General features: G+C 55.0%; 417 protein-coding genes, 11 tRNA genes, 1 other RNA gene, 1 pseudogene, 1 riboswitch and 1 other annotated feature (1 of these 432 only partly in view). Of the genes and pseudogenes, 232 read left to right on the top strand and 198 right to left on the bottom strand.

Annotated elements, in window-relative coordinates; all coding sequences use genetic code 11:
- Nucleotides 1-253: 253 nt before the first annotated feature.
- The 4 genes from ACFQW4_RS04175 to xseB form a co-directional block, all read right to left on the bottom strand.
- Nucleotides 254-1228, bottom strand: coding sequence for an aldo/keto reductase (locus ACFQW4_RS04175; RefSeq protein WP_377724029.1), 975 nt, complete (start codon nt 1226-1228; stop codon nt 254-256).
- Nucleotides 1229-1319: 91 nt separating this feature from the next.
- Nucleotides 1320-3185, bottom strand: a complete 1866-nt coding sequence (dxs, locus tag ACFQW4_RS04180; RefSeq protein ID WP_101762438.1) for a 1-deoxy-D-xylulose-5-phosphate synthase — start codon at nt 3183-3185, stop codon at nt 1320-1322.
- Nucleotides 3186-3204: 19 nt separating this feature from the next.
- Nucleotides 3205-4104: a (2E,6E)-farnesyl diphosphate synthase gene (ispA, locus tag ACFQW4_RS04185; protein ID WP_101762437.1), complete on the bottom strand. Its 900-nt coding sequence runs from the start codon at nt 4102-4104 to the stop codon at nt 3205-3207.
- The gene (gene xseB / locus ACFQW4_RS04190) at nt 4104-4346 is read right to left on the bottom strand and encodes an exodeoxyribonuclease VII small subunit (RefSeq protein WP_101762436.1); all 243 of its coding nucleotides are present in this window, start codon (nt 4344-4346) and stop codon (nt 4104-4106) included. Before xseB ends, ispA begins: the two co-directional genes overlap by 1 nt.
- 237 nt (nt 4347-4583) lie before the next feature.
- On the opposite strand from xseB, the gene thiI reads away from it, so the two are divergent.
- Nucleotides 4584-6032, top strand: a complete 1449-nt coding sequence (gene thiI, locus ACFQW4_RS04195) for a tRNA uracil 4-sulfurtransferase ThiI (RefSeq protein WP_110867750.1) — start codon at nt 4584-4586, stop codon at nt 6030-6032.
- A 114-nt stretch (nt 6033-6146) separates the two neighbouring features.
- Here thiI and yajL read toward each other — a convergent pair whose 3' ends face one another.
- Together yajL and panE are read right to left on the bottom strand one after the other, a co-directional pair.
- Complete coding sequence (yajL, locus tag ACFQW4_RS04200; RefSeq protein WP_377724032.1) at nt 6147-6755, bottom strand: protein deglycase YajL; 609 nt, start codon at nt 6753-6755, stop codon at nt 6147-6149.
- The gene (gene panE / locus ACFQW4_RS04205) at nt 6709-7629 is read right to left on the bottom strand and encodes a 2-dehydropantoate 2-reductase (protein ID WP_377724035.1); all 921 of its coding nucleotides are present in this window, start codon (nt 7627-7629) and stop codon (nt 6709-6711) included. Before panE ends, yajL begins: the two co-directional genes overlap by 47 nt.
- Before the next feature lie 125 nt (nt 7630-7754).
- On the opposite strand from panE, the gene ACFQW4_RS04210 reads away from it, so the two are divergent.
- Nucleotides 7755-8246, top strand: a complete 492-nt coding sequence (locus ACFQW4_RS04210; RefSeq protein ID WP_110867748.1) for a YajQ family cyclic di-GMP-binding protein — start codon at nt 7755-7757, stop codon at nt 8244-8246.
- Here ACFQW4_RS04210 and ACFQW4_RS04215 read toward each other — a convergent pair.
- Nucleotides 8243-10015: a sigma-54-dependent Fis family transcriptional regulator gene (locus ACFQW4_RS04215; protein ID WP_377724037.1), complete on the bottom strand. Its 1773-nt coding sequence runs from the start codon at nt 10013-10015 to the stop codon at nt 8243-8245. The two genes, ACFQW4_RS04210 and ACFQW4_RS04215, sit on opposite strands and share 4 nt — an antisense overlap.
- 275 nt (nt 10016-10290) lie before the next feature.
- Here ACFQW4_RS04215 and ACFQW4_RS04220 point away from each other — a divergent pair, with 275 nt between their 5' ends.
- Both ACFQW4_RS04220 and adhP read left to right on the top strand, forming a co-directional pair.
- Nucleotides 10291-11811: an aldehyde dehydrogenase family protein gene (locus tag ACFQW4_RS04220; protein WP_192414023.1), complete on the top strand. Its 1521-nt coding sequence runs from the start codon at nt 10291-10293 to the stop codon at nt 11809-11811.
- 30 nt (nt 11812-11841) lie between these two features.
- Nucleotides 11842-12882, top strand: coding sequence for an alcohol dehydrogenase AdhP (gene adhP, locus ACFQW4_RS04225; protein WP_137385269.1), 1041 nt, complete (start codon nt 11842-11844; stop codon nt 12880-12882).
- A 33-nt stretch (nt 12883-12915) separates the two neighbouring features.
- On the opposite strand, the gene ACFQW4_RS04230 is transcribed toward adhP, so the two are convergent.
- The 8 genes from ACFQW4_RS04230 to ACFQW4_RS04265 form a co-directional block, all read right to left on the bottom strand.
- Nucleotides 12916-14280: an MFS transporter gene (locus ACFQW4_RS04230; RefSeq protein WP_192236709.1), complete on the bottom strand. Its 1365-nt coding sequence runs from the start codon at nt 14278-14280 to the stop codon at nt 12916-12918.
- A 130-nt stretch (nt 14281-14410) separates the two neighbouring features.
- Nucleotides 14411-15298 carry a heme o synthase gene (cyoE, locus tag ACFQW4_RS04235; protein WP_008103945.1) on the bottom strand — a complete coding sequence of 296 codons (888 nt, stop codon included), beginning with the start codon at nt 15296-15298 and terminating at the stop codon, nt 14411-14413.
- An 11-nt stretch (nt 15299-15309) separates the two neighbouring features.
- Complete coding sequence (locus ACFQW4_RS04240) at nt 15310-15639, bottom strand: cytochrome o ubiquinol oxidase subunit IV (protein WP_007886986.1); 330 nt, start codon at nt 15637-15639, stop codon at nt 15310-15312.
- Nucleotides 15639-16253, bottom strand: coding sequence for a cytochrome o ubiquinol oxidase subunit III (locus ACFQW4_RS04245; protein WP_192414027.1), 615 nt, complete (start codon nt 16251-16253; stop codon nt 15639-15641). The genes ACFQW4_RS04240 and ACFQW4_RS04245 overlap by 1 nt, the downstream gene beginning before the upstream one ends.
- The gene (gene cyoB / locus ACFQW4_RS04250) at nt 16253-18235 is read right to left on the bottom strand and encodes a cytochrome o ubiquinol oxidase subunit I (protein WP_101762427.1); all 1983 of its coding nucleotides are present in this window, start codon (nt 18233-18235) and stop codon (nt 16253-16255) included. The genes ACFQW4_RS04245 and cyoB overlap by 1 nt, the downstream gene beginning before the upstream one ends.
- Before the next feature lie 4 nt (nt 18236-18239).
- Nucleotides 18240-19166, bottom strand: coding sequence for a cytochrome o ubiquinol oxidase subunit II (gene cyoA / locus ACFQW4_RS04255; RefSeq protein ID WP_101762426.1), 927 nt, complete (start codon nt 19164-19166; stop codon nt 18240-18242).
- A gap of 434 nt (nt 19167-19600) precedes the next feature.
- Complete coding sequence (gene ampG, locus ACFQW4_RS04260; protein WP_377724042.1) at nt 19601-21088, bottom strand: muropeptide MFS transporter AmpG; 1488 nt, start codon at nt 21086-21088, stop codon at nt 19601-19603.
- Between the two features lie 54 nt (nt 21089-21142).
- Nucleotides 21143-21721, bottom strand: a complete 579-nt coding sequence (locus tag ACFQW4_RS04265) for a lipoprotein (protein ID WP_007886975.1) — start codon at nt 21719-21721, stop codon at nt 21143-21145.
- Between the two features lie 267 nt (nt 21722-21988).
- Here ACFQW4_RS04265 and bolA point away from each other — a divergent pair, with 267 nt between their 5' ends.
- The 9 genes from bolA to ACFQW4_RS04310 all read left to right on the top strand — a co-directional run bounded on the left by bolA (nt 21989) and on the right by ACFQW4_RS04310 (nt 32379).
- Nucleotides 21989-22303: a transcriptional regulator BolA gene (gene bolA / locus ACFQW4_RS04270; RefSeq protein ID WP_008103937.1), complete on the top strand. Its 315-nt coding sequence runs from the start codon at nt 21989-21991 to the stop codon at nt 22301-22303.
- A gap of 302 nt (nt 22304-22605) precedes the next feature.
- Nucleotides 22606-23910, top strand: coding sequence for a trigger factor (tig, locus tag ACFQW4_RS04275; RefSeq protein WP_008103935.1), 1305 nt, complete (start codon nt 22606-22608; stop codon nt 23908-23910).
- Nucleotides 23911-24245: 335 nt separating this feature from the next.
- On the top strand, nt 24246-24869 hold the full coding sequence (clpP, locus tag ACFQW4_RS04280) for an ATP-dependent Clp endopeptidase proteolytic subunit ClpP (protein ID WP_007886971.1): 624 nt from the start codon (nt 24246-24248) through the stop codon (nt 24867-24869).
- 129 nt (nt 24870-24998) lie between these two features.
- The gene (gene clpX, locus ACFQW4_RS04285) at nt 24999-26270 is read left to right on the top strand and encodes an ATP-dependent protease ATP-binding subunit ClpX (protein WP_008103932.1); all 1272 of its coding nucleotides are present in this window, start codon (nt 24999-25001) and stop codon (nt 26268-26270) included.
- Nucleotides 26271-26458: 188 nt separating this feature from the next.
- Nucleotides 26459-28813, top strand: coding sequence for an endopeptidase La (gene lon / locus ACFQW4_RS04290; RefSeq protein ID WP_101762422.1), 2355 nt, complete (start codon nt 26459-26461; stop codon nt 28811-28813).
- A 213-nt stretch (nt 28814-29026) separates the two neighbouring features.
- Nucleotides 29027-29299, top strand: coding sequence for a nucleoid-associated protein HU-beta (gene hupB / locus ACFQW4_RS04295; protein WP_036648244.1), 273 nt, complete (start codon nt 29027-29029; stop codon nt 29297-29299).
- Between the two features lie 237 nt (nt 29300-29536).
- The gene (gene ppiD / locus ACFQW4_RS04300; protein WP_377724047.1) at nt 29537-31405 is read left to right on the top strand and encodes a peptidylprolyl isomerase; all 1869 of its coding nucleotides are present in this window, start codon (nt 29537-29539) and stop codon (nt 31403-31405) included.
- A 140-nt stretch (nt 31406-31545) separates the two neighbouring features.
- Nucleotides 31546-31869 (top strand): ComEA family DNA-binding protein, encoded by a 324-nt coding sequence (locus tag ACFQW4_RS04305; protein WP_101762421.1) that lies wholly within the window; start codon nt 31546-31548, stop codon nt 31867-31869.
- Nucleotides 31870-31971: 102 nt separating this feature from the next.
- Entirely contained in the window at nt 31972-32379 is a 408-nt protein-coding gene (locus ACFQW4_RS04310) for a thioesterase family protein (protein ID WP_137385275.1), read from the top strand.
- Between the two features lie 37 nt (nt 32380-32416).
- Here the strand turns inward: ACFQW4_RS04310 and queC are convergent, their stop codons facing one another.
- A complete protein-coding gene (gene queC, locus ACFQW4_RS04315) occupies nt 32417-33112 on the bottom strand; it encodes a 7-cyano-7-deazaguanine synthase QueC (protein WP_377724050.1) in 696 nt (231 codons plus the stop codon).
- 26 nt (nt 33113-33138) lie between these two features.
- Nucleotides 33139-34854 carry an SgrR family transcriptional regulator gene (locus ACFQW4_RS04320; protein WP_377724052.1) on the bottom strand — a complete coding sequence of 572 codons (1716 nt, stop codon included), beginning with the start codon at nt 34852-34854 and terminating at the stop codon, nt 33139-33141.
- A gap of 93 nt (nt 34855-34947) precedes the next feature.
- On the opposite strand from ACFQW4_RS04320, the gene cof reads away from it, so the two are divergent.
- A complete protein-coding gene (cof, locus tag ACFQW4_RS04325; protein ID WP_377724054.1) occupies nt 34948-35769 on the top strand; it encodes an HMP-PP phosphatase in 822 nt (273 codons plus the stop codon).
- A gap of 34 nt (nt 35770-35803) precedes the next feature.
- Here the strand turns inward: cof and ACFQW4_RS04330 are convergent, their stop codons facing one another.
- Complete coding sequence (locus tag ACFQW4_RS04330) at nt 35804-36838, bottom strand: PLP-dependent cysteine synthase family protein (protein WP_110867738.1); 1035 nt, start codon at nt 36836-36838, stop codon at nt 35804-35806.
- Between the two features lie 115 nt (nt 36839-36953).
- On the opposite strand from ACFQW4_RS04330, the gene ACFQW4_RS04335 reads away from it, so the two are divergent.
- The 5 genes from ACFQW4_RS04335 to amtB all read left to right on the top strand — a co-directional run bounded on the left by ACFQW4_RS04335 (nt 36954) and on the right by amtB (nt 42897).
- On the top strand, nt 36954-37415 hold the full coding sequence (locus ACFQW4_RS04335) for an Lrp/AsnC family transcriptional regulator (RefSeq protein ID WP_110867833.1): 462 nt from the start codon (nt 36954-36956) through the stop codon (nt 37413-37415).
- Nucleotides 37416-37438: 23 nt separating this feature from the next.
- A complete protein-coding gene (locus ACFQW4_RS04340) occupies nt 37439-39208 on the top strand; it encodes a SmdA family multidrug ABC transporter permease/ATP-binding protein (protein ID WP_377724057.1) in 1770 nt (589 codons plus the stop codon).
- Entirely contained in the window at nt 39201-40976 is a 1776-nt protein-coding gene (locus tag ACFQW4_RS04345) for a SmdB family multidrug efflux ABC transporter permease/ATP-binding protein (protein WP_192414041.1), read from the top strand. Before ACFQW4_RS04340 ends, ACFQW4_RS04345 begins: the two co-directional genes overlap by 8 nt.
- 259 nt (nt 40977-41235) lie before the next feature.
- Entirely contained in the window at nt 41236-41574 is a 339-nt protein-coding gene (gene glnK / locus ACFQW4_RS04350) for a P-II family nitrogen regulator (protein ID WP_007886947.1), read from the top strand.
- A 33-nt stretch (nt 41575-41607) separates the two neighbouring features.
- Complete coding sequence (gene amtB / locus ACFQW4_RS04355; protein ID WP_101762414.1) at nt 41608-42897, top strand: ammonium transporter AmtB; 1290 nt, start codon at nt 41608-41610, stop codon at nt 42895-42897.
- A gap of 74 nt (nt 42898-42971) precedes the next feature.
- Here amtB and tesB read toward each other — a convergent pair whose 3' ends face one another.
- On the bottom strand, nt 42972-43835 hold the full coding sequence (gene tesB / locus ACFQW4_RS04360; protein ID WP_101762413.1) for an acyl-CoA thioesterase II: 864 nt from the start codon (nt 43833-43835) through the stop codon (nt 42972-42974).
- Nucleotides 43836-44040: 205 nt separating this feature from the next.
- On the opposite strand from tesB, the gene ACFQW4_RS04365 reads away from it, so the two are divergent.
- A complete protein-coding gene (locus tag ACFQW4_RS04365; RefSeq protein ID WP_110867736.1) occupies nt 44041-44598 on the top strand; it encodes a YbaY family lipoprotein in 558 nt (185 codons plus the stop codon).
- A 145-nt stretch (nt 44599-44743) separates the two neighbouring features.
- On the opposite strand, the gene ACFQW4_RS04370 is transcribed toward ACFQW4_RS04365, so the two are convergent.
- The gene (locus ACFQW4_RS04370; RefSeq protein WP_008103902.1) at nt 44744-45055 is read right to left on the bottom strand and encodes an MGMT family protein; all 312 of its coding nucleotides are present in this window, start codon (nt 45053-45055) and stop codon (nt 44744-44746) included.
- A 177-nt stretch (nt 45056-45232) separates the two neighbouring features.
- Between ACFQW4_RS04370 and ffs the strand changes: the two genes are divergently transcribed.
- Nucleotides 45233-45329, top strand: an RNA gene (gene ffs, locus ACFQW4_RS04375) — signal recognition particle sRNA small type.
- Nucleotides 45330-45458: 129 nt separating this feature from the next.
- Here the strand turns inward: ffs and ACFQW4_RS04380 are convergent.
- The 3 genes from ACFQW4_RS04380 to ACFQW4_RS04390 all read right to left on the bottom strand — a co-directional run bounded on the left by ACFQW4_RS04380 (nt 45459) and on the right by ACFQW4_RS04390 (nt 46580).
- Nucleotides 45459-45677 carry an HHA domain-containing protein gene (locus ACFQW4_RS04380; RefSeq protein WP_007886938.1) on the bottom strand — a complete coding sequence of 73 codons (219 nt, stop codon included), beginning with the start codon at nt 45675-45677 and terminating at the stop codon, nt 45459-45461.
- A 24-nt stretch (nt 45678-45701) separates the two neighbouring features.
- Nucleotides 45702-46079 (bottom strand): Hha toxicity modulator TomB, encoded by a 378-nt coding sequence (gene tomB / locus ACFQW4_RS04385; RefSeq protein WP_007886936.1) that lies wholly within the window; start codon nt 46077-46079, stop codon nt 45702-45704.
- Between the two features lie 147 nt (nt 46080-46226).
- The gene (locus ACFQW4_RS04390) at nt 46227-46580 is read right to left on the bottom strand and encodes a hypothetical protein (protein ID WP_377724065.1); all 354 of its coding nucleotides are present in this window, start codon (nt 46578-46580) and stop codon (nt 46227-46229) included.
- Between the two features lie 340 nt (nt 46581-46920).
- On the opposite strand from ACFQW4_RS04390, the gene ACFQW4_RS04395 reads away from it, so the two are divergent.
- Genes ACFQW4_RS04395 through ACFQW4_RS04405 form a run of 3 tightly spaced genes read left to right on the top strand, consistent with a single transcriptional unit; the run spans nt 46921 to nt 49314 of the window.
- Nucleotides 46921-47577, top strand: coding sequence for a metal ABC transporter ATP-binding protein (locus ACFQW4_RS04395; protein ID WP_222181561.1), 657 nt, complete (start codon nt 46921-46923; stop codon nt 47575-47577).
- Complete coding sequence (locus tag ACFQW4_RS04400) at nt 47574-48413, top strand: metal ABC transporter permease (protein WP_101762408.1); 840 nt, start codon at nt 47574-47576, stop codon at nt 48411-48413. The genes ACFQW4_RS04395 and ACFQW4_RS04400 overlap by 4 nt, the downstream gene beginning before the upstream one ends.
- A gap of 22 nt (nt 48414-48435) precedes the next feature.
- Entirely contained in the window at nt 48436-49314 is an 879-nt protein-coding gene (locus ACFQW4_RS04405) for a metal ABC transporter substrate-binding protein (protein WP_110867733.1), read from the top strand.
- A 45-nt stretch (nt 49315-49359) separates the two neighbouring features.
- Here ACFQW4_RS04405 and ykgO read toward each other — a convergent pair whose 3' ends face one another.
- From ykgO to ACFQW4_RS04425, 4 genes are all read right to left on the bottom strand, one after another.
- Nucleotides 49360-49500 (bottom strand): type B 50S ribosomal protein L36, encoded by a 141-nt coding sequence (ykgO, locus tag ACFQW4_RS04410; RefSeq protein ID WP_309835673.1) that lies wholly within the window; start codon nt 49498-49500, stop codon nt 49360-49362.
- Between the two features lie 15 nt (nt 49501-49515).
- Nucleotides 49516-49773, bottom strand: a complete 258-nt coding sequence (locus tag ACFQW4_RS04415) for a type B 50S ribosomal protein L31 (protein ID WP_101762406.1) — start codon at nt 49771-49773, stop codon at nt 49516-49518.
- Between the two features lie 149 nt (nt 49774-49922).
- Nucleotides 49923-53072 (bottom strand): efflux RND transporter permease subunit, encoded by a 3150-nt coding sequence (locus tag ACFQW4_RS04420; protein WP_137385286.1) that lies wholly within the window; start codon nt 53070-53072, stop codon nt 49923-49925.
- Between the two features lie 16 nt (nt 53073-53088).
- On the bottom strand, nt 53089-54279 hold the full coding sequence (locus ACFQW4_RS04425) for an efflux RND transporter periplasmic adaptor subunit (RefSeq protein WP_101762404.1): 1191 nt from the start codon (nt 54277-54279) through the stop codon (nt 53089-53091).
- A gap of 142 nt (nt 54280-54421) precedes the next feature.
- Between ACFQW4_RS04425 and acrR the strand changes: the two genes are divergently transcribed.
- Entirely contained in the window at nt 54422-55060 is a 639-nt protein-coding gene (gene acrR, locus ACFQW4_RS04430) for a multidrug efflux transporter transcriptional repressor AcrR (RefSeq protein WP_110867732.1), read from the top strand.
- On the opposite strand, the gene rsmS is transcribed toward acrR, so the two are convergent.
- From rsmS to priC, 3 genes are read right to left on the bottom strand one after another with little or no spacing between them, the layout of a single operon-like run.
- Entirely contained in the window at nt 55047-55205 is a 159-nt protein-coding gene (rsmS, locus tag ACFQW4_RS04435) for a pleiotropic regulatory protein RsmS (protein ID WP_354465743.1), read from the bottom strand. The two genes, acrR and rsmS, sit on opposite strands and share 14 nt — an antisense overlap.
- An 8-nt stretch (nt 55206-55213) precedes the next feature.
- Entirely contained in the window at nt 55214-55459 is a 246-nt protein-coding gene (locus tag ACFQW4_RS04440; protein WP_101762401.1) for a GlsB/YeaQ/YmgE family stress response membrane protein, read from the bottom strand.
- Nucleotides 55460-55511: 52 nt separating this feature from the next.
- Nucleotides 55512-56024, bottom strand: coding sequence for a primosomal replication protein PriC (gene priC, locus ACFQW4_RS04445; protein ID WP_101762400.1), 513 nt, complete (start codon nt 56022-56024; stop codon nt 55512-55514).
- A gap of 58 nt (nt 56025-56082) precedes the next feature.
- On the opposite strand from priC, the gene ACFQW4_RS04450 reads away from it, so the two are divergent.
- The 6 genes from ACFQW4_RS04450 to htpG all read left to right on the top strand — a co-directional run bounded on the left by ACFQW4_RS04450 (nt 56083) and on the right by htpG (nt 62257).
- A complete protein-coding gene (locus tag ACFQW4_RS04450) occupies nt 56083-56466 on the top strand; it encodes a DUF454 family protein (RefSeq protein WP_101762399.1) in 384 nt (127 codons plus the stop codon).
- 149 nt (nt 56467-56615) lie between these two features.
- The gene (apt, locus tag ACFQW4_RS04455; protein WP_101762398.1) at nt 56616-57167 is read left to right on the top strand and encodes an adenine phosphoribosyltransferase; all 552 of its coding nucleotides are present in this window, start codon (nt 56616-56618) and stop codon (nt 57165-57167) included.
- Nucleotides 57168-57318: 151 nt separating this feature from the next.
- Nucleotides 57319-59298: a DNA polymerase III subunit gamma/tau gene (gene dnaX, locus ACFQW4_RS04460; protein ID WP_377724074.1), complete on the top strand. Its 1980-nt coding sequence runs from the start codon at nt 57319-57321 to the stop codon at nt 59296-59298.
- Nucleotides 58640-58701, top strand: a sequence feature (DnaX frameshifting element). (Overlaps the previous gene by 62 nt.)
- A gap of 50 nt (nt 59299-59348) precedes the next feature.
- The gene (locus tag ACFQW4_RS04465) at nt 59349-59678 is read left to right on the top strand and encodes a YbaB/EbfC family nucleoid-associated protein (protein WP_008103874.1); all 330 of its coding nucleotides are present in this window, start codon (nt 59349-59351) and stop codon (nt 59676-59678) included.
- Nucleotides 59678-60283, top strand: coding sequence for a recombination mediator RecR (gene recR, locus ACFQW4_RS04470; protein WP_008103873.1), 606 nt, complete (start codon nt 59678-59680; stop codon nt 60281-60283). Before ACFQW4_RS04465 ends, recR begins: the two co-directional genes overlap by 1 nt.
- A gap of 99 nt (nt 60284-60382) precedes the next feature.
- Nucleotides 60383-62257, top strand: a complete 1875-nt coding sequence (htpG, locus tag ACFQW4_RS04475) for a molecular chaperone HtpG (protein WP_377724076.1) — start codon at nt 60383-60385, stop codon at nt 62255-62257.
- Between the two features lie 53 nt (nt 62258-62310).
- Here the strand turns inward: htpG and ACFQW4_RS04480 are convergent, their stop codons facing one another.
- Nucleotides 62311-63180, bottom strand: a complete 870-nt coding sequence (locus ACFQW4_RS04480) for a LysR substrate-binding domain-containing protein (RefSeq protein ID WP_101762395.1) — start codon at nt 63178-63180, stop codon at nt 62311-62313.
- Nucleotides 63181-63368: 188 nt separating this feature from the next.
- Between ACFQW4_RS04480 and ACFQW4_RS04485 the strand changes: the two genes are divergently transcribed.
- From ACFQW4_RS04485 to ACFQW4_RS04500, 4 genes are all read left to right on the top strand, one after another.
- The gene (locus tag ACFQW4_RS04485; RefSeq protein ID WP_377724079.1) at nt 63369-64199 is read left to right on the top strand and encodes a DUF6024 family protein; all 831 of its coding nucleotides are present in this window, start codon (nt 63369-63371) and stop codon (nt 64197-64199) included.
- A gap of 151 nt (nt 64200-64350) precedes the next feature.
- On the top strand, nt 64351-64995 hold the full coding sequence (gene adk / locus ACFQW4_RS04490; RefSeq protein WP_008103865.1) for an adenylate kinase: 645 nt from the start codon (nt 64351-64353) through the stop codon (nt 64993-64995).
- A 121-nt stretch (nt 64996-65116) separates the two neighbouring features.
- On the top strand, nt 65117-66076 hold the full coding sequence (gene hemH / locus ACFQW4_RS04495) for a ferrochelatase (RefSeq protein ID WP_137385293.1): 960 nt from the start codon (nt 65117-65119) through the stop codon (nt 66074-66076).
- Nucleotides 66077-66134: 58 nt separating this feature from the next.
- On the top strand, nt 66135-67436 hold the full coding sequence (locus ACFQW4_RS04500) for an inosine/guanosine kinase (RefSeq protein ID WP_192236695.1): 1302 nt from the start codon (nt 66135-66137) through the stop codon (nt 67434-67436).
- Between the two features lie 197 nt (nt 67437-67633).
- On the opposite strand, the gene ybaL is transcribed toward ACFQW4_RS04500, so the two are convergent.
- Nucleotides 67634-69322, bottom strand: coding sequence for a YbaL family putative K(+) efflux transporter (ybaL, locus tag ACFQW4_RS04505; protein WP_377724082.1), 1689 nt, complete (start codon nt 69320-69322; stop codon nt 67634-67636).
- 459 nt (nt 69323-69781) lie between these two features.
- On the opposite strand from ybaL, the gene ushA reads away from it, so the two are divergent.
- Complete coding sequence (gene ushA, locus ACFQW4_RS04510; RefSeq protein WP_377724084.1) at nt 69782-71533, top strand: bifunctional UDP-sugar hydrolase/5'-nucleotidase UshA; 1752 nt, start codon at nt 69782-69784, stop codon at nt 71531-71533.
- A gap of 50 nt (nt 71534-71583) precedes the next feature.
- Here the strand turns inward: ushA and ACFQW4_RS04515 are convergent, their stop codons facing one another.
- Nucleotides 71584-72015, bottom strand: a complete 432-nt coding sequence (locus ACFQW4_RS04515; protein ID WP_192236693.1) for a multidrug/biocide efflux PACE transporter — start codon at nt 72013-72015, stop codon at nt 71584-71586.
- A gap of 90 nt (nt 72016-72105) precedes the next feature.
- Here ACFQW4_RS04515 and ACFQW4_RS04520 point away from each other — a divergent pair, with 90 nt between their 5' ends.
- The gene (locus tag ACFQW4_RS04520; RefSeq protein ID WP_110865658.1) at nt 72106-72975 is read left to right on the top strand and encodes a LysR family transcriptional regulator; all 870 of its coding nucleotides are present in this window, start codon (nt 72106-72108) and stop codon (nt 72973-72975) included.
- Here ACFQW4_RS04520 and ybaK read toward each other — a convergent pair.
- From ybaK to copA, 3 genes are all read right to left on the bottom strand, one after another.
- The gene (gene ybaK / locus ACFQW4_RS04525) at nt 72972-73451 is read right to left on the bottom strand and encodes a Cys-tRNA(Pro)/Cys-tRNA(Cys) deacylase YbaK (RefSeq protein WP_101762387.1); all 480 of its coding nucleotides are present in this window, start codon (nt 73449-73451) and stop codon (nt 72972-72974) included. The two genes, ACFQW4_RS04520 and ybaK, sit on opposite strands and share 4 nt — an antisense overlap.
- Before the next feature lie 261 nt (nt 73452-73712).
- Entirely contained in the window at nt 73713-74513 is an 801-nt protein-coding gene (locus tag ACFQW4_RS04530) for a TraB/GumN family protein (protein WP_377724090.1), read from the bottom strand.
- Between the two features lie 68 nt (nt 74514-74581).
- Nucleotides 74582-77101, bottom strand: coding sequence for a copper-exporting P-type ATPase CopA (gene copA / locus ACFQW4_RS04535; protein ID WP_377724092.1), 2520 nt, complete (start codon nt 77099-77101; stop codon nt 74582-74584).
- Between the two features lie 96 nt (nt 77102-77197).
- Between copA and cueR the strand changes: the two genes are divergently transcribed.
- Complete coding sequence (gene cueR, locus ACFQW4_RS04540) at nt 77198-77614, top strand: Cu(I)-responsive transcriptional regulator (RefSeq protein WP_101762384.1); 417 nt, start codon at nt 77198-77200, stop codon at nt 77612-77614.
- Here cueR and ACFQW4_RS04545 read toward each other — a convergent pair.
- From ACFQW4_RS04545 to tesA, 5 genes are all read right to left on the bottom strand, one after another.
- Nucleotides 77590-78051: an NfeD family protein gene (locus ACFQW4_RS04545; RefSeq protein WP_225608369.1), complete on the bottom strand. Its 462-nt coding sequence runs from the start codon at nt 78049-78051 to the stop codon at nt 77590-77592. The genes cueR and ACFQW4_RS04545 overlap by 25 nt on opposite strands.
- Nucleotides 78048-78962 (bottom strand): SPFH domain-containing protein, encoded by a 915-nt coding sequence (locus ACFQW4_RS04550; RefSeq protein ID WP_101762383.1) that lies wholly within the window; start codon nt 78960-78962, stop codon nt 78048-78050. The genes ACFQW4_RS04545 and ACFQW4_RS04550 overlap by 4 nt, the downstream gene beginning before the upstream one ends.
- A gap of 63 nt (nt 78963-79025) precedes the next feature.
- On the bottom strand, nt 79026-79880 hold the full coding sequence (locus ACFQW4_RS04555) for a co-chaperone YbbN (RefSeq protein ID WP_101762382.1): 855 nt from the start codon (nt 79878-79880) through the stop codon (nt 79026-79028).
- Between the two features lie 79 nt (nt 79881-79959).
- Nucleotides 79960-80733, bottom strand: coding sequence for an SDR family oxidoreductase (locus ACFQW4_RS04560; RefSeq protein ID WP_137385302.1), 774 nt, complete (start codon nt 80731-80733; stop codon nt 79960-79962).
- A 31-nt stretch (nt 80734-80764) separates the two neighbouring features.
- Entirely contained in the window at nt 80765-81391 is a 627-nt protein-coding gene (gene tesA / locus ACFQW4_RS04565) for a multifunctional acyl-CoA thioesterase I/protease I/lysophospholipase L1 (RefSeq protein ID WP_176971305.1), read from the bottom strand.
- On the opposite strand from tesA, the gene ybbA reads away from it, so the two are divergent.
- The 3 genes from ybbA to ACFQW4_RS04580 all read left to right on the top strand — a co-directional run bounded on the left by ybbA (nt 81359) and on the right by ACFQW4_RS04580 (nt 85285).
- Nucleotides 81359-82045, top strand: coding sequence for a putative ABC transporter ATP-binding protein YbbA (gene ybbA, locus ACFQW4_RS04570; RefSeq protein ID WP_101762379.1), 687 nt, complete (start codon nt 81359-81361; stop codon nt 82043-82045). The genes tesA and ybbA overlap by 33 nt on opposite strands.
- The gene (gene ybbP, locus ACFQW4_RS04575; protein ID WP_377724096.1) at nt 82042-84459 is read left to right on the top strand and encodes a putative ABC transporter permease subunit YbbP; all 2418 of its coding nucleotides are present in this window, start codon (nt 82042-82044) and stop codon (nt 84457-84459) included. Before ybbA ends, ybbP begins: the two co-directional genes overlap by 4 nt.
- 82 nt (nt 84460-84541) lie before the next feature.
- Complete coding sequence (locus tag ACFQW4_RS04580; protein ID WP_377724098.1) at nt 84542-85285, top strand: class I SAM-dependent methyltransferase; 744 nt, start codon at nt 84542-84544, stop codon at nt 85283-85285.
- A 168-nt stretch (nt 85286-85453) separates the two neighbouring features.
- Here ACFQW4_RS04580 and purK read toward each other — a convergent pair whose 3' ends face one another.
- The 4 genes from purK to ppiB all read right to left on the bottom strand — a co-directional run bounded on the left by purK (nt 85454) and on the right by ppiB (nt 88366).
- The gene (purK, locus tag ACFQW4_RS04585) at nt 85454-86518 is read right to left on the bottom strand and encodes a 5-(carboxyamino)imidazole ribonucleotide synthase (RefSeq protein ID WP_377724101.1); all 1065 of its coding nucleotides are present in this window, start codon (nt 86516-86518) and stop codon (nt 85454-85456) included.
- Complete coding sequence (gene purE, locus ACFQW4_RS04590) at nt 86515-87024, bottom strand: 5-(carboxyamino)imidazole ribonucleotide mutase (protein ID WP_192236684.1); 510 nt, start codon at nt 87022-87024, stop codon at nt 86515-86517. The genes purK and purE overlap by 4 nt, the downstream gene beginning before the upstream one ends.
- Before the next feature lie 131 nt (nt 87025-87155).
- The gene (locus ACFQW4_RS04595; protein WP_377724104.1) at nt 87156-87872 is read right to left on the bottom strand and encodes a UDP-2,3-diacylglucosamine diphosphatase; all 717 of its coding nucleotides are present in this window, start codon (nt 87870-87872) and stop codon (nt 87156-87158) included.
- Nucleotides 87872-88366: a peptidylprolyl isomerase B gene (gene ppiB, locus ACFQW4_RS04600; protein WP_008103818.1), complete on the bottom strand. Its 495-nt coding sequence runs from the start codon at nt 88364-88366 to the stop codon at nt 87872-87874. Before ppiB ends, ACFQW4_RS04595 begins: the two co-directional genes overlap by 1 nt.
- Nucleotides 88367-88737: 371 nt before the next feature.
- On the opposite strand from ppiB, the gene cysS reads away from it, so the two are divergent.
- Together cysS and ACFQW4_RS04610 are read left to right on the top strand one after the other, a co-directional pair.
- Complete coding sequence (gene cysS, locus ACFQW4_RS04605; RefSeq protein WP_350261632.1) at nt 88738-90123, top strand: cysteine--tRNA ligase; 1386 nt, start codon at nt 88738-88740, stop codon at nt 90121-90123.
- Nucleotides 90124-90156: 33 nt separating this feature from the next.
- Entirely contained in the window at nt 90157-91263 is a 1107-nt protein-coding gene (locus tag ACFQW4_RS04610) for an AAA family ATPase (protein WP_377724686.1), read from the top strand.
- A 25-nt stretch (nt 91264-91288) separates the two neighbouring features.
- Here ACFQW4_RS04610 and ybcJ read toward each other — a convergent pair whose 3' ends face one another.
- Both ybcJ and folD read right to left on the bottom strand, forming a co-directional pair.
- The gene (gene ybcJ, locus ACFQW4_RS04615; RefSeq protein WP_007890771.1) at nt 91289-91501 is read right to left on the bottom strand and encodes a ribosome-associated protein YbcJ; all 213 of its coding nucleotides are present in this window, start codon (nt 91499-91501) and stop codon (nt 91289-91291) included.
- Entirely contained in the window at nt 91501-92367 is an 867-nt protein-coding gene (gene folD, locus ACFQW4_RS04620; protein WP_036648219.1) for a bifunctional methylenetetrahydrofolate dehydrogenase/methenyltetrahydrofolate cyclohydrolase FolD, read from the bottom strand. The genes ybcJ and folD overlap by 1 nt, the downstream gene beginning before the upstream one ends.
- A gap of 175 nt (nt 92368-92542) precedes the next feature.
- Here folD and ACFQW4_RS04625 point away from each other — a divergent pair, with 175 nt between their 5' ends.
- The 8 genes and pseudogenes from ACFQW4_RS04625 (at nt 92543) to druE (ending at nt 105482) form a co-directional block, all read left to right on the top strand.
- Complete coding sequence (locus tag ACFQW4_RS04625) at nt 92543-93046, top strand: DUF1198 family protein (RefSeq protein WP_377724107.1); 504 nt, start codon at nt 92543-92545, stop codon at nt 93044-93046.
- Between the two features lie 95 nt (nt 93047-93141).
- Nucleotides 93142-93218 (top strand) — tRNA-Arg (locus tag ACFQW4_RS04630).
- Between the two features lie 172 nt (nt 93219-93390).
- Nucleotides 93391-94069: pseudogene (locus ACFQW4_RS04635) on the top strand (tyrosine-type recombinase/integrase); the annotation flags it as partial.
- 83 nt (nt 94070-94152) lie between these two features.
- A complete protein-coding gene (gene druA / locus ACFQW4_RS04640) occupies nt 94153-95367 on the top strand; it encodes a Druantia anti-phage system protein DruA (protein WP_377724109.1) in 1215 nt (404 codons plus the stop codon).
- 21 nt (nt 95368-95388) lie between these two features.
- On the top strand, nt 95389-97038 hold the full coding sequence (locus ACFQW4_RS04645; protein ID WP_377724111.1) for a hypothetical protein: 1650 nt from the start codon (nt 95389-95391) through the stop codon (nt 97036-97038).
- 11 nt (nt 97039-97049) lie between these two features.
- Entirely contained in the window at nt 97050-98933 is a 1884-nt protein-coding gene (locus ACFQW4_RS04650; RefSeq protein WP_377724113.1) for a hypothetical protein, read from the top strand.
- 10 nt (nt 98934-98943) lie between these two features.
- Nucleotides 98944-99972, top strand: coding sequence for a hypothetical protein (locus ACFQW4_RS04655; protein ID WP_377724115.1), 1029 nt, complete (start codon nt 98944-98946; stop codon nt 99970-99972).
- 11 nt (nt 99973-99983) lie between these two features.
- The gene (druE, locus tag ACFQW4_RS04660; protein WP_377724117.1) at nt 99984-105482 is read left to right on the top strand and encodes a Druantia anti-phage system protein DruE; all 5499 of its coding nucleotides are present in this window, start codon (nt 99984-99986) and stop codon (nt 105480-105482) included.
- Between the two features lie 106 nt (nt 105483-105588).
- On the opposite strand, the gene tssG is transcribed toward druE, so the two are convergent.
- From tssG to ACFQW4_RS04780, 24 genes are all read right to left on the bottom strand, one after another.
- Complete coding sequence (gene tssG / locus ACFQW4_RS04665; protein WP_377724119.1) at nt 105589-106605, bottom strand: type VI secretion system baseplate subunit TssG; 1017 nt, start codon at nt 106603-106605, stop codon at nt 105589-105591.
- On the bottom strand, nt 106602-108386 hold the full coding sequence (gene tssF / locus ACFQW4_RS04670) for a type VI secretion system baseplate subunit TssF (protein ID WP_377724121.1): 1785 nt from the start codon (nt 108384-108386) through the stop codon (nt 106602-106604). Before tssF ends, tssG begins: the two co-directional genes overlap by 4 nt.
- Nucleotides 108387-108393: 7 nt before the next feature.
- On the bottom strand, nt 108394-108795 hold the full coding sequence (locus tag ACFQW4_RS04675) for a hypothetical protein (protein ID WP_377724123.1): 402 nt from the start codon (nt 108793-108795) through the stop codon (nt 108394-108396).
- Complete coding sequence (locus ACFQW4_RS04680) at nt 108780-110099, bottom strand: phosphatase PAP2/dual specificity phosphatase family protein (RefSeq protein ID WP_377724125.1); 1320 nt, start codon at nt 110097-110099, stop codon at nt 108780-108782. Before ACFQW4_RS04680 ends, ACFQW4_RS04675 begins: the two co-directional genes overlap by 16 nt.
- A 1-nt stretch (nt 110100) precedes the next feature.
- Complete coding sequence (locus ACFQW4_RS04685; RefSeq protein WP_377724127.1) at nt 110101-111855, bottom strand: bifunctional alpha/beta hydrolase/class I SAM-dependent methyltransferase; 1755 nt, start codon at nt 111853-111855, stop codon at nt 110101-110103.
- Nucleotides 111852-112484, bottom strand: coding sequence for a lysophospholipid acyltransferase family protein (locus ACFQW4_RS04690; protein ID WP_008103789.1), 633 nt, complete (start codon nt 112482-112484; stop codon nt 111852-111854). Before ACFQW4_RS04690 ends, ACFQW4_RS04685 begins: the two co-directional genes overlap by 4 nt.
- Before the next feature lie 9 nt (nt 112485-112493).
- Nucleotides 112494-113423: a phosphatidate cytidylyltransferase gene (locus ACFQW4_RS04695; protein WP_377724128.1), complete on the bottom strand. Its 930-nt coding sequence runs from the start codon at nt 113421-113423 to the stop codon at nt 112494-112496.
- Nucleotides 113416-114018 (bottom strand): CDP-alcohol phosphatidyltransferase family protein, encoded by a 603-nt coding sequence (locus ACFQW4_RS04700; RefSeq protein ID WP_377724130.1) that lies wholly within the window; start codon nt 114016-114018, stop codon nt 113416-113418. Before ACFQW4_RS04700 ends, ACFQW4_RS04695 begins: the two co-directional genes overlap by 8 nt.
- Nucleotides 114019-114047: 29 nt before the next feature.
- Nucleotides 114048-114569: a type VI secretion system lipoprotein TssJ gene (tssJ, locus tag ACFQW4_RS04705; RefSeq protein WP_377724132.1), complete on the bottom strand. Its 522-nt coding sequence runs from the start codon at nt 114567-114569 to the stop codon at nt 114048-114050.
- A complete protein-coding gene (locus ACFQW4_RS04710; RefSeq protein WP_377724134.1) occupies nt 114566-117901 on the bottom strand; it encodes an ImcF-related family protein in 3336 nt (1111 codons plus the stop codon). Before ACFQW4_RS04710 ends, tssJ begins: the two co-directional genes overlap by 4 nt.
- On the bottom strand, nt 117882-119018 hold the full coding sequence (locus tag ACFQW4_RS04715; protein ID WP_377724135.1) for a hypothetical protein: 1137 nt from the start codon (nt 119016-119018) through the stop codon (nt 117882-117884). The genes ACFQW4_RS04710 and ACFQW4_RS04715 overlap by 20 nt, the downstream gene beginning before the upstream one ends.
- A complete protein-coding gene (locus tag ACFQW4_RS04720) occupies nt 119015-119278 on the bottom strand; it encodes a PAAR domain-containing protein (RefSeq protein ID WP_101763290.1) in 264 nt (87 codons plus the stop codon). Before ACFQW4_RS04720 ends, ACFQW4_RS04715 begins: the two co-directional genes overlap by 4 nt.
- Entirely contained in the window at nt 119275-121680 is a 2406-nt protein-coding gene (locus tag ACFQW4_RS04725) for a T6SS phospholipase effector Tle1-like catalytic domain-containing protein (protein ID WP_377724137.1), read from the bottom strand. The genes ACFQW4_RS04720 and ACFQW4_RS04725 overlap by 4 nt, the downstream gene beginning before the upstream one ends.
- Nucleotides 121668-122213: a DUF3304 domain-containing protein gene (locus ACFQW4_RS04730; protein WP_101763288.1), complete on the bottom strand. Its 546-nt coding sequence runs from the start codon at nt 122211-122213 to the stop codon at nt 121668-121670. The genes ACFQW4_RS04725 and ACFQW4_RS04730 overlap by 13 nt, the downstream gene beginning before the upstream one ends.
- A complete protein-coding gene (locus ACFQW4_RS04735; protein ID WP_101763287.1) occupies nt 122201-122713 on the bottom strand; it encodes a DUF3304 domain-containing protein in 513 nt (170 codons plus the stop codon). The genes ACFQW4_RS04730 and ACFQW4_RS04735 overlap by 13 nt, the downstream gene beginning before the upstream one ends.
- A complete protein-coding gene (locus ACFQW4_RS04740) occupies nt 122710-123456 on the bottom strand; it encodes a DUF4123 domain-containing protein (protein WP_101763286.1) in 747 nt (248 codons plus the stop codon). Before ACFQW4_RS04740 ends, ACFQW4_RS04735 begins: the two co-directional genes overlap by 4 nt.
- 2 nt (nt 123457-123458) lie before the next feature.
- A complete protein-coding gene (locus ACFQW4_RS04745) occupies nt 123459-125843 on the bottom strand; it encodes a type VI secretion system Vgr family protein (RefSeq protein ID WP_377724141.1) in 2385 nt (794 codons plus the stop codon).
- 36 nt (nt 125844-125879) lie between these two features.
- A complete protein-coding gene (gene tssL, locus ACFQW4_RS04750; protein WP_377724143.1) occupies nt 125880-126536 on the bottom strand; it encodes a type VI secretion system protein TssL, short form in 657 nt (218 codons plus the stop codon).
- 556 nt (nt 126537-127092) lie between these two features.
- Nucleotides 127093-127575, bottom strand: coding sequence for a tellurium resistance protein TerW (locus ACFQW4_RS04755; RefSeq protein WP_101763283.1), 483 nt, complete (start codon nt 127573-127575; stop codon nt 127093-127095).
- A gap of 175 nt (nt 127576-127750) precedes the next feature.
- The gene (locus tag ACFQW4_RS04760; RefSeq protein WP_350261655.1) at nt 127751-128695 is read right to left on the bottom strand and encodes an HpcH/HpaI aldolase/citrate lyase family protein; all 945 of its coding nucleotides are present in this window, start codon (nt 128693-128695) and stop codon (nt 127751-127753) included.
- On the bottom strand, nt 128695-129774 hold the full coding sequence (locus tag ACFQW4_RS04765) for a cysteine protease StiP family protein (RefSeq protein WP_377724147.1): 1080 nt from the start codon (nt 129772-129774) through the stop codon (nt 128695-128697). The genes ACFQW4_RS04760 and ACFQW4_RS04765 overlap by 1 nt, the downstream gene beginning before the upstream one ends.
- On the bottom strand, nt 129764-130549 hold the full coding sequence (locus tag ACFQW4_RS04770) for a hypothetical protein (RefSeq protein ID WP_101763319.1): 786 nt from the start codon (nt 130547-130549) through the stop codon (nt 129764-129766). Before ACFQW4_RS04770 ends, ACFQW4_RS04765 begins: the two co-directional genes overlap by 11 nt.
- Entirely contained in the window at nt 130542-131669 is a 1128-nt protein-coding gene (locus tag ACFQW4_RS04775) for a phosphoribosyltransferase domain-containing protein (RefSeq protein ID WP_377724150.1), read from the bottom strand. The genes ACFQW4_RS04770 and ACFQW4_RS04775 overlap by 8 nt, the downstream gene beginning before the upstream one ends.
- 10 nt (nt 131670-131679) lie before the next feature.
- Nucleotides 131680-132738, bottom strand: coding sequence for an ATP-grasp domain-containing protein (locus ACFQW4_RS04780; RefSeq protein ID WP_377724152.1), 1059 nt, complete (start codon nt 132736-132738; stop codon nt 131680-131682).
- 320 nt (nt 132739-133058) lie between these two features.
- Between ACFQW4_RS04780 and ACFQW4_RS04785 the strand changes: the two genes are divergently transcribed.
- The 7 genes from ACFQW4_RS04785 to ACFQW4_RS04815 all read left to right on the top strand — a co-directional run bounded on the left by ACFQW4_RS04785 (nt 133059) and on the right by ACFQW4_RS04815 (nt 138949).
- Nucleotides 133059-133643, top strand: a complete 585-nt coding sequence (locus ACFQW4_RS04785) for a TerD family protein (RefSeq protein WP_101763278.1) — start codon at nt 133059-133061, stop codon at nt 133641-133643.
- Entirely contained in the window at nt 133643-134824 is a 1182-nt protein-coding gene (locus tag ACFQW4_RS04790; protein ID WP_377724154.1) for a TerD family protein, read from the top strand. Before ACFQW4_RS04785 ends, ACFQW4_RS04790 begins: the two co-directional genes overlap by 1 nt.
- 20 nt (nt 134825-134844) lie before the next feature.
- Nucleotides 134845-135300 carry a tellurite resistance TerB family protein gene (locus tag ACFQW4_RS04795; protein ID WP_101763276.1) on the top strand — a complete coding sequence of 152 codons (456 nt, stop codon included), beginning with the start codon at nt 134845-134847 and terminating at the stop codon, nt 135298-135300.
- A 24-nt stretch (nt 135301-135324) separates the two neighbouring features.
- The gene (locus ACFQW4_RS04800) at nt 135325-136362 is read left to right on the top strand and encodes a TerC/Alx family metal homeostasis membrane protein (protein ID WP_008103746.1); all 1038 of its coding nucleotides are present in this window, start codon (nt 135325-135327) and stop codon (nt 136360-136362) included.
- 50 nt (nt 136363-136412) lie between these two features.
- Nucleotides 136413-136991 carry a TerD family protein gene (locus ACFQW4_RS04805; protein ID WP_008103744.1) on the top strand — a complete coding sequence of 193 codons (579 nt, stop codon included), beginning with the start codon at nt 136413-136415 and terminating at the stop codon, nt 136989-136991.
- Between the two features lie 57 nt (nt 136992-137048).
- Nucleotides 137049-137624 (top strand): TerD family protein, encoded by a 576-nt coding sequence (locus ACFQW4_RS04810; protein ID WP_101763275.1) that lies wholly within the window; start codon nt 137049-137051, stop codon nt 137622-137624.
- 83 nt (nt 137625-137707) lie between these two features.
- A complete protein-coding gene (locus tag ACFQW4_RS04815) occupies nt 137708-138949 on the top strand; it encodes a VWA domain-containing protein (protein ID WP_101763274.1) in 1242 nt (413 codons plus the stop codon).
- A gap of 18 nt (nt 138950-138967) precedes the next feature.
- On the opposite strand, the gene ACFQW4_RS04820 is transcribed toward ACFQW4_RS04815, so the two are convergent.
- Both ACFQW4_RS04820 and ACFQW4_RS04825 read right to left on the bottom strand, forming a co-directional pair.
- Nucleotides 138968-139648, bottom strand: a complete 681-nt coding sequence (locus ACFQW4_RS04820; protein ID WP_101763273.1) for an HAD family hydrolase — start codon at nt 139646-139648, stop codon at nt 138968-138970.
- Nucleotides 139649-139759: 111 nt separating this feature from the next.
- Nucleotides 139760-140884 (bottom strand): AI-2E family transporter, encoded by a 1125-nt coding sequence (locus ACFQW4_RS04825; RefSeq protein ID WP_101763272.1) that lies wholly within the window; start codon nt 140882-140884, stop codon nt 139760-139762.
- Nucleotides 140885-141088: 204 nt separating this feature from the next.
- Between ACFQW4_RS04825 and ACFQW4_RS04830 the strand changes: the two genes are divergently transcribed.
- The 4 genes from ACFQW4_RS04830 (at nt 141089) to ACFQW4_RS04845 (ending at nt 145591) form a co-directional block, all read left to right on the top strand.
- A complete protein-coding gene (locus ACFQW4_RS04830; protein WP_377724159.1) occupies nt 141089-141319 on the top strand; it encodes a DUF1272 domain-containing protein in 231 nt (76 codons plus the stop codon).
- A 796-nt stretch (nt 141320-142115) separates the two neighbouring features.
- Entirely contained in the window at nt 142116-142601 is a 486-nt protein-coding gene (locus tag ACFQW4_RS04835; RefSeq protein WP_137385350.1) for an RcnB family protein, read from the top strand.
- 108 nt (nt 142602-142709) lie between these two features.
- Entirely contained in the window at nt 142710-143537 is an 828-nt protein-coding gene (locus ACFQW4_RS04840) for a Cof-type HAD-IIB family hydrolase (protein WP_101763270.1), read from the top strand.
- Nucleotides 143538-143662: 125 nt separating this feature from the next.
- The gene (locus tag ACFQW4_RS04845; protein ID WP_192236650.1) at nt 143663-145591 is read left to right on the top strand and encodes a methyl-accepting chemotaxis protein; all 1929 of its coding nucleotides are present in this window, start codon (nt 143663-143665) and stop codon (nt 145589-145591) included.
- Between the two features lie 32 nt (nt 145592-145623).
- Here ACFQW4_RS04845 and ACFQW4_RS04850 read toward each other — a convergent pair whose 3' ends face one another.
- Nucleotides 145624-146775: an iron-containing alcohol dehydrogenase gene (locus ACFQW4_RS04850; protein WP_233501651.1), complete on the bottom strand. Its 1152-nt coding sequence runs from the start codon at nt 146773-146775 to the stop codon at nt 145624-145626.
- 283 nt (nt 146776-147058) lie between these two features.
- Here ACFQW4_RS04850 and gntT point away from each other — a divergent pair, with 283 nt between their 5' ends.
- Nucleotides 147059-148375, top strand: a complete 1317-nt coding sequence (gene gntT / locus ACFQW4_RS04855) for a gluconate transporter (RefSeq protein WP_101763267.1) — start codon at nt 147059-147061, stop codon at nt 148373-148375.
- A 39-nt stretch (nt 148376-148414) separates the two neighbouring features.
- On the opposite strand, the gene ACFQW4_RS04860 is transcribed toward gntT, so the two are convergent.
- Together ACFQW4_RS04860 and ACFQW4_RS04865 are read right to left on the bottom strand one after the other, a co-directional pair.
- Nucleotides 148415-149497, bottom strand: coding sequence for a malate/lactate/ureidoglycolate dehydrogenase (locus ACFQW4_RS04860; RefSeq protein ID WP_192236649.1), 1083 nt, complete (start codon nt 149495-149497; stop codon nt 148415-148417).
- A gap of 106 nt (nt 149498-149603) precedes the next feature.
- Entirely contained in the window at nt 149604-149849 is a 246-nt protein-coding gene (locus tag ACFQW4_RS04865) for a hypothetical protein (RefSeq protein WP_101763266.1), read from the bottom strand.
- 947 nt (nt 149850-150796) lie between these two features.
- Here ACFQW4_RS04865 and pagP point away from each other — a divergent pair.
- The 3 genes from pagP to ACFQW4_RS04880 all read left to right on the top strand — a co-directional run bounded on the left by pagP (nt 150797) and on the right by ACFQW4_RS04880 (nt 152511).
- Nucleotides 150797-151369 carry a lipid IV(A) palmitoyltransferase PagP gene (gene pagP / locus ACFQW4_RS04870; RefSeq protein ID WP_377724164.1) on the top strand — a complete coding sequence of 191 codons (573 nt, stop codon included), beginning with the start codon at nt 150797-150799 and terminating at the stop codon, nt 151367-151369.
- 150 nt (nt 151370-151519) lie between these two features.
- Complete coding sequence (gene cspE / locus ACFQW4_RS04875) at nt 151520-151729, top strand: transcription antiterminator/RNA stability regulator CspE (protein WP_007890714.1); 210 nt, start codon at nt 151520-151522, stop codon at nt 151727-151729.
- 356 nt (nt 151730-152085) lie between these two features.
- On the top strand, nt 152086-152511 hold the full coding sequence (locus ACFQW4_RS04880; protein WP_101763263.1) for a GNAT family N-acetyltransferase: 426 nt from the start codon (nt 152086-152088) through the stop codon (nt 152509-152511).
- On the opposite strand, the gene ACFQW4_RS04885 is transcribed toward ACFQW4_RS04880, so the two are convergent.
- Nucleotides 152495-153850: a PLP-dependent aminotransferase family protein gene (locus ACFQW4_RS04885; RefSeq protein ID WP_377724166.1), complete on the bottom strand. Its 1356-nt coding sequence runs from the start codon at nt 153848-153850 to the stop codon at nt 152495-152497. The two genes, ACFQW4_RS04880 and ACFQW4_RS04885, sit on opposite strands and share 17 nt — an antisense overlap.
- 137 nt (nt 153851-153987) lie before the next feature.
- Between ACFQW4_RS04885 and ACFQW4_RS04890 the strand changes: the two genes are divergently transcribed.
- The 6 genes from ACFQW4_RS04890 (at nt 153988) to tatE (ending at nt 158676) form a co-directional block, all read left to right on the top strand.
- Entirely contained in the window at nt 153988-154947 is a 960-nt protein-coding gene (locus ACFQW4_RS04890; RefSeq protein ID WP_336767312.1) for an ABC transporter substrate-binding protein, read from the top strand.
- 2 nt (nt 154948-154949) lie between these two features.
- Entirely contained in the window at nt 154950-155744 is a 795-nt protein-coding gene (locus ACFQW4_RS04895) for a deaminated glutathione amidase (protein WP_008103707.1), read from the top strand.
- A gap of 19 nt (nt 155745-155763) precedes the next feature.
- On the top strand, nt 155764-156651 hold the full coding sequence (locus tag ACFQW4_RS04900) for an ABC transporter substrate-binding protein (protein ID WP_377724169.1): 888 nt from the start codon (nt 155764-155766) through the stop codon (nt 156649-156651).
- Entirely contained in the window at nt 156648-157607 is a 960-nt protein-coding gene (locus ACFQW4_RS04905; protein ID WP_377724171.1) for an amino acid ABC transporter permease, read from the top strand. The genes ACFQW4_RS04900 and ACFQW4_RS04905 overlap by 4 nt, the downstream gene beginning before the upstream one ends.
- Nucleotides 157604-158374 (top strand): amino acid ABC transporter ATP-binding protein, encoded by a 771-nt coding sequence (locus tag ACFQW4_RS04910; protein ID WP_110865712.1) that lies wholly within the window; start codon nt 157604-157606, stop codon nt 158372-158374. Before ACFQW4_RS04905 ends, ACFQW4_RS04910 begins: the two co-directional genes overlap by 4 nt.
- Nucleotides 158375-158472: 98 nt before the next feature.
- Nucleotides 158473-158676 carry a twin-arginine translocase subunit TatE gene (gene tatE, locus ACFQW4_RS04915; RefSeq protein WP_064740541.1) on the top strand — a complete coding sequence of 68 codons (204 nt, stop codon included), beginning with the start codon at nt 158473-158475 and terminating at the stop codon, nt 158674-158676.
- A gap of 88 nt (nt 158677-158764) precedes the next feature.
- On the opposite strand, the gene ACFQW4_RS04920 is transcribed toward tatE, so the two are convergent.
- From ACFQW4_RS04920 to leuS, 14 genes are all read right to left on the bottom strand, one after another.
- Nucleotides 158765-159793, bottom strand: coding sequence for a hypothetical protein (locus ACFQW4_RS04920; protein WP_377724174.1), 1029 nt, complete (start codon nt 159791-159793; stop codon nt 158765-158767).
- Between the two features lie 146 nt (nt 159794-159939).
- The gene (lipA, locus tag ACFQW4_RS04925; protein ID WP_101763255.1) at nt 159940-160905 is read right to left on the bottom strand and encodes a lipoyl synthase; all 966 of its coding nucleotides are present in this window, start codon (nt 160903-160905) and stop codon (nt 159940-159942) included.
- Nucleotides 160906-161081: 176 nt separating this feature from the next.
- Entirely contained in the window at nt 161082-161732 is a 651-nt protein-coding gene (gene lipB, locus ACFQW4_RS04930; RefSeq protein ID WP_217547269.1) for a lipoyl(octanoyl) transferase LipB, read from the bottom strand.
- A 69-nt stretch (nt 161733-161801) separates the two neighbouring features.
- The gene (gene ybeD / locus ACFQW4_RS04935; protein ID WP_008103691.1) at nt 161802-162065 is read right to left on the bottom strand and encodes a DUF493 family protein YbeD; all 264 of its coding nucleotides are present in this window, start codon (nt 162063-162065) and stop codon (nt 161802-161804) included.
- A gap of 96 nt (nt 162066-162161) precedes the next feature.
- A complete protein-coding gene (gene dacA / locus ACFQW4_RS04940; RefSeq protein ID WP_101763253.1) occupies nt 162162-163373 on the bottom strand; it encodes a D-alanyl-D-alanine carboxypeptidase DacA in 1212 nt (403 codons plus the stop codon).
- 117 nt (nt 163374-163490) lie between these two features.
- Entirely contained in the window at nt 163491-164585 is a 1095-nt protein-coding gene (gene rlpA / locus ACFQW4_RS04945; protein WP_271460059.1) for an endolytic peptidoglycan transglycosylase RlpA, read from the bottom strand.
- A 10-nt stretch (nt 164586-164595) separates the two neighbouring features.
- Nucleotides 164596-165708 (bottom strand): peptidoglycan glycosyltransferase MrdB, encoded by a 1113-nt coding sequence (gene mrdB, locus ACFQW4_RS04950; protein WP_101763316.1) that lies wholly within the window; start codon nt 165706-165708, stop codon nt 164596-164598.
- Between the two features lie 8 nt (nt 165709-165716).
- Nucleotides 165717-167621, bottom strand: a complete 1905-nt coding sequence (gene mrdA / locus ACFQW4_RS04955; protein WP_101763251.1) for a peptidoglycan DD-transpeptidase MrdA — start codon at nt 167619-167621, stop codon at nt 165717-165719.
- A 33-nt stretch (nt 167622-167654) separates the two neighbouring features.
- On the bottom strand, nt 167655-168125 hold the full coding sequence (gene rlmH / locus ACFQW4_RS04960; protein WP_008103678.1) for a 23S rRNA (pseudouridine(1915)-N(3))-methyltransferase RlmH: 471 nt from the start codon (nt 168123-168125) through the stop codon (nt 167655-167657).
- A 3-nt stretch (nt 168126-168128) separates the two neighbouring features.
- Nucleotides 168129-168446: a ribosome silencing factor gene (gene rsfS, locus ACFQW4_RS04965; protein ID WP_008103673.1), complete on the bottom strand. Its 318-nt coding sequence runs from the start codon at nt 168444-168446 to the stop codon at nt 168129-168131.
- A gap of 91 nt (nt 168447-168537) precedes the next feature.
- Nucleotides 168538-169182 carry a nicotinate-nucleotide adenylyltransferase gene (gene nadD, locus ACFQW4_RS04970; protein WP_192414165.1) on the bottom strand — a complete coding sequence of 215 codons (645 nt, stop codon included), beginning with the start codon at nt 169180-169182 and terminating at the stop codon, nt 168538-168540.
- Nucleotides 169175-170206, bottom strand: coding sequence for a DNA polymerase III subunit delta (gene holA, locus ACFQW4_RS04975; protein WP_377724180.1), 1032 nt, complete (start codon nt 170204-170206; stop codon nt 169175-169177). Before holA ends, nadD begins: the two co-directional genes overlap by 8 nt.
- The gene (gene lptE, locus ACFQW4_RS04980) at nt 170203-170802 is read right to left on the bottom strand and encodes an LPS assembly lipoprotein LptE (protein WP_110865718.1); all 600 of its coding nucleotides are present in this window, start codon (nt 170800-170802) and stop codon (nt 170203-170205) included. The genes holA and lptE overlap by 4 nt, the downstream gene beginning before the upstream one ends.
- Nucleotides 170803-170816: 14 nt before the next feature.
- A complete protein-coding gene (gene leuS, locus ACFQW4_RS04985; protein ID WP_377724182.1) occupies nt 170817-173399 on the bottom strand; it encodes a leucine--tRNA ligase in 2583 nt (860 codons plus the stop codon).
- 222 nt (nt 173400-173621) lie between these two features.
- Here leuS and ACFQW4_RS04990 point away from each other — a divergent pair, with 222 nt between their 5' ends.
- Nucleotides 173622-174104 carry a zinc ribbon-containing protein gene (locus ACFQW4_RS04990; protein WP_377724184.1) on the top strand — a complete coding sequence of 161 codons (483 nt, stop codon included), beginning with the start codon at nt 173622-173624 and terminating at the stop codon, nt 174102-174104.
- 84 nt (nt 174105-174188) lie between these two features.
- Here the strand turns inward: ACFQW4_RS04990 and ACFQW4_RS04995 are convergent, their stop codons facing one another.
- From ACFQW4_RS04995 to miaB, 9 genes are all read right to left on the bottom strand, one after another.
- Nucleotides 174189-174914 (bottom strand): amino acid ABC transporter ATP-binding protein, encoded by a 726-nt coding sequence (locus ACFQW4_RS04995; RefSeq protein WP_008103661.1) that lies wholly within the window; start codon nt 174912-174914, stop codon nt 174189-174191.
- Nucleotides 174915-175592, bottom strand: a complete 678-nt coding sequence (gltK, locus tag ACFQW4_RS05000; RefSeq protein ID WP_101763247.1) for a glutamate/aspartate ABC transporter permease GltK — start codon at nt 175590-175592, stop codon at nt 174915-174917. It abuts the gene before it with no gap.
- Nucleotides 175592-176332 carry an amino acid ABC transporter permease gene (locus ACFQW4_RS05005; RefSeq protein ID WP_061717388.1) on the bottom strand — a complete coding sequence of 247 codons (741 nt, stop codon included), beginning with the start codon at nt 176330-176332 and terminating at the stop codon, nt 175592-175594. The genes gltK and ACFQW4_RS05005 overlap by 1 nt, the downstream gene beginning before the upstream one ends.
- A gap of 161 nt (nt 176333-176493) precedes the next feature.
- Entirely contained in the window at nt 176494-177387 is an 894-nt protein-coding gene (locus tag ACFQW4_RS05010) for a glutamate/aspartate ABC transporter substrate-binding protein (protein WP_101763246.1), read from the bottom strand.
- A gap of 437 nt (nt 177388-177824) precedes the next feature.
- Nucleotides 177825-179351 carry an apolipoprotein N-acyltransferase gene (gene lnt / locus ACFQW4_RS05015; RefSeq protein ID WP_217547262.1) on the bottom strand — a complete coding sequence of 509 codons (1527 nt, stop codon included), beginning with the start codon at nt 179349-179351 and terminating at the stop codon, nt 177825-177827.
- Nucleotides 179352-179355: 4 nt separating this feature from the next.
- Nucleotides 179356-180237, bottom strand: a complete 882-nt coding sequence (corC, locus tag ACFQW4_RS05020) for a CNNM family magnesium/cobalt transport protein CorC (protein ID WP_176971375.1) — start codon at nt 180235-180237, stop codon at nt 179356-179358.
- 82 nt (nt 180238-180319) lie between these two features.
- On the bottom strand, nt 180320-180793 hold the full coding sequence (gene ybeY, locus ACFQW4_RS05025; RefSeq protein WP_008103651.1) for an rRNA maturation RNase YbeY: 474 nt from the start codon (nt 180791-180793) through the stop codon (nt 180320-180322).
- On the bottom strand, nt 180790-181863 hold the full coding sequence (locus tag ACFQW4_RS05030) for a PhoH family protein (RefSeq protein ID WP_101763243.1): 1074 nt from the start codon (nt 181861-181863) through the stop codon (nt 180790-180792). Before ACFQW4_RS05030 ends, ybeY begins: the two co-directional genes overlap by 4 nt.
- A gap of 207 nt (nt 181864-182070) precedes the next feature.
- Nucleotides 182071-183495 (bottom strand): tRNA (N6-isopentenyl adenosine(37)-C2)-methylthiotransferase MiaB, encoded by a 1425-nt coding sequence (miaB, locus tag ACFQW4_RS05035; protein WP_192236637.1) that lies wholly within the window; start codon nt 183493-183495, stop codon nt 182071-182073.
- Nucleotides 183496-183664: 169 nt separating this feature from the next.
- On the opposite strand from miaB, the gene ubiF reads away from it, so the two are divergent.
- On the top strand, nt 183665-184837 hold the full coding sequence (ubiF, locus tag ACFQW4_RS05040; RefSeq protein WP_377724190.1) for a 3-demethoxyubiquinol 3-hydroxylase: 1173 nt from the start codon (nt 183665-183667) through the stop codon (nt 184835-184837).
- 103 nt (nt 184838-184940) lie between these two features.
- Here the strand turns inward: ubiF and ACFQW4_RS05045 are convergent.
- The 12 genes from ACFQW4_RS05045 to nagB all read right to left on the bottom strand — a co-directional run bounded on the left by ACFQW4_RS05045 (nt 184941) and on the right by nagB (nt 191834).
- Nucleotides 184941-185015, bottom strand: a tRNA-Gln gene (locus ACFQW4_RS05045).
- A 28-nt stretch (nt 185016-185043) separates the two neighbouring features.
- Nucleotides 185044-185118, bottom strand: a tRNA-Gln gene (locus tag ACFQW4_RS05050).
- A 6-nt stretch (nt 185119-185124) separates the two neighbouring features.
- A tRNA-Met gene (locus ACFQW4_RS05055) sits at nt 185125-185201 on the bottom strand.
- Nucleotides 185202-185227: 26 nt separating this feature from the next.
- A tRNA-Gln gene (locus ACFQW4_RS05060) sits at nt 185228-185302 on the bottom strand.
- Between the two features lie 34 nt (nt 185303-185336).
- Nucleotides 185337-185411 (bottom strand) — tRNA-Gln (locus ACFQW4_RS05065).
- A gap of 21 nt (nt 185412-185432) precedes the next feature.
- A tRNA-Leu gene (locus tag ACFQW4_RS05070) sits at nt 185433-185517 on the bottom strand.
- Between the two features lie 7 nt (nt 185518-185524).
- Nucleotides 185525-185601 (bottom strand) — tRNA-Met (locus ACFQW4_RS05075).
- Between the two features lie 215 nt (nt 185602-185816).
- Nucleotides 185817-187484 carry an asparagine synthase B gene (gene asnB / locus ACFQW4_RS05080; protein ID WP_008107047.1) on the bottom strand — a complete coding sequence of 556 codons (1668 nt, stop codon included), beginning with the start codon at nt 187482-187484 and terminating at the stop codon, nt 185817-185819.
- A 317-nt stretch (nt 187485-187801) separates the two neighbouring features.
- Nucleotides 187802-188554: an HAD-IIA family hydrolase gene (locus ACFQW4_RS05085; RefSeq protein WP_101763240.1), complete on the bottom strand. Its 753-nt coding sequence runs from the start codon at nt 188552-188554 to the stop codon at nt 187802-187804.
- 41 nt (nt 188555-188595) lie between these two features.
- On the bottom strand, nt 188596-189816 hold the full coding sequence (locus ACFQW4_RS05090) for an N-acetylglucosamine repressor (protein WP_101763239.1): 1221 nt from the start codon (nt 189814-189816) through the stop codon (nt 188596-188598).
- A 7-nt stretch (nt 189817-189823) separates the two neighbouring features.
- Complete coding sequence (gene nagA / locus ACFQW4_RS05095; RefSeq protein WP_222233135.1) at nt 189824-190972, bottom strand: N-acetylglucosamine-6-phosphate deacetylase; 1149 nt, start codon at nt 190970-190972, stop codon at nt 189824-189826.
- 61 nt (nt 190973-191033) lie between these two features.
- On the bottom strand, nt 191034-191834 hold the full coding sequence (gene nagB, locus ACFQW4_RS05100) for a glucosamine-6-phosphate deaminase (protein WP_377724194.1): 801 nt from the start codon (nt 191832-191834) through the stop codon (nt 191034-191036).
- Nucleotides 191835-192176: 342 nt separating this feature from the next.
- Between nagB and nagE the strand changes: the two genes are divergently transcribed.
- The 3 genes from nagE (at nt 192177) to ACFQW4_RS05115 (ending at nt 196655) form a co-directional block, all read left to right on the top strand.
- The gene (nagE, locus tag ACFQW4_RS05105) at nt 192177-194204 is read left to right on the top strand and encodes an N-acetylglucosamine-specific PTS transporter subunit IIBC (protein WP_137386855.1); all 2028 of its coding nucleotides are present in this window, start codon (nt 192177-192179) and stop codon (nt 194202-194204) included.
- A 152-nt stretch (nt 194205-194356) separates the two neighbouring features.
- The gene (gene glnS, locus ACFQW4_RS05110) at nt 194357-196024 is read left to right on the top strand and encodes a glutamine--tRNA ligase (RefSeq protein WP_217547256.1); all 1668 of its coding nucleotides are present in this window, start codon (nt 194357-194359) and stop codon (nt 196022-196024) included.
- A gap of 235 nt (nt 196025-196259) precedes the next feature.
- A complete protein-coding gene (locus ACFQW4_RS05115; RefSeq protein ID WP_210081547.1) occupies nt 196260-196655 on the top strand; it encodes a hypothetical protein in 396 nt (131 codons plus the stop codon).
- Nucleotides 196656-196716: 61 nt separating this feature from the next.
- Here ACFQW4_RS05115 and fur read toward each other — a convergent pair whose 3' ends face one another.
- The 4 genes from fur to ybfF form a co-directional block, all read right to left on the bottom strand.
- Nucleotides 196717-197166, bottom strand: coding sequence for a ferric iron uptake transcriptional regulator (gene fur / locus ACFQW4_RS05120; protein WP_007890672.1), 450 nt, complete (start codon nt 197164-197166; stop codon nt 196717-196719).
- A 354-nt stretch (nt 197167-197520) separates the two neighbouring features.
- Nucleotides 197521-198051 (bottom strand): flavodoxin FldA, encoded by a 531-nt coding sequence (fldA, locus tag ACFQW4_RS05125; RefSeq protein WP_110865727.1) that lies wholly within the window; start codon nt 198049-198051, stop codon nt 197521-197523.
- Nucleotides 198052-198188: 137 nt separating this feature from the next.
- Complete coding sequence (ybfE, locus tag ACFQW4_RS05130; RefSeq protein ID WP_007890670.1) at nt 198189-198464, bottom strand: LexA regulated protein; 276 nt, start codon at nt 198462-198464, stop codon at nt 198189-198191.
- Between the two features lie 167 nt (nt 198465-198631).
- The gene (gene ybfF, locus ACFQW4_RS05135; RefSeq protein ID WP_110865728.1) at nt 198632-199396 is read right to left on the bottom strand and encodes an esterase; all 765 of its coding nucleotides are present in this window, start codon (nt 199394-199396) and stop codon (nt 198632-198634) included.
- 248 nt (nt 199397-199644) lie between these two features.
- Here ybfF and seqA point away from each other — a divergent pair, with 248 nt between their 5' ends.
- Complete coding sequence (seqA, locus tag ACFQW4_RS05140) at nt 199645-200184, top strand: replication initiation negative regulator SeqA (protein ID WP_377724201.1); 540 nt, start codon at nt 199645-199647, stop codon at nt 200182-200184.
- A 24-nt stretch (nt 200185-200208) separates the two neighbouring features.
- Nucleotides 200209-201849 carry a phosphoglucomutase (alpha-D-glucose-1,6-bisphosphate-dependent) gene (gene pgm, locus ACFQW4_RS05145; protein WP_101763230.1) on the top strand — a complete coding sequence of 547 codons (1641 nt, stop codon included), beginning with the start codon at nt 200209-200211 and terminating at the stop codon, nt 201847-201849.
- 39 nt (nt 201850-201888) lie between these two features.
- Here the strand turns inward: pgm and kdpE are convergent, their stop codons facing one another.
- Complete coding sequence (gene kdpE, locus ACFQW4_RS05150; RefSeq protein WP_377724203.1) at nt 201889-202563, bottom strand: two-component system response regulator KdpE; 675 nt, start codon at nt 202561-202563, stop codon at nt 201889-201891.
- A gap of 246 nt (nt 202564-202809) precedes the next feature.
- Here kdpE and ACFQW4_RS05155 point away from each other — a divergent pair, with 246 nt between their 5' ends.
- From ACFQW4_RS05155 to nei, 11 genes are all read left to right on the top strand, one after another.
- A complete protein-coding gene (locus ACFQW4_RS05155) occupies nt 202810-203010 on the top strand; it encodes a YbfA family protein (protein WP_008107019.1) in 201 nt (66 codons plus the stop codon).
- A gap of 151 nt (nt 203011-203161) precedes the next feature.
- Nucleotides 203162-204118, top strand: a complete 957-nt coding sequence (locus ACFQW4_RS05160) for a YbgA family protein (protein WP_377724206.1) — start codon at nt 203162-203164, stop codon at nt 204116-204118.
- 12 nt (nt 204119-204130) lie between these two features.
- Nucleotides 204131-205558 (top strand): deoxyribodipyrimidine photo-lyase, encoded by a 1428-nt coding sequence (gene phrB / locus ACFQW4_RS05165; protein WP_377724208.1) that lies wholly within the window; start codon nt 204131-204133, stop codon nt 205556-205558.
- A gap of 18 nt (nt 205559-205576) precedes the next feature.
- Nucleotides 205577-206320 carry a type 2 GTP cyclohydrolase I gene (locus ACFQW4_RS05170; RefSeq protein ID WP_110865734.1) on the top strand — a complete coding sequence of 248 codons (744 nt, stop codon included), beginning with the start codon at nt 205577-205579 and terminating at the stop codon, nt 206318-206320.
- A gap of 174 nt (nt 206321-206494) precedes the next feature.
- On the top strand, nt 206495-207151 hold the full coding sequence (pxpB, locus tag ACFQW4_RS05175) for a 5-oxoprolinase subunit PxpB (protein ID WP_377724211.1): 657 nt from the start codon (nt 206495-206497) through the stop codon (nt 207149-207151).
- Nucleotides 207145-208077 (top strand): 5-oxoprolinase subunit PxpC, encoded by a 933-nt coding sequence (gene pxpC, locus ACFQW4_RS05180; protein WP_377724213.1) that lies wholly within the window; start codon nt 207145-207147, stop codon nt 208075-208077. Before pxpB ends, pxpC begins: the two co-directional genes overlap by 7 nt.
- Nucleotides 208067-208804 carry a 5-oxoprolinase subunit PxpA gene (gene pxpA / locus ACFQW4_RS05185; protein ID WP_217547246.1) on the top strand — a complete coding sequence of 246 codons (738 nt, stop codon included), beginning with the start codon at nt 208067-208069 and terminating at the stop codon, nt 208802-208804. The genes pxpC and pxpA overlap by 11 nt, the downstream gene beginning before the upstream one ends.
- Nucleotides 208805-208863: 59 nt before the next feature.
- Complete coding sequence (locus ACFQW4_RS05190; RefSeq protein ID WP_277965899.1) at nt 208864-209592, top strand: DUF969 domain-containing protein; 729 nt, start codon at nt 208864-208866, stop codon at nt 209590-209592.
- Complete coding sequence (locus tag ACFQW4_RS05195; RefSeq protein WP_377724216.1) at nt 209592-210608, top strand: DUF979 domain-containing protein; 1017 nt, start codon at nt 209592-209594, stop codon at nt 210606-210608. The genes ACFQW4_RS05190 and ACFQW4_RS05195 overlap by 1 nt, the downstream gene beginning before the upstream one ends.
- A gap of 7 nt (nt 210609-210615) precedes the next feature.
- Nucleotides 210616-211263 carry a pyroglutamyl-peptidase I gene (gene pcp / locus ACFQW4_RS05200; protein WP_101763220.1) on the top strand — a complete coding sequence of 216 codons (648 nt, stop codon included), beginning with the start codon at nt 210616-210618 and terminating at the stop codon, nt 211261-211263.
- 11 nt (nt 211264-211274) lie between these two features.
- Nucleotides 211275-212063, top strand: coding sequence for an endonuclease VIII (gene nei, locus ACFQW4_RS05205; RefSeq protein WP_377724218.1), 789 nt, complete (start codon nt 211275-211277; stop codon nt 212061-212063).
- A 36-nt stretch (nt 212064-212099) separates the two neighbouring features.
- Here the strand turns inward: nei and ACFQW4_RS05210 are convergent, their stop codons facing one another.
- Nucleotides 212100-213383, bottom strand: a complete 1284-nt coding sequence (locus ACFQW4_RS05210) for a citrate synthase (RefSeq protein ID WP_008107361.1) — start codon at nt 213381-213383, stop codon at nt 212100-212102.
- 594 nt (nt 213384-213977) lie between these two features.
- Here ACFQW4_RS05210 and sdhC point away from each other — a divergent pair.
- The 22 genes from sdhC (at nt 213978) to ACFQW4_RS05320 (ending at nt 233721) form a co-directional block, all read left to right on the top strand.
- Nucleotides 213978-214409 (top strand): succinate dehydrogenase cytochrome b556 subunit, encoded by a 432-nt coding sequence (sdhC, locus tag ACFQW4_RS05215; RefSeq protein ID WP_168197448.1) that lies wholly within the window; start codon nt 213978-213980, stop codon nt 214407-214409.
- Entirely contained in the window at nt 214403-214750 is a 348-nt protein-coding gene (sdhD, locus tag ACFQW4_RS05220) for a succinate dehydrogenase membrane anchor subunit (RefSeq protein ID WP_049850912.1), read from the top strand. Before sdhC ends, sdhD begins: the two co-directional genes overlap by 7 nt.
- Nucleotides 214751-216517: a succinate dehydrogenase flavoprotein subunit gene (gene sdhA, locus ACFQW4_RS05225; RefSeq protein WP_101763217.1), complete on the top strand. Its 1767-nt coding sequence runs from the start codon at nt 214751-214753 to the stop codon at nt 216515-216517.
- A 14-nt stretch (nt 216518-216531) separates the two neighbouring features.
- Nucleotides 216532-217248 (top strand): succinate dehydrogenase iron-sulfur subunit, encoded by a 717-nt coding sequence (locus ACFQW4_RS05230; protein ID WP_007890649.1) that lies wholly within the window; start codon nt 216532-216534, stop codon nt 217246-217248.
- 207 nt (nt 217249-217455) lie between these two features.
- Nucleotides 217456-220263 (top strand): 2-oxoglutarate dehydrogenase E1 component, encoded by a 2808-nt coding sequence (gene sucA / locus ACFQW4_RS05235; RefSeq protein WP_110865741.1) that lies wholly within the window; start codon nt 217456-217458, stop codon nt 220261-220263.
- A 15-nt stretch (nt 220264-220278) separates the two neighbouring features.
- Nucleotides 220279-221505 (top strand): 2-oxoglutarate dehydrogenase complex dihydrolipoyllysine-residue succinyltransferase, encoded by a 1227-nt coding sequence (gene odhB / locus ACFQW4_RS05240; protein WP_101763215.1) that lies wholly within the window; start codon nt 220279-220281, stop codon nt 221503-221505.
- 60 nt (nt 221506-221565) lie between these two features.
- A complete protein-coding gene (gene sucC, locus ACFQW4_RS05245) occupies nt 221566-222732 on the top strand; it encodes an ADP-forming succinate--CoA ligase subunit beta (RefSeq protein WP_007890646.1) in 1167 nt (388 codons plus the stop codon).
- Complete coding sequence (gene sucD, locus ACFQW4_RS05250) at nt 222732-223607, top strand: succinate--CoA ligase subunit alpha (RefSeq protein ID WP_110865742.1); 876 nt, start codon at nt 222732-222734, stop codon at nt 223605-223607. The genes sucC and sucD overlap by 1 nt, the downstream gene beginning before the upstream one ends.
- Before the next feature lie 664 nt (nt 223608-224271).
- A complete protein-coding gene (gene cydA, locus ACFQW4_RS05255; protein ID WP_377724224.1) occupies nt 224272-225843 on the top strand; it encodes a cytochrome ubiquinol oxidase subunit I in 1572 nt (523 codons plus the stop codon).
- An 11-nt stretch (nt 225844-225854) separates the two neighbouring features.
- On the top strand, nt 225855-226994 hold the full coding sequence (gene cydB / locus ACFQW4_RS05260) for a cytochrome d ubiquinol oxidase subunit II (protein ID WP_101763212.1): 1140 nt from the start codon (nt 225855-225857) through the stop codon (nt 226992-226994).
- A gap of 15 nt (nt 226995-227009) precedes the next feature.
- Nucleotides 227010-227123, top strand: coding sequence for a cytochrome bd-I oxidase subunit CydX (gene cydX / locus ACFQW4_RS05265; RefSeq protein ID WP_007890642.1), 114 nt, complete (start codon nt 227010-227012; stop codon nt 227121-227123).
- Nucleotides 227123-227416: a cyd operon protein YbgE gene (gene ybgE / locus ACFQW4_RS05270; RefSeq protein WP_377724227.1), complete on the top strand. Its 294-nt coding sequence runs from the start codon at nt 227123-227125 to the stop codon at nt 227414-227416. Before cydX ends, ybgE begins: the two co-directional genes overlap by 1 nt.
- Before the next feature lie 198 nt (nt 227417-227614).
- A complete protein-coding gene (gene ybgC, locus ACFQW4_RS05275; RefSeq protein WP_008107385.1) occupies nt 227615-228019 on the top strand; it encodes a tol-pal system-associated acyl-CoA thioesterase in 405 nt (134 codons plus the stop codon).
- Complete coding sequence (gene tolQ, locus ACFQW4_RS05280) at nt 228016-228702, top strand: Tol-Pal system protein TolQ (RefSeq protein WP_101763210.1); 687 nt, start codon at nt 228016-228018, stop codon at nt 228700-228702. Before ybgC ends, tolQ begins: the two co-directional genes overlap by 4 nt.
- A gap of 13 nt (nt 228703-228715) precedes the next feature.
- Nucleotides 228716-229144, top strand: a complete 429-nt coding sequence (tolR, locus tag ACFQW4_RS05285) for a colicin uptake protein TolR (RefSeq protein WP_008107389.1) — start codon at nt 228716-228718, stop codon at nt 229142-229144.
- Between the two features lie 26 nt (nt 229145-229170).
- Nucleotides 229171-230448 (top strand): cell envelope integrity protein TolA, encoded by a 1278-nt coding sequence (gene tolA / locus ACFQW4_RS05290; protein ID WP_377724230.1) that lies wholly within the window; start codon nt 229171-229173, stop codon nt 230446-230448.
- 116 nt (nt 230449-230564) lie between these two features.
- Nucleotides 230565-231860 (top strand): Tol-Pal system beta propeller repeat protein TolB, encoded by a 1296-nt coding sequence (tolB, locus tag ACFQW4_RS05295; protein ID WP_101763208.1) that lies wholly within the window; start codon nt 230565-230567, stop codon nt 231858-231860.
- Between the two features lie 64 nt (nt 231861-231924).
- Nucleotides 231925-232443: a peptidoglycan-associated lipoprotein Pal gene (gene pal, locus ACFQW4_RS05300; protein WP_101763207.1), complete on the top strand. Its 519-nt coding sequence runs from the start codon at nt 231925-231927 to the stop codon at nt 232441-232443.
- Nucleotides 232444-232452: 9 nt separating this feature from the next.
- Nucleotides 232453-233247 (top strand): cell division protein CpoB, encoded by a 795-nt coding sequence (gene cpoB, locus ACFQW4_RS05305; RefSeq protein WP_110865745.1) that lies wholly within the window; start codon nt 232453-232455, stop codon nt 233245-233247.
- 166 nt (nt 233248-233413) lie between these two features.
- Nucleotides 233414-233489, top strand: a tRNA-Lys gene (locus ACFQW4_RS05310).
- A 53-nt stretch (nt 233490-233542) separates the two neighbouring features.
- Nucleotides 233543-233618, top strand: a tRNA-Lys gene (locus tag ACFQW4_RS05315).
- Between the two features lie 27 nt (nt 233619-233645).
- Nucleotides 233646-233721, top strand: a tRNA-Lys gene (locus tag ACFQW4_RS05320).
- Between the two features lie 434 nt (nt 233722-234155).
- On the opposite strand, the gene ACFQW4_RS05325 is transcribed toward ACFQW4_RS05320, so the two are convergent.
- Nucleotides 234156-235622 (bottom strand): AlkA N-terminal domain-containing protein, encoded by a 1467-nt coding sequence (locus ACFQW4_RS05325; protein WP_377724688.1) that lies wholly within the window; start codon nt 235620-235622, stop codon nt 234156-234158.
- Nucleotides 235623-235780: 158 nt separating this feature from the next.
- Between ACFQW4_RS05325 and ACFQW4_RS05330 the strand changes: the two genes are divergently transcribed.
- The 3 genes from ACFQW4_RS05330 to pnuC all read left to right on the top strand — a co-directional run bounded on the left by ACFQW4_RS05330 (nt 235781) and on the right by pnuC (nt 238234).
- Nucleotides 235781-236287 (top strand): methylated-DNA--[protein]-cysteine S-methyltransferase, encoded by a 507-nt coding sequence (locus ACFQW4_RS05330; protein WP_222181650.1) that lies wholly within the window; start codon nt 235781-235783, stop codon nt 236285-236287.
- 135 nt (nt 236288-236422) lie between these two features.
- Complete coding sequence (nadA, locus tag ACFQW4_RS05335; RefSeq protein ID WP_377724232.1) at nt 236423-237484, top strand: quinolinate synthase NadA; 1062 nt, start codon at nt 236423-236425, stop codon at nt 237482-237484.
- 27 nt (nt 237485-237511) lie between these two features.
- A complete protein-coding gene (pnuC, locus tag ACFQW4_RS05340) occupies nt 237512-238234 on the top strand; it encodes a nicotinamide riboside transporter PnuC (protein ID WP_110865748.1) in 723 nt (240 codons plus the stop codon).
- Here the strand turns inward: pnuC and zitB are convergent.
- The 4 genes from zitB to ACFQW4_RS05360 form a co-directional block, all read right to left on the bottom strand.
- Nucleotides 238228-239193, bottom strand: a complete 966-nt coding sequence (zitB, locus tag ACFQW4_RS05345) for a CDF family zinc transporter ZitB (RefSeq protein ID WP_377724234.1) — start codon at nt 239191-239193, stop codon at nt 238228-238230. The two genes, pnuC and zitB, sit on opposite strands and share 7 nt — an antisense overlap.
- A complete protein-coding gene (locus ACFQW4_RS05350) occupies nt 239162-242191 on the bottom strand; it encodes an ATP-binding protein (protein WP_377724689.1) in 3030 nt (1009 codons plus the stop codon). Before ACFQW4_RS05350 ends, zitB begins: the two co-directional genes overlap by 32 nt.
- Before the next feature lie 38 nt (nt 242192-242229).
- Nucleotides 242230-242814, bottom strand: a complete 585-nt coding sequence (locus ACFQW4_RS05355; protein ID WP_110865750.1) for a response regulator transcription factor — start codon at nt 242812-242814, stop codon at nt 242230-242232.
- A 103-nt stretch (nt 242815-242917) separates the two neighbouring features.
- On the bottom strand, nt 242918-243274 hold the full coding sequence (locus ACFQW4_RS05360; protein ID WP_192236776.1) for a YbgS-like family protein: 357 nt from the start codon (nt 243272-243274) through the stop codon (nt 242918-242920).
- Between the two features lie 299 nt (nt 243275-243573).
- Here ACFQW4_RS05360 and aroG point away from each other — a divergent pair, with 299 nt between their 5' ends.
- Complete coding sequence (gene aroG, locus ACFQW4_RS05365) at nt 243574-244626, top strand: 3-deoxy-7-phosphoheptulonate synthase AroG (RefSeq protein WP_377724235.1); 1053 nt, start codon at nt 243574-243576, stop codon at nt 244624-244626.
- 61 nt (nt 244627-244687) lie between these two features.
- Here the strand turns inward: aroG and gpmA are convergent, their stop codons facing one another.
- The 6 genes from gpmA to modE all read right to left on the bottom strand — a co-directional run bounded on the left by gpmA (nt 244688) and on the right by modE (nt 251591).
- The gene (gene gpmA, locus ACFQW4_RS05370; RefSeq protein WP_008109047.1) at nt 244688-245440 is read right to left on the bottom strand and encodes a 2,3-diphosphoglycerate-dependent phosphoglycerate mutase; all 753 of its coding nucleotides are present in this window, start codon (nt 245438-245440) and stop codon (nt 244688-244690) included.
- A 150-nt stretch (nt 245441-245590) separates the two neighbouring features.
- Nucleotides 245591-246625 (bottom strand): galactose-1-epimerase, encoded by a 1035-nt coding sequence (galM, locus tag ACFQW4_RS05375; protein WP_377724237.1) that lies wholly within the window; start codon nt 246623-246625, stop codon nt 245591-245593.
- Entirely contained in the window at nt 246619-247767 is a 1149-nt protein-coding gene (gene galK, locus ACFQW4_RS05380) for a galactokinase (RefSeq protein WP_377724239.1), read from the bottom strand. Before galK ends, galM begins: the two co-directional genes overlap by 7 nt.
- Nucleotides 247768-248811: a galactose-1-phosphate uridylyltransferase gene (gene galT, locus ACFQW4_RS05385; RefSeq protein WP_192414197.1), complete on the bottom strand. Its 1044-nt coding sequence runs from the start codon at nt 248809-248811 to the stop codon at nt 247768-247770.
- A 448-nt stretch (nt 248812-249259) separates the two neighbouring features.
- Nucleotides 249260-250732, bottom strand: a complete 1473-nt coding sequence (gene modF, locus ACFQW4_RS05390) for a molybdate ABC transporter ATP-binding protein ModF (protein ID WP_377724242.1) — start codon at nt 250730-250732, stop codon at nt 249260-249262.
- A 76-nt stretch (nt 250733-250808) separates the two neighbouring features.
- Nucleotides 250809-251591 carry a molybdenum-dependent transcriptional regulator gene (gene modE / locus ACFQW4_RS05395; protein ID WP_192236614.1) on the bottom strand — a complete coding sequence of 261 codons (783 nt, stop codon included), beginning with the start codon at nt 251589-251591 and terminating at the stop codon, nt 250809-250811.
- Between the two features lie 118 nt (nt 251592-251709).
- On the opposite strand from modE, the gene ACFQW4_RS05400 reads away from it, so the two are divergent.
- From ACFQW4_RS05400 to modC, 4 genes are all read left to right on the top strand, one after another.
- On the top strand, nt 251710-251868 hold the full coding sequence (locus ACFQW4_RS05400) for an AcrZ family multidrug efflux pump-associated protein (protein WP_007890616.1): 159 nt from the start codon (nt 251710-251712) through the stop codon (nt 251866-251868).
- 128 nt (nt 251869-251996) lie between these two features.
- A complete protein-coding gene (gene modA, locus ACFQW4_RS05405) occupies nt 251997-252770 on the top strand; it encodes a molybdate ABC transporter substrate-binding protein (protein ID WP_309835461.1) in 774 nt (257 codons plus the stop codon).
- Entirely contained in the window at nt 252767-253459 is a 693-nt protein-coding gene (gene modB, locus ACFQW4_RS05410; protein WP_377724246.1) for a molybdate ABC transporter permease subunit, read from the top strand. The genes modA and modB overlap by 4 nt, the downstream gene beginning before the upstream one ends.
- Nucleotides 253459-254517 (top strand): molybdenum ABC transporter ATP-binding protein ModC, encoded by a 1059-nt coding sequence (modC, locus tag ACFQW4_RS05415; protein WP_101763190.1) that lies wholly within the window; start codon nt 253459-253461, stop codon nt 254515-254517. Before modB ends, modC begins: the two co-directional genes overlap by 1 nt.
- A 61-nt stretch (nt 254518-254578) precedes the next feature.
- Here the strand turns inward: modC and ACFQW4_RS05420 are convergent, their stop codons facing one another.
- A complete protein-coding gene (locus ACFQW4_RS05420; RefSeq protein WP_222181662.1) occupies nt 254579-255397 on the bottom strand; it encodes a pyridoxal phosphatase in 819 nt (272 codons plus the stop codon).
- Nucleotides 255398-255545: 148 nt separating this feature from the next.
- Here ACFQW4_RS05420 and pgl point away from each other — a divergent pair, with 148 nt between their 5' ends.
- Nucleotides 255546-256541, top strand: coding sequence for a 6-phosphogluconolactonase (gene pgl, locus ACFQW4_RS05425; protein WP_192236609.1), 996 nt, complete (start codon nt 255546-255548; stop codon nt 256539-256541).
- 60 nt (nt 256542-256601) lie between these two features.
- Here the strand turns inward: pgl and ACFQW4_RS05430 are convergent, their stop codons facing one another.
- Together ACFQW4_RS05430 and bioA are read right to left on the bottom strand one after the other, a co-directional pair.
- Nucleotides 256602-257078, bottom strand: coding sequence for a kinase inhibitor (locus ACFQW4_RS05430; RefSeq protein ID WP_101763187.1), 477 nt, complete (start codon nt 257076-257078; stop codon nt 256602-256604).
- A gap of 30 nt (nt 257079-257108) precedes the next feature.
- Complete coding sequence (bioA, locus tag ACFQW4_RS05435) at nt 257109-258404, bottom strand: adenosylmethionine--8-amino-7-oxononanoate transaminase (protein ID WP_377724249.1); 1296 nt, start codon at nt 258402-258404, stop codon at nt 257109-257111.
- Nucleotides 258405-258492: 88 nt separating this feature from the next.
- Between bioA and bioB the strand changes: the two genes are divergently transcribed.
- Genes bioB through bioD form a run of 4 tightly spaced genes read left to right on the top strand, consistent with a single transcriptional unit; the run spans nt 258493 to nt 262083 of the window.
- Nucleotides 258493-259524 (top strand): biotin synthase BioB, encoded by a 1032-nt coding sequence (gene bioB / locus ACFQW4_RS05440; RefSeq protein ID WP_377724252.1) that lies wholly within the window; start codon nt 258493-258495, stop codon nt 259522-259524.
- Nucleotides 259525-260676, top strand: a complete 1152-nt coding sequence (bioF, locus tag ACFQW4_RS05445; protein ID WP_377724254.1) for an 8-amino-7-oxononanoate synthase — start codon at nt 259525-259527, stop codon at nt 260674-260676.
- Nucleotides 260660-261415, top strand: coding sequence for a malonyl-ACP O-methyltransferase BioC (gene bioC, locus ACFQW4_RS05450; protein WP_377724256.1), 756 nt, complete (start codon nt 260660-260662; stop codon nt 261413-261415). The genes bioF and bioC overlap by 17 nt, the downstream gene beginning before the upstream one ends.
- A complete protein-coding gene (gene bioD, locus ACFQW4_RS05455; protein ID WP_354465819.1) occupies nt 261412-262083 on the top strand; it encodes a dethiobiotin synthase in 672 nt (223 codons plus the stop codon). Before bioC ends, bioD begins: the two co-directional genes overlap by 4 nt.
- A 39-nt stretch (nt 262084-262122) precedes the next feature.
- On the opposite strand, the gene ACFQW4_RS05460 is transcribed toward bioD, so the two are convergent.
- Nucleotides 262123-262839 (bottom strand): ABC transporter ATP-binding protein, encoded by a 717-nt coding sequence (locus tag ACFQW4_RS05460; protein WP_110865765.1) that lies wholly within the window; start codon nt 262837-262839, stop codon nt 262123-262125.
- 901 nt (nt 262840-263740) lie between these two features.
- Here ACFQW4_RS05460 and uvrB point away from each other — a divergent pair.
- Nucleotides 263741-265762, top strand: a complete 2022-nt coding sequence (gene uvrB / locus ACFQW4_RS05465) for an excinuclease ABC subunit UvrB (protein WP_377724259.1) — start codon at nt 263741-263743, stop codon at nt 265760-265762.
- An 86-nt stretch (nt 265763-265848) separates the two neighbouring features.
- Here the strand turns inward: uvrB and yvcK are convergent, their stop codons facing one another.
- Nucleotides 265849-266751 (bottom strand): uridine diphosphate-N-acetylglucosamine-binding protein YvcK, encoded by a 903-nt coding sequence (gene yvcK / locus ACFQW4_RS05470; RefSeq protein WP_110865766.1) that lies wholly within the window; start codon nt 266749-266751, stop codon nt 265849-265851.
- Nucleotides 266752-266946: 195 nt separating this feature from the next.
- A riboswitch (molybdenum cofactor riboswitch) is annotated at nt 266947-267082 on the top strand.
- On the opposite strand from yvcK, the gene moaA reads away from it, so the two are divergent.
- From moaA to ACFQW4_RS05505, 7 genes are all read left to right on the top strand, one after another.
- Complete coding sequence (moaA, locus tag ACFQW4_RS05475) at nt 267072-268058, top strand: GTP 3',8-cyclase MoaA (RefSeq protein WP_377724261.1); 987 nt, start codon at nt 267072-267074, stop codon at nt 268056-268058. It overlaps the preceding riboswitch by 11 nt.
- 17 nt (nt 268059-268075) lie before the next feature.
- Nucleotides 268076-268591 carry a molybdenum cofactor biosynthesis protein B gene (gene moaB, locus ACFQW4_RS05480; RefSeq protein WP_101763177.1) on the top strand — a complete coding sequence of 172 codons (516 nt, stop codon included), beginning with the start codon at nt 268076-268078 and terminating at the stop codon, nt 268589-268591.
- A 2-nt stretch (nt 268592-268593) separates the two neighbouring features.
- A complete protein-coding gene (gene moaC, locus ACFQW4_RS05485; protein WP_110865768.1) occupies nt 268594-269079 on the top strand; it encodes a cyclic pyranopterin monophosphate synthase MoaC in 486 nt (161 codons plus the stop codon).
- Nucleotides 269072-269317, top strand: coding sequence for a molybdopterin synthase sulfur carrier subunit (moaD, locus tag ACFQW4_RS05490; protein WP_377724264.1), 246 nt, complete (start codon nt 269072-269074; stop codon nt 269315-269317). The genes moaC and moaD overlap by 8 nt, the downstream gene beginning before the upstream one ends.
- Nucleotides 269318-269319: 2 nt before the next feature.
- A complete protein-coding gene (moaE, locus tag ACFQW4_RS05495; protein ID WP_280172881.1) occupies nt 269320-269772 on the top strand; it encodes a molybdopterin synthase catalytic subunit MoaE in 453 nt (150 codons plus the stop codon).
- Nucleotides 269773-269852: 80 nt separating this feature from the next.
- Nucleotides 269853-270947 carry a DUF1615 domain-containing protein gene (locus ACFQW4_RS05500; RefSeq protein ID WP_222210714.1) on the top strand — a complete coding sequence of 365 codons (1095 nt, stop codon included), beginning with the start codon at nt 269853-269855 and terminating at the stop codon, nt 270945-270947.
- Between the two features lie 63 nt (nt 270948-271010).
- Nucleotides 271011-271718 (top strand): Bax inhibitor-1 family protein, encoded by a 708-nt coding sequence (locus ACFQW4_RS05505; RefSeq protein ID WP_377724266.1) that lies wholly within the window; start codon nt 271011-271013, stop codon nt 271716-271718.
- A gap of 57 nt (nt 271719-271775) precedes the next feature.
- Here the strand turns inward: ACFQW4_RS05505 and ACFQW4_RS05510 are convergent, their stop codons facing one another.
- Genes ACFQW4_RS05510 through ACFQW4_RS05520 form a run of 3 tightly spaced genes read right to left on the bottom strand, consistent with a single transcriptional unit; the run spans nt 271776 to nt 274752 of the window.
- Nucleotides 271776-272750, bottom strand: a complete 975-nt coding sequence (locus ACFQW4_RS05510; RefSeq protein ID WP_101763171.1) for a lysylphosphatidylglycerol synthase domain-containing protein — start codon at nt 272748-272750, stop codon at nt 271776-271778.
- A complete protein-coding gene (gene clsB, locus ACFQW4_RS05515) occupies nt 272750-273994 on the bottom strand; it encodes a cardiolipin synthase ClsB (RefSeq protein WP_101763170.1) in 1245 nt (414 codons plus the stop codon). The genes ACFQW4_RS05510 and clsB overlap by 1 nt, the downstream gene beginning before the upstream one ends.
- Nucleotides 273991-274752: an endonuclease/exonuclease/phosphatase family protein gene (locus ACFQW4_RS05520; protein WP_101763169.1), complete on the bottom strand. Its 762-nt coding sequence runs from the start codon at nt 274750-274752 to the stop codon at nt 273991-273993. Before ACFQW4_RS05520 ends, clsB begins: the two co-directional genes overlap by 4 nt.
- Before the next feature lie 177 nt (nt 274753-274929).
- On the opposite strand from ACFQW4_RS05520, the gene ACFQW4_RS05525 reads away from it, so the two are divergent.
- From ACFQW4_RS05525 to ACFQW4_RS05540, 4 genes are all read left to right on the top strand, one after another.
- Nucleotides 274930-275322 (top strand): YbhQ family protein, encoded by a 393-nt coding sequence (locus ACFQW4_RS05525; RefSeq protein WP_101763168.1) that lies wholly within the window; start codon nt 274930-274932, stop codon nt 275320-275322.
- Nucleotides 275323-275537: 215 nt separating this feature from the next.
- Nucleotides 275538-276926: an ATP-dependent RNA helicase RhlE gene (rhlE, locus tag ACFQW4_RS05530; RefSeq protein ID WP_192236598.1), complete on the top strand. Its 1389-nt coding sequence runs from the start codon at nt 275538-275540 to the stop codon at nt 276924-276926.
- A 4-nt stretch (nt 276927-276930) separates the two neighbouring features.
- Nucleotides 276931-277887: a tRNA dihydrouridine(16) synthase DusC gene (gene dusC / locus ACFQW4_RS05535; protein WP_350261703.1), complete on the top strand. Its 957-nt coding sequence runs from the start codon at nt 276931-276933 to the stop codon at nt 277885-277887.
- Between the two features lie 126 nt (nt 277888-278013).
- On the top strand, nt 278014-279222 hold the full coding sequence (locus ACFQW4_RS05540; RefSeq protein ID WP_377724272.1) for an MFS transporter: 1209 nt from the start codon (nt 278014-278016) through the stop codon (nt 279220-279222).
- Between the two features lie 44 nt (nt 279223-279266).
- On the opposite strand, the gene ACFQW4_RS05545 is transcribed toward ACFQW4_RS05540, so the two are convergent.
- Complete coding sequence (locus ACFQW4_RS05545) at nt 279267-280877, bottom strand: inorganic phosphate transporter (protein WP_377724274.1); 1611 nt, start codon at nt 280875-280877, stop codon at nt 279267-279269.
- 162 nt (nt 280878-281039) lie between these two features.
- On the opposite strand from ACFQW4_RS05545, the gene ACFQW4_RS05550 reads away from it, so the two are divergent.
- Nucleotides 281040-282065, top strand: coding sequence for a transporter (locus ACFQW4_RS05550; protein WP_377724276.1), 1026 nt, complete (start codon nt 281040-281042; stop codon nt 282063-282065).
- 83 nt (nt 282066-282148) lie between these two features.
- Here ACFQW4_RS05550 and ACFQW4_RS05555 read toward each other — a convergent pair whose 3' ends face one another.
- Nucleotides 282149-283201 carry a L,D-transpeptidase family protein gene (locus tag ACFQW4_RS05555; RefSeq protein WP_101763163.1) on the bottom strand — a complete coding sequence of 351 codons (1053 nt, stop codon included), beginning with the start codon at nt 283199-283201 and terminating at the stop codon, nt 282149-282151.
- A gap of 196 nt (nt 283202-283397) precedes the next feature.
- Nucleotides 283398-285212, bottom strand: a complete 1815-nt coding sequence (locus ACFQW4_RS05560; RefSeq protein ID WP_101763162.1) for a glycoside hydrolase family 15 protein — start codon at nt 285210-285212, stop codon at nt 283398-283400.
- Nucleotides 285213-285329: 117 nt separating this feature from the next.
- Here ACFQW4_RS05560 and ACFQW4_RS05565 point away from each other — a divergent pair, with 117 nt between their 5' ends.
- On the top strand, nt 285330-286106 hold the full coding sequence (locus ACFQW4_RS05565) for an SDR family oxidoreductase (RefSeq protein WP_222233165.1): 777 nt from the start codon (nt 285330-285332) through the stop codon (nt 286104-286106).
- Here the strand turns inward: ACFQW4_RS05565 and ACFQW4_RS05570 are convergent, their stop codons facing one another.
- Nucleotides 286107-286682 carry a DedA family protein gene (locus tag ACFQW4_RS05570; RefSeq protein WP_110865775.1) on the bottom strand — a complete coding sequence of 192 codons (576 nt, stop codon included), beginning with the start codon at nt 286680-286682 and terminating at the stop codon, nt 286107-286109.
- 166 nt (nt 286683-286848) lie between these two features.
- Here ACFQW4_RS05570 and ACFQW4_RS05575 point away from each other — a divergent pair, with 166 nt between their 5' ends.
- The 3 genes from ACFQW4_RS05575 (at nt 286849) to ACFQW4_RS05585 (ending at nt 291284) form a co-directional block, all read left to right on the top strand.
- Nucleotides 286849-287436 carry a Yip1 family protein gene (locus tag ACFQW4_RS05575; RefSeq protein WP_101763159.1) on the top strand — a complete coding sequence of 196 codons (588 nt, stop codon included), beginning with the start codon at nt 286849-286851 and terminating at the stop codon, nt 287434-287436.
- A gap of 222 nt (nt 287437-287658) precedes the next feature.
- Nucleotides 287659-288588, top strand: coding sequence for a D-alanyl-D-alanine endopeptidase (pbpG, locus tag ACFQW4_RS05580; RefSeq protein ID WP_137385419.1), 930 nt, complete (start codon nt 287659-287661; stop codon nt 288586-288588).
- 254 nt (nt 288589-288842) lie between these two features.
- A complete protein-coding gene (locus ACFQW4_RS05585; RefSeq protein WP_377724280.1) occupies nt 288843-291284 on the top strand; it encodes a DUF3772 domain-containing protein in 2442 nt (813 codons plus the stop codon).
- Between the two features lie 134 nt (nt 291285-291418).
- Here the strand turns inward: ACFQW4_RS05585 and dld are convergent, their stop codons facing one another.
- Complete coding sequence (gene dld / locus ACFQW4_RS05590) at nt 291419-293128, bottom strand: D-lactate dehydrogenase (protein WP_377724282.1); 1710 nt, start codon at nt 293126-293128, stop codon at nt 291419-291421.
- Nucleotides 293129-293282: 154 nt separating this feature from the next.
- Here dld and bglX point away from each other — a divergent pair, with 154 nt between their 5' ends.
- Together bglX and ACFQW4_RS05600 are read left to right on the top strand one after the other, a co-directional pair.
- On the top strand, nt 293283-295580 hold the full coding sequence (gene bglX, locus ACFQW4_RS05595) for a beta-glucosidase BglX (protein ID WP_377724284.1): 2298 nt from the start codon (nt 293283-293285) through the stop codon (nt 295578-295580).
- A gap of 145 nt (nt 295581-295725) precedes the next feature.
- On the top strand, nt 295726-296589 hold the full coding sequence (locus ACFQW4_RS05600) for an oxygenase MpaB family protein (RefSeq protein WP_222233168.1): 864 nt from the start codon (nt 295726-295728) through the stop codon (nt 296587-296589).
- 3 nt (nt 296590-296592) lie between these two features.
- On the opposite strand, the gene ACFQW4_RS05605 is transcribed toward ACFQW4_RS05600, so the two are convergent.
- The gene (locus ACFQW4_RS05605) at nt 296593-296886 is read right to left on the bottom strand and encodes a hypothetical protein (protein ID WP_377724286.1); all 294 of its coding nucleotides are present in this window, start codon (nt 296884-296886) and stop codon (nt 296593-296595) included.
- Between the two features lie 225 nt (nt 296887-297111).
- Here ACFQW4_RS05605 and ACFQW4_RS05610 point away from each other — a divergent pair, with 225 nt between their 5' ends.
- The 3 genes from ACFQW4_RS05610 to idi all read left to right on the top strand — a co-directional run bounded on the left by ACFQW4_RS05610 (nt 297112) and on the right by idi (nt 301017).
- Nucleotides 297112-298224, top strand: coding sequence for a suppressor of fused domain protein (locus ACFQW4_RS05610; protein WP_008102641.1), 1113 nt, complete (start codon nt 297112-297114; stop codon nt 298222-298224).
- Nucleotides 298225-298376: 152 nt separating this feature from the next.
- On the top strand, nt 298377-300272 hold the full coding sequence (locus ACFQW4_RS05615; RefSeq protein ID WP_101763152.1) for a methyl-accepting chemotaxis protein: 1896 nt from the start codon (nt 298377-298379) through the stop codon (nt 300270-300272).
- A gap of 211 nt (nt 300273-300483) precedes the next feature.
- Entirely contained in the window at nt 300484-301017 is a 534-nt protein-coding gene (gene idi, locus ACFQW4_RS05620; RefSeq protein ID WP_101763150.1) for an isopentenyl-diphosphate Delta-isomerase, read from the top strand.
- 39 nt (nt 301018-301056) lie between these two features.
- On the opposite strand, the gene ACFQW4_RS05625 is transcribed toward idi, so the two are convergent.
- Nucleotides 301057-302523 carry an MFS transporter gene (locus tag ACFQW4_RS05625; RefSeq protein ID WP_377724289.1) on the bottom strand — a complete coding sequence of 489 codons (1467 nt, stop codon included), beginning with the start codon at nt 302521-302523 and terminating at the stop codon, nt 301057-301059.
- Nucleotides 302524-302738: 215 nt separating this feature from the next.
- Between ACFQW4_RS05625 and ACFQW4_RS05630 the strand changes: the two genes are divergently transcribed.
- From ACFQW4_RS05630 to ACFQW4_RS05645, 4 genes are read left to right on the top strand one after another with little or no spacing between them, the layout of a single operon-like run.
- The gene (locus tag ACFQW4_RS05630) at nt 302739-303647 is read left to right on the top strand and encodes an ABC transporter substrate-binding protein (protein ID WP_101763148.1); all 909 of its coding nucleotides are present in this window, start codon (nt 302739-302741) and stop codon (nt 303645-303647) included.
- A 3-nt stretch (nt 303648-303650) separates the two neighbouring features.
- Nucleotides 303651-304817: an ABC transporter permease gene (locus tag ACFQW4_RS05635; protein ID WP_377724291.1), complete on the top strand. Its 1167-nt coding sequence runs from the start codon at nt 303651-303653 to the stop codon at nt 304815-304817.
- A complete protein-coding gene (locus ACFQW4_RS05640) occupies nt 304810-305745 on the top strand; it encodes an ABC transporter ATP-binding protein (RefSeq protein WP_217547183.1) in 936 nt (311 codons plus the stop codon). The genes ACFQW4_RS05635 and ACFQW4_RS05640 overlap by 8 nt, the downstream gene beginning before the upstream one ends.
- The gene (locus ACFQW4_RS05645) at nt 305745-306476 is read left to right on the top strand and encodes an ABC transporter permease (protein WP_110865787.1); all 732 of its coding nucleotides are present in this window, start codon (nt 305745-305747) and stop codon (nt 306474-306476) included. Before ACFQW4_RS05640 ends, ACFQW4_RS05645 begins: the two co-directional genes overlap by 1 nt.
- Nucleotides 306477-306645: 169 nt before the next feature.
- Here ACFQW4_RS05645 and ACFQW4_RS05650 read toward each other — a convergent pair whose 3' ends face one another.
- A complete protein-coding gene (locus ACFQW4_RS05650; RefSeq protein WP_101763312.1) occupies nt 306646-307380 on the bottom strand; it encodes a MerR family transcriptional regulator in 735 nt (244 codons plus the stop codon).
- Between the two features lie 151 nt (nt 307381-307531).
- Here ACFQW4_RS05650 and ACFQW4_RS05655 point away from each other — a divergent pair, with 151 nt between their 5' ends.
- Complete coding sequence (locus ACFQW4_RS05655) at nt 307532-308095, top strand: helix-turn-helix domain-containing protein (RefSeq protein WP_101763144.1); 564 nt, start codon at nt 307532-307534, stop codon at nt 308093-308095.
- Nucleotides 308092-308610, top strand: coding sequence for a GNAT family N-acetyltransferase (locus ACFQW4_RS05660; protein ID WP_377724295.1), 519 nt, complete (start codon nt 308092-308094; stop codon nt 308608-308610). Before ACFQW4_RS05655 ends, ACFQW4_RS05660 begins: the two co-directional genes overlap by 4 nt.
- A gap of 244 nt (nt 308611-308854) precedes the next feature.
- Here ACFQW4_RS05660 and ACFQW4_RS05665 read toward each other — a convergent pair whose 3' ends face one another.
- Nucleotides 308855-309826 (bottom strand): LysR family transcriptional regulator, encoded by a 972-nt coding sequence (locus tag ACFQW4_RS05665; protein ID WP_192236582.1) that lies wholly within the window; start codon nt 309824-309826, stop codon nt 308855-308857.
- A 157-nt stretch (nt 309827-309983) separates the two neighbouring features.
- On the opposite strand from ACFQW4_RS05665, the gene argH reads away from it, so the two are divergent.
- From argH to ACFQW4_RS05700, 7 genes are read left to right on the top strand one after another with little or no spacing between them, the layout of a single operon-like run.
- On the top strand, nt 309984-311411 hold the full coding sequence (argH, locus tag ACFQW4_RS05670) for an argininosuccinate lyase (RefSeq protein WP_377724297.1): 1428 nt from the start codon (nt 309984-309986) through the stop codon (nt 311409-311411).
- Between the two features lie 10 nt (nt 311412-311421).
- The gene (locus tag ACFQW4_RS05675) at nt 311422-312300 is read left to right on the top strand and encodes an amino acid ABC transporter permease (RefSeq protein ID WP_377724299.1); all 879 of its coding nucleotides are present in this window, start codon (nt 311422-311424) and stop codon (nt 312298-312300) included.
- Between the two features lie 13 nt (nt 312301-312313).
- Nucleotides 312314-313078: an amino acid ABC transporter ATP-binding protein gene (locus ACFQW4_RS05680; RefSeq protein ID WP_008102604.1), complete on the top strand. Its 765-nt coding sequence runs from the start codon at nt 312314-312316 to the stop codon at nt 313076-313078.
- A 17-nt stretch (nt 313079-313095) separates the two neighbouring features.
- Complete coding sequence (locus ACFQW4_RS05685) at nt 313096-313917, top strand: ABC transporter substrate-binding protein (RefSeq protein ID WP_377724302.1); 822 nt, start codon at nt 313096-313098, stop codon at nt 313915-313917.
- Nucleotides 313918-313928: 11 nt separating this feature from the next.
- Nucleotides 313929-314774 carry a polysaccharide deacetylase gene (locus tag ACFQW4_RS05690; protein WP_377724304.1) on the top strand — a complete coding sequence of 282 codons (846 nt, stop codon included), beginning with the start codon at nt 313929-313931 and terminating at the stop codon, nt 314772-314774.
- A complete protein-coding gene (locus tag ACFQW4_RS05695; protein ID WP_217547170.1) occupies nt 314767-315654 on the top strand; it encodes a polysaccharide deacetylase in 888 nt (295 codons plus the stop codon). The genes ACFQW4_RS05690 and ACFQW4_RS05695 overlap by 8 nt, the downstream gene beginning before the upstream one ends.
- On the top strand, nt 315638-316999 hold the full coding sequence (locus ACFQW4_RS05700) for an MmgE/PrpD family protein (protein ID WP_377724306.1): 1362 nt from the start codon (nt 315638-315640) through the stop codon (nt 316997-316999). Before ACFQW4_RS05695 ends, ACFQW4_RS05700 begins: the two co-directional genes overlap by 17 nt.
- A 222-nt stretch (nt 317000-317221) precedes the next feature.
- On the opposite strand, the gene ACFQW4_RS05705 is transcribed toward ACFQW4_RS05700, so the two are convergent.
- Both ACFQW4_RS05705 and speB read right to left on the bottom strand, forming a co-directional pair.
- Nucleotides 317222-318307: an iron-containing alcohol dehydrogenase family protein gene (locus tag ACFQW4_RS05705; RefSeq protein ID WP_377724308.1), complete on the bottom strand. Its 1086-nt coding sequence runs from the start codon at nt 318305-318307 to the stop codon at nt 317222-317224.
- On the bottom strand, nt 318307-319263 hold the full coding sequence (gene speB / locus ACFQW4_RS05710; protein ID WP_101763135.1) for an agmatinase: 957 nt from the start codon (nt 319261-319263) through the stop codon (nt 318307-318309). The genes ACFQW4_RS05705 and speB overlap by 1 nt, the downstream gene beginning before the upstream one ends.
- Nucleotides 319264-319387: 124 nt before the next feature.
- Here speB and ACFQW4_RS05715 point away from each other — a divergent pair, with 124 nt between their 5' ends.
- From ACFQW4_RS05715 to ybiB, 3 genes are read left to right on the top strand one after another with little or no spacing between them, the layout of a single operon-like run.
- Complete coding sequence (locus tag ACFQW4_RS05715; RefSeq protein ID WP_101763134.1) at nt 319388-320284, top strand: LysR family transcriptional regulator; 897 nt, start codon at nt 319388-319390, stop codon at nt 320282-320284.
- 54 nt (nt 320285-320338) lie between these two features.
- The gene (dinG, locus tag ACFQW4_RS05720; protein ID WP_377724311.1) at nt 320339-322483 is read left to right on the top strand and encodes an ATP-dependent DNA helicase DinG; all 2145 of its coding nucleotides are present in this window, start codon (nt 320339-320341) and stop codon (nt 322481-322483) included.
- Nucleotides 322484-322536: 53 nt separating this feature from the next.
- Complete coding sequence (gene ybiB / locus ACFQW4_RS05725; protein ID WP_377724313.1) at nt 322537-323505, top strand: DNA-binding protein YbiB; 969 nt, start codon at nt 322537-322539, stop codon at nt 323503-323505.
- A 163-nt stretch (nt 323506-323668) separates the two neighbouring features.
- On the opposite strand, the gene ACFQW4_RS05730 is transcribed toward ybiB, so the two are convergent.
- From ACFQW4_RS05730 to hutH (ACFQW4_RS05740), 3 genes are all read right to left on the bottom strand, one after another.
- On the bottom strand, nt 323669-324826 hold the full coding sequence (locus ACFQW4_RS05730) for a M20 aminoacylase family protein (protein ID WP_377724315.1): 1158 nt from the start codon (nt 324824-324826) through the stop codon (nt 323669-323671).
- Between the two features lie 275 nt (nt 324827-325101).
- Nucleotides 325102-326787, bottom strand: coding sequence for a urocanate hydratase (hutU, locus tag ACFQW4_RS05735; protein ID WP_110865798.1), 1686 nt, complete (start codon nt 326785-326787; stop codon nt 325102-325104).
- 10 nt (nt 326788-326797) lie between these two features.
- Complete coding sequence (hutH, locus tag ACFQW4_RS05740) at nt 326798-328351, bottom strand: histidine ammonia-lyase (protein ID WP_377724317.1); 1554 nt, start codon at nt 328349-328351, stop codon at nt 326798-326800.
- A 319-nt stretch (nt 328352-328670) separates the two neighbouring features.
- Between hutH (ACFQW4_RS05740) and hutC the strand changes: the two genes are divergently transcribed.
- Complete coding sequence (gene hutC, locus ACFQW4_RS05745) at nt 328671-329426, top strand: histidine utilization repressor (protein WP_008102577.1); 756 nt, start codon at nt 328671-328673, stop codon at nt 329424-329426.
- Here hutC and ACFQW4_RS05750 read toward each other — a convergent pair.
- Nucleotides 329410-329949: a HutD family protein gene (locus ACFQW4_RS05750; protein WP_377724319.1), complete on the bottom strand. Its 540-nt coding sequence runs from the start codon at nt 329947-329949 to the stop codon at nt 329410-329412. The genes hutC and ACFQW4_RS05750 overlap by 17 nt on opposite strands.
- Nucleotides 329946-331301 carry a formimidoylglutamate deiminase gene (locus tag ACFQW4_RS05755; RefSeq protein WP_377724321.1) on the bottom strand — a complete coding sequence of 452 codons (1356 nt, stop codon included), beginning with the start codon at nt 331299-331301 and terminating at the stop codon, nt 329946-329948. The genes ACFQW4_RS05750 and ACFQW4_RS05755 overlap by 4 nt, the downstream gene beginning before the upstream one ends.
- A gap of 85 nt (nt 331302-331386) precedes the next feature.
- Here ACFQW4_RS05755 and hutI point away from each other — a divergent pair, with 85 nt between their 5' ends.
- The 7 genes from hutI (at nt 331387) to hutH (ACFQW4_RS05790) (ending at nt 338388) form a co-directional block, all read left to right on the top strand.
- A complete protein-coding gene (gene hutI / locus ACFQW4_RS05760; RefSeq protein WP_377724323.1) occupies nt 331387-332604 on the top strand; it encodes an imidazolonepropionase in 1218 nt (405 codons plus the stop codon).
- Complete coding sequence (gene hutG, locus ACFQW4_RS05765; RefSeq protein WP_192236566.1) at nt 332601-333392, top strand: N-formylglutamate deformylase; 792 nt, start codon at nt 332601-332603, stop codon at nt 333390-333392. Before hutI ends, hutG begins: the two co-directional genes overlap by 4 nt.
- Before the next feature lie 392 nt (nt 333393-333784).
- Nucleotides 333785-334636, top strand: coding sequence for a transporter substrate-binding domain-containing protein (locus ACFQW4_RS05770; RefSeq protein ID WP_192236565.1), 852 nt, complete (start codon nt 333785-333787; stop codon nt 334634-334636).
- Nucleotides 334637-334648: 12 nt separating this feature from the next.
- Nucleotides 334649-335368, top strand: a complete 720-nt coding sequence (locus ACFQW4_RS05775; RefSeq protein WP_101761023.1) for an ABC transporter permease — start codon at nt 334649-334651, stop codon at nt 335366-335368.
- A gap of 11 nt (nt 335369-335379) precedes the next feature.
- Nucleotides 335380-336108, top strand: coding sequence for an ABC transporter permease (locus tag ACFQW4_RS05780; RefSeq protein WP_110865805.1), 729 nt, complete (start codon nt 335380-335382; stop codon nt 336106-336108).
- Between the two features lies 1 nt (nt 336109).
- Nucleotides 336110-336904, top strand: coding sequence for an ABC transporter ATP-binding protein (locus ACFQW4_RS05785; protein ID WP_101761021.1), 795 nt, complete (start codon nt 336110-336112; stop codon nt 336902-336904).
- Nucleotides 336901-338388 (top strand): histidine ammonia-lyase, encoded by a 1488-nt coding sequence (gene hutH / locus ACFQW4_RS05790; protein WP_377724327.1) that lies wholly within the window; start codon nt 336901-336903, stop codon nt 338386-338388. Before ACFQW4_RS05785 ends, hutH (ACFQW4_RS05790) begins: the two co-directional genes overlap by 4 nt.
- Before the next feature lie 108 nt (nt 338389-338496).
- On the opposite strand, the gene ACFQW4_RS05795 is transcribed toward hutH (ACFQW4_RS05790), so the two are convergent.
- Entirely contained in the window at nt 338497-339129 is a 633-nt protein-coding gene (locus tag ACFQW4_RS05795) for a flavin reductase family protein (RefSeq protein WP_377724329.1), read from the bottom strand.
- A gap of 127 nt (nt 339130-339256) precedes the next feature.
- Here ACFQW4_RS05795 and rlmF point away from each other — a divergent pair, with 127 nt between their 5' ends.
- The gene (gene rlmF / locus ACFQW4_RS05800; RefSeq protein WP_377724331.1) at nt 339257-340183 is read left to right on the top strand and encodes a 23S rRNA (adenine(1618)-N(6))-methyltransferase RlmF; all 927 of its coding nucleotides are present in this window, start codon (nt 339257-339259) and stop codon (nt 340181-340183) included.
- Nucleotides 340184-340185: 2 nt separating this feature from the next.
- On the opposite strand, the gene ybiO is transcribed toward rlmF, so the two are convergent.
- From ybiO to rhtA, 6 genes are all read right to left on the bottom strand, one after another.
- Nucleotides 340186-342462, bottom strand: a complete 2277-nt coding sequence (gene ybiO / locus ACFQW4_RS05805) for a mechanosensitive channel protein (protein ID WP_377724333.1) — start codon at nt 342460-342462, stop codon at nt 340186-340188.
- 185 nt (nt 342463-342647) lie between these two features.
- Nucleotides 342648-343370 (bottom strand): glutamine ABC transporter ATP-binding protein GlnQ, encoded by a 723-nt coding sequence (glnQ, locus tag ACFQW4_RS05810; protein WP_110865810.1) that lies wholly within the window; start codon nt 343368-343370, stop codon nt 342648-342650.
- The gene (gene glnP / locus ACFQW4_RS05815) at nt 343367-344026 is read right to left on the bottom strand and encodes a glutamine ABC transporter permease GlnP (protein ID WP_007887744.1); all 660 of its coding nucleotides are present in this window, start codon (nt 344024-344026) and stop codon (nt 343367-343369) included. Before glnP ends, glnQ begins: the two co-directional genes overlap by 4 nt.
- A gap of 85 nt (nt 344027-344111) precedes the next feature.
- Nucleotides 344112-344858, bottom strand: coding sequence for a glutamine ABC transporter substrate-binding protein GlnH (gene glnH / locus ACFQW4_RS05820; protein WP_036647919.1), 747 nt, complete (start codon nt 344856-344858; stop codon nt 344112-344114).
- A 321-nt stretch (nt 344859-345179) separates the two neighbouring features.
- Nucleotides 345180-345683 carry a DNA starvation/stationary phase protection protein Dps gene (gene dps, locus ACFQW4_RS05825; RefSeq protein ID WP_036620516.1) on the bottom strand — a complete coding sequence of 168 codons (504 nt, stop codon included), beginning with the start codon at nt 345681-345683 and terminating at the stop codon, nt 345180-345182.
- Between the two features lie 297 nt (nt 345684-345980).
- A complete protein-coding gene (gene rhtA, locus ACFQW4_RS05830) occupies nt 345981-346889 on the bottom strand; it encodes a threonine/homoserine exporter RhtA (RefSeq protein WP_280172625.1) in 909 nt (302 codons plus the stop codon).
- Between the two features lie 379 nt (nt 346890-347268).
- On the opposite strand from rhtA, the gene ompX reads away from it, so the two are divergent.
- A complete protein-coding gene (gene ompX / locus ACFQW4_RS05835; RefSeq protein WP_101761014.1) occupies nt 347269-347781 on the top strand; it encodes an outer membrane protein OmpX in 513 nt (170 codons plus the stop codon).
- A gap of 141 nt (nt 347782-347922) precedes the next feature.
- On the opposite strand, the gene ACFQW4_RS05840 is transcribed toward ompX, so the two are convergent.
- Nucleotides 347923-348117, bottom strand: coding sequence for a hypothetical protein (locus ACFQW4_RS05840; protein WP_101761013.1), 195 nt, complete (start codon nt 348115-348117; stop codon nt 347923-347925).
- A gap of 201 nt (nt 348118-348318) precedes the next feature.
- Here ACFQW4_RS05840 and mntR point away from each other — a divergent pair, with 201 nt between their 5' ends.
- From mntR to ACFQW4_RS05875, 7 genes are all read left to right on the top strand, one after another.
- Nucleotides 348319-348777 carry a manganese-binding transcriptional regulator MntR gene (gene mntR / locus ACFQW4_RS05845; RefSeq protein ID WP_101761012.1) on the top strand — a complete coding sequence of 153 codons (459 nt, stop codon included), beginning with the start codon at nt 348319-348321 and terminating at the stop codon, nt 348775-348777.
- A 20-nt stretch (nt 348778-348797) separates the two neighbouring features.
- On the top strand, nt 348798-349907 hold the full coding sequence (locus ACFQW4_RS05850) for an SLC13 family permease (RefSeq protein ID WP_110865812.1): 1110 nt from the start codon (nt 348798-348800) through the stop codon (nt 349905-349907).
- Between the two features lie 115 nt (nt 349908-350022).
- On the top strand, nt 350023-351150 hold the full coding sequence (locus ACFQW4_RS05855) for an HlyD family secretion protein (protein WP_176970930.1): 1128 nt from the start codon (nt 350023-350025) through the stop codon (nt 351148-351150).
- The gene (locus tag ACFQW4_RS05860) at nt 351147-352715 is read left to right on the top strand and encodes a DHA2 family efflux MFS transporter permease subunit (protein WP_101761009.1); all 1569 of its coding nucleotides are present in this window, start codon (nt 351147-351149) and stop codon (nt 352713-352715) included. The genes ACFQW4_RS05855 and ACFQW4_RS05860 overlap by 4 nt, the downstream gene beginning before the upstream one ends.
- A 1-nt stretch (nt 352716) precedes the next feature.
- On the top strand, nt 352717-354246 hold the full coding sequence (locus tag ACFQW4_RS05865; RefSeq protein ID WP_101761008.1) for an efflux transporter outer membrane subunit: 1530 nt from the start codon (nt 352717-352719) through the stop codon (nt 354244-354246).
- Nucleotides 354247-354663: 417 nt separating this feature from the next.
- Nucleotides 354664-355065, top strand: a complete 402-nt coding sequence (locus tag ACFQW4_RS05870) for an H-NS family nucleoid-associated regulatory protein (protein ID WP_101761007.1) — start codon at nt 354664-354666, stop codon at nt 355063-355065.
- 192 nt (nt 355066-355257) lie between these two features.
- Nucleotides 355258-356850, top strand: coding sequence for an ABC-F family ATPase (locus tag ACFQW4_RS05875; protein ID WP_064741202.1), 1593 nt, complete (start codon nt 355258-355260; stop codon nt 356848-356850).
- Nucleotides 356851-356917: 67 nt separating this feature from the next.
- Here ACFQW4_RS05875 and moeB read toward each other — a convergent pair whose 3' ends face one another.
- Together moeB and moeA are read right to left on the bottom strand one after the other, a co-directional pair.
- The gene (moeB, locus tag ACFQW4_RS05880) at nt 356918-357685 is read right to left on the bottom strand and encodes a molybdopterin-synthase adenylyltransferase MoeB (protein ID WP_101761006.1); all 768 of its coding nucleotides are present in this window, start codon (nt 357683-357685) and stop codon (nt 356918-356920) included.
- The gene (gene moeA / locus ACFQW4_RS05885) at nt 357685-358920 is read right to left on the bottom strand and encodes a molybdopterin molybdotransferase MoeA (protein ID WP_377724338.1); all 1236 of its coding nucleotides are present in this window, start codon (nt 358918-358920) and stop codon (nt 357685-357687) included. The genes moeB and moeA overlap by 1 nt, the downstream gene beginning before the upstream one ends.
- Before the next feature lie 289 nt (nt 358921-359209).
- Here moeA and ACFQW4_RS05890 point away from each other — a divergent pair, with 289 nt between their 5' ends.
- The 5 genes from ACFQW4_RS05890 (at nt 359210) to gsiD (ending at nt 365526) form a co-directional block, all read left to right on the top strand.
- Complete coding sequence (locus ACFQW4_RS05890; RefSeq protein ID WP_377724339.1) at nt 359210-360175, top strand: isoaspartyl peptidase/L-asparaginase family protein; 966 nt, start codon at nt 359210-359212, stop codon at nt 360173-360175.
- Nucleotides 360176-360184: 9 nt separating this feature from the next.
- Nucleotides 360185-362041, top strand: coding sequence for a glutathione ABC transporter ATP-binding protein GsiA (gsiA, locus tag ACFQW4_RS05895; RefSeq protein WP_101761003.1), 1857 nt, complete (start codon nt 360185-360187; stop codon nt 362039-362041).
- 63 nt (nt 362042-362104) lie between these two features.
- Nucleotides 362105-363640 (top strand): glutathione ABC transporter substrate-binding protein GsiB, encoded by a 1536-nt coding sequence (gsiB, locus tag ACFQW4_RS05900; protein WP_377724341.1) that lies wholly within the window; start codon nt 362105-362107, stop codon nt 363638-363640.
- Between the two features lie 49 nt (nt 363641-363689).
- The gene (gene gsiC, locus ACFQW4_RS05905) at nt 363690-364610 is read left to right on the top strand and encodes a glutathione ABC transporter permease GsiC (protein WP_061717203.1); all 921 of its coding nucleotides are present in this window, start codon (nt 363690-363692) and stop codon (nt 364608-364610) included.
- A gap of 10 nt (nt 364611-364620) precedes the next feature.
- Nucleotides 364621-365526, top strand: a complete 906-nt coding sequence (gsiD, locus tag ACFQW4_RS05910; protein WP_377724342.1) for a glutathione ABC transporter permease GsiD — start codon at nt 364621-364623, stop codon at nt 365524-365526.
- Nucleotides 365527-365582: 56 nt separating this feature from the next.
- On the opposite strand, the gene ACFQW4_RS05915 is transcribed toward gsiD, so the two are convergent.
- Nucleotides 365583-367244, bottom strand: coding sequence for a methyl-accepting chemotaxis protein (locus tag ACFQW4_RS05915; protein ID WP_377724343.1), 1662 nt, complete (start codon nt 367242-367244; stop codon nt 365583-365585).
- 114 nt (nt 367245-367358) lie between these two features.
- Here ACFQW4_RS05915 and ACFQW4_RS05920 point away from each other — a divergent pair, with 114 nt between their 5' ends.
- A complete protein-coding gene (locus ACFQW4_RS05920; protein ID WP_101760999.1) occupies nt 367359-367808 on the top strand; it encodes a DUF4385 domain-containing protein in 450 nt (149 codons plus the stop codon).
- On the opposite strand, the gene rimO is transcribed toward ACFQW4_RS05920, so the two are convergent.
- On the bottom strand, nt 367805-369130 hold the full coding sequence (gene rimO / locus ACFQW4_RS05925; protein ID WP_101760998.1) for a 30S ribosomal protein S12 methylthiotransferase RimO: 1326 nt from the start codon (nt 369128-369130) through the stop codon (nt 367805-367807). The two genes, ACFQW4_RS05920 and rimO, sit on opposite strands and share 4 nt — an antisense overlap.
- A 315-nt stretch (nt 369131-369445) precedes the next feature.
- Here rimO and ACFQW4_RS05930 point away from each other — a divergent pair, with 315 nt between their 5' ends.
- The 3 genes from ACFQW4_RS05930 (at nt 369446) to ACFQW4_RS05940 (ending at nt 372093) form a co-directional block, all read left to right on the top strand.
- Nucleotides 369446-370081, top strand: coding sequence for a carbonic anhydrase (locus ACFQW4_RS05930; RefSeq protein ID WP_101760997.1), 636 nt, complete (start codon nt 369446-369448; stop codon nt 370079-370081).
- A 117-nt stretch (nt 370082-370198) separates the two neighbouring features.
- On the top strand, nt 370199-370855 hold the full coding sequence (locus ACFQW4_RS05935) for a DUF3313 domain-containing protein (protein ID WP_101760996.1): 657 nt from the start codon (nt 370199-370201) through the stop codon (nt 370853-370855).
- Nucleotides 370856-370959: 104 nt separating this feature from the next.
- The gene (locus ACFQW4_RS05940; RefSeq protein WP_377724344.1) at nt 370960-372093 is read left to right on the top strand and encodes a PQQ-dependent sugar dehydrogenase; all 1134 of its coding nucleotides are present in this window, start codon (nt 370960-370962) and stop codon (nt 372091-372093) included.
- Between the two features lies 1 nt (nt 372094).
- On the opposite strand, the gene ACFQW4_RS05945 is transcribed toward ACFQW4_RS05940, so the two are convergent.
- Nucleotides 372095-372751, bottom strand: a complete 657-nt coding sequence (locus ACFQW4_RS05945; protein WP_101760994.1) for an HAD family phosphatase — start codon at nt 372749-372751, stop codon at nt 372095-372097.
- A 275-nt stretch (nt 372752-373026) separates the two neighbouring features.
- On the opposite strand from ACFQW4_RS05945, the gene ACFQW4_RS05950 reads away from it, so the two are divergent.
- Nucleotides 373027-374232, top strand: a complete 1206-nt coding sequence (locus ACFQW4_RS05950; RefSeq protein ID WP_101760993.1) for a serine hydrolase — start codon at nt 373027-373029, stop codon at nt 374230-374232.
- Nucleotides 374233-374298: 66 nt separating this feature from the next.
- On the opposite strand, the gene ybjG is transcribed toward ACFQW4_RS05950, so the two are convergent.
- Nucleotides 374299-374904, bottom strand: coding sequence for an undecaprenyl-diphosphate phosphatase (gene ybjG, locus ACFQW4_RS05955; RefSeq protein WP_101760992.1), 606 nt, complete (start codon nt 374902-374904; stop codon nt 374299-374301).
- Between the two features lie 361 nt (nt 374905-375265).
- Entirely contained in the window at nt 375266-376954 is a 1689-nt protein-coding gene (locus tag ACFQW4_RS05960; RefSeq protein ID WP_101760991.1) for an aspartate:alanine antiporter, read from the bottom strand.
- 254 nt (nt 376955-377208) lie between these two features.
- On the opposite strand from ACFQW4_RS05960, the gene ybjM reads away from it, so the two are divergent.
- The gene (gene ybjM / locus ACFQW4_RS05965) at nt 377209-377580 is read left to right on the top strand and encodes an inner membrane protein YbjM (protein WP_222210674.1); all 372 of its coding nucleotides are present in this window, start codon (nt 377209-377211) and stop codon (nt 377578-377580) included.
- 33 nt (nt 377581-377613) lie between these two features.
- Here ybjM and ACFQW4_RS05970 read toward each other — a convergent pair whose 3' ends face one another.
- The gene (locus tag ACFQW4_RS05970; RefSeq protein ID WP_007887673.1) at nt 377614-377877 is read right to left on the bottom strand and encodes a GrxA family glutaredoxin; all 264 of its coding nucleotides are present in this window, start codon (nt 377875-377877) and stop codon (nt 377614-377616) included.
- A 181-nt stretch (nt 377878-378058) separates the two neighbouring features.
- On the opposite strand from ACFQW4_RS05970, the gene ACFQW4_RS05975 reads away from it, so the two are divergent.
- From ACFQW4_RS05975 to rlmC, 10 genes are all read left to right on the top strand, one after another.
- A complete protein-coding gene (locus ACFQW4_RS05975; RefSeq protein ID WP_101760989.1) occupies nt 378059-378310 on the top strand; it encodes a DUF1418 family protein in 252 nt (83 codons plus the stop codon).
- 16 nt (nt 378311-378326) lie between these two features.
- On the top strand, nt 378327-379049 hold the full coding sequence (gene nfsA / locus ACFQW4_RS05980; protein WP_101760988.1) for an oxygen-insensitive NADPH nitroreductase: 723 nt from the start codon (nt 378327-378329) through the stop codon (nt 379047-379049).
- Nucleotides 379050-379066: 17 nt separating this feature from the next.
- A complete protein-coding gene (gene rimK / locus ACFQW4_RS05985) occupies nt 379067-379969 on the top strand; it encodes a 30S ribosomal protein S6--L-glutamate ligase (RefSeq protein WP_137385472.1) in 903 nt (300 codons plus the stop codon).
- 87 nt (nt 379970-380056) lie between these two features.
- Nucleotides 380057-380536 (top strand): YbjN domain-containing protein, encoded by a 480-nt coding sequence (locus ACFQW4_RS05990; protein ID WP_008102469.1) that lies wholly within the window; start codon nt 380057-380059, stop codon nt 380534-380536.
- Nucleotides 380537-380908: 372 nt separating this feature from the next.
- Nucleotides 380909-382018 (top strand): spermidine/putrescine ABC transporter substrate-binding protein PotF, encoded by a 1110-nt coding sequence (gene potF, locus ACFQW4_RS05995; protein WP_101760986.1) that lies wholly within the window; start codon nt 380909-380911, stop codon nt 382016-382018.
- 114 nt (nt 382019-382132) lie between these two features.
- Nucleotides 382133-383266 carry a putrescine ABC transporter ATP-binding subunit PotG gene (gene potG, locus ACFQW4_RS06000; protein WP_377724692.1) on the top strand — a complete coding sequence of 378 codons (1134 nt, stop codon included), beginning with the start codon at nt 382133-382135 and terminating at the stop codon, nt 383264-383266.
- 9 nt (nt 383267-383275) lie between these two features.
- On the top strand, nt 383276-384232 hold the full coding sequence (gene potH / locus ACFQW4_RS06005; protein WP_101760984.1) for a putrescine ABC transporter permease PotH: 957 nt from the start codon (nt 383276-383278) through the stop codon (nt 384230-384232).
- Nucleotides 384229-385074, top strand: coding sequence for a putrescine ABC transporter permease PotI (gene potI / locus ACFQW4_RS06010; RefSeq protein WP_101760983.1), 846 nt, complete (start codon nt 384229-384231; stop codon nt 385072-385074). Before potH ends, potI begins: the two co-directional genes overlap by 4 nt.
- A gap of 74 nt (nt 385075-385148) precedes the next feature.
- Nucleotides 385149-385616 carry a YbjO family protein gene (locus tag ACFQW4_RS06015; RefSeq protein WP_101760982.1) on the top strand — a complete coding sequence of 156 codons (468 nt, stop codon included), beginning with the start codon at nt 385149-385151 and terminating at the stop codon, nt 385614-385616.
- A 48-nt stretch (nt 385617-385664) separates the two neighbouring features.
- Entirely contained in the window at nt 385665-386801 is a 1137-nt protein-coding gene (gene rlmC, locus ACFQW4_RS06020) for a 23S rRNA (uracil(747)-C(5))-methyltransferase RlmC (RefSeq protein WP_377724351.1), read from the top strand.
- Nucleotides 386802-386864: 63 nt separating this feature from the next.
- Here rlmC and artJ (ACFQW4_RS06025) read toward each other — a convergent pair whose 3' ends face one another.
- The 6 genes from artJ (ACFQW4_RS06025) to ACFQW4_RS06050 all read right to left on the bottom strand — a co-directional run bounded on the left by artJ (ACFQW4_RS06025) (nt 386865) and on the right by ACFQW4_RS06050 (nt 391376).
- Nucleotides 386865-387596, bottom strand: coding sequence for an arginine ABC transporter substrate-binding protein (gene artJ, locus ACFQW4_RS06025; protein WP_377724353.1), 732 nt, complete (start codon nt 387594-387596; stop codon nt 386865-386867).
- 134 nt (nt 387597-387730) lie between these two features.
- Entirely contained in the window at nt 387731-388399 is a 669-nt protein-coding gene (gene artM / locus ACFQW4_RS06030; protein ID WP_377724355.1) for an arginine ABC transporter permease ArtM, read from the bottom strand.
- Between the two features lie 2 nt (nt 388400-388401).
- Nucleotides 388402-389115 (bottom strand): arginine ABC transporter permease ArtQ, encoded by a 714-nt coding sequence (gene artQ, locus ACFQW4_RS06035; RefSeq protein ID WP_110865829.1) that lies wholly within the window; start codon nt 389113-389115, stop codon nt 388402-388404.
- Nucleotides 389116-389121: 6 nt separating this feature from the next.
- Complete coding sequence (gene artJ, locus ACFQW4_RS06040) at nt 389122-389853, bottom strand: arginine ABC transporter substrate-binding protein (protein WP_377724357.1); 732 nt, start codon at nt 389851-389853, stop codon at nt 389122-389124.
- 15 nt (nt 389854-389868) lie between these two features.
- A complete protein-coding gene (artP, locus tag ACFQW4_RS06045; protein ID WP_101760978.1) occupies nt 389869-390597 on the bottom strand; it encodes an arginine ABC transporter ATP-binding protein ArtP in 729 nt (242 codons plus the stop codon).
- Nucleotides 390598-390836: 239 nt separating this feature from the next.
- The gene (locus ACFQW4_RS06050; protein ID WP_101760977.1) at nt 390837-391376 is read right to left on the bottom strand and encodes a lipoprotein; all 540 of its coding nucleotides are present in this window, start codon (nt 391374-391376) and stop codon (nt 390837-390839) included.
- 98 nt (nt 391377-391474) lie between these two features.
- On the opposite strand from ACFQW4_RS06050, the gene ACFQW4_RS06055 reads away from it, so the two are divergent.
- Both ACFQW4_RS06055 and ACFQW4_RS06060 read left to right on the top strand, forming a co-directional pair.
- Nucleotides 391475-391795 carry a heavy metal-binding domain-containing protein gene (locus ACFQW4_RS06055; protein WP_007887640.1) on the top strand — a complete coding sequence of 107 codons (321 nt, stop codon included), beginning with the start codon at nt 391475-391477 and terminating at the stop codon, nt 391793-391795.
- Nucleotides 391795-392619, top strand: coding sequence for an N-acetylmuramoyl-L-alanine amidase (locus ACFQW4_RS06060; RefSeq protein ID WP_377724360.1), 825 nt, complete (start codon nt 391795-391797; stop codon nt 392617-392619). Before ACFQW4_RS06055 ends, ACFQW4_RS06060 begins: the two co-directional genes overlap by 1 nt.
- A gap of 37 nt (nt 392620-392656) precedes the next feature.
- Here ACFQW4_RS06060 and ltaE read toward each other — a convergent pair whose 3' ends face one another.
- From ltaE to ACFQW4_RS06075, 3 genes are all read right to left on the bottom strand, one after another.
- Nucleotides 392657-393658 (bottom strand): low-specificity L-threonine aldolase, encoded by a 1002-nt coding sequence (gene ltaE / locus ACFQW4_RS06065; RefSeq protein WP_192234433.1) that lies wholly within the window; start codon nt 393656-393658, stop codon nt 392657-392659.
- Nucleotides 393659-393725: 67 nt separating this feature from the next.
- The gene (gene poxB, locus ACFQW4_RS06070) at nt 393726-395447 is read right to left on the bottom strand and encodes a ubiquinone-dependent pyruvate dehydrogenase (protein ID WP_192234431.1); all 1722 of its coding nucleotides are present in this window, start codon (nt 395445-395447) and stop codon (nt 393726-393728) included.
- 103 nt (nt 395448-395550) lie between these two features.
- Nucleotides 395551-396447 (bottom strand): lysine exporter LysO family protein, encoded by an 897-nt coding sequence (locus ACFQW4_RS06075; protein WP_137385480.1) that lies wholly within the window; start codon nt 396445-396447, stop codon nt 395551-395553.
- A 137-nt stretch (nt 396448-396584) separates the two neighbouring features.
- Between ACFQW4_RS06075 and ACFQW4_RS06080 the strand changes: the two genes are divergently transcribed.
- A complete protein-coding gene (locus ACFQW4_RS06080) occupies nt 396585-398225 on the top strand; it encodes a DUF2813 domain-containing protein (RefSeq protein ID WP_377724694.1) in 1641 nt (546 codons plus the stop codon).
- Between the two features lie 92 nt (nt 398226-398317).
- On the opposite strand, the gene cspD is transcribed toward ACFQW4_RS06080, so the two are convergent.
- Nucleotides 398318-398545 (bottom strand): cold shock-like protein CspD, encoded by a 228-nt coding sequence (gene cspD / locus ACFQW4_RS06085; RefSeq protein WP_007887624.1) that lies wholly within the window; start codon nt 398543-398545, stop codon nt 398318-398320.
- 323 nt (nt 398546-398868) lie between these two features.
- Here cspD and clpS point away from each other — a divergent pair, with 323 nt between their 5' ends.
- Both clpS and clpA read left to right on the top strand, forming a co-directional pair.
- Nucleotides 398869-399189: an ATP-dependent Clp protease adapter ClpS gene (gene clpS, locus ACFQW4_RS06090; RefSeq protein WP_007887621.1), complete on the top strand. Its 321-nt coding sequence runs from the start codon at nt 398869-398871 to the stop codon at nt 399187-399189.
- Nucleotides 399190-399244: 55 nt separating this feature from the next.
- Nucleotides 399245-401524: an ATP-dependent Clp protease ATP-binding subunit ClpA gene (gene clpA, locus ACFQW4_RS06095; RefSeq protein WP_064740732.1), complete on the top strand. Its 2280-nt coding sequence runs from the start codon at nt 399245-399247 to the stop codon at nt 401522-401524.
- A 90-nt stretch (nt 401525-401614) separates the two neighbouring features.
- On the opposite strand, the gene infA is transcribed toward clpA, so the two are convergent.
- The 5 genes from infA to trxB form a co-directional block, all read right to left on the bottom strand.
- The gene (gene infA, locus ACFQW4_RS06100) at nt 401615-401833 is read right to left on the bottom strand and encodes a translation initiation factor IF-1 (protein ID WP_002211347.1); all 219 of its coding nucleotides are present in this window, start codon (nt 401831-401833) and stop codon (nt 401615-401617) included.
- A 346-nt stretch (nt 401834-402179) separates the two neighbouring features.
- Nucleotides 402180-402872 carry a leucyl/phenylalanyl-tRNA--protein transferase gene (gene aat, locus ACFQW4_RS06105; protein ID WP_101760971.1) on the bottom strand — a complete coding sequence of 231 codons (693 nt, stop codon included), beginning with the start codon at nt 402870-402872 and terminating at the stop codon, nt 402180-402182.
- 33 nt (nt 402873-402905) lie between these two features.
- Nucleotides 402906-404636, bottom strand: a complete 1731-nt coding sequence (cydC, locus tag ACFQW4_RS06110) for a cysteine/glutathione ABC transporter ATP-binding protein/permease CydC (protein WP_377724368.1) — start codon at nt 404634-404636, stop codon at nt 402906-402908.
- Nucleotides 404636-406405 (bottom strand): cysteine/glutathione ABC transporter permease/ATP-binding protein CydD, encoded by a 1770-nt coding sequence (gene cydD / locus ACFQW4_RS06115; protein ID WP_377724370.1) that lies wholly within the window; start codon nt 406403-406405, stop codon nt 404636-404638. The genes cydC and cydD overlap by 1 nt, the downstream gene beginning before the upstream one ends.
- 145 nt (nt 406406-406550) lie before the next feature.
- Nucleotides 406551-407516 carry a thioredoxin-disulfide reductase gene (gene trxB / locus ACFQW4_RS06120; protein ID WP_061717155.1) on the bottom strand — a complete coding sequence of 322 codons (966 nt, stop codon included), beginning with the start codon at nt 407514-407516 and terminating at the stop codon, nt 406551-406553.
- Nucleotides 407517-408037: 521 nt separating this feature from the next.
- On the opposite strand from trxB, the gene lrp reads away from it, so the two are divergent.
- From lrp to serS, 5 genes are all read left to right on the top strand, one after another.
- Complete coding sequence (gene lrp, locus ACFQW4_RS06125) at nt 408038-408532, top strand: leucine-responsive transcriptional regulator Lrp (protein WP_006118610.1); 495 nt, start codon at nt 408038-408040, stop codon at nt 408530-408532.
- Nucleotides 408533-408651: 119 nt separating this feature from the next.
- The gene (locus ACFQW4_RS06130; RefSeq protein WP_377724373.1) at nt 408652-412038 is read left to right on the top strand and encodes a DNA translocase FtsK 4TM domain-containing protein; all 3387 of its coding nucleotides are present in this window, start codon (nt 408652-408654) and stop codon (nt 412036-412038) included.
- Between the two features lie 175 nt (nt 412039-412213).
- Nucleotides 412214-412825 carry an outer membrane lipoprotein chaperone LolA gene (lolA, locus tag ACFQW4_RS06135; protein WP_008102417.1) on the top strand — a complete coding sequence of 204 codons (612 nt, stop codon included), beginning with the start codon at nt 412214-412216 and terminating at the stop codon, nt 412823-412825.
- Between the two features lie 7 nt (nt 412826-412832).
- Entirely contained in the window at nt 412833-414179 is a 1347-nt protein-coding gene (locus ACFQW4_RS06140) for a replication-associated recombination protein A (protein ID WP_110865839.1), read from the top strand.
- Between the two features lie 99 nt (nt 414180-414278).
- Nucleotides 414279-415571: a serine--tRNA ligase gene (gene serS, locus ACFQW4_RS06145; RefSeq protein WP_101760965.1), complete on the top strand. Its 1293-nt coding sequence runs from the start codon at nt 414279-414281 to the stop codon at nt 415569-415571.
- Between the two features lie 171 nt (nt 415572-415742).
- On the opposite strand, the gene ACFQW4_RS06150 is transcribed toward serS, so the two are convergent.
- The gene (locus ACFQW4_RS06150) at nt 415743-415937 is read right to left on the bottom strand and encodes a hypothetical protein (protein ID WP_277974957.1); all 195 of its coding nucleotides are present in this window, start codon (nt 415935-415937) and stop codon (nt 415743-415745) included.
- On the opposite strand from ACFQW4_RS06150, the gene ACFQW4_RS06155 reads away from it, so the two are divergent.
- Nucleotides 415885-417036 carry an MFS transporter gene (locus ACFQW4_RS06155; RefSeq protein WP_336767385.1) on the top strand — a complete coding sequence of 384 codons (1152 nt, stop codon included), beginning with the start codon at nt 415885-415887 and terminating at the stop codon, nt 417034-417036. The two genes, ACFQW4_RS06150 and ACFQW4_RS06155, sit on opposite strands and share 53 nt — an antisense overlap.
- 55 nt (nt 417037-417091) lie before the next feature.
- Here the strand turns inward: ACFQW4_RS06155 and pflA are convergent, their stop codons facing one another.
- The 4 genes from pflA to ycaO form a co-directional block, all read right to left on the bottom strand.
- Nucleotides 417092-417832 carry a pyruvate formate lyase 1-activating protein gene (pflA, locus tag ACFQW4_RS06160; protein WP_101760963.1) on the bottom strand — a complete coding sequence of 247 codons (741 nt, stop codon included), beginning with the start codon at nt 417830-417832 and terminating at the stop codon, nt 417092-417094.
- A gap of 164 nt (nt 417833-417996) precedes the next feature.
- Complete coding sequence (gene pflB, locus ACFQW4_RS06165; protein ID WP_377724377.1) at nt 417997-420279, bottom strand: formate C-acetyltransferase; 2283 nt, start codon at nt 420277-420279, stop codon at nt 417997-417999.
- Between the two features lie 69 nt (nt 420280-420348).
- Nucleotides 420349-421209, bottom strand: coding sequence for a formate transporter FocA (gene focA, locus ACFQW4_RS06170; RefSeq protein ID WP_101760961.1), 861 nt, complete (start codon nt 421207-421209; stop codon nt 420349-420351).
- Nucleotides 421210-421565: 356 nt separating this feature from the next.
- The gene (gene ycaO / locus ACFQW4_RS06175) at nt 421566-423329 is read right to left on the bottom strand and encodes a 30S ribosomal protein S12 methylthiotransferase accessory factor YcaO (RefSeq protein ID WP_192413868.1); all 1764 of its coding nucleotides are present in this window, start codon (nt 423327-423329) and stop codon (nt 421566-421568) included.
- 310 nt (nt 423330-423639) lie between these two features.
- On the opposite strand from ycaO, the gene serC reads away from it, so the two are divergent.
- From serC to ACFQW4_RS06235, 12 genes are all read left to right on the top strand, one after another.
- A complete protein-coding gene (gene serC, locus ACFQW4_RS06180) occupies nt 423640-424725 on the top strand; it encodes a 3-phosphoserine/phosphohydroxythreonine transaminase (protein WP_101760959.1) in 1086 nt (361 codons plus the stop codon).
- An 80-nt stretch (nt 424726-424805) separates the two neighbouring features.
- On the top strand, nt 424806-426092 hold the full coding sequence (aroA, locus tag ACFQW4_RS06185) for a 3-phosphoshikimate 1-carboxyvinyltransferase (RefSeq protein ID WP_222181737.1): 1287 nt from the start codon (nt 424806-424808) through the stop codon (nt 426090-426092).
- Between the two features lie 198 nt (nt 426093-426290).
- Nucleotides 426291-426971 carry a (d)CMP kinase gene (cmk, locus tag ACFQW4_RS06190; protein ID WP_192234411.1) on the top strand — a complete coding sequence of 227 codons (681 nt, stop codon included), beginning with the start codon at nt 426291-426293 and terminating at the stop codon, nt 426969-426971.
- A 121-nt stretch (nt 426972-427092) separates the two neighbouring features.
- Nucleotides 427093-428769: a 30S ribosomal protein S1 gene (rpsA, locus tag ACFQW4_RS06195; RefSeq protein ID WP_052025984.1), complete on the top strand. Its 1677-nt coding sequence runs from the start codon at nt 427093-427095 to the stop codon at nt 428767-428769.
- 86 nt (nt 428770-428855) lie between these two features.
- Entirely contained in the window at nt 428856-429140 is a 285-nt protein-coding gene (gene ihfB, locus ACFQW4_RS06200) for an integration host factor subunit beta (RefSeq protein ID WP_003849360.1), read from the top strand.
- A gap of 206 nt (nt 429141-429346) precedes the next feature.
- Nucleotides 429347-431605 carry a DNA internalization-related competence protein ComEC/Rec2 gene (locus ACFQW4_RS06205; RefSeq protein WP_377724697.1) on the top strand — a complete coding sequence of 753 codons (2259 nt, stop codon included), beginning with the start codon at nt 429347-429349 and terminating at the stop codon, nt 431603-431605.
- Between the two features lie 34 nt (nt 431606-431639).
- A complete protein-coding gene (gene msbA, locus ACFQW4_RS06210) occupies nt 431640-433388 on the top strand; it encodes a lipid A ABC transporter ATP-binding protein/permease MsbA (RefSeq protein WP_101760956.1) in 1749 nt (582 codons plus the stop codon).
- Entirely contained in the window at nt 433385-434386 is a 1002-nt protein-coding gene (gene lpxK / locus ACFQW4_RS06215; RefSeq protein ID WP_377724383.1) for a tetraacyldisaccharide 4'-kinase, read from the top strand. The genes msbA and lpxK overlap by 4 nt, the downstream gene beginning before the upstream one ends.
- A gap of 22 nt (nt 434387-434408) precedes the next feature.
- The gene (locus tag ACFQW4_RS06220; protein WP_192234409.1) at nt 434409-435626 is read left to right on the top strand and encodes a winged helix-turn-helix domain-containing protein; all 1218 of its coding nucleotides are present in this window, start codon (nt 434409-434411) and stop codon (nt 435624-435626) included.
- 90 nt (nt 435627-435716) lie between these two features.
- A complete protein-coding gene (locus tag ACFQW4_RS06225) occupies nt 435717-435899 on the top strand; it encodes a Trm112 family protein (RefSeq protein ID WP_007887424.1) in 183 nt (60 codons plus the stop codon).
- Nucleotides 435896-436645, top strand: coding sequence for a 3-deoxy-manno-octulosonate cytidylyltransferase (gene kdsB / locus ACFQW4_RS06230; RefSeq protein ID WP_049851021.1), 750 nt, complete (start codon nt 435896-435898; stop codon nt 436643-436645). Before ACFQW4_RS06225 ends, kdsB begins: the two co-directional genes overlap by 4 nt.
- Nucleotides 436646-436755: 110 nt before the next feature.
- A complete protein-coding gene (locus ACFQW4_RS06235) occupies nt 436756-437649 on the top strand; it encodes a YcbJ family phosphotransferase (protein WP_101760952.1) in 894 nt (297 codons plus the stop codon).
- On the opposite strand, the gene elyC is transcribed toward ACFQW4_RS06235, so the two are convergent.
- Nucleotides 437629-438414 (bottom strand): envelope biogenesis factor ElyC, encoded by a 786-nt coding sequence (gene elyC / locus ACFQW4_RS06240; RefSeq protein ID WP_280172647.1) that lies wholly within the window; start codon nt 438412-438414, stop codon nt 437629-437631. The genes ACFQW4_RS06235 and elyC overlap by 21 nt on opposite strands.
- 124 nt (nt 438415-438538) lie before the next feature.
- Between elyC and cmoM the strand changes: the two genes are divergently transcribed.
- The 7 genes from cmoM to ACFQW4_RS06275 all read left to right on the top strand — a co-directional run bounded on the left by cmoM (nt 438539) and on the right by ACFQW4_RS06275 (nt 449215).
- Nucleotides 438539-439324, top strand: coding sequence for a tRNA uridine 5-oxyacetic acid(34) methyltransferase CmoM (gene cmoM, locus ACFQW4_RS06245; protein ID WP_277974706.1), 786 nt, complete (start codon nt 438539-438541; stop codon nt 439322-439324).
- Nucleotides 439321-440643 carry a chromosome partition protein MukF gene (gene mukF, locus ACFQW4_RS06250; protein WP_192413854.1) on the top strand — a complete coding sequence of 441 codons (1323 nt, stop codon included), beginning with the start codon at nt 439321-439323 and terminating at the stop codon, nt 440641-440643. Before cmoM ends, mukF begins: the two co-directional genes overlap by 4 nt.
- Entirely contained in the window at nt 440624-441358 is a 735-nt protein-coding gene (gene mukE / locus ACFQW4_RS06255; protein ID WP_101760949.1) for a chromosome partition protein MukE, read from the top strand. The genes mukF and mukE overlap by 20 nt, the downstream gene beginning before the upstream one ends.
- Nucleotides 441355-445821: a chromosome partition protein MukB gene (mukB, locus tag ACFQW4_RS06260; RefSeq protein ID WP_280172648.1), complete on the top strand. Its 4467-nt coding sequence runs from the start codon at nt 441355-441357 to the stop codon at nt 445819-445821. Before mukE ends, mukB begins: the two co-directional genes overlap by 4 nt.
- 156 nt (nt 445822-445977) lie before the next feature.
- A complete protein-coding gene (gene ldtD, locus ACFQW4_RS06265) occupies nt 445978-447807 on the top strand; it encodes a L,D-transpeptidase (RefSeq protein WP_377724389.1) in 1830 nt (609 codons plus the stop codon).
- A 187-nt stretch (nt 447808-447994) separates the two neighbouring features.
- Nucleotides 447995-448546, top strand: coding sequence for a YcbK family protein (locus ACFQW4_RS06270; protein ID WP_101760946.1), 552 nt, complete (start codon nt 447995-447997; stop codon nt 448544-448546).
- 36 nt (nt 448547-448582) lie between these two features.
- The gene (locus ACFQW4_RS06275; RefSeq protein ID WP_336767392.1) at nt 448583-449215 is read left to right on the top strand and encodes an MBL fold metallo-hydrolase; all 633 of its coding nucleotides are present in this window, start codon (nt 448583-448585) and stop codon (nt 449213-449215) included.
- A 45-nt stretch (nt 449216-449260) separates the two neighbouring features.
- On the opposite strand, the gene ACFQW4_RS06280 is transcribed toward ACFQW4_RS06275, so the two are convergent.
- From ACFQW4_RS06280 to pncB, 4 genes are all read right to left on the bottom strand, one after another.
- Nucleotides 449261-450451 carry an amino acid aminotransferase gene (locus tag ACFQW4_RS06280; protein ID WP_377724392.1) on the bottom strand — a complete coding sequence of 397 codons (1191 nt, stop codon included), beginning with the start codon at nt 450449-450451 and terminating at the stop codon, nt 449261-449263.
- Nucleotides 450452-450650: 199 nt separating this feature from the next.
- Complete coding sequence (gene ompF / locus ACFQW4_RS06285; protein ID WP_304624134.1) at nt 450651-451826, bottom strand: porin OmpF; 1176 nt, start codon at nt 451824-451826, stop codon at nt 450651-450653.
- Between the two features lie 299 nt (nt 451827-452125).
- Nucleotides 452126-453526, bottom strand: coding sequence for an asparagine--tRNA ligase (asnS, locus tag ACFQW4_RS06290; RefSeq protein WP_377724394.1), 1401 nt, complete (start codon nt 453524-453526; stop codon nt 452126-452128).
- A gap of 152 nt (nt 453527-453678) precedes the next feature.
- Nucleotides 453679-454899, bottom strand: a complete 1221-nt coding sequence (gene pncB, locus ACFQW4_RS06295; RefSeq protein ID WP_377724396.1) for a nicotinate phosphoribosyltransferase — start codon at nt 454897-454899, stop codon at nt 453679-453681.
- A 238-nt stretch (nt 454900-455137) separates the two neighbouring features.
- Between pncB and pepN the strand changes: the two genes are divergently transcribed.
- A complete protein-coding gene (gene pepN, locus ACFQW4_RS06300) occupies nt 455138-457753 on the top strand; it encodes an aminopeptidase N (protein WP_377724398.1) in 2616 nt (871 codons plus the stop codon).
- 81 nt (nt 457754-457834) lie between these two features.
- Here pepN and ssuB read toward each other — a convergent pair whose 3' ends face one another.
- The 4 genes in view from ssuB to ACFQW4_RS06320 are tightly spaced (at most 11 nt apart) and all read right to left on the bottom strand, a layout consistent with a single transcriptional unit that may run on beyond the window.
- Nucleotides 457835-458626 (bottom strand): aliphatic sulfonates ABC transporter ATP-binding protein, encoded by a 792-nt coding sequence (gene ssuB / locus ACFQW4_RS06305; protein ID WP_192234391.1) that lies wholly within the window; start codon nt 458624-458626, stop codon nt 457835-457837.
- Nucleotides 458623-459411 carry an aliphatic sulfonate ABC transporter permease SsuC gene (gene ssuC, locus ACFQW4_RS06310; protein WP_192234541.1) on the bottom strand — a complete coding sequence of 263 codons (789 nt, stop codon included), beginning with the start codon at nt 459409-459411 and terminating at the stop codon, nt 458623-458625. The genes ssuB and ssuC overlap by 4 nt, the downstream gene beginning before the upstream one ends.
- A gap of 11 nt (nt 459412-459422) precedes the next feature.
- Nucleotides 459423-460568: an FMNH2-dependent alkanesulfonate monooxygenase gene (gene ssuD, locus ACFQW4_RS06315; RefSeq protein WP_008102354.1), complete on the bottom strand. Its 1146-nt coding sequence runs from the start codon at nt 460566-460568 to the stop codon at nt 459423-459425.
- Between the two features lie 2 nt (nt 460569-460570).
- Nucleotides 460571-461373 carry the 3' portion of a sulfonate ABC transporter substrate-binding protein gene (locus ACFQW4_RS06320; RefSeq protein ID WP_336767395.1) on the bottom strand. Its footprint extends 166 nt past the window's final position, so 803 of the gene's 969 nt are visible here — the last part of the coding sequence; its start codon lies off the right edge, out of view; its stop codon occupies nt 460571-460573.

Genomic DNA, 461373 nt, shown 5'->3' on the forward strand with positions numbered 1-461373 from the left:
AAGTGGGGGTGATCGACCTGAAGAAAAAGTCGATCACCATGGGTAAAGGATGTTAAAAAGTGTTCACCATGTCCCCGAACACCTGTCTACCATGTCCCCGGACTGTACACCCACAAGTGGGAGAGGGGACAATTAGGTAGGGACTGCTCGTTCTGCTCCAACAAGTGAGAGAAGGAACGATTAGGTGGGTACTGCACGTTCTGCTCCCTCGCCCGCTTGCGGGAGAGGGCTGGGGTGAGGGGAATAGTCTACCTTACTCAAACCCCACCAGCGGGTGCGGTTGATATACCGTTTCCAGCTCGGCAATCTCATTCTCACTCAACTCAACATCCACCGCTTTCACTAGCTCGGCGAACTGTTGCTCGCGCGAAGCGCCAATGATCGGCGCGGTGACCGCCGGTTTATGTAATAGCCACGCCAGCGCCACCTGCGCGCGCGTCACGCCTTTGTCGGCGGCTACGTTAGCCAGACGCTCGGCAATTGCCGCATCGTTCTCTTCGGTGCCGGTATACAGCTTCTCCATCACATTATCCGATACCGAACGTGCGGTGGTTTCGCCCCATGGACGCGTGAGTTTACCGCGCGCCAGCGGGCTCCACGGCAGCACCGCGATCCCTTCGCGCTGACACAGCGGATGCATGTCATTCTCTTCCTCACGCTGAATCAGGTTGTACTGATCCTGCATGCTGACAAAGCGCGCCCAGTTATTTTGCTTTTGCAGTTCCAGCGCCTGAGCAAACTGCGATGCGTGCATTGATGATGCGCCGATGTAACGCGCCTTGCCGGATTTCACCACTTCATGCAGCGCTTCCAGCGTCTCTTCAATCGGCGTGGCGTAATCCCAGCGGTGAATCTGCAGCAGATCGACATATTCCATACCAAGGCGCGTCAGGCTGTCATCAATCGATTGCAGGATATTCTGACGCGACAAGCCTTGTGACAGATTACTCAGCGGGAAATAGACCTTGGTGGCGACCACAACCTGATCGCGGCGGGCAAAATCTTTCAGCGCCCGGCCCACAATCTCTTCGCTGCTGCCATCGGAATAGCTGTTAGCGGTATCGAAGAAGTTGATGCCGGCTTCCAGCGCCTGCTTGATCAACGGTCGGCTGCTCTCTTCAGGCAGCGTCCACGCGTGATTGCCGCGCGTGGGATCGCCGTAAGTCATGCAGCCTAAACAGAGACGTGAAACCTGTAAGTCGGTTTGGCCTAGGGGAATAATTTTCATCTATTTGGGCTCCTGCTCTTATGCTTGAGGGAAATCGTTCCCTAAGCATAGCAGCAGGCTCGCTCACCGGGCGGTGAGCGAGTCGGGCAGATTACTGGGCGAGCCAGTCAGTGATTTGCTGCTGAATACCGGCGGCATCCAGCTGATAATCCTGACGTACTTCTTCCTGCGTACCTTGCGGGATGAACTCATCCGGCAGGCCGAGGTTGAGCACTGGCACGCGCAGGCGTTTTGCCATCACGTACTCGTTGACACCGCTGCCGGCGCCGCCTTTGATGGCGCCTTCTTCCAGCGTAACCAGCGAATCGTGGCTGGCCGCCAGCTCGGCAATCAGTGCTTCATCGAGTGGCTTCACAAAACGCATATCCACCAGCGTGGCATTCAGCGCTTCCGCAGCGGCGGCGGCTTCTGGCAGCAAAGTACCGAAGTTAAGGATCGCCAGCTTTTCGCCGCGACGCTTCACTATACCTTTGCCCAGCGGCAAGCTCGCCAGCGGTTCCAGCGTTGCGCCGGTGCCGGTACCGCGCGGGTAACGCACCGCACTTGGGCCATCCTGATAGTGATATCCGGTATAAAGCATCAGACGACATTCGTTTTCATCGCTTGGCGTCATGATCACCATCTCTGGCACGCAGCGTAAGAACGCGATATCAAATGCGCCCTGATGAGTTTGACCATCCGCGCCGACAATACCGCCGCGATCGATAGCAAACAGCACCGGCAATTTCTGAATGGCGACATCGTGGATCAGCTGATCGTAGGCGCGCTGCAGGAAGGTCGAGTAGATCGCCACAACCGGTTTGTAACCACCAATCGCCATACCCGCCGCGAACGTTACCGCGTGCTGCTCGGCAATCGCCACATCAAAATATTGCTGCGGATAGTCGCGTGAGTAGCTCACCATGCCCGAACCTTCGCGCATCGCTGGCGTGACCGCCATCAGGCGCGGATCGTCAGCCGCCATTTCGCTCAGCCAGTTGCCGAAAATCTTCGAATAGCTTGGTAAGCCTGGCACGCTTTTCGGCAGCGCTAAGCTGGCGGGATCGAACTTCGGTACCGCATGCCAGGTAATCGGATCTTCTTCCGCCGGGGCATAACCTTTGCCCTTTTTGGTCATGATGTGCAGGAACTGCGGACCTTTCAGATCGCGCATGTTCTTCAGCGTGCTCACCAGCGTCAGCACGTCGTGACCATCTACCGGGCCGATGTAGTTAAAGCCCAGCTCTTCAAACAGCGTACCCGGCACCACCATGCCTTTCAGGTGCTCTTCTGTGCGCTTCACCAGCTCTTTAATCGGCGGCAAACCGCCCAATACACGCTTGCCGCCTTCGCGCAGGCGTGAATAGGTTTTCCCGGAGAGAATCTGTGCCAGGCGATTGTTGAGTGCACCCACGTTCTCGGAGATCGACATCTCGTTGTCGTTGAGGATCACCAGCATATCCGGCTTGATGTCACCGGCGTGGTTCATGGCTTCAAACGCCATGCCAGCGGTGATCGCGCCATCGCCAATAATACAGGCGGTGCGGCGGCCTTTGCCTTCACGTTCGGCGGCAACCGCCATGCCGAGCCCGGCGCTGATCGAGGTGGAGGAGTGACCTACGCTCAGCACGTCGTACTCACTCTCACCGCGCCACGGGAACGGATGCAGGCCATTTTTCTGGCGGATGGTGCCGATACGATCGCGGCGTCCGGTCAGAATTTTGTGCGGATAGGCCTGATGTCCCACGTCCCACACCAGATGATCAAAGGGGGTGTTATAAACATAATGCAGCGCCACTGTTAGCTCGACGACGCCCAGACCCGATGCAAAGTGGCCGGAAGATCGGCTCACGCTATCCAGCAGATACTGACGCAGTTCGTCACACAGCTCCGGAAGTTTTTCTTTCGGTAATAAACGTAATTCCTGAACCGTGTTGGCTAACGCCAGTGTCGGGTATTTTGCAATATCAAAACTCATCAGAGACTCATTATGAAAGTTATTTATCGCGTTCAATTATGAAGCTTGCCAGCGCTTGTAAGGCGAGTGTGTTGTAAGACTGTGCCGCCAGAATATCGAGCGCGCCGAGCGCCTCTTGATAAAGATCCCAGGCTTTACTGCGGGCATTTTCCAGCCCCATCAATGAAGGATAGGTGCTTTTACCCAATGCCTGATCCGCCCCCTGTGTTTTTCCTAACACGGCGGTATCGCCGACCACATCGAGGATGTCATCCTGCACCTGAAACGCCAGTCCGATGGCATTGGCGTAGGTATCCAGCAGCGGCATCGCGGCGCGGCCACGATCGCCGGCGGCTAATGCGCCAAGACGTACCGCGGCGCGAATTAACGCGCCGGTTTTATGGCGGTGAATCTGTTCCAGCTGCGCCAGATCGATGCTTTTGCCTTCCGCCGCCAAATCCAGTGCCTGACCGCCGCACATGCCTGCCACGCCGCTGGCCTGCGCCAGTTCGGAAATCATCGCAATACGCGCGTCGGCGCTGACGCCGGGCATCGGCTGATCGGCCAGAATCGAAAAGGCCAAAGTTTGCAGAGCATCGCCGGCGAGAATCGCCGTGTCTTCACCATATTTAATATGGCAGGTTGGCTGCCCGCGGCGTAACGCATCGTCGTCCATCGCCGGCAGATCGTCATGAATCAGGGAATAAGCATGGATGCATTCCACGGCCGCAGCCGGCACATCGAGGCTGGCGGCATCGGCCTTCAGCATTTCGCCTGTTGCGTACACCAGAAAGGGACGCAGACGCTTACCGCCTAATAATGCCCCATACTCCATGGCATTCACCAGAGGAGAACTCTGAAAAGGAAGTGGATCTATTAAGCGCGTCAATGCCTGATTAACGCGTTGATGGTAAGCGCTCAGCAGTTTAGCGAAATCCATTACTCATTTTCCGGGGTAAAAGGGGCGAGGGCGGCATCTTTCTCATCGCTAAGCAGAATTTGCACACGCTGCTCTGCCTGCTGCAGGGTTTGCTGACCGGTACGTGCCAATTGTACGCCGCGTTCAAATTCGTTCAGCGCCTGCTCTAACGGCAGCTCGCCACTTTCCAGGCGGCTGACAATCTGTTCCAGCTGCTCTAATGCGCTTTCAAAACTGGCAGGCGCTTCGGCTTTTTTCGGCATAATCAGTGTCGACTCACAGGTTAGGAGATCATCTTGCAATCGGTCATGGTAGCTGACGAGGATTAATTAGCAAAATAATGAATGTGATGAAGGTTGCTTAAAGCAGTCACCCGGCAAAGGTGATATACTTTTGCGCCTCGGATGCGGGGGCTCCTGAATTAACCCGCAATTATATGATTTTAACAGTTAAGTGCCGATGCTTTTAGCACTTATTTGTCCAAACGAACCCCTGTCGCCATGAAGTTTATCGTCAAGCTGTTTCCAGAAATCACCATCAAAAGTCAGTCGGTGCGTCTGCGCTTTATCAAAATTCTCTCCAGTAGCATTCGTAATATTCTGCGCACCGTGGATGAAGAGATCAAAGTCGTGCGCCATTGGGACCACATTGAAGTGCGTTCTAAGAATGAGTCGCTGCGCGAGACCCTTGTCACCGAACTGACGCGCATTCCGGGCATTCACCATGTGCTGGCGGTGGAAGATCGCGCCTACACCGATATGCACGACATTTTCGAGCAGACGCTGGTGCTGAACCGCGAGCGTCTGGAAGGCAAAAGCTTCTGCGTGCGCGTCAAGCGTCGCGGCAAGCACAGCTTCAGCTCGCAGGACGTGGAACGCTACGTTGGCGGCGGCCTTAACCAACACATCGCCAGCGCGCGCGTGCAGCTCAATCGTCCGGAAGAAACGGTGAATCTGGAGATCGACGACGATCGTCTGTTGCTGATCACCGCACGCTATGAAGGCTTAGGCGGATTCCCGATTGGTACCCAGGAAGATGTTCTGTCACTGATTTCCGGCGGTTTTGATTCTGGCGTGTCGAGCTACATGCTGATGCGTCGCGGCTGCCGCGTGCATTACTGCTTCTTCAACCTTGGCGGTGCGGCACACGAGATTGGCGTGCGCCAGGTTGCACATTACCTGTGGCAGCGCTTTGGTCGCTCACACCGCGTACGCTTCGTAGCGATCAACTTCGAGCCGGTAGTCGGTGAGATTCTTGAGAAAGTGGACGACGGCCAAATGGGCGTGGTGCTGAAGCGTATGATGGTGCGTGCGGCGTCAATGGTGGCGGAACGTTACGGCGTGCAGGCGCTGGTGACCGGCGAAGCGCTGGGCCAGGTTTCCAGCCAGACGCTGACCAACCTGCGTTTGATCGATAACGCCTCCGATACGCTGATTCTGCGTCCGCTGATCTCCCATGACAAAGAGCACATCATTGATGTGGCACGTAAGATCGGCACCGAAGATTTTGCCCGCACCATGCCAGAATATTGCGGCGTGATTTCGAAAAGCCCAACCGTTAAAGCGGTGAAGGGCAAGATTGAAGCGGAAGAGCAAAACTTCGATTTCGAGATCCTTCATCGCGTGGTGCAGGAAGCCAGCAACGTCGATATCCGTGAAATCGCCGAGCAGACGGAAGAAGAAGTGGTGGAAGTTGAAACCGTTGACTCCTTCATCAGCAACGACGTGGTGCTGGATATCCGTTCGGCCGATGAGCAGGAGGCGAATCCGCTGATCGTTGAAGGCGTTGAAGTGAAGACTCTGGCGTTCTATAAACTCAGCACCCAGTTTGGCGACCTGGACCAGAGTAAAACCTGGCTGCTGTATTGCGATCGCGGTGTGATGAGTCGCTTGCAGGCGCTCTATCTGCATGAGCAGGGCTTCAAAAACGTGAAGGTTTATCGTCCATAAGCGATAAACCGTAGCGGCGCGATGAATCACGCGTATTTCATGCGGCATCAGCGTTGCAGTGAAATGCGCAATTAATTGCGCCGCTACAATCATGTGCAGCTTGTTATAACAACGTTACCGCTCTTCAAACTCCTGATAATTATAAATCCCTGCCGCCAGCACCAGCTGTGAAGCCACTTCACGCGCGGTCTCTTTATTCACCAGCAAATCAATCAGCTTCAACGCAAAATCCATTGCGGTGCCCGGTCCCTGGCTGGTCAGCAGATTAACGCGCGGATCCCACACCACGCGGCGCTCCATCCATTTGCTGTCGGGAATGGTGTCACGCAGGCCGGGAAAACCGGTCATATTGCCGACCGGAAACAGATCGTGCGCGACCAAAACCGTGCCGGGCGCGGCACAAATCGCCGCCACAATCTTGCTGGAGAGATGGAACTGGCGCACGGTTTCCACCAGCAGCGGGCTGTCGCGGAAGGTCTCCGCGCCTTTCAAACCGCCGGGCAGCACAATCGCGTCGTAGTCGTTATCCGCCACCTCAACCAAAGGCGCATCCGCCAGCAGCCGCACGCCGCGCGAACAGACGATCTCACGCGTGCCATCGCTCTCCACGCTGGCGGTGGTGACGCTTAAACCGCCGCGTACCAGCAAATCGATAGTAGTGACCGCTTCGGTCTCTTCACTTCCATGTGCCAGGCAAACCAGAACCGATGCGTTCGCGCTCATAGTGGGACTCCTTACGTTTAATCAGATCGTACAAACGGGTGTTTTCCGGCAGTGAAATGCCCTGTGCGCGGGCGCGACGCAACAGGTAGCCGGTGATGTAATCAATTTCGGTCAGACGCTGCGCGCGCACATCCTGCAACATTGATGAGGTATTGGCGGCGGTGCTATCGATCACGTCGTAAATGATGTCGCGCAGATTATCCACCGCCATGTGCTGGCCTTCGCGCTCCATCACCCAGGCGATCTCTTCGCACAGCAGCGCGACTTGTTCCGGCCAGGCGCGCAGCGCCCCGTTCTGGCAATCGTGCTCAACGGTCATCGGATTGATCACGCAGTTGATTGCCAGCTTGCGCCAGCTGGCGGCGGCGATATTGTCATGCCAGGCCACATCCGGCAGCGCCTGATGCAGAATATCAGCGATATCGCTCTGTGCGGCGCTCTCACGATTAGCAGGGCCGATATGGGTGATGCCGTGCGCAATATGCTTAATCACCGTGCCGTCGCGCATTGCCGCGTGCGTGGTGATGCCGCGCAACAGCGGCTGATGCAAATCTTTCAGCTCTTCCAGGGTTCCCATGCCGTTATGCAGCAGCAGAATTGGCGCGTGCGTCGGCAGCACGCTTTGCAGATTTTTCACCGCAGGGGAAACCTGTGGCGCTTTGAGCGTCACCAGTAACAGCTGGCTTTCGGCGAGGAACAGCGGATCGTTGGCAATAAAGGTGTGATTGCTCACATGGCCTTGCGGATCGACTACGTTGGCTGAGCAATAGGGCTGCGGTACACGTAACCAGCCCTGCACCTCATGTCCCTGACGGGCGAGAGCGGCGAGCCAAATTTGACCTAAGGCGCCACACCCCAACACGGTAATTTTCATTTTGCCTCCCGTGGGCGGGTTCCTGTTTTCACGTTACGGGTAAGTATAGCTTTCCGCGTATCGTGTTTTATTAGCGCCACAAGACGCGTATTATGCATGTCACTTTAGTATCAGGAGAAGAAAAGATGCCATCTTTCGATATCGTTTCCGAAGTCGAATTGTCGGAAGTGCGAAATGCCGTGGAGAATGCGAACCGCGAGATCTCAACTCGTTTCGATTTCCGTAACGTGAGTGCAACCATTGAGCTCAACGAAAAGAACGAGACCATCAAACTCAGCAGCGAATCTGATTTCCAGGTCAAACAGCTGGTGGATATTCTGCGCGAAAAGTTGCTGAAGCGTGGCATTGAAGGCGCGGCGATTGAAGTGCCAGAAGAGATCGTGCACAGCGGTAAAAACTGGTCGGTGGAAGCCAAGCTGAAGAAAGGTATCGAAAGCGATATCGCGAAAAAGCTGGTGAAGCTGATTAAAGACAGCAAGCTGAAAGTGCAGACGCAGATTCAGGGTGAAGAACTGCGCGTAACCGGTAAGTCACGCGACGACCTGCAAGGTGCGATGGCGCTGGTGCGCGGTGGCAACCTCGGTCAGCCTTTCCAGTTCAAAAACTTCCGCGACTAATCGCGTTTGTCGCGCGCCGCACGACGATAAAGCGTGCTGCGCGCGACGCCCAAGGCTTCCGCCGTTTTACTGATATTACCATTGAAGCGCTGCAGCGTTTCGCTGATCAACCGCCTATCATGACTCTGCCGATCGGACTGTGGCTGCACCGCCGCACGCCGATACTCTGCCGGTAAATGCACCTCTGTCACTTCTTCACCTTCATCCGCCAGTGCCAACAGCACGCGTAACAAGCTGCGCAATTGCCGCACGTTGCCCGGCCACGGCAGCTGCGCCAGAGCCGTCAACAGCGCAGGCGAGAGCTGAATATCGCGATCCGCGCCGCCCAGCTCCAGCCATAAACGGCTGATAAAACCCTCTACTTCCGGCCAGGCGCGCAGCGGCGGAATGGTCATCGAGAATTCCTGCAGGCGATAGAGTAAATCTTCGCGGAATTCGCCTTCGGCCACGCGCTGTGCCAAATCGCGGTGCGTGGCGCTGATCACCGCGAAATTCACCGGCCAGCTGCGGCTGGATCCGAGCGGCGCCACCTCTTTCTCCTGCAACACGCGTAGCAAGCGGGTTTGTAGTGCCAGCGGCATATCGCCAATTTCATCAAGGAACAGCACGCCGCCATCCGCTTCACGGATTTTGCCGATGTAACCATTCTTGCTCGCGCCGGTGAACGCGCCGGGTTGATAGCCAAACAGCTCAGATTCAATCAGCGCTTCGGGGATGGCCGCGCAGTTAATGGCAACGAATTTGCCTTCGCGCCAGCGGCTTTGCTGATGCAGTGCGCGGCTGACATACTCTTTGCCGCTGCCGGTTTCGCCGTGAATGCACAGTGAAACGCCGGCATTGAGCAGTCGCACCATCTTCTTGCCATCGCGCCCCAGCGAGAAAGGCAGCTCGCTGGCGGGTTCGCTCGGCGTGGCAAAATGGCTGCGCTGCGGCGCCCGCAGGAGAAAATAGTAGCGCTGCGTGGCGTAATCGAGCGGGGCGGGAATGCTGTTGGCGTGCTGCTGCTGTTGCGGGAACAGTTGTTGAAAGGTCACGCTGCCGAGTTGCCCGACGCTCAGCGCCAGCTCGCGCATCGCCAGCCTGTTGGCGGCGGTCAGGACGTTATCCGAGAACACCAGCAGCAGTTCATCGCTGGTATCGATGCCCTGCGGCTGCAGATGCAGGCTCATCAACCATTGCTGCGGATGCAGGCTCTGCTTCACCCATAGATATTCGATCTGTTTCGCCGCCGCTTTCACCCAGCTAAAGGTCTGCGGATGCGGGAAGTGCGCCGGGCCGGAAATATCCAGCACGCCAGCAATCTGACCGTTGGGCATTTGCAGCGGCATCGCCGCACAGTACAAACCTTGATTGAGCGTCAGGAAGTGCTGATGACCTTGAATCTCGCAGCCATCATCAATCGCCAGCGCGGTGCCAATCGCATTGGTGCCACGCCCGCATTCACTCCATAAATTACCCGGCGCCAGCGCATAACGTTGGGCTTTTTCCAGCGAGGGCATATCGCCAAAGGTATTGAGCACCAGACCGGTGGCATCCGACAGAATCACCACCGATTGCTTCTCGGCCAGTTTCTGCGCCAGCTGTTTGATCACCGGCTGAGCGAACTGCTGCAGCCCGGCATTGCTGGCGAGTACATCGGCCAGTTCACCCTGGCGAACACGCGGAAAATCATCGGCGGTGCGATCGAGGCCATACAGCTGGCTACGGAACCAGGAGTCGCTTAACAGCGGATTGGCGTTAACGGCAGACGCGGATGGATTTCCCTGCATTGATGACCTCATGCCCAAGCGAAAGTGTTGCGACATTGTAGCGGGTCGGTTTCTGTACTGTTGCGATACGCAACACAGATGGTGAACTTTTCTGCACAACATAGCCAGGTCATGTTGTGCGTCGGCTCTTAACTTAATGATCATATTGGTTTTTTAACAAAACATCCTCTGATGAAAAAAGCTGGCACGCCCGCTGCAATAGCTCCTCTGACAGCACGTTCTCTGTAAGGCGACTGAGCCTTCAGATTATCTGACCCTACATAAAGGAGTTTGCGATGCGTTATGCACATCCCGGTACGCCCGGCGCTTTGGTTTCATTCCAGGCGATTTACGGCAACTACATTGCGGGCAAATTCGTCGAGCCGCTCAGCGGCCAATACTTCACTAACACCTCGCCAGTGAATGGCAGCGATATCGCGCAGTTCCCGCGTTCGGATGCGCGCGATATCGATTTAGCGCTGGATGCGGCGCATCAGGCGGCTGATGCCTGGGGAAAAACCAGCGTGCAGCATCGCGCCAACATCCTGTTGCAGGTGGCGGATCGCATTGAGGCCAATCTCGAAAAACTGGCGGTAGCGGAGAGCTGGGATAACGGCAAACCGATTCGCGAAACCCTGAACGCCGATCTGCCGCTGGCGGTGGATCACTTCCGTTACTTCGCCGGTTGCCTGCGCGCGCAAGAGGGCAGCACCGCGGAGATCGATGAAACCACCGTGGCATATCACTTCCATGAACCGCTCGGTGTGGTTGGGCAAATCATTCCGTGGAACTTCCCGCTGTTAATGGCGGCGTGGAAACTGGCGCCAGCGCTGGCGGCGGGCAACTGTGTGGTGCTGAAACCGGCGGAACAGACGCCGCTGGGCATTACGCTGCTGATGGAGATGATTGGCGATCTGTTCCCGGCTGGCGTGTTGAATGTGGTGCAGGGCTTTGGTCGTGAAGCGGGTGAAGCGCTGGCGACCAGCAAACGCATCGCCAAAATCGCCTTCACCGGTTCAACGCCGGTGGGGCGTCACATTATGGCCTGCGCTGCTGAAAACATCATTCCCTGTACCGTCGAGCTGGGCGGCAAGTCGCCGAATATCTACTTCGCTGATGTGATGGATGGTGAGGACGAGTTTATTGAGAAGGCGGTGGAAGGGTTAGTACTCGGTTTCTTCAATCAGGGGGAAGTCTGTACCTGTCCATCGCGCGCCTTGATTCATGAATCGATCTATCAACCCTTTATGGATCGCGTGATGGCCAAGGTGGCGAACATCCGTCGCGGCGATCCGCTTGATAGCGACACCATGATTGGTGCACAGGCTTCACGCCAGCAATTCGATAAAATCCTGTCGTATATCAACATCGCACGCGACGAAGGCGGGCAAATTCTCACCGGTGGCGATCGCGCCAGCATGGCCACCGAGCTGAATGATGGATTCTACATTCAGCCGACCTTAATCAAAGGAACCAACCAGATGCGCTGTTTCCAGGAGGAGATTTTTGGGCCGGTGATTGGTGTTACCACCTTTAAGGATGAGGCAGAAGCGCTCGCCATCGCCAACGAAACCCAGTTCGGTCTTGGTGCGGGCGTGTGGACGCGCGATACCAATCTGGCTTATCGCATGGGACGCGGCATCAAAGCCGGGCGCGTCTGGACCAACTGTTATCACATCTATCCCGCTCACGCGGCATTCGGCGGTTACAAGCAGTCGGGTGTAGGCCGTGAGACGCACAAAATGGCGCTCAGCGCCTATCAACAAACCAAAAATCTGCTGGTTAGCTATGGCACCGCGCCTTTGGGCCTGTTCTAAGTCCGCATCCGTTCAAATGGAGAGTGAAAGATGAATATGCAAATCAAAACCACCATGAAAGCCGCTGTTGTGAAGGCTTTTGGTGAACCGTTAGTGATTGAGCAGGTGCCGGTGCCGCAGGTCGGGCCGGGGCAGATTTTAGTGAAAATTGCGGCTACTGGCGTGTGCCATACCGATCTTCACGCGGCCGAAGGCGACTGGCCGATTAAACCCAATCCGCCGTTTATTCCGGGCCACGAAGGTGTGGGCCAGGTTGTGGCGCTCGGCGAGGGCGTTAAGCACCTGAAAATGGGCGATCGCGTCGGTGTGCCATGGCTCTATTCGGCGTGCGGTCACTGCGAACACTGTCTCGATAGCTGGGAAACGCTGTGTCTGTCGCAGCAAAATGCCGGTTACTCAGTGAATGGCAGCTTCGCGGAATACTGCCTCGCCGATGCCAACTATGTCGGCATCATTCCAGATAACGTCGATTACAACGAAATCGCGCCGATCCTCTGTGCCGGCGTCACCGTGTATAAAGGGCTGAAAATGACCGACACCAAACCCGGCGATTGGGTGGTGATTTCCGGTATTGGCGGTTTAGGGCATATGGCGGTGCAGTACGCGGTTGCCATGGGTCTGAACGTGGCGGCGGTGGATATTGATGATGAGAAACTGGCGTTCGCTAAACGTCTCGGTGCCAGCGTGGTGGCGAATGCGAAAAATGTCGATCCGGCCAAGGTGTTCCAGGAGAGTTTTGGCGGTGCGCATGGCGTGCTGGTCACGGCAGTTTCACCGAAAGCGTTCGAACAGGCGATTGGTACGCTGCGTCGTGGCGGCACCATGGTGCTGAACGGTTTGCCGCCGGGCAAATTCGATCTGTCGATTTTCGATATGGTGTTGGACGGCATTACGGTGCGCGGTTCCATCGTCGGGACGCGCAAAGATCTGCAGGAAGCGCTGGATTTCGCCGGTCGTCACAAGGTGAAAGCCACCGTAGCGGTAGAACCGCTGACTAACATCAACGATATCTTCGCGCGGATGCACGCTGGCAAGATTGAAGGGCGCATCGTGGTGGATATGTCGCTGTAACAAAAAGCCCGACGCGATGGTCGGGCTGGTCACTTAGCAACTGGCGAGCAGCGCTTCGAGTTCGACGCGGCTCGTCACTTTACTGTCGATTTTGATGTAAGCACTTTTCTCTTCTGGCACGATAAACACCGACGCCACGCCGGGCTGCGCTTTCAAACGCTTCTCCAGATTCGGCACCGCCAGCACCGCATCGCTGAGCATAATACGCAGGCTGCTGACGTAAGGCGGTTCCTGCATCGACATCGCCACAAACAGCCAGGCAGCCGCGACAATCGCACCGACCAGGAACACGGTTTGAGCATCAACATGACCATAGATCCATCCGCCCATGCTGCCGCCAATCGCCACACCAATGAACTGGCTGGTGGAGTAGATGCCCATCGCGGTGCCTTTGTAGCCCGGCGGCGACTCTTTGCTGATCAGTGATGGCAGAATCGCTTCCATCAGGTTGAAGGCGAGGAAGAACAGCTGCACGCCAATAACCAGCGTCCAGAAGTGGCCTGCCGCGCCCCACAATACGATTTCTGCAATGATGATGATCGCCACGCAGCCGACAAACACGCGCTTCATGCGGCGCTTCACTTCGGCATAGATAATGAAAGGCACCACGGCAACAAAGGCCACCAACATCGTCACCAGATAGACTTTCCAGTGCTCGGCCGCCGGTAAACCGGCTTGTTCAAACTGTCCCGGCAGCGCCACGAAGCTCGACATCAGCAGAATGTGCAGGCAGAGAATGCCGATATTCAGTTTTAACAGTTTTGGATTGGTCAACACCGCGCGGATACTGCCTTTAACCATGCCGGATTCGCGGTTCAATACGTGGTTTGGTGCGTTCGGCACCACTAATAAGGTGATGACGATGCCCAGCGTCGCGAGGATGGCGATCATCCAGAACAGCGCGTGCAAGCCGAGTGCGTGGGTGACAATCGGGCCAACTACCATCGCAATAGCAAAAGTGACGCCAAAGCTGATGCCGATAAACGCCATCGCCTTGGTGCGGTTTTGTTCACGGGTTAAATCTGACAGCAACGCCATTACCGCGGCGGCAATCGCGCCGGAGCCTTGTAACGCGCGGCCTAAAATCACGCCCCAAATGGTGTCGGAGGTGGCGGCGATAACGCTGCCGAAAACGAACAGCAGCAGCCCGCCAACGATCAGCGGCTTTCGGCCGACGCGATCGGAGAGCAAACCAAAAGGAATTTGGAAGATGGCTTGTGCCAAACCATAGATACCGATTGCGAACCCAATCAGTGTTTCACTGGCGCCCTGTAACGCCATGCCGTACGTGGTGAGTACCGGCAAGACCATAAACATTCCCAGCATGCGCAGGGAAAAAACGGTACCTAAACCCCATGTAGCACGAAGCTCTACTGGCGTCATTTTATTGTCGTTCATGTTTACCTCAAAATTATACTGCGCCCATTTTAGGCAGCAGGGCAGGGCGGGTAAAACATTTGTTCTTAAGCAGTGGTAACAAAAAGAAAGGGCGCGAAATTCGCGCCCTTTCTGGTTTTGCGGAGCTGAATTACCAGACGTAAGTCAGTAAATCTTTCGACGCTGGCGTCATGAAATCAACGGACATCATCACGCTCAGAGCGGTGATAGCGACAATCGAGAACACAAACAGTTTACGCGCCCAAACTTTATCGTTTGAGGTTTTGTAACCTGAAAGCGCCATCCCGAGCCACCACACGCTAACGGCCGCAGCCACCACCAGATATTTGTAGCCCGCGTAACCGCCAAGGGTCAGCATCAGCGTGGCAATCATGAACGCCAGGATATACAGCGTAATATGATTTTTTGCCACCGAGATGCCTTTCACCACTGGCAGAACCGGGATGTTGGCAGCCTGGTAATCTTTAAAGCGGAAGATGGCAATCGCATAGGAGTGCGGCATCTGCCACAGGCTAAAGATAGCCAGTAAAATCAACGCGCCAGCATCAAACTGGTTGGTCACTGCGCAGTAGCCAATCACCGGCGGCGCAGCGCCAGAGAGACTACCAATCAGCGTGCCGTAGACAGAGTTACGCTTCATATAGAGGCTATAAACGCCTACGTAAACCACGAAGCCCATCACCGCCAGCCACATGGCCAGCGGGTTAGCGCCGAAATACAGCAACGCAAAGCCAGCAATACCCAATGCGGTTGCATAAACCAGGCTTACTTTCGCCGAGATCAGGCCTTTGACCAGAACACGGTTCCGCGTTCTCTCCATTTTGATGTCGATATCGCGGTCAATCACGTTGTTGAAAACACAACCTGATGCGACAACCAGCGATACGCCAACCAGCGAGGCGAGAAACAGGGTGTAATCAATGCTGCCTTTCGAAGCCAGCAGGAATCCACCGATCACAGAAATTAAATTGCCGAAAATAATTCCTGGTTTTGTTACTTGCAGGTATTGCTTAATCATTACGCGACTCTTTAGTGGGCCATCATGTTGTAGTTGAGGTTCCACATAATCCACAGTGAGCCTACGACAACAATCAAGATGATGAGTGCTGAGAAGACAATGGCCACCATGTTCCAGCCACCTTCTGATTTGCTGTCTAAGTGCAGGAAGTAGACCAGGTGAACCAGCACCTGAACTACCGCACACACCAGAACCACACCCAGAATAGTGCCGTGTGAAGCGCCGCCATCCATGACCATCCAGAACGGAATACCGGTCAGGATGATAGAGAGGACGAAGCCGATCATGTAAGACTTCACGCTACCGTGAGAAGCGCCATGTTCGTTAACAGAATGACTCATTACATGGCTCCCATCAGGTAGACAACGGTGAATACGCAGATCCAAACCACATCCAGGAAGTGCCAGAACAAGCTCAGGCACATGATACGGGTGCGGTTGGTTGCAGTCAGACCACGTTTAGAAATCTGGAACATCATCACTGCCATCCAGATCAGGCCAGAGGTCACGTGCAGACCGTGCGTGCCGACCAGCGTAAAGAACGCTGACAGGAAGCCGCTGCGATCGGGACCGAAGCCTTCTTTGATCAGGTGATGGAATTCATAGATTTCCATGCCGATAAAGCCAGCACCGAACAGGAAGGTCAACGCTAACCAGCTGATGACCGAGCCCTTGTTCTGGTTGTTCATCGCAATCACTGCCATACCATAGGTAATGGAGCTGAGCAGCAGCAGCGCGGTTTCGACCAGAACGAACGGCAGTTCGAAGATGTCTTTACCTGCCGGGCCACCGGCAGTGTTATTGACCATAACTGCATAGGTCGCAAACAGGGTTGCGAAGATAATGCAGTCACTCATCAGGTAGATCCAGAAGCCAAAGACTTTATTGGCTCCTGCATCGTGATGCCCATGCTCCGCATGGGCGTCGTGGTGGTGTTTTGCAGTTTCAATTGACATTATTTCAGACCTGCTTTGCTGATTTCGTCAAAGTGCTTCTTCTCGATCTGCTCGACTTCAGCAACCGGTACGTAGTAATCCACGTCTTCATCGAAGCTCTTCACAATCCAGGTGATGATGGTGCCCACGAAGGTGAGGCCAGCCAGCCACCAGATATGCCAGATCATGGCGAAACCGAATACAGTCATCAGAGCCGCGATAACAACAGCTGCGCCACTGTTTTTCGGCATATGAATTTCTTCATATTTTTCTGGCTGCTTGTACGCTTCGCCTTTCTCTTTCATTTCCCAGAACGCATCGCGCTCATGGATATGCGGGATAACAGCAAAGTTGTAGAACGGCGGCGGTGAAGAGGTTGCCCACTCCAGCGTACGTCCACCCCACGGGTCACCGGTCAGATCACGGTTCTGGTCGCGGTCACGCACAGAAACGTAGAACTGGGTAACCTGGCACAGGATACCGCAAGCGATCAGCGCCGCACCGCCTGCTGCAACCACCAGCAGTGAGTGGAACTGAGGATCGATGTCCTGGCTGATACGACGCGTCATGCCCATGAAGCCCAGCGCATACAGCGGCATGAATGCCACGAAGAAGCCGATGATCCAGAACCAGAACGCGCGGATACCCCATTTTTCATTCAGCGTGAAGCCGAACGCTTTCGGGAACCAGTAGGTCACGCCAGCCATACAACCGAACACCACACCACCGATAATCACGTTATGGAAGTGCGCGATCAGGAACAGGCTGTTGTGCAGAATGAAGTCCGCACCTGGAACCGCCAGCAGAACACCTGTCATACCACCAATAGAGAAGGTAACCAGGAAGCCGATGGTCCACAGCATCGCTGAGTGGAACTCAACGCGACCCTGATACATGGTGAACAGCCAGTTGAAGATTTTCACGCCGGTCGGGATAGCGATGATCATCGTCATGATACCGAAGAAGGCGTTTACGTTCGCGCCCGCACCCATGGTGAAGAAGTGGTGCAGCCAAACAATGAACGACAGAACGGTAATCGCGATGGTCGCCCACACCAGAGAGGTGTAACCGAACAGACGCTTTTTAGAGAAGGTCGCCGTGACTTCAGCGAAGACACCAAACACCGGCAGAACCAGGATGTACACTTCCGGGTGACCCCAGACCCAAATCAGGTTGACGTACATCATCATGTTACCGCCCATTTCATTGGTGAAGAAATGGAAGCCAAGGTAACGGTCAAGCGTCAACAGTGCCAGCGTAACGGTCAGTACCGGGAACGCAGCGATGATCAGGACGTTAGTACACAGTGATGCCCAGGTGAATACCGGCATTTTGAACAGGTCCATGCCCGGCGCACGCATCTTCAGAATGGTAACGAAGAAGTTGATACCGGTCAGTGTCGTACCGATACCGGACAGCTGTAGACTCCAGATCCAGTAATCGACCCCGACGCCAGGACTGTACTCCGCACCCGAAAGCGGCGGATAAGCCAACCAGCCGGTCTGTGCGAACTCGCCCACACCCAGAGAGATGTTCACCAGGATCACACCGATCGCGGTAAACCAGAAGCTCAGGTTGTTGAGGAACGGGAAGGCAACGTCACGAGCACCGATTTGCAGCGGTACCGCGATGTTCATCAGACCTACCACGAACGGCATCGCCACGAAGAAGATCATGATCACGCCGTGAGCGGTGAAGATCTGGTCGTAGTGGTGCGGCGGTAGTATGCCGGCTTCCCCAGCGGAAGCCATCACTTGTTGGGTACGCATCATTACCGCATCGGCAAAGCCGCGCAGCAACATGACGAAAGCCATGATGATGTACATGATACCCAGTTTTTTGTGGTCAATGGAGGTGAACCATTCTGACCACAGGTACTGCCACTTACCAAAGTAGGTAATCGCAGCAACCAGCGCCAGACCACCTAAGATGATAGCGGCGACCGTAACCACGATAATGGGTTCGTGGTATGGCACTGCATCCAGTGTTAATTTTCCGAACATCGTATTATTCCTCGGCTCCCGCGGAAGCGGCGTGACTCATGTCCATGCCTTTATGTTCTGGCATGTCCATCTTCCCGTGGCTCATCATGAACTTATCAATTACTTGCTTGAACAGTTCTGGATTTGCCGTTGAGAAATATTCCACCGGGTGATTTTCGCTTGGCGTAGCCAGTTTCTCGAAATCATCCATGGTGTTCAGCGCGTTAGGTGCCGCTTTAACTTTGGCAACCCACTGCTGGAATTCCGCATCGTCTTTAGTTGCAATGGCTTTGAACTTCATGCCAGAGAAACCACGACCACTGAAGTTCGCAGAGATACCGTCAAATGTTCCTGGCTCGTTGGCGATCAGATGCAATTTGGTCTGCATACCGGCCATCGCATAGATCTGGCTGCCGAGAGTAGGAATAAAGAAGGAGTTCATCACGGAGTTGGAGGTGATCTTGAAGTTCACCGGAGTGTTTGCCGGGAAGGCAATCTGGTTGACGGTTGCAATACCCTGTTCCGGGTAAATGAACAGCCATTTCCAGTCCAGTGCCACTACGTCGATCTCAACCGGTTTAACGTCAGAAACCAGCGGTTTGCTCGGCTCCAGCGCGTGGGTTGATTTCCAGGTCAAAACGCCGAGGAAGATAATGATCAGGATCGGAATGGTCCAGACCACGGCTTCCACTTTGTTTGAGTGTGACCAGTTAGGGCTATAAGTTGCGTTAGTATTGGTTGCCCGATATTTCCAGGCAAAGAATACTGCCATGAAGACTGCCGGGATAACTACGATCATCATCAAGCCGAAAGCTGTCAGAATCAACGAACGTTGCTCCAGTGCAATCTGTCCTTTGGGATTTAACAACGCACTATCGCAGCCACTGAGTAATACAGCGCCTGCAATTAATGACAAAATCCCCAAACTTTTATTGTATTTACTGAGTCTCATTTAACGACCTCAATGACAAAGGGCTCTATTGTCGTTTAAGTGTGCGCGCATTTTACGGGAAGGTTTATGCAGTGTAAACCAGCTTAAGGATGTGTCAGAAGGCTGTTGACACCTTTTGCTAAGGGTGTCACAGATGTTACGCAGGGTGACAAATTATTAACTGCGACAAGCAGTTGGCATCAATATAACAAAAACCAATGGTAGAAACCGCAGAAAAATCAGGGAAAGTATAAACCGTACTCTTAATACTCATTTATTTAACATTTCTGCATCATTTTGGCGATGACTTTTATACAAAGTAATTGCGCACCGGATTTAAATATTCGCTCGCAGTTGTTAATTTAATGTTTCTAATTCGCTTTAAAAAAAATGCTATTGGGAAAATGAGCAACTGATATTTTTACCCCATTATTTCGTTATGAAAATTGGCTTACTCAACCCAGATTTTCCCGCGCCGCTTTTTTTAATGCCAAACTATCCAAAATAACACCGAGTGCGACCGCCAACAGCGCAAATGCCATGCCGGCTTCAAACATTGGCGTAAGTAGCGCATCAATCTGCACAACGCCGCTGGCGTTAAGGGCTAAAGCCAGTAACCACAAGGCCAGTAAGCCGCAGCCGATGCTAAACAGACGCACCGTCCAGCGGTAACCTTGCGGCCACAAGCTGCGCATCACAAACTCCCCGCTTTGCTGCATGCTATGCAAAGTGCCGCGACACAGCCATAACAGCAGTAATCCCGGTACGCCAGCAAACACGGTGAAAGCATAGAAGGTCGGCCAGCCCCACATTTCAACCAGCCAGCCGGCGGCGGGACCGACGTAAACGCGGCCCACGGCGGAGAGGGCAGAGAGCAGTGCGAACTGCGTCGCCGAGAAGGATTTGTTGCACAATGTCATCAGCAACGCGACAAAGGCCGCGGTGCCCATGCCGCCGCACAGGTTTTCAATGAAGACCGCGCTGGCCATGCTCCACAAGTGCGGTGGCGTTACCGCCAGCAACCAGTAAGCAAAATTCGACACCGCTTGCAGCACGCCAAAAATCATCAGGGCGCGGAACAAACTCAGGCGCTGCATCAGCACGCCGCCATACAGCGCACCAATAATGGTGGCCAACAAACCCAGCGTTTTGTTCACCAGACCGACATCGCCCGCGCTAAAGCCGACGCCGCGAATCAGGAAGGTGGTGGTGAGCGAGGCGGCAAATGCATCGCCAAGCTTGTAAAGGATAATCAGTGTGATCAGCAGCCAGGCATTGTTACGCTGGAAGAAGTCTTTCAGCGGGAATGTCACGGCCTGGCGTAGCGAGTGTGGTTCGCTCGCCGGCGCCACCGGTTCTTTCGCCAGCAACGTGGCGATCAGGCCCGGCACCATCAGCAACGCCATCAGCCAGTAAGTGGCTTGCCAGCCGAGATAGCGATCCGCAATCCACAGCGCCAGTCCGCCTGAAATCAACATCGCCAGACGATAGCCCAGCACGGTGATTGCCGCGCCGCTTCCGCGCTCCTCCGGCGGCAGCACATCGGTTTTCCAGGCATCGAACACGATATCCTGCGAAGCCGAACAGAAGGCAACCAGCACCGCCAGCGCGGCCAGCAGCGTTAAGTCACGCGAAGGCTGCATAAAGCCCATGGCGATAATGCCGCCTATCAGCGCCAGCTGCGTGACCAGCAGCCAGCCGCGACGGCGACCAAGAATCGGTGGCGTATAGCGATCCATCATCGGCGACCACAGGAACTTAAACACGTAAGCCTGACCGACAAGGGAGAAGAAACCGATGGTTTTCAGGTCAACATTCTCTACCGTCATCCACGCTTGTAACGTCCCGGCGGTTAACGCCAGCGGTAAGCCTGAGGCAAAACCCAGCAGCAGCAATACCGCCGCATTACGTTGGGTAAAAATACGCAGATAATGAGATGTCATAGCCAACCTGAAATGAAGCCCGGCTGAGAGTCGCCGGGCAAAATACTGCGGAAATTAGCGGGCGTTCTGCTTAATGAAGTTGTGAACGCTGGTGTCCTGCGCCATATCAGCAATCACGTCACTCAGGGTTGAGTTAACCGCGTTGGTGATCTTCGCGTTGGTGGCGGTAAACGCGCCTTCTACGCTGTAAGTCTGGCGATAGTTTTTCACCTGCTTGTTACCGTTTTTCGCGGTGGCGATGATGGAGATATCCGCCTTGGTGGTAATGCTGTAGCGCACGTTGCCTTGGGTCACATCCGCATACAGACCATTCACCACGATCTGAAGATCAACGGCACCGCTCGGGCCGATCATGTAGCCGCGTGACGTCATCTGCTTCTCTAACACTTCCTGGAGCAGGAAACGCAGGTCGCGTGATGGTGTCAGCGTGATCAACTGACCGTCGCGGTTTACTTTGGCCAGCGCCTGATCGGAACGTTGATCGGCACCGTTAACGCTGATGGTGACGCCCATCAGGCTTGGATCTTGCTGCGGTAATTGAATCTTCGGCTGAATATCCAATGTGGTGTTGTTGCTGGCACAGCCGGCCAAAATAAATGCAGCCAGCAGAGGGAATAACAGTTTTTTCAACATACTCATTCTCGTTAGCATATGGGTTGGTTTGCAAAACTGCGGCCATCATAGCATTGCGCAGCGGTGAAAAAAGCCCCGGGCCAATGGAAATTGATTGTAAAGGCTTTTTTCGGACAGGATGAAACGCCAGCCGGTTGACCTGAGAGATAAGCAAGTTACTATGCGCAGCGCTGGCGGATTTATTTACGGCCAACCTGCGGAAGCGGTGAAAAACCTACTAATATTTAAACAGATGGGCACAGCGCTCGCCGGAAAGGAGTGTTAATCATGATTCGCGAACAAATAGAAGAAAAGTTGCGTAACGCTTTCGAGCCTGCACATCTTGAAGTGCATGATGAAAGCTACCGTCATAACGTGCCCGCCGGTTCTGAAAGTCACTTTAAAGTGGTGATTGTCAGCGATCGATTTACCGGTCAGCGCTTTCTGCAACGTCATCGCGCTATTTATGGCGAACTGGCAACCGAATTAGCGGGCAGCGTACACGCGCTGGCACTGCATACCTACACGCAAAAAGAGTGGGATGGATTACAGGATACGGTTTTGGCCTCGCCGAATTGTCGCGGCGCGGGAACGCTCGCCTGAATTCCCTTTTTACTCATCCTTAAAAACGGCCTGCGGGCCGTTTTCTTTTCATTTATTACACTCAAACGCGATCTACGGCGCAAAAAAGCAGCAAAGCCGCTAAAAAGTGGTGAGTTTGCAGCCTCGACTCATTCCAGCGATGCCGCTATAATGCTGCGTCTATTTTTCCGGAATGTCTTCGGGACGCTTCTGGTGACAGGGATTTGGTTCTGCCTGCAGAGGCCGTCCCGGTTGTTGGATACGGCGCATTTTATGTGTGGTGTCTGAAGTTGACCGAGCACGTGATTTTTTGAGGTAACAAGATGACAGTTTCAGTAGAAACCACTCAGGGTCTGGGCCGTCGCATTTCGATTACTGTTGCAGCTGACAGCATCGAAAGCGCAGTGAAGAAAGAACTGGTGGAAGTGGCTAAGAAAGTCCGTATCGACGGTTTCCGTAAAGGCAAAGTGCCGGCACACATCATTTCTCAGCGCTACGGTGCTTCTGTTCGCCAGGACGTACTGGGCGAGCTGATGACGCGCAACTTCGTTGACGCCATCATCAAAGAGAAAATCAATCCGGCTGGCGCACCAAACTATGTGCCGGGCGAATATAAAGAAGGCGAAGACTTCACCTACGCGGTTGAGTTCGAAGTGTATCCAGAAGTTGAGCTGAAAGGCCTGGATGCAATCGAAGTTGAGAAGCCAGTGGTAGAAGTGACAGACGCTGACGTTGATACCATGCTGGAAACCCTGCAGAAGCAGCAGGCGACCTGGAAAGAGAGCGATGCCGCAGCGACAGCTGAAGATCGCGCGACCATCGACTTCAGCGGTTCTGTTGACGGCGAAGAGTTTGAAGGCGGCAAAGCCTCTGACTTCGTGCTGGCAATGGGCCAGGGCCGTATGATCCCAGGCTTCGAAGAGGGCGTTGTTGGCCACAAAGCCGGCGAAACCTTCACTATCGACGTGAAATTCCCAGACGATTACCATGCAGAAAACCTGAAAGGGAAAGATGCGAAGTTCGAAATCGTGCTGAAGAAAGTTGAAACTCGCGAACTGCCAGAGCTGACTGAAGAGTTCATCAAGCGCTTTGGCGTGGAAGATGGTTCAGTTGCCGGTCTGCGTGCTGAAGTGCGTAAGAACATGGATCGCGAGCTGAAAGGTGCTATCCGTAACCGCGTCAAGACGCAGGCAATCGACGGTCTGGTTAACGCCAACGACATCGACGTTCCGGTTGCGCTGATCGACAGCGAAATTGACGTTCTGCGTCGTCAGGCTGCACAGCGTTTTGGTGGCAACGAGAAGCAAGCGCTGGAACTGCCACGCGAACTGTTCGAAGAGCAGGCTAAACGTCGCGTCGTTGTGGGTCTGCTGTTGGGCGAAGTGATTCGTATCAACGAACTGCAGGCTGACGAAGATCGCGTTAAAACGCTGATCGAAGAGATGGCTTCTGCGTACGAAGATCCGCAGGAAGTGATCGAGTTCTACAGCAAGAACAGCGAGCTGATGAACAACATGCGCAACGTGGCTCTGGAAGAGCAAGCGGTTGAAGCGGTACTGGCGAAAGCGAAAGTGACCGATAAAGCCACTAACTTCCAGGAACTGATGAACCAGACCTCTGCGGCCTGATTCATTCGTTAACCGTTAGTGCTAAGCCCGTGACTGAAAAGTCGCGGGCTTTTTCGTTTCTGGCGCCAAATACACCGATTTGCCCTCTATTTGCTTAATTAATCGGCAAATTATCCGCTAAGCTCTTTTTCCGTGTTAGCGAATGGGCAAAAGGTTGTTATGCTTGAAACAACTGGGCAGCATCCCCAGATACAGGGAGAATGCATGAAAACAGTGAGACTGACTGATTAACCGTCTTGTTACTGCGGAGTGAGACTGCAGCGCATAGTTTTCCCGGCGCGCCTCACGTAAAATCGGTACACAATGTTGCCAATGAAATTTATCAGGAGACGGTAATGTCATACAGTGGCGATCGTGAATTTACTGCACCGCACATGGCGCTGGTGCCAATGGTGGTCGAACAAACCTCGCGCGGCGAGCGTTCTTACGACATCTACTCTCGCCTGCTCAAAGAGCGTGTGATCTTCCTGACTGGTCAGGTTGAAGATCATATGGCTAACCTGATCGTGGCGCAGATGCTGTTTCTGGAAGCTGAGAATCCTGAAAAAGACATTTATCTCTACATTAACTCGCCAGGCGGCGTGATTACTGCTGGGATGTCGATTTATGACACAATGAAGTTTATCAAGCCGGATGTCAGCACCATCTGTATGGGTCAGGCTTGTTCAATGGGTGCGTTCCTGCTGACAGCAGGCACCAAAGGTAAACGCTTTTGCCTGCCTAATTCACGTGTGATGATTCATCAGCCGTTGGGCGGCTATCAGGGCCAGGCGACGGATATCGAAATCCATGCGCGCGAAATCCTGAAAGTGAAGCAGCGCATGAATGAGCTGATGGCTGAGCACACTGGCAAATCGCTGGAAGAGATTGAACGCGACACTGAGCGCGATCGTTTCCTCTCTGCGGGTGAGGCGGTTGAATACGGTTTGGTTGACTCAATCCTGACGCATCGCCAATAAAACACATCTGTCTGCCCCTTACGCTATAGTTAACGGGGAGCAGGCAGATGGGTTGAATGCATATCGGCCGTTGATGTACGGCCAGCGCCGTACAACAAATTTGGTCTGAGAAAGAAAAGAGGTTAGCTGATGACAGATAAGCGCAAAGACGGTTCAGGTAAGTTGCTGTACTGCTCTTTCTGCGGCAAAAGCCAGCATGAAGTCCGTAAGCTAATTGCCGGGCCGTCAGTGTACATTTGCGATGAGTGCGTTGATCTTTGCAACGACATCATTCGCGAAGAGATTAAGGAAGTTGCGCCGCACCGCGAGCGTAGCTCACTGCCGACGCCGCATGAAATCCGCCATCACCTTGATGACTATGTTATTGGTCAGGAAAGGGCGAAGAAAGTGCTGGCAGTAGCGGTGTATAACCACTACAAACGCCTGCGCAATGGCGATACCAGCAACGGTATTGAACTGGGCAAAAGTAACATTTTGCTTATCGGTCCAACCGGTAGCGGTAAAACACTGTTGGCCGAAACGCTGGCGCGCTTGCTGGATGTGCCCTTCACGATGGCGGATGCCACCACGCTGACCGAAGCGGGTTATGTGGGTGAAGACGTTGAAAACATCATCCAGAAGCTGCTGCAGAAGTGTGATTACGACGTGCAGAAAGCGCAGCGCGGCATTGTCTACATCGATGAAATCGACAAGATTTCTCGTAAGTCTGACAACCCGTCGATCACCCGTGACGTCTCGGGCGAAGGCGTACAGCAAGCGCTGTTGAAACTGATTGAAGGCACCGTGGCTGCCGTACCGCCGCAGGGCGGACGTAAACATCCGCAGCAGGAGTTCTTGCAGGTTGATACCTCCAAGATTCTGTTTATCTGTGGTGGCGCATTCGCCGGTCTCGACAAGGTGATCTCCCAGCGTGTTGAAACCGGGTCCGGCATCGGCTTCGGTGCAACCGTGAAGGGCAAATCCCAGAAGGCGAGTGAAGGCGAATTGCTGTCTCAGGTTGAGCCAGAAGATTTGATCAAGTTTGGCCTGATTCCTGAGTTCATCGGTCGTTTGCCGGTTGTGGCAACGCTGAGCGAACTGAGTGAAGAAGCGCTGATTCAGATCCTGCGTGAGCCGAAGAATGCGCTGACCAAACAGTATCAGGCGCTGTTCAATCTGGAAGGCGTAGAACTGGAATTCCGCGACGAAGCCTTAACGGCAATCGCTAAAAAAGCGATGTCACGTAAAACCGGTGCGCGTGGTCTGCGTTCTATCGTTGAAGGTGCGTTACTTGAAACTATGTACGACCTGCCTTCGATGGATGACGTTGAAAAAGTGGTGATTGATGAATCAGTCATTGAAGGTCAATCCGAGCCGATGTTGATTTATGGAAAGCATGAAGCCCAGGCTTCTGGTGAATAAATAAACAATTGCACCACGTTGTTATCTTAAAAAAGGGGAAAAATCTTTCCCCTTTTGTTTTTCTCTCGCCAGTGACATTGAATGTCGTATAAGCATCCCCATATACTCAATATCCTGTGGGTTTAACTGCAAAACCTCTATTGCGCGGTACCCATCACCTGGCGGACATTAAACTAAGAGAGAGCTCTATGAATCCTGAGCGTTCTGAACGCATTGAAATCCCCGTGTTGCCGTTGCGCGACGTGGTGGTTTATCCGCACATGGTAATTCCGTTGTTTGTTGGCCGGGAAAAATCGATTCGGTGCCTCGAAGCCGCGATGGATCATGATAAAAAGATCATGCTGGTTGCACAGAAAGAGGCTTCAACGGATGAACCTGGCATTAACGATCTCTTCTCAGTAGGGACCGTCGCTTCTGTATTGCAGATGCTGAAACTTCCAGATGGCACGGTAAAAGTGCTGGTCGAAGGTTTACAACGCGCGCACATCACCACGCTGGCTGATAATGGCGACCATTTTGTTGCCCAGGCCGAATACCTTGTCTCGCCAGAAATTGAAGAGCGCGAGCAGGAAGTGCTGGTGCGCACGGCCATCAACCAGTTTGAAGGCTACATCAAGCTCAATAAAAAAATCCCACCTGAGGTCTTAACCTCCCTCAACAGCATCGACGATGCGGCTCGTCTGGCCGATACCGTCGCAGCGCATATGCCGCTGAAACTGGCTGATAAACAGTCCGTGCTGGAGATGTCCGACGTCAATGAACGTCTGGAATATCTGATGGCGATGATGGAATCAGAAATCGATCTGCTGCAGGTTGAGAAGCGTATTCGCAACCGCGTTAAAAAGCAGATGGAAAAAAGCCAGCGTGAGTACTATCTGAATGAGCAAATGAAAGCCATTCAGAAAGAGCTGGGCGAAATGGATGATGCGCCGGATGAGTACGAGGCGCTGAAACGTAAGATTGAAGCGGCCAAAATGCCGACCGAAGCGCGTGAAAAAGCCGAAGCTGAGCTGCAGAAGCTGAAGATGATGTCGCCGATGTCTGCAGAAGCGACCGTGGTGCGTGGCTACATCGACTGGATGGTTCAGGTTCCGTGGGTGGCGCGCAGCAAGGTGAAAAAAGACCTGCGTAAAGCGCAGGAAACGCTGGATATCGACCATTACGGTCTGGAGCGCGTCAAAGATCGCATCCTTGAGTATCTTGCGGTGCAGAGTCGCGTTAGCAAAATCAAAGGCCCAATTCTCTGCCTCGTTGGACCGCCGGGCGTGGGTAAAACCTCGCTGGGACAGTCGATTGCTAAGGCCACCGGACGTAAATACGTGCGTATGGCGCTGGGTGGCGTGCGCGATGAAGCGGAAATCCGCGGACATCGTCGTACCTACATCGGTTCTATGCCTGGCAAGCTGATCCAGAAAATGGCGAAAGTGGGCGTCAAAAACCCGCTGTTCCTGCTGGATGAGATCGACAAAATGTCTTCTGACATGCGTGGCGATCCGGCTTCAGCGCTGCTTGAGGTGCTGGATCCCGAGCAGAACATCGCGTTTAACGATCACTATCTGGAAGTGGATTACGATCTCTCTGACGTTATGTTCGTGGCGACCTCAAACTCCATGAACATCCCAGCACCGTTGCTTGACCGTATGGAAGTGATTCGTCTCTCCGGTTACACCGAAGATGAAAAGCTGAACATCGCGAAGCAACATTTGCTGCCGAAGCAGATTGAACGTAATGCGCTGAAAGAGAAAGAGATCACCGTCGACGACAGCGCGATTGTTGGCATCATCCGCTACTACACGCGTGAAGCGGGCGTGCGTAGTCTGGAGCGCGAACTCTCCAAGCTGTGCCGTAAAGCAGTGAAGGCGCTACTGATGGATAAGTCGAAAAAGCACATCGTGATCAACGGCGATAATCTCAAGGATTTCCTTGGCGTGCAGCGCTTTGATTATGGTCGCGCAGAGAGCGAAAGCCGTGTGGGTCAGGTGACCGGTCTGGCGTGGACGGAAGTGGGCGGCGATCTGCTGACCATTGAAACCGCCTGCGTACCAGGTAAAGGCAAGCTGACGTACACCGGTTCGCTGGGCGAAGTGATGCAGGAATCGATTCAGGCCGCGCTGACTGTGGTGCGCGCGCGTGCAGAGAAACTGGGCATCAACGGTGATTTCTACGAGAAACGCGACATCCACGTGCACGTACCAGAAGGTGCGACGCCGAAAGATGGCCCGAGCGCCGGTATCGCTATGTGCACCGCGCTGGTGTCTTGCTTAACCGGTAACCCGGTGCGTTCTGATGTCGCAATGACCGGTGAAATCACCCTGCGTGGTCTGGTTCTGCCGATTGGTGGCCTGAAAGAGAAGTTGCTGGCGGCACACCGTGGCGGCATCAAAACCGTGCTGATCCCGGACGAAAACAAGCGCGATCTGGAGGATATTCCCCAAAACGTGATTGCCGATCTCGAGATTCATCCGGTGAAGCGTATTGAAGAAGTGCTGAACCTGGCACTGGAAAATGCGCCTTACGGCATGCAGGTTGCGACCGCAAAATAGTGATTAGCGGCATAAACCGCTAAAAAGCGAAGCTGGCAGGCAAAATGGTGCTTGCCAGCTTTTTTTTGTGCCGCTAACTTAGTGGGCTGCTGGATCAACGATTAAGATGAATACCGTTGTTTCAGCTCCACAGGCTTGATATAACTGGCTGCGCGTTCGCACCGGGCGGGAAGCACGGGTGCGATGTGAATAATAAAAGAGGGGATGAAGAGAGTGAATAAGTCACAGTTGATCGACAAAATTGCTGCAGATGCTGACATTTCTAAAGCGGCAGCGGGACGTGTTTTAGATGCATTCATGGACTCCGTTACCGAAGCTCTGAAGGGCGGTGATGAAGTGGCACTGGTTGGTTTCGGTACTTTCTCTGTACGTGAGCGTGCAGCTCGTACAGGCCGTAACCCACAAACGGGTAAAGAGCTCACCATTCCGGCTGGTAAAGTTCCGGGCTTCCGTGCTGGTAAAGCACTGAAAGATTCCGTCAATTAATGACCGCTGATACATCCATTGAAGCATTTTCTTCCGTGGATTGAGGACGCAAAAGCCGTTCTCATGTAACATACGGGCACATCATTTTTGATGTGCCTTTTTTATTCTTGATGCGCGGCGATAGCCTTTGGTTGTTGTCTCCGCATGGTTGCCAACTGCCAGCCTGAACAGCAGTTGCACGATGATGACATCGTGTTAGAGCTTTACATTCACACTACAGCGGAGTGTTGTCATACCATGATGGACAATTTACGCGCGGCGTCGAATCATGTCGTGCTCAAGATTATTCTGGGATTGATCATCCTGTCTTTCGTACTCACCGGGGTGGGCAACTACCTGATCGGTGGCGGCGGTGATTATGCTACCAAAGTTAACGGCCACGAGATCAGCCGTGCAGAGCTGGAGCAGGGTTATAACAACGAGCGCAATCGTCAGCAGCAGATGCTGGGCGATCAGTTCTCGCAGTTAGCCAGCAACGAAGGTTACATGCAGCAGATGCGCCAGCAGGCGCTGTCGCAGTTGATCGATCAGGCGTTACTTGATCAGTACATCAAAGATCTGCACATCGGCATCAGCGATGATCAGGTGAAACAGGCGATCTTCAATCAGAAAGCTTTCCAGACCAACGGTAAATTCGACAACGCCAAATACAGCGGCCTGATCACCAGCATGGGCTTCACTGCCGATCAGTATGCCGAAGCGCTGCGCAAGCAGCTGGCGACGCAGCAGCTGATTAACGCAATTGCTAACACCGATTTCATGCTAAAAGGCGAAACCAGCAAGCTGGTGGATCTGGTGTCTCAGCAGCGTGAAGTGCGTCAGGCGGTGATTGATGTCAACGCGCTGGCGGCTAAGCAGACGGTCAGCGACGACGAAGTCAGCCAATATTATCAGCAGCATCAGAATAGCTTCATGGCGCCTGAACAGTTCCGCGTGAGCTACATCAAAATGGATGCCGCTAGCATGCAGGAAACGGCCAGCGAAGCGGACATTCAGAGCTGGTACGATCAACATAAAGCGGATTATTCACAGCCACAGCGTAATCGCTACAGCGTAATCCAGACCAGGACGGAAGCTGACGCTAATGCCGTGGTTGACGCGCTGAAGAAAGGTGAAGATTTCGCTGCGCTGGCAAAAAGCAAATCCATCGACCCAATCTCAGCCCGCAAAGGCGGTGACATGGGTTGGCTAGAGCCGAGCACTACGCCAGACGAGTTGAAAAACGCCAATCTGACGCAGAAAGGCCAGCTTTCCGGCGCTATCAAATCGTCGGTTGGCTTCCTGGTGGTGCGTCTGGATGATATCCAGCCGGAGCAGGTTAAGCCGCTGGCCGATGTTCATGACATCGTTGCCGATAAAGTAAAACAAGAGAAAGCGGTTGATGCCTTCTACAAAATTCAGCAGAAAGTCAGCGAAGCAGCCAGCAACGACAACGAATCGTTGGCGGGCGCCGCGCAGGCTTCCGGCTTGAAAGTGGTAGAAACCAACTGGATCACCCGCGATAACCTACCAGACGAGTTGAATTTCGATCAGGTTAAACAGGCGATCTTCAACGGTGGTCTGGTAGGCCAGAATGGTGCGCCGGGTAACAACTCCGACATCATCTCTGTGGATGGCGATCGTGCCTTTGTACTGCGTATCAGCGAGCACAAACCGGAAGCGGTGAAGCCGCTGGATCAGGTAAAAGCACAGATCGTAGACTCGCTGAAGCATGATAAAGCGACGCAGCAGGCGAAAGCACAAGCAGATAAGCTGCTGGCCGATTTGAAAGCCGGTAAAGCGGATGCACTGAAGGCTGCAGGCCTGACGCTCAGCGCCAGCAAATCGTTCGATCGCAACGCGCAGGATCCTGTTGCTCAGTCGGCCTTCAATCTGCCACAACCTGCCGACAATAAACCGTCGAGGGGTGTGAGTGAAGATATGCAAGGCAATGTGGTGCTGATCGCGCTGGATAAAGTCAGCGCGGGCAACATGCCGCAGGCGCAGATCGATGAGATGGTAAAAGGCGTAACGCAGAATAACGCGCAAATCGCCTTTGAAGCGCTGCTGGAAAACCTGCGTAAAGAGGCGAAGATTAAGTACGGCGCCGCAGCACAAAACCAGTAAGCCTCACAAAAAAAGTTAAATCACTGCAATACCCGAAAGGCCGCTTATGCGGCCTTTTCCATTTCTGTAATTGCCCTTTTGAGCGTTGAATTGAGCTGTGACACCCTGCTGTTGCTGTCAAACACAAGGAGAAACACAGCATGGTTAAATCAACGTTTCAAGCCCTATGCATTACGCTGGCGCTGGGCGGCGCAGTTTATACCACCGGACTGGCGGCTGCCGAAAGTCCCAGTGAAACGCAGGCGACGCAAGTCTCCACGCCACAGGAAGGACAGGTCAGCATCAATTCAGCCACCGCCGAACAACTGGCGGCTGGTATGAACGGTATCGGGCTGAAGAAGGCGCAGGCGATTGTCAGTTATCGCGAACAATACGGGCCCTTTACCGCCATTGAACAGCTCAAGGAGGTGCCGGGCATTGGTAGCGCCCTGATTGAGCGCAACAGCGCCCGGCTTAAACTGTGAAGCGTCTCGCGACTTTGAAGGATTGAAAAAGCCCGGATTCAGGCTGTGCTATGCTCAACAGGTCTTACCAGTTGTCATTCTCAGCCTGAACAAGGAGCAACAATGCAAACCACAATTAAAGTGCGCGGTTATCATCTGGATGTTTATCAGCACGTGAATAACGCGCGCTATCTGGAATTTCTGGAAGAGGCGCGCTGGCAGTGGCTGGAGGATGTCGATGCGTTTCATTGGCTGATGGAGCAGCAACTGGCGTTTGTGGTGGTGAATATCAACATCAACTATCGTCGTCCGGCGGTATTGGGCGACGTATTGAATATTGAAAGTGAAGTGTCACAGCTCAGCGGTAAAAGTGGCATCATTGCGCAGCGTGTCTTGCTGGCGAGTGATAATTCGGTGGTGGCCGATGCCGCGCTGACCTTTGTCTGTATCGATTTGCGTACGCAAAAAGCGGTGCCGATGGAAGGGGAGTTGCGCGAGCGTCTGGCGTCATTGATGGTCGAAAATGAATAACTGGCGCCGATGACGCCAGTTTACCCTGCGGCCTAAATCAGTTGAGGCCGCTTTTTTGTTTCATCGCTGCCATCACCGCCGGCGCGTTCGCCTGATAATCTGCCAGGCCACGGGCGCGTAAATGACAGGCCGCGCATTCGCCACAGCCATCACCTTTTACGCCGTTGTAGCAGGTAAGCGTTTCAGCGCGCACCAGCGGCAGTTGCTGCCAGTAATCGGCCAGCGCCCAGGTTTCCGCTTTATTTAGCCACATCAGCGGCGTCTCAAAGCGAATATTGCGCGCCATGCCGAGGCTGACGGCGTTATTCAGTGCTTTAACAAACTCATCACGGCAATCCGGGTAGCCGGAGAAATCGGTTTCGCACACGCCGGTGATCACCGCTTCGGCTTCGACCTGATAGGCATAAATCGATGCCAGCGTCAGGAACAGGATATTGCGGCCCGGTACAAAGGTACTCGGCAAACCGCTGGCATTGGGATCATAGGTCGGCACCGGAATGTTGTCGCGCGTCAGGCTGCTGACGGCTAACTCGTTGAGCAGCGTAACGTCCAGCACTTTGTGCGCGCGCGCGCCCAGCTTGTGCGACAGCTCAGCCGCAACCTCGATCTCTTCACGATGGCGTTGGCCGTAATTAAAAGTAACGCAATGCACTTCATCATAGTGTTGCAGCGCCTGAATTAAACAGGTGGTGGAGTCTTGTCCGCCACTGAATATCACAACGGCTCGTTTCATTTTTTCTTCCCCAAAAATCAGTGCGCTTATGGTACTGGCTCGGACGCAGGCTGAACAGCGCTAGCTGTGGTTGGCGGCGGAATCCAGGCGCGGGTGAAATCAAACCATCCCAAACTATTAAGCTGGATGCCCTCCACGCCGGGCGGCGCAAAAACCTGATAGCGATAGTTAAACAGCGGCAGTAAGTGGCCATCGCACATCAGCTGCTGAAACAGTTGCTGAGTCAATTCACCGCGCTGCAGTGCATCAGGTTGTTGGGCAATCGCGCTCAGTGGCGTTTGCAGAACCTGTTCGCGTAGCGGCTGCCAGACCGGATCGTTCTCCAGCCAGTTCACCAGCGTAAACAGCGGTGCATCGCCAATCAGTCGATCGCCCATCACCACATCGGCCTCACTGAGATCGCTATCGTCTCGCCAGCTTTTTACGTCATGGAAGATGCAGGTGAGGGCGCAGCCGTGTTGCGCCAGCAGTGGAATTAACGCCTGTGCCATCACATGCAGTTCGACCGGCAAGTGGTAATGCAGCGTTAATGTGGGCGGCAGTGCAATCGTCTCTCTTTCGGCGCGCGGTACCGGCCAGCCAGGCAGCAGCTCATGGCTCGGTGTGATTAAACCCTCATCCAGCGGCAGTTGCTGAATCACACCGCTGCGCTGAATCAGGGCAATCAGCGATTGGGCCTGTTCGGCACTGAAGTTCGCCGAGATGCGTGGCGCCAGATAGCAAAATCCCAGGCTGATACTGCGATCAACCGGACGTAGCGAGCCGAGTTCGTCAGGATCGCCAATGGCGATTTGCACCGGATGGCTGCAGCTGGTGCCGAGATCACGATCAAACAGCTGCGGTGTGATCCAGTATTCCATCCGCTGGATCAGCGGGCGCTGCAAATGCCAGCGCGCATGGCTCTCCAGGCGCACCATCTCAGCGGTGAAATGCGTGAGTTTCCACGGCCCGCTACCGATATCGGCGAATTCAGGATGCGGTAATAGACAGAACTGGTGCGCCAGCCGCTGCGGCAGCCAGTAATCGCTTTCACGCAGTTGAATATGTATCGCTAGCGAATGCGGCGCTTCAATCTGTTCAATCGCCGCCAGCAGCCTCGCACCGCGTGGCGAATGCCTGATCTGTTGCAGTTGCTCAACCAACTGTGCCGCCTGCACCGGTTCATCGTTGTGCCAGCTGAGCTGTGGGCGCAGCCAGAAATACCAGTCACGGCCGCTGGCATCATGCTGCCAATGGTGAGCGAGATCGCCTTCAACATCGTTATCGCGAAAGCGCGTTAACCCGGAGAAAACCTGGCGCGCCAGATGTTGCTCGGCGCGTCCGGTCAGCTGCAGCGGACGCAACGGCTCCATCGCGCGGTAGTAAGGAATGCGCAGCACCGGCGATTGCTTCTGCCACTGACCGCCCATCAGTGGTCGCAGCAATTTTACTAATCGCTCGGGATGCAGATCGAGCACCTGCAGCGCCTGTACCGCCTCGCCGGCGTCGAGTTGCTGCGTTAACAACTGCTGGCGCAGCTGTTCCGGCGACACCAGGAAAGTCAGCTCACCCAGTTTGCCACGCCCGGATTCACCGCGCCACTGCAGCCAGCCGGCATCCTGCCACTGACGCAGCAGCGTGCGCACATGGCGCTCGCTGCAAAAGCAGTGTTGCGCCATCGCGGCGACGCTGAGGCGTTGCGTTTCGCCGTGGCTAAGTTGCCACAGGCGCTGAAATTGATTGACCCGATGAAGTTCACGCATAGCTAAACCCGGAACAGTTTTTAAAAAGTATTCACTATTAGTTCCGTAATTACCAGGCGATAGTAGCTGCCTCACTCAGACAGGAGAATTCGCATGGCTCGCCTCGCGGCATTTGATATGGACGGCACGCTGTTGCTGCCTTCGCACCGGTTAGGTAATGAAACGCTGGCAAGCCTGCACGCGTTGCATCAGCGCGGCGTCACGTTGGCGTTTGCCACCGGGCGTCATCTCATGGATATGCAGCGAGTACGCGAACAAATCACCTTGCCTGCGTGGCTGATTACCGGTAACGGCACGCGCATTCACGATCTTGTAGGCAACCAACTTTACGGCTGCGGTTTATCGCCATCAGTGGCGGAAGAGGTGATTCATACGCATTGGCAAACGCCGGCCTCGATTCATGTTTTCAACGATGAGGGCTGGTTTACCGATAAGCCGCTGCTCGGCGCGCTGGAAGCGCATGCGATGAGTGGCTTCCATTATCAGCTGCGCGATTTGCGTCAGATGTCGGCGCATGAAGTCACGAAAATCTGTTTTATTGCGCCACATGAAATGTTGCAGGCGTTAAAAAGCGAATTGCAGGCCGCGTTGGGCGAGCGGGCCAACATTTGCTTCTCTGCGTGGGATTGTCTGGAGGTGTTGCCGGTCGATTGCCATAAAGGCGCGGCATTGGGACGTTTGTGCCAGCATCTTTCGCTGTCGCTGGCGGATTGTATGGCGTTTGGCGATGCCATGAACGATCGCGAAATGCTGGAACGTGTTGGCAGCGGTTTCATTATGGGCAACGCCATGCATCAACTGAAAGCGTCGTTGCCCCATTTACCGATTATCGGACATTGCGAGACACAGGCGGTGTCTCACTACCTTAATCACTGGATGACCACACCACACCTCGATTATTCCCCCGAATGCTGAGGCTTACAGTGAACCGGACAGGATGTCCGGTTTTTTATTGCAGCTCACGCACCCACGGCGCAATGTCGCCGATATTCTGCTCTACCCACTGCGCATTGTAATAGGTGTCGGGATAGCGCTCACCGCTGTCACACAGCAACGTCACCAGAGAACCCTGCTCGCCGTTTTCCCGCATGCGTTTTGCCACCTGCATCATGCCCCAGAAGTTGGTACCGGTTGAAGCGCCAGGGCGACGTCCCAGCACCTTTTCCAGCTGCAGCATTGCGGCGATAGTCGCGCCATCCGGCACTTTCATCATCTCGTCAATCACGTCGGGTAAAAACGACGGTTCCACGCGCGGACGACCAATGCCTTCAATCAGGCTACCGCGTTCGCTGCGCAGCGTTTTGTCGCGGCTCTGCCAGTAATCAAAGAACACTGAATGCTGCGGATCGACCACCAGCAGGCGCGTGTCATGGCCCTGATAGCGGATATAGCGGCCCAGCGTTGCCGAGGTGCCGCCGGTACCGGCGCTCATGATCACCGTATGCGGCACCGGGAAGGGTTCGTGTGACATCTGGCGGAAAATGCTTTCGGCAATATTGTTGTTGCCGCGCCAGTCGGTGGCGCGCTCGGCATAGGTGAACTGGTCCATAAAGTGGCCATTCAGTTCACGCGCTAAACGCTCGGATTCGCTGTACAGCTGGCAGGGATCGGCGACGAAATGGCACTCGCCACCGTAAAAACCAATCATCTCGATTTTGCGTTTCGCTGTGCTGGCGGGCATCACAGCGATAAAGGGCAAACCGAGCAAACGCGCGAAGTAAGCTTCCGATACCGCAGTACTGCCGGATGAGGCTTCAATGATCGGCGTATTTTCGTGGATCCAGCCATTCGCCAGGCCATAGAGAAACAGGGAACGCGCCAGTCGATGTTTTAAGCTGCCGCTGGGATGGGTGCTTTCATCCTTAAGATAGAAGTGAATGCCGGGAAAATCATCCAACTTAAAGCGGATCAGATGCGTATCCGCGGAGCGCTGAAAATCGGCGTTAATTTCATTGATGGCGTGGCGAACCCAGGGCGTTTGCATGTGGCATTTCCGTAATCATTATTGCGCACAGTGTAAGGCACTGGCAGGAAAAAGAGGTTGCTTTAATCACGGTATAATGGTGCGCTTAGAGAAAATTTTTCTCCGGGAGTGGCAAATGTTAGATAAAACTGACCGCACTTTGCTGGCAATGCTGCAGCAGGATTGCACGTTGTCGCTGCAGACGTTGGCCGATGCGGTGAATCTCACCACCACGCCGTGCTGGAAACGCCTGAAAAAACTGGAAGATGATGGCATTATTCGTGCGCGCGTGGCGCTGGTGGACGGCGAAAAAATCGGTCTGTCGCTCACCGCTTTTATGTTTGTTAAAACTCAGCAGCATAGCAGCGAGTGGTTTAAGCAATTTGTCGCCGTGGTGCAGCAAATGCCGGAAGTGATGGCGTTTTACCGCATGGCGGGCGAGTACGATTATTTGCTGCGCATTCAGGTCGCGGACATGAAGAGTTACGACAGCTTTTATAAGCGCCTGGTGAACGGCGTACCGGGACTGATAGATGTGACCTCCAGTTTTGCCATGGAAGAGATTAAATACACCACCGCCTTGCCGGTAGCGCCCTAACGGGCACAGAAAGAGACACGCTTGTGCAATTATTCAGCCAGTTAAGTTGGTATTTCCTGCGCGAGTGGCGGCGATATCTGGGCGCCGTCAGCTTGCTGATCGTTATTGCCTTACTGCAATTGCTGCCACCGCACGTGGTTGGTGTAATTGTCGACGGCGTCACCCAGCATAATTTAAGCGCCGGGCAGATCTTTATGTGGATCGGCGTGATGCTGGTGACGGCGGTGATTGTCTATCTGCTGCGCTACGTCTGGCGCGTGCTGCTGTTTGGCGCATCCTATCAATTAGCCGTTGAGCTACGTGAAGATTTTTATCGCCAGCTCAGCCGCCAGCATCCGGCATTTTATCTGCGCCATCGCACTGGCGATCTGATCGCCCGCGCCACCAATGATGTGGATCGCGTGGTGTTTGCCGCCGGTGAAGGCGTGCTGACGCTGGTGGATTCGCTGGTGATGGGATTGGTGGTGCTGATTGTGATGAGTACCCAAATTAGCTGGCAACTGACGTTACTGGCGCTGATCCCGATGCCAATTATGGCTTTCGCCATCCAGAAAGACGGTGCCCGCTTGCATCAACGTTTCAAAGTGGCGCAGGCGGCGTTTTCAAGCCTGAACGATCAAACCCAGGAAAGCCTGACCAGCATCCGTATGATCAAAGCATTTGGCCTCGAAGATCACCAGTCGCAGCAGTTTGCCGGCATCGCTGCTGATACCGGCAAGAAAAACCTGCATGTGGCGCGCGTGGATGCGCGATTCGATCCGATCATTTATATCGCCGTCGGCTTCTCTAACCTGCTGGCGATTGCCGGTGGCGGCTGGATGGTGTGGAACGGCAGTTTGACGCTTGGGCAGCTCACCAGCTTTGTAATGTACCTCGGCCTGATGATTTGGCCCATGCTGGCGCTGGCGTGGATGATCAACATCGTTGAGCGCGGCAGTGCGGCGTGGAGCCGTATCCGTTCATTGCTGGCCGAAGCGCCAGCGGTTGAAGATGGTCAGAAAGTGTTACCGCCTGAGCCTGGCATCCTGCAGGTTGCCATTCGAGAGTTCCGCTATCCGGCCAGCTCTGGCCCGGTGCTGAGCCATCTTAATTTCCAGTTAAAACCGGGCCAAATGCTGGGATTATGTGGGCCAACCGGCTGCGGCAAGAGCACGCTCCTAAGCTTGATTCAGCGCCACTTCGACATCGATCAGGGCGATATTCGTTACCACAATACGCCGCTGCCGCAGTTGCGGCTCGATAGCTGGCGCAGCCGGCTGGCGGTCGTCAGCCAGACGCCTTTCCTGTTCTCCGATACCATTGCCGCTAATCTGGCGCTGGGTCGCCCGAATGCGACGCAGCAAGAGCTGGAGCGCGTGGCAACCATGGCCTGCGTGCACGATGATATTCTGCGCCTGCCACAAGGTTATGAGACCGAAGTGGGCGAACGCGGCGTGATGTTATCGGGCGGACAGAAGCAGCGCATAGCGATTGCACGCGCGCTGCTGCTGAATGCCGAAATCCTGATTCTGGATGATGCGCTGTCGGCGGTTGATGGCCGCACTGAACATGACATCCTGCATAACCTGCGTCAGTGGGGCAAAGGGCGCACCTTGATTATCAGCGCGCATCGTCTGTCGGCGCTTACCGAGGCCAGCGAAATTCTGGTGCTGCAGCACGGCGCCGTGACGCAGCGTGGCGATCATGACACCCTGGCGGCCAAAGAAGGCTGGTATCGCGATATGTACCGTTATCAGCAGCTGGAAGCCGCACTGGATGACGATGAAGTGGCAGAAGGAGCAAGCCGTGGCTAAATCACAACGTTTATGGCCGACGCTGAAACGACTGCTGGCGTATGGCAAACCGTGGCGTAAATCGCTGTGGCTGGCGGTCGGCATGCTGTGGATTGCGGCGGCAGCCGAAGTGACCGGACCGGTGCTGGTAAGCTACTTCATCGATAATCTGGTGGCGAAACATCAGATGCCGTGGGGCATCGTCGCGGGCCTGCTGGTTGGCTTTGTCCTGCTGCAATTGCTGGCCGCCGGTTTGCACTATTTTCAGGCGTTGCTGTTTAACCGCGCGGCGATTGGCGTGGTGCAGCAATTGCGCGTGGACGTGATGAACGCGGCGTTGCGCCAGCCGCTCAGCGCCTTCGATACGCAGCCGGTCGGCCAAATCATCTCGCGCGTCACCAACGACACCGAAGTGATCAAAGATCTCTACGTTACCGTGGTGGCCACAGTGTTGCGCGCCGCCGCGTTGATTGGCGCGATGCTGGTGGCGATGTTCTCCCTCGACTGGCGCATGGCGTTGGTAGCGATCGTGATTTTCCCGCTGGTGCTGACGGTGATGATGATTTATCAGCGCTTTAGCACGCCGATTGCGCGTCGCGTGCGCAGCTATCTGGCGGACATCAACAACGGCTTCAATGAAGTGATCAACGGCATGAGCGTGATCCAGCAGTTCCGCCAGCAGGCGCGCTTTGGTGAACGCATGGGCGAAGCCAGCCGTTCACACTATCTGGCACGTATGGAAACGCTGCGGCTGGATGGCTTTTTGTTGCGCCCGTTGTTGAGTCTGTTTTCGGCCATGATTCTGTGCGGTTTGCTGATGCTGTTCAGCTTCGCCACGCCGGGCGTGTTTGAAGTCGGTGTGCTGTATGCCTTTATTACCTATCTTGGCCGCCTCAATGAACCGCTGATTGAACTCACCACGCAGCAGTCGATGCTGCAACAGGCGGTGGTGTCCGGCGAGCGTATCTTTGAACTGATGGATGCGGAGCAGCAAGGTTATGGCAGCGATAGTCTGCCGCTAGCCTCCGGTAGCATCTCGCTGCGTGATGTGAGCTTTGCCTATCGCGATAATCGCGATGTGCTCAGCCACATCAATCTCGAAGTGCCGGCGCGTCATTTTGTTGCGCTGGTGGGGCACACCGGCAGCGGGAAAAGTACGCTGGCGAATCTGCTGATGGGCTATTACCCGGTGACACGCGGCAGTATCGAACTGGATGGTCGCCCGCTGCCGCAGCTGTCGCACGCCGCTTTACGTCAAAGCGTTGCGATGGTGCAACAGGATCCGGTGGTGCTGGCGGATTCGCTGCTGGCCAACGTGCGTTTGGGGCGCGATATCCCGGAAGATCAGGTGTGGCAGGCGCTGGAGACGGTGCAGCTGGCACCGCTGGCGCGCAGCATGGCGGACGGCATCCATACGCGTTTAGGCGAGCAGGGCAATAATCTGTCGGTTGGGCAGAAACAGCTGCTGGCGCTGGCGCGCGTGCTGGTGTCATTACCGCAAATCCTGATCCTCGACGAAGCCACGGCCAATATCGATTCCGGCACGGAACAGGCGATTCAGCAGGCGTTACGTGCACTACGCCAGCACAGCACGTTGGTGGTGATTGCGCATCGCCTTTCCACCATTACCGAAGCCGATCAGATTTTAGTGCTGCATCGCGGTCAGGTGGTTGAACGCGGTACGCATGCTGAGCTGCTGGCCGAGCAGGGCCGTTACTGGCAGATGTATCAGCTGCAGCAGGCCGGCGATGAACTCGCGGCGGGCATCCCCGTACAAGCCGAAGGGTGAATTGCACCTTTTTTGCACAGTTTTATCGGAATGTTCTGTATTGATGCACTTCTTTGAGGCTTGAAGCACCAAAGAAGTGCAATATTGCAACACCTTTCCTCTACCCCCTAAGCAAACTGCGCTGTGCTTCACATAACGAAGCGTGATACAGCGCGCCTATGCTACTGACATTCCCCTTTTTTTATTTATGGCACAGCCTTTGCTTATATCCCTACGTGTCCGCGAAGACTCACTCAATTTCTTATCCGGAGGGGAACGTATGAAGCTGGTTACCGTGGTAATCAAACCATTTAAGCTGGAGGACGTGCGTGAAGCCTTATCCTCTATTGGCATTCAGGGACTGACCGTTACCGAGGTTAAAGGTTTTGGTCGCCAGAAAGGTCACGCAGAGCTTTATCGCGGTGCCGAGTACAGCGTTAACTTCCTGCCAAAAGTAAAAATTGATATCGCTATTGCGGACGACCAACTTGATGAAGTGGTCGATGTCATCAGCAAAGCCGCGTATACCGGCAAAATTGGCGACGGCAAGATTTTCGTCGCAGAACTGCAGCGCGTCATTCGTATTCGTACCGGCGAGACCGACGAAGCAGCACTGTAACTGGGGCTCTGAATTGTGATGGGATGGAAAGAAATGAATAAACTGATAACGAAGTTGGGCCTCACCAGCCTTGCGCTGTTACCTTCTCTGGCGATGGCGGCAGCCCCTGCAGTAGCGGATAAAGCCGATAACGCCTTTATGATGATCTGTACCGCCTTGGTACTGTTTATGTCGATTCCCGGCATTGCGCTGTTCTACGGCGGTTTGATTCGCGGCAAGAACGTGCTGTCGATGCTGACGCAGGTTGCGGTGACCTTCTCACTGGTTTGCGTGCTGTGGGTAATTTACGGCTATTCACTGGCGTTCAGTGAAGGCAACGCCTTCTTCGGTAGCTTCCAGTGGGCGATGCTGAAAAATATTGAGCTGAAAGCGCTGATGGGCAGCTTCTATCAATACATTCACATCGCGTTCCAGGCTTCCTTCGCCTGTATCACCGTCGGCCTGATTGTTGGTGCGCTGGCTGAACGTATTCGCTTCTCTGCGGTATTGATCTTCGTGGTGGTATGGCTGACGCTGGCTTATCTGCCAATCGCACACATGGTATGGGCTGGTGGCTTGCTGGCGCAAGATGGCGCGCTCGACTTCGCGGGCGGCACCGTGGTTCACATCAACGCCGCCGTTGCAGGCCTGGTGGGGGCTTATCTGGTGGGCAAACGTGCTGGTTTCGGCAAAGAGGCCTTCAAACCACACAACCTGCCGATGGTGTTCCTCGGTACCGCGATTCTGTATGTGGGCTGGTTCGGCTTCAACGCTGGTTCTGCTTCCTCAGCTAACGAAATCGCTGCGCTGGCGTTCCTGAATACCGTGGTGGCTACAGCGGGTGCGGTGCTGTCGTGGGTGTTTGGCGAGTGGGCGGTACGCGGTAAACCTTCTCTGCTTGGCGCCTGCTCGGGCTTCATCGCCGGTCTGGTGGCGATTACCCCTGCTTGTGGTTATGTGGGTGTCGGCGGCGCGCTGATTATAGGTCTGGCGGGTGGTTTAGCCGGTCTGTGGGGCGTAACAACCCTGAAGAAATGGCTGCGCGTTGATGACCCATGTGATGTGTTCGGTGTGCACGGCGTGTGTGGCATCCTTGGTTGTATCCTGACCGGCGTGTTCGCGTCCTCTTCACTGGGCGGCGTAGGCTACGCAGAAGGCGTGACCATGGGCCATCAGGTTTGGATTCAGCTGTTCAGCGTGGGTGTGACCATCGTCTGGACTGCGGTGGTAGCCTTCATCGGCTTCAAACTGGCGGATATGATTGTTGGCCTGCGGGTTCCGGAAGATCAGGAACGTGAAGGTCTGGATGTAAACAGCCACGGCGAGAACGCTTACAACCAGTAACCGCCGGCGGGCTAAAGAAGAGCAGTGCGCTAAAATTATAAAAAAACAGAGGGGCGATTTTACCGCCCCTTTTTTTATGCGTCGCGTTGGCGCATCACGCCTTCCTGCACCGTGGTCGCCACCAGTCGGCCATCCTGGGTATAAAACTCACCCCGCACAAAACCGCGCGCGCCCGAGGCGGAAGTGCTCACCACGCTGTACAGCAGCCATTCAGACAAGTCGAACGGACGATGGAACCACATTGAGTGATCGATGGTTGCAACCTGCATATCGGCTTCGAGGAAGCCTTTACCGTGCGGTTGCAGCGCCACCGGCAGGAAGTTGAGATCCGAGGCATAGCCCAGCAGGTATTGATGGATACGACGATCGGCCGGTAACTCGCCGTTGGCACGAATCCACACCTGACGCAGCGGCTCATCGACGTGGCCTTTCAGCGGGTTATGAATTTGCACCGGACGAATATCCAGCGGACGCTCGGCGAGGAATTTTTCTTTCAGCTTGAGTGGCAGATGCGCGGCCAGCTTCTTCGCCAAATCCTGTTCCGATGGTAGATTATCCGGGCCCGGCACCTGCGGCATTTCATTCTGATGCTCGAAGCCGCTTTCAGGTGCCTGGAACGAAGCCGTCATGTAGAAGATCGGCTGACCATTCTGTACCGCGCTAACGCGGCGTGCGCTGAAGCTTTTGCCGTCACGCAGCGTTTCGACATCATAAATGATGGCTTTTTGGCTATCGCCCGGACGTAGAAAGTAGCTGTGGAAGGAGTGAATGATGCGCTCTTCCGGCACCGTTTGTTTCGCGGCATACAGCGCCTGGCCGACTACCTGGCCACCAAACACCTGGCGCAAGCCCAGATCTTCGCTCTGACCACGAAACAGGCCTTCTTCCAGTTTTTCCAGATTTAATAAATTAAGCAGGTTGTGCAGTGCCTGGCTCATAGCGGATTCCTCAGCGTGACTTATCGCGTCAGTGTGAAAGATCCGACCAGTTTCCGTCAATGATTTTGCCGCGATTTCAGCGGGCTGGCGGAGGGTTTAGGCGCAATGCCGATATTTGTGCCAGAATTAAGGTCATTCGGCGGCTGAAAAGCTAAGCAATAAATTTACCGCCGACAATCATAGTGTTCATAAGGAGACGACATCGATGAAACTCTGGCAAGTTATTAGCGGTATGACCCTGGCTGCGGCGATTACCGGTTGTGCGGACCACAGCAAGCCGGTAGCCACGCCTACACTCGGCTCAGCGGTAGCGGGGCAGCAGGCCGCGATTGCGCAGCCTAATGTCAGTGGTTCGGTGTATATCCGCCAGCGCATTGCGCTGCCGCCGGATTCTGTGCTGACCGTTACGCTATCAGATGCATCGCTGGCCGATGCGCCTTCGAAAGTGCTGTCGCAGCGCGTGGTGCGTACGGAAGGGAAACAGTCGCCGTTCCAGTTTGTCTTGCCGTTTAATCCGGCTGACATCCAGCCGAACGCGCGCATTCTGTTGAGTGCGGCGATTTCGATTGATGGCAAGCTGGCGTTTATCACCGATACGGTGAAACCGGTGATTAATCAGGGCGGAACAAAAGCCGAACTGCTGTTGGTGCCAGTGACTAACGTCGCGATGCAAACCCAGCCTGGAGCAGCAACAACAGTGCCTTCGACTTCACCTACGCAGGTGACGCCATCTGCTTCGGTGCCGGCACCGACAAGTCTGTAATCTACCAAACGGCACAGGCCAAGCGCACAGGCCCGCTGCCGTGGAGTAAAGCGTCACACGCCATGGATGGCGTGTGCCGAGCGATCAGGGACGAGACAGCGCCTTTACGTAACGGTAGCGGGCCTGTGCGCGACATATCGCACCGCTAAATTTCCCACCGATATTTCTCTAACTCGATCTCCCCAGCATCGCTCACTTCAATTCCTTCCGCTTCCAGCGCATCGCGCTGACGAAATAAGTCGTCGCCCTGTAATGAAATGCGGCCATGGCGATTGATAACGCGAAACCAGGGTAATTTACTGCCTTCCGGCAAACGGCGTAATACGCCACCCACCTGGCGTGCCGCGCGCGGCGAACCCGCTAATTGCGCAACATCCCCGTAAGTAGTGACCTTTCCTGGCGGAATGGCCGCGATGATCTGCCAGACGCGCTCAGAAAAATTGTTTTGGTCGCTCATATGCGCACCTATTTTCATCAGGAAAGGGCAAACTTTAGCATGCAGAAGGGTAGACATCAGCGCATTGCTGTGTGCTTGTGCAAGAAACCAACGGTTGTCGGGCCTGCGCTTGCAATTGCCGGGGGCATACTTGATAATGCCTGCGCTCTCGAAATGAGGGCTTGTCAATGGGGGCCCTGTTGGTTCTCCCGCAATGCTAACTTGTGAACTCGGTCAGATCCGGAAGGAAGCAGCCGCAGCAGGCGACGCGTGTGCCGGGATGTAGCTGGCAGGGCCCCCACCAATTTGTACCCGCCTCATACTCCACAGAATTTTACGCACAGAGAAATCTGGCAATCCTTTGCCGGTGATTCAATCCTTGATCAAAACGATGATGGTGCAGATCGGCTGTTAGGGGAAAAACTTAGCGGACGAACTTCCAGACAGAAACCGGTACTTTATCGTAAAGCTTATTCATGGTCAGTTCAGCCAGACGATGATCGGCTGCCGAATAGAATACCGCGAGTTCATTATCAGGTAATTCATACTTGTTTTTTTCGATGACCCGTTCAAGAGTATCGATTGAGCGACAGCGGCGCAGTCGCATCAAATAATCTGTTTTAGTTAAGGCTTGGTTGCTCATAAATAAACCGGTCTCAGTCTGGTGCTAAAAGGAATGGCTAGGTTGTTGGAGATAAGCGCACTCTTCGGCAAACAGATTAAATAAGCGTTTTGCTGAACGCTGCCACCGTTGTAGATCCTGAGTATTGATTCCATAGCTGCTGAACAGCATAAAGGTATCGTCAAGATATTCATCGATTTGCGTAATCAGGGCTTCATCTTCAACGTGCTTAATTTTGTAATTCATCGTGAAAGAAGCGATATGCTCAATCAAATCGTTGAGCTGTAAATTGCTTTCCGAAGTAGGATCATTAACCCAACCATGATGGCTGTCGGTCAATGTCGCCATACTTTCGTCGAACAGGTTCTCACACAGGTATTTAAGCTGGGCAATATCATGCCGTTTCGGTGAGTATTCGTCCATCTTTTTCCCCTCCATAGCTAGCACAGTTACCGCAGCGCGGCGAGATTAAGAAAAGCTACCAGGAAGCGATATCGAATAAAATTGAATTCAGCGACTCCTTAAATGTAATCCACAATCATTAGCTTTGCTCACCTCAATTACCAAATATTACAATTCATCGGCGGGAGAGGGGCGCTCATTGTCAATCACGTCAAACACCAGCGCGCCGGGCTTTACCTGAAACAACACTTCTTCACGACGCGTAAACGTTTCATTTAAATCCAGGCAAGGATTAAATAAATTCCAGCTGAAATCGTAAAGCATTTTAAATCGATTATTGTGGGTTGGTTGAATAGAAATAATCTGGAAGCTATCGGGAACTAATTGCGCGTTTTGAGAATACCACTGTAAATCACCGGCTAATGCCTCGGCTATTTTGAGAATATTCCCCTGGATAATTCTGACCAACTTTTCGCAATCGTCCTCATCCACAGCAATATCACAATGAATAATAGACGGCATTTTGTATCCAGTAAAAGAATGATGTTTCTATCATTGAGCTTATTGAGTGACATTGCAAGTCGCTAATAAACAGAAAGAGTAATCGTTGTGATGGGTTTCATAACACATTCATGGCGAAACGGCGAATTAACGCGGCTATCTTCATAATCGATCAACTTTTGAAACACTTTTGCTTAGGCGAAATTGAGGATGAGTCGGGTATGATAATTGTTATGTTATAACATTATTGGTTGTTGAGTATGAATCACAGCGGTTTACTTCTTTCCCTTGGCGGCCGTTTGCTGGTTGCACTGATGCTGATTGCCATGCTAGCGCTGGCCTTAGATTGGGGCATGCAGAAATGATACATTTCAACCGCTTACAAGCCGGTTATCAAGGCCGTGCGGTGACGCCGGTCGTTAACGGTGAGCTGGCAACAGGCAGCATGACGGCGCTGATTGGCGCTAACGGCACCGGCAAATCGACATTATTAAAAACCATTGCCGGCTTACTACCGCCAATTTCCGGCAACTGCGAATTGCACATCCCACGCAAAGCCCTGGGCTGGTTACCGCAACGCAGTGAACTTGAAACCCGCTTTCCTCTTACTGCCTATGAACTGGTGGCGATGGGCTGCTGGCCACGCTGCGGCTGGTTTGGTGGTATCAATCGCGCCTTGCGCCTGGAAATCGATGCCGCGCTGGATGCGGTACAAATGCGTGAGTTCGCCGATGCACAGCCATCGACGTTATCTGGCGGGCAACTGCAGCGCGTGCTGTTCGCGCGCTTAATGCTGCAGCGCAGCCAGCTCTGGCTGCTGGATGAACCCTTCAACGGCATTGATAGCCAAACCGTCACCTTGCTGATGTCGATTCTCGAACAGCAGCAGCAGGCGGGCACCACATTATTAGTCGTGCTACACGATCGTCCGCTGGTGGCGCGCTATTTTCAGGATGTGCTATCGCTCGATGACGCTGATGCCGCACAAACGCCAACGTTGCGTAGGGTGGCGTCGTGACATTACTCCAACCCTTTATCGAATTTGGTTTTATGCGCCGTGCGCTGGTGGCCTGCGTTGCATTAGCGATCAGCGCCACGCCGCTGGGCGTTTTCCTTTCCCTGCGCCGCATGAGTTTGGTCGGCGATGCCTTATCACATGCTGTGTTACCCGGCGCGGCGATTGGTTATCTGGTATCGGGATTATCGCTAGTGGCGATGGGTATCGGCGGCCTGATTGCCGGATTGGCGGTGGCGCTGCTATCGGGAGCGGTCAGCCGTTATACGCATCTTAAAGAGGATGCCAGTTTTTCCGGCTTTTACCTCGGCTCTCTCGCACTCGGCGTCACACTGGTGTCGCTGCGCGGCTCCAGCGTCGATCTGCTGCACGTGTTATTTGGATCGCTGCTGGCGGTGGATAACGCGGCGATTCTGCTGGTCGGCGGCATTGCGGCTACGACCTTGCTGCTGCTGGCGGTGATCTTCCGTCCGCTGGTGATCGATGCCTTCGATCCCGACTTCCTGCGCGCTCAGGGCAAATGGAGCGCACCGCTGGTGCACGGTCTGTTTCTGATGCTGGTGGTGCTCAATCTGGTGGCGGGCTTTCAGGTGCTGGGCACGCTGATGTCGGTGGGATTGATGATGCTGCCGGCCACCAGCGCACGCTTCTGGAGCCGCCATCTGGCTTACATGCTCGGCATCGCCATGCTGCTGGCGATCGTCTCAGCATTTATCGGCCTGATTCTTTCGTGGCATTTCTCGCTGCCGGCTGGACCGGCGGTGGTGCTCAGTGCTGCGGTGCTGTTTCTGCTTTCTGTTTTGACAGGACCATGTGGCGGCCTGTTGCGCCGTCGATAACCAAACCAATAAGGGGATAGGAATGAAAAAGTTACCGCTGAGTCTGGCGATTGGCGCCATGCTGGCAAGCCCGCTGTCGCTGGCGAAAAGCGTTGATGTTGTGGCGAGCTTTACCGTGCTGGCGGATATCGTTAAACAGGTTGGTGGCGATCACGTTAACGTGAAATCGCTGGTCGGGCCGAATGGCGATCCGCACACCTTCGAACCGACGCCGCAAGATAGCCAGGCGCTGTCGAAGGCGGATGTGGTATTCGTGAGCGGTTTGGGCATGGAAGGCTGGATGGATCGCCTGATCAGCGCGTCAGGCTATAAAGGCACCATCGTAGTGGCATCGAACGGTGTCAACACGCGCAAGATGGAAGAGGACGGCAAAAGCGTCACCGATCCGCACGCGTGGAACAGCATGCAAAACGGTGTGATCTACGCCACTAATGTGATGAATGCGCTGATCAAAGCCGATCCAGAAGATGCGGCGGATATTCGTAAAAGCGGTGAAAGTTACATTCAGCAGCTGCAGAAGCTGGATAGCTGGGCGAAAAATGCCTTTGCCGAAGTGCCAAAGAGCAAGCGTAAAGTGCTGACCAGCCATGATGCCTTTGGCTACTTTGGCCAACGTTATGGCGTCAGTTTCCTTGCGCCGGTGGGCTTCTCTACCGAAGCGGAAGCCAGCGCCAGTGACGTGGCCTCGATCATCCAACAACTGAAGGCCGAGCACATCAAAACCTACTTTATGGAGAATCAAACCGATCCGCGACTGGTAAAACAGATTGCCAGCGAAACCGGCGCACAGCCGGGCGGGGAACTTTATCCTGAGGCGCTGTCGGAAGCGAATGGCCCAGCAGCGACCTATGTCGCCGCGTTCAAACACAATGTTGACGCCATTCTGCATAGCATGAAGTAAAAAAAAAGGCCGGGGAGCATCCCGGCCAACTATCACGACACTTTCCTACCTTTTTTTCTTTCTTCCCTGAACCGCCTTAAAGCGCGGGTTAGTTTTGCAAATCACATAGAGGCGACCTTTACGACGCACGACTTTGCAATCCTTATGGCGCGTCTTTGCAGAGCGCAATGAACTCAATACCTGCATCTGTTCTCTCCAGCGTTACTTGTTGCGCGACAGGAAGCTGCCGAAACGCTGGTTGAAGCGCGCGGTGCTGCCTTCTTTAGCAAAGTCTTTCTGCTTGCCGGTGTAGAACACGTGAGATTTTGACGAGACATCCAGCGTGACATACGGCAGCACTTCACCTTCATACTCAATGGTGCGCTCGGTTTTGATGGTGGAGCCGACTTTAAAGTATTCGTTGGCCGAGGTGTCGTGGAACACCACTGGGCGATAAAGAGGATGGATATTCGGTTTCATAGTAACCTCGTTATGTAATGTTATACTATAACAATAGTATGAGCCCGAACATGGCTGATTGCAACCGTGAAAAACGCAGGGATTTTGGCGGGGCAGGGGAACAGCAATAAAAAAGGCCGCATCAGCGGCCTTTTAGGGAAGAGTAAAACTTAGTGTTTGTGCTCAACCGGATGACCGTGTTCCAGATCACCTTTGTTCTTACTGAAGCGGCGACGTACCACCACGAAGAACACCGGAACGAAGAAGATAGCCAGCGCGGTCGCTGTTACCATCCCGCCCATTACGCCTGTACCTACCGCGTTCTGTGCGCCAGAACCCGCACCGGTGCTGATCGCCAGCGGCATTACGCCGAGGATAAAGGCGAGTGAGGTCATCAGAATCGGACGCAGACGCATACGGGATGCTTCCAGCGTGGATTCCACCAACCCTTTACCTTCCTTCTCCATCAAATCCTTGGCGAATTCGACAATCAGGATGGCGTTCTTCGCCGACAATCCTATGGTAGTCAACAAGCCCACCACAAAGTAGACGTCGTTACTTAAGCCACGCAGCGTGGTGAAGATCAGTGCGCCGACAACACCCAGCGGTACCACCAACATGACCGAGAACGGAATCGACCAGCTCTCATACAGCGCGGCCAGACACAGGAACACCACAATCAGTGAGATAGCATACAGCGCCGGAGCCTGGTTTCCTGACAAGCGTTCCTGATAGGACATGCCGGTCCAGTCGTAACCGATACCCGCCGGCAGTTTTCCTGCCAACTCTTCCATCAGGTTCATGGCATCACCGGAGCTCTTGCCTGGCGCAGCCTGGCCCAGAATCTCCATCGATGGCAAGCCGTTGTAACGTTCCAGACGCGGTGAACCGTACTGCCACTTCGCCGAAGAGAAGGCGGAGAACGGTACCATGGTGCCGCCGCTGTTGCGCACGTACCATTTACTGATATCGTCCGGCAACATACGTGAATCGGCCTTGCCCATAACGTACACCTTCTTCACGCGACCGCGGTCGATGAAGTCGTTGACGTAAGAACCGCCCCATGCTGAAGCCAGCGTGGTATTGATGTCGGACAGCGACACACCCAGCGCCTGCGCTTTCTCCTGATCGATGATCAGTTTGTACTGCGGCGTATCTTCCATGCCGTTTGGACGCACACCCACTAGCGTATCCGAATGCTGGGCGATCATGCCAAACAGCTGGTTACGCGCGGCGGTCAGCTTCTCGTGACCCAGGTTGCCCTGATCGGTCAGCATGAAGTCGAAGCCGGTGGCGTTACCCAGTTCGATAATCGCTGGCAGGTTGAACGGGAACACCATCGCATCTTTGATTTGACCGAGCGCCTGCATGGCACGACCGGCAATCGCAGGCACTTTCAGGTTGGCATCGCCACGCTCATCCCACGGCTTGAGGCTGACGAACGCAATACCGGTGTTCTGTCCACGACCGGCGAAGCCGAAGCCGTTAACGGTAAACACGGAGTTAACGCTGTCTTTCTCTTTGGTCAGGAAGTAATCCGTCACCTGATCCAATACTTTCTGGGTACGTTCCTGGGTAGCACCGGCTGGCAATTGCGCCTGCGCCAGTAACAAACCCTGATCCTCTTCCGGCAGGAATGAGGTAGGCAGTTTCAGGAACAGGTACGCCATGCCGACCACGATCACCAGATAAATCAGCAGGTAACGGCCGGTGCTGCGAATGATATGACCAACACTGTCAACGTAGTGGTTGGTGCTCTTATCAAACAGGCGGTTAAACCAGCCGAAGAAACCGGTGGTTTTGCCGTGAGCGCCTTTCTCCACCGGCTTCAGCATGGTGGCACAAAGCGCAGGCGTCAGGATCAACGCCACCAGCACCGACAGCGCCATTGCCGAAACGATGGTGATGGAGAACTGGCGATAAATGACGCCGGTTGAACCACCGAAGAACGCCATTGGAATAAATACCGCTGACAGCACCAAGGCAATACCGACCAATGCGCCCTGAATCTGCTCCATCGAACGTTTGGTCGCTTCTTTCGGCGGTAAGCCTTCTTCCGCCATTACACGTTCGACGTTCTCTACCACCACGATGGCGTCATCCACCAGCAGGCCGATGGCGAGCACCATCCCGAACATCGTCAGGGTGTTTATCGAGTAGCCAAAGGCACTGATGATCGCAAAGGTTCCGAGCAACACAACAGGAACGGCGATGGTTGGAATCAGCGTCGCACGGAAGTTTTGCAGGAACAGATACATCACCAGGAACACCAGCACGATTGCTTCGAACAGCGTTTTCACCACTTCGAAAATCGAAATTTTCACGAACGGTGTGGTGTCGTACGGATAAACCGTTTTCATGCCTGCCGGGAAGAACGGCTCCAGTTTCGCCAGTTCTGCTTTCACCGCATCGGCGGTGTCCAGTGCATTAGCGCCGGTGGCCAGTTTGATACCGATACCGGAAGCCGGTTTGCCGTTATAACGCGCGATGATCTCGTAGTTTTCACCACCAAGTTCAATCTTCGCCACGTCACGCAGACGTACCTGCGAACCATCCTGATTCACCTTCAGCAGAATATTGCCGAACTCATCTGTCGATGTCAGACGGGTTTGCGCAATGATCGAGGCATTCAGCTGTTGGCCTGGTACAGGTGGCGTACCGCCCAACTGACCCGCGGCGATCTGGGTGTTCTGGATTTTCAGCGCGTTGATCACATCCACTGGTGTCAGTGAATAGTTGTTCAGCTTGTGTGGGTCCAGCCAGATGCGCATCGCATACTGCGCACCAAACACCTGAGTATCACCGACACCCGGCATACGGCTGACCGGATCTTTGATGTTTGAAGCAACATAGTCAGAAATATCATTCTGCGTCATGGTGCCGTCATCACTGACAAAACCCGCCACCATCAGGAAGCTGCTAGAGGATTTCTTAACCTGAATACCCTGTTGCTGTACTTCCTGTGGCAGTAACGGCGTGGCCAGCTGCAGTTTGTTCTGCACCTGAACCTGCGCGATATCGGCATCAGTACCGGATTGGAAGGTCAGCGTCAGCGTCAATGTACCCGACGAGTCACTGCTCGAGGACATATACATCAGTCCATCGATACCGTTCATGTTTTGCTCGATGACCTGCGTCACCGAATCTTGCAGCGTTTTCGCATCAGCACCCGGATAGGTGGCCTGGATTTCAACCGCCGGCGGTGCAACATTGGGATATTGCTCAATCGGCAGGCTGATAATCGATAGCACACCGGCCAACATGATGATGATGGCGAGCACCCACGCAAAAATGGGGCGATCAATAAAGAACTTAGCCATGTATCAGTGGCTCCTGTTATGACGATGATTTAGCAGACGGTGATTCTGGTGCAGCTTTGGCATCATCGGAGACTTCTTTTGGCGTCACCTGCGCACCCGGTTTGGCACGCTGGATACCGGTGGTGATCACCCGATCGCCTTCTTTTAGACCTTCCGTCACCAGCCATTTGTCGCCAAATGCCTGATTAGCGGTGATGTTACGGGATTCCACTTTATTATCTGCGCCAACCACCATTGCGGTTGCCTGACCGGTTGGGGTGCGTGTTACGCCCTGTTGCGGCACCAGCAGTGCGGTGGGATTGGTGCCCTCATCCAGACGCGCACGAACAAACATGCCTGGCAGCAGGCGATTGTCCGGGTTCGGGAAGATGGCGCGCAGCGTGATCGAGCCGGTGGTTTCATCCACGCTCACATCAGAGAATTCCAATGTGCCTGTCTGCGGGTATGCGTTACCGTTTTGCATCAGCAGGGTGACGTTGGCCTTACCGTCGTTCTGTTTCAGCTGACCGGATTCCAGCTCTGCGCGCAGACGCAGGAAATCATCACTGGATTGGGTCACATCGACATACATAGGATCGAGCTGTTGCACGGTCGCCAGGGCAGTGGTTTGCCCGTTGGAAACCAGCGCACCTTCGGTTACCGACGATTTACCAATACGACCGCTGATGGGTGACGTCACTTTGGTATACGCCAGATTGATGCGCGCAGTTTCGACGTTGGCACGTGCAGCCTGGGCGGCTGCAGCAGTCTGAGCTGCGGTGCCTGCGGCGGTGTCATAGTCCTGCTGACTGATGTACTTGGTACCCAGCAGCGGCTTATAGCGAGTAATGGTTAACTGCGCAACACGCGCATTGGCTTCAGCCTGGGCGAGATCCGCTTTAGCGCTGTCGTAGGCCGCCTGATAGGTGGCTGGATCAATCTGATACAGCGACTGACCGGCTTTTACATCACTACCTTCAACAAAATTACGCTTAAGGATAATTCCTGACACCTGAGGGCGAACTTCCGCAACGCGGAAAGCCGAGGTACGGCCCGGCAGCTCGGTGGTAATTTTCAAGGGTTCGTTTTTTAACGTTACAACACCCACTTCTGGGGGCTGCTGCTGGGCGGCTTGCTGGGATTTATTATCATCACATCCTGTTAACACAAAGCTGCCTGATAGCATCAGGACGGCCGCCAGAGGCGCTAATCCTCTGTTTTTATTCATAAATAAACCTCTAGTGTCCGATATCAAATGATCAATGGATCACAAACCGATAAACCCATTGCTGCGTTAAAACACGGGTCATGCTATGGTACATACATTCACAAATGTATGTAAACTTACAAGTTTGTAAAAAAAGCCCAGCATGGCACGAAAAACCAAAGCGCAAGCTCTTGAAACACGGCATCAAATTCTTGACGCCGCATTAGCACACTTTTCCGAACATGGTGTGGCCGCCACGTCTCTGGCGGATATCGCAACAGCGGCCGGCGTCACGCGCGGGGCTATCTACTGGCATTTCAAAAATAAAGCCGATCTCTTACAGGAAATCTGGCTGCGTTGTGACGCTGGGCTGGACGATGTGGAACTTGAGTATCAGACAAAATACCCGGGCGATCCACTTTCTGTTGTTCGTTCTATGTTGATCTATATCCTTGACGCCACAGCAAAGGATCCGCAAAGACGCGCATTAATGGAGATTATCTTTCACAAATGTGAGTTTGTTGGCGAAATGTCGACGTTGCAGGATATGCAGCAGAGCTTACTGCAAGCGTGTTACGATCGAATTGAAACTGTACTACGTCTTTGTATTGATGCCAGCCAATTGCCTGCGAACCTGAATACGCGTCAGGCGGCGCTACTGATGCGCGGCTATATCAATGGCATGATGGAAAGCTGGCTGTTCAACCCGCAAAGTTTTGATTTGGCAGCCGATGCGCCTCAGCTGGTGGATGCGTTTCTTGATATGTTGCGCCTGAGTCCAACGCTGCTTAGTCGGCCTTGATTTCCGCCGCTTGTTTCTGCTCATAATCCCGCTGAACAATCGCCAACGCGGCCAGCACGGTGGCGGTAGGGACACTATTCTCTTCAAGTAGTTGAATCAGATCGACGGCAAGTTTGATTTCGTCGGGTGCGCTGTCCAGTGACATTTTTTCTCCTAAATACGTAATTTCGCCGCGACCAGCAGCATTAACAGTGCGCCCAGCAGTGCGCTAGCGAAACCGGCTGGATGCAGGGCGGCCAGATCGCCGGTGGTGAAGTAGGTGGCGATATAGCCGCCAATCAGCGCGCCAATCACCGCCAGCACCAACGTCGGCACAAATCCTCCCGGACGACCGGGAAAAATCACCCGCTTAAGCCATCCTGCAGCTAAACCGATCACAATCCATAATACCAGCGTCATGATTTTACTCCTTTTTCTCACCGCAATGAGTATAGAGGAAAAAGCGCCGCGTTCAGCGCGGCATAGGCGGCAACTCCAGTTTGTAGATAGCGGCGCGGCAGCGTGCCAAACGTTCTTGCAGCTGATCGACTTCACGAATTAACTGCTGCTGAACGCTCAGCGTTTCAGCGCGCGCCAGATGCTGCTCGCGCTGCGCAATCATCGCCAGTAAGCGTTTTTCGTAGCCTTGATACTCTTCACGCTTGGCCTGGCGTGCATCGACACGTGGCCGCTCGCGCTTGACGCGCAGCTGCTGGCTCTGGCATTCGCGCTGTAATGCGGCAATTTGATCCAGCACTTTCTCCGCCAGCCATTGACGGCGCGCCACATCAGTGTCAGCAGCGGTTAACTGCGTCACATTGCCTTCCAGTTCGCGCAGATAATCCGCCAGACGCGTGCCGCTGGTGCGAAACAGGTGAGAATCAAAACGGGGCTGACGACAGGCACCATCCGGCTGCTGCGCAATCTGCTGGCGCAGTAACTCTAACATGGCATGGAGACGTTGCTGGGCGGGCGGTTGGGGCATCACTCTGTTTCCGACTGTGTTAACGTAACGCTGTTTTTGACTTATTCAGGCATCAGGCATGCAGCGCATTTTACTACTGAGCCTTGGCTGGCTGGCGATTGTGCTAGGTACGCTGGGCATTGTATTACCTTTATTACCGACGACGCCATTTGTGTTGCTGGCGGCCTGGTGTTTTGCCCGCTCGTCGCCGCGTTTCCATCATTGGTTGCTATGGAAGTCGCCGTTTGGTCGCTTTATTCGCCACTGGCAGCAGCATCGTGCCATGCCGCCCGGCGCCAAAGGGCGCGCCATGTTGCTGATTGTGATTACCTTTTCGGTGTCCCTTTATTTAGTAAACCTGCTGTGGGTGCGCATCCTGTTAGGCGCGATGCTGTGCCTGCTGCTGCTTTTTATGTGGCGCATTCCGGTTGTAACCGAGGATGCCAACCCGCCACAACAGTAGCGTGAGGGTTGCATTTAGCCGGGTATTTGCATAGATTTGGGCATCTTCGTGCGTGGCTTCCCTTATAAACGACTTCGCTTAACCCGGTTTCCGGGGTTTGGCGCTAGAGAAGCTGCGCGTATTAGATATTTTCTCCAGGCGTAACATTTATGACCGCAACTGCGCAGCAGCTTGAACTCATCAAAAACAGCATTAAAAGCATTCCTGACTATCCGAAGCCGGGCATTCTGTTCCGTGACGTGACCAGTCTGATGGAAGATCCGCAGGCGTATGCCGCGTCGATCGCCATTCTGGTGGAGCGTTATCGTAACAAAGGCATCACCAAGGTGGTGGGAACGGAAGCGCGTGGCTTCCTGTTTGGCGCACCGGTGGCGCTGGGTTTGGGCGTGGGTTTTGTGCCGGTGCGTAAGCCGGGCAAACTGCCGCGTGACACCTTCAGCGAAAGCTACGAGCTGGAGTACGGCACCGATGCGCTGGAACTGCACAAAGATGCCATTAAACCAGGCGATGTGGTGCTGGTGGTGGACGATCTGCTGGCGACTGGCGGCACGCTGGAAGCAACGGTGAAGCTGATCCGCCGCGCCGGTGGAGAAGTGAAAGACGCCGCATTCGTGATTAATCTGTTTGACCTGACAGGTGAAGCCCGCCTGACTGCTATGGGCGTCGAGTGCTTCAGCCTGGTGAATTTCCCCGGCCACTAAGGCCTGCGCGCTCCGCTGCACGGCGGGGCGCCACCTCTGCAAAGTTAGTGGTTGCTGATCCGCTGGTGGCTGTTAAACTACTGCCAAAATAAACAGGGTTTGCGAAGCTGCATTTTCTCCCTTCTCCCTAAATTCCAGTGATTGAATCCACATGAGCTATCAGGTACTTGCGCGAAAATGGCGTCCCCAGGCCTTCGCTGACGTAGTCGGTCAGGAACATGTGCTGACTGCGCTGGCCAACGGGTTGTCACTGGGACGAATCCATCATGCTTATCTCTTTTCTGGCACACGCGGCGTCGGGAAAACCTCGATCGCCCGTCTGCTGGCGAAGGGGCTTAACTGTGAAACCGGCATCACGTCAACGCCGTGCGGGCAATGCGATAACTGCCGCGAAATCGAACAGGGCCGTTTTGTCGATCTGATTGAGATCGATGCCGCATCACGCACCAAAGTTGAAGATACGCGCGATCTGCTCGATAACGTGCAGTACGCGCCGGCGCGCGGTCGCTTCAAGGTCTATCTGATCGATGAAGTGCACATGCTGTCGCGCCACAGCTTCAACGCGCTGCTGAAAACGCTGGAAGAGCCGCCATCGCACGTGAAATTTCTGCTGGCGACCACCGATCCGCAGAAGCTGCCGGTGACGATTCTGTCCCGCTGCCTGCAATTCCATCTCAAAGCGCTCGACGTGGAGCAAATCCAGCAGCAGCTGGCGCATGTGTTGCAGCAGGAGCAGATTGCTGCCGAACCGCGTGCGCTGCATCTGCTGGCACGCGCCGCTGACGGCAGCATGCGCGATGCGCTGAGCCTGACCGACCAGGCGATTGCCATGGGGCAGGGCAGCGTAACGCGTGACACCGTGGCACAAATGCTCGGCACGCTTGACGATGAACAGCCGCTGGCGCTGATTGAAGCGCTGGTGGATGGCCAGGGCGAACAGGTGATGGCGCTGCTGAATCAGGCCGCGTCGCGTGGGGTTGAGTGGGAAGCGCTGCTGATCGAGATGCTGCGTTTACTGCACCGCATTGCGATGGTGCAGCTGCTGCCAAGCTCGCTCAGCGAGGACGATCTCAGCCAGGCCGATCGCCTGCGCGAGTTAGCGCGCGTACTGCCACCGGCTGACGTGCAGCTCTATTACCAAACGTTGTTGATGGGACGTAAAGATCTGCCGCTGGCACCGGATCGGCGCTTAGGCGTAGAGATGACGCTGCTGCGGGCGCTGGCGTTCCATCCGCAGGCAACGATTGCGGAGCCGGTGGCGCGTCCCACCTTGACGCCACAAGCTGCGCCGCAGGTTGCTGCGCCACAAGCCGCCGCGAAAACCGCGCCCGCACCGGCTGCGCAGCCGCAGATGGCACCGCCGAACCCTGACGCGCCGCCGGTGTCGGATGATTATCCAGACATGCAGCCCGCGCCCGATCCGCTACCTGACTCCACCAGCCAGTTGTTACAGGCGAGAACGCAGTTGCTGCGTCAGGGAGCCGGCAAAGCAAAAAAGAGTGAGCCGGCAGCGCGTTCCGCGCGGCCGGCGAATCCGGCGCTGGAACGTCTCGCTAGCGTCACTGAACGTGTGCAACAACGTGCGTCTGAACCCACGGTAAAAGCCCCGGCCAAACCGGAAGCCTATCGCTGGAAAACGCAGCTGCCGGTGGAGGTTAAAGCGGAGCCGGTGGCGACGCCAAAAGCCTTGCGTTCGGCACTGGAGCATGAGAAAACCCCTGAGCTGGCGCTGCGTCTGGCGGAAGAAGCCCAGCAGCGCGATGCGTGGGCTGCTGAAATCGCCGCGCTGACGCTGCCAAAACTGGTGCAGCAAGTGGCGCTCAATGCGTGGAAAGAGGTGGGCGAAGCCGGTGTTACACTTCATCTGCGCAGCAGTCAGCGCCATCTGAATTCAGCTTCTGCCAGGCAGGCGCTGGCGGAAGCGCTAAGTCAGTCTGCCGGCCAGCCGGTTGAATTGACGATTATTGAAGACGATAATCCTACGGTATTGACGCCACTGGAGTGGCGCCAGGCCATTTATGAAGAGAAGCTGTCGCAGGCGCGACAGTCGATCGAAAGCGATACCCATATTCAGACATTGCGTCGATTCTTCGATGCCGATTTGGATGAAGAGAGTATTCGACCGGTGTGAACATGCTGCCGCGCGTCAACTGCGCGCAGCCCCAGCAGAGAGAGAAAACTATGTTTGGTAAAGGCGGATTGGGCAACCTGATGAAACAGGCCCAGCAGATGCAAGACAAAATGGCCAAAGTGCAGGAAGAGATCGCCGCGATCGAAGTGACCGGTGAATCAGGCGCTGGCTTGGTTAAAGTAACCATCAACGGTGCGCACAACTGCCGTCGTGTTGAAGTCGATCCTAGCTTGCTGGAAGATGACAAAGACATGCTGGAAGATCTGATCGCCGCGGCCTTCAACGATGCGGCACGCCGTATTGACGAAACGCAGAAAGAGAAGATGGCTGCGGTCTCTTCAGGTATGCAGCTGCCGCCTGGCTTCAAGATGCCGTTCTGATGCAAACCAGTCCACTGCTTGAATCTTTGATGGAGTCGTTGCGCTGCCTGCCGGGCGTTGGCCCGAAGTCGGCGCAGCGTATGGCTTTTCAGCTGTTGCAGCGCGATCGTAGCGGTGGCATGCGTCTGGCGCAGGCATTGACCCGCGCCATGTCGGAAATCGGTCACTGCGCCGATTGCCGTACCTTCACCGAACAGGAAATCTGCACCATCTGCGCCAATCCGCGTCGTCAGCAAAACGGCCAGATTTGTGTGGTGGAGAGCCCGGCAGATATCCACGCCATTGAGCAGACCGGCCAGTTTGGCGGCCGCTACTTTGTGCTGATGGGGCACTTGTCACCGCTGGATGGCATTGGTCCACAGGATATCGGCCTGGATCGGCTGGAGCAGCGTCTCGAGCGCGAAACCTTAACCGAAGTGATCCTCGCCACCAATCCCACGGTGGAAGGGGAAGCCACGGCCAACTACATCGCCGAGTTGTGCGGACAATATGGCGTTGATGCCAGCCGCATTGCACACGGTGTGCCGGTCGGTGGTGAGCTGGAAATGGTCGATGGCACCACGCTGTCGCACTCGCTCGCCGGACGCCACAAGATTAATTTCTAATCACTTGCCGATGTCTTCACAGACATCGGCTTGAAATCCTCTCCTTCATCCCCATTTCTCTCTCAACGTATCATCAACCCCGATTCAGTTGAGGTAGCAATGACCATGAAAGGACAAGAGACGCGTGGCTTCCAGTCAGAGGTAAAACAACTTCTGCACCTGATGATCCATTCACTCTATTCAAATAAAGAGATTTTCCTGCGCGAGCTGATTTCCAACGCTTCAGATGCCGCCGACAAACTGCGCTTCCGCGCGCTGTCGACGCCCGATCTGTATGAAGGCGACGGCGACCTGCGCGTACGTATCTCGGTCAATCCGGAAAATCGCACGCTGACGCTCAGCGATAACGGCATCGGTATGCGCCGTGATGAGGTGATTGAGAACCTCGGCACCATCGCTAAATCCGGCACCAAATCCTTCCTCGAATCCATGGGCTCCGACCAGGCGAAAGACAGCCAGCTGATCGGCCAGTTCGGCGTGGGCTTCTACTCTGCGTTCATTGTGGCGGATAAAGTCACCGTGCGCACCCGCGCCGCCGGCGCTAAAGCCGATGAAGCGGTGTTCTGGGAATCTGCTGGCGAAGGCGAATATACGCTGGCAGAGATTGAGAAAGCCGATCGCGGTACCGAAATCACGCTGCACTTCCGTGAAGGCGAGGATGATTTCCTCGATGCGTGGCGCGTGCGTAACGTGATCAGCAAATACTCCGATCACATCGCGCTGCCGGTTGAGATTGAAAGCAAAGACAAAGAGAGCGACACCACCACCTGGGAAAAGATCAACAAAGCCCAGGCGCTGTGGACGCGCAACAAGTCTGAGATCAGCGACGACGAGTACAACGAGTTCTACAAACACATCGCCCACGATTTCAGCGATCCGGCGATCTGGAGCCATAACCGCGTGGAAGGTAAGCAGGAATACACCAGCCTGCTGTATATCCCGGCGCGTGCGCCGTTCGACATGTGGAACCGCGACAGCAAGCACGGCCTGAAACTCTACGTACAGCGCGTGTTCATCATGGACGATGCCGAGCAGTTCATGCCGAACTACCTGCGCTTCGTGCGTGGTTTGATAGATTCCAACGATCTGCCGCTGAACGTATCGCGTGAAATCCTGCAGGACAGCCGTGTGACCCAGAGCCTGCGTGGCGCGCTGACCAAGCGTAGCCTGCAGATGTTAGAGAAGCTGGCGAAAGACGACGCGGAAAAATATCAGCAGTTCTGGAAAGAGTTCGGTCTGGTACTGAAAGAAGGTCCAGCCGAAGACAACGCTAACCAGCAACAGATTGCCAAACTGCTGCGCTTTGCCACCAGCCAGAGCGAAAGCGCTGAGCAGACCGTTTCGCTCGACGATTACGTGACGCGCATGGTGGAAGGTCAGGACAAGATTTACTACATCACCGCTGACAGCTATGCCGCCGCGAAGAGCAGCCCGCATCTGGAACTGTTCCGCAAAAAAGGCATCGAGGTGCTGCTGCTCTCCGATCGTATCGACGAATGGATGATGAGCTACCTCACCGAGTTCGACGGCAAAACCTTCCAGTCAGTCAGCAAAGCGGATGATTCGCTGAGCAAACTGGCCGATGAAGAGACCGAAGAACAGAAAGAAGCGGAGAAGGCGCTGGAGCCGTTTGTTGAGCGCGTGAAAATGCTGCTGGGCGAGCGTGTGAAAGAGGTGCGTCTGACGCATCGTCTCACCGACACGCCAGCGATCGTCACCACCGATGCTAACGAAATGACCACGCAGATGGCGAAGCTGTTTGCCGCGGCCGGTCAGGACGTGCCGGACGTGAAGTACATTTTCGAGATCAATCCGGATCATACGCTGGTGAAACGCGTGGCCGATACCCAGGACGAAACGCGCTTTGCCGAGTGGGTTGAGCTGCTGCTGGATCAGGCGCTGCTCGCCGAGCGCGGTACGCTTGACGATCCAAACCAGTTCATCCGTCGCATGAACCAGTTGCTGACGGCGTAATCGCACCAAACCCGAAAGGTCGCCATTCATGGCGACCTTTTTTATATCTGCTGTTAAATCTGCGCCTGATCCCGCAACCAATCACGAAACAACGTAATTTCTGCATCGTGCTGACGCGAAGTCTTGGTCATCATTAACGTGGCGCGATCGACGCGCACAAAGCCCAACGGTGCGATCAGGGTGCCGTCACTCAACTCCTGACGCACCAGCAAGCGTGGCGCCATAATCACGCCCAATCCGTTTCTCGCCGCCTGAATGGCTAACGTCAAATTATCGAAATGCTTGCCGATCCAGTAATTGCCGCGTACGCCGCTGGTTTTCGCCCATTCGGCCCACGCATGCAGCCGCGTATCGGCGTGCAGCAATGGCAGTGAGGCGAGATCCTGCTCGCTTTGAAAGCGGGCGGCAAACTGCGGGGCGCACAGTGGGCCGATATAATCATCGCTGATCAAGGTGGCATCAATATCGTCATCCGGCGACTGCTCGGCGCTGAGAATCAGCACATCGGTATGCTCGCTGCGCAGCTGATCGATCTCCACCAGCGGCTGAAACTGCACTTCAATATCGGGATAGCGCTGATAAAAGCTGGCGATGCGCGGAATCAGCCATTGCGAGAGAAAGCTGGGCGCGCAGGAGACACTGATATGATGGCGCATGCCGGTACGGATGCTTTCGCAGGTGGTGGAGAGCTCGCTAAAGGCTTTCTGACAACTCACCAGCAAACGTTCACCGTGTGAGGTTAATTTGACGCGTCCATTGGTACGCACAAACAGCGGCTTCCCCATCCAGCTCTCCAGCTGTCGAACCTGATGGCTAATGGCGCTATGGGTGACATGCAGACGTTCGGCCGCTACGCTAAAACTGCTGAACAGTGCCGCCTGGTGGAAATAGTGCAGTGCACGTAACGAAGGAAGCACGGTCATACTCGTCCCCTGTGTAAAAACCTAACAGGGATTGTCAGTTTATATCATTTTAATGTCCAGCCGCATTGGCCTAACCTTTCCCCCTGATTCTGGCAGGTTGACGGCTACGGCTCTCTGTGTTTTACGCCGACTATCACCGCAGGTTTCACCTCCCACACACAGCATAATAACCAGAGACATACCACGCGATGGCTCCACAACTTGCTTCTGCCAGGGCGGCGGCGGCGCGCGATAAGCTTCGCGGCTCGCTTTCCCGCTATTACCGGCTTGAAAATTTCGATCTCTTTTTCGCTCCCTCTTTGCATATCTCGCGAGTGCTGCTTTCCCAGCTGTTTCTCCGTCAGGAGCAATCACGTAATCACACGCGCTATGCCTCGCACTATCCGGTTAGTGAACTGAGCGTGCTGCCCACTTTGCCGATGACGGCGGGCAACATTGCGCTGGTGGATCATGTTGATATGCAGCAAGGTCGCGTGCGTGCGTTGAGCGAATGTCAAAGCCACGGCGTCACCGATGCATCGGAGTCGTTTGCCACGCAGCTGCATAAACGGCTGGTGAGCGATGCGCGATTGTTTGTCGCCCGCCTTGATCGCCATGCGGCGTTATGCGGCGATCTGGTGTTAATCGCATTGCGCACCGCCGATTTCAGCACATTGGTGCGCAGCGAGCTGCGGCTGTTTGAGCAAGGATTAGCGCTCGGTGGCGCGCCAGAACAGGCGCTGGCAATGATGAAGGAGAGCGAATGGCGTCCATACAATATTGCGATGGTGGAAAAGATCGCGCTCGACTCGCCATTCATCCTGCACTCCATTCAGCAACCGGGTTTACCCTTTGCGCTTTTTCCGCTGCCGAACGGCCTCAATGCCAGTGAATTGCCGCAGGATATTCAGGTGCTGCCCGAACAGGCGCAATTACGCTTGCGCGCCGACGTGCGCGGCGGGGTCAACAAACAGCTGAACGTCACACTCGCACTGAAAAAACGCCTCAAAGACGTGCTCATGCCTAGCCGTGATTCCTAAAAACGGGCACTCTGCTGGTATTTGCTGACAAAGCAGGTCAAAGTAGACCTTTCGTGGCGAGCGCGCCCGTTTCCTTGTGGTGCGCGGGCCATAATGGTATGTTCTTCGCCTTCTCAGATTGAACAATGCGATTCGCAAGGGGAATTACGCAATGCGTATTATTCTGCTCGGAGCTCCGGGCGCAGGTAAAGGCACTCAGGCTCAATTCATCATGGAGAAATACGGTATTCCGCAAATCTCCACCGGTGACATGTTACGTGCGGCAGTAAAAGCAGGTACGGAACTGGGCCAACAGGCAAAAGCGATCATGGATGCCGGTAAACTGGTGACTGACGAGCTGGTGATTGCGCTGGTTAAAGAGCGTATCGCGCAGGAAGACTGCAAAAACGGTTTCCTGCTCGATGGCTTCCCACGCACTATCCCGCAGGCTGACGCGATGAAAGAAGCGGGCATCAAAGTTGATTACGTGCTGGAGTTCGCTGTACCGGACGAGCTAATTGTGGATCGTATTGTTGGCCGTCGCGTACACACGCCATCGGGCCGCGTTTATCACGTCACTTACAATCCACCGAAAGTGGAAGGTAAAGATGACCTGACCGGCGAAGAGCTGACCACGCGTAAAGATGACCAGGAAGAGACCGTGCGTAAGCGTCTGGTGGAATACCATCAACTGACTGCACCGCTGATTGCCTACTACGGCAAAGAAGCGCAAGACGGCAACACCGAATATCACAAAATCGACGGCACACGTCCTGTCGCCGAAGTGAGCACGCAATTGGCCACGATTCTCGGTTAATGGGTTGAGGGGCCGGTTGTCCGGCCCTTTTGCAGCAATTGCTTTCCCCTCCTTCAATTTCCGCTACAATTTCCCCCTGATTTTGCATTCGACCCATTCGTTTCGACATCAAGGAAATACCATGAGGCAAGAAAAGCCCGGGGTTTTGCTGGTTAACTTAGGCACACCAGACGCACCCACAACACCTGCGGTTAAACGCTATCTGAAACAATTCCTCGGCGATCCACGAGTGGTTGATACACCGCGCTTACTGTGGTGGCCGATTCTCAATTTCATCATCGTGCCTTTTCGCTCGCCACGCGTATCGAAACTGTATGCTTCCGTATGGATGGATGAAGGTTCACCGCTGATGGTGTTCAGCAAGCGTCAGCGTGACGCATTGGCGCAGCGCCTCGATATGCCGGTTGAACTGGGCATGAGCTACGGCCAGCCAAGCCTCGACAGCGCGCTGAAACGCTTGCTGGATCAGGGCGTGACCAAACTCATCGTGCTGCCGCTCTATCCGCAGTTCTCCTGCTCGACGGTTGCCGCAGTATGGGACGGCTTAGCCACCAGCTTTAAACCACTGCGCTCGCTGCCGGAAGTGGCGTTTATCCGCGATTACGCGGAGCATCCGGCTTACATCGCCGCGCTGAAAGCCTCGGTTGAGCGCTCGTTTGCGCTGCATGGCGAACCGGATCTTCTGGTGCTGTCCTATCACGGCATTCCGCAGCGTTTCGCCAATGAAGGCGATGATTATCCGCTGCGTTGCAAAGACACCACCGATGCGCTGGCCGCGGCGTTGGGCATTGCGCCGCACAAAATCATGATGACCTTCCAGTCGCGCTTTGGTCGCGAGCCGTGGCTGACGCCGTACACCGACGAAACCATGAAAAGTTTGCCGGCCAAAGGCATCAAGCATGTGCAGGTGATGAGTCCGGGCTTTGCGGCGGATTGCCTTGAAACGCTGGAGGAGATCAGCGGTGAGAACTGCGAGATCTTCCTGCATGCCGGCGGCGAAAAGTTCGAGTACATTCCTGCGCTCAACGCCGATGCGGAGCACATTGAAATGATGGTGCAACTGGTCAACGCGCGCCGTTAAGGGTGTGGCAGAGAGTGTGATATCATTCTCTGCCTGATTTTCCCTGACGGCACTCTCGATGAAATTTCCCGGCAAACGCAAATCCAAACACTATTTCCCCGTCAACGCGCGCGATCCGCTGCTGCAAGCCACGCAGCAAGAGCAGGAAGAGGGCAGTTGGGTGGTGGGTATCGACCAGACGCTGGTGGATATTGAAGCCAAAGTCGACGACGACTTTCTGCAGCGTTACGGTTTAAGCGCCGGTCACTCGCTGGTGATCGACGATGCTACCGCCGAGGCGCTCTACAACGAACTGATGCGCGAAGCGCTCATCAGCCATCAATTTGCCGGTGGCACCATCGGAAATACCCTGCATAACTATTCGGTGCTGGCAGATGACCGCTCGGTGCTGCTCGGTGTGATGTGCAATAACATCCAGATCGGCGGCTACGCCTATCGCTACCTGTGCAACACCTCCAGCCGCATGGATCTGAACTTCCTGCAGGGCGTCGATGGCGCGATTGGCCGCTGCTTTACGCTGATTGGCGAGCAGGGCGAGCGTACCTTTGCCATCAGTCCCGGCTTGATGAACCAGCTGCAGGCCAACAGCATTCCGGAAGAGGTTATTGCGGGCGCGTCGGCGCTGGTGCTGACTTCCTATCTGGTGCGCTGTCAGCCGGGCGAACCGATGCCGGAAGCCACTTTACGCGCCATCGACTACGCCAAAAAACACAACGTGCCGGTGGTATTGACGCTCGGCACCAAATACGTGATTCAGGATAATCCGCAGTTCTGGCGCGATTTCCTGCGCGATCACGTCTCAATTGTGGCGATGAACGAAGAAGAAGCCTTTGCGCTGACCGGCGAGCAGGATCCGCTACTGGCGTCGAATATGGCGCTGGATTGGGTGGATTTGGTGCTGTGTACCGCCGGGCCAACCGGTTTGTACATGGCCGGTTTCACTGAAGAAGAGTACAAGCGCAAAACCAACCATCCGCTGCTGCCGGGCGCGCTGGCTGAGTTCAACCAATATGAATTTAGCCGCGCGATGCGCCACAAGGATTGCGAACAGCCGCTGCGCATCTTCTCGCATATCGCGCCATATATGGGCGGCCCAGAGAAGATCATGAACACCAATGGCGCGGGCGATGGTGCGCTGGCGGCGCTGCTGCATGACATCACCGCTAACAACTTCCACCGCCAAAAAGTGCCGAACTCCAGCAAACACGGCCGCGCCTACCTGACCTATTCGTCGCTGGCACAGGTGTGTAAATACGCGAACCGGGTAAGTTATCAGGTACTGAACCAGCATTCACCGCGCCTGACGCGCGGCCTGCCGGAGCGGGAAGACAGCTTAGAAGAGTCGTATTGGGACAGATAAAACGCAAGGTCGCCGTTCATGGCGTAATGCTCGTCAGTTAAGGCATGAAAACCCTTAATTACCGAGAGCACACATTGTAGCGGCGCAATTTATTGCGCGATAAATCGCGCCGCTACGGAATGTGCGGTGATTTGATAAGGTGCTTAACTGATCGGCATTACGCCGTTAATGGCGACCTTGCTAAAGACCACACTCACTTAAATTGGGCACTCACGTACAATCGGGTTCTGCGCAATCTCTTCTTCCAGCACATGCAACATGCTGTTAGCGATCTCACGCTCGCCCATCACTACGCGATTCGCGCCGCGCTCCATTATGTAGGCCACTTCATCGTCATAATGCGCACGGGCAATAATCTCAATGTCCGGACGCTTCTCGCGCGCTGCCGTCACGACTTCACCGGCTTCGTAGCCATTCGGAATGGTCAGCAGCAGCCAGCGGGCGCAGTCGAGGCGCGCCAGTTCCATGGTATCCACGCGTGCCGCATTGCCCAGCACCGCTTTGATCCCTTGCTCGCGCAGCGCTTCAACGCGCGGACGGGAGTTCTCCACCACCACCAGCGGCACATCCGCTTCCATCAGCTTTTGCCCCAGCAGGCTGCCGACGCGGCCATAACCTACTAAAACTGCGTGATTGCAGATATCCACCGGAATCTGCTTCTCTTCTTCGATCGCTTCTTCCAGCGTCTGTTCTTCTATGGTCTCGGTTTTGTCGAGGTAGCGTTCCAGCACGCTAAACAGAATCGGGTTAAGCATGATGGAGAGAATCGCCGCCGCCAGCACCAGATTGCGGCCTTCCTCGCTCAGCATGCCGAGCGAGATGCCGAGGCCGGCGAGAATAAAGGCGAATTCACCAATCTGCGCCAGGCTCACCGAAATGGTCATCGCGGTGCGACGTGAATGACCCAGCAGCGTTACCAGCAGCCAGGCAGCAATAGATTTACCCAGCACGATAATCGCCAGCGCGCCAAGCACCGCCAGCGGCTGCTCAATCAGGATCATCGGGTCAAACAGCATGCCGACGGACACAAAGAACAGGACGGCGAACGCATCCCGCAGCGGCAAGGTATCGTGCGCCGCGCGGTGGCTGAGTTCAGATTCGTTCAGCACCATGCCGGCAAAGAAGGCGCCGAGGGCGAAGGAGACATCAAAGAATTCGACGGCGCCAAAGGCGATACCGAGCGCCAGCGCTAACACCGCAAGGGTAAACAGCTCACGCGAACCGGTCGCGGCACTTTTTGCCAGAATCCATGGCACCACGCGACGGCCTACCACCATCATCAGCACCATAAAGGCGACGACTTTACCGATGGTTAGCAGCAGATCCCACAACAGCAGCGTTAGGCTGGCGTTGCCCTGTTCCAGCATGCCGGCGATGGCTGGCAGCAGCACCAGCGTCAGCACCATCACCAAATCTTCCACGATCAACCAGCCAATGGCGATTTGCCCGCGCTGGCTATCAATCAGCTGACGCTCTTCCAGCGCGCGCAGCAGCACCACGGTGCTGGCGGTGGAAAGACACAACCCAAATACCAAACCGGTCATCCACGACCAGCCCATTGTCCATGAAAGTCCCATTCCCAGCAGCGTCGCCACGGCGATTTGCGCGATGGCGCCAGGAATGGCGATGGACTTTACCGACATCAAATCCTTCAGCGAGAAGTGCAAACCGACGCCGAACATCAGCAGAATAACGCCGAGTTCAGCCAGTTCAGGGGCAAGGTTGGTATCCGCGACAAAGCCTGGCGTGAAAGGGCCGGCCAGGACGCCAGCCAGAAGATAACCGACCAGCGGTGAGATGCGCAGGCGGTTTGCCAGCATACCAAGGAGAAATGCGAGGACCAGTCCCCCGACAATGGTAGTGATCAACGGTGTGGTGTGATGCATGCCTGTCTCCTTGTGTGCAAATGTATCCGCTTGTAACAACCTAGTGTAATGCACAATCCCTTACCGCGTTTAAACATTTGAGCGGTTAAAGCCCACTAAATTGAAAAAATGAGACTAAAACGCAGCTGAAGCTCCATTTTCGTCAGTTATCTCACTATATCGGCTGGAAATACGCAGAATGAAGGGTGGCGCGGAAAAAATAGTTGCAGGGGGAAATTGGCTTCGCAGCAGGGGTTGTTAGGGTTAAAGCGGTTCTAAGTCGATAAAGTCACCGCCAGGTGTAGAATTGGGTTGTCATTCCCAGCGAGAAGCGAATTTAAAAATGCTGGTCATCACGCTGTGCCATTATGCAATGCGTGTTTCATCTTGAGTTAGCCAGCCATCTGTGCGACACAGAAGGGCGATAACGCACATTAAGTCCACCGCTAAGTGGAAAAACGCAGAATAAGGAGATCGACTTTGTTTTTATCACCGCGAAAAGGGCGCTGGCTGGCGCTGACAGTGTTACTGCTGCCGATGCTGGCGCAGGCGTGGCAAACGGATCGCAGTTATCGTTTCAGCATTCTGCACACCAACGATCATCACGGTCGTTACTGGCCGAACGCACAAGGCGAATATGGCCTTGCGGCACAGAAAACGCTGATGGATCAACAGCGCTACGATGTGCAGGCCAAAGGTGGCGGCGCGCTGATCCTGTCGGCGGGCGATGTGAATACCGGCGTGCCAGAGTCAGACATGCTGGATGCTGAACCCGACATCCGCGGCATGAACCTGGTGGGCTATGACGCCATGGCGCTGGGCAACCACGAATTCGACAAACCGCTTAGCGTGCTGCAACAGCAGCAGAAGTGGGCCAAATTTCCGTTCCTTTCGGCCAACATCTATCAAAAAGGCACCGACACGCGCTTATTTAAGCCGTGGGCAACCTTTAACCGCATGGGGCTGAAGATTGCGGTGATCGGCCTGACCACCACCGACACGCTGCGCATCGCCAATCCGGAAAACATTGCAACGATTGATATTCGCGATCCGGTGAAAGAGACCGAAAAAGCGGTGGCGGAACTACGCGCCAGCGAAAAGCCTGATGTCATCATCGCGCTGACACACATGGGCCACTACGACGACGGTCAGCACGGCAGCAATGCGCCGGGCGACGTGGAGCTGGCGCGCAGCCTGCCGCCGGGCACCATCAACGTGATCATTGGCGGCCATTCGCAGGATGCGGTGTGCATGGAGAAAGAGAACGTCAGCGTAAAAGATTATCAGCCAGGCCAGCCCTGCCAGCCGGATCGGCAAAACGGCGTGTGGATCATGCAGGCAAAAGAGTGGGGCAAATTTGTTGGGCGCGGCGACTTCACCTTCCGCAATGGCGAGCTGACGCTGGAGAATTACCAGCTGATCCCGGTCAACCTCAAGCACAAGGTAAAAAATCTTGATGGCAGCGAATCCTGGCTCACCTGGCAGGAAGAGATCCCGAAAAACAGCGCGATGATGAAGCTGTTAACGCCGTATCAACTGCGTGCTGGCAAGAAACTGGATGTTAACGTCGGCAGCAGCGACGGCGTGTTTGTCGGTGAGCGCGACAAGGTACGCTTTGAGCAGACCAATCTTGGGCAGCTAATTTTGCGCGCCCAAATGGCGGCGACCAAAGCGGACTTTGCGGTGATGAGCGGCGGTGGCATTCGCACTTCGCTGGCGCCAGGCAATCTCAGCTGGCGCGATTTGTTGCAGGTGCAGCCGTTTGGCAATCAGGTGGTGTCGGTGACGCTGAAGGGTAATGAAGTGCTGAATTATCTGGCGACGGTTGCCAATATTAAAGTGGATTCCGGCGGCTTCGCGCAGTTCAGCAACATCAGCCTGGTGGCGGATGGTAAAGGCGTCAGCGACGTGAAGATTAATGGCGAACCGCTGCAAAAGGATAAAACCTACCGCATGGCGACTAACAGCTTTAACGCCAGCGGCGGCGACGGTTATCCGAACATTGAAACCCATGCTGGCTTCAGCAACAGCGGGCAGCGCGATGCGGATGTGCTGCGTGATTATGTCAGCCAGCATTCACCGCTGAAGGTAGCGGATTATCAACCTGGCGGGATTGTGCATCTGACAGCAGCGCAAATTGAAGAGCGCAACAAAGCGCTGGAGAAGCAACGCAAACCAAGCTACCCGCAAATGATTCTGGCGTGGATCTGGCCGCGCGCCGCACAACATTGAACTCTGCGCTCGTAGGTCGCCATTTATGGCGACCACTTTTTATATGCACATCAGGCCCGACAGGATTTCTGCGTCACCCAACGGTGGCGCAACTTATCCCACATCCAGTTGTAAACCATGGTATAGGGCAGGAAGAACAGGAAGAACGCCACTTCTAGCACAAAGGCTTCCAGCAGCGAAATATTCAGCATCCAGGCGGCAATCGGCAAGCCAATCAGGATAAAACCGCCTTCAAAGCCTAGCGCATGCATGGCGCGTAAACCGAATCCGCGTTTCACCTGTGGCGGCCAGATGCGGTCAAAGCCGGTGTTATAGATCATGTTCCACAGCATGGCGACGGTTGACAGCATAATCGCCAGCGCGCCCATCTGAAACAGCGGTTTCTCCATGATCCAGGCAGCCAGCGGCGCAACAGTGATAAGTGCTAACCCTTCAAAGCCTGCGGCATGACAAAAACGTTCTTTCAGCGAACGGGTACGCATATAAACCTCCTTATTGGTGATAACCCCTATTTTCGCACTGGGTGATGCTAAGATAAAATGATCACCTATCGATAAAAGCGATGGTTCAACATGAAATATTCCCCGGAATCCCTTGAGGCGTTTGTGCAAACCGTGGCCAGCGGATCCTTTTCGGCGGCGGCGCGCGCGTTGTCTAAAAGCCAGTCCACCATCAGTAACGCGATCGCTAATCTGGAAGACGATTTGGGTTTCACGCTGTTTGATCGCAGCGGACGTAATCCGATATTGACCGAGCATGGCCAGCGCGCGTTTGCGCAGGTGCAGCAGATTCTGGCCGCCAGCCAGCGGCTGGATGAGCTGGCAGTGCGCTTATCGCAAGGCGTAGAACCGCGCCTTAGCCTGGCGATCTCCGATTTTTGGCAAGCGGATCACCATGAAAATCTGCTTAACCGGTTTGAGGTGCGTTATCCAGATATCGATTTTGAGTGCATGATCGCCGAGGATGCTGATGCATTAGATTTGATACAAGCCGGGCGCGTGCACCTTGGCGTGGTGCGGGCGCAGCCACAATTGCCGCCGGATTTGGCGGTGGCACGCTTGCAAGTGGGGGCGCAGATGGCGATTTACCTTCATCAGGATCATGCGCTGTCGCAGGCTCAGCAGGTGAGTGAAGGGCAGTTAGGTGAGTTGCGGCATCTGCGGCTCAATACCTGGGTACAAAATCGCGATCCCTTGCCCGCCGGACGCGTGTGGTCGGCACCATCTTATTTATTGCTGTTAGAGATGGCGGAGCAGGGTTTTGGCTGGAGTATATTACCGCGCTGGCTGGTGGAGCAGTTTGGTCATCAGGTGTTGAAGGAGTTGCCGGTGCCGGGCTGGCCGCAGCATATCGCGGTTGATGTGGTGTGGTCGCGGCGTAATCCGCCGGGACCGGCCGGGCGCTGGATGATCGATCAACTCTGCGCCCAGCAGCCCGACTAATCGCGCCGTGCGACGTCGGCCAGCGGCGCATCCAGCAGGCGAGACAAATCTTGCGCGGCCAGCTCGATATCCAGCCCGCGTTTGCCGCCGGAGATAAAGATGGTGGCAAACTCCGCTGCCTGCTGATCGATCACCGTTGGCAGACGTTTTTTCTGTCCCAGCGGGCTAATGCCGCCTACCAGATAACCGGTCACGCGCTGTGCCAGCTGCGGATCGGCCATATCCGCTTTCTTCGCGCCCAGCGCTTTGGCGACCTTTTTTAGATCCAATTGGGTTGAGACCGGCGTTACCGCAACCGCCAGCGCTTTAGCATCGCCGTTGAGCGATACCAGCAAGGTTTTGAACACCTGGCGCGCATCCAGATTAAGCTTACGCACCGCTTCGTCGCCAAAATTGGTTTCGTGGCTATCGTGGTCGTAGGGATGCAGGGTAAAGGTGACTTTTTGTTTTTCCAGAAGTTTTACCGCGGGCGTCATGATCGGTCCTTGTTAGGAAAATTCTTATTTCAGTTTTGATGGAAAAACAGTGGCGAAATTCTGAACTTTGCGCGAGAATTGGCCCGCGCCAGCAAGAGATTGTTGGTGATAACCAAAATCATAAACAAATTCCTCTTTGACGGGCCAATAGTATTATTGGCCTTCTTTTTTTCTGCCAAACGCACAGTTAATAAAACGCACAAGCCCGTAGCGGCGCGTTTTATCGCGCAATAACTTGCGCCGCTAAGAAATGTGCATAAATCAGCTCTTCAGCAGTCCCGGCAAATTATCATCGCCATACAGATGCAGTGCGCCCACCGCCACCACATAACGCCCTTTCGGTAACGCCAGCAGCAGCTCGCGCCAGTGCTGGTTGCGGTTGCGCATCAGCGTGTCGTTCAGCTCGCTGCTAAAGGTGGTCGGCAGCGCCACCGGTTGCTGGGTGGGCGGCGCATCCAGCCACCAGCTGATCATGGTTTGCAGCAGGCGCGCGTTGGTGTGCCAGTGTTCCAGCGTATCCAGCAACAGCGGCAAACCATCCTGCGGCAGCGATTTCAGCAGGGCGATCTGCGTTTCCGGACCTTCCAGCTCGATAATGCGTTTGTTGGCCGCTTTGGCCGCCTGCAACAGCTGATAATCGATACCAAACTGCGGACGTAATCCCAGCCGCTGCGCCTGTTGCGCCTGCAACATCAGCGCGATCTGCCAGAACGGCAGCGTATCGAACAGGCTCAGTGACAGCGAAAGCTCATCGCACAAGGCCTGCAAGCGCTGCAGCACGTCGTCGTCGAGTCGCATTGCCAGCGGCGGATGTTCATCATCATTGCTGAACGGCGATTCGCCTTGAGTGATATCGGCTTCGACAATCAGCGCGTCGGCTTTATGCAGCTGGCGCAATAGCCCGGCAGGCAGCGGCTGCATATCGCGCGTGCCCATGTGAATGCTGCCCGCCAAATGCAAACGACGATCGCCCAGCTTAATATCCATGGCCGGCCAGCTGTAACTGGCCGGAAAAAGGGTCGCGATCCGTTGTTGGATGCTGTGCCACAGACCGTGTCTCATTCCCTGTCCTTTTTAAGGCAAAAAACCATGCTAGCGATTTCATCCGATGAAAAACAGGGCTGGAATGGCTATTGCCGTTGCGCGGGCTTGAAGCGCAACAAACGGTTAGCATTGCTCACCACGGTAATGGATGACAGCGCCATCGCCGCGCCCGCGACAATCGGGCTCAGCAGCATGCCGGTAAATGGATAGAGCACGCCGGCCGCAATGGGGATCCCAAGGCTGTTGTAGATAAAGGCGCCCAACAGATTTTGCCGCATATTGCGCAGCGTAGCGCTGGAGATCGACAGCGCATCGGCGACGCAGTGCAGATCGTTGCGCATCAGCGTCATGGCGGCGGTTTCTACCGCCACATCGCTGCCGCCGCCCATTGCAATGCCGACATCGGCCTGCGCCAGCGCGGGCGCATCATTAATGCCGTCGCCGACCATCACCACTTTGCGGCCTTGCTGCTGTAGCTGCTTAATCGCCTGCGCTTTACCATCCGGCAACACGCCGGCAATCACTTCATCAATACCCGCTTCGGCGGCAATGGCCTGCGCGGTTTTTTGATGATCGCCGGTCAGCATAATCAGGCGATAACCTTGCTGATGCAGACGCTGCAGCGCCGCTTTACTCTCGGGACGCAAGCTGTCACGCAGCGCGATCAATCCCAGCAGCTGCTGATTGTCGGCCAGTAGCACCGGCGTTGCGCCTTGTGCGGCGAAGCGCGCGATATCGTCCTGCGCGGCGCGGTAATCAATCTGTTGCTCATCCAGCAGCGCCTGATTCCCCAGCAGCAGCGTTCTGTTTGCCACTGTAGCGCTGATGCCTTTGCCGCGTATTGTACGAAATTGCTTAACCGCTTCGGCGTTCACCGCAGGCGCAGCCTCAAGAATCGCTTTGGCGAGCGGATGGCTGGAGCCTTGCTCCATCTGCGCCGCCGCGCTGAGCACCTGCTCGCGATTCCACTCGCCATACAGCACCACATCGCTGACCTGCGGCGTGCCGCGCGTCAGGGTGCCGGTTTTATCGAACACGATAGTATCGACTTCGCTGGCCCGCTGCAGCGCATCGGCGTCACGCACCAGCACGCCCAACTCTGCGGCGCGCCCGACGCCCGCAATCACCGACATCGGCGTGGCTAAACCCAAAGCGCAAGGGCAGGCGATGATCAGCACCGTGGTGACAATTACCAGCGTGTAAGCCAGTTGCGGCTGCGGGCCCGCCAGATACCAAATAACCCCGCTCAGCAGTGCAATCGCCACCACCACCGGCACAAATACGGCGGAGATGCGATCCGCCAGTCGGCCAATATCCGGTTTGCTGCTTTGCGCCTGACGCACCAGATTGATAATGCGCGCCAACGTGGTGTGGCTGCCGATGGCGCGCGCCACAAAGTGCAGCGTGCCGTCTTGTACCAGCGTACCGGCAAAGATTTTATCTCCCGGCTGTTTGGCCTGCGGCACTGCCTCACCTGTCAGCATCGCTTCATCCAGCCAGGCTTCACCGCTGGCGACGTCACCGTCCACCGGTACGCGATCGCCGGTGACCAGCTTCAGCGTCATGCCGGACTTAACCTCGCTGAGCGGCAGCAGTGTTTCACCCTGATCGCTGATGACCCGCGCCTGCGCCGGAGTTAAATCCAGTAATCGTTCCAGCGCCTGCGAGGCGCGCTGGCGTGCGCGCTGCTCCAGCGCGTGGCCGAGATTGATCAGGCCAACGATCATCACGCTGGCTTCGAAATAGAGATGACGCGCCTGATGCGGGAAGAATTCGGGCCAAAGGGCGACGCTCATCGAATAGAGCCACGCCGCGCCGGTTCCCAGCGCCACCAGCGTGTCCATGGTGGCTGTGCCGTGACGCAAACTGCGCCACGCGCTGCGATAGAAGTGGCCGCCGGCCATCACCATCACCAGCAAGGTAATCACGCCGAGCGTGCGCCACAGCGTTTGGTTATCTGCGCTCAGCATCATGTTGTCGCCGAGCATGCCCCAAATCATCATCGGCACGCCGAGCAGCAACGCCAGCGCCGATTGCCAGCTAAAACGGCGCATAGCGTGCTGCGCGCTAACCTGCTGGCGTTCGCGGCGGGTTTGTTCATCCTCGATCACTTCGGCGGAATACCCAGCCTGATCGACCGCGCTCACCAGCGCTTCGGCGCTTGCATCACCCATGATCAGCGCGCTGCGCTCACCGAGATTGACGCGTGCCTGGCTGACGCCCGGCACTTTTTGCAGCGCCTGTTCCACGCGGCTTACGCAGCTGGCGCAGCTCATGCCGCCAATCAGTAAATGATGCACAGCAAGCTCAGCTTCAGTGGATTGTGCCGGTTGCGACTCCGTTGTCAGCGCCTCCGGCGGCGGCTCTGTAGCTGTCAACGGATCAGGCTTTGGGCTGGCTGCGCCGTCTTTCAGCACCGCGTGATAACCGGCTTGTTCAACCGTAGCGATCAGATCGCTGGCGCTCGCCGCACCGGTCACGCGCGCTTCTTGCTGCGTGACGTCCGCCTGTTCAACATCGCTGCGCTGCTCGAGCGCTTCTTTGACGCGTTTAACACAGTGGCCACAGGACAAGCCGTCCAGCGCCAGCAGTTGGGTATGTGACATGGTGTACTCCTCAGGCTAATGATTTTGACTGCATGCAAAATTTGCATTAGAACTACAGCCTAAACCTTCCCCTGAATGGAAGGTCAAGGGGGAAAGATGAACATCAGCGATGTGGCAAAAAAAACCGGACTCACCAGCAAAGCGATTCGCTTCTACGAAGAGAAGGGCGTGGTGACGCCGCCGTCGCGCGGTGACAATGGCTATCGCCATTACGCGGCGCATCATATAGATGAGCTAAATCTGCTGCGCCAGGCGCGTCAGGTGGGATTTACGCTGGAAGAGTGCCGTGAACTGGTGACGCTGTTCAACGATCCCGCGCGCCACAGCGCCGATGTTAAAGCGCGCACCTTGCAGAAAGCCGACGAGATTGCTGCGCACATCGAAGAATTACATGCGATGCGTGCGCGCTTGCTGGAACTGGCGGAGGCTTGCCCCGGCGATGACAGCGCAGAGTGCCCGATCATCAATCACCTGGCCGGTTGCTGCCATCACGCCGATGGAAAGCGCGGCTGAATCATCAGCGTAATGCCGACCACGCCAGTGACAATCACCGGCGTGCCCGCCGGCAGGTCGCTGTCCGCCTGCACGCGCCAGCTGCTGTCACCAATGCGTACGTGTCCAAGGCCGTTTTTCAGCGCATTATCCAGCGTCAGCTGCATGCCCATTAACTGGTTACCGCGTTGGTTAAGCGTGTTAGCGACCTGCGACGATTCGCGATAGCGCATCCAGCGATGCCAGAAGAACGCGCTGAACAACGTCATCACCGCAAACACAATGCCCTGACTGGTCCATGAGATGGGAAACAGCCACTCAATCAGCGCCACCGCGACGGCGGCTAAGCCACTCCACAGCAGATAACCGCTGGTGCCGAGCATTTCGGCGGCCAACAGCAGGCCGCCCAGCGTCAGCCAGAACCAGTGTGGATGCGCAATCAGCTCCATCAGGATCATGGTCTGCGCTCCGTCCGGTTCTCCTTCAGCAGTTCACTGATACCGGCAATTGAACCGAGCAGGCTGCTGGCGTCCAGCGGCATCATCACCACTTTGCTGTTGTTGGCTTCGCCGATTTTTTGCAGCGCGTCGGTGTATTTCTGCGCCACAAAGTAGTTCACCGCCTGAATATCACCGGCGGCTATCGCCTCGGAGACCATGCGCGTCGCCGTGGCTTCCGCTTCTGCCTGACGCTCGCGCGCTTCGGCTTGCAGGAAGGCCGAGGTGCGTTCGCCTTCTGCTTTGAGGATTTGCGACTGCTTGTCCCCTTCGGCGCGCAAAATCGCCGCCTGACGTACGCCTTCGGCGGCAAGGATGTCAGCACGTTTGGTACGTTCCGCCTTCATCTGCGCGTTCATCGCGGCGATCAATTCCTGCGGCGGGCGCACGTCACGAATTTCGATACGGGTAATTTTCACGCCCCACGGATTGGTGGCTTCATCAACGATATGCAGCAGACGCGTGTTGATGTTGTCGCGCTGCGACAGCATCTCATCCAGCTCCATGCTGCCGAGCACGGTGCGGATATTGGTCATGGTCAGATTCAGGATCGAGAGTTCAAGATTGCTGACTTCGTAGGCGGCGCGCGCCGGATCGACAACCTGAATAAAGCAGACTGCATCAATGGTGACGTTGGCGTTGTCTTTAGAAATGATTTCCTGCGAAGGGATATCGAGTACCTGTTCCATCATATTGATTTTGCGACCAATACGATCCATGAACGGCACAAGCAAATTGAGGCCGGGCGCCAGGGTTTTGGTGTAGCGGCCAAAGCGCTCTACCGTCCACTGGTAACCTTGTGGAACAATTTTTACACCGGCCCACACGGTAACGAGTGCGAGCACAATGATGACGGGAATGACCGTTAACATATAACCTCCTGGCTGTCAGATTGTCGGGCCGAGTCGTTCGGCCCGTTTAACGCGCGGTACCGATCAGTACAGCAGCGAGTAAAGCTGGCGGCGATAGCGCGTGGCGAGGGTGTCGCCGGTGCCGAGTGCGGCCAAAATTTCCTGGAACATTTTACGCACCTGGCCGTCACCAACGCTGAGATCGCTTTTCAGGAAGCTGAACAACAACTCCAGCGCTTCCTCGTTGCGGCCAACCTGATGCAGCTGTAACGACAGTTTAGCAGCCAGTTCGGCATTGGTCGGATCGCTGGCTAACTGCTCCTGCAACAGCTGAATTTCTGGCGTATCGGCGGCCTGCTTTAACAGATCGATTTGCGAAATCAGGCTCTGATAGCGCGTGTCCTGATCCTGCAGCGGCACCGCATCCAGCACGGTTTCTGCTTCGTCGCTGCGGTTCAGGGTGATCAACACTTCTGCCAGCAGGAAGCCAATTTCGCTGTTTTTGTTGCTCAGCTGCCAGGCGTCTTTCAGCAGCGGCAGCGCTTCCAGCGGTTTGCCTTCGTGCATCAATTGCATCGCCTGCTGCGCTTTAACTTCTTCTTCACGCGGCAACACTTTTTGCAGCAGAGCGCGAATCGCCTCTTCCGGCTGCGGTCCCTGGAAGCCGTCAACCGGCTGACCGTTTTGGAACAGATAAACGGTTGGGATCGAGCGCAGGCCGAACTGCGATGCCACCATCTGCTCTTTATCGCAATCCAGCTTCGCCAAAATAAACTGACCCGCATACTCCTGCGCCAGGCGATCCAGCACCGGCGTCAGTTCCAGACAGTGCTGACTGCGTTCGGACCAGAAATAGAACAGCACCGGCAGCTGCATCGACTGTTCTAAGGTCTGCTGCAGGTTGGATTCGTTGATGTCGATAATCAAAGCGTGTGACATGAATACGTCTCTTGTCAGAAAGTGTGTTGAGGATATGGGGGCAAGCTGCCCCGGTTCAAGTTTGATTCTGCGTTGCAGCTTAGTTGCTGCGCAAAATGCGATCCAGTATCCAACCTGGCAGCAGGCGTTTCAGCAGGCTCATCGCCCAGGCCACCAGCGTTACCGGATAGCGCAGGCGCGGATGTTTGCTCTCTAACGCGTGGCGCAGCTTCGGCAAAATCGCTTCCGGCGGCAGCGTGAAACGCGCGGCGATGCCCGGATTTTGTACCGGTTTATCCTGCTGGCCCTGATGCACGTTATCGGTGAAACGCGTGCTTATCGGGCCGGGTTCAATCAGGCTAACGCGCACGCCAGAGTCGCGCACTTCAAGACGCAGCGCATCGCTCCAGGCTTCCAGCGCCCATTTGCTGGCGGCATAGGCGCCGCGCCCCGGCGTCGAGATCAGTCCCAGTACCGAACTGGTATTGACGATGCGTCCGTTGCCGCTGGCTTGCAGCGCGGGCAGCAGGCGCATGGTCAGTTGATGAGTGCCAAACAGGTTGGTGGAAAATTGCTTCTCTAATTGCTGACGCGAAACGCTGCTGAGCGGCCCATATTGACCAAAACCGCCGTTGTTAAACAGCGCGTGTAGGCGATGATCGGTGAGTTCCAGCACGCGATCGGCGGCGGCATCGACGCTGGCGGCATCATCGAGATCGAGCTGTACGCCAATAAATCCCAATGCTTCCATGCGCGCCACATCGTCGGCGCGGCGACAGGCGGCCAGCACGCGATAGCCGCGCGATAAAAGGTCATTTGCGGCGACCAAACCAATGCCGCTCGAGCAGCCGGTGATGAGAATTGTTTTTTGCATTTCTTTACCCGTTAAAAATCACACGCCTGCATTAATCATGCTTTACTAGCGGAGCCAGTTCGGTCGCCATCAGGTTGGCGATAAACGGCTGAGCATCCGGATTGGGGTGAATTCCATCCTGCTGCATCCACTCCGGCTTCAGGTAGACCTGCTCCATAAAGAAGGGCACCAGAGGAATGTCGTACTGCTGTGCCAGACGCGGATAGATCGCGCTAAACGCTTCCGTATAACGACGTCCATAATTAGCCGGCAGACGAATCTGCATCAGCAGCGGCTGCGCTTTAGCGGCTTTCACTTCGTCGATCACTTTGGTCAGGTCCGCGGCGATATTCTGCGGCGGGAAACCACGCAGGCCATCGTTACCGCCCAATTCGATTAACACCCAGCGGGGTTGATGCTGTTTTAATAGGCCCGGTAAACGCGCCAGCCCTTGTCCTGCGGTATCTCCGCTGATGCTGGCGTTGACCACTTTGGGCTGCTGTTGCCACTCTTTATTCAGCAGGCTGGGCCAGGCCGCCGTGGCCGACATGCGATACCCGGCGCTCAGGCTGTCGCCCAACACCAGCAGGGTATCGGCGGCGGCGAGTCGGGACACCAGCAGAAGCAATAACAACAGGAAGGGATAATGCCAGCGGAAAACATTGTTGCAGTTCATCATCTTACTAAGTCCGTCGGTCAGGGAGAGCATCAGCTGACCATCCTTACCGGAGTTGAGCTGGTTGTCAAACCAGCTGAGACCATCGCCCTGATTGGCGAGTCCGGCTCGGGCAAATCCACGCTGCTGGGCATTCTGGCCGGACTGGATGACGGCAGCAGCGGCGAAGTGCATCTGCTTGGCCAGCCGCTGCACAGCATGAATGAAGAGCAGCGAGCGGCGCTGCGCGCGCGCGAAGTGGGCTTTGTGTTTCAATCCTTTATGCTGGTGCCGACGCTGAATGCGCTGGAAAACGTGCAGCTGCCGGCGCTGCTGCGTGGCGACAGCGATCGCGAAAGTCGCCGCCAGGCGGTGGAACTGCTGACGGTGCTGGGTCTGAAAGATCGTCTGCACCATTTGCCGGCGCAACTTTCGGGCGGCGAGCAGCAGCGTGTGGCGCTGGCGCGTGCCTTTAGCGGCCGTCCCGGTTTGCTGTTTGCCGATGAACCCACTGGCAACCTTGACCGTAAAACCGGCGATCGTATCGCCGATCTGCTGTTCTCCCTCAACCGCGATTTTGCCACCACGCTGATTCTGGTAACGCACGATGAACAACTGGCGGCGCGCTGCGACCGTCGCTTACGGCTGCGCGACGGCAAGTTGTGGGAGGAGTCATGATTTGGCGCTGGTTCTGGCGCGAGTGGCGTTCGCCCTCGCTGCTGATTGTCTGGCTGGCGCTCACTTTAGCCGTGGCCTGCGTGCTGGCGCTGGGTTCGATCAGCGATCGCATGGAAAAAGGCTTAAGCCAGCAGAGCCGCGACTTTATGGCGGGCGATCGCACGCTGCGCACCACCGCGCCCGCGCCGGAAGCGTGGCTTAACAAAGCGCGTGATGAAGGGCTGTCGGTCAGCAGCCAGCTGCACTTTATGACCATGACCTTCGCGCAAGAGACGCCGCAGCTGGCGGACGTAAAGGCGGTGGACAATGCCTATCCGATGTTCGGCACGCTGCAAACCGATCCGCCGGGCCTACGTCCACAAGCGGGCACGGTGTTGGTCGCACCGCGTTTGCTGGCGCTGTTGAATCTGAAAGTGGGCGATAACGTGGATGTCGGCGACACCACGCTGCGCATTGCCGGGGAAGTGATTCAGGAGCCGGATGGCGGCTTCAATCCGTTCCAGACCGCGCCACGTCTGCTAATGAATCTGGCCGACGTGGAGAAAACCGGTGCGGTGCAGCCGGGCAGTCGTCTGAGCTGGCGCTATAAATTCTCCGGCGATCCGGCACCCCTGGCGCGCTATGACAGCTGGATCGCGCCGCAGCTAAAAGCCGATCAGCGCTGGATCAGCGTGGAGAATTCGGAAGATGCGCTGGGCCGCTCAATGCAGCGTGCGCAGCAGTTTTTACTGCTTTCAGCCTTGCTGACGCTGATGCTGGCGATTGCTGCGGTGGCGGTGGCGATGAGTCATTACTGCCGCAGCCGCTACGATTTGGTGGCGGTGCTGAAAACCCTGGGCGCAACGCGCAAGGCGCTGCAGCGGCTGATTATCGGTCAATGGCTGGCGGTGCTGCTGCTGGCGGCGATTGTCGGGAGCGCCTTAGGGCAGGGCATTGAAGTGATTCTGCTGCTGATGCTGAAACCGGTGCTGCCGGGCGCGCTGCCTGCGGCGAGTTTCTGGCCGTGGCTGTGGGCGATCGGCGCGATGTTTGTGATTTCACTGCTGGTGGGTTTGCGTCCGTATCGTTTGCTGATGGCGACGCAACCGCTGCGCGTACTGCGGCGGGATGCGGTGGCGAACGTTTGGCCGCTGCGATTCTATCTGCCGGCAATGGCGCTGGTGGTGATTGGCTTGCTGGCGCTGCTAATGGGCGGCAGCAAAATGCTGTGGGCGCTGCTGGCGGGCGTGGTGATGCTGGCGCTGCTGCTGGCGTTACTCGGCTGGGGCACCTTGCTGCTGCTGCGTCGGCTGGTGGTGCGCAATCTGGCGCTGCGCCTGGCGATCAACCGTCTGCTGCGTCAACCGGCGATGACACTCAGCCAGCTGGCGGCGTTTTCGCTGTCATTTATGCTGCTGGCGCTGCTGCTGGTGATGCGCGGCGATCTGCTGGATCGCTGGCAACAGCAACTGCCGCCTGACAGTCCAAACTATTTCCTGCTGAACATCACCAAAGAGCAGGTGCCGCAGGTACGCGACTTCCTGGCCGGACATCAGCTCAAGCCGGAAACCTTCTACCCGATTGTGCGTGCGCGGCTGACCGAGCTAAACGGCAAAGAGGCTGATCCCCAGCTGGATAACGCGCTGAATCGCGAACTTAATTTGACGTGGCAAGCGGAGCGTCCGGATCACAATCCGCTGATTTCCGGTAACTGGCCGCCGCAGCCCGGTGAAGTGTCGATGGAGGTGGAGCTGGCGGATCGTCTGGGCGTGAAGCTCGGCGATAGCTTAACCTTCAGCGGCGATACCCAGCAGTTCAGCGCCAAAATCACCAGCTTGCGCAAGGTGGATTGGGAAAGTCTGCGGCCGAACTTCTTCTTTATCTTCCCGCCGGGCGCACTCGATCAGCAGCCACAAACCTGGCTGACCAGCTTCCGTATGGAGAGCAATCCGGCGCTGCTGGCGCAGCTTAATCGTGCATTCCCGACGCTGAGCCTGCTGGATATCGGCAGCATGATGCGCCAGATCGGTCAGGTGCTGACGCAGGTCAGTCAGGCGCTGGAAGTGATGGTGGTGCTGGTGACGGTGTGCGGCGTGCTGCTGTTGCTGGCGCAGATCCAGGTTGGCATGCGTCAGCGTCGGCAGGAGTTGGTAGTCTATCGCACGTTGGGTGCCAGTAAGCGCCTGCTGCGCGGCACCTTATGGTGTGAGTTTGCGCTACTTGGCGTGGTGTCGGGGATTGCGGCGGCGCTGGGCGCGGAAGCGGCGCTGTGGGGCTTGCAGCGCAAGATCTTCGATTTCCCGTGGCAGCCAGACTGGACGTTATGGATCGCCTTGCCGATCGGCGGCGCGCTGCTGCTCTCGCTGTGCGGTGCCTGGTTGGGTATTCGACTATTAAAACAGAAGGCGCTGTTCAGAAGCTTCAGTGCCGGATAAGCAAAACGATTTGTCTTAAATTTAAGTTCTGGTCTGCGTGAGTCGACTCATGAAAGCAGACCAGACTTATTTAAGGCTAAACATGTCATCTCCACTTATCGTCAAATCCGTTGTTGAAATCGGCTGCTGTAAAGTCTGCCAGGGCGAGGCCACGCTGTATGGTGTGACCGATTTCAATACCATCTGTCATTCGGAAAATGCCAGTCGTTACACTTATCCGCTCACCGGCGTGGCGATTTATTATCATCAATGCCAGACCTGTGGTTTGGTGTATACCCACGCATGCGATGACTGGACGCCAGCGGATTATGCACAGCATATGTATAACGAGGCTTACGGGCAGTTTGATCCTAACTATGAGATCAATCGACCGATGAGAAATCGCGATCTGATTTTGACGTTATTCAAAAAATATCACGGCAAAAAAATGCTGGATTACGGTGGCGGCACCGGCACGCTGGCGCGCTTACTGCAGGAAGTGGGCATTGATATGGTGGCGTGGGATCCGTTTGTGCCCGGCGATTATCCAGAACTGAATTCTTATGAATTTATGACCAGTTTTGAGGTGTTTGAGCATACGCCGGATCCGCATAAAACGCTGGCAGAAGTGTCAGGTTTTTTGAAAAAAGGCGGGGTGTTTTTCTTCAGCACCGCGACCACGGACGAAGTGAGTCATTTGGGGATGACTGACTGGTATATTGCGCCGCGCACCGGTCATATTACGATTCATTCGGAAGCGTCGCTGAATGCATTGTTCAGTGCGCATGGATTCCAGATTACGCATCTGAATCGCTGGAGCCATGTGGCGATGAAGATGGTGGGGTAAGGGGAGTTCTAAGCGGGCTGATGCCCTCATCTCGGCCCTCTCCCACAGGGAGAGGGAGACAACATGTTAGCGCGATTGGTTCCCTCTCCCAGTGGGAGAGGGAGATGTTAGCGCGATCGGTTCCCTCTCCCACTGGGAGAGGGCTAGGGTGAGGGAAAAACAGCTGAACTACAGCTTTTCAACCGCCCACGCAATCCCGCTTGCATACGCTTCCGGCAGCAGCGGCACCAGCGCATTCAAGGCTGACGCCAGACGCGCGTGATCGCTATCGGTGAGATTAAGATGCCCAACCTTGCGGCCTTCACGCACCTCTTTGTCATACCAATGCAGATGCACCAGCGGCTGCTGCAGCCACGCCAGATTCACCTCAGTACCAATCAGATTCACCATCACCGACGGCGCAAACACCACCGGCTTTGGCAGCGCCAGGCCCAAAACCGCACGCAGATGCAGTTCGAACTGGCTGATTGACGCGCCATTCTGCGTCCAGTGGCCGCTGTTGTGCACGCGCGGTGCTAACTCGTTGATCAGTAAACCTTCTGGCGTAATGAAACACTCCATCGCCATCACGCCGACGTAGTTCAGCTCATGCATGATGGCGCTGAGCATCGCTTCCGCCTGCTGTTGCTGTGCGGCATCGGCCTGCGGGAACGCCACGCTGGTACGCAGAATGCCGTCCTGATGCAGGTTGTGCGTCAGCGGATAAAATACCGTGCTGCCATCGTGTCCACGCGCGCCGACCAGCGACACTTCGCCGCTGAAGTTAATGCCCTGCTCAACGATGCATTCGCCGTAGCACTCATCCGGCAGCGCATCGGTTTCATTGGCGCGCAAACGCCATTGGCCACGGCCGTCATAGCCGCCGGTACGACGCTTTACAATCGCCAGTTCGCCAAGCGAGTTGAACACATTTGGCCACTCGGCTTTATCGGCCAGCAGCTGCCACGGCGCGGTGGCGAGGTTCAGCTGATCCAGCAGCTGTTTTTGCGTCAGGCGATCGGCCAGACGCGGGAAGATATCGCGATTCACAAAGGCCGAATGGCTCGCCAGTTCGCGGGTTAACGCGGTTTCCGGCCAGCGCTCGATCTCAGCGGTGATCACGCTTTCGGCGATCGACAGCGCAGAAGGTTCCGCATCCAGGCCCACCGGATACACCGCGATGCCCAGCGGTTCTCCCGCCTGGCGCAGCATGCGGCCTAACTGACCATTTCCTAATACGCAAACCGGCTTCATGCGTCCTCCCGCGGATCCGGGTTGTTCAGCACTTCATCAGTTTGCGTTTGACGCCAGTGGGCGATGCGCGTTGACAGCGCGCTGTCGTGGATCGCCAGAATCTGTGCCGCCAGCAGGGCGGCGTTGGCAGCACCGGCTTTTCCAATTGCCAGCGTACCCACCGGAATGCCGCGCGGCATCTGCACGATGGAGTAGAGGCTATCGACGCCGCTCAGCGCCGCGCTTTGCACGGGCACGCCCAGCACCGGCACCAGCGTTTTCGCGGCCAGCATGCCCGGCAAATGGGCAGCACCGCCGGCACCGGCGATGATCACCTGAAAACCGTTATCGGCTGCGGTTTCCGCGAAGCTGAACAGTTTGTCGGGCGTACGGTGAGCTGAGACCACTTCAACGTGGAAGGGAACATCCAGGCTGTTAAGAATTTCCTCGGCGAACTGCATGGTAGCCCAGTCACTTTTGGAACCCATGACAATGGCGATACGGGCCGGGGCGGCGTTGGATGACATGCGGTCAACTCCTGTGAATATGCAAACGAACCTGGCCGGGCGGGCAGGCGAAGAAGGGCACAGAGAATAGCATGAGATGGCAGCAAGGAAAACGGTTGCGTAGGCGGAAAACGGGCATTGATGCCCGGATTTCAGAAGGGGAATTCGATCAGGCTTACGCCGTTGGCATCAAGCTGAATCATCGATCCGCTCTCATGCCAGGCCCCCAGCACCGCGCGCTGGGCGCTTTTGCCGTGCAGCAGGAAGGCGTGAATGGCGGGACGATGCGTGTGGCCGTGAATCAGAATCGCCACCTGTTGGCGCGTCATCGCGGCTTCCACCGCGGACTGATTGACGTCCATGATGCTGACCGATTTATGCTGATTCGCCTGCTTGCTGCCATTGCGCATGCGCGCGGCAATGCGCATGCGCAGACGCAGCGGCAACGCGAGGAACAGACGCTGCAACCAGCGCTGATGCACTTTGGCGCGGAAACGCTGATAGCCTGCATCGTCGGTGCACAAGGTATCGCCGTGCATGATCAACACACGATGTCCGTAGCGATCGAGCACCTTTTCTTCCGGCAGCAACGTCATGCCGCTGGCACGCGCAAAACGCTGGCCGAGCAGGAAGTCGCGATTACCGTGGATGAAGAATTTCGGTACCGGCAAGGCTTTGAGCGCCGCAGCGATCTGCTGATGCAGCGGATTAGGATCGTCGTCGCCGATCCAGGCTTCAAACAGATCGCCGAGGATGTAAAGCGCATCGCACGTGCGCGCTTCACCCTGCAAAAAATGCAGAAAACCGGCAGTAATTGCCGGTTCTTCATGACACAGATGCAGATCTGCGATAAACAGCGTGCGCGACATTACTCGCTAACAGTCACTTTCTGGATGACAACATCTTCAACCGGAACGTCCTGGTGCATGCCGCTGCGGCCGGTTTTCACCGCTTTGATTTTCTCAACCACGTCCATGCCTTCAACCACTTCAGCGAACACGCAGTAACCCCAGCCTTGCAGGCTTTCGTCACGGAAGTTCAGGAAGTCGTTGTCTGCCACGTTGATGAAGAACTGGGCCGTTGCAGAGTGTGGCGCCTGAGTACGCGCCATCGCCAGGGTGCCTTTGGTGTTTTTCAGGCCGTTGTTCGCTTCGTTGCGGATGTCTGCTTTGGTATCTTTCTGCTTCATGCCAGGCTCAAAACCGCCGCCCTGAATCATGAAACCGTTGATTACGCGATGGAAGATAGTGTTATCGTAAAAACCTTCCGCGCAGTATTCCAGGAAGTTCTTCACGGTAGCCGGCGCTTTGTCATCGAAAGTTTTGATTACGATATCGCCATGGTTCGTCTGGAAAGTGACCATTATTTTCTTCCTGTCAAGGTTGTCGTCAGTATCAACTGCCACGCCTGTAAGGCGGCGGGGCATTTTTGTAGACGCTTCTTATATCACAATTTCCAATAACGCGTCAGTAACCGGACGGCAGTTGGCAAGCGAGCGATGCACAAGTCAGAAAAATACGGCACAATAACCGGCTTGATGTTTGTCAGTTAAGAGATGAAAACCGTTCTCATAGCGCGCACATTCCGTAGCGGCGCAATTTATTGCGCGATAAATCGCGCCGCTACGGAATGTGCAGTCACGGATTACAGTTGTTAACTGGTTGGCTTGACGCAATAAACAGCAAGATTTTTGATAGTTCTATTCCCGCACACGTAAATAAACGGAACCGTTCAATGCTAAAGATTTATAACACCCTGAGTCGACAGAAAGAGGAATTCAAACCCATCCATGCCGGTCAAGTCGGTATGTACGTGTGTGGTATCACGGTTTACGACCTCTGTCATATCGGCCATGGGCGTACATTTGTGGCATTCGACGTGGTGGCGCGTTATCTGCGTTACGTGGGCTATCAGCTGAAGTATGTGCGTAACATCACCGATATCGATGACAAAATCATTAAACGTGCCAATCAAAACGGGGAAAGCATCGAAACGCTGACCAACCGCATGATCGCCGAGATGCACAACGATTTCGCCGCGCTTGGCATTTTGCCGCCGGATCTGGAGCCGCGCGCCACCCGCCATATCGATGAAATCATCGAGCTGGTTGGCAGGCTGATTGAGCGTAAGCACGCGTACGTGGCGGACAACGGCGACGTGATGTTCGACGTGATGAGCGACAAAGATTACGGCGTGCTGTCGCGTCAGGATCTGGAGCAGCTGCAGGCCGGCGCGCGCGTCGAAGTGGCGGATGTGAAGCGCAATCCGATGGACTTCGTGCTGTGGAAGATGTCCAAAGCCGACGAACCGGCGTGGAACTCGCCGTGGGGCAACGGCCGTCCCGGCTGGCACATCGAATGTTCGGCGATGAACTGCAAACAGCTTGGCACCCATTTCGACATTCACGGCGGCGGTTCGGACCTGATGTTCCCGCACCATGAAAACGAAGTGGCGCAATCCACCTGTGCGCACGATGGCCCGTATGTAAATTACTGGATGCACTCCGGCATGGTGATGGTTGATCGCGAGAAGATGTCGAAATCGCTGGATAACTTTTTCACCGTGCGCGATGTGTTGCAGCACTACGATGCCGAAACCGTGCGTTACTTCCTGATGTCGGGACACTATCGCAGCCAGCTCAACTACGGCGAAGACAACCTCAACCAGGCGCGTGCGGCGCTCGAGCGCTTGTACACCGCGCTGCGTCATACCGATGCCAATGCTACGGCGTCGGGTGGCGAAGATTTCGAAGCGCGTTTCCGTACCGCGATGGATGACGACTTCAACACGCCGGAAGCCTATTCGGTGCTGTTCGATATGGCGCGTGAAGTTAATCGTCTGAAGACTGAAGACAAAGCCTCCGCTGATGCGCTGGCGGCGAAACTGCGCCAGATCGCTAACGTGCTCGGCATTCTGCAGCAGGATCCCGAGCAGTTCCTGCAGAGCGGTGCGCAGGTGAATGATGATGAAGTGGCGGAAATCGAGCATTGGGTAAAAGCCCGTTCCGACGCGCGTGCAGCCAAAGATTGGGCGCAGGCGGATGTGGCGCGCGATAAGCTCAATGAGTTGGGCGTGATCGTTGAGGATGGGCCGCAAGGTTCCAGCTGGCGACGCAAATAACCGGAGAGGGCGAGAAATCGCCCTTTTTTATTGATGGCGATTGAACAGATTCATATTCACGGCTTCCGCTCGGTGCGCGACCTGACGCTACCGCTGCAACAGCTCAACGTGGTGAGCGGCCCGAACGGCTGCGGCAAATCTAACCTGTATAAAGCGGTGCGATTGCTACACGAAGCGGCGAGCGGACTTTTAGCGCTGGCGCTGGCGGAAGAGGGCGGCATCCAGAAAGCGATGTGGGCGGGCGGATTACGGCGCGGCGATCGTCGCCACGATCCTAAACGTCTGGCGCTTGCGGTAGTGATGGATGATATGGATTATCAGCTGGATATCGGTTTTCCTGAGCCGTTAGCCACCAGCATGTTTAACCTCGATCCGCTGGTGAAAGAGGAGCGTATATGGATGAGCGGCCAGCGTCGGCGTCCTTCCTCCTGCATCCTGCAGCGGCAAAATCAAACCGCTTTCCTGCACAACGTTGAGGGCGAACGCGTTGCTTATCCTGCGGTGCTGCATCCGGAAGAGTCGCTGTTTGGGCAACTGGGCGAGCCGCACCTTTATCCCGAGCTTTCGCAGGTACGTGAAAGGCTGCGCCAGTGGCGTTTCTATCATGAGTTTGCGGTGTGGCCCGGTTCGCCGATTCGTGCGCCGCAGATTGGCGTGCGCGCGCCGGTACTGAGCCACGATGGCAGCAATTTGGCCGCAGCCTGGGCCACAATTGTTGAACGCGGTCATTCCGAATTACTGCTCGAGGTGATGGCCGAAGCCTTCCCGGACACGGAATTTCACGTTGATGTGCAGAACGGGCGTTTTCAGATGCTGATGTCACGGCGGGGGATTTTGCGTCCGCTGGAGAGCGCCGAGTTCTCGGATGGCACGCTGCGCTTTCTCTGCTTAGTGGTGGCGCTGCTCAGCCCGCGTCCGCCGGCGTTTATGGCGCTGAATGAACCGGAAAACAGTTTGCATGAAGATTTGTTGCCTGCATTAGCACGACTGATCGCCGAAGCCAGCCAGTTTAGCCAACTGTGGATCACCAGCCATTCACCGAAACTGGCGACGCTGATTGCGCAGCATACGGCGGTGAATCATATCGCGCTGGAGCAAATTGAAGGGGAAACTCGGGTGGTGGGGGAAGAGCGGATTTAGGCGTCCCGATTGGGACGCCTAAAGGTCAGGCAACAACCGTAATCTTAAAGCCCGCAAACTCGACCTTCTGGCCTTCAACAATCTTGCAGCGCTTACGCGTTTCAACTGCGCCATCGACGCGCACTTCGCCTTCCGCAATCACCGCTTTCGCCTGCGCACCGCTTTGCACCCAACCTTCGAGTTTCAGCAGGTCGCACAAATCTACGTGGGCATGTTTACCGAGAGAAAAACTGGCCATTATGCCTCCTCAATGTCGTGAAATTCTTCACACGCCGTTAGCGTGTTTTGGATCAATGTCGCGACCGTCATTGGACCGACGCCGCCTGGAACGGGCGTAATGTACGAGGCGCGCTCAGCAGCCGCTTCGAACTCCACATCGCCGACCACTTTGCCGCTGTCGAGACGGTTGATACCCACATCAATCACCACCGCGCCCGGCTTGATCCAGTCGCCCGGAATAAAGCCCGGCTTGCCGACAGCCACCACCAGCAGATCGGCGTGCTCAACGTGATGACGCAGATCTTTGGTGAAACGGTGCGTGACGGTGGTGGTACAACCGGCGAGCAGCAGCTCCATGCTCATCGGACGGCCAACGATATTCGATGCGCCAACCACTACGGCGTTCAGGCCGTAAGTATCGATATTGTAGCGCTCCAGCAAGGTGACGATGCCGCGCGGCGTACATGGACGCAGCTTCGGTGCGCGCTGGCACAGACGACCGACGTTGTACGGATGGAAGCCATCCACATCTTTGTCCGGCACGATGCGCTCCAGCACTTTGACGTTATCGATGCCGGCTGGCAGCGGCAGCTGCACCAGAATGCCGTCGATGTCGTTATCGTTGTTGAGCGTATCAATCAGCTCCAGCAGCTCGGCTTCGCTGGTGGTGGCGGGCAGATCGTAGGAGCGGGAGATGAAGCCCACTTCATCACAAGCACGACGTTTGCTGGCGACATAAATCTGCGAAGCCGGGTTTTCACCCACCAGCACAACTGCCAAACCGGGCGCACGTTTACCGGCCGCCAAACGCTGCTGTACTTTTTCGGCAACCTCAAGGCGCACCTGCTGCGCAATCGTTTTACCGTCAATAATTTTTGCTGCCATCAGAGAGGAAATCCATCTGTAGAGGGTTAGATCGGGGATGGCGCCTATTCTGTCAGAAGCGCGTGCGGCTGTCAGGTAGAGATTCGCCATCAACGCCGCTTTCCCGATTTTTCGCCGTGGCGCCCGCCCGCGTTAGCGCTTATGATGCCCGGCAGTGAATGAGATGGATGACGTGATGATTTGGTTAATTCTCGCCACGCTGGCGGTGGTGTTCGTGGTAGGTTTTCAGCTGCTGACGGCCAGCTCGCGCCATGCGGTGCAGGCGCTTAATAAACGGTTGCAGCTGCCGCCGGTGCATATCGAATCAATGTTGTCGCTGATGGGCAAAGAGGCGGCAAAAGAGTTTACCGATTACATCGCGGGCGATAACGACACGCATCTGCATAATGGCGCGGCGGTGCTGCTGATTTGGCAGGTGCTGATTGTTGATGGCAGCGACGAGAATAGGCAGCGCTGGCACGGCATTTTGAGCCGGGCGGGATTTTCAGCGTTGATATCGAGGCAACAGCTGTTGCTGGCGTTGGGGTTCTTGCGCCAGATGGAGCCGGACAGCCAGGAACTGCATGCGCTGCGCGACCAGTACAATGCACACTTCACGCAGCAAGGGATTGAGCTGGAAGGAGAAACGGAGCAGGGCGGGAATCTTGTGTCGATGAGCGAATGGCGCAAGCGGCATTAAGGGGTTTTGGTTAATCTGGCAGCACTCCGCTGCGCGTGGGAGGCAAAAACGTTGACGCGCGAGCCGCTGGACGTATAATCCGACCCAATCACTATGCGCCCTTAGCTCAGCTGGATAGAGCACCGGCCTTCTAAGCCGTAGGTCACAGGTTCGAATCCTGTAGGGCGTACCATTTTGAAGTCAACACTCTTCCATTAGACTCTCTTTTTTTGATTTTTACTCCCTAATATCGCTGGATTTTTCTGTCGCGAGCTCAACCAAAGTCTATTCAGTTCAACTCAAATCACTTGGTATCTGGGGGCCTTTTGGGGGCTCATCTCGTTCAATGGCAATTAGGGGCCCCTATGCCACTAAATGCACGGCAGATCGACACTGCAAAACCAAGAGAAAGAATATAAATTAACGGATGGCGGCGGGCTCTACTACCTGCTGATCAAACCTAACGGTGCTAAATATTGGCGCTTAAAATATCGCGTGCTGGGTAAAGAGAAAAAGCTCTCTATCGGTATTTATACCGATATCTCATTGGCTGATGCTCGTTTGAAGCGAGGGGAAGCACGTAAGATTGTCGCGCTTGGCGGAGATCCAAGCGAGGAGAAACGTGTTGATAAACTGGCGCAGAAGGCGAGTGTTGAAAATAACTTCAAAGCTATCGCGCTGGAATGGCATGAATATAAGCGTGCCGGATGGTCGAAAGGCTACGTGGATGATTTGATGGAAGCATTTGAGAACGACATCTTACGAGATCTCGGCAAGCGACCCATTGCAGAGATAAAGCCGCTGGAGATGCTGACGACTCTGCGTAAGTTAGAAAAGCGCGGTGTTCTCGACAAATTGCGCAAAATTCGACGGGCCTGTAATCAAGTATTCAGGTACTCGATTGTTACTGGCCGAGCGGAGAACAATTCTGCTTCTGAACTATCCAGTGCTTTGGCAGCGCCAAAGTCACAACATTTCCCTCATCTGCTTGCGGAAGAATTGCCTGAGTTTTTGCAGGCGTTAGAGGCCTATTCTGGTGACCCTGACCCCGAATATGATCCAGGCATAATCAGGAATAACCTTAAGTCAAATTTAATGCGGCAAATATTAATTGGAGCGTGAGAAAAATGCACAAAGATCCCTCAATAATAGTTAATGTGAACCTGCGTGAAGCCCGGTTAAAAAAGAAGGTTCGAGAACATTTGCAATCATTGGGATTTACAAAATCTGATGCAGGAGCGCTACAGGCCCCAGGAAACACGAAAGAGGTAATCAGGACCCTTCATAGCGCTCAGCGGGCTGAGCGACTTGCTGCAAACCAAAATTTCATAGCAGTCAAGTCCTCAAAATTATTGAAATTTTTTGCATCTGGTCAGGACGTTATTCCTGACAAGATATTGCCTGTTCTTGAGCGGGTGTCATCAGGAACTTGGCAAGGCGATCTGTTTAGATTAGCGGCATTAACTTGGTCTGTGCCGGTTTCAAACGGATTTGGAAGGCGTCTCCGATACCTTGTTTGGGATGAAAGTAATGGAAAATTGATAGGGTTAATTGCTATTGGTGACCCCGTTTTCAATCTTGCCGTCAGGGATAGATTGATTGGTTGGAGTACAGAGGATAGAAGCTCAAGACTTGTTAATGTGATGGATGCGTATGTGCTTGGCGCACTTCCACCTTATAATTTTCTGCTTGGAGGAAAACTTATAGCTTGCCTACTTCGTAGTCGCGAGTTATATGATGACTTTGCAAGAGTGTATGGCAACAGTGTGGGGGTTATATCTCAAAAGAAGAAGAGAGCCCGTCTTTTAGCAATTACAACTACATCATCGATGGGGCGATCTTCTGTATATAACAGATTAAAACTTGATGGAATTCAGTATATGGAACCTATTGGTTATACTGGCGGTTGGGGGCATTTTCACATACCTGATAGCTTGTTTATTGAATTACGTGATTACCTGCGTGACATGGATCATCGCTATGCAGATCACCATATGTTTGGGAATGGTCCCAACTGGCGTCTACGAACGATGAAGGCGGCTTTAAATGCGCTAGGATTTAGGGATGATATGATGAAACATGGAATCCAACGCGAAGTATTTATCAGTCAGTTAGCTGATAATGCAACTAATATTCTGCAAACGGGTAGAGGTAAACCAGATCTTACATCATTGCTTTCTGCGAAAGACATCGCTGAGCGAGCTATGGAGAGGTGGATGATTCCTCGATCAATACGCAAAACTGAGTATCGTTCTTGGAATTCAGATTATCTTTTTGATTTTATTGATAATGATTGGTTGAGCTTGGAAGTGGAAACTGATAAAAAAAAGACTATTAGTTAACCTTTGGTGGGGGAAAGGGTAATGGACTACGCCATTAACGAGGCTAATGGGATGTTAGTATCGGCTTCTCGAGCATTGAGATATAGTCGGTATATATGCCCAGTTTGTAAAAAAGGAGTTAGTCTCCGACGGGGGAAAATAATACCTCCTTATTTTGCCCATTTTCGCGGATATGGCACACTCGACTGTGAAAATTTTGTCCCTGCGCATTTGTCCTTCACTATAAAAGAAAATATCAACGATATTGTAAAGCGGCGTATGGAGCTGCGTTTGTTGATCTCCACTGCCAAAAAGATTCGAGAATGGTCATTAGAGCTAGCATTACCCACTTGTAAATTATGTCAAGCTAAGGTCATTCTTGACGTAGGGGGAAGATCTCAAACGATTGATATGAGAGGTATGGTAACGCGCCGTCAGATTAGTGCTGAGCTCTCAGCTAGACCATATCGTATAGTATCTTTTTCTGGTAATCCTGATCCTGAGTTTGTTACAGAAGTGGAAAGGGAATGTCCGGGACTACCCTCAGTAGGAGCTGCTGTATTCACCGCAATGGGAGGTGGGGCATCGAACGGATTTCCTCTGGCGCAGGAATTAAGATGCACTGAAACCTTCGCTTTCCTTTGGCGAGAGCCTGAAAGTCCCGGATTTCCTGATGAATTAGACATTGATAGTCTAGTTAGTAGGCAAGGATGGAATTTAGCCATTGTGACAATACCTGAAACTCTTTCCCCAGAGAGCATTTCATGGCTTAACTCCTTCACACGTCTTCCAATTATTCCTGCAAAAGCTTCTATTACAGCTATTTGGCCATTCCTAACTCAAGACATTAGTATTAATCAGGTCGAGTGCATTCATTCCAATTTCTTACTATTGTCTGCGAATATGATTTCGACAACACCCAATGAACCTGGGCCGACAATGTGTGCTCAAGGGGCCTCTTCTGTAATCTCAGCGATTGGAGTAGAAAAATCACCGGCATTATTTACTCTTACCCCCGATAATAGTGACATAGTAGGAGTATCAGCTTCAAATGATCAAAATATTAAAAAATATTATTCTTTTTTTACTAATGAGGTTAAAAATCATAAATATCCTTCAGTTGATTTAGTTTATACAAAAAAAAATGGTGTGAGAGAAATAGTCTCATTGCATCAGAGAAGGTGTGTTGAACTTACAAAGGAAGCTCGACTGTTAGGTTATAAGTTAGAGTACTTGTCTATGCCTTCTGGGGCCGAAGGGACGGCCAAAATACAGGGAAAAAAAGAGAGTAGTCGCATCAATCTTTTCTCAAGTAATCATGTGGCTCCTCATGATAGCAATATGAGGTTGCTACGTTCTGATGCCTTTTCTAAGTTATCTCAATGCTTATCTGATGTGAATTATAATCTGGATATTGATTTTAAAGGACTAGGGACATTACATCTTACTGGCTTTAATAACCTTGGGAAAGATATTGTCGTAAGTAATGCAATATCATCGAGCCTACGTCTTCGTATATTGAGTTTCATATTGCAGATGCAATCAATTAATATTGAAATTTTCATGGTTAATGATTCTAAATTACTTGAAGTATTGGAAAAATTAAACCCTAAAAAACACCTATTACCCCATTATCGAGCATTGGTAAAAGAAGTTATTGCCAGTGGATTTGAATTTAATCGCTTTAGATAAGGTGCCTTTTCATGAGTTACCAATATAGCCAAGAGGCAAAGGAGAGAGTCCGTAAGTTAGGACAGTCCGATATTATTGATTTTATTGGGGAGGTTCCTATTGCCCTTCGACGCAAGGTATACAGCCTTATGCCTAAAGTTCCTGGGTTCAGAGTAGGCCAACCATTAGAAATAAAAGAGAAGCAGAAGCGTCTCATTGGATACATGTTTCAGACTCATTCCTCTTCTGAGGAGACATATGCATGGAAAAGTTTTGCTCTTTTTTGGAAACTATGGGCAGAAGAAAAAATAGGTAAGCCATTTACAATATGTGAAGAGAAGGGGGTTGAACCTGGTACTGGCTTGATTTTTATTAAGGAACTTGCAGATACCTTTCCTAATGTGTCAAGAGAGGATGTTGAACGTCTTTATTCTTTTAGCGGGTTTACTAATGATTCAAAAATTACAGCAGCATTTGAGTTTTTTCGGCCAGCGAGGATACTTGCTCGTGATAATGCACTCGATGCTCTTCCCATTAGATTAGATGAGCTAGAAGAGCGTATTGAACTAGAAAAATATATTATTGAAGATAATGAAAGTAGTATTAAATCACTCAAATCAGCAACTAGTTCACTTGCCTCAGAGTTAAAAAAATATGCAAAGAATAATGAAATTAATCTAAATTCGCTCATTGATTTGAAAAATACAATAGAAAAAGAGGTGAAAAGAAATGATAAGGTAAATAAGGCCGTCGATGAACTATTCATTTCTAAGAAGGATATATATTTAAATTTAGAAAAAATCATAATTAAAAATAACACCTATGATTCAGTTATAGATGAATTTTACGAGTATGGCAAAGCTCTAGATTGTATAAATAACAAGATTGTTGAGATTCAAAATTCATTAGAGAGTATTTATGAAAAAGAACGCAATAACGCTGTTATTGATAATAATGAGACTTATAAATTACTCACTGAAAGAATTGATATCCTTGACTCTAATTTCGAAAAAAAAAGTTCGGGTTTGATTTATTCCCAATGCAATGAAATTCATGAAAATAAAACCATTGAGTCGGTTGAACATATATCAACTCACGAAGAAGCGTTTAATATTATTTCATCAAATCTTCAATCTGTTGGTCTGAATAAAGAATCATCTAGAGATGTAGCTAGATTAGTACTTGCTGCATTTATTTCAGGTCAGATAGTTCAATTGTGCGGTTCTCTAGCCGATATAGTAGCTGATGCGATTGCTTCTGCTGTAGGAGCTCCTCTCTATCATGAATGGAGAGTTCCAGTAGGACTTATTTCTGATGCTACTGCTTTTGATTTTGTTCAGTCTGCAGCCAATTCGTCACATTGCCTAGTTTTGAAAGGTGCTAACCTTTCAGCATTTGAAATATATGGCACTGCAATTAGAGATATTGTGGCTCAGCGTCAAATATACCCAACAGATTATGATCATCTTGCACTGATTGCTACCTGGAAACAAGGTCATGCTGTATTTCCTGACGGTGGAATGTTAGCTGAGTTAGGTCCAGTAATTGATACAGATACATTAAAACTTCGTGGCGTCTCTGTTATTTTGCCAAAGTTAAAACTCGGGGTTTTTTCAAAGGGAAAATGGTCTGAAATTGAAGGTATACAATCAGATGTGACTAGAGAGGATATCAGTGAGTTGAGAGATTTATTGGAAGAATCTGACTTTGATGGCGGTAATTTATGGAAAAGAATGATCAGCCGTTTTTATATATCGCTCATAAGTATTCCTGATGGAAATTCAACTTATGATCTTTATTCTGTTTTATTCTATTATACCTTGCCTTGGGCTCGTGTCAAAAATGGGCCAGTTGAAAAAATTACAAGTATTGCTGAGCGTGAGTTAACAGGACGTGGTGAAAAGTTATCTGCGTGAGAGGAATGGCATGGAATGGACGGCAGTATCACGAGAAGAATCTCTTAAAATAATTTCGGCTGCGATAAAATGCCAACTTTCTAGTGAAGGATTGAGAATTTCAATCATATCTGAGTGTTTGAGAAGTGTATTGTACCAATATTCTGTATCTGATATTAAGGATACTAGAGTAGCTGTAGCCTCGCTTCGCCTCACTAATGCAGTAAGGCGAAAGCTAGCGCCGTTATGGCCAGACGTTTTAGATTGTAGCAATGTCATTTATCCTGGGGCTTTGGCAGTGCTTGAAAGTATGGCCGAATTAGGTGACATGATTAGGTTAGAGGGCGGTAAATGGTTGACTGCACCTTTGCATGCTATCCGTGTTGATAATGATATGGCCATTTTGCTTGGTGGAGATCCTGCATATGCTCTTCCAATAGGCATGGATGTAAAAACTATTGGTAGAGTAAGACTAGTCGAACAAAGAGCTTGCAAAGGAATAGTAGAACTATGGGATGCAAATGAGTGGATAGGAGCTCCACTTGAGAGTCATGAAATATGGATGTCAAATCTGTTTTCGCATACATGCTCTCGATTAACGGATGTTCCTAATAATATCGGAGATGTAACTGTATATTTGAAAGGTCGTTGGTTTAAGTTGTCGGAAATATCTTATTGTGAAAAAATTATATTGTTATGCAGGCTCTCTATTGGTACCCGTTTCTCATATTTTTTGGGGGAGTTCGTGGATGGGGAACTATCGAGGATGAGTTCTTTGGAGTCATCTGATGATGCTAGGAGATTACGCTTCTATCAGGATATGCGGGAAAATTGTTCATTGAAAATAAAAATAAATAAAGATAATGGACTAATAAGAATGAAACTGGTTAGACCATTGCCAAGAAGAGAGTCAAAGGTGCTTATGCTTGGCTGGCGTGAGTCAGTCCATAAATATGAGCCCTCTTGGATAGCACACTATGTATTTCCTGAGGAAGTATTACCGATAGTGCGTTGTAGTTTTGAAGGACTCGGAATTGTTTTAGTTAATGAATCTAAATGACGGAATAAATTATGATTGATAAAAATAAAGTATCTGATCGTTCTGGCATACATGAGACAGTGAGAAGTCTAACCGATAATTTGCGGCAATATATTGAAGCGCAATATCATATTCGTGATGAAGGCCTAATCGATGAACGTCGGGCTCTACTTCAGAAAGACGAAACAATTGCACAAGTTCCGTATATTGAAGCAACACCAGTTTATGAATCTGGAATAACATATAGTAAATTACCTATTCCTAAAGTTGCACGTGATATTTTGACTCAGTTATCGGAAATGGGAGTTGGTCTTTACCCACGCCCTTATCAACATCAATCTCAAGCACTTACTTCATTTCTTGGGGATGAAAAATCAGATTTAGTCATAGCCACGGGTACCGGCTCCGGTAAAACGGAAAGTTTCTTGATGCCTATCATCGGTAATTTGGCGATTGAGGCAACTGAAAGACCTAAGTCTGCATCTATGCCAGGTTGTAGAGCTATTTTGCTATACCCGATGAATGCATTAGTAAATGATCAGTTAGCTCGTATTAGGCGTCTTTTTGGTGATTCAGAGGCATCTAAAGTGCTTATGGCTGGAAGAGGCTTTCCTGTACGCTTTGGCGGATATACTGGAAGAACTCCTTACCCAGGGCGCCGAAGTTCTAAACGAGACGAACAGTACATTAAGCCATTATTCGAAGAGTTTTATAATAAGATTGCAGACAATGCTCCTGTGCGAGAGGCACTTGAAAAAATTGGTCGTTGGCCAAGTAAAGACTTAAATACTTTTTATGGGCTAGGTTTATCCCAGACAAAGACTTACAAATCAGGTAAAAATAAAGGGAAGCAATATGTTTCAAACAATTGGAGTGAGAGATTAATTACACAATCAGGGGATCGTGAATTAATGACTAGGCATGAGATCCAGGATAGATGCCCAGAGTTGTTGATAACCAACTATTCCATGCTTGAATATATGTTGATGCGACCAATTGAGCGTAACATTTTTGAACAGACAAGAGATTGGCTTAAAGCTGACGATAAGAATGAACTTATTCTCGTGCTTGATGAGGCACATATGTATCGAGGTGCAGGGGGAGCCGAAGTAGCGCTTCTCATTCGCCGCCTTTGTGCTCGTTTGAATATCCCTCGAGAACGAATGCGTTGTATTTTAACTAGCGCAAGCCTTGGATCTATCGAGGATGGTGAGAATTTTGCACAAGATTTAACTGGGTTGTCAGAAACATCCTCAAGGAAATTTCGAATAATTGAAGGTGCACGGGAAGTAAGAACACCCGCTCGAATGGTTTCCCAAAAAGAACTTAAAGCGCTGGCTGAATTTAATCTTAATTCATTTCATAACGTAGCTAACAATATTCATTCTGCTCTAAGCGAAATAGATATTTTTGCTGAAAAAATCGGTTGGGATAAACCAATAATAAAAGATCATAACACGTTACGGAATTGGTTGTTTGAAAAACTTACCGGTTTTGAGCCACTTGAAAATCTAATTGAAAGCGTTTCTGGAAAAGCAGTGAGATTGAATTTTCTAAGTGAAAAAATTTTCCCTAATTTCCCTCAAGAAACGGCAATACGTGCTCTAGATTCACTGCTTGCATTGGGCTGCTATGCTCAACGAAGCTCTGATAATAGAGTGCTGATTCCTACTCGTATGCATCTTTTTTTTAGGGGGTTACCTGGTCTTTATTCCTGCATTGATCCCGAATGTAATCAACGGCTAGCAAATCACAGTAAGCCTACAATACTTGGACGCTTGCATACGAAACCGTTAGATCATTGTACATGTTCATCAAAAGGGCGGATCTATGAATTACTTACCCATCGTGATTGTGGTGCGGCATTTATTCGTGGGTATGTAGATGCGGAAATGAATTTTGTATGGCATCAACCTAATGGACCATTATCTGAGGAAGGAAGTATAGATTTAGTTTCTCTAGAGATTTTAGTTGAGGAAAATCCACACCCCAATAGTGAATATCAAGATCGGTGGCTACATATCGAAACAGGGCGTCTTTTTAAACAATGCCCTAATAATAGCTTAGGGTATCGTAAGGTATTTATACCAGACAGATTTAAGCCGGGCACAGATATAACATTCGATGAGTGTCCGGTTTGTATGCGTAAGACAAGAGGTGAAACTGATGAACTCTCAAAGATTATGGATCATGTGACCAAAGGTGAGGCCCCTTTTACTACATTAGTTCGAACGCAGATGTCGCGTCAGCCTGATAGCCGTCCAACGGATATTGCACACCCAAATGGTGGAAAAAAAGTACTCATTTTTTCTGACGGCCGCCAAAAAGCAGCTAGATTAGCGCGTGATATTCCGAGAGACATAGAACTTGATTTATTCAGACAATCCATTGCACTCGCTTGCTCTAAGCTGAAAGATATTACTAAAGAGCCTAGGCCAACACCTATTCTTTACCTCGCTTTCCTATCAGTTCTATCTGAACATGATTTACTCATTTTTGATGGAGAGGATTCTCGGAAGGTTGTAATGGCTCGTACTGAGTTTGAGCGAGACTATGCTAGTGATCTAGCAGAGGCCTTTGATGATGATTTTAGACCAAAGGATCCGCCGTCTCGGTACAAAATGGCGTTGCTTAAACTTTTATGTGGCAACTACTATTCACTTTCAGGAACTACTGTAGGGTTCGTCGAACCGCTTCCGGCAAAAAAAGAAAGAATATGGAAGGAAGTCCAGGGGGAAAATATTAAGATCGAAAAAAGTGATATGAATGCCTTGGCTATTGCTTGGATTGATACATTACTCACTGAATTTTCTTTTGATGATTCTATTGATTCAGCTTTACGCTGCAAAGCAGCTGGTTTCTATAAGCCAAATTGGGGGAGTAAGGGGCAATTTGGAAAGTCCTTGAGAAAAGCACTAAAGCTTCATCCGGCTATGGATGAATCCGCAGTAAATAAATTGGAAGAAATCTTCCGTAATCAATTGGCATCTGGAAAAGATGAAGAGTGGTATCTTTCACCAAATTCTCTTCGCTTACAAATTGATCTTTCACATATATGGATGCAGTGTCCAGATTGTACGGCACTTATGCCATTAGTTTTGGGCAAATCCACTTGTCTTGCCTGTGGTAGTAACAATGTTAAATCAGTTGATCCGTTAGAAAGCAATTATATCAAAGCTAGAAAAGGATTTTGGCGTTCACCAGTAGAGGATGCTTTGATTTCCCATTCAAGGCTTCTAAACCTTAATGTTGAAGAGCATACAGCACAGCTATCACATAGAGATCGAGCTAGTGTTCATGCAACTACTGAACTCTATGAACTCCGATTTCAGGATGTTCTAATTAAAAATTCTGATAGGCCTATCGACGTTCTTAGTTGTACAACTACTATGGAGGTAGGTGTTGATATTGGCTCTTTGGTTGCTGTAGCACTAAGGAATGTTCCACCACAACGCGAAAATTATCAGCAACGAGCAGGTCGTGCTGGTCGTCGAGGTGCTTCTGTTTCTACGGTCGTGACATATTCTCAAAATGGTCCTCATGACAGTTATTATTTTCTTAATCCTGAGTACATCGTCGCAGGTGCTCCTAGAACGCCTGAAGTGAAAGTTAATAATCCCAAAATAGCCAGAAGGCACGTACATTCATTTTTGATTCAGACATTTTTCCATGAAAAAATGGAACAGGGTGTTAATAGCCCTAGTGAAAAAACATCTATATTGGAAAAATCGCTTGGCACTACTAGCGATTTTTTCCACGGAGCAAAGGATACTGGCCTAAATTTGGATTGTTTCGAACGCTGGGTAGAGGATCGGATACTATCCGAGAGTGGTGATCTGAGAGCGAGTGTTGAGAGATGGCTTCCTTCAGTTCTTGAGACTAACGGACTTTCTCTCGGTGAGTGGTTATCTACTGTCTCAAAAGAGTTTTTAAACCAGCTTCATAGCTTAGCTGAAAACGTGCCACTACCAGTTGTTCTTTTGGAGCAAGAGAGTGATGATGATATTGAAGAAAAATTTGAGCAAAAAGAGTTGCTTGAATTCTTATTTTATCATGGTCTATTACCGAGTTATGCTTTTCCTACGAGCCTCTGTAGTTTCTTGGTAGAAAAGATCGAAAAAAGTTCCAGAGGAACTTATGAGGTTCGTACGGTGCAACAACCGCAGCAATCAATTTCACAGGCTCTTAGTGAATACGCACCGGGAAGGCTAATTGTCATTGATAGGAAGACATATCGTTCAGGTGGAGTTTTTTCCAATTCTTCGAGAGGAGAAATTAATAGAGCGAAAGTATTATTCGAAAAATCTAAAAAATTTGTTCATTGTGATAAATGTTCTTTTGTTCGAGATCCTCATAAGTCTCAGAATGATAATAATGTTTGCCCAATTTGCGAAGGTATTCTCAAAGAAGAGATAATGATTCAGCCCGAGGTATTTGGAGCTGAAAATGCCAGAGAACTGAATGAGGATGATAGAGAACAAGAAATTACTTATGCAACAGTAGCTCAGTATCCTCAGCCCGTTGATCCTGAAGATTTTGAATTCAGAACCGGTGGGGCGCATATCCTTTTTACCCATGCAATTAACCAGAAATTGGTAACGGTGAATAGGGGGAAAAATGATGGTCAATCCAGTGGTTTCTCCGTATGTACTGAGTGTGGTGCTGCTTCAGTTTTTGATTCCTACTCCCCAGTAAAAGGGCCGCATAAAAGGCCTTATAGATATAATGAAACCAAAGAGACACCGCCACAATGTTCTGGTGAATATAAACGTGTTTTTCTTGGGCATGATTTCCGTACTGATCTGCTTTTACTAAGGTTAACTGTTAATTCACCACTTGTAACTGACACTTCAAATGTGATTGTGCTTAGAATGTACGAGGACGCGTTATACTCCATCGCTGAAGCACTTCGACTCGCAGCTAGCCGCCATAAACAGTTAGATCTCGACCCGGCCGAGTTCGGCTCTGGTTTCAGGATTTTACCTGTTGAGGCAGAAGACGCTCAGACGTTAGATCTTTTTCTTTATGATACTTTATCTGGCGGTGCTGGTTATGCTGAGGTCGCTGCTTCTAACTTGGACGAAATACTTATAGCAACACTCGATTTACTCGAAGGTTGTGAGTGTGACACTTCCTGTACAGAGTGTTTGAATCATTTCCATAATCAGCACATCCAGAGTCGCCTTGATAGAAAACTAGCTGCTTCTTTGCTCCGTTATGCAATATACGGTGAAGTGCCGAGTTGTTCCTCAAATGATATTCAGGTGGAAAAACTGTCGCAGTTAAGGGCGAGCTTAGAGCTAGATGGTTTTCAATGTTTAGAGGATGGGGCCCTAAACGTGCCTTTGGTCGTTTCCTTAAATGGCCATTCTGTAGCTTTGGGAAGCTATCCTGGCCTGATCGACAGACCTGAGTTTGAGCATGGTGTTTGTAATTGCAAAAAAGTCGATGATCATTTGGCGTTGAACGAATATCTTCTCCGTTCAAATCTTCCTCAAGCACATCTCAAAGTTAGAAAATTGTTACGATAACCACAATATTAAGTGCCTCTTAACTTCGTGGGGGCACTTAGAAATTAAAGTTGAGAAGTTAATTGTTGAGTTTATTTCTTCCATTTATTCACTCTCGATGTTTGTATTATTTAACATTACTTTCTCGCAGCTTTCCCACTTTGATTCGCACCGTTTCCGGCAACGCACTCAGATTATCCTCCCTCAACCCCAGCATCATATTGCATCCGCTGAACAACCCGGCATCGCCCAGCCGCGGCATTGGCAGCAATCTAGTGGGAATCGTCAGCCAAAACCGCAAATCATAGTCACAGCCCAGATACGTGCGCAGTAGCGCCATCACATCCTGCCTGAGCTGTCCGTCAGGCATCCAACCCTTTGCCTCGTCAGGATCGTCTGTTGAAAGCTCAACCCGTGAGCAGTAATCTGCCACACGGGTTTCATCGCCCAGTATCGGATTCTGATCAAGCGTCATGCCGCTGCGCATTGAAAGTTGGGCACGTTTAGCCACCGGCATCGTCACCGGATGGTGTGCGAAAACCTCAACTTTGGTGTTTGGTGCCTGGCTGCGTATAACCGCAGCGATGCCTTCAGCTGTGTGCGTGGTATGCAGCAGCGGTTTAAGTATCGCCAGCAGGCGTGATGACGGCTGGTCGGCGCTGTGGGCAATGCCGGTTAGCGCCATCAGGCTTTGCGACACCCTATCGGTACCGCCCGGCTCAAAGGTGGCCGGATAGCTATATTTGCGCCAGATGCGGTAAAACTGCGTCATCAACCGATGATTGAAGATATCCAGAAACGCCGCCATTGCATCAGCGCCGTCCCGCCCCTGGTTGATGTCGTCAATGATGCTGGTGGGCAGCGGGGAATCGACGCCGTACAAGCCGAAGAAATTGGTTCTGACTGTTGGCGGCGCATCCGGATTATCAGTATCAATTTCCGTGCGTTTTAGCTCCCCGGCGGGAAAGCCCAGATGCGGATTAGGACGAAAGCGCACCGGATCACTCTCAGGCGTGCGGCCCGTGCCAAGACGGCTGCCGGTCGTCTGCTCCAGCAACTGGCAGAAGCGGTAAAAGTTGTACTGCGCGGTCTGGTCATTGCCGTTATTGTCCAGCCAGAACGGTTTTTTGTTGTTTTCGCTCACATCAGCACCCTGTCAATGCGGCGCTCCGGCCAGGCCCATTCGGTGCCCGAAGCGGTCAGCAGCACCGTCAGCTGGATAAAGCGCACCACGCTGGCGTACTGCGTCAGGAACTGCTCCAGCAGCTCGCAGAACAGGCGGGCATCGCCGGTGCCGCTGAACTGGGTTTCATCGAGCGCAACGCGAATACGCACCCCGTGCCAGTGATACGAGGCGTTATAGTCCTGACGCCAGCTGACGTGACGAATACCGCTGATGCGACGGCGGTTGTTATCGTCATTACTCCAGTCAAACAGCGCCAGCACGGCTCGAAGGTTTTCAGCATCGTTAATCATCTGGCTCAGGGCGCGCGGATGCAGCAGCGACATCATATGCCACGGAAATAATTGCGTGGTTGGTGGGTAATAAGGCATAGAAGGGGGATGACGCGTTATGCACTGCAATGTCAGGTTGCCGGTTACCGCGCTTCCATCAAATACGGCTTTCTCCAGCGCCATACGCGGATAGTTACCATTGGTGCAGGTGATGTTCATAAACAGCGTGGCATCATCCTCGCCCCGATCGGTCTCGCTTGCATCGCCACCCAACATCAGCAAGGTTTCATAAAGACCGCTGACACCACGCCAGATGCGCGTATGGAAATATCGCTCCGGCCAGGACTCTTTGCGTTGCAGCATGCCCCCTTTTTGCCGGAAGTGCCGATACGGTACATAACGGCGCTTATCCAGTGTTTCGCTGGCGGCAACTTCATCAACACTGTAAATCTCAGTGTGCCGATCGCGCAGTCGATGCGGACGCAGACGATAATCGAGCACCGCAGGCTTCACCTTCAGCGGCTCGGCGTTCAGCGTAAACAGGTTAATCATCGGCACGCAGTGAATGCGCAGCGCGTCTGCCGGCAGGGAAATATCATGTGGAAGCGGCTGACTAAGGTGAATATCGAGCATCACTTCCCGACAGCTTTCGTCGAAAGGCAGCGTGTTGAGCCCCGATAGAGTAAAGAAGGCGTAGCGAGCCGGAAAACTGAAATATTCCAGCAGCGGGCGCACTTCACCACAGAGTGCAGGACTGTCGCTTTCCGGCCAGACCGGACGCCAGTGCTGCTGCCAGCGGGCACGGATGTCGCCACTAAATGGCTGCGGATCGGGGTAATCACTCTGCGGCAGGCGTAAAGTAATGTTGCGCAGATGACGGGTCAGCGCATGGTATAGCAGCGACTGCACTGGGCGATCTCCGTTGATATAAAGCGGAATATCACTGAGATCGACCTGGCTCGTATCGGCCTGAGGGCTGAGTGTAAACCGCAGGGAGATCATCTGGTGTCCATCGGGATGGAAGGGCGTCGTTATCTCGCCCAGCGTCAGCGGATGCAATTTCAACGCATCGGTCGTGCGATAAGGGCAGCACAGGCCAGTGATATCCATCGGTCGGGTCAGCAGCGTTGTACCTTCCGGCAGCACCGCATCACGTACCTGAGCGACGCTATCGGGCGTAAGTTCCACCACAGACATTGATGGCAGCGTGCGGTTCACCGCGGGCAGCAGATGCCCGAGCAGCGGCTCCGTCAGCTCCGGAATATCGTCATCAATCTTACGACGCATCTGCGCCATCATCAGCGAGAAGCCCTGAAACAGCTGCTCGACCGAGTCGTCCATCTTCAGAGATTTGCCGTCTACGCCCAGTCGCCGTCCCGCCTCCGGATGCTGCTCCGCAAACTCCTGCGCAGCAGCTTTCAGATAACGCATTTCGCTGTCGAAATATTTCAGAAAATCATGGTCGTTCATGGTTCACCTACTCAACCAGCGTGAGTGCCAGATAACTCACTGAGCAGAGTGAAACCAACCACAGCACCAGCAGTGAGATCATTGCCCGGTAAAACATGACTCTTGTTCCGTGCAGGCGATCTGCCAGTGAACGCGGGCGGGCAAATTTTTTCGGCCATAGCTGCGCCATGCCCCGGTCAAATTCAGCAAGGTCGTCTTCGTTGTTGAGCAATGCGAAGAGCCGTTCATCGAGCCATAAACGCCAGCAGTAGTAGTGTGTGATGAAGAACAACACCATTAACGGCAGGCTCAGCGCGAAGTAGAAAAGGCTGAGTATCAGCGCCAACGGCGGCAGTGTCAGCGCGGCAAAGTAGCGCCAGCTTGCCAGATGAATTTGCACAATTCGGTTGGTCATCATGATGTCTGACATAGCTGTTCCTTGCTGAAGGCTTCGAGGATTGCAATGTGTGCAGGGGTGAGAACAATCTGCGGGCGTCGGGACTTAATGAGTTCAATGGTCTGAACGACAGAAACTGCATGTCCTTCCGCCAGCAGCCACGCCGCAATCACCGTGGCACTGCGCGATAAACCCAGCGCGCAGCAAACCAACACCTTGTCACTTTCCCGATGCAGTTGCTGGAGCTGTCTTACCGCAGTGCGCAAATGCGCAATGTCGGGCACCAGCAGATCCATGAGTGGATAGGCCTGCCATCGCTGTGCGTTCCGGTTGCCTTTGTGTAATTCTGCGGTGAGATCAAAAACGGCAAAATCCTGCTGCGCTTTGCCCGGGAACCTGCCCAGCGCTACGCCAGCGACAATCTCATTACTTTGCGCGCTATGCCGGGAAAACCAGCGGCGGGAAATCCTCACGCCTGTCAGATAGGGTAAAAGCAGCAGGCGTGCGGAGAGGGGTAAGTTACCGCAACTGCTTTTCTGAAACACCGTCACGCCCAATCCGGCATAGCCCGCAGCCACCGCCAGCAGCGCTATGGCAGGCCACAACAGCAAATGACCACAGGGAATCGCTATCCCCGCCAGTAAAAACAGCATTCCACCCAGGCCGTATTTGCTTGCGAGACGTCGCGCGTGCAGAGTTGGCCGCTGCCAGCGCCATTCTCCTCTAATCGGAATCAGGTAGCTGATGATGACCGCGACCCCAATCCCGCTAATGACATCGATAACATGGTGCTGCCAGGTGGTCAGTACCGAGACAGCAATCAGCAGGAACCAACCGCCCGCAATGATTCTCGCATTGCGATTTAGATGCTGGCGAAAGCGCAGCCAGAGCAGCCAGGTCAGAATAATGTGCAGCGAAGGGGCCTGGTTATAGGGTAAATCAAATTGTTCAAGCTGACGGAACAACCAGCCGAAGGCACCCTGGGTTTCCGGGCGCGTGAAGGTAAACTTCAGCGGGAAAAGTAAAAACGCTGCACACGCCACCAGCGATGCTGCAAGCAGGCGATAGCCGTGACGCATCAGCTCCTGTCTTGATGTGCAGATGAACAGTGAAATACCGTAAAGCAGGTCGATGCTCCAGTAAGGCACGATAGTCCAGGGAACAAATGGAATCGAACGTTCCCAGGCAAACACCAGGCTTTCCACATCATCGCGGGTCGCGGTGAAGGTATTCACCTGCCCGTAGCTGAGAAAAAACAGGGGCCCCAGCCACATCAGCCAGCAAAGCCCCTGTTTCCAGGGGCTAAAAGGGCGTTGTGTCAGCAACGATTCAGTCATGCTATTTTCTTACCGCCAGCGACACGGTAAAGATGCCAAACTCATCGATCAGCTGGTGGCATTTCTCAAATCCAGCGTCTTCGACCAGCGTATCCATCTCTTTCTGGCTGCGTACGCGCATCAACCAGGGAATACCGTTCTGATGGCTGGTTAAGGTCCATGCGATGGTTTTCAACTGCGGATGCCACGGTTGCCCGGTATAAACCAGCACGCCGCCCGGCGGAATGGCCGCTGCCAACCCGGCCAACGATGTTTTGATTAACTGGTTGCTCGGGAACAGTTCATACAGGCCGGAGACAATCCCCAGCGTCGGCGCAGGCGCGAGTGTGGCGAGCGAGTCATAATCAAAGGCATTGCCTTTTTTGAACTGCGCGAGGTGGCCTAATTGACGCGCTTCAATCATCGCCTGGCCTTTCTCCACATTCAGATCGCTGTAATCTCGCAACAAGATGCTTTCAATTCCCGGCTGTTTCTCCAGCGCATCAAGAACGTAGCGGCCATGTCCGGCGGCTATGTCGACTACGCGAATCGGCAAATTGTGCTCTTGCAGTTTTGCTACGGCCTGCGTAATCACCTGTTGGATATTTTCTTTGCGCATGCGAATGCCGCGCCAGCCAATGCTGTTGAGGTACTGCCTGTCGATGATACGGCCAATAATGCCGGTGCCTTCGGGCGTGTTGCGGTAGACATAATCCAGCGTGCTGCCAGAGTCAAAGCCGGTTTCATATCCCAGGCGCATGCCTTTAGACAGTCTGCCAAGGGTTTTCATGCCAAAACTTAATGAAGCGTAGGACATGCCTTGTAGTGAGCAGCGCTTAGGTGGAGCCTGCAACTCACGGTACGCATCAGCGCCCGGACTCCACTGATCTTCATGGCTGTAATCGAAGGTGTAAGGTGCAGCGTGGTAAAGCTGTTCGATAAACGGCTTCATTTTATCGAAGGCAAGCTGGCGATCCTTTTCTCCCAGCGTATCGTGATAAAAACCGGGCAGAATATGCTGCTCTTTGATGGCGCTACGCAGCCCCTGATAGAACTTTTTCTGCGGTTTGGTGTGCACTACAAAATCATCGCCGGAAATCAGCAGCTGTGTTGGAACGGTGATGGCGGCAGAGTCAGCAACAATACGCTCCGCCGTTTTATACAGATCCAGCAGAATATTCACGGCAATCTGACGGGTGATAAATTTATCCTGCTCAAAGCTGCGAATGCGCTCCGGGTCGTGGCTGAGAAATTTCCCTTTGACGTAAGAGTTCACGTAAAACAGACCGCGAATACGTTGCAGCAAAGCCAAACCCGTGCGTGCGAAAGGCACATACAGCTTCACCTTAAACGCTGGCGATGCCAACACCATACCGCGAATTTTTGGCGCGTAATCATGCACCCAGGTAGCAACCAGCACCGCGCCGACGCTTTGCGCAATCACAACAATATCTTCCATGCTCACCTTGGCTTGTTCAGCGACAAAGCGAACAAATTCATCGACGTCCTGCACTGAGCGAGCCAGGCTTGGGCTGTAACCTCGCTCTCCCGGCGAATGTCCGTGTCCACGCGCATCCCAGGCGTAAAAATGGGCATCCGGCATCAGTAACTCATCGACCACATGCTGCAAACGTCCGGAGTGCTCATGCCCGCGATGAAATAGCACAATCACTTTTTTGCTCTGCGCATCCTGCGCGGGCCAGTGGCGAAAATAGAGAGATTCCCCGCCGCTGGTTGAAAAAGCTCCTTCCTGAAATAAACGTGCTTCCTGGCTCATGATGATTTCCTTATGGCTTGCTGTTGTAATTCGACAAAACGATTTAATAACGCGCTTTTAAATTCGGCCTTGTTATCCTGATAACGCAGCGGATCGTCGATATAAATATCGATAAAGAACGGCACCGGTATTTTCTGACCCTTACCCATTGAGCGATCCAGCCCGTGCATATAAACCGGAATGATGGGCACATCCGGGCACTGCTGGCTGAGATGCCACAGGCCAGATTTAATTTCTGACAGTTTCCCCGGCTCGCCGCGCGTGCCTTCCGGAAAAATAATCACAATTTTCTTTTCCGCCAGCGCATCGACGCAGGCCTGCAATGGATTAGCCTGATGCGCTCCGCGATAGACCGGGATGATGCCAATCACCTTGAGCGCAAACCAACCCACCACTTTGTTTTTCAGGAAATAATCAGCGGCAGCCACCGGCTGTACATTCACCAGCGTCGAGAGGGGAAACAATGTGAAGAGCGTCAGCACATCAAGATGGCTGTTGTGGTTTGCCACAATGATCGCCGGGCCTGTTTTCGGTAGCTTCTTGCGGTTGGCCACGGCGACACCCAGCCAGATCCACACCACCGGATAAGCGATGCAAAGGGTAAAGATCCAGCGCAGCATGCGGTTCATGTGCGCCTCCTACACGTAGAAGTAGTAATAGAAGTGGAAGAACAGCGGCGCGGTGTAGATCAGTGAATCGAGTCGATCCAAAATGCCACCGTGTCCGGGCAGCAATTTGCCGGAATCCTTCACACCAAAATCGCGCTTGATCGCCGACATCACAACATCGCCGCAAAAACCGCTTGCACCAATAATTAGCCCAGCACCTAGCGAGTGGAGATAACTCATCGGTGTCAGCAGTGGGCCAAGAATCACAGCCAGCAACATGGTGGTAAGGATGCCACCCAGCAAACCGGCCAGCGTCTTATTCGGGCTGACTTTGGGCGTTACTCGAATCCTGCCCAGCGATTTTCCCCACAGATACTGGGCAATATCATTCAGCTCAGTCAGCGCAACGAGGAAGAACACCAGCAGCGCACCGGCGCTGGCATCCGTACCGGGTAAGGTCATCAGGTAGGCAACGTGGCTCAGAGCGAACACGGTGGTCATCATGCCCCAGTGCATCACCGACGCAGAGTGCAGAAAACCTTTGGTATCACCGGCAATCACCATGCGAGCGGGCAGGAACAGGAAGACATAAACCGGGATAAAAATGATGAACATGCCGTACCAGGCCATGCCGGTCCAGAGATATTGCACCGGGATAGCGGCATACATCCACAGCAGCGGCATACTGTCAGAACGCCGCGTGGGTGCTAGCGTCAGATACTCTTTTAACGACAGGAAGCTGATGAAGCCGAAAAAGGTTAGCGCCAGCCACTTCGGCGACAGCATTGCTAACGAGAACAGGCAGATAATCACCCACCAGCTATTAACGCGCTGCTGCAATTCCAGCCAGTTGCGTTGTGGGCGGCACTTTCTCAGCACAAAAATAATCAGCGTCGCCAGCATGAGAACGCCGAAGATACCGCCCAGGCAGTAATAAAGCAGGTGTCTGGAATCAGCCATTTTTCACCTCCATCGCATTGCGACAGCGATTCAGGCAGGTCCAGCACAGCAACAGGGTGGCAAGGACAAACACTGCGTTAGCGTAGGCGATAGACTGCGGCCACAGCGCAATCACCAGGCCAAGAGCACCAAAGATAAATGCGCGGTCACTTTTGCCTAACGGGCCACGGTAGCTACGGATGCCGTTCAGCGTCTGGCACATCACACCGCAAAATTCGCTCAGCCAGGAAAGCAGCACGACCAGCACAACCCACCAGGCAGAGATGCCAGTAACAAAGGCAAAAGCGAGGTAGAGTGCGGCGTCGGAGATAATGTCACCCACCTCGTTGAGGATTGCCCCGAGGGTGGATTGATGATGGAATTCGCGGGCTAACATGCCATCAATGGCGTTTAACGCCATGCGGAAAAACAGGAAAACGGGCAGGGTGATAAAAAAGCGTGGATCGGGGAAACGCATCAACAATGCGCCCAGTACTACAGAGGTGAGCATGGCAAACAAGGTTACCTGGTTGGCAGTGATACCCTGCGCATGTAACCTGACGACCAGCGGTCTTAATAAATGTTGAAACTTCGGTTTTATATTGTATAGCGTCACTTTGTGGCTCCTGCCGTTAAATTGAATAGTTACTTCAATAATTCCAAATTCAGGGTGTTATCCCTTACTTCAATCGTGCGTGGTGAATCCGCATCAAGCTCCTCACGGCTCAGCACCCGTTTCCATGTACCGCGCTCCCGGTCCGGTTGGCGGAACAAGCCCACGACTGCGACAAACTGCGCCTGCTTCTCCATTGGCATATCGAGGCTGACGCTTTGTCCCGGCATGACGCTGAGTTGCCGCTGCGCCACCAGGCTCTCTTTCAGCACCCAATCCGGCTGTGCCAACAGGCTGCTGTATTCGGCGTTATCGAAACGTTGACGCGTGCTGAGCTGTAAAATATTCAGGCGTAAAGGCATCGACTGCTGGGCGTCGTCCTGATTAATCGCCGTACGCGCAGTGAAGGTCAGGTGCAGGGTGTTGACCTGGCGATAAAACACGGCATCAGCAATGCTTGCTGTTCCCTGTTTGGTTTTTTGCCACGCTCCACAACTGCCCAGCAACGTTGCCGCGAGGATAATCAGCAATACATGGGCGAAACGAACCCTCATTGTTCGCCTCCCTGATACGCATCTTCATTCTGCGTAGCGGAAATAAATATCCGCGCAGGCATGCGGAAGCCGCGCAACTTGAGTAGCGCTAGCGGGCCACTGCCGAGTTCCGTGCGAATCTGATAGTTGAGTGCCAGCCCGTCTGGCGTCGGCCAGGCAACACGATAGATGTTGTTCCCCAGATTGGTGATGCGGGCTTTATCCAGCAGGCGGATCAGGCCCCAGCTTCCAGGGTGATCGGCATAAATACGGGTTCCGGTATGGGTGCTGCGCCAGGTTAGCGTGGTTTGCGGTTGCCAGCGGTTGTCAGGCCAGTTCAGCGTTTGCCAACTCTCTTCCTGGTTAAAATATTGCAGCTTCTGGCGATCCACCGTCAGCTCTGATTCCACCACGTCGCGGGAAGGTTTTGCCATCATCTGAAAATGCAGTTCCACATCTCCCCGGACAAATGCGGTGTTCGCGATGTGCGTCAGTTTATTCAGCGCATTCAGAAAAGCAGGATCAAACGTCAGTCCCTGGCTGTTCATGGCATCCGGCACCCAGCGATCGCCTTCGAGCCGCAACAGGCCAGCGAGGCGACTGTTAACGAACTGCGCGATACGTCCGGTGTCGGTACGCATAAACTGCGCCAAATGCGGTAAAGAGACGTCGCTTTGTCGGTTAGCAAACGGATAGCGGTCGGCAAACGATTGATCCCACGGCGTTACAATATCGTTCTGCCACTGGCTGTTAATGCTTTCAGCAGTGGGGCTAAGCACTTGCTCCCACGCCTGCACCATCGGCTCGACAAATATCGCCTGACCAAACCCGCTCCACTCCTGTCCGAGGCTGGCAGCAATCAGACTGCCGTAATCGCGGGTGTCAGTGAGATCAACGGCTTTGCCCTGAAACACCGTCAATGCTAACGACTGCATCATGGCCTGTGGATCCGGCGCGTTGGTGACCTGCTGCAGCCGCAGACGAACACGGGTAATACGCGTCAGGAAGGTTGGCAGGCTGAGGCTATCTTTAGCCGCTGCGCCGGTATCGGTTAGCGCCAGCAAAGGTCCAAAATAGTCATCCATTGGGCCACGTGCACCTTGTGGTCTGGCGATGGCCTGGGTTTTGTCACTGCTGAGCAAATTCTTTGCAGAGCTCACCAGCGAATCGGTAAGATTACCGCCAGTTTGCCCCGTCCGGCCTTGCACATTCAGCGTGTTCATCAGTGCAATCAGAGGTGACTGGCGTATGTCGGCCAGCAGGGTTAACTGTTCAATCGATTCTGACAGGCTCTCCGCCCGCTGCCATTGCAGGCTGTTGAGGAATTTAAGCCAGGCTCCGGCGTAATCGGAGAAATAGCGATCTGTCAGCCGCGCTTGCAACGTATCCGCAGAGACATCAATATTGCTGGCCGTTTTGTTATCACTCAGCACCCAATCGATTTCATCGCGACGCACTTTCGCCGCTTGCTCAATCGCAGGCTCTACTGCCTCTTCCCACGCTTTACGGGTAAAGACGCCGGGCACGGTTTCATCGGTATTGAACAACCTGCTGCTGTCGGTGCCGCTGACCATCTCACTGAGCGTCATATCAGCATAATCACGGGACACCTGCTCAATGAGCTGCTGATAGCGTGAGGTCTCCGCATTGCTGGCACCAATCTGACGCAGCAGCGCTGAGCGCATACTGCTGACCAGTCGCATATCCGGTTGTAACTGCCACTCTGGGTGCGCAGGCAGATTCGTCATCATAAAGGCCAGCATAGCGCCGCCATTGTTGCGCCAGCTTGCGTCCGGAATGCCATCACGCCGTTGCCAGACCTTCATTACCGTGGCGCTGAAAAACGCCGGATCGGATTGTTCGGGATGTGCCAGCATCAGGTACGCTTTCAGCAGGTCATACATGCTTTTGGCCTCATCGGCCCGCAGCGGGCTATCGGGCGGCAGGTTACGCCAGCCGCTCATCAGCGTAGCCAGGCGCTTGACGGAGGCATCACGCAGCAGCGGCATGGCCGCCTGCTGCCATTGCTGCCACAGCGAATTCAACAGTGCGTCATTCTGGCTGAGGCCAAAACGCAGATACCAGGGCGCACCATATTGCTGACGATGCTGCAGACGCTCGATCTCTCTCTGCAACTCGCGCAAGGCTGAAAGTTGCTGCTGCAGCGGCTGACGGAAATCTGTTGCGGCGGCGGCAAGGTGCTGATCTGCCTGTATAAGGCGCATATTGGCAATCCAGGAAAACACCAGGCAGGCCATCCACATCACCAGCAGGCAGGAGCAGAGCGTCAGCACCGTTTTCCGCCATGAGGCACCGTTAGTTAGCGGCCTGCGCCAGCGTAGCGCCAGTAAATCCCGCCAGGCTTTTCCCGGCTGCCAGGCATTTCGCAATGAAGCGCTTCCGGTGATCTCCGGCTGGCTGAGCACGACTCCCGCCAGCGGCAGCGCTCTTGCGCCTGTGGAGAGCTGTGACAAGGTTCGTGTCAGGCGTTCCGCGCCACCGCTGCGCAGCACGTGCGCCAGTTCCAGTAAAAAACTGTGCTGGCGATTTTGCTCAATCTGCTGCATGCCGCGCTCAACCAACTGGTGCTGAAGATCATCCAGTGACTGACGGTAATCGTGCGCACTATCACTTTGCGCAATGGTAAATCCGATCCCCTGCGCGGGGGCATTATGCAGAGAGGGCGCGTGAATCTCCCACAGCCATAGTGGGATATCCTGGCCCAACAGGTTGTAGCGCTTCTGCATCTGGCGAGCCGTGGTATCCAGCACATCCTGAGTCATTTCCGCCTCTGCGTTCACTACCCACACCACCGCATCGGCCAGATGGCGGCGAATTTTGCGTAACGCCCGCAGCTGCGCGGGTAGCGGATCTTCCTGCGGACTGCCGTGCCAGAGCAGCAAGGTATGATGCCCCTCAAGCCAGTGTTGAGTTGTCAGGCCGGGAATACTCCGTTCAACCAGATGCTCATCGCCGACCACCAGCAGAATGCGTACCCGGCTGCGCCAGCGCCACCGATACTGGTAGCGCATATGGGTAATGATCTCCTGCACCCACTGATTCTTGGCAGGGTGCTGTTTCTGCGAATCAGTTGCGCCTGTTGCTTCACGCGCGTTGAGTCGCACCAGCCCGCGCCAGGCGAGAATAAACAGTGGACAGAACCACACCAGCGCCAGCCAGACCATCAATGACCAGAAAGCAATCTGGCGCGGCAGAGCTTCCGGCAGATCAACGCTGCTGCCTGCGAAGTAATAGAGCCCTGCGCCAGTCAGCACCAGCAGGGTGACAGCAAGCAAGTATCCTGAAACCAGCCAGAACAGCGAGTGCCGGGGATTAGTGCGGGAGGTTTCCACGGGGAATACAAACTCCTGTAATGTATTGAGATTCCATTTCTGCGGCGATCCAGCCGCAGGACTGGCCGTTGAGCGCCGAGAGCAGCGCCAGCGACCGTAACGTAAACGGTGTGATTTGCCCGGCATGGCCGATCCACGGGGCAAGTACGTGATCCAGCGCGGACCAGCCGCCCTCCAGCAACGCTTCCATGGCGGGGGCATCTGCCGCGATCACCGTATCCGGCGTATCACTTAATCCGGCATAACGGGAAAGCTGTGCGACGGCCAGAGTGGCCGTTTCACCCAACGCCGGTTGCCAGCGCTCCGAGCGATGCATCAGCGCAGTCCCCTGCGCCGAGCAGAGCCAGGCAAAGGCGGCTTCCCCGGCAACCGGGGTGCAATCAGCCAATCCTTCGCCGCTTCCGGCACACAGCAGCAAAACCGGAGCAGTAGTGGCGAAGAGATCGATAACGCTATCTGCGCCATCAATTGCACTGAGTCGAAGGGTTTCCTCTGGCAACGTCATGCCCGCTGCCAGTAGCGTTTCGCGAAAGGCGAGCAGACTTGGGTCATCACCCAGCCAACAGAGATGCGTTATTGAGCGTGTATCACCTAACTGACGCACATGCGCCATCAGGCGATTGGCGAGATAAACCGCCAGCATGACAGGACGACTGCGGGCGCTGTTAAGCACCAGTGGGCAAAGCAACTGAGCGTAACCTTCTGCGTTGATGCCCGGTTGTGGAGCGTCAACTGGTTGCGACAACAGCGCCAGATGTTCCGACGCGTCGTCTCCAGCTGGCGTCACCAATAAAACGGCTTCAATCGGCAAAGCCTGGCTGCGCTTTCGCCACCAGGCATCCAGTGCCAGCGAGGTTTCTGCATAGTGCGTGCGGCTGTTATCGCTAGATTGCAGCCATACCAGCCAGCGCAGCGTCACCGCCAGCAACCAGCACAGCAGCGGCAAGACCAGCGCGCAGAACCAGAAAAGCGGCGAACGGGTCGGCTTTCCCTCCGGCCACAGCAGAATGGTGGTCATCGCAGATATAAACAGCAGCACGGGCAACGCCACCCACCAGCGCCGCCAGCGGGGCGGGTAAATGGTGGCGTAATCGGCATAAACCGGCGGTTGATTCATCCGCAGACATCCATATCGGGCAGGGAGCTGACCAGCGTGCAACCACAGGCGCATTTATGCCCATCGAGCGCCACCGCTTTACCGTTTACGGTGCTGTTGGTTGCTCCCTGAATAATGGCGGTCATGCCGTGCTCGTTGCATTTCGCTTTGTCATTGACGCAGGCCACCGGCTTGCCAAACGCGTTAAAACTGCCGCTGAGCACTTCACCACCATAAGGTTTGAGCTTATCGCCAACGCGCACCAGTTTTTTAAGTGTCATACCACTCGCGCTCCCGAGGATTTCAGCATATCGACGGCAGAGGTCATCATGGCCTGGTGCTGTGATGTGAGCATTTGCTGGCTTGCATGGGCGACTAATGTGCCCGGCTCGCGAGTGGGATTCAGTAACTGTGCTGTACCGTCCTGAAGTGGAATAGCTTTGCCAGTTGCATTGTCAATAACCGTCCAGAATGGAACGGGCTTATCTACCTTCGTGCCCGGGAAGATATTCTGCATTTCAGCGTTGCTTATGCTGCTGGATGGATAGTAGAGCGCATTATTTTTAACGCGATAGGATGTTCCATCGTGAGTAACAGGAACGCCTATCAACTGTTGGTGAATTGAAAACAAATACTGATCTTTATTGCTTTGGCTGCCGTAATAGATCGAGCGATAGAAAAAATAGCCGCCCCAGGGTTCACGTGTGCCCAGCGCAGAGTGCATAAACCAGGCGCGCGAATCGTGAATCTGATCGTCAAACAGCGCGACCACCAGCGCCATCGTTGGATCGGGTGTTACAGTGCCCTGTTTTGAGGAGAAAAGACGCGGATAAAGCCTTTCACCATCCTGCTTTATATTCCGCTGCTGCGTAATCTCATCATCAGTGTTAATCAGCCATACAATGCCTTTGGGGATTTGGTTAAGAACAAATTCACTCCAGCTTTGCGGCCTTATCTTATTCAGGTAGTCATTTTTAAATTCATCTGCGGCTTCCTGAAGTTGTTGTTTATCTATCAGTGGTTCAAAATCAGGCGGGCCCGCCTGATTTTGCATCTTTCCAGCGTCTTTAAGCGCAGGGTTCAATTTTGCCGCTTTGCGTAAGTATTCAATCTTTTGCGCCTTTTCCTCTCGCGCCTTTTTAGTCTGTTCCAGCATTTCTTTCGAATGCTGTTTAGCATTGAGATAAAAAGGTTGGCTGGCATAGCTGCCGTTAGCATAGCGACCAATACGCCATGCGGTGATCAGCCCGATTTGATCGGCAACGGCGTCGTCCAGTGATTGCGAAAGAAGATGTGGGATATAACCATCATCAATAGTGCATTGCTGGTCGAGGCTGGTCTGATCTTTTTCAGACAGGATGGTTTGTCGCCATGCATTGAAGCGCTTGACCAGGGATTTATTTATATCGAATTCCTGGAAGGTGGAAGAGGGCATTACCCTTGACGGTTTCATTAAACGTAATTCGTCAGGTATTGAGTTTTCCATCACCGTCAGAGGTGCACCTGCTGCAAATGCAGCAGCATAGAGATCATGCAGAATAATCTGCGACAACAGATTTCCCGGGTAGTTGGGGTCATCACTCTGTCCGCCCACCAGCCCTTTTCCCTGGTCGCCCGGCGGATAGCCGCCGCCGATATCCGAATGCATACCGGGGTAGATGACCTCCTGAGTGGCTGGCGGATAGCCACCGCCTGGGCGGCATACCGAGTCGAGCGGAAAGCACAGGCGCTGCTCATGGGCCGCAACAAAATGGCGACAGCATTTAATTAAATGAGGAAAGCGTTTTTCATTAGGCAGCAACTGCGTATTGTTGGCCCATCCCATATGCCCATCGACCAGAGGTGCAATATGGGCAATCCCCACGGATGGCACAGTATCCAGCAGACCTAAGAACTCAATGCTCAAAGGGATGCCGAGTATTGATTGTTCCGGTTTATTTGCACCTTTTGGGATTTCAAATAGACCTGTTAGCCAGTTCACGAAAGTACGTGCCTCTGCCGCACCACGAGAAAAACCATAGATAAACAGTTTTATCTTAAGCAACTGAGGTTTGGCGGTAGCAACCTTCGCCTTCATTTCTGTATTCAAAAATGAATAGAATGCAGCTTTACGGCTTTCAGGGTTATCAAACGGCCAGTCGGCTGCCATTCGTGAGATTTTGCTTCCTGCTTCAGAAGCGAAAATTCGTTTCTGTCCTTTTGTAATAGCGCACATAACTGCATCAGCCAACATTAGTAAAGCCCAGTTTATTCTTGCTTCACCCCCAGTGGCATAGGCAAGACCAGCGCTGCTGTAGTTCATTTCACCAATCTCTGGGAAAACAGTCCCAACACCGGGCATGTAATAGGAGAAATAACCATCATCTTCAGCAGTGGCTGGATAGGTTGCATGAAACAACTTTGCAATATTTGTTGGATGCGTTGGACTGGAATGATTGGTGTCGTTATCTTCGTTATTACCCGTTCCATCAAAAAAGAAACTGACATGGAGGCTTTGCGAGCAAGTAAAACCCGCGCCGTTACGTCGCTCAGTTTGCGCATTAAATTGTTGCAGATGCAGCTCTTCCTCTCGCTTTTGCTGCAAGTAGTTTTCGACGACCGCTTTATGGGTAACCGAAAGACGTCCGTTTTCCGGAAAATACGGTGGAGCCCAGACATTTGCTCTGGTTTTTATTTGGGACATGTTGCTGGCTCCTTCATATCCGTTGGTTCTTTAATCGGGTAAGTATCCGCACCGTAGCTAGCTATACCGGCGTAAACCTTCACCTGCTGGCAGGGTAGAAAATGCACGGTGATGCCTGCACTTTCATCATATTCAGGAATAGGCACATCAGCGCTGTACTGACGATATTTCGCTTTATGCAGAGCGTAAGCATTTTGGTCATATCCGGCCCCCTCTTTTCTCATGGGAATTTTTTCATGAGGATTAGGATCAATTTCCCACTCAATATGAACCACTAATCCTGGCCGCCATTTATCTGGGATCATGACACAACAATATCCTCCACCAGTGCCAGGCACGCGATAACCATCAACGGAGAACCAATTAATACTTTGTCCGGCAACATGGTTAATTGCCCCTAAGTTCCCACCGCTATATTCATTAGCTCCTGATTGATCGCATCCAGCCAGGATAAGTAGGCTGCTGAGCGCCGCGAACTGTGTATGAAGACGGAGCCAACGCAACGCAACGTGTAATAATTTTATTTGGGACATGTTGCTGGCTCCTCCATATTCGTTGGTTCTTTAATTGGGTAAGTATCCGCACCATAGCTGGCGATACCGGCGTAAACTTTCACCTTCTGGCAGGGCAGAAAATGCACACTCATTCCTGCACTGTTCTCATATTCAGGAATAGGCACATCAGCGCTGTACTTAATATATTTCGCTTTATGCTGAGCGTATGCCTTTTGGTCATATCCGGCTCCCTCTTTTCTCATGGGGATTTTTTCACGAGGATTGGGATCGATTTCCCACTCAATATGAACCGTTAATCCTGGCCGCCATTTATCGGGGATCATCACACAACAGGTATTGCCAGATAATGTTGCGCGATAGCCATCAACGGTGAACCAATTAACGTGTTGGCTGGCGACATGATTGTATCCTCTGATATTTCCGGCGCTGGACCCACTGGCTCCCGATTGATCACAGCCAGCTAAAATAACCACGCAGCTGAAAAAAAATGTTTTTAACAGCTTGGTTGTATGACTCATTGTCGATGCTCCGTGAATGCTAATAGATCACCCAGATACCCAGCCTGACTTGCCAGCATTGCTATCTGCAGGCATCGTGCATATTTCGCTTCTTTTGAGAAACATGGTTCGCTGGTTTTCAACATCAGCGCCTCGGCATCACTAATACATCCCATCAGTTCAACCTGCGCATCGCTAATTCGGCTCATTTCCGGGGCATCAGCAAGTTGTCGACCCGGGTTCCAGGTACCTATTTTCCACACCACCTCGTCATCACGATCTCGCCAGCCCCAGAACAGCGCAATATCGGTGAAAGCCGCCTGCTGCTCTGGCGTCAGGACGTGCTCAAGTAGCGAGGGAAATACGCGATTGTCGTAATAGCGCAGTAAACCGGTTTGCTCTTCCCAGTGAACCTGTGACAGTGCCTGCAAATGGCTACTCAGCAGGTCGAATGCCAGTGGCGATATCAGCAACGTCAATCGCGGTGTCGTGGAGAAGTGTTCCACCAGCTGTTCAAGCCAGCGCTGGTGGCTGCTGATGCTAAAATGCAATCGCATCACCAGCGGTGAATACTCTGGCGTTGCCGCTTCAGGCGTGTTCGCAAACAGCTCGAACCAGCGTAACGGCGGGTTAATCTGGTTCAGCGCCTGTTGCAGCGGCTGTGCTGTGCCAGCCTGATCAACCAGCACATCGAGATAATCCTGTCCGGCAGCAGTGCAAAGCGCGTTAGCCTGTTTCAACCATCCATTATTCATGTCCGTCATCGCTATCCCCTTGGCGCGAAAGCCAGCGCGGCTTCCTGTGCTTTTTTCAGGCACTCTTTGCACACGGATTTAGGCAGATCAGGCAGCGTTGTTTCTTCGCTGGCAGGAGAATTCCAGACATGAACGCCACGGATGCTGGTTTTACCCGGCGAATGAATTTGGATATCACCCTGCGGCGTAATCCTGATGGTTGCGCCGCCACATCCCAGCACAATGCCGTTTTTCGCGGTCAGGCGCAGTTCACCCTGAACGGTCTGGACGCTGATATCTTTCATCGCCGTCAGTCCGAGGGTGTCGCCGTGCGATTCCACCGTCAGCGGACCCTGGCCCGACACCATGCGAATCCCTTCCTGCTGCGACAGCAGGGAAATCGCCTGGCTGGCGTTGACCTGAATGCGTTTGCCACTGGCAATGCTGGTTTCCATCTGGCTTTGCAGATGCAGAGTGCTGCCTGAGTTGAGCAGAATGCTTTTGGGGCTGACAACGCCAATGCCTTCTGGCGCACTCAGCAACATGGCAGGGGATTTGAGCTGGTCGACAGCGGCCAGATAAGCCCTGAGATGCGTGACATCAGGCTGGAGATTATGGTGCGACTGAGTGATCGACTGCCAGCCGCTCATCTGGCTGATCGCACCTTTGACCAGGCTTATTGCCGGTGTCATTTCCAGCACCGGCCCGGTTGCCGTGGCCTGCTTATCAGCCGTCAGGAAAAGGCCCTTGCCGGCTCGCAGCGTACCGGTGCTGTCTGTACGCAGCTCAAACCCTTCGCCGCGCTTGCTACGTGAACTGTCGACGATATGTCCGAGTGAAAGTTGGCTCTTACCGCCAAATTCCGTCGACAGTTTGACATGTTCATATCCACGGCGATCCTCAAAGCGGAGTTTGTTGTTCGCCGGCGTCCTCAGCACATTGCGTTGATAGTTATAGAGATTGACATGATCTTCATGGCGAGAATCATGCACCGCGCAGAGAATGTAAGGTCTGTCAGGATCGCCGTTGGTGAAGGCAATCATCACCTGCGTTCCAGCTATCAGTGGAAAATGCCAGCCGTAGACATTGCCTGCATAGGGCTTCGCCAGCCGCACCGGTACACTTTCAAAACCAGACTGCCAGGATTCGTTTAGATCGAACTGAAAACGCACCCGATAGCGGCCATGTTCATCAAGTTCTGCATATTGCGCATTTTCTACCGGGCTGGTGACGCGAGCCAGCAGCGTGCCTGCAATGTGCGGCCAGCTTTTCAACGGTGGACGATAAGTGCTTTGCGGCCGAACGGGCACAGCGGTAAAGCGGATAACATAGGCGGTATCGCGCGAAATACGGGTTGATGAGGTAGACACTACCAGCAGGCCATCCGGCGCGTCTGGCCACTCTTTACCTTGTGGCGAGATCACCATGCCCGGACGGATATCCATGCCGTTGCTCATACCGTCGAAAGTGACCTGCTCGGTGATCAGGCGTTCCTGGCGACGTCTGACAAACCACTGTCCCTGTTCCGGTAGAGCCTGGTACTCCTTGCCCAGCAACTGATAGTTTTCACCATAGCGATACAGCTCTCCCGTAAGCGCCGGCTTATCAGGATCGGTTTCCGCTTGCGCCTGCATGTCATTTTGCGCATTGCGGTAATACTCATCATTGAGTCGTGTGCTGGCGGCAACGGATTGGCGATTAACGGAAATATCCCAGAGAGATTCCAGGCCGCCATCAAATAACCCTGACGGATGGCGAAAGACGATGCTTTGCTCAGCACCATAGGCCTGCGCGCTGTCACCCAGTACCAGCACATCTCGGTGGTTTTCTTCATCCCAGGTGAAGTAATAAAAGACACCAATGCGCGACAGATGACGCTCTATAAAGGCGAGATCGCTCTCCGCATATGAGATATAGAAATCGCGAATCGGATATTGAGTATTCAGGCGAAAGTGATAATCCAGCGAGGAATATTCCCAGCGTTTAAGGATATCCTCTACCGCACCCGGTACACTTTTATGCTGGTAAACGGCATAGGTCAGACTGTTTTTTAGCAGCGCAAGGCGCGATTCCAGCGTGACTACATAACGTGTTTGGTCAGCAGAGGATTTGCACTGCTGGAAAGCGGTAACTACACCGCGCAAAATGCGGGGTTCCACTGACTGCCAGGGTTGGCCGTCAGGGTAAAACAATAACTGGGCCGTGCTGTTAATCAGAATATCGGCGGGAATATCGCGAGTAGCGCTGGTGAGTTCAATACTGTACTTCCACGGCGAATTTAATGCCTCTTCACCGCTAAAACGCAGCACCGACAAAAGAATATCGGGACGCTGATTTTTCAGCGTCTGGATGCTCAGTTGATAGTGGCTGTATATTGGCGTCTTGCCAGCCGTAATCACAAAATCCTTCTTGCCCATTTACAGATTCCTTCCTGAAATTTGTTTGCCTGAAGCCTACCCTTTGACTAACAGATATTGCAGATGACCGTTCATGATGAAAGTGGCGAGAATAATGGCAACCAGCACACTGCTGCGAATAAGCCACGGAGAACGTTGCCAGAAAGATATTTTGTGTTTCGAGCGCTGAATAATTATTGCTGAGTCGGCAGATCCAATCTGCTTCGGCAATAGCGCTTTAAGCTGCTGCATCAGCAACTGGCGCTCCTCATCGTCTTCCGTTCGGTATTTTCCGGCATAACCCAAATGCAACATTCTGTAGTAGCAGCCAATGGCGGCTTGAGCTGTTGCAGGTTCACGAAGCAGATTTTTGACGCGGTGAAAGAATTGCTCACCACCAATGAGGTGCCCGAGAAAGTGCCCCTGCAAAGGTGTGCGTTTCCACCAGGCAGAGATATCAGCTTGCGGAATGGTCATGATCAGTTCGTCGAGAAAGACGCAGTGCGCAAATTTGATTTCTTCGCAGAGAGAAGCGGATGCTCCCGCTGTCGTGAGGTGATGCTGAACCTGTTGAATCGTATTGAAGCAGCGCTGGTAGAGTGCATCATCAACCGTGATGGATTGCCCATTACGGATCGCGAGCGCCAATAGCCAGGTATCCTGCATCAGCTCATCGAGAGTATTCGCTGTGATGTTGTGTTGTGAAAACGTCATGGGCACCTTCCTGGTAACGCCTGAGCATTGTTAATCCATTAATCCAATCACCGATTTCAATCGAGAAATGGCTGTTGCTCACGCTGCTTACTTAGCCGAGCAAAGGTGGACTCGCTGCCCTGAAAGAGCGATCTCCACCTACCAACGGCCCTGAGGATATTACAAGGAGTGATAGTTGATCAAACTAACAATTTGAGTTTGTGAAACAGGATTCCAATTTTAAGCAAGGATTTTCACTCGACATTACTAGTAATCCTAATGCGATTCAGTAACTGCGGTTTTTTATTTTACATTCTGATTTTGAACGAATTTTGATAATTCAATAAAGGGGAAGTCTGTTCTGCGTGAGTAATCATGCGGTGTGAAGATGTGAATGTTGAGGATGAAAATAACGATCGATGAAACGTGATTACGTTAACAGTTTTGGCAGGTTAGGGGACATTGGCAAGGTCTATAAGGTCCAGCAAAAATTTAAGGGCCTGAGGTAGATTGGTATCGCTGAAGTGCGTTGGAAATACATCCCACCACTCAACGTTGTTAAACCACTGCTGAAATATTACTGCCGTTTTAACTCGTTCTTTTTAAGCATTAACTTCTCAATCAACTCATCCAGCCCACTCTCAACCAGCATCTCCACCGCATCACTTCTCGTCGTTTCACTCAGCCTCACAACTTGATCAATCTTCCTCAAAACAGACATACGCAACGACAGCGACACCGCTTTCTTTTTCTCTTTATCCAGAAATACCCGGCTGACGGTTTCGCTCTGTTGCAGTTCAGCATTAAGTTTGAGCGCTTCATTAATATGGCGCAGGCTTTTCTTGTCGAGTTTGCCGGGTTCAGTAAGTTGGTAGCAGTGGGTGAGGCGGCTGTATTTGATCTCCGCGGACCAGGATTCACGCAGCTCTTTTAGCGCGCGCGTCAGCGTGGGTTCGGAACAGTCGAGCGAGGCGAGAATGCGGCTGGATGCGACCGGTTTGCCGCTGCTGAGCAGTGAGGCGAGCATAAATACGCGTGTCTGTCGGGTACTGAGTTGCATGGTCGATTGAGGCCTGCGTTAGTGGTCAATGGTCGGTATCGCCCTCCTGGCAAACGGTTTTCGACAGTATCAGAGGGTATTTAAATATCAGGTAAATAGGGTCCGAAAATTCCTACGTCCGGTTTGTGGTTCAGTGGTAACGCGGTGGGCATGAATGCCCACCCTGCGGGGGTTGTCAGGTTACCAGCATCAAGGCGCCGTCTGAGCGGGTATCGGGTGCGATGCCATATTCCTGCGCGCGCGCCAGGATGGCGGCGGCCCAGCGGCGATGCGTCGCCGGTTCACACATCGCGCCCTGCGATTTGAATACCGCCTGGCTTGAGTTGAGGATGCGGAAGGCATCCGCCTGATCGCTGGCGGAAACCATCAACATCTCCTGAATCTTGCCGATTTGGCTCGGGTGAATGGCGGTTTTGCCCACCAAACCGTGCGCGATATCCAGCGCCAGTTCCTGATCCATAATCTGTTGATCGTCGATGTGCTCGCACACCGGCGCGGTCAGCGCAAAATCCCGCGATGCGAATACCGCCACCAGCATTTTGATGGTGTAACCCATCGGGCTGTCATACAGCGTGAAGTGACGTGAACGGCGCAGCGACAGCACATTCATCAAATCGTTACCGCCGATGCGCAGGGCGATCACGCGCTCGCGGCAGGCATGGTTTTGCAGCGTGAGGGCCAGCTCGCGCATCGCCACCACGTCGAACACCTCTTCGGTTTCCAGCGTCGGCATCATGCACAGATGGCTCGGTTCAAGAATCTGCCACCACAGCGGCAAGGAGTCGGCGGTGAATTTCGGCAGCACAAAACCGTCTATTGCGCTGAGGTTGAGGTTTTCCACCAGCCACGCGCCCATCTCGCTGTTACGCGGACGGATAAACACCAGCGGCCACTGCGCGTTGCCATTGGCACGCTGTTCGGCATTCAACACCAGCAGGATCTGCTGGAGATTGTGCAGCGCCTGCGGCAAATCCGCATCACTGACCGCATCTTCCAGGCAGATCACCAGCGAGCGCAACCCGCTGATTTTATTGTGCAGAATGGCATCGACGATATCGCTGCGCACCGCCGGCATATACAGCGTTGCGCCCAATCGCCATGGAGAGAGACGGCCGTTCATCACAGCACCTTTTTGATTATCGTCACGGCGCGGTATTGCCCAAGATCGGCACCCGCTTCTGTGATGGTCAGCCCTTTTTGTTGGGCAAGATAGACCAGCAGTGCCACGTCGGGATCGTTCACCGAATGGACCAGCACCTGATCCGGCACGCGACGCAGCACGGCGCGCGTGGCTTCGGCGATGCCCGGCTTAATGCGGTTGATGCTGTTCACCTGATAACGCGCCGCCAGCATGGCGATCACCGCTTCACTTTGCGCCACCAGCTGCTGCTGATGTTGTGGATCCTGCTGGCACGCGGGCAGGGCGCTGACATCCAGCGATCGCGCATATTCCGCCACGGTGTTCACCAGCTGCTGGCTGCAATCGTATTGCGCCAGATGGTCGCATTGTACGCAGCCGTGCAAGCCATCTTCAGACCACAATGATCGCGAGATCAACCCTGAAACCGGCGCGCCCATAATGCCAAACGGGATCAGCCAGTCATCATCGCTGGCCGAAAGCCACGCCCGACCGCACGGATCGGCCAGCACCACCAAGCGCGGTTGTGCCGGATAGCCGGGACGATGTTCGAGGCTGCGGATCAGCTCGCCGGTGATGGCGCCTTTGCCGGTCCAGCCATCAACGAACACAATGCCTGCGGTGCCGTGGCGCGCTTCGATGATCTCCAGCGCGGCCTGATCAATACCGCGATCGCGGATGATGCTGATGCCGTAATGGTAGGATTCGTGGCCCATCGCGCGCAGCGCCTGTTGCAGCATCACGCCGAGCGGCACGCCCGCGCGCACCAGGCTGGCGAGCACAATCGGCGTGTCGCCAAACTGGTGTGCCAGCGTCCGCGCCAGCATGGTGACTTCTTGCGCCAGGCGTCCGGCACCGGCGTCAAGCGCGCGGGAAAACAGCTCAAGGTGCCAGCGCGTCGGTTCCGGTTCCTGACTCAGCATCTCGGAATAGTGGCGCGCGCCAGATTGGATCAGCTGCTCTTTTTGCTCCACTGGCGTCATGTCGATTTCAACCGGCTTCAGCAGAAATTCGACGTCGCCGGCTCGGTACGATCCAGAGAAAGGCAAGTTATTCACCATCTGTTTGTTCTCCGAATATGGCCTGGTTGATGCGTTCGGCAAACTGGCTCTGACGCGGAATGCCGTACCAGCTGCACAGCTTCATAAAGCGGTGATCGCTGAGGCTGTCGCCAAGGCCAATCACCGGGAAAACGCCGCGCTCGTTACGCAGCTTTTCCAGCAGGTAGCTGACGGCTAAGCCTTTTTCCACCACGTTCGGCAGCCAGGCGACGTTGTTGCTGTTGCGATGGATGTAATAGCCGGCGGTGGGGAAGCGTTGCTCGATTTCATCGGCGATGGCGTAAAGCTCTTCGAGGCGCGTGCTGTCGCGGTGCTTCATCACCAGATAGATCGGCGTGACGCCATATTCATAGTTGATGCGCGCCCAGCCGTTGATGTCGCGCTCTGCCATCAGGTCGGTGATCGCCTGCTGCATTGAGAGCAGCGCCGGGCCGTACGGCGTCAGTTTTTCCAGCATCTGCGCGCGCCATTCGGCATCTTCCTCGCCTTGCGGGTTAAGGATCACCGCGCCGTGCGTGGTCACCGCCCACGATCGGAAAGGGATCTGCACGCGGGCAATCTCTTCGGTGCCGCGGGCGGTGACCGGGATCAAATCGGCCTGCTCGATCATCCAGTCAACCAGCATCGACTGCTCTTCAGTCATAAAGCTGCGCGGCTGCAGGCTGAGATCGAGCGCGCCAGTCCGGAACGGCTCAAGATCGAGCTCGTCCACCATTTTGCGGCGCGTCTGAAAAAGCGTGTCGTCAAGGTCGGAAAAAATCACCGGTTTATTCATAGCTGATCACCTCCACCTGTGGCGCAATCTTGGTCAGTGCCGTGGTTAACAGCGGATCCACGCTTTCGACCGGCGTTTCGATGCACAGCAAAATGCGGTCAAACTGCTGATGCGCCACGTTGTAAACGAAGTTGGCGATGCCGAGACCGTAGTTATCACCGAAGGCGATAGCTGATTCGATGGCAAATCCGGTAGCGATTGGCGAGCGCGTGGTGGAGCTGTATTTCACCTCTGCGCCTTGTGCCGCCAGACGTTCAGCCAGCAAGAAGGGTTCCCAGACAAATTCGCTGCTGCCGAGCACGAGAATTTTCTCTCCCGGCTGCGCCTGAATCGCGCGCCCCAAATCGCCCGCTGGCGCTGCCATGCCGAGTCGGCCCCAGCGCTGTTTGCCGGTGATGGGCACGGTGGCGGCATCGTTAAGCACCATCGCTGGCATCGGCGGCAGTGCGGCGTCGGGATCCTGCTGCCAGTGCCAGTCGCCTTGCACCAGCGACACGCTGCGCACCGGCACCGGACAGCGCGCGGATAACGCATCGCCGCTCCAGTCGGTGAGCGTGACGGCGATAACCTGCTCGATCTGCGTTAAGCCGCCGTCGTTGCGCAGCGCTTCGAGCAGGTTAATAAAGGTGTTGCCGGTGGTGGCTTCGTCATCAATCATTACCAGCGTGCGCGCGTTGAGCACGCGCTGGCGCAGCTGCGCATCATCGGGCAGGTAGATCAGATGATCGGTGGCGTGGCTGTGATTTTCTTTAAACTCGCACAGCAAATCCGCCTGCTGCGGATGGCGCGTTGAGGTGAGATACACCGGCTCACTGACGTGCTGGCGCACTTCATCAAACACGCCTGCGCCGAGGCCAACGGCGGTTTCCGCCATGCCGATAAACAGCACCGGGCCGTCAGAAAGCGGCGGAAACTGCTCCGCCAGCTGGCGATACACGGCGCGCATTTTCTCCGGCGCCACCGGAATGTGGCGGCCAAGCACTTTACTGACGAACAAAAAAGCGCGCTTGGGATTGCGGCGCTCGGCGATCTCGAACAGATCGTCGATGGCGCTGATGCCGCCGGTTGGCGTAACGCTCAGCGTGCCGCATGACAGCGTCCTGCTCCAAAGTGTGGTCATGGATTGTTCCTTATTGAACCTGGTTGGACAGGACGGGGTTGTACGCCACCACGTCGCTCAGCGCGCGGACGGTGGCTGGCGTGAAGTCGCGGCGGGCGTTGTCGATCACCTGCTGCTGACTGATCAAGCCTAGCTGGCGCAGGGCAAACAAGCCGGGAAGATTGACGCCGCTGAAGCGGGTATAACCAATGCCGCCGGAGGGGCGCATATTGATCTCCAGTAATAGCGGTTTGCCGCTGGCGTCATTGCGCGTCTGCACGTTGATCAATCCATCCGCGCCCATCGCAGCGGCACAGGCTAGCGCCAGCTCAAAGGCTTCGCCGCGGTTTTCCAGATACTGCAGCGCCCCTTCTTTGCGGCGCGCCACGGCGGCCAGCACCTTGCCGTTTTCCGCCAGCATATCAACCGAATATTCCGGGCCCGGCAGATACGGCATCAGAACCAGCGGCTCCATGCTGTCGGCGCCCTCCAGCGCCTGTAAGTAATATTCGGCTTTCACCCGGCGTGCGTCGGGATGGGTAAACGGCGCCATCGGCGAGACACTTTCATCAAACTGCCAGAATCCCATGCCATAAATACCGGTAACCGGCTTTACGCACAGCGGCAGATCGCCAAAGGGTTTACCGGCGATCAGCTCACGCAACTGTACGGGTGAATCCACGCGCAGTGAAGGCACCACCGGCAAATTCAGGCTTTTCATATGGTGGGCAAACGCGACTTTGTCATCGGCCAGATCCAGCATTACAACATCGCGTGCGCCGGTGGTTAAGCGCGCACCGCTGGCTTCGATAGCGGCGCGATGGGCTTCAAACCAATGAGCATGTCGACCGGTATGGATCGCCTGAATGGCATATTTTTCTACGGTAGAAATAATAAATTCGAGGCGCTGATTAACATCACCAGGTTCAATTAATGCATGATCCGCCAGCGAAAGTATTTCATTACGCGATTGGCGATGTGATGCATAAATCGACACGTTGTAGTTATGTTTTTTAGCTGCAGATGTTATGCCATTAATTATATCGCGCTGGGAGGATAAACCTTCCATTAGCCAAATTTTGTGAGACATTTCTAATTATTTCCGCAAGAGGCTGGTGGCTGGATTATGGTTTGCGAGTTTATTTCTCACTTTGAAATGAGTCAATCATAATATGATTTTTTACCCTAACGTAACCTTATGAATTTTAATGTAAAGAATTGTCATGTTTAGTGCGTTGCTGGTTCGGGCTGGATTCTTTTAAGTTGTTCTTCTGCAAGGATTTATTGTATTTCATAAAATTGCTGTGAAAATTAATGCTGAACATGAATATCCTCATGTTATGATTTTGCCCTCATGGAATTTGTTGCAAATATAAAACCCTTTTCAAACCTGTTTGAAGGAATTATGACATGGTTTCATTAAGCAAGAATCAGACGGTTTCACTCAGCAAACAAACCGCTTCGCTGAATAAATTACATTTCGGCTTAGGCTGGGATCCCATTAAAAAGAAAGGCTTCATGGGCAAGCTTTTTGGTGGTGGCAGCGATTCCATCGATCTGGATGCCAGCTGCGTATTATTGGATCAATCCGGTCATGCCATTGATACCATCTGGTTCCGCGCATTAACCTCTAAATGTGGTGCGGTGAAACACAGCGGTGATAATCGTACTGGCGAAGGCGATGGCGACGATGAAGTGATCATCGTTGAGTTGTCACGTCTGCCAGCTAACGTTGAGTATCTGGCGTTCACCGTGAACAGCTTCCAGGGTCAAACCTTCAACGAAGTGGAAAATGCCTTCTGCCGCGTGGTGGATCAAAACGGCAAAGAGCTGGCGCGCTATGAGCTGACTGAGCAAGGCAGCCATACCGGCATCGTGATTGCTTCGCTGCACCGCAACGGCGGACTGTGGGACTTCACGGCGCATGGCCGCGCGAGTGCCGGCCGTACCATTGACGCGATGCAAAACGACATCGTTGCCGCAGTGGTGCGCTAATGAATATGACGCCGGGGAGCAATGCTCCCGTTCCCGCTAATCTGCTGACGGTGCGCGTACTCGCTGGCGCCGCCGTTGATGCTTCGGCCTTTCGTCTGTTCGCCAGCGGCAAAGTCAATGGCGATGCCGATATGGTGTTCTACGGTCAGCCGGATAACGATGACCGCACCATCAGCCTGAAAAGCGAAGGGCACAACTCTGCCTTTTCTGTCGATCTTAACCGCTTGCGTCCTGACGTGCAGAAAGTGGCCTTTACCGTTACCTGTGACGGCGGCCGCAACGTGTCGGGTTTGCAACGTCTGGCGATTCAGGTGGAGCAGAGCGGTGAAGTGTTGCTGAATGGCAGCGTGGAGCTGGTAGGACGTCAGGAAGCAGCGTTGATCCTCGGCGAACTTTACCGCCGTAATAATGAGTGGAAATTCCGCTTTATTGCGCAGGGTTTCAACGGCGGCTTAAAGCCGCTGGCGGAACATTTTGGTGTGGATGTGGCTGAACCCGCGCCTGCCCCAACGCCTGCGCCTGCACCGCAGGCGGCACCGGCTCCAGCACCGACACCCGCGCCGGCAAAAATCAATCTGAGCAAAGTGTCTCTTACCAAAGAGAAGCCAGCCATCAGCCTGACCAAGCGCGATAACTTCGGTGAGATCCGCATCAATCTGAACTGGCACCGTGAAACCAGCAGCGGTGGCGGCGGGTTGCGCGGATTGTTCGGCGGCAACAAAGGCGTGGATCTCGATCTCGGCGCCTTCGTTGAGCTGCAAGACGGCTCGCGCGGTGTGATCCAGGCGCTGGGCGGCAATTTTGGCGCTATGCATGCCAAACCTTTCGTACACTTGCAGGGCGACGATCGCACCGGTGAAGTGACCGACGGCGAATGGCTGCACATCAACGGTCGCGAATGGAGTCAGATTCGCGAGGTATTAATTTTCGCCTTCATCTATCAAGGTGCGGCGAGCTGGGACAAAACGGATGGCGTAGTCACGCTGCACATTCCAGACCAGCCTCCGATTGAAACGCGTATGACTGAAGGGGAGAACCGCCGCAACATGTGTGCGATTGCTCGCCTGGTCAATGAGAACGGCAGTATCCGCGTCGAGCGTATCAATCAGTTCTTTAACGGGCATTCCGATATGGACAAAGCTTTCGGTTGGGGATTCAACTGGCGAGCTGGCTCCAAATAATAACAGACAGAGGATTCACTATGAGCTTTTTCAACAAGGTTAAAGGGGCATTTAATTCCGGCCGCGATGAATTAACCAAACAGGTTAGCCGCTTTAAGAACAAGAAATTTATGCAAGGAACCGTCGCGGTGTGCGCACGCATTGCGGTGGCAGACGGCGGCGTGAGCGCGGAAGAGAAGCAGAAGATGATCGGTTTTCTGCGCGCCTCCGAAGAGTTGAAAGTCTTTGATACCAATGAAGTGATTGAGTTCTTCAACAAGCTGGTGAGCAGCTTTGATTTCGATCTGGAAATCGGCAAGGGCGAAACCATGAAGTACATCATGGCGTTGAAAGATCAGCCGGAAGCCGCACAGTTGGCGATCCGCGTAGGTATTGCTGTCGGTAAGAGTGATGGTGATTTTGATGCTGACGAGCAGAAAGCGGTGCGCGAAATCGCCGTCGCTTTGGGCTTTGATCCAGCAATATTTGGTCTGTAATTTTTTATCTTTTAAGGGTTCATCATGGTGTCTACGCACATTGGCTTCCCAACTGAAACAGTCGCGGTTTTCATCGCGCTGTCGGTGGGCGCTATTTTTATTGACCTGTTCATGCACCGCGGCGACAAGCCGATTTCGCTGAAAAGCGCGGCGCTGTGGTCAGTGTTCTGGGTGGCGGTGGCGATGGGTTTCGCCGGCTTCCTCTATATCCATCACGGCGCTGAAGTTGCCAGCCTGTTCGTGACCGGTTATGCGCTGGAGAAAGTACTTTCCGTCGATAACCTGTTCGTGATGATGGCGATCTTCTCGTGGTTTGCCGTTCCGGACCGCTATCGTCACCGCGTGCTTTACTGGGGCATCATCGGTGCCATCGTTTTCCGTGGCATCTTCGTGGCGATCGGTACCGGCTTGCTGAGCCTTGGTCCGTATGTCGAAATCGTGTTTGCGCTGATCGTCGCGTGGACGGCGGTAATGATGCTGAAAAGCGGCGATGACAGCGACGAGATCGAAGATTACTCGCAGCACCTTGCTTATCGCATGGTGAAGCGCTTCTTCCCAATCTGGCCAAAAATGCGCGGTAACGCCTTCCTGCTGAATCAGAAGGAAGTTGATGAAGAGCTGCAGAAGCCAGAAAACAAAGACGTAGCGATTGGTCGCGGCAAGAAAGCGGCACTGTATGCCACTCCGTTGATGCTGTGTGTGGCGGTGGTTGAACTCTCTGACGTGATGTTCGCCTTTGACTCCGTGCCGGCGATTATCGCAGTAAGCCGTGAACCGCTGATCGTTTATAGCGCCATGATGTTCGCCATCCTCGGCTTGCGTACACTGTACTTCGTACTTGAAGCATTGAAGCAGTATCTGGTTCACCTCGAGAAAGCCGTCATCGTGCTGCTGTTCTTCATCGCGGTGAAACTGGGTCTGAATGCTACCGATCATATCTGGCATCACGGCTACAGCATCTCTGCTAGCGCCAGCTTGTTTGTGGTACTCGGCGTGTTAGCGGTCGGTATCGTACTCAGCGTGATGTTCCCCGGTAAGCCCGAGGAAAAAGAAGAGAGCTGATCTTCTGCCAGCAATGAGTCTGAAAAATCATTAACCAAGAGGTAATTACAATGAGCGTTTCTCTTTCTAAAGGCGGTAACGTTTCGCTGAGCAAAGCGGCACCAACCATGAAAAACGTCCTCGTTGGCCTTGGCTGGGATGCACGTTCCACCGATGGTCAGGACTTTGACCTTGATGCGTCAGCGTTCTTGCTGTCCGCCAGCGGCAAAGTCCGCGGCGATGCTGACTTTATTTTCTACAACAATCTGGTCTCTTCCGACGGTTCCGTTTCTCACACCGGTGACAACCGTACTGGTGCAGGCGATGGCGATGATGAATCGCTGAAAATCAAACTGGATTTGATCCCGGCTGACGTCGACAAGATTGTGTTTGTGGTCACCATCCACGATGCGCAGACCCGTCGTCAGAGCTTTGGCCAGGTTTCCGGCGCGTTTATCCGCCTGGTGAACGATGACGACCGCAGTGAAGTGGCGCGTTACGATTTGACCGAAGATGCCTCCACTGAAACCGCGATGCTGTTTGGTGAGCTGTACCGTAACGGCGCCGAGTGGAAATTCCGCGCGGTAGGCCAGGGTTATGCAGGCGGCCTCGCTTCGGTATGTGCTCAGTACGGTATCAACGCGTCTTAATTATCACGGGCAGCTTCGCGCTGCCCGCATCATCCAATTAAAAGCAGGAGCTTTAAAATGGCAGTTTCTCTGGTAAAAGGCGGTAACGTTTCCCTGACTAAAGAAGCACCAACCATGAATGTTGCCATGGCGGGTCTGGGTTGGGATGCACGTGTAACAGATGGTCAGGATTTCGACCTCGACGCGTCAGTATTTATGGTCGGTGACGACGGTAAAGTGCTGAGCGATGCCAGCTTCATCTTCTTCAACAACAAGCAGAGCGCTTGTGGTTCCGTTGAGCATCAGGGCGATAACCGCACCGGTGCTGGCGATGGCGATGACGAGCAGGTTAAAATTACCCTGTCTAAAGTACCGGCTGAGGTGAAGAAGCTGGTCTTCGCGGTGACCATTTATGATGCCGAAGCGCGTAAGCAGAACTTCGGCATGGTGAGCAACAGCTTCATGCGTATCTTCAATAATGACAGCGGTGCTGAAATCGCCCGTTTTGACCTGTCTGAAGATGCGTCTACCGAAACCGCGATGGTGTTTGGTGAGCTGTATCGGAATGGTGCCGAGTGGAAATTCAAAGCCGTTGGTCAGGGCTTCGCAGGCGGCCTGTCAGCGCTGGCTTCGCAGCACGGCGTGAGCGTCTGATTCAAAGCATTGCTATCAAAGCCCCGGCTGGTCCGGGGCTTTTTATTATCCAAAGGACGCATCCTTAACAGGAGGTTAAAACTATGATGTTACAACCGGGCCAGAACCTGCCGCTGAACACCACCGAACTGACGTTGCGCCTGCACTATGCTGCTTCATCCACGTTGCGCGGCGATGTGGATACCAGTGTTTTCCTGCTCGATGCCGCTGGCAAAGTGAGTGGCGATGCCGATTTCATCTTCTTCAATCAGCCCACAACCGCCAATCGCAGTGTGGTCATGCAGAGCACGCCGCAAGGCTGCACCATTAATCTGGATCTGATGAAGATTGCCGCCAGCGTCAGTAAAATCGCCGTCGCCTTAGTGATTGACGGCGACGAGGCGATCAATGCGCTCAACAGCCTGAGCTTAACCGCTGAAGATATTGCCCAATTCAGCCCGGAAACGCACGGGCGCGGGGAGAAGGCGCTGATTCTGGCCGAAGTTTATCGTCACAATGGCGGCTGGAAGCTGCGCGCTCTGGGGCAGGGATTCAACGGCGGGCTCGAACCACTGGCGCGTCATTATGGCGTGGATATCGCCCAGCCCGATCCTCAGCCAGCCGCGCCAACGGTGGTGAGCCTGGAGAAAAAGCTGCAACAGAAAGCGCCACGATTAGTGAGCCTGGCGAAAAACGCCAGCGTTAGCCTGAGCAAATACCAGCTACAAACGGTGAAAGCGAAGGTGGCATTTGTACTGGACGCCTCGGGTTCGATGAAAGGGCAGTTTAGTAAGGGCAACGTGCAGGCCGTATTAGATCGCATTGCGGTGCTGGCGGCGCAGTTTGATGATGACGGTTCGATGGATGTCTGGGGCTTCGGTCAGCAGCACGCGAAATATCCCGATGTAACCCTGGATAATCTTGATGGCTACATCGCCACCATCCAGCGTGGCGGCAAGACATCGGCGTGGGAGATTTTACCCGGACTGGGCGGCACTAATAATGAACCGCCGGTCATGGAAGAGCTGATTGATACCTTTAGGCACAGCGATCTGCCAGTGTACGTGGTTTTCATTACCGACGGCGGCATCAGCAAAACCCGCGCCATCAAAGAGGCGATTCGCCGCTCGGCTAACTATCCCATCTTCTGGAAATTTGTCGGCCTCGGCGGCAGTAATTATGGCATTTTGCAGGATTTGGATAACTTCAACGATCGCCGCATCGACAACACCCATTTCTTCGCCATCGACAACTTTGCCAGCCTGGCGGAAGACCGGTTATACGATCTGCTGCTGGAGGAGTTTAAGCCGTGGCTGGATGCAGCAAAGGCTGACCGGATTTATTGATCAGCCTGAATTGTGCGCCTAAGGATCCAGACGCAGCATGCGCAGTTTTTCCATTGGCACGCGGCGTTTTTTCCACGTTGGATGGAAATGACGCCAGTGTGGATCCTGCGCGGCGGCCAGTAACTCAAAATCACCGCGCGTATCGCCCCAGGCGCGCAGGTGATAGTTATGCAGCGGGCCGTAAACGCTTTCCAGTCGCTTGACCTTTTGCCCGCAGCGGCAGTTATGACCGGTAATTTTTCCGGTGAGAATGCCGTCTACCACTTCTAATTGGGTACCGATCAGATTGATGCCCAGACGCTCGGCGAACGGTTCTAACACCATCGCTGGCGAGGCGGAACAGATGGTCACTTCGGCGCTGGAGTTCACTTCGGCGGCAACCGCTAACAGCCCGGCTGGGCGCATTAGCTTATTCCAGTTTGCCGCGCAGAAAAGTTGCGCCTGCTGGCGAATCCATTGCTCCTCAACGCCGGTTAAAAAGGTGTGAATCAACACTTCTTTTAACTCATCACGCGTTAGCTTTTTCCGCATGCAGCGCAGCGTAGGGAATGCCAGTTTGGCAATTTTGCGTGCGAACGCGCGTTTGCCAAAGCTGAAGCGCAGAAAGGGGATGAAGCTGTCGTGAATGGTCAGCGTGCCGTCAAAATCGAAGACTGACAGAACCTGATTTTCACGCGCTAAGGAGGATTCCATGGACATGTTGTTCTCTTTTGTCGCAAGCCGTAATCAATGCCACGATGATAGCAAATGGCTGGCCGATATTCTCATGCGTGAATGCGGCTACCGATAAACGGTAGCCGTTTGAAACGCTTACTCGCGGATTTTGCCCTCCTCCTCGCGGGTTTTACCCTCTTCGATAAACTCTTCGTCAATCTCTTCAGAGTTCTCACGGTTATCGCGACCGGAGAGCAGATTCCAGCAGGCAATAAACAGCGCGGCGATCAGTGGACCAATCACAAAGCCGTTGATGCCGTACACTTCCATGCCGCCTAGCGTGGAGATCAGGATCAGATAGTCCGGCATTTTGGTGTCTTTACCGACCAGCAGCGGACGCAGAATATTATCCACCAGGCCAACCACCACCACGAAGAAGCCAATCAGGAACAGCGCTTTCCAGATGGCGCTGGTGGCGAAGAAGAAGATGGTTGCCGGTACCCAGACAATGGCGGAACCGACCGCCGGAATGAGCGACAGGAACGCCATCAAGGTGCCCCACAGCAAGCTGCCATCAATGCCAGTGATCCAGAAGGCGATGCCGCCCAGCACACCTTGTACCACCGCAACCACCACCGTGCCTTTGACCGTGGCGCGCGATACCGCTGCGAACTTCATCAGCAGGTGATGTTTCACGTAGGTTGAAAGCGGCAGCGCTTCAAGAATTAAATTCACCAGCCAGGCGCCATCTTTCAACAGGAAGAACAGCAGATAGAGCATCACGCCAAAGCCAACGGTAAAGGTGAAGGTCCCTTTGCCGATCAGGAACACGCTGCCCGCCATGTATTGGCCGCCTTTCAGCGCAAAGCCAGAGAGCTTCTGCTGAATCTCCTGCGCGTTGTTCAGGTTGTTATCGGCGAGATAGTTGCGTGCCCAGGAAGGCAGATGCTGCAGCAGATCGGCAAACACCGCAGGGAACTGCGCGGAGTTGTTCTGCAGCTTGGTGTAGACGGTGTTAACTTCAACCACCATTGAAGAGGTGATCAGCGCCAGCGGCGTGAACACCATCAGGCAGATAATCAGTAACGTAGCGAACGAAGCCAGACCGTTGCGATCGCCCATTTTACGGCGCAGCAGCGACTTCAGTGGATGGAAGATCACCGCCAGAATCGCGGCCCAGAAAATGGCAGAAAAATAGGGTGTCAGCACATCAAAAAAGGCGAAGGTGACGATCGCCAAAATAACGATAAAGAAGCCTAAATTAAGTCCTTTAATACGCATTACATAGTCTCGTCAGTAGATAGGGCGAATGAACTATAGAACGCTTAACGGGGAAAGTAATGTTTTTAGGATCGATGGTTCGCTTAAGCTCGTGAAGAGAGCAGACACAGGATGTCCCGATTTGTCCGCCTGATGTCTGTTCACTGGCTGGCGCGGCAGCACTATAACGGTGATGATGGTGGCTGAAACTCATGGGAGGAAATCATGCTGGAACTACGTCCTAACTGCGAATGCTGCGATAGAGATCTGCCGCCGGAGTCGCTTGAGGCGAGCATCTGTTCATTTGAATGCACGTTCTGTGTGGCGTGCGCGGAAGGTATCCTGGCGCAGCGCTGCCCGAATTGCAGCGGTGAGCTGGTGCGTCGACCGATTCGTCCTGCTGCAGCGTTAGCACGTCATCCGGCGTCCTCAACGCGCCATTTATCTTCTTCATGAGATAGTGAGCGTGCAAACCAATATTCTGCTCATGTAAACGTTTACCCTAAATAGTTTATCAGGCTGCCTCGGGATATTTAAACGTTACGCAAGCAGGGTAATTTTGAGCACGATAGTAATCACCGCTGTGTATTAATGTTGGTTATAAACAATCCGGACCTAATAAGGAGCAGTAATTGTTAAATACTCATCAGGTTGCGCGTGTGGCGTGATGGAATTAAAAGGCTTAAGAAGTTAATGGTGTTGTTTTTAAAGGAATGTTTACCATTTCTGATAGCGTGGATTAGCTGCTTGAAATCCTAATTAATGTGTCTTTGCTGAATCTGGTCAGAGCACAGACCTTATTTATCCTGAAACAACGTTCCTAAAATAATATTTTTTCTGTCATTTATTTTTTGCGTATTTTTCTGAAAAATAGCCCTTTTCAAAAGAAGTTTTCAATTTTAAATGGTATTGTTTGCTGGCAATGCTAGTGATGTGGCGTTGTGTGCTTCAGTTTTACCCTCACTTTTGCAGGGTTTACCCCTTTATGCAATTTATGGAAATTGAATTATCCTCCCGATCCTTGCGATCGGGTTTTTCTTTATATTTCCCGCTCTCGCCGCAATAAACGCTGATGCGTCTCTTCGATCCTGTTAATGTCAGAAAATACACAATCGTTAAGAAAGTGATAAGTTGACGTAATTTCCTGTAAGTATGCGGTTTTTAAGAGTTTTGGAAATGCTTTTCTGTCTCCAGTTAATCAATAGTAATGCTTAACGGCACAGCAACCGCCGTTATCATTGGAGGCAACACCATGAAAAAAACAACATTAACTCTTATTGCGTCATTTATTGCATGCAGCACACTGTTATCTAGCGTGTCCTGGGCAGACGGCCCTGGTGACCAGCGCTGGCAGCCGCACGGCGGCGACCAGCATCAGGACCACGGACGTGGCCCGGATCGTGGCGGCGACCGCGGACCGGATCGCGGCAATCATCATGACCGTGGCCACGATCGCGGCCCCGGCCCGGATCGTCATGACCGTTATGCTGACCATCGTATGCCGGAAGGGCATCGTGACGGCGACCGCTTCGCCTGGGGCGGACATGACTTCCGTCGCGGCTATCCGGCACCGCCGGAGTTTCGTGGTCCGCACTATCGCGTAGATGACTGGCGCGACCGTGGACTGTATGAACCACCGCGTGGTGAGCATTGGGCTTACATCGACGGTAATTACGTGCTGGTGGCCGCAGCAACCGGCATCATCACCGCGATTCTGCTCAACGGCGCGTTCAACTAATCTCCCCGGCGGATGGCTGCGGCCATCCGTGTTTCTCTGCGCTTTATCCGCTCACCAGGTTATTCTCTCTACGACCCGTTTTTCCTTTCGATACGTTAAGGAGTGATGATGACCGTGGTAAAAATGGTGGCGGTGGATAAAGACGGCACCTTTCTCGACGACAATAAACAGTACAATCGCGCGCGTTTTAACGCCTGCTATCAGGAAATGAAGCAGCGCGGCATCAAGTTCGTGGTAGCCAGCGGCAACCAGTATTACCAACTCAAATCCTTCTTCCCTGAGATCGCCCACGAAATTGCCTTCGTGGCGGAGAACGGCGCGTGGATTATCGATTGTGATGAAGAGTTATTCTGCGGCGAGTTTTCTCGTCCGGATATTGATGCGGTGCTGGATACGTTACACAACGGTAACTATCCCGAACTGCGTTACATCCTGTGCGGACGCGACAGCGCGTACTACTTCGAAGGCCTTGATGAAAAGTGGCTGGTGAAAATGCGTCACTATTGCCACCGCCTGAAGGCGATTCGCAGCCTCGATGACGTGGCGGGCGATAAGCTGTTCAAGTTTGCGCTGAATCTGTCTGATGATTACGTGGAACCGCTGATGGCGGACATTGAGCGTCTGCATCAGGGGGCGGCTGCCGCCACGTCCAGCGGTCATGGATCGGTGGATTTGATCGTGCCGGGCAACCATAAAGGTCACGGCCTCGATCTGTTGGGCAAACGCTGGGGCATCGAACGCAGTGAAATTCTGGTGTTTGGCGACGGCGGTAACGATCTCGAAATGCTGCAGCAGTCGGGCTTCAGCTTTGCCATGGCGAACGCACCGCAGAAGGTCAAAGATGCGGCCCGCTTTGAAGCGCCGGGTAATAACGACGAGGGCGTTTTACAGGTGATTGAGCAGATGCTGGCCGGCAAACCGCCGTTTGTCATCTGATCGTCATTTATAGCTGAATTTATTCTTTGCTTTGCCGATATTCGATTGTGACGGAACGCACAATTCGCCGCTGAGCGGCACTTCTTATCTCAATCGTTAATGCAGTCGGTTAGAAAGGATAAATTATGTTGCCAACCCGTTTGGCTGCCCGCATGACGCTGGGTGGCCTGCTATTACTGTGCGTCACCACCGCAGTCGTATTTTCCGTTCTGTTGTTGCGCGGTCAGCCGCGCGTCATCGAAGCCAGCCATACGCTGATTGAGCAGGCCGGTAGCAATCTGGTCAGCCAATTAAATCAGCAGCTGGTGCGCATTGAAGGCGAGGCCGTCAGCATGGCGCGCCTTGCTGAAGTGTTGCCGCACGATGCCACGCTGTGGCAGCAAAGCTTCCCACAAATCATCAACAGCAGCGGCAATAAAACCATTGCCGGCGGCGGCGTGTGGCCGGAACCCGATGCGTTTAGCGCCGGTGTGCAACGTCGTAGCTTCTTCTGGGCGCGACAGGGTGATGGCGCGCTGGCCTATTCCGATGACTACAACCTGCCTGCGGGCAACGGCTATCAACAGGAAAGCTGGTACAGCGCGGTGCGTAACGGACCGCGCGATCGTTGCGGTTGGTCGGAGGTTTATCAGGATCCGGTCTCCGGTGTGAAAATGGTGACCTGCAGCGTGCCGTATGCGGCGGGCGATCGGTTTGCCGGTGTCGCAACGCTGGATGTGCAGCTGGATAATCTTGCGGGCTTTATGCAGCAGAAAGGGCAGGTGACGGGCGGTTATGCCTTTGCGCTCGATAGCGCGGGCAATCTGCTCTATTACCCAGGCCAGGATATGAAATCGCTCACCACCTTGAGCAGCCTGGCGGAAAAATCCAGCTGGCTGGCGCCGCTGGCCGCCCGTATCACCCAGTTGAAGGGCGATGGCGATGTATTACAACTGTCGGATTTTGCAGACGGCTACTTGCACAACAGCGCGCAGGTGACGCTGTTCCGCATGCCCGGCACCGGTTGGGTGATTGGCCTGGTAACGCCGGAAAGTGCCGTCAGCGGCCTGGCGCGTACCATGATGCGCGACATCTTCACTTTCCTGATTCCGGCGATGATCGTGCTGCTGCTGTTAACCTGGGCGTTTACCCAACGCATTGGCCAACGTCTGAAGGCGACGCACGCGGCGCTGGATGAGATTGCCAATGGCGATGGCGATTTAACCCGCCGTCTGACCAAAAGTGGGCGCGATGAGCTGGCGGATATTGCCGGTGCGTTCAACAGCTTTGTCGATAAGATCGCTGGCGTGATTACCCGCGTGCAGGGCAGCGGCGAAACGGTGGCGGCCAACGCATCGGGATTAGCGCACAGCAACACCGCGCTGTCGGAGAAAATCGCTGAGCAGGCTGCGGCGCTTGAGCAGAGTGCGGCGGCGATGGAGCAGCTTAACGCCACCGTGCAGCAAAACGCTGAAAATACCCGACTGGCCGATGCTGCCGCCGAACAGACCGCGCAGATTGCCCGCAGCAGCAGCGAAGTGATGGGCGAAGTGGTGAGCACCATGGGCGCTATTCAATCCTCGTCGCGCCGCGTGGCGGAGATTCTGACGGTGATTGACAGCATCGCGTTTCAAACCAACATCCTTGCCCTGAATGCGGCGGTGGAAGCGGCACGCGCCGGTGAGCAAGGGCGTGGTTTTGCGGTGGTGGCATCTGAAGTGCGCGCCTTAGCCCAGCGCAGCGCCACGGCGGCGCAGGAGATCAAAGCGCTGATTGCCGATTCCGACAGCAACGTGCTGGCCGGCAGTAAACTGGTGGAAGGCGCGGGGCAGCAGCTTTCGCAACTGGTTTCCGACGTGCATAAAGTGAAGCAGGTAGTCAGCGAGATGCGCGTGGCTGGTGATGAGCAGAGCAAAGGTATTGCGGAAGTGACGCTGGCCGTATCACAGATGGAGCGCGGTATTCAGCAAAACCTGATGCTGGTGACGCAAACCGCCGAAAATACCCAGGCGCTGCGTGATGAAGCGGCGCAGCTGGCGCAAGAGATGGCGATGTTTAAAGTGGCTGAGCAGTAAAAAATCGGGCAGCGTCGGCTGCCCGTTATCATTTAGACGATGCGCCAGGCGGCGGCAATCATCTCGGTTAACGTCGGTGCATCGTAGCTGACCCAGCCGTTTTTGCTGTTAGCGCGTGACACAATCCAGTCAACATCGGTTGCTGACAGCGTTGGGCCCTCTAACCAGAACGGCACGATCGCCTGCTGCTGGATCCAGGCTTTCAACGCCAGCGCGGGCGGCGCGGGATCGTCCGGCAGCAACTGTTGGCCGAACTGCGCCATCAAACGTTGCTGTTCAGCATGCTCGGTTTCTGCCAGCACCTCGAGGAACGGGAACAGTAAACGTCCGCACACTTCGCCGTGATGGAACGGCTTGATCGCCCCCAACTCACCGGCAATGCCGTGGATCACGCCCAATCCGGCGCTGCTCAGACACACGCCACCCAACCATGACGCCATCATCATCGCTTCGCGCGCAGCATCTCCGCGCTCGTCGTCACGGTTTAAATCTGGCCAGGCCTGGAAGAACAGTCGCAGCCCATTAAGCGCAGTTTGCTGGGTGAACAAATTGCCTTTGCGCGACAGATAGGCTTCGAAAAGATGGGTGAAGGCATCGATGGCGCAGGTTGCCAGCACGCTGTCGGGCGCGCCTTTTAGCAGATCGGGATCGAGAATCGCGACCTGCGGCACAAACACTGGATGGCGCAGCGAGGCTTTAACCTGAATGTGCTGCTGATCGGTCACCACTGCGTTCTGCGTGGCTTCGCTGCCGGTGCCGGCCGTGGTGGGAATGGCGATCAGCGGCAAGGTCACCGCTTGCACTGGCGTATCACCGACTTTCTCCAGATAGCGCGCGGTATTCAGCGGGTGCTGCATCATCGCGCTAAAGGCTTTAGCCGCATCCAGCACGCTGCCGCCACCAATCGCCACCACGCGATCAACATGGCCGCGCCAGCGTCGCACCCAGCCATCAATCTCATCCGGCGAGGCTTCATGGCTGACAATCTCGTAACCGATGATGTGATCGTTGAGCGCGGCACCTAAGCGCGTCCAGGCCGGACCATTCAGGAATGAGCGGCCGCAAAACAGCAGCGTCGGCTGGGTATTGGCCGCCAGCAGCGGAATCAGTTGGTCAATGCTGCCGCGCCCAAACAGGGTTTGTTGATTACTGTACAACTCGATCAGATTCTCACTCACCTGCACGTCCTTCTTGTTTGGCTCAAAGACCTAAGTGTAACCAAAAGCCGTGACACTCCCGCTGCAAACATTCTGATAACCCGCTGGCAAAAAGTTGATCACCTTCGCAAAACAGAAATTCCGCTGCGGCGCCAGGTGCTTTGTACGCAATGTTACCCTTAACATGATACCCGTAACATTGCTCAGCAGGATGTTTACTGTGGTGCACGTTGTTGATTCTCATGTCCTCTGGGATAACCAAAATAAACCGCTGCCGGTAGCTTACCGTGCGCAAAAGTGGAGAAAAATTATGCCATTACTCTATGTGGCGATTGGCGTAGCGTTACTGCTGTTGCTGATGATTCGTTTTAAACTGAACGGATTTATTGCGCTGATTCTGGTGGCGCTGGCCGTTGGCATGATGCAGGGCATGCCGGTCAACAAAGTTATCGTTTCGATTAAAACCGGCGTCGGCGGCACGTTGGGCAGCCTCGCGCTGATCATGGGCTTCGGCGCGATGCTGGGTAAACTGCTGGCGGATTGCGGCGGGGCGCAGCGAATCGCCACCACGTTAATCGCTAAATTTGGTGAGAAGCATATTCAGTGGGCGCTGGTGCTGACCGGCTTCACCGTCGGCTTTGCGCTGTTCTACGAAGTGGGCTTTGTGCTGATGCTGCCGTTGGTGTTCAGCATCGCCGCCTCCGCGCGCGTGCCGCTGCTCTACGTGGGTGTGCCGATGGCGGCCGCGCTCTCGGTCACACACGGTTTCCTGCCACCGCATCCGGGCCCAACTGCGATCGCCACGCTGTTTAATGCCGATATGGGTAAAACGCTGCTGTACGGAACGCTGCTGGGGATTCCAACCGTTATTCTCGCCGGTCCGGTTTATGCGCGCTTCCTGAAAGGCATTGATAAGCCGATCCCGGAAGGCTTGTGGAACCCGAAAACCTTTACCGAAGCGGAGATGCCTGGCTTTGGCGTTAGCGTCTGGACGGCATTGGTGCCGGTGGTACTGATGGCGTTGCGCGCGGTGGCGGAGATGCTGCTGCCGAAAGGTCACGTGTTGTTGCCGTATGCCGAGTTCTTTGGTGACCCCATTATGGCAACCTTGATCGCCGTGCTGATCGCCATCTTCACCTTTGGTCTCAACCGTGGCCGCAGCATGGATGACGTGATGGGCACCATCACCGATTCGATCAAGATCATCGCGATGATGCTGTTAGTGATTGGTGGTGGCGGGGCGTTCAAACAGGTGCTGGTGGACAGCGGCGTCGATAAATATATCGCCAGCATGATGCATGAAACCAATCTGTCGCCGATCTTCATGGCGTGGTCGATTGCTGCGGTGCTGCGTATTGCGCTGGGTTCCGCTACCGTGGCGGCGATTACGGCAGGCGGGATTGTCGCACCGTTGATCATCACCAGCGGCGCCAGTCCGGAACTGATGGTGATTGCGGTCGGCTCCGGCAGCGTGATTTTCTCTCACGTCAACGATCCGGGCTTCTGGCTGTTTAAGGAGTATTTCAACCTGACCATCGGCGAAACTTTCCGCTCATGGTCGGCGCTGGAAACCATTATTTCGGTGTGCGGTTTGCTGGGTTGCTTACTGCTCGCCAACGTCATCTAAGTATCAAGGCTGAGGCACTGCGCCTCAGCCGCTTGCGGTTTACTGCGTTAAGGCGCGGAATGCCGCGAGTTCCTCTTGCGGCATTCCCGCTTGTAACGCCGCGTCACAGATTTGCTCCCAGCTGTTGCTGTCGAGAGGAATGCCATCGCGTTCACGTGCCACGCGGTTTTGCTCCTCCCACTCGCCGGGCACCTGAATCGGTGCATCGCCACTTTGCGGCGACTGTTTCACCCAATCCAGGAATGATTCCGCCTCTTCCTGCATCGCAGGCGCATCAAACGCATCCGGATTCACGATGATGGTGGTCATGCAGTTGAAAATGGCATCGTGGCTGGTGACCAGCGTCTCATCATGCGTGGTGCGTCCGCCGGACAGCGCGCCGCCGAGAATTTCACACATGGTTGCCAGCGCATAGCCTTTGTGCAGACCAAACGGCATCAGTGAACCATACGGCGCCTGATGCATCACGCCCGGTTCGGTGGTCGGCTGGCCTTGATGATCAATCAGATAACCTGGCGCGACCTGCTGCTCTTTATTCCACGCCACTCGCGTTTTACCAAAGGCGATGCCGCTGGTGGCGAAATCGAGCAGCAGCGGTTTGGCATTGCGGCGCGGGAAAATGGCGCAGAAAGGATTGGTGCCAAAACGACGATCGCTACCGTTAAACGGCGCGACCATCGGATCGCCCATCACGTTAACAAAATGGAACGAGACAAAACCGGCGGCCGCACACTGTTCTGCCCAATGGCCGATGCGACCAATGTGGTGCGAATGGTGTAAACCAACCGCCGCAATACCTAACCTGGCTGCGCGCTCAATACCGAGTTGCATCGCCTCAAAGGCCGCCACCTGACCAAAACCGTTGTGCCCGTGTAGCGTCAGCACCGCGCCGGCGTCTTTTGCAATGCTGGCATGTTGGTTGAGTTGCAAAAAGCCCTGTGCCAGCGATTTCATGTAGCTCGGAATCATGCCAACGCCGTGTGAATCGTGACCCGCCAGATTCGCGGCCACCAAATGGTCGGCGACCAGGCGCGCTTCTTCGGCGCTGCTGCCAGCATGTAACCAAATGGCTTGAACAAACTGATGAAGGCGAGAAGGGGGAATAAGATGCAGAGTACTCATACGGTCAATCTCCTTATCATGAACAATCATGCATCCTGTGCCGAAACCAGTAATAACTGCAAGTCAATGATAAGAAGTAAAGGGCCACAACGTGTGGCCCAAAAACTCAGTGCGGCTGTTCAAAGCCCGCTTTGACCATCTGATCGCGCAGTGCGCGGGTAATTTCACGGTTTCCGCCAGTGATCGGATAAATGACATTGTTGACGACATCGTCAAGATAGTGCTCTTCAAACTCCTGCAGGGTGAGTTGCGTGCCACCTTCATCATTAATCGCAATACTGCCGCTGATGTGGTTGCCGTAATCCTTTGCCTTAAGGCTATAACGCCCCATGCTGGTATTAATCGTGCTCATAAGAATCTCCTTGTTACGTCGGCATTGATAACAATCGAGGCCTCTTCAGGCGCTATAAGTTTAGACTGCGGACAGGCGCTGAGTGCGGAATCAAGGAGAGGGAAAATCGCAGGCTGCGACCCGTCTCGCAGAATTAAATCGGCATTAAGCGAAACGATAGCCAAGGGTTGTGACCACTCTCGCAGCGTCCAGCGAAAGCAGAATGATCATCTATACTGGTAAGCAGACACGTTATTTTTCATACTTGAAGGAGCGAACAATGAAAATAATTCTGTGGGTTATCGCCATTATCTTCATCGTTGGGTTACTGACACTAACAGGCGTCTTTAAACTGATTTTCTGACAACAACAGGCACCTGCGGGTGCCTGAATTTTTTATTCAGCATAGGATTTTTCGCTGTCATTAAAAGACACAATCGGCAGGATGAGATCGCCCAGCGTCAACGGTTTCTGACACTGTGCGCAGCAGGCGCCATGATGATTTATTGCATCGACCTGTTTGCAGTCCGTTAAGGTGTAAAAAAATTTAGTGCAACCGCAGCGGCTACAACGAATAGTCATGTCAGTTTTTTCCCCATCTCCGTCCTGGAGTATCGAGATTTATCTTATTCGTCGGGTGAGTTCAATTGATAAATTTTGTTAATTTATTCCATGCGTGAATAGTTGACACTAAGTCACTGAAAGCTATCTCATTGCTTGCCGTCATCATCACAACATGATTGCACTTTGTGTACATCCTTCAGTAATGCCTTTCCGTTTATCCGGCGTTTCAATTTCACGTTCCGCATGAGGTAAAATTCGCCGTCAACCGAGAATTAGCCTGGAGATATTAAGCCTGTTTTTTAATATCCTTTTGGCGATTACTTAGGAATGCGTCGTATAAGAATCTGAAAAATTTGCCTTAAGGTAGTGCATTTTTTCAGCATGAATTAACAGGAAATTACGTTGTGAATCGGCACTTTTCTGCAGTTTTGTTAGGCTGCATTTTGACCTCATCGGTCTCATTTTCGGCATCAGCGGTAACAACTTCACAAGCCATCAAATCAGGCTGGAACACCTTTAGCGATAACGTGTCGCAAACCTGGTCGCAACCGCAGAATTATGATTTTTATCTGCCGGCGATTACCTGGCACAATCGTTGGACTTACGACGATGAGCACATCGATAAATACAACGAGCGCCCGTGGGGCGCAGGTGCGGGCGTTTCGCGCTGGGATGAGAAAGGTAACTGGCACGGTTTGTACCTGATTGCGTTTAAGGATTCCTTTAACAAATGGGAGCCGATTAGCGGTTACGGTTGGGAAGCGACCTGGCGACCGCTTAGCGATCAGAACTTTCATTTGGGCGCCGGTTATACGGCGGGCGTAACGGCAAGGGATAACTGGCGCTACATTCCGGTTCCGCTGATATTGCCTTTAGCATCAATTGGATATGGTCCAGCCACTTTCCAAATGACTTATATTCCCGGCACTTACAATAATGGCAACGTTTACTTTGCCTGGCTGAGATTTGAGTTTTAAGCGTTAGCGGCGCGCAGAAAGTGTGATCGGCATGCAAAAAATCAATATTTATCACTTTTTCATCAAATCGCACTGGACAAATGTCACCGCAATTGCTGTACTAGACGTCGACACAGTTTAGTGTCCTTTTTTCATGTAAAGGTAATATAGATGTCTAAGATCAAAGGTAACGTAAAGTGGTTTAATGAGTCGAAAGGCTTCGGTTTCATTACTCCAGAAGATGGCAGCAAAGATGTATTCGTACACTTCTCTGCAATCAACAGCAACGGTTTCAAAACTCTGGCTGAAGGTCAACGCGTTGAGTTCGAAATCACTGACGGTGCTAAAGGCCCATCAGCTGCTAACGTTATCGCACTGTAATTTAACAGTTCGAATTCTGAAAACCCGCCTTCTGGCGGGTTTTTTTTATCCTTTTTTAGGCTCGCCACCAAATAATCATCCAGCTCGCTAAGGCAAGCATGCTGATGCTCAGTGCCATTAACTCATCGAAAGTGCGTGGAATAAGGTTCTTCATTTCGCCTGCCTTAGAAAGATATTTCCCTCAGCATGCCAATGCCAGATTAAGCCAGCCTTAAGCCGTTATGACATTCTCGTGACAAGGCAGATTCTGCGGCACATCTCACAGATAACTTCCGTAACATAGCCACAACAATGCTTACTTGCAGATTTTTGTCCGGCAACGCTATATAACTGCTCAGGGAAAATGAGGAGGCAGGATGAACATACGTCAGGCACAGGCAAAAGACAGTTTTGCATTGAGCGCGTTGCTAACCGAATTGGGTTATAGCGCGACGGAAGGATTTATCGATACGCGTTTGGCGCAGCTTATTCATCATCCCGATGAAATGTTGTTGGTCGCGGAACACGGCAATCAGGTGCTGGGCTTCCTCTCGTTGCACTTTATTCCGCAGCTGGCATTGGCCGGCGATTTTGCCCGCATCAGCTACTTCTGTATTGCCGAAGGCGAGCGCAGCAAAGGCAGCGGGCAGCAGTTATTAAACCACGCCGAACAGCTGGCGCGGTCACGCGGTTGCGACCGTATGGAAGTGCACTGCCATTCATCGCGCCTCAAAGCCAACCAGTTCTATGCGCGTGAAGGCTATGTGGAATCACCGCGCTATCACATTAAAGCTCTAGGTTAAGATTGAGCTCGCGTCCGCTGGCTATCACGATGGCATCGGCGATGCTGTCGAGTTGTGCCACAGGCAGCAGCGCGGCGCTGACGCGAATGAACTGCCGGCTGCTAATGCTACAGCGTTCACCGGGCAGCACGGCGATACCGCGCGCGGCTAGCGTAATCATCGCGTACTGCTCCGATTCCACCGGAATCCACACGCTCAATCCATCGCGCTCTTCCAGCACCAGACCGCGTTTCGCCAGCGCGGCCAGTAACTGCTGGCGACGCTGCGCATAGGTGGCTTTGGCCTGCTGAATACGCTGCTGAGTCTCTTCATCATTGAGCATCCACGCCACGGCATCCTGCAAAATACGGCTGGTCCAGCTCACGCCAAAGTTGCGCCACGCTTGCAGGCGCTTCACCATTTCGGCGTTTCCTGATAACACCGCCAGCCGCAAATCCGGCCCATAAGCTTTAGAAAACGAGTGCACATGCAGCACGCGTTCGGGATAGTGGAAGCCGAGGCTAAACACCGGGTAGCGCGACAGATCGCCAATGCCGTCATCCTCGACAATGACGGTGCTGCTGTTTGCCAGCACGCGCGCCAACTCTGCACTGCGACGCTGGCTCACGCTGTTTCCGGTAGCGGAATGGGTGCGCGGTTGATAAATAAACATCGCCGGAGATTTCTGCATCAGCGTGGTCAGCGTCGAGGGAATGGGACCTTGCTCATCGCAGGGCAGCGGCAGAATTTCTGCACCCATGTTGTCTAAAATATCCAGTAATCGCGTGGCAGTAGGATCTTCGATCACCACACGATCGCCTGGTGACAGCAACGTCTGCACGATCAGGTTCATGGCATCGAAGCCGCCATCGGTTGCCAACCAGGCTTCGGCGGGATAGGGCCAACGTGGCGTTACGGCATCCTGCAATTGCGGTGAAATCGCCTCACGCTGATAACTATTCAGTTGCGGCGATGCAATGCCCGCCAGCATCGCCTGACGTAGATCCGGCAATAACGTTGGATCCGGTGAGGCCATTGCCAGTGACGCCTGAACATTCTCGCCGTAATTGCCGATTTTCTCGAAGCGAATCGGACGCGGCATCACGCTATTGCCGCTCACCCACACGCCGCTGCGACCTTTACCCGCCAGCACTTTCTGCTTCTTCAGTTGCGCCCAGGCAGCGGAAACGGTTGCCGGGCTCACGCCCAATCGCTCAGCCAATTCCCGTACTGCCGGCATCTGCATGCCCACCGCAATCTGCCCATCGCGAATTAGCGTGGATGCCGCATGCGTGATGCCTTTCACCGAAGCATCCGTGATCTGCTGGCTGAGCCACTCCAAATCCACACTTTGCGTCATAAGAAAATCCTTTGTTCAGTAACAAATAATAGATTGTTCAGATTAGTATTCGCGATTTAGACTCAAATTCAAGCACTATTTGCTGCATAAATAATCACAGCCGCAGGGCTGGCAGAACAGACGGGGAAGGCAAAACTATGGTAACCATCAGACTGGCGGTACGTGACTGGGATTACTTCACACCGCTGGCACTTGGCGATATCAAGCCGGAAGGTTTCACGCTGGAGATCGATCGCGTTGGCACGCTGGTGGATAACCTCGCCACCAGCGATAAATACGATGCCGGTGAAGTGTCGTTTAGCCGCTTTGCTCAGGCTCGGGCAAAAGGTGACACTTCACTGTTGGGCCTGCCACACTTTCTGATGCGCGGTTTCCGTCAGCGCTGCATCATTACGCGCAGCGACAGCCCGATGACTTCGCCAGCGCAGCTGAAAGGTAAAAAGATCGGCGTTACCGGCTGGCAGGATTCGGGCAACACCTGGACGCGCACCGTGCTGCGTGAAGCGGGCGTGGAGATTGATGATGCGTATTGGTTTGCCGGGCGTTTGACTGAGGATCACCCGATTGTTGATCGTCTGGCCGGTTTTGGTCGTCCGGGGCGTATTGAACCGGCGCCAGGTGAGCGTCCACTGATCGCGTTGCTGAAAGCGGGCGAGCTGGATGCTGTCTTTACCCCTTTTATGCCGGAAGGTTTTTTCCTCGCCGATTCGGGTTTGCGTCAGCTGCAGGTGGATTTTGCCGCTGCCGAGCGCGACTACTTTAATCGCGTCGGTTATGTGCCGGGCATTCACTTACTGGCACTGAAGCCCGCCTTAGCGGAGGCGCATCCGTGGCTGCCTCAGGCGCTGAGTGACATCATCGATCGTTCGTACCAGATGTGGATGAAGAAGCGCGAGAAATACGCCGACACTACGCCGTGGCTGCTGGACGATTTGCGGCGCACCGCGCAGGAATTACCGGCCAACTGGAATCAGAACGGATTTTCCGTTAACAAAAAGATGATTGCCGACTTTGCGAATGAGCTGTTTCAGCAAGGCCTAACCCAAACATTGCTGACGCCGGAAGCGATTTTCCCGGCTGCGGCGCAAGGAGAATAACCATGAAAGTAGCAATGGGACAATTCGCCGTTAGCCGCGAATGGCAGGAAAACACCGATATCTGCATCGGATTGATGAACCAGGCATTGGCAGGCGGTGCTGATCTGCTGGTGCTGCCGGAAGGCGTGCTGGCGCGTGATATCGCCGATCCTGATCTGGTATTGAAAGCGGCGCAGCCACTTGATGGTCCTTTCGTCACGCAGCTGCTGGCGGTTAGCAAAGGCAACAATCTGACCACCATGATGAGCGTGCACGTGCCGACAGAAGGGCAAAAGGCGCTCAATGTGCTGATCGCCATTCGCAACGGCGAAATCATCGCCGAGTACGTGAAACTGCACCTTTACGATGCCTTCGCCATGCAGGAGTCGCAGCGCGTGAATCCGGGGCGCGAAATTCCGCCGCTGGTTGACGTGGCGGGCATGAAAGTCGGGTTGATGACCTGCTACGACGTGCGCTTTCCGGAGCTGGCGCGTCGCTTAGTGCTTGACGGCGCGGATGTGCTGGTGCTGCCGGCAGCGTGGGTGAAAGGCCCGCTGAAAGAGATGCACTGGGAGTTGCTGACCACCGCGCGTGCGCTGGAAAACACCTGCTACATGGTGGCGGTGGGCGAATGCGGGCCACGCAATATCGGCAACAGCCTGGTAATCGATCCGCTGGGCGTGGCGATTGCCAAAGCGCCGGAATCGGCCGCGCTGGTGTTTGCCGATCTCGATCCACAGCGCATCGCCTACGCACGCAGCGTACTGCCGGTGCTGGAAAATCGCTGTTTTGCGCGTCCCGAACTTAAACCACTTTGATCGCTGGGGAATCTGACTGATGAAAATTCTTGCTACCGCCATCGCGCTGTCATTGGGCCTCACGGCCTGTTTCGCTCAGGCCGCCGACGTGATTCCTGCGCAAAAAGTGGATCAGGCGCTGCACGATCGTCTGCCAGCAGAGATCAAAAGCAGCGGTAAAATGATCTCGGTGAACAACGGATCTTTTCCTCCGTATGAGATCGTTAACGGTCCGCACTCAATGGACGGCGCTTCCGCCGATCTCACCGAAGCGCTGTCACAATTGCTGGGCGTGAAGATTGAACATGCCACCGTCAGCGGTTTATCGGGCGTGCTCACCGGCATTAATTCCGGCCGCTACCAGATGGCGATTGGCCCGATTGGCGATTATCCGGATCGTCAGCAGAAGGTTGATTTTATCGACTTCGTGCAGGAGTTCGTGGTGTTTGGCGTGCAGAAAGGCAATCCCTCGAAGATTAACGGTCTGGAAGATACCTGCGGTAAACGCATTGCGGTAATGGCGGCCGGTTCAGCAGAGCAGGTGATTCGCAAGCAGTCCGATGCCTGTGTCGCGGCGGGTAAACCGGCGGTGGTGGTGCAATCCTTCACCGACCAGCCATCGTCGATTTTAGCCGTGCGTTCAAAACGTTCCGATGCTTTCTTCTCCTCGCAGGCGCCGCTGACATACTTCATCGAACAGGCCAATGGCCAGCTGGAGCTGTCGGGCAAAGGCAAGAAAAACGGCTTTGGTGACATTTTCCAAGGCACCGTGGTACCCAAGGGTTCTGAACTCGGCAACGTGGTGCTGGATGCGTACAAAGAGCTGTTCAATAACGGCACTTACGCGGCCATCATGAAGAAGTGGAAATTAGACGGCAACGTGTTGCAGCAACCGGGACGTAACCTGGCGCAAGGGGCTGCAAAATGAGTCCGGTCACCAACAATTCGCGAGCCAGGGATAAGGCCGACGTGCAGCAGCGCGATGTGGCTTTTGCCCGCAGTGCGCCCACTTATGGGCGCTGGATCTCATGGATTTTGGTGCTGTTTATTGCCGCGAACTTCCTCTGGCTGGTGGCGACCAACCCCAATTTCGAGTGGAACGTGGTGCTGCAGTGGTTCACCGAAGGTTCGGTGATGAAAGGCCTGCAGGTCACGCTCGGCTTGACGGTGGTGTCGATGATTCTCGGCACGCTGCTCGGGCTGCTGTTGGGCGTGTGGCGTCTCTCGGAAAACAAATTGCTGAGCGGCTTATCGTCGCTCTACATCTGGTTTTTCCGGGGTACGCCGCTGCTGGTACAGCTGATCTTTTGGTACAACCTGTCGACGCTGTTTCCCACCATCGCAATCACTCTTCCGTGGACGGATATCACTTTTGCCAGCTGGAACACCAACGATCTGATCACGCCACTGACCGCAGCCATTGCCGGACTGGCGCTCAATGAAGCGGCTTATATGGCCGAGATCATTCGCGCCGGCCTGCTGTCAGTGGATAACGGTCAGGTCGAAACCACCCAGGCGTTTGGCATGAGTCGCAGTCGTGCGCTGCGCCGCGTGATCATTCCACAGGCGATGCGTTCAATTATTCCGCCTACCGGCAACCAGTTGATTAGCATGATCAAAGCGACCTCGCTGGTAAGTGTGATCGCTATGGGCGATCTGTTGTACTCGGTGCAAGCCGTTTATAACCGCACCTTTGAAATTATCCCGATGCTGATGGTTGCGGTGATCTGGTATCTGCTTATCACCTCGATTCTTAACGTTGGCCAGTCCGCCATCGAGCGTTACTACGCCCGTGGCACCACCCGCACGGTGGTGAATAAACGTCGCGTTGCTGCTAACGAAGCCGCGCCTGCCGTCGCGCACCGTCTGAAGGAGGATGTATGAGTGAAGTTCAGCCACTGGTGCGTGCGCGTAATGTGCAAAAGAGTTATGGCGATAATGAAGTGCTGAAAGGCATCGATCTCGATGTGTTTCCCGGTGAAGTGGTGGTGATTCTCGGGCCATCGGGTTCGGGTAAATCCACCTTTTTACGCTGTATTAACCATCTGGAAGACATGAATGCCGGTTCGATTGTGGTCGGTGACGATCAGATCGGTTATGAACTGAAGCGCGGTATTTTGCATCGTCTGTCGGCGCGTAAAATTGCTCATCAGCGCCAGAAAATCGGCATGGTGTTTCAGCAGTTCAACCTCTATCCGCACATGACGGTGCTGCAAAACATCATTGAAGCGCCAATAGGCGTGCACAAGTTTGCACGGCAGGATGCACTCAAGCATGCGCGTGAACTACTGGCGACCGTGGGATTGAGTGACAAAGCCGACGCCTGGCCGCGTCATTTGTCCGGTGGTCAGCAGCAGCGCGTGGCGATTGCGCGTGCGCTGGCGATTAAACCGGCGCTGATGCTGTTCGATGAACCCACTTCGGCACTCGATCCGGAGTTAGTCGGCGAAGTGCTGGCCACCATGCGCACCTTGGCCGATCAAGGGCTAACCATGATTGTCGTGACCCATGAAATTGGTTTCGCGCGTGAGGCGGCCGATCGCGTGGTGTTTATGGATGGCGGCGTGGTAGTGGAGCAGGGTAGTCCGGAGCAGGTGATTGGTAACCCGCAACATCCGCGCACGCAGGCATTTCTCAGCCGCTTTATCTGAGCAGGCGGTCTCACTCTGTTACAGATTGCAGTTGAGGCCGTTTATAAACTGCGCGTTAATAGTCAGGTCCGTTTTTCACATTGGTTGAAAGGTAAATTATGGAAGGTATCAGTATTGCCAAACTGCTGATCATCGGTGCGCTCATCGTACTGCTTTTTGGCACCAATAAGTTACGTTCACTGGGTGGCGATCTGGGTTCCGCAATCAAAGGCTTCAAAAAAGCCATGAAAGATGATGAATCCGGCGCATCCAAAAGCAGCGCTGAAGAAGTGCCTGCTGAACGTGTCAGCCACAAAGAGTAATCTCTGCGCCGAACGTCAATAAGTGTAAATATTTATTACGTTGATAAAAAACCAGACTGTCGCCAGCCTGGTTTTTGTTTTTTGCGTCTTAGTGCCAATTGGCGTAAATGATTTCCTGCTCATCCACATCAAATATTGTTGAGCCATATAAGCCATCAAAGTCGCTCAACCCATCCTGGGTATGCCAGCCCTGCAACATATCATCAGTTAAAATTAAGGGTATCAGCGATAGTCTTTCTTCTTCCTCGGCTGTAATAACATCAATGAGTGCTATTTCAATTTTGTCTGATTCACTCTCATCAATTGGCATAATGATTTCACCTATTTTAGGCTTAGTCAAAAACGGATAATCAACTTTGCCACCCATTACGCCTTGCGGATTAATGGGGACTGCACTAAAAACATGCTGAGCGACAGAAATATCGGTGGGCAGTTCAAACTGCCAGCGGCCTTGGCTATCAATTTCAGAGCTGCCGACCCACACATCATCAAGATAAAAGTATAACGTCGTACCAACTGGCGCATCACCGCTGAAAGACCCTTCATCCTCATTCAGATCATCAATAATGACCTCATTTTCAGTGATAACCTTTGACTGTACCTGTACTAAAAGTTGAGGTTTGGCACTCTCGCGTTCAGGTAGCGTGGCAATTTCCACACTCTCGTGGTGCATGCCGATAGCCGGTTGCCACAGTTGTGGCTGAGGAGCATTGAATTTCGCTTCCAGCAAATCAAAATTCCATTCAGGTTCAGGCTCTTCATTAATCACAGGGAGTACATTCTCCTGAGAAGTTTGAAAAGCGATGTCTTCAGCATAAGGCATGATGTGTCGCACCACTTCGGGCATCACAGCGACAGTTTCATGACCCTTTAATGGCAACTCTAAATGAATTTCATCGTATCGATGCTCAATACTGATAGCGGTAGCGATAAATGCATTGGCACATGAGGCGTGAGATGAAGTATAGGGATTGGTGTTATCTATGGGCGTGGTGCGCGCTTTAAGCGCATCCAAACTCTCTCCGGATGCACTGTTAAGCCGCACATCGGGTATTTGACCTGACAAATCGGGTTCCCGGAGAAAATCGAGCCCCTTTAAGTGAGAGGATGTTTGCATTATCTGACCTTCAAAATAAACACTGAGAAAAGAGAAATAGGCTCTTATGGCCTCAGCGATTAAAGCGACAGATTTGAGACAGGGATTAAGACTTTTAAGGAGATATTTGCGATTGCGCCCTGGTAAGAACGCAATCGCGAAGCATATTACTTAACTTCCAGACCTTTGGCCTGCATATCAGCATGATAAGAGGAGCGCACAAACGGGCCGCAGGCGGCATGGGTGAAGCCCATCGCCATTGCTTCTTCTTTCATTTCGTCAAACTCGGCCGGGCTAACGTAGCGCTGCACCGGCAAGTGGTGACGGCTCGGCTGCAAATACTGTCCCAGCGTCAGCATGGTGACGCCGTGGCGACGCAGATCGCGCATCACTTCAATGATTTCAGCATTGGTTTCGCCCAGACCGACCATCAAACCCGATTTAGTCGGGATATCCGGATGCGCTTCTTTGAAACGCTCCAGCAATTTCAGTGACCAATCGTAGTTGGCGCCAGGACGGACCTGACGGTACACGCGCGGCACGTTTTCCAGATTGTGGTTAAACACATCCGGTGGCGTCGCGGTGAGGATTTCCAGCGCGCGATCCATACGACCACGGAAGTCCGGCACCAATGTTTCAATTTTGATGGTTGGGCTTTTTTCGCGAATCGCGCTGATGCAGTCAGCAAAGTGCTGGGCACCGCCGTCGCGCAGGTCATCGCGGTCCACTGAAGTGATGACCACATAACGCAGCGCCATATCGGCGATGGTTTGTGCCAGTTTCAGCGGTTCGTTAGCGTCAGGCATATTCGGACGGCCGTGCGCCACGTCGCAGAATGGGCAGCGACGGGTACAGATCGCGCCGAGGATCATAAAGGTCGCGGTACCGTGGTTGAAACACTCTGCGAGGTTAGGGCAGGAGGCTTCTTCACACACCGAGTGCAGACCGTTTTTACGCATCGCGGCCTTGATGCCCTGAATGCGGCTGGAGTCCGCAGGCAGTTTGATCTTCATCCATTCCGGCTTACGCAGAATTTCTTCACGCTCAACCATCACGGTTTTCACCGGGATCAGCGCCATTTTGTCGGCATCGCGATACTTGACGCCACGTTCCATCTGAATTGGTTTACTCATAAATCTGCAGGTTCCGGTCGGGATTGCGATTTGAAAGCTTCCTCACTCAAACTGAGAACCAGGCTTTCAACTTTTTTTGAAAATATGGCGAAAATTATATCATCTCGTCTGCTCATAAGCAGCCGATTCGCCGGTGCAAAAGTTACAATTTTGTAAATAGGCACGTACAGTCAAGGTCAGACCGCGGCATCACTTTGCCATTCCAGTTGGGTAAATCCGGTTAAACGGGCAAAATGTTGCACCAGACGTGGTCGCACATCGGCGGGCGTGACGCCCGGCTGCAGCTGGCTAAGCTGCGTCATTTGCATCCCGGCATATCCGCACGGATTGATGCGCAGGAACGGCGCTAAATCCATCGCCACATTCAGTGCCAGGCCGTGAAACGAGCAGCCTTTACGAATGCGCAGTCCCAGCGAACAAATCTTGTCATCGCCAACGTACACGCCCGGCGCATCCGGTCGCGCCCGCGCGCTGATGTCATAGTCGGCCAGCGTGGCGATCACCGTTTCTTCTAACGCCGTCACTAACTCGCGCACGCCCATCTTGCGACGTTTTACGTCAATCAGCACATACATCACCTGTTGGCCGGGGCCGTGATAGGTTACCTGGCCGCCGCGATCGCTTTGTACCACCGGAATATCGCCCGGCATCAGCAGATGTTCAGCTTTCCCTGCCTGGCCTTGGGTAAACACCGGATGATGTTCCACCAGCCAGATTTCATCGGCAGTGCTGCTGTCGCGTTGATCGGTAAAGTGATGCATGGCATCGGAAATGGGTTGCCAATCGCGCTGGCCGAGTTGACGAACAAGAAGCGTATTAGCTGACAAAGCAGAGATCCGGTAAAGAGTGGAAGGCAGAGTATAACGCTGGCAAAGCGGACTTTGCCAGCGCCAGAATTACAGCACCATGCGCACGATTTCGATATTGCCCAGCTCTTCGTACAGGGTTTCAACCTGCTCAATGTGGGTGGCGATGATGGTAATGGAAACAGAGTGATAGTTGCCTTTGCTGCTTGGCTTAACGTCCGGTTTGTAATCGCCTGGCGCGTGGCGCTGCACCACTTCAACCACTTGATCAACCAGCTCCGGTTGCGCCAAACCCATCACTTTGTAAGTGAAAGGCGTAGGGAATTCGAGCAGTTCATTCAATTTGGTTTTCATACATTGACTCCGGTGCTTAAAAAACAGGCTCCCGCCGAGGCGGGAGCAAAGATAGTAACTTAATTGGGGGCAAATTGGCGTTTTTTCAAGCGCGCCTTAGCCGAACCAGTGGTGGAACATCAGTTTGATGTAATCGATGATGCGGCCGAAGAAACCACCTTCTTTCACTTCATTCAGCACCACCAGCGGACGCTGTTCCACCGTTTTGCCGTCGAGCTGGAAGTTGATGCTGCCCACTACCTGATTTTTCTGCAGCGGCGCATGCAGTTCAGTGTTGTTCAGCACATAGCTGGCTTTGAGATCTTTCATGCGGCCACGCGGAATGGTCAGATAGGCATCTTTCTCCACGCCCAGCTGGACACGATCGCTGTCACCGAACCACACAGGCTCAGAGGCAAACTCTTTGCCCGCTTTCAGCGGTGCGACGGTTTCAAAGAAGCGGAAGCCCCACGTCAGCAACTTCTTGCTCTCGGTTTCACGGCCTTTAAAGGTACGACCGCCCATCACCGCGGAGATCAAACGCATCTGGCCTTCTGTTGCCGAGGCGACCAGGTTGTAACCCGCTGCGTCTGTGTGGCCGGTTTTAATGCCATCGACGTTCAGGCTGGTATCCCACAGCAAACCGTTACGGTTGGTCTGCTTGATATTATTAAAGGTGAAATCTTTTTCACGGTAAACCGCGTACTCATCGGGTACGTCACGGATCAGCGCCTGGCCGATCAACGCCATATCGCGCGGCGAGCTGTATTGGCCTTCGGCATCCAAACCGTGCACGGTCTGGAAGTGGGTGTTTTTCAGACCCAGCGCGCCAACGTAGTTGTTCATCAGGTTGACGAATGCGTCCTGGCTGCCAGCAACGTAATCCGCCATCGCTACACAAGCGTCGTTACCTGATTGCAGCACGATACCGCGCGTCAGCTGAGAAACCGGCACACGATCGCCAGGCTTGAGGAACATCAGTGATGAACCTTTGAATACCGGATTACCGGTTGCCCAGGCATCTTTACCCACGGTCACGATGTCATCGTTATGGATTTTTCCCGCTTTGACCGCCTGACCAATCACGTAGCTGGTCATCATTTTGGTCAGGCTTGCCGGATCGCGGCGTGCATCCGCGTTCTTTTCGGCCAGCACTTTGCCGGAGTTATAGTCGATCAGCACATAAGCTTCAGCATCAATGTCCGGTACACCCGGAATCATAGTCTTAAGATTAACATCGTCCGCAAATGCGGCATGGCTGAGAGAAAGGGCGACCAGTGATCCCACTGTCAGGCGTTTCAGAAAACGAGAAGGTTTCAGCGTATTCATGTTCAGGACTACAACATCCGTGGGTTTAGAGTGAAAAAAGTGCCTAACTATAGCAAACGTCCGATCGGGCGACATCTTGCTTTGCAAATCAGTTTCAGCAGGAAATGTCACTGCCCGTTACATCGATGGACGGGCAGTGGTAATAAATGAGCTCATTTGCGCTTCAGTGTTAAGACGTTGCTGCAAGGCAGCGGCTTCGGCACGGCTTTTATAGCCACCTAACTGAATGCGATAGACGTTGCCATTGGCTTCAACCGCGCCCGGCACGCCAAAGCGTTTACCCAGACTTTCGGCCAGCTGACGTGCACGCGCCGGATCGTTAATCGCGCCGACCTGAACCACATAACCGCTGCCGGCATGGGCATTCTGGCTGGTAGCTGGTGCGGCAGCAGCGCCTGGCGCGGAAGACGTTGCTGGGGCTGGCGCGGCAACCGGCTCGTTCCCTTCCAGCACGCCCGTGGCTAACGGCTGTGGCGCGCCGAGAAAACCGCTGCTCTGGACGGGCGCACCCATGCTGTCACTGCTTTGCAAGGTGCTGTTATCGACAGCGCGCACATCCTGCGGTGCAGGCGCTGGCGCAGCATTGGCGCTGCCGCCCATCATCACCATGCCGCCGCCGAGATCGGGACGCGCAGGCAGGGCGTAACTCTGTTTGGCGACGGTGGTACCGATGGTGCCGGGACCGGAAACGGAACCATCCGGCGCCACTTTAATGTAATCAACACGCACGCGAGTATTGTTAGAGATATTCAGGCGATCGCCTGCCGCACGCGACAAGTCGATAATGCGGCCTGGCGTGTAAGGGCCACGATCGTTGACGCGTACCACAATTTGGCGGCCGTTGGCGAGGTTAGTGACACGCACATAGCTCGGCAGCGGCAGCGTTGGATGCGCGGCGGTCATGCCTTCCGGATCGTAAGATTCACCGATAGCGGTGCGATTCCCCTGCGCTTCGTCACCGTACCAGGTGGCTAAACCCACTTCGCTGTAGTTCGAGGGATCTTTGATCACGCGGTAGTTTTTACCGTTGACGCTGTAATCCTGGCTGGTGGAAGGATTGATCGGTTCATAACGTGGTTCCACGCCAGGAATTTCCACTACCGGGCCGTTATAGGCCGGTTGCGGTGGCGCAGTATTATTCTGCGGTTCCGGTGTGGAACAGGCAGCCAGTACCAATGATGCCAGTGCAACCCCAAGCCAGTCCTTACGCATGTGCAGCCTCTTAAACGCTTTTAGATAACATTTTTCGATGAGTATGGATCGACATCACGATGCCAAATCCAGCCATTAACACAATCAATGCCGATCCGCCGTAGCTCACCAGCGGCAGCGGTACGCCAACCACCGGTAAGATACCACTTACCATGCCAATGTTAACGAAAACATAAACGAATAAAATCAGCATCAAACCGCCCGCCATCACGCGACCAAAGGTGGTTTGCGCACGCGCCGCGATAATCAGTCCGCGCATGATCAGCAGCAAATAGAGTACCAGCAGTAACAACACGCCAACCAGACCAAGTTCTTCCGCTAAAACGGCAAAAATAAAGTCGGTATGGCGTTCAGGCAGGAATTCCAGCTGCGATTGGGTGCCGTGCAGCCAGCCTTTGCCGCGCAGGCCACCGGAACCGATAGCAATCTTCGACTGAATGATGTGATAACCGGCGCCGAGCGGATCGCTTTCCGGGTCCAGCAGCATCATCACGCGGGCGCGCTGGTAATCGTGCATCAGGAAGAACCACAAAATCGGGATAAAGGCGGCGACCAGCAATACCGCGATACCAATCAGCTTCCAGCTCATGCCGGATAAGAACAGTACAAACAGGCCGGAAGCGGCGATCAGAATCGAGGTGCCGAGATCGGGTTGTGCCGCCACCAGCAGCGTCGGCATGAAAATCAGAATCAACGCGATGCCGGTGTTTTTCAGCGTCGGCGGGCAGACATCGCGGTTAATAAAGCGCGCCACCATCAGCGGCACGGCAATCTTGGCAATCTCCGAGGGCTGAAAACGCACAAAACCAAGATCGAGCCAGCGCTGTGCGCCTTTACTGATGTGACCAAACGCGTCCACCGCTATCAGCAATATCACGCAGACAATATAGAGATAGGGCGCCCAGCTTTCATAGACGCGCGGCGGCACCTGCGCCAGCACCAGCATAACGATGATGCCCATGGCAATCTGCCCGAACTTACGCTCGGTCATGCCTGGATCCTGTCCGCTGGCGCTCCAGATGACGATGGCGCTGTAGGTCAGCAAGCTGAGAATGATCAGCATAAACAGGGGGTCGATATGGATGCGCGTCCAGATCGATCTTTTCTGCGGACTATCGTTCATGGACATTGTCATTCACCTTCGTAGCCGGGCGGTGTCGGTGCGGCTTCTGGCAGCACGGTATTGTTGTCGCCTAACATAATGTGGTCGAGAATCTGGCGCATCACGGTGCCGACAGCCGGGCCTGCGCCGCCGTTTTCCAGAATCATGGTGACGGCCACGCGCGGTTTATCGTAAGGCGCATAGGCAGTCATTAATTTATGGTCACGCAGACGTTCGGCAATCTTGTGCGCGTTATAGACTTCATTTTCTTTCAGTCCGTAAACCTGCGCGGTACCGGATTTGGCGGCGATTTTGTAGGGCGCATCGGCAAAACTCTTGTGCGCGGTACCGTTGGCGCGGTTGGCTACGCCATACATGCCGTCTTTGGCAATTTCCCAGTAACCTGAATGAATATCGCCAATCGGCGCATCCGGAACCTGGCGATAAGGCACCATGACCTGGCCTTCACGCGTGGCGCGCAGTAAGTGCGGCACTTTGATCACACCGTCATTGATCAGAATCATCATCGCTTTGTTCATCTGAATGGGCGTCGCGGTCCAGTAGCCCTGGCCGATACCCACCGGAATGGTGTCACCTTGATACCACGGCTTCTTAAAGCGCTTCAGCTTCCATTCACGCGTGGGCATGTTGCCCGCGCTCTCCTGCGGCAGATCAATGCCGGTGCGATGGCCGTAACCAAACTTGGTCATCCACTCTGACAGGCGATCGATGCCCATATCGTAGGCAACCTGATAGAAGAAGGTATCCGCCGACTCTTCCAGCGATTTAGTGACGTTCAGGCGACCGTGGCCCCATTTTTTCCAGTCACGATAGCGCTTTTCCGAGCCAGGCAGTTGCCACCAGCCGGGATCGAACAGGCTGGTATTGCGGTTGATCACGCCTGCGCTCAGCGCCGACACGGCAACGTAAGGTTTCACCGTTGACGCTGGGGGATAGGAGGCCTGCAGCGCACGGTTATACAGCGGACGATTTTCGTCGCTTAATAGCGCTTTATAATCTTTGCTCGAGATACCGTCGACAAACAGGTTCGGGTCGTAACTGGGGGTAGAAACCAGTGCAAGAATTTCGCCGGTGCGTGGATCGCTCACCACCACTGCCGCGCGGCTGCCGGTCAGCAAGGTTTCGATGTACTGCTGCAGTTTGAGGTCAACCGTCAGGTAGATATCGCGTCCGGCCTGCGGAGATTGCTCGTGCAGCTGTCGAATGACGCGGCCACGGTTGTTAACTTCAACCTCTTCATAACCGGTTTTACCGTGCAGCACATCTTCATAATAGTTTTCGATGCCGAGTTTGCCGATATCATGTGTAGCCGCATAGTTCGGCCATTTGCCTTCCTGATCGAGGCGCGTAACGTCGCGGTCGTTGATTTTGGAGACGTAGCCCACTACGTGCGTCAGCGTCTGGCCATACGGATAGTAGCGGCGCTGATAGCCTTTTACTTCCACGCCAGGAAAACGGTATTGATTGACGGCGAAACGCGCCACCTGCACTTCGTTTAAACCGATTTTGACCGGAATCGAGGTAAAGCGGCGCGAGCGTTTGCGCTCTTTGTCAAACGCATCGAGATCGTCGTCGGTCAGATCCAGTACCGGACGCAGATCCTGCAAGGTCTGCTTCAGGTTGTCGACCTTTTCCGGCATCAGTTCGGCCTGATAAATCGTGCGGTTTACTGCCAGCGGGACGCCGGTGCGATCGAAAATAATGCCGCGGCTCGGTGCCACCGGCACCAGCTTAATGCGGTTTTCATTTGAACGGGTGCTGTAGTCGTCAAAGCGCAGAATTTGCAGGTGGTACATGTTGACCACCAGAATGCTGGAGAGCAGCAGAATGCCAACAAAAGCCACCAATGCTCGGCGGACAAAAAGTTTCTGTTCGGCAGTGTAATCGCGAAAGGCGTTGCTCTGTAATTTCATCCGCTACATTTATTGTCTGGGGTTGTCAGGCGTTTATTCACGATGATAAGGATGATTCGTGGTGATGCTCCACGCACGATACAGGCTTTCCGCTACCAGCACACGCACCAGCGGATGTGGCAACGTGAGCGCTGACAGTGACCAGCTTTGTTCAGCAGCGGCTTTGCACGCGGGCGCCAGTCCTTCCGGACCGCCGATTAACAGGCTGACATCGCGGCCATCCAGTTTCCAGCGTTCAAGCTGCTGCGCCAGCTGTGGGGTTTCCCACGGCTGTCCGGGAATATCCAGCGTGACAATACGATTGCCTTTACCCACGGCGGCCAGCATCGCTTCACCTTCTTTTTCCAGAATGCGTTTGATGTCAGCGTTCTTGCCGCGTTTGCCGGCAGTTACTTCGATCAGTTCAAACGGCATATCTTTCGGGAAGCGGCGCAGATACTCCATGAAACCGGTCTGAACCCAGTCGGGCATTTTGGTGCCGACGGCCACAAGCTGCAGTTTCACGTCTTAGCTCCAGAGTTTTTCCAGCTCGTACAGCTGGCGGCTCTCTGCTTCCATCACGTGCACAATCACGTCACCCAGGTCAACGACCACCCAATCGGAGGCGGTTTTACTGTCTACACCCAGCGGCTTAAGGCCCGCAGTGCGCGATTCCTGCACCACATGATCGGCGATAGAAGCGACGTGACGTGTTGAAGTGCCGGTGCAAATGATCATGCAATCGGTGATGCTGGATTTGCCCTGAACATCAATAGCAATGATGTCCTGGCCTTTGAGATCATCAATCTTATCAATAACGAACTCTTGGAGTGCTTTACCTTGCAAAAGGTTCCCCTTAAAAACAGGTGATTACGGACGGGCTAACGATGCGAGAAAGGTAGCCGAAAATGAAGCGGCGCAGTATAGCATGCTGCCTTTAGCTGCGATATAAGCCAACGCTATCGATGTAGCCGATCACTGCATCTGGCAGTAAATCCGCGCAGGAGATGCCTGCATGGCGGCGCTGACGGATTTCGGTGGCGGAAATGTCGAACAGCGGCGTATCCGCCAGCCAGATGTGTCCTGCTGGCGAGTGATGAAGCTGCTGCACATCATCGGCCAGATGCTCATCAAGCCACTGCTGCATCTCTGGCGTCTCCATCTGCGTGGCGTAACCTGGACGCTTACACACCAGCAAATGGCACAGCGACAATAGATCCTGCCAGCGATGCCATTTGGCTAACGTTAGCAGAGAATCCTGACCAATGATAAACCCGAGGGGCTGTTCTGGGCCGCGTTCCGCACGCAGTGCTTCCAGCGTGGCAACTGTCCAGGACGGCGTTGCACGCGCCAGTTCACGCGTATCGATATCAAATAGCGGGCGATCGGCAATAGCACAGCGCAGCATCTCAACGCGCTGTTGTGCACTGGCTTCCGGCTGCGGGCGATGCGGCGGCACGTTGTTCGGCAGCAGCGTGACCTTTTTTAATCCCACTTGCTGTGCCAGCGCTTCTACCGGGCGCAAATGGCCGTAGTGAATCGGATCGAAGGTGCCGCCAAACAGAGCGTAGAGTTTAGACATCAGTAAAGCTCAATGGGAAATCGCGGTGACACAGTAGCAGCGACAGTGTTTCCAGCTGCGGCCACAGGTTTTGTCCGTAATCCTGCTTCATGCTGAGTTCCAGCTCTGCCAGCAAATGCACCGCGCGCTGTAAACGCTGAGCATCAAGGCGCTGCAAGGCTTCGGTAAACAGCGCGCGACGGTTTTGCCAGATACGTTGCTGATCCATCAGCGTGCGCAGCGCTTGTTTCGCCTGATTCCGCTGCAGGTGCAGCAGCGTGAGTAAATCGCGTTGCAGCGTGCGCAGCAGAATCACCGCTTCGCTGTCCTCTTTCTCAAGCTGATGCAGGATGTGCAGGGCGCGTTTACTTTTCCCTGCCAGCAATGCATCCACCCAATGGAACGGGGTAAAGTGCGCGGCATCGTTGACGGCGGCTTCCACGCGCGGCAGCGTTAATTTGCCATCCGGCCACAGCAGCGATAAGCGTTCCAGCGCCTGCGACAGCGCCATAAGATTTCCTTCGTAGCAGTAGCAAAGCAGCTGGATCGCCGCATCATCTACGCTGAGTTTCATCGCTTTGGCGCGACTCGCCACCCAGCGCGGCAGCTGTGCCTGTTCAGGCGTCTGGCACGGAACCATTACCGCCTGCGTACTCAGCGCTTTGAACCAGGCGCTGTTCTCCTGCGCTTTGGTCAGTTTCGCCAGGCGCAGCACCAGCAAAATATCGCTGTGCAGCAGCGTGGAGAGTTTCACTAACTGCTCGGCGATAGCGGCATTGGGGCCGTTTTCGGGCAGTTGCAGCGTCAGGGTTTGGCGTTGGGTAAACAGGCTGAGCGATTGACAGCTAACGAAGATCGCATCCCAATCGGTTTGCGCATCAATGGTGACGCTGAAGTGCTCTTCAAATCCCTGTGCGCTAGCGGTAGCACGGATTGCATCCGCGCTTTCCTGAATCAGCAGAGGTTCATTACCGGTGAGAAAATAACAGGCGCGCAGCCCCTCTCGAAGCTGCGCGCTCAGTTGTTCAGGATAAATCCTGATCATTGCAGACTGGTAGCTGACGAAGAGGACACTTCCGGTGAGTTCTGTCCCGGTGCAATCGTCTCAGGCTGCGGCAAAGTATCTTTGTTGCTTTCCTGCGCGGCATGCACGGTCAGCAGTTTACGTACTAACTGCTCGGACGCGCGCTGACGCATCTCCTGCACGATCATATCTTGCTCGGCATCCTTCGCCAGTGCGGCGTTCGGGTTGTCGAAGAAAGAACGATACACGGTGGTGCTGATCGGGTAGATACCTTTACCCGGCAGCAGAACCTGTGCGGTGACCGTCATCACCAGCGAGTATTCCGCGGTGGTACCGCTGATAAACACCGATGCGGTATCACGTCCCTGGCCTTCAGCACCCAGACGCAGCGTTGGGTATTTGGCGCTGGCCGCTTTGCTGTCTTCAATGATGGTGACATTGTTGATGCGCAGCTGCTGGCGCACGGCACGCGCCAGTGGGCCATAGGGATCGCCGCTCTGGACGATAAGGGTTTTCATCTCACTCGGCACCGAGGTGGTGCCGCGCGGGTGGAAACCACAGCCTGCGGTAATCACTACCGCAAGCAGGACAAACAGCCTGATAATCAGTTGTCGCACAGTTCCTCCTGAACTTAACCTACGACCAGGTTAAGCAGTTTGCCAGGGACATAAATCACTTTACGAATGGTGACGCCATCCAGATATTTCGCCACCAAATGCTCCTGCGCAGCACGCGCCTGCACCTGCTCCTGCGTGGCATCCGGCGCAACGATAATCTTGCCGCGCACTTTGCCATTAACCTGCACTACCACCAGCAGCGAATCTTCCACCATGGCCGCTTCATCGGCTACCGGCCAGCTGGCTTCGTCGATGCTGCCTTCGCCGCCCAGCGCTTGCCACAATACATAGCTGGCGTGCGGGGTGAATGGATAGAGCAGACGCGTCACCGCGACCAGCGCTTCCTGCAGCAGCGCGCGATCTTGCTCGCTCTCCTGCGGGGCACGGATCAGTTTGTTCATCAGCTCCATAATGGCAGCGATGGCGGTGTTGAACGTCTGACGACGACCCACATCATCGGCCACTTTGGCGATGGTTTTGTGCAGATCGCGACGCAGCGCTTTCTGGTCGTCATTCAGGTTATTGACGTCCAGCGCCACGGTCGCGCCTTTCGCAATGTGCTCGTAAGCCAGTTTCCATACGCGCTTCAGGAAACGGTTAGCACCTTCAACGCCCGATTCCTGCCACTCCAGCGTCATCTCTGCTGGCGAAGCAAACATCATGAACAGACGAACGGTATCTGCACCGTAACGCTCAACCATCAGCTGGGGATCGATGCCGTTGTTTTTCGACTTCGACATTTTGCTCATGCCGGCGTAAACCACTTCACGACCTTCGTTGTCGGTGGCTTTGATGATGCGGCCTTTCTCGTCGCGTTCTACGGTCACGTCAACCGGAGAAACCCAGTTACGCTCGCCGTTCACGCCGAGGTAGTAAAACGCATCAGCCAGCACCATGCCCTGACACAGCAGGCGTTTGGCCGGCTCATCAGAGTTCACCAGGCCAGCATCACGCAGCAGCTTGTGATAGAAGCGGAAATACATCAGGTGCATGATGGCGTGTTCGATACCGCCAACATACTGATCGACCGGCAACCAGTAGTTCGCCGCCGCCGGATCCAGCATGCCTTCATGGTAGTTGGCGCAGGTATAACGCGCGTAGTACCAGGATGACTCCATAAAGGTGTCAAAGGTGTCGGTTTCACGCAGCGCAGGCTGGCCATTAACGGTGGTTTTGGCCCACTCAGGATCGGCTTTGATTGGGCTGGTGATACCATCCATCACCACGTCTTCTGGCAGGATGACCGGCAACTGATCTTCTGGCGTTGGCATCACGGTGCCATCTTCCAACGTCACCATTGGAATTGGCGCGCCCCAGTAACGTTGACGGGAAACGCCCCAGTCGCGCAGACGGTAATTGACTTTACGCACGCCCACGCCTTTGGCAGCCAGCGCATCGGCGATGGCGTTAAAGCCCGCCTGATGATCCAGACCGTTGTATTCACCCGAGTTGAACAGCGCGCCTTTTTCGGTCATCGCGGCAGCACTCAGGTCCGGTTCAGAACCGTCGAGATTCAGGATCACCGGCTTGATGTTCAGGTTGTACTTGGTAGCGAACTCCCAGTCACGCTGATCGTGGCCTGGAACAGCCATTACCGCGCCGGTGCCGTATTCCATCAGCACGAAGTTAGCGACCCATACCGGAATCTCTTCACCGGTCAGCGGATGGATAGCGAACAGGCCGGTGGCCACGCCTTTCTTCTCCATCGTTGCCATGTCGGCTTCGGCGACTTTGGTGGTACGGCATTCGTCGATAAATTCAGCCAGCGCAGGATTAGTGGCAGCGGCTTGCTGCGCCAGTGGGTGACCTGCGGCAACCGCCACATAGGTTGCACCCATAAAGGTATCTGGACGGGTGGTGTAAACGGTCAGCTTCTCGGCGCTGTTGGCAACGTCAAAGGTGATTTCCACGCCTTCAGAGCGGCCAATCCAGTTGCGCTGCATGGTTTTGACCTGCTCCGGCCAATCTTCCAGCTTATCGAGATCGTTGAGCAGCTCCTCCGCATAAGCGGTGATTTTGACGAACCACTGTGGGATCTCTTTGCGCTCAACTTTGGTATCACAGCGCCAGCAGCAGCCGTCGATAACCTGTTCGTTGGCCAGCACGGTCTGATCGTTCGGGCACCAGTTCACCGCCGAGGTCTTTTTATAGACCATGTCTTTTTCATACAGCTTAGTGAAGAACCACTGTTCCCAGCGATAGTATTCTGGCTGGCAGGTCGCCAGTTCGCGGCTCCAGTCATAGCCAAAGCCCAGTAATTTCAACTGGTTCTTCATGTAAGCGATGTTGTCGTACGTCCACGGCGCCGGCGCGGTGTTGTTTTTCACCGCAGCGCCTTCGGCTGGCAGACCAAACGCATCCCAGCCAATTGGCTGCAGAACGTTTTTGCCGAGCATACGCTGGTAACGTGCAATCACATCGCCAATGGTGTAATTACGCACGTGCCCCATGTGCAGGCGGCCAGAAGGATAGGGCAGCATCGAAAGGCAATAATATTTCTCTTTGCCTTCCTGCTCGGTCACTTTAAAGGTTTCGTTTTCGTCCCAGTGTTGTTGGACGCGGGATTCTATCTCTTCCGGGCGGTATTGCTCTTGCATGGCTGCCTGTGGTCCTTTGTGAAAATCGCTAAGCATACTTTTAGATCCGCATAGCATACCCATAAGGCTGCGCCTCAACAACTTTTCACGCCCTCGCCGGCCGGATTTCTGCCGAATGCGCCGCCGCTTTCACCCTTTTGTGATTTCTTAGGTTGCTGCCGATGCAATTGTGACAAAACCGCTAAACTTAACAGCAGTATCCGCAGCGGAAAGGAGAATAAAATGAATAACGTGGCGCAGGAATACCGTGCAACGATTGAAGCATTATCCCAACGATTGGATCATGGCGAGCGCGATGTTGATGCGCTGGTGGCCGAGGCGCGGCAAAGTTTGCTGGCGAAAAAAACGCTGTCACCCGCCGAGGTCAATGAAGTGATGCGCGCCGTGCGGCGCGATTTACACGAGTTTGCGCTGAGCTATCAGGAGTCTTCTGATGTGGTCGGCGATTCAGTGTTTTTGCGCGTGATTCGTGAAAGCCTGTGGAAAGAGCTGGCGGATATCACCGATAAAAGTCAGCTCGAGTGGCGTGAAGTGTTTCAGGATTTGCGCCATCACGGCGTCTACCAGAGCGGTGAAGTGGTGGGGCTGGGGAATTTAGTCTGTGAGAAGTGCGGCTTCACACGGGCGATTTATACGCCAGAGAGCTTAACGCGCTGCCCGGAGTGCGGGCACGATCAGTTCCAGCGCCAGCAGTTTGAACCCTGATTTTATGAACGAATAACCCCGCGCGATGAATCGCGCCGCTACGGGTACGAGCACTTATCGTAGCGGCGCAATTTATTGCGCTAATCAGTGCAGGATCTTTGCCAGGAAGTCTTTCGCACGATCGGATTGCGGATTGTTAAAGAAGTCATCCTTATTGGTGTCTTCAATAATTTTCCCTTCATCCATAAAGATGACGCGGTTAGCGACTTTGCGCGCAAAGCCCATTTCATGCGTTACCACCATCATGGTCATGCCTTCATTCGCCAGCTCAACCATCACGTCCAACACTTCGTTGATCATTTCAGGATCAAGTGCTGACGTCGGCTCATCAAACAGCATCGCCACCGGATCCATGCACAACGCACGCGCGATTGCTACGCGCTGCTGCTGGCCGCCGGAAAGCTGGCCTGGAAACTTATCCGCGTGCGCAGAGAGCCCAACGCGTTTTAACAAGCCCTGCGCTTTCTCACGCGAGGCCGCTTTATCACGCTTCAGCACTTTGACCTGCGCCAGCGTCAGGTTCTCGATGATGCTGAGATGAGGGAACAGCTCGAAATGCTGGAACACCATGCCCACTTTGCTACGCAATTGAGCGAGGTTGGTTTTTTTGTTATTCACTTCGGTGCCGGTCACCTGAATGCTGCCCTTTTGAATCGGCTCCAGCCCATTCACGGTTTTAATCAGCGTTGATTTACCTGAGCCAGACGGACCGCAGACCACCACCACTTCACCTTTTTTCACTTCGGTGGAGCAGTCGGTCAGCACCTGAAAGTGCCCATACCACTTTGAAACATTTTTCAGGCTAATCATTTAAACCGTCCTCTTTCTTTTCAGATAGGTAACCAACAGCGAAGCGCTCAGGCTGATCACAAAGTAGACCAGACCAGCAAACAAAATCATTTCAACCTGGGTTCCGTCACGCTCACCTATGGTTGAAGCGGTGCGGAAGAAATCGGCCAGGCTCAGTACATACACCAGCGAGGTATCCTGGAACAGCACGATGCCCTGCGTCAGCAGCAGCGGCACCATGGCGCGGAACGCCTGCGGCAATACGATCAGTTTCATCGATTGCCAGTGCGTCATGCCGAGCGCCAGCGCGGCATTGGACTGCCCGCGTGAGATGCTCTGAATACCGGCGCGGATGATTTCCGAGTAGTACGCGGCCTCAAATAGCGCAAATGCCACCATGGCAGAAATCAGGCGGATATCTGATTTAGGCGATAAGCCCAGCACCTGTTGCAGGAAGGCGGGCACCACCAAATAGAACCACAGCAGCACCATCACCAAGGGTACGGAGCGGAACAGGTTGACGTACAGCTTGGCAAACCAGCGTATCGGCGCAATTGGCGACAAGCGCATCACCGCCAAAATCGTGCCCCAGATAATGCCAAACACCACGGCAATCGCGGTGATCTTGAAGGTAATGATCAACCCATTCCACAAGTAAGGCAGGCTGGGAACAATTGAACTCCAGTCAAACTCGTACATTATTTGCCTCCCATATTGCCAGGCAGGCGAATTTTGCGTTCTACCACACTCATAATCAGCATGATCACCAGGTTAATGCCGACGTACGCCAGAGTGATGGCGGTAAAGGATTCATAGGCATGCGCGGAGTAATCCAGCAGCTTGCCGGCCTGCGCCGCCATATCCACCAGTCCGATGGTTGAGGCGATCGCCGAGTTCTTCACCAGGTTAAGCATTTCCGACGTCATCGGCGGCACAATCACGCGATAGGCATTCGGCAGCAGCACATAGCGATAGGTTTGCGGCAGCGTCAGGCCCATCGCCAGGCCGGCATTTTTCTGACCGCGTGGCAGCGACTGAATCGCCGCGCGTACCTGTTCACAGACGCGCGCTGCGGTGAACAAACCAAGGCAAATCGTCGAGGAGACGAAGAACTGAATATTAGGATCCAATTCTGACTTAAACCACATGCCCAGCTTTTCGCCCACCAGTTCTGGCGCAACCAGATACCAGAAGAAGAACTGCACAATCAGCGGGATATTACGGAATAGCTCCACGTAGCAGGTGCCAATTGCCGCCAACAGGCGGTTGGGCACGGTACGCAGAATGCCAAATAAGGAACCTACCAGGAAGGCGATAATCCAGGCGCAGCAGGACACCGCAATGGTGACCTGAAAACCGGACCACAGCCAGCCGAGGTAAGTCGTATTGCCGAACGGGGCCTGTTCAAGAAAAATGCCCCAGTTCCAATCGATACCCATAACGAGCTCCGGTAAAAAAAGGGTAGCGAGGCTACCCATAAGATTGTTGAGCGGTGTCTTGCATCCTGCTTCAGGGGAACGGCCTGTTACAGTCTGTCTGTCCGCACCGCATGTTCAGCAATCGAGAGGGCAGCGGGGCTGCCCTTGTTGTCGTTGTTAATTCAGAGTGCTTTGTCGTTCGGTGCTTTGAACAGGGCCTGCATATCGCTTGAGAGTTCGAAGTTCAGGTTCAGATTCTTCGGTGGAATCGGTTTTTTGAACCAGGTTTCAAACCATTTTGAGGCTTCGCCAGAGGTTTGCGCTTTAGCAATGGTTTCATCCATCAGCTGTTTGAACTGTGGATCCTGATTACGCAGCATGCAGCCGTAAGCTTCTTTCGACTGCGGTGTACCCACGATGTCCCAGTTGTCTGGCTTCTTGGCTTTGGCACGTTCACCTGCCAGCAGCGCGTCATCCATCATGAAGGCCACAGCACGACCGGTTTCCAGCGTACGGAAAGAATCGCCATGGTCTTTCGCGCTGATGATACGCATATCCATTTTTTGCTCGTCGTTCAGTTTGTGCAGCAGAACTTCTGAAGTGGTACCGGAGGTCACGACAACGGTTTTACCCTTCAGATCAGGGAAATCTTTGATGTCGCCGCCTTTTTTCACCAGCAGACGCGTACCGATGATGAACACGGTGTCAGAGAATGCCGCTTGCTTCTGACGCTCCAGGTTGTTGGTGGTAGAACCGCACTCAAAATCGTAAGTTCCGTTCTGCAACAGAGGAATACGGTTCTGCGAAGTAATCGGCAGCATTTTGATCTGCAAATCAGGCTTATTCAGTTTGGCTTTAATAGCCGCGATGATGGCGTTTGAATAATCCTGTGAATAGCCAACCACTTTTTGCTGGTTGTCATAGTAAGAAAAGGGAACTGATGATTCACGATGCCCAACGACGATCACGCCGCTATCATTGATTTTTTTCAGGGTACCGGTGAGATCTTCCGCCTGGGCCGCTCCCGCTGCTGCTCCCAACAGCAAAAGAGATAATGCCACTTTGCGTATCTGCATGTTCCAACTCCTTCGTATGGATGTCGCGCAGAACATAAACTGCGCAGATTGTGATGTTGTGTGTATTTCGTGCTGCTTTTTTTGTTATCCCATAGCGCAACTGCACGCAGGATAGTGATTAACATAGCGAATTGTTAACGCAATGAAACAAAAAAGTTTCTTTTTTGCGAGCCGCTCCGCACCAATAAAAGGCAAAAATTCCCCGATGCGCTAATAGAGTGCGCATCATTGCCATAAATTAGTGCGTAAAGGTTGCACTACGCTGACAAAAGCCGATGTTTGCGAAAATCACTGAAATAAATAGCAATGATCGTGCCAGCACGATGAAGAAGTGTGAAAAGCCAGCAGAGAATCGGGGAAAGCACCACGGAAGGAAGAGAAAACAGCGCATAAAAAAGGCGAAGTATTCACTTCGCCTTTTTGCATAGCTGCCTGAACTAGTGGCGACGGCGCAGAATGGCCACCACAATGCTAATCAACGTCACTAGCCACACTGGCCAGATGCCCGCTTTCGCATACGGCGTTTCACCCTTGGTTGGCGTGACTTTGGCTTCCAGCACATTGCGTGTGAACTGCGGCAACGCTTTCTCCACCTCACCATTGGCATTTACTACTGCGGTAACACCGTTATTGGTAGAGCGCAGTAACGGACGTCCCAGCTCCAGCGCACGCATGCGCGCCATCTGGAAATGCTGCCACGGTCCGATGGAGTGACCGAACCAGGCATCGTTGGAGACGGTCAGCAGGAAGTTGGTATCGGGACGGAAGTTGGCGCGCACTTGTTCGCCCAGCACGATCTCATAGCAGATAGCGCTGGTCAGGTGATAACCCGCTACTTTCAGCTGCGGCTGGACATAGGCGCCACGGCTGAAGGAGGACATCGGCAAATCGAAGAACGGCGCCAGCGGACGCAGCAACGCTTCCAGCGGCACAAACTCACCAAATGGCACCAGATGATTCTTCTGATAGCGGTTCTGGCTTTGATAGCTGTAAGGCAGCTCACCACCCAGCACAATTACCGAGTTATAGTCGTGATAGCGATTATCGCCTTCCACGCGAGAATCCACGATACCGGTAATCAGTGAGCTGCCGCGCGCGCGCAGGTCAGCATCCAGCGCCCGCAGGAACGGCTGCTGGTTGCTTTCCAGATCGGTAATCGCTGATTCGGGCCAGATAATGATCGGTGCTTTGCCGATAAACGGCTGGCTATAGGAGGTGTAAACGCGCAGCGTGTTCAGCAGTTGCTGCGGATCCCACTTCATCGACTGCGGAATATTGCCTTGCACCATCGCAACATCAACGCTGCGTTCCGGCAGCGGCTGATACCACTGCATCATGCGCAGCGGCCACGGCAGTAACAGCAGGAGCGCGGCGGCTATCAAGCTTTTCACGGTACGATGATGCAGCGCGTGCACCAGCAGGCCCGCGATCACCATTAACAGGAAGGTAATGGTTTCCACACCGGCCAGCGGCGCGAGGCCTTTTAGCGGACCGTCAATCTGGCTGTAGCCAAACTGCAGCCACGGAAAGCCGGTGAGCACCCAACCGCGCAGGAACTCGCTAATCTGCCACAGCGCGGGTGCCGCTAAAGCCAAACGCCAGATTGTGGCGCGCGGCCAGAAACGGTTGAGCAGGATGGCAAACAGCATCGGATAAAGCGACAGATAAGCCGCCAGCAGAATCACCAGTAAGATGTTTACCGGGCCGGGCATGCCGCCAAAGGTGGCGATGCTGACGTAAACCCAATTGATGCCGCTGCCAAACAGTCCAAAGCCCCAAGCGAAGCCGATTGCCGCAGCCTGCGCAGTGCGACGTTCCAGCAGCAACAGTTGCAGACCAAACAGCGAAATTATCGCCGCAGGCCAGAAATCGTAGGGGGAAAAGGAAAGGGTGCCAATGGCACCCGTAACTAACGCCAGCAGCAGGCGAACCCGCTGCTGCGAGTAAAGAGAGGCTAAAGCCATAAAGTTATTCGTCTTCCAGTTGCGGTTGTGGTGAGTCTTCCGGAATTTTTACATGCACCTGGATGATACGGCGGCTGTCAGCCATGGCGACTTTGAACTGATAGCCATCAATGACAATACTTTCGCCGCGAGCGGGAAGGTGGCCGAATCCCTGCATGACCAATCCGCCAATGGTATCGACTTCGTCATCGCTGAAATCGGTGCCAAAGACCTCATTAAAATCTTCAATTTGCGTTAAGGCGCGCATGGTATAGGTGTAACGATTGAGCTGGCGGATATCACGATCTTCTTCATCGTCATACTCATCTTCAATTTCGCCAACAATCAGCTCAAGAATATCTTCAATGGTCACCAGACCAGAGACGCCACCAAATTCATCAATGACAATCGCCATGTGATAACGCTGCGAGCGGAACTCCTTCAGCATGCGATCGACGCGCTTGCTTTCAGGAACCACCACGGCGGTGCGCAGCACTTTTTCCATGCTGAACGGCTCAGACGCGCTGGCCATAAACGGCAGCAGGTCTTTGGCCATCAAAATGCCTTCGACGTGGTCTTTGTCTTCGCTGATCACCGGGAAACGTGAGTGGGCGGATTCAATAATCACCGCAAGGCACTCTTCCAGCGTTTGGTTGCGTTTCAGGGTGATCATTTGCGAGCGAGGGATCATGATGTCGCGCACGCGCTGTTCGGCAATGTCCAGCACCCCTTCGAGCATGTCGCGGGTGTCCTGATCAATCAGCTCTTTTTGCTCAGAATCGCGGATTAACCCCAGCAGTTCATCACGGTTTTTAGGTTCACCGTGAAACAGTTGGTTGATTAACAGGGAGAAAAATCCCTTTTTACTACTGGGTGCGTCGCTGTTTTGAGAATGGTCGTCGCTCATGGCGTTTTTATTTCGTTCTCTCTAATGAGGGATTGGGGCTGCTGGCATCCGCGCCAGCAGCGCAATAACCTGAACCAGCGGCTCAGGCGTCTTCTTTCTCCGAAATGTACGGATCAGGATAACCAAGAGCAAGCATTATCTCGGTCTCCAGCGCCTCCATCTCTTCGGCTTCTTCATCTTCGATATGGTCGTAACCCAGCAGATGCAGCGTACCGTGCACCACCATATGCGCCCAGTGGGCTTCGACGGTTTTGCCTTGTTCAGCAGCCTCTTGCTCGACAACCTGACGGCAAATAATCAGATCGCCGAGCAGTGGCAGTTCAATCCCCGGCGGTGCTTCAAACGGGAATGACAGCACGTTGGTCGGCTTATCTTTGCCGCGATAAGTCAGATTAAGCTCATTACTCTCGGCTTCATCCACCAGACGAATCGTGACTTCGCTTTCTGGTTGAAACGGCGTTACCGCCGCTTCCAGCCAGCGTTGAAAATCACTCTCCGCTGGCAGATGGTTTTCATCGGCGCAGGCCAGTTGTAAATCAAGAATCACCGCGCTCATGAACGCTCCTGCGGGCTGGTTTGGCTGGCAAGCTGAGCCGCGATAGCTTCGCGTTTGCGCTCTTCTGCCTGTTGATCACGGCGTTTCTGGTCGGCGGTTTCCCAGGCTTCATAAGCATTCACGATGCGTGCGACAACCGGATGACGCACCACGTCTTCGCTGTGGAAAAAGTTAAAGCTAATCTCATCGACTTCTGCCAGCACTTCAATGGCGTGGCGCAGGCCGGATTTGGTGCTGCGCGGCAAGTCAATCTGCGTGATATCGCCGGTAATGACCGCTTTCGAATTAAAGCCGATACGCGTCAGGAACATCTTCATCTGTTCGATTGTGGTGTTCTGGCTCTCATCGAGAATCACAAAGGCGTCGTTCAGCGTGCGTCCGCGCATGTAGGCCAGCGGAGCCACTTCAATCACGTTGCGCTCAATCAGTTTCTCTACGCGCTCAAAGCCGAGCATTTCGAACAGCGCGTCGTAAAGCGGGCGCAGGTAGGGATCGACCTTCTGGCTGAGATCGCCGGGCAGGAAGCCGAGTTTCTCACCCGCTTCAACCGCCGGACGCGTCAGCAGAATACGGCGAATCTCCTGACGCTCCAGCGCATCCACTGCGGCAGCGACCGCCAGATAGGTTTTACCGGTACCTGCCGGGCCGATACCAAAGGTAATGTCATGCGAGAAGATATTGGCGATGTATTGGGCCTGGTTAGGCGTACGCGGTTTGATTACGCCACGCTTGGTTTTGATGTTCACCGCTTTGCCGAATTCCGGCACGCTCTCAGCGCTTTGTTCCAGAACGCCGCTCTCTTTGATTGCCAGGTGAATCTGGTCCGGTTCGATATCTTTGATCTGACCGCGCATTGGGGCGGTATCAACATACAGCGTGCGCAGGATATTGACGGCAGCGTCCACGCACAGCGAGCGGCCGGTAAGCGTGAATTGGTTGTCACGGCGTTTGATCTCAAGGCCCAAACGGCGCTCCAGCTGTTTCACATTGTCATCCATCGGACCGCACAAGCTCATCAGTCGTTGGTTATCTGCCGGTTCAAGGGCGATTTCACGCGTTTCGATATTCAAATGAATCCTTAAGGTCACTCAGGGCCAGTTGAAAAGGTGTGCCGGATGTCGAAGAGCAATCTCTCCGCATCTTTATGAAATTATTTATGGCGCTGCGCACTGGCGCAAGCTTCAGAGTCGATATTTGGGCAGCACTTGTGGAAAGCAAGGGCCTGGGGATGAAACAGGCGACAGCGCTTTGTGCGCTGTCGCTCAACGTTCGAGGTTTCAAGGCTGGAACAGTCCGACGCCGATGTCGTTCTCTTTGCGGGTACGCGCAATCACCGATGCCGGGCTTTCGGCCACACGGAGCGCCATTTGATCTTCGGTGCGCACCAGCACGCCGCGCAGGGAGCTGGCATAGACATCAACAATTTCGACATCAACAAACTTACCGATCATTTCAACCGGTGCTTCGAAGTTCACCACGCGGTTATTATCGGTGCGGCCGGTCAGTTCCATCACATTCTTACGCGAAATGCCTTCCACCAGCACGCGCTGCGTGGTGCCCAGCATGCGGCGGCTCCACGCCATCACCTGCTGATTGATGCGGTCCTGCAGGATGAAAAGACGCTGCTTTTTCTCCTCTTCCGTCACATCGTCGGGCAGATCGGCCGCCGGCGTGCCTGGGCGCATCGAGTAAATAAAGCTGAAGCTGACATCGAAATTCACTTCACCGACCAGCTTCATGGTCTGCTCAAAATCCTGCTGCGTTTCGCCGGGGAAACCGATGATGAAATCAGAGCTCAGCTGGATATCCGGACGTGCGGCTTTCAGCTTGCGGATAATCGCTTTGTACTCGAGTGCGGTGTGCGCGCGCTTCATCAGCGTCAGGATGCGATCTGATCCGCTCTGAACCGGCAGATGCAGGAAGCTCGCCAGCTCGGGCGTATCGCGGTAAACCTCGATGATGTCATCGGTAAATTCAATAGGATGGCTGGTGGTGAAGCGAATACGGTCAATGCCGTCGATCGCCGCCACTAAGCGCAGCAACTCAGCAAAGGTGCAGATATCGCCATCAAAGGTGGCGCCGCGATAGGCGTTGACGTTCTGGCCCAGCAGGTTGACTTCACGTACGCCCTGAGCGGCAAGCTGGGCGATTTCCAGCAGAATATCGTCGCTCGGACGGCTGACTTCCTCGCCGCGCGTGTAAGGCACCACGCAGAAAGTACAATATTTGTTGCAACCTTCCATGATCGACACAAAGGCGGTTGGGCCATCGGCGCGCGGTTCTGGCAGGCGATCAAACTTCTCAATTTCAGGGAAGCTGATGTCAACAACCGGGCTTTTACTGCCGCGCACGGTGTTAATCATCTCCGGCAGACGATGTAAGGTCTGCGGGCCAAAGACGATATCGACGTAACTGGCGCGCTGGCGCAGACGTTCACCTTCTTGTGAGGCCACGCAGCCACCCACGCCGATGATCAGATCGGGATTGGTCGCTTTCAGCTTTTTCCAACGGCCTAGCAGAGCAAAAACCTTCTCCTGCGCCTTTTCACGGATGGAGCAGGTGTTGAGCAGCAGAACGTCCGCCTCTTCAGCTTCCTCGGTAAGGGTGTAGCCGTGCGTACTGTTCAGCAGATCGGCCATCTTCGATGAATCGTATTCATTCATCTGACAGCCCCAGGTTTTGATGTGCAGTTTTTTGGTCATCGAACTAGCCATTGATTCAAGCGAAGTGCAGGGCGCGTATTGTAATGCTTCGACGCTGTTGTTACCAGGCTTCACGCATCTGCATCGCATCGCGCTGCTAATTTCCGGTACACTTTAGCTATCAACGTGATGCTGGAAGGTTTCACGGCAAAAAGAAGGATTAGAGTCGATGCAGGATTCACATTTTGATGTGGTGATCGTGGGCGGTGGCATGGTTGGTGCGGCGCTGGCGTGTGGCCTGGCGCAGCAGCAGTTTCGCGTAGCGGTCATTGAACGGGCAGAACCGGCAAGCTTTGATGCCAGCAGCGAGCCAGATGTGCGTATCTCCGCCATCGGTGCGTCGTCGGTGGCGCTGCTGCAGCAACTGGATGTCTGGCAACGTGTGCAGGCGATGCGCTGTGCGCCCTATCGCCAACTGGAAACCTGGGAGTGGCAAAACGCGCATGTGAAGTTTGATGCGGCGTCGCTTGGGTTGCCCGAGCTGGGCTTTATGGTGGAAAACAGCGTGCTGCAGCGTGCGCTGTGGGAAAAAATGCAGCAAGAGGGCATCACACTGATCTGCCCGGCGAGCTTGCAGGGTTTGCAGCCGCACAGCGCTGGCTGGCAGGTGCAACTCGATAACGGCCAAACGCTGGATGCGCGTTTAGTGGTCGGCGCAGATGGTGCTAACTCGCGTGTGCGCCAGTTAGCGGGTATTGGCGTGCGCGGCTGGAACTATGCGCAATCCTGCATGCTGATAAGCGTGGAGTGCGAGCAGGAGGCGGGCGATGCCACCTGGCAGCAGTTTACGCCGCAAGGGCCGCGCGCTTTCCTGCCGCTGTTTGATCGTCGTGCTTCGCTGGTGTGGTACGACGCACCCGCGCGTATCCGTCAGCTGCAAAGTTTGCCGCTCCCGCAACTAGAGAAAGAGATTTATGCTCACTTCCCGGCACGCGTTGGCCGTATTCAGGTCAAAACTGCGGCCTCTTTCCCGCTGGTGCGACGTCATGCTACGCGTTATGTGATGCCGGGATTGGCGCTGGTGGGGGATGCGGCGCACACCATCAATCCGCTGGCCGGGCAGGGCGTTAATCTGGGCTATAGGGATGTGGATGCGTTGATCACGACGCTGGTCGAGGCGCGCAACCAGGCGGAGCTCTGGTCATCGGATGCTGTGCTGCAGCGTTATCATCGTCAGCGTTACAAAGATAATTTACTGATGCAGGGCGGAATGGATCTGTTCTACTTCGCGTTTAGCAATAAACTGCCGCCGCTGCGTTTTGCGCGAAACCTGGCGCTGATTGCGGCGGAGAATGCCGGAGAGTTGAAACGTAAGGTGCTGCGTTACGCATTAGGTTTGTGATTGTATGGAGCGCATTGATGCGCTCTTGGTTAAAAGTTTGCTCGCCACTTTGCCAAACGCAGAAAACAATAAAGCCCGCATAAGCGGGCTTTATTGTGCAATTTGGCTGGGGTGCAGGGATTCGAACCCCGGAATGCTGGTATCAGAAACCAGTGCCTTACCGCTTGGCGACACCCCAATAGGTGTTTGATCAAATTGTCTTTTTATGGCTGGGGTGCAGGGATTCGAACCCCGGAATGCTGGTATCAGAAACCAGAGCCTTACCGCTTGGCGACACCCCAATAATTTGGTGGCTACGACGGGATTTGAACCTGTGACCCCATCATTATGAGTGATGTGCTCTAACCAGCTGAGCTACGTAGCCTTTGTACTGCTTACTGCGTCCGACGATGGCTGGGATACCTGGATTCGAACCAGGGAATGCCGGTATCAAAAACCGGTGCCTTACCGCTTGGCGATATCCCATTCGTCGACTTTGTATCCACAACATAATCCGGATTGGCTGGGGTACCAGGATTCGAACCTGGGAATGCTGGTATCAAAAACCAGTGCCTTACCGCTTGGCGATACCCCATCCGGCTGCCGAAGACTGAAATGGTGCGGGAGGCGAGACTTGAACTCGCACACCTTGCGGCGCTAGAACCTAAATCTAGTGCGTCTACCAATTTCGCCACTCCCGCAAAAAGATGGTGGCTACGACGGGATTTGAACCTGTGACCCCATCATTATGAGTGATGTGCTCTAACCAGCTGAGCTACGTAGCCATCTTTTTCGCGTAACCTTCATCGGCGTTGCGGGGCGCATTATGCGTATTGAGTCTTGTAGCGTCAACAATTTTTTTGCCGTTTTTCGCCTTAAAACGCCTGTTTGTCTGGCTTGTAACCAGGCTGGTGATTTATTCGGCTAATTTCACAGGCTATACGATAGATTGCATAAAAAAGGGGCTCGAATGAGCCCCATATCTTGTTGAGTAAAAACCTTATTTATACGCGGACTGATGCACACCTACGGCACGACCAGAAGGGTCATCCATGGATTTAAAGGCTTCATCCCACTCGATCGCTTTAGCCGAAGAACAGGCCACCGACGGACCGCCTGGCACACACTCTGCGGCGCTGGCGATCGGGAACAATTCCTCGAAGATCTCGCGATACAGATACGCTTCTTTCGAGTTCGGCGTGTTGTACGGGAAGCGGAAGTGCGCAGTCGACAGCTGTTGATCGGTGATTTGCTTCGCCGCCACTTCTTTCAGCGTATCTATCCAGCTGTAGCCCACACCATCAGAGAACTGCTCTTTCTGACGCCACGCCACGCTCTCCGGCAGGTAAGAAGAGAAGCATTCGCGCAGGATGTGTTTTTCCATCTTGCCGTTGCTGCCACAGAGTTTGTCTGCCGGGTTGATGCGCATCGCCACGTCGAGGAATTTCTTGTCGAGGAACGGCACACGCGCTTCCACGCCCCAGGCGGACATCGCTTTGTTGGCGCGAGCACAGTCAAACATGTGCAGAGCCAGCAGTTTACGTACGTTCTCTTCGTGGAATTCTTTGGCGTTTGGCGCCTTATGGAAATAGAGGTAGCCGCCAAAGACTTCATCCGCACCTTCACCGGACAACACCATTTTGATGCCCATCGCTTTGATCTTACGCGACATTAAATACATCGGCGTAGAGGCGCGAATGGTGGTCACATCATAGGTTTCGATGTGGTAAATCACGTCACGGATCGCATCCAGGCCTTCCTGCACGGTGAAATGGATTTCGTGGTGCACGGTACCGAGGTGTTCTGCGACTGATTTCGCTGCTTTCAGGTCTGGAGAACCTTCCAGGCCAACCGCGAAGGAGTGCAGCTGCGGCCACCATGCATCGCTCTTATCCGCATCTTCAACACGTTTCGCAGCAAAGCGTTTGGTCACGGCAGAGATGATGGATGAGTCCAGGCCGCCAGACAGCAGAACGCCGTAAGGCACGTCAGACATCAGGTGACTTTTTACTGACTCTTCCAGCGCATGTTTCAGCTCGGCGGCATCCGTGGTGTTGTGCTCAACAGCGGAATATTCCATCCAGTCACGCTGCCAGTAACGACGGATTTCACCATCGGCGCTCGACATGTAGCTTCCCGGCGGGAACTCTTTGATGCTGCGGCACACCGGCACCAGCGCTTTCATCTCGGAAGCGACATACAGGTTGCCGTGCTCGTCGTTGCCCATATACAGCGGGATAATGCCGATATGGTCGCGACCAATCAGATATTGTTGCTTCACGCTGTCCCACAGAATGAAGGCGAACATGCCTTGCAGCTCGTCGAGGAAATCGACACCTTTTTCCTGATACAGCGCGAGGATCACTTCACAGTCAGAACCGGTCTGGAAAGCGTAACGATCGCTCAACTCAGCACGCAGCGCCTGATGGTTGTAAATTTCGCCGTTAACAGCCAGTACGTGGGTGTGGTCAGCGTTATACAGCGGCTGTGCGCCGTTGTTAACGTCAACAATCGACAGACGCTCATGCACCAGAATGGCTTTATCATCCGCATAAACACCTGACCAATCCGGGCCGCGGTGACGCATCAGACGAGAAGATTCCAGCGCTTTCTTGCGCAGCTCAATAGGATCGCTTTTCAGATCCAGCACACCAAAAATTGAACACATAACTGACTCCTGATCTCACCTTGTGGCGAAGTTATTTCTACGTTTGTCCGGCAGCCTTGGCTGCGTGATGTATAAGAAAATGCGCTAAATGGCGGTGTTAGTGCAAGCAAAATTGCGATTCTTTGATAAAAAGAATGTTGATGGGCAAATAATATTGAATATTATTCAATTAATAAGCTTTTATTTTAGATGCCATCTAATAAAACTGCATTATCGTTCGTTTTGTAGGCATAAGGCGAGCGGTAAAGAAAGGCATAACCACAGAAAAAACAAAAGCCCTGCATAAGCAGGGCCATAAGAAGAGGTAATGGCTGGAATCAGAACAGGTCGATATCGGCGACCGATGGGTAAATCCAATCCGGGCGGAAAGGCATCGCATCAATATCACTCAGTGTGGAAACGCCAGACAGCACCAGAATGGTTTCCAGACCCGCCTGGAAGCCTGCCAGAATGTCTGTCCGCAGGTTATCGCCCACAATAACCGTCTCTTCCGAATGCGCATGCATTTTGTTTAACGCCGCGCGCATGATGTACGGACTCGGTTTTCCGACGTAAAACGGTTTACGGCCGGAGATGGTTTCGATACCGGCGCAGAGTGCTCCGCAGGCAGGAACAAAGCCGCGTGCATGTGTATCGGGATTAGTGGCGATAAAGCGGGCGCCATTGGCCACGAAGAAAGCGGCTTTATGCATCATTTCCCAATTGAAAGAGCGCGTTTCACCGACGATAACGAAATCTGGATTAACGTCGGTGATGGTGAAGCCAGCTTTATACAGCTCATGAATCAGCGCACCTTCGCCAATTACGTAGGCTTTTTTCCCTTCCTGACGGCGCAGGAAATCGGCGGTGGCCATCGCCGAGGTGTAAAACACCGAATCTGGTACGTCAATGCCGGCGTTGGCAAAGCGGTTCGCCAGATCCGGCGCGGTTTGCGAAGGATAGTTGGTCAACACCACCAACGGCATATCCTTCGCCAGAATTCGCTGCAGAAATTCTTTCGCGCCGGGAACGGCGGTATTGTCATGCATCAACACGCCGTCGATGTCACAGATTACGCTTTTAATCGTCATAGATTGCATCCGGTCGGGCCTGCTTGACAGCAGGCTGGTGATTACTCTTCCAGCAGATGTTGCAGCAAAATGCCATTCAGCATTGCGCGTTTTGCCAACGCAAAGGCGCCAATCGCCGAGCGATGATCGAGCTCGGAACGCACCACCGGCAGATTTTTACGAAAGGCAGGCAGCGTCTGCGTATTGATACACCCTTCAATAGCAGGAAACAGTACTTTATCCGCTTCAGTGATTTCACCGGCCAACACCACTTTTTGCGGATTGAACAGGTTGATGGCGATAGCAATCGCCTTGCCTAAATAGCGGCCGACATGTTCAATCACTTCGCACGCCAGCGCGTCGCCATGATTAGCGGCGCGGCAAATCTGCGGCATCAGGCAATCATTCAACGTTAATGAACTGGGATAGCCTTGATTCAGCAAGTGACGCACGCGGTTTTCAATCGCGCCGTTAGCCGCAATGGTTTCCAGGCAGCCAAAGTTGCCGCAGTGACAACGTTCACCCAGCGGATCAACCTGAATATGGCCAATCTCGCCCACGTTGCCGTTACTGCCGAGGAAAATGTGGCCGTTGGCGATGATTCCGGCACCGGTGCCGCGATGCAAACGCACCAGAATGGAGTCTGCGCAATCGCGACTTGCACCGAAGTAGTGCTCGGCCAGCGCCAGGCTACGGATGTCATGACCAACAAAGCTGGTGACGTTGAAGCGTTTTTTCAGGCTGGAAACCAGCGGCCAATGACTTACCGCGATGTGCGGCATGTAGCGAATGATGCCGTTAATGGGATCGACCAATCCGGGCAGAATCACCGAGATAGCAATCAGTTCATGAATCTTACGCTGATGCGCGGCCATAAAGGCGCTGATGGCATTGAACAGCGCGTTCTCCAGCGTTTCCTGCGTGCGCTCGGGCAGCGGATAATCTTCCTGCGCCAGCGATTTCCCGCTCAGATCAAACAGCGTCAACGTCGCGTCATTACGCCCTAAGCGCACGCCGATAGTATGAAAATGACGGGTTTCAGTAATGATGGAGATCGCGCGACGCCCACCGGTGGAGGCTTGTTGCTCCACCTCTTTGATAAGGCCGCGCTCAATGAGCTGGCGGGTAATTTTGGTGACACTGGCGGGCGCAAGCTGACTGTGTTCGGCAATCTGAATGCGCGAAATTGGCCCCTGCTGATCGATTAGCCGATAAACGGCTGCACTATTGAGTTGTTTAACAAGATCAACATTTCCTATTTGAGACTGGCCGCCAGTGGTCATTCAATGCTTACTCGCTGAGGACGTTGTCTCCGTTGACGAACGTCTTAGTGATTTGATAATCGCGGGTAAAGACAGTCAGGTTGGCGACTTTTCCTGCTTCGACCGTGCCTAACTGCTTCTCCACACCCATCGCCTGCGCTGGATAGAGCGTCGCCATACGCAGCGCTTCATCAAGAGCGATACCGCAATGTTCAACGCTGTTCTGCACCGCTTCAATCATGGTCAAGGCAGAACCGCTGAGCGTACCGTTCTCGTCAACGCACAGGCCATCGCGATAGTATATTGTTTTGCCTGCAAAAATAAATTGATCAATCGATGCGCCCGCCGGTGCTGTGGCATCCGTCACTAACACCAGCTTGTCGCCTTTAATGCGTTTTGCATTGCGCACATTAGCGTAATGGACATGTAAACCATCCGCAATGATGCCGCAGTATACATCAGGCGAATCAAACAGCGCACCGATCAGACCTGGCTCACGTCCAGCGAAGGTTGGCATGGCATTGTAGAGATGCGTAGCAAAGCTGACGCCCGCGCTGAAGCCAATTTTTGCTTCTTCATAGGTCGCGTTGGAGTGACCCGCTGACACGATGATGCCGGCATCACGCAGCTGACGAATCACCTCGCTGCCCGTATTTTCAGGTGCCAGCGTGACTTTAGTGATGACGTCGGCATTGGCGCAGAGGAAATCCACCAGCTCGGCATCCGGCAGGCGAATCAATTCAGGATTGTGCGTACCTTTTTTAGCTTTATTCAGCCACGGACCTTCCAGATGCAGGCCGATTGCCTGATTCTGATGCTTGGCCAGGTAAGCGCGCATGGTTTCGACTGCGCGTCTCATCAGCGCATCGGTGCTGGTAATCAGTGTTGGCAAATAGCTGGTGCAGCCTGATTTCTCGTTGGCGCGCTGCATGATCTCCAGCGTTTCAACGCTTAACGCATTGATGTCATCATTGAACTGCACGCCGCCGCAGCCGTTAAGCTGCAAATCAATAAAACCAGGAGCGATAAACGCACCAGCCACATCCTGCTGTGCAATTGCCGCGTCCAGGGCATCACGCGGACACACGCGCTCAATCAGGCCATCTGCAATCACAACTGCATGATTGTCCAGAATTTCATGACCAGTAAAAATCCGGCCGTTCACTAATGCGTACATCGTTTCTCTCTCCCGGCTAAGCCTGCTGCCTGAAAGCAGCAGGTTTTGTTACAACGTGTTTTCACACACCTTTCATATTTTCCGCTTCCATTTCGCGGAAATATTTCACGGTTTTCACTTTCAGTTCCATGGTGGCTGGCTCGTCACATACCACGACAGATTTGGCATGTAGCTGCAGGCAGCTGATGGTCCACATATGGTTGACGTTACCTTCAACCGCAGCCTGCAGCGCTTGCGCTTTCAGGTGGCCGGTAACCAGAATCATCACTTCTTCAGCATCCAGCAGCGTACCGACACCAACCGTCAGGGCGTATTTCGGCACCTGATCCACATCACCATTAAAGAAGCGTGAGTTTGCAATGCGCGTATCGTGCGTCAGGGTTTTGATGCGGGTACGTGAGGAGAGGGAAGAAGCCGGTTCGTTAAAGGCGATGTGACCATCGTTGCCCACGCCGCCCATAAACAGGTTAATTTTGCCGTAAGTGCGGATCTTCTCTTCGTATTGGCGACATTCTGCGTCAATATCTTCGGCATTACCATTCAGAAGATTGATATTTTGCTGTTGAATATCAACATGATCGAAAAAGTTACGGTACATGAAACTGTGGTAACTTTCCGGATGCTCTTTTGGCAGGCCAACGTACTCATCCATGTTGAAGGTGACGACGTGCTTGAAACTAACCTGGCCCGCTTTGTGCATATCGATCAGGTGCTTGTAAGCTTCCAGCGGTGTTCCACCGGTTGGCAGACCCAGCACGAAGGGACGTTCTGCGCTAGGCTTGAACGCATTAATGCGGTTAACAATGTGGCGTGCAGCCCATTTACCCACTTGGGTCGGTGTGGCCAAAGGGATCAGTCTCATGTCTTCACCTCAATTAAGATTAGGAATGTGGAGTTGCCGTTTCTCTGACAGTTTTTGCCCTTAAGCGTAATGCGTTTAAGCGTAGCCACCAGGGATAAGTGCGACTCGATATTTTTTATCATAAAATAAGTTTGTGGTGCTGGCTAGCATTTCGCATTATCAAACCACCATTTTGGTGATTAAAGTCACAGTTGTAGTGGTTTTAATTTGCGAGGCGAATTAATTTATCTTTACACTGCGCCTCGTGGTGAAAAGTGTCATCAAGGTACCGGGCGACGGGATAATAAAATCAACCTGCGCCACGGCAAAACGCCAGTCTCATAGGGGGAGAATAAGGTGAGTATTCTAGGATATCTGCAAAAGGTCGGCCGCGCGCTTATGGTGCCGGTAGCGACTCTGCCGGCAGCGGCAATCTTGATGGGCGTTGGATACTGGATTGATCCAGATAGCTGGGGCGCAGGCAATGCGCTGGCAGCACTGTTGATCAAATCCGGTTCGGCAATCATCGACAATATGCCAGTGCTGTTTGCCATTGGTGTGGCATACGGTATGTCAAAAGATAAAGACGGCGCTGCAGCGTTAACCGGTTTTGTCGGCTTTCTTGTTGTGACCACACTCTGTTCTCCGGCAGCGGTGGCAATGATTCAGAAGATGCCGGTGGAGCAAGTTCCCGCTGCCTTCGGTAAAATTAATAACCAGTTTGTTGGCATTCTTGTCGGGATTCTTTCTGCTGAAGTCTATAACCGCTTTAGTCATGTTGAACTGCCAAAAGCGTTGTCCTTCTTTAGCGGTCGCCGTCTGGTGCCGATCCTTGTATCGTTCCTGATGATCCTGGTTGCGTTCATTCTGATGTATATCTGGCCGATCATTTTCGGTGGACTGGTAAGTTTTGGTGAGCATATTCAGAAGCTGGGTTCCGTCGGTGCGGGCATCTACGCCTTCTTTAACCGTCTGCTGATTCCTGTTGGCTTACACCACGCATTGAACTCGGTATTCTGGTTCGATGTTGCCGGTATCAACGATATTCCTAAATTCCTTGGCGGCGCGCAGTCTATCGCTGAAGGTACAGGTATCCCAGGCATCACCGGTCGTTATCAGGCGGGCTTCTTCCCAATCATGATGTTTGGTCTTCCAGGTGCAGCGCTGGCAATTTACCACTGCGCACGCCCGGAAAACCGCGCTAAAGTCGGCGGCATTATGCTGGCGGCGGCCTTTGCCGCCTTCTTTACGGGTATCACTGAACCGCTGGAATTCTCCTTTATGTTCGTGGCGCCGGTGCTGTATGTGATTCACGCGGCACTGACCGGTCTTTCAGTTTTCATCGCCGCGAGCATGCAGTGGATTGCCGGTTTCGGCTTCAGTGCGGGTCTGGTGGATATGGTGCTGTCAACGCGTAACCCGCTGGCGGTGCACTGGTGGATGCTGATCCCACAAGGTCTGGTGTTCTTCGTTATCTACTACGTGGTATTCCGCTTCACCATCCAGAAATTCAACCTGATGACGCCGGGCCGCGAACTCTCTGCGGGCGATGAAACCGATGGTTATGACGTCAATGTCGATAACAGCGGCAACGGTGAAAGCCAAACTGAATCTCTGGCGCGTCGTTATATTGCGGCGGTAGGTGGCTCAGAAAACCTGACCAACATCGATGCCTGTATCACACGTCTACGTCTGAACGTTAAAGATTCCGCGCAGGTTAATGAAGGTGTCGCTAAACGTCTCGGTGCTTCAGGTGTGATTCGTCTGAACAAGCAGAGCGTACAGGTTATTGTCGGTACACAGGCGGAAAGCATTGCAACAGCAATGAAAACCGTACTGAGCAAAGGTCCAGTTGCGGCATCTGCCGCGGCGTCAACGGCTGCTCCTGCTGCTGCAGTAAAACCGCAGGCGGTGCTGAACAGCGAAAAAGCCGTGATTGCTACGCTGCTGGCGCCAGTAACCGGTGACATCGTTGCGCTGGAAAATGTGCCTGACGAAGCATTCGCCAGCAAGGCAGTCGGTGATGGTCTGGCCATCAAGCCAACCGGCAAAACCGTGGTTGCGCCAACCGCCGGAACTGTGGTGAAGATCTTCAACACCAACCATGCGTTCTGCCTTGAGGCGGAAAACGGCGTCGAGATCGTGGTACATATGGGGCTGGATACAGTAGCGCTGGAAGGCAAAGGCTTCACGCGTCTGGTTGAAGAGGGCGCAACGGTCACTGCAGGTCAGCCAATCCTGGAAATGGATCTGGACTTCCTCAATGCCAACGCCCGCTCGATGATCAGTCCGGTTGTTGTCAGCAATAGCGATGATTTCGCTGGTCTGAATTTACTGGCAACCGGTTCAGTGGTTGCAGGTGAAACCCCGCTGTACGAGGTTAAAGGCTAAGTCCTTGTGATTGAGCCAGAAGGCAGGAAGCGATTCCTGCCTTTTTTGTTTTAAAACGACCAACAAACGGTTGTTTCCCTCCTGCGCTTTGTGGATCATACTCCGTTACTTCGTGGTACAAATCACCCGTTATAGTTTTTGAGGATTTTGAGATGAGTGAGGCTGAAGCCCGCCCAACGAACTTTATTCGTCAGATCATCGACGAAGATTTGGCGAGCGGTAAGCACAACAGTGTGCATACCCGTTTCCCGCCTGAGCCCAATGGTTATCTGCATATTGGCCATGCGAAATCTATCTGCCTGAACTTTGGTATCGCGCAAGACTATCAAGGTCAGTGCAATCTGCGTTTCGACGACACTAACCCAGTTAAAGAAGATCTGGAGTTTGTCGAATCCATTAAGCGTGACGTGCAATGGCTGGGCTTTGAGTGGAGCGGCAACATTCGTTACTCCTCAGACTACTTCGACCAACTGTTCAACTATGCGGTTGAGCTGATCAACAAAGGTCTGGCTTACGTTGATGAACTTTCGGCGGATGAGATCCGTGAGTATCGCGGTTCACTGACGGCGCCGGGTAAAAACAGCCCATACCGCGATCGCAGCGTGGAAGAAAACCTGGCGCTGTTCCAGAAGATGCGCGATGGCGGTTTCGAAGAGGGCAAAGCCTGTTTGCGTGCCAAAATCGACATGGCGTCCAGCTTTATCGTGATGCGCGATCCGGTACTGTACCGCATTAAGTTTGCCGATCACCATCAGACCGGCAGCAAGTGGTGCATCTACCCGATGTACGACTTCACTCATTGCATTTCGGATGCGATCGAAGGCATTACGCACTCTCTCTGCACGTTGGAGTTCCAGGATAATCGTCGTCTGTATGATTGGGTGCTGGATAACATCACCATTCCGGTTCATCCGCGTCAGTACGAGTTCTCACGCCTGAATCTGGAATATGCGGTGATGTCGAAGCGTAAACTGACTCAGCTGGTGAGCGAGAAGGTGGTAGAAGGCTGGGACGATCCGCGCATGCTAACCGTTTCGGGTCTGCGTCGTCGTGGTTATAGCGCCGCTTCTATCCGTGAGTTCTGCCGCCGTATTGGTGTGACCAAACAGGACAATATCGTGGAGATGGCTTCACTGGAATCGTGCATTCGTGACGATCTCAATGAAAACGCACCGCGTGCGATGGCGGTAATGGATCCGTTGAAAGTGGTGATCGAGAACCTGCCTGCAGGTCACGATGAGATCATCACTATGCCGAATCATCCGAACAAACCGGAAATGGGCACGCGTGAAGTGCCATTCAGCCGTGAAGTGTGGATCGATCGCGCTGACTTCCGTGAAGAAGCCAACAAGCAGTACAAGCGTTTGGTGCTGGGTAAAGAAGTGCGTCTGCGTAATGCTTACGTGATCCGTGCCGAACGTGTGGCGAAGGATGCTGAAGGCAATATTACCTGCATCTATTGTACTTGCGACGTTGATACGCTGAGCAAAGATCCGGCCGATGGCCGTAAAGTGAAAGGCGTTATCCATTGGGTTTCTGCAATCCACGCGCTGCCAGCGGAATTCCGCCTGTACGATCGTCTGTTCAGTGTGCCAAATCCGGGCACGGCTGAGGATTTCCTCACCACCATCAACCCAAACTCACTGGAAATCAAACAGGGCTTCGTTGAGCCTGGTTTACGTGCTGCCGATTCGATGGCACCGTACCAGTTCGAACGTGAAGGCTATTTCTGTGCTGATAGCGTCTATTCACAGCCCTCCAGGCTGGTGTTTAACCGCACCGTAGGTTTGCGTGATACCTGGGCAAAAATCGGCGATTAATAGTTTTAGTCGCGAGCACGATAAGATCATGAAAGGGCGAGCAATCGCCCTTTTTTATTATCTCAATTTGGCCAGATACGACCTTTTATGCTGCACGCCTCAATCCGCCTTTAATTCCCTATTTGCGACTATTCTGACTTTAGAAAAATTAACCCATTTGGCAGTGTGAAAAACTTTTTTTCAGGTAGGCTATGCGCTCTCAGACGTTGCTCTGCGGCTTATCTAAGGAAAAAAAATGACAACTCTCGCCCAGGAAGCCAGGCATAGCGTGGTGGTTTTACATCAGCTTATTGAACGTATTTTCAATCAGGCGGAAGGCAGCGACGACAGCATTGATCTGTTTTTATCGCACTTTCATCCCGATTTCAAAATGGTCACGCCGCAAGGCAAACGATTGGACCTCAATGAAATGGAAGTGCTGTTTCGCCAGTTGCAGGGGCAGCGTGAAGGCATGCGCATTGCCACCAGTGAGCACGCCATCATCTCGCAGCAAAGCGAGGAAGTGACGATTCAGTATCGTGAATTACAGATGATGAACGGCATCAATCAGAGCCGCATTTCACTGGCGGTATTGGATTGCAGCACCGCCATTCCGCGCTGGCGCTACCTGCAGGAAACGCTTGTCGCCTGATTACAGGCATAAAAAAACCGGCTCAAGCGCCGGTTTTTTTTATACTGCATAGCACACTCAATTACTTATCGTGGAGCGTATCGTCTTCGCGGCAGTCTCCCAGAGCACAATGACCGTACAGGTACAGGCTGTGGTTGCTGAGCTTAATGCCGTGGCGAGTGGCAATTTCACGCTGACGCGTTTCGATTGATTCATCGCTGAATTCGATAACTTTGCCACAATCCAGGCAGATTAAGTGATCGTGGTGATGCTGCTGAGTCAGTTCGAAGACAGATTTACCGCCTTCAAAGTTGTGACGGGTTACGATGCCCGCGTCGTCAAACTGGTTAAGAACGCGATACACCGTTGCCAGACCAATCTCTTCGCCCATATCAATCAGGCGCTTATACAAATCTTCCGCACTGACGTGATGGGACTCTGGGCCGGGTCCCTGAAGCACTTCCAGAATTTTCAGTCTGGGTAGCGTGACTTTCAGGCCAGCCTTCTTCAATGCGGAGTTGTTGTCAGTCATGCGGATATTGTCCTGTTACTTTGCTAGTCACTTGCGGCGCAGGGGCCTTGAATGTTTAGGTCAACGCGCATTCTCATTTGCGTCTCATTATAGAACTCAAGCAGTGAAATGAAAACCAAGGCAACGTCCTTAATCACCAAAGGTTGTAAGGATATCGTCACTAACGTCTTCAAGACGCTTGGGTTTTGGATTCCATTTCACTCAGCCTCATTCTACTGCCAGAGGAATAAGCGGATGACCATTGCGGGTATTCTACAGATTTGCGGGGAAAAGTTAAAAAACCGTAGCTATTATTTTTATAGGAGATTCCGTTACCCGATGTGAGGCAGTGCGCACATCGGGCAGAGCAGGGAATTAAGCTTCAATAATCTCTTTCAGCTGCAGCTCATCAAAGATCTGCTTCACCCACTTCTCAACGCGTTCGTTGGTCAATTCCGGCTGACGGTCTTCGTCAATGGCCAAACCAAGGAAGTTTTTGTCATCGGCCAGGCCTTTAGAGGCTTCGAAGTGATAGCCTTCGGTTGGCCAGTGACCGACGATCACCGCACCATTCGGCTCAATGATGTCACGGATAGTGCCCATCGCATCACAGAAGTACTCGGCGTAATCTTCCTGATCGCCACAACCAAACAGCGCTACCAGCTTACCATTGAAATCAATCTCTTCCAGCGTCGGGAAGAAATCGTCCCAGTCACACTGCGCTTCGCCGTAATACCAGGTTGGGATACCCAGCAGCAGGATGTCGAACGCTTCGAGATCTTCTTTGGTGCTCTTAGCAATGTCATGCACTTCGGCGACATCTTTACCCAGTTGTTTCTGGATCATCTTTGCAATGTTTTCAGTGTTGCCGGTATCGCTGCCGAAGAAAATGCCTACGATTGCCATGGGTTAGGTAACCTCTTAAATCCTGATTGTGAAAGTAAGTCAGTTGACTGCACAGTTATGCGAATAATAGCAGACCGGTAAAAAGTGCGGAACGTATAAAGCCGTGACTTTGTGTTCCAGCGTGCGGTCTTCGCGCGTTACGACAGTTTGAGCTGTGCCAGCAGCATTTGTTCAATCAATTCGCTGCGACTGATGTTTTGCTGATCGGCCAGCGTGCTGAGGGCGTCAACCGCCTCGCTCGACATCTTCAGCTCAACACGACGCAGCCCACGCACTTTATCGCGCTTGAGCTGATTGCGTTTGTTGATGCGTAACTGTTCATCACGCGTCAGCGGGCTGGTTTTCGGGCGACCAGGACGCCGCTCGTCTGCGAAGAGATCAAGCGTAGTGCGGTCTGTCTGTTCTTTTGCCATGGTTTGTAAAACTGAGTGGGCGCGAACGGCGGAAAGGCGCTGCGCGATTAAAACATTATCGGCCCGACCACGGCGAAAAAATATCCGTGGCAAATTTTTAGCGCGACATCATACTCCAGCGCCTTCCCTGACGCCAACCCTAAAGCGCAAGCGGCAAGCTTTTGCTTTTACAGGTTAAAAAAACGCCGAACGGCGCGTAACACCGCATCGGGTTTCTCGGCGTGCACCCAGTGTCCAGCACCGCTGATCACATGTGCATGTGCCTGCGGGAACTGACGCAGCAGCGCATCGCGATGCTGATTATCCAGATAAGGCGAGTCGCCGCCGCGGATAAACAGCGCCGGATGCGGCCACGCAGGAATCTCTTCCCAGCCGGAAATGGTGCTGTAGTTATCCCACAGCACCGGCACATTAAAGCGCCATTCGCCCTCTGCGAAAGATTTGAGGATGAACTGGATCACGCCTTCTTCATCAATATGCTGACGCATTACTTCAGCGGCTTCGCTGCGGCGCGTGACGCCCGCGGCGCTCACGGCCCGGATAGCGGCAAAAATTTCGTCATGGCGGCGCGTTTGGTAATCAACGGGCGCGATATCGATCATCACCATTTTATCGATACGTTCCGGCGCGATGGCACTGAGCGCCATGGCGATTTTGCCGCCCATCGAGTGTCCGATTACACCCGCGCGATCGATATGGTGCGCATCCAGCGTTTCGACAATGTCCTGCGCCATCACGTGATAATTCATCTCATCGCTACGCGCCGACAAGCCGTGATTGCGCACGTCAACTTGCAGCGTCGGACGTGCATCACGCACCCCACGCGCCAGCACGCCAAGGTTATCAAGGCTGCCAAAAAGACCATGGATCAACAGAATCGGCGTGGCATTGGGGGCAGATTGTTCAGTTTGCAGACGGGCGTTCAAAATCATGGCTAAAGTTCTTACGGTTGTGACCTTGGCTTAGGTTATCATGGATTCACCTGTCCAGCAGTCAGGCCGGTGGGCATTAGGGCATATTCCGACTTTTGCCCGTAAACGTTGCCAACGCTATCGGCTGCCACGGATTTAACTTTATAATCCTTATGTTAGAACCCGCTCACGTTTTGCACGACTGGATTTTGCTAAGGCCGTTGCAAGAATGCGTGGTTCTGTCATTTGCCAGAATCGTACGGAAAAAGATGAAAACGATTGAAGTTGACGAAGAACTCTACCGTTATATTGCCAGCCACACGCAGCACATTGGTGAAAGCGCCTCAGATATTTTGCGCCGCATGTTGAAGTTCACCGCCGGACAGAGCGCACCCGCTGCGCCCGCCGCTGGTGCATTAATGAAAGAAGCGCAACCTGCCAGCCGTGAAGCGCGTCCTCAGGATCGCGTCCGTGCGGTACGTGAGCTGCTGCTTTCCGATGAATATGCCGAGCAGAATAAGGCGGTTAACCGCTTCATGTTGGTACTGTCAACGCTCTATCGTCTTGATCCGGCTGCGTTTGCTGAAGCTACTGCCTCGCTGCAGGGCCGTACCCGCGTCTACTTTGCGGGCGACGAGCACACGCTGCTGCAAAATGGCACCCATACCAAGCCGAAGCACGTTCCCGGCACACCGTACTGGGTGATCACGAACACCAATACAGGTCGCAAATGCAGCATGGTGGAACACATCATGCTGGCTATGCAGTTCCCACAGGAACTGACAGAGAAAGTTCGCGGCACCATTTAACTGAAGCGTCAGGGAGAAGCGCCAATGGCCAATCACCCCCGTGCCGGGCAGCCTGCCCAGCAGAGCGATTTGATTAACGTTGCACAATTAACCTCGCAGTATTACGTCCTGAAGCCCGATGTGGCGAATCCGGATCATGCGGTGAAATTTGGCACTTCAGGCCACCGCGGCAGCGCGGGACGCCAAAGCTTCAATGAACAGCACATTTTGGCGATCGCGCAGGCGATTGCTGAAGAGCGTAAAAAGAATGGCATCACCGGTCCGTGCTACGTCGGTAAAGACACGCATGCGCTGTCTGAGCCAGCGATTCTGTCGGTGCTGGAAGTGCTGGCCGCTAATGGCGTGGACGTAATTGTTCAGCAGGACAATGGCTACACGCCAACGCCTGCAATCTCGAACGCGATTCTTGAGCACAACAAACGCGGCGGCGCGCAGGCGGACGGCATCGTTATCACGCCTTCGCATAATCCACCGGAAGATGGTGGTATCAAATACAATCCGCCAAACGGTGGCCCGGCTGATACCAACGTTACCAAAGTGGTGGAAGATCGCGCTAACCAGCTGATCAAAGGCGAGCTGAAAGACGTGAAACGTCTGCCGCTGGATCAGGCATGGGCGAGCGGCCACATCGTTGAGCAGGATCTGATCCAGCCATACGTTGAAGGTCTGGCGCAGGTGATTGACTTCGCCGCCATCCAGAACGCTGGCCTGAAAATTGGCGTCGATCCGTTAGGCGGTTCCGGCATTGCTTACTGGCAGCGCATTGCTGAGCACTACAAACTGGATCTGACCATCGTGAACGATGCGATCGATCAGACTTTCCGCTTCATGCATCTGGATAAAGATGGCGTGGTGCGTATGGACTGCTCATCCGAGTGCGCGATGGCCGGTTTGCTGGCGTACAAAGACAAATTCGATCTGGCCTTTGGTAACGATCCTGATTACGACCGTCACGGCATCGTCACGCCTGCGGGTCTGATGAATCCGAATCACTATCTGGCGGTGGCGATCAACTACCTGTTCCAGCATCGCCCGCAGTGGGGCAAAGACGTTGCTGTAGGGAAAACCCTGGTTTCCAGCGCGATGATCGACCGTGTGGTCAACGACATTGGACGTAAGCTGGTGGAAGTGCCGGTTGGTTTCAAATGGTTCGTTGATGGTCTGTTCGATGGCAGCTTCGGTTTCGGCGGTGAAGAGAGCGCGGGCGCATCCTTCCTGCGTTTCGATGGCTCAGCCTGGTCAACCGATAAAGACGGCATCATTCTGTGCCTGCTGGCTGCTGAAATCACGGCGGTAACTGGCAAGAACCCGCAGCAGCACTATGACGAGCTGGCCGAACGCTTTGGTGCGCCAAGCTATAACCGTCTGCAGGCTCCGGCGACTTCTGCACAGAAAGCCGCGTTGTCTAAGCTGTCACCAGAAATGGTGAGCGCAGATACGCTGGCGGGTGATCCGATCACCGCACGCCTGACTGCCGCGCCGGGTAACGGTGCGTCAATCGGCGGTCTGAAAGTGATGACGGAAAACGGCTGGTTCGCCGCGCGTCCATCAGGTACAGAAGACGCGTACAAAATCTACTGCGAAAGCTTCCTGGGTGCTGAACATCGTCAGCAAATCGAGAAAGAAGCGGTTGAGATTGTTAGCGAAGTACTGAAAAACGCCTGATTGGGCAGTGAAGAAAAAAGGCCGCTTAGCGGCCTTTTTTTATGGCATAAATCGATAGCCGATACCGGTTTCGGTCAGCAAATGGCTGGGCTGCGTGGGATTCGCTTCCAGCTTCTGCCGCAAGTGCCCCATATAGATGCGCAAATAATGGCTGTGTTCCACCGCATTGGGCCCCCAAACCTGATTCAGTAATTGACGCTGGGTCAGCACTTTTCCGGCGTTGTTCACCAGCAAACTCAGCAGGCGGAATTCAGTCGGTGTCAGATGCACTTCCTGTTGGTTGCGCAATACACGGCGCGCCGCCAAATCTATGCTCACTTCGCCAAATTTCACAATCGGTTCTGGCTGGTTGCTTTGATGGCGACGCAGCGCCACGCGCACGCGTGCTAGCAGTTCACCTATGCCAAACGGCTTAGTGAGATAATCATCCGCACCCGCGTCCAGCGCATCGATCTTATCCTGCTCATCGCTCCGTGCCGACAGCACAATCACCGGCATGCTGCTCCATTGACGTACTTCACGGATAAAGTCATTGCCATCACCATCCGGCAAGCCGAGATCGAGGATCACCAGATCCGGCTTACGCGTCGCCGCTTCAATCAGGCCGCGCTGCAGTTGCTCCGCTTCCACAATCTTAAGGCCTTCGCTCTCCAGCGCAAGGCGCACGAAACGGCGAATCTCTTTTTCATCTTCCACTATCAAGATGGTCGTCACGCTGCCTCCAGCGGCAAAAAAGTTAACGCATCACTTTAGCAATAAAGCGGCCCGGCGTCCGTCACGAAGTTTTTAACTTGAATGGATCGTTTAATTCACAATCTTGTAACTAACTTTCACCACCACACAAATTGCTGAAAAAAAGCGCAAATATAGTGGTCGGATGAGTAGTAAAATTACACAATAACGAGTAATATCTGAACCAGATCACATTTCAACGCAATGTTTACCACAAGGGGGCCAAAGATGGATCGCGCATATCCACTGTATAAAATTGTACTGCGCCGCGTGCTGGTGGTAGCAATCGGTTTGCTGGCGCTGCCAGTGATGTTATTCCGCTCAGATCGCGCACGTTTGTACAGTTACCTGCATCGTATGTGGTGCAAAACCAGCACGAAACCCGTCTGGCTGGCGCAGTCTGAAGCGGCTGCCGGCATTCACTGGTAAGCGAATTTAGCGCAGTATTAACCCGGCGACTTCACGTGAAGCGCCGGGTTTTTTATTGATAATTTTCACGCCCACCGCGCGTTCCCGCTGTTATCTCCGCGCATTTCAGCTACACTTAAAACCTCTACAAGATTTATGAGGTTGTACAAGTATGAGCGAGAAAATTCCTGTTGGTATCAGCGCTTGCCTGCTCGGGGATAACGTCCGATTTGATGGTGGCCATAAACGTTTTGCTTTCGCCACGGACGAACTCGTGCCATTTGTGCGCTTTGAACCTGTATGTCCCGAAATGGCGATTGGCTTACCGACGCCACGTCCGGCTTTGCGCCTGGTAAAAGAGAGCGATGAAAACATCCATCTCTGTTTCAGCAAAGATGGCGGCGATGAGGTGACGGAAAAGATGCAGCGCTGGTCCGCCGAACGCGTGAAGTCGCTACATCATCTGTGCGGCTACATCCTCTGTGCCAAATCCCCTAGCTGTGGGCTGGAACGTGTCCGCGTTTACGAGCCTGAAACCAACAACAATCGTAAAGCGGGCACCGGCATGTTTACCGCATTTTTACAGAAAGAGATGCCATGGCTGCCGCTGGAAGAGGATGGTCGTCTGCATGATGACGCTATCCGCGAAAACTTCATCGGCCGCGTCTATGCGCTGCACGAATTCAACGAAATGTGGCGCAGCGGATTATCGCGCCACAAGCTGATGGCCTTCCATAGTCGCTACAAATTATTGCTGCTATCTCATGCGCAGGACGAATACCGTGAGATGGGCCGCTTTGTCGCGGCGATGGACCAGTGGGATTCGCTGGAGGATTACGCTTTTGAGTACCGCAGTCGTCTGATGCACCTGATGTCACATCAGGCATCACGACGCAATCACACTAACGTGCTGATGCATGTACAAGGCTACTTCCGTCCGCAGTTGAGTTCGCCGCAGCGTCAGGAGCTGGCGCAACTGATTGATCGTTATCGTCAGGGCGTACAGCCGCTGTTAGCACCGATCACCATGCTGAAACATTACATGGCGGAATACCCGCATCCGTGGCTGGCACAGCAGCGCTATTTTGATCCTTATCCGGAAGCGCTGCGTTTGCGCTACGGCCAATAATTTCGGGGCTTTATGACCACCCATTTAGTTTGGCTGCGCAACGATCTGCGCATCAATGACAACATGGCGCTGGCCGCTGCCTGCCGCGATAGCCAGGCCAAAGTGATTGCGCTGTTTATCGCCACACCGCAGCAGTGGCAGCAACACCATATGGCGCCAAAGCAGGCGGCGTTCATCCAGCAAAATCTCAGCTTGTTGCAGAAGTCACTGGCTGAACGCGGCATTCCTCTGCATTTTCATCAATGTGATGACTTTGCCGCTTCGATTGAATATCTGGCGAAATTTTGCCAGCAGCAACGGGTTGATGCGCTGTTCTACAACTACCAGTACGAAATTAACGAGCGTGAACGCGATGCGCAGGCGGAGAAACGTCTGGATGCGCAGGGCGTAATATGTCAGGGATTCGATGACAGCTTGCTGTTGCCGCCGGGCAGCGTGCAAACCGGCAGCAACACCATGTTCAAAGTGTTCACGCCGTTCAGCAAAGCCTTTGTTCGTCGTTTACATCAGGGCTTACCGGAGTGCCATCAGGCACCGAAAGCGCGTGATGGTGCGCCCATCAGTATCAAAAAGAAGATTCCCGCTTTTGATTATCCTTGTGAAGCCTTTGATGAAAGCCTGTTCCCGGCGGGAGAAGAGGCGGCGTTAAAACAGCTGCGCCACTTCGCTAAACAGGCGGTGCAGCATTATCCGGATCAGCGTGATTTACCGGCCATTGACGGCACCAGCCGCTTATCGGTTTATTTGACCACTGGCGTGCTGTCGCCGCGCCAATGTCTTCATCGCGTGCTCAAAGAGCATCCCGATGCGCTCAACGAGGGCAAGGCCTTTACCTGGCTGAACGAACTGATCTGGCGCGAATTCTATCGTCATCTGATGGTGGCGTTTCCGGCGCTATGTAAGCATCAGCCGTTTGTTGACTGGACGCGCAACGTGGATTGGCAGCGAAACGACGCACATTTCACAGCCTGGCAACAGGGCAAAACCGGTTATCCGATTGTTGATGCGGCGATGCGCCAGCTCAACACGCTCGGCTGGATGCATAATCGCTTGCGCATGATTACCGCCAGTTTCCTGGTGAAGGATCTGCTGATCGACTGGCGTGAAGGTGAGCGTTATTTCATGCAGCAGCTGATCGATGGCGATCTGGCCGCCAACAATGGCGGCTGGCAGTGGGCCGCGTCAACTGGCACCGATGCCGCGCCCTATTTTCGTATCTTCAATCCCACCACGCAGGGCGAGCGCTTTGATAAACAGGGCGACTTTATCCGTCAGTGGCTGCCGGAACTCAGCGACGTGCCCGACAGCGATATTCATCAGCCGCAGGTGTGGGCACAGAAAAATAACAAGAAACTCGATTATCCCGCGCCAATCGTGGAACATAAGGACGCACGTAAAAAGACACTAGACGCCTTTGAGCGCGCCCGCAGCGCGGCTTGAGGCGGTCAGGGAGCCGTAATGAATAATGTCGAGTTAGAACAGATCGTTAACCAGCAGCTGAATAACAGCGCCTTCAGCGATTACGCGCCGAACGGTTTGCAGGTGGAAGGGCGCGCCGAGGTGAAAACCATCATCACTGGCGTAACCGCGTGTCAGGCGCTGCTGGACGAGGCGGTGAAGCGCAACGCCGATGCGGTGCTGGTGCATCACGGTTACTTCTGGAAAAGCGAAGCGCCGGTGATTAAAGGCATGAAGCGCCAGCGTCTGCGCACGCTGCTGGCCAATGATATCAATTTGTATGGCTGGCATCTGCCGCTGGATGCCCATCCGGAGTTGGGTAATAACGCGCAGCTGGCGCGTCTGTTTGATATTGCAGTGAAAGGCGAGATTCAGCCACTGGTGCCGTGGGGCGAGCTGGCACAACCACTGAGTGGCGCGGCGCTGGCGGAAAAAATTGCCCAACGTTTAGGTCGCACACCGCTGCACTGTGGCGATAACGCGCCGGCATTGATCAAGCGCGTTGCCTGGTGCAGCGGCGGCGGTCAGGGCTTTATCGATAGCGCGGCAGCCTTTGGCGTCGATGCCTTTATTACCGGCGAAGTCTCCGAGCAAACCATCCACAGCGCGCGCGAACAAGGTTTACACTTCTTTGCCGCCGGACATCACGCGACCGAACGCGGCGGCATCAAGGCGCTGGGCGAATGGTTAGCTGCCCATCATGGCCTTGATGTGACCTTTATCGACATCGACAATCCGGCCTGATTTCTCTCCTCTCACGCCCTTAACCTGCGTTAAGGGCGCAAATCTGTTGACACATCTCTGTCACTTTCGCATAACTTATGGCTTTTACGCATAAACGAGAAGTTCGTTCGCTATGAATGGCGATCCTGCAACATTCGTTCTGCGACAAGTAAGACTTTTACCAGGAGGTTGTTTTTGCAACGAGCACGTTGTTATCTGCTAGGTGAGCGCGCGGTGGTGCTGGAACTAGAGCCACCGGTTTCGTTGACCAGCCAGCAGCGCATCTGGGGATTGTGTCAGCGACTGCAGCAAAACGAGCAGGTTGAGGAAGTGATTCCTGGCATGAACAACCTGACGTTGCTGCTGCGCGATCCGCAACGCAATGCATTGGACGCGATTGAGCGTTTGCAGCGTTGGTGGGAAGAGAGCGAAGCGCAGCTGCCGGAATCGCGCCGCGTCGAGATTCCAGTTGTGTACGGCGGCGCAGGCGGGCCGGATCTGCTGGAGGTGGCGGAGCGCGCCAACATGACGCCCAGGCAAGCGGTAGAACTGCACAGCAGCATCGATTATGTGGTTTATTTCATCGGCTTCCAGCCTGGTTTCCCTTATCTCGGTGGCTTGGATGAGCGTTTACACACGCCACGCCGCGCTGAACCGCGCGTGCTGGTGCCGAGCGGCTCGGTGGGCATCGGCGGCAGCCAAACCGGCATCTATCCCTTAGCCGCGCCCGGCGGCTGGCAACTGATTGGTCATACGCCGCTCAGCCTGTTCGACCCGCTTCAGCATCCACCGACACTGTTACGTCCCGGTGATAGCGTGCGCTTTGTGCCGCAGCAGGAGGGCGTATGTTGAAAATTCTCCGCGCGGGCATGATGACCTCGCTGCAAGACCACGGCCGCACCGGCTTCCGCCAATATGGCATCAGCGTGGGCGGCGCGCTCGATCAACCGGCAATGCGCACCGCCAATATGCTGGTGGGCAACCCCGAGCAGAGCGCGGTGCTGGAAATCGTGCTGGGACAATTTAAAACGCAGTTTACGCGCGATGGCTGGTTTGCGTTGACGGGCGCGGGCTGCAATGCCGATCTGGATGGCAAACCGGTCTGGACCGGCTGGCGTCTGCCGGTGAAAAAAGGGCAGGTGCTGACGCTGGCAACGCCAACGCGCGGCATGCGCAGTTATCTGGCGGTCAACGGTGGTTTTGACGTGCCGGACATGCTCGGTTCGGTCAGTACCGATCTCAAGGCGGCATTCGGCGGCTGGCAGGGACGTAAACTGCAGGATGGCGATGAGCTGCCGTTGGGTAAACCGACGCGCGACTTCAAAGACAAAGCCGGCGTGCGTCAACTGCTGTGGGGCAACCGCATCCGCGCCTTAGCGGGCCCGGAATATAACGAGTTCTCGCGTGAGGCGCAGCAGGGTTTCTGGCGCAGCCCGTGGAAGCTCAGTCCGCAAAGTAATCGCATGGGTTATCGCCTGCAGGGACGGCAACTGCATCGCGATGCGACGCGCGATCTGCTGTCGCACGGTTTAGTGCCCGGCGTGGTACAGGTGCCGCCTAACGGCCAGCCGATTGTGTTGATGGCGGATGCACAAACCACCGGCGGCTATCCGCGCATTGCCTGCATCATCGAAGCCGATCTCTATCATCTGGCGCAAATTCGTCTCGGCGAACCGATTCACTTTATCCACTGCACGCTGGAAGACGCGATTCACGCCAAACAGCATCAACAGCGTTCCTTCGACCAAATAGCCTGGGGATTGGCCCATGAAGATTGATCTTAACGCCGATCTCGGCGAAGGCAGCGCCAGCGATCGGGAGCTGCTGACGCTGGTGAGTTCAGCCAATATCGCCTGCGGCTTCCACGCTGGTGATGCGCAAACCATGCTGCAATCGGTGCGCTGGGCGAAAGCGTCTGGCGTGGCGATTGGCGCGCATCCGAGTTTCCCCGATCGGGAAAACTTTGGCCGCACCGCCATGCAGCTGCCGCCGGAAACGGTGTATGCGCAGATGATCTACCAGATTGGTGCGCTGAAGAGCATTGCCGAGAGCGAAGGCGAACGGCTGGTACACGTCAAGCCGCACGGCATGCTGTACAACCAGGCGGCGGGCGATCCGCAACTGGCGGATGCCATCGCGCGCGCGGTAAAAGCCGTGGATAGCGGATTGATTCTGGTCGGATTGGCGGGCAGCGCGTCGATTGCGGCGGCGGCGCATCATGGTCTGCGCACCCGCGAAGAGGTGTTTGCCGATCGCGGCTATCTGGCGAGCGGGGCGTTAGTGCCACGCAGCCAGCCGCAAGCGATGATTGAAGATGCCGAACAGGCGCTGGCGCAAACGCTGGCGATGGTGCAGCAGCGTCAGGTGCAGAGCATCAGCGGAGAATGGGTCAGGGTTAACGCCGAAACCGTCTGTTTACACGGTGATGGCGCACATGCGCTGCAGTTCGCCCGCACGCTGCGCGCGGCATTTGCGACCAGTCAGATTGCGGTCACCAGCGCATAACGTTTTTACTCATTGCCCGGCATCACGCCGGGCTTTGTCTTTTCACATAAGGGAACAACATGGATAACGTGGTAAACCTCTGGCCGCTGCTGGGCATTGCCGCCATCATTCTGGGTTTTGTGCTGCGCTTTAACCCGGTGCTGGTGGTGATTGTGGCGGGCTTCGTCACCGGGCTGGCAGCGCATCTGCCGCTGGCAGACATTCTGGAAAAGCTCGGCTCTGGCTTCCTCAATACGCGTAATCTGCCGCTGATTCTGCTGCTGCCGCTGGCTGTTATCGGTTTGCTGGAGCGTCATGGCCTGAAAGAGCGGGCGCAAAGCTGGATCGCGCAGATCAAAACCGCCACCGCCGGCCGCTTGCTGATCGTCTACCTGTTTGTGCGTGAAGCCACCGCCGCGCTGGGCTTAACCAGCCTGGGCGGGCATCCGCAGATGGTGCGTCCGCTGCTGGCGCCGATGGCCGAAGGTGCCACAGAAAACCGCTACGGTGATGTCCCGCCAGACGTGCGCCATCGTCTGCGCGCCATGTCTGCGGCGACCGATAACATCGGCCTGTTCTTTGGCGAGGATATCTTCGTTGCCTTTGGCGCGATTATCTTCATGCATAACTTTATGCAGGAATCTGCCGGTATCAGCACCGAACCGCTGCATATCGCGCTGTGGGGCATTCCTACCGCGCTCTGTGCTTTCCTCATTCATTCAGCTCGTCTGGTGCGTCTCGATCGCCAGCTGTCGCGTGAACTGGGCGCGTTAAACCAGCAGGCGCTGAACGCCAAAGGAGCGAAGTAATGTTCCAGCAACAATATTTAATGTGGCTGGCAGGGGTGATCCTGCTGGTGGTTGCCGTGCTTTCATGGCGTGACAGCGCTAACCCGCGCCGTTTTACCACCGGTCTGTTCTGGGCACTGTATGGCCTGATTTTCCTGATTGGCGACGGTGCTTATCAGCTGATGGGACAATGGGCGGGCGATGCGGAACTGGGCCGCCGCTGGTTGCATATCGGCGTGGGCGTGGCCGTGGTGTTGATGGCGCTGATTGCCGGTTTCGGCGGCGTGCGTCTGGGGCGTTATCATCAGCGCAGCGATGAGCAGAAACAGGAAAGTGCTAAACGTCTGCAAAACAAACTGTTCCTGCCAGCGCTGGCGATTCCACTGGTGACGGTGATTGGCGTGCTGGCGTTTAACCATATTCCCGGTTTGCAGGATACGGTGTTTGGTCCCGGCAATCACGCCACGCTGGTGACGCTGTTCTCCATGATGATTGGCTGCCTGCTGGGCTGGCTGATTGCATTGAAAATCACCCATGAAAAGCCGCTGCAGTCGATGCAGGAAACCCGTCGCCTGCTGGATGCGGTCGGTTGGGCGTTTATTCTGCCGCAGATTCTGGCCACGCTTGGCCTGCTGTTCACCAGCGCCGGTGTCGGCACGGCAATTTCGCATCTCACCGAACAATATCTGGCGGTAGATAATCGCCTGATTGCCGTCGCGGTATATGCGGGTGGCATGGCATTGCTGACCATGGTGATGGGCAATGCGTTTGCTGCCTTCCCGATTGTGACCGCCGGCATTGGTATTCCGATTCTGGTGCTGCAGCACGGCGGCAATCCAGCGGTAATGGCGGCGATTGGGATGTTCTCCGGCTATTGCGGCACGTTGATGACGCCAATGGCGGCCAACTTCAACATTGTGCCGGCGCGCCTGCTAGAGCTGCCGGACCGCAACGCGGTGATCAAGGCTCAGGTGCCAACCGGTGTGCTACTGTTGGTAGTGAATATTTTCCTGCTCTACTTCCTGATGTTCTTGTGAGGTTGCGATGAAAACGGTGTTAATGACGGCGTTTGAGCCTTTTGGTGGCGAAAACATCAACCCTTCGTGGGAAGCGGTGCGCACCTTCGACGGCAAAGAGATCGCTGGTGCGCGCATTGTGGTTCGCCAACTGCCGGTAGTATTTGCCACTTGCGGTGAAGTGCTGACGCGCGCGCTGGAGGAGATTCAACCCGACCGCGTGTTGTGCGTCGGGCAAGCCGGCGGCCGCGCCGATATTACCGTTGAACGCGTTGCGATCAACGTGGATGACGCGCGCATACCGGATAACAACCAACAGCAACCGATCGATCAGCCCATCGAGGCGGATGGCCCGGCGGCTTATTTCTCCACGCTGCCGATCAAAGCGATGGTTGCCGCGCTGCGTGAAGTGGGTGTGCCGGCCTCGGTATCGCAAACCGCCGGCACCTTCACCTGTAACCACGTGATGTACAGCCTGCTGCACTGGATCCACACCACCAACAGCAAGGCGCGCGGCGGTTTTGTTCATATCCCGTATATGCCGGAACAAGCGGTGCACCATCCCGGCGTGGCCAGCATGGCGACTGCAAGCGTGATTCAGGCGCTGGAAACCTCGCTGCAGGTGATCCTGAGTACCGAAAATGATATCCGCGTCGTCGGTGGCGCTACGCATTAAAAGGAGTTGTTATGCCTGAGGGACCGGAGATCCGCCGCGCGGCGGATCAGCTGGCAGAGGCAATGGTCGGCAAACCCCTCACCGATGTGTGGTTTGCCTTTCCACAGCTGAAAACCTACGAACCGGCGCTGATGGATGCCACCATCAACGCCTTCGAAACGCGCGGTAAAGCGCTGCTCACCCACTTCTCCAATGGTTTGACGCTCTACAGCCACAATCAGCTGTACGGCGTGTGGCGCGTGGTGCCAACCGGTACGCAACCGAATACCACACGTCAGCTGCGCGTTCGGCTCGCAACGGCGGATAAAACCATTTTGCTGTATAGCGCGTCGGATATTGAGCTGCTCAACGCCGATACTTTAGCAGCGCATCCTTTTTTGCAGCGCGTGGGCCCGGATGTGCTGGATGCCAGCTTAACGGTGGAAGAGGTGCGCGAGCGTTTGCTGTCGCCGCGTTTTCGTCGTCGCCAGTTCAGCGGCTTGCTGCTTGATCAGGCCTTTTTAGCCGGCCTCGGCAATTATCTGCGCGTGGAGATTTTGTGGCATGCCAGATTGCTGGCGTCGCATCGGGTGCAGGACCTCAGCGAACAGCAGCTGACGGCGTTAAGTGAGGCGATGCTGGCGGTGCCGCGTTTGTCATACAAGATGCGTGGCAGCATGAAGAAGTATCATGAAGAAGCAGCGTTTCGCTTCGAGGTGTTTCATCGGCAGGGGAAAAAGTGTCGGCGGTGCGGCGCGGTGATTGAGAAGGGCGTGCTGTCATCGCGGCCGTTTTACTGGTGCCCGGGATGCCAATTGTAGCGCTATAAAAAAGGCGGCCAGATGGCCGCCTTTCTCTTATTTATCCAGCGCCGAGGTGAATGGACGCTCGGTGTAACCGGTATACAGCTGACGCGGACGGGCGATTTTCATGCCTTCGTCGTGCATCTCTTTCCAGTGTGCAATCCAGCCCACGGTGCGCGCCATGGCGAAGATAACGGTAAACATGGAAGACGGAATGCCCATTGCTTTCAGGATGATGCCTGAATAGAAATCGACGTTTGGATAGAGTTTACGCTCGATGAAGTACGGGTCGTTCAGCGCGATGTGTTCCAGCTCCATCGCCACTTCCAGCAGATCATCTTTCATGCCCAGTTCGTTCAGCACTTCGTGACAGGTATCGCGCATCACGGTGGCACGTGGATCGTAGTTTTTGTACACGCGGTGGCCGAAGCCCATCAGACGGAACGAATCGTTCTTATCTTTCGCACGTTTAACAAACTCAGGGATGTGATCAACGGTGCTGATCTCTTCCAGCATGCGCAGTGTCGCTTCGTTGGCACCGCCGTGTGCCGGTCCCCACAGTGAAGCGATACCGGCGGCGATACAGGCAAACGGGTTCGCGCCTGAAGAGCCTGCGGTACGGACGGTAGAGGTAGAAGCGTTCTGCTCATGGTCGGCGTGCAGAATCAGAATACGGTCCATCGCGCGTTCCAGCACTGGATTCACTTTGTACTCTTCGCACGGCGTGGCGAACATCATGTGCAGGAAGTTACCGGCATAAGAGAGGTCGTTGCGCGGATACACAAACGGCTGGCCAATCGAGTACTTGTAGCACATCGCTGCCATGGTCGGCATTTTCGACAGCAGGCGGAACGCAGCGATTTCACGGTGACGCTCAATGTTGACGTCTAAAGAGTCGTGATAAAACGCTGCCAGCGCACCGGTCACACCACACATTACTGCCATTGGATGCGAATCGCGGCGGAAGCCGTGGAACAGTCGGGTGATTTGCTCGTGAATCATGGTGTGGCGGGTAACGGTGGTGCGGAACTCTTCAAACTGGGCTTGGGTCGGGGCTTCGCCATTTAACAGGATGTAACACACTTCAAGATAGTTAGAGTGGGTTGCCAGCTGATCAATCGGGAAACCGCGGTGTAACAGAATACCTTCGTCACCATCAATAAAGGTGATTTTAGATTCGCAGGACGCCGTAGAGGTGAAGCCGGGATCGAAGGTGAACAGGCCTTGTGAGCCAAGGGCGCGGACATCAACTACATCTTGTCCCAGCGTGCCTTGCATCACGTCCAGTTCAACAGAAGTATTATCTTGTAGGGTTAGCGTCACTTTTTTATCTGTCATTATTTCGTCTCCATAGCGCCTTTAAGGTAAGGATCTTAGACACCAGAATAGCCATGTTGTTACGTAAAACCACAATCTTCACAGCATCACTCTGCGGTAACGTTGGTCGTGCAGGGTTACAGAGTAAATGCTGAACTGGGCCATTCGGTGGCGTCGGGGCATGACATGCTGCACATCGAGGATGTTAAAGTTCCTGTCACGACATAACTTCTTGGTAACCAATAACCTGATGCTTTGTGTTACTTGTATTGGCAATGTTACATAACTTGAGCTTAGGGGAAAGTGTATCCCCATAACTTTTGTGCATCATAGGACTTTAATGCGATTGTTTGTAACTGAAATGTTGATCTTTTGTCAAATCAGATAATTAAAAATGTATGAATTGTGAAATTCGTGAGACTGATCACTGTTCAGCCTAAATGTGACCAAAGAGATTGTAGGGGAATTGTAATCAGAATGTGATCCTCCTATACTGCGGCCAGGTCTCCGGAACACCCTGACACCAGGAGCCACCCAGCGTTTTACCCGCTTTATTTAACACTGGATGTTGCTATTTTGGTGGCGGTTGCAGTCTGAACACACGCTGTGTCTCTGATGCAACTCAGGACCGGAGGAAGCAAAATAAAAAAGAGCTGTGTGGGCAAAACCGTGAAAAAACAAAGACCTGTTAACTTGGATCTCTCGACGATCCGGTTTCCCGTTACTGCAATATCGTCCATTCTCCACCGCGTCTCCGGCGTGATCACCTTTGTCGCTCTCGGAATTCTGCTCTGGTTACTGGGTCTCTCTCTCTCCTCTCCAGAAGGTTTCCAGCAAGCGGCGTCCATCATGGATAGCTTCTTCGCCAAATTCATCATGTGGGGCATTTTAACTGCGCTGGCGTATCACGCTGTGAGCGGTATTCGCCATATGTTGGCTGATTTTGGTGTAACAGCAGAAACCCTGCAGGTGGGAACCCGTTCCGCGCAAGCGGCTTTTGTTATCACTGTCGTGCTCTCAATTTTGGCTGGAGTCCTCGTATGGTAAGCAATGCTTCTGCATTAGGACGCAACGGTATCCATGACTGGCTGTTACTGCGTGCTGCTGCAATCTTAATTACGCTCTATATTCTCTACATCCTCGGTTTTGTCGTGATGACAGGCACGCTGACGTATGACGTCTGGCATGGCTTCTTCTCGTCCGCCTTCACGAAAGTGTTCACCATGTTGACGCTGTTCTCGATTCTGATCCACGGCTGGATTGGAATGTGGCAGGTGCTGACTGACTACGTGAAACCTGTTGCAACCCGTTTGTTGCTGCAGTTTGTGATTGTGGTTGCGCTGTTGTCATATGCGATTTATGGAACCGTTGTTGTGTGGGGTGTGTAAATGAGTTTGCCAGTCAGAGAATTTGATGCCGTGGTGATCGGCGCGGGTGGCGCAGGAATGCGCGCCGCTCTGCAAATCTCCCAATCGGGCCAGACTTGTGCCCTGTTATCCAAAGTATTCCCAACCCGTTCCCATACCGTATCGGCGCAGGGCGGTATTACCGTTGCGCTGGGTAACACACATGACGATAACTGGGAATGGCACATGTACGACACCGTCAAAGGTTCCGACTTTATCGGCGACCAGGACGCGATCGAATATATGTGTCATGTCGGTCCGGAAGCGATTCTGGAACTGGAACACATGGGATTGCCGTTCTCCCGTCTGGATGACGGCCGGGTGTATCAGCGTCCGTTTGGTGGTCAGTCGAAGAATTTCGGCGGTGAGCAGGCGGCGCGTACCGCAGCTGCGGCCGACCGTACCGGCCACGCCTTGCTGCATACGCTGTATCAGCAGAACCTGAAAAACAAAACCACCATCTTCTCCGAATGGTATGCGCTGGATCTGGTGAAAAACGAAGACGGCGCGATTGTCGGCTGTACGGCTATCTGCATGGAAACCGGCGAAACCGTCTATTTCAAAGCCAAGGCCACTATTCTGGCGACTGGCGGCGCGGGCCGTATTTACCAATCCACCACTAACGCCCACATCAACACCGGTGACGGCGTTGGCATGGCGCTGCGCGCCGGCGTGCCGGTGCAGGATATGGAAATGTGGCAGTTCCACCCAACCGGAATTGCCGGTGCGGGCGTGCTGGTCACCGAAGGTTGCCGTGGTGAAGGCGGTTACCTGCTGAATAAGCACGGTGAACGCTTCATGGAACGTTATGCGCCGAACGCCAAAGATTTGGCGGGGCGTGATGTGGTTGCGCGTTCGATGATGGTGGAAATCCGCGAAGGCCGAGGTTGCGATGGCCCCTGGGGTCCGCACATCAAACTGAAACTCGACCATCTCGGTGCCGAAGTGCTGGAGTCGCGTCTGCCTGGCATCCTTGAGCTGTCGCGTACCTTTGCCCACGTCGACCCAATTAAAGAACCGATTCCGGTGATCCCAACCTGCCACTACATGATGGGCGGCGTGCCGACCAAAGTGACCGGCCAGGCGCTGCGTGTGAATGAGCAGGGCCAGGATGAGGTGATTCCGGGTCTGTTCGCCGTCGGTGAAATCGCCTGCGTATCGGTTCATGGCGCTAACCGCCTTGGCGGCAACTCGCTGCTCGATCTGGTGGTGTTCGGCCGCGCAGCCGGTGTGCATCTGCTGGAGTGTATTGAAGAGCAGGGCGAACTGCGTGAAGCCACGCCGGAAAATATCGATGCAGCGATGGCGCGCTTCAACCGCTGGGAAAATAACACCACCGGTGAAGATCCTGTCGAAATCCGTAAAGCGCTGCAGCGCTGCATGCAGAACAACTTCTCGGTGTTCCGCGATGGCGATGCGATGCGAGAAGGTCTGGAAGAGCTGAAAGTGATTCGTGAGCGTCTGAAATCAGCGCGTCTTGATGACCGTTCGCCAGACTTCAACACCCAGCGTATCGAATGCCTTGAGCTGGATAACCTGATGGAAACCGCTTACGCCACCGCTGTTGCCGCCAACTTCCGTACCGAAAGCCGTGGTGCACATAGCCGCTTCGACTTCCCGGACCGCGATGATGAAAACTGGCTGTGCCACAGTCTCTATGTTCCGCAGACGGAAAGCATGACGCGCCGTGAGGTGAACATGCAACCGAAACTGCGTGCGGCCTTCCCGCCGAAAGCGCGTACCTACTAATTGCGGAGATCATCATGAGACTCGAATTTTCAATCTATCGTTACAACCCGGAAGTCGATGCCAAGCCGCGCATGCAGGAGTACACCCTGGAGTCGGAAGATGGTCGCGACATGATGCTGTTGGATGCGCTGATCCGTCTGAAAGAGAAAGACCCTACGCTGGCTTTTCGTCGCTCTTGCCGTGAAGGCGTGTGCGGTTCAGATGGTCTGAACATGAACGGTAAAAATGGTTTGGCGTGTATCACGCCGATCTCTGCGCTGGGCAACGGTTCGAAGAAAATTGTTATCCGTCCACTGCCAGGTTTGCCGGTGATCCGCGACCTCGTGGTAGACATGGGACAATTCTATGCACAGTATGAGAAGATTAAGCCTTTCCTGTTGAATAATGGGGAAAATCCACCGGCGCGCGAGCATTTACAGAGCCCAGCCGAGCGTGAGCATCTGGACGGTTTGTATGAGTGTATTCTCTGCGCCTGTTGCTCAACGTCGTGCCCGTCGTTCTGGTGGAATCCGGACAAGTTTGTCGGGCCGGCTGGCCTGCTGGCCGCTTACCGTTTCCTGATCGACAGCCGCGACACGGAAACCAATGCGCGTCTCGACAATCTCAACGATGCTTTCAGTGTTTTCCGCTGTCACAGCATCATGAACTGTGTGAGCGTGTGCCCGAAAGGCCTAAACCCTACGCGCGCCATTGGCCATATTAAGTCGATGCTGCTGCAACGCGGGGCGTAACAGAAAAAGTCACTCTCCGGGAACCTGGGTTCCCGGATGTTTACGGAAGCCTCTATAAGCGCGGTGCTGACCACGCTTATAAAGGTTCCCTTACGAGCCAGGCGCCGGTAGCGCACAGGTTCGTATCGCTGAACTCACTACGGCAAGCCGCGTAAGCGGTAAAAAATGAAACCTCATAAAAAGCAGATTAATGCTTAAGGGATCACAATGCAGAACAGCGCGATGAAACCCTGGCTGGACTCCTCCTGGCTGGCCGGCGCGAACCAATCTTACATAGAGCAGCTCTATGAGGATTTCCTGACCGATCCTGACTCAGTTGATGACATGTGGCGCGAGCTGTTCCAACAGCTGCCGGGCACTGGCGTGAAACCTGAGCAATTTCACTCCACCACGCGTGACTACTTCCGCCGCCTGGCTAAAGACGCTACGCGTTACACATCAACCGTGACCGATCCGGCAACCAACTCCAAACAGGTAAAAGTGCTGCAGCTGATTAATGCGTTCCGCTTCCGCGGCCATCAGCATGCAAACCTCGATCCGCTTGGCCTGTGGAAACAGGACACGGTAGCCGACCTCGATCCGGCTTATCACGATCTGACCGACGCCGATTTTCAGGAAAGCTTTAACGTAGGCTCTTTTGCTATCGGCAAAGAGACCATGAAGCTGGCGGATCTGTTTGCGGCGCTGCAGCAGACTTACTGTGGCTCGATTGGTGCTGAGTACATGCACATCAACAACACCGACGAGAAGCGCTGGATTCAGCAGCGTCTGGAATCGGTGGTGGGCCACGCGTCTTTCAGCAGTGACGAGAAAAAAGGTTTCCTGAAAGAGCTGACCGCGGCAGAAGGCCTGGAAAAATATCTGGGTGCAAAATTCCCGGGTGCGAAGCGCTTCTCGCTGGAAGGCGGCGATGCACTGGTGCCCATGCTGCGCGAGATGATTCGTCACGCGGGCAAGAGCGGTACGCGCGAAGTGGTGCTGGGTATGGCGCACCGCGGTCGTCTCAACGTACTGATCAACGTATTAGGTAAGAAGCCGCAGGATCTGTTCGACGAATTCTCCGGCAAGCACAAAGAACACCTCGGCACCGGCGACGTGAAGTACCACATGGGCTTCTCGTCTGACGTGGAAACCGAAGGCGGCTTAGTGCACCTGGCGCTGGCGTTCAACCCGTCGCATCTGGAAATCGTAAGCCCGGTAGTGATGGGTTCGGTGCGTGCGCGTTTAGATCGTTTGGCTGAGCCAAGCAGCAACAAAGTTCTGCCTATCACCATTCACGGTGATGCCGCTGTTATTGGTCAGGGCGTGGTGCAGGAAACCCTGAACATGTCGCAGGCGCGTGGCTACGAAGTGGGCGGTACCGTTCGCATCGTGATCAACAACCAGGTTGGTTTCACCACCTCCAACCCGAAAGATGCGCGCTCTACGCCGTACTGTACGGATATCGGCAAGATGGTGCTGGCACCGATTTTCCACGTTAACGCGGACGATCCGGAAGCCGTAGCCTTTGTGACGCGCCTGGCGCTGGATTATCGCAACACCTTTAAACGTGATGTCTTCATCGACCTGGTGTGCTATCGCCGTCACGGCCACAACGAAGCCGACGAGCCAAGTGCAACGCAGCCGTTGATGTACCAGAAAATCAAAAAGCATCCGACGCCGCGTAAACTCTATGCCGATCAGCTGGAAAGCGAAGGCGTAGCGACCAGCGAAGATGCCACCGAGATGGTCAATCTCTATCGCGACGCGTTGGATGAAGGCGAATGCGTGGTGCCAGAGTGGCGTCCGATGAGCCTGCACTCATTCACCTGGTCGCCGTATCTGAACCACGAGTGGGACGAAAGCTACCCGGCGACCGTGGAACTGAAACGCCTGCAGGAACTGGCGCGCCGCATCAGCAGCGTACCGGAATCGGTAGAAGTGCAGTCTCGCGTTGCCAAGATCTACAACGATCGTAAAGAGATGGCCGAAGGCAACAAAGCGTTCGACTGGGGCGGTGCAGAAAACCTCGCCTATGCCACGCTGGTTGACGAGGGGATTCCGGTGCGTCTTTCCGGTGAAGATACCGGTCGCGGGACCTTCTTCCACCGTCATGCGGTAATCCACAACCAGACCAACGGGTCAACCTACACGCCGCTGCACCATGTCCATAACGGCCAGGGCCAGTTCAAAGTGTGGGATTCCGTGCTGTCTGAAGAAGCGGTACTGGCTTTCGAATACGGTTATGCCACCGCAGAACCGCGCGTGCTGACCATCTGGGAAGCGCAGTTCGGCGATTTCGCCAATGGCGCGCAGGTCGTGATCGACCAGTTCATCAGCTCCGGCGAACAGAAATGGGGCCGTATGTGTGGCCTGGTCATGTTGCTACCGCACGGTTATGAAGGCCAGGGTCCTGAGCACTCCTCAGCGCGTCTGGAGCGCTATTTGCAACTCTGTGCTGAACAGAACATGCAGGTGTGCGTGCCTTCTACGCCAGCGCAGGTTTACCACATGCTGCGTCGTCAGGCGCTGCGCGGTATGCGCCGTCCGCTGATCGTCATGTCACCGAAATCACTGCTGCGTCATCCGCTGGCGATTTCCAGCCTGGAAGAGTTGGCCACAGGCAGCTTCCAGCCAGCGATTGGTGAGATCGACGATCTCGATCCACAACAGGTAAAACGCGTGGTGCTGTGTTCGGGCAAGGTTTATTACGATCTGCTGGAGCAGCGTCGTAAAAACGAGCAGACCGACGTGGCCATCGTGCGTATCGAACAACTCTATCCGTTCCCGCACAAAGTCGTGCAGGACGTATTGAAAAACTATGCTCATGTGCAGGATTTCGTCTGGTGTCAGGAAGAGCCGCTGAATCAGGGCGCATGGTATTGCAGTCAGCATCATTTCCGCGAAGTGGTTCCATTTGGTGCGTCACTGCGTTATGCAGGCCGTCCGGCTTCTGCTTCACCGGCCGTGGGCTACATGTCCGTACATCAAAAACAGCAGCAAGACCTGGTTAATGACGCGCTGAACCTTGGTTAATAAAAAGGAAAGAAAATGAGTAGCGTAGAAATTCTCGTTCCCGATTTGCCTGAATCCGTAGCGGACGCAACGGTTGCAACCTGGCACAAAAAACCTGGCGACTCTGTGAGCCGCGATGAAGTACTGGTAGAGATTGAAACTGACAAAGTGGTTCTGGAAGTGCCTGCTTCAGCGGATGGCATCCTGGAAGCCGTGCTGGAAGAGGAAGGCGCTACCGTCACTTCTCGTCAGATTCTGGGCCGTCTGAAAGAGGGCAACAGCGGCGGGAAAGAGACTGCGGCCAAAGCGGAAAGCAACGAATCTACACCGGCACAGCGCCAGACCGCTTCGCTGGAAGAAGAGAGCAACGATGCGCTCAGCCCAGCGGTACGCCGCCTGATTGCTGAAAACAACCTCGATGCCAGCCAGATCAAAGGCACCGGCGTTGGTGGCCGTCTGACGCGTGAAGATGTGGAAAAACATCTGGCGAAGAAAGCTGACGGTGGCAAAGCTGCACCGGCTGCCGCGCCAGCCGCTGCTGCACCGCAGGCCGCTGTGGCTAACCGCAGCGAAAAACGCGTACCGATGACACGTCTGCGTAAGCGTGTTGCCGAGCGTCTGCTGGAAGCGAAAAACAGCACCGCGATGTTGACCACGTTCAACGAAATCAACATGAAGCCAATCATGGATCTGCGCAAGCAGTACGGCGATGCGTTCGAGAAACGTCACGGCGTGCGTCTGGGCTTCATGTCCTTCTACATCAAAGCGGTAGTGGAAGCGCTGAAACGCTTCCCGGAAGTGAACGCGTCTATTGATGGCGAAGATGTGGTTTACCACAACTATTTCGATGTGAGCATTGCGGTTTCTACCCCGCGTGGTCTGGTTACGCCGGTGCTGAAAGATGTTGATGCACTGAGCATGGCTGACATTGAGAAGAAAATTAAAGAGCTGGCGGTGAAAGGCCGTGACGGCAAGTTGACGGTTGAAGAGCTGACCGGCGGTAACTTCACTATCACCAACGGTGGTGTGTTTGGTTCGCTGATGTCTACGCCAATCATCAACCCGCCGCAGAGCGCGATTCTCGGCATGCACGCCATCAAAGATCGCCCAATGGCGGTTAATGGTCAGGTTGTGATTCTGCCAATGATGTATCTGGCGCTCTCTTACGATCACCGTTTGATTGATGGTCGTGAATCCGTTGGCTATCTGGTGGCGGTGAAAGAGATGCTGGAAGATCCAGCTCGCCTGCTGCTGGACGTCTAATTTCGCCGGGCGCGCGGTGTGAAGGCGCGCCCAAACTCATACCTGAATGGATAGAACATCATGAATTTACATGAATACCAGGCGAAGCAGCTGTTTGCACGCTATGGCATGCCAGCACCGACAGGCTACGCCTGCACCACGCCACGTGAAGCTGAAGAAGCCGCGTCTAAAATTGGCGCAGGTCCGTGGGTAGTGAAATGTCAGGTTCATGCCGGTGGCCGCGGTAAAGCGGGCGGCGTGAAAGTGGTGAACAGCAAAGAGGACATTCGTGCTTTTGCTGAACACTGGCTGGGCAAACGTCTGGTGACCTATCAAACTGATGCGCACGGTCAGCCGGTAAACCAGATTCTGGTTGAAGCTGCGACGGATATCGATCAGGAGCTGTATCTGGGTGCGGTTGTTGACCGTGCTACCCGTCGTGTCATCTTCATGGCTTCGACAGAAGGCGGTGTTGAGATTGAGAAAGTGGCAGAAGAAACACCACACTTGATCCACAAAATGGCGCTGGATCCATTAGCGGGTCCACAGCCGTATCAGGGCCGCGAGTTGGCGTTCAAACTCGGCCTGACCGGTAAGCAAGTTAGCCAGTTCACTAAAATCTTCATGGGTCTGGCGACCATGTTCCTTGAGCGCGATCTGGCGATGGTTGAGATCAACCCGCTGGTGATCACCAAGCAGGGCGATCTGATCTGCCTCGACGGCAAATTGGGTGCAGACGGCAACGCACTGTTCCGTCAGCCGGAACTGCGTGAAATGCGCGATCCGAGCCAGGAAGATCCACGTGAAGCACACGCTACGCAGTGGGAACTGAACTACGTTGCGCTGGATGGCAACATCGGCTGTATGGTGAACGGCGCCGGTCTGGCGATGGGCACCATGGACATCGTGAAACACCACGGTGGTGAGCCAGCAAACTTCCTGGACGTTGGCGGCGGCGCAACCAAAGAGCGCGTCACCGAAGCCTTCAAAATCATTCTGTCTGACGATGCAGTGAAAGCCGTGTTCGTTAACATCTTCGGCGGCATTGTGCGTTGCGATCTGATCGCAGACGGCATCATCGGTGCCGTGGCAGAAGTGGGTGTCAACGTGCCGGTTGTGGTACGTCTGGAAGGTAACAACGCCGAGCTGGGCGCTAAGAAATTGGCGGACAGCGGTCTGAACATCATTGCAGCAACCAGCCTGACAGACGCTGCACAGCGTGTTGTAGCTGCAGCGGAGGGTAAATAATGTCCATTTTGATCGACAAAAACACCAAAGTCATTTGCCAGGGTTTCACCGGTGGTCAAGGGACGTTCCACTCTGAGCAGGCGCTGGCTTACGGTACGCAGCTGGTTGGCGGTGTAACGCCAGGCAAAGGCGGCACCACGCATCTCGGCCTGCCGGTGTTCAACACCGTACGTGAAGCAGTAGAAGCCACCGGCGCAACCGCCACCGTGATCTACGTTCCAGCGCCGTTCTGCAAAGACGGTATCCTGGAAGCGATCGATGCGGGCATTAAACTGATCATCACTATCACCGAAGGTATCCCAACGCTGGATATGCTGACCGTGAAAGTGAAGCTGGATGAAGCTGGCGTGCGCATGATCGGCCCGAACTGCCCAGGCGTGATCACGCCAGGCGAATGTAAGATCGGTATCATGCCAGGCCACATTCACCAGCCAGGCCGCGTAGGTATCGTATCGCGTTCAGGTACGCTGACTTATGAAGCCGTTAAGCAGACCACTGACATCGGCTACGGCCAGTCAACCTGCGTAGGTATCGGTGGTGACCCGATCCCTGGCTCTAACTTCATCGATATCCTGAAATTATTCCAGGAAGATCCACAGACCGAAGCGATCGTGATGATCGGTGAGATCGGTGGTAGCGCGGAAGAAGAAGCAGCAGCTTACATCAAAGCCCACGTGACCAAGCCGGTTGTCGGCTACATCGCCGGTGTGACTGCACCGAAAGGCAAACGTATGGGCCACGCAGGCGCCATCATTGCCGGTGGTAAAGGTACCGCTGATGAGAAATTTGCTGCGCTGGAAGCGGCCGGTGTGAAAACCGTACGCAGCCTGGCAGACATTGGTGACGCGGTTAAAGCGGTTTTACCACTCAAATAAGCCAATACAGACTGACAATGAAAAGCCACCTTCGGGTGGCTTTTTTTTTGGTAATAACCCGCCTGAAAGAGAGGGAAAAAAGCGCAACGGCTTCAAAAAATTGCGGCTATGCTTACTCTGTCATCAAGGTAAAGAAGGGAAAAGGCGCTGGATTTTTGTCAAGCAATTGGCGTGCGACTTTCCAAAATGAGGTTAAATAATTGCGGAAAAGGTAATTATATTCTTAATAATATGATGATGTTGTGACATCTAATTAACAACCACTTTAACACTACATATCCGGAAATTTATTGTCTTAATCTAGATCAATAATTGGCGACTTATAGGAAACTTTACCGCTAGCAAAAGGCCGACTAACCGGTATAAATTGCGCTGCATCAATTCAGTCTTCGTCATAATTTATCAGGAGTTTGTGCCAGGCGTTGTTATATCAATTCTGCCGCCTCCTCGTGTTACTCCTGCTTTAAATTGACTGAAAAGATCGGTTTTTAAGGGAATTTTATCACTGTTACTCGCTCTCTTCGGGCAACAGCTTTCTCTGTTCTATCAGTAACAAAACTGGAATCAATAATCAGTCGTTCCTGAATCTTGTTCTGCGCGTCAATGTCTGTTGTTTGCCGTTGTCATCCGCAGGGGAAGTTCATGCGAGGAGCAAGGAGTCATCATGTTAGATATTGTCGAGCTGTCGCGTTTACAGTTTGCCCTGACGGCGATGTACCATTTCCTGTTCGTGCCATTAACGCTGGGTATGGCGTTTTTATTGGCGATCATGGAAACGGTATATGTCCTGACGGGGAAACAAATTTATAAAGATATGACCAAGTTCTGGGGCAAGTTGTTTGGTATTAACTTTGCACTCGGCGTGGCTACCGGCCTGACCATGGAATTCCAGTTCGGTACCAACTGGTCATATTATTCACACTATGTCGGCGATATCTTCGGTGCGCCGCTCGCCATCGAAGGTTTAATGGCGTTCTTCCTCGAATCCACCTTTGTTGGCCTGTTCTTCTTCGGCTGGGATCGCCTCGGTAAGGTGCAACACCTTGCGGTGACCTGGCTGGTGGCGCTCGGTTCGAACATGTCCGCGCTGTGGATTCTGGTGGCGAACGGCTGGATGCAAAACCCCATTGCATCGGAATTCAATTTCGAAACCATGCGTATGGAGATGTTGAGTTTCTCCGAGCTGGTGCTGAACCCGGTTGCGCAGGTGAAGTTTGTCCATACCGTGGCCGCCGGTTACACCACGGGCGCGATGTTCATCCTTGGTATCAGCGCATGGTATCTGCTGAAAGGGCGCGACATTGCTTTCGCTAAACGCTCTTTCGCCATCGCAGCCAGTTTCGGTATGGCGGCGATTCTGTCAGTGATCGTACTGGGTGACGAATCCGGTTATGAAATCGGTGACGTGCAGAAAACCAAACTGGCGGCAATTGAAGCGGAATGGGAAACCCAACCGGCTCCGGCTGCGTTTACGCTGTTTGGTATTCCGGATCAGGAGACGCAGGAAAATAAATATGCGATTCAGATTCCGTATCTGCTCGGCCTGATCGCCACGCGTTCAGTGGATACGCCGGTCACCGGTTTGAAAGAGCTGCTGGCACAACATGAAGTGCGTATTCGTAATGGCATGAAAGCCTACGCGCTGCTGAACGAACTGCGTGGTGGCAGCAAAGATCCTGAGGTGCGCAGCCAGTTTGAAGCCAGCAAACAGGATCTCGGTTATGGCCTGCTGCTGAAGCGCTATACGCCGGATGTGGCTAACGCCAGCGAAGAGCAGATTCAGAAAGCGACACAGGATTCGATCCCACGCGTTGCGCCACTGTACTTCGCCTTCCGCATCATGGTGCTGGGCGGTGTGCTGATGCTGGGCATTATTGCGCTCTCCTTCTGGAGCGTGATTCGTAACCGCATCGGTAAGTGTCGCTGGTTACTGAAAGCCGCGTTGTACGGCATTCCATTGCCGTGGATCGCGATTGAAGCGGGTTGGTTCGTTGCTGAGTATGGTCGCCAGCCGTGGGCAATTGGTGAGGTGCTGCCAACCGCGGTCGCTAACTCCTCATTGACCGTCGGCGATCTGCTGTTCTCAATGACATTGATTTGCGGTCTCTACACCTTGTTCCTCGTGGCGGAAATGTACCTGATGTTCAAGTTCGCGCGCCTCGGTCCGAGCAGCCTGAAAACCGGCCGCTATCATCATGAAACGCTGAAGACATCATCTCAGCCGGCGCGTGGATAAGGAGAGCGACCATGTTTGATTACGAAGTATTGCGCTTTGTCTGGTGGCTGCTGATTGGCGTGTTGCTGATCGGTTTCGCGGTCACCGATGGCTTTGATATGGGCGTTGGTATGCTGACGCGCATTCTGGGTCGTACTGATACCGAACGTCGCATCATGATTAATACCATTGCGCCGCACTGGGACGGAAACCAGGTTTGGCTGATCACCGCCGGTGGCGCGCTGTTTGCTGCCTGGCCAATGGTTTATGCCGCTGCGTTCTCCGGCTTCTACGTGGCGATGATTCTGGTGCTGGCTTCACTGTTCTTCCGTCCGGTCGGATTTGATTACCGTTCAAAGATTGAAGATATGCGCTGGCGCGGCATGTGGGATTGGGGCATTTTCATCGGCAGCTTTGTTCCGCCGCTGGTGATTGGTGTGGCGTTCGGCAACCTGCTGCAAGGGGTGCCGTTCCATGCTGACGAATATCTGCGCCTCTTCTATACCGGCAATTTCTTCCAGTTGCTGAACCCGTTTGGCTTGCTGGCGGGTGTGGTGAGTGTGGCGATGATCCTGACGCAAGGCGCAACCTATCTGCAGATGCGTACTGCCGGTGAGTTACACGTCCGCAGCCGCAGCACCGCGCAAATCTCGGCGCTGGTAATGATGGTGTGCTTCATTCTCGCGGGTGTGTGGGTGAAATACGGCATCGACGGTTATGTGCTGAAAAGCGTTATCGATCATCACGCGGCATCCAACCCGTTGGGTAAAGATGTGGTGCGTGAAGCCGGTGCGTGGATGGTGAACTTCGATCAGATGCCAGTGCTGTGGCTGTTCCCGCTGTTGGGCGTGGTGTTGCCGCTGCTGACCATTCTCTGCTCGCGTATCGAGAAGGGCGCTCTGGCGTTTATCTCGTCTTCATTGACCTTAGCTTGCGTGATCATGACGGCCGGGATTGCGATGTTCCCCTTTATCATGCCATCCAGCACCGTGCCGGGCATCAGCCTGACCATGTGGGATGCCACGTCTAGCCTTCTGACGCTGAAAGTGATGACCATTGCCGCCATCATCTTTGTACCGATTATCCTGGCGTACACCGCCTGGTGTTATTACAAGATGTTTGGCCGTATCACCAAAGAACACATTGAGAGCAATACGCACTCCCTGTACTGATTAAGGAGATTGAGCATGTGGTATTTTGCCTGGATTCTTGGCACCTTGCTGGCCTGTGCGTTCGGTGTGATTACGGCGCTGGCGCTGGAGCACGTTGAAGAGAGCAGCGCGAAGGACGAGCAAGTCTGATGCGCACACTGATTCAGACGCTTTATCGTCTGATGGACAAGGGCCCGCTTCGGGCCCTTTCGCTAATCCTCGCGCTGTGGCTGGCGGGCTGTGTCATTTGGCAGCCTGCACGCTTTGCCGCGCGTACCAGTGATTTAGCGATATGGCATGGAATGCTGCTGATTTGGGCCGTTTGTACCGGCGTGATTCACGGCACCGGATTTCGCCCGCAGCGCCTGCGCTGGCAAGCGCTCTTCTCGCCGTTGCCCGCGATGATAGTTTTAGTGGCAGGAATTTTCTGGTTCTACTATTAAGTCCAGGCTCAGGACTTAAAAACGCCGCAATTTCAGACGCTGACGTGAGGTTTTGTCAGCATCCGGTCAAGAAACATCCTATAAATCCTTCCAGTTGTTAACCTGTGATAATTATTTTCTCGCGGCGTCAGCGGACCATTCCCAAGCCGATCTCTCTTGCGTATAGTAGCAACGTTTAAAATGAGACCGGGATGTAGAGTGAGTACAACGCTGTTTCGCTGGCCGGTTCGTGTCTATTACGAAGACACCGATGCCGGTGGTGTGGTTTACCACGCCAGTTATCTTGCTTTCTATGAACGAGCACGTACCGAAATGTTGCGCCAGCACCATTTCAATCAGCAGGTCCTGTTGGAAGAGCAGGTGGCTTTTGTGGTACGACGCATGACGATCGATTTTGTTGCGGCTGCACGTCTGGACGATCTTTTGGAAATTCAAACAGAAGTGACCTCAATGACGCGTGCAACGATGACGTTCTCGCAGCGTATCGTGAATGCAGAAGGCAAAGTGCTAAATGAAGCAGAAGTCCTGATTGCCTGCATCAACCCACATCTAATGAAGCCAATTGCGCTTCCCAAGTCTATTGTCGCGGAGTTCAAGCAGTGACTGACATGAATGTTCTTGATTTGTTCCTGAAGGCGAGCCTTCTGGTCAAACTTATCATGTTGATTTTGATCGGCTTTTCTATTGCCTCATGGGCGATCATTATTCAGCGTACGCGCATTTTGAATGCGGCGGGGCGCGAAGCCGAAGCGTTTGAAGATAAGTTCTGGTCGGGTATCGAGCTGTCACGCCTGTATCAGGAAAGCCAGGGACGCCGCGATGAACTGAGCGGATCTGAGCAAATTTTCTATTCGGGTTTCAAAGAGTTTGCGCGTTTGCATCGTGCTAACAACCATGCGCCAGAAGCGGTCGTTGAGGGCGCGAGCCGTGCGATGCGTATCTCCTTCAATCGTGAACTGGAAACGCTGGAAACTCACATTCCTTTCCTTGGCACCGTTGGCTCCATCAGTCCGTATATCGGTCTGTTTGGTACGGTGTGGGGGATCATGCACGCCTTTATCGCCCTCGGTGCGGTAAAACAGGCCACGCTGCAGATGGTTGCACCGGGTATTGCCGAAGCGTTGATCGCTACCGCAATCGGTCTGTTTGCGGCCATTCCTGCCGTTATGGCGTACAACCGTCTGAACCAGCGCGTTAACAAGCTGGAACAGGGCTACGACAACTTCATGGAAGAGTTCACGGCTATCCTGCATCGTCAGGCTTTCTCCACCGACAACACGAAGTAAGTCGAGGTTTACGATGGCCAGAACCCGTGGTCGCGGTAAACGCGACCTTAAGTCGGAAATCAACATTGTTCCACTGCTGGACGTGCTGTTGGTGTTGCTGCTCATCTTTATGGCAACCGCGCCGATTATTACCCAGAGCGTGGAAGTGGATCTGCCGGATGCGACAGATTCAAAAACCGTCTCAACTGATGATAATCCACCGGTGATTGTTGAAGTGTCTGGTGTTGGCCAGTACAGCCTGGTGGTGGATCACGATCGTATGACGCAATTACCGCCGGAGCAGGTGGTGAGCGAAGCGCAGCGCCGGATTGAAGCCAATCCGAAAACGGTCTTCCTGATCGGCGGTGCGAAAGACGTCCCTTACGACGAAATCATCAAGGCGCTGAACCTGTTACATCAGGCAGGCGTGAAATCTGTCGGTTTGATGACGCAGCCGATTTAAAGCGAACCGTTTTTTGGGAACCGAGTGTGTCGAAGGCAACCGAGCAGAACGACAAGTTAAAGCGCGCGATAATCGTTTCGGTGATTCTGCACATCGTGCTGATCGCCCTACTGATTTGGAGCTCGTTTAACGAAAAAATCGAATCCAGCGGCGGTGGCGGTGGCAGTGATATTGACGCAGTGATGGTCGATTCCGGCGCCGTGGTTGAGCAGTATAACCGCCAGCAGAATCAGCAACGAGACAGTCAGCGCGCCGAGCAGCAGCGTCAGAAGCAGTCGCAGCAGCAGGCCGAAGAGTTACAGCAGAAACAAGCTGCTGAGCAGCAGCGCCTGAAAGAGATGGAAAAAGAGCGCTTGCAGGCCCAGCAGGAAGCCAAAGAGCAGGCGAAGCAGCAGGCCGAGCAGCAGAAAGCCGCTGAAGCCGCCGCTAAGCAAGCCCAGGAACAGCAGAAAACTGCCGAAGCCGCCGCAGCGAAAGCCAAGGCTGATGCCAAAGCGGAAGCTGATGCGCAGGCAAAAGCAGCGGCTGACGCCAAAGCCAAAGCGGTAGAAGAAGCCAAGCAAGCCGCAGCTGACGCGAAGAAGAAAGCAGAAGAGCAGGCGAAAGCCGCTGCCGCTGAAGCAGCGAAAGAGAAAGCGGCGCAGCAGGCAAAAGCGGCCGCAGATTCGAAAGCCAAAGCGGACGCTGAAGCCAAAGCGCAGGCTGCTGCCGATGCCAAGGCGAAAGCGGCTCAGGAAGCCAAAGAGGCTAAAGAGCAAGCGGCTGCTGAGGCGAAGGAAAAAGCCGCAGCAGAAGCCAAAGAGAAGGCTGCCGCCGAGGCGAAAGCCAAGGCCGATGCGGCTGCTAAGGCAAAAGCGGATGCAAAAGCGAAAGCGGCTGCGGATGCCAAAAAAGCCGCCGCTGAAGCTGCGAAGAACGAAAATGCGGTTGATGACCTGTTAGGTGGTTTGTCTTCTGGTAAGAATGCACCGAAAAGCGGCACCGCATCGGGTGGCGCTGCAGGGCAGGGCAATCAGAAGAAAGCGGGCGCGTCAGGCGCAGATATCAATAATTATCTGGGGCAAGTGGTCGGGGCGATTCAGAGCCGTTTCTACGATGCAGATTTGTACAAAGGTAAAGAGTGTAACCTGCGTATTAAACTGGCACCGGATGGTTTGCTGATTGACGTTAAATCGGAAGGTGGCGACCCCGCCTTGTGTCAGGCGGCAATTGCTGCCGCGAAGCAGGCGCGGATTCCGAAGCCGCCTTCGCAGGCGGTGTATGAAGTGTTTAAAAACGCACCGATGCGTTTCAAACCAGAATAATGCAGTAACGTACGGCAGGTTGAACTAAGGTTAGCTTGCCATACTCTATGAGTACTCGTGTTTTTCAGGAACTGTGCGAATTATCATGAACCTCTGGTTCAGGTAAGGGAGAAAAAATGAAGCAGGCACTTCGTGTAACCTTAGGTTTTTTTGTACTGCTGTGGGCAGCAATGCTTCATGCAGAAGTCCGTATTGAAATTACGCAGGGCGTTAACACCGCACGTCCTATTGGTGTGGTTCCGTTCCAATGGGCTGGCCCAGGCGCGGCACCAGAAGACATCGGCGGGATCGTCTCTGCTGACTTACGTAACAGCGGTAAATTCAATCCGCTCGATCGTTCTCGTCTGCCACAACAGCCAGCCAGCGCGCAGGAAGTTCAACCTGCCGCATGGAGCGCATTGGGTATTGATGCGGTTGTGGTTGGTCAGGTAACGCCTAACGCTGACGGCAGCTATCAAGTTGCCTATCAGCTGGTGGACACCGGCGGCGCGCCAGGCACCGTGCTGGCGCAGAACTCTTATAAAGTGACTAAGCAGTGGCTGCGTTACGCAGCGCACACCGCCAGTGACGAAGTGTTCGAAAAGCTGACCGGCATCAAAGGCGCATTCCGTACCCGCATTGCCTATGTGGTGCAGACCAATGGCGGTCAGTTCCCGTATGAGTTGCGCGTGTCGGATTACGATGGCTACAACCAGTTTGTGGTTCACCGTTCACCGCAGCCATTGATGTCTCCGGCCTGGTCGCCAGATGGCAGCAAAGTGGCTTACGTGACCTTCGAAAGCGGCAAATCTGCGCTGGTGGTTCAGACGCTGTCTAACGGTGCAATCCGTCAGGTGGCTTCTTATCCGCGTCACAACGGTGCGCCAGCCTTCTCACCAGATGGTTCTAAACTGGCCTTCGCGCTGTCGAAAACCGGTAGTCTGAACCTGTATGTGATGGATCTGGCTTCTGGTCAGACGCGTCAGGTGACCGATGGTCGCTACAACAGCACTGAACCAACGTGGTTCCCGGACAGCCAGACACTGGCTTACACCTCGGATCAGGCCGGTGCGCCCCAGATTTATAAAGTTGGTATCAACGGCGGTGCGCCACAACGTATTACCTGGGAAGGTGCGCAAAACCAGGATGCGGATGTGTCAACCGACGGCAAAACTATGGTGATGATCAGCAGCGCCGGTGGCGCTCAGCACGTCGCCAAACAGGATCTGGTAACGGGAGCCGTTCAAACAATAACGGACACGTTCCTGGATGAAACGCCGAGTCTGGCGCCAAACGGCACAATGGTAATCTATAGCTCTACTCAGGGGATGGGTTCCGTGTTGCAATTGGTTTCAACCGACGGGCGTTTCAAAGCGCGTCTTCCGGCAACTGATGGACAGGTCAAATTCCCTGCCTGGTCGCCGTATCTGTGATGCATAGGTCCCCTGCACGGCGGGGGATTAAAATGTATGGCAAACAAAATAATAGGATAAAGAAATGCAACTGAACAAAGTGCTGAAGGGTTTGATGCTGGCTCTGCCGGTTATCGCAGTAGCTGCATGTAGCTCACACAAAAACAACAACAACGATCAGACTGGCATGGGCGCTAACGACGGTGCTTACGGTGCTGGTCAGAACGGCGGTAACATGTCTTCTGATGAGCAAGCGCGTCTGCAGATGCAGCAGCTGCAGCAGAACAACATCGTTTACTTCGGTCTGGACAAATATGACGTGGCTTCTGACTACGCTCAGATGCTGGATCAGCACGCTGCATTCCTGCGTGGCAACCCGTCTTACAAAGTGACCATCGAAGGTCATGCGGATGAGCGCGGTACCCCAGAATACAACATCGCCCTGGGCGAACGTCGTGCAAGCGCCGTTAAGATGTATCTGCAAGGCAAAGGCGTTTCTGCTGACCAGATGTCTATCGTTTCTTACGGTAAAGAAAAACCAGCTGTACTGGGTCATGACGAAGCGGCTTACGCTAAAAACCGTCGTGCCGTACTGGTTTACTAAGAAAATATCATGATGAGTAACTTCAGACTTCATCTGTTGAGTCTGTCGTTACTGGTTGGTTTAGCGGCTCCTTTGGGGGCCGCTAATGCCCAGGCGTCAATCAGTAGCGTTGGCTCAGGCTCGGTCGAAGACCGCGTCACCACTCTTGAACGTATCTCTAATGCCCAGGCTCAGCTTTTGCAGCAATTGCAGCAGCAGATGAGCGACAACCAAAGCGATATCGATTCGCTGCGCGGGCAAATCCAGCAAAATAGCTATCAGCTTAATCAGGTGATTGAGCGCCAGAAGCAGCTCTATCAGCAAATCGACAGCCTTAGCTCTGGCAGTAACGGTGCGCAGGCGAGCGGTGGTGCTGATGCCGCTGCAGCGGGCGCTGCGGCTTCTGCGGATAGCGGTAGCAGCGCCAGTTCGGCTGCGCCAGCGCAAACCGGCGATGCCAACACGGACTACAATGCTGCGGTTGCGCTGATTCTGGAGAAGAAGCAGTACGATCAGGCGATTACTGCCCTGCAGGCTTGGGTGAAGAAATATCCTGATTCTACCTATCAGCCGAATGCCAATTACTGGCTGGGCCAGCTGTTTTACAACAAGGGCAAAAAAGACGATTCGGCCTATTATTTTGCCACTGTGGTAAAAAATTACGCGAAATCGCCAAAAGCCCCGGAAGCGCTGTTTAAGGTTGGTGTGATCATGCAAGAGAAGAACGACACTGCGAAAGCCAAGGCTGTCTTCCAGCAAGTGATCAAACAATTCCCAAATAGTGATTCCGCTAAGCAGGCGCAAAAACGCCTTGCCGGGTTGTAATTTGTGCCTAAAAGACCGGATTTCGTGTGATTTCTGGTCTTACAGCATGAAAGGTAAGCAATTGAGACATTTAGTGGAAAATAAGGGTTGCGCCCTCCCGCTAAATCAGTAATATATGCCGCCGTTGCCGGGACATATCTTAACAAGTATCGGCAGCACTGAAGATGGGTCGTTAGCTCAGTTGGTAGAGCAGTTGACTTTTAATCAATTGGTCGCAGGTTCGAATCCTGCACGACCCACCATCTCAACCCGTTGTAAGTGAGATGATTTCTTCAGTAAGCTTCACAACCTTGATGGGTCGTTAGCTCAGTTGGTAGAGCAGTTGACTTTTAATCAATTGGTCGCAGGTTCGAATCCTGCACGACCCACCATCAAGTAAAGGTTGTAAGCCCCACAGCGGGTCGTTAGCTCAGTTGGTAGAGCAGTTGACTTTTAATCAATTGGTCGCAGGTTCGAATCCTGCACGACCCACCAGTTATGTAGAAAGGCGCCCTAAAGGCGCCTTTTTGCTTTTCTACGTTTTAATAAAATTTTAGCAATGTGCTTTGGGATGGGTGCCGGGCTCTAAAAGGCGGGACGGATCGCGAAGACACATCACATCCCTGTGGATCGGCCTCGCAAGTCCTCGCCTCATCCATGAGGCTCGCCCGCAAGCGGGCAACGCTTCGCGTTGTGCAAAAACGCTCCCGGCGTTTTTGTCCATGGCTCGGACGCTTCGCTCCTCCGCTCCCGCCTTTTAGAGCTATCAGGCTCAAGAGTCGCTTCTAAATAAGTGCACATATTTGCATGAAGGCGGGGATAAGGGGCGGTGGAGTAAAGCTTCCGGCGCATGGATGCGCCGGCAGAGCCTACAGGGATGTATCCACGGCGACTTTACGTAACCGCCCCTTATTTCCGCCTGAAACGCACTATTTGGATTTCTTAACCGGCGTCAGACTCTTCCAGATATGCAGCACCGCATAGCTGCGCCACGGCCGCCAAACCTGCGATAACTGCTCCGCCACTTTGGCACTCAAGCCGCCGAGATTATTACGAATCGCAATATCCTCTTTGGGAAACGCATCAGGCCAACGCAGCGCGCGCATCGCGATATAACTTGCCGTCCACGGCCCTATGCCTTTCAGCGCCAGTAACTGCTGCTGAACCACGTCCGGATTCACCGCACCGTTAAAGCGTAATGCGCCAGAAGCGCAGGCCTGCGCCAACGCCTGAATGGCATGTGAACGCGCACTGACGATTCCCAGGCTGGCGATATCATCAATGCTCGCCGCCGCCAGCGACTCCGCATTTGGCGGCAAACGCGAAAGTTCTGACCACGGCGTCACCAGCGGCTCACCAAAGCGCTGTGCCATTCGGCTGCTTAGCGTGGTTGCAGCTTTCACGGTAACCTGCTGGCCGAGTATCGCGCGCACACCCAACTCAAAGCCGTCAAACGCACCAGGAACGCGTAAGCCGGGAAAGCGCGATAAGCTCTCGGCTAATAACGGATCGTGGCTTAAATGCTCTGCTATGCGCTGTGGCTGCGCATCCAAATCAAATAGATCGCGTAGACGACGCAGCAAAGCGGGCAGCACTGGCGTCAGCGACGTTGTGAATTGCACCTTCAGCGACTGTTTCTCCGCAACATGGCTCACACGCACCCAGCCGCGACAGTTGCCCAGCGCCACGGTGCGGTGATACATGCCCTCGTTCACCCATTCCACCTCCTTCATCACGCGCTGTTGCAGGAAATCGAGCATCGCATCCCAATCGTAAGGCGGCCGATAACTCAGGCGCAGTTCGGCGCTCTCCTGCGTGGTTTTCACGGCGTCGGGTTGATTCTGCTTACGCAGGCGGGAGGGCGTCATGCGATAGCGCGCCTGGAACACATCGTTAAAGCGCCTCAAACTGCGGAAGCCGCTCGCGTAGGCAATTTCCGTGACTGGCAGAGAGGTTTCTGTCAAAAGTTGCTTGGCCAGCAGCATACGACGCGTCTGACGCAGCTCTAGAGGCGATACGCCGAGCTCCTGCTGCACCACGCGACGCAATTGACGTTCACTGAGGTCAAACTCGCCAGCGATGTCTGCCAGCGTCTCCTGCTCTTCCAGTAAGCCCTCTTCGATGCGGCGAATCAAACGATCGGCAATGCGGTGATGGCTATCCACCGGCGCAGAGCCGGGCGCCAGTTCCGGACGGCAGCGTAAACACGGACGGAAGTGCGCTTTCTCGGCGGCCTCTGCGCTGCTAAAAAACAGGCAGTTCTTCTGCATCGGCGCTTTCACTGGACAAATGGGGCGGCAATAAATGCCGGTGGATGTCACGCCAACAAAAAACAGCCCGTCGAAGCGGCTATCGCGCGACGTCAGCGCCTGGTACGCAATTTCAGCATCAAACATCATCGTCTCCGGCAAATAAACGGCATGGTCGCGCAAGCTGAACAGGAAAACTCGCTGCTTTCGGACAGCTAACCAGTTTATGCTGATGGCCGAAAACAGCCAGTTTCCTGCGACGGAAATGCGATAATCGCCAGCAGAGAATATGCCGGAGGTGCACCATGTATCATGCCAAAATCATCGCGACGCCCGTTGGTGAGCTCACGCTTGTTGCCACCGATAAAGGATTGTCGGCGATTCTGTGGGAAAACGAAGGGGCGCAGCGCGTGCCGCTGAAGCCGATCAACCGTAACGATCAGCATCCGATTCTGTGTGAAGCCGAACGCCAGCTGCGCGAATATTTCGCCGGTGAGCGTCAGCAGTTTGATATGCCGTACGACACCGTCGGCACCGAGTTCCAGAAAAAAGTGTGGCAGGCGCTGCTCACCATCCCGTTTGGAGAAACGCGCAGCTACCTGCAAATCGCCGAGCAGATCGGCAATCCGAAAGCGGTGCGCGCCGTGGGCGCAGCGAACGGTAAAAATCCGCTGTCGATTATGGCGCCGTGCCATCGCGTTATTGGCAGCAACGGCAAACTCACCGGTTTTGCAGGCGGGCTCACCGTTAAAGCCTTCCTGCTGGAGCTGGAAAGTCCGCAGAAAACGTTGAGCAGCGCGTTGTTGCTGTAGAGCGCGCAAAAAAGAGACGACACTCTCGCGCAATTCCGCTATCGTGTTTAGCATATAAAACACGATAGCGGTTTTGATGCCGCATCATTGCCGTAACCGGCAATTTTGTTAAATTGAGAAAACGAGAGCCGTGTCATGAGCCTGATGTTCGATCCTGAAAGCGCGATCTATCCTTTCCCGCCGAAACCGGCACGTCTCAGCGACGATGAAAAAGCCCACTACAAAAACAAAATCAAACGCTTGCTGAAAGAACGCGATGCGGTGATGGTGGCGCATTACTACACCGATCCCGAAATTCAGGCGCTGGCGGAAGAGACCGGCGGCTGCGTATCGGACTCACTGGAAATGGCGCGTTTCGGCAGCACCCATCCCGCTAAAACCTTGCTGGTTGCGGGCGTGCGTTTTATGGGTGAAACCGCAAAAATTCTTAGCCCGGAAAAAACCGTGCTGATGCCCACCTTGCAGGCGGAATGCTCGCTCGATCTCGGTTGCCCAATTGAAGAATTTAACCGCTTCTGCGATCAGCATCCCGATCGCACGGTGGTGGTGTATGCCAACACTTCGGCGGCGGTTAAGGCGCGTGCGGATTGGGTCGTCACCTCGAGCATCGCAGTTGAGCTGATTGAGCATCTCGACAGCCTCGGCGAAAAAATCATTTGGGCACCGGATCGCCATCTCGGCCGCTACGTCACGCAAAAATCCGGCGCGGATGTGCTGTGCTGGCAGGGTGCCTGTATTGTGCATGACGAATTCAAAACACAGGCTTTGCAACGCATGAAGGCGCTCTATCCGCATGCGGCGGTGCTGGTGCATCCTGAATCACCGCAGGCGATTGTCGATCTGGCTGATGCGGTGGGATCCACCAGTCAGCTGATTCAGGCGGCGCAAAGTTTGCCGCATCCGCAGATGATCGTCGCCACCGATCGCGGCATCTTCTACAAAATGCAGCAGGCGGTGCCGAACAAAGAGTTGCTGGAAGCGCCCACCGCAGGCGAGGGCGCCACCTGCCGCAGCTGTGCGCACTGTCCTTGGATGGCGATGAACGGCCTGAAAGCGATTGCCGAAGGACTGGAGCGTGGCGGCAACGAGCATGAGATTCATGTGGATAGCGCGTTGCGTGAGGCCGCGTTGCTACCGCTCAACCGCATGCTATCCTTTGCTGCAGATCTCAAACTTAAAATCAAAGGGAATGCATGACGGGCTCCCGTTACACAGGCACTTTATATGGACTTCTTTAGCACGCAAAATATTCTGGTTCACATTCCGCTCGGCGTTGGTGGCTACGATCTCTCATGGATCGAAGCCGTTGGCACCCTTGCGGGCCTGCTGTGCATCTGGCTCGCCAGCCTTGAGAAAATCATCAACTACTTTTTCGGGCTGATAAACGTCACGCTGTTCGCGGTGATCTTCTTCCAGATTCAGCTCTACGCCAGCTTGTTGCTGCAACTGTTCTTCTTCGTCGCCAACGTTTACGGCTGGTACGCGTGGAGTCGGCAAACCTCGAACAACGAAACGGAGCTGAGAATTCGCTGGCTGCCGCTGCCGAAAGCATTGGGCTGGGGCGCGGCGTGTGTGGTGGCGATTGCGCTGATGACGGTGTACATCGATCCGGTCTTTGCCTTCCTGACCAAAACAGCGGTCGGCATCATGCAGAGTCTGGGGCTTAACGTGGCGATGCCGCAACTGCAGCCGGATGCGTTCCCATTCTGGGATTCGTGCATGATGGTGCTGTCGATTGTGGCGATGATTTTGATGACGCGAAAATATGTTGAGAACTGGCTGCTTTGGGTGGTGATTAACGTTATCAGCGTGATGATCTTTGCGCGTCAGGGCGTATATGCTATGTCACTGGAGTACGCGATTCTGACGCTGATTGCGCTTAACGGTTCGCGCCTGTGGATGCAAAGCGCACGCGAACATGGCTCGCGCGCGCTGTCCCATCAGTGATGATGAGCGTGACCTTCCAGCGCAGCATGAGCGTGGTGATCGTGCTGCGCGGCGCTATTATCTAAACACAACTCGCAGTCCGGCCCGCTGCACGGCTGATATTCCATCTGCACCGTGACGTGGGCAATCTGATAGTGCTCATGCAAATAGTGGTGAATGCGCTTAAGCAGGCCGTCATGATCGTATGGCGGAATCACCTGCACATGCAGCGTCAGCACCGGTTTTTCACCCACTTGCCACAAATGAACGTGATGCACGTTACGTACTTCATCGATATTGCGCGTCAGCTCGCGTGACAGTTTATCCGCGTTGATATGGCCCGGCGCACCTTCCAGCAACTCATGCAGGCTCTCGCGCAGCAGCGACCAGGCGCTACGTACCACCAGCAATGACACCAGCAGCGACAAAATCGGGTCGATTGGCGTCCAGCCGGTCAGCATGATGATCACCGCCGCGACAATCGCACCGACCGAACCCAGCAAATCGCCCAGCACATGCAATGCCGCCGCACGTACGTTGAGATTCTTCTCTTCGCTGCCGCGATGCAGCAGCCAGAACGACAGCAGATTGGCCAGCAAACCGGCAATGGCGATGCCGAGCATCAATCCGCCGGCAATCGGCTGGGGTTCATAGAAGCGACGCAGCGCTTCCCAGACAATCAGCACCGTAATCACCAATAGCGCAATGGCGTTGACGAACGCCGCTAAGGTGGTGAGACGCAGCAAGCCGAAGGTATGGCGCGCGTTAGGCTTGCGCTGAGCAAACTGCACCGCGAGTAACGCCATCAGCAGCGCGGCGGCATCGGTCAACATATGTCCGGCATCGGCCAGCAGCGCCAGCGAGCCAGAAACCAGCCCGCCGATCACTTCGGCCACCATAAACAGCGCCGTTACGCCAAACGCCGCGGCCAGTCGTTTGCGGTTGCCGTTAGCGGTCCCGTGAGAATGCGTGTGTGCCATAATTATCCAGTTGTTTAAGTAACCTGTTTGTTAATGATATCAGTAAATTGAGATCATCAAGCGGCAACTGCTGCTGTTTAACCTGCTCAATCAACTGCTGACAGCGCTCGGCAACCTCATCCATACCCAGCATCAACCAGCTGCCCTTCATGCGGTGTGCGGCCTGTTCCAGCACCAACCAATTCTGTGTATCGCGCGCGTTCAACAGCAAATCCCGATCCTGTTGCAGCGTGCGCTGCAAGGTTTGACAGATGCGCGGAATAAATGCCTGATTATCCTGCGCCAGAATCAGTAAGCTGTTTGGCAAGACATCCAATGGATCTTTTACGGCGCGCGCCAGCAGCGGTGCCAGATGATCGAGCTCAATGGGTTTGAGCAGCAGAGCTTCGTCATCCAGCAAGGCGATTTTCAGCAACTGAACATCTGCAGAGCAGAGCACGCGCAGCGAGGTGCTGCCGCGCTGGCGCTGACGACGGCGCAGAATACGCAGCAGCGTTAAACCATCCGGGCGCGGCATCATCTGGTCGATAAACAGAATATCGAAGGCGCGCTGAGCATCGGCGCGCAGCAGCGCTCGGCCCTCTTCAAATACCTGCGCCTCAACGCCAAACATCGCCAGCTGCTGCTGCATCACCAAAAGATTGGTCGGGTGATCGTCCACAATCGCCACGCGCAGCTGCGGGTAAACAGGCCAGCTGGCTGTGCGCTCGGTTAACGGCTCTTGGCTCACGACTAATGGCAACTGCACGCTGACCGTGGTGCCGCTGCCCGATGCTGAAGTGAGCGTTAGCGTACCGCCCATTCGTTGCACAATCTCGCGACAGATAAACAAACCTAAGCCGCTGCCTTGCACCGCATGGCTTTTGCCGGACGGCGCCTGATACCACGGCTCAAACAGTTTTGCCTGCTCGTTAAGCGGGATGCCGCTGCCGGTGTCGGTGACCGTAAGCTGGATGTGCTCACTGACCGCCAGCGACAGGCGCACTTCGCCTTCGCGGGTAAACTTAAGGGCGTTGGCCACCAGATTATTCACTACCTGCTGCAGGCGATCGCCATCCAGCAACACGCTGGCAGGCAGCGGCGTCAGCGCTTCGGCAATCAGGTTCGGCCCGGCATCGCGCATTAAGGGATGATAAAACTGCTGCTGTTGCTGCAGCCAGAGCGTCAGATTGAGCGGACGCGGCGCCAGACGGAAGCTCTGGCTCTCAATACGCGCGTGATCCTGCAAGTCGTTCAATAGCGCCATCAGCGACCGCGCGCTGCTGTGCATCAGCGCCAGCCGTTCACTCGGATGCTGCTGCTGTTCCAGCTCCAGCAAACCGAGTATCGCCTGCATCGGCGTGCGCAGTTCGTGGCTGGCAGTGGCAAGAAACTGGCTTTTGGCGGCATTGGCGCGTTCGGCCTGCTCACGCTGCAATCGGTCACGGCGCTGCTGCCAGTAACGACGCGCCAGCAAGCCCAACAGCAACAGAATAATTACGCCTGCCGCAAGCAAAATCATCAGCGGAATATTGCGCATCGCCATCGTCGTGCCGGGCTGCGGCGGCTGTGACCAGCTGACGCGCATCTGGTTGAGCGTATCAGGCGGGATTTGCTGCAATGCATGGTCGAGCAGGGCGCGCAGCTCAGGCTGTTCAGCACTGACCTGCGGCGCCAGCGGCCAGGCGATATCGCTGGCAGCAAAAGCCAGATGCACACGATTATCTTCGTGACTCGCCATACGCCAGCGGGCAGAGAGCACGTTATCTACCAGCGCATCGATCTGACCGTTATTCAGCGCTTGCCACAGCTGCGTCCGATCGTCGAACGGCTGCGGCGTAATACCTGACGGCAGCAAACGTATGGCGAGATCGTCGCGTAATACGCCCACGCGCTGGCCTTGTAACGATTGCCAGTTCATTGGCTGATGCGTGGCAAGCGTGTAAATGCCCCAAATGGCGCGCCATACCGGCAAAGTATTGCTGCCGGGATCGTCGCCATACAGCGGCTGCAACAGGTTGAGCATCACCTGCTGTTGCTGCAGTAGCGTGGCGGCCTGCTGCGGATTGTTGACCCAGCGCGGGGTAAAACGCAGGCCGGTACTTTGGCTCAGCGCGTTCAGCATGTCGATGCCGAAGCCGCGCGCGTTGCCGCTGCTGTCGCGATAACTCCAGGGCGCGTTATCCGCCTCAACCGCATACGGAATCTCAGTATGTTGCGCCAGCCACTGCTTTTCGCTGGCCGACAGCATCAGAGTTTGTGTGTCCTGATAACGCAGCAGCGGCGGGCTCCAGCGCTGCTGGACCCGACTGCTGAACTCGGCGGGCAGCAGGCGCAGCTGGCTGTTAAGCCAGTGGATCAGCGCGGCATTGCGCGTCATTGCGCGTAGCGTTAATTCGCCCGCGCCAGGATCGGCAGTGATTTGGTAAATTTGTCCTTGCTGCAGCTGGCCCAGCAAGAAACCGGCGCTGGCTTCATCGGCGACCAGATAATCGCTTTGCTGATTGAGCAGCGCATACAGCGCCTGCAGATCGCCCGGCAAGGTGTGCCAGCGATGCTGCTGCACAAATTCAGTGGGCAACTGCGCCAGCGTCGCTTCGGCAATGGTGAGCTGCGCGGTTTCGCTATTGAACATCACCGCGCGCTGATTATCCCGGTTGCGATAGATGCGAATCGGGCTGCTGTACCAGCTGTCGCTGAGCAGCACATCGGATGGGAGCTGGGCATGTTGATTACTTAACACCAAATCCACCTCGCCGCGCTGCAAGGCTGCCAGTTGCTGCGCGCGATCGGCATAGCTTTGCAGCGTGAAATGCGTACCGGTCAACTGGCTTAGGGCGCTGAGATAGTCGGCGTCGATGCCCCAGATGTGATCGCCAATACGCATCGCCCAGGGTGCGCTGTTTTGTGCCGGCACCGCGACGCGCAACGTTGCGCCAGGCCACGGCTCGGCGTGTGGGGCCGGCATCATCGCGGGTAGCATCACGCTGCTGGCGGGTTGCAGATCGGCTTTCGCCATCACACTCAGCAGCAGCGTACACAGCAGCAAACAGATCCTCACTGCTGCGCTTTCCACAGCTCAGCCAGCTCAACCACCGACTGTACGCCGGTTTTCTCCAGGATGTTCTTCTTGTGGGTGCTAACGGTTTTATTGCTGATATGCAGCTGTTCGCCAATCTGCAGATTCGAGAGGCCGCGCACCAGCAGCGCTACAATCTGCTGCTCTTTCTCGGTTAACGGCAGTTCGATACGTTCCGGCAGCGGCGGAAAAGCCTGCTGACCGCCTAGCACCGCCAGAATCGCGCTCAGCAGTTGCGCCATGCTTTGGCTTTTCACCACGTAACCGGCAGCGCCAAGCGACACGGCGCTGAGCAGCGTGTGGCGGCTCTGCTGCGCGGAATAGATCAACACCGGGCAGTGCTGATTACGCATGCGCAACCGGCGCAGCAGTTCGAGTCCGTCGCAATCGGGTAAACCGATATCCAGCACAATTAAATCGATGGGATGTTGTTGAAGCAGTTGGCGCGCCTGCGCTTCGTCGCCAGCGGCGTGAATGTTCAACGTGATAGGAGCGTTAACGCAAGCCGCTTCCAGTGCGACGGCAACTAACGGGTGATCATCAATAAGCAGCAATGAAGCCATGAAACAGTTCCTGTGAATTTCATTGCTTCAGCATAGCGGAAAAGGGCGGGGGGCAAAATAAAAGGGAGAGCCGAAGCTCTCCCTTGATCAAACAGAAGGAAACTTATTGCGAAGTACCGTCTGTTTTATGTTTCACGTGGCCGCCACCCTCTTTAGTGTCGACTTTTTTATTCATGTCCGGGCATTTGCCGTCTTTGCACATGCTGTTTTTGTGCACCTGGTTGGCTGACATATTGCTTGAGTCAGTGCCTGACGTTGCTGCGCTGTTGGTATTGGTGCTACCGCTGTTAATTTTGCTGTTATCAACATTATTAGGTGGCAGATTTTGTTTTGCACCGCCAGCTGCTGCACCGGCTTCAGCTGAAGCGTTGGCCGCACCATTGTTGTTATCCGCAGCCATTACAGCACCGCTACCCATGGTCATCGCTGCTGTCAGAAAGATCATTGCAAACTTATTCATCATTATGCTCCAGTAATTAATGGATAGTTGCCGTCTAACACCCGCTGGTGTTGAGTGACGAAAATAGCGTGCCGCGATGGAATAAAATCCACCTTATACGCTTCACTTAAAAATTTAATTTTGCAAACACATCATTCCTTAGTGCTTACATTTAAAAAGCTTAGTGCATGGATATATAAATGCAAATTTGAGATGTACATTTTAAGCGCGGTGCGTAATTTACACCCACCGCGCGAAGGGCTAAAGTGGGCGGGTTGCGCCCGACGGACGTTGGGCCAGAAATTTGAATGGAATTGTGTATGGATTACCAGAACGATGATTTACGCATCAGAGAGATCAAAGAGTTACTGCCTCCTGTTGCTTTGCTTGAAAAATTCCCCGCCACCGATAAAGCAGCTGCAACCGTAGCGCAGTCACGTCAGGCGATTCACCGCATTCTGCATGGCGAAGACGATCGTCTGCTGGTGGTGATCGGTCCGTGCTCAATTCACGATACCCAGGCTGCGCAAGAGTATGCGACGCGCCTGCTGGCACTGCGTGATGAGCTGAAAGACGATCTCGAAGTGGTGATGCGCGTTTACTTTGAAAAACCGCGCACCACGGTGGGCTGGAAAGGGCTGATCAACGATCCGTTTATGGATGGCAGCTTCCAGATCAATGACGGCCTGCGCCTGGCGCGCAAGCTGCTGGTGGATATCAACGATATCGGGTTGCCAGCCGCCGGTGAGTTCCTCGATATGATCACGCCACAATATATGGCCGACCTGATGAGCTGGGGCGCGATTGGCGCACGTACCACCGAATCGCAGGTGCATCGCGAACTCTCTTCCGGCCTCTCTTGCCCGGTGGGCTTCAAAAACGGTACCGACGGCACCATCAAAGTGGCGATTGACGCCATCGGTGCGGCCAGCGCGCCACACTGCTTCCTGTCAGTCACCAAATATGGTCACTCGGCGATTGTCGAAACCAGCGGTAATGAAGACTGCCACATCATCCTGCGCGGCGGCAAAGAGCCGAACTACAGCGCCGAACACGTGGCGGCCGTGAAAACCGGTCTGGCTAAAGCAGGCTTGCGTCCGCAGGTGATGATCGACTTCAGCCATGCTAATAGCAGCAAGCAGTTCCAGCGCCAGATGGTGGTTGCCGACGACGTGGCGCAGCAAATTGCCGGTGGTGAGCAGGCGATTACTGGCGTGATGATCGAGAGTCATCTGGTGGAAGGTAATCAGAGCCTCGAAAGCGGCAAACCGCTGGTGTACGGCCAGAGCGTGACCGATGCCTGTATCGGCTGGGAAGACACTGAGAAGGCGTTGCGTCAGCTGGCTCAGGCGGTCAAACAGCGCCGCAGCTAAGCCAATGCGGCAATAAAAAAGGCCAGACTTGCGTCTGGCCTTTTTGCGTTTCAGCGTTCGCTTACTTCGCTTTACCCTGGTTTGCTACGGCTGCGGCTTTCGCAGCAATCTCATCAGCATCACCCAGATAGTAACGTTTGAGTGGCTTGAAGTTCTCATCGAACTCATACACCAACGGCACGCCAGTTGGGATGTTCAGTTCGAGGATCTCGTCTTCGCTCAGGTTGTCGAGGTATTTAACCAGCGCACGCAGTGAGTTGCCGTGTGCAGCAACGATCACTTTCTCACCGCTCTTAATGCGCGGCAGAATGCTTTCGTTCCAGTAAGGAATCACGCGTTCGATGGTCAGCGCCAGGCTTTCGGTGGTTGGCAGCTGCGCGTCAGTCAGTGAAGCGTAACGCGGATCGTGGCCTGGGAAACGCTCATCAGCGCGATCCAGTTCTGGTGGCGTGATAGCAAAGCCACGACGCCACTGTTTCACTTGCTCGTCACCGTATTTAGCGGCGGTTTCTGCTTTATCCAGACCTTGCAGCGCACCGTAGTGACGCTCGTTCAGACGCCAGGTTTTTTCAACCGGCAGCCAAGCCTGATCCAACTCATCCAGCACATTCCACAGGGTGTGAATAGCGCGCTTCAGCACTGAGGTGTAAGCGAAATCAAACACGAAACCTTCTTTCTTCAGCAGCTGACCGGCTGCTTTGGCTTCAGTGCGACCTTTGTCAGACAGGTCAACGTCGTACCATCCGGTGAAGCGGTTTTCCTGGTTCCACTGGCTTTCGCCGTGTCGCACCAGTACCAGCTTAGTTACGGCCATAGCTTTACTCCTTAATGCTCGATTTACGATTAGTATTGAAACCGGCTGCGGCCACTGAGAAGCGGCTCACTAATAGCGCCATACCATAGCGGAAAACAACGCACGGCGTAAGCCTGTCGGCAGCGCAGTGCGCGTTTTTCATCCGGTGGCTCAGTGCGGCGTGAAGCGATAACGCGTCACGGACTGCCAGCTGTCGCCGGGTTGCAGCCAGCAATCGGGCTGCGGCCACTCTGCATGGTTAGGCGAATCCGGTAAAAATTCGCTCTCCAGAGCGATGCCCTGGAAAGCAGTATAGCTGTCCTGCTCACGGGCGCGTGTTCCCGCCAGATAGTTGCCGGTGTAGAACTGCAGCGCCGGAGCGGCAGTAAACACGCTCAGCTCCAGCTTGCCATCGGCAGACCATAAATGGGCGGCGGGCTGGCTGCTGTCGCCAGCGGTGTTAAGCAAAAAGGCGTGGTCATAGCCTTTCACCGCTTTTTGATCGTCATCGGCAAGGAACTCATCGGCGACGCGCTTCGGCTGGCGGAAATCAAAACTGTTTCCCGCCACCTCTTTCAGCGGCGCGTTAGGAATGCCTTCGCTGTCCACCGGCAGGTAACGATCGGCGTGCAGTTGTAAGCGATGCTGGCGCGCATCACCATGATGCGCATCAAGATTAAAGTAAGCATGGTTGGTGAGATTGACCGGGCAAGGCTTGTCGGTTTGCGCTTCATAGCGAATCGACAAGCAATTATCGTCATCAAGTTGATAGATGACATTGGCGATCACATTGCCGGGATAACCCTGATCGCCATCAGGCGAATCGAGGCGATAGTGCACCTCGCTTTCGCTCTGACTGAGAATCTGCCAGCGACGTTTATCGAAACCTTCCGGCCCGCCATGCAGCTGATGTGCGCCCTGATTAGCCGCCAGCTGTAAATTGAGTTGCTTCAGTTCGGCCGAGGCGATGCGGTTCGCGTAGCGGCCAATCGTCGCGCCAAGATAAGCATCCTGATGCAGATAATCGGACGGCGTGGCGCAGCCGAGCAGCGCTTCACGCACGCTGTGATCCAACATTGGCACGCGCGCTGACAGCCAGGTCGCGCCCCAATCCATAAAAGTAGCCACCATGCCGTTGCGATTGCGCAGCACGGTGATGCGCCACGGTTGCCCGTCTGGCGCGTGTGAACTCACATCACTTACCATTGGCCTGCTCCTGCGGACGCTTTGCACACGTAGAAGGTCTCTTTGATGCCGGTTTGCGCTTCATACTTCTCGGCGACCACCGCTTTCACCGCATCGACCAGATCGATTGGCATCAGCGCTACGATGCAGCCACCGAAACCGCCGCCGGTCATACGCACGCCGCCGCGCGGGCCGATTTCTGTTTTCACAATCTCAACCAGCTGATCGATTTGCGGCACGGTGATTTCGAAATCGTCACGCATCGAGGCGTGCGATTTGGCCATCAGTTCGCCCATGCGTTTCAGATCGCCCGCGCTTAACGCATCGGCGGCTTCCAGCGTGCGCGCATTTTCGCTAATCACGTGACGCACGCGTTTTGCCACCAACGCATCCAGCTCACCAGCAGAGGCTTCAAACTCTTCCAGCGTCACATCGCGCAGCGCCGGTTTATTGAAGAAGCGTGCGCCAGTTTCACACTGTTCACGACGCGTATTGTATTCACTGCCCACCAGGCTACGACGGAAGTTGGAGTTGATGATCACCACCGCGACATCTTCCGGCATTGATACCGCGCGCGTGCCGAGCGTACGACAATCCAGCAGCATGGCGTGATCCGGCTGACCGAGCGCCGAGATCAGCTGATCCATGATGCCGCAGTTGCAGCCGACAAACTGGTTTTCCGCTTCCTGACCGTTCACCGCAATCGCTGCGCCATCGAGGTTTAATGCATACAGCTGCTGGAATACGGTACCGACCGCCACTTCCAGCGACGCCGAAGAACTCAGGCCCGCGCCTTGTGGCACGTTGCCGCTGATCACCATATCCACGCCGCCAAAGCTGGCATCGCGTTTTTGCAGATGTTTCACCACGCCGCGCACGTAGTTGGCCCACATTGGCTCTTTCAGCGGCTCAATCGGCGCATCCAGCGAGAAGCTGTCCTGCTGATTGTCGTAATCGACGGCAATCACACGCACCTGGCGATCGTCGCGTTTGGCGCAGGCAATCACGGTTTGATAATCGATGGCGCACGGCAGCACAAAGCCATCGTTGTAGTCGGTGTGTTCGCCAATCAGATTGACGCGGCCCGGTGCCTGAATGCTGTGTGTCGCCTGATAGCCGAAAGTGTCAGCGAAAACCTGTTGAGTAATGGATTTTAATGACATTTATTGCGCCTCGCGGAAATGGACATCGCTGACAGAACGCAGACGTTCAGCTGCCTGTTCCGCCGTTAAATCACGTTGGGTTTCGGCCAGCATTTCATAGCCAACCATAAATTTGCGTACCGTGGCTGAACGCAGCAGCGGCGGATAGAAGTGTGCGTGCAGCTGCCAGTGATCGTTGGCTTCGCCGTTGAACGGCGCGCCGTGCCAGCCCATCGAATAGGGGAAAGAGCACTGGAACAGGTTGTCGTAGCGGCTGGTGAGCTGCTTAAGCGCCAGCGCCAGATCGGTGCGCTGCGGCTCGGAGAGATCGGTGATGCGTTTCACATGGGCTTTCGGCAGCAGCAAGGTTTCAAACGGCCACGCCGCCCACCACGGCACCACGGCCAGCCAGTGTTCGGTTTCCACCACCGTACGGCTGCCATCGCTCAACTCGCGCGCAGCGTAATCGACCAGCAGCGCCGTGCCTTTCTCGGCAAAATAGTGACGTTGGTTGTCATCTTCTTTCTGCGCTTCGTTCGGCAGGAAGCTGTTGGCCCAAATCTGGCCATGCGGATGCGGGTTGGAGCAGCCCATCGCCGCACCTTTGTTTTCAAACACCTGCACCCACGGATAGTGCTGGCCGAGATCGGCAGTCTGTTCCTGCCAGGTCCGCACGATATCTTCCAGCCCGCTCAGCGGCAGTTCCGGCAGCGTTTTGCTGTGATCCGGCGAGAAGCAGATCACCCGGCTGGTACCGCGCGCGCTTTCGCAGCGCATCAACAGATCGTCGCTTTGCGGTGCGTCTGGCGTGTTAGTCATCAGCGCGGCAAAGTCATTGGTGAACACGTAAGTGCTTTTATAGTTGGGGTTTTTGTCACCGGTAATGCGGGTGTTTCCAGCACAAAGGAAGCAGTCAGGATCGTGCGCTGGCAGTTGCTCCAGTGCCGGGGTTTCCTGCGCACCTTGCCACGGGCGCTTAGCGCGATGGGGTGAGACCAGCACCCATTGATCGATCAATGGGTTATAACGGCGATGCGGATGATCGACCGGGTTAAATTTTTCCATGATGAGTCCTGGTAAACGGCAAACAGATAAAAATGATTTTGATCAAAGTAGCACAAAGACCAGCGTGAAAGCGTGATCCAGTCTGGATAAATGGTATCGTTTACACAAGGTGACGATTCTCATTTTGTGGGGTTGTTGCGTGTGTTTGTTGAATTACCAGGCGATGAAATGGTAACGCTTACATTGCCTTCATACTTCGAACTGCTGCTGCTTGCCGCAGCTCGAATTATTTTGGCAATGGCGCTATGCACATTAGATATTTGTAGATATAAGGGTCACCATTGATGGCGTAACGCCGCTCAGTTAAGCGCCGTATCAAATCACCGCACCTTCCGTAGCGGCGCGATTTATCGCGCAATGAATTGCGCCGCTACAATGTGTGCTCTCGTTAATAAGGGTTTTTCATGTCTTAATTGACGAGCATTACGCTATTTATGGCAACCGCCATTTAACGCAGCGACTCTTGCAGGAAACCGTAACCCTGTTCCTGCGCGACAAAACTCAGGCGATGGGTGATGCACTGCGGCGCATCTTCGGCGTGGTGGGAGACAAACAGCAGTTGCGTACGGCCTTCGCCAACCAGCACATCAACAAAGCGGCGCACCAACTGGCGGTTAATCGGATCGAGCCCCTGCAACGGTTCATCGAGAATGAGTAGCGTGGGATGTTTCACCAGCGCGCGCGCAATTAGCACCAGCCGCTGTTGGCCCCACGACAAACTGTGGAACGGCGCATCCGCCAGCTGATTATCCATACCGAGCAGCGCCAGCCACTGACGCGCCAGTGCTTTTTGCCGATCGGACACCGCCTGATACAGACCAATCGAATCGAAGAAGCCGGATAGCACCACGGTGCGCACATTACAGCTGACGCGATAATCGAGGTGCAGGCTGCTGCTGACGTAACCGATGTGCTGCTTGATGTCCCAGATGGTTTCACCGCTGCCGCGTCGGGTGCCGAACAGCGTCAAATCGTTGCTGTAACCCTGCGGATGATCGCCGGTCACCAAACTGAGCAGGGTGGATTTACCCGCGCCGTTCGGCCCCACAATCTGCCAGTGTTCACCGGGATTAACCTGCCAGCTCAGGCCATCAATCACCGCTTTGTCGTTGTACGACACCACGCCGTTGCGCAGTATCACGCGCGGCGCATCTTCGGCCAGCTGCGGCAGTTGATCGGGTTGATCCGCCTGCGGCAGCGCCATGCCAGCAAGCTTCTCGCTATGCGCCAGCTGCGCCACCAGCGCTTCGGCCAGAATCGCGCGCCGTTCGCCCACGTGGGTTAACGTGCATTCGGCTAACACGCCGATCTTCCCGACAAAATCGGGAATATCATCAAAGCGATTGAGCACCAGCACCACGCTAAAACCGCTTCGATGCAGATCGTTGAGGGTTTGCGCCAGGCTGGCGCGTGACGCCACATCCAGCCCATCGAAAGGTTCATCAAGGATCAGCAGATCAGGCTGCGCCATCAGCGCCTGGCACAACAGCGTTTTGCGCGTCTCGCCGGTGGAGAGATATTTGAAGCGACGATCGAGCAGATAAGTGATGCCAAACTGCTGCGCCAGCGCCTGACAACGCGCCTCATCTTGCACTTCATCCTGAATGATCTGTGCGGCGGTGCGACCGGTATCGTCTTCGCCTTCACTTAGCAAATCGGTGTTGTTGCGTTCCCACTCATCGCTGACCAGTTTCTGTAGCTGCTCCAGCGACAGGCGCGTACGGCGTTGAAAATCCTGCTGCACGCTGCCTTTACCGGGCTGCAACTCGCCGGAAAGGGCGCGAGCCAGCGATGACTTGCCGCTGCCGTTGGCGCCGACAAACGCCCAGCTTTCGCCGCTGTTGAGGGTTAAATCGTTAAGGGACAGTGCTCGGGTGTCGCTAAGGTGAAACGTGCCTTGCGAAATTTGCAATGAAGCCATGATCTATTCCGTTTTATGCATCGTGCTGTCCAGTTTTAGCCAGTGATGCAGGCGAAGTCAAATCATGGCGTGGATTTCAGAGCAGTGTGGCGATGATGGCGTGTTCGGCATTAAAACTGGCGGTGACGCTGGCACCAACCTGCAGATTCTGCTGTTTCACCGCCTCATTGGTGACGGTCGCGCACAGCGTTTCGCCACTCGGCAACGCCATCAATACTTCGCTAAGCTGATCGCCGGGCTCAATTGCGCTGATCTGCGCAGCCAGTTGATTGTCGCTGCTGGCGGCGGCGTGACTGACGTGAATCCACGGTGCTTTAATCAGCACCAGCACCTCTTTGCCGCTGTCGAGCTGCAAGCGTTCGGCACTGCGTGCGGTGATCGCCACCTGCAGGCGCGTTAAGCCATCGGCGAGCAGCACCTCAATGTGCTGCTGCACCTGCTGATGATCGCTGGCCAGCACCGTACCAAACAGCTGATTGCGCGCGCTGGTTTGCAGCGAGAAACGCGCAATCGCCGCCAGCAAACTGTCGAGCGGCAAGCTGTCGTTTTGCAGCACATCGAAGGCCTTTTGTTGAATCTGCTCCATCAACTGGAACAGCTGAATCAGCCGCTCGCCATAACGCGTCAGCTGCGCGCCGCCGCCGCCTTTGCCGCCGGTGGCGCGATCCACCAGCGTTTGGTCGGCCAGCTGATTCATCTCATTGATCGCATCCCAGGCACTTTTATAACTGATGCCCGCCAGTTTCGCGCCCTGGCTGATGGAGCCGGTTTGCTGCACGCGTTTCAGTAATTCGATACGACGCGGATCGGCAAACAGTTTTTGCTGAAGACGAATATGGAGAGAAAGTTCTGCCTGCATGTCAGCTCCTTAGGTTAATCCGCTCAGTTTACTGCTTAAAAGTAAAAGCACGAAAAGGGCAGTGCGTTTTTTTCGCTAACCGTTACAATCACTTTTTTATTTTCTGCGTGAGGTTTCCATGTTGGAACTGTTAAAAAGCCTGGCTGTGGCTATCATCATGGTGCCGATTGTGATGGCGATTATGCTCGGTTTGATTTACGGCCTGGGTGAAGTTTTCAACGTCATCTCAAAATTTGGCCGCCGCGACGATCGTCCTGCCAACAGCTCACAACACTAATTTCTCAACGCCCGCTTCCTGCGGGCGTTTTGTTTCTGAACTTCCGTAAAATCCTGCCGATATAAAGCTCATGACGCATTTGCGCGTACGTTGTATTATCAAATATATAACGTAACAAGGAGCAACAAATGCGAACCATCAAGTACCGTTGGGCTGCTGCAACCGTTTTAAGCGTTTCGTTGGCCGGTCATGCCGCGGCCGCAGAGAAAATCACCGTGTTTGCAGCGGCATCGCTGACCAATGCGCTGCAGGACATTGCGACGCAGTACCAGAAGAAAAGCGGTGTAGAAGTGGTATCCTCTTTTGCCTCTTCTTCGGTGCTGGCGCGCCAGATCGATCAGGGCGCACCGGCCGATCTGTTCATCTCTGCCGATCAGCAGTGGATGGACGATGTGGTGGCAAAAAACAGCGTGGTGAGCAGCACGCGCTATACGCTGCTTGGCAACGATTTAGTGCTGATTGCACCGAAAAGCGACGCGGCTAAAGCGGTCACCCTTGATAGCAAAACCGACTGGAAAAGCCTGCTGAAAGGCGAGCGTCTGGCGGTGGGCGATCCGGATCACGTGCCTGCCGGCATTTATGCCAAAGAAGCATTACAAAAACTCGGCGCGTGGGACGCTTTATCCCCGCAGCTGGCGCCAGCCAACAACGTGCGCGCCGCGCTAGCATTGGTTGAGCGTAACGAAACGCCGTACGGCATCGTGTATGGTTCGGACGCGGTGGCCAGCCAAAAAGTGCAGGTCGTAGGACGATTCCCGGAAGATAGCCACAAGCCAGTGGAATATCCGATGGCGATTGTCAAAGAACATCAGAACGCAACGGTGGAAGCCTTCTACAACTATTTGCAGGGGCCGGATGCCGCTGCCGTGTTTAAACAGTATGGATTCACGCCGAAGAAATGATATTGAGCGATCCCGAATGGCAGGCCGTTTTTCTCAGCCTGAAAGTGTCCTGTGTAGCTGTGATATGCAGCTTGCCGTTTGGCATCCTGATGGCCTGGATTCTGGCGCGCTGCCGCTTTCCGGGCAAAACCCTGTTGGACAGCATCGTCCACCTGCCGCTGGTGCTGCCGCCGGTGGTGGTCGGCTATCTGCTGCTGATCGCCTTAGGCCGGCGCGGTTTTATCGGCGAATGGCTGTATGACTGGTTCGGTTTCACCTTTGCCTTTAGCTGGCGCGGCGCGGTGATCGCTTCGGCGGTGATGGCGTTTCCGCTGATGGTGCGTGCAATTCGTCTTGCGCTGGAAGCGGTGGATACCAAACTGGAGCTGGCCGCACGCACGCTGGGTGCCGGGCGCTGGCGCGTATTTTTCACCATTACGCTTCCGCTCACCTTGCCGGGCATTATTGTCGGCACGGTGCTGGCCTTTGCCCGTTCGCTGGGCGAATTTGGCGCCACCATCACGTTTGTCTCCAACATTCCCGGCGAGACGCGCACCATTCCGTCGGCGATGTTTACCCTGATTGAAACGCCGGGCGCGGAAGGCAACGCAGCGCGCCTCTGTGCGGTGGCGATAGCGTTAGCGCTGATGTCGTTGGTGGCATCGGAAATGCTGGCGCGCTGGGGCCGTAAACGGCTGGGAGCGGCATAATGCTCAATCTGCAACTTTCTCAGCAGTTGGGCGATCACCTGCTCGACGTTAACGTCAATATTCCCGCCAGCGGCATTACCGCCATTTTCGGCGTGTCGGGTGCGGGCAAAACCTCGTTGATTAACGCGATTGGCGGATTAACCCAGCCGCAGAGCGGGCGTATTGAGTTAAACGATCGCCTGCTGTTCGATTCGGCCACGCGCGTGAATTTGCCGCCGGAAAAGCGCCGTATCGGCTATGTGTTTCAGGACGCGCGGCTGTTTCCACATTATCGCGTGCGCGGCAATCTGCAATACGGCATGGCGGCCTCAATGAAGCCGCAGTTCAACGCGCTGGTGGCGCTGCTGGGTTTAGAATCGCTGCTGACGCGTTTTCCTGCGTCGCTTTCGGGCGGTGAAAAACAGCGCGTGGCGATAGGCCGCGCGTTGCTGACGGCGCCCGATATTCTGCTGATGGATGAGCCGCTGGCGTCGCTCGATCTGCCGCGCAAACGCGAGCTGATGCCCTATCTGCAAAAGCTGGCGAAGCAGGTCGATATTCCCATTCTTTACGTATCGCACAGCCTCGATGAAATCCTGCAGCTGGCGGATAACGTGCTGGTGCTGGATGCGGGCCAGGTGAAAGCCTTTGGTCCGCTGGAAAAAGTGTGGAGCAGTTCGGCGATGCGTCCGTGGCTGCCGATCGCCGAGCGCACCAGCGTGCTGCGCGTGCAGGTGCTGGAGCAGCATCCCGATTACCCGATGACCGCGCTGTCGCTTGGCGATCAGCATATTTGGGTGAGCCGGGTGAATCAGCCGTTGAAAACGCCGCTGCGTATTCGCATCGCCTCAGCCGATGTGTCGCTGGCATTGCAGCCGCCGCATAACACCTCGATCCGCAATATATTGCCGGCACAGGTGGTTGAGCTGTTGGAGATTGACGATCAGGTGGAAGTGAAGCTGCGCATTGGCATCAGCGAACTGTGGGCGCGCATTTCGCCGTGGGCGCGCGATGAGCTGGGCATTCGACCGGATCAGTGGCTGTATGCGCAGATCAAGAGCGTGTCGATAGCAGCGTAAATGGATTCATTGCGCGGTGTGAGAAAAATCCGCGCCATGAATTGCGCGCTACATCTTACGGTTACAGAACCTCTTGATAGATCACTTCGGCGATGCCCGGCTCCAGATTGGTGCCAATCACCTTTTTGGCGCGCGCTTTGATGGCGTCATCGGCATTGCCCATCGCCACGCCTAATCCCACCTGTTCCAGCATGCTGAGATCGTTGTAGTTGTCGCCAAACGCCAGCACGTCTTGCATGCTAAAGCCCTGACTCTCAACCCACTGCGCCAGACGCTTGCCTTTGCTGTTGCCGCCTTTGGCGATATCCACCTGATCGTGCCACGACCATTCACACGCCAGACCGAGTTCGGCTTCGGTGCGTTCGGCAAACTGCTGCAGCGCGCGCGTGTCGGGATGCGACAGCGCGAATTTCCAGATTGAATCAGCCTCAATCGCCGCCTGCGCCAGGCTTGGCACCTGCAGGAACAGCGGACGCTGCGCTTCCGGCAACGATTGCGCCCAGTTAAGCGTACGCGTCACATGGCCGGTTGGCGTTTGGTACAGCATCGCATCATCGACATACAGCAGACCGTGGATGTTCTCTTCATCCAGCATCTCAATCACACGTGCGGCTCTGCTTTTATCCAGCGGATCGGCGGCCAGCACCTGTTTCGCGGGATAATCATACAAATAGGTGCCATTACAGCAAATTGCGGGTGTATCCAGTTTAAGTGCCTGATAAAAAGGGTGGATAGCGCAGTGGTGGCGACCGGTAACGATCAACACTTTCACGCCCGCCTGCTGCGCGCGGGCCAGCGCTTCGATGGATTCAGGCAAGATGGTTTTGTTCGGGGTCAGCAGGGTGCCGTCGAGGTCAAGGGCGATTACGCGGTAGCTCATTACACTTTCCGTCCGGGAGTTGGCAAAGCATTGAGTCTACACCCGGCAGCGGCCCTGAGACAAAAAACAGGGCACAAATGAATCCAGCGCGACAAAATGAAACGCGCTACAGTTATCCCTTTCATCAGCCAGCGAATAAGGAAAACGCATGAAACAAGTCGTGTATACCGCCAGTCCCGAGAGCCAGCAGATTCATGCCTGGCAGTTGCAGGAAGATGGCGCACTGACGTTATTGCAGGTAACAGATGTTGCCGGCCAGGTGCAGCCGATGGTGGTGAGCCCGAAGAAAGATTTTCTCTATGTCGGTGTGCGTCCGAATTTTCGCGTGCTGGCGTTTCGCATTGCGGCCGACGGCACGCTGAGCCTCGCCGGTGAAGCACCGCTGCCGGGCAGCCCAACCCACATCTCCACCGATCGTCAGGGCAATTATCTGTTCTGCGGTTCGTACAACGATGCCTGCGTCAGCATCAGCCCGATTGGCAGCGATGGTTTGCCGCAAGCGCCAGTTCAGGTGATCAGCGGGTTAGACGGTTGCCACTCCGCCAATATCGATCTGAATAACCAAACGCTGTTTGTACCGGCACTGAAGCAGGACCGCATCTGCCTGTATCAACTGAACGCAGACGGCACTCTGGCTCCGCGCGAACAAGCGCAGGTCACCACCGTTGAAGGTGCCGGTCCGCGTCACATGGCCTTCCATCCGAACGGCGCATATGGCTACGTGGTGAACGAGCTGGATAGCACGGTGGATGTCTGGGCGCTGAACAATGTGCACGGCCAGGTTGAGCGCGTGCAGAGCCTTGATATGATGCCGAAAGATTTCAGCGACACGCGCTGGGCGGCGGACATCCACATCACGCCGGATGGCCGTTTCCTCTATGCCTGCGACCGTACCAGCAGCACCATTACGGTATTCAGCATCAGTGAAGATGGCTCGGTGCTGGCGATTGAAGGCTACCAGCCAACTGAAACCCAGCCGCGCGGCTTCAATATTGATCACAGCGGTCAATACCTGGTAGCGGCGGGACAGAAATCGCATCACATCGAAGTGTATAAGATTCAGGAACGCGGTCTGCTTAATCCGCTGGCGCGTTACGCGGTAGGACAAGGCCCAATGTGGGTGGTTATCCACCAATTGGGATAAATAAAATGCCTGCCTGATCAAACAGGCAGGCATATTTCCTAACAGCGCGATTCTGTGCTGTTACGCGTACTTCACCGTAATCGACGCACTGGCCAGCGCATGGAAATGCACATTAAAGCCAACCATCGCGCCGCTCGCGCCTTCATCCACGTCAATTTTATCCGTATCCAGCGCATGCACCGTAAAGATGTAGCGATGGGATTCGCCCTGCGGTGGCGCTGCGCCGCCGTAGCCGGTTTGGCCAAAATCGGTACGCGTCTGAATGGCGCTCTCCGGCAAGTCCGCCACGCCGGAACCGGCACCCTGCGGCAACACGGTAACGTCAGCCGGAATGTTCGCTACCACCCAATGCCACCAGCCGGAACCGGTAGGCGCGTCAGGATCGTAGCAGGTGACAACAAAGCTTTTGGTGCCTGCCGGTACATCATCCCACGCCAGATGCGGTGACAGATTGTCGCCCTGGTAACCCATGCCATTGAAAACGTGTCGCTCTGGCATCTTATCGCCGTCGTTAAAATCCTGGCTAACTACGCGCATGATCGCTCCTTTTATGGTTGTGCAGAACCCTCAATCATGGTGGAAATGCGCCGCAACATCCAGTGCCGCACCGACCGCTTGCGTCAGTTTCGTCAGTTCGGCGGCAGAAATCAGATAAGGTGGCATCAGGTAGAGCAAGCGCCCAAATGGACGAATCCACACGCCGCGTTCAACGAAGAAGTGCTGCAGCGCCGCCATGTTCACGGCCTGATGGGTTTCGATCACGCCAATCGCACCCAGCACGCGCGCATCGGCCACCGCGTGATGACGGCGCAGCGGCAGCAGCTCGGTGCGCAGCTGCTGTTCGATGTGCGCCACCTGCGTTATCCAGCCGCCTTCACTGATCATCTTCAGACTTTCCACCGCCACCGCGCAGGCCAGCGGATTGCCCATAAAAGTAGGGCCGTGCATAAAGCAGCCCGCTGCGCTGCGGCTGATGGTGTCGGCGACTTCACGCGTGGTCAGCGTGGCGGAGAGCGTCATGGTGCCGCCGGTCAGCGCTTTGCCCAGGCAGAGAATGTCCGGCGTGATGCCCGCATGGTCGCAGGCAAACAGCTTGCCGCTGCGGCCAAATCCGGTGGCGATCTCATCGGCAATCAGCAGCAAACCGTAGCGATCGCACAGCTCGCGCACCTGCTGCAGATAGCGCGGATGGTAGAAACGCATCCCGCCAGCGCCTTGCACAATCGGCTCCAGAATCACCGCCGCAATCTCCCGATGGTGGATTTCCACCAGCTGCGCAAAATCGGCGAAATTGGCCTCGTTCCACGCGTCATCGAAAGCGCACTGCGGCGCGTTGGCGAACAGATGTTCCGGCAGATAGCCGCGCCACAGGCTGTGCATCGAATTTTCCGGATCGCACACCGACATCGCGGCAAAGGTATCACCGTGATAGCCGCGCTTCAGGGTGAGGAATTTCTGTCGCGTTTGGTTGCGTCCCAGCCAGTATTGCAGCGCCATTTTCATCGACACTTCGACGGCGATCGAACCCGAATCGGCGAGGAACACGCACTCCAGCGCATCAGGCGTCATGGCAACCAGCTGGCGGCTCAGTTCCACCGCCGCCGGATGGGTGATGCCGCCAAACATCACATGCGACATCTGCGTTATTTGCTGCTGCAGCGCCTGATTGAGACGCGGATGGTTGTAGCCGTGTATCGCCGCCCACCACGACGACATGCCGTCCACCAGTTCACGTCCATCGGCCAACTGCAGCTGGCAGCCGTGCGCCGCCACAACCGGATAACAGGGCAGGGGATCGCGCATCGACGTGTAGGGATGCCAGATATGCTGACGGTCAAAGTTGAGGTCATCCTGAGTGAACATGTGAGTTGTAAACCATTTTAAAAAGATTTAGTTTACAAGTATAACCACGTTAATCGTCGGGATGAACCCCCTTTTTCTGGAGTAAGCAATGGCAAACCGCTGGACACTGACACAAGCTCAGGCACTTTTCGATAAACCTTTCCTTGAGTTGATGTTTGAAGCGCAGCAAGTGCATCGTCAACATTTCGATCCACGCCAGGTGCAGGTCAGCACGCTGCTATCAATCAAAACCGGCGCCTGTCCGGAAGACTGTAAATACTGTCCGCAGAGCGCGCGCTACAAAACCGGGCTGGAATCGGAACGTCTGATGGAAGTGGACGCGGTGCTGGAGTCGGCGCGCAAAGCCAAAGCGGCGGGATCGAGCCGTTTCTGTATGGGCGCCGCGTGGAAAAACCCGCACGAGCGCGACATGCCTTACCTTCAGCAGATGGTGCAAGGCGTGAAAGCGATGGGCATGGAAACCTGCATGACGCTTGGCACGCTGGATGGCGACCAGGCGCAGCGCCTCGCCGAAGTGGGACTGGATTTCTACAACCACAACCTCGACACCTCGCCAGAGTTTTACGGCAACATCATCACCACGCGCAGCTATCAGGAACGTCTGGATACGCTGGATAAAGTGCGCGGCGCGGGCATCAAGGTGTGTTCCGGCGGCATTGTGGGTCTGGGTGAAACGGTGAAAGATCGTGCGGGCTTGCTGGTGCAGCTGGCGAATCTGCCGACGCCGCCCGAAAGCGTACCGATCAACATGCTGGTGAAGGTCAAAGGCACGCCGCTGGCCGATAACGACGATGTTGAACCCTTCGACTTCATCCGCACCATCGCGGTGGCGCGCATCATGATGCCCTCGTCGCACGTGCGTCTTTCTGCCGGACGCGAGCAGATGAGCGAGCAAACGCAGGCGATGTGCTTTATGGCCGGCGCTAACTCGATCTTCTACGGCTGCAAACTGCTTACCACGCCAAATCCGGAAGAGGACAAGGATCTGATTCTGTTCCGCAAATTAGGCCTGAATCCGGAGCACACCGCGACAACGGCGGGTGACAATGAGCAGCAGCATCAGCTCAGCGAGCAGCTGCTGCACGCGGATACCGAGCAGTTCTACAACGCGGCTGTGTAAATGGGCTGGTCACAACGTATCGACGAGGCGCTGACGGCGCGGCGTGCCGCTGATGGCTGGCGTTTACGGCGTCCCGTTGAGCACAACAGCGTGCGGGAAATTACGCTCGAAGGGCAGCGTTACCGTCACTTCTCCAGCAACGACTATCTTGGTTTGAGCCAGCATCCGGCGGTGATTGCCGCGTGGCAGCAGGGCGCGGCCGAGGCGAGTGCTGGCGCGGGCGCATCCGGGCATGTGACCGGCTACAGCCGCCACCATGCGCAGCTCGAAGCGGAGCTGGCTGACTGGCTGGGCTATTCGCGCGCGCTGCTGTTCATTTCCGGGTTTGCCGCCAATCAGGCGGTGATCCATCTGCTGGCGGAAAAGCAGGATCGCATCTTTGCCGATAAGCTGGCGCACGCTTCACTGCTGGATGCCGCCAGCCACAGCCCGGCGAGCCTGCGCCGTTTTGCCCACAATCAGCCGGCAAGCCTGGCGAAGCTGCTGGCAACGCCGTCGGAAGGCGGCACGCTGGTGGTGACCGAAGGCGTATTCAGCATGGACGGCGACAGCGCTCCGCTAACACAGATCGCCGCAGAGACGCGGCGCGGCAACGGCTGGCTGCTGGTGGATGATGCGCACGGTATCGGCGTGACCGGCGCGCAAGGGCGCGGCAGCTGCTGGCAGCAGCAGGTCAAACCGGAACTGCTGATCGTCACCTTCGGCAAAGGGTTTGGCGTCAGCGGCGCGGCGCTGCTGTGCGATGACGCCACCGCTGATTATGTCGAGCAGTTTTCCCGCCATCTGATCTACTCCACCGCGATGCCACCGGCGCAGTGCTATGCGCTGCTGGCGGCGTTGCGGCAGATTCAGCAAGGTGATGCGCTGCGCGAAAAACTGCACAGCCACATTGCGCGTTTCCGCGCCGCTGCGGCGGATTTGCCGTGGCAGCTGGTCGATTCTGCGAGCGCCATCCAGCCGCTGATCGTTGGCGAAAACAGCGCGGCAATGGCGTTGTCGCAGCGGCTGGCGCAGGCCGGCTGTTGGGTCAGTGCGATTCGGCCACCAACCGTGCCGCCGGGCACCGCTCGGCTACGCATCACGCTTACCGCTGCACATCACACCGATGACATTGATCGTCTGCTGGAGGCGCTGTATGACGCTGCAGGTTAACAAACAGGCCGTGGCGCAGGCATTTGGTCGTGCGGCTGCCCATTACGAGCAGCACGCGCAGTTACAGCGGCTGAGCGGCGATGCGCTGCTGGCGCTGGCGCCCGCTGGTTTTGGTCCGCACCTGCTGGATGCCGGGTGCGGTACCGGCTGGTATAGCCGCTACTGGCGCGATCGCGGGCGCACGCTGACGGCGCTCGATCTGTCGCCCAACATGCTACAAACCGCGCGCGATCAGCAATCGGCGCAGCACTATCTGTTGGGCGATATCGATGCGGTGCCGCTGCCGGACGCCAGCGTTGACGGCGTGTGGAGCAATCTGGCGGTGCAGTGGAGCAGCGACTTGCATACTGCGCTGCAGCAGTTTTTGCGCGTCACGCGGCCGGGCGGCACGGTGCTGTTTTCCACGCTGCTCGACGGTTCGCTGCACGAAGTGCATCACGCGTGGGCGCAGCTGGATGGTCGCCGGCACGCCAACCGTTTCCTCAGCGCTGCCCAGTTTCATGCGGCCACCGCGACGCTGCCAATCGCCGTGCAGCAGCAGGTTATCACGCTGCATTTTCCCAGCGCGCTCAGCGCTATGCGCTCGCTGAAAGGCATTGGGGCCACGCACCTGCACGATGGACGCGGCGCCAGCGTGCTAACGCGTTCCCAACTGGCACAGCTTGAGCAGCGCTGGCCGCAGGACGAGTCCGGTTATCGTCTGAGTTATCACCTGATGTATGGAGTTTTAAGCAAATGACACGCTGGTTTATTACCGGAACCGATACCGAAGTGGGCAAAACCGTGGCCAGCGGCGCGCTGCTGCAGGCGGCAAGCGCCGCCGGTTTACGCACCGCAGGCTATAAGCCGGTGGCATCCGGCTGCGAAATCACGCCGCAAGGCATTCGCAACAGCGACGCGCTGGCGTTGCAGCGCTACAGCACCTTGTCGTTAAGCTACGAGCAGGTGAACCCGCTGGCGTTTGTCGAGCCGACCTCACCGCATATCATCAGCGCGGAAGAGGGCAGGCCGATTAGCTTTGCCACGCTGTCAGCGGGCTTGCGCGCGCTGGAGCAGCAGGCAGAATGGGTGTTAGTCGAAGGCGCAGGCGGGTGGTTTACGCCGCTGTCGGAGACGAAAACTTACGCCGATTGGGTGGAAGCCGAGCAGCTGCCGGTGATTCTGGTGGTGGGTGTGAAGTTAGGCTGCATCAATCATGCCATGCTCACCGCCGAAGCGATTAAAGCGCGCGGATTACGCCTTGCGGGCTGGATTGCCAATGATATTCAGCCGCCCGGCAAACGTCATCAGGAGTATATGGATACGCTGCGTCAGCGCATTGATGCGCCGTTCCTCGGTGAGATTCCGCACCTACGCGACCAGGCGCAGCAGGCCGAGTGCGGGCGTTATTTGACGTTGCCGCAATAAATAACCCAGGTCGCCATTCACGGCGACCTGGCTACATCTTCACCTTGCGGTCAGCCACTTATTCACCGTCAAATCATCCAGCTGCGCCACTTTGCCGTGCGCCACATTGCGTCCGCGATGCAGCAGCAGGAAATAATCGGCGACGCGGCGGACAAATGAAACGTGCTGTTCAAGCAGCAGAATGGTTAAACCATACTCACGGTTTAACCGACGAATCAGATTGCCCATCTCCTCTTCCAGCCACGGCGACATCCCTTCTGTCGGCTCATCCAGAATCACCAGCTTGGGTTGCAGCACAAGCGCACGCGCCAGGGCCAAATGTTGCTGCTGTTCCATTGGCAACTCGCCGCTGCGCTGATGGCGCAATGAATAGAGTGCCGGGAACAGGTCGAACACCATTTCCGGAATGGCACGGCTACGATCGTCCTGTGCCGCCATCAGGGCGATCAGCAGGTTATCCTCCACGCTCATTTGCGAGAAAATATGCCGTCCTTGCGGCACATAACCAATGCCGGTGCGCGCGCGCAGTTCGGCCGGTTGCAACAGTAAATCTTCCGGCGGCGCGCCATCCTCCTGCCAGGTCATCGAGCCACTGTTAATTGGCAGGCGGCCCATAATGCAGTTCACCAACGTGGTTTTGCCCATGCCGGGACTGCCCAGCACGCCGGTACAGGTGCCCGGCGGCAGATCGAGATCGACATCCCACAGAATGTGATTTTGACCGTAAAACTGATTCACCGAACGTAAACTCAGCATCTGACATACTCCTTCCAGATTATTAGCCTGAATGCTCCCGCTCTGTGTCGTCTGGCATACAGTCGTGCACGATTGATGGACACCGCTGTCGTCGGCAAGCGCCGATATGGACTCGTCACTCCATAGAGCTAACATTGCAATTCCCAGGCCAGGTTAGGAATTCAGGCGCATCTACGGCGGAAACCTGACAAATCAGCGGCTAAAAGTTGAGAAACGCTTAACAATTGCCAGCGGTGATAAACCGACTGCACTTTGACGGTGCTGACTGCTTAACGTTTCTGGTGCATTTGATCGTTCGTAAGGCAATAACCGGAGAAATAAATGGCCTTAACGCCTGACTTTTCGCCGGGCACGGGAAGGTAAAGCCGGAAAAAGGGGGGGAATGCGACACGCACGGCGGGAAAAATAAATGCGAAAAAATTTTTTTTCACGCTTAAGAATGGGCGGGAGAAAATTATACACAGCCGATGGGCTCGGGGCTGGATTCACTTATCCACCATTACTGTGGATAACCTTGTGCATTAGCGACTGAAAACCGTGTGGAAGCGAGTAAATTCGCGGACTTCCTACATTATGATGAGAAACTGGGCTTTTGAGTCAAAGTGAATTAAAACAGCAGGTTAGTTAAAATCAAGCATGCGAATTATCTGCCTTGTCATCGGACTGCAATTTAATGACACTCTATTGACAAATGTTAAAAGCATCCTCCGCCTGGGGATAACATTGCGCAACAACAACTTGCCGCCTGCCGCTTAAATTGCACTGAAGAGAATCGCCGTCAGGTGCCATTATCGTGCAAGGTTACTGTGATTATGTCCAGTATTTTTTTCTGGCAAATTCGCCATAGCAGAGTAGAATTAGCAGCCTGCCCGCCGACTTCATCTGCTGGAACCGCTAAAACATGAGCAAAGTCTTCAAACTCAACTCCGCTTTCAAGCCTTCAGGGGATCAACCTGAGGCGATTCGCCGTCTCGAAGAGGGACTGGAAGATGGACTCGCGCATCAAACGCTGTTGGGCGTGACCGGCTCAGGTAAAACCTTTACCGTGGCGAATGTGATTGCCGACCTCAACCGCCCGACGATGGTGCTGGCGCCAAATAAAACCCTGGCGGCGCAGCTCTACGGGGAGATGAAGGAGTTCTTCCCGGATAACGCGGTGGAGTTTTTCGTCTCATATTACGATTACTATCAGCCTGAAGCCTATGTGCCGAGTTCTGACACCTTTATCGAAAAAGATGCCTCGGTGAATGAGCACATTGAGCAGATGCGTCTGTCGGCGACCAAAGCGCTGCTGGAGCGCCGTGATGTCATCGTCGTGGCCTCGGTTTCGGCGATCTACGGTTTGGGCGATCCCGATCTCTACCTGAAAATGATGCTGCATCTGACGCGCGGCATGATTATTGATCAGCGCAGCATTCTGCGTCGTCTGGCGGAGCTGCAATACACTCGCAACGATCAGGCCTTCCAGCGCGGCACCTTCCGCGTACGCGGCGAAGTGATCGACGTATTCCCGGCGGAATCGGACGACATTGCGCTGCGTATTGAGCTTTTTGATGAAGAAGTTGAGCGGCTGTCGCTATTTGATCCGCTCACCGGGCAGATTGATTCGGTGATCCCGCGCTTTACCGTCTATCCGAAAACGCACTATGTGACGCCGCGTGAGCGCATTCTTAAGGCGATGGAAGAGATCAAAGATGAGCTGGTGGTGCGCCGCAAAGTGCTGCTGGAGAACAATAAGCTGCTGGAAGAGCAGCGTATTTCCCAGCGTACGCAGTTCGATCTCGAGATGATGAACGAGTTGGGTTACTGCTCCGGCATCGAAAACTACTCGCGCTATCTCTCCGGGCGCGGACCGGGCGAGCCGCCGCCGACCTTGTTCGACTATTTACCGGCGGATGGCTTGCTGGTGGTTGACGAATCGCATGTCACCATTCCGCAGATTGGCGGCATGTATCGTGGTGACCGCGCGCGTAAAGAGACGCTGGTGGAGTACGGTTTCCGCCTGCCGTCGGCGCTGGATAACCGTCCGATGAAGTTTGAAGAGTTTGAAGCAGCCGCTCCGCAAACCATTTACGTGTCGGCCACGCCGGGCAATTACGAGCTGGAAAAATCGGGTGGCGAAGTGATCGATCAGCTGGTGCGTCCAACAGGCCTGCTGGATCCGATTCTGGAAGTACGGCCGGTGGCGACGCAGGTCGACGATTTGCTGTCGGAAATCCGCAAGCGTGTTGAGATTAACGAGCGCGTACTGGTGACTGTGCTGACCAAGCGTATGGCGGAAGATCTTACCGAATACCTGGTGGAGCACGGCGAGAAGGTGCGCTATCTGCACTCGGATATCGATACTGTGGAACGTATGGAGATCATCCGCGATTTACGTCTTGGCGAATTTGATGTGCTGGTTGGCATCAACTTGCTGCGAGAAGGTCTGGATATGCCGGAAGTGTCGCTGGTGGCGATTCTCGATGCTGATAAAGAGGGCTTCCTGCGTTCGGAGCGTTCGCTGATACAGACCATTGGTCGCGCCGCGCGTAACATCAATGGCCGGGCGATTCTCTACGCCGATAAAATCACGCCGTCGATGGAGCGCGCGATGGGCGAAACCGAGCGTCGTCGTGAGAAGCAGCAGAAATACAACGAAGAGAATGGCATTACGCCGCAAGGGCTCAACAAGAAGATCACCGATATTCTTGAGCTCGGCAAAAACGTAGTGAAAACACGCGGTAAAGGCAAAGCCGCCTCACGTACCGCAGCAGAAGCGGAAGCCAACTATATGGCGCTTACGCCGCAGGCGATGCAGAAGAAGATTCACGAGCTGGAAGGGCAGATGCAGCAGCACGCGCAGAATCTGGAGTTTGAAGAGGCTGCCAGCGTGCGCGATCAGTTGCATCAATTGCGCGAGCTGTTTATTGCGGCTTCGTGATCGTGGTATCCAGGTCGCCATGAATGACGACCCTACAGGAATTCAGCGCGGTTTTCGTAGGGTGCGCATTCATGCGCACCTGGAAATTAAACGGCCTGAATCGCATGTTCCAGCGCGATGCGCAGCAGCTGGCGGTCATGGCGATATTTGATGTCGGCGGCCTCCAGCGGCTCGCGAATGATTAAACGCTCTTCCACGCCGCGAATATCGGCGGCTGGACTCACCACCACCGCATCAATCACCCGCTTGCCAATCGCTTTCTCCATGATCGCCAACTTATCGGCCACATTCAGGCTAGCCGCCGCTGGGCTCAGTTCGCGGCCCAGATTGCCGATAAACACCATGGTGGCAGGCGTACGGCGCAGCGCGCGCGCCATCTCTTCCATCAGCAGAATCGGCATCAGGCTGGTGTAGAAGCTGCCGGGGCCAATCAGAATCAAATCCGCTTCACCAATTGCCTCGATGGCTTCACGGGTTGGCAATACATTCGGATGTAACATCAACTCTTGGGGCGGCTGCTTCATCTCATCAATTGCCGTTTCGCCGTACACCATATTGCCTTCGCCATCCTGCGCCACCAGATCGACCGGCTGTTCCGACATCGGGATCAGAAACGCATCGACCTTGAGCAGATTGCGGATGATGTTGATGGCTTCCAGCGGGCGCACGCTGAGATGATCAAGCGCCTTCAGCATCAGGTTGCCCAGATTATGCCCGGCCAGCTCGCCATTGCCGGTGAAGCGATACTCAAACATCGCGGTGGCGACGCTCGGTTCGGTGATCAACTGATTGATGCAGTTACGCATATCGCCCCACGCAATGCCGCCTTCCGAGCGGCGAATGCGGCCGGTGGATCCGCCGTTATCGGTGGTGGTGACGATGCCGGTCAGGCGCGAACCTAACGGTGCCAGCGCCGACATCACGCGGCCCAAACCGTGTCCGCCACCTAATGCCACTACGCGATCCAAATCTGCCAGGGTTCGATTCATGTTTCTCCTTTGTCACTGACGTCCTCGCGTTGAGGCGTAGTTGAACTGATGTGCATCAATATCTGTGGTGCATTTTACCGTATCCTGTCGCGAAAATGCGGTGAAAAAACGTTATGCATCAAGATATATAGCGAAAATCACTCATGGATGCTAACCGTTAATCGCGCTACCATTCGTTTTAACCGTGTTGTCCATAATGACAACAAACTCCCAAGCCTGGTTTCCTAAGTCGTTATCGATATGGAAGCCAGGCCGCAGCCTTGAGCTGCCAGGGTGCAGAAAGAAATGACTGCATCTCCCGACTTTGGAAAGGTGTTCAGGTGCCACAATTTACAGATGCCTATGCGCGCAGCTTTTACTATCTGCGCCTGTCGGTCACGGATGTGTGTAACTTCCGTTGTACCTACTGTTTGCCGAACGGCTATAAGCCGAACGGTACGCACAATAAAAGTTTTCTCTCGCTGGATGAGATTCGTCGCGTGACGCGTGCCTTTGCGGCGGCGGGCACGGAAAAAGTGCGCCTGACGGGCGGCGAACCCTCCATGCGGCGTGATTTCACCGACATCATCGCTGCAGTGCGTGAAAACGCCGCCATTCGCCAGATCGCGATGACCACCAACGGTTATCGCATGGCGCGTGACGTACATGCCTGGCGCGCTGCCGGTCTCACCCATATCAACGTCAGCGTCGATAGCCTCGACGCACGCCAGTTTCACGCCATTACCGGCCAGGACAAATTTGCCGAGGTGATGGCGGGAATCGACGCCGCCTTTGATGCCGGTTTCGAGAAAGTGAAAGTCAACAGCGTGCTGATGCGCGATGTGAACAGCCACAGCCTCAGCACCTTCCTTGAGTGGCTGCGCCTGCGACCGATTCAACTCCGCTTTATCGAACTGATGGAAACCGGCGAAGGCAGCGATCTGTTCCGCCGTCATCACATCTCTGGTGAAGTGATCCGCGATCAGCTGATCATGCAAGGCTGGCAACGCCAGCCGCGCGGCCGCAGCGACGGTCCGGCGCAGGTGTTCCGTCATCCCGATTATCAGGGCGAAGTCGGCCTGATCATGCCGTACGAGAAAGATTTCTGTGCCAGCTGCAATCGCCTGCGCGTCTCGGCGCTGGGCAATCTGCATCTGTGCCTGTTTGGTGACGGCGGCGTGTCGCTGCGCGATCTGCTGGCCTCTGACGATCAGCAAGATGAGTTGCAGGCGCGCATTGCGCACAGCCTTGGACAGAAAAAGCAGACGCATTTCCTGCATCAGGGCAACACCGGCATCACGCAAAATCTCTCCTTTATTGGTGGCTAAACACAGGAGTTACGGCCATGGGTAAACCTTCCGGCGAATTTGTCGCCTTAAATGTGGCGGTGATGACCGTCTCGGATAGCCGCGATGCCAGCAATGACACATCGGGCGATTATCTGCGTGAAGCGCTGGCGGAAGCCGGGCATCAGGTGGTTGATCGCGCGATTGTGCCAGATAACCGCTATCGCATTCGCGCCACGGTATCGCGCTGGATTGCCAGCGACGATGTGCAAGTGGTGATCGTTAACGGCGGCACCGGTTTCAATAGCAAAAACAGCACGCCAGAAGCGTTGCTGCCGCTACTGGACCGCGAAATCGAAGGCTTTGGCGAGCTGTTCCGCATGATCTCCTATGAAGAGATCGGCAGCTCGACGCTGCAGTCGCGCGCGGTGGCTGGATTAGCCAATCAGACGCTGATTTTTGCCGTGCCGGGATCGACCAACGCCTGCCGCAGCGCCTGGGAGCGCATTATCGAAGATCAGCTGGATGCGCGTACGCGTCCGTGTAATTTCGTCTCACATTTGAAGAAGTTGTAAGCATGTCATCGTTAACTCATATCAATGCCGCTGGCGAAGCCCACATGGTGGATGTCTCTGGCAAAACCGAAACGGTGCGCGAAGCGCAGGCCGAAGCACTGGTGCTGATGAGCGCCGAAACGCTGCAGATGATTATTGACGGCAGCCATCATAAAGGCGACGTGTTCGCCACCGCACGCATCGCCGGTATTCAGGCGGCGAAACGCACCTGGGAACTGATTCCGCTCTGTCATCCGCTGATGCTGAGCAAAGTGGAGGTTACCTTGCTGGCGGAACCGCAGCATAATCGCGTGCGCGTCACCTCACTCTGTCGTCTCACCGGCAAAACCGGCGTTGAGATGGAAGCGCTGACGGCGGCGTCCGTTGCAGCGCTGACCATCTATGACATGTGCAAAGCGGTGCAAAAAGACATTGTCATCGACCAGCTGCGTTTGCTGACCAAAAGCGGCGGCAAATCCGGCGACTTCAAGGCGGTGAGCCATGATTAAGGTGCTGTTTTTTGCTCAGGTGCGGGAATTAACCGGCACCGCTTCACTGGATTTGCAGCCTGACTACGCCGATGTCGCCACGCTGCGCGCGGCGTTAGCAGAGAAGGGCGATCGCTGGGCGCTGGCGCTGCAATCCGGCAAGCTGCTGGCGGCGGTAAACCAAACGCTGGTGCCGATGAGTCATCCGCTGCGTGCGGGTGATGAAGTGGCCTTTTTCCCGCCGGTCACGGGAGGCTGATGATGGAAACGCGGATTCGTGTGGGTTCAGAGCCGTTCAACGTCGGCGAAGAGTACGAAAAACTCGCCGCCCATGACAGCGATGGTGCGGTCGTCACCTTCACCGGCAAAGTGCGCAATCACAATCTCGGTGCCAGCGTGGCGGCCTTGACGCTGGAGCACTATCCCGGCATGACGGAAAAAGCGCTGGGGGAGATCGTAGAAGACGCGCGTCAGCGCTGGGCGCTGCAGCAGGTTACGGTGATCCATCGCGTTGGCGAACTGTTTCCTGGCGATGAGATCGTGTTTGTTGGCGTCAGCAGCGCGCATCGCGGCAGCGCATTCGCCGCCACCGAATTCATCATGGATTACCTGAAAACCCGCGCGCCGTTCTGGAAGCGTGAAGCCACCGCCGCAGGCGATCGCTGGGTTGATGCCCGAGATAGCGATCATCAGGCCGCTGAACGCTGGAGCTAGCGCGCAAAATCCTCCGGCTCCGATAGCGGCAGGCCACTGAAAACGTTAAGGTACGGTTTTTGTTGGCGTCAGGGAGCAGGATGAACACGAGCAAGATGATGAAAGGCGCAGCTTTGCTGGCTGCGCTGGTGCTGGCCGGTTGTAGCACGAAAAAAGAGCCGCAGGCGCCCGCGCGTCAGCCCGCTGATGTGAAAAGCCAAATCCAGCAGTTGTTGCCCAGCGACGTGAAGCAGAAATCCGCCTGGGCCGACGACATCTATACCGCGTTCCGCGTGCAGCAAATTGATGCCAGCGTCAGCAACCTCTGCGCGGTGATTGCCGTTACCGATCAGGAGTCTAACTTCAGCGCCGATGCGGTGGTGCCGGGCTTACCGAAAATCGCCTGGGGCGAGATTGATCGCCGCGCCGCCAAAGTGCATGTGCCGGCATTTCTGGTGCGCACCGCACTGCTGATCAAATCACCGAATGGCGAAAGCTATGCCGCGCGTCTGGATAAGGTGCGCAGCGAGAAAGAGCTGAGCGCCATTTTTGATGATTTCATCGATATGGTGCCGATGGGGCAGAAGCTGTTTGGCAACCTCAACCCAATTCATACCGGCGGGCCGATGCAGGTCAGCATTGCGTTTGCGGAAGCGCACGCCAAAGGCTATCCGTATGCGGTTGACGGCTCGATTCGTCGTGAAGTCTTCACCCGTCGCGGTGGTATCTACTTCGGCACGCTGCATCTGCTTGGCTACCCGGCCGATTACAGCCAGCCGCTGTATCGCTTTGCCGACTTCAACGCCGGTTGGTACGCCAGCCGCAACGCCGCATTTCAGGCGGCCATCGCGCGCGCCAGCGGCATCAAGCTGGCACTGGACGGCGACCTCATCGTCTATGGCAGCGATCAGGCCGGTTCCACCGAACTGGCGGTGCGCAGCCTGAGCAAGCAGCTGGATATGAGCAATCGTGAAATCCGCCGCGATCTGGAGAAGGGCGACACTGAAGATTTTGCCAAAAGCACGCTGTGGAAGCAGACCTTTATCCTCGCCGATAAGATGGCCGGAAAACGTCTGCCGCGCGAAATGCTGCCGGGCATCAAGCTGGAGAGCCCGAAAATCACCCGCAATCTCACCACCGCGTGGTTTGCTCAGCGCGTAAATGGCCGCTATCAACAGTGCTTGACGCGCCGTTGACGCAAACGGGTGTACACTCCACACTTACAGAGTTTATTAACGTAACCGCTAATGAGGCGCTTCATGGATCGATATCCACGTAATGATTCAATCGTGCAGCAGGCATCCACCTCGCTGCAGACCTACATGGCGCAGGTATATGGTTGGATGACCTGCGGCTTGCTGCTGACCGCGTTTGTTTCGTGGTTTGCTGCCCGCACACCTGTAGTAATGGAACTGGTGTTTGCTAACCGCATCACTTTCTTCGGTTTGATCATCGCGCAGTTAGCGCTGGTGTTTGTGTTGTCTGGCATGGTGCATCGCCTGAGCGGCGCGGTCGCCACCGCACTGTTTATGCTCTATTCGGCGCTAACCGGATTAACCATGGCGAGTATTTTCCTCGTTTATACCTACTCATCCATCGCCAGCACCTTCTTCGTGACGGCCGGGATGTTCGGTGCCATGAGCTTCTACGGTTACACCACTAAGCGCGACCTGAGCCGTTTTGGCAGCCTGCTGTTTATGGCGCTGATCGGTATTTTGCTGGCGTCACTGGTGAACTTCTGGCTGAAAAGTCCGGCGCTGATGTGGGCGATTACCTATATCGGCGTGGTGGTGTTTGTTGGCTTAACCGCCTATGACACGCAGAGGCTGAAGGCGATTGGCGAGAATATCAACGTCAATGACAAAGAGAACCTGCGTCGCGCCTCAATCATGGGTGCGTTAACGCTGTATCTCGACTTCATCAACCTGTTCCTGATGCTGCTGCGCATCTTCGGCAACCGCCGCTAAATCCCGCACCAGACTGTCCCCTTTCCCGCCTGCGGGAGAGGGGAACTCCGCACAAACTCACCGCGATACCGATTTCTCCATCTTCTGCTCATTCTTCTGCCGTAAATGCTTCGCGCGGCTCTCCAGCCACAAATAGAGCACCAGCGCCACCAACAGCGGCAGAATAAAATAGAGCACGCGGTAAGCCAGCAGCGCTGCAATAATGGTGCCGTGCGAGGCGTGTTGCCCACTGAGCAGCGCCAAAAATACCGCTTCCAGCACGCCAATCCCGGCCGGGATGTGAATGATCACACCGGCGATACTGCTGATCAGCAACACGCCTAACACAATCGGATAATCCACCTGACGCGCCAGCAGTAGCCAGATAATCATGCCCATCACCATCCAGTTGGCGCAGGAGACCGCAAACTGGAACAGCGCCATGCGCAGCGAAGGCAGCTGCAGATGCTGGCCTTTAACCGTCCAGCGGCGCTTCTTCGCGAAGGCGCAAGCCCACAAATAGACCGCCACCATCACCAGCAGCACCGCGCCAATGATGCGCAGCGTGGTTTCACCAATGAACCAACCGGAGGGAATCGGCACCATGCCCGCCGCAAACACCACGCCGGCCAGCAGAATATAGCCTAGCCAGTTGGTGGCGATGCTCAGCGAGAAAATGCGCGTAATGGTATTGCCCGGCAAACCGAGTCTTGAGTAGAGCCGATAGCGCATCGCCACGCCGCCAACCCAGGTGCTGAGCGTCAGGTTGAAGGCATAACAGATAAACGACACCAGCATCACCTGGCGCTTCGCCAGCTTATGGCCGCAGTAGGCTCGTCCAATCAGGTCGTACAAGCCATAGGTCAGATAACTCACCACCACCAGTGCAGCAGCGCTTAGCACCACATAGCGGTTATAGCCGACGATCACCGTATAGACGTCTTCCCAGTTCACCTTGCGCGCATACACCACCAGCAGCACAATCACCGCAATAAAAAACAGCCAGGTGAGGATTTTCTTCGCCAGTTGCCAGCGCGGATTCTTTTTCGACATTAGGATTTTGCTCCTGAATTATCGGCTTCAACCCGATCCTGAGTTTCCATTTCGGGTTGTACGGGGGGAGCAACTTGCGACAAGTGTGGCGTGTGCGCAGGCAACCATCCGGCAATAGCCGGGAAGTGACGTAAAAAGTGGAACACAATTACGCCCTTGGTGAGCTGCCACCAGTTGCGCGGCGGCAGCTTGTCATCCTCCACGCGCACGCAGTCCTGCTGAATCAGCAGTTCCAGATTGTCGCGCAGCGTCTGGTTGAAAGCGCGATCGTGCACCATCAAATTAGCTTCCAAATTGAGAGATAAACTCAGTGGATCGAGGTTGCTGGAGCCGACGGTGGACCACTGCTGATCCTGCACCGCAATTTTGCCGTGCAGCGGGCGGCGGCAATATTCATACACTTCCACACCGCCATCGACCAGATAGTTGTACAGCAACTCGGCACCGACTTTGACGATCGGCATATCGGGCTCGCCCTGCACAATCAGCCTGACGCGCACGCCGCGCTGTGCCGCGCTGCGCATTTCGCGCAGCAGACGATAGCCGGGGAAGAAGTAGGCGTTGGCAATAATCACATCCTTCTGTGCCTTGCGCAGCATGGCGAGATAGTGCTGTTCGATGTCGTCGCGGTGTTCGTCGTTATCGCGGTAGACAAACAACACCTGCGCTTCACCGGGCATGGCGTTGACCGCCGGGCGATGGGAACGCGCACCCCACCAGCGCCGCGTGTGCTGTTCGCTGCCCATTTGTTGCTGCACGTATTGGGCAATATCCAGCACCACCGGGCCTTTCACCTCCACGGCATAATCCTGTTTGGCCTCTGCACCGAAATCGATGTTATGTTCAGCGGAGAAGTTGATGCCGCCTACAAAGGCGATCTGTTCATCGATCACCACAATCTTGCGGTGCAGGCGACGAAACACATTGGTGCGCATGCCGAGCACCAGCGGACGCGGATCGTAATAGATAAAGCGCACGCCCGCGGCCGTCAGGCTATCCACAAATCGGTCGGAGAGATCTGGCGAGCCGTAGCCATCGACCATCACCTCGACTTTGACCCCGCGCCGCGCCGCCTTGAGCAACTGTTCGTGCAGATCGTTGCCGACTTCGTCCTCAAACAGGATGAAGGTTTCCAGCAGCAGCGTGCGCTCGGCGCGTTGGATCGCGCCTGATACGCGCGGGAAAAACTGGTCACCATTTTCTAACAGACGGAGCTGATTACCGTCGCGCCAATTGAAACTCATAGGAAAATCTCCACCGCTAACGGCGCATGATCGGACAGGTGAGACCAGGGTTTAACCGGCAGCGCCCACGGCTTACTCACCGTAGCGTTGCGGATGTAGATACGATCTAGCCGTAACAGCGGAAAACGCGCCGGGAAGGTGCGGGCAGGGCGGCCGGTTTTGATGCTGAACACTTCCTCTAAGCCCACCGCGCGTTTGAGAAAGCGATTGGCGCTGACCTGCCAGTCATTGAAATCACCGGCCACCACCAAAGGCGCATCGGGCGGAAGCGTATCGATAAAGTCGCACATCATCTTCATCTGCGCCTGGCGATGTTTCTCCTTCAGACCGAGATGTACGCAGAACACATGCAGCGGTTCCGCCCGATCCGGCAGGCGGATTTGGCAGTGCAACATGCCGCGTTTTTCACTTCCGGCGACGGAAATATCGCGGTTTTCATATTCAACGATGGGAAAGCGTGACAATATCGCGTTCCCGTGATGTCCCTCGGGATAAACCGCGTTGCGGCCATAGGCAAAATCGTTCCACATGGTATCGGCCAGAAATTCGTAATGGGAGGTTTCCGGCCAGTTTTCAATGTGCAGCGAATGGATGGCGTGGGTACCCATTACCTCTTGCAGGAAGACGATATCCGCCGACGTGGCGCGAACAGCGTCACGCAATTCCGGCAGGATAAAGCGGCGATTAAAGCTGGTGAAACCCTTGTGGGTATTGATCGTCAGGACTTTAAATGAAAATCCTTGCGTATTTTGTGGCATACTTCGACGCGCTCCTTTTCATCATCAACAGCACAAAGTGTAGTCTTTGTCACAAATGGATGGTGTTAAGGGCAGAAAATTAGGGCGTAATCCGAAATTTGCTTTACATTGAGGACGTTCGTCTGGCCTCCAGCCAGATACACTTGGGCGACCTGTTGGGTCTGCCAGGAGAAGAGAATGAAATGGTCTAATCGTGTTCAGATTGTTACCGGACAAACTTGTTTGCACATTGCAATGCACCTGCTGGTGATTGCCGCACTGGTTTGGGGCTGGAAACATAGGGCGCTGGTTGAAGTGAGCAGTACCCTGGTGGCAGCTTATGCGGTGGTATTCATTACCATGCTGGTCATGCAGCGTAGTGCCCGTTTACGTAGAATGGGTGATTCCCTCGAAGAGGTGACCACCACTTACTACTTTGGCGCAGCGATGTTAACGCTGTTCCTGATCTCCCGCTTTATCCATAACAACCTGCTGATTGGTCTCCTCGGCGTGGTGATGTTGGTGGGACCGGCGCTGGTTTCACTGCTGGCGAAAGAGCCGGTTCAGCGCATCGAGAAGAAGCGCAGTTGATCGATTAGGGACCGCAACCCTGCGGACCTGACAAAAAGGAGCCCAATGCGGCTCCTTTTTTTATGGATGCTGTCTGCGCGGAAAGCTGCTAAACTCGCGCCCTTACGCATGGTAGTTTGTGCCCTTTTCACACGTGAGCCCCGCGCTTGCGTCATATCCCTCCTGAAAACTACATCGCCTACGGCGGTCAGGACGGTTCGGAGTAATACACCTGCATGTCATTTGACTCTCTCGGCTTAAGTGCCGATATTTTGCGTGCGGTAGCAGAACAAGGCTACCAAGAGCCGACGCCGATTCAGCGTCAGGCCATTCCTGTGGTGCTGGCTGGTCGTGACCTGCTGGCGAGCGCCCAAACCGGCACCGGTAAAACCGCCGGCTTTACGCTGCCGTTGCTGCAGCGTCTGACTGCAAAACCGTCCACGGCGCGTGGCCGCCGTCCGGTGCGTGCGTTGATCCTGACCCCGACCCGCGAACTGGCGGCTCAGGTTGGCGAGAACGTGCGTGAGTACAGCCAATATCTCGATATCCGTTCGCTGGTGGTATTCGGCGGCGTGAGCATCAACCCGCAGATGATGAAACTGCGCGGCGGCGTTGACGTGCTGGTGGCGACACCGGGCCGTCTGCTCGATCTGGCGCACCAGAACGCGGTTGATCTGTCACAGGTTGAAATCCTCGTGCTGGATGAAGCGGATCGTATGCTCGACATGGGCTTCATCCACGACATCCGTCGCGTGCTGGCGCGTCTGCCTGCTAAGCGTCAGAACCTGCTGTTCTCTGCCACCTTCTCTGACGAGATCAAAACGCTGGCGGAAAAACTGCTTACCAACCCAGAACAGGTTGAAGTTGCGCGTCGTAACACCGCCTCTGAGCAAGTTTCACAGCAAGTGCATTTCGTGGATAAGAAGCGCAAGCGGGAACTGCTGTCGCTGATGATTGGTCGTGATAACTGGCAGCAAGTGCTGGTGTTCACCCGTACCAAACACGGCGCCAATCATCTGGCTGAGCAGCTGAACAAAGACGGCATCACCGCCGCCGCGATCCACGGCAACAAGAGCCAGGGCGCGCGTACCCGTGCATTGGCTGACTTCAAATCCGGCGGCATTCGCGTGCTGGTCGCGACCGACATCGCGGCGCGTGGTCTGGATATCGAAGAGCTGCCACACGTGGTGAACTACGAGCTGCCAAACGTGGCGGAAGATTACGTGCACCGTATCGGTCGTACCGGCCGTGCGGCTGCTACCGGCGCGGCACTGTCGCTGGTGTGTGTTGATGAACACAAACTGCTGCGTGACATTGAGCGTCTGCTGAAACGTGAAATCCCGCGCATCGAGCTGCCTGGCTTCGAAGTCGATCCCAGCATCAAAGCCGAGCCAATCCAGAACGGTCGTCAGCAGCAGGGCGGCGGTCGCGGTCAAGGCGGACGTGGTCAAGGCCAGGGTCGCGGCCAGGCCGGCAACGTTTCTCGCCCGCATAGCGGCAATGCGCCACGTCCGCAGGGTGAAGCGCGTTCCGCGCGTCGTCCAGCGCAGGGCGCAAGCCAGGCTGCGCCAGCCGCCAACAGCGGTCGTCGTCGTCCGGCACCAAAGAAAACCGGGAACGCCTAACGTCATGAGGGTGTTGCTGGCGCCGATGGAGGGCGTGCTTGATTCGCTGGTGCGTGAGCTGCTCTCCGGGGTGAATGATTATGACTTGTGCGTGACCGAGTTTTTGCGCGTGGTCGATCAGCTGCTGCCGGTAAAATCCTTCAATCGTTTGTGTCCTGAGCTGCATAACCACAGCCGCACGCCGTCAGGCACGCGCGTTCGCATGCAGCTGCTCGGGCAATACCCCGAGTGGCTGGCCGAGAACGCCGCGCGCGCGGTGGAACTCGGTTCCTGGGGCGTTGATCTCAACTGCGGCTGTCCGTCAAAGCTGGTCAACGGCAGCGGCGGCGGTGCCACCTTGCTGAAAGATCCCGAACTGATCTATCGCGGCGCGAAAGCGATGCGTGAAGCGGTGCCGGATCATCTGCCGGTGACGGTGAAAGTGCGGTTGGGCTGGGATTCTGGCGATCGTCGTTTTGAGATTGCCGATGCGGTGCAGCAAGCTGGTGCCAGCGAGCTGGTGGTGCACGGTCGTACTAAAGAAGACGGTTATCGCGCCGACAGCATTAACTGGCAGGCGATTGGCGAAATCCGCCAGCGTCTGCGCATTCCGGTGATCGCCAACGGTGAGATCTGGAACTGGCAGGACGCGCAGGATTGCATGCGCATTACCGGCTGCGATGCGGTGATGATAGGGCGCGGCGCGCTCAACGTGCCGAATCTGGCGCGCGTGGTGAAGTACAACGAAGCGCCGATGGCGTGGCCCGACGTGGTTGCCTTGTTGCTGAAGTACACTCAGCTGGAAAAGCAGGGCGATACCGGCATGTATCACGTGGCGCGCATCAAGCAGTGGCTTGGCTACCTGCGCAAGGCGTATCACCAAGCCGACGGCTTGTTCAGCGAAGTTCGCACCCTCAAAGTCTCCGCCGACATCGCCACCGCAATCGAGCGCCATGCCGCAGCAATAATCAAATCCTCGTAGAGTCGCCATTCATGGCGACCTTCTCAACAAGTGCATAAACTTTATAACTAAAAAACCCGCGATCTCTTAGCAGGCTAAGGTTATAGTTAGTGTCCATTTTCATCACCATTCCCGACGCCACTTTCCATGTCTGACGCCGCTGTACTGAGTAACGCTCAGTTAAATAAACGTATTCTCTCCGTCATTGTTTTCACCTTCTTTTGCTATCTCTCGGTGGGTTTGCCGCTCGCGGTGCTGCCGGGATTTGTGCATAACCAGCTTGGATTCAGCTCGTTCATCGCCGGATTAATCATTAGCCTGCAATATTTCGCTACGCTATTAAGCCGCCCGCACTCCGGTCGTCTGGCGGATCGCTTTGGTCCGAAGCGCGTGGTGATGATGGGATTGGTGTTCTGTGGCATGAGCGGCGTGTTATCGATTATCGCCGCGCTGTGCAGCGACATGCCGCTGCTGAGCCTGGCGCTGCTGGCGGCGGGGCGCTTGTTCCTTGGCGTAGGTGAAAGCTTCAGCAGCACCGGATCGACGCTGTGGGGCATGAACATTGTCGGTCCGCTGCAAACCGCGCGGGTGATCTCGTGGAACGGCGTAGCGACCTATTTCGCCATGGCGATTGGTGCACCGCTCGGCGTGCTGCTTAATCAGTGGTTTGGCATCAGCGGCTTTGCTGGTTTAGTGGCGATCATGGGCGTTGCCGGATTCTGGATGGCGAGTCGCAAAGCGGGCGTCAGCGTCTCCGCTGGCGTGCGCATTCCGTTTCATCGCGTGGTCAGCCGCGTGTGGATGTTTGGTCTGGCGCTTGGCTTTGGCACCATTGGTTTCGGCGTAATTTCCACCTTTATCACGCTCTATTTCGCCAGCCGCGACTGGAGCGGTGCGGCGTTCGCGCTGACGCTGTTCAGCCTCGGTTTTGTGATTGTGCGCCTCGGTTTTGGTCGCTACATCACGCGTTTCGGTGGCCTGAAAGTGTCGCTGGTGTCGTTCGTGCTGGAGTGTGCCGGACTGCTGCTGATTTGGCAGGCCGACAGCATCTGGCTGGTGGATTTGGGCGCGTTCCTCACCGGCGGCGGTTTCTCGCTGGTGTTCCCCGCGCTAGGTGTGGAAGCGGTGAAGCGCGTACAGCAGCAGGATCAGGGGTCGGCACTCGGCACCTATTCGGCGTTTCTTGATTTAGGACTGGGATTAACCGGTCCGGTGGCGGGCTTGCTGATTGGGCATTGGGGCATGCAATCGGTCTATCTGGCGGCGGCGCTGATGGTGCTGGGCGCGTTTGCTATCACGCTGCGTCTGCACCACCAACACGGCCGGCAGACGGCCGCGCAAGCGCTGAGCGAATAACGCTTCATCGGCAAACCCCCGTGCGCCGCCGTTGTTTACCGCAGTTAAAAGTGGATAAACAGGGCGTAAAGCAACCCCGAAAGTAACACGGACACCGGCAGCGTCAGCACCCACGCCATCCCCAGATTGCGGATGGTGGCGAGTTGCAGACCTGAACGGTTGGCGGCCATCGTACCGGCGACGCCGGAAGAGAGCACATGGGTAGTAGAAACCGGCAGGCCAAACGCGTCGGCCGCGCCGATGGTCGCCATCGCTACCAGCTCAGCGCTGGCACCTTGCGCGTAGGTCAGATGGGTTTTGCCGATGCGTTCGCCCACCGTCACCACAATGCGACGCCAGCCAACCAGGGTGCCGAGACCCAGCGCTAACGCCACCACCACTTTCACCCACATCGGGATAAAGCGCGTGGCGGCATCCAGCTCTTTCTTCACCGCCGCCAGGTTGCGCGCGGTCTCTTCCGGCAGCGCTACTTTGGCGCTTTGCAGATGCTTAATGGTTTCGGAGGCCAGATACATGTCGTTTCGCGTGTTGGTCACCGCCTGCGCCGGGATATTCTCCACTGCGCCGTAGCGACGAATCTGGTCGCCGATATCGCCCAGCATCATGCCGAGCGCCGGCAACACCTGTGGACGAGTCTGGCTGGTGCGCACGAATTCGGTCAGCACCTCGCGCGGCGCGGGCATGGCGGCGGGCGCCGGTTGCAGCGTCAGCAGCTGCTGTTCCGTCACCTGAGTCAAGGCGGCGACGCGCGGAATCTGCTCCGGCGGCAGCGAGCGGTTCAACGCGTAGGCAATCGGCATGGTGCCGACCAGAATCAGCATGATTAGGCCCATGCCTTTCTGCCCGTCATTCGAGCCGTGCGCGAAAGAGACGCCGGTGCAGGTGAGGATCAGCAAGCCGCGAATCCACACCGGCGGCGGCTGGTTGCCCTTCGGCGCTTCATACAGCTGGCGATTGCGGATAAAGGCTTTCATCGCCAGCAGCAGCAGTGCGGCGCAGACGAAGCCGACAATCGGCGACAGCAGCAGCGCATACCCGACTTTAATTGCCTGATCCCAATCCACGCCGCTGGTGCCGCTGCGGCCATGCAGCAAGGCGTTCGCCACGCCAACGCCGATAATCGAACCGATCAGCGTATGCGAAGAGGAGGCCGGCAAACCAAAATACCAGGTGCCGAGGTTCCAGATAATCGCCGAGAACAGCAGCGCATAGACCATGGCAAAGCCGTGGCCGCTGCCCGCTTGCAGAATTAACTCCACCGGCAGCAGCGAGATGATGCCGAACGCCACCACGCCGCTGGAGAGCAGCACGCCCAAAAAGTTACAGAAACCGGACCACATCACCGCCACGCCCGGCGACAGCGAATGGGTGTAGATCACCGTGGCGACGGCGTTGGCGGTATCGTGGAAACCGTTCACAAATTCAAAACCGAGCGCAATGATCAGCGCCACGCCGAGCAGCAGGAACGGTGTGTAGCTGGTGACCGGCGCACCGGTCTCTTCAACGTCATTAAACAGGTTGATGCCGGCATACAGCAGGCCAGCAATCAGCAACAGCACGAAGATCAGGCGTGAGGCAGGGCCGTTGCCGCGGTTAAGGTTCGGGCGTCCGCTGTGGGACGAGGAGGTCGATGCAGGTAAACTGTTTTCAGCCATAAAACACCTCAGTGTTAAATCACGATGCTCGAACGGCACCCGTTAATGGCAGTGTGATACGTGGTTTGTATGACAGAATGATGATGGCGCACGCCCGGTGTCATCTTGCTGCAATATCCCTGTCGCACGCTGTGGATCTGACCGCTCGGGAATGACCTGCTAATGCTCCAGCCCGTACTACCGCTCGCCTCGCTGCCGGACTTCAATAACGACGTCGCCGGACTGATTCATGGTTATCTGTTTACGCCCGCGTCGCTGCCACAGCGGCTCAATGCACGCGAAGCGGCCCAGCTATCGCAGCAGCAACTGCCGGAGTCGACCTTTATCTGGCTGCACATCAACCTTAATCACGCGCGTGCTGAACGCTGGGTTCAGGACCACTTAGGCGTAGACCACGATTTTTTCGACGAGATACATTCTGCTTCGCCGCGCACCCGTTTAGCCCAGCAAAACGATGCGCTGCTGGCGGTACTTAATGACGTCACCTTCAGTAAAGAGGAGCGCAGCACGCAGAACGCCACGTTGTGGATGTGGTGCTGCCCGCGTGTGGTGGTCACCGCGCGTTTTCGCCCGGTTGGCATGATCGAACGCATGCATCAGCAGATGAATGAACTGAAGTTCGCCGAGCCGGATGCGATGCTGCTGTGGCTGCTTGGCGAGCAGGAAGCGCAGCTGGAGCAAGTGGTGCGGCGTTCCAGTCAGGCGGTGGATGCGATTGAAGAGCGCTTGCTGAGTGCGGCGATTAAAACCAATCGCCGTGAGCTGGGACAACTGCGTCGTATGCTGCTGCGCGTGCAGCGTTTGCTGGCACCGGAACCGGCGGCGCTGTTCCGCTTGCTGAATCGTCCGCCCAAATGGCTAAAGCGTGAACCCCTGGGCGAGCTGCGAATTTTCACCGAAGAGTTCAGCGTGGCGCTGAATGATTTGGCGAGTTTGATGGAGCGGATTCGTTTGCTGCAGGAAGAGATTGCCGCACGATTGATGGAGCAGAGCAACCGCACGCTGTTTTTGCTGACGGTGATCACCGTGCTGGCGCTGCCGATCAATATCGTGGCGGGATTTTTTGGCATGAACGTGGGCGGGATTCCGCTGGCGAATAATCCGCACGGCTTTTTGCTGCTGGTGTTAGTAGTACTGGCGTTTACCCTGGTGGCGGGTTGGCTGGCGTTTCGACGACCGCGTGATTGATTGACGTTGCGCGATGAATCGCGCCGCTACGGTAGGTGCATGTATCTGTAGCGGCGCAATTTATTGCGCTTCTTAACTCGCGATTACAGGCTGGTGGCCGGCTGCGCTGCTGGCGCTGCGCCGTTGATACCTTGCGGCGTCATTGGCTCTTCTTTCGGCAATGCATCAGAAGACTCCTGAACTGGCACCGGTGCTGGCTGCACTTCGCCAGCTGGACCGTTGATTTTGATCGGCATACCGTTACGCGCCTGGATAGCGTTGTTGACCGCATCCTGGTTGGTGCTGGCATCGGCAATCACTTTGGTCACAGCGGAAGTCAGGTTGATCGGCACCACTTCGCGTGAATTGAACTGCTCTTCGGTGGTCGACAGCGGATTGTGTACTTCCACGTAGCGCGAACCATCTGGCTCAACGGTGGCTTTCACCGGCTGATCGATGAACTGTACGCGCGTACCAACCGGCACGTTGTCGAACAGCCATTTGATGTCGTCAGCACGCAGACGCACACAGCCGTGGCTAACGCGCAGGCCGATACCGAAGTTGGCGTTAGTGCCGTGAATCGCATACAGGCGGCCGATATAGAGCGCGTGCAGGCCCATCGGGTTATCCGGACCCGCTGGGAACACCGCAGGAATGCTCTCGCCGCGTGCCGCATATTCTGCGTGCATCGCTTTGGTTGGCGTCCAGGTTGGGCCATCTTTCTTACGCTCAACCTTGGTCGTCCAGTTGACCGGCGTATCTTTACCCAGCTCGCCGATACCGATTGGCAGCACGACCACGGTCTTGGTGCCTTTCGGGTAGTAGTAAAGACGCATCTCAGCGCTGTTGATCACGATGCCTTCACGCGGCGCGTCAGGCAGAATCAGCTGCTGTGGGATGATCATTTTAGTGCCAGCTTTTGGCAGATAAACGTCAACGCCCGGATTGGCTTCCAGCATATTGCTGAGGCCCATCTGATACTGTGCAGCAAAGGCTTCCAGCGGAAGTTTGCTGTCATCAGGGACAGTGATTTCAATGTTTTCGCCGATCAGACGGCTGTTAGCCGGCGGCAGCGGATAGACTACTGCAAATGCCGACTGGCTGAACGCCGCCAGTGCGAGGGCGAGTGAAGCGAACGCGCGAATGCTCATTTTCATGTTTTTCAAGTCGTTATGGCCATGTTTCAGGCTTGTCAGTGTGTCGAATCCATCGTGGTCAGTATGACCCGCTGCGCATTATATGTGCATTGGCGCATTGATGGAAATCAGGATTTTTACTGGCTGCATATACTTTACGCAATTCCTTGTCTTTACCCGACAATTCCCTTCGATCCGCAGCCCAAAATGTGAATTTTCACGGCTGCCACAGCGTCACTTCATTACTCAGTTTGCGATTGAGGAAAAAAGCGGCACTGATTAACGCCAGATGCGTCAACGCCTGCGGCATGTTACCCAACGCTTCGCCGTGTGAAGTGAACTCTTCGGCGTACAAACCAAGCGGATTGGCGTAACTCAGCAGCTTTTCAAATTCAAAATGCGCCTCATGTACGCGACCGGCTCGCGCCAGACACTCCACATACCAGAATGAGCAGGCACCGAAAGATCCTTCTCCGCCGGTTAAAGCATCGGCAGGCGTCTCGTGAATGTTATAGCGTCGGACTAAACCGTCGCTCACCAGATGCGTTTTAATCGCGTCCAGCGTCGAAATCCAGTCGGGATCGGTGGAGCTGACAAAGCGCACCAGCGGCATCAGCAGCATCGAAGCATCCAGGAAATTACCGCCGCGCGTCGCGGTAAAATGGCCCAGCTCCGGGTTCCAGAAGTTCTGCCAGATATCGTCGCGGATCTCGCTGCGCACCTTATCCCAGCGGTCGTACGGCATCGGCAGCGAACGTTTCAGGCCAAGGCGTAGTGCGCGATCGAGCGCGACCCAACACATCAGGCGTGAATGCAGGAAATGTTCCGGCTCGCCGCGCATCTCCCAGATCCCGGCATCGGGCTGATTCCAGTTCACGCAGACGTAATCGATCATATCGGACACATACTTCCAGCCGCGATGCGAAATTGCCTCGCCATATTTATTGGCGAGGTAGATGGCATCCATCAACTCGCCGTAAATATCGAGCTGCGTCTGGCGCCAGGCATCGTTGCCGATGCGCACCGGACGCGAATTGGCGTAGCCGGAAAGATTGAGCAGTTCGGTTTCATGTAGCTCGGTGCCGCTGTCGAGGCGATACATCACTTGCAGATGCGGCGTGTCGTCGTGGCTGTGCTCGACGCAGCGGCCGACCCATTTGGTAAAGTCGCGCGCTTCTTCGGTGTAGCCGAGGCGCATTAGCGCGTACATGCTGAATGAGGCATCGCGGATCCACGAGGCGCGATAATCCCAGTTGCGCTCGCCGCCCAACTCTTCGGGTAAGCCGAAAGTAGCGGCGGCGGCGATGGAACCGTGCTGATGCGAAGTGAGTAACTTCAGCGCCAGCGCCGAACGCGTCACCATCTCCTGCCAGCGGCCGCGATAGGAACTGTGGCTACTCCAGCGTCGCCAGTACTCCAGCGTGTCATGGAAACAGTGCTCGGTGGCGATGGTGGCCACGTTAGGATCGTCATCGTTACCAAAGACAAACTCAGCGGTTTCCCCGGCTTTCAGAGTGAATTCCGCCACCGCGCTGTGATTCTCGCGCGTCATCACCACCGAAGCGCTGAGGCGCAACGCCGGTTGCCCCGATGCAAGGAAGGCGATACCGCCGGGCCGCAGTTCGGTGGTGGTTTCGGCACGCGCGTAGTCGTGGCGTGGCGCACACAGCAGATGAAAGGTGGCGGTGCCGCGTACCATCTTTACGCGGCGCACGATACGCGGCACTTTGCTCTGCTCATCGCAGATCGGCATGTAATCGGTGATCTCTGCCACGCCCGCGTCATCCAGCCAGCGGGTTTGCAGAATATTGGTATCCGGTAAATAGAGCTGTTGCTGGCGGGCATTTTTCCAGTCCGGCGCGAGGGAGAACAGGCCGGCCTCATCGCTGTCCAGTAGCGCGGCAAAAACCGACGGGCTATCGAGCGCCGGCCAGCAGAGATAATCGATGGTGCCATCGTTAGCAATCAGTGCGCAGGTGCGTAAATCACCAATCACGCCATGGTCGTCTATTCTGCGTTTAATCTCGCTCATCGTGCCCCCTTTGCCGTAGGTAATTGTTAACTATAGACGAAACGGCAGATTCGGCGGCCCCGAGGCACAGAAGGATAACTTCTATACTGTAAAGACACCCTCAATCAGGAGAATGTTATGAGCTTAGGAAAACAGAAAGTCGCTGTGGTTACCGGATCCAGTTCAGGCATTGGTCGCAGCTGTGCGGTGATGCTGGCCGAAGCGGGTTATACGCTGGGCATCACCTGGAGTTCGGATGAAGAGGGCGCCCAGGAAACCGCGCGCATGGTGGAGAGCCGTGGACAGCAGGCGCAGGTGCGGCAGGTTGATCTCTCCGATCCGCAAGCCGGCGCACAGCAACTGACGCAGCTGATCAACTCGCTGGGGCGCATTGACGTATTGGTGTGTAATGCCGGCGTGATGACCAAAGCCGACTTTCTCGATGTCACCTTTGAGGATTGGCGCAAAGTGTTCAACGTGGATGTAGATGGCGCGTTTCTTTGCGGGCAGATTGCCGCGCGCCATATGGTTGATCAGGGCGACGGCGGACGCATCATCAACATTACGTCGGTGCATGAACACACGCCGCTGCCGGATGCCTCCGCCTATACCGCTGCCAAACATGCGCTCGGCGGCTTGACCAAATCGATGGCGCTGAGTCTCTTACCGCACCACATTCTGGTGAACGCGGTCGCACCGGGCGCAATTGCCACGGCGATGAACGATATGAAAGATGACCAGCAAGGACGACGTATGCCGGAAATCCCGATTGGGCGTCCCGGCGATACGCGTGAAGTGGCGAGTTTAGTGGCGTGGCTCTGTTCGGAGTGGGCAACTTATACCACCGGACAATCGTTTATTGTCGACGGTGGTTTTATGTTGGCCAATCCGCAGTTTAAGGGGTACCACTCGTAATCAACCGGCGCGGCGGTGATTCCAGTGGCGAATGATGTAACGCAAGACGATGCCAAAAATCACCGCCGCCGCCAGCCACAACAGCGGCTTGAGGTGCTGATCGATCTTGTGCAGCCACGGCGCGACAATCTGTCCGGCAAAGTAGCCAAGCGAGACAAAGATCAGCGCCCACAGCGCCGCACCAATCACGTTCAGAATGAAGAAACGCAGCGGCTTGAGGCGGCTGGTGCCAATAATGATCGGCCCGACAATGCGGAAGCCGTACATAAAGCGCACGCCAATCACGAACAGGCTCGGGTGTTTTTGAATCAGCCGCTTAGCCTTGCCAATTGTTTCCTGATGTTTACTGAAACGGCGCAAAATGCGCGTGCCATAACGGCGTCCCAGCCAGAACAGCAACTGATCGCCAATAATGCCGCCGATCATCGCCGCCAGCACCACGCCGCTGAAGTGCAATAAGCCTTCATGCGCCGCCACACCGCCCAACAACGTGAACGTTTCCCCTTCGGCAATACAACCAATCAGCAGCGCCAGATAACCGTATTGGGTGATTAATCCATTGATATCGAGATGCAAATTATCCTCCCTGCAAAGTGTGAAATCGCTATTAGTGTATACCAGCGGCTTAATTTGTGTGGTGCCCCGCAAAAACGGCGACGACGATTATACTTGAGCTAACGCTGCCTCCGTTGATCAGGCCGTTGGCTGTAAGGGCAGCCCATCGCAGCAAAGGAGTAAATGTATGAATCATGTCTGGGGTTTACTGGCGCATCCAGGTCAGGAAATGCGCGATATTAAACAGGAAAATGAGAGCGTTTCGCACCATTACACCCATCATGTTCTGCTAATGGCGGCGATCCCGGTGATCTGCGCCTTTATCGGTACCACGCAGTTGGGCTGGAATCTGGGCGAAGGGCAGTTCGTACAACTCAATCTACTGACCGGTATCGGTCTCGGCATTCTGTTCTATCTGATTATCCTCGGCGGCGTGGCGGTAATGGGCCGCGTGATCCACTGGATGGCGCGTAACTATCCGCAGCGTCCCAGCTTGCAGCGCTGTACGGTGTTTGCCGGCTATGTGGCCACGCCGCTGTTTCTTAGCGGGCTGGTGGCGCTCTATCCGCTGGTGTGGCTATGCGTGCTGGTGGGCGCGATGGCGCTGGTTTACACCGGTTATCTGCTTTACGTCGGCATCCCGGTGTTCCTGAGCATCGATCGTGATGAGAGCTTGCGCTTCTCCGGATCGACATTGGCGATTGGTGTGCTGGTGTTTGAAGTGCTGCTGGCGCTGACGGTGGTTCTGTGGGGTTACGGGCCACGGTTGTTCTGAGGAAAGCCTGGTCGGCATCAATGGCGACCTTCCCGCAACACGCACTCGCCTCGTAAGGTCGTCATTCATGGCGACCTTTTTAACGCCCGGAAACAATCTCAATAAGAAATTTCTCAGGTAAGTGCGTATGATACTGCTGCCAGCCCTCATCCCGTCTGGATTGTTGCGGGCGGCCTGTGTCTCAACACAGCGCAAAACTCCTGACCGGATTTTTTTGACACGATGTCTGCAAAAATGCGTATTTCCTTGCTGTCGCTGGCACTATTTGTCGCCGCGCCAGCCGCTATAACGCCCGCGCTCGCTGCGCCGGCAGCACTCGCAAACCTGGCGCCGATTGCCCAACCGCAAATCGCCTCCGGCAGTGCCATGATTGTCGATCTGGAAAACAACAAAGTGCTGTTTTCCAGCCATCCTAACCGCGTACGTCCGATCGCCTCACTCACCAAAGTGATGACAGCGATGGTGGTGTTGGATGCCAAACTGCCGATGGATGAAATGCTGTCGGTGGATATCAGCCATACCGCTGAGATGCGCGGCGTGTTCTCCCGCGTCAAACTGAACAGCGAAATCAGCCGCCGCAACATGCTGCTACTGGCGCTGATGTCCTCGGAAAACCGCGCTGCCGCCAGCCTGGCGCATCACTATCCGGGCGGTTACGATGCGTTTATTCGCGCCATGAACGCCAAAGCACGCTCACTTGGCATGACGCACACGCGCTATGTCGAGCCGACGGGCCTGTCGATTCAGAACGTTTCCAGCGCGGAAGATCTGGTCAAGCTGTTGAAAGCTACGCGACAGTACCCGCTGATTGGCGAACTGAGCACCACCAAAGAAGACACCGCCGTATTCAAACATCCGAGCTACGCGCTGCCGTTCCGTAACACCAATCATCTGGTGTACAAAAACGACTGGCGCATCCAGCTGACCAAAACCGGTTATACCGATGAAGCCGGGCACTGTCTGGTGATGCGCACGGTGATCAACAACCGTCCGGTGGCGCTGGTGGTGCTGGATGCCTTTGGTAAATACACCCATTTCGCCGATGCCAACCGCCTGCGCGACTGGCTGGAAACCGGTAAAGCCGCACCGGTTCCGGCCGCTGCGCTGGCGTACAAAAAGCAGAAATCCGGCTTGACCGCGAATAATGAATAACTGGATTTAAAGCACGCACATACCGTAGCGGCGCAATCTATTGCCCATTGCAGATTCTGCAGGATGCGCAATAAATTGCGCCGCTACAAATTGTGCCTTGATTTGTTAAGCTCATCTGCAAAAACGCTTATCGTTAGCGCCAAAGTTTTACACCTTCATTCCTATAGTTTCAGTGTCGGCAACGTCTTAAACTAGCCGCCATTCACGATCGCACTTGCGTTTATCGGCTGTTATTACGCTGGAATCTCATTCATATGTTCAAGTTTCGTCATCTGTTTACCCCGTTTTTACTGCTGCTTGTGCTGTTAGCTCCCACGCTGAGCGTGGCCGCAGATACGCCGCCCAACGATCAGGCAGAGGACGCCGCACCCAAGGTGAATGCCTCGGTCGAGCTGCCTAAGATGCAGAAAATTCTCGACAAAATTAAAGGCCAGGTCTCGGGCGATACCAATGAAAGCCAGCTCAACCAGCTTAATGAGATGGCGCTGGAGCTTTCCGGTAATGCCGAAACCCTCGGCCAGGCGTTGATCCCGCAGGGGCAGCAATTGGATGCACAATTGGCGGTTCTCGGCCCGGCACCGAAAGCCGACAGCGGCGTGAAAGAGACGCCTGAAGTGACGCGCAAACGTGCGGCGCTGGAGAGCCAGAAAGCCAAGCTGGACGATCAGATCAAACAAGCCGATGGCATCAAAAACGGTGCGCTGGTGCTGTCATCGCAGATCGTCAACCTGCGTCGTGATCAGCTGAAAAGCCAGCTGGCGCTGAACTCTGGCAGTATCCTCGGCCCGCGCTTCTGGGCGCCGCTGGTCAGCAGTCAGGATCTTGATGGCGAGAAGATCAGCGAGTTCATTACTGAATTGCAGGACACCGCCGCGCTGTCGTGGGAATCTGGCTGGCGTTTCGGCACCGTGGCCTGGCTGTTTGCCGCGATGCTGGTGATGACGCTGGGCCGTCGCTACAGCGAAGAGTTCTTTGCCTGGGTCAGCATTCATAAGATGCCGGAAGGGCGCTTACGTCGCAGCTTCCTCGCCGCCACCACCGCGCTCACCACGCTGGCCGCGGTGGTGATCACCTTTAACTTCATCGCGCTGGCCTTTACGCGCCGTGATGAAGTCTCGGGTGATGTGCAGGATTTTGTTGATCGGCTGGTGCAGCTCAGCGTCTATTGCGGCTTGATTGCCGGTTTAGGCCGCGCGTTCCTCTCCACACGTCGCCCAAGCTGGCGTTTGCCGGCCATCTCCAACGAAGTCGCGCAAGCCCTGAAGCCGTTCCCGCCGTTCACTGCGGCGCTGGTGTTTATTTTCCAGACGGTGGAAGCCTTCAACTACAGCGTCGGCACCAGCCTGAATACCACCATTTTTGCTAACGGCTTGACCGCGCTGCTGATTGGCAGCACCGGACTGGCGATCGGCATGCGCATCAACCGCGTACGCCGTCGCATGGTGCAGAAAGGTCAGCAGCCTGAAGCGCGTTCAACGTTGGTGGGATTGGTGCAGCTGGCGCTGATGCTGACGGCGCTCGGCATCCTGATTTCACTGATCATCGGTTACGTCACGCTGGCGCGCTTCCTTAGCTATGAAGTGATTTGGTGCGGCATTTTGTTTGGTTCGTTCTACTTCCTCAGCCATCTGGTGAATGACGGCTGCGAAAGCCTGTTCTCCACCAGCAATGCCACCGGCAAGCGCCTGCAAACCACGCTGAATATTGATGAACGTTACCTGCAACAGGCGGCGACGCTGCTCAGCGCGCTGGGTAAAACCGTGCTGATTGCCATTCTGGCGCTGGCACTGCTGAACGGCACCTTTGCCTCATCAACGCCGATTGAGCTGATCCAGAAGGTGATTGAGTTCTGGGGCGGCAAAGGGCTGGAGTCGCTGAACATTGTGCCGGCGCACATGGTCAACGCGATTCTCTGTCTTGTGGTGGGCATTTACGTGCTGCGTTCGGTGCGTCGCTGGCTGGATAAAGATTTCCTGCCCAAAACCACCATGGACGTCGGCATGCGCGTGTCGCTGGTGACGCTGTTCAGCAATATCGGTTACGTGCTGATTATCCTGCTGACGCTGTCGATTATGGGCCTGCAGTGGAACAAACTGGCGTGGATTGTGAGCGCCTTGTCGGTCGGTATCGGTTTCGGCTTACAGGAGATTGTGAAGAACTTTATTTCCGGCCTGATTCTGTTGACCGAGCGTCCGGTGAAAGTGGGCGATCTGGTGAGCATCAGCGGCATTGAAGGGGATATCCGTCGTATTAACGTGCGCGCCACCGAAATTCAGCTCGGCGACAAATCGACGGTGATTGTGCCGAACTCGCAATTTATTTCGCAGAACGTGCGTAACGCCACCATGGGTAACGCGCAGGGCGTGGTCACCATCTTGCTGACGTTCCCGCTGGATATCGATCCGGTGCGGGTGCGTGAAATTCTGCTGGAAGTGTATCAGGAGAACGAACGTATTCTGGAGACGCCGGAGCCGTCCGTGTCGTTCAAAGATTTGACGCCAGCGGGCATCGTGTTGAGCGTCACCGGCAACGTTGCCGGTCAACGCCAGATTTCCGGTGCCAAGAGCGATCTGCTGTTCGATATTCTGACGCGTCTGCGCAAAGAGGGCATTATGCTGTCGACGCCGCAGACCATGATCATCGAGCGCCGCGCCGTGGCCGCAGCACAAGATCAGCAAAGCGATCCGTTGCCATGATGACGTGATTGCACCTACTGTAGCGGCGCGATTTATCGCGCAATTTGACCGCGATAAAAAGGTCAAAACAACGCAATGCATTGCGCCGCTACGGATCGGAAAAGATGTGGCCTAACACACGGCCACATCGTTGTTTATTTTATGACCGCCCAACCCTTCTGCTTACTGGTTTTCCCAATTCCTGGATTAAAACTGTTGGTGGGATCGAGCTGCTGATAAAACGCCTGCAGCTGCGGTTTCGCCTGATACAGATGGCCCACGTTATGCTCGGCCGGATACTCGGCGCCGCGCGCGGCTAAAATCGCCAGCATCTTCTCTTTTAACGCATGCGCATCCACGCCTTTTTTCACGATGTAATCCTGATGGAAGACGTGGCAGAAGAAGTGGCCGTAGTAGAGACGGTGGATCAGATCGTTATCGAACTCGGGCGGCAGTCGTTCAAACCACGCTTCATCATTACGACGCAGCGCGATATCCAGCGCCAGAATATCTTCCACTTCATCGGCATGCACCGCGTGATAGCGCACCGCGGCACCGGCGGCGGCAAAGCGATGCAGGAACGCGTGCGCGCCCTCTTTGGCGTCACAGGCGAAGAACGCGCCGCCGCCTTCGCGGAAATATTCGGCCAGATAGGCCTGCGCTTCGGCAACGCCGTCGCCGGACATCTTCAGCATCAGGTGATGCTCATATTTGTCGCGATACTGCTTCAGGCGTTTAGGCAGATGCGCCGGTAGCCAGCTGCTGATGCGCTGCAATAAACGATCGGTGAGATGCGGTTTCACCCAGTTCAGCTTGCCTAGCCAGGCATCCACGCGGCCTTTCAGGGTGAAAAACAGCGGCATTTTGTCGGTGCCGAGTTTATCAATCATCACGAAAGTATCTTTGCCGTACACCTCGGCGATGTCGAAAATGTCGCGGTGCATATATTCGCCCGCCACCGGCAGATGGGTAAATTCCGCCAGTATATGGCGGCGAATATCGCCCAGTTCCGCCGGATTATTGGTGCCGATGTAGAACACCTGCTGCTGCGGTTCGGTGGGGAAAGTATCCAGACGCACGGCAAACACCGCCAGCTTACCGGCGCAGCCGGAGGCTTCAAACAGGCGACGCTCATCGGCGTTGAAGCGCGCTGGCGTCTCTGCATGGATATCGCGCACGCGTTCGGCGTATTCATGATCCGAGGCGTGGCGTTCATCCCAGCGCACATCGCTCTGCTGCCAGCGATCGTCATCCAGCCGACCCAACATCTCTTCCGGCGAATGGCCGAGATCGATGCCGAGATGGTTCACCAGCTTGAGTTTGCCGCTGGCATCAATCTGCGCAAACAGCGCCATTTCGCTGTAGGCCGGACCGCGTTTGATCAGCGAACCGCCCGAGTTATTGCAAATCCCGCCCATCACCGAGGCGCCAATGCAGGAGGAACCGATCACCGAATGCGGCTCGCGGCCAAGCGGCTTCAGCGCTTTTTCCAGCTGATACAGCGTGCTGCCGGGGAAGGCGAGGATCTGTTTGCCGTTGTCAATCAGCTGCAACTTATCCAGGCGCAAGGTGCTGATGATCACCACTGGACGATCGTAATCGTTGCCTTTTGGCGTGGAACCTTCGGTCAGGCCGGTGTTGGCGGCCTGCATCAAAATGATCGCATCGGCGCTCACCAGCGCCTGCAACGCACGCCACAGCTCAAGCAGCGAACCGGGGAAAATCACCGCCAGCGCTTCGCCTTCGCCCGAGCGAAAACCTTTACGGTAGCGCGCGGTCTGTTCCGCGTCGGTTAACAGGTTCGACGATCCGACCAGACGACGCAGTTCGGCGAGCAGAGTAGGGTGCGAAGTGTTGTTATTCATTGGCCTATCCTTGTCTTTAACATGGCGCTTTTACTGTAGCATGCGCCAGCGACAGGAGCGCGGTGTGACATGGCGGCTACCTGCTATCCTCATCTTGTGGCAAACTGCCCCGGTTATTTCGATATTGCGCAGTCACTTAAGAGAACCCGACCTGATGAAATGGATTTACTCTGTTAGCCTCGCTGTCTCCTTAGCCATGCAACCCGCTTTCGCGGACGATCTGTTTGGCCCACATCCGATGACTGAACAGGCGCGCGACGCCTTTGTGAATCAGCTGCTCAGCAAAATGACCCTTGATGAAAAAATCGGGCAGATGCGTTTGATCAGCGTAGGACCGGATACGCCAAAATCGGCGATTCGCGACATGATTCAGCACGGTCAGGTCGGGGCAATTTTTAACACCGTGACGCGTCAGGATATCCGCGCCATGCAGGATCAGGTGATGCAGCTCAGCCGCCTGAAAATTCCGCTGTTCTTCGCCTATGACGTGGTGCACGGTCAGCGCACCATTTTCCCGATTCCACTTGGCCTGGCGGCAAGCTGGGATCTGGATGCCATCGCTGAGGTGGGACGCGTCTCTGCTTATGAAGCCGCGGATGACGGCCTCAACATGACGTGGGCGCCGATGGTTGATGTGTCCCGCGAACCTCGTTGGGGACGCGGCTCGGAAGGCTTTGGTGAAGACACCTTCCTCAGCGCGCAAATGGGCAGCAGCATGGTGAAAGCCATGCAGGGCAAAAGCGCGGCGGATCGCTACTCGATCATGACCAGCGTGAAGCACTTCGCGGCCTACGGCGCAGTGGAAGGTGGACGAGATTACAACACCGTCGACATGAGCCCGCAGCGCCTGTTCCAGGATTATCTGCCGCCGTATAAAGCCTCATTGGATGCCGGCAGCGGTGGCGTGATGGTGGCGCTTAACTCGTTGAATGGCACGCCGGCTACGGCAGACAGTTGGCTGCTGAAAGACATCCTGCGCGGCGACTGGAAATTCAAAGGCATCACCATTAGCGATCACGGTGCGATTAAAGAACTGATTAAACACGGCGTGGCCAGCGATCCACAGGATGCGGTGCGCATTGCGATGAAATCAGGCATCGACATGAGCATGAGCGACGAGTACTACAGCAAATATCTGCCGGGCCTGGTGAAGAGCGGCGCGGTGAGCATGGCGGAAGTGGACGATGCCGCGCGCCATGTGCTGAACGTCAAATATGACATGGGCTTGTTTAACGATCCTTACAGTCATTTAGGGCCGAAAGAGAGTGATCCGCAGGACACCAATGCGGAAAGCCGTTTGCATCGCGCCGAAGCGCGTGACGTGGCGCGTAAAAGCATTGTGCTGCTGAAAAACTGGCGCGAAACGCTGCCGCTGAAGAAAAACGCCACCATTGCGTTGGTGGGTCCGCTAGCGGATAGCCAGCGCGACATCATGGGCAGCTGGTCGGCCGCCGGCGTGGCGAAACAGTCGATTCCGCTGCTGCAAGGCGTGCGCAATGCGATGGCGGGCAAAGGCACGGTGCTGTACGCCAAAGGCGCTAACATCATCGACAACAAAGGCATTCAGGACTTCCTCAATCTGTATGAGCAGGCGGTCAGCGTGGACAAGCGTTCACCGCAGGAGCTGATTGACGAAGCGGTAGCGCAGGCGAAAAAAGCTGATGTGGTGGTGGCTGCCGTGGGTGAAGCGCAGGGCATGGCGCACGAAGCCTCCAGCCGCAGCGATTTGGTGATCCCGGAAAGTCAGCAGAAGCTGCTGGCCGCACTGAAGGCCACCGGCAAACCGCTGGTGATCGTGCTGATGAACGGCCGTCCGCTGACGGTGGTGAAGGAAGATCAGCAAGCCGATGCGATGCTGGAAACCTGGTTTAGCGGTACTGAAGGCGGCAACGCGATCGCCGATGTGCTGTTCGGCGATTACAACCCGTCGGGCAAGCTGCCGGTCTCCTTCCCGCGTTCGGTGGGCCAGATTCCGATTTATTACAACCACTTGCCAACCGGTCGTCCGTACAACTTCGCCAAGCCGAACAAGTACACCTCGCACTACTACGATGCGGTGAACGGTCCGCTTTATCCGTTTGGTTACGGCCTGAGCTACACCACCTTCACGGTGTCGCCGGTGAAGATGTCGTCACGCACTATGCCGCGTAACGGCTCGGTGGAAGCGTCAGTGACCGTGACCAATAGCGGTAAACGCGATGGTGCAACCGTGGTGCAGCTCTATCTCAACGATCCGGTCGCCAGCATTAGCCGTCCGGTGCAGGAGCTGCGCGGCTTCCAGCGCATCATGCTGAAAGCCGGTGAATCGCAGACCGTGAAGTTTAAGATCGACGTTGATGCGCTGAAATTCTGGAACCAGAAGATGCAGCAGGTTGCCGAGCCAGGCAAATTCAACGTGATGATTGGACTGGATTCAGTGCGCACTCAGGATGCACAGTTTGATTATCTGTAATCGCTGATGCCCCTCACCCTAACCCTCTCCCGCACGCGGGAGAGGGAACCGATGGGTGCGGTATTCAATCCCGGCTCGATCCTCTCCCTCTCCCGCGTGCGGGAGAGGGCCGGGGTGAGGGCAACAACCGCACAAGCACAAACCCATGAACATCCGCGAACGCATCCAACAGCAAGTCTTCCGCCTCAACGGCCTGTCACTCAATGAATTCGACATCTCGCAACCGCCTGGCGATCCCGGTTTATTTGGCCCGGACCACGTTATCTGGCGCGTCCATGGCGACTTCCCCTCGATGCTGTGCGGCGGTATCAGCGCCTTAATGCTGCAGATGCTGCATCCGGCGGCGCTGGCGGGCGTGTGGGATCACTCCAATTTCCGGCAGGACATGATGGGCCGCCTGCGGCGCACCAGCCAGTTTATCGCCGTCACCACCTTCGGTAACACCGCCGATGCCAACATCCTTATCGACCGTGTCAAACGGATTCACCTACGCGTCACCGGCGTCGATAACGCGGGCAAGCCGTATGCCGCCAGCGATCCGCATCTGCTTACCTGGGTACACGTTGCGGAAACCAGCCGTTTTCTGGCGGCGCATCTGCGCTACAAAAATCCGCAGCTCAGCCTGGCCGATCAGGATCGTTACTATCAGGAAGCGGCATTAGTTGCCGAGGCGCTTGGCGCACAGCGGGTGCCGAAAAGCGTACAGGCGGTTGAGGCGTATCTACAACTGATGCGGCCCGAGTTGCTCTGTGATGCGCGCACGCTGGAGGTGATGCAATTGCTGATTAACGCGCCTGCACCCAGCTGGCAGGCGAAACCGGCAATGCGCGTGATGCTGAAAGCGGGAATGGGATTGTTGCCTGACTGGGCACAACAGCAGATTCAGCAGCCGGTTGGGCCGCTGACGCAGTGGCGCGTGGATCGGGAAATGGCGGTGATTGCCGGGCTGCTGCGCTGGTCGATTCAGCGCGGCGCTTATACCCGCGCCATGCAGCGCATGGGCCGCTAAGCGTTACAAATGCAGCTCATCCTCTTTCTGCGTGTAGGTGCGCGGTGTGCGCGCTTCACGTTTTAGTGCCAGCTGACGTTGCTGATAATGGTGCAGCAACATGCCAAGTCCGAGGCCCATCAGCGCCAGCGGCAGCAGGCTGTAATAGATATCAAGCGGTAACAACACCAGCAACGCCACGCCGCCCAGCAATAGCGTCAGCGACGTCATCACCCATGTATGACGGATAAACAGCCACACCAACATCGCGAAAATAACCACGTCACGCAGGTTCAGATCGAGGTTTTGCAGCACCATGATGGCAGCTCCAAAGAGGTGAATGCGCAAACCATATCACGTGAAATTGTAAAAGAATCGCAAATTAATCTGAAGCTTGTCAGCGTGTTAAGCGGCAATTGATAAGCCGCACTCATCTTTCCCTTCTGGCACTTTGAGAGTTTTACCCTTGTGTCACATGGCACGAGTGCCGATCCTGCTCTATTCTCGGGGAAAATGGATTCCTCCAGGTAATATCGAGGCGTTATGACCCACCAACCTCTGATTGCTGAGGTGCCGAATCAGCAACACACACTAACCGCGATCGTCGAGCAGGATGCGCGTACGGCCTATTTTTATATCTGGCCGAATGACCTGTTTCGCAGCCAATACGCGGTGCGCGGCTGCTGGCTGCGTAACCTGCTGCCTGCGCCCGCGCAGGAAGATCGTGAAGCTATGGAGCAGGGCATCGCGCCGCTGCTCAGTGCCGAGTATTGCCGCACGCTGGAAGCCGAGCCGATGCTCGATCCCGCCGGCTTACAGGTGCTGTGGGAGCCCAGCGACGACGGCGCCGCGCTGTGGTATTACGGCCAGCTGCTGGCGGTGATCCCTGGCTGGAGCCTGTATCAGGATAAGCAGGTGAGTTTTTCTGCTGCCTGCATCAAAGAGAATCGCCTGACCGCACCGCTGGGATCGGCCTCCACCAACGATTACTACGCGCGCGCTGAACAGCAGCGTCACTTCTGGCGTGACTGGCACGACGGACACTTGTGGGATGTGGTGCAGCGCGAGCTGATGCAGTGTTATCAGGCGCAGTTTGGCGAATCGGTAAAATATTACTCCATCGATCAAGGCAACTGGCCGCCAATGGCGATTTCGCAGCACTTGCACAATGGCGTTTGGTATTTCCTGACGCTTGGCATGGGGATCCGTCCGATGCCGCAGGTGGATCACCTGTTTGACGAGCTGGCGCCGCAGTATCGCCGCGTCGAGCTGGCGATGGCGGTAGACGGTGAAGTGATGACCGAAGCCAATGCGGTGCAGATGGCGAGCGCGCTGGCTGAGTTTGCCCATCTGCCGTGGGCGCGCCTGACCTGGATTGGCGAAGGGCATACGCTGGCGTCGGAAGTGGCGCCGGTTGGCTTTGAAAGCTTCCTGCTGGCCAACGATCTCGCTCCCGAAGCGGCGCAATTCCGCCTGCCGAAACGCGATGGCGACCGCGTGAATCTGCTGTGGTCCACGCCAATTACCGAGGCCGAACGCCAGTTTGCGCAGGCTGACGATCGCGGTGGGCAGCAGCTGCTGCAACGTTTGCTGGCGGACGGCAATAATCATGTGTTCCGGCCGCGCCAGGAAGTGGTTGAAACTCCCGCTCCGTAAATCAGGTCGGCATCGATGCCGACCCTACGATTTTAAATTATCACCCAAATCAACTATTTCACTGCTTTGTGATCGTGCTCACCTCAAGTTCCCCATTAACACGCCGTTAACCTCGATCAGGCAACTCGCCAACCAGGGTAAGGGCACACATAATGTTCAAAACAACACAATCCCGTTTCACCGCGACGCTGGTCGCCTTTTTTGCCGGTCTGATGCTGGTTACCGTGCTGGTAATTAATCAGTTTATCGCTCCGCAACTCTCCGAAAATGAAAGTCGTCTGGTACGTTACGAAGTGGACGGCCTGGCCGGACGCATCGTCGAGCAGATGAACCGCGTACAGGCACAGCAGCGCGCCATTACCGAAGCCGCAGGCGTGATGGACAGCGCAGCCATTGATACCTTGCTGCCCGCCTTAGTTAACCAATATCAGGACAGTAACGTGTTCGGCGGTGGCATCTGGCCGTTACCGAACCGTCGCGATCCGGCCAAAGAGAAAAACAGCTCGTTCTTTGCGCGCAACGCCAGTAACCAGCTGCAGGTCAACACCTACTGGAACTCGGACGCCGCCGACAAATACTGGGAGCAATCCTGGTACAAAGATGGTTTGGCTGCGCCCAAGGGCCAGTGCGCCTGGGCGAAAGCCTATCAGGATGCTGCCAGCCCGCAGCCACGTACCAACTGCGCGATGGCGATCTATCGCGATGGCACCGTATGGGGCGTGGCGACCATCGACGTGACGCTCGGCTTCTTCAACCAGCTGGCAAAACAGATGGGTGAGGCGATTCAGGGCCGCGTACTGATCGTTGAAGCTGACGGTAAAGTGGTCGGTAACGCCGCGCTGGTGGATGGTGCGCCGAAGCTGGAAAACCTCGCCGATACCCAGCTGCCGATGGCGTCCGCGTTAAAAGGTCTGTTAGCGCAGGCGGGCAGCCAGCCCGCGCAAACCACCTTCGCAGGTGAAGATGGCGAACATACGCTGTTCGTGCAGGCGATTGCCGGCAGCCCGTGGTATCTCGCCAGCGATGTGCCGTCGAGCTTGCTGGATGCGCAAACTCACAGCATGTTGACGCGTCTGGGTCTGGTGCAGATTCCGCTGGCGGTGATCCTGCTGTTGGTGCTGCTGGGCTTTGTGCGCGCCATGATGAAACGCCTCGCGGTGCTGAACAGCAACATCGAAGCCTTATCGACCGGCGGTGCCGATTTGACGCAGCGTCTGCCCGCCAGTAATAGCCCGGAATTCAACGCCGTGGCGCAGAGCTTCAACCAGTTCATCGCCTATCTGCAAGGCCTGATGCGTCAGGTGGGCGATAGCGCGCTGGCGATTACGGCGGCTTCGCGTGAAATTGCCAGCGGCAACGCCGATCTCTCGGCGCGTACCGAATCGCAGGCCAGTTCGATTGTTGAAACGGCAGCATCGATGGAAGAGCTGACCGGCACGGTACGTCAGAACGCCGATAACGCCACGCATGCGAATCAGCTGGCGGATGGCGCGTCGCAGGTTGCGGCACGCGGTACCGAAGTGGTGCGTCAGGTGGTCACCACCATGGGCGCGATTAATCACTCTTCGCGCAAAGTGGTTGATATCATCAGCGTCATCGACAGCATCGCCTTCCAGACCAACATTCTGGCGCTGAACGCCGCAGTAGAAGCGGCGCGCGCCGGTGAACAGGGGCGCGGTTTTGCCGTGGTGGCATCAGAAGTGCGCAACCTGGCACAGCGCTCGGCTAACTCGGCGCGTGAAATTAAGAAGCTGATTGAGGAGTCGGTGGCGAATATTGATACCGGCAGCCAACTGGTGGAGCAGGCCGGGCAAACCATGGATGAGCTGATGCAGGGCGTCAGCAGCGTGACCACGCTGATGAGCGAAATCATGTCAGCGAGCCGCGAGCAGAGCATGGGCATCGATCAGGTTAACGTGGCGATTACCCAGCTGGACGGCAGCACTCAGCAGAACGCCGCGCTCGTCGAGCAGGTTTCAGCCGCCGCGCAGTCGATGCAGCAGCAAAGCGTGCAGCTGGAGCAGGTGGTGCAAAGCTTTAAGCTGTAAGTTTTGTGGAGAAGGTCGCCCTTCATGGCGGCCTTCTCACACACCGCACACATCTTCTCTATTAACGCCATTCCCCGCTTTTTTATGCTGAATTCTCCGCAGGCTGCTACGCTTTAATGTGCCCACGTTAACGCACGGAATGTGCGCTATTTCCTCCATCAACCCTTTGGAGGTTGTGTACAATAGCTGCGAATTTTCCGAAGGAGTTGTCATGCCCGCCATTGAAGTTATTCTCGTTGACCACCTCGATCGCCCTATCGGCAAAATGGAAAAGCTGGAAGTGCATGAAAAAGGATTGCTGCATCGCGCGGTGACGGTTTACGTGTTCAATTCGCGCCATGAAGTGCTGCTGCAACGCCGTGCCAGCACTAAATATCACTGTGGTGGATTGTGGAGTAACACCTGCTGCAGTCATCCCTATCCGCAGGAATCCACGCGCGATGCCGCCGAGCGCCGTTTGCGTGAAGAGATGGGCATGAATGTCGCGTTAACGCCGGTGTTTGAGCTGAGCTACAACCTGCCGCTGAGTAACGGCTTGACCGAGCATGAATATGGGCACGTGTTCTTCGCCATCAGCGATGAGCAGCCGGTCCTCAACCCGGAGGAGGCGGATGCATGGTGCTATCGCTCGATTGCGCAGATTCAGCAGGAGATGCAGGAGAATCCGGCGCAGTTCACGCCGTGGTTTTTGCATACCTTCCCGCGCATTCCCAATACGCTGGGCGAGTTTCGCCTGACGGCTTAAAGACGAAGGTCGCCATTTATGGCGACCTCTGTTAATCCATCACTGAAAATCTTCCGCATCCACGTCGTAACCCGACGGCTCCCAGCGAATCGCCAGTAGCGCCAGTAAGCCAATCAGCGGCGCAAGGAAAATCACCCAGAACACGCCAGTACCAAACGCCGCCACCAGCAGCGGGAAGGTGAACAGCGACACGGTGGAACTGCCGCGCATCAGCGTCTGGTTGAAGCCAACGCCCACGCCGCGCAGCGAAGCGGGATAGCTCAGCGAAGCAAACGTCATAGTATGCGAGCCGGGACCAAAGCCCTGACCAAACAGGAACAGCGCCAGCATGGCAATCGCCACCGCCGCCTGTTCGCCGCCTTCCGGACGACCAATCAACGCCAATCCCAGCAGCGCCACGCACTGACAAGCGTAACCGGCCACCGACATCTTCCACGCGCCGAGACGCGGCACCAGCCGCACCGCCAGCAAGCCGCCGACAAAGGCAAATAGCAGATTCAGCGCCAGCGACACCAGAATGGTGGTCAGCATCGATTGCGCAAAGAAGCTGGAGATAATCACCGGCAGGCCAAACGCCACCGCGTTATAGGCAAACGACGAGGCGATGGAGGTGACGGTTGCCAGAATGGTTCGACGACGATAGACGCCCTGCAGCAGCGCGCCGTAGTTGCGCCAGCTGGCTTTACGTACCGCTTTCTGCGGCGTCAGATCGGCGTCATCCGCCACCTGCGCGTTGATGTTGTAAGAGTTGCGCAGAATCTCCGCCGCGCCTGTGAGGTTGCCCTGATTGGCTGCCCAAATCGGCGACTCACTCATGTAACGGCTGCGAATAGCGATGATCAGCAGCGCAGGCACCGCACCAAAACCCAGAATCAAACGCCACAGCCAATCGGTGTGGCTTTCGGGCAACACCGCATACAGCAGCAGGACCAGCAGGTAGGAAATACTGATCGCCGCGTACCATGTCGGACACCACATCGCCACGCTGGCGGCCTTATTGCCTTGCCCGCGCAGCTTCGAAAACTCGGCGAGAAACGCCATCGCCACCGGTAAGTCGATCCCGACGCCGAGGCCCATCACAAAGCGCGCACCGGCCAGCACATATTCGTTTGGCGCGAACGCACAGGCTAACGCTGCCACCACGAAGAAAAACATGTCGGCCATAAACACGCGATAGCGACCGATTTTGTCGGTGAGGTAGCCGCCAATCAGCGCCCCGACAATCGCACCAAAGGTAATCGCCGATGCCACCATGCCGGTGCCTGCGGGCGTCAGCTTGAACTCGCGCGTCACGTCTTTGATGCCAAACGCCAATGCGCCGAGATCGTAGGCGTCAAGGAACACGCCGCCCAGCGCAATCGCGATCACGATGCGCGCGTTGCTGCGTGATTCGTTGCTGTTGTTCACCAGCCCGGAGACATCGGCCGCGCTGCGGATCCATTTGGTCTCACCGGTGGGGACATTCCCTGCCTGCGCGACGTGCGCCGGAGAAGCTAAGTCGGTCATGATGTTTTGTAATTTATTGTAATGAGTGGGACTGTGAGCATAAGCCGCCGTCTTAACATCGAAAATTCCAATTGGTTATATGTGCTGCGTTTTGGTTATAACCGATAGGCAATTGATAGCAAAAAAAGCACGAAGTAAGCCGCTTGACCGCGCCTATCCCCTTTCGCCAGGCTACGCTTGATAGTCACACAATGAAAACAAATGAGGGAAGCGGGATGATAAAGCAGGGTTTATTGGGAATGATGGCATTGGCAATGAGCATGGGTGCAGCGCAGGCGGCGGATCCGGTGAAAGTCGGTTCCAAGATTGATACCGAAGGCTCGCTACTCGGCAACATTATTCTGCAGGTGCTGGACAAACATGGGGTAAAAACCGTCAATAAAATCCAGCTCGGTACCACGCAAGTGGTGCGCGGCGCGATCACCGCCGGTGAGCTGGATATCTACCCGGAATACACCGGCAATGGCGCATTCTTCTTCAACGATGAAAAAGACACGGCGTGGAAGAACGCTCAGCAGGGTTACGAGAAGGTGAAAAAACTCGACGCCGAGAAAAATCATCTGGTGTGGCTGACGCCCGCGCCAGCTAACAATACCTGGACGATTGCGGTGCGCGGCGACGTGGCGCAGAAGAACAACCTCAACACGCTGGACGATCTCAGCGCTTACCTGAAAAAAGGCGGCACTTTCAAACTGGCTGCCTCGGCGGAATTTATTGAACGCAGCGATGCGTTACCGGCGTTTGAAAAAGCCTACAACTTCAAACTGGAGCAGGCGCAGCTGCTGTCGCTGGCCGGTGGCGACACCGCCGTGACCATCAAAGCGGCGGCGCAGCAAACCTCTGGCGTGAACGCGGCGATGGCCTACGGCACCGACGGTCCGGTGGCGGCATTAGGCCTGCAGACGCTGAGCGATCCGAAAGGCGTGCAGCCGATTTATGCCCCTGCGCCGGTGATCCGCGAAAGCGTGCTCAAGCAATATCCGGACATCGGCAACTGGCTGCAGCCGGTCTTCAGCAAGCTGGATGAGAAAACCCTGCAGCAGCTGAATGCGCAGATCGCGGTGGATGGTCAGGATGCCAGCCAGGTCGCGAAACAGTGGCTACAGACCAATAAGTTGCTGTAAGCAGTGTCGTCGTTGTTATTCCGACCGCGCCAGCAGCCGGTGCTGCTGGTGTTAATCGCGCTTATCACGCTGGCGCTGTTTGCCTTGCCGCTATTGAGCTTTGCCGCCAATCGGCTGGTCTCTGGCCAGCCGCTGACGTTATGGCAGGTGAACAACAGCATACTGCTGTTCATCCCGTTGCTGTGGCTGTGGCAGAGCTTGTGGTGGCCGCCGCGCCGCATTCACGCGATATCGGTGCTGCTGGCGGCGGAAGTGCTGCTGGCCTTACTCATCTGGCTGGCCGGACAACAGGCCACGCAACTGGCGAACAGCGGGAGCCCGCTGGCGCGCACCGCGTTTGGCAGCGGCTTGTGGTGTGCGGCGGCGCTGGCGCTGCTGCTGGCGGCGGAAGCGGTCCGGCAAATCACCCGCAGTACCCCGTGGCGCATTGTGCTCAACCTGCAAATCTGGCTGCTGCCGCTGGCGCTGTTACTCAGCGGTCATCTTGATCGTCTCTCGCTTTTGAAAGAGTACGCCAACCGCACGGCGGTGTTTGATGCGGCCTTCACGCAGCATTTGTGGCTGCTGGGCGGCACGCTGCTGCCGACGGTAATCATCGGATTGCCGCTCGGGCTGGCGATTGCGCGGCGTCCGCGCTGGCAGAATGCCGCATTTAGCGTGCTTAACCTGATTCAAACGGTGCCGTCGGTGGCGCTGTTCGGTTTACTGATTGCGCCGCTGGCGGGATTGGTGGCGCATTTTCCGCTGCTGGCCCGTTGGGGCATCAGCGGCATCGGTATTGCACCGGCCTTGATTGCGCTGGTGCTCTACGCGCTGCTGCCGCTGGTGCGCAGCGTGGTGGCCGGTTTGCAGCAGGTGCCGCAGGAAGTGCGTGAAACCGCGCGCGGCATGGGCATGAGCGCGTGGCAACAGTTCTGGCACGCCGAACTGCCGCTGGCGCTGCCGGTGTGGCTCTCCGGGCTGCGCGTGGTAGTGGTGCAAACCGTGGGCCTGGCGGTGGTCGCGGCGCTGATTGGGGCGGGCGGATTCGGCGCCATTGTTTTTCAGGGATTGCTGAGCAGCGCGCTGGATCTGGTGCTGCTGGGCGTGATTCCGGTGGTGGCGCTGGCAGTGATTTTTGATGCGCTGCTGCGTTTACTGTCGGCACTGCTGGAGAGACGTCATGATTGAATTTCACCAGGTGAGCAAAGTGTTCGCTGGCAAAGAGGCGATACGTAACCTGTCGCTGAAGATTGAGAAGGGCAGTTTTACCGTGCTGATTGGCACCTCAGGTTCGGGCAAATCGACCACGCTGAAGATGATCAACCGGCTGGTGGAGCACGACAGCGGCGAAATCCGTTTTGCTGGCGAAGCCATCGAAAACATGGATGCGCGCGCGTTGCGCCGCCGCATCGGTTATGCCATTCAGTCGATTGGCCTGTTTCCGCACTGGAACGTGGCGAAGAACATCGGCACCGTGCCCTCGCTGCTCGGCTGGCCGCAGGCGAAGATCACTCAACGCGTCGATGAGCTGCTGGCGCTGCTCAATCTCGACAGCCATCTGGCGACGCGCATGCCGCATCAGCTGTCGGGCGGACAGCAGCAGCGCGTCGGCGTGGCGCGTGCGCTGGCGGCCGATCCCGAGTTGCTGCTGATGGATGAACCTTTCGGCGCGCTCGATCCGGTCAACCGTCTGGCGCTGCAACACGAGATGCTGCGCATTCAGAAAATGTCCGGTCGCACCGTGGTGCTGGTGACGCACGACATTGATGAAGCGCTGACGCTGGCCGATCAACTGGTGCTGATGGACGGCGGCGAAATCGTGCAGCAGGGCAGGCCAATCGATCTGCTGACGCAGCCGGTGAACGACTTTGCCCGCGAGTTCTTTGGTCGCAGCGAGCTCGGCGTGCGTTTGCTGGCGCTGGGACGTGCGGGCAGCGCGGCGCGACGCGGTGAATGGCTGGACGCCGAACCGATTGCCGAATCGCTGACGCTGCGTGAAGCGCTGTCGCAATTTATTGCGCGCCGCACCGATAAATTGCCGGTGATCGATCAGCAGCAACAGCCGCTGGGCGTGCTGCACTTCAGCGATCTGCTGCGCCAGCGGGAGGCGAGCTGATGCGGCTGTTACGCGATCCGCTCTACTGGCTGCTGGCGGCCTTTCTGCTGCTACTGTGGGGCTTGCCGCACAGCGGTCCGCTGTTTGCTCACTGGTTTCCACAGCTCGAGCGTCCGCTGTATCAGCAGGAGAGTTTCTGGCGGCTGGCGCTGGCGCATCTGGCGTTGGTGGTCAGCGGCAGCCTGCTGGCGTTGCTGGTCGGCGTTGCCTGTGCGGTGTTTGCTACGCGTCACGCCGGGCGCGCCTTTCGTCCGCTGCTGGAAACCGTGGCGGCGGCCGGGCAAACCTTTCCGCCGGTTGCGGTGTTAGCGATTGCGGTGCCAGTGATGGGGTTTGGTGCCACGCCCGCGGTAATGGCGCTGTTTCTCTACGGCTTGCTGCCGATTTTGCAGGGTACGCTGGCGGGTTTAGATAGCGTACCGGCCAGCAATCGTGAAATCGCGGTCGGCCTCGGCATGGGGCCGTGGCGACGCTTGTGGCAGATTGAGCTGGCGCTGGCGGCACCGGTGATCATGGCGGGCGTGCGAACCTCAGTGATGATCAACATCGGCACGGCAACTATCGCCTCCACGGTGGGCGCGGAGAGTCTGGGATCGCCGGTGATTATCGGTCTTAGCGGCTTTAACACCGCCTATGTGATTCAGGGCGCGCTGCTGGTGGCGCTGCTGGCGTTAATTTGCGATCGCCTGCTAGAGCGCGTGCAGCGCAAACTTAGTGGGTATGCACAATGAGGCTGTAGCCGACCAGCATCATGCCACCCATGCCGCCAAGCGCCATGATGGCAAACAGGGAACCGATAAGGAGTTTATTCCAGTTCATGAGGAGACCTGAGAAAAGAAATTTAGGGCGGCATGATAACGCGCACACCACGCCAGGCAAAGGCCGTGTGTGCGATTTTACTTATGCGGGATCGTGCAGGTGAATGGCAAAACCCTGCGCCTGCCAGTGTTCAAACTGCTCGACCTGACGGCGCGTCGGCTTTTTGCCGGTCCAGATAAACAGGTTTTGTCCGGGGAATAACTCAGGGCGTGGCATGTCCAGCGGCTCCGCCAACACATCCATGCGCCAGCCTTGCTGCGACAAACGCCAGGCTTCCAGCCAGATGCGGGTACGATCCTCCACCGCCCAACCCAGCATCAAGGCATCTTTACCGGCTTTTTTACGTCCACAGGCCAGACAAAACGCCACATAATCAATCAGCGCGCCATCAAGCAGACTGCACATGGTGCGCGCGGTGTTCTGATCTAAACCAAGACGCTGGCGAACCGGCACGAACACGTGATCGATCAACGCATCCACCGGATGTTCCCGGCCAATATTGGCAATTTTAACGCGCAATTTCGCCGGGCGAACGTGGCGCAGTACGCTCATCAACTCTTCCTGCAGCGCCGACCAACCGTCATCCACATTGACCGTCGCGCCTTCCAGCAACGCTTTCACTTTGCCAACGGGCACGCCGCTCTCTATCCAGCGTTTTATCTCTTCGATACGCTGAACATCTTCATCATCAAACTGCCGATGACCACCTTCGGTACGCTGGGGTTTTAACAGACCGTAACGTCGCTGCCAGGCGCGAAGCGTTACCGGGTTGATTCCACAGCGTTCGGCCACATCCCCGATACTGTATAAGGCCATAAAGTCCTCAAAAATTCTGACCTGCATAACAACACCTTAACCCCCACGACTGGGTTGTACAATGATTTTTTAATTGTACAACTTGACCGCTTTATTTATTTAAGGTCATATCTCATATGTGAGATTTATTTCCCGTATATGAGAGGTGAAGATGTCTGCTTCGGATACCGACGATCGACTGGCGGCGCGACTGGCTGAATTACGCGTACAACGCGGTTGGTCATTAGATGAATTGGCGATGGCGACCGGCATCAGTCGGGCGTCGTTGTCGCGCATTGAACGCGCCGAAACGAGCCCCACAGCCGCTTTGCTTAACCGCCTTTGCGTGGCCTACGGCTTGACCATGTCGCGCCTGCTGAGCGAGGTGGAAGAGGAGGCCGCGCTGCTGCTGAAAGCGGCGCAACAGCCGGTATGGCGCGATGACGCCAGCGGCTTCCAGCGCCGCAACGTATCACCGCCCGCCAGCCACTTTAAAGCGGAAGTGGTGGAAGGTGTGCTGCGTCCTGGCGCGCGCATTGATTACGATGCGCCGCCGATTCAGGGACTGGAGCAGCACATCTGGCTGCAATCGGGCGAGCTGACCATCAGCATGGACGATCAGCACTGGACGCTGCAGGCAGGCGACTGTCTGCGCTTTCATCTCACCGGCAAATCCGCGTTTGCCGCCCATGCCGAAGGCGGCGCGCGCTACATTTTGGTGGTATGCAAACCATGATTGACATCGAACCTCTCAGCGCCACCCAGGCGCAGCCGCTGCTGGCGGCATTGTGTGATGTGCTGCAGGGCTGCGTCGCCGATGGCGCCAGCGTGGGCTTTATTGATGCGGACGATCGCGTGGCCATTGAGCGCTTCTGGCAGGACAAAATTTACAGCCTGGCGAGCGGCGACAATCAGCTGCTGGTGGCGTATCAGCAGGGCGTGATTGTGGCGACGGTGATGGTGGGATTCAGCGCAATGCCGAACGGTCGCCATCGGGCGGAGATCAGTAAGCTGCTGGTGCATCCCCGCGCCAGACGTCAGGGCATCGCGCGCCGCCTGATGCAGCAGGCGGAACAGCTGGCGGCACAGCAGGGGAAAACCCTGCTGATGCTGGATACGCGCAGCGGCGACGTGGCGACGGATCTCTATTTGTCGATGGATTGGCAGATTGCTGGGTCGATTCCGCTGTATGCCGAGTCAACCGAAGGTGTGCTGGATGCGACTACGGTGATGTATAAGGTGTTGGGGTGATTGTGCTTGTGATTGTGCTTGTGCCTGCTGTCCCCCATCCCGGCCTTCCCCCACAAGTGGGGGAAGGAGACGCTGCCACATGCAGCTTCATCACTGACATATGGCAGTATCTTCCTCCCCCATTTATGGGGGAGGACCGAGGAGGGGGACAGCGAGCACAGCCCCAGGGGACAGCGAGCACAGCCCAAGGGGACAGCGAGCACAGCCCAAAGGGACAGCAAGCACAATTCCAAAATGCACCAACTCAGTGCGGTCCTTCCGCCTCGCCAATCCCCAGCGCCTGCATAAACAGCCGGATAATCGGGTTTATTTTGCGACCCTTCTTCATCATCAAACAAAACGGGTTTTCACGGCGAGTCGAATCATCACCCAACTCACACAGCTGCCCACGCGCAATAAACGCGGCGGCATAATGTTCCGGTAAATAACCAATAAAATGGCCGGTTAAAATCAGCATGGCGACAGATTCAACCTGAACCGCCTGCACGCCGCTGTCCTGCAAGGGAATGATGCGACGATCGTCGCGCGGCGTCACATATAAATGATTAATAATTTTCTGCTCACGTAATATGTCCAGCGATATATTTTTATCGCACGATCCAGAATATAAAGGATGTGACATAGAGCAATATAATTTTGAATATTCCTTATAAAGCGGGAAGTAATCAAAATCACTTTTCATTTCATAAACCGGTGCAATACCACAATGAAAACGGCCTTCACTGATGCCGCGCTCAATATCATCTAATTGCGCGGTTTGCAGTCGAATTTGTACCTTTGGCGCTTTCTGGTGCAGCTGTTGCACCGCTGCGGTGACCGGAGATTGCGGGTCGGAGATGGTGTTATCCACCACGCAAATGGCAATGTCGCCCAGCAGTTCGTTGCGGCTGTTGTGAAGTCGCTCGCGAAACAGATTCAGCGAGACGAACAGCTCCAGCGTGGCCTGATAGACGTTGATGCCGTACTGCGTCAGCTCAAAACCTTCGCGTCCGCGGCTGCATAACGTCATGCCGAGACGAATTTCCAGATCGGAAACCTGTTTACTGATCGCCGCCAGACCAATATTCAATTCGTGGCTGGCAGCGGTTAATCCACCCGCTTCTACCACGCATTTAAATACCCGCAGTAATTTTAAATCGATATTACTCAGTGCCAGAACCGCATTATCGCTGCGATTATTTGCATTGTTTCCGGACTGGGAAACTTTACTTTCCATTTTTGCTATTCAACTCCGGAATAATTGCGGTGAAAGTACAGTGAACCTGAAATAGGCCCTATTTACCAGTGTGGTCATAAAATAAGTTTTTATTATTTCAACTGGCTCATCCATATCTTTTTCATATCGCTGATGATTATCTGTAAGGGGAAATAGCATGTCTGATAATGCCGAACTGTTATGGGGCGCGCGTTTTAAAGCGGCACCGGCGGCGAGTTTAACCGCGCTGTCTCGTAGCCCGGATTATTACTTTGCATTGGCACCTTACGATCTGGCGGGCTGCCGGGCGCATGCCCGTGAACTGGCGCGCGGCGATCTGCTGAGCGCCGAAGAGCTCAGCACCATGCTGGCGGCCATTGACGCGTTAGACGCCGATTATCGCGCCGGTCAGCTGCATCCGATTGCCGCCGACGAAGATGTGCACACCTTTATCGAACGCGCGCTGACCGAGCGTTTAGGTCCGCTGGGCGGCAAGCTGCGCGCCGGGCGTTCGCGCAACGATCAAACCGTTAACGACCTGCGTCTTTACCTGCGTGACAACGGCCGCAAGGTGGTCAGCGCGTTGCTGGCCCTGCAGCAGGCGCTGGTCGAGCAGGCGGCGCAGCACACCGAGAGCGTGGCGCCCGGTTTTACGCATCTGCAGCAGGCGCAGCCGATTGTGTTCGGTCATCAGCTGCTGGCTCACGCGCAATCCTTTGCCCGCGATATTGAACGCATGCAGGATTGGGATCGCCGCAGCGCGCGCTGTCCGCTCGGTGCCGCTGCGATGGCCGGTTCCGCCATTGCGCGTCAGCCGGAGCAAGCCGCCGCCGATCTCGCCTACCTCGCGCCGTGCGAGAACTCCATCGATGCCGTTGCCAGCCGCGATTACGCCGCTGAATTCCTGTTTGTCACCAGCATGATCGGCATCAACCTGTCGCGCCTGTGCGAAGAGGTGTGCATGTGGGCATCCCGCCAGTTCCGCTGGGTCGAGCTGCACGATAGCTACGCCACCGGCAGCTCCATCATGCCGCAGAAGAAAAACCCGGACATCGCCGAACTGACGCGCGGCCGCTCCGGTCGCCTGGTCGGCAACCTGATGGCGCTGCTCACCACCATGAAAGCGATGCCGCTCTCCTACAACCGCGATCTCAGCGACGACAAACGCAACGTGATTGATGCGGTGGATACGCTGCTGCTGGTGCTGCCGGCGATGGCGGGCATGATGGCGACGCTGAAGTTCAACACCGACGTGATGCGCGAGCAGGCGCCGGATGGCTTCACGCTGGCGACCGAAGTGGCTGACTGGCTGGCGATGCGCGGCGTGCCGTTCCGCGAGGCGCATGAGATCACCGGCCAGCTGGTGCAGCTGTGCGAGCGTGAAAACTGCGGTCTGTCGGATCTCAGCGATGCGCAGCTTCAGGCGGTGGATGCCCGCTTAACGCCGGAGGTGCGCAGCGCGCTGACGCTGGAAGCCGCGCTGGCGGCCCGCAGCGGCTACGGCGGCACCGCACCGGCACGCGTGCGTGAGCAGCTGGCACGCCTGCAAACCCTGATGCAGGACCAGCAGCGCTGGACTGAAGATTACGCTGGCCCACGCGCCTGAGGAGAGCTCTATGTCGCAATCAACGCCGATTGAGCCGGGTTTGAACAACAGCCGCGAGCAGACGCATTACGATCTCGATCGCTATCAAGTGGTGCCGCGCCGTTATTACGGCCGCATCACCGCGTCGGCGGTGATTCTGGTACTGCTGGCGCTGCTGGTAAACGCCTTTGCGCACGGCAATATCGAATGGTCGTTTGTCGGCCAGTTCTTTACCGCCCAGGCGATTCTCAACGGCGTGGTTAACACGCTGATCATGTCGGTGCTGGCGATGGGGCTTGGCGTACTGTTTGGCGTCATCACCGCCATCATGTACATGTCGCCGAATCCGGTGCTGCACTACATCGCCGTGGGCTACGCGTGGATTTTTCGCGGCACGCCGCTGATTTTGCAGCTGCTGCTGTGGTTCAACCTCGCGCTGGTGTTTCCCACCATCAGCATTCCCGGCGTGTTCAGCGTGCAGACCGTCACCATCATGACGCCGTTCCTCGCCGCGCTGCTCGGTTTGAGCATCAATCAGGGCGCGTACACCTCGGAAGTGGTGCGCGCGGGCCTGCTGTCGGTGGATACCGGGCAATACGAAGCGGCGAAAGCCATCGGCATGCCGCGTCTGCAGGCGCTGCAGCGCATCATTCTGCCGCAGGCGATGCGCGTGATTCTGCCGCCGGTCGGCAACGAATTTATCAGCATGATCAAAACCACCAGCCTCGCCAGCATGATTCAGTACTCCGAACTGCTCTACAACACGCAAACCATCTACTTCGCCAACGCGCGCGTCATGGAACTACTGTTCGTGGCAGGCATTTGGTACCTGATTGTGGTCACGGTGTTGTCGTTTGGACAGAGCCGACTGGAACGTTATTTCTCACGCGGCCATCGTCAGCGTCAGTAATCAGGAGCCCAACATGAGAAACATCGTGCGCGCCGTTAAGGTGAACAAATATTTCGACCAGTTCCACGCCCTGAAGGATGTCAGCCTCGAAGTGAACTACGGCGAGGTGATGTGCATCCTCGGCCCATCCGGTTCCGGCAAAAGCACCTTTTTGCGCTGCATTAACCAGCTGGAAAAGGTCGATAAAGGCGGGATTTGGGTTGACAACGAGCTGGCGGGCTATCGCATCGCCGGTAACAAACTGCATGCGCTGAGCGACAAACAGATTGCGCGCCAGCGCCTGCAAACCGGCATGGTATTCCAGCGTTTTAACCTGTTCCCACACAAAACCGCGCTGGAGAACATCATCGAAGGGCCGTGTCGCGTGCTGCTGCGCCCAAGGCGCGAAGCCAGCGAAGAGGCGATGGCGCTGCTCGATCGCGTTGGTCTGGCGCACAAAGCGCACGACTATCCGCAGTCGCTCTCCGGCGGCCAGCAGCAGCGCGTGGCGATTGCTCGTGCGCTGGCGATGAAACCCAAACTGATGCTGTTTGACGAACCCACCTCGGCGCTGGATCCGGAGATGGTGGGCGAAGTGCTGGCGGTGATGCGTCAGCTGGCAAAAGAGGGCACCACCATGCTGGTGGTCACCCACGAAATGGGCTTTGCCCGTGAGGTGGCCAATCAGGTGGTGTTTATGGACGAGGGACGGATTATCGAGCAGGGCGCACCGGAAGACATTCTGCTGAACCCGCAAAATCCACGGATGAAAAACTTTATTAACGCGATTCTTCTTTAAACATTACCGGGGTGAATATGAAAAAGCTGTTATTGAGTGCCATCAGTGCCGCGCTGCTGCTGCAATCCTCTGCCTGGGCAGACATCGCCGTACCCGCGGCGATCAAAGAGAAAGGGCTGACGGTAGCGATCATGCCGAACTATCCGCCAATGGATTTTAAAGATCCGGCGACCAACCAGCTGACCGGCGTGGATTACGACCTCGGCCAGGCGATTGGTGAAAAACTCGGCGTGAAGATCAACTGGCAGGAGATCGCCTTCGAACAGATGGTGAACGCGGTGGTGACCAGGCGCGTCGATCTGGTGATGTCCGGCATGACGGACACCAAAGAGCGTCAGCAGGTGGTGAACTTTATCGACTACTTCAAAACCGGCCCGCAGTTCTACACCCAATCCGCGCGCAGCGACATCAACAGCGCGATGGATCTGTGCGGTAAGAAAGTCGGTACCAGCCGTCGCACCACCTTCCCGCAGGAGATTGCCAACTGGTCAAAAGCGCACTGTGAAGCGGCCGGTAAGCCGGCGATCATTGTGGTAGGTGCTGAAGGCACCGCCGATGCGCGCACCCAGCTGCGTCAGAACCGTCTGGATGGCGTGGTGCAGGGCAGTGAAACGCTGCCGTACATCATGGATCTGGAAAAGGGCAAATATAAGGCGCTGGATAAAGCCTTCTCCTTCCAGTACACCGGCATGGCGATTGGTAAAGATGCGGGCGAGCTGACCACCGCGATTCAGGCGGCGATCGACGCGATGATTGCTGATGGCTCTTACCAGAAAATCCTCGGCAAATGGGGTCTGGCAGACAACGGCGTGGCGAAGGCGACCGTCAACCAGGGCTAAGGAGCGCGCAGATGCAACAACCGGGCGCAGTGCGCTGGCCGCAGGGTAAACGCGGCTGTATGGCGCTGGCGTTTGACCTCGACGGTCCCACCGGCGATGCCATGCTGAATGGCAGCCTGTGGTCAACGCCAGAGTATTTTACCTTTGGGGCTTACGGGCCGTACCGCGCGCTCGGGCGTCTGCTTGACCTGCTGCGCGCCTTCCACCTTCCCGCCACCTTCTTTGTGCCGGCGTGGGTGGTGGAGCAGTGGCCGCAGCAGTGTCAGGCGATTATCGAACAGGGCCACGAAGTGGCCTATCACGGCTATCGCCACGAATCTTTTTGGGCGATTTCACCGGATGAACAGCGCGCAGTCATGGCGAAATCTGCTGAAATCTTTCACCAACATCTGGGCATTACCGCCTGCGGTTTTCGTACGCCGTCGGGCGACTGGCATACAGAAACGCCACAAATCCTGCGTGACGCGGGCGTGATCTACTCCAGCAGCATGCGCGGCGACGATCGCCCCTACAGCATTCCGGTGGCGGGCCATACGCCGCTGGTGGAGATCCCCGGTAAGTGGGAGATGGATGATTACGCCTCGCTGGCCTACACGCGCCAGCCCGACTTCCCCAAAGGTGGCGACCGCATCGCCAGCTATGCGCACACGCGTGATAACTGGCAGCGCGAGTTCGATGGCGCGATGGATGAAGGCTTGTGCCTCACCACGCTGTTCCACCCGAAAATCTCCGGCCAGCCGGGACGCTTGCTGCTGCTGGAACAGCTGTTTGCACATATGACGGCGCGCGATGACGTTTGGTTTGCGCGCTGCGACGCGGTGGCGCAGTGGTATTTGCAGGAGCAACAGCATGACTGAACCTTCACGCTGGCCGCTGGGTTTCCAGTCGGCGGCGATCCTCACCATCGATTTCAACGATATTCACGGCATTCTCACCCAGGCTCCGGCAGTGGCGGGGCGCGATAAAACGCTGTCGGTGTGGCGCTACGGCACACTGCGCGGCGTCGATCGCCTGCTGGCGCTGCTGGCAGAAAAGCAGCTCAAAGCCAGCTGGTGTATGCCCGCAATTGTCGCCGAACAGCAGCCGGAACTGGTGCAGCGCATCGTGACCGGCGGCCATGAAATCGCCTGCAGCGGCGATACCCACGAAGATTTCTCGCTGCTGACGCTAGAGCAGCAGATCGCCAGCGTGACGCGCGGCTGCGACAAACTGGCGCAGATAACCGGACGCAAAATCACGGGCTTCCGCACGCCCGCCGGGCAGTGGAAACCGGGACTGGCGCAGGCGTTGATCGCACGCGGTATTCAATGGTCCTCCAGCTGGCGCGGCGACGATTTGCCGTACTTCCATCCCGGTACGCGCCTGGTGGAATTACCGATGCACTACACGCTGGAAGATGAGCCGTACTTCGCCTTCAACCTCAGCCCGGCTATTCCGCCGGGACAATCGCGCATCGCGCCGTATGGCGAAACTCTGGCGAATATGACGCAGGATTTCCACGGCTTCCACCGCTTTGGCCTGTGCTACTTGCTGCGCCTGCATCCGGAAATCATCGGCACCGCCGGACGTATTGGCCTGCTGCGGGCGCTGCTCGACATGCTGCAACAGCACAATGTGTGGATTGCCACCGCTGAGCAGGCGGCGGCGCACTGGCAGACGCAGCCGGATAACGATGTCTGCCATCCGGCGGAGGTGTTTACCCGCATCACTGGAGGTGCGCATGGCGAACTCGCTTAATCAACTGGCGGCCTTTATCGCCGGGACGCGTTTTGCACAACTGCCTGAACCGCTGGTGGAGCAGGCGAAACGCCATCTGCTTGATACGCTCGGTGCTTCGCTGGCGGGCTGCGACAGCCCGATCTGGCGCGAGTGTCTGGCGCTGGTGCAGGCCGAAGGTGGCCGCGAACAGGCGCAGATTTGGGGCAGCGCGCAGCAGGCCAGTCCGCGTCAGGCGGCGTGGCTGAACGGCGTGGCGGCGCACATGTATGAACTCGACGATACCGGCGGCTGCGATCACTCCGGTGCGGTGGTGATCCCGGCGCTGCTGGCGGCTTTGCCGCTGGCGACGCAGCCGGTGGACGGGCAAGCGCTGCTGGTGGCGATGGTGATCGGCTATGACGTCGGCCGCCGCGTGTTAGAAGCCTGCGGCGGTTACTCGGCGCACAACGGCGCAGGCTGGCACTCTACCGCCAGCTGCGGGGTGTTTGGTGCGGCGGCGGCGGTCTGTTCGCTGCTGCAGCTCGACCGCGCGCAGTGTGCGTCTGCGCTGGGCATTGCCGCCAGCTTCAGCGGCGGTTTGTGGGGCTTTATTCACGACGGATCGCACACCAAAAAACTGCATGCCGCGCGCGCAGCAGAAGGCGGCGTGCAGGCCGCGCTGCTGGCACAACGCGGTATCAGCGGCCCTTCAGCGGTGTTTGAACCACGCTGGGGCGGCTTCCTGCAAACCTTAGCGGCGGAAACCCAGCAGCCGCAGGCCTTGACGGCCGATCTCGGCGAGGTGTGGAAACTGGCGCGCTGCTCAATCAAACCCTACGCTTCGTGCCGTGGCACCCACGCGGCTATTGATGCGCTGGGAATCCTGCTGCAACAGCATAACGTGCGGGTAGAGCAGATCGTGCGCATCGTGGTGGGCGTTAATCCGTTCCTGCTGGAGATGTGCGGCGGACGCGAGTTACACAGCCTGGCGGCGGCGCAGATGAGCCTGCCGTATGCGCTGGCGGCGCGCGCGCTGTACGGCTCGGCGGAGCTGGCCAGTTATGACGACGCCAAGCGCCTGCATCCCGATGTGGCAGCGTTGCTGGCACGTATTGAGCTGGTGATCGATGAGCAGCAGAGCCGCGACGACGAGCCGTGGGTGCGGCTGGAAACCGGGCAGGGCGCGCAGTGGCAGCAGCATGTGCCGGTGCCGTCAGGCGCACCGACCAATCCGCTCACGCTGGATGCCTTGCTGGCGAAATACCGCAGTTTGGCCGCGCGCGTATTGCCGCTGGAGCAGGTCGAACGGCTCGAGGCGGTGTGTCTGGAGCTGGATGAAGTGGCGGATGTGCGGGAAGTGGTGGGGTTGTTGGGGATTGGGTGATTTTTTCCTTTTTGGTGTGTGCTCGCTGTCCCGTTGGTAGGTGCACGCTGTCCCCCATCCCGGCCTTCCCCCATAAATGGGGGAAGGAGACGCTGCCACATGCAGCTTCAGAACGAATATGTGGCAGCATCTTCCTCCCCCATTTATGGGGGAGGACCGAGGAGGGGGACAGCGAGCACATTCAAACTACAGCGAGCACATTCACACCACAGCGAGCACAAACTAAACCCTGCCTGCTAACCCCTCAATCCGCGCTATCGCTGCCAGCAAGCGCGCTTCGGTCACCGTTTCGGCCATGTTCTCCATATCCGGCGCATGCACCGATTCGCTCATAATCAGCGCCAGCTCACTTTCATCCAGCTCGGCAATCTCGCTCAGCGTCAGCGGCACGCCGCAATCGCGCGCCAGGCGCATCTCATCCAGCACTTCCTCATCGGTGCGGTTCTCCAGCGCCAGCAAACAGAGATTGCCAAAGCCGACCAGCAAGCCGTGCCCAAACTCGCGGGTTTTATCGCAGAAGGTAAAGCCTTCATAAATCGCATGCGAAGCCGCCGCGTGTGCGCCGTTGCTCATTAGCGAGGTTAATCCCGCCCAGGTGAAGATCGCATCCAGCACCTGATCGAGCGACGCGCTGCTCTCACCACGCAGCACTGCGGCATAGGCTGCCGGTCCATGTTCACCAATTACGTTATAACAGATCTGGCTGTGCGCCAGTGACGAGAGCGCATTGCCCTCGCGTGCCGGATGACGTGCGCTGACCGCGCGGAACTCGTACCACTTCGCCAGCGTATCGCCCAGCCCGGCGGCCAGCCAGCGGGCGGGCGCTTTAGCCAGCAGCTCGCTGTCAATGATCACCGCCGCCGGTGCCTGCGGCAGCGGGAAGATGTCGAAGAAATTGCCGTTATCGTCATAGCGAATACTCAGCGGCGTCACCGCGGAACAGGTGGCGGCGATGGTTGGCAGCGTGATCACCGGCACGCCAATCTGTGCGCCTACCGCTTTCACCGTATCCAGCGATTTACCGCCGCCCACGCCAATCAGCACCTCGGCGTGCAGCTCGCTGGCCATCGCCGCCAGACGATTGATTTGATTGATCGAGGTTTCACCGCCAAACCACTCTTGAGCTAACAGCGTGACGTTGGCCGCCAGCAGCTGCGCGCGAACCTGCGCTTCTACTGCCTGCAACGCCTGATGGCCGCCAATCAGCAGCGCACGCTGTCCCAGTCCGGCGCAGATCGCGCCTAATTGGTTGATCACGCCCGCACCGCGCAGCACGCGCGCCGGGAAAACCAGATTCTGTTGTGTCATCACTTGTTCTCTGTGTAACGGACGCCGGGCAACACGCACAGCATCTCATAAAGGATATTGGCCGCCAGCTGCGAGGTCATACCGCTGATGTCGTACGGCGGCGAGACTTCCACCAGATCGCCGCCCACCAGATTGAGTCCACGACAGCCGCGCACGATCTCCAGCCCTTGCATCGAGGTTAAACCGCCCACTTCCGGCGTGCCGGTGCCGGGTGCCCACGCGGGATCGAAACTGTCGATGTCGTAAGAGAGATACACCGGGCCGTCGCCGATACGCGCGCGCACCTCGGCCATCAGCGGCGTCATGGAGCGATACCAGCACTGTTCGGCGGGCACCAGATGGAAGCCCTGATCGACGCCCCACTGAAAATCATCGGCGGCGTAACCTTGCGCACGTTGCCCGATTTGCACCACGCGCTGGCAGTCGAGCAGGCCCTCTTCCACCGCGCGGCGGAACGTGGTGCCATGCGCGATCTTCTCGCCAAACATCTCGTCGTTGGTGTCGGTGTGGGCATCAATGTGAATCAGCCCCATCGGCCCATGCTTCTTCGCCAGCGCGCGCAAAATCGGCAGCGTCAGCGTGTGATCGCCGCCCAGCGTTAACGGGATAATCGGCCAGTTATTCAGCTCGGTATAATAGTTTTCAATGATATCGACTGATTTCAGCAGGCTGTAAGTGTTGATCGGCACATCACCGAGATCGCCGACGCGCAGCGAATCAAAGGGCGCGGCGCCGGTGGCCATGTTGTAGGGTCGGATCATGACTGAATCGGCGCGGATGGCGCGTGGGCCATAGCGCGTACCGCTGCGCTGCGAGGTGCCGATATCCAGCGGAATGCCGACGAACGCCACATCCAAATCGGCTGGTGATTCAGCGGCGGGTAAACGCATCATGGTGCCGCGTCCGGCGAAACGGGGCATTTCGTTACCGCCTTGCGGCTGGGGGAAATCGGTCATCACGCACTCCTTTAGTCAGGTGAAACCCATCATTACCCAGCCCGCGCGCCGGAAAAATCCTTGACAGCCGATAATCACTTCAGAGATTACTTAACTTTAGTCAGCAATCTCTGAAGGAAAATCGGTGCAGACGCTTCCCAATCTTAAACTGCTGCAGGTGTTCGCCAGCGTGGTGGAAAATCAGGGCTATTCGCGCGCGCAACAGGCGCTGAACATGACCACGCCGGCCATCAGCGCCTACATGAGCGAGCTCGAGAGCCAGCTCGGTTTTATCCTCTGTCAGCGCGGGCGCGGCGGCTTTACCCTGACCAGCAAAGGCGAGCAGTTTTATCGCTACAGTCAGGAGATGCTGGCGACGCTGGCGGGTTGGCAGGAGCAGGTAGAGACGCTGAAAAGCGCGCAGGGCGGCACTTTCTCGCTTGGCGTGGTGGACGCCACCGTCACCGATAGCACGCTGGATCTGCCCGCTGCCATTGCCCGCTTTAATCAGCGCTTTCCGGCGGTGTTCTTTAATCTGAGCGTGCGCGATCCCAATGAGTTGCAGCAGCAGTTGCTGGAGGATCGGCTCGATTTGGCGATTGGGCACTTTCCGCTGCGCGCCAGCAATCTGGTGACTATTCCGCTTTACGAAGAACAGCATTGGCTCTATTGCAGCCCGCAACATCCGCTGGCTGAGGGCCATCCGGATGTGCGCACCGTGCAGCAAACCGGCATGGTGACGCGGCGTTACTGGAATCAGCAGGAGCTGAACAAGCGCGGCTTCCGCCAGAGCAACGCTTCAGTGGAGAGCATCGAAGCGCAGCTGACGCTGATTCTCTCTGGCCGCTTCATTGGCTATTTGCCCGAACACTACGCGCGCAGCGGGGAACTGCAGGGCACGTTGCGTCGCCTGCTGCCGCACCATTTCCACTTCCGCGCGCCTTTCTCTTTTGCGTTCCGCCGTGGGCGCGCGCGTGAAACCTTAATCCGCGCGATGCGTGAAATTCTGAATCCAGCGCGAAAAAATAGCAGCGAAAGCTGACGCTGCGCCAATACTGTGTAAAAATACAGGCCAATTCAGCAAACAGTAACGAAAATGGCCCTGACAGCAGCGATAAAAAGCCAGATTGCGCAATGGTATAAGGCGCTGCAGCAGCAGGTTCCTGACTTTATCCCGCGCGCGCCGCAGCGCCAGATGATTGCCGAAGTGGCGAAAAGTCTGGCCGGTGACGAAGGTCGTCATCTGGCGATTGAAGCGCCCACCGGCGTCGGCAAAACCCTCTCTTATTTGATCCCCGGCATTGCGGTGAGCCGCGCCGAGGAGAAGCGGCTGGTGATCAGCACCGCCAACGTGGCGTTGCAGGACCAGATCTTCAGCAAGGATCTGCCGCTGCTGAAGAAAATCATCCCCGATCTCACTTTTACTGCCGCCTTTGGCCGTGGACGCTATGTTTGTCCGCGCAACCTTGCGGCGCTGGCGGCGACCGAAGATCAGCAGGGCGATTTGCTGCTCTATCTGGATGAAGAGGCGGTCACCGGCTCGAAAGAGGAGCAGAAATTCTGCGCCAAGCTAGAGAAGCAGCTCAGTAGCTACCGCTGGGATGGCTTGCGCGATCACACCGATGTCAACATCGAGGACAGCTTGTGGCAACGCCTCTCCACCGACAAAGCCAACTGCCTCGGGCATCACTGTCGCTGGTATCGCGAATGCCCGTTCTTTATCGCGCGTCGCGAAATTGAGCAGGCGGATGTGGTGGTCGCCAACCATGCGTTGGTGATGGCGGCGATGGAGAATGAATCGGTGCTGCCACCGGCGAAAAACCTGATGCTGGTGCTGGACGAAGGCCATCATCTGCCGGAAGTGGCGCGCGATGCGCTGGAGATGAGCGCGGAGATCACGCCCGGCTGGAGCAGTTTGCAGCTCGATCTGTTTGTGCGGCTGGTGGAAACTATCATGGCGCAGTTCCGCCCAAAATCGCCGCCGCCGCTCACCAATCCGGAACGCCTGAAAGGCCACTGCGATGAAATGCGCGAGCTGCTGCAGATCCTGTGCGATGCGCTCAATCCGCTGCTGCCGGGCCATAATCAGCCGGGCGAGTTCCGCTTTGTTCTGGGTGAATTGCCGGAAGAGCTGCTGAGCCTGTGCGCGCGGCTGTTCAAGCTGAGTGACGCGCTGCGCGGCTTAAGCGAAGGCCTGCTCAACGAGTTGGGCGAGCAAACCGGGAAAGCCGATATCATGCGGCTGCATAAAGCTATTATTCAGCTCAATCGCCACTTCGGCTGGTTCGAGTCGATCAGCAAATTGTGGCGGCTGGCGGCGATGGAGAAAGCTTCCAATGCGCCGGTGTCGAAGTGGATTACGCGTGAGATCCGTGAAGGCCAGGCGCATTTGCTGTTCCACTGCGCGGGCATTCGCGTGAGCGATCAGCTGGAAAAAATCCTGTGGCGCAAAATCCCGCATGTGGTGGTGACGTCGGCCACGTTGCGATCGCTCAACAGCTTCAACCGTTTGCAGGAAATGTCCGGCCTGAGCGAGAAAGCCGGCGACCGCTTTGTGGCACTGGATTCACCGTTTAACCATATCGACCAGGGCAAGCTGGTGATTCCGCAGATGCAGTTTGAGCCGCAGATGGCGCAGGAAGCGGAGCACATTGCCGAGATGGCGCGCTTCTTCCGCCAGCAGATCGCCGAAGAGAAGCACAAAGGGGTGCTGGTGCTGTTCGCCAGCGGCCGCGCGATGCAGCAGTTTGTCGCACATATTCCGGATCTGCGCCTGTCGATGCTGGTGCAGGGCGATCAGCCGCGTTCGCGCCTGGTGGCGCTGCATCGGGAACGCGTCGAAGCCGGTAAAATCAGTATTCTGGTCGGGCTGCAATCGTTCGCCGAAGGGCTGGATTTGAAAGGCGATCTGCTGTCGCAGGTGCATATCCATAAAATCGCTTTTCCACCGGTAGACAGTCCGGTAATTTTGACCGAGGGCGAATGGCTGAAGAGCCTGAAACGCTATCCGTTCGAAGTGCAGAGCTTGCCGAGCGCCTCCTTTACCTTGATTCAGCAGGTAGGACGCTTGATTCGCAGCCACAGCTGCTTTGGCGAAATCGTGATTTACGATCGCCGCCTGCTCAACAAAGCCTATGGCAGCCGACTGCTGGCCGCGCTACCGGTGTTCCCGATTGAGCAACCGCCGATGCCGGAAGCCAGCAGTGACAAGACGAAAAAACGTCGCAGTAAGAAAATCTAACGATCAATTTTTGGCAGCCGCACGGCGGCGCGCCCTGGAAGCGGGAATGCCTGATGGAACTGAATAAAATTATTAAAGAGATTGGGCGCGGTAAAAATCACGCGCGCGATATCGATTTCGCCACCGCGCAGGCGCTCTACAGCGCGATGCTGGCCGGTGACGTGCCGGAGCTGGAGCTGGGTGGCGTGCTGATTGCGCTGCGCATCAAGGGCGAAGGCGAAGAGGAGATGCGCGGTTTTTATCACGCGATGCAGCAGCAAATGATGCAGTTGCAGGCACCCGCTCATCGTCCCATGCCGATTGTCATTCCCAGCTACAACGGCGCGCGTCGTCAGGGCAATCTGACGCCGCTGCTGGCGCTGCTGCTGGTGAAGCTGGGCTTCCCGGTGCTGCTGCACGGCGTCAGCGACGATCCTACGCGCATCACCACCGAAGCGGTGCTGGCAGCGCTGGACATCGCGCCTGTCACCTCCGCCGCACAGGCGCAGGCGAAGCTGGATAACGGCGAACTGGCGTTTATCACCATCGACCATCTGTGTGCGCCAATGGCGCAACAGCTGTCGCTGCGCTGGCGCATGGGCGTGCGTAACAGCGCGCATACGCTGGCGAAACTGGCGACGCCGTTTGCCGAACGTGCTGCGCTGCGCCTGGCCAGCGTCTCGCATCCGGAATATGTGCCGCGCGTGGGGAAATTCTTCCAGGATATCGATGCACCGGCGATTCTGCTGAACGGGACCGAAGGCGAGGTGTATGCCAATCCGCAGCGCTGCCCGGCGATTAACTACATTCGTGGCGCGGGTGCAGAAGCGGAAGTGTGGGTTGAGCGCCAGCCGGAAGTCAGTGTGGAACTGCCAGAAAGCAAAAGCGCACAGGACACCGCCGCGTGGATCAATCAGGTATTAGCCGGGGAACGCGTGGTGCCGCAGGCGCTGCGTTTGCAGCTGGCGTGTTGTTTGATGGCGACCGGTGAATCGGCTAGCCTGGCGGATGCAGAAGTGAAGTTACAGTTGGCGGGGATGTGAAGAGTAAAGCCTTTGAATTAAGCGCCTCATTTACAGCGCACACAAGCTGTAGCGGCGCGATTAATCGCGCTGTTCAATGGCGGCAATGTCGCCATCCCGCTATTGCGTAATAAATTGCGCCGCGACGGCACGAGCAAGCATCCGCCATTCCTGGCGACCGCCCTCACGCTTTCGCCAGCACGCGCTCTACCAACTGCTGCCAGAAGGTAATACCAATCGGCAGCAGCTCATCATTAAAATCGTAATTGGCGTTATGCAGCGGTGCGGATGGCGTCGCGCCATCGGCACCCAGCCAGAAATAGGCGCCGGGGCAGGCTTGCAGCATGCAGGCAAAATCTTCCGAAGCCATTGAAGGGTTCACCTGCCAGTGAACCTGCGCCTCGCCAAGCACATCAACCGCCACCGCACGCACCTGTTCGGCTTGCTCCGCATGGTTGGCGGTAACCGGATAACCGGGATACCAGTGAATCTCGCCGCTGACGCCAAACGGGCGCGGCAACGTCGTGACAAAATCCTCAATCAGACCGCGCACGCGATTACGCACGTCGGTCTGCAAACATCGCACCGTGCCGCGCAACACAATCTGTTCAGGAATGACGTTAATCGCTTCGCCGCCGTGAATCTGCGTCACGCTCACCACCGCCGAAGCCAGTGGCGACAGACGACGCGACGGAATGGTTTGCAGCGCCAGAATCAGCTCGGCAGCAACCACCATGGGATCGGCCCCGCTTTCCGGCATCGCCGCATGGCAGCTTTTACCGTGCAGCGTAATTTCGAACGAGTCGAGTGACGCCATCATCGCATCCGGGTTCACCGCCAGCGTGCCCACCGGCATGCCCGGCCAGTTGTGCATGGCGTAAACCGCATCCATCGGGAAGCGCTGGAACAGGCCTTCTTCCACCATTTTGCGCGCGCCACCGAGATTCTCTTCGGCGGGCTGGAAGATGAAGTGAATAGTGCCGCTGAAGTTGCGCGTAGCCGCCAGCTGACAAGCCGCCGCCAGCAGAATCGAAGTGTGACCATCGTGACCGCAGGCATGCATAACGCCGGCTGTTTGCGACTTCCACTGCGGCGCGCCTTTTTCGGTGATCGGCAGCGCATCCATATCGGCGCGCAGACCAATAACCGGTCCGGGACCGTTCTCTAAGGTGCCGATTACGCCGGTGCCCGCTAAGCCACGAAACACCTGTAATCCGGCCTCGGTGAGGACCTGTGCGACGAGCTCGCTGGTCTGCTGCTCCTGGTAACCCAGCTCAGGATGTTGGTGTAACTGACGACGCCAGTTGAGGGCGTTTTCCAGCAGTGCAGCAGGCAGGCTCATAAGGTAAGGCTCTCCATTAGCAGCGTGAGCTGCAAAATAATGTATTTACTGTAGTGGCAAGCGTATGGCGGCGTCTATCGCGGAACGGAATAATTTGGCTATAGGGTATAGCGGAATGGAATATAGCGAATGGGCTGGTAAGCGCCTTCTCCCGCTTGCGGGAGAAGGCTGGGATCAGGGGAAAGCTGCACAATGTTGAAAGGTGCGCGCTGTCCCTCACCCTAACCCTCTCCCGCAGGCGAGAGAGGGGATTGGCGGCGTGCGCGGGTTGGACGTTATTTCTGCATCGGCAGGTTGAGACCGTGCTCCTGCGCGCAGCTTTGCGCTAATTCGTAACCCGCATCCGCGTGACGCATTACGCCGGTGGCCGGATCGTTCCACAGCACGCGACCCAGACGCGCATCGGCTTCTTTGCTGCCGTCACACACAATCACCACGCCGGAGTGCTGCGAGAAGCCCATGCCGACGCCGCCGCCATGATGCAGACTCACCCAGGTCGCGCCACCTGCGGTGTTCAGCAGGGCATTGAGCAGCGGCCAATCGGATACCGCATCCGAGCCGTCTTTCATCGCTTCGGTTTCACGGTTCGGTGACGCCACGGAACCGCAATCCAGATGGTCGCGACCGATGACGATCGGCGCTTTCAGCTCGCCGTTACGCACCATTTCGTTGAACGCCAGCGCCGCTTTGTGGCGCTCGCCGAGACCCAGCCAGCAGATACGCGCCGGTAAGCCCTGGAAGGCGATACGCTCCTGCGCCATGTCGAGCCAGCGATGCAGATTCTGGTGATCCGGGAACAGCTCTTTCAGCTTGGCATCGGTTTTGTAGATATCTTCCGCATCACCTGACAGCGCCACCCAACGGAATGGGCCTTTGCCTTCGCAGAACAGCGGGCGAATATAGGCCGGCACAAAACCCGGGAAATCGAAGGCGTTTTTCACGCCCTCATCCAGCGCCACCTGACGGATGTTATTGCCGTAATCCACGGTCGGCACGCCCATGTGATGGAAATCCAGCATCGCCTGCACATGTACCGCCATTGAGGCGCGCGCGGCTTTCTCCACCGCTTTCGGGTTGCTGACACGCTCGGCTTCCCAGCGCGCCAGATCCCAGCCGACCGGCAGATAACCGTTAATCGGATCGTGTGCTGAGGTCTGATCGGTGACGATGTCCGGCTTCATGCCGCCCGCTTTGGCACGTTTCACCAGCTCCGGCACGATTTCAGCGGCGTTGCCCAGCAGACCAACAGAAATGGCACGCTTCTCTTTATTGGCCTGATCAATCAGCGCCAGTGCTTCGTCCAGCGTATAGGCTTTGTGGTCGACGTAGCGGGTGCGGATACGGAAATCGATACGTGATTCCTGGCACTCAATCGCCAGCACGCTGGCACCGGCCAACACACCCGCCAGCGGTTGTGCGCCGCCCATGCCGCCCAAACCGGCGGTGAGGATCCAGCGGCCGCTGAGATCGCTGTCGTAATGCTGACGACCCGCTTCAGCGAAGGTTTCGAAGGTACCTTGCACGATGCCCTGCGCACCGATGTAGATCCACGAACCGGCGGTCATCTGGCCGTACATCATCAGGCCTTTTTGATCCAGCTCGTGGAAGTGATCCCAGTTGGCCCAATGCGGCACCAGATTCGAGTTAGCCAGCAGCACGCGCGGCGCATCGGCATGCGTACGGAACACGCCCACCGGTTTACCGGACTGGATGAGCAGCGTCTCTTCCGGCTGCAGGGCGCGCAGCGAACGCAGGATCTGCTCAAAGCACTCCCAGTTACGCGCGGCTTTACCGATGCCGCCGTACACCACCAGATCTTCCGGGCGTTCTGCCACGTCAGGATCGAGGTTGTTCTGGATCATGCGGTAAGCCGCCTCAATCAACCAGTTGGCGCAGTGCAATTCATTACCGCGCGGCGCACGGATTTCACGGGCTACAGCCTGAGTCAAAGTTTCGCTCATCATCGATTCCTTAATTAACAGTCTTACGCTGACTTGGCAGCAGCGCGGTAAGGGATTCAGGCCATGCAGGTGCGCTGGCCCACAGACGCATGGATTCGATATCCGGCGCCAGTAAACGGTCGTGATCGAGGAAGGCCACCTTCTCGCGAATGCGGCTCATCTCTTGCTCCAGCGTCGGCGAACTCTGCAGCGGACGATGGAAATCAATGCCTTGTGCCGCAGCCATCGCCTCAATGCCGACCACAGCGGCGGTGTTGAAGCACATGCTGCCGAGGCGGCGGGCCGAGTAGGTCGCCATCGAGACGTGATCTTCCTGGTTAGCGGAGGTTGGCAGGCTGTCAACGCTGCCCGGATGCGCCAGCGATTTGTTCTCAGACGCCAGCGCTGCAGCAGTGACCTGCGCAATCATAAAGCCGGAGTTAACGCCGCCATCATTGACGAGGAACGGCGGTAAACCGGAAAGGCCGGTATCCAGCAGCAGCGCCAGACGACGCTCGGAGATCGCGCCGATTTCGGCAATCGCCAGCGCCAGAATATCAGCGGCGAAGGCCACCGGCTCGGCGTGGAAGTTACCGCCGGAAATCACATCGCCACTGTCGCTGAACACCAGCGGATTATCGGAGGCGGCGTTGGCTTCAATCTGCAACACGCGCGCGGCGTGCGACAGGTTATCGAGGCAGGCGCCCATCACCTGTGGCACGCAGCGAATCGAGTAGGGATCCTGCACGCGGCCGCAGTGAGTATGCGAGCCGAGGATTTCACTGCCGGATAATAAAGAGGAGACGGCGGCGGCAACGTTGATCTGTCCCACCTGGCCGCGCGCTTCGTGGATCCGCGCATCGTAAGGTTTCACCGAGCCTTTAATCGCTTCCAGCGACAGTGCGCCGGCCATCAGGCCCGCCGCGAACAGGTTTTCCGCTTCGAACAGCCCGCGCAGCGCCAGCGCATTCGAAACCTGCGTGCCGTTGAGCAGCGCCAGACCTTCTTTGGGGCCCAGCACAATCGGCTGCAGGCCAACGCGCGCTAAGCCTTCGGTCGCGGGGATTAACTCGCCATCGACGCGTACCTGACCTTCGCCCAGCAGCATCAGGGAAAGATGTGCCAGCGGGGCCAGATCGCCTGACGCGCCCACCGAACCTTTCTCCGGGATGCACGGCATTACACCGGCGTTGAACAGCGCCAGCAGCGCTTCAATCAGTTCGATACGCACGCCAGAGTGACCGCGCGCCAGGCTGATAATTTTGGTCGCGACCACCAGACGCGCCACGTTGTCTGGCAGCAAATCGCCGAGGCCAACGCTGTGCGACAGCACCAGATTGCGCTGCAGCTCGGCCAGCCGCGCCGAAGGGATCTGCGTCTGCGCCAGCTTGCCAAAACCGGTGTTGATGCCGTACACCACGTTGCCGGATGCGACGATGGCATCGACGGTTTCATGGGCACGCGCAATCGCTGCGCGCGCATCATCGGCCAACGTGAGCGTTGCCTTGCTTTGATAGATGGTGCGCAAGGTAGCGAGGTCCACTTCACCGGGAACGAGGCGAATTTCCTGAACCGAACCTGACATAGTCTACTCCTGTCTATACAAGTGATCTGGCATGAATGGGACGCCGATATTTTGCGATGTGGCTGTCCGATTTGCCGTGGATTGCGATGAGTGAAGCATAAGTGTCTAATCTTGTCTATACAAGTAGCAAGCGCTATGCCAGATTGTTCTTGTTCTGTGAAATACGACGCAATGCGCGTTATGCGGTGTAAACGCAGCGGGATTGCACCGGAGCAGGGCGAAAGCTGCACCAATGCTGGGCGCCTTGCACAATTAGATGTATATACATTTACGGGCTGAGACAGTAAACTTTGGGCATTATTCTTTATAGGAACAGGAAATGGCGGAGCAAACAGCAGTAGCACAGCTGGCTGCGGCGATGGGCGATGAGCCTGCGCCGATTTACCAGCGGGTGAAGCAGGCGATCGTCAGCCAAATCCGCGAAGGTCACTGGAAAGCCAACCAGCGCGTGCCGTCTGAGAGTGAACTGGTGAACGAGCTGGGCGTCAGTCGTATGACCATTAACCGCGCGCTGCGTGAACTCACCAGCGAGGGTTTTCTGGTGCGCATGCAGGGCGTGGGCACCTTTGTCGCGGAGATGAAGGGCTACACCGCGATGCTGGAAGTGCACAACATCGCCGATGAGATCGCGCAGCGCGGCCATCGTCACAGCTGCAAGATTTTGTCGATTGGGCAGATGAAGGCCGATCCGGAACAGGCGGCGGTGCTGGGATTATCCACCGGGCAAACGCTGTTCCATTCGTTGATTGTGCATTACGAAAACGATCTGCCGGTACAGCTCGAAGATCGCTTGGTCAATCCGCTGGTGGCACCGGATTATCTCAGCCAGGATTATCATCAGCTGACGCCGTACACCTATTTGATGCGCGTTGCGCCATTGACCGCTGGTGAGCATATTGTGGAAGCGGTGCTGCCGGATCTGCGCCAGCGTAAGCATCTGGCGCTGGATGAACATGAGCCGTGCCTGCTAATTCGTCGTCAGACGTGGAGCGACAACAAGATTGTGACCTACGCGCGACTGTTGTATCCGGGATCGCGCTATAAGTTGCTGGGGCGCTTTAGAGGTCACGGCTAAGTGTGACAAATAACAGTCTGGCATCCGACGTTTGCGGTGCCAGATCTAGCTTTTCATCCAGCCACCAGATCCCCTGATCCACTTCCAGCATCTCCCCAGCCGATGTTTGCCATTCTCCCGCCAACACCCACGCCACGCCGTTTTCACTGCTGGCCGTTTTTTGCTCAACGGTAACCTGAGAACGCCAGCTGTCGCGGCGCGTCATGATATTAAAATCCTCACAGCTGCCGCGAATGCGGGCGTCAATCGCCCATTCACCGGGAAACGGCCAAGGTCGATGCGGCTGTAAAACGTGTTCCCCGTGATCGCCGCGCAACAGCACGCTATCGCCGTGCAGCAGGGTAATCACGCGATCGATGCCGGGAAAAGGTGAAAACGGCCCGTCGGCGGAGATGGTAGCGATGCTGGCGCGCCAGGCAAACTGCGCGTCGCCCGGCGGATAGCTGACGATTTCTCGTGTTTCACCGCCGCCGTTGCGCCAGCGGCTGACCGGAAGCTGGTCGTAGGCAAAACGGGTGCTCATTGTAACGCCCTCATCGCCCCGGCAAAGTTCGCTGCTGCACGCTCTTCTGCCGCATGATGGCCTTCGCTGATTACCTGCTTGCCCGCCACAAACACGTCGCGGATCTGTTCGCGCTGGCCGCCAAACAGCCAGCGGTTCAACAGCGCTGTGCTGCTAACGCTGCTGAGGAACGCGTCTTCTGCCAGCACCAGCCAGTCGCCACGTTTGCCTATCGCCAGTTCACCCGCCGGCAAACCACACGCCTGCGCGCCGCCCTGTGCGGCTTGCTGCCACAGCAGATCGCCTACGGAAGGTTGATTGGGCAAGGTGATGCGGTTGCGACGACGATCGCGCAGTCGCTGGCCGTACTCCAGCCAGCGCAGCTCTTCCAATGCGCTAAGCGACACGTGGCTGTCGGAGCCAATGCCCCAGCGGCCGCCGCGCGCGATGTACTCCACCGCTGGGAAAATGCCGTCGCCGAGGTTGGCTTCCGTGGTCGGACACAATCCCGCCACCGCGCCGCTTGCCGCCATGCGCTGAATTTCGTCTTCATCAAGATGAGTGGCGTGAATCAAGCACCAGCGCTGATCGACCGCGAAGCGATTGAGCAGCCACGCCACCGGACGCTCACCGCTCCACGCCAGGCTGTCGTTAACCTCTTTCTCCTGCTCGGCAACGTGAATGTGCACCGGCACATCCTGCGGGCAGGCGGCTAATACTTCGTGCATCTGCGCTTCATTTACCGCGCGCAGCGAATGGAAGCAGATGCCATGATTAAGCAGCGGCTTATCCGCGCTCCAGCTCGCCACGCGCTGCTGCTGTTGCAGATAGGCGTCGGTTTGCTGAATGAAACGGCGCTGGCCATCGCTGGCCGGCTGCGAACCAAAACCGCTGTAGCTGTAGAGCACCGGCAGCAAGGTTTGGCCGATGCCGGCGGTCTCCGCTGCCGCCATCAGTGCCAGCTGCATGGCATCATCGGCGTAGGGTTTGCCGTGCGCATCGTGGTGCAAATAGTGAAATTCTGCCACCTGGCTGTAGCCGCCTTTCAGCATGTCGATGTAGAGATGCGTGGCGATAGCGCCAACCTGCTCGGGCGACAGGCGCTGCACCATGCGATACATCAAATCGCGCCATGTCCAGAAGCTGTCCTGCGGATCGCCCGCCACTTCAGCCAATCCCGCCATCGCGCGCTGGAAGGCGTGTGAATGCAGATTCGCTATCGCCGGAATCACCGGTCCGGCAAGACGCGTTGCATCGCCGGGCTCGCTGTTGGGCGCGAGTTGGGTGATCTGTCCGGTTGCGTTGGTGGTAATCAGTACGCGCTCATGCCAGCCGTCGGCCAGCAGTGCGCGTGGGGCAAAATAGGTTGTCATGGTTGATCCTGCATGGCTGAAAGTTGTATATACATATACATACTTTGAAGCGCAGTGTAAATCGCCGAACGCGAAGGGGAGTGGGATGGCAGAAACAGAGCAGATCGACAGCCTGTGGCTGGGGGCCGACATCGTTACGATGCGTGACGGGCACTACAATCTGATTGCCGACGGCGTGCTGGCGGTCAATCAGGGAAAACTGATTTGGGTGGGGCCACGCAGTGAATGCCCGGCTTTTTCCGCGCGCGAACAGCACCAATTTTCCGGCGGCATCATCACGCCCGGTCTGGTGGATTGCCATACGCATCTGGTGTTTGGCGGCGATCGCAGCCAGGAGTTTGAGCAGCGTCTTAATGGTGTGAGCTATGCAGAAATCGCTGCACAGGGCGGCGGCATTCTCTCCACGGTGCGCGCCACCCGCGCGGCCTCGCAGCAAGAGCTGGTGGCAAGTGCGCGCTGGCGACTGGATCGCCTGCTGGCGGAAGGCGTCACCACGGTAGAGATTAAATCTGGTTACGGTCTCGATGAAGCCAGCGAACTGACCATGCTGCGCGCCATTCGTGAGTTGGCGGAAACGGTGCCTGCCGATGTGCAGGCCACTTGCTTAGCCGCGCACGGTTTCCCGCCGGAGTTTAAAGACAATCCGCAAGGCTGGATCGATATCATCTGCCAGCGCCTGTTACCGCAGGTGAAAGCAGAAGGGTTGGCGGATGCGGTGGATGCGTTTTGCGAGCATTTGGCCTTTTCTCCTGAGCAAGTTCGCACGGTCTTTGATGCCGCCAAAGCATTGGGCATGCCGGTGAAACTGCACGCCGAGCAGCTTTCGGCGCTGGGCGGCGCGGCGCTGGCGGCCAGTTACGGTGCGCTCTCCGCCGATCATCTGGAGTACGCCACCGCAGCGGATGCGCAAGCGATGGCGCAGCACGGCACCGTGGCGGTGTTGCTGCCGGGCGCGTTTTATCTGTTGCGTGAAACCCAGCGTCCGCCGGTAGCACTGTTCCGTGAACACGGCGTAGCGATGGCGCTGGCCAGCGATGCCAATCCGGGCACCTCACCGGCGCTTTCGCTGCGACTGATGTTGAACATGGGCTGCACGCTGTTTGGTTTGACGCCGGAAGAGGCGTTAGCGGGCGTGACCTTGTGGGGCGCAAAAGCGCTGGGATTACAGCACTCGCACGGTTCGCTGGAAGCGGGCAAGGTCGCGAATTTTGTTCACTGGCCGCTGGCGCGTCCGGCTGAGCTGGTTTACTGGCTGGGCGGCGAGTTGCCGTGCCAGGTTATTTATCGTGGAGAAGCGCAATGACACCTTTTCATTTCACCGCCGGTAAGATTCCGCTGCTGGTCAGCATTCCTCACGCCGGCACGCAGTTAACGCCGGAAGTGGACGCCGGCCTGAGCGACGCAGCGCGCGGCCTGCCGGATACCGATTGGCACTTGCCGCTGCTGTACGATTTTGTGCGCGATCTCGGCGCCAGCGTGTTAATTGGTCACTATTCACGTTTTGTCATTGACCTTAATCGGCCGGCGGATAATCAGCCGCTCTACACCACGGCGACCACCGGCTTGTATCCGGAAACCCTGTTCGACGGCAGCCCCACCTTTGCACCGGGTAAAACGCCGAGCGCCGAGGTACGCCAGGGTTATCTGGACACGATTTGGCAGCCTTATCATCAACAGCTGCAGCAGGAGCTGGCACGCCTGAAAGCTGAACATGGTTACGCGCTGCTGTTTGATGCGCACTCGATCGCCTCGGTGATCCCGCGGCTGTTTGAGGGGCGTTTACCGGATCTCAACATCGGTACTAATGATGGCGCCAGCTGTTCAACGGCGGTGATCAACGCGATCAAACAGGTGTGTCATGCGCAAAACGATTACAGTTGGATCGCGAACGGACGCTTTAAAGGCGGCTATATTACCCGCGCCTACGGCCAGCCGGAGCAAGGCGTGCAGGCGGTGCAGCTGGAGCTGGCGCAGCTCAATTATATGGATGAAACCTCGCCGTTTGCCTGGCAGCAGGATCGCGCAGCGCAGCTGCAGAAGGTACTGAAACCGCTGATGCAGGCGTTTCTAGACGCCGGTAAATCGAACTAAATCCCCGCACCTATTCGTAGCGGCGCAATTTATTGCACGTTATTCAGATTGGCAATGTGGTCGCCATTCATACGCGCGATTAATCGCGCCGCTACGATTCGTGATCCTGCACCACCACAATGCACACCTTGCCTCCTCGCGGTGCAATATTACGTCCATCGCGTGACCATCTCCCTGAATTTGCGGCTTTGCCGATTTGGCATAGTGCTTGCTAGGTTGTATGTACAAGTAAAGACCGCGCAGCGATTATTAATTTTTATACTGGCTGGCTCACAAAAAGCTTATGCCGACAATGATCTGCCGCACGCTAACTTGTATATACATGAAAGGTCATCTGCAAATATTGCATAAGCAGAGACTGCCAAATTCGATTAATAGCCAGGAGATGCCGCATGACGCACCGCGCCCCGATTCGCCGTTTTTGCCTCACGACCCTGTTTGCCAGCCTGATGATCAGCGGCATTGCCGTCCAGGCGAAAGAGTGGAAATCGATCACCATCGCTACCGAAGGCAGCTACGAACCCTGGAACCTGACGCTGCCGGGCGGCAAGTTGGGCGGCTTTGAACCGGAACTGATGGAAGACCTGTGCAAGCGCATGGGCATTCAGTGCAAGCTGGTGGTGCAGAACTGGGACGGCATGATCGCCGGCCTCAACGCCGGAAAATATGACGTGATCATGGATGCGATTGTCATCACGCCAGAGCGCAAAAAAGTGGTTAACTTCACCACGCCATACGCTTCAACGCCCGCCACCTTTATTACCACTAAAGACAATCCGCTGCTGCCGGCCGATCACAACATCATCAAGCTGCATGACGACGAGAAAGCGATCAACGCGGCAATTGCCCCACTGAAAGCGGCGCTGAAGGGCAAAACCATTGGTATCGCCTCCGGCACGGTTTACACGCCCTTTATCGACAAGTACTTCAAAGGCGATACCGAGGTACGCGAATACACCTCTTCGGCGGATGCGATGCTCGATCTGCAATCCGGTCGTATCGATGCGGTGTTCGATGACGTGACCTTTGCGCAATCGATGCTGGCGCGCAAAGAGAACAACAATCTGGTCTTCAGCGGCCCACAGCTCGGCGGTCCAATTTGGGGCGAGGGCGAAGCAATGGGCGTGCGCATGGCGGATAACGATCTGAAAGCCAGGCTGGATGAGGCGATCCATGCCGCGCTGGCTGACGGCACGGTGAAAAAGCTCAGTGAGAAGTGGTTTAAAACTGACGTAACTCCGTAAGTGAGGTGAAAGATGATGAGCCTGCTGAGTTTTGGTGCTGATGGTTGGGGCCGGCTGATCCTGAGCGCCGCCTGTACCACGCTGCTGCTGTCGCTGGTGGCGCTGATGATTGGTGCGGTGGTCGGTTCCGGTGTGGCGGCCGCCAAATTATCGCCTCAGCGCTGGCTGCGCTGGTTGGGTGAAGGCTATTCGGTGGTGTTTCGCGGCATCCCGGAACTGCTGGTGATCTACCTGTTCTATTTTGGTGGATCCGGCCTGATTACGCTGGTTGGGCAGATGTTCGGCGCAGATGGCTTTATCGAAGCGCCGCCGTTCCTGATTGGGGCGCTGGCCATCGGGCTCATCTCGGGTTCGTATCAGGGTGAAGTGTATCGCGCGGCGCGTCTGGCGCTGGCCAAAGGCGAAGTGGAAGCGGCGGTGGCGATTGGCATGCCGCGCTGGCGCATCGCGCAACGCATTCTGCTGCCGCAGGTGGTGCGTTACGCGCTGCCGGGCATGTCGAACGTGTGGCAGATGAGCCTGAAAGACTCGGCGCTGGTGTCGGTCACTGGCATCGTCGAGCTGATGCGCGCCAGCCAGGTCGCGGCGGGATCCACGCGCGATTACTTCACGTTTTATCTGGTTGGCGCTGCCTGTTATCTGGTGCTGACGCTGGTGTCTAATCATGCGTTTCGTCGGGCAGAGTCGCGCCTTGGTCGCGCGTGGCAAAGTCGCACTGCGGCGCAGCATTAAGGAGCAGCAGCATGATCGACTTCGCTTTTCTCTCGGATACCTTCCTCAAACTGAGCGCCGCGCTGCCGGTGACGCTTGGCCTGTTTATCAGCGCCTTTCTCTGCGGCGGCATATTGGCGATTGGCATTTTGTCACTGCGCATGAGCCGCTGGCGGGTGCTGAGCGGCTTCGCACGCGGCTACATTCTGGTGTTTCGCGGCTCGCCGCTGATGATTCAGCTGTTTCTCATCTATTACGGTCTTGGCCAGTTTGGCGTCATCCGCCACAGCTTCGTCTGGCCGTTCCTGCGCGAGCCATTTATCTGCGCGGTACTGGCGCTGTCACTCTGTACGGCAGCTTACACCGCTGAGATTTTGCGTGGAGCGCTGCTCGCCGTGCCGGCTGGACAAGTGGAAGCCGGTCTCGCCTGCGGCATGTCACGCTGGCTGCTGCTGCGCCGCATTATCGTGCCGATCATGCTGCGCTATGCGTTGCCGGCGTACTCCACCGAAGCGATTTTGCTGGTGAAATCCACCGCGCTCGCCAGCCTCGTCACCGTGTGGGACGTGACTGGCGTGGCGCAGCAGATCATTCAGCGTACCTATCGCACCATGGAAGTGTTTGTCTGTGCGGCGGCGATCTACCTGATTCTCAACTTTATTATCGTCCAGCTGTACGCGCTGTTAGAGCGCCGTCTGACCCCGGCGCATCGTGTCGCAAAAAAGCCGATGCCCGCCGTTAAACCGCTTGCCGGAGAGTAATATGCATTCCACATCACCCGTTACCTTATCCGCCACTGATATCCATAAATCCTTTGGCGCGATGGAAGTTCTGAAAGGCATTTCGCTACAGGCGCATCAAGGCGATGTCATCTCGATTCTTGGCGCCAGCGGCTCGGGCAAAAGTACCTTGCTGCGCTGCATCAACCTGCTGGAAACGCCGGATGCTGGCGTGGTGAGTGTCGGCGGCGAAACCATTGAGATGAAACGCCATGCGCGCGGCCATCAGCTGGCGGCCAATCCGAAACAGATTGAGCGTTTGCGCTCACGCCTTGGCATGGTGTTCCAGAGCTTTAATCTTTGGTCGCACATGACGGTGCTGCAAAACGTCATTGAAGGGCCGCACTATGTGCTGAAGCGCGACAAGAAAAGCTGCATCGCCCAGGCGGAGCAACTGCTGGATCGCGTTGGCTTACTCAATCGCAAGGATTTCTACCCGGCGCAACTCTCGGGCGGCCAGCAGCAGCGCGTGGCGATTGCCCGCGCGCTGGCGATGGATCCGGAAGTGATGCTGTTTGATGAACCGACTTCGGCGCTCGATCCAGAACTGGTGGGCGAAGTGCTGAAAGTGATGCGCAGCCTGGCGGAAGAGGGGCGCACCATGCTGGTGGTGACGCACGAAATGGGCTTTGCGCGCAACGTCTCCAACCGCGTGGTGTTTATGCATCAGGGCACCATTGATTGTCAGGGCGCGCCGGAAGAGATGTTTGGCGCGCAGGGATCGCAGCGCTTTAAGCAGTTTATCTCCAGCCATCACGGCGCGGAGCAGCCAGCATGACCATCGTATGGGGCGACAGCCCCTTAACCTGGCAAGAGCTGGTGCAGGTGGCGCGGCACAACGCGGAACTCAGTTTGAGCGTCAGCGCCTGGCAGCGCATTGCGCAGGGGCGCGCGATTGTCGATGAGATTGTCGCCAGCGGCCAGATCGCTTACGGCATCAATACCGGCCTCGGCGCGCTGTGCAACATCACGCTGCCGGAAGATCAGCTCAGCCAGCTGTCGCGCAATACGCTGCTGAGTCACGCCTGTGGCGTGGGTCCGCTGCTGACGCGTGAGCAGGCGCGCGCCATTCTGTGCGCGGCGATTGCCAATTACAGCCACGGCAAATCGGGCGTGTCGGTGGCGCTGGTGCAGCATCTGCTGGCGCTGCTCAATCAGCAGATAACGCCGCAGGTGCCGTCGCAGGGTTCGGTCGGCTACCTCAGCCATATGGCGCATATCGGTCTGGCGCTGATTGGTGTCGGCGACGTGGAGTATCAAAACCAGATCATGCCCGCGGCGCAGGCGTTAACGCTGGCGGGATTACAGCCTTATCGTCCGGGGGCCAAAGAAGGTTTGAGCCTGGTCAACGGCACGCCGTGCATGACCGGCTTGTCCTGCCTGGCGCTGGATGATGCGGCGCGTTTGCTGGATTGGGCCGATGTCACCGGTGCGATGAGTTTTGAGGCGCTGCGTGGACAGCGGGTGGCCTTTGATGCCGAAGTGATCGCGCTGAAAGCCAGTCCGGGCATGCAGCTGAGCGGTCAGCGCTTACGCGCATTGCTGAGTGATAGCCCGCTGCTGACGACCAGCGTTGGCATTCGCACTCAGGATGCGCTCAGCCTGCGATCCATGCCGCAGGTACATGGCGCCAGCCGCGATCAGTTCGATCACGCGGCGCGCCAGATTGAAACCGAACTCAATGCCTGCACCGATAATCCGCTGGTGCTCGGCACGGCGGATAACTGGCGCGTAGTGTCGCAGGCTAACCCGCACGGCGAATCGGTGGCGATGGCGGCGGATCTGCTGGCGATTGCCATGGCGGAAATCGGCAGCATCGCCGAGCGGCGGCTTGATCGTTTGGTCAATCCGCTGGTGAGCGGCTTACCGGCGTTTCTGGTGGCGCAGCCGGGCGTTAACTCCGGCATGATGATTGCGCAGTATGTGGCGGCGTCACTCTGTGCGGAGAATCGCCAGCTGGCGCAGCCGGCGGTGCTGGATAACTATGTGACCTCGGGTTTGCAGGAGGATCATCTCAGCCTCGGCACCGGCGCGGCGCTGAAGCTGCTGAAGCTGGTGGGCAACGTGTGGCAGATTCTGGCGATCGAGTATCTGCTGGCGGCGCAGGCGCTGGATTTCCACGGCGAAGAGCAGCTGGCGCAGGGAACGGCGCAGGCATTGCGACGCTTGCGCGCGGTGGTTGCCAACTGGCAGGAAGACCGCTGGCTGGCACCGGAGATCGCGCGGGCGGTAGAGGTGTTGAAAAATTATCATCCGCGCTGAAGAAGCGCACCATCCGTAGCGGCGCGATTTATCGCGCACATTAATGGCAGCTCCGTGCCCATCCAGACATTGCGCAATACAGTGCGCCGCTACGAAATTTGTCAGGCATTACTTACGGCGAGCGTCCGGGCGCACCAAATCGAAACGCAGTTCTTCGCTGATGCCGTAATAGGCCGACGGGCCTCCGGCACGCAGGATTGGCTGTGCTTTGGCCGTTTGATAAATACCCTCTTCCAGTAGGGCTTCATCAATATGAATGGCGACCGCTTCGCCCAGCACCAGCCAGCTATCAATCGGCTGGCCCTGGGCATCCTGCAACTGAATCAACTGCGTCAACTTACACTCAAAATTCACCGGGCTTTCCGCCACCATGCTGACATTGACGTGTGACGCTGCAAGCGGCGTTAATCCCGCCAGCGCAAACTCATCCTGTTCGGACGGCACCGATGCGGAGCTCTCATTCATCGCCTCGGCCAGCGGACGCGTGGCCAGATTCCAGACAAACTCTTTGGTCTCAGAGATATTTTGTACGCTGTCTTTCCAGCCGCTGCTGGCAAAACCAATAATCGGCGGATGATAGTTAAAGCAGTTAAAGAAGCTATAGGGCGCTAAATTGCGTACGCCGCGGGCGCTTTGCGAGCTGACCCAGCCGATTGGGCGAGGGCCGACGATGGCGTTCAACGGATCGTGCGGCAAACCGTGTCCCGCGCGGGGCTGATAAGAGTAACGCTGACGAGTCATAACCATCCTTATAAGAGAACCTGAGTGAGGTGCACTAATCTCATCTAATACGGTGAATTCGATTAAGCGCATTGTGCGATGCCGCTAGCCAGAGTATCTTACGCCCGCGCTATTTTCCGGAGAAACTATGAACAAGCCAGCCGCCACGTCACCTTTCCATCCGCGTAACCGCCACCAGGGCCGTTATGATTTTGCTGCTCTGACCGCAGCCCATCCGCCGCTGACGGTGAAAGTGCGTCCCAACGGCTACGGCGAGTTGTCGGTGGATTTCGCCGATCCTGAAGCGGTGATGCTGCTGAATCAGGCGCTGCTGAAGCTGTTCTATAACCTCAACTGGCAGCTACCTGCAGGTTATCTGACGCCGCCGGTGCCGGGCCGTGCCGATTACGTGCATGCGCTGGCCGATCTGCTGGCGAGCGACAACGGTGGCGTGGTTCCACGCGATCTGGATGTAATGGATATCGGCTGCGGCGCGAACTGCATCTATCCGCTGATTGGCAACGCCGAATATGGCTGGCGCTTCACCGGCACCGATATCACCGCCGAAGCGATTACCGTGGCCGGGCAGATTGTGGCGAGTAATCCGGGCTTGCAGCGCGGCGTGCGTCTGCGTCGGCAAAAAGAGGCCTCGGCGATTTTCGCCGGCGTGGTGCATAAGAATGAACGCTATCATGCGGTGCTGTGCAATCCGCCTTTCCATTCATCTGCGGAAGAGGCGGCCAGCGTGGGTCAGCGCAAAACGCGCAACCTTGGCTTAGGCAAAAATGCGCCGCTCAATTTTGGTGGCCATCACAACGAATTGTGGTGTGACGGCGGCGAGCGCAAGTTCGTTGGTCAAATGATCGCTGAAAGCGTGACGCACTCAGACGCCATTATTTGGTTCACCTCGCTGGTCTCACGCAAAGAGAATTTACCGGCGCTGCGCGACCAGCTGCGCGATCTCGATGCTTATGAAGTGCGCATCATCGAAATGGCGCAAGGTCAGAAGCAGAGCCGCTTTATCGCCTGGACGTTCCAGCCGCCGGCGACGCGCGCCAAACGGCTGAAACGCTAACCTCATTGCGCCGGCGGCAACGCCGGTAAGCTGGCAGCGGAGGGAATATCGCTGCCGGTTTGCATCACTGCTACCGTTTGATGCGGCGCTTTAATGCCGGCCGCATCAAAATGCTTCTTCACCTTATCATCCAGCGCAAAACGTACCGTCCACTGCTTCAGCGGCTGGGTGGTGAATGACACGCGCACGGTAAAGGATTGGTTGGTTAATCCCACTAATCCGGCAAAACTCGGCTCGCCAATCACCATGCCGCGAATCTCCGGGTTCTCCAGCAGCTCTTTCACCGCGCCCTGCAGCGTTTGGTTAACGCGTTCGGTATCTTCACTGCGATCCACATCATAGTTCGCCACGAACGAGCCGATGCCACGCACAAAGTTGGCGAAGGTGGTGATCGATGACCACGGAATAATGTGATACGCGCCGGTATCCTGACGCACGCCCACCGAGCGAATCGACATGCGCTCTACGGTGCCGGTGATCGGGCCAATGGTGACTAAATCACCGGTGTTCATGCCGTTCTCAAACTGGATAAAGATGCCGGTGATGATGTCCTTCACCAGCGTTTGCGAACCGAATGATACCGCCAGACCGAGCGCACCGGCACCGGCTAGCAGCGGCGCAATATTCACGCCCACTTCCGACAGTAAAATCATAATGGTGATTGTGCTTATTACGACCGCCAGCGCGTTACGAAACAGCGTCAGCAGCGTGCGGGTGCGTGCGCTCGGCATGGGGCGGCCATGCGAATCCGAGGCGAGGCGACTTTCGATCAGGCTTGCCAGCAGTGTCCAGCCGACTGCCGACAGCAGCACAATGATCACGATACGAATCAGCACATCCACCATTTTTTGGCCGGCGCCAAGTGTGAGCCAGTGCCAGAGATCAAACAGATTCCATGCGTTGAGTAGCAGCAACAGCGTGGCAAACACCGTGACCACGCGCGCCAGTTTCAGCAGCGCTTTCACCCAATCGTTCACGCGCTTTTGCAGCTCGGGATAGTTGCGGCGCATGTCGAGCGACAACGTGACGGTTTTGCCAATCCAGCGCGTCAGCATGCCGGAAATCAGCGCGGCGATAACCACGATCGCCAGGCTGCGCACCGTGGCGGACATCATAAACTTCAGGCTGTCGCCGGGATTGAAGATCGAGAACAGGAACAGCGCGATAAAGTAGGCGCTGGCCAGCCAGTGCCACACCATGCCAAAGGCGCGGATGAACAGCGCAAAGAAGCTCAAGCTGCGATCGGCAAGACGCGACAGTTCATGATGGATGTTGCTTTTGTTGCGGAAAATCAGCCACAGCGCCCAGCCGGTCATGATCCCCATAATCAGCATGTTGACCAGCGCCGCCACCTGAATATTCACCTGATTGGAGACAATCGGCACCACCACCAGTAAACCGTAACCGATGATGCCGCTTAGCCAGCTCAAACGTGTGTTCCAGTAGCTGGCGCGCGCATCGGTTAAGTGGAAGAAGCGCAGCGTAGGGAAACGCGGGCAGAATATCAGCCGCAGCACCGCTTTAAAAAACTCAATCAGCGCGAAGGCGTTAAGGAAAAGGCCTTGCTGATAGGCGATGGTGCGGTTGTTGTTGTGATAGTTGTCGCTGATGATCTGACCGACAAACAGCGTCAGCGCTAGCAGCACAATATCGAGCACAAAGGCCATCAAGATAGTGGCGGGCAAGTGCAGCCACTTGGTGCGCTCAAGGTTTTGATCGCGTCCCCAGCGGCCCATGCGGCGCCACACCGGCCACATCAGGCGGCGTGTCAGCCAGTAAAATGCAAACACCGCGGCGGAGAGCGCAGCAAAGTATTTCAGCGCGTTGAAAAAGGTTTGCTGGTTAAAGGATTTGTGTGGCGCATTGGTGATGTTGTCATGCAGTTGCACAAACTGCGCGGCCACCGCGCCGCCGTATTCACGCGTTACGCTGGTGACGCTCTCCAGTACCGTGAGATCGTCCTGATTGGCCTGCGGCGGCGCCAGCACCGGTTGGTCGCTGGTGGATTGGCTGTTGGCAGCCTGACGTAACTGATCGATCAGCTCCTGACGCGAGGCGTTGTTATCCAGAATATTCGCCAGCGCGGCATAGGCGGCTTTTTTCTCGTCTAAGCTGGGTTCGCCTTCGGCTTTATCATCCGCTGCCGGGGTTTGCGACTGCTGTGCTGCGACGGCCGCCTGCGGCAGATTAACGGCCTGCGCCGGGGGAATGAGAAATAGAGTGAACAAACTGAAGAGTAACCACACGGCTGAACGCCATGGTGGGCTGGCAGACGACATCGCTTTTCTCCTTTAGCTTCGCGCAGCGGCACAAGAGAGAAGTATAGTCAGTGATGGAAGGTGAAGATTTTGAAAAGGAAAATTGAATCGTGGTACCTGCCGTAGTGGCGCGATAAATCGCGCCGCTACAAATGCTGCATGTAAAAAACCGCCGCCGAAAATGGGCGACGGTTTAATGGCAGAGCTTAGGATACGTGCTGCAGGAACTCGCGCAGACGGTCGCTCGGCGGGTTGGTGATCAGATCGTCCGGGTTGCCATCTTCTGCGATGGTGCCTTTGTCGATAAAGATCAGACGCGAAGCCACTTTTTGGGCGAAACCGACTTCGTGCGTCACGATGACCATCGTCATGCCTTCTTCCGCCAGATCCTGCATCACTTTCAGTACTTCGTGACGCAGCTCGGGATCCAGCGCTGAGGTTGGCTCATCAAACAGCATCATCTTCGGTTTCACCGCCAACGCACGCGCAATCGCCACGCGCTGCTGCTGACCACCGGAAAGCTCAGACGGGAAGTGGTGTGCACGCTCGGCGAGGCCCACTTTACCCAGCAGCTCACGCGCCAGCTTATGCGCTTCCTCTTTCTTCGTACCACGCACGCGAATCGGACCAAAGGCGACGTTATCCAGCGCGCTCATCTGTGGGAACAGATGGAACTGCTGGAACACCATGCCCGCTTCCTGACGAATCAGTCGCTCATCCACTTTCGGATCATTGACCTTCATGCCATCGACAACCAGCTCGCCGGTGGTGATCTCTTCCAGCTTGTTGATGCAGCGCAGCAGTGTGGATTTACCGGAACCGGACGGTCCGATAATCACCACTACTTCGCCTTGATTAATCTTCAGGTTGATGTTGTGCAGAACCTGAGTCTGGCCGAAATTCTTCGAGACGTTTTTAAATTCAATCACAGAATTTTCATCCTTTTCTCAATACGGCGCAGCACAAAGCTCAACACCAACGTAATAACCAAATAGATAATGGCAACGGCGCTCCAGATCTCCAGCGCGCGGAAGTTACCGGCAATGATCTCCTGACCCTGACGCGTCAGTTCGGCCACGCCAATCACGATAAACAGCGACGTATCTTTGATGCTGACAATCCACTGATTACCCAGCGGTGGCAGCATACGGCGCAGGGCCAGCGGCATGATCACATAACGCAGGGTCTCGCGGCGCGACAGACCCAGCGCCAGACCCGCTTCACGGAAGCCTTTATTAATCGACAGTACCGCACCGCGCGTGATTTCCGCGATATAAGCGCCGGAGTTGATCATGATGGTGACCACCGCCGCGCTGAACGGATCGATACGCAGATCCGGGAAAGCCATCGGCAGGGCGAAGTAGATAAACATCACCTGAACCACGATTGGCGTGCCGCGAATCAGTTCGATGAAGACTAAGGCGATGTTGTTGGTGATCCAGCCGCCGTAGGCGCGGGCAAAACCGGCAACTAAACCGATAATTAAACCGCCGACCAGGCCGAGGACCGAGATCAGCAGGGTCATTTTGGCGCCTTCGATTAAAATCGGCAGGGCAGGCCAAATGACGCTCCAGTCAAACTCCATGGTGTGACTCCAAAATCTGTTGCGTGGAAATGTAAAAAGCAGGGAGTGTCAGGCTCCCTGCTGGAAAAATCGGCTCAGGCCGCAATTATTTTGGTTCAGTACCGAACCATTTTTTATAGATGGTGTTGTAAGTGCCGTTATCGCGCAGAGTTTTCAGGGCGCCGTTCACTTTTTCACGCAGGTCGTCGCTGCCTTTCGGGAACGCGATGCCATACTGCTGCGCTTCAATTGACTCGCCTACCGCTTTGAAGCGGCCTTTACCGGCGGTGTTGATGAAGTACAGGATGTTCGGCGTATCGTGCAGCACGGCGTCAGCACGGTTAGTGCCTAACTCCATGTACGCGTTGTCGATGTTAGGGAACTGGCGCAGGTCTTTAGACTTGATGTGCGCTTTGGCGTAATCCACCGAACCGGTGCCGCTCTTCACCGCCACCACTTTGCCGTTCAGATCGTCAATGCTTTTAACGTCTTTTTCATTCTCGCGCACCATCACCAGCAGGCCGCTTTTGTAGTAGCCGTCAGAGAACTCGATGGCTTTTTTACGTTCTTCGGTGATGGTGATACCCGCCAGCGCCAGGTCAATGTTTTTGGTTTGCAGCGCAGGAATGATGCCGCTGAAATCCATTGGCTTGAAGGCGTAATCGAGTTTCAGTTCTTTCGCGATGGCATCCCACAGATCGATATCAAAACCGACGTATTTATCGCCTTGTTTGAACTCAAAGGGAACAAATGCGGTGTCGGTTGCGACGATCAGTTTTTTGTCTGCTGCGGTGGAGGAAAGCGAGAAGGCCAGCGCCAGCGCGGCCACGGAGACTTTAATCAATGACTTCATCATTTTTTCCTTATTACCCGTCAGGCCTGGTGGCCCGATGTACGGCCTATCATATGAAAAAATTATGCCAACTTTTCATTTTGCTCGAAATCAGTAGTTTTAAGCACTTGCTGACACGATTTTGCGCAGAGGAAAAGTTTTGCACCGTATTGGTGCTTCATTTTGGTGCGTGGTGCTGTTGTGGTGCAGGCACAGTGTGCACCAAGGGCGGGGAGAGCGAAAGAAGGGATTAAGGAAATGTTAACAACGTCAAAAAAAGCACCACAATGTTACAGACGTAAAAAAAGGCGGGATAACCCGCCTTCGTTATAACACTGAAATTTATTCAATATTCGATTCGATAAACCATAGGAATTTATCCAGATCGCGCGATGCCGCAGTGAAGATATCAGCGGTATCTTCATCGCTGACTTCAGTGATAGCTTTACGCGTGTCATTCGCCACAATCGCATAGCGATCGGCCAGCGCTTTCAGGTGATCCTGCACGCTGTGAATGTTCAACGGGTAGCTTTTCAGTGGTGTTTTATCGTTGACGATTTGAGTGGTACCCAGCGCCACGCCGCCTAACTGAACTACACGTTCAGCGATAGTGTCCTGATGATCGGTAATGGCGGTACGGAAACCATCCAGCATCTCATGTACGCCAATAAAGTTGGCGCCACGCATGTTCCAGTGCGCCTGCTTGGTGATCAGCGACAGGTCAATAAACTCCACTACCAGACGGTTGAGCACCTCGATGGTCGCTTTTTTATCGCTGTCAGCGACGTCATTACGGGTGTAAATCAGATCAGACGATTTAGTTTTAACCAGTTTTGCGGTACTCATCATTAATGTCCTCTTATTGATGGTTGTCCTAATCAAGCACGGAGATAAGTATAGCAGCAGTTTTTTAACTTGCAGGGTTGATTAAATCAATGACAGGAATAGATAAACCTTAATATTGCTCAGGGATTGTGCATCTTGAAGATTATTTCAGTTAAAACAGATGCTTGTGAGGCATGTTAATTATTTATTAAACGTGTTGCAAAATAATAACGGAAAAATCTTAATACCGCGTTAAAAATGATAATGAGAATGCTTCTATATTTAGCCTGCCGCGCAGCAGGCTGAATTATTGAATATTTATTGCGGATGCGTAATGTCGACTTCGCTTATTTTTGCGCTTTTTTGTTTCATGGTGAGCGTTGAACCAGCCGAGGCGATGATGATCGCTAGCAGCGCAATCCACTGCTTCAGCGTCAATAGCTCGCCCAGGAATAATATGCCTGATAACGCCGCCATCGCCGGTTCCAGACTCATTAAGGTACCAAAAATGCGTGCCGGCAGTCGTGTCAGCGCCATCATCTCTAAAGAATAGGGAATGGCGCTGGAGAGCAGGGCGATCAGCAGTGCCAGCGGCAATACTTCCCAATGCCAGATGCCCGGCGCGGCAAAGGTCAGGCCGAGCGGCACAAAAATCACCGAGGCAATTAGCGAACCCATCGCCACCGTCGCCGGACCATGCTCCGCGCCGGCACGCTGTCCTGCAAGGATGTACACCGCCCAGCAGGCACCCGCGCCTACCGCCAGCAACGCACCGAGCGGATCGATATGACTCATCCCTTCACCGATGGGCAACAGGAACCACAAACCCGCCACCGCCAGCAACACCCAAAGAAAATCAAGCGGACGACGCGCGCCGATCAACGCCAAAGTTAGCGGACCCAAAAACTCCAATCCGACGGCAACGCCCAGCGGCACGGTGCGAATCGCTAAATAGAAGAGATAGTTCATGCAGCCCAGCGCTAAGCCGTACATCAGCAGCGGTTTGCGCTGCTCGCGCGTGAAGCGCAAACGCCAGGGTTTAAAGATAATGCAGAGAATCAGGGTGCCAAGACCAAGACGCAGCGCGGTAATGCCGGTGGCGCCAACGGTGGAAAACATTGATTTTGCCAGTGAAGCGCCGCCCTGTAGTGAGAGCATGGCAATCAGCAGCACAGCAATAGGGAACAACACCGGGGCCATATTTTTGGTCGTCAGAGGGGCAGACATCCTGTAATCCATTCCTTTTATTTATTAACAGCAGAGCAACAAGCGCTCAGTGTAATGGAATCTCAGGCAAATAAGGAGACGCGAATCGGGGAAATAAAACGCGCTGACAGGTCAGAATTTGGCCATTTTTAGTGCCATTTCCGTAAAGAAACGTCAGGTTAGTTTAGGAATTTACTTAAAGGCATTTTTTGTGATCGTTATTTATGTTGCAGGGATATGATGCTTTTTATAAGTAAAATGAATGACATAGGAAACTTCATTAACTTTCTGTTACACCAAACAATCTGTTAGACAACAAAATGCGGGCAGAGTTTCTTGCTGTTTTTTGTTATATTTAAAGCGTTGTCAGGAGAGAAGTATATTCACATTTGAGGTGGTTATGAAAAAAATTGCATGTCTTTCAGCATTGGCTTGTGTACTTGCAGTTTCTGCAGGTTCTGCCATGGCACAAAGCACCGTTACCGGTGGTTACGCTCAGAGCGATTATCAAGGCGTTGCTAACAAAGCAAACGGCTTCAACCTGAAATATCGTTACGAAGACGGTACTAACCCACTGGGTTGGATCGGTTCTTTCACCTATACCGAAAAAGATCGTACTGATGCTGGCGCTTATAACAAAGCTCAGTACTACGGCATCACCGGTGGTCCTGCTTACCGTCTGAACGACTGGGCGAGCATCTACGGTGTTGTTGGTGTGGGTTACGGTAAATACCAGCAGAACGACAATTCAGTACGTTCTAAGTCTGATTCAAGCGACTACGGTTTCTCTTACGGTGCGGGCATGCAGTTTAACCCAATCGAAAACATCGCTGTTGACGTGGGTTACGAGCAGAGCCGTATCCGCAACGTTGACGTTGGCACCTGGATTGCTGGCGTAGGTTACAGCTTCTAAGTTCTTGCTTAGACCAGTTGCACAATAAACGGTCCTTCGGGACCGTTTTTTTATGGGCGCGATTAACGATTTACCTGCCGCCAGAAACACAAAGCCCGCTACATGAGCGGGCTTTATTGGAATTTGTATGCGTCGGGAACATTAGCCGCGCCAGATCAGTTTTGGGCACGGACGTTCAACCAGCTGTTTGCCGGTGAGCTTTTCAATCAGCATCAAGCGCAGCGCAAACGGCGAGCGGGTCAACAGGCACAGCAGCGATTTCAGCTCAAAAGCCGGTTTGCTTTGTTCAGCCTGGAAACATTTGCCACAGTCGAGGCAGTTTTTCATGGTAGTCATGTTCACCTCCCGAGTGAATGACGACATTTCTTTGTAGCCTTTATAAGCTATTCGCTTACATTATCAACAAAGATAGCACTGGCTATACTCTTTAGCCAACACTATTTAGGAAAAATTTGTGCTTATTTGTGCCTGGTTTACAATGGGCGCAGCCAGCCCGCACCGCAGATAAAGTGCGGCAGATAATAAAGAGGAAGTTAGATGAGTCGTCGTGCAAAAATCGCCACCAACATGCCCCAGGGCCCGCTAAAAGAGATAGAGGAGCATGTCGAAGGATTTCGTCAGGTGCGCGAGGCGCATCGTCGTGAGCTGATCGATGACTACGTTGAATTAATCTCTGATTTGATTCGTGAATTTGGCGAAGCGCGTCAGGTGGATATGGCTGCACGTTTGGGGGTTTCCCAGCCGACAGTGGCGAAAATGTTAAAGCGTCTTGGCACCACCGGTTTGGTTGAGCAAGTGCCGTATCGCGGTGTATTCCTCACCGCCGAAGGCGAGAAGCTGGCTGAAGCGAGCCGCGTCCGCCACCATATTGTTGAAACTTTCCTGTTGGCGCTGGGCGTTAGCCCGGAAACCGCGCGCCGTGATTCAGAAGGCCTTGAGCATCACGTCAGTGATGAAACTCTGGCCGTGTTCCAGAAATTCTACGAGAATCGCTAACTACAAGGCCTTCCGCCATCATGCCCAATCTGCTTCGTTCTTTTATGCGCGATCGTATTTTGCATTTGTTGTTGCTGTTGGGTGTGATCATGTTGCCGCTGGCGAATTTCCGCTGGTCGCAACTGCCTTCCGCTGTGGACTGGCATACCATCATGACGCTCACCGGCTTACTGATGCTGACCAAAGGGCTGGAAAACAGCGGCTATTTTGATGTGCTCGGCGCACGTCTGATTCAGCGTTTCCAGCATGAACGCGCATTGGCGTTATTCATGGTGTGCGCCGCCGCGTTGCTCTCAACTTTTCTCACCAACGATGTTGCGCTGTTTATTCTGGTACCGCTCACGCTGACACTGCGTAAATTCTCGCGGCTGCCCATTTCGCGCCTGATCATTTTCGAAGCGTTGGCAGTGAACGCGGGTTCCTTACTGACGCCGGTTGGTAACCCGCAAAACATTCTGCTGTGGAGTCACGGCACGCTCAGCGTGCCCGGTTTCATTGCGCAGATGGCGCCGCTGGCGGCATTTTTACTGCTTTCGCTGATGGCGTTAACCTGGTGGAGTTTCCCGGCGCGCGCGATCCAAAAGCATGAGCAGAGTGAAACTCAGGCGTGGCGCAAAGCGTTGTTCACGATTAGCGTGCTGCTGTATATCGTATTTATCGTCGCGCTCGAGCTAAAAATGACCGGCTGGGCGCTGCTGCTGGTGGCGGCCTGTTTCCTGATCATGGCGCGCAGCGTGTTGATCAGCATCGACTGGAGTTTGCTGCTGGTGTTCGTGGCGATGTTTATCGATGTCTTCCTGTTGATGCATTTGTCCTGGCTGCAGCCTCACTTTGCCGCTATCGGTCAGCTAGGCGAGGGCGGAATCTATTTGCTGGCGATTGGCTTGTCGCAATTCATTAGTAACGTTCCCGCCACCATTCTGCTTTTGCAGAAAGTGCCACCGTCGGAGGTGCTGGCGTGGGCAGTGAATATCGGCGGATTTGGCTTATTGCCGGGTTCGCTCGCCAACTTGATTGCCTTGCGGATGGCGCAGGACGCGCGCGTTTGGTGGCGTTTCCACTTGTTTTCTATCCCGATGCTGGCCTGGTCGATGTTAGGCGGATGGCTGCTGTTACACCTCATGCGTTAGCACCGTGCCAATGTCGGCTTGTGTAAAGTTGCATTGGCATTTGTCAATTTCCCATCTAAGGTTATGTTGACCGTTTTTGCCCGGGAATCGGGACAACTGCCTACGATGAAAAATTATGGAAAACCAGAATCAACCGTCTGAACGCGATCAGCAGGATCCGCAAAAAACCGCCAATACCCATCAAGATAACAACGAACCAGAACGTAAACGTCCCGGAAAGAAACCTCTGATTTTTCTCGCCATTGTGGTGGTGATTATGATCGTGGTGGGATTATGGTTTTGGCTCACCACGCGCAATATCGAAAGCACGGATGATGCCTTTACCGAAGGCAATGCGGTGACCATCGCGCCGAAAGCGGCCGGATATGTGGTCAAGCTGCTGGTGCGCGATAACCAGCGCGTGAAGCAGGGCGATTTGCTGGTGGAGATCGATGCGCGCGACAGTGAAGCGCAGCGCGATCAAGCCAAAGCCCAGCTTGGTCTGGCCCAGGCGCAGCTGCATCAGGCGCAGGCGCAGTTAGCCTTGTCCCGCGTGCAGTATCCGGCACAGCGCGATCAAGCTCTCGCCGATCAGGCCAAAGCGCAGGCCAATTTGCTTAACGCCCAGGCCGATTATCGTCGCCAGCGCGGTGTTGATCCGCGTGCCACTTCACAGCGCAATATTGATACTGCCGCCGCGCAATTGCGTTCGGCTGAAGCGCAACTGCAAAGCGCTAAGGCGCAGGTTGAAGTGGCTTCTCAGGTGAAGCTGCAAATCCGCCAGCAGGAAACCAATGTGGAAGCGCGTGAGCAGCAGGTTGAGCAGGCGCAGGCGCAGCTCAACACCGCCGAATTGAATCTCTCTTATACCCAGGTTCGCGCACCTTACGACGGCTTTGTCACCAAGCGTAACGTGCAACTCGGCACGCTGGTGCAGGCTGGCAGCGCGCTGTTCTCGCTGGTTTCGCCTGAAATCTGGATTAATGCCAATTTCAAAGAGTCACAGCTGGCGCGCATGAAGCCGGGTAATAAAGTGGAAATCAGTGTCGATGCCTGGCCGGATATGAAGCTGGAAGGGCATGTGGATAGCGTGCAGATGGGATCCGGTTCCCGCTTCTCAACCTTCCCGGCGGAAAACGCCACCGGCAACTACGTGAAAATCGTGCAGCGCGTGCCGGTGAAAATCGTTATCGATAAAGGATTGGATCCCAATCATCCGCTGCCGCTGGGCTTGTCGGTTGAGCCGAAGGTCACAGTGGAATGAGTGCGAGCGAAAGCTGGCGTCCGGCCAGCAATCCGTGGCTGGTCGCCATTACGGTGACGCTGGCGGTGTTTATGGAGATCCTCGACACCACCATCGTTAACGTCGCGCTGCCACACATTGCCGGTTCGCTCTCCTCCAGCTACGACGAATCGACCTGGGTTTTAACCTCTTATCTGGTGGCGAACGGCATCGTGTTGCCCATTTCGGCGTTCTTCAGCCGCCTGTTTGGCCGCAAGCAGTTCTTCCTGATTTGCATCGTGATGTTCACCATCTGCTCCTTCCTGTGCGGCATCGCGACGGAGCTGTGGCAGATCATTCTGTTCCGCATCCTGCAGGGCTTTTTTGGCGGCGGATTGCAGCCGGTACAGCAATCGGTGCTGCTCGATTACTTCAAAGCGGAAGATCGTGGCAAAGCCTTTGGTCTATCGTCGATTGCGATTATCGTCGCGCCGGTGATTGGTCCGACGCTGGGCGGCTGGATCACCGACAACTACAGCTGGCGCTGGGTGTTCTTCATTAATATTCCAGTCGGTATTTTGACGGTAATGGCAATTTACCAGCTGCTGGAAGATCCGCCGTGGGAGCGCAAGTGGGATAAAGGCCGCCTGAAGATCGACTACATTGGCATCAGCCTGATCACGCTGGGACTTGGCTGTTTGCAGGTGTTCCTCGATCGTGGCGAAGATGAAGATTGGTTTGCCTCGCACTTCATTCGCCTGTTCGCCATGCTGGCGGTGATCGGCATTATCGGCGCCATTTATTGGCTGCTGTATGCACGCAAACCGGTGGTCGATCTTAGCGTAATGAAGGATCGTAACTTCTGGGTGGCGGGCTTGCTGATGGCGGGCATGGCGATGATTTTGTACGGCAGTTCGGTGGTACTTCCCCAACTGGCGCAGCAGGATCTCGGTTACACCGCAACCTGGTCGGGGCTGGTGCTGTCGCCCGGCGCAATATTGATTGTGCTGACGATACCCATCGTGCTGAAGCTGATGCCGATTGTGCAAACGCGCTACATTATCGCATTCGGCTTCACCTGCCTTGCCAGCGCCTTCTTCTATTCCACCCGGCTTACGCCCAACGTTGATTTCACCACGCTGGTGTTAATGCGCAGCGCGCAGTCGATTGGCCTTGGCTTCCTGTTTGTGCCGCTGACCACCATTGCGTTCATCACCGTGCCGCAGCGATTAAACGCCGATGCGTCGGCGCTGTTCACCATGTTCCGTAACGTCGCGGGTTCGATCGGAATTTCGCTGTCGACGGCGGGCATTACCGAACGCATGCAGACGCGATCGGCCAACATGGTGCACAACATGTCGCCGCTCAATGAGCCTTACAATCTCACGCTGCAGCATTGGGCTGATTCGATCCGTAATTTCACCACCGCAGTGGGCGATCCGCTGGTGCTGGCGAGCGGGCAGCTCTACCAGGAGATGATCGCGCAGGCCCGTATTCTGGCGTACATCGACGTATTTACGGGCCTGAGTATCGTGGCGTTGCTATTGATTCCATTTTGTTGGTTGCTTTCGCCGATCAAGAGCGAAGGCAGTGCAGGAGCACATTAAAATGAGTAAGTTTTCGCGCTCTACGCCGTCACTGACGTTGCTGGCGCTGTCACTGTTGCTGGCCGGATGCGCCGTAGGACCTGATTATCAGCCGCCGCAGGCGCACACGCCGGGCGGTTACCATGATTTGCCTTCACAGCAAGCGTCTAAGCCGCTGGCGGCAGCGACCAATCCGCTGTGGTGGAAAAGCTTTAACGATCCGCAGCTTGATAGCCTGATTGAGCGCGCTATTGCCGGCAACTTAACGCTGCAACAATCGGTGCTGCGTATTGCCGGGGCGCGTGAGCAGCTGGCGCAGGCGCGCGGTGGGTTATTCCCTTCGCTTAACGGCTCGGCAAAAGTGACCCGTCAGCAGCTCGGTTTAAAAGGCTTGCTGAAATCCAACGGCGTTTATGACCAGGTTGATAGCGATGTCGCCAGCCAGCTCAACGGTTTAGACCATTCCGTCACCCTGTATCAGGGCAGCTTTGACGCCAGCTGGGAGCTGGATCTATGGGGCAAAGTACGCCGCCAGATGGAAGCCGCGGATGCTCAGCAGCAGGCGGCCATTGAGCAACGCAACGATGCGCTGGTCTCGCTGGAAGCCGAAGTGGCGCGCGCCTATCTGCAACTGCGCGGTTCGCAGGCGGTGTTGGCCACCTTGCAGCAGCAAATTGAGGTCGCGCAGCAAACCTGGGAACTGACAAAGAGCCAGCAGCAAAACGGCTTAGCGCCGACCACGGATGTGGAAAATGCCCGCGCGCAATTAGCCTCGCTGAATGCGCAGCTGCCGCAATATCAGGCGCAGCAGTTGCAGGCAATGAACGGTTTGGCGGTGCTACTGGGTAAAACACCGGGCGCGCTGGATAACGAACTGATGAACAAAAAACCGCTGCCTGATTTGCCGAAATTGGTGCCGGTGGGCATTCCGTCGACGCTGGCGCGGCGACGTCCAGATATTCGTCAGGCTGAAGCCACGCTGCATGCGCAGACCGCGAATATTGGCGTATCCGTTGCCGAGCTGTTCCCCAGCTTGTCGCTCACCGGGCAACTGGGTGTGCGAAATACCGATGCCAGCTATCTGGATGACTGGAGCAGCCACTTCTTTAGCGTTGGTCCGTCGCTGTCGATTCCAATTTTTCAGGGCGGCCGTTTAGTCTCCAGCGTAAAACTGGCGCGCGCGCAGCAAGCCAGCGCGGCGCTTGATTATCGGCAAACGGTATTAACTGCGCTGCAGGATGTGGAGAACGCGTTGGTCAGTTATCGCGCCGATCAGCAGCAGGTTATAGCGCTGGATGAAACCACCGGCGCACTGCAACGTGCATTTGATTTGGCCAGCGACAGTTATCGTCAGGGTATTTCCACCTTCCTCGATGTATTAGATGCGCAGCGACAACTGGCGCAAGCTAAAGCGCAATCGACGCAGGCGCGGATGCAAAGTGCACTTGATTTAGTGGCGTTATATAAAGCGCTGGGCGGTGGCTGGGAACCTTATCAAAACGTCAATTTGCCAGACTATTCTGTGTTTGGTCCCGCAACGGAAGTGCATTAATTTCCCTTAGCAGCCGGTTAAACACCGGCTTTTTTTATCGGCACGATATGAAAAAATGAGATTCTTCTCTCATCCCGGGCAATATAATAATCCGTGATGAAAACGGGTTTTACGTTACACCATTAATCCTTGCTTACCATTATGCTCACTAATGCTGCAGCGCGTAATAGCCGCTAAATGATTGTTTATTACCTGGGAATATTGCTTTGAAATCGATTCCAGTTGCTACATATGGAACACATTACGGTTGTTAATTCAGGGTTAATTAAAGCGGTTATCCGCGTTTTAAACCCTAACGTAAGAAATATGTAAGCAACTTCAGATTAATCCGGGCAATAAAATTAATTTATTTTTTTATTTGAATTAGGTAATCTTGCCACTACAGTTTATTTAACCCCCTTAAGCAAGGACATTGTGATGAGTGACGCATTTAAAGTTCTGAACAACATTCGCACATTACGTGCGCAGGCTCGTGAACTGCCATTGAGCGATCTGGAAGAAATTCTGGAAAAATTAACGGTTGTCGTGACTGAACGTCGTGACGAAGTAAACGCTGAAGAAGCGCAGAACCGCGAAAAAGAAGAGAAGCTGTCTAAATATCGCGAAATGCTGCTGGCTGATGGTATTGACCCGAACGAATTACTGGGCGCTCTGGAAGTTGGTAAAAAACGCGCTAAGCGTGCACCACGCCCGGCAAAATATTCCTACACCGACGAAAACGGTGAAGTAAAATCATGGACCGGTCAGGGCCGTACACCAGCAGCGATTAAAAAAGCGCTGGATTCAGGTAAAAGCCTCGACACTTTCCTGATCAAATAATCCGCACAATCCTTGTAAGTGGGAGCCGGGGGCAAATGCCCCCGGCTTTTTTGTTGTTTTTATTTCTTTATGAGCAACAACATCTTTAGCCCAACGTAACGTCTGCCTCTGGCGCAGAGGTGGCGTCCGGGTGCCCGCTTCTGGCATAATGCCCGCTGTTTTTTCCTCCACTGCGTAACAAAGGTCAATGCCGTGTTAGTTTCCAGCAATATCACCATGCAGTTCGGCAGTAAGCCGCTGTTCGAAAATATCTCCGTTAAATTTGGCGGCGGTAATCGTTACGGTTTAATCGGTGCGAACGGCAGCGGTAAATCTACCTTTATGAAAATACTGGGCGGCGATTTGGCGCCAACGGGTGGAAATGTTTCCCTCGACCCAAATGAGCGTATCGGTAAGTTACGTCAGGACCAATTTGCCTTCGAGCAATATAGTGTGCTGGACACCGTGATCATGGGCCACAATGAATTGTGGGCAGTGAAGCAAGAGCGTGACCGTATATATGCATTGCCAGAAATGAGCGAAGAGGAAGGCTATAAAGTGGCCGACCTTGAAGTCGAATACGGCGAGATGGACGGTTACAGTTCAGAATCACGTGCCGGTGAATTATTACTGGGCGTTGGCATTCCTGTGGAGCAGCATTACGGCCCGATGAGCGAAATTGCGCCGGGTTGGAAATTGCGTGTCCTTTTAGCGCAGGCATTATTTGCCAATCCTGATATTTTGTTGCTCGATGAACCGACCAACAACCTGGATATCGATACCATTCGTTGGTTGGAGCAAGTGCTCAACGAACGTAACAGCACCATGATCATCATTTCGCATGACCGTCACTTCCTGAATATGGTGTGCACGCACATGGCGGATCTGGATTACGGTGAACTGCGCGTTTATCCGGGTAATTATGACGAATATATGACCGCGGCTACCCAGTCACGCGAACGTTTATTATCGGATAACGCCAAGAAGAAAGCGCAAATTGCCGATCTGCAATCGTTTGTTAGCCGTTTTAGCGCCAACGCCTCTAAATCGCGTCAGGCGACTTCGCGTGCCAAACAGATTGATAAAATTAAGCTGGAAGAAGTTAAAGCCTCCAGCCGTCAAAACCCGTTTATCCGTTTTGATCAGGATAAGAAGCTGTTCCGTAATGCGCTGGAAGTTGAAGCGCTGACCAAAGGTTTTGATAACGGTCCGCTGTTTAATAAACTCAACCTGATGTTAGAAGTCGGCGAGAAATTGGCGATTCTCGGTGCCAATGGTATCGGTAAAACTACGCTGCTGAAAACGCTGGTCGGTGAACATACGCCGGATAGCGGCACAGTGAAATGGTCTGAGAATGCGCGCATTGGTTATTACGGCCAGGATCACGCGGAAGACTTCGCTGACGATCTGACGGTATTCGACTGGATGAGCCAGTGGAAGCAGGAAGGCGATGACGAGCAGGCGGTGCGCAGTATTCTTGGTCGTCTGCTGTTTGGTCACGACGAGATCAACAAGCCCGCTAAGGTGCTGTCCGGTGGTGAGAAGGGTCGCATGCTGTTTGGCAAGCTGATGATGCAAAAGCCAAACATCCTGATCATGGATGAACCGACTAACCACCTGGATATGGAATCGATCGAGTCGCTCAACATGGCGCTGGAGATGTACGAAGGCACCCTGATTTTCGTCTCGCACGACCGTGAGTTTGTTAGCTCGCTGGCTACCCGCGTGATGGAGATGAAAGCCGATCGTATTATCGACTTCACCGGTAACTATGAAGATTACCTGCGCAGCCAGGGTATTGTTTAATTGTGAAAAACCAGGTGCGCATGAATGCGCACCCTACGAAAACCCGCGACTTACATCTGTAAGGTCGTCATTCATGGCGACCTTGTTCACCACACACTTCACAATGCGCATCCTGCGCCACCTTCATGCTGCGGAACTCCGCGCTCATCGCGTCGTACATCAATAAGCGTGCGCTAGCAGGTTGACCGAACGCCGTCAGCACTTTTAAGGTTTCCATCGCCTGCATTGCACCAACTACGCCAACCAGCGGCGCCATCACGCCGGCTTCTACGCAACTTAATACCTGATCGCCAAACAAACGGCTGATGCAACGATAACACGGCTCGCCGGGCTGCCAGGTAAATACGCTGAGCTGGCCTTCCATGCGAATCGCTGCGCCGGAAATCAGCGGCACCTTGTGCTGAAAACATAGGCGGTTGATCTGTTCGCGGGTATCGACGTTATCGGTGCAATCCACCACCGCATCATGGCGCGCAATTAACGTGCTGAGCTGCGCGTCATCCAGCTGCGCATCAATCGGCTCCAACTGGCAATGCGGATTAATTGCCGCCAACTGCTGCTGCGCCGAGGCGACTTTCGCTACGCCAATTTTCGCATCACTGTGCAGGATCTGGCGCTGGAGATTACTGAGGCTAACGCTATCGAAATCGAGCAACGTGAGATGTCCCACACCCGCCGAGGCCAGATAGGGCGCCGCCGCACAGCCGAGTCCGCCGAGGCCGATCACCAACACCTGTGCCGCCTTTAGCTTCTCCTGGCCATCAAAATCAAAACCGCGCAGGACAATCTGACGGTTATAGCGCAGCATCTCTTCATCGCTCAACTCAACGCTCATTAGCCCTCCAGCAGGCTATTAAAGGCTTCGATCTCCACCCATTCGCCCGGTTCCACATCGCCGCGCTCGCGCTCCAGCACCACAAAGCAGTTGGCCAGCGCGAACGAGCTGAACATATGCGAACCTTGCGCACCGGTGCTGCGCACTTCCAGCACACCATCGTCACCGCGGCTGAGAATTGCACGCTGGAAGTCGAGACGACCCGGCGATTTCTTCAAACGCTGGGTGGCGCGCGCACGTTGGCGTAGCGGCATGATGCGCGTGGTTTGGCCGGTTAAGGTGGCCAGCAGCGGCTGAACCAATTGATAGAAGGTTACCGCCGCAGAAACCGGATTGCCCGGTAAACCGCAGAACCAGCTGTTGGCCAGTCGACCAAAAGCAAAGGGTTTGCCCGGTTTGATCGCCAGTTTCCAGAAGGTGATGGCGCCGAGCTCTTCCAATATCGCACGGGTGAAATCGGCTTCGCCAACCGACACGCCGCCGGTGCTGATCACCACATCGGCCTGGCGATCGGCTTCGGTAAAGGCGGTACGCAGCGCCGCCTGATCGTCGGCAATCACGCCGAGATCGATCACTTCGCAGCCCAGCTTGTTAAGCATTAACGCCACGGTAAAGCGGTTGGTATCGTAAATCTGACCTTCCGCCAGCGGCTGGCCGACCGCCTGCAGTTCATCGCCGGTGGAGAAGATTGCCACGCGCAGTTTGCGCAGCACGCTGACTTCAGCAATCCCTAGCGACGCCAGCAGCGGCAGTTCGGCCGCACCGAGGCGCACACCGGCGTCCAGCACCTGTTTGCCCGCCTGAATGTCTTCACCGATGCGACGAATATTTTGCGCAGCCTGCACCGGCGCGGTAATGACAATGCCGCCGTCGCGTTGCTCCGTTTGCTCCTGCATCACCACGGCATCACAACCGGCGGGAATCGGCGCGCCGGTCATGATGCGGATTACGCTGCCCGCGGGCCACGCACCGTTAAACGGCGCACCGGCGAAGGCTTTACCGGCCACCGGGAACACGCGATCGGGTGCGATGTCGGCCAGACGCAGCGCGTAACCATCCATCGCCGAGTTATCAAACGAGGGCACATCGAGCGGCGAGTTGATCGGCCTGGCGGTGATGCGTCCGGCGGCCTCAAACAGCGAGACGTTGATCGAATCGCTAATCGGCGTCAGTTGTTGCAGCATCTTTTGCTGCGCGTCTTCGAGGGAGATTAATCCTGCGGTAAAAGGTTCCATGTCCATCTCTGTCTGGTTAATTTCAGATGCGGTCTATTATGGGTAATGCGTGGCCGTTAAGCGAGAGTTGGTCACCATGAATGGCTTTTTGTAGGGGCGCCATTTATGGCGACCAGGAAAACCGCTCACAACCAAAAAAGCATAATCCACAATAAAAGGTTATGACCGCGCAGGCAGTTTCTGCTTTACAAGATGAGGGTGCCTTTCTATAGTCGAAAATTGCCAAAAAAAGATGAAAACCATTCTAAATCAGTGTTTTTGGTTCTGATTCCTTAACAGGGTACCGGTTATGGCTAAAGCAGTTATCGCAATTCACGGCGGTGCGGGCGCGATTACGCGTGCGGCAATGAGCGCCGAAAAAGAGCAGCACTATCGTCAGCAACTCACCGCAATCGTTACCGCAGGCCAGCAAATTCTTGCGGCGGGTGGCAGCGCGTTAGATGCCGTTACCGAAGCCGTACGCCTGCTGGAAGAGTGTCCGCTGTTTAACGCGGGCAAGGGCGCGGTGTTCACCCATCAGGGCACGCATGAACTCGATGCCAGCATTATGGATGGTCGCACGCTGGACGTCGGCGCGGTCGCGGGCGTCAGCCACATCCGCAATCCGATTCTGGCGGCGCGTAAGGTGCTGGAGAACAGCCCGCACGTGCTGTTTATCGGTGCGGGCGCAGAAGCTTTCGCCGCTGAGCAAGGTTTAGCGCCGGTCGACGCCGATTTCTTCTCCACGACGGAGCGCTGGGAGCAGCTGCAGCGCGCGCTGCACAGCCAGCAGATGGTGCTGGATCACGACGGCGAAGCAAACAGTCACAGCGACGATCCGCTGGACCCGGATCGCAAATTCGGCACCGTCGGTGCGGTCGCGCTCGATCTTCAGGGTAATCTGGCGGCCGCCACCTCAACCGGCGGCATGACCAACAAACAGGCCGGTCGCGTGGGCGATTCGCCTTTGGTCGGCGCAGGCTGCTACGCCAGCAACGACACCGTAGCGGTCTCCTGTACCGGTACCGGCGAAGTGTTTATCCGTACGCTCGCCGCTTACGACGTGGCGGCACAGATGCATTACGCCGGACGCTCGCTGCAACAGGCCACCGCCAACGTCATTCATGACAAAGTGCAGGAGCTGGAAGGCAGCGGCGGGCTGATTGCCATTGACGCCGCAGGCAATGTGGCGCTGCCGTTTAACAGCGAAGGTATGTATCGCGGATTCGCCTATGTGAATGGCGATGTTGAGGTAGCGATTTACCGCGACAGCTAAGGAGCAGGCATGACGGACCAACAGCTGCAGTTTGCGCCGGAGCAGGTTCTGGCTGTGCGCGATCTTAACGTGCGCTTTGAGCATGAAGGGCGCATTACCGAAGCGGTACGCAACCTGTCGCTCGACCTGCATCGCGGTGAAACCCTGGCGCTGGTGGGCGAATCGGGCTCGGGTAAATCCGTCACCTCGCTGGCGCTGATGCGCTTGATTCAGCAGGCCGGCGGCGAAGTGAGCGGAGATATCCAGCTGCGGCGTCGCAATGGCGAGGTGCTGGATGTGATGCGCGCGTCGAACGGTCAGATGCGCAAAGTGCGCGGCGCCGATATGGCGATGATCTTTCAGGAGCCGATGACCTCGCTCAACCCGGTGTTCACCGTCGGCGAGCAGATTGCGGAATCCATCCGTCTGCATCAGGGAAAAAGTCACCAGCAGGCGCTGGCGGAAGCGCGGCGCATGCTCGATCTGGTGCGCATCCCTGAAGCGCAAAATGTGTTATCACGCTATCCGCATCAACTTTCAGGCGGCATGCGCCAGCGCGTGATGATTGCCATGGCGCTGTCGTGCAAACCGGCGCTGCTGATTGCCGACGAACCTACCACCGCACTCGACGTCACTATTCAGGCGCAAATTCTGCAGTTGATCCGTGTGCTGCAAAAAGAGATGCAGATGGGGGTGATTTTCATCACCCATGATATGGGCGTAGTGGCGGAGATGGCCGATCGCGTGCAGGTGATGTATCGCGGCGATGTGGTAGAGCGCGCGTCGGTGCAGCAGCTGTTTGCCGACCCGCAGCAGCCCTATACCCGCGCGTTGCTGGCGGCGGTGCCCAAACTGGGGGCGATGCACGGCCAGCCGCTACCGGCTAAATTTCCCTTATTGCATAGCAACGGACGTGAAGAACAGGCCGCACCGCAGGACACGGTGCGTCACGATCGACCGCCGATTTTGCAGGTGCGCGATTTAGTCACGCGCTTTGATATTCGCGGCGGTTTGCTCAATCGCGTTAAACGCCGCGTGCACGCGGTCGAGAAAGTCAGTTTCGATCTCCATGCCGGTGAAACGCTGGCGCTGGTGGGGGAATCCGGCTGCGGAAAATCCACTACCGGGCGTTCGCTGCTGCGGCTGGTAGCCAGCCAGGGCGGCACCATTACTTTTGACGGCCAACGCATCGATGCGCTGCAGGGCAATGCGCTGGCGTCGCTGCGTCGCGATATCCAGTTTATCTTCCAGGATCCTTACGCCTCGCTCGATCCGCGTTTGACCGTGGGTTTTTCGATCATGGAACCGCTGCTGGTGCACAAAACGCTGGATCGCCGTCAGGCGGAGAAGCGCGTTGCCTGGCTGCTGGAGCGCGTCGGCCTGCTGCCGGAACATGCGCAGCGTTATCCGCACGAATTTTCCGGCGGCCAGCGCCAGCGCATCTGCATTGCGCGCGCGCTGGCGCTCAATCCCAAAGTGGTGATCGCCGATGAATCGGTGTCGGCGCTGGATGTGTCGATTCAGGCGCAAATCATCAACCTGATGCTCGATTTGCAGCGTGAATTTGGTATCGCTTTCTTATTTATCTCACACGATATGGCGGTGGTGGAACGCATCAGCCATCGCGTGGCGGTGATGTATCTCGGACAAATTGTGGAGATGGGGCCGCGTCAGGCGGTATTTGAGCAGCCGCGCCATCCCTACACCAAAAAACTGATGGCCGCGGTGCCGGTGGCCGATCCGGCCCATCGGCATCGTGAGCGGGCGCTGATGGTGGATGAGATCCCCAGCCCGATTCGCCCGCTGGGCGATGAGCCAGAAGTGGCGCCTTTACTGGAAGTGGCACCGGGCCATTTTGTCGCCCGGCACGCAATTAGCGGCGCCTGAGCAGCAAACAACCGCACATCTTTGGATGTCGCGCATGACAGGGATTACAGGAGAACGATAACGATGCACCATATTATGCGAAAAGGGGTTATCACTGCCGGTTTGTTGAGTTCGGCGCTGGCGCTGCCCGCGTGGGCGGCGAAAGATGCGGTGATTGCGGTGGCCTCGACCTTTACCACGCTTGATCCGTATGACGCTAACGATACGCTGTCGCAGGCGGTGGCGAAGTCCTTCTATCAGGGCTTGTTCGGCTTCGATAAAGACATGAAGCTGACCAACGTGCTGGCGGAAAGTTATCAGGCGAGCAGCGACGGCCTGACCTACACCATTAAGCTGCGCGCCGGCGTGAAATTCCAGGATGGCACTGACTTCAATGCCGAAGCGGTGAAGGTGAACCTCGATCGTGCCAGCAATCCGGATAACCATCTCAAACGCTATAACCTGTTCAAATATATCGCCACCACCGAAGTGGTCGATCCGAGCACAGTGAAAATCACCCTGAAGCAGCCGTTCTCGGCCTTCATCAACAACCTCGCGCATCCGGCGGCGGTGATGATCTCGCCGACCGCGCTGAAGAAATATGGCAAGGATATCGGCTTCCATCCGGTAGGAACCGGCCCGTTTGCCTTTGATACCTGGAACCAGACCGACTTCGTGAAAGTGAAGAAGTGGGACGGCTACTGGAAAAAAGGCTATCCGAAGCTGGATAGCATTACCTGGCGTCCGGTGGTGGATAACAACACCCGCGCGGCGATGCTGCAAACGGGCGAAGCGAGCTTTGCTTTCCCGGTGCCGTTCGAGCAGGCCAAACTGCTGGAAGGCAACAGCAAGCTCGATGTGGTCACCACGCCGTCAATCATGCAGCGCTACATCAGCCTCAACGTGACGCAAAAGCCGTTTGATAATCCGAAAGTGCGTGAAGCGCTGGAGTACGCCATCAACCGTCAGGCACTGGCAAAAGTCGCCTTTGCCGGTTACGCCACGCCAGCCACCGGCATCGTGCCGCCGAGCATCGACTTTGCGCAGAGCTATCCGGCAATCAAATATGATCCGGCCAAAGCGCGCGAACTGCTGAAAGAAGCGGGCTTCCCGAACGGTTTCGAAACCACGTTGTGGTCGTCGCATAACCACAGCACCGCGCAGAAAGTGCTGCAGTTCACCCAGCAGCAGCTGGCGCAGGTGGGCGTGAAAGTGAAAGTGACGGCGATGGATGCCGGTCAGCGTGCCGCTGAAGTAGAGAGCAAAGGGCAGAAAGAGAGCGGTGTACGCATGTTCTACACCGGCTGGTCCGCCTCGACCGGTGAAGCCGACTGGGCGCTGACGCCGCTGTTCGCCACCACTTCATGGCCGCCAGCAATCTTCAACACCGCGTTCTACAGCAATCCGCAGGTGGATAAAGATCTCGCCGATGCGCTGAAAACCACCGATCGCGATCAGAAAGCTAAGCTGTACAAAGACGCGCAGGATCGCATCTGGAACGATCATCCGTGGATCCCGCTGGTGGTGGAACAACTGCTGTCAGCCAACAATAAAAACCTCAGCGGTTTTTATGTCATGCCCGATACCTCATTCAATTTTGATGAGGCCGATCTGAAGTAACAGACGCGGCCAGCCTTAGCGGGCTGGCCGATGCTGCGCAGGACTTCGCATGCTCAACTATTTTCTCAAACGATTACTGGGGCTGATTCCCACGCTGCTGATTGTGGCGGTGCTGGTGTTCCTGTTCGTCCATTTGCTGCCAGGCGATCCGGCGCGCCTGATTGCCGGCCCGGAAGCGGATGCCTCGGTGGTGGCGCTGGTGCGTCAGGATCTCGGCCTCGATCAGCCGCTGATCAAGCAGTTCTGGCACTTTATGATCAATGCGGTGCAGGGCGATTTCGGCCATTCGCTGGTCTCGAAACGTCCGGTGATTGACGAAATTGCCGCGCGCTTTTTCCCGACGCTGTGGCTGACACTCAGCAGCATGGTGTGGGCGGTGATATTCGGTATGGCGATTGGCATCACCTCGGCGGTGTGGCGCAATCGCTGGCCGGATCGCATCGGCATGACACTGGCGGTGTCGGGCATCTCGTTCCCGGCGTTTGCGCTCGGCATGCTGCTGATGCAGGTGTTTTCTGTCGAGCTCGGCTGGTTGCCGACCGTTGGCGCGGATAGCTGGAAACACTACATTTTGCCATCGATCACCTTGGGTGCAGCGGTGGCGGCGGTGATGGCACGCTTCACCCGCGCGTCGTTCGTGGAGGTGATGCAGGAAGATTACATGCGCACCGCACGCGCCAAAGGGGTGCGCGAATCGCTGGTGGTGGTGAAACACGGCCTGCGCAACGCGATGATCCCGGTGGTCACCATGATGGGCCTGCAGTTTGGCTTCCTGCTCGGCGGCTCGATTGTGGTGGAGGTGGTGTTCAACTGGCCAGGCTTAGGCCGCTTGCTGGTGGATTCGGTCGAGATGCGCGATTACCCGGTGATTCAGGCCGAAGTGCTGCTGTTCTCGCTGGAGTTCATCCTGATTAACCTGATTGTCGATGTGCTGTACGCGGCAATCAACCCGGCAATTCGCTACAAGTAAGGAGTTGCAATTGAAGAACTGGCGACGAGCCGCGGCATTGAAAACCCTGCCGACTATCACGGAAAACCGGGTACGCACGCCGTGGCGCGAATTCTGGCGACGCTTTCGCCGTCAGCATGTGGCGCTGCTGGCCGGACTGTTTGTGCTGCTGCTGATCGTGGTGGCGTTTATCGCGCCGCTGATTGCGCCGTTTGATGCGGAAAACTATTTCGATTACGACCGGCTAAACGAAGGGCCGTCGCTGATGCACTGGTTTGGCGTTGACTCGTTGGGGCGCGATATCTTCAGCCGTGTGCTGGTGGGCACGCGTATCTCGCTGATCGCCGGTTTCTTCTCGGTGGCGATCGGCGCGCTGACCGGCACCGTTTTAGGTCTGCTGGCGGGCTATTACGAAGGCTGGTGGGATCGCATCACCATGCGTATCTGCGATGTGCTGTTCGCTTTCCCCGGCATTCTGCTGGCGATTGCGGTGGTGGCGATTATGGGCAGCGGCATGAGCAACGTGATTGTCGCGGTGGCGATCTTCAGCATTCCGGCGTTTGCCCGTTTGGTGCGCGGCAATACGCTGGTGCTGAAACATCAAACCTATATTGAGTCGGCACGCAGTATTGGCGCGTCGGACTGGACCATAATTATGCGTCACATCCTGCCCGGCACGGTGTCGTCGATTGTGGTCTATTTCACCATGCGTATCGGTACCTCGATTATCACGGCGGCGAGTTTGTCCTTTCTCGGCCTCGGCGCGCAGCCGCCCACGCCGGAGTGGGGCGCGATGCTCAATGAAGCGCGCGCCGATATGGTAATTGCGCCGCATGTCGCCATCTTCCCGAGCCTGGCGATTTTCCTCACCGTGCTGGCGTTTAACCTGCTGGGTGATGGTTTGCGTGATGCGCTGGATCCCAAATTGAAGACCTGATGGTGGGTCCGGTCGCCATTTATGGCGACCTCTTCAATAACCGCACCACTCCGGTCTTAAAACGTTTCCCAATTGTCATTACTGTGCGCGGCGGCAGGCTGCGCGCGGGTTGGTGTTATCACCGGTTTCACCACTTTCGCCACCGTTGCAGTCGCCTGGCGCGTGCCGGTTTTGAAGCGGGCCACCGCAGAAGAGAGGCTGCTGGCCTGCTGCTCCAGCGACGCTGAGGCGTTAGCCGATTCCTGCACCAGCGTGGCGTTCTGCTGCGTGACGCGATCCATCTCGTTCACCGCCTGACCAATCTGGTCGATGCCGCGGCTCTGCTCATCGGACGCTGAAGCAATCTCGCCCATGATATCGGTGACGCGGGTAACAGCGCTGACGATTTCCTGCATGGTTTCACCGGCGCTGCTCACCTGCTGCGAACCGGTGTTGACACGCTGCACGGAATTCTCAATCAGCAGTTTGATCTCTTTCGCCGCCTGAGCGCTGCGCTGTGCCAGATTGCGCACTTCACCCGCTACCACGGCAAAACCGCGTCCTTGTTCACCGGCGCGCGCCGCTTCAACTGCCGCGTTGAGCGCGAGGATGTTGGTCTGGAAGGCGATGCCATCAATCACGCTGGTGATATCGGCGATTTTCTTCGAGCTGTCGGCGATATCGCGCATGGTTTTCACCACACCATCCACCACGTTGCCGCCTTTATCGGCGGTTTCCGAGGCGGTTTTCGCCAGCTGCGTGGCCTGACGCGCGTTATCGGCATTCTGTTTCACCGTTGCGGTCAGCTGTTCCATGCTGGCGGCGGTCTCTTCCAGCGATGCCGCTTGCTGCTCGGTGCGTGAAGAGAGATCGTTATTGCCGGTGGCAATCTCGCTGGCGCTGCCAAAAATCGCATCCGCGCTATCACGCACATTGTTAATGGTGCTGAGCAGCGACTGCTGCATATGGTTGAGGCTGGCGGCAATCGATGCCATTTCACTGCGGCCTTCCACCTGCAAACGGGCGGAGAGATCGCCGTCGGCGAAGCGCTCCATCTGCTGCTGCACCTGCTTCATCGGTGCCAGCAGGATGCGACGCACCAGAATCCACACCGCAACCAGCAACAGCACCACAACTATCGCCATCACGGCGACCAACACCAGCATGTGCTGATAGTTATTATCATATTCCGCATTGCGCTCGGCCAGCAGCTGCACGTTGTGCTCGCGCCATTGCTTGTACGCGACTTCCAGATCGTCCTGCGCCTGCTGGGCGTCAAGGTTGCCATAGGCGGCGTAATCATTGGCTTTCAGGAACGCTGCCGACTGTTTCAGTAATTCTGCGAAGGCAGCAAATTTAGCGTCGACTACACTGGCTGAATCAGCGCTTTGTCCGGCAATGCGCGGCATGCTCTGGTAGAGGTCATAATGTTGCTTTGCTTCATCCAGTGACGCACCCGCGCTGATCAGCAGTTTGTTGATGGCGGCGGCGGACGCTTCATCCGTTTGTTTTTTCAGGATACGAATGGCGACGCGGTTAATGATTACGCGCGTTTTCACCAGCGTTTGCCAACCGTCGGCCAGCTCACGCTGCTGATGTGACAGCTGATTACTGGTGGTGAAATTATGCTGTCCGGTAATCAGTGATGATAAAAACAGCGAGCCGGAAATCGCCTGCATCGCGGTGAAAACCACCAATATCATCATGATGGCTGTCACAATTTTCATTCGTTTAAACATAGGTGCGTCTCTGAGGAAATAGGCTGATATCCAGGTTATCGGTATAAAAGCAAATCGCTTAAGTGCCAGCATGAAATAATTACGTCACGGGACGATGAGAGGCGGGAAAAACAGATGAAAGCGTTTAACTACGAGCAGGATTTCAAGCACATCAATTTTCGCCAGCAGCCTGAGCTGTATCAGGTGGGGCGCGGCGAGCAGGGCGTGCTGATGGTCGAACCTTACAAAAGTGAGATTCTGCCGCACTGGCGCTTTCGCACCGTCGAGCTGGCAAAAGAATCTTCACAGCAGATTATGCAGCTGTTTGAGGCATATCGCGCGCAGGACGATTTTGTCGGCATGGACATGGCGCGCAAATATATTCAGATGGGTTATACGCGTGCACGCCGCTACAGTAATCATCAGGGCGGGCGTAAATATGACGAGGCGGGCAACGAACTGCCGCGTACCACAGAAAAAGAGAAGGCCGCTGCGGCGGCCGTTTTCAAAGCGTGCTGGGATAAACTGCGCGCGGATACAGACTATCTGGCGCGCAAGCGTGCGCACCAGCAGAAGTATGGTTAAACGCGCGTGCCCCACAGATCGTATTCATCGGCGTGTTCCACTTTAACGCGGACCACGTCGCCGACTTTCACCTGACGATCGCCGTTCAGATAAACCGCGCCATCGATTTCCGGGGCGTCAGCCATGCTGCGTCCCACCGCGCCTTCTTCATCCACTTCATCAATCAGCACCAGCACTTCGCGGCCGATTTTCTCCTGCAGACGTTCGCTGGAGATCTTCTGCTGCAGCTGCATGAAGCGATCAAAACGATCCTGCTTCACATCGTCCGGTACCTGATCCGGCAGCTGGTTAGCAGTTGCGCCATCTACCGGACTGTACTGGAAGCAGCCAACGCGATCGAGGCGCGCTTCCTGCAGGAAGTCGAGCAGCATCTGGAAATCTTCTTCGGTTTCACCGGGGAAACCGACGATAAAGGTTGAACGCAGCGTCAGCTCCGGACAGATTTCACGCCAGCGCTTAATGCGCTCCAGCGTGCGCTCTACCGCGCCGGGACGCTTCATCAACTTGAGGATGCGCGGGCTGGCGTGCTGCAGCGGAATATCGAGGTACGGCAGAATCTTGCCTTCGGCCATCAGCGGGATCACATCATCCACATGTGGATAAGGATAAACGTAGTGCAGACGCACCCACACACCGAGTTTGGCTAACTGCTCGCACAGGCTCACCATGCTGGTTTTCACCGGCGATCCGTTCCAGAAACCGGTGCGATGTTTAACATCCACGCCGTAAGCGGAGGTGTCTTGTGAGATTACCAGCAGCTCTTTCACGCCGGCTTCGACCAGACGTTTAGCTTCGTCGAGCACCGAACCGATTGGGCGGCTATCAAGATCGCCACGCATCGATGGAATGATGCAGAAGGTGCAGCGATGATTGCAGCCTTCGGAAATTTTCAGGTAAGCGTAATGACGCGGCGTCAGTTTGACACCTTGCTCTGGCACTAAACTCAGGAACGGATTGTGTTCTGGTTTTGGCACATAAGTGTGCACATGCGACAGCACCTGCTCGTAGCTATGCGGGCCAGTGATCTCCAGCACCTTCGGATGCACTTCGCGGATCTGATCCACTTTGGCACCGAGGCAACCGGTGACGATCACTTTGCCGTTTTCATTCAGCGCTTCACCAATCGCTTCCAGAGATTCCTGTACGGCGCTGTCAATAAATCCACAGGTGTTAACGATGACGATCTCCGCATCATCGTAGCGTGGCACCACGTCATAGCCTTCAGTACGCAGCTCCGTCAGGATGCGTTCAGAGTCGACGAGGTTTTTCGGACAGCCGAGGGAGACGAACCCCACGCGCGGTGGATTTTTGACATGGCTCATAAGGATAAAAATTCATCATAATTAGTGTGGATAGGGGGGCGATTGTACAGAGGTTGCCGGGGAAAATGTATAGGCTGTGTAAGAATCTCCTTATGGGGTAACTAATGCATGATGATTGTGCTTAACTCTGTTGGCGGTGCGGCTCACTCGCTGGCGCAATGGCCCTCTGTGGCGATCCGAGTTGTGTAAGCTGGCGCCTTTTGCTTAAATGTTGGGTCGGTGAAGGTAAGTTGTTATCTTCGCTGAAAATTTCAAATCGCACTGATAGTGAATCCTCACTGCCAGGGCAGAAGTGGATAATGTGAGAGCAGACATATGCAAGAGATCGTCAAAGGTTTTCTGAATTTTCAACAGAATGTGTTCCCTGAAAGGAAGGATCTTTTCAAAAGTTTGGCATCCAACCAAAATCCCAAAGCCCTGTTTATCTCCTGCTCAGACAGCCGTCTGGTGCCAGAGCTGGTGACGCAGTCGGAGCCGGGTCAGCTGTTCGTGATCCGAAACGCCGGTAATATCGTGCCACCGTTTGGTCCAGAGCCGGGCGGCGTGTCCGCAACCATTGAGTACGCGGTTGTCGCTTTGGGCGTGACCGAAATTATTATTTGTGGTCACTCAAACTGCGGTGCCATGAACGCCATTGCTTCCAATGCCGATCTCGAAACCATGCCCGCGGTCGATCACTGGTTGCACTACGCCAACGCGGCGAAAGCGGTGGTGGAAGAGCGTAACTACGATTCCGTTGAGAAGCGTCTCAACGAAATGGTGAAAGAGAACGTGATTGCGCAGCTGAACAATATCAAAACACACCCTTCCGTAGCGGTAGCGCTGCGTAAAGGCAAAATTCGCCTGCATGGATGGGTTTATGATATTGAGAGTGGCGGAATCATTGCCCTGACCAAAGGCGGTGAATCCTTTATTTCGCTGTCGGAAAACCCGGAAACCTGCTTCGAGTAATTCCGCCTAACCACCTGCATTGCAGGTGGTTATCCTCGCATTTCGATAATATTTCCCGCCACGTTTTTGACGACCTCCTACACTTGAGAAGCAATTACCTCTGATAAGGGCTTTCTCATGCGATTTCCCCTTTATGCTTCTGTTTTAACGCTGGCAATACTGGCGGCGGGCTGTACCTCTCATGTGACTAATCAACAACAATATTCAGGATTTCTCGGCGATTACAGTGAATTGAAGGCCACTGAGTCGCCCAGCGGTAAACCGACCTTGCGCTGGATTTCACCCGATTACCATGATGCTGATTACAAAGGCGTGGTGTATACGCCAGTGGTCTATTATCCGGCGGCACACCCCACGGCACGTATCGATCAGCAAACATTGGATGCGATCCGCAGCTATACCGATACGCAACTCAAGCACGCGATTTCCCAGCGTAAACCGCTGGTGACGCAAAAAGGCCCTCACACGCTGGTAGTTAAAACCGCTATCACCGCCGTTTCTGCCGAAAATGAAGGCGTGCAGTTCTATGAAGTGGTGCCAATTGCCGCTGTTGTTGCCAGCACCATGGCAGCGACTGGACATCGCACGCAAAACAGCGCGCTGTTCCTCGAAATGGAAGCGCTGGATGCGCAAACTGGCAAGCCGCTGATCAAGGTGGTGCGCAAGGCATTTGGTAAAAATCTGCCGAACAACAGTGCGCCAATCACACTTAACGATCTGCGTCCGGGCATCGACGAGATGGTCCGCGATGCGCTGACCTTCCCCGCACAGTAAATTCTCGCCCGGCGGTGTGCCGGGCTTAATGTTTTGTAAATCCTGCACATCCTTTGTCGCGCGCTGACTACGCTTTACGGCAGACCGCGATAAAGGAGAATGCCATGCGTTTACTGCCCGCCGCGCTACTGTTTGGCGCTTTAAGCACGTCCTTACCGTTATTCGCTGCCGATGTGCAGGTTCAGGTGCTTCAGGACAAGCTCGACCATCCGTGGTCCGTGGCTTTTCTACCCGATAATCAAACGCTGTTAATCACTGAACGATCCGGCCAGCTGCGCAGTTGGCAGCCGGGTAAAGGCTTGTCGCCACCGATCGGCGGGGTGCCGAAGGTGTGGGCGAATCGTCAGGGTGGCTTGCTGGATGTGGTGCTGGCACCGGACTTCGCCGAAAGCCGCCGCGTGTGGCTCAGCTACACCACCGCCGATGCCAGCGGTCGGGCTGGTGGCGTGGTGGGTTATGGTCGCCTGAGCGATGACAACCGTCAGATGAGTGACTTTAAAGTGGTGCTGGAGCAAACGCCGAAGCTGTCGGGCGGCGCCAATATCGGCACGCGACTGGCGTTTGATCGCCAGGGCTTTCTCTATATCGCCTTTGGTGACAACTTCGCCAGCAGCAGCGCGCAACAGCTGGATAAGCTCTCCGGTAAAATCGTGCGTCTGACCAAAGACGGTGAAATCCCGCCGGACAATCCGTTTGTTGATCGTCAAGGCGCGCGCGCGGAAATCTGGTCCTACGGCATGCGCAATCCGCAAGGGCTGGCGCTCAATCCGTGGACGCAGCAAATGTGGGAAAGCGAACACGGCCCGCGCGGTGGTGATGAGGTCAACATCCCCGAGAAGGGCAAAAATTACGGCTGGCCGCTGGCGACGCACGGCATTGATTACAGCGGGCAGAAAGTGCCAGAAGCAAAGGGTAGTGAAGTGGAAGGCACTGAGCAACCGCTGTATTTCTGGAAAGTCTCACCGGCCATCAGCGGCATGGCGTTCTACAACAGCGCGCGTTTCCCGCAGTGGAAAAATTCCCTGTTTATTGGTGCGCTGAAAGAGAAGAGTTTGATTCGCTTGCAGGTCAACGGCGAGAAAGTGGTGGAGGAGCAGAGATTGCTGGAAAATCGTGGCGAGCGTATTCGAGATGTGCGTCAAGGCCCGGATGGTTATCTGTACGTGCTAACCGATGAATCCAACGGCAAGCTGCTGAAAGTGGGGCTGCCAGACACAGCCAGCGCCCCACGCGGTTAAATTAGCGAGCCCAGTTACACACTTCCCATCCGCGCTGTTGTGCTTCCTGCAGCAGCAGCGGATTGGGATTGACCACCCACGCATGATCGGCATGTGCCAGCAGCGGTAAATCATTCATCGAATCGCTGTAAGCCCAGGTGCGTTCAAAGCGTTGATCTTGCTGTAACGCTTTCCAGTCACTGAGGCGTGTCACTTTACCTTCGCGATAGGTCATGGTGCCGTAGGTTTGTCCGCTGTAGCGTTCATCCACCACTTCCACGCCTATCGCCAGCGCGCCGTGTACACCAAGGCGTTCGGCGATGGGCACCGCAAGATGATCGCCGCTGGCGGTGATGATCATTACCGTGTCGCCGCGCTGCTGGTGCCACGCAATACGCTCGCGGGCGGCAGGGAACACGCGCGGCATGATGTCGCGATGGATAAAGCGGCGTACCCAGCCTTCAACGGTCATCGTAGCCATGCCGGCGAGTGGCGCCAGCGTGGTGTTCATATACTCTTCAATGGATAACGTACCGGTGTGATATTGCTCCATCAGGATTTTCTCCTGCTGGATGATCTCTTCGGGGGCAAAGCCCTGTGAAACCAACCAGCGCAGCCAGAGGCTGGTGCTGTCTTCACAAATCAGGGTTTCGTCCAAATCGAAAATGGCTAAGTCCATCGCGGCTCTCCTCAGGCTGACTGAGTTCAGGTTAGCGGAAATTTGTGACTGGCTTAACCGTTCTGCGAAAAATCGGAATTACACGCAAATTTTTTTGGAAGTCAGATGGGCAAAAGTGGCGGCGCTGCGCGGTTGGTGCCAGGGTTACTCTAATAAACTCTATAAAACTTTACGATTGAGCGGTTTTTTTCGCTGGCCTGAACCGTTAGCGTGGGGCAAGACATGTCTTGCCTGCAAGAAAACCGAGATTTAACAAGGACAATCTGGTCACGCTCATGAGAAAAAACACCTTCGCTTCTGTCTGGCGGCCGTTGGCTGCGTCTTCACTTCTTTTACTCTTTATCCCCGCAGCCACCCTGGCTGAACAGGCACCTGCGGCACCGCAAATTGACGCCAAAGCCTGGATTTTAATGGACTACAACAGCGGCAAAGTGTTGGCGGAATCCAATGCCGATCAACGCCTCGATCCCGCCAGTTTGACCAAAATGATGACCAGCTATGTGGTCGGCCAGGCACTGAAATCGGGCAAGATTCACAACGATGACATGGTTACCATCGGCCAGGATGCGTGGGCAACCGGCAATCCCAAGCTGCGCGGCTCATCGCTGATGTTCCTTAAGCCCGGCGATCGCATTCCGGTCTCTGAGCTAAATAAAGGTGTGGTGATTCAATCTGGCAACGATGCCTGTATCGCGCTGGCTGATTATGTCGCGGGCAGCCAGGATTCGTTTATCGGGTTGATGAACAACTACGTCAAAGCCTTTGGCCTGCAAAACACCCACTTTATGACGGTACACGGCCTGGACGCCGAAGGGCAGTACAGCACCGCGCGTGACATGGCGATTATCGGCCAGCGTCTGATTAGCGATGTGCCAGAAGAGTATGCGATCAACAGCGAAAAAGAGTTCACCTTCAATAAGATTAAGCAGATGAACCGCAACCGTCTGCTGTGGAGCACCAATCTCAAGGTGGATGGCATTAAAACCGGTCACACCTCCGGCGCGGGTAACAATCTGGTGGCGTCGGCAACCGAAGGCGATATGCGGCTGATTTCCGTGGTGCTCGGTGCGGCGACCGATGCCACGCGTTTCCGCGAAAGTGAGAAGTTGCTGACGTGGGGCTTCCGCTTCTATGAAACCGTGACGCCGATTAAGGCCGATAAACCGTTTGCGCAGCAGCGCGTTTGGTTTGGCGATCGCAGCCAGGTCAATCTTGGCGTCGCAAAAGACGCCGCGATCACCGTGCCAAAAGGGCAGATGAAAAACCTCAAGGCCAGCTTTACCCTGAATTCACCGCAGCTGGAAGCGCCGCTGGAGAAGAATCAGGTGGTGGGCACTATCGATTTCCAGCTGGACGGCAAAACCATTGAGCAACGTCCGCTGGTGACGATGGAAGCGGTGCCGGAAGGTGGCTTTGTTGGCCGCATTTGGGATTTCATCATGATGAAATTCCACGGCTGGTTCGGGAAGTGGTTTAGTTGAGACAAAAACGGTGCGCTTGATGCGCACCGTTTTTTACAGGCTCGTCATTAATGGCGACCCCATCGCTTACTCACGAATCCACCCTTTCTTAATCGGCATGGCGAACAGCGCGCGATACACCTGATGCGTAAACGCCAGCATGCGTTCGCCATACAGCTGCCACGCCATGTGCGACGCCAGACAACCCAGCAAGCCAACCAGGAATCCGCCCAGCATATCCAGCGGCCAGTGCACGCCAAGATAGACGCGTGACCAGGCGATGGCGCTGCCTATCACCAGCAACACCACACCTGACCAAAGGCGATGCCAGAAGATAAATGCCAGCGCAAAGGTGAAAATGGTGGTGCCGTGATCGCTCGGATAGGAATCATCAGGTCGGTGTGACAGTAACTGATGGCCAAAACCAATAGCGAACGGACGCGGATGCGGCAGCAGCTGGCCGACGCACCACGAAATGCTCAGCGCATACAGCAGCGCCATGCCGGTTTTTAGCACCAGCTCGCGTTGAGACTGCACCTGATCGCGCGGTCCCCACAGCCACAGCGCCACAATCAGCAGTGGTACGATGGCAATCACATCTTTGGCGATAAAAGTCGCCAGAGTGATCAACCACTGCGGTGAATCCTCTGTAGCGTTAATCCATAAAAAGAGCGTGTGGTTCAATGCTTCCATCACGATTCCTTGTCCTCGTCTTGTTTACCCGAAAAACAGCAGAGCAAAATTGTCTGCAAAATAAAGCTGATAGCCTAGAAGCGTCCGAACCAGGAATAAATAGTCGCGCTCTTAATCTTATCGCGGGTTGTTGGAGTGTTTAACTTTGATGAAAGTTGCATGAAGATTTAAAAAATCGACATCAGAGTGGCAGGATGGAATTTTTGTCTGAGAAGAACCTTAAGCGGCAGAATGGCAGCCATAAAAAAACCCGCAAGTCAGTGACTGGCGGGCTCCACAATTTGGGGATTTCAAAGAAAAGCAGTGGCACTTATTCAGACTGCGACCCCAGAAGAAAGTTCTGGACAGCGCAAAAATATTTTTATAAAGGCAAAAGCGGCCAGATTATCACGATCAGGGTACCGGCCAGCGTCAGCAAAACATTCGCGATCGCATACGTTCCTGCATAGCCCAAGGCTGGGATGCTGCTGCGCGCGGTATCGCTGATGATCTCCATCGCTGGCGCACAGGTACGCGCGCCCATGATGGCACCAAACAGCAGCGCGCGGTTCATACGCAGCACGTAAGCGCCGAACAGATAGCAAATCACCACCGGCAGCAAACTCACCAGCAAGCCACTCAGCAGCATCAACGCGCCGGCGCTGCCGAAACCGTGCTGCAAGCCGCTGCCCGCGCTCAGACCTACGCCCGCCATAAACACCATCAGGCCAAACTCTTTCACCATCGTCAGCGCACCCTGCGGGATGTAGCCAAATGTAGGATGGTTAGCGCGCATAAAGCCCAGCATGATGCCTGCGAACAACAATCCAGCGGCGTTACCGATGCCGAAGCTGAAATTGCTGAACTGGAAGGTGATCATCCCGACCATCAAGCCGACGATAAAGAAGGCGCAGAAGGCCAGCAGATCGGTGATTTGGCTGTGAATGGCGATAAAGCCAATGCGATCGGCCAGGCTTTTCACGCGACGCGCTTCGCCGCTTACCTGCAGCACATCGCCTTTGTTTAGCATAATGCTGTCATCGATCGGCATTTCGATTTGGCTGCGAATCACCCGGTTGAGGAAGCAGCCGTGATCGGTCAGTTTGAGATGACTCAGGCGCTTGTTCACCGCGTTGTGATTTTTCACCACAATCTCTTCGGTGACGATGCGCATATCCAGCAGGTCACGGTCGAACACCTCTTTGCCGTTACGGAAACTGGGATCAAGACGCGCGTGCGCATCGGGATAGCCCACCAGCGAGATATCGTCGCCCAGCTGCAGCATCGCGTCACCGTCCGGGCTGGCGAGAATACCGTTACGGCGCAAACGCTCGATGTAGCAGCCGGTCTGGCGATGAATGCCCAGCTCGCGCAGGTTTTTACCGCCGCTCCACTCCACCAGTTCCGGACCCACGCGATACGCGCGGATCACCGGCAGAAACACTTTGCGCTGGCTATCGGCGTCGAGGCCGCGCTCGCGCGCGATTTGCTGCGCGCAGGTCGGCAGATCCTGATGCTGCAGGCGCGGCAGATAGCGGGCGCCAAAAATCAGGCTGACTAAACCTACCAGATAGGTGAGGGCATATCCGAGGCTGAGGTTATCCTGCATCAAAGTGAGCTGATGGCTGTCGCTAATGCTTTGCCGCAACGTATCGCCAGCACCTACCAGCACCGGCGTTGAGGTCATTGAACCGGCCAACATGCCCGCGGTTAAACCAATATCCCAGCCGAATACTTTGCCGAGCGTCAGGGCGATTAACAGCGCGCTGACCACCATGACAATCGCCAGAAAGAAGTAGTTTTTACCGTCGCGGAAAAATATCGAGAAAAAGTTAGGCCCGGCTTCCACGCCAACACAAAAAATAAACAACATAAAGCCAAGACTTAATGCGTCAGTATTAATGGCGAAATGCTGTTGACCTAAAATCAACGAAACCACCAGGACTCCAATGGAATTACCGAGTTGGACCGAACCGAGGCGTAATTTACCTAAGCAGAGTCCGAGGGCTAAAACGACAAATAATAACAGAACGTCATTTCCGCTTAACAATTCTGCGACGTTAATGTTCACGGTTTAACTTCTTCTTAACCTGCAACCAGTTGATGAGAGGGACTTTTTTCGCTATCTTGTGCCGAACGTTAAGGTTCCTGCAACAAAAGCGTTCAAGCCGAAATCTAAAGCGGCGTCATTCTAATCATAATTAACACCCTCAGCTATCGGCAGTTTTCATTCCTTTCGCCTCCAGCTGTTTCTTTTTATTTCCAGTCGTGCGCATCAGGGCAGTAAAAGTTTCATAATTGTTAACGTCAAAGTTGAGGATAATTATGTTGCAGCGCAATAATCGCTGGCCAGCATCCATTCTGGGCGTGATGCTTTATACGCTGGTGTTTATTTATGCACATCATTTCTGGTCCGCTGCCAGTGAACAAGCCGTACGCGGACAGCCAGAATTACTGCTGTTTTTACTGCCGGGATGTTTGATGGCGCTACTGCAGCCGCAAAGTCCGCTTATCAGCACCTTGTGGGTCGCGCTAGGCGGTACGCTGCTGGGTATGATGTGGTTAATGCTGGCGGTGCCAATGACGCACAGCGGCTTGTTGATTGTGGCCTGGAGTTTGAGTGCGCTGTTTTGGGCGGGCTGTGGTGCGCTGCTGGTGCGCTTGCTGCGGATTATGCTGGCGATGCGAGCCGAATAGTACCTGCAAAAACGGGCCCGCAGGCCCGTTCTCTTAGGCTTCGATACCCAGGTTTTCTTTGGTCCAGGCAGCGAATTCGGTGTAACCACCGATGTGCTGATCGTCGAGGAAAATCTGCGGCACGGTTGTCACCGGCTTGCCGGCACGGGCTTCCAGATCGGCTTTAGTAATGCCGGTGGCCTGAATATCCACGTACTGATAGTTAAAATCGTCGCGCTCGCTGGTCAGCTTAGCCGCCAACTCTTTCGCACGTACGCAGTAAGGGCAGCTAGAACGGCCAAAAATCACTGCAATCATTGCTTCTCTCCTTCCGCTGCTGTTTTGTGACTAGAATCACATCACAGCGTGAATAATGCGTCACATCATGCCCGCCCATCCTGCTTAAAGGAAGAAGAATATACCTGTTACTCTAATACTTACCGCCTATACATTGGGTAAAATGCGGCTAACGCTGAAAGAACAATCAAGGAACCATCGCATGCGTAATCTCGCCACATTACCCAAACCCGTGTTGCTACTCGAAGTGCTCGGCGTGCTTGCCGTCATTGGCGCCTTGTTGCTTACCAACGATTGGGTGAGCGCACCTGATTTTATCGCCAAAAAGCCGCTGGCGACGCTGCTGTTTTTTCTTGGCATCGCGCTGATGCTGCCTGCGGCATGGATGATGATGTGGCGCACGGCGAAGGCGATGGCCCCGCAATTGTTCAATCATTCCAACAAAAAGAAGTAACCACCGGAGAGAATTTATGACGCCGACTATCGATTTACTGTGCAGCCACCGTTCCATTCGCGCTTTTACCGAACAGGGCATTGACGAGGCGCAACGCAGCGCCATCATTGCAGCGGCACAAGCGGCTTCGACCTCCAGCTTTTTACAGTGCTCCTCAATTATTCGTATCACCGATCCCGCTAAGCGCGAGCAGCTGGTCCAGCTGACCGGCGGCCAGCCTTGGGTCAGCGCAGCGGCGGAGTTTTGGGTGTTCTGCGCGGATTTCAATCGTCATCAACAGATCTGCCCGGATGCGCAACTGGGGCGTGCTGAACAGCTGCTGCTCGGTTGCGTTGATACCGCGCTGATGGCGCAAAATGCCATGGTGGCGGCGGAATCGCTGGGCCTTGGCGGCGTATTTATTGGCGGGATTCGCAACAGCATCGCTGAAGTGACCGAGCTGCTTGAACTGCCGAAGTTTGTGCTGCCGCTGTTCGGCTTCTGCATCGGCCATCCGGCTGATACACCCGATGTTAAACCCCGCATGCCGCACGCGATGCTGGTACATGAAAACCGCTATCATGCAGTCGATAAAAATCTGTTGGCGCAATACGATGAGCAAATTACCGCCTATTATCAGCAGCGTGATAGCAACCAGCGTTCCGAAACCTGGAGTCAGCTGATTCAGCGTCTGATCATTAAAGAAACGCGTCCCTTCATACTGGATTACCTGCATCAGCAGGGCTGGGCGACGCGCTAAGCACAAGGAACTCTGTAATGAAAATGGCCATTCTCACTCGCGATGGATCGATCTATTCGTGTAAGCGTCTGCGCGACGCCGCGGAGGAGCGTGGCCATCAAGTGCAGATGATCGATCCGCTCTCCTGCTACATGAACATCAATTCCGATTCGCCCGCAGTGCACTACCGCGGCGAGGCGCTGGGGCATTTTGATGCGGTGATCCCGCGCATTGGCACCGCTACCACTTTTTATGGCACTGCGGTGCTGCGCCAGTTTGAGGTGCGCGGCAGCTACCCCCTCAATGAATCGGTGGCGATTACCCGCGCGCGCGACAAACTGCGTTCGCTGCAGCTGCTGGCGCGTGAGGGCATTGATATGCCGATCACCGGTTTTGCTTCTTCGCCGGATGATACTGACGATTTGATTGCCATGGTGGGCGGTGCGCCGCTGGTGGTGAAACTGGTGGAGGGCACACAGGGCATCGGTGTGGTGCTGGCGGAAACGCGGCAGGCAGCGGAGAGCGTGATTGACGCTTTTCGTGGCCTCAATGCCCATATTCTGGTGCAGGAGTTCATCAAGGAAGCGCAAGGACGCGATATTCGCTGCCTGGTGATTGGCAATGAAGTGGTGGCAGCGATTGAGCGCGAGGCGAAAGAGGGCGATTTTCGTTCCAATCTGCATCGCGGCGGCAAAGCGCGTGCGGTGGAGATCACTGAACAGGAGCGCGAAATCGCGGTGAAAGCTGCCAGTACGCTGGGGCTGGAAGTGGCCGGTGTGGATATCCTGCGCGCCCAGCGTGGTCCGCTGGTTATGGAGGTAAACGCCTCACCGGGACTGGAAGGGATTGAGGGCATTACCGGTTTAGATATCGCCACCATGATGATCACGTGGATTGAGCAGCACGCTTGCCCCGGCTATCGTCCTAAAACCGGCGGCTAACCGGCGCTTTTCAGCGGTTTTCGTGGCATCCAGATCGGTTTTTCCGTAAGCTAAGGCGCTTATTTCTTCACCCCACAGGATATTACGATGGATTCACTGGTCGTTCCGGACATTGACGTGCTGCGTCGCTGGCTGGATCAACAAAATATCACCTGGTTCGAATGCGATGCCTGTCAGGCACTGCACCTGCCGCACATGCAGAATTTTGACGGGGTGTTTGATGCAAAAATTGACCTGGTGGATAACGTTATCCTCTTCTCCGCGCTGGCAGAAGTAAAACCGACGGCGCTGATTCCGCTGGTGGGCGATCTCTCGCAGATCAATGCCAGTTCGCTAACGATTAAAGCCTTTGTTGATATTCAGGACGACAATCTGCCGAAGCTGATTGTCTGCCAGTCGATCAGTACCAGCGCCGGATTAACCTTCGGGCAGTTCTCCCACTTTATGAAGCAGAGTGAAGAGGGCGTTTCCATGGTGATCATGGAAGCCTTTGCTAATCACCTGCTGGTGGTTGAAGAAGAAGAGGAGCGACAGCCGAGCTCCAGCAGCCACGCGATGCTGCACTGAGTTCCCCGCCTCGCTAACTGCCGCTTTTTGCGGCAGTTTTCATTTTTGCCCCACCACTTTTTATTCTGCACTTTGCCCTTTATTGCCAGATATTAGTCGTGCTTTATGCCACTAGTGCCAAACCCCATAGCAGAAACATGCATAACTCATCGCAAAAAGGCGTTTTTTAAGCTGGGATCTGGTGAAGGTGGTGCGGGGGGGCTATTCTTGCGGGGCTGCTTGAGACGTGCAACCTCAGCGCAGGTATAGGTTTTTGCTATTAAACTCCCGCTGAATATTGATTCATTGTGTGCCTGTGATTTAACAGAAAACGCAACGTCCGGATCGCCGTGTATGCAGCGTTGTGATGACCCGCTCAGGAGGAAGTAAAACATGTTCAACCAACGTCAAAAATGGTTGTCAGGTGTGGTTGCTGGTGCATTGATGGCTGCGGCCGGCGGTGTGCAGGCCGAAGGCAGTACGGTACATGTGTATAACTGGTCCGATTATATCGCGGCGGATACCGTGCCGAACTTCGAAAAGCAGACCGGCGATAAAGTGGTGTATGACGTCTTTGATTCCAACGAAGTGTTGGAAGGTAAACTGATGGCCGGTAGCACCGGTTATGACGTGGTGGTGCCGTCTTCCAGCTTCCTCGCGCGTCAGCTGCAATCCGGCGTATTCCAGGAGCTGGATAAGAGCAAGCTGCCGAACTACAAAAACCTTGATCCCGATCTGATGAAGAAACTGGAGCAGCACGATCCGGGTAACAAATTTGCGATTCCTTATCTGTGGGGCACCACCGGCATCGGCTATAACGTCGATAAAGTGAAAGCCGCACTGGGCAAAGATGTGCCGCTGGATAGCTGGGATCTGGTGCTGAAACCGGAAAACCTGGAAAAACTGAAAGGCTGTGGGGTTTCCTTCCTTGATGCGCCGGAAGAGATTTTCGCTACTGTGCTCAACTACCTTGGCAAAGATCCGAACAGCTCTGACGCGAAAGATTACTCTGGCGCAGCCACTGATTTGCTGCTGAAACTGCGTCCGAACATCCGTTACTTCCACTCGTCGCAGTACATCAACGACCTGGCGAACGGCAACATCTGCGTGGCGATTGGCTGGTCGGGCGATATCCTGCAGGCGAAAGATCGTGCGGACAAAGCCAACAACGGCGTGCATGTCGGCTATATCGTGCCAAAGCAGGGCGCTCTGGCATTCTTTGACATGTTCGCGATTCCTAAAGACGCGAAAAATGTGGAAGGCGCCTACCAATTCCTTAATTACATGATGGATCCCAAAGTCATCGCTGATGTTTCCAACAACATGAACTACGCCAACGGTAACAAAGCCTCGCTGCCACTGATCAATGCGGACGTGCGCAACAATCCGGGCATTTTCCCAACGCCGGATGCCATGGCCAAACTGTTTGTGCTCAAGGTCCAGGATCCGAAACTGGATCGTGTGCGCACCCGTGCATGGACTAAAGTAAAAAGTGGTAAGTAATTCGTTCTGAACGATTATTGCCTGAAGACGACAGCAGAGGCGCAGTAATGGCCTCTGTTGTGCCATTTTTAGCGGCTGGCTGTGCCGCGCGATTTTAGCGCCGGAGAAATGTTAGTGAACGACGCGATTCCCCGCCCCCCAAATAAAACGGCTAAGGCGATGACGCCGCTGCTGGAAATTCGCAACCTGACAAAATCTTTTGACGGCCAGCACGCCGTGGATGATGTCAGTCTGACCATTTACAAAGGTGAGATTTTTGCGCTGCTGGGCGCATCCGGCTGTGGTAAATCGACCTTGCTGCGCATGCTGGCGGGATTCGAACCGCCCACCAGCGGCCAGATTGTGCTGGATGGCCAGGATCTCTCCCATGTTCCGCCGTATCAGCGCCCGATCAACATGATGTTCCAGTCCTACGCACTGTTCCCGCACATGACGGTGGAGCAGAACATCGCCTTTGGCCTGAAGCAGGACAAACTGCCGAAAGGCGAAATCAGCAGCCGCGTTGAAGAGATGCTGTCGCTGGTGCACATGCAGGAGTTCGCGAAGCGTAAGCCGCATCAGCTCTCTGGCGGTCAGCGTCAGCGTGTGGCGCTGGCGCGTAGCCTGGCGAAGCGGCCAAAACTGCTGCTGCTGGACGAGCCAATGGGCGCACTGGATAAAAAGCTGCGTGACCGCATGCAGCACGAAGTGGTCGATATTCTCGAGCGTGTCGGTGCCACCTGCGTGATGGTGACGCACGATCAGGAAGAAGCGATGACCATGGCGGGCCGCATCGCCATCATGAACCGCGGTAAATTCGTGCAGATTGGTGAGCCGGAAGAGATCTACGAGCATCCCACCAGCCGCTACAGCGCCGAGTTCATCGGTTCGGTGAACGTGTTCGAAGGCTTGCTGCGCGAACGCGGTGAAGACGCGCTGATCATTGATGCGCCGGGCCTGGTGCATCCGCTGAAAGTGCAGACCGATGTTTCTGTCGTCGATAACGTGCCGGTCCATGTGGCGCTGCGTCCGGAAAAAGTGATGCTGTGCGAAGAGGTGCCTGCCGATGGCTGTAACTTTGCCGTGGGTGAGGTGGTGCATATCGCCTATCTCGGCGACCTGTCGATTTATCACGTGCGCCTGCGCAGCGGCCAGATGATCAGCGCACAGTTGCAAAACGCCCATCGCTACCGCAAATGCGCGCCAACGTGGGGCGATGAAGTGCGTCTCTGCTGGGACGCCGACAGCTGTGTGGTTCTGACGGTTTAAGGGGGCGATATGAGCCAGATTTCTCAACGCAGCGAGCCCGAAGTGGTGGGCACGCCGCTGCAGCGCTGGGCGACGCGCATCAAGATGCAGCACGGCCGCAAGCTGGTGATTGCCATGCCGTATCTGTGGCTGATCCTGCTGTTCCTGCTGCCGTTCCTGATCGTGCTGAAGATCAGCTTTGCCGATATTGCGCGCGCTATTCCGCCGTACACCGATTTGGTCACCTGGGCCGATGGTCAGCTCAATCTGGTACTCAATCTCGGTAATTACTTCACGCTGACCGACGATCCGCTGTATGCCGATGCGTACCTGACGTCGCTGAAAGTGGCGGGCATCTCCACCATTATCTGCCTGATGATCGGATATCCGCTGGCGTGGGCGGTGGCGCACAGCAAGCCGTCAATGCGCACTATTTTGCTGCTGCTGGTGATCCTGCCATCGTGGACCTCGTTCCTGGTGCGCGTTTACGCGTGGATGGGCCTGCTCAACAACAACGGCATTCTCAACCGCTTCCTGATGTGGCTCGGCGTGATCGATCATCCGCTGGTGATCCTCTACACCAACACGGCGGTGTATATCGGGATCGTTTACTGCTATCTGCCGTTTATGGTGCTGCCAATTTATACCGCGCTGACGCGTATAGATTATTCGCTGGTGGAAGCCTCGCTGGATCTCGGTGCACGTCCGCTGAAGACCTTTTTCAGCGTGATTGTGCCGCTGACCAAAGGCGGGATTATTGCCGGCTCAATGCTGGTGTTTATTCCGGCGGTCGGCGAGTACGTGATCCCGGAACTGCTCGGCGGTCCGGACAGCATCATGATTGGGCGTATTTTGTGGCAGGAGTTCTTTAACAACCGTGACTGGCCGGTAGCATCCGCGCTGGCGGTGATCATCCTGTTGATTCTGATATTGCCGATTATCTGGTTCCACAAGCATCAGAACCGTGAAGTGGGAGAGAAAGAATGAGCCAGTTACCGACTATTCGCTCTCCGTGGCGCACTGTGATTCTGCTGCTGTGCTTTATGTTCCTTTACGCGCCGATGCTGCTGCTGGTGGTTTATTCCTTCAATAGTTCGCCGCTGGTCACGGTATGGGAGAGCTTCTCGTTCCACTGGTACAACGTATTGTTCCAGGATCAGGCGATGCTGGATGCGGTGGGACTCAGCCTGACCATCGCCGCGCTCTCAGCCACCATGGCGGTGGTGCTCGGCACCATGGCGGCGGTGGTGATTGTGCGCTTTGGCCGCTTCCGTGGACACAACGGCTTCGCCTTTATGCTGACGGCGCCGCTGGTGATGCCTGATGTGATCACCGGTTTGTCCTTGCTGCTGCTATTTGTGGCGATGGGCAACACCCTTGGCTGGCCGAGCGATCGCGGCATGCTGACCATCTGGCTGGCGCACGTGACCTTCTGTACTGCTTACGTGGCGGTGGTGATCAATTCGCGTCTGCGTGAACTGGATCGCTCAATTGAAGAGGCGGCGATGGATCTCGGCGCAACGCCGGTGAAAGTGTTCTTTGTGATCACCGTACCGATGATCGCGCCCGCGATCGTTACCGGCTGGCTGCTGGCGTTTACCTTGTCGCTGGACGATTTAGTGATTGCCAGCTTCGTGACCGGCCCAGGCGCGACCACCTTGCCGATGGCGATTTTCGCCACCGTGCGTCGTGGCGTCAATCCGGAGATCAACGCTTTAGCCTCGCTGATTCTGTTTGTCGTCGGTTTAGTTGGTTTTATCGCCTGGCGCTTTATGGCGCACGAAGAAAAGCAGCGTTTACGCGATATTCAGAAAGCAAAACGTGGCTGAAAGCCGTAACATTTGTCACTATAAGAACGGGCTGATTTTATCGGCCCGTTTTATTATGGTTACGGAGCGACACCATGTCGGAAACCCTGAAACACGGTTCAATGATTAACGCTACACCGGTGCCCGTGATGGTGGCGGGCAGCGCTATCATCATTACGCGTTGCCTCAGCGTGTTGATGCTGGCCAACGAACTGGGTTACGACGAACTCGCCAACTTCGTGCATCGCAGCGCGCAAGCCTGGGATTCTACCCTGATCTTTATCGCTAGCCAGCTGATTTTCCTGTTTGAACTGCGCTGCGCCTTTATTCTGATGCGCGGCAACAATCGTGGGCGCTGGGGCTATGTCGCGACGCAAATCATTGTGCTGATCTACATGTTGATGGCATCGGTGGGCTGGATCTACCCGGAAATTTTTAGCATTCCCGGTGAAAGTAATGCGCAGATCATTCATCACACGCTGCTGCAAAAGCTCCCGGATGTGTTGGTATTAGGGCTGCTGTTTGTGCCGGCCAGCAGTCGCGCTTTTTTCCGGCGCCGGTGATACAATCGCCCCCCATTTTTTCTCCCGATTCTGACTACAGGCATTTGCATGCATTGCGCGCTTTATGATGCCGGTCGCTGTCGTTCGTGTCAGTGGCTGGAAAAACCCTATCCGCAACAGCTCAACGATAAGCAGTCGCTGCTGGAACAACTGCTGGCTGAAAAGCCGGTGGGCGAATGGCTGCCGCCGGTGCAATCCGCGCAGCAAGGGTTTCGCAATAAGGCCAAAATGGTAGTCAGCGGGAGCGTAGAGCGGCCGATTTTAGGCATGGTGGCGCGCGACGGTGAACCGGTCGATCTCTGCGCTTGCCCGCTCTATCCCGACAGCTTCAGTGCGGTGTTCGCGCAGCTCAAACCTTTTATCGCCCGCGCCGGTTTAACGCCCTACAACGTGGCGCGTAAACGCGGTGAGCTGAAATTTCTGCTGCTGACGGAGAGTACGCAGGGCGGCATGATGCTGCGTTTTGTGCTGCGTTCCACCAGCAAGCTGCAGCAGCTGCGCGACGCCTTGCCGTGGCTGCAACAGCAACTGCCGCAGCTGAAGGTGATTTCCGCCAATATTCAGCCGGTGCATATGGCGATTCTTGAAGGCGACGAAGAGATTGCGCTGACGCCGGATCAGGCGCTAGCGGAGCGCTTTAATCAGGTTCCGCTCTATATTCGCCCGCAAAGCTTCTTTCAGACCAATCCACAGGTTGCAGCCGATCTCTATGCCACCGCGCGCGATTGGGTCGCGCAGTTGCCGGTGAGCAGCATGTGGGATCTGTTTTGTGGCGTTGGGGGATTTGGCCTGCACTGCGCAACGCCCGAAATGCAGCTGACCGGCATCGAAATCAATGCTGAAGCCATCACCTGTGCGCAGCAGTCGGCGCAGCAGCTGGGATTAGAAAAAGTGAGTTTTGCCGCGCTGGATTCCACGCAGTTCGCCACTTCACGGGAAGCGGTGCCGCAGCTGGTGTTGGTGAATCCGCCACGTCGCGGTATTGGCGCAGAGTTGTGTGCTTATCTCAGTGAGATGGCGCCGGATTACCTTCTCTATTCCAGCTGCAATCCCAGCAGCATGGCGCAGGATATCGCGCGTCTGGCTGATTATGACGTGAGCCGCGTGCAGCTGTTCGACATGTTCCCGCATACCGCGCATTTTGAAGTGCTGTGCTTGCTGAGCAAGAAGGGTGGGACGGCGTAACGTTCACCTGCACGGAGGACGTGCAGAACCTGGCAGGCAGCACGCTCCGCCATCCCATAATGCTTATTCCGGGAACCACTTCTGATTGATTTGCTGCCAGGTGCCGTTGGCCTTCAATGCCACTAACGCGCTGTTCAGCTCGTTCAGCAGCGGCGCATTGCCTTTGCGTACCGCGATACCTAAACCGGTGCCGAAGAAGTCGGTATCGGTGATGTGCTCGCCTACCGCGCTAAGATCGTCATTGGCCTTGAGCCACTGATTCACCACCGCTGTATCACCAAACACGCCGTTCAGGCGACCGTTTTTCAGGTCGAGAATCGCGTTCTGATAGCTGTCATACGCCACCGCAATCACCTCCGGATGTTTCTCCAGCAGGTATTTCTGATGTGTGGTGCCGTTCTCAACGCCAACACGTTTGCCTTTCAGCTGGCTGAAGTCGGTGAACTGGCCTTTATGCGCAATCACAATCGCCGAGTTAGCGTAGTAAGGTTGGGTGAAATCGACCTGCTTGCTGCGATCGGCGGTGATATCCATGCCGGAAATCACTGCGTCATAGCGACGGAATTTCAGCGACGGAATCAGGCTATCGAAGGCGTTGTTGGTGAAGGTGCAATCCACTTTCATCTGCTGACACAGTGCTTTTGCCAGATCGATATCGAAGCCCACGATTTGGTTGTCGTGATCAAGGGATTCGAACGGGGGATAAGTGGCGGAAGAGGCGAAGCGGATTTTTTCCGCCGCATAAGCATTCATTGCCAGAGTTGCTAGCGCAGCAGCAACGATCCATTTTTTCATTATGTAACTCCTGTAAACCATGCCAGAGACGGAACGGGTTACACGATGCCAGTTAATGAATTTATATGCAATATTTTTGCTTATTAATTTAAATGAACAGCGGGCGCTTTTTTAATACGCCCGCAGGGAGTAAATCAGTTACGACGCTCAAATGCCAGCGCACGCTTCTCGACCAGACGCATTATCAGCGTCAGCAAGCCGTTAACCACCAGATAGATCAGGCCAGCGGCAGCGTATACCGAGATATCGTAAGTGCGGCCATACAGCAGTTGTCCGTGGCCCATTACTTCCATCAACGTAATGGTGTAGGCCAGCGAGGTGCTTTTGAATACCAGCACCACTTCGTTGGAGTAGGACGACAAGGCGCGCTTGAAGGCGTACGGCAGCAGAATGCGCAGCGTATCATTGCGGTTCATGCCGAGCGCCGCGCAGGATTGCCATTGACCGGACGGAATGGCGCGCACCGCACCGTAAAACAGCTGCGTGGTATAAGCCGCACTGTTGAGCGACAGCGCCAGCAGCGCACACAGCCACGGCTGCGACAGCAGATGCCACAACCACGGAATGTTCTGGATGCTGGGGAACTGGCCGGGACCGTAATAGATCAGGAAGATCTGCACCAGCAGCGGCGTGCCGGTGAACAGCGTGATATAGCCTTTCACTAGCCAATTGAGCACCGGCACTTTGAGCGCCAGCACGATGGTGCAAAGTACAGAGAGCACCAATGCCGCAATCAGCGATGCCACGGTCAGCGTCAGGCTGGTGTGAAGCCCTTTCAGCAGCTCGGGTAAGTAATCCAGCATGCTTAAGCCCCTCGCTCGAAACGCGTGGTGCGCAATTCAATGCGGCGCAGCACGAACTGACTGAACAGCGTGATAATCAGATAGATCGCCGCCGCCACCAGATACCAGGTAAACGGCTCTTGCGTGCGCGTAGCGATACTTTTGGTTTGCAGCATCAGGTCATTCACGCTGATCAGCGATACCAGCGCAGTATCCTTCAGCAGCACCAGCCATTGGTTACCCAAACCGGGCAGCGCGTGACGCCACATCTGCGGCATGATCAGGCGCAGGAAAATCGCCGACTTCTTCATCCCCAGCGCCTGGCCCGATTCCCATTGACCCACCGGCACCGCTTTCAGCGCGCCGCGCAGGGTTTGTGATGCATAGGCGGAATAGAGCATCGCCAGCGCAATCACACCACACAGGAAGGGACTGACGTCGAAGTTTTCAATTTGCACCTGCACCGGAATAGCGAACAGGCCGAGATTGATGTGGAAGCCATCGGAGAGCGTTAGCAGCAGCTGTGAGGCGCCGAAATAGATAAACAGCACCACCAGAATTTCCGGCAGGCCGCGAATCAGTGTGACCAGCGCGGTACCGAGCCACGCCAGTGGTTTCCAGCGCAGCGATTCCCAGCCAGCAAAAATCATCGCCAGCACAAGGCCGGCGATCAGTGCACAAACGGCAAGGCCGACGGTCATACCGGCGGCGCTTGCGAGTGGAATCATTTCATTCATCAGAAATTACTGCTGGAACCATTTGCTGTAGATGGTTTTGTAGGTGCCGTCAGCTTTGATCTTCTCCAGCGCCGCATTGAACTTGCCCTGCAGCTCGCTGTTGCCCTGACGCACGGCAATACCTAAACCGGTACCGAAGTAATCTTTGTCCGTCACTTTCTCACCCAGCGGCGCGAGGTTGGCGTTTTGCTTCAGCCACTCGTTGACCACGGCGGTGTCACCGAATACCGCATCGATACGACCATTTTTCAGATCCAGCACCGCGTTCTGGTAGCTGTCGTAAGGCACAACGGTGATGTCGCTGTGTTTTTCAGAGAGGTATTTCTGGTGCGTGGTGCCGTTCTGCACGCCTACACGTTTGCCTTTCAGCGCGGCCACGTCAGCCATTTTGCCTTTCTGCGCGATGAAGATGGCCGAGTTGTCGTAATACGGCTTGGAGAACAGCACTTGCTTCTCACGATCTGGCGTGATGTCCATGCCTGCCATCACCGCGTCAAAACGACGGAACTTCAGGCTGGGGATCAGGCTATCGAACGCCTGATTAGTGAAGGTGCAGGTCGCATCCATCTCTTTACACAGCGCGTTAGCCAGATCGACATCAAAGCCCTGAATTTTGTTATCAGAGTCGACGAATTCAAACGGAGGATAAGAAGCCTCGGTAGCAAAACGCAATGTCTGTGCCGCTGAAGCGCTCAGGCTCATGCCAGCAAGGAGGGCAGCAATTACAATTTTTTTCATTAGAAGCATCCTGACTTAATGCGAAAGATAATTAGCAAACGCGTCGGTTTGCGGCTGTGTAAAGTGACTGGCATCGCCTTGCTCAACAATGTGACCGTTTTCCATATACACCACGCGGCTGGCGGTTTTACGCGCCACTTCCACTTCGTGCGTCACGATCACTTGTGTGATGTTGGTCTGTGCCAGCTCACGAATAATGCTGACGATCTGGGCGGTGATTTCGGGATCGAGCGCAGCGGTCGGTTCATCAAACAGCAGCACCTGCGGCTCCATCATCAGCGCACGGGCAATCGCTACGCGCTGCTGCTGGCCGCCGGAAAGATGCAGCGGGAAGCGATCGGCGTAAGGCGTCAGGCGCAGACGGTCCAGCAGCTTTTCAGCACGCGCACGCGCGGCGTCCTTGCTGAGGCCGAGCACGCGGCACGGCGCTTCAATCAGGTTTTGCAGCACGCTCAGGTGCGGCCACAGATTGTATTGCTGGAATACCATGCCCACGTTCTGCCGCAGCTCGCGAATCGCGCTGTCGGAAGGGGCTTTGGTGAAATCAAACTGGTTGCCGGCAATCTGCAGGCTGCCGGAGCGCGGTTGCTCCAGCAAGTTGAGGACGCGCAGGAGCGAACTTTTACCCGCGCCACTCGGGCCGAGCAACACCAGCGTTTCACCCTGCGGACAAGCCAGGTTGATATCGAACAGGGCCTGATGGGTACCGTAAAAACAGTTTATGGCGTTTAGTTGAATACTCATGCGCAAAAAATGAATAGTAATTAGTGTCGCGGATTTTAACGTCACCAGAATAGTTATGCAATTGTGGTGGGTTAATATTTATTAAAGAGCAGTGAAACCTCCAAAGCGTAGCACAAAATCGCGCAACTCAAGGTGGATGAGGGCTGGCGAGCCCTATTTTGTTCACAAAATATCAACAAAAAGCGCCGCAAGGATGCGGCGCGCTAAACAATGGTATTAACGGCGGGAAAAGTGAACGGTTACTTTTTCGCTTCCAGCAGCTGCGTCAGCGAACCGCCGCCAGCGTGGGGCACCTGGCCGACATAACGCACATCATCAACCACCCAGCAGGTGCCTTCGTGGATCATCAGCACTTCATCTTGCCAGGTTTTGCTGTCGCGGCTCAGCTCAACCCGCAGCGGAATATTGCGCGCGTCGCGGTTAGGAATGGTGGATGCGCTGGCCACGTCCGCTGAAGTTGGGCCTTGCGCCAGGCTGGAAAAGAGATCGCCGCGGGTCCACGCCGCTGGTTTCGGATTCTGGCTGCTGGCACTCAGCAGCTTTTGATACAGGCGATCGCTCAGGTAAGGGCGATATTTCGCCAGCGTGTTGCTGTCTGGCAAACCTTGCGTCGGCTGGCTGACGCGTAAATCGTAGAACTGTTGCGCCACGCTGTCCGGACCCCCGTCAACGCAGGCAGCGGTGCGCGGGCCATTATCCTTAATCACTGGCTCAACGGTGGTACAAGCACTTAGCAGCAACGCTGCAGGAATAAGCAGCGCAAAGGCATTGTTTCTCATCTCGATTTCCTTATTGTTCACTGGCAAAGCGCCATTTTTAGCATAGAGTATAGCCTTGCTTTTAAGCGCTACGAGCTGATTCAGAAAAGGAGAACACCATGAAATTTTCTACAACGCCCACGCTGGAAGGACACAGCATCAGTGAATATTGCGGCGTGGTCGCCGGTGAAGCGATTCTCGGCGCCAATATTTTCCGCGATTTCTTCGCCGGTATCCGCGATATCGTCGGTGGCCGCTCTGGCGCCTACGAAAAAGAGTTACGCAAAGCGCGCCAGATCGCCTTTAAAGAGCTGGAAGAGCAGGCGAAAGCGCTCGGCGCCAACGCGGTGGTGGGCATCGATATCGACTACGAAACTGTCGGCAAAGAGGGCAGCATGTTGATGGTGAGCGTCACCGGCACCGCCGTGATTATTCGCTAATGCGCGTGGTTGTCCTGCTGGCGGTGGCGCTGTTACTTAGCGCTTGTCAGTCATCGATTGAAGCGCGCCACGGTTACTGGGTTGATACCGCGCATCCGGCGCAGGGCGCGCGGCCGCGTATTAAGGTGGTGGTGATTCATTACACCGCTGAGGATTTCTCCAATTCGCTGGCGACGCTGACCGATCGGGAAGTTAGCGCGCACTACCTGATTCCGCAAAATCCGCCGCAGAAAAACGGCAAGGGCGTGGTGTGGCAATTGGTGCCGGAAAGCCAACTCGCGTGGCACGCAGGCCCGAGTTTCTGGCGCGGCGCAACGCGCATTAATGACACTTCGGTTGGTATTGAAATCGTCAACAGTGGTTATCGTCGAACCTTAACGGGTTTGCAGTGGCAGCCCTTTACGCTGCAGCAGATCAGCGCGCTGATGGCGCTGGTCAAAGATATCACTCAGCGCTACGGCATCGCGCCGGAAAATGTGGTCGGGCACAGCGATATCGCGCCGCAGCGTAAGCAGGATCCCGGTCCGCTGTTTCCCTGGCAGCAGCTGGCAGAGCACGGTTTAGGCGCTTGGCCCGAGCAGGCAACGGTGCAGCGCTATCTTAACGGACGCGCGGCGGATGAAGGCGTGGATCAGGCAGAACTGCTGGATGTGCTGCAGCGCTATGGCTACGACGTGGCGGCGGCGACCACGCCGCAAATGCAGCGCAAGCTGATTGCGGCGTTTCAAATGCATTTCCGCTCGCGTGATTATCGCGGCATCGCCGATGCAGAAACCCTGGCGATCGCCCGCGCGTTATTAGCGAAGTACGGTGCGGCGCAGTGATACGCGGCATTGGTCGCCATAAATGGCGGCCGTTTGTTTACTGCTGCAGGAATGCCTGCCAGTGCGCCACCAGCCGTTGCAGATCCTGACGGCTGACATCCAGATGCGTGACAATACGCGTTACGGGCCCAACGCTGATTAGCACATCGCCCGACTGCATCCAGCTTTTCAGCGCGTCAACTTTCTCTGTTGGCACCTTCACAAACAGCATGTTGGTGTGCTGATTGAGCACTTCAACACCGATGGCGCTGAGCTGCTCGCCTAACCATGCCGCATTATCATGATCCTCTTTGAGACGCGCGACATTGTGCTTCAACGCATACAACCCCGCCGCGGCCAGAATGCCCGACTGGCGCATGCCGCCGCCGGTCATTTTGCGCCAGCGACGCGCTTGCTCAATGTAGGCCTCATCGCCACACAGCAGCGAACCAATCGGCGTGCCAAGGCCTTTTGACAGGCAGATGGTTAAGGTGTCGCAGTAACGCGCAATCGCTTCCAGCTCCACATTCTGTGCCACCACGGCGTTAAAAATACGTGCGCCATCAATGTGCAGCGCCAGCTTATGCTCGCGGGTGAGAGTCCACGCTTGCTCCAGATAGCTGAGCGGCAGCACTTTACCGTGATGGGTGTTTTCCAGGCTCAGAAGACGGGTGCGGGCGAAGTGGAAATCGTCGGGTTTGATGGCGGCGGCCACCTCCGCCAGCGGCAGGGAACCATCTTCCGCATGCAGAATTGGCTGTGGCTGAATGCTGCCAAGCACCGCTGCGCCGCCGGCTTCATATTTGTAGTTGTGCGCCTGCTGACCCACGATATATTCATCGCCGCGCTGGCAGTGACACAGCAGCGCAACCAGATTAGCTTGCGTGCCGGTGGGGAAGAACAGGGCGGCGGCTTTGCCGCTCAAGCGTGCGGCTTCGACTTCCAGTGCGTATACGGTGGGGTCATCGCGGTAGACATCATCGCCGGTTTCGGCTGCCATCATGGCATCGAGCATGGCAGCACTTGGGCGGGTTACGGTATCACTGCGTAGATCGATCACGTCGCTCTCCTGAAATAAAAAAGCGGGCGAAGTGCCCGCGTTATCATCATGTCTGGCCTGAATTGTTTTACCTCAGCCAGTTGGTTTTCGCCAGCTCCACGATCTCATCACCGCGTCCATTCAGAATGGCACGCATCATGTAGAGGCTGAAACCTTTGGCCTGCTCGGCTTTAATCTGCGGCGGCATCGACAACTCTTCTTTGGCGGTAATCACGTCAAGCAACACCGGGCCATCGTGCGCAAAGGCTTCCTGCAGCGCGCCGTTAAGATCGGAGGCTTTCTCGACGCGAATGCCTTTGATGCCGCAGGCGGCGGCGATGGCGGCGAAATCCGGGTTTTCGAGGTCGGTGCCGTCGGTCAGATAGCCACCGGCTTTCATCTCCATCGCCACAAAGCCCAGCACGCTGTTATTGAAGATCACCAGTTTCACCGGCAGCTTGAGCTGCGCCACCGAAATGAAATCGCCCATCAACATGCTAAAACCGCCGTCGCCACACAGCGCCACCACCTGACGCTGCTTGTCCAGCGACTGCGCGCCCAACGCCTGCGGCATGGCGTTGGCCATCGAACCGTGATTGAACGAGCCGATCAAACGACGTTTGCCGTTCATCTTTAGATAGCGCGCTGCCCACACGGTTGGCGTGCCGACGTCGCAGGTAAAGATGGCGTCATCATCGGCGTATTCGCTGATTTGCTGGGCCAGATATTGCGGGTGAATCGCCAGCTTATCGTTAGCGGTGGCCAGTTCGTCCAGCCCTTTGCGCGCATCGACATAATGCTCCAGCGCTTTGTCCAAATGCTGACGATCGGTTTTGCTGGTGAGCTGCGGCTGCAGCGCATGCAAGGTGGTTTTGATGTCACCCACCAGCGCCATATCCACATGGCTGTGTGAGCCAAGGCTGCCCGGATTGATGTCGATCTGAATGATTTTGGCATCGGCCGGATAGAAGGCGCGATAGGGGAATTGCGTCCCCAACAGCACTAAGGTATCGGCATTCATCATGGCGTGGAAACCAGAAGAGAAGCCAATCAATCCGGTCATGCCGACATCGTAAGGGTTATCATATTCGATGTGCTCTTTACCGCGCATCGCGTGCACAATCGGCGCTTTCAGCGTTTCTGCCAGCTTCACCACTTCGTCATGCGCGCCAGCGCAACCGCTACCGCACAGCAGGGTGATATTTTTCGCTGCATTCAGCGTTTCAGCTAACGCGGCCACTTCGCGGGCGGTTGGCACCACGTGCGGCAACTGCGGCGGATACCATTCGCTGCGTGCGCTTTCCGGGGCCGGCTGCAACGCCACGTCCCCGGGGATCACAATCACTGATACGCCACGATTGAGAATCGCTTTACGCATCGCAATGCCCAGCACCTGCGGCAGCTGCTCCGGATTGGAAACCAGCTCGCAATAGTGGCTGCATTCGCGGAATAATTCTTGTGGGTGGGTTTCCTGAAAATAGCCGCTACCAATTTCGCTGGAAGGAATGTGGGCGGCGATGGCCAAAACCGGAACGTGATTGCGGTGGCAATCAAACAAGCCGTTGATGAGATGCAGGTTGCCCGGTCCACAGGAACCGGCGCATACCGCCAATTCGCCGCTGATTTGTGCTTCAGCGCCAGCCGCGAAGGCCGCCACTTCTTCATGGCGCGTCGGCATCCATTCGATGGTGCCCATGCGATTCAGGCTGTCGCTCAGCCCGTTGAGAGAGTCACCGGTGACGCCCCAAATACGTTTCACGCCGGCGTTTTCCAAAGTTTTTGCCAGCATTGCCGCCACAGTTTGCTTCATCGTTATGCTCCTTTCTGGTGTTGAGCCATCCATGCCGATGGCGAAAACGTGTCAGTCAGAAAGCGTAGACGATGAAGCTGGCGTGCAGGCGTGAAAAAATGCGTTATGCCGAGAACAGGGCGATAAGGATTGGCGCCAGCAAACTCATAATAAAACCGTGCACAATCGCAGCGGGCACGATCTCCAGGCCGCCGGTGCGTTGCAGGATTGGCAGCGTGAAATCCATCGAGGTTGCGCCGCTCAAGCCCAGCGTCATGCTGCGTTGACGGGTTATCAGCAGCGGGATCAGCATAATGGTGATCAGCTCACGCAGCAGGTCGTTGAAGAAGGCGGCGCTGCCTATCACCGGGCCGAACGATTCGCTCATCAGAATGCCGGAGAGCGAATACCAGCCGAAACCGCTGGCTAACGCCAGGCCGGTTTTGATCGGCAGATCCAGCAGCAGCGCGGCCATTACGCCGCCCACCAGCGCACTGCACAGCGATACCAGCGCCACCAGCATGCCGCGACGGTTGATGGTGATTTGACGCAGCGTCATGCCGCTGCTGCGCAGCTGAATACCGACCAGCAATAGCATCAGCATCAAGGCGTATTCACTGATGGTCGAGGCGTTACGCAGCGGCGCCCATTGACTCAAACCGAGCAGAAAGCCCGCCAGCACCGAACCGCACAGCTTGAGCGACTCCAGCGCCATATGCAGACGCGACGGCAGCGCTTGTGGCTTGTGCTGATGACGCCAAGGCCAGCGTCGCTCCAGCAGCCACAGCGCCAGTAGCGAGCAGGCAAGAATGCTCAGCATGCTCACCAGCGCGATGTGGAAAATGGCCAGCAAATTGCTGCTCAGGTTATCGAGGAATGCCAGGCTGGTGCCCATAAAGAACAGAATGATGTAGACCAGCGCGCTCAGCGTGCGGGCAACCGCCTGTAAAAGCGTGGTGTGGCGCAGCGGCAGCAGATAGCCGAAAATCAGCGGCAAAAGGATGATAATCAATCCGTACATGTGAGGTTTCTATCCATGATTTGCGGGCTGCCACGCTAGCGAAAAACGGTTGAAGTGTAAACCTTTTCCCCTGGCGCTGACTTGACCAACGCAGCGTGGCGGACCATGCTCAGGCAAAGTAGCAGATGGAATGTATGATGATTCTGGAACATATCGATATTCACGGTTTTCGCGGTATTAATCGGCTGTCATTGCCGTTGACCAACACCAATGTATTGATTGGGGAAAATGCCTGGGGTAAATCGAGCCTGCTCGATGCATTGACGCTGTTGCTGGCGCCCGCCGCCGAGCCTTATCAGTTTACCGAACACGACTTTCACTTCCCGCCCGGCGACATTGATGCCCGCATGCGCCAGTTGCAGCTGGTATTTCGTTTTCGTGCCCAGAGCGATGATGAGAATGCGTTGTTTCAGCCTTTCTGGCAGCACGATGAGCATGGCCGCTATATCCGTTTCAGCACGCGTGCTAAACGTCAGGATCAGGGTGTAAAAACCAGCTGGCGTTTCATCGATCAGCATAACGATGTGTTGCCAGCGGCAGGCACTGACGCAGCGTTGGCACATCTGCGCGCTTATTATCCGGTATTGCGTTTACGCGATGCGCGTTTTGGCCGTCGTAACCGCCATGCTGACAGCGATGCGGAGCGCCGCGAGACGACGCTGACGGCATTGGCGCAGGAAGTGGAAAAGCTGACGCGCGATTTGGTGGTGCGTCCGCAAACGCTCAGCGACGATCTGCTGCGTCAGGGATTGCATACTATGCAGCAGCTGCTGGAACACTATTTTCTGGTGCAGCAGTCAGGCAGCAGCGCGCCGCGCGTGGCACCGGAAGTTCGCGATGGCAGCGAAGGCTGGCGATCGCTGGATAAACTTAATCACCTGATTGCCGGCACTGAATCACGCAGTCGTCAGGTGATTCTGCTGCGCATGTTCTCGCTGTTGATTCAGGCGCACGGCAACGAGCCGCTGCCGGCGGGTGCGCATCCGCTGCTGCTGGTGGAAGATCCGGAGACGCGGCTGCATCCCATTATGCTGTCGGTGGCGTGGAATTTACTGGAACTGATGCCGCTACAAAAAATCGCCACCACCAACTCGGGTGAACTGCTATCGCAGGTGCCACTGGAAAATATGTGTCGGCTGGTGCGTGAATCCACGCGGGTGGCGGCATGGCGCATTGGGCCTGAAGGTTTAAGTGCTGAAGAGAGTCGCCGTATCGGTTTCCACATCCGCGTGAATCGTCCTTCGGCGCTGTTTGCCCGCTGCTGGCTGCTGGTGGAAGGCGAGACCGAAGTGTGGATTATCAATGAACTGGCGCGGCAGCGTGGCTATCACTTCGCGGCGGAAGGAGTGAAAGTCATTGAGTTTGCGCAATCGGGCTTGAAACCGCTGCTGAAGTTCGCCCAACGCATGGGCATCGCCTGGCATGTGCTGACCGACGGCGACCAGGCGGGCAGCAAATATGCGGCGACTGCCCGCAGCCAGCTGCCGTCGGCGGCACGGGAAAGCGATCATCTCACGCAGTTTCCGGCACCGGATATCGAACATTTTCTCTTTAAGCAGGGGTTCAGCGATGTTTATTACCAGACGGCGCACCTGCCGTTAAACGCGCCGATGAACACGCGGCGTATTATTAGTAAAGCCATTCAGCACAGCTCGAAACCTGAGCTGGCGATTGCCGTCGCGATGGCTGCGGCTGAACGCGGGCCACAGGCGATTCCGCCGTTGCTGGATCAGCTGTTTGCGCGCGTGATGTGGTTGGCTCGCGGCCGGGCGGATTGAGGAAAGGGTGAGATGCGCCAAATAAAAATGCCAGCGTCTGCGGCTGGCATTTTTTTTCGGGAGTGGTCAGAATACGTGAAACAGCATGCGCGTTAAGCGACCGCGGCTTGCGTGGCTTCACAGGGCACGATCAGGCTGGCATGATTGCCTTTTGGTCCTTCATGGACATCAAACTGAACCTGCTGGCCAGCTTTCAGCGTTCTGTATCCCTCCATCTGAATCGTGGAGTAGTGTGCGAAGATATCGTCGCCGCCGCTAATCGGACAGATAAACCCGAAGCCTTTGGCGTTATTGAACCATTTTACTGTACCCGTCTCCATGCTTTTACTTCCCTCGCAAGACATTTTGATAAGTAGGTGAGGTCATTGAAGCTGTGAGTCGAGTTTGTTTAAAACTCAATCAGCTTGTGTTAGTAGAATGTAGAGAAACGGACCTTATCGTCAAGCAAACGGCCCTGGCGGACGGGGATAAATTCATCAAAATTTGAGGCAGTTAACGCTATTGCAAATTTTGTGATACAGGTCGCGCATGTGCTTTTAGGGCCAGTTTTTATCAACTGAAAACCGGCTTGACAGGCATGTTAAACTTTAGGAATGGGCGCAGAGATGTGCACAACCGTAACGCAGAATTTCGACGGAACATTATGGCAAACACAAACGACTGGCTTAATTTTGAACATCTAGCCGAAGATAAAGTACGCGAAGGGTTAAAGCCGCCTTCAATGTATAAAGTCATTCTGAATAATGACGATTATACACCTATGGAATTTGTTATTGACGTTCTGCAAAAGTTCTTTTCTTATGATATTGAACGTGCAACGCAGCTGATGTTGAAAGTTCACTACCATGGAAAAGCAATCTGTGGTGTATTCACTGCAGAAGTGGCGGAGACCAAAGTAGCCCAGGTGAACAATTACGCACGAGATAATGAACATCCGTTGCTGTGTACGCTAGAAAAAGCCTGAAGCCATCTCCATATAGGAGATAGGTTGTCAGAGCGATAATTGGGGGAGGTGCCAAATGCTCAATCAAGAACTGGAACTCAGTTTAAATATGGCTTTCGCCAGAGCGCGCGAGCACCGTCATGAGTTTATGACCGTCGAGCATCTGTTGCTGGCATTGCTCAGTAACCCGTCGGCCAGAGAGGCACTGGAAGCCTGTTCGGTGGATATCGTGGCTCTGCGTCAGGAACTCGAAGCCTTCATCGAACAAACCACGCCGGTGCTGCCTGCCAGTGAAGAGGAGCGCGATACCCAACCTACGCTCAGCTTCCAGCGTGTGCTGCAGCGCGCGGTATTCCACGTCCAGTCCTCCGGTCGCAGTGAAGTCGCAGGCGCGAACGTGCTGGTCGCGATTTTCAGCGAGCAGGAGTCGCAAGCGGCTTATCTGCTGCGCAAACACGAAGTGAGCCGTCTCGATGTGGTGAACTTCATCTCCCATGGTACGCGTAAAGACGAACCGGGCCAGCCGCAGAACAATGCGGAGAATCCGGTTAACGAAGAGCAAGCAGGCGGGGAGGATCGTATGGAAAACTTCACCACCAATCTTAATCAGCTTGCTCGTGTCGGCGGAATCGATCCGCTGATCGGCCGCGATAAAGAGCTGGAACGTACTGTTCAGGTGTTATGCCGTCGTCGTAAGAATAACCCGCTGCTAGTGGGGGAATCGGGCGTGGGTAAAACCGCGATTGCCGAAGGGCTTGCCTGGCGCATTGTGCAGGGCGACGTACCGGAAGTGATGAAAGAGTGCACCATCTATTCACTCGACATCGGTTCGCTGCTGGCGGGTACCAAATACCGTGGTGATTTTGAAAAACGCTTCAAAGCGCTGCTGAAACAGCTGGAGCAGGACAGTAACAGCATCCTGTTTATTGATGAAATTCATACCATTATCGGTGCCGGTGCGGCATCGGGTGGTCAGGTTGATGCGGCGAATCTGATCAAACCGTTGCTCTCCAGCGGCAAAATTCGCGTGATGGGTTCAACGACCTATCAGGAATTCAGCAACATTTTTGAGAAAGATCGTGCGCTGGCGCGTCGTTTCCAGAAGATCGATATCACCGAGCCTTCTGTGGAAGAGACCGTGCAAATTCTTAACGGCTTGAAACCGAAGTACGAAGCGCACCATGACGTGCGTTATACCGCCAAAGCGGTGCGCGCGGCGGTGGAGCTGGCGGTGAAGTACATCAATGATCGTCATCTGCCGGATAAAGCGATTGACGTGATTGACGAAGCCGGTGCGCGTGCGCGTCTGGTGCCCGTCAGCAAGCGTAAGAAAACCGTTAACGTTTCGGATATTGAAACGGTGGTGGCACGTATTGCGCGTATTCCTGAGCAGAGCGTGTCACAAACCGATCGTGATACGCTGAAAAATCTCGGCGATCGTCTGAAGATGCTGGTGTTTGGTCAGGATAATGCGATTGAAGCACTGACTGAAGCGATCAAAATGAGCCGTGCAGGTTTGGGCCAGGATCGTAAACCGGTCGGTTCCTTCCTGTTTGCGGGCCCAACCGGTGTCGGTAAAACAGAGGTTACCGTCCAACTGGCAAAAGCGCTGGGTATCGAGCTGCTGCGTTTTGATATGTCCGAATATATGGAGCGTCACACCGTCAGCCGTTTGATTGGTGCGCCTCCGGGCTACGTTGGCTTCGATCAGGGCGGTTTGCTGACGGATGCGGTGATTAAACATCCGCACGCTGTGGTGCTGCTGGATGAGATCGAGAAAGCGCACCCGGATGTCTTCAATCTGCTGCTGCAGGTAATGGACAACGGTATGCTGACCGATAACAACGGCCGTAAAGCAGATTTCCGCAATGTGGTGCTGGTGATGACCACCAATGCCGGTGTGCGTGAGACTGAACGTAAGTCGATTGGCCTGATTCATCAGGACAACAGTACTGACGCGATGGAAGAGATCAAAAAGATCTTCACCCCAGAGTTCCGTAACCGTCTCGACAACATTATCTGGTTCCGTCACCTGTCTCAGGAAGTGATTCATCAGGTAGTGGATAAGTTTATCGTCGAGTTGCAGGCTCAGCTGGATGCGAAGGGCGTATCGCTGGAAGTTAGCGATGATGCGCGCGATTGGCTGGCTGATAAAGGCTACGATAAAGCGATGGGTGCGCGTCCGATGGCACGTGCCGTACAGGAAAATCTGAAGAAACCGTTGGCGAATGAACTGCTGTTTGGTTCGCTGGTTGATGGTGGATCGGTATCAGTAGCGCTGGATAAAGATAAAAACCAGCTGACTTACCACTTCCTGAGTGCGGAAAAACGTAAAACCGAAGGTACTGTACACTAAGCGTTTTGCAGATATGAAAAAGGCCGGATGCGAATCCGGCCTTTTTTTTGCGCTAAGTTTGTGCCATCAGCGCGAGATAGAAATATCTACTTAGCGACTACGGAAGACAATGCGGCCTTTGCTCAGGTCGTACGGGGTCAACTCGACAGTCACTTTGTCGCCCGTCAGGATGCGGATATAGTTTTTGCGCATTTTACCGGAGATATGAGCGGTAACCACGTGCCCGTTTTCAAGCTCTACGCGGAACATGGTGTTCGGTAACGTATCCAGTACGGTACCTTGCATTTCAATATTGTCTTCTTTGGCCATCGAATCCTCTGGGTGTACTACCAAACTGTTGAACCGGCAAGATAATGCCGAATTCCATGATTTATGTAAAGAACCGTTGATGATTTTGCCAACGCTTCGCCGTGCATCGCGCCGTTGCGCGTGCAGTACGGATAAATTAGGGTGTTTTTTGACGTCTGCGGGGGATTAGCGGGCTAAGAATCTGTAGCAATCGGCATCAGTTGCACAATCAAAACAGCTTCGGGAAATGTGTGAGATTCCCAACCTGGCAATTCCGGCTCGCCACAGCGAAGCGCGGACGACATACCAAACTCGCTTATTGTATCACTTTTGTCGGGAATTGTGTGCAAAACATCGGTGAGCGATGTCAAAAAAGGGTTTGTGTGTGCCAGCAACTCTCGGAAACCGGTTGCCACGCCAGCGTTTGCACGTACTGCAGATAATCAACGCGAGGAATTTCCACCGCACCGAGGGAAGCGGTATGCGGATTCAGCACCTGACAATCAATCAGCCGGCCCTGATGCGCCAGAAAATGTTGTGCGAACACCCAGAGCGCGGTTTTCGAGGCATTTTCCTGACGGCTGAACATCGATTCACCGCAAAAAATTTGCCCCAGCGCCAGGCCATACATCCCGCCGACCAGTTGCTGTTCGCACCAGACTTCAATCGAATGTGCATGGCCCAGTTCGTACAACCGCAACCACGCACGTTTCACTTCGAAAGTGATCCATGTCCCTTCCTGACGGCCGCTGGCGCAGCCTTCCAGCACCTGCGGAAACGCATGATTCATGGTGACGCGATACGGTGAGCGCTTATGGAAGCGCGCCATACTGCGGCTGAGATGGAAAGATTCTGGCAGCATGACCGCGCGGGGATCCGGCGACCACCAGAGAATCGGATCGCCAGGAGAAAACCACGGAAAAATGCCTCGCTGATAAGCATTCATCAGGCGGGCAGGGGAGAGATCGCCGCCCATCGCCAATAATCCATTGGGCTCACGCAGCGCCATTTCCGGTGGTGGGAAATTTAATGAATCTCGTGAAAGCTGTATCAGTCTCATTGCATCAATCACACTCAGGGCTGTTGGCTAAGACTATAGCGTAAAGCGCTGATGGAAACGCCAGTAGCGGCCTGCTTTTGAGATTAATTCGGCGTGCGAACCGGATTCGATAATTTGTCCCTGATCCATAACGCAAATGCGGTCCATGGCGTCTAAACCACTTAAGCGATGCGTTACCATAATCAGCGTTTTGCCGCGGGTGACGTGTTGCAATAACGCCAGAATTTGCTGCTCGGTGCTGGCATCCAAACCTTCGGTAGGTTCATCCAGCAGCCACAAATCGCCATCATGCAGCAGGGCACGTGCTATCGCCAGACGACGCAGTTCGCCGCCGGACAACGGTCGACCGCCGTCGCCCATCCACGCATTCAATCCTTCGTTGTGTTCGGCGAGATGGGCCAGACCCACCTTACTCAACGCGTCTTCCAGTTGCTCATCGCTGGCATCGGGTTTTGCCAGCAGGAGATTGTCGCGCAGCGTTTGGCTGAACAGATGCACGCGCTGTGTTACCACGCTAATGCGGCTACGCAATGAAGCTTCATCCCAGGCGGCAAGATCGCTATCGTTGAGGCTAATTGAACCTTGCTGCGCTTCCCAACCGCGGGTAATCAGCGACAGCAGACTGGATTTGCCGCAGCCGGTTGGACCGAGCAGCGCCAGATGCTCACCTGCATTTAACGATAGGGAAAAATGCTGCAACACCGGTTCGGGGCGCTGCGGATAGCTGAAGCGGATGTTTTCCATTTTCAGGCTGATACCTGATGGGCTACTGATTTTTGCGCTGGGAAAACGGATCGCGGCGGGCTGTTCAATGATTTCCTGTACCCGCTTAGCGGCGCTGGTCACCTGCGACAGCGGCAGAAACGCTCCGGCAACCGGGGCCAGCGCTTCAAACGCCGCCAGTCCGCAGAACACAAACAGCGCGATCAATGCGCCCGGCGAACTGTTTCCACCCACGCCATTCGCGGAAATCCATAGCAACAGCGTAACCGTCGCGCCGCTGATGACCAGCAACAGACTTTGCGCCAGCGCCTGCAGGCAATGTTGTCTGCGTTGCGCCTGTTGCCACTTCTGTTCATCGCTATCAAGTTGGTCGCGCCACTGTTGTGCTGCACCATAAATTTTCAGCTCAGACAGGCCAGTAATCCAGTGCGTCAACTGCATGCGCCAGCGGGCCTGATGCTGGGCGATTTGGTGTCCGGCTGAAGTGCCAAGCCGCCAGAACAGCGGCGGCATGAGCAACAGCGTCAAAAGCATCATACCGCCGAGCAGCAAAGCTAACGGTACATCCAGCAGCGCCAAACCGCAGGTGACCACCACAATCACCACCGCAGCACCGATCAACGGCGAGATCACGCGCAGGTAAAGATGATCGAGTGTATCCACGTCGCTGACAAAACGGTTGAGCAATTCGCCATGACGAAAACGAGCCAGCTGTTCCGGCGATAGGGCGATGACTTTGCTGAAGGTGAATACGCGCAAATGTTGCAGCACGCGGAAGGTGGCATCGTGGCTCACGAGGCGCTCAAAATAACGTGCAGCCGTGCGCGTGATCGCCGCGCCTCGCACGCCGGCAGCGGGCAACATATAGTTGAACGTATAAAGTCCCGCTACGCCCGCCAGCGAAGAGGCGGCAAGGAACCAGCCGGATAAAGTCAGCAATCCGATACTGGCAAGCAAAGTGATAATGGCGAGAATGATGCCAAGTCCCAAACGCCATGGATGACGGCTAAACAGACGCAGGAAAGGCAATAAATTATTCATTATGCGATCTCCTTCCGACGATGCTGCGCCATTTCACGCAAAGGTCCATCTTGTTCAATCAGCTGCTGCCAGGGACCTTGTTGCACCAGTTGCCCGGCCTGCATCACCCACACTTCATCCCAGCTAGCGAGCTCGTTGAGTTGATGCGTGATCATTAGCGTGGTTTGCTGGGTGGCCGCCTGCTGCAGTGCGCGGATAACATGTTGCTCACTTTGGCTATCCAGCCCAGAACCGGGCTCATCAAGCAATAGCAGTTGTGCCGGTTTAAGCAGCGCACGCGCCACGGCAATACGCTGCGCCTGACCGACGGAAAGCCCCACGCCGCCATCGCCTAAAAGAGTATCTAATCCGTTTGGCAGACGATCTAAAAACTCGTCAACGCCCGCGCGCTGCAGAACCGACATGAGCGTCGCGTCATTAATGGGGCTATTAAGCAGCAGGTTTTCGCGTAGCGTTTGCGCGGGTAAATGCGGATTTTGGCCAACCCAGGCAATATATTGTTGCCAGCTATCGCGGTTGATATCACGCAGCTCCTGCCCATTAACCTGCAGTGAACCTTGATAAGGCAGGAAACCCAGCAAGACGTTCATCAGCGCGGTTTTGCCTGCACCGCTTTGTCCTACCAGCGCTACACGTTTACCAGTATCGAGAGTGAAATTGAGCGATTGAGAGAGCGCTTCAGCGCCAGCAGTCATGACCACCAAATTCTGAGCCTGAATATGCAGCGGTGTAGTGAGAGAAAGCTCGCGAGAAGCATGCTCTTCGTGTGGATCGGGACTTTCGCGTAGAAACTGGTCCAGCGCATCAGCTCCGCCAATCGCTTGCGCTTTGGCGTGATAAAAGGTGCCTAAGTCGCGCAACGGCTGGAAAAATTCAGGCGCCAGAATAAGTGCCAGGAAACCAGCAAACAGCGTTACGCCGGTGCTGTAATGACCAAAATTCAGTTCGCCGAGATAAGAAAAACCGAAATAGACCGCGACGACAGCAATCGCCAGTGAGGCAAAAAATTCCAGCACGGCAGATGAGAGAAACGCCAGGCGTAATACTTCCATGGTACGTTGCCGAAAATCGGTGGTGCTGGCGGCAATTGCTTCTTGCTCTGCCGCAGCGCGATAGAACAGGCGCAGCGTTTCACGTCCACGCAGACGATCGTAAAAATCACCACTTAGCCGGGCGAGAGCAACAAAGTTGCGGCGATTGGCATCTGCAGCGCCCATGCCAACCATCGCCATAAATAGGGGAATCAGTGGCGCGGTGACCAGCAGAATCAATCCCGCCGCCCAGTTAATTGGAAAAATGGCGATCAATATGGCTAACGGAATAAAGAGTGCCAGCGACATCTGAGGCAGATACCGCGCGTAGTATTCCTGCATCTCTTCGATTTGTTCGAGCAGCAGCGTAGCCCAACTGCCTGCTGGCTTACCTTGAATCCAGGCGGGACCGAGCACATTGAGTCGATCCAGAACCTGCTGACGCAGCGCACGGCGAATGGCAACGCCGGCGCGATGTCCTGCCATTTCGCGGGCGTAATGCAATCCGGCGCGCAAAACAAAGCACAGCAGCAGCAACAGAAAATCGGTGAGCAGTGATGCGCGCGGTTGCTGTGCGACAAGCAGATTTTGCAGCAGCGAAGCCAGTAACCAGGCTTGGGCGATAATGACCAATGCGCCAGCAAAACCCAGCAGCGAAGCCGCACGTAAGTTGCGCGCACCGTGATGACGTTGCTGACGGAGCCAGCGGAGAAGTTCTTGTTGCCGTGATTTGTTCATGCGATGCCGTTTGGTAACTCAAAAGAGATGTAAATCCCGGATGAAAACCCAGCAATATCGGGCGCGTGAACTGTAGCACGCAGGTAACAAAAAAGGCGACCAAAACTGGCCGCCTTTTAGCGATTATGATCAGGTTATTAACAACTTACTTATCGTTTTTAACCAGTCCATCGAGGAAGCGTTCCGCATCCAACGCCGCCATACAGCCGGTACCGGCAGAGGTAATTGCCTGGCGATAAATATGATCCATCACATCGCCGGCAGCGAACACGCCTGGGATGCTGGTTTGCGTGGCGTTGCCGTGCAGACCAGACTGCACTTTGATGTAGCCATTTTCCAAATCCAGCTGACCATCAAAAATTGCGGTATTTGGACTGTGGCCGATGGCGACAAACAAACCAGCGACGTCCAGTGATTCAGCCGCTTCACCTTTGGTAGACAGCAGTTTCAAGCCCGTCACGCCCATTTGATCGCCAACCACTTCATCCAGCGTGCGGTCGGTGTGCAGCACGATGTTGCCATTGCGCACTTTTTCCATCAGACGGTCAATAAGGATTTTCTCAGCGCGGAAACTGTCGCGACGGTGAATCAGATGCACTTCTGCAGCAATATTAGCCAGATAAAGCGCTTCTTCAACGGCAGTGTTACCGCCACCAATGACGGCAACTTTCTGATTGCGGTAGAAGAAGCCGTCGCAGGTCGCACAAGCAGAGACGCCTTTGCCTTTGAACGCTTCTTCTGATGGCAATCCGAGATAACGTGCCGATGCGCCAGTGGCGATGATCAACGCATCAGCAGTGTATTCACCGCTGTCGCCGACCAGACGGAACGGACGGTTCTGCAAATCGACGGTATGAATGTGGTCAAAAATGATCTCGGTGTTGAATTTCTCGGCATGCTCCTGCATGCGCTCCATCAACGCTGGACCGGTCAGATCGTTTGCATCGCCTGGCCAGTTCTCCACTTCGGTGGTGGTGGTGAGCTGACCTCCTTTCTCCAGTCCGGTAATTAACACCGGATTCAGGTTAGCGCGCGCTGCATATACCGCAGCAGTATAACCGGCAGGGCCGGAGCCCAGAATGAGCAGCTTACTGTGTTTGGCCGTACTCATGCGTTCCTCAATTTTTTTCTGACAACATAGTTTTTGATTGTAGGGAAATTAACGCCGCAAAAAAAGGCTCCAGCAATTTTGTTAACAATCACTGCGAGCGGCGTAGACGATGAGTGCAAGTTTTGCACGCGCGTTGCGCCAAAAGGGGGCAATGCTCGGCAATTAGTGGTGCAGCAGCATAAAAATTCTCATTTAAAAACAGCAACCCAGAACTCTATCTGGCATCTTGTACTGAATTTGGATGTTTTACTTTGACAATCGCCTGCGCTTTTGCGAAAACATTGGGAGAAGCAGAGAATATTTAGCGATTCAAAACAGAATTTCATTTCTGTTTTGGGCTTTTTAGCCGAATAAACTCAGCCTGACATTGGTAGTGACGCATGATGTGGACAGACAACATGCGTCATACGGATGGACGCGTTACTGCACAGGCTTATGGTCTTCACTTCAGTAAGGCCCTGAACAATGAGCGTTTTCAGGGTGTGGCAGGTAAAGGGAAGGAATTAAGAGAGACAATAATAATGGTAGACAATAAGAAACGCCCCGGAAAAGATTTAGATCGTATCGACAGAAATATTCTGAATGAACTGCAGAAAGACGGTCGAATTTCTAATGTCGAGCTTTCCAAACGTGTTGGATTATCGCCAACTCCATGTCTTGAGCGCGTGCGCCGCCTCGAGCGTCAAGGCTTCATTCTGGGCTACACCGCGCAGCTCAACCCGCATTATCTGGATGCTTCACTGCTGGTTTTCGTTGAGATTACTCTGAATCGTGGTGCGCCAGATGTGTTTGAACAATTTAACGCCGCCGTGCAAAAACTTGAGGAAACTCAAGAATGTCACCTCGTTTCCGGTGATTTTGACTACCTGCTGAAAACCCGCGTACCGGATATGTCCGCTTATCGTAAACTACTGGGTGAGACCTTGCTGCGTCTGCCGGGCGTAAACGACACCCGTACTTACGTGGTGATGGAAGAGGTCAAACAGAGCAATCGTCTGGTGATTAAAACCCGGTAGTGCAGGGCAGGTGCAAAGCTTGCAGGATTTCGGTACACTCCTGTGAATTCATACAGGACCAGCGTCGGGCATGCCCGACGTTGTTGCCTTCTTAATTTACAGGCACCTGGAGAGTTCTCTTGAGCCAGGAATATACAGAAGATAAAGATGTTTCGTTACAACCGCTGAGCAGTGGACGTCGTCTGCTGGAAGCGTTGCTCATTCTTGTGGCCTTGTTCGCCATCTATTTGATGGTGTCGCTGGTTAGTTTTAACCCGTCAGATCCAAGCTGGTCACAAACCGCATGGCACGAACCTATCCATAATCTGGGTGGTAGCGTCGGCGCATGGCTGGCCGATACGCTATTGTTCATCTTTGGCGTGATGGCCTACGCCATTCCTCCCGTCATTATTGGTCTGTGTTGGATCACCTTCCGCCAACGTGATCGTCAGGATTACATCGACTACTTTGCCGTTGGTTTACGCCTGATTGGCGTGCTGGCCTTGGTGGTAACGACCTGTGGTCTGGCGGCGCTCAACGTAGATGACATCTGGTATTTTGCTTCCGGCGGCGTAATCGGCAGCCTGGTCAGCAATGCGATGGCACCGTGGTTCAGTTCGGCTGGCGGCACCTTGACGCTGCTGTGCGTCTGGGCTGCCGGCATCACGCTTTATACCGGATGGTCATGGCTGACGATTGCCGAGAAGATCGGCGGCGTGGTGATGGGTGTTCTGACCTTTGCCAGCAATCGTTCACGACATGACGAACCCTGGCAGGAAGAAGAATACGACGACGAAGAGCTTGCTGATGAGGTGTCGCCTCCGATGCATGCTGCACACTCCGTTAATGACGACGATGATGTCTTGTTAGCTCAACCGCGCAAGGTGAGCGAACCGGTTGCTGCGGAGTTGAGCGACGATCCGCTGCTGGCGAAGGCGAGTGCGGCAACTGCCGCTGCAATTGCGGTTACTACGCAAGCCGCACAGCAAACTCCAGCTGCTATGCAGCCTGCTCCAGCCGCATCTGCCGAACCCGACGCAATGCCACGCGTTGCCGAAGCCACGGCTCAGTCGACTCCGGCTCCTCAGCCTGTTGCTGCAGCGCAACAACCAATCGCGCAGCCTTCTGCTCCGCTCTATCGTTTCGAGATGCCAGGTGAAGCAGCTCCTTCACCGTTTTCGCCGGCTGATGACGATGAGGGCCCGAGCATGGGCAACTGGCAGGATGCCGCTTCATCTTCTGCACCTTTAAACAGTCTCGCCGCCGCTTCACTTGCCGCTGGAGCAGTCAAAGCAGCGACATCACCTGCTGCTTATTCACCTGCCTTCGATATCGTACCTGAGCGTGATTACAACCCGCAGGTGAAGCAGGGCATTGGTCCAGAGTTGCCGCGTCCAAACAAAGTTAAGTTGCCAACACGACGTGAGTTAGCTTCGTACGGCATTAAGTTGCCTTCGCAGCGTATGGCGGAAGAGCAGGCTAAAGATGCTGAGCAGCAACAGCCAGAAGTCACTGCGTCTTACAGCGTTCCTCCACAGGAACAGGATGTTGAGCTGCAAGAGGCGCAGTTGCGTGAAGCCTTCGCGTCGCAGCAGCAGAATCGTTACGGTGAAAGCTGGCAGGAAGCGTCTGAGCCTGATGATGAGGATGCATTGCAGCAGGCTCAACTTGCACGCCAGTTCGCCGATCAGCAGCAGCAACGCTATACCGAACCTGAAGTGAAGGAAGCACCGGTATTTAATCTGGATACGTCGTCTGCTTTTGATTTTTCACCAATGAAAGATTTGGTCGACGATAGCCCGAGCGAGCCACTGTTCACTATTTCTGCATCGCCAGAGCCGGAAGAGCCCGCGTCGTGGCAACAACCTGCTGCGCCGGAGCCAGCGGCAATGCCGCCGTTGAGTGCTGAATCCAGCCCATGGTCGTCGCCGGAACAGGAAGCTTATTCTGCGCCGCCTGCACCAGTGAAACCTGCTGCGCCTGTGCAGGACAGCTTGTTCCATCCGTTCCTGGTTCGCCATGAACAGCCGCTGGAAAAACCTTCTACGCCGCTGCCTACGTTGGATCTGCTCACGTCACCACCGGCAGAAGAAGAGCCGGTAGATATGTTTGCGCTGGAGCAAACCGCGCGGCTGGTTGAAGCACGCCTGGCTGATTATCGAGTGAAGGCGGAGGTTGTAGGTATTTCACCTGGTCCGGTCATTACCCGCTTCGAGCTCGATTTAGCGCCAGGCGTTAAAGCTTCCCGTATTTCTAACTTGTCGCGTGACCTGGCGCGTTCTCTGTCTGCGGTTGCCGTGCGCGTGGTGGAAGTGATTCCAGGCAAGCCTTACGTCGGGCTTGAACTGCCAAATAAACATCGTCAAACCGTTTATCTGCGCGAAGTACTGGATTGCCCTAAATTTCGTGAAAACCCGTCACCGCTTGCAGTGGTGTTGGGTAAAGACATTGCTGGCCAGCCGGTGGTGGCTGATTTAGCGAAAATGCCGCACTTGCTGGTTGCCGGTACCACCGGTTCCGGTAAATCAGTGGGCGTTAACACCATGATCATTAGCATGCTGTATAAAGCCACGCCGGAAGAAGTGCGCTTTATCATGATCGACCCGAAAATGCTCGAGCTGTCAGTCTACGAAGGCATCCCTCACTTGCTGACCGAAGTGGTTACAGACATGAAAGATGCGGCCAACGCGCTGCGCTGGAGTGTTGGTGAAATGGAGCGTCGCTATAAACTGATGTCTGCGCTGGGCGTGCGTAATCTGGCCGGCTATAACGAGAAGATTGAGCAGGCTGCCGCGATGGGTCGACCGATTCCGGATCCGTTCTGGAAACCGGGCGATAGCATGGACACCACACCTCCGGTGCTGGAAAAACTGCCTTATATCGTGGTGCTGGTCGACGAATTTGCCGATCTGATGATGGCGGTCGGTAAGAAAGTCGAAGAGTTGATTGCTCGTCTGGCTCAGAAAGCGCGAGCGGCGGGTATTCACCTGGTGCTGGCGACACAGCGTCCGTCGGTTGATGTGATTACCGGTCTGATCAAAGCCAACATACCGACGCGTATCGCCTTCACCGTTTCCAGCAAGATCGACTCACGTACCATCCTCGATCAGGGCGGTGCAGAATCGCTGCTGGGGATGGGTGACATGCTCTACATGCCGCCAAACTCCTCAATGCCGGTACGTGTGCATGGTGCATTCGTGCGCGATCAGGAAGTGCATGCGGTGGTTCAGGACTGGAAAGCGCGCGGTCGCCCGCAATACATCGAAAGCATTACTGCTGGTGAAGAGAGCGATAGCGCAGCTAGCGGAATGATGGGCGATGAAGAGCTGGATCCGCTGTTTGATCAGGCGGTCTCTTTCGTAGTGGAAAAACGCCGAGCCTCCATTTCTGGAGTTCAGCGCCAGTTCCGTATCGGATATAACCGTGCCGCACGTATCATCGAGCAGATGGAAGCGCAGGGCATCGTTTCTGAACCGGGACATAACGGCAACCGCGAAGTGCTTTCGCCGCCGCCACACGAGATGTAATTTATCGCGTGCAGTTGTCTGCTTATGGGCCAGTTAACACTGGCCCATTGTTTATCTGTTGGTCGATCCCCATATCTTAGGGAGCTTTCGGCTTTTTCTCCTGTCGAAGAGACAGGATGGCAACTACGTTTAATGCTGTAAGTGTCGGGAAACAATAAATAAGGAATCGAATCAGATGAAATTACGCGTTATTGCCTGTGGCCTGTTGGCCAGTTTTGTTTCCGCATCAGTATTGGCGGATGCGTCCAGCGATCTGCAACAGCGTCTTAATAAAGTGAACAGCTTCCATGCCAGCTTCAGTCAGAAAGTGACCGATGGCAGCGGCGCCAACGTGCAGGATGGTGAAGGCGAGCTGTGGGTGAAGCGCCCAAGCTTGTTTAACTGGCACATGACCGCGCCGGATGAAAGCGTAATTATTTCTGATGGCAAAAATCTGTGGTTCTACAATCCCTTCGTTGAACAAGCCAGCGTTAGCCTGTTGCAAAATGCAGCCAGCAACACGCCGTTTATGCTGATTGCGCGTAACCAGCCAAGCGACTGGAAACAGTACAACATCAAGCAGCAGGGCGATAACTTTGAGCTAACGCCAAAGAGCAGTGATGGCAACCTCAAGCAGTTCACCATCAATGTGACATCGTCTGGCACAATCAATAAGTTCAGCGCGATTGAGCAAGATGGCCAGCACAGCGATTATCAGCTGAAGAGCCAAAACAACGGCGCTATTAGCCCAGACAAATTCACCTTTACGCCGCCAAAAGGGGTAACGGTGGACGATCAACGTCAGTGAGGTCAAGGTGAGTAACCTGTCTCTGGATTTCGCTCCATCGAATGAGTTTCAGCCGCTGGCCGCGCGTATGCGGCCGGCGACGCTGCAACACTACATTGGGCAACAGCATTTGCTGGCGCCCGGTAAACCGCTGCCGCGCGCCATTGAGGCCGGGCATCTGCATTCGATGATTTTGTGGGGACCGCCTGGGACAGGGAAAACGACATTAGCCGAGATTATCGCCCATTACGGTAAAGCTGATGTTGAGCGCATTTCTGCTGTCACTTCTGGCGTGAAAGAGATTCGTGAAGCGATCGAGCGTGCCCGACAAAATCGTCAGGTGGGTCGACGCACCATCCTGTTTGTCGACGAAGTCCATCGCTTTAACAAAAGTCAGCAGGATGCTTTCCTGCCGCATATTGAAGATGGCACCATTACGTTTATTGGTGCCACCACAGAAAATCCCTCGTTTGAACTCAACTCGGCGCTGCTATCCCGTGCCCGCGTATATTTACTCAAGTCTCTTACCACTGCTGATATTGAACAGGTTCTGCTGCAGGCGATGCAGGATGACGAACGCGGTTATGGCAAAAGCGATATTGTGCTGCCGGATAATACGCGCCGTATGATAGCGGAACTGGTTAACGGTGATGCGCGTCGGGCATTGAATACGCTGGAAATGATGGCGGATATGGCTGAAAGCAATGCCGAAGGCCAGCGTGAATTAACGCCACAATTACTCAACGAAGTTTCCGGTGAAAGAGCGGCGCGTTTTGATAACAAAGGCGATCGTTTCTACGATCTGATCTCCGCTCTGCACAAATCTGTTCGCGGTTCAGCACCTGATGCGGCACTTTACTGGTATGCAAGAATCATCACCGCAGGCGGCGATCCGCTGTATGTCGCACGCCGTTTGCTGGCTATCGCCTCGGAAGATGTGGGTAACGCCGATCCGCGCGGCATGCAGGTTGCGCTAGCGGCCTGGGATTGCTTTACGCGCGTCGGTCCAGCCGAAGGCGAAAGGGCGATTGCGCAGGCGATTGTCTACCTTGCCAGCGCACCCAAAAGTAATGCCGTTTACACCGCTTTCAAAGCCGCGATGCGCGATGCGCGCGAATTTCCTGACTACGATGTGCCGGAACATTTACGCAACGCCCCTACCAAATTGATGAAAGAGATGGGGCTGGGCAAAGAGTATCGTTATGCGCACGACGAGACTAACGCCTATGCCGCTGGCGAAGTCTATTTCCCGCCTGAAATGGCGCAGACGCGCTACTATCAACCGACTAATCGCGGGCTCGAAGGGAAAATTGGCGAAAAACTCGCCTGGCTGGCTGAGCAGGATCAAAATAGCCCGATAAAACGCTACCGCTGATAAACACCTTACGGTAAGGTGAGCAAGGATTTCATTGCATTCCATAGGGATGCAAGTCCCGCCATTCGTTCAATCAACCTTTTATTACACAGGATTAGCATGCTCGATCCCAACCTGCTGCGTAACGAGCCAGACGCAGTCGCAGAAAAACTGGCACGCCGAGGATTTAAACTGGATGTGGAAACCTTACGTTCGCTTGAAGAGCGTCGTAAAGTCTTGCAGGTAGAAACTGAAAATCTGCAGGCTGAGCGTAATTCCCGATCCAAATCCATCGGTCAGGCCAAAGCACGTGGGGAAGACATCGAGCCGCTGCGTCAGGAAGTGAACGCGCTGGGCGAACGCCTGGATGCGGCTAAAGCAGAACTGGATGCCCTGCAGAACGAAATTCGTGACTTTGCCCTCGCATTGCCAAACCTCCCGGTTGACGAAGTCCCGTTGGGTAAAGATGACAGCGAGAATCAGGAAGTGAGCCGCTGGGGCCAGCCGCGCCAGTTCGATTTCCCGGTGAAAGATCATGTTGAGCTGGGTGAAGCCGCCAAAGGTCTGGACTTTGCCGCCGCGGTGAAATTGACGGGTTCACGTTTCATTGTGATGCAGGGCCAGATTGCGCGTCTGCACCGTGCGCTTAGCCAGTTTATGCTTGACCTGCACACGCAGCAGCACGGTTATCTTGAAACCTATGTTCCGTATCTGGTGAATCAGGAAACGTTGTATGGCACCGGACAGCTGCCGAAGTTTGGTGAAGATTTATTCCATACCAAGCCGCTGGGTGAAGAAGCGGGTAGCAGCAACTATGCGCTGATCCCTACCGCTGAAGTGCCGCTGACCAATCTGGTGCGTGATGAGATCGTTGAAGAAGAATCTTTGCCGCTCAAACTTGCTGCGCACACGCCATGCTTCCGTTCTGAAGCCGGTTCGTACGGGCGCGATACGCGTGGTTTAATCCGTATGCACCAGTTCGATAAAGTGGAAATGGTGCAGATTGTGGCGCCTGAAACCTCCATGGATGCACTGGAAGAGTTGGTGGGCCATGCTGAGAAAGTGCTTCAGTTGCTCAATCTGCCATACCGTAAAGTGCTGCTTTGTACCGGCGATATGGGCTTTGGCTCTTCCAAGACCTACGACCTGGAAGTTTGGCTGCCAGCACAGGATACCTATCGTGAAATCTCCTCTTGCTCCAACATGGGTGATTTCCAGGCTCGTCGTATGCAGGCGCGCTGCCGTAGCAAAACCGACAAGAAACCGCGTTTGGTGCACACGCTGAACGGTTCTGGTCTGGCAGTGGGTCGTACTCTGGTGGCTGTGCTTGAAAACTATCAGCAAGCAGATGGCCGCATTGAAGTGCCAGAAGTACTACGTCCTTATATGGGCGGACTGGAATTCGTTGGCTAATCAACGCGCAATTATATAAGCCCGGCAATGCCGGGTTTTTTGTTTCTTAAGCGGCAAAATAATTATTTTTTAGTCGGAATTAATAAGAAATAAACGTTATCGACAATAAATGGCTCTTAAGCATTAAAAATCGTAAATTCAAATAGATAGATGCCAGACTTTTATCCTTCATCATGCTTCTAACCCTCTGAAGATAAAAAAAATAAATTGTTCCGCAGCAAATCGTGCGGCGACGAATTTTTGCACATTGACTTTAAGATAGCGGATGGCAAACTGCGCGCAATTATCGTCATTTCTTTTGGTTTTATTCCCTATGTCAACCTGGTCGCGCCCCGTCGTTTTGCTGCTTTGCGGCTTAATGCTCATGACGGTGTCTATCGCTGTGCTTAATACGCTGGTACCGCTCTGGCTTACCCATGATCAATTGCCGACCTGGCAAGTGGGAATGGCTAGCTCATCGTATTACACCGGTAACTTGCTGGGCACCTTGCTCGCGGGCTGGTTGATTACTCGTTATGGTTTTAATCGCTGTTTTTACCTTGCCAGCGTGCTTTTTGCCGTAGCGACCATGGGCATGATGATACTGGATGGTTTCTATAGCTGGACATTACTGCGCTTTACCGCAGGTGTCGGTTGTGCACTGATATGGGTGGTGGTTGAGAGTGCCTTGTTATGCAGCGGTACCGTGCGTAATCGCGGTCAGTTGCTGGCGGCTTATATGATCATCTATTACCTCGGCACTGTTGCAGGCCAGTTGCTGGTGAGCCGCGTGTCAACCGAGCTGCTCCACGTGATTCCATGGGTGACTGCACTGATTATCTGTGCGGTATTGCCGGTAGTATTTGTGCATGTCAATACCAGCGCTGCGACAGAAGAAGCTTCAACGGGGCGCCTTTGGGTTATGTTGCGTCGTCGTAGTTCTCGTCTCGGCATCAATGGCTGCATTATTTCCGGTATCGTTCTCGGCTCACTTTATGGCTTGATGCCGTTGTATCTGTCACATCAGGGCATGAGTGATGCAAACGTCGGTTACTGGATGGCGTTACTGGTCAGCTCCGGCATTGTCGGTCAGTGGCCGGTAGGACGTTTAGCCGATCGCTTTGGTCGCCTGATGGTGCTGCGTGTGCAAGTGTTTGTGGTTATCCTGGGTGCGATTGCTATGTTAGGTGATACTGCGATGGCGCCAGCGCTGTTTGTGCTGGGTCTTGCGGGTTTTACACTTTATCCGGTGGCGATGTCCTGGGCGTGCGAAACCGTCGCGCATCATGAGTTAGTGGCAATGAATCAGGCGTTACTGTTTAGCTATACCGTGGGCAGTTTGGTGGGGCCGGGAATGACGTCAATGCTGATGCAAAATTACTCTGACCGCCTGCTGTTTGTGATGATTGCTGCAGTTGCACTGGTTTATCTGGTGATGTTACTGCGCAAAGCCGATCATCAGGCTACTCCGGTCGCACATGCTTAACGCATTCCCATGAAATAGTAAAAAGGGGAGCCGGTGGTTCCCCTTTTGTTTGCGGTTAATACATCACTTCATGGCCGTAGCTGGCGAGGATATTCTTCACTCGCTCCATGGTTTCCTTGCTCGGCGGCTTAACACCATCCAGCTTGTACTCTTCGCCCATGGCGATCCATTTGTGTTTGCCTAACTCGTGGTAAGGCAGCAATTCGATCTTCTCTATGTTATCCATATCTTTGGTAAACTCACCCAAGCGATGAACCGAGTCATCATCATCGGAGTAGCCAGGCACCACTACAAAGCGGATCCAGGTGCGTTTGCCTCTCTTCTGCAGATAGCGCGCAAAGTCCAGCGTACGATGATTGGAAACGCCCACCAGAATCTGATGCACATCATCGTTAATCTGTTTTAAATCGAGCATTACCAAATCAGTGGCATCAAGCAATTCATCGATCACCGGATCGTAGCGACGAACAAAGCCGTTAGTGTCGAGACAGGTATGAATGCCTTCTGCCTGGCAAGCGCGGAACCAGTCACGCACGAACTCCGCTTGTAAGATCGCTTCGCCACCCGACGCCGTCACGCCACCGCCAGATGCATTCATGAAGTGACGATATGAGAGCGCATCCTTCATCAACTCTTCAACGGTAACTTCTTTACCGCCATGCGTGTCCCATGTATCGCGGTTATGGCAATACAAGCAGCGCATGAGGCAGCCCTGAAAAAAGGTAATGAAGCGGATGCCTGGGCCGTCAACGGTGCCGCAGGATTCAAAGGAGTGGATACGACCGATGGTTGACATTGCGATGAGTTCTCCAGGTGAGCCTGAATATCAGGCAGCACAATCTATGTTGTGCTCTAAAAGTGAAAGTCGATTTTGCCAGGTCGCCAGCGCCAGCAAACTGGCAAAACGGACTTGTGGAGAAAAGGCTCCCGCAGGAGCCTTTCAATCTCAGTGAACTACGATTACAGCGACTGAGTGAACGTACGGGTAATTACATCTTTCTGCTGCTCTTTGGTGAGCGAGTTGAAGCGCACAGCATAACCGGATACGCGAATGGTCAGCTGCGGATACTTCTCAGGATGTTCCATCGCATCCAGCAACATCTCACGGTTCATCACGTTAACGTTCAGATGCTGACCGCCCTCAATGTTGGCTTCATGGTGGAAATATCCATCCATTAGGCCAGCAAGATTGGTTTTACGCACGTTATCATCTTTACCCAGCGCATTTGGCACGATGGAGAAAGTATAAGAGATGCCGTCTTTCGCGTAAGCAAAGGGCAGTTTTGCGACGGAGGTCAGTGAAGCCACCGCACCTTTCTGATCACGGCCGTGCATTGGGTTAGCACCCGGACCGAATGGCGCACCCGCACGACGTCCGTCTGGCGTATTACCGGTTTTCTTACCGTAAACCACGTTAGATGTGATGGTCAGCACTGACTGCGTTGGCACCGCGTTACGGTAGGTTTGCAGTTTCTGCATTTTCTTCATGAAACGTTCAACCAAATCGCACGCCATGTCATCAACGCGAGAGTCGTTGTTACCAAACTGCGGATATTCGCCTTCAATTTCAAAGTCTACTGCGAGACCATCTTCATCACGGATGGTTTTCACTTTGGCGTATTTGATGGCAGAAAGTGAGTCAGCCGCAACAGACAGACCCGCAATACCACAGGCCATGGTGCGATAAACGTCACGATCGTGCAGCGCCATCAGTGAAGCTTCGTAGCTGTACTTATCGTGCATGTAGTGAATGATATTCAGGGAGGTGACGTACTGCTTAGCCAGCCAATCCATGAAGTGATCCAGGCGCTCCATCACGATGTCGTAATCAAGAATCTCGTCAGTGATTGGTGCTTCTTTCGGACCCACCTGCATTTTCAGTTTTTCATCAACGCCACCGTTGATTGCGTACAGCAGGGTTTTTGCCAGGTTGGCACGCGCACCGAAGAACTGCATCTGCTTACCGACAATCATTGGGCTAACGCAGCAGGCGATAGCATAGTCATCGTTGTCGAAGTCAGGACGCATCAGGTCATCATTCTCATACTGCAATGAGGATGTATCGATAGACACTTTTGCGGCGTATTTCTTAAAGTTAACCGGCAGTTTTTCTGACCACAGGATGGTCATATTTGGCTCCGGAGATGGCCCCATGGTGTAAAGCGTATTCAGGAAACGGAAGGTGCTTTTAGTCACCAGAGTACGACCATCGACGCCCATACCCGCCAGTGATTCTGTTGCCCAGATTGGGTCACCGGAGAACAGCTCATCGTATTCAGGCGTACGCAGGAAGCGCACCATACGCAGTTTCATCACCAGATGGTCAATCAGTTCCTGTGCTTCTTCTTCAGTCAGTTTTCCGGCCTGAATATCGCGCTCGATATACACATCAAGGAAGGTGGATACGCGACCAAAGGACATTGCCGCACCGTTCTGAGATTTCACCGCCGCGAGATAGCCATAGTAAGTCCACTGAACGGCTTCTTGAGCATTGGTAGCGGGCAGCGAGATATCTGAACCATACTTCGCAGCCATCTCTTTGATCTGACCCAGTGCGCGGTGCTGTTCAGAGATCTCTTCACGCAGGCGAATGGTGGCTTCGAGGTCAACGCCATTCTCCATATCGCTCTGCAGAGAATTGAACTGCGCAACTTTGTCTTTCATCAGAAAATCGATGCCGTACAGCGCAACGCGGCGATAGTCACCGATGATACGACCGCGGCCATAGGCATCCGGTAAACCCGTCAACACGCCTGATTTACGGCAGCGCATGATGTCAGGGGTGTAAACATCGAACACGCCCTGGTTATGGGTTTTGCGGTAATCAGTGAAGACTTTTTTCAGTGCGGGATCAAGTTCGCGGCCATAAACCTTGCAAGAACCCTCAACCATTTTGATACCGCCAAACGGGATGATGGCACGTTTCAAAGGTGCTTCAGTTTGCAGGCCAACGATTTTTTCCAGCGATTTGCTGATGTAGCCGGCATCGTGAGAGGTGATGGTTGAAGCCAGATCGGTGTCAAAATCTACCGGCGCGTGGGTGCGGTTCTCGATTTTGATGCCTTCAAGTACGCTGTCCCACAGCTTAGTTGTGGCCGGCGTCGCGCCAGCGAGGAAGGATTCGTCGCCTTCATACGGTGTGTAGTTTTTCTGGATAAAGTCACGGACGTTGACGCTGTTCTGCCATTCGCCGGCGCTAAATCCTTCCCAGGCTGACGCCATTTTTTCATTCAGTTCGGACATGATATACCTGCCTTATTTAGGGAGACTTTGACGTATGGCGCGCTGACTCAGCACGCCCGTACCAATTCATTAATGCACCGGCTCATCGCCACGCAGATAGATTACCCAGTAGGTCAAACCGACTAATAATCCGCCGCCAATAATGTTGCCGATGGTTACGGGAATCAGGTTGTTAACAATAAAGTCACTAACGCTTAGTGATGGGAACTGTGCTGCGCTTGCACCAGCCATTTGCCAGAATTCCGGGCTGGAAAAATCACGGATAACGATGGCCATCGGGATAAGGAACATGTTGGCAATACTATGTTCAAAACCGCAGGCAACAAACATCGCCACCGGTAGGATCATCGCAAACATTTTGTCCATCAGACTGCGGCCGGAATAACTCATCCACACCGCCAGGCAAACCATCAGGTTGGCGAGCGTGCCGAGACTCACTGCTTCAATAAAGGTGTGATGCATTTTATGGTCAGCGGTTTGCAGGACATTCAAACCCCAGGCACCATTCGCCACCATGTGTTCACCGGCTAACCAGATCAGCGCGACAAAGAACAGCGCACCAAACAGGTTACCGATATAGACCGTCAACCAGTGTCGACCGAGTTGCAGCCAGGTGATACGGCCGCTGGCTTTTGCCACCACGATCAAAACAGTTGAGGTGAACAGGTCAGCACCGCACACCACGACTAACATTAAACCGAGCGAGAAACAGATACCGCCGATCAGTTTTGCTATGCCGTAGGGCATTGCTCCACTTCCGGTGGTCGCAGTGATATAGAAGACAAATGCGATTGAGATAAATACGCCAGCAGTGATGGCAAGGAAGAAGGTGGTTAAAGGACGTTTAGTAGCTTTATATATGCCGGCTTCTTCTGCAACTTTCGCCATTGCCGCCGGTAATAATGAATTAAAAGGGTTGTCAGCTTTCACACTAACGCTCTCCAAAAATTGCCTGTAAAGATATTAACAAAGGAGTATAGGTCAGAAATTGATGTGGATCATATTTGACCGGGAGGTCGCTGATAAGCGAAGCGTAAATGCGTCTGAGTGCTGCTTAAATTATTGAATTTATTGTAATAAATAATTTTTAATTTATGCAAAATAAGTTGAAGGTGGCTGCGGCAAGACTAGATTTTGTTAAATATCATTAACGATTAAAGCTGAATTGTTATTTAATAATGCACTTAAATCTCTTTGTATGAACAATATAAAAAAATGGCACTGATTTTTTTCAGTGCCATTGGCCAATACCCTAATTTCAATAAATGGAAATTTAAGCGTTAAGACTATTTTTGTGACCAATAACGACGTTTAGCTGTCTGCAGCTTTTCATAGGCAGCGAGTAATGATTGATGCGCAGGGAAAGCTTTCAGATCCAGATCGACCGCTTGCAATCCATAGAAGGGCGCTTCGCCACTGATTGCCGCTGAAGCAGCCTCAACAGCAGCCTGGCCGTACATACGAATAAAGGCGCGATGATATTGTAGCGGATCGCGTTCCTCTTCCATTGCCAGCAGCAGCAAGGTTTGCAGACAGCGGTAGTAGTTTGCGCGCTCTTCACTAAAGATGGACTGATTAAACTCCATCGTCCATTCAGTCCAGATCAGAGCCTGATCCAGGTCGCCGCCGGCCAGCGCCAGCAGGGCTTTCAGCTCGCCAATACGTAGCGTGTACCAGCCATTATCTTTGCCTGATGCCAGACCCAGCAGCTCGCGCACGCGAGTAAAGTCATCATGACCTTCCTCATCCAGTTGCACAATCAGCTCGAGATAGGCTTCGGGTTCCCATTGGCTGTCTGGCAGCGCCAGCAGGGTTTTGCGCAGTGGTGCGCCCATGCTGTTATTTGCCAGCAGCAGATCTTCTGCTGGATAAATATCAGACATGCCCGGCACGATAATGCGGCAAGCGTAAACACTCAGATGTTCATAGTCAGCGATATAGACTTCTTTATCTTCCGCACGGAAGATCGCCATTAGCGTATCAAACTCTTCATGAGTGGTACCCGCAAAGCTCCAGTCGACGAAAGGATAATCGGCATCGTCTTTAAACATATCCCATGAAATCAGACCGCTTGAATCGATGAAATGCGTTTCCAGGTTAGCGTGTTCCGCTACCTCTTCATCATCGAACGTTGGCGGTGTGAACACGTCGAGATCTTTCAGACCACGGCCCTGCAGCAGTTCAGTAACGGTTCGCTCAAGTGCGACGCCAAAGTCCGGATGTGCGCCAAACGAAGCGAAGCAGGTACCATTTGCTGGATTGAACAGCACAACGCAGATAACCGGGTATTTGCCGCCGAGTGACGCATCGTATGAGAAGATTGGGAAACCTTCTGCTTCCAGACGTTCAATTGCTTCAATTACGCCAGGATAACGCTGCATCACCTCTGCTGGAATTTCTGGCAGGCTGATGGATTCGGCGATGATGCGATTCTTAATATGACGCTCAAACACTTCAGAAAGACCCTGTACACGCGCTTCGTTCGCAGTGTTACCGGCAGACATACCATTCGAAACGTACAGATTACCGATGATGTTCATCGGGATATACACTGTTTGCTGGTCAGATTGACGGGTAAATGGCAGGCCACAAATTCCACGCTCGTCATTGCCGGATTGCAGATCAATCAGCTCAGAAGCACCCAGGCTCTCATCAGGATCATAGAACTTGCGCAGGCGCGCATCCAAAATGCCTTCTGGCAGGCTGTCGTCCTCGGTGAGCGGGAACCATTTTTCATTTGGATAGTGAACAAAATCGCCATTAGCGATGGATTCACCCAACCAGAAATCGGCGAAGAAGTAGTTAGTAGAGAGGCGTTCAAAATATTCGCCCAACGCTGAAGCCAGAGCGGCTTTTTTGCTAGCACCTTTGCCATTTGTAAAGCACAGCGGGCAGTCGCGATCGCGAATGTGTACTGACCAGACGTGTGGCACCGGATTCAGCCAGGAAGCTTCTTCAATATTGAAACCAAGGTCTTGCAGTTTCTGCTGAAAGCGAGCAATGGAATCTTCCAGTGCGGCGTCTTTTCCGGGGATAAACGTTTGCGTCATGGTGGCGCTCTCTTAAGTCAATGGGGTGGGCATAAAGCGGGCAATAATACGGGTTTTATGCGTGCTTCGCTATTCAGTCAGCCAAATTTATCTCAACCTGGTTAAGGTTGTTACGCCATTCCGCTTGCCGATTTTTCTTTCTGGAACAACCTCACAAAATTCCATGGCTGAATGCATTTATGACATAAGCTGCGGTGAAGCTGGCTCTGGAAATGTGATCGCTGCCGGATTAATGATTGCAGCTATCTGGAGGCAATGATAAAACCGGTTGGGTATTCATAACCGTTCGATATGACAGTGGTGAGGGGAAATGACTCAGGTTTATAATTTTAGCTCTGGCCCGGCTATGCTGCCGGTAGAAGTGCTCCGTCGCGCAGAACAAGAACTGACAAACTGGCACGGATTAGGCACCTCGGTGATGGAGATCAGTCACCGCAGTAAAGAGTTTATTGCTGTTGCAGAAGCGGCAGAACAAGATTTTCGCGATCTGCTGAAGATCCCAGCCAACTACAAAGTTTTATTCTGCCATGGCGGTGCGCGTGCGCAGTTCGCGGCCATTCCCGGCAACTTGCTGGGTGATGCAAAAACCGCGGATTATATTGACGGCGGTTACTGGGCTCACAGCGCAATTAAAGAAGCCGAGAAATTCTGCTCGCCAAATACCATTGATATTAAAACCACGCGTGATGGTAAGCGTGCTTTATTACCAATGCGTGAATGGCAGTTAAATGATGATGCGGCTTATGTCCATTTCTGCCCGAACGAAACGATTGATGGCATTGCTATCGATGAAGAGCCGGATTTTGGCGATAAAGTCGTAGTTGCCGATCTCTCTTCTACTATTCTGTCTCGTCCAATCGATGTAAGTCGCTATGGCGTGATCTACGCTGGCGCGCAAAAAAATATCGGCCCGGCGGGCTTAACCTTAGTGGTTGTGCGCGAAGATCTGCTAGGCAAAGCACAACGTTATGTGCCTTCTATCCTTGATTACAAGGTGTTGGCCGAAAATGAATCGATGTTTAACACTCCGCCGACTTTCGCATGGTATCTCTCTGGCCTGGTATTCAAATGGCTGAAAGAGAAGGGCGGCGTGGCCGAGATGGACAAGCTGAATCAGGCAAAAGCCGACTTACTCTACGGTGTGATTGATAACAGCGCATTTTATCGTAACGATGTCGCAAGCGAAAACCGTTCACGTATGAACGTGCCATTCCAGTTAGCCGATTCCTCTTTGGACAAAGTGTTCCTGGAAGAGTCTCTCAAGGCTGGGCTGCACGCGTTGAAAGGCCATCGCGTGGTTGGCGGTATGCGTGCATCGATCTACAATGCGATGCCGCTGGAAGGGGTTAAAACGCTCACTGAGTTCATGGTCGACTTCGAACGTCGCCACGGCTAATTGCTTTTTCATGCCAGCTTGTCTGGTATCAGACCCCGTCACTCGATGGGGTCTCGTATTTTCTGGAGATTTGGTTTCACATGCAGGACTCCCTGACTCTACAACCGATTGCTCGCGTTGACGGCACGGTAAACTTACCGGGTTCAAAAAGCGTCTCGAACCGCGCACTCTTGCTGGCCGCGCTGGCAAAGGGCACCACCCGCCTGACTAACTTGCTTGATAGCGATGACGTTAAGCACATGCTGAATGCCCTCAAAGCGCTGGGTGTCAGCTATACGCTCTCAGACGATCGCACCGTATGCGAAGTAGTAGGTAACGCGGGCCCTTTACATGCTGAAAAACCGCTTGAGCTGTTTCTCGGTAACGCAGGTACAGCGATGCGACCTTTGGCTGCCGCGCTCTGTTTGGGCGAGCAGTCAATCGTTCTGACTGGCGAGCCACGCATGAAAGAGCGTCCGATTGGTCATCTGGTTGATGCACTGCGTCAGGGCGGAGCAAAGATTGACTATCTCGAACAGACCGATTACCCGCCAGTGCGTCTTAATGGTGGTTTTGTTGGTGGGGAAGTCAGCGTCGATGGCAGTGTATCCAGCCAGTTCCTCACGGCATTGCTAATGACCGCGCCACTGGCGCAGCAAGACACCATCATCACCATAAAAGGCGATCTGGTTTCTAAGCCTTACATTGATATCACCTTGCACCTGATGCGCTGCTTTGGTGTGGATGTTGATAATCAGGACTATCAGCGTTTTGTGGTTAAAGGGCAGCAACAGTACCAGTCTCCGGGCGATTATCTGGTGGAAGGTGATGCGTCTTCTGCATCATACTTCCTCGCTGCCGCTGCCATTAAAGGGGGTACCGTACGTGTAACCGGTATTGGCCGCAACAGCGTGCAGGGCGACATCCGTTTTGCTGATGTGCTGGAAAAGATGGGCGCAGTGATTGAGTGGGGAGATGACTATATCTCTTGCACACGCGGATCGCTGACGGCAATCGATATGGATATGAACCATATTCCCGATGCGGCAATGACAATTGCAACTACTGCACTCTTCGCTCAAGGCACCACGTTGATGCGCAACATCTATAACTGGCGCGTAAAAGAGACCGACCGCCTTGCTGCGATGGCGACTGAGTTACGCAAAGTGGGGGCGGAAGTAGAAGAAGGGCAAGACTTTATTCGTGTCACACCGCCGGCTCAGTTGCAACATGCGGACATCGGTACTTACAACGATCACCGTATGGCAATGTGCTTCGCACTGGTGGCTCTGTCCGATACGCCGGTAACCATCCTTGATCCAGGCTGCACTGCGAAAACCTTCCCGAGCTATTTCCAGCAGTTGGCGAAAATCAGTCATACTTCCTGATCGTTTAACCCGGTGCACTGCGCCGGGTTTCTTTGCTCTCTTCTGGCCTTATCAGGCGGAAATTGTTCTGAATCTGTCTATATTTCTAGCGCTGTCTACGCTAAAGGGTAACTAACCCGACGCAGGCAGCGTATAATGCCGCGCAATCCAGGCGGCCTGGAAGGGCTGACAATAAGCACGCAGCAACAGGAGAGAACAATGACGGCAATCGCCCCGGTTATTACCATCGATGGGCCAAGTGGCGCGGGTAAAGGGACTTTATGTAAAGCGATGGCGGAGTCGTTGCAGTGGCACTTACTGGATTCTGGCGCTATTTATCGCGTTTTAGCATTGGCCGCACTTCACCATCAGGTGGATATTGAGTCCGAGGAAGCATTAGTACCGATGGCTGCGCATCTTGATGTGCGTTTTCTATCGGTTGACGGTGAAATGCAGGTGGTTCTTGAAGGTGAAGATGTCACCGGTGAAATCCGCACGCAAGAAGTCAGCAACACCGCATCGCGCGTTGCCGCTTTCCCGCGGGTGCGTGAGGCATTGCTTCGACGCCAACGTGCATTCCGCGAAGAGCCCGGTTTAATCGCTGATGGACGCGATATGGGAACCGTGGTTTTCCCTGATGCGCCAGTGAAAATATTCCTCGACGCCAGCTCGGAAGAGCGTGCGCATCGCCGTATGCTACAGTTGCAGGAGAAAGGCTTTAATGTTAACTTTGATCGCCTTTTATCCGAGATAAGGGAACGCGACGACCGCGATCGTAATCGTGCCATCGCCCCTTTAGTGCCTGCCACAGATGCTCTGGTACTGGATTCAACCAGTATGTCGATTGAGCAAGTGATTGAAAAGGCGCTTGATTATGCTAAGCGTAAGTTGGGCATTTAATCTTTCGGCAACCGAATTGCTGTAACCCTGTACCAAGGACCCGGTGCAGGGCATGTGAAACAACCCCATCCGACAATGAAGTCAGGTGGACGTTAAATTGAAGAATCCTAAGATTATCAATATGACTGAATCTTTTGCTCAACTCTTTGAAGAGTCCCTGAAAGAAATCGAAACCCGTCCGGGTTCCATCGTTCGTGGCGTTGTTGTCTCTATCGACAAAGACGTAGTTCTGGTTGATGCGGGTCTGAAATCTGAATCTGCAATTCCTGCAGAGCAGTTCAAGAACGCAGCCGGCGAACTGGAAATCCAGGTAGGCGACGAAGTTGACGTTGCGCTGGACGCAGTAGAAGACGGCTTCGGTGAAACCCTGCTGTCCCGTGAGAAAGCTAAACGTCACGAAGCTTGGATCACGCTGGAAAAAGCTTACGAAGACGCTGAAACTGTTACCGGTGTTATCAACGGCAAAGTTAAAGGTGGCTTCACAGTTGAGCTGAACGGTATTCGTGCGTTCCTGCCAGGTTCACTGGTAGACGTTCGTCCGGTTCGCGATACTCTGCACCTGGAAGGCAAAGAGCTTGAATTCAAAGTAATCAAGCTTGATCAGAAACGTAACAACGTCGTGGTTTCACGCCGTGCAGTTATCGAATCTGAGAACAGCGCTGAGCGCGATCAGCTGCTGGAAAACCTGCAGGAAGGCATGGAAGTTAAAGGTATCGTTAAGAACCTCACTGACTACGGTGCATTCGTGGATCTGGGCGGCGTTGATGGCCTGCTGCACATTACCGATATGGCTTGGAAACGCGTTAAGCATCCGAGCGAAATCGTCAACGTGGGCGACGAAATCACTGTTAAAGTGCTGAAATTCGACCGCGAGCGTACCCGTGTATCTCTGGGCCTGAAACAGCTGGGCGAAGATCCTTGGGTTGCTATCGCTAAGCGCTATCCAGAAGGCACTCGCCTGACTGGTCGTGTAACCAACCTGACTGATTACGGCTGCTTCGTAGAAATCGAAGAAGGCGTTGAAGGTCTGGTACACGTTTCAGAAATGGACTGGACCAACAAAAACATCCATCCGTCTAAAGTTGTAAACGTAGGCGATGTGGTTGAAGTAATGGTTCTGGACATCGATGAAGAGCGTCGTCGTATCTCCCTGGGTCTGAAGCAGTGCAAATCTAACCCATGGCAGCTGTTCGCTGAGACCCACAACAAAGGCGATCGCGTTGAAGGTAAAATCAAGTCAATCACTGACTTCGGTATCTTCATCGGCCTGGACGGTGGCATCGACGGTCTGGTTCACCTGTCTGACATCTCCTGGAACGCGACTGGCGAAGAAGCCGTTCGTGAGTACAAAAAAGGCGACGAAATCGCTGCCGTTGTACTGCAGGTTGATGCAGAGCGCGAGCGCATCTCTCTGGGCGTGAAGCAGTTGGCTGAAGATCCATTCAACAACTACATCACCCTGAACAAGAAAGGCGCTATCGTGACTGGTAAAGTCACTGCAGTTGACGCGAAAGGTGCTACAGTAGAATTAGCTGACGGCGTAGAGGGTTACCTGCGCGCTTCTGAAGCTTCTCTGGACCGCATCGAAGACGCAACTCTGGTTCTGAGTGTTGGCGACGACGTTGAAGCTAAATTCACCGGCGTTGACCGTAAGAACCGCGTTGTGAGCCTGTCTGTTCGTGCTAAAGACCAGGCTGATGAGAAAGAAGCTATCAACACTGTTAACACCAAACAGGATGAAGGCAGCAACTTCTCTAGCGCGATGGCTGAAGCGTTCAAAGCGGCTAAAGGCGAGTAATCGACCTAAGGCACCGGACGATGAAAATCGTCCGGTTTCGGTAAAAGCTGTCATACCTTTCCAAATAAGGATTAACCGGAGGTTACATGACCAAGTCAGAACTAATTGAGAGACTTGCTGGCCAGCATACTCATATTCCGGCGAAAGTCGTTGAGGATGCGGTCAAAGAGATGCTTGAGCACATGGCCACTACGTTGGCCCAGGGCGAGCGCATTGAAATCCGGGGATTCGGCAGCTTTTCTTTGCATTACCGTGCACCGCGTACGGGTCGTAACCCGAAAACGGGCGACAAAGTGGATCTGGAAGGTAAATACGTTCCCCACTTTAAGCCGGGCAAAGAATTGCGTGACCGTGCGAACATCTATGGCTAAGCCGTTACCGAACGATAAAAACGACACTCTAGGGTGTCGTTTTTTTTTGCTTAGAGTATGCGGAATTGAGATCTGCTTTCCAAAATGAAGTCTCATCAATGTAATCTCTGCAAAAGTCTCGGAATCCATCGCGACACACTCTCTTTTCAATGAAGTAAATCCCTGCTTTTCTCGGCACACTCTTCCGCCAATGAGGGAGAGTAATGATGCATATGAACTGGATTGTTCTGGCCAGATTGATGATTGCCTCGGCATTGCCGTTGGGCATATTGCCGCACATACCCGCAGCCAACGGAATAGTCATCATGGTTGTATTCGCTGTGGCGCTTGGGTTGATGCCAATCACGTTGCTACGGCTTGCAGGGATTGCTCTCTTAATGGTGGCCTGGACATTGACTGAAGCCCGCCAGATGGTCAATGCCATTGGGGATCTGACTGCCGCCACAATTGAAGCCACTGTACGGGTGACTGAAGTTCGTGAACAGAAGCAGCAATTAACCGTGCAAATCTTGCGTGTCGGTCAGCGTTATCAGTTTCCACCTCTCTTTGTCACGCTCAATAATGCTTCGATGGAGCAACCGTACTGTGCCGGTCAGAGCTGGCAGATGAAACTGCGACTGCGTGCCGTCCACGGCAGATTAAATGAAGGCGAGTTCGATCTGCAGCGCTTTGCCTTGTCTAATCACACGCCGCTGCAAGGGCGCATCATCAGTCAGCAGGTGGAATCGCTAACTTGCAACTGGCGGACGCGTTTAATTAATCATCATCTACCCGCATTCGATACGCTCAAACAACCGGCAATTATGCAGGCTTTAGCGTTTGGTATACGTACCAACATGACTGAAGAGCAGCGACAGTTGCTGCGGGAAACAGGTACTGCCCACTTGATGGCAATCTCGGGAATGCATATTGCATTAGCTGCCAGCGTTGGATGGCTGTTGGCGCGTGCTATCCAGGTAATTTTGCCGGGTCATTTGATTGGTCATTTATTTCCGCTGCTGGTTAGTGTTATGACCGCAGCGACTTACACGTGGGTTTCTGGCAGTCATGCACCGGCCCAGCGCGCGATGATCGCGCTCATATTATGGATAGGGATGCGCAGCGCCGGTTGGCAGCTCAGTGGCTGGCAAGTCTGGACGTTATGTATCGGCGCTTTGCTGGTACTGGATCCATTAACTGTGCTGTCAGAAAGCTTTTGGTTGTCGGCACTGGCGGTCGCGATGCTGATTACCTGGTATCAATGGTTTCCATTAACACATCGCTTTCGCGCAAAGCGTCGATGGCTGTTATTGCAATTGCTACATCTGCAGTTAGGAATGATGATCCTCATGGCTCCACTACAAATCTTCCTGTTTCAGGGAATAAGCCTGAGTGCGTTATTAGCAAATCTGATCGCGGTGCCGGTTGTGTCTTTTGTCACGGTGCCACTAATATTGCTGGCAATGCTATTGCCAGTGCCGCTGATTTCAACGGGATTATGGTCTCTGGCGGATCTTTCCATAAGCCAGGTCATGCTCCTGCTGCAGTGGTTACCCGCTGGCTGGTGGGCATGGAGCGATACGTTACCTGCTGTCGTGCTGCTGTGGGTAGGATTAGTTCTCTGGCGCAGCAAGCTGATTTATCGCAGTGTGATGCCGTGTTTTAGCCTGATACTCGTAATCATCCTCTGGCGCAGCACTGCACAGCGTGATGACTGGCAAATCGACATGATTGATGTGGGGCATGGCCTGGCGATTGCCATTACACAGGGCAATGAAGTGGTGTTATATGACGTTGGACCGGGTTGGAAACAGGATGATGCCGGATCGCGCGTCATTCTGCCATGGTTGCAGTATCACGGTAGAAGCCTCCATTCTTTGATACTAAGCCACAAGCATCTTGATCACCGTGGTGGGCTACACTCATTGCTCAAAGTTAATCCAGCGGTAGCAATTCGTAGTGCCCTGGCGGAAGACGGACACCTGCCATGCTTCCGTGGTCAGCGGTGGCAGTGGGGCAAATTGCAATTTACCGCTTTGTGGCCGCCGGAGAATCAGACCCAGGGACAAAATAACGATTCCTGTGTGGTGCGAGTCGATGACGGGCTCTTTAGCGTGTTACTCACCGGGGATATTGAGTTAGAAGCCGAGAGAAAAATTGTCGCGCTGGAAAAAGAGGCTCTGAACGCGACAATTTTGCAGGTTCCGCACCATGGTAGTCGGACTTCATCAGGCGCATTACTGTTACGTAATGTTGCTGGGAAAGCAGCATTTGCTTCGGTGGCGCGGTATAACGCCTGGCGTATGCCTGCGCCAGCCGTGGTGCAACGCTATCGTCAGCAAGGCTATATGTGGTACGACACGGCACAATCGGGTCAGATTCATGTGGGTATCAGACAAGGTCATTGGCAAATTAAGGGCTTAAGAGAGCAAATAATGCCTCGATGGTACCATCAGTGGTTTGGCGTCAAACGCGATTCCAGGTAGAATGAGCGGCTATTTCAAACAGCGTGAATAAATAATGCATCAAGATAAAGATCTCTCAACGTGGCAGACATTCCGTCGACTCTGGCCGATGATTGCGCCCCACAAGGCTGGCCTGTATGTGTCAGCGGTGGCGCTGATACTCAATGCGGCAGGCGATACCCTGATGCTCTCTCTGTTGAAACCTTTACTGGATGATGGCTTCGGTAAAGCAGACAGATCCGTAATGCTGTGGATGCCGCTAGTGGTAATTGGCCTGATGCTGGTACGTGGCGTGACCAGTTATATCTCCAGTTACTGCATCTCATGGGTGTCCGGCAACGTGGTCATGAATATGCGTCGCCGCCTGTTCGGCCATATGATGGGCATGCCGGTAACCTTCTTTGATCAGCAATCAACGGGGACGCTGCTGTCACGCATCACCTACGATTCTGAACAGGTGGCCTCTTCCTCTTCCAGTGCACTGGTTACGGTGGTGCGTGAAGGGGCCTCAATCATTGGCCTGTTCATCATGATGTTCTATTACAGCTGGCAGCTGTCTTTGATTCTCATTGTGCTGGCACCGATCGTCTCCTTTGCTATTCGTACTGTTTCCAAACGTTTCCGCAGCATCAGTAAGAACATGCAGAACACCATGGGACAGGTCACCACCAGCGCCGAACAGATGCTAAAAGGGCATAAAGAAGTGCTGATCTTTGGTGGCCAGGAAGTGGAAGCCAAGCGTTTTTCTCAGGTCAGTAACAGGATGCGCCAACAAGGCATGAAACTGGTGTCAGCATCTTCAATCTCTGATCCGGTAATCCAGTTGATTGCCTCGCTGGCACTGGCATTTGTACTTTATGCCGCCAGTTTCCCAAGCGTGATGGAAACGCTGACAGCCGGTACCATCACCGTGGTCTTCTCATCAATGATCGCCCTGATGCGTCCGCTCAAGTCACTGACCAACGTGAATGCACAGTTCCAGCGCGGTATGGCGGCTTGTCAGACGCTGTTCTCGATTCTTGACAGTGAGCAGGAAGTGGATAACGGCAAGCGTGAAATGGATCGTGCTAAGGGTGATGTGGAATTCCGCAACGTGACCTTTACCTATCCAGGCCGTGAAATTCCTGCGCTGCGTGATATCAACCTGTCGCTGCCTGCCGGTAAAACCGTTGCACTGGTCGGCCGTTCTGGCTCTGGTAAATCCACTATGGCCAGCTTGCTGACGCGCTTCTACGACATTGATAGCGGTGAAATTCTGCTGGATGGCCACGATCTGCGCGAATACACCCTGCGTTCACTGCGTAATCAAGTGGCATTGGTTTCCCAGAACGTTCATCTCTTCAACGACACCGTCGCCAACAACATTTCTTATGCCCGTAATGGTCAATACACGCGCGAGCAAATCGAGCAGGCTGCGACCATGGCGCATGCAATGGACTTCATCCAGAAGATGGATAATGGCCTTGATACCGTTATTGGTGAGAATGGCGTGCTGCTTTCCGGTGGTCAGCGTCAGCGTATTGCGATTGCGCGTGCGTTACTGCGCGACTGCCCGATTTTGATTCTCGATGAAGCCACATCAGCGCTCGATACCGAATCTGAGCGGGCGATTCAGGCCGCACTTGATGAGCTGCAGAAAAATCGCACCTCACTGGTGATTGCGCACCGTCTGTCGACCATTGAGAAAGCCGATGAGATCGTCGTAGTTGAAGATGGTCGCATTGTCGAACGCGGTACTCACAGCGTGCTGCTTGAACAGAAGGGCGCCTATGCGCAGCTTCACAAACTGCAGTTCGGTCAATGATTGAACGCATCTGGAGCGGGCGTTCGCCGTTATGGCTGCTGCTATGGCCGCTGAGTCTGCTTTATGGGGCGATCACCCTATTGATTCGCCTCAGCTTCCAGCGCGGTTGGCGAAAAAGTTGGCGCGCGCCTTGCCCTGTGATTGTGGTGGGGAACCTCACCGCAGGTGGGAATGGTAAAACGCCTGTAGTGATTTGGTTGGTGCAGGCGCTGCAACAACGTGGAGTACGTGCTGGCGTGGTGTCGCGGGGTTACGGCGGAAAAGCTGAACGTTATCCGCTGCTGGTTACCGCTGAAACGCCCACGGCGCAGGCCGGCGATGAACCTGTGCTGATCGCTCAACGCACGCAAGTGCCGGTCGCCGTTGCGCCACGGCGGCGTCAGGCGGTAGAAGGCTTGCTCGCTGCGCACGATCTGGATGTGATTATCACCGATGATGGCCTGCAGCATTACGCGCTGCAGCGCGATCGCGAAATCGTGGTGGTGGATGGGATGCGTCGTTTTGGCAATGGCTGGTGGTTACCGGCTGGGCCGATGCGTGAACGCGCCTCACGACTTAGCACCGTAAATGCGGTGATCGTTAACGGCGGCGATGCGCAGGCGGGCGAAATTGCGATGTCATTGCAGCCCGGTCTGGCGGTCAACCTGATCAACGGTGCAAGCGTGGCGTTAGCGCAATTGCCGGAAATTGTCGCGATGGCCGGCATAGGTCATCCGCCGCGCTTCTTCAACACGCTTAAGCAGCAAGGCATCAAGCCAGTGGCTGAAATTGCCTTCGCCGATCACCATGCTTACAGCGAAGACGAATTGCGGCGTCTGACTCAGGCAGATCAGTGCTTGCTGATGACGGAAAAAGATGCGGTAAAATGCCGTAGTTTTGCTCGCCCAAACTGGTGGTATTTGCCGGTTGATGCGCATCTGCAAGGCGCGGCGGTGACAACCTTGTTAGACGATATCACCCATCTCTGCACTACCGCGCGAGACGCCCGTTCGCGCTAACCACCAAAAAGGGAATGGAGTTATGAACCTCGTCGCTTCCCTCTCGTTGCAAACTGCTCGTCATCTGCATCTGGCTGCTCAGGGACTGTTACGTCCTTTAGGCCGACGTGCGCGCTTTGCTGATATACACGCGACTGTGCGTCAGATGTCTTTGCTGCAAATTGATACCATCAATGTGGTGGCACGCAGTCCTTATCTGGTGCTGTTTAGCCGCCTTGGCGCGTATCAGACCAACTGGCTGGAAGAGGCGCTGGCCTCGGGCGCATTATTTGAATATTGGGCTCATGAAGCCTGTTTTATTCCTTTCGAAGATTACCCGTTGCTGCGCCACCGCATGCTGGAACCGCAGCGACTGGGCTGGAAGTACAACCAACGATGGGTTGAGGAACATCAACAGGAAATCACTGACCTACTGCAACACATCTCCGTCAACGGCCCAGTGCGAGCAGCCGATTTCAGTAATGATAAACAGACCAAACCGGGCTGGTGGGCGTGGAAGCCGCATAAGCGTCATCTGGAGAATTTGTTCAGTGCGGGTCAGTTGATGGTGGTGGAGCGGCGCAACTTCCAGCGGGTTTACGATCTGCACAGCCGCGTGATGCCGGACTGGATTGATGAACAGCATGCGTTAAGTGAAGACGAAGCGGTGTTACAGATGCTGAGTCACAGCGCATGCAGTCTCGGCATTTTCCGTGGCAGTTGGTTAGCCGATTATTACCGGCTCAAACGCGCACCGCTCAAGTCATGGCTTGAGGATGCGGCTGCGCGCGGAGAAATTGTGCGTGTTGAGGTCGAGCAACTGGGCGAAATGTGGTTACACCACGCATTATTGCCGCTGCTGGAAAAGCCACTCTCTGCCACACATACCGCGCTGTTGTCACCCTTTGATCCAGTGGTTTGGGATCGTCGTCGCGCGCTGGAGCTGTTTAATTTTGATTACCGCATTGAGTGCTATACGCCTGCGGAAAAGCGCAAATATGGTTATTTTGTCCTGCCGGTCCTGCATCGCGGATTATTGAAAGCGCGCATTGATGCCAAAATGGAGCGTCAGGCGCAGCAATTAGTGGTTCGTGCATTCTGGCTGGAAGAGGGCACACGCATCAGTAACGCTTTCCTTAATGACGTCCAAAAAGCCATTAATCGCTTCGCCGCGTGGCAAGGCGCCAACCAAGTGATCATCGAAAATGCGCCGGCAGAACTGCTGGCTGCCTGGTCAACTCGCTGGTCGATTGGTGAATAAAGCTGCCATTTGTCCGGCTTGAGTGCGTCATTCACGCGCACGCTATTATGCTATGCTACCCGTCTGAATCGGTCCTGAATGGAGAAGATTATGGATCACCGTTTACTCGAAATCGTTGCTTGCCCGGTATGCAACGGAAAACTCTATTTCAACAAAGAGCAGCAAGAGCTGATCTGTAAACCGGATGGCCTGGCTTACCCGGTACGTGACGGTATTCCAGTGCTGCTGGAAGTGGAAGCGCGTACGCTGTCTGTTGAAGAGATTCATCCATGAGTTTTGTTGCCATTATTCCTGCGCGTTACGCTTCAACGCGTCTGCCCGGCAAACCGCTGGTGGATATTCAGGGTAAACCGATGGTGCTGCACGTTATGGAACGCGCCCGTGAATCGGGTGCCGATCGCGTGATTGTCGCCACCGATCATCCGGATGTGGCAGCGGCGGTAACGGCGGCCGGCGGCGAAGTGTGCATGACGCGGGTCGATCATCAGTCCGGCACTGAGCGTTTGGCCGAAGTGATCGAAAAGTATCAGTTTGCCGACGACACGATCATCGTTAACGTGCAGGGCGACGAGCCGATGATCCCGGCGGAGATTGTACGTCAGGTAGCAGGTAATCTGGCGCAATCTGAAGCCGGGATGGCAACGCTGGCGGTGCCGATCACCGATGCAGAAGAAGCCTTTAACCCGAACGCGGTGAAAGTGGTGATGGACGCCAAAGGTTATGCGCTCTACTTCTCACGCGCCACCATTCCCTGGGATCGCGAGCGTTATGCGCGTTCGCGCGAGCAGATTGGCGACACGCTGCTCCGCCACATTGGTATCTACGCCTATCGCGCCGGTTTCATCCGTCGCTACATTGCGTGGGAACCTTGCCCGCTGGAGCACATTGAGTTGCTCGAACAGCTGCGCGTGCTGTGGTACGGTGAAAAGATTCACGTCGCGGTGGCAAAAACTATCCCAAGTGTTGGGGTGGATACGCCGGAAGACCTTGAGCGGGTTCGTCTCGCTATGCAGGGTTAATCTCCGACCGGCCAGCGGCTCTCGCTGGCCTGAAAGTTTGATCTGGCGCTAAGCTTTGCGCCGCCATCACCTCCAGCATAATCCAGCCCTTTGACGTCGGAGGATATTGCATGGAACAGCTCCGTTCAGAACTCGCGTTGGTGCTTGGTGAAAGCATCAGTCGTCTCGAAACCATTAGCGAGCAGGCGCACACGCGGCTGTATGCGCTTTACGATAACGCCGGTAAACCGATGCCGCTGGTGGCAAAGTATTTTCGTCATCAGGGACGCGCTGCGCTGGAAGCTAAAAAACTGACCATGCTCGGCCATGATGGCTTGATCGCCGTGCCTGCCGTGTTTGGTCTGGTGCTTAGCCAGCAAAAGCCGGTACATGAAATGTTGCTGATGGCACGCTTTAACGGTGTTTCTGCGGAAGCTCCGGCCCGCAGCGCAGCACGCTGGGAACAGCTGTGCGAACAGATCGTCGAAGGCGTGCTGGCGTGGCATCGTATTGACAGCCATGGCTTAGTCGGCAGCGTGGACAGCGTGCAGGAGAATAACTGGCCCGCATGGTATCGCCAGCGGGTGGATGTGTTGTGGTCAACGCTGGGTTATTTGTCACCGCCGTTTTTTACACTGGAAGATCGTCAGATTCTGTTTCGCAGCCGTCAGCTATTACCGCGTCTGTTCAACGGATTTGACGATCCCTGCGTATTGATGCACGGCAACCTGCGCTTAGCCAGTATGTTAAAAGATGCGCACAGCGATCAGCTTATTGCCATGATGCAGCCGGGCAACATTCTCTGGGCACCGCGCGAATACGATCTGATGCGCCTGGCGGATAGCGGCGCAGAAGCGTCACTGCTGCAGCACTATCTGCAGCGCGCGCCCGTGGCGGAAGGTTTTCTCTGGCGGCGCTGGTTGTATCAGCTGTGGGATTGCGTCGACACGTTGGTCAGCAGCGGACAGTTTGACCGTCCGCGCTTCGATCACGCCCGCGCGCAATTACTCCCCTGGCTGGGTTGAGGTGAGATCGTCACCGCGCAGCTTCTGCCAGGTTTGTCCCAGCGTTTCATAGATCGCACGCTCACTGTGTGCCAGCCACAGCGGTGACGGAATAACGCGTTCCCACCAGTTTAGCTGCGAGGTCACTGCCAACTGATTTGCCGGTGCGGCCAGCGGATTCATGCCGGCACTTTGAAAGAAATGCATGGCACGCGGCAGATGGTTGGCGGAAGTCACCAGTAAGAACGGGTGTTCACCAATCGTCTGTTTCACCGCGCGAGCTTCGCCAATCGTATCTCTTGGTTGATCCAACTGAATAATCGCTGCTGATGGCACGCCCAGACTTTCCGCCACTTCGGCCGCCACGCTGGCGCTGCTGCGTGGGTTTTCGCCGGCTGCTGCGCCCGTAAAGATCATTTTGGCCTGCGGATAGCGCCGCCACTGACGCACGCCTTCGGCCACGCGCGGCAGACTGTTATTAATCAAGTTGGAACTCGGTGCCCAATTCGGATTGAAGGTATAGCCGCCGCCGAGCACCACGATATAATCGACCGGCTCGTTACCGTTCCAGGTGGGATAATGATTTTCCAGCGGTGACAGCAGGCGATCGGCAACCGGCTGCAGGCTCAAAATCAGCAGCAGCAGCCAGCTACAAGAGATGAGGATTTTGCCGCTTTTTTGCCAGCGGCTGAACCAGAGCAGCAAAAGTCCTGCCGCCATCAGTAATAACAGCAGCGGCAAGGGAAGCAACATCCCGCCAATGACTTTTTTAAATGCGAAAAACATCGAATAAGGCCTCTTTTGTCCAAAAAAACAGCTGCCAGACGGTTACTGCGGCATGAAAGGTTCATTCTTGTTGAGCCTGTGACAAAATAGCACAAGTTGAATGCAGCAAAGCGGAGCCATCATCATGCAGGATCGTAACTTTGACGATCTGGCGGACAAATTCTCACAGAACATTTATGGCACGCGCAAAGGGCTAGTGCGCCAGGCGATTGTCTGGGACGAACTGGAAGCTCTGTTACCGACATTGCCTGCCGGATCCTTGAAGGTGCTGGATGCCGGCGGCGGCGTGGGACAAGTCTCAAGCGGGCTGGCGGCGCGCGGTCATCAGGTTGTGCTGTGCGATCTCTCTGCTGAGATGCTGAAGCTGGCGGAAGCCCATGCGCTTGCCGCGGGTGTGAGCCACAACATGCAATTCAAACAAATTAGCGCCCAGCAGGTGGGCGAACATTTGGATACGCAGGTTGATCTGGTATTGTTTCACGCGGTGTTGGAATGGGTCGCGCATCCGGAAGAGGTGCTGCAGGCGCTGTGGCACACGCTCAAGCCCGGCGGCGTGCTGTCGTTGATGTTTTACAACGCGCACGGCTTAACCTTCCGCACCCTGACGCTTGGCAACTTCGGCTATATGCGCGCCAATATGAGCAAACGTAAAAAGCGCACGCTGTCGCCCGATTTCCCGCGCGATCCGGATGATGTGACGCGTTGGCTGACAAACTGCGGATTTGAAATTGAACGGCGTGCGGGCATTCGCGTCTTCTGTGATTACATGAAGCCGCAACCCGGCGCAGGGAAGAGCGTTGAGGAAATCATTGAGATGGAACGGCGTTTCTGTCGCCAGGAGCCCTTTTTAAGCTTAGGGCGCTATATCCACGTGACCGCGCGCAAACCCAGCCAGAAGGATCAACTATGAGCGAATTTTCCCAGACGGTCCCCGAATTGGTGGCATGGGCGCGCAAGAACGATTTTTCGCTTGCGCTGCCGGTAGAACGTCTGGCCTTTTTGCTGGCCATCGCCACCTTAAACGGTGAGCGCATGGACGGCGAGATGAGTGAAGGCGAGCTGATTGACGCGTTTCGTCACGTTAGCAAAGCATTCGAACAAACCCACGAAACTGTGCATGTCCGTGCCAATAACGCCATCAATGACATGGTGCGTCAGCGCTTGCTGAACCGCTTTACCAGCGAGCTGACGGAAGGGCACGCCATCTATCGCCTGACGCCACTCGCCATCGGCATTACCGACTATTACATCCGCCAGCGCGAGTTCTCCACGCTGCGCCTGTCGATGCAGCTGTCGATTGTGGCGCAGGAGTTGAAACGCGCCGCGGATGCCGCCGAAGAAGACGGTGATGAATTCCACTGGCATCGTAACGTGTTTGCGCCGCTGAAATATTCGGTGGCGGAAATCTTCGATAGCATCGACATGACGCAGCGTCTGATGGATGAGCAGCAGCAAGCGGTGAAAACCGATATTGCCGATCTGCTTAACAAAGACTGGCGTGCGGCGATCTCCAGCTGTGAAATGTTGCTGTCGGAAACGTCCGGTACGCTGCGTGAACTGCAGGATACGCTGGAGGCGGCCGGCGATAAGCTGCAGGCCAACCTGCTGCGCATCCAGGATGCGACGCTGAGCAGCCCGGATCTGGGCTTTGTCGATAAGCTGGTGTTTGACCTGCAAAACAAGCTCGATCGCATCATCAGCTGGGGCCAGCAGGCTATCGATCTGTGGATCGGCTACGACCGCCATGTACACAAGTTTATTCGTACCGCCATCGACATGGATAAGAACCGCGTGTTTGCTCAGCGTTTACGCCTGTCGGTGCAAAACTATTTCGATCAGCCGTGGGCGCTGACCTACGCCAATGCCGATCGTCTCTACGATATGCGCGATGAAGAGATGACGCTGCGTAATGACGAGGTGATGGGCGAGCTGCCGCCGGAAATGGAATACGAAGAGTTTAATGAGATTCGCGAGCAGCTGGCCGCGATGATCGAAGAGGCGCTGCAGATTTATAAGCAGGAGCAGAAGCCGCTCCATCTGGCCACGGTGATGCGCGACTATCTTTCGCAGTATCCGCGCGCGCGCCACTTTGATCTGGCGCGTATCGTCATCGATCAAGCGGTGCGACTCGGCGTGGCCGAAGCTGATTTAGCCGGTCTGCCTGCGCAATGGCAGGCCATTAATGATTACGGAGCCAAGGTGCAGGCACATGTCATCGACAAATATTGAACAAGTGATGCCAGTCAAACTGGCATTGGCTCTGGCAAACCCGATTTTCCCGGCGCTCGATAGCCAGTTACGCGCGGGTCGCCACATTGGCATTGAAGAGCTGGATAATCACGCCTTCCTGATGGATTACCAGGAATATCTCGAAGAGTTTTACGCGCGCTACAACGTTGAGCTGATCCGTGCGCCGGAAGGCTTCTTCTATCTGCGTCCGCGTTCAACCACTTTGATTCCGCGCTCGGTGTTGTCCGAGCTGGATATGATGGTGGGCAAAATTCTTTGCTATCTCTATCTCAGCCCGGAACGTCTGGCGAATGAGGGGATTTTTACCCAGCAAGAGCTGTACGACGAACTGCTGTCGCTGGCCGATGAGAGCAAACTGCTCAAGCTGGTCAATCAGCGTTCCACCGGTTCCGATCTTGACCGCGCCAAGCTGCAGGAAAAAATGCGCGCGTCGCTGAGTCGCCTGCGCCGTCTCGGCATGGTGTGGTTTATGGGCAACGACAGCAGCAAATTCCGCATCACCGAATCAGTGTTCCGCTTTGGCGCCGACGTGCGCAGCGGTGACGATGCGCGTGAAGCGCAGCTGCGCCTGATACGTGACGGTGAAGCGATGACGCTGGAAAGTGCGCCGGCTGCGACTGAGAACGATGAAGCAGATAACGATATTGACGCTGAAAGCGACGCGAGTGATAACGCGGAGGATGAACAAGCATGATTGAACGCGGTAAATTTCGTTCGCTAACGCTGATCAACTGGAACGGCTTCTTTGCCCGTACTTTTGATCTTGATGAACTGGTCACCACGCTTTCGGGCGGTAACGGTGCGGGTAAATCCACCACCATGGCCGCCTTCGTGACGGCGATGATCCCCGACTTAACCTTGCTGCACTTCCGTAACACCACCGAAGCCGGTGCAACTTCCGGTTCGCGTGATAAAGGTTTGCACGGCAAGCTACGCGCTGGTGTCTGCTATTCGGTGCTGGATGTGGTTAACTCACGCCATCAGCGCGTGATCGTTGGTGTACGTCTGCAGCAGGTGGCGGGACGCGATAAAAAGGTCGATATCAAACCATTCAGTATTCACGGCTTGCCGAGCGATTCACAGGCGACCGATATGCTGACCGAAATCCTTAATAACCGTCAGGCGCGCGTGTTGCCGCTGACGGAAGTGAAGGAGCGTGTGGAAGCGCAGGAAGGCGTGCAATTCAAACAGTACAACTCGGTCACCGATTACCATGCGGTGCTGTTCGAGCTCGGTGTGGTGCCGCGTCGTCTGCGTAACGCCAGCGATCGCAGTAAGTTCTATCGCCTGATTGAAGCTTCGCTGTACGGCGGTATCTCCAGCGCTATCACCCGTTCACTGCGCGATTACCTGCTGCCAGAAAACGGCGGTGTGCGTAAAGCCTTCCAGGATATGGAAGCCGCGCTGCGGGAAAACCGCATGACGCTGGAAGCGATTCGCGTCACCCAATCCGATCGCGACCTGTTTAAGCATCTGATCTCGGAAGCCACCAACTACGTTTCCGCCGACTACATGCGCCACGCCAACGAGCGTCGTATTCACCTCGACGGTGCGCTGCAGCTGCGTAATGAGCTGTTTACCAGCCGCAACCAGCTGATTTCCGAACAGTATCGCCACATTGAAATGGCGCGCGAGTTGTCCGAGCACAGCGGTGCTGAGAGCGATCTGGAAAGCGATTATCAGGGCGCTAGCGACCATCTGAATCTGGTGCAAACCGCCATGCGCCAGCAGGAAAAAATCGAGCGTTACGATGCCGATCTGGAAGAGCTGACCTATCGCCTCGAAGAGCAGAACGAAGTGGTTGCCGAAGCGCGCGAAGTGCAGGAAGAGAATGAAGCACGCGCCGAAGCAGCTGAGGTGGAAGTCGATGAGCTGAAAAGCCAACTCGCCGATTTCCAGCAGGCGCTCGACGTGCAACAGACGCGGGCAATCCAGTATCAGCAAGCCTTGCAGGCGTTGGAAAAGGCGCGTACGCAGTGTCAGCTGCCTGATTTAACCATCGATAACGCGGCCGAATGGCAGGAAACCTTCCAGGCGCGTGAAGAAGAAGCCACCGAGCGCCTGCTGCGTCTGGAACAGAAACTGAGCGTCGCCGAAGCGGCACACAGCCAGTTTGAGCAAGCGTTAGCGTTAGTTACCAGCATCGCCGGTGACGTCAGTCGTCAGGATGCGTGGCAAGTGGGGCGCGAATTACTGCGCGACGCTGGCAATCAGCGCCACCAGGCCGAACAGCTTTCCTCGCTGCGTCTGCGCCTCAATGAATTAGAAACCCGTCTGCGTGAGCAGCATGATGCTGAACGTTTGCTGGCGGATTTCTGCAAACGTCAGGGCCAGCAATACGATGCGGATGCGCTGGACGGCTTGCAGCGTGAACTCGAAGCGCAGATTGAGCAACTGAATAGCAGCGTTGCCGATGCCGGTGAACGCCGCATGTTGATGCGTCAGGAGCTGGAGCAGCTGCGTGAACGCATCACTGCGCTGACCGCGCGTGCGCCACACTGGCTGGCGGCGCAGGAAATCCTGACGCAGCTGAGCGAGCAAACCGGTCAGGAGCTGACCAGCAGCCAGCAAATCACCGAATTTATGCAGCAACTGCTGGAGCGCGAGCGTGAAACCACGGTTGAGCGCGACGAGCTGGCCGCGCGTAAGCGCGAAGTTGAACAGCAGATTGAACGTCTGAGCCAACCGGGCGGTGCGGAAGATGCGCGACTGACGCAGCTGGCGGAACGTTTTGGCGGCGTGCTGCTGTCGGAAATTTATGATGACGTTACGCTGGATGACGCACCGTACTTCTCGGCGCTATACGGTCCATCGCGCCACGCCATCGTAGTGCCAGATCTGTCGCTGGTGCGCGACCTGCTCGACGGTTTAGACGAGTGCCCGGAAGATCTCTATCTGATTGAAGGCGATCCGCAAGCCTTTGACGACAGCGTATTTAGCGTCGAAGAGCTGGAAAAAGCGGTGGTGGTGAAAGTGGCTGAGCGTCAGTGGCGCTACTCCCGCTTTCCGAAAGTGCCGCTGTTTGGTCGCGCGGCGCGTGAAAACCAGCTTGAGTTGCTGAACAACGAACGTGAACAGCTGGCTGAACGTTATGCCACGCTGTCGTTTGATGTACAGAAAACCCAGCGTCTGCATCAATCCTTTAGCCGCTTCATCGGCAGCCATTTAGCGGTGGCGTTTGACGAAGATCCGGAAGCGCAGATTCGTCAGCTTAACAGCCGTCGTGGCGAGCTGGAGCGGGCGCTGGCGCAGCATGAAAATGACAATCAGCAGCAGCGCGCGCAGTTTGAGCAGGCAAAAGAGGGCGTCAGCCAGCTGAACCGCCTGTTGCCACGCGTTAATCTGCTGCTCGACGACACGCTTGGCGATCGCTGTGAAGAGATCCGCGAGCGCGTTGAAGAAGCACAGGAAGCCGCGCGTTTCCTGCATCAGCACGGCAGCAAACTCAGCAAGCTGGAGCCGCTGATTGCGGTACTGCAAAGCGATCCGCAGCAGCACGATCAGCTGCAGCGCGACTATCAGCAGGCACAGCAGCAGCAGCGTGATGCGCGTCAGCAAGCCTTTGCGCTGACCGAAGTGGTGCAGCGCCGCGCGCACTTCAGCTATGAAAGTTCGGCTGGCATGTTGGGTGGCAACAGCGATCTCAACGAGCAGTTGCGTCAGCGTCTGGAACAGGCGGAAGGCGAGCGCAGCCGCGCGCGCGAACGTCTGCGTGGACATCAGGCGCAGCTGACGCAGTATTCGCAGGTGCTGGCTTCGCTAAAAAGTTCATACGATGCCAAACGCGACATGCTGAAAGAGTTGCAGCAAGAGATGCAGGATATCGGCGTGCATGCCGATGCCAGTGCAGAAGAGCGCGCGCGCATTCGTCGTGATGAGCTGTATAGCGCGCTAAGCCACAACCGTGCGCGTCGCAACCAGCTGGAAAAACAGATCACCTTCTGTGAAGCCGAAATGGACAGCCTGCAGAAAAAACTGCGCAAGCTGGAACGCGATTATCATCAGATTCGTGAGCAGGTGGTCAGCGCGAAAGCGGGCTGGTGCACGGTATTGCGTCTGGTGAAAGAGAATGGCGTTGAACGTCGTCTGCATCGTCGCGAGCTCGCCTATCTCAGCGGTGATGAGCTGCGTTCCATGTCGGATAAGGCGCTGGGTGCGCTGCGTCTGGCGGTGGCGGATAACGAACATCTGCGCGATGTGCTGCGTATGTCTGAAGATCCGAAACGTCCGGAACGTAAGATTCAGTTCTTTATCGCGGTGTATCAGCATCTGCGCGAACGTATTCGCCAGGACATCATTCGTACCGACGATCCGGTTGAAGCCATCGAGCAGATGGAGATTGAGCTGAATCGTCTGACCGAAGAGCTGACGGCGCGTGAACAGACGCTGGCAATCAGCTCACGCAGTGCGGCGAACATCATTCGTAAAACCATCCAGCGCGAGCAAAACCGTATTCGCCAGCTGAACCAGGGGTTGCAGGCGGTGAGCTTTGGTCAGGTGCGCAGCGTGCGCCTCAACGTGAACGTGCGTGAAGCGCACTCAACGCTGCTGGATACGCTGTCGGAAGAGCATGAACAGCATCAGGATCTGTTTACCAGCAACCGATTAACCTTCTCGGAAGCGCTGGCGAAACTTTATCAGCGTCTGAATCCGCAGATCGATATGGGCCAGCGCACGCCGCAAACCATCGGTGAAGAGCTGCTCGACTACCGCAACTATCTTGAGATGGAAGTGGAAGTGAACCGTGGCACTGACGGTTGGCTGCGTGCAGAAAGTGGCGCGCTCTCTACCGGTGAAGCGATCGGTACCGGGATGTCGATTCTGGTGATGGTGGTACAGAGCTGGGAAGAGGAATCACGTCGTCTGCGTGGCAAAGATATTTCGCCGTGTCGTCTGCTGTTCCTTGATGAAGCGGCGCGTCTCGATGCACGTTCGATCGCCACACTGTTTGAGCTGTGCGAACGTCTGGAGATGCAGCTGATCATCGCGGCGCCAGAGAACATCAGCCCAGAAAAAGGCACCACCTACAAACTGGTGCGTAAAATGTTCAATAACACCGAACATGTGCATGTGGTTGGGCTGCGCGGCTTCTCGGCAGATCCTGCACCGAGCAAGGATCAAAGTCCTAAGGTCGGTCTTGAATATGAGAATTCATAGCGCTTAATCTGGTTAAAAAACAGCACTACGTTTAATCTGTATGCGGCATCTGCACTGAGAGGCAGATGCCGTTTTTTATTCGTATACTCAACATTATGAGTATGGCTGTACATGGCGATCACAGGGCGCTATGTCATTGGTGAGAAGGGGGCAGGGATGTTGCTAAACAATAAGAGCAAAATGAGTCGTGCTGCAGTAGCACTCGGTTTGTCACTGGTACTATCGCCGCTGGCTGTGAGCCATGCGGCCATCACCTCCACGCTACCCAATTCAACGCACCACAGTTCGATGTCGGTTGCTGCCAGCCAGCAGCAGATTCAGCAGGCGTTCAGCGCCACTGAACAACCTTTCTATTTGCCCGGTTTAGCCGGTATTTATGCGTCGCGCGATATGGCTCCGCTATGGCAAGACCCGCAAGCGGTGCAGGCTTTCCAGCAGCAATTGGCGGAAGTGGCGCTCTCTGGCGTGCAGCCGCAATTCACCCGCTGGGTTGAGCGTCTGACCAATCCGAACATCAAAGGCCTGGCGCGCGACATCGTGCTCAGTGATGCGATGCTTGGCTATCTGCAGTTTGTTGCCAATGTGCCGACGCAGGGCGAAACCTGGCTCTACAGCAATGTGCCTTACAAGCTGACCATGCCATCTCTGGCGGCCATCAATCAGTGGCAAAATGCGGTGAACGGCGGCGGCAGCCGGACTTTTGTGGTCTCGTTGCAACCGCAGCATCCGCAATATGCGCCGATGCATAATGCGCTGAAAACGCTACTCACCGACGATCGCCCATGGCCAAAGCTGCGTGATACCGTTACGCTACGCCCAGGGCAGATCAGTAATGATGTGCCTGCGCTGCGTGAGATTCTGCAACGCACCGGCATGTTGACCGCCAGCCATAGTACTACGCCAACGCCGGCGGAAGACGCGGTGCCAACCGCGCCGGTTCCGGTGAGCCAAAGCAATCAGCCGGTGGCGGTGAGCCCATCTGCGGCAAACTTTGATGATATTGATGCGGCTCCGGCACTCGCTGCGACGCCTGAAGTGTCCAATAATGTGGCTGCCAATCCTACAGCAACCGGACCCAACGTGTATGACGCTGCGCTGGTGGAGGGCGTTAAACGCTTCCAGCACTGGCAGGGACTGGCCGATGACGGCGCAATTGGTCCGCGTACCCGTGAATGGCTGAATGTGCCACCGCAGATGCGTGCTTCGCTGCTGGCGCTCAACATACAGCGCCTGCGTCTGCTACCGGATGATATGCATAACGGCATCATGGTGAACATTCCCAACTATTCGCTGACCTACTACAACAACGGCGCCACCATTTTGTCATCACGCGTGATTGTGGGTCGTCCTGACCGCAAAACGCCGCTGATGCGTAGCGCGCTGAATAATGTGGTGCTCAATCCACCGTGGAACGTGCCAACCACGCTGGTGCGCCAGGATATTGTGCCGAAGGTGAAACAGGATCCGACTTATCTGTATAAGCACGGTTATACGCTGTTGTCGGGCTGGAGTGCGGATGCGGAAGTGATCGATCCTTCGATGATTGACTGGCGTATGGTGTCGGCCGCGAGCTTCCCGTATCGCATTCGACAGGCGCCGGGCGCAACCAACTCACTGGGTCGCTACAAATTCAACATGCCGAGTTCGGATGCGATTTATCTGCACGATACGCCGAACCATAACCTGTTCCAGCGCGATATTCGTGCGCTCAGTTCGGGCTGTGTGCGCGTGAATAAAGCCTCAGAACTGGCCGATCTGCTGTTGCAAGATGTGGGCTGGAACGACGGTCGTATCTCAGACACCTTGAAAGAGGGAAATACCCGTTACGTGCCGATTCGCCATCGTATTCCTGTGAACCTTTACTATTTAACCGCATGGGTTGCAGATGACGGCCAGCCGCAATATCGTACAGATATTTACAATTATGATAATCCCGCCCGTTCCGGTAGTCAGGTACTGCATAAAGCCGGTCAGTTGTTACTCTAGTAATTGATTTGACTGTTTTCTCTTCACATGAATTTAACCAAGACCAGTCTCGAAAATTTGATTTTGAGCTGGTTTTGGTCTTCTGCAACATATTCTGGGTTGACTGACTCTTAGGCGGACGTTAATGTTCGGCCTTGTGTACTTTTCGCACATATTTTATCCGCTTTAGATTAGGTAACCTCGCTTCATGGCTAATATTGATTCTCAACGTCGTCGATTACTCTTGATTGGAGGCGCAGCAGCAGGATTATCACTGCTTCCTGGCTCCGCTCTGGCTTCGCTTTCCACCGCCCGCCCACGAGTATTGACGCTTAGTAACCTTCACACCGGTGAAACCCTTAAAACAGAGTTTTTTAACGGTAAGCGTTATGACAAGGATGAGTTAGCCCGCTTAAATCACTTCTTCCGTGATTACCGCGCCAATCAGGTGAAGACCATCGATCCCCATCTTTTTGACCAGCTTTACCGCCTGCAAACATTGCTGGATACGCGCAAGCCGGTGCAGTTGATCTCGGGTTACCGCACCTTAGCCACCAACACCATGCTGCGTGAATCGGGCCCGGGCGTGGCGAAAAAAAGCTATCACACTAAAGGACAAGCAATGGATTTCCACATTGAGGGAATTTCGTTGAGCAATGTTCGCAAAGCGGCGTTATCTATGCGCGCCGGTGGTGTAGGATATTACCCGCGCAGCAACTTCGTACACATAGATACCGGGCCCGCAAGGCACTGGTCCTGATACCGGCAGCGCTGCGTGTGTCGGTCATGGAGCGCTATGAACTACCAAATTATTCCGGTTACGGCTTTTTCCCAAAACTGTTCAGTTATATGGGATGACGAAACTCAACAAGCCGCACTGGTCGATCCCGGCGGCGATGCGGAAACCATCAAAGCCGTACTGGCAGAGCGTGGTCTAACGCCGTCGCAGATCCTGCTCACGCATGGACATCTTGATCACGTTGGTGCCGCTGCCGAGCTAGCGGCACATTATCAGGTGCCCATTGTCGGTCCGCATCCGCTCGATGCTTTCTGGTTAGATAATCTGCCCACACAAAGCCGCATGTTCGGTTTGCCCGAGTGCGCGCCGCTCACGCCCGATCGCTGGCTGGAAGAGGGTGAAACTGTGCAGGTTGGCAATGTCACGCTGGAAGTGCTGCTTTGTCCGGGCCATACGCCGGGACATATCGTGTTCTTTGATCGGGTTGGGCGTCTTCTGATTTCGGGAGATGTGATTTTCAACGGTGGCGTTGGACGCACCGATTTCCCGCAGGGCAGCCACAGCGACCTGATCGATGCGATTAGAACCAAGCTTTTGCCGCTAGGCGATGATGTGACTTTCGTGCCGGGGCACGGGCCTATTTCGACGCTAGGCCGCGAACGCATCAGCAATCCGTTCCTGCAAGAATAAAAAAATGGGCCCTTTTGGCCCATTTGTCGTTATTTGCCGCCTGATTTATAAAACTGCGACAATCGCCTCACACAGCGCCGACATATTGTCTGGCGTCATGCCTGCCACGTTAACGCGACCCGAGTTCACCGCATACACGCCAAACTCCTCACGCAGACGCACTACCTGATCTTTGGTCAGGCCGCTGAATGAGAACATGCCGTTCTGCTTGATGATGAAGCTAAAGTCTTGATTAGCGCCTTTTTCCGCCAGTGTGTTCACAAACAGCTGACGCATGCGCTGGATGCGCTGACGCATATCGGCCAGCTCCTGAATCCAGATGGTGCGCAGCGCGTCATTGCTGAGGATGGTGGCGACGACCGCCGCGCCGTGTGACGGCGGGTTAGAGTAGTTGGCGCGAATGGTGTATTTCACCTGGCTAAACGCAGTTTTGGCCACGTCGCTGCTCGCTGCAGCCAGCGTTAATGCACCTACACGCTCATTATACAAACCGAAGTTCTTCGAGTAAGAGCTGGCAACAATCAGTTCCTGATGTGAAGCGGCAAAAATACGCAGCCCTTGCGCATCTTCATCCAGACCGCGAGCAAAGCCCTGATAGGCGAAATCAAACAGCGGCAACCATCCTTTCTCTAACGACAGTTGCGCCAGCTGTTGCCATTGCTCTGCAGATGGATCAACGCCAGTTGGGTTGTGGCAGCAGCCGTGGAACAGCACTACATCGCCTGCTTTGGCTTCCTGCAGCGATGCCACCATGGCGTCGAAATCCAGGCTGTGGCTTGCGGCATCGTAATAATCGTAATCACACACTTCAAGGCCAGCAGCGTTGAAGACATTGTTATGGTTCGGCCAGCTTGGGTTGCTCACCCAAACGCGCTTGACGCTGGTCTGGTTTGCCAGAAAATCTGCTGCTACGCGCAGGGCGCCGGTACCGCCTGGCGTTTGTGCCGTACAGGCGCGACCCGCAGAAATCAGCGCGCTCTCTTTGCCGAACAGCAACTCCTGCGTGCATCGTGCGAAATCCGCCAGACCATCAATGCTCAGGTAGTTCTTGGTGGTTTCATTTTCCAGCAAATACTGCTCAGCTTTTTTAACACTGGTGAGGACCGGCGTTTTACCGGTTTCATCTTTATAAACACCAATGCCAAGATTGATTTTATTCAGCCGGTCATCGGCACGAAAAAGGTCAGCCAGTCCCAGAATAGGATCGGCGGGTGCGGCAGAGATCGATTCAAACATGAGTCAGTTCCGTTTAGGTGAACTTTAGCGAAATGAGCTATCAGGTTAACGTCAGTCGGCACGCTTGCCAACCGCTGATATAAAAAAGAAATATGTCGGTGAGATAAAGTAGAAAAGCTAATTGCGAAGCCGATCACTGAAATGCAAAACGGAGCCCAAAGGCTCCGTTTTTAGGTATTACACAACTCTAATCGGGTGATTAGAACTGGTATACCAGACCAACAGCTACTACGTCGTCGGTAGCCAGACCCAGTGGGTTGTCATCGTTCAACTGGTTGATTTTGTAATCAACATAGGTAGCCATGTTTTTGTTGAAGTAGTAGGTTGCGCCCACATCGATGTATTTAACCAGGTCAGCATCGCCAACGCCTTCGATGTCTTTGCCTTTAGACTGAACGTAGGCGATGGACGGACGCAGACCGAAGTCGAACTGGTACTGCGCAACAATTTCGAAGTTCTGTGCTTTGTTAGCAAAGCCAGTAATGGCAGCGTCAGTGTAAGTGTTACCGTTCTGAGCAACGAATGTGCCAGAACTTGAGGCTGAAATTGGAGTAGAGTTACGGGTTTCACCGTACATTGCTGCGAGGTAGATGTTGTTCGCATCATACTTAAGCGCAGCTGCCCAATTTTCAGCACGCTTACCAGCGCCTTCACCAGTTACATCAGTAACAGTAGCTCCGCCTGTTGTGCTGTTGGTGTAAGTAGTCTGAGCACCAGCAGACTGCGCATTAGTACGGTCGCTGCTGCTATATGCTGCTGCTACACCCAGACCAATTGGTGAGGTGTAAGAGGTAGAGATACCGTAACCGTCTCCGTTGGCACGACGAGTATCAGAGCGATCATTTTTGCCTTGGTACTGTACTGCGAAGTTCCAGCCGTCAACCAGACCGAAGAAGTTGGTGTTACGGTAGGTCAGCAGACCGGTGCTACGACCGTTCATGAAGTTGTCTGAGTAACCTGAGTCACCACCGAATTCTGGCAGAACGTCAGTCCAGCCAATTGCGTCATATACAACGCCGTAGTTACGACCGTAATCGATTGAACCCGCATCGCCAAATTTCAGACCTGCGAAGCCCAGACGGGTTTTGTTGCCGTCTTGTGCATCAGAACCTTCAGAGTTGTTAGCCTGAACGTTGTATTCCCACTGGCCGTAACCGGTCAGTTGGTCATTAATCTGGGTTTCACCCTTGAAGCCGAAGCGAACATAAGTCTGGTCGCCGTCGCTGCCAGCGTCATCCGAGAAATAGTGCAGACCAACAGCTTTACCGTACAGGTCCAGCTTGTTGCCGTCTTTATTATAGATTTCTGCTGCGTTTGCTGCGCCGGCAGCTAACAGAGCAGGGATAACCACTGCAAGAATGTTGCGCTTCATCATTTTTTATTACCCTCATTGGAGTTATTTGGACATCTGCCACTGCTGCCAAGAAATCTTTACAGAACCTTGAAAGAAGTTTGATGTCTCCTGTGTCTGCACGCATCTTTCCATCACAGGGTTGCTAATTCTAGCCCGAAGATGATTCAAATCTCGCAATTAAGTATCAAAAGGAAAAATTGTATGACAATTTGTAAAAATTCGGGAACTTTGTGAGAGAACTCTAAATTTACAAAAATAAAAAAAGGCCGGCTAGGCCGACCTCTTTATATATATGAATTACTTATAATTAATCGCTAAATTTAGAAATTCGCGTTGCGAGGGGTACGTGGGAAGGGGATAACATCCCTTACATTTTGTACGCCGGTGACATAGGCGATTAATCGTTCGAAACCTAATCCAAAGCCGGCATGTGGCACGGTGCCGTAACGGCGCAGGTCACGATACCACCAATAATCTTCTTTATTGAGGCCCATTTCTTCCAGACGCGCATCCAGCACATCCAGACGCTCTTCACGCTGTGAACCTCCGATGATTTCGCCGATGCCCGGCGCGAGAACATCCATCGCCGCCACGGTTTTGCCATCTTCGTTCATGCGCATATAGAAGGCTTTAATGTCTTTCGGGTAGTTTTTCACTACCACCGGTGCTTTGAAGTGCTGCTCTGCGAGATAACGCTCGTGTTCGGATGAGAGATCCACGCCCCAGGAAACCGGGTTCTCGAAGCTCTGGCCGCTTTTCAGCAGAATATCAACCGCATCGGTGTAATCCACCTGAGCAAAGTCGGTAGTCACGAAACGCTCGAGACGCGCAATCGCATCTTTATCCACGCGCTCAGCAAAGAAGGCCATGTCATCAGCACGCTCGTTGAGAACGGCCTGGAAAACGTATTTCAGCATAGATTCTGCCAAAGCGGCCGCATCATCCAGCGTCGCGAACGCCACTTCCGGCTCCAGCATCCAGAATTCCGCCAGGTGACGGCTGGTGTTGGAGTTTTCGGCGCGGAAAGTGGGACCAAAGGTATACACCTTAGACAGCGCACAGGCGTAAGTTTCGGCGTTGAGCTGGCCCGATACGGTCAGGAAGGCTTCTTTACCGAAGAAGTCTTTATCGAAATCGATTTTGCCCTGCGGATCGCGCGGCAGGTTTTCCAGGTCCAGCGTCGAAACGCGGAACATCTCGCCGGCACCTTCGGTATCCGAAGCGGTGATCAGCGGAGTAGAAACCCAGAAATAACCGTTTTCGTGGAAGAAGCGATGCAGCGCCTGCGCCAGCGTATGACGCACGCGCGCCACGGCGCCTACAAGGTTGGTACGCGAACGTAGATGCGCCACTTCTCGCAAATATTCGATGCTGTGACGTTTCGCCGCCATCGGATAGGTATCCGGATCGTCAACCCAGCCAGTAACTTCAACGTTAGTCGCCTGCAGCTCGAAAGCCTGGCCTTCGCCCGGCGATTCGACCACTTTACCGGTAATGATTACCGAGCAACCGGTGGTCAGACGCAGCACTTCATCCTGATAATTATTCAGAGAGTTATTGACGACGGCCTGAACGGGATTAAAGCAGGAACCGTCGTAAACGGCGATAAAGGAAAGACCAGCTTTGGAATCTCTTCGGGTACGCACCCAACCACGTACGGTGACTTCACTGTCAACCGCGACACGGCCGTGCAGTACATCCGCTACAGGCACAACGCTCATAAAGTTCTCTCTATATATAAAAGAAGGTGGATAAAAGCCCTTATTCAGGGTTTTGCTATGTTACTTGCGAGCCCACAGGAAACAAGCAAAATTGCCGGGTAAACAGGAGATTTGTTGCGTGAGAGCAGGGCGCAAGCGCCCTGATATAAGAATCAGCTGGCTCTTTTGACCAGCGGCAGATCGAAGGCTTTGCGTAAGGCGCGCACGAAGGCTTTATCCTGGCAAATGGTTTTGCCGGGGCTGTCGGAGAGTTTTGCCACCGGTTTGCCATTGCAGCTCACCAGTTTGATCACGATATTCAGCGGCGTCACGTCCGGAATATCGCAGGACAAGCGTGTTCCGATACCGAACACCACGTTGGCACGTTGGCCAAAGTGGCGATAGAGCGCTAGCGCTTTGTCCAGATTGAGGTTATCCGAGAACACCAGCGTTTTGCTTTTCGGATCGATATCCAGCCGCTGATAGTGCGCAATGGCTTTTTCACCCCATTCCAGCGGATCGCCGGAGTCGTGACGCAGGCCTTGATAGCGATGCGCAAAGCCCGGACCAAAGTCGCGCAGGAAAGCATCCATGGTGATGCAGTCTGTTAAAGCGATGCCTAACTGATCGTCATACTCATCCAGCCAGGATTGCAGCGCCGCACGTTGGCTGTTCGCCAATACCGGGCTGATTTGCTGGTGCGCCTGAAACCATTCATGCGCTTGTGTACCCACCGGATTAAGCTGCAGGCGACGCGCCAAATCATAGTTGCTGGTGCCCACCAGCCACGGAAACTCCGCTTTAAGCGTAGCGACAATTGCTTCCTGTACCGCTTTGGAGTAGCGGCGACGCGTGCCGAAATCCATTAGCTGGAAGCGCGACATATCCCAATCGCCGACCTGCTGACGGAAATTCGTAAGCTTGTGCTGCAAGTGCGCAACCGCCTGATCCACCCCCATCTGCGGCGTGCGATGGCGATGCACCACTTCACTGATCAGCGCCAGCAACGGCACTTCCCACAAAATCACTTCACGCCACGGCCCGCTGATCTGAATGGTCAGATGGCCGTTGTTGTTACGCACGTTGACTTGTGAGGGATCGAGGCGGAACTGGCGCAGCCAGTCAAGGTAATCGCGTTGGAAGAAAGGCAGCCCGCTGAGGTAGTGATACTCATCGTCGCTCAGGGCGAGCGTTTGCAGGGTTTCAATTTGTGCGCGGATCTCGTCCGCATAAATACCGAGCAGTTCGTCGCCACGGCAGCGAAATTCCGCCGTAACCGGGACATCATAATAGCGATGATAGACGGCCTGCTGCATGTGAAGCTTATACGCATCGGTATCAAGCAGCGTGGTCAAAATCGGGGAAGCATGTCCAGTCATGGTGCGTTTCAGCATCCTCTTCCGCGGAGCAGAGCCCGGTGTTCAACAAAGTCATAAAGACGCAGGAGTATAAAACAGTAATGACCGCGATCACACCATAATTGCGGGTGGCAGGTCGAGGGTCATTTGTGCCATTGTTAATGAATTGTAGCCTTTTCAACGAACGCACGCATTGACCGTGGCAACAGAGGCACAACCCGCTTAGACTTTGACGGGTCAACATATTAACGATTTAACGATGCGAGAAGGACTCATGACGCAACAGCCGCAAATTAAATATCGCCACGATTACCGTGCGCCGGACTACACCATTACCGATATCGACCTGACTTTTGATCTGGATGCGGCTTCGACGCGTGTCACGGCGGTCAGTCAGGTGAAGCGTTTGGGCGCTACCGATGCCGAACTGCGTCTGGATGGTGAAGACCTCACGCTGGTATCGCTGGCGGTGGATGGCAATCCGTGGCCGCATTACCGCGAAGAAGAGGGCGCGTTGTTCATCAACCAGTTGCCGGACAACTTCACTCTGACCATCATTAATGACATTCATCCGGATAAAAACACCGCGCTGGAAGGGTTATACCAATCCGGCGATGCGCTTTGTACCCAATGTGAAGCCGAAGGTTTCCGCCATATTACGTGGTATCTCGATCGCCCAGACGTGCTGGCGCGCTTCACCACCACCATTATTGCCGATGCCGCGCGTTATCCTTATTTACTCTCCAACGGTAACAAGCTGGAGAGCGGTCGCCATGAAGATGGCCGCCATTGGGTGAAGTGGCAAGATCCGTTCCCGAAACCGTGCTACCTGTTTGCGCTGGTGGCGGGTGATTTCGACGTATTACGTGATAGTTTTATTACGCGTTCAGGCCGCGATGTGGCGCTGGAGATCTTTGTCGATCGCGGCAACCTTGATCGTGCTGATTGGGCGATGACCTCGCTGAAAGCCAGCATGAAGTGGGATGAAGAGCGCTTTAACCTTGAGTACGACCTCGACATCTTTATGATCGTCGCGGTGGATTTCTTCAATATGGGGGCGATGGAGAACAAAGGCCTTAACGTCTTCAACTCCAAATATGTGCTGGCGAAAGCCGAAACCGCCACCGACAAAGATTACCTCGGCATTGAAGCGGTGATCGGTCACGAGTATTTCCACAACTGGACCGGCAACCGCGTGACCTGCCGCGACTGGTTCCAGCTCAGCCTGAAAGAGGGGCTGACAGTATTCCGCGATCAGGAGTTCAGCTCCGATCTCGGTTCGCGCGCGGTGAACCGTATCGATAACGTACGTGTGATGCGCGGTGCGCAGTTCGCGGAAGACGCCAGCCCAATGGCGCACCCGATTCGTCCGGATCAGGTGATCGAAATGAACAACTTCTATACCTTAACGGTGTATGAGAAAGGGTCAGAAGTGATCCGCATGATGCACACCTTGCTGGGCGAAGAGAGTTTCCAGAAAGGCATGCAACTCTATTTCGAGCGTCACGATGGCAGCGCCGCCACCTGCGATGATTTCGTGCAGGCGATGGAAGATGCCTCGAACGTCGATCTGTCGCAGTTCCGCCGCTGGTACAGCCAGGCGGGCACGCCAATCCTGACGGTGCGCGATGACTACAATCCAGAGCTGGAACAGTACACGCTGCACGTCACCCAGCGCACGCCGGCCACCGCCGAGCAGAAAGAGAAGCTGCCGCTGCACATTCCGCTGGATATCGAACTGTACGATAACGAAGGCAAGGTGATCCCGCTGCAGCATAACGGTCATCCGGTGCATCACGTGCTGAACGTCACCGAAGAGTTCCAGACCTTTATTTTCGATAACGTTTACTTCCAGCCGGTGCCATCGCTGCTGCGTGAATTCTCTGCGCCCGTGAAGCTCGACTATAAATGGAGCGATGCGCAACTCACCTTCCTGATGCGCCACGCGCGTAATGACTTTGCGCGCTGGGATGCGGCGCAAAGCCTGCTGGCAACCTACATTCGCCTCAACGTCGCACGTCATCAGCAGGGCCAGCCGCTGTCGCTGCCGCTGCATGTGGCTGATGCGTTCCGCGCTGTGCTGCTGGATGAGCAGGGCGATCCGGCGCTGAAAGCGTTGATTCTCTCGCTGCCGTCTGAGAATGAAATCGCCGAACTGTTTGATGTCATCGATCCGCTGGCGATCTCAGCGGTGCGCGATGCGCTGGTGCGTACGCTGGCTAAAGAGCTGAGTGACGAATTCTTTGCGCTCTATCTGGCCAGCCAAAGCAGCGAATACAAAATTGAGCACGCGGAGATTGGCAAGCGCACGCTGAAAAATGTCTGCCTCGGTTACCTGGCCTTCGCCGATGCGGCACAGGCGGACAAGCTGGTGCAGGCGCAATATCAGCAGGCAAACAACATGACCGATGCATTAGCGGCGCTGTCTGCCGCGGTGGCAGCGAACCTGCCATGTCGCGATACGCTGCTGGCGGCCTATGATGAGCGCTGGCATCAGGATGGTCTGGTGATGGATAAATGGTTTGTGCTGCAAGCCACCAGTCCAGCGGCGGACGTGCTGAGCAACGTGCGTGAGCTGCTGAATCACCGTTCGTTCACCATGGGCAACCCGAACCGCATCCGTTCACTGATTGGTGCGTTCGCGTCTGGTAATCCAGCAGCGTTCCACGCTAAAGATGGCAGCGGTTATCAGTTCCTGGTGGAGATGTTGACCGATCTCAACACGCGCAACCCGCAAGTGGCTGCACGCATGATCGAGCCGCTGATTCGCCTGAAACGCTACGATGCCGATCGTCAGGCGCTGATGCGTAAAGCGCTGGAAACGTTGAAAGGGCTGGATAAGCTGTCGGGCGATTTGTACGAGAAAATCACCAAGGCGTTAAACGCGTAAGAAAACCATGCGCAATAAATTGCGCCGCTACGAATAAATGTATGCATTCGTAGCGGCGCGATTTATCGCGCGTCTTCAAAATTAACTCTGCTGCGCAAACTTCAACGGCTGTTCTGACGAGCCGCGCTTCATCACCCGATCCAGCACTTCCGCTTCCAGCTCTGCCAGACGTGCCGATCCGCGACGGCGTGGGCGCGGTAAGTCGACGATCAAATCCAGGCCAATCTGGCCTTCCTCAATCAACAATACGCGATCGGCAATAGCCACCGCTTCGCTGACATCGTGCGTCACCAGCAGCACGGTGAAGTTATGCTGCTGCCACAGCGACTCAATCAATCCCTGCATTTCGATACGCGTCAACGCATCCAGCGCCCCGAGCGGCTCATCGAGCAGCAGCAAACCTGGGCGGTGAATCAGCGCACGCGCCAGCGCCACGCGCTGTTTCTGCCCGCCAGACAACGCGGCAGGCCACTCGTTGGCACGATCCGCCAATCCCACGGCTTCGAGTGCTTCCAGCGCGGCGGTGCGCCATTCGCGGCCTTTCAGTCCCAGTCCAACGTTATCAATCACCTTTTTCCACGGCAGTAAGCGTGAATCCTGGAACATCAAACGCGTATCTTCGCGTGCCTCGGATAATGGCGCATTGCCCGCCAGCAACGCCCCGCGCGTGGTGGATTCCAGACCCGCCAGCAGGCGCAGCAAGGTACTTTTCCCGCAGCCGCTACGGCCGACCACGGCGACGAACTGCCCGGAGGGAATATGCAGATCGATATTATTCAGGATGGTGCGATCGCCATATTGCTTGCTGACGCCATTTACACCAACCGGTGTACCGCGATTTAAGCGCGCCGGATTTAGGGTTGCGTTGCTCATGCGTTCTCCTTCACTTGGTAAGCCGGATGCCAGCGCAGCCAGACGCGCTCCAGCAGTTGTGCCGCGACGTCGGCGAGTTTGCCGAGCAGGGCATAGAGAATGATGGCCACCACCACCACGTCGGTTTGCAGGAATTCACGGGCGTTCATCGCCAGATAACCAATGCCAGAGTTAGCGGAAATGGTTTCGGCGACAATCAGCGTCAGCCACATCAGGCCAAGGGCAAAACGTACGCCAACCATAATCGAAGGCAGCGCACCCGGCAGAATCACCTGAATGAACAGGCTCCAGCCAGACAAGCCGTAGCTGCGCGCCATCTCGACCAAACCCCGATCAATATTACGAATGCCGTGATAAGTATTCAGGTAAATCGGGAACAGCGTGCCCAGCGCCACGAGGAAAATCTTGGCGGATTCGTCGATGCCGAACCATAAAATCACCAGCGGAATCAGCGCCAGATGCGGCACGTTACGCAGCATCTGCACCGAGGTATCCAGCAAGCGTTCGCCGACGCGCGAGGTGCCGGTAATCAAACCCAGAATCAAACCAATCGAGCCACCAATAGAGAAACCGATGGCGGCACGCCAGCTGCTGATCGCCAGGTTTTGCCACAGTTCTCCGCTCACCGTCAGCTTCCAGAAGGTGATGAGGATGTTTTCCGGCGACGGCAAAATGCGCGTCGACAGCCAACCCACTTGCGATGCCAGTTGCCACAGCGCAATCAGCACCACCGGTAAAACCCAGGGCAGTACAGCATTCGTTAGCTGTTTTTTAACGTTCGCCATCATCTGCTCCTTTAGCTCTGCGACACTTTTTGCGGCGTGAAATCGTTGGCCACCGCTTCACCGTGCGCTTGCACCACGCGCGGCTTCGGCACTTCCGGAATCGCCAAATCGAGGTGCGGGAACAGCAACTCACCCACGCGATAAGCCTCTTCCAGATGCGGATAGCCGGAGAGAATAAAGGTCTCGATGCCGAGATCCTGATACTCCTGCATGCGCGCCGCCACGGTTGGGCCATCGCCCACTAACGCGGTACCTGCGCCGCCGCGCACCAGGCCGACACCGGCCCACAGATTCGGGCTGATCTCCAGCTTGTCGCGACGTCCACCGTGCAGTGCGGCCATGCGCTGCTGGCCTACCGAATCGGTGCGCGCAAACGCGGCCTGCGCTTTGGCAATGGTGGCATCGTCGAGATGGGCAATCAGGCGATCCGCCGCTTGCCACGCTTCTTCATTGGTTTCGCGCACAATCACGTGCAGACGAATCCCGAAGCGCACGGTGCGGCCTTGTGCCGCCGCTTTGGCGCGCACTTGCTCAATCTTCTCTTTAACTAACGCCGGCGGTTCGCCCCAGGTGAGATAGACATCGACCTGTTCAGCGGCCAGATCCTGTGCGGCATCTGATGATCCGCCAAACCACAGCGGCGGACGCGGTTCCTGCACCGCTTTAAACATCAGACGCGCACCGCGCACCTTCACATGCTTGCCTTCGTAATCGACGGTTTCGCCTTCGCTCACCCGCCGCCAGACGCGGGTAAACTCAGCGGACTCTTCATAGCGCTCACGGTGATCGAGGAACACGCCATCGCCGGCTAACTCTTCCGGATCGCCGCCGGTGACCAGATTAAACAGCGCGCGACCATTCGACAGACGATCCAGCGTGGCGGCCTGACGCGCCGCCTGCGTCGGTGAAATCACGCCCGGACGCAGTGCGACGAGGAAACGCAGACGCTGCGTAACCGGAATCAATGACGCCGCCACCAGCCAGGCATCTTCACAGGAGCGGCCGGTAGGGATCAGCACGCCGCCGAAGCCAAGGCGATCCGCTGCCTGCGCAATCTGTTGCAGATAACCATGATCAACCGGGCGCGAACCTTCCGCGGTGCCAAGATAGTGGCCATCGCCGTGCGTCGGGAGAAACCAAAATACGGATACGCTCATGATTAATTTCCTTTAGGCTGGGCGGATTGTGGATGCCAGATGCGGTCAGCAATATTCACTTTTACCGGCATCAGATGATTGGCATAAAACAGATCGGCCGTTTGCTGTTGGGCCTGCGCGGTATGGGCGCTGACCGGCGTAATGGTGGTCGGTGGACGATGGTCGAGATAGCTGGCAATCACCGGTTTCGGTAAGCCCATCGCATTCGCCAGCAGATCGATACTCTGGTCGCGCTGGCTGCGCGTTAGCGCATCGGCTTCGCTGAAGGTATTCAGTACCTGCTGCACGAAGGCGCCGTTCGTCTCGGTGTATTTGCGCGTGGCTAAATAGAAGGAGCCGGTTTGATTGAGTTTGCTGCCGTCGGCCAGCACGCGCACGTTGCCTTGCAGCAGCGCGGCAGAGTAGTAAGGATCCCAAATTGCCCAGGCATCAACATCACCTTGCTGAAACGCGGCGCGCGCATCGGCAGGCGTCAGATAGGTTGGCTGGATATCTTTAAAACTCAGCCCGGCCTGTTCCAGCGCACGCAGCAGCAGGTTGTGCGAGCTGGAGCCTTTCTGGAACGCCACTTTATGGCCTTTCAGTTCGGCCACGCTGTGAATCGGGCTGTCTTTCGGCACTAAAATCACTTCGGCTTGCGGCTTGGGTGGCTCCGAGCCGACATACAGCAGATCGGCACCTGCGGCCTGCGCAAACAGCGGCGGAATGTCGCCGGTGCTGCCCAAATCGATGCTATCGACGTTAAGCGCCTCGAGCATCTGCGGGCCCGCCGGGAATTCCACCCACTTTATGTTGGTGTGCGGGA

This window comes from Pantoea sp. GCM10028869 (assembly GCF_042666835.1).
GTDB lineage: Bacteria > Pseudomonadota > Gammaproteobacteria > Enterobacterales > Enterobacteriaceae > Pantoea > Pantoea leporis.

What these genes read in the sequence shown, in the direction of transcription:
- ACFQW4_RS04825 (WP_101763272.1), bottom strand. Translation starts at nt 140,884, where the DNA reads ATGCGTATTAAAGGACTTAATTTAGGCTTCTTTATCGTTATTTTGGCG.
- ACFQW4_RS05795 (WP_377724329.1), bottom strand. Translation starts at nt 339,129, where the DNA reads ATGACTCGTCAGCGTTACTCTTATCAGCCCCGCGCGGGACACGGTTTG.
- dusC (WP_350261703.1), top strand. Translation starts at nt 276,931, where the DNA reads ATGAGGGTGTTGCTGGCGCCGATGGAGGGCGTGCTTGATTCGCTGGTG.
- ACFQW4_RS05920 (WP_101760999.1), top strand. Translation starts at nt 367,359, where the DNA reads ATGAAAGCGTTTAACTACGAGCAGGATTTCAAGCACATCAATTTTCGC.
- ACFQW4_RS04730 (WP_101763288.1), bottom strand. Translation starts at nt 122,213, where the DNA reads ATGTCCCAAATAAAATTATTACACGTTGCGTTGCGTTGGCTCCGTCTT.
- pxpA (WP_217547246.1), top strand. Translation starts at nt 208,067, where the DNA reads ATGAAGATTGATCTTAACGCCGATCTCGGCGAAGGCAGCGCCAGCGAT.
- ACFQW4_RS04220 (WP_192414023.1), top strand. Translation starts at nt 10,291, where the DNA reads ATGCGTTATGCACATCCCGGTACGCCCGGCGCTTTGGTTTCATTCCAG.
- ACFQW4_RS05705 (WP_377724308.1), bottom strand. Translation starts at nt 318,307, where the DNA reads ATGACACAACAGAATCTGGTTTTCCCGGCGCGCGTGCTGCGCGGTGCG.
- tesA (WP_176971305.1), bottom strand. Translation starts at nt 81,391, where the DNA reads ATGATGAACTGCAACAATGTTTTCCGCTGGCATTATCCCTTCCTGTTG.
- ACFQW4_RS04305 (WP_101762421.1), top strand. Translation starts at nt 31,546, where the DNA reads ATGGTTAAATCAACGTTTCAAGCCCTATGCATTACGCTGGCGCTGGGC.
- ACFQW4_RS04780 (WP_377724152.1), bottom strand. Translation starts at nt 132,738, where the DNA reads ATGTCTCACAAAATTTGGCTAATGGAAGGTTTATCCTCCCAGCGCGAT.
- druA (WP_377724109.1), top strand. Translation starts at nt 94,153, where the DNA reads ATGCACAAAGATCCCTCAATAATAGTTAATGTGAACCTGCGTGAAGCC.
- ppiD (WP_377724047.1), top strand. Translation starts at nt 29,537, where the DNA reads ATGATGGACAATTTACGCGCGGCGTCGAATCATGTCGTGCTCAAGATT.
- cydD (WP_377724370.1), bottom strand. Translation starts at nt 406,405, where the DNA reads ATGAACAAATCACGGCAACAAGAACTTCTCCGCTGGCTCCGTCAGCAA.
- ACFQW4_RS05170 (WP_110865734.1), top strand. Translation starts at nt 205,577, where the DNA reads ATGAATAATGTCGAGTTAGAACAGATCGTTAACCAGCAGCTGAATAAC.
- bioF (WP_377724254.1), top strand. Translation starts at nt 259,525, where the DNA reads ATGGGCTGGTCACAACGTATCGACGAGGCGCTGACGGCGCGGCGTGCC.
- cof (WP_377724054.1), top strand. Translation starts at nt 34,948, where the DNA reads ATGGCTCGCCTCGCGGCATTTGATATGGACGGCACGCTGTTGCTGCCT.
- tesB (WP_101762413.1), bottom strand. Translation starts at nt 43,835, where the DNA reads ATGAGCCAGGCACTGCACAACCTGCTTAATTTATTAAATCTGGAAAAA.
- ACFQW4_RS04880 (WP_101763263.1), top strand. Translation starts at nt 152,086, where the DNA reads ATGAACATACGTCAGGCACAGGCAAAAGACAGTTTTGCATTGAGCGCG.
- ybfF (WP_110865728.1), bottom strand. Translation starts at nt 199,396, where the DNA reads ATGATTTTGAACGCCCGTCTGCAAACTGAACAATCTGCCCCCAATGCC.
- cueR (WP_101762384.1), top strand. Translation starts at nt 77,198, where the DNA reads ATGAACATCAGCGATGTGGCAAAAAAAACCGGACTCACCAGCAAAGCG.
- gltK (WP_101763247.1), bottom strand. Translation starts at nt 175,592, where the DNA reads ATGTACGAGTTTGACTGGAGTTCAATTGTTCCCAGCCTGCCTTACTTG.
- tssL (WP_377724143.1), bottom strand. Translation starts at nt 126,536, where the DNA reads ATGACGTTTTCACAACACAACATCACAGCGAATACTCTCGATGAGCTG.
- ACFQW4_RS04745 (WP_377724141.1), bottom strand. Translation starts at nt 125,843, where the DNA reads ATGGGCAAGAAGGATTTTGTGATTACGGCTGGCAAGACGCCAATATAC.
- ACFQW4_RS05945 (WP_101760994.1), bottom strand. Translation starts at nt 372,751, where the DNA reads ATGGACTTAGCCATTTTCGATTTGGACGAAACCCTGATTTGTGAAGAC.
- purK (WP_377724101.1), bottom strand. Translation starts at nt 86,518, where the DNA reads ATGAAGCCGGTTTGCGTATTAGGAAATGGTCAGTTAGGCCGCATGCTG.
- ssuC (WP_192234541.1), bottom strand. Translation starts at nt 459,411, where the DNA reads ATGGCGAACGTTAAAAAACAGCTAACGAATGCTGTACTGCCCTGGGTT.
- ACFQW4_RS04310 (WP_137385275.1), top strand. Translation starts at nt 31,972, where the DNA reads ATGCAAACCACAATTAAAGTGCGCGGTTATCATCTGGATGTTTATCAG.
- ACFQW4_RS04720 (WP_101763290.1), bottom strand. Translation starts at nt 119,278, where the DNA reads ATGACACTTAAAAAACTGGTGCGCGTTGGCGATAAGCTCAAACCTTAT.
- ACFQW4_RS04835 (WP_137385350.1), top strand. Translation starts at nt 142,116, where the DNA reads ATGAAAAAAACAACATTAACTCTTATTGCGTCATTTATTGCATGCAGC.
- sucD (WP_110865742.1), top strand. Translation starts at nt 222,732, where the DNA reads ATGTCCATTTTGATCGACAAAAACACCAAAGTCATTTGCCAGGGTTTC.
- potI (WP_101760983.1), top strand. Translation starts at nt 384,229, where the DNA reads ATGAGCCAGTTACCGACTATTCGCTCTCCGTGGCGCACTGTGATTCTG.
- ACFQW4_RS04515 (WP_192236693.1), bottom strand. Translation starts at nt 72,015, where the DNA reads ATGCGTACCCGTTCGCTGAAAGAACGTTTTTGTCATGCCGCAGGCTTT.
- druE (WP_377724117.1), top strand. Translation starts at nt 99,984, where the DNA reads ATGATTGATAAAAATAAAGTATCTGATCGTTCTGGCATACATGAGACA.
- artM (WP_377724355.1), bottom strand. Translation starts at nt 388,399, where the DNA reads ATGCTGGATTACTTACCCGAGCTGCTGAAAGGGCTTCACACCAGCCTG.
- ACFQW4_RS04560 (WP_137385302.1), bottom strand. Translation starts at nt 80,733, where the DNA reads ATGCAAAAAACAATTCTCATCACCGGCTGCTCGAGCGGCATTGGTTTG.
- ybaK (WP_101762387.1), bottom strand. Translation starts at nt 73,451, where the DNA reads ATGACGCCCGCGGTAAAACTTCTGGAAAAACAAAAAGTCACCTTTACC.
- ybbA (WP_101762379.1), top strand. Translation starts at nt 81,359, where the DNA reads ATGCCAGCGGAAAACATTGTTGCAGTTCATCATCTTACTAAGTCCGTC.
- ACFQW4_RS04645 (WP_377724111.1), top strand. Translation starts at nt 95,389, where the DNA reads ATGGACTACGCCATTAACGAGGCTAATGGGATGTTAGTATCGGCTTCT.
- aroG (WP_377724235.1), top strand. Translation starts at nt 243,574, where the DNA reads ATGGATTACCAGAACGATGATTTACGCATCAGAGAGATCAAAGAGTTA.
- clsB (WP_101763170.1), bottom strand. Translation starts at nt 273,994, where the DNA reads ATGAGTTTCAATTGGCGCGACGGTAATCAGCTCCGTCTGTTAGAAAAT.
- artJ (WP_377724353.1), bottom strand. Translation starts at nt 387,596, where the DNA reads ATGAAAAAATGGATCGTTGCTGCTGCGCTAGCAACTCTGGCAATGAAT.
- ACFQW4_RS05770 (WP_192236565.1), top strand. Translation starts at nt 333,785, where the DNA reads ATGACGCACCGCGCCCCGATTCGCCGTTTTTGCCTCACGACCCTGTTT.
- ACFQW4_RS04580 (WP_377724098.1), top strand. Translation starts at nt 84,542, where the DNA reads ATGTCATCTCCACTTATCGTCAAATCCGTTGTTGAAATCGGCTGCTGT.
- ACFQW4_RS06055 (WP_007887640.1), top strand. Translation starts at nt 391,475, where the DNA reads ATGAAATTTTCTACAACGCCCACGCTGGAAGGACACAGCATCAGTGAA.
- ACFQW4_RS04815 (WP_101763274.1), top strand. Translation starts at nt 137,708, where the DNA reads ATGATGTTACAACCGGGCCAGAACCTGCCGCTGAACACCACCGAACTG.
- rlmF (WP_377724331.1), top strand. Translation starts at nt 339,257, where the DNA reads ATGAACAAGCCAGCCGCCACGTCACCTTTCCATCCGCGTAACCGCCAC.
- mukE (WP_101760949.1), top strand. Translation starts at nt 440,624, where the DNA reads ATGTCATCGACAAATATTGAACAAGTGATGCCAGTCAAACTGGCATTG.
- bioA (WP_377724249.1), bottom strand. Translation starts at nt 258,404, where the DNA reads ATGTTCACTCAGGATGACCTCAACTTTGACCGTCAGCATATCTGGCAT.
- ACFQW4_RS04680 (WP_377724125.1), bottom strand. Translation starts at nt 110,099, where the DNA reads ATGACTGAATCGTTGCTGACACAACGCCCTTTTAGCCCCTGGAAACAG.
- ACFQW4_RS05630 (WP_101763148.1), top strand. Translation starts at nt 302,739, where the DNA reads ATGATAAAGCAGGGTTTATTGGGAATGATGGCATTGGCAATGAGCATG.
- cmoM (WP_277974706.1), top strand. Translation starts at nt 438,539, where the DNA reads ATGCAGGATCGTAACTTTGACGATCTGGCGGACAAATTCTCACAGAAC.
- bioC (WP_377724256.1), top strand. Translation starts at nt 260,660, where the DNA reads ATGACGCTGCAGGTTAACAAACAGGCCGTGGCGCAGGCATTTGGTCGT.
- mntR (WP_101761012.1), top strand. Translation starts at nt 348,319, where the DNA reads ATGAGTCGTCGTGCAAAAATCGCCACCAACATGCCCCAGGGCCCGCTA.
- clpS (WP_007887621.1), top strand. Translation starts at nt 398,869, where the DNA reads ATGGCAAACACAAACGACTGGCTTAATTTTGAACATCTAGCCGAAGAT.
- ACFQW4_RS04830 (WP_377724159.1), top strand. Translation starts at nt 141,089, where the DNA reads ATGCTGGAACTACGTCCTAACTGCGAATGCTGCGATAGAGATCTGCCG.
- odhB (WP_101763215.1), top strand. Translation starts at nt 220,279, where the DNA reads ATGAGTAGCGTAGAAATTCTCGTTCCCGATTTGCCTGAATCCGTAGCG.
- ubiF (WP_377724190.1), top strand. Translation starts at nt 183,665, where the DNA reads ATGCAGGATTCACATTTTGATGTGGTGATCGTGGGCGGTGGCATGGTT.
- folD (WP_036648219.1), bottom strand. Translation starts at nt 92,367, where the DNA reads ATGGCAGCAAAAATTATTGACGGTAAAACGATTGCGCAGCAGGTGCGC.
- ACFQW4_RS05560 (WP_101763162.1), bottom strand. Translation starts at nt 285,212, where the DNA reads ATGAGCGAGATTAAACGCAGAATAGACGACCATGGCGTGATTGGTGAT.
- ACFQW4_RS04530 (WP_377724090.1), bottom strand. Translation starts at nt 74,513, where the DNA reads ATGAGACACGGTCTGTGGCACAGCATCCAACAACGGATCGCGACCCTT.
- tomB (WP_007886936.1), bottom strand. Translation starts at nt 46,079, where the DNA reads ATGGACGAATACTCACCGAAACGGCATGATATTGCCCAGCTTAAATAC.
- nagA (WP_222233135.1), bottom strand. Translation starts at nt 190,972, where the DNA reads ATGTACGCATTAGTGAACGGCCGGATTTTTACTGGTCATGAAATTCTG.
- ACFQW4_RS05850 (WP_110865812.1), top strand. Translation starts at nt 348,798, where the DNA reads ATGCCCAATCTGCTTCGTTCTTTTATGCGCGATCGTATTTTGCATTTG.
- ACFQW4_RS05990 (WP_008102469.1), top strand. Translation starts at nt 380,057, where the DNA reads ATGGATTCACTGGTCGTTCCGGACATTGACGTGCTGCGTCGCTGGCTG.
- ACFQW4_RS05695 (WP_217547170.1), top strand. Translation starts at nt 314,767, where the DNA reads ATGACTGAACCTTCACGCTGGCCGCTGGGTTTCCAGTCGGCGGCGATC.
- ispA (WP_101762437.1), bottom strand. Translation starts at nt 4,104, where the DNA reads ATGGATTTCGCTAAACTGCTGAGCGCTTACCATCAACGCGTTAATCAG.
- zitB (WP_377724234.1), bottom strand. Translation starts at nt 239,193, where the DNA reads ATGGCACACACGCATTCTCACGGGACCGCTAACGGCAACCGCAAACGA.
- lolA (WP_008102417.1), top strand. Translation starts at nt 412,214, where the DNA reads ATGAAATTACGCGTTATTGCCTGTGGCCTGTTGGCCAGTTTTGTTTCC.
- ACFQW4_RS05685 (WP_377724302.1), top strand. Translation starts at nt 313,096, where the DNA reads ATGAAAAAGCTGTTATTGAGTGCCATCAGTGCCGCGCTGCTGCTGCAA.
- ACFQW4_RS04240 (WP_007886986.1), bottom strand. Translation starts at nt 15,639, where the DNA reads ATGAGTCATTCTGTTAACGAACATGGCGCTTCTCACGGTAGCGTGAAG.
- dinG (WP_377724311.1), top strand. Translation starts at nt 320,339, where the DNA reads ATGGCCCTGACAGCAGCGATAAAAAGCCAGATTGCGCAATGGTATAAG.
- ACFQW4_RS05660 (WP_377724295.1), top strand. Translation starts at nt 308,092, where the DNA reads ATGATTGACATCGAACCTCTCAGCGCCACCCAGGCGCAGCCGCTGCTG.
- ACFQW4_RS05350 (WP_377724689.1), bottom strand. Translation starts at nt 242,191, where the DNA reads ATGGCGAAAGCCGATCTGCAACCCGCCAGCAGCGTGATGCTACCCGCG.
- cyoE (WP_008103945.1), bottom strand. Translation starts at nt 15,298, where the DNA reads ATGATTAAGCAATACCTGCAAGTAACAAAACCAGGAATTATTTTCGGC.
- kdsB (WP_049851021.1), top strand. Translation starts at nt 435,896, where the DNA reads ATGAGTTTTGTTGCCATTATTCCTGCGCGTTACGCTTCAACGCGTCTG.
- ACFQW4_RS04810 (WP_101763275.1), top strand. Translation starts at nt 137,049, where the DNA reads ATGGCAGTTTCTCTGGTAAAAGGCGGTAACGTTTCCCTGACTAAAGAA.
- ACFQW4_RS04465 (WP_008103874.1), top strand. Translation starts at nt 59,349, where the DNA reads ATGTTTGGTAAAGGCGGATTGGGCAACCTGATGAAACAGGCCCAGCAG.
- hemH (WP_137385293.1), top strand. Translation starts at nt 65,117, where the DNA reads ATGAGGCAAGAAAAGCCCGGGGTTTTGCTGGTTAACTTAGGCACACCA.
- ACFQW4_RS04840 (WP_101763270.1), top strand. Translation starts at nt 142,710, where the DNA reads ATGACCGTGGTAAAAATGGTGGCGGTGGATAAAGACGGCACCTTTCTC.
- yvcK (WP_110865766.1), bottom strand. Translation starts at nt 266,751, where the DNA reads ATGAATCGAACCCTGGCAGATTTGGATCGCGTAGTGGCATTAGGTGGC.
- ACFQW4_RS05555 (WP_101763163.1), bottom strand. Translation starts at nt 283,201, where the DNA reads ATGAAAATGAGCATTCGCGCGTTCGCTTCACTCGCCCTCGCACTGGCG.
- ACFQW4_RS04595 (WP_377724104.1), bottom strand. Translation starts at nt 87,872, where the DNA reads ATGTCGCGCACGCTGTTTATCGCAGATCTGCATCTGTGTCATGAAGAA.
- mrdB (WP_101763316.1), bottom strand. Translation starts at nt 165,708, where the DNA reads ATGAACGATAGTCCGCAGAAAAGATCGATCTGGACGCGCATCCATATC.
- clpP (WP_007886971.1), top strand. Translation starts at nt 24,246, where the DNA reads ATGTCATACAGTGGCGATCGTGAATTTACTGCACCGCACATGGCGCTG.
- ACFQW4_RS04420 (WP_137385286.1), bottom strand. Translation starts at nt 53,072, where the DNA reads ATGGCTAAGTTCTTTATTGATCGCCCCATTTTTGCGTGGGTGCTCGCC.
- idi (WP_101763150.1), top strand. Translation starts at nt 300,484, where the DNA reads ATGCCCGCCATTGAAGTTATTCTCGTTGACCACCTCGATCGCCCTATC.
- serS (WP_101760965.1), top strand. Translation starts at nt 414,279, where the DNA reads ATGCTCGATCCCAACCTGCTGCGTAACGAGCCAGACGCAGTCGCAGAA.
- ybjG (WP_101760992.1), bottom strand. Translation starts at nt 374,904, where the DNA reads ATGGAAGCATTGAACCACACGCTCTTTTTATGGATTAACGCTACAGAG.
- phrB (WP_377724208.1), top strand. Translation starts at nt 204,131, where the DNA reads ATGACCACCCATTTAGTTTGGCTGCGCAACGATCTGCGCATCAATGAC.
- ACFQW4_RS04865 (WP_101763266.1), bottom strand. Translation starts at nt 149,849, where the DNA reads ATGAGCACGATTAATACCAGCATGGGGCGTTATAGCCTTAAGGCAAAG.
- ACFQW4_RS04335 (WP_110867833.1), top strand. Translation starts at nt 36,954, where the DNA reads ATGTTAGATAAAACTGACCGCACTTTGCTGGCAATGCTGCAGCAGGAT.
- htpG (WP_377724076.1), top strand. Translation starts at nt 60,383, where the DNA reads ATGACCATGAAAGGACAAGAGACGCGTGGCTTCCAGTCAGAGGTAAAA.
- gpmA (WP_008109047.1), bottom strand. Translation starts at nt 245,440, where the DNA reads ATGGCCGTAACTAAGCTGGTACTGGTGCGACACGGCGAAAGCCAGTGG.
- ACFQW4_RS04230 (WP_192236709.1), bottom strand. Translation starts at nt 14,280, where the DNA reads ATGAACGACAATAAAATGACGCCAGTAGAGCTTCGTGCTACATGGGGT.
- rimO (WP_101760998.1), bottom strand. Translation starts at nt 369,130, where the DNA reads ATGAGCCATGTCAAAAATCCACCGCGCGTGGGGTTCGTCTCCCTCGGC.
- rlpA (WP_271460059.1), bottom strand. Translation starts at nt 164,585, where the DNA reads ATGCGTAAGGACTGGCTTGGGGTTGCACTGGCATCATTGGTACTGGCT.
- ACFQW4_RS05085 (WP_101763240.1), bottom strand. Translation starts at nt 188,554, where the DNA reads ATGACGATTAAAAGCGTAATCTGTGACATCGACGGCGTGTTGATGCAT.
- ACFQW4_RS05730 (WP_377724315.1), bottom strand. Translation starts at nt 324,826, where the DNA reads ATGAGCCTGCCTGCTGCACTGCTGGAAAACGCCCTCAACTGGCGTCGT.
- ACFQW4_RS05870 (WP_101761007.1), top strand. Translation starts at nt 354,664, where the DNA reads ATGAGTGACGCATTTAAAGTTCTGAACAACATTCGCACATTACGTGCG.
- rimK (WP_137385472.1), top strand. Translation starts at nt 379,067, where the DNA reads ATGAAAATGGCCATTCTCACTCGCGATGGATCGATCTATTCGTGTAAG.
- glnP (WP_007887744.1), bottom strand. Translation starts at nt 344,026, where the DNA reads ATGGAGTTTGACTGGAGCGTCATTTGGCCTGCCCTGCCGATTTTAATC.
- hutC (WP_008102577.1), top strand. Translation starts at nt 328,671, where the DNA reads ATGGCGGAGCAAACAGCAGTAGCACAGCTGGCTGCGGCGATGGGCGAT.
- ACFQW4_RS05400 (WP_007890616.1), top strand. Translation starts at nt 251,710, where the DNA reads ATGTTGGAACTGTTAAAAAGCCTGGCTGTGGCTATCATCATGGTGCCG.
- pxpC (WP_377724213.1), top strand. Translation starts at nt 207,145, where the DNA reads ATGTTGAAAATTCTCCGCGCGGGCATGATGACCTCGCTGCAAGACCAC.
- ACFQW4_RS05510 (WP_101763171.1), bottom strand. Translation starts at nt 272,750, where the DNA reads ATGTCGAAAAAGAATCCGCGCTGGCAACTGGCGAAGAAAATCCTCACC.
- ACFQW4_RS06235 (WP_101760952.1), top strand. Translation starts at nt 436,756, where the DNA reads ATGGAACAGCTCCGTTCAGAACTCGCGTTGGTGCTTGGTGAAAGCATC.
- ACFQW4_RS04625 (WP_377724107.1), top strand. Translation starts at nt 92,543, where the DNA reads ATGATTTGGTTAATTCTCGCCACGCTGGCGGTGGTGTTCGTGGTAGGT.
- ACFQW4_RS05605 (WP_377724286.1), bottom strand. Translation starts at nt 296,886, where the DNA reads ATGGTGCTGCAAAACCTCGATCTGAACCTGCGTGACGTGGTTATTTTC.
- ACFQW4_RS05865 (WP_101761008.1), top strand. Translation starts at nt 352,717, where the DNA reads ATGAGTAAGTTTTCGCGCTCTACGCCGTCACTGACGTTGCTGGCGCTG.
- ybiO (WP_377724333.1), bottom strand. Translation starts at nt 342,462, where the DNA reads ATGTCGTCTGCCAGCCCACCATGGCGTTCAGCCGTGTGGTTACTCTTC.
- cydA (WP_377724224.1), top strand. Translation starts at nt 224,272, where the DNA reads ATGTTAGATATTGTCGAGCTGTCGCGTTTACAGTTTGCCCTGACGGCG.
- hutG (WP_192236566.1), top strand. Translation starts at nt 332,601, where the DNA reads ATGACACCTTTTCATTTCACCGCCGGTAAGATTCCGCTGCTGGTCAGC.
- pgm (WP_101763230.1), top strand. Translation starts at nt 200,209, where the DNA reads ATGGCCAATCACCCCCGTGCCGGGCAGCCTGCCCAGCAGAGCGATTTG.
- trxB (WP_061717155.1), bottom strand. Translation starts at nt 407,516, where the DNA reads ATGAGTACGGCCAAACACAGTAAGCTGCTCATTCTGGGCTCCGGCCCT.
- ybiB (WP_377724313.1), top strand. Translation starts at nt 322,537, where the DNA reads ATGGAACTGAATAAAATTATTAAAGAGATTGGGCGCGGTAAAAATCAC.
- ACFQW4_RS05645 (WP_110865787.1), top strand. Translation starts at nt 305,745, where the DNA reads ATGCGGCTGTTACGCGATCCGCTCTACTGGCTGCTGGCGGCCTTTCTG.
- clpX (WP_008103932.1), top strand. Translation starts at nt 24,999, where the DNA reads ATGACAGATAAGCGCAAAGACGGTTCAGGTAAGTTGCTGTACTGCTCT.
- ACFQW4_RS06205 (WP_377724697.1), top strand. Translation starts at nt 429,347, where the DNA reads ATGCATATGAACTGGATTGTTCTGGCCAGATTGATGATTGCCTCGGCA.
- ACFQW4_RS05750 (WP_377724319.1), bottom strand. Translation starts at nt 329,949, where the DNA reads ATGAGCACCCGTTTTGCCTACGACCAGCTTCCGGTCAGCCGCTGGCGC.
- ybcJ (WP_007890771.1), bottom strand. Translation starts at nt 91,501, where the DNA reads ATGGCCAGTTTTTCTCTCGGTAAACATGCCCACGTAGATTTGTGCGAC.
- ACFQW4_RS05325 (WP_377724688.1), bottom strand. Translation starts at nt 235,622, where the DNA reads ATGTTTGATGCTGAAATTGCGTACCAGGCGCTGACGTCGCGCGATAGC.
- ACFQW4_RS04725 (WP_377724137.1), bottom strand. Translation starts at nt 121,680, where the DNA reads ATGTCCCAAATAAAAACCAGAGCAAATGTCTGGGCTCCACCGTATTTT.
- cysS (WP_350261632.1), top strand. Translation starts at nt 88,738, where the DNA reads ATGCTAAAGATTTATAACACCCTGAGTCGACAGAAAGAGGAATTCAAA.
- ACFQW4_RS04215 (WP_377724037.1), bottom strand. Translation starts at nt 10,015, where the DNA reads ATGCAGGGAAATCCATCCGCGTCTGCCGTTAACGCCAATCCGCTGTTA.
- tolB (WP_101763208.1), top strand. Translation starts at nt 230,565, where the DNA reads ATGAAGCAGGCACTTCGTGTAACCTTAGGTTTTTTTGTACTGCTGTGG.
- ACFQW4_RS04895 (WP_008103707.1), top strand. Translation starts at nt 154,950, where the DNA reads ATGAAAGTAGCAATGGGACAATTCGCCGTTAGCCGCGAATGGCAGGAA.
- ybjM (WP_222210674.1), top strand. Translation starts at nt 377,209, where the DNA reads ATGTTGCAGCGCAATAATCGCTGGCCAGCATCCATTCTGGGCGTGATG.
- sdhC (WP_168197448.1), top strand. Translation starts at nt 213,978, where the DNA reads ATGCAACTCAGGACCGGAGGAAGCAAAATAAAAAAGAGCTGTGTGGGC.
- ompF (WP_304624134.1), bottom strand. Translation starts at nt 451,826, where the DNA reads ATGATGAAGCGCAACATTCTTGCAGTGGTTATCCCTGCTCTGTTAGCT.
- dps (WP_036620516.1), bottom strand. Translation starts at nt 345,683, where the DNA reads ATGAGTACCGCAAAACTGGTTAAAACTAAATCGTCTGATCTGATTTAC.
- ACFQW4_RS05550 (WP_377724276.1), top strand. Translation starts at nt 281,040, where the DNA reads ATGCTCCAGCCCGTACTACCGCTCGCCTCGCTGCCGGACTTCAATAAC.
- mukF (WP_192413854.1), top strand. Translation starts at nt 439,321, where the DNA reads ATGAGCGAATTTTCCCAGACGGTCCCCGAATTGGTGGCATGGGCGCGC.
- ACFQW4_RS04650 (WP_377724113.1), top strand. Translation starts at nt 97,050, where the DNA reads ATGAGTTACCAATATAGCCAAGAGGCAAAGGAGAGAGTCCGTAAGTTA.
- ACFQW4_RS05625 (WP_377724289.1), bottom strand. Translation starts at nt 302,523, where the DNA reads ATGACCGACTTAGCTTCTCCGGCGCACGTCGCGCAGGCAGGGAATGTC.
- mukB (WP_280172648.1), top strand. Translation starts at nt 441,355, where the DNA reads ATGATTGAACGCGGTAAATTTCGTTCGCTAACGCTGATCAACTGGAAC.
- poxB (WP_192234431.1), bottom strand. Translation starts at nt 395,447, where the DNA reads ATGAAGCAAACTGTGGCGGCAATGCTGGCAAAAACTTTGGAAAACGCC.
- recR (WP_008103873.1), top strand. Translation starts at nt 59,678, where the DNA reads ATGCAAACCAGTCCACTGCTTGAATCTTTGATGGAGTCGTTGCGCTGC.
- artQ (WP_110865829.1), bottom strand. Translation starts at nt 389,115, where the DNA reads ATGAATGAAATGATTCCACTCGCAAGCGCCGCCGGTATGACCGTCGGC.
- ACFQW4_RS05005 (WP_061717388.1), bottom strand. Translation starts at nt 176,332, where the DNA reads ATGGGTATCGATTGGAACTGGGGCATTTTTCTTGAACAGGCCCCGTTC.
- ACFQW4_RS05890 (WP_377724339.1), top strand. Translation starts at nt 359,210, where the DNA reads ATGGCTAAAGCAGTTATCGCAATTCACGGCGGTGCGGGCGCGATTACG.
- pflB (WP_377724377.1), bottom strand. Translation starts at nt 420,279, where the DNA reads ATGTCCGAACTGAATGAAAAAATGGCGTCAGCCTGGGAAGGATTTAGC.
- tssJ (WP_377724132.1), bottom strand. Translation starts at nt 114,569, where the DNA reads ATGAGGGTTCGTTTCGCCCATGTATTGCTGATTATCCTCGCGGCAACG.
- miaB (WP_192236637.1), bottom strand. Translation starts at nt 183,495, where the DNA reads ATGACCAAAAAACTGCACATCAAAACCTGGGGCTGTCAGATGAATGAA.
- nadA (WP_377724232.1), top strand. Translation starts at nt 236,423, where the DNA reads ATGAGCCTGATGTTCGATCCTGAAAGCGCGATCTATCCTTTCCCGCCG.
- dnaX (WP_377724074.1), top strand. Translation starts at nt 57,319, where the DNA reads ATGAGCTATCAGGTACTTGCGCGAAAATGGCGTCCCCAGGCCTTCGCT.
- pal (WP_101763207.1), top strand. Translation starts at nt 231,925, where the DNA reads ATGCAACTGAACAAAGTGCTGAAGGGTTTGATGCTGGCTCTGCCGGTT.
- galK (WP_377724239.1), bottom strand. Translation starts at nt 247,767, where the DNA reads ATGTCATTAAAATCCATTACTCAACAGGTTTTCGCTGACACTTTCGGC.
- aroA (WP_222181737.1), top strand. Translation starts at nt 424,806, where the DNA reads ATGCAGGACTCCCTGACTCTACAACCGATTGCTCGCGTTGACGGCACG.
- ACFQW4_RS05500 (WP_222210714.1), top strand. Translation starts at nt 269,853, where the DNA reads ATGAACACGAGCAAGATGATGAAAGGCGCAGCTTTGCTGGCTGCGCTG.
- ACFQW4_RS06280 (WP_377724392.1), bottom strand. Translation starts at nt 450,451, where the DNA reads ATGTTTGAATCGATCTCTGCCGCACCCGCCGATCCTATTCTGGGACTG.
- ACFQW4_RS05355 (WP_110865750.1), bottom strand. Translation starts at nt 242,814, where the DNA reads ATGGCTTCATTGCTGCTTATTGATGATCACCCGTTAGTTGCCGTCGCA.
- ACFQW4_RS04910 (WP_110865712.1), top strand. Translation starts at nt 157,604, where the DNA reads ATGAGTGAAGTTCAGCCACTGGTGCGTGCGCGTAATGTGCAAAAGAGT.
- ACFQW4_RS06080 (WP_377724694.1), top strand. Translation starts at nt 396,585, where the DNA reads ATGATTCTGGAACATATCGATATTCACGGTTTTCGCGGTATTAATCGG.
- ACFQW4_RS05565 (WP_222233165.1), top strand. Translation starts at nt 285,330, where the DNA reads ATGAGCTTAGGAAAACAGAAAGTCGCTGTGGTTACCGGATCCAGTTCA.
- copA (WP_377724092.1), bottom strand. Translation starts at nt 77,101, where the DNA reads ATGTCACATACCCAACTGCTGGCGCTGGACGGCTTGTCCTGTGGCCAC.
- ACFQW4_RS05690 (WP_377724304.1), top strand. Translation starts at nt 313,929, where the DNA reads ATGCAACAACCGGGCGCAGTGCGCTGGCCGCAGGGTAAACGCGGCTGT.
- rhtA (WP_280172625.1), bottom strand. Translation starts at nt 346,889, where the DNA reads ATGTCTGCCCCTCTGACGACCAAAAATATGGCCCCGGTGTTGTTCCCT.
- xseB (WP_101762436.1), bottom strand. Translation starts at nt 4,346, where the DNA reads ATGCCGAAAAAAGCCGAAGCGCCTGCCAGTTTTGAAAGCGCATTAGAG.
- ACFQW4_RS05545 (WP_377724274.1), bottom strand. Translation starts at nt 280,877, where the DNA reads ATGGCTGAAAACAGTTTACCTGCATCGACCTCCTCGTCCCACAGCGGA.
- asnS (WP_377724394.1), bottom strand. Translation starts at nt 453,526, where the DNA reads ATGAGCGTTGTGCCTGTAGCGGATGTACTGCACGGCCGTGTCGCGGTT.
- dxs (WP_101762438.1), bottom strand. Translation starts at nt 3,185, where the DNA reads ATGAGTTTTGATATTGCAAAATACCCGACACTGGCGTTAGCCAACACG.
- ACFQW4_RS05615 (WP_101763152.1), top strand. Translation starts at nt 298,377, where the DNA reads ATGTTCAAAACAACACAATCCCGTTTCACCGCGACGCTGGTCGCCTTT.
- ACFQW4_RS05585 (WP_377724280.1), top strand. Translation starts at nt 288,843, where the DNA reads ATGTTCAAGTTTCGTCATCTGTTTACCCCGTTTTTACTGCTGCTTGTG.
- ACFQW4_RS05360 (WP_192236776.1), bottom strand. Translation starts at nt 243,274, where the DNA reads ATGAATAAGTTTGCAATGATCTTTCTGACAGCAGCGATGACCATGGGT.
- gsiC (WP_061717203.1), top strand. Translation starts at nt 363,690, where the DNA reads ATGCTCAACTATTTTCTCAAACGATTACTGGGGCTGATTCCCACGCTG.
- ACFQW4_RS04175 (WP_377724029.1), bottom strand. Translation starts at nt 1,228, where the DNA reads ATGAAAATTATTCCCCTAGGCCAAACCGACTTACAGGTTTCACGTCTC.
- ACFQW4_RS04860 (WP_192236649.1), bottom strand. Translation starts at nt 149,497, where the DNA reads ATGAGTACTCTGCATCTTATTCCCCCTTCTCGCCTTCATCAGTTTGTT.
- ACFQW4_RS05975 (WP_101760989.1), top strand. Translation starts at nt 378,059, where the DNA reads ATGCGTAATCTCGCCACATTACCCAAACCCGTGTTGCTACTCGAAGTG.
- ACFQW4_RS05840 (WP_101761013.1), bottom strand. Translation starts at nt 348,117, where the DNA reads ATGACTACCATGAAAAACTGCCTCGACTGTGGCAAATGTTTCCAGGCT.
- purE (WP_192236684.1), bottom strand. Translation starts at nt 87,024, where the DNA reads ATGTCATCCAACGCCGCCCCGGCCCGTATCGCCATTGTCATGGGTTCC.
- ACFQW4_RS04555 (WP_101762382.1), bottom strand. Translation starts at nt 79,880, where the DNA reads ATGTCACACGCTTTGATTATCGACATCAACGAATCCAACCTGCAGCAG.
- ykgO (WP_309835673.1), bottom strand. Translation starts at nt 49,500, where the DNA reads ATGCAGGTATTGAGTTCATTGCGCTCTGCAAAGACGCGCCATAAGGAT.
- ACFQW4_RS04500 (WP_192236695.1), top strand. Translation starts at nt 66,135, where the DNA reads ATGAAATTTCCCGGCAAACGCAAATCCAAACACTATTTCCCCGTCAAC.
- ACFQW4_RS04425 (WP_101762404.1), bottom strand. Translation starts at nt 54,279, where the DNA reads ATGAATAAAAACAGAGGATTAGCGCCTCTGGCGGCCGTCCTGATGCTA.
- ACFQW4_RS04655 (WP_377724115.1), top strand. Translation starts at nt 98,944, where the DNA reads ATGGAATGGACGGCAGTATCACGAGAAGAATCTCTTAAAATAATTTCG.
- ACFQW4_RS05420 (WP_222181662.1), bottom strand. Translation starts at nt 255,397, where the DNA reads ATGAGCTACCGCGTAATCGCCCTTGACCTCGACGGCACCCTGCTGACC.
- glnK (WP_007886947.1), top strand. Translation starts at nt 41,236, where the DNA reads ATGAAGCTGGTTACCGTGGTAATCAAACCATTTAAGCTGGAGGACGTG.
- ACFQW4_RS05160 (WP_377724206.1), top strand. Translation starts at nt 203,162, where the DNA reads ATGAGCGAGAAAATTCCTGTTGGTATCAGCGCTTGCCTGCTCGGGGAT.
- speB (WP_101763135.1), bottom strand. Translation starts at nt 319,263, where the DNA reads ATGACCGATTTCCCCCAGCCGCAAGGCGGTAACGAAATGCCCCGTTTC.
- ACFQW4_RS05230 (WP_007890649.1), top strand. Translation starts at nt 216,532, where the DNA reads ATGAGACTCGAATTTTCAATCTATCGTTACAACCCGGAAGTCGATGCC.
- ACFQW4_RS05940 (WP_377724344.1), top strand. Translation starts at nt 370,960, where the DNA reads ATGCGTTTACTGCCCGCCGCGCTACTGTTTGGCGCTTTAAGCACGTCC.
- pncB (WP_377724396.1), bottom strand. Translation starts at nt 454,899, where the DNA reads ATGCTGAAACGCACCATGACTGGACATGCTTCCCCGATTTTGACCACG.
- ACFQW4_RS05540 (WP_377724272.1), top strand. Translation starts at nt 278,014, where the DNA reads ATGTCTGACGCCGCTGTACTGAGTAACGCTCAGTTAAATAAACGTATT.
- ACFQW4_RS06155 (WP_336767385.1), top strand. Translation starts at nt 415,885, where the DNA reads ATGTCAACCTGGTCGCGCCCCGTCGTTTTGCTGCTTTGCGGCTTAATG.
- potF (WP_101760986.1), top strand. Translation starts at nt 380,909, where the DNA reads ATGTTCAACCAACGTCAAAAATGGTTGTCAGGTGTGGTTGCTGGTGCA.
- ACFQW4_RS05935 (WP_101760996.1), top strand. Translation starts at nt 370,199, where the DNA reads ATGCGATTTCCCCTTTATGCTTCTGTTTTAACGCTGGCAATACTGGCG.
- ACFQW4_RS04770 (WP_101763319.1), bottom strand. Translation starts at nt 130,549, where the DNA reads ATGAATAAACCGGTGATTTTTTCCGACCTTGACGACACGCTTTTTCAG.
- pbpG (WP_137385419.1), top strand. Translation starts at nt 287,659, where the DNA reads ATGTCTGCAAAAATGCGTATTTCCTTGCTGTCGCTGGCACTATTTGTC.
- ACFQW4_RS04685 (WP_377724127.1), bottom strand. Translation starts at nt 111,855, where the DNA reads ATGAGCCAGGAAGCACGTTTATTTCAGGAAGGAGCTTTTTCAACCAGC.
- ACFQW4_RS05330 (WP_222181650.1), top strand. Translation starts at nt 235,781, where the DNA reads ATGTATCATGCCAAAATCATCGCGACGCCCGTTGGTGAGCTCACGCTT.
- thiI (WP_110867750.1), top strand. Translation starts at nt 4,584, where the DNA reads ATGAAGTTTATCGTCAAGCTGTTTCCAGAAATCACCATCAAAAGTCAG.
- ACFQW4_RS05655 (WP_101763144.1), top strand. Translation starts at nt 307,532, where the DNA reads ATGTCTGCTTCGGATACCGACGATCGACTGGCGGCGCGACTGGCTGAA.
- leuS (WP_377724182.1), bottom strand. Translation starts at nt 173,399, where the DNA reads ATGCAAGAGCAATACCGCCCGGAAGAGATAGAATCCCGCGTCCAACAA.
- mrdA (WP_101763251.1), bottom strand. Translation starts at nt 167,621, where the DNA reads ATGAAATTACAGAGCAACGCCTTTCGCGATTACACTGCCGAACAGAAA.
- ACFQW4_RS04365 (WP_110867736.1), top strand. Translation starts at nt 44,041, where the DNA reads ATGAAACTCTGGCAAGTTATTAGCGGTATGACCCTGGCTGCGGCGATT.
- ACFQW4_RS04550 (WP_101762383.1), bottom strand. Translation starts at nt 78,962, where the DNA reads ATGTTAACGGTCATTCCCGTCATCATTGTGCTCGCACTCGTTACCGTG.
- lrp (WP_006118610.1), top strand. Translation starts at nt 408,038, where the DNA reads ATGGTAGACAATAAGAAACGCCCCGGAAAAGATTTAGATCGTATCGAC.
- ACFQW4_RS04805 (WP_008103744.1), top strand. Translation starts at nt 136,413, where the DNA reads ATGAGCGTTTCTCTTTCTAAAGGCGGTAACGTTTCGCTGAGCAAAGCG.
- ACFQW4_RS04755 (WP_101763283.1), bottom strand. Translation starts at nt 127,575, where the DNA reads ATGCAACTCAGTACCCGACAGACACGCGTATTTATGCTCGCCTCACTG.
- gsiA (WP_101761003.1), top strand. Translation starts at nt 360,185, where the DNA reads ATGACGGACCAACAGCTGCAGTTTGCGCCGGAGCAGGTTCTGGCTGTG.
- ACFQW4_RS04320 (WP_377724052.1), bottom strand. Translation starts at nt 34,854, where the DNA reads ATGCGTGAACTTCATCGGGTCAATCAATTTCAGCGCCTGTGGCAACTT.
- ompX (WP_101761014.1), top strand. Translation starts at nt 347,269, where the DNA reads ATGAAAAAAATTGCATGTCTTTCAGCATTGGCTTGTGTACTTGCAGTT.
- adk (WP_008103865.1), top strand. Translation starts at nt 64,351, where the DNA reads ATGCGTATTATTCTGCTCGGAGCTCCGGGCGCAGGTAAAGGCACTCAG.
- cyoB (WP_101762427.1), bottom strand. Translation starts at nt 18,235, where the DNA reads ATGTTCGGAAAATTAACACTGGATGCAGTGCCATACCACGAACCCATT.
- modC (WP_101763190.1), top strand. Translation starts at nt 253,459, where the DNA reads ATGCTCAATCTGCAACTTTCTCAGCAGTTGGGCGATCACCTGCTCGAC.
- ACFQW4_RS04990 (WP_377724184.1), top strand. Translation starts at nt 173,622, where the DNA reads ATGAATAACGTGGCGCAGGAATACCGTGCAACGATTGAAGCATTATCC.
- ACFQW4_RS05700 (WP_377724306.1), top strand. Translation starts at nt 315,638, where the DNA reads ATGGCGAACTCGCTTAATCAACTGGCGGCCTTTATCGCCGGGACGCGT.
- ACFQW4_RS05210 (WP_008107361.1), bottom strand. Translation starts at nt 213,383, where the DNA reads ATGACAGATAAAAAAGTGACGCTAACCCTACAAGATAATACTTCTGTT.
- ACFQW4_RS05610 (WP_008102641.1), top strand. Translation starts at nt 297,112, where the DNA reads ATGACCCACCAACCTCTGATTGCTGAGGTGCCGAATCAGCAACACACA.
- ACFQW4_RS04265 (WP_007886975.1), bottom strand. Translation starts at nt 21,721, where the DNA reads ATGTTGAAAAAACTGTTATTCCCTCTGCTGGCTGCATTTATTTTGGCC.
- ACFQW4_RS04765 (WP_377724147.1), bottom strand. Translation starts at nt 129,774, where the DNA reads ATGGTGAATAACTTGCCTTTCTCTGGATCGTACCGAGCCGGCGACGTC.
- ACFQW4_RS04330 (WP_110867738.1), bottom strand. Translation starts at nt 36,838, where the DNA reads ATGCAAACGCCCTGGGTTCGCCACGCCATCAATGAAATTAACGCCGAT.
- moaE (WP_280172881.1), top strand. Translation starts at nt 269,320, where the DNA reads ATGGAAACGCGGATTCGTGTGGGTTCAGAGCCGTTCAACGTCGGCGAA.
- ACFQW4_RS04380 (WP_007886938.1), bottom strand. Translation starts at nt 45,677, where the DNA reads ATGAGCAACCAAGCCTTAACTAAAACAGATTATTTGATGCGACTGCGC.
- ACFQW4_RS06275 (WP_336767392.1), top strand. Translation starts at nt 448,583, where the DNA reads ATGAACTACCAAATTATTCCGGTTACGGCTTTTTCCCAAAACTGTTCA.
- modA (WP_309835461.1), top strand. Translation starts at nt 251,997, where the DNA reads ATGCGAACCATCAAGTACCGTTGGGCTGCTGCAACCGTTTTAAGCGTT.
- ihfB (WP_003849360.1), top strand. Translation starts at nt 428,856, where the DNA reads ATGACCAAGTCAGAACTAATTGAGAGACTTGCTGGCCAGCATACTCAT.
- ACFQW4_RS04485 (WP_377724079.1), top strand. Translation starts at nt 63,369, where the DNA reads ATGGCTCCACAACTTGCTTCTGCCAGGGCGGCGGCGGCGCGCGATAAG.
- galT (WP_192414197.1), bottom strand. Translation starts at nt 248,811, where the DNA reads ATGGAAAAATTTAACCCGGTCGATCATCCGCATCGCCGTTATAACCCA.
- argH (WP_377724297.1), top strand. Translation starts at nt 309,984, where the DNA reads ATGTCTGATAATGCCGAACTGTTATGGGGCGCGCGTTTTAAAGCGGCA.
- ybaL (WP_377724082.1), bottom strand. Translation starts at nt 69,322, where the DNA reads ATGCATCACACCACACCGTTGATCACTACCATTGTCGGGGGACTGGTC.
- bioB (WP_377724252.1), top strand. Translation starts at nt 258,493, where the DNA reads ATGGCAAACCGCTGGACACTGACACAAGCTCAGGCACTTTTCGATAAA.
- nagB (WP_377724194.1), bottom strand. Translation starts at nt 191,834, where the DNA reads ATGAGACTGATCCCTTTGGCCACACCGACCCAAGTGGGTAAATGGGCT.
- hutH (WP_377724327.1), top strand. Translation starts at nt 336,901, where the DNA reads ATGACCATCGTATGGGGCGACAGCCCCTTAACCTGGCAAGAGCTGGTG.
- ACFQW4_RS04690 (WP_008103789.1), bottom strand. Translation starts at nt 112,484, where the DNA reads ATGAACCGCATGCTGCGCTGGATCTTTACCCTTTGCATCGCTTATCCG.
- ssuD (WP_008102354.1), bottom strand. Translation starts at nt 460,568, where the DNA reads ATGAGCGTATCCGTATTTTGGTTTCTCCCGACGCACGGCGATGGCCAC.
- ACFQW4_RS05010 (WP_101763246.1), bottom strand. Translation starts at nt 177,387, where the DNA reads ATGCAGATACGCAAAGTGGCATTATCTCTTTTGCTGTTGGGAGCAGCA.
- ybfE (WP_007890670.1), bottom strand. Translation starts at nt 198,464, where the DNA reads ATGGCAAAAGAACAGACAGACCGCACTACGCTTGATCTCTTCGCAGAC.
- ACFQW4_RS05860 (WP_101761009.1), top strand. Translation starts at nt 351,147, where the DNA reads ATGAGTGCGAGCGAAAGCTGGCGTCCGGCCAGCAATCCGTGGCTGGTC.
- pflA (WP_101760963.1), bottom strand. Translation starts at nt 417,832, where the DNA reads ATGTCAACCATCGGTCGTATCCACTCCTTTGAATCCTGCGGCACCGTT.
- ACFQW4_RS04675 (WP_377724123.1), bottom strand. Translation starts at nt 108,795, where the DNA reads ATGTCAGACATCATGATGACCAACCGAATTGTGCAAATTCATCTGGCA.
- pgl (WP_192236609.1), top strand. Translation starts at nt 255,546, where the DNA reads ATGAAACAAGTCGTGTATACCGCCAGTCCCGAGAGCCAGCAGATTCAT.
- gntT (WP_101763267.1), top strand. Translation starts at nt 147,059, where the DNA reads ATGCCATTACTCTATGTGGCGATTGGCGTAGCGTTACTGCTGTTGCTG.
- ACFQW4_RS04405 (WP_110867733.1), top strand. Translation starts at nt 48,436, where the DNA reads ATGAAAAAGTTACCGCTGAGTCTGGCGATTGGCGCCATGCTGGCAAGC.
- ACFQW4_RS05505 (WP_377724266.1), top strand. Translation starts at nt 271,011, where the DNA reads ATGGATCGATATCCACGTAATGATTCAATCGTGCAGCAGGCATCCACC.
- ACFQW4_RS04905 (WP_377724171.1), top strand. Translation starts at nt 156,648, where the DNA reads ATGAGTCCGGTCACCAACAATTCGCGAGCCAGGGATAAGGCCGACGTG.
- tatE (WP_064740541.1), top strand. Translation starts at nt 158,473, where the DNA reads ATGGAAGGTATCAGTATTGCCAAACTGCTGATCATCGGTGCGCTCATC.
- rhlE (WP_192236598.1), top strand. Translation starts at nt 275,538, where the DNA reads ATGTCATTTGACTCTCTCGGCTTAAGTGCCGATATTTTGCGTGCGGTA.
- sucC (WP_007890646.1), top strand. Translation starts at nt 221,566, where the DNA reads ATGAATTTACATGAATACCAGGCGAAGCAGCTGTTTGCACGCTATGGC.
- dacA (WP_101763253.1), bottom strand. Translation starts at nt 163,373, where the DNA reads ATGAATACGCTGAAACCTTCTCGTTTTCTGAAACGCCTGACAGTGGGA.
- ACFQW4_RS06270 (WP_101760946.1), top strand. Translation starts at nt 447,995, where the DNA reads ATGGCTAATATTGATTCTCAACGTCGTCGATTACTCTTGATTGGAGGC.
- cyoA (WP_101762426.1), bottom strand. Translation starts at nt 19,166, where the DNA reads ATGAGACTCAGTAAATACAATAAAAGTTTGGGGATTTTGTCATTAATT.
- ACFQW4_RS05640 (WP_217547183.1), top strand. Translation starts at nt 304,810, where the DNA reads ATGATTGAATTTCACCAGGTGAGCAAAGTGTTCGCTGGCAAAGAGGCG.
- ACFQW4_RS04480 (WP_101762395.1), bottom strand. Translation starts at nt 63,180, where the DNA reads ATGACCGTGCTTCCTTCGTTACGTGCACTGCACTATTTCCACCAGGCG.
- hutI (WP_377724323.1), top strand. Translation starts at nt 331,387, where the DNA reads ATGGCAGAAACAGAGCAGATCGACAGCCTGTGGCTGGGGGCCGACATC.
- ACFQW4_RS05680 (WP_008102604.1), top strand. Translation starts at nt 312,314, where the DNA reads ATGAGAAACATCGTGCGCGCCGTTAAGGTGAACAAATATTTCGACCAG.
- cmk (WP_192234411.1), top strand. Translation starts at nt 426,291, where the DNA reads ATGACGGCAATCGCCCCGGTTATTACCATCGATGGGCCAAGTGGCGCG.
- ACFQW4_RS04390 (WP_377724065.1), bottom strand. Translation starts at nt 46,580, where the DNA reads ATGCCGTCTATTATTCATTGTGATATTGCTGTGGATGAGGACGATTGC.
- cpoB (WP_110865745.1), top strand. Translation starts at nt 232,453, where the DNA reads ATGATGAGTAACTTCAGACTTCATCTGTTGAGTCTGTCGTTACTGGTT.
- corC (WP_176971375.1), bottom strand. Translation starts at nt 180,237, where the DNA reads ATGAGCGACGACCATTCTCAAAACAGCGACGCACCCAGTAGTAAAAAG.
- ACFQW4_RS05930 (WP_101760997.1), top strand. Translation starts at nt 369,446, where the DNA reads ATGCAAGAGATCGTCAAAGGTTTTCTGAATTTTCAACAGAATGTGTTC.
- ACFQW4_RS05600 (WP_222233168.1), top strand. Translation starts at nt 295,726, where the DNA reads ATGAACATCCGCGAACGCATCCAACAGCAAGTCTTCCGCCTCAACGGC.
- cspD (WP_007887624.1), bottom strand. Translation starts at nt 398,545, where the DNA reads ATGGAGACGGGTACAGTAAAATGGTTCAATAACGCCAAAGGCTTCGGG.
- ACFQW4_RS04760 (WP_350261655.1), bottom strand. Translation starts at nt 128,695, where the DNA reads ATGAACGGCCGTCTCTCTCCATGGCGATTGGGCGCAACGCTGTATATG.
- moeB (WP_101761006.1), bottom strand. Translation starts at nt 357,685, where the DNA reads ATGAGCGTTGAGTTGAGCGATGAAGAGATGCTGCGCTATAACCGTCAG.
- seqA (WP_377724201.1), top strand. Translation starts at nt 199,645, where the DNA reads ATGAAAACGATTGAAGTTGACGAAGAACTCTACCGTTATATTGCCAGC.
- ACFQW4_RS05115 (WP_210081547.1), top strand. Translation starts at nt 196,260, where the DNA reads ATGACAACTCTCGCCCAGGAAGCCAGGCATAGCGTGGTGGTTTTACAT.
- nadD (WP_192414165.1), bottom strand. Translation starts at nt 169,182, where the DNA reads ATGTCTAAACTCTACGCTCTGTTTGGCGGCACCTTCGATCCGATTCAC.
- ACFQW4_RS04610 (WP_377724686.1), top strand. Translation starts at nt 90,157, where the DNA reads ATGGCGATTGAACAGATTCATATTCACGGCTTCCGCTCGGTGCGCGAC.
- ACFQW4_RS05195 (WP_377724216.1), top strand. Translation starts at nt 209,592, where the DNA reads ATGTTCCAGCAACAATATTTAATGTGGCTGGCAGGGGTGATCCTGCTG.
- moaC (WP_110865768.1), top strand. Translation starts at nt 268,594, where the DNA reads ATGTCATCGTTAACTCATATCAATGCCGCTGGCGAAGCCCACATGGTG.
- elyC (WP_280172647.1), bottom strand. Translation starts at nt 438,414, where the DNA reads ATGTTTTTCGCATTTAAAAAAGTCATTGGCGGGATGTTGCTTCCCTTG.
- ampG (WP_377724042.1), bottom strand. Translation starts at nt 21,088, where the DNA reads ATGACATCTCATTATCTGCGTATTTTTACCCAACGTAATGCGGCGGTA.
- ycaO (WP_192413868.1), bottom strand. Translation starts at nt 423,329, where the DNA reads ATGACGCAAACGTTTATCCCCGGAAAAGACGCCGCACTGGAAGATTCC.
- ACFQW4_RS05950 (WP_101760993.1), top strand. Translation starts at nt 373,027, where the DNA reads ATGAGAAAAAACACCTTCGCTTCTGTCTGGCGGCCGTTGGCTGCGTCT.
- yajL (WP_377724032.1), bottom strand. Translation starts at nt 6,755, where the DNA reads ATGAGCGCGAACGCATCGGTTCTGGTTTGCCTGGCACATGGAAGTGAA.
- ACFQW4_RS06050 (WP_101760977.1), bottom strand. Translation starts at nt 391,376, where the DNA reads ATGAGAAACAATGCCTTTGCGCTGCTTATTCCTGCAGCGTTGCTGCTA.
- ybeD (WP_008103691.1), bottom strand. Translation starts at nt 162,065, where the DNA reads ATGAAAACCAAATTGAATGAACTGCTCGAATTCCCTACGCCTTTCACT.
- pnuC (WP_110865748.1), top strand. Translation starts at nt 237,512, where the DNA reads ATGGACTTCTTTAGCACGCAAAATATTCTGGTTCACATTCCGCTCGGC.
- ACFQW4_RS04415 (WP_101762406.1), bottom strand. Translation starts at nt 49,773, where the DNA reads ATGAAACCGAATATCCATCCTCTTTATCGCCCAGTGGTGTTCCACGAC.
- ACFQW4_RS04695 (WP_377724128.1), bottom strand. Translation starts at nt 113,423, where the DNA reads ATGGCTGATTCCAGACACCTGCTTTATTACTGCCTGGGCGGTATCTTC.
- ACFQW4_RS05915 (WP_377724343.1), bottom strand. Translation starts at nt 367,244, where the DNA reads ATGTTTAAACGAATGAAAATTGTGACAGCCATCATGATGATATTGGTG.
- ACFQW4_RS05525 (WP_101763168.1), top strand. Translation starts at nt 274,930, where the DNA reads ATGAAATGGTCTAATCGTGTTCAGATTGTTACCGGACAAACTTGTTTG.
- acrR (WP_110867732.1), top strand. Translation starts at nt 54,422, where the DNA reads ATGGCACGAAAAACCAAAGCGCAAGCTCTTGAAACACGGCATCAAATT.
- ACFQW4_RS04210 (WP_110867748.1), top strand. Translation starts at nt 7,755, where the DNA reads ATGCCATCTTTCGATATCGTTTCCGAAGTCGAATTGTCGGAAGTGCGA.
- tolR (WP_008107389.1), top strand. Translation starts at nt 228,716, where the DNA reads ATGGCCAGAACCCGTGGTCGCGGTAAACGCGACCTTAAGTCGGAAATC.
- ACFQW4_RS04900 (WP_377724169.1), top strand. Translation starts at nt 155,764, where the DNA reads ATGAAAATTCTTGCTACCGCCATCGCGCTGTCATTGGGCCTCACGGCC.
- sucA (WP_110865741.1), top strand. Translation starts at nt 217,456, where the DNA reads ATGCAGAACAGCGCGATGAAACCCTGGCTGGACTCCTCCTGGCTGGCC.
- ACFQW4_RS04740 (WP_101763286.1), bottom strand. Translation starts at nt 123,456, where the DNA reads ATGACGGACATGAATAATGGATGGTTGAAACAGGCTAACGCGCTTTGC.
- ACFQW4_RS06060 (WP_377724360.1), top strand. Translation starts at nt 391,795, where the DNA reads ATGCGCGTGGTTGTCCTGCTGGCGGTGGCGCTGTTACTTAGCGCTTGT.
- uvrB (WP_377724259.1), top strand. Translation starts at nt 263,741, where the DNA reads ATGAGCAAAGTCTTCAAACTCAACTCCGCTTTCAAGCCTTCAGGGGAT.
- modB (WP_377724246.1), top strand. Translation starts at nt 252,767, where the DNA reads ATGATATTGAGCGATCCCGAATGGCAGGCCGTTTTTCTCAGCCTGAAA.
- ACFQW4_RS04845 (WP_192236650.1), top strand. Translation starts at nt 143,663, where the DNA reads ATGTTGCCAACCCGTTTGGCTGCCCGCATGACGCTGGGTGGCCTGCTA.
- rlmC (WP_377724351.1), top strand. Translation starts at nt 385,665, where the DNA reads ATGCATTGCGCGCTTTATGATGCCGGTCGCTGTCGTTCGTGTCAGTGG.
- ACFQW4_RS04920 (WP_377724174.1), bottom strand. Translation starts at nt 159,793, where the DNA reads ATGCAAACATCCTCTCACTTAAAGGGGCTCGATTTTCTCCGGGAACCC.
- sdhD (WP_049850912.1), top strand. Translation starts at nt 214,403, where the DNA reads ATGGTAAGCAATGCTTCTGCATTAGGACGCAACGGTATCCATGACTGG.
- potH (WP_101760984.1), top strand. Translation starts at nt 383,276, where the DNA reads ATGAGCCAGATTTCTCAACGCAGCGAGCCCGAAGTGGTGGGCACGCCG.
- ACFQW4_RS05665 (WP_192236582.1), bottom strand. Translation starts at nt 309,826, where the DNA reads ATGGAAAGTAAAGTTTCCCAGTCCGGAAACAATGCAAATAATCGCAGC.
- ACFQW4_RS04545 (WP_225608369.1), bottom strand. Translation starts at nt 78,051, where the DNA reads ATGATCCTGATGGAGCTGATTGCGCATCCACACTGGTTCTGGCTGACG.
- serC (WP_101760959.1), top strand. Translation starts at nt 423,640, where the DNA reads ATGACTCAGGTTTATAATTTTAGCTCTGGCCCGGCTATGCTGCCGGTA.
- clpA (WP_064740732.1), top strand. Translation starts at nt 399,245, where the DNA reads ATGCTCAATCAAGAACTGGAACTCAGTTTAAATATGGCTTTCGCCAGA.
- bolA (WP_008103937.1), top strand. Translation starts at nt 21,989, where the DNA reads ATGATTCGCGAACAAATAGAAGAAAAGTTGCGTAACGCTTTCGAGCCT.
- ACFQW4_RS05430 (WP_101763187.1), bottom strand. Translation starts at nt 257,078, where the DNA reads ATGCGCGTAGTTAGCCAGGATTTTAACGACGGCGATAAGATGCCAGAG.
- ACFQW4_RS05775 (WP_101761023.1), top strand. Translation starts at nt 334,649, where the DNA reads ATGATGAGCCTGCTGAGTTTTGGTGCTGATGGTTGGGGCCGGCTGATC.
- amtB (WP_101762414.1), top strand. Translation starts at nt 41,608, where the DNA reads ATGAATAAACTGATAACGAAGTTGGGCCTCACCAGCCTTGCGCTGTTA.
- ACFQW4_RS05970 (WP_007887673.1), bottom strand. Translation starts at nt 377,877, where the DNA reads ATGATTGCAGTGATTTTTGGCCGTTCTAGCTGCCCTTACTGCGTACGT.
- gsiB (WP_377724341.1), top strand. Translation starts at nt 362,105, where the DNA reads ATGCACCATATTATGCGAAAAGGGGTTATCACTGCCGGTTTGTTGAGT.
- ACFQW4_RS05520 (WP_101763169.1), bottom strand. Translation starts at nt 274,752, where the DNA reads ATGCCACAAAATACGCAAGGATTTTCATTTAAAGTCCTGACGATCAAT.
- dld (WP_377724282.1), bottom strand. Translation starts at nt 293,128, where the DNA reads ATGAATAACAACACTTCGCACCCTACTCTGCTCGCCGAACTGCGTCGT.
- holA (WP_377724180.1), bottom strand. Translation starts at nt 170,206, where the DNA reads ATGATCAGGATTTATCCTGAACAACTGAGCGCGCAGCTTCGAGAGGGG.
- ldtD (WP_377724389.1), top strand. Translation starts at nt 445,978, where the DNA reads ATGTTGCTAAACAATAAGAGCAAAATGAGTCGTGCTGCAGTAGCACTC.
- ACFQW4_RS04520 (WP_110865658.1), top strand. Translation starts at nt 72,106, where the DNA reads ATGAAATATTCCCCGGAATCCCTTGAGGCGTTTGTGCAAACCGTGGCC.
- moaB (WP_101763177.1), top strand. Translation starts at nt 268,076, where the DNA reads ATGGGTAAACCTTCCGGCGAATTTGTCGCCTTAAATGTGGCGGTGATG.
- hutH (WP_377724317.1), bottom strand. Translation starts at nt 328,351, where the DNA reads ATGTCAGGTTCGGTTCAGGAAATTCGCCTCGTTCCCGGTGAAGTGGAC.
- apt (WP_101762398.1), top strand. Translation starts at nt 56,616, where the DNA reads ATGACCGCAACTGCGCAGCAGCTTGAACTCATCAAAAACAGCATTAAA.
- ybbP (WP_377724096.1), top strand. Translation starts at nt 82,042, where the DNA reads ATGATTTGGCGCTGGTTCTGGCGCGAGTGGCGTTCGCCCTCGCTGCTG.
- hutU (WP_110865798.1), bottom strand. Translation starts at nt 326,787, where the DNA reads ATGAGCGAAACTTTGACTCAGGCTGTAGCCCGTGAAATCCGTGCGCCG.
- bglX (WP_377724284.1), top strand. Translation starts at nt 293,283, where the DNA reads ATGAAATGGATTTACTCTGTTAGCCTCGCTGTCTCCTTAGCCATGCAA.
- asnB (WP_008107047.1), bottom strand. Translation starts at nt 187,484, where the DNA reads ATGTGTTCAATTTTTGGTGTGCTGGATCTGAAAAGCGATCCTATTGAG.
- ACFQW4_RS05190 (WP_277965899.1), top strand. Translation starts at nt 208,864, where the DNA reads ATGGATAACGTGGTAAACCTCTGGCCGCTGCTGGGCATTGCCGCCATC.
- infA (WP_002211347.1), bottom strand. Translation starts at nt 401,833, where the DNA reads ATGGCCAAAGAAGACAATATTGAAATGCAAGGTACCGTACTGGATACG.
- tssF (WP_377724121.1), bottom strand. Translation starts at nt 108,386, where the DNA reads ATGAACGACCATGATTTTCTGAAATATTTCGACAGCGAAATGCGTTAT.
- sdhA (WP_101763217.1), top strand. Translation starts at nt 214,751, where the DNA reads ATGAGTTTGCCAGTCAGAGAATTTGATGCCGTGGTGATCGGCGCGGGT.
- ACFQW4_RS04795 (WP_101763276.1), top strand. Translation starts at nt 134,845, where the DNA reads ATGAGCTTTTTCAACAAGGTTAAAGGGGCATTTAATTCCGGCCGCGAT.
- nei (WP_377724218.1), top strand. Translation starts at nt 211,275, where the DNA reads ATGCCTGAGGGACCGGAGATCCGCCGCGCGGCGGATCAGCTGGCAGAG.
- ACFQW4_RS06220 (WP_192234409.1), top strand. Translation starts at nt 434,409, where the DNA reads ATGAACCTCGTCGCTTCCCTCTCGTTGCAAACTGCTCGTCATCTGCAT.
- ACFQW4_RS05575 (WP_101763159.1), top strand. Translation starts at nt 286,849, where the DNA reads ATGAATCATGTCTGGGGTTTACTGGCGCATCCAGGTCAGGAAATGCGC.
- adhP (WP_137385269.1), top strand. Translation starts at nt 11,842, where the DNA reads ATGAATATGCAAATCAAAACCACCATGAAAGCCGCTGTTGTGAAGGCT.
- cydX (WP_007890642.1), top strand. Translation starts at nt 227,010, where the DNA reads ATGTGGTATTTTGCCTGGATTCTTGGCACCTTGCTGGCCTGTGCGTTC.
- artP (WP_101760978.1), bottom strand. Translation starts at nt 390,597, where the DNA reads ATGAGTATTCAACTAAACGCCATAAACTGTTTTTACGGTACCCATCAG.
- tig (WP_008103935.1), top strand. Translation starts at nt 22,606, where the DNA reads ATGACAGTTTCAGTAGAAACCACTCAGGGTCTGGGCCGTCGCATTTCG.
- queC (WP_377724050.1), bottom strand. Translation starts at nt 33,112, where the DNA reads ATGAAACGAGCCGTTGTGATATTCAGTGGCGGACAAGACTCCACCACC.
- ACFQW4_RS05785 (WP_101761021.1), top strand. Translation starts at nt 336,110, where the DNA reads ATGCATTCCACATCACCCGTTACCTTATCCGCCACTGATATCCATAAA.
- modF (WP_377724242.1), bottom strand. Translation starts at nt 250,732, where the DNA reads ATGGCTTCATTGCAAATTTCGCAAGGCACGTTTCACCTTAGCGACACC.
- ACFQW4_RS04440 (WP_101762401.1), bottom strand. Translation starts at nt 55,459, where the DNA reads ATGACGCTGGTATTATGGATTGTGATCGGTTTAGCTGCAGGATGGCTT.
- ACFQW4_RS05755 (WP_377724321.1), bottom strand. Translation starts at nt 331,301, where the DNA reads ATGACAACCTATTTTGCCCCACGCGCACTGCTGGCCGACGGCTGGCAT.
- rsmS (WP_354465743.1), bottom strand. Translation starts at nt 55,205, where the DNA reads ATGTCACTGGACAGCGCACCCGACGAAATCAAACTTGCCGTCGATCTG.
- ACFQW4_RS05780 (WP_110865805.1), top strand. Translation starts at nt 335,380, where the DNA reads ATGATCGACTTCGCTTTTCTCTCGGATACCTTCCTCAAACTGAGCGCC.
- ACFQW4_RS05090 (WP_101763239.1), bottom strand. Translation starts at nt 189,816, where the DNA reads ATGACCACTGGCGGCCAGTCTCAAATAGGAAATGTTGATCTTGTTAAA.
- ACFQW4_RS04370 (WP_008103902.1), bottom strand. Translation starts at nt 45,055, where the DNA reads ATGAGCGACCAAAACAATTTTTCTGAGCGCGTCTGGCAGATCATCGCG.
- ACFQW4_RS05675 (WP_377724299.1), top strand. Translation starts at nt 311,422, where the DNA reads ATGTCGCAATCAACGCCGATTGAGCCGGGTTTGAACAACAGCCGCGAG.
- cydB (WP_101763212.1), top strand. Translation starts at nt 225,855, where the DNA reads ATGTTTGATTACGAAGTATTGCGCTTTGTCTGGTGGCTGCTGATTGGC.
- pepN (WP_377724398.1), top strand. Translation starts at nt 455,138, where the DNA reads ATGACGCAACAGCCGCAAATTAAATATCGCCACGATTACCGTGCGCCG.
- ACFQW4_RS04995 (WP_008103661.1), bottom strand. Translation starts at nt 174,914, where the DNA reads ATGATTAGCCTGAAAAATGTTTCAAAGTGGTATGGGCACTTTCAGGTG.
- ACFQW4_RS06225 (WP_007887424.1), top strand. Translation starts at nt 435,717, where the DNA reads ATGGATCACCGTTTACTCGAAATCGTTGCTTGCCCGGTATGCAACGGA.
- cspE (WP_007890714.1), top strand. Translation starts at nt 151,520, where the DNA reads ATGTCTAAGATCAAAGGTAACGTAAAGTGGTTTAATGAGTCGAAAGGC.
- artJ (WP_377724357.1), bottom strand. Translation starts at nt 389,853, where the DNA reads ATGAAAAAAATTGTAATTGCTGCCCTCCTTGCTGGCATGAGCCTGAGC.
- pcp (WP_101763220.1), top strand. Translation starts at nt 210,616, where the DNA reads ATGAAAACGGTGTTAATGACGGCGTTTGAGCCTTTTGGTGGCGAAAAC.
- priC (WP_101762400.1), bottom strand. Translation starts at nt 56,024, where the DNA reads ATGCCCCAACCGCCCGCCCAGCAACGTCTCCATGCCATGTTAGAGTTA.
- fur (WP_007890672.1), bottom strand. Translation starts at nt 197,166, where the DNA reads ATGACTGACAACAACTCCGCATTGAAGAAGGCTGGCCTGAAAGTCACG.
- lon (WP_101762422.1), top strand. Translation starts at nt 26,459, where the DNA reads ATGAATCCTGAGCGTTCTGAACGCATTGAAATCCCCGTGTTGCCGTTG.
- glnS (WP_217547256.1), top strand. Translation starts at nt 194,357, where the DNA reads ATGAGTGAGGCTGAAGCCCGCCCAACGAACTTTATTCGTCAGATCATC.
- msbA (WP_101760956.1), top strand. Translation starts at nt 431,640, where the DNA reads ATGCATCAAGATAAAGATCTCTCAACGTGGCAGACATTCCGTCGACTC.
- glnH (WP_036647919.1), bottom strand. Translation starts at nt 344,858, where the DNA reads ATGAAGTCATTGATTAAAGTCTCCGTGGCCGCGCTGGCGCTGGCCTTC.
- ybgE (WP_377724227.1), top strand. Translation starts at nt 227,123, where the DNA reads ATGCGCACACTGATTCAGACGCTTTATCGTCTGATGGACAAGGGCCCG.
- nfsA (WP_101760988.1), top strand. Translation starts at nt 378,327, where the DNA reads ATGACGCCGACTATCGATTTACTGTGCAGCCACCGTTCCATTCGCGCT.
- ACFQW4_RS05650 (WP_101763312.1), bottom strand. Translation starts at nt 307,380, where the DNA reads ATGGCCTTATACAGTATCGGGGATGTGGCCGAACGCTGTGGAATCAAC.
- ACFQW4_RS05460 (WP_110865765.1), bottom strand. Translation starts at nt 262,839, where the DNA reads ATGCTGAGTTTACGTTCGGTGAATCAGTTTTACGGTCAAAATCACATT.
- ACFQW4_RS04800 (WP_008103746.1), top strand. Translation starts at nt 135,325, where the DNA reads ATGGTGTCTACGCACATTGGCTTCCCAACTGAAACAGTCGCGGTTTTC.
- lnt (WP_217547262.1), bottom strand. Translation starts at nt 179,351, where the DNA reads ATGGCTTTAGCCTCTCTTTACTCGCAGCAGCGGGTTCGCCTGCTGCTG.
- lipA (WP_101763255.1), bottom strand. Translation starts at nt 160,905, where the DNA reads ATGAGTAAACCAATTCAGATGGAACGTGGCGTCAAGTATCGCGATGCC.
- ppiB (WP_008103818.1), bottom strand. Translation starts at nt 88,366, where the DNA reads ATGGTCACTTTCCAGACGAACCATGGCGATATCGTAATCAAAACTTTC.
- ACFQW4_RS04890 (WP_336767312.1), top strand. Translation starts at nt 153,988, where the DNA reads ATGGTAACCATCAGACTGGCGGTACGTGACTGGGATTACTTCACACCG.
- ACFQW4_RS04735 (WP_101763287.1), bottom strand. Translation starts at nt 122,713, where the DNA reads ATGAGTCATACAACCAAGCTGTTAAAAACATTTTTTTTCAGCTGCGTG.
- ACFQW4_RS04245 (WP_192414027.1), bottom strand. Translation starts at nt 16,253, where the DNA reads ATGTCAATTGAAACTGCAAAACACCACCACGACGCCCATGCGGAGCAT.
- ACFQW4_RS04775 (WP_377724150.1), bottom strand. Translation starts at nt 131,669, where the DNA reads ATGACCACACTTTGGAGCAGGACGCTGTCATGCGGCACGCTGAGCGTT.
- ybeY (WP_008103651.1), bottom strand. Translation starts at nt 180,793, where the DNA reads ATGAGCGCGGTGATTCTTGATTTACAACTGGCCTGCGCCGATGAAAAC.
- ACFQW4_RS06015 (WP_101760982.1), top strand. Translation starts at nt 385,149, where the DNA reads ATGTCGGAAACCCTGAAACACGGTTCAATGATTAACGCTACACCGGTG.
- fldA (WP_110865727.1), bottom strand. Translation starts at nt 198,051, where the DNA reads ATGGCAATCGTAGGCATTTTCTTCGGCAGCGATACCGGCAACACTGAA.
- ACFQW4_RS04450 (WP_101762399.1), top strand. Translation starts at nt 56,083, where the DNA reads ATGCAGCGCATTTTACTACTGAGCCTTGGCTGGCTGGCGATTGTGCTA.
- ACFQW4_RS04785 (WP_101763278.1), top strand. Translation starts at nt 133,059, where the DNA reads ATGGTTTCATTAAGCAAGAATCAGACGGTTTCACTCAGCAAACAAACC.
- bioD (WP_354465819.1), top strand. Translation starts at nt 261,412, where the DNA reads ATGACACGCTGGTTTATTACCGGAACCGATACCGAAGTGGGCAAAACC.
- moeA (WP_377724338.1), bottom strand. Translation starts at nt 358,920, where the DNA reads ATGGAACCTTTTACCGCAGGATTAATCTCCCTCGAAGACGCGCAGCAA.
- ACFQW4_RS05855 (WP_176970930.1), top strand. Translation starts at nt 350,023, where the DNA reads ATGGAAAACCAGAATCAACCGTCTGAACGCGATCAGCAGGATCCGCAA.
- ACFQW4_RS04790 (WP_377724154.1), top strand. Translation starts at nt 133,643, where the DNA reads ATGAATATGACGCCGGGGAGCAATGCTCCCGTTCCCGCTAATCTGCTG.
- lpxK (WP_377724383.1), top strand. Translation starts at nt 433,385, where the DNA reads ATGATTGAACGCATCTGGAGCGGGCGTTCGCCGTTATGGCTGCTGCTA.
- rpsA (WP_052025984.1), top strand. Translation starts at nt 427,093, where the DNA reads ATGACTGAATCTTTTGCTCAACTCTTTGAAGAGTCCCTGAAAGAAATC.
- moaD (WP_377724264.1), top strand. Translation starts at nt 269,072, where the DNA reads ATGATTAAGGTGCTGTTTTTTGCTCAGGTGCGGGAATTAACCGGCACC.
- ACFQW4_RS06150 (WP_277974957.1), bottom strand. Translation starts at nt 415,937, where the DNA reads ATGAGCATTAAGCCGCAAAGCAGCAAAACGACGGGGCGCGACCAGGTT.
- galM (WP_377724237.1), bottom strand. Translation starts at nt 246,625, where the DNA reads ATGGTAAGTGATGTGAGTTCACACGCGCCAGACGGGCAACCGTGGCGC.
- ACFQW4_RS05155 (WP_008107019.1), top strand. Translation starts at nt 202,810, where the DNA reads ATGGATCGCGCATATCCACTGTATAAAATTGTACTGCGCCGCGTGCTG.
- ACFQW4_RS04820 (WP_101763273.1), bottom strand. Translation starts at nt 139,648, where the DNA reads ATGTCCATGGAATCCTCCTTAGCGCGTGAAAATCAGGTTCTGTCAGTC.
- ssuB (WP_192234391.1), bottom strand. Translation starts at nt 458,626, where the DNA reads ATGAGCAACGCAACCCTAAATCCGGCGCGCTTAAATCGCGGTACACCG.
- ACFQW4_RS06075 (WP_137385480.1), bottom strand. Translation starts at nt 396,447, where the DNA reads ATGTACGGATTGATTATCATCCTTTTGCCGCTGATTTTCGGCTATCTG.
- ACFQW4_RS04715 (WP_377724135.1), bottom strand. Translation starts at nt 119,018, where the DNA reads ATGAATCAACCGCCGGTTTATGCCGATTACGCCACCATTTACCCGCCC.
- panE (WP_377724035.1), bottom strand. Translation starts at nt 7,629, where the DNA reads ATGAAAATTACCGTGTTGGGGTGTGGCGCCTTAGGTCAAATTTGGCTC.
- ACFQW4_RS04885 (WP_377724166.1), bottom strand. Translation starts at nt 153,850, where the DNA reads ATGACGCAAAGTGTGGATTTGGAGTGGCTCAGCCAGCAGATCACGGAT.
- modE (WP_192236614.1), bottom strand. Translation starts at nt 251,591, where the DNA reads ATGCAGGCAGAACTTTCTCTCCATATTCGTCTTCAGCAAAAACTGTTT.
- ACFQW4_RS04395 (WP_222181561.1), top strand. Translation starts at nt 46,921, where the DNA reads ATGATACATTTCAACCGCTTACAAGCCGGTTATCAAGGCCGTGCGGTG.
- aat (WP_101760971.1), bottom strand. Translation starts at nt 402,872, where the DNA reads ATGAGACTGATACAGCTTTCACGAGATTCATTAAATTTCCCACCACCG.
- cydC (WP_377724368.1), bottom strand. Translation starts at nt 404,636, where the DNA reads ATGAATAATTTATTGCCTTTCCTGCGTCTGTTTAGCCGTCATCCATGG.